Genomic DNA, 444,760 nt, shown 5'->3' with positions numbered 1-444,760 from the left:
TTGTTCCTAGGAGCTCTTGATACTGATATTGAAAAGCTTAAACGAACGGGAGTGACAGCAGTCGTTTCAACGATTATGGGGGTTTTCGTTCCACTTGCATTGGGTTATTATGCCTTGAGGGTTATGGGGTATGGATACAGGGAGGCTTTTGCTGGGGGTGTCTTACTAACGGCAACAAGTATCGGATTGACCGTTAGAATAATGATGGATCTTGGTGCTCTTAGGAGTGAGGTTGGGGCTGCTTCTTTAAGTGCTAGCGTTATAGATGACTTCCTTGGAATAGCCCTAATAATTTTCGCAGTAGGTTCTGGATCTCTTCTGGAGCTTAGTGCCAAGATAATCGTGTTCTTTATAATTACGGGCGTTCTTGGCTGGTATTTGGTGGATCATTATATTAAGTTCGCTGAAAAGCTACATGTGGAAAAGGGAGTTCTTGGCTTAGTTATAGGTTTAATGTTCATATTTGCAGCTTTAGCTGAGGATTGGTTTGCTGCTGCAATAGAAGGTTCATTTATGGCTGGTCTTATACTATCAAAGCTCCCCGAAGGAAAAAGGATAATGGAAGAGGTAAGGAGTATTGGATATGGCTTTCTGATTCCACTCTTCTTCGTTCATACAGGGGCGATGTTAAACCTAACGGTATTCAAGAACATCGAGGCATTTAAGCTAGCCTTTGTTTTAACCACGATAGCTGTGGTTGGAAAGGTCATTGGAAGGGGCTTTGGAGCATGGTTGACGGCTTGGGGAAGAGGGAGAGGATTTTTATTCACTAAACAGAACTTCAGAATGTCTCTTCAAATGGGTATAGGTTCAATCCCAAGGACTGAGGTAGCTTTAGTAGATCTCATGGTGGCAATTCATGGAGGGGCTATATCATCGGGTAACGTTCCGAAGTTTATAGCGGCTACCCTCATCTTTATCACGGTCTCAGTATTGATAACACCACCTCTCCTCAAGTGGGCATTTAAGGAAGAAGTTGAGGCCCAGAAGATGGCCAAGCTTGAGAGTAGGAAAGAAAGAATTGAAAGAAAAAAGAAAGCCCGATGATTGGAAGTGGAGTGAGCTGATGCATGATGACCGACTTCCCTCTGAGGGCTTTTTATCCCTTAGTCATCAGAGTTTTAATATGTTCATCGATGTATATAAAAATTTGAGATTTAAAGGGAGTTTTCATAAAGATATACTCCTGTGTCCCACTTTCAAATCGAAAGAAAGATCATCTCCTTGAATTTCCTTAACGAAAGGATTTCCACCCTCATTTACCGAAAGCTTTATATAGGCTATTGCTCAAATTTGTATCGCCAATCAACTAAATTGGAGGTGTGGATATGGTTGAGCAGGATCCCTTTGAAATTGCAGTTAAGCAGCTTGAGAGAGCTGCCCAACACATGAAGATAAGTGAAGAAGCTCTCGAGTTCTTGAAGAGGCCTCAGAGGATTGTTGAGGTCACAATCCCCGTTGAAATGGATGATGGCTCTGTAAAAGTTTTCACAGGATTTAGAGTCCAATACAACTGGGCTAGGGGTCCAACTAAAGGTGGAATTAGGTGGCATCCCGAAGAGACTCTAAGTACTGTTAAGGCCCTTGCAGCTTGGATGACCTGGAAGACTGCTGTAATGGATCTCCCATACGGTGGAGGTAAGGGTGGAATTATAGTTGATCCAAAGAAGCTCTCCGATAGAGAGAAGGAGAGACTTGCAAGGGGCTACATTAGGGCCGTTTACGATATAATAAGCCCATACGAGGACATACCTGCTCCCGATGTTTACACCAACCCACAGATAATGGCTTGGATGATGGATGAATACGAGACGATTGCCAGGAGGAAGACACCAGCCTTTGGTATAATAACCGGGAAGCCCCTCAGCATCGGTGGATCCCTTGGAAGGAATGAGGCTACCGCAAGAGGAGCAAGCTACACAATTAGGGAAGCAGCTAAGGTTCTTGGATGGGACGGACTCAAGGGTAAGACAATCGCAATTCAGGGTTATGGTAACGCAGGTTACTACCTAGCAAAGATAATGAGCGAAGATTACGGAATGAAAGTCGTAGCCGTAAGCGACAGCAAGGGTGGAATTTACAACCCAGATGGCCTTAACGCTGATGAGGTTCTCAAGTGGAAGAGGGAGCATGGAAGCGTTAAGGACTTCCCAGGAGCTACGAACATAAGCAATGAAGAACTACTTGAGCTTGACGTTGATGTCCTAGCTCCGGCGGCTATAGAAGAAGTCATAACCAAGAAGAACGCAGACAACATTAAGGCTAAGATTGTTGCAGAGGTAGCCAACGGTCCGGTTACCCCAGAGGCCGATGAGATACTATTCGAGAAAGGAATCCTTCAGATTCCGGACTTCCTATGTAACGCTGGTGGAGTTACGGTCAGCTACTTCGAGTGGGTGCAGAACATAACCGGTTACTACTGGACACTTGAAGAGGTTAGAGAGAGACTTGACAAGAAGATGACGAAAGCATTCTATGACGTCTACAACACCGCAAAGGAGAAGAACATACACATGAGAGATGCAGCTTATGTAGTTGCAGTCCAGAGGGTCTACCAGGCAATGCTCGATCGCGGATGGGTTAAGCACTGAGCTTTTTCCTTTTCTTCTTGTTGTTTTAGGTTTAAATTATGTACCTATTCTAACGGAATGATTTATATAGTATGGTGTCAATCTTATACTTAGGTGGTTTGAAGAATGATTGATGAGAGGGATAAGATAATACTTGAAATATTATCAAAGGATGCGAGAACCCCATTTACTGAAATTGCAAAGAAACTTGGTATAAGCGAGACAGCTGTGAGGAAGAGGGTTAAGGCCTTAGAGGAGAAGGGAATTATCGAGGGATACACAATAAGGATAAATCCTAAAAAGTTGGGTTACTCCTTGGTTACAATAACAGGCGTTGATACTAGGCCAGAAAAACTATTTGAGGTAGCTGAGAAACTCAAAGAGTTTGAATTCGTGAGGGAGCTTTATCTCTCTAGTGGAGATCATATGATAATGGCCGTAATCTGGGCCAGAGATGGAGAGGACCTTGCAGACATTATATCAAATAAAATAGGTAAAATAGATGGTGTAACTAAAGTCTGTCCAGCAATAATCCTTGAAAAATTAAAATAGGCTCGGTTGCGAGGGTATTCATCATCTTTCACTTCAGCTAGCGAAATTTTCCTCATCACCCCCTTTCATCGTTAATTATATTTAAACCCCTAAAATCTTTAAAAAGTCGTAGTATACTTAACTTCTGGAGGGAGGTTAAATGGCGATTTACGAGATTAATGGAAAAAAACCGAGAATTCACCCTTCGGCGTTTGTAGATGAGAATGCTGTTGTAATAGGAGATGTAGTCTTGGAGGAAAAAACCAGTGTCTGGCCTTCAGCAGTCCTTAGAGGTGATATTGAGCAAATTTACGTGGGGAAGTATTCCAATGTTCAGGATAATGTTAGTATCCACACATCTCACGGTTACCCAACGGAGATAGGAGAGTACGTTACCATAGGCCATAATGCAATGGTTCATGGGGCAAAGGTCGGGAATTACGTTATAATTGGAATTAGTTCCGTGATCTTGGATGGGGCAAAAATTGGAGATCATGTGATCATTGGAGCTGGGGCCGTTGTTCCCCCGAACAAGGAGATCCCAGATTACAGTTTGGTTCTTGGCGTTCCAGGGAAGGTTGTTAGACAACTAACTGAAGAAGAAATTGAATGGACCAAGAAGAACGCTGAAATATATGTGGAGCTAGCTGAAAAGCACATTAAGGGGAGAAAGAGGATATGATATATCGTATTATCTCCCATATTCCAAAAATATTTTTTAAACCTGCCTACGATTTATACGAGAGGTATTTAATAGAAAAAGTGAAGTCTGGGGTTCTTCCCAAGCATGTTGCAATAATAATGGATGGAAATAGAAGATGGGCAAGAAAGCATGAGAAGCCTCCTTGGTATGGTCATCTCTTTGGTTCCAAGAAACTTGAGGAAATTTTAGAATGGTGCCACGAATTGGGAATTAGGATATTGACGGTATATGCCTTTTCTACTGAGAATTTCAAGAGATCCAAAGAAGAGGTTGACAGACTGATGAAGTTGTTTGAAGAAAAATTTAGGGAGTTAGTTACGGACAAAAGGGTTCACGAGTATGGGGTTAGGGTGAACGTTATAGGTAGAAAGGAACTCCTTCCAAAAAGTGTCAGAGATGCCGTGGAAGAAGCTGAAAGGGCTACAAGAAAATACAATAATTATATCCTAAACGTCGCTTTAGCTTATGGTGGAAGGAGTGAAATTGTTGATGCTGTTAAGGATATCGCTAGGGATGTAATAAGCGGGAAACTCAGAATAGAAGAAATAGATGAAGAACTTTTGAGAAGATACTTATACGTTCCAAATATGCCAGATCCCGATATTGTGATTAGAACTGGAGGGGAGGTTAGGATAAGCAACTTTCTCCTTTATCAGATAGCATATAGCGAGCTGTTCTTCGTTGATGTATACTTCCCAGAGTTTAGGAAGATTGACTTTTTGAGAATAATAAGGGAGTTCCAAAAAAGAGAGAGAAGATTTGGACGTTAATCATTTTTTTCCATACAGAACTCAGGGAAAAGCTCCTCAAGAAATTCTTTTACTCTTTCCCTGGAGAGCTTGAATTGTCTAATTTTTATTAATCCTTTTTCCTGGGCCTCTTTTAGTAACATTTCTGTGACCTCATTGGGATACATTTCCTCGTAGACTATCTCCTTAATTCCAGCGTTTATTAGGAGTTTTAAGCAGGTGTCACATGGAAAATGAGTAACGTAAAGGGTTGCTCCTTCAAGGCTTATCCCTTTTCTTGCGGCCATGGCTATAACGTTTTGTTCTGCATGGACGGCCCTATGACAGTGTCCATCCACCATTATACATCCAACGTCTATGCAATGATCCATGTTTCGAGGTGCTCCATTGTAGCCCGTTGCTAAGATATATCCATCTTTAACCGCAACGGCCCCCACTCTTAGTCTGGGGCACGTGGCCCTTAAGGAGACTAACTTAGCTATTAACATAAAATATTCATCTTTTGTTGGTCTGATCTTCTTTATTTTTTCAGCTTTTTCCTTATCTAATACTATTTCAACCTTCATGGATTAACCTCTGCTGGAGAGTTTATTTTTCTTTCGAAGCTAGTTTAAGAACTCTAATCTTCTATACATCTCAACTATTGCGATTATCCTTGCTATCCTTTCATCGTAACTTGGATGGGTGCTTGGTAATGGAAAAATTTGGGGTTCCCTTTTTTCCTCTCTCCTTATAGATGGTTGGATAGTTGGAAGTGGCATCTCTTTAGTTTTAAGGGCTTCTTCATAGAATTTAAGTTCTTCCAAAGCACTTTTAAGGGCATACGGAACTTCTGCAATTTGAAGCGCTACCCTATCGGCCAAAAACTCCCTTTTTCTTAGGAATTTTAAGAGCGAAAAGGCATATATCACGAATACCAGGAAAGATACTACCTTAGTTATAAAACCAGTTGCGAAGATTACAATTATTGCCGTTATTATCCCCATTATATATTTTCCATACCTTAATAGGGGAAATAATACCGTGTCTCCATTCTTTATATGTCCAATCTCATGGGCTGCTACCGCAAGTACTTCTTCTTCGTTAAGTATCTCAAGGAGTCCCGCCGAGAGTACTATTGAATTCTGAAAAGAGTATGCTGTTGGGATTGGATTATCCTCTATGTATATGTTCGGCGTAGATATCCTGGCCTTGTTTGCCATCCTAGCTACCCCATCGTAAAGCCAAGGCATATCCTCCCATGTAACCTTTGAGTATTTATTGCGGGGTAGTTTCACTTTTAATGAAACTTTACATAGAACGAACAGCCCAAAGATAAGGGCAAGGAATATAAATAACCCCTTTAAGCCCAGAGCTTTTACAATTAATATCATCTGAATTAGAAAAAGGATTATTAACATTTTCCTTCACTTTTTAATTTTCTTTGCGAGGTATGCATAGGTAGCCTCCCTAAAGTTAGCTATTAAGGAATCTATAATTTTCTCAACTATCTTTCTCTCGAACTCTTCCCTTGTAGTGGTTACGGTGTATATGTATTTAATTCCTCCTCTTCCTCTGTCCATTCTTCTCGTTAGAAGACCTTTCTCGCAAAGTCTATTCATTAATATACTAACCGTTGACCTTCTAATCTCAGGATGTTTCTGCTTTAGGTATTCATAAACTTCTCCAGCTGTTCCTTCTTTTATCTTCCACATATATTCCATTATTTCCGCTTCGAGTGCGGGTAATACAGATTTTATTCCCTTTTGATTAAGCTTAAATTCACTAGGTTCCATCTGGTTCCCCTCTATAGATGTTTTAGTGCATCTAAAAATTAAGGTTTTCGCTCAATTTCATCTTCAAGTTCTTTAAGTCTGATCGATATTTTCCTGTTTAGCTCAGTTATTTCTCTTTCGATCTTATCAATGTCAAGGTAGAGCTTAAAGAGGAGAATATAGGTAAGTCCTATTGTTAAAACGAACAAGGCATCAAGCCCTCTTCCAAGTCCAAAAATTCTCTTTATTTCAATTGAAATTCGTAGAGGGGCCAAGGCTATTATAAGGAGAACTATAAAAAATGCCTCCCAAGTTATTAAGTCAGAGAGCTCTAATTTACCCTTTTTATGTCTAAAGAATGCGTATATCATAAGGGTAAGGATTACTATAATGGCAATGTACTGAATCGTATACATATTTTCACCTCCTGAAAATATCAAGTAGCAGGTTAATAGCTATTTTTATTCCCTCCATAACGTTAGTTCCCTTTTTCATTGAATATTCAGTATATACAGCCTTTATTGGAACTTCTACTATTTTACATTTTCCTCTCGATGCTTCCACTATTATCTCGCTGGAGACTGCATAACCATCACATGTAATTTTTATCTTAGAAGCACACGCCCTTGAGAATGCCCTTAGTCCACTCTGGGAGTCTGTAACGTACCTCATTGCAAAAACTGCCGTAATAGTGTTTAATACTATGTTCCCGATTCTCTTTACCAGGGGCATCTGCCCTATATCTCCTTTAAATCTACTTCCTATGGCTAGATCGGCCCTCCCTTCTACCACTGGCTTAATTACCTTTAAAGCGTCTTCAAGCAAATGTTGCCCGTCGGCATCAAATGTGACTATTATTTCGGCTCCCCTCATTAAGGCATAGTAAATTCCGGTTCCAAGGGCTCCTCCAAGTCCTCTGTTTATTATATGGCTTATAACATGGACTCCCTTTGACTTGGCAATCTCTCTTGTTTTATCCTTGCTTCCATCATCAACAACGATAATATTATTGGGTTTGAATACCTTTAAAAGAGAATCGAGAACAGATCCTATTGTCTTTTCTTCATTGTAGGCTGGCATTACTATGTAGGTCTTTCGCAATTTATTAATTATCTCTCTTAATCCGTCCCAGGATTCTGAAGTGTATTCTACATCTAAAATCCTTATATAATATCTTCCAATTATGGGTAAGGCTTTTTCATTGACTTCAATACCTAAAGATTTCACGAAACTTAAAAGCTCGCTATCCTCCCTTGAGGATACTCTAGCACTCTCGAGCTTCACGGTGCTTCCCTCATGCCAAACCTTTATAAATTGTCCAATTTTTAAACCTTTGGACGAGAGAGGTGAGTAAAATGACACGTCATGATGCTCAACTTTACGAATTAAAGAAGAAAATAGAGGAGCTAAAAAAGATAAGGGGTCGAGGGACTGAGTTGATATCCCTCTATATCCCTGCTGGTTATGACCTCAGTAAGGTCATGCAACAGCTCAGGGAGGAGTACAGTACGGCCCAAAATATAAAGTCAAAAACGACAAGGAAAAACGTTCTTGGGGCTCTGGAAAGGGCAATGCAACATTTAAAGCTATATAAGCAAACTCCAGAAAATGGCTTAGCCCTTTTTGTGGGTAACGTTAGTGAAATAGAAGGAAATACTGACATCAGGCTATGGGCAATAATTCCCCCCGAACCCCTAAACGTAAGACTTTATCGATGTGATCAAACTTTCGTCACTGAACCTCTTGAAGAGATGCTTAGGGTTAAGGATGCTTATGGCTTGATAACGGTTGAGAAGAATGAAGCCACCATAGGGCTACTTAGGGGGAAAAGAATAGAACTACTTGATGAGCTAACTTCTAATGTCCCTGGAAAGACGAGGGCTGGTGGACAGTCAGCTAGACGTTATGAGAGAATTAGAGAGCAAGAAACGCATGAATTCATGAAGAGGATTGGTGAACATGCAAACAGGGCGTTTCTTCCTTTACTTGAAAAAGGAGAACTAAAGGGAATTATCATTGGTGGCCCTGGGCCGACGAAAGAGGAGTTTGTTGAAGGGGAGTACCTACACCACGAGCTCAAGAAGAAGATACTTGGAGTCGTGGATATAAGCTACCATGGAGAGTACGGGCTTAGGGAATTAGTTGAGAAGGCTAGCGACATATTGAGAGATCACGAGGTTATTAGAGAGAAAAAACTAGTTAATGAGTTTCTTAAGCATGTAGTAAAGGATACGGGGCTTGCAACTTACGGTGAGAGGGAAGTTAGGAGGGCATTAGAAATAGGTGCCGTTGACGTTCTATTAATAAGTGAGGGGTACAACAAGGTTAGGGTTAGGGTTAAGTGCAACCACTGCGGTTGGGAAGAGCTGAAGACCATGAGCGAGGAAGAATACGAAGTCTATAGGAAGAAAATTACTAAATGCCCCAAGTGTGGAAGTCAGAACTTAACAATCGAAAAGTGGGATGTTGCAGAGGAGTTAATAAAAATGGCAGAGGAAGCGGGATCGGATGTCGAAATAATATCCCTAGACACTGAAGAAGGTCAGCAGTTCTATAGGGCATTTGGTGGCCTCGGGGCCATACTTAGGTTTAAGATTTGAGGTTCGTAATCCTCGAGCTTCCCCTCTAGATAGTCTTCATACCCCTTTAAATCTAAAAGTCCATGTCCGCTTAGATTGAAGAGTATCACAGTTTCTTCTCCCTTTCTTTTGGCCTCTAACGCCTTATCAATTACTGCCCTAACTGCATGTGCACTTTCCGGTGCTGGAACTATCCCTTCCGCTTTTGCAAAGAGAACGGCCGCTTCAAATACCTCCGTCTGATGATATGCCATTGGCTTTACTATTCCGTGATTCATGAGTACGCTAAGGGTTGGTGCTAGTCCATGGTATCTTAATCCACCTGCATGTATGGGTGGAACATAGTAGGTGTGCCCTAGGGTATACATCTTTATCTTTGGTGTTAAGCCAGCAGAATCGCCATAATCGTAAGTGTAAACTCCTTTGGTCATAGTTGGAACGGCCCTGGGCTCCACGGCTATAAATTCGTACTCCGCTTTTCCATCTAGGACATCCTTTATAAATGGGTAGCTTAATCCAGCGAAGTTGCTTCCCCCACCTACGCATCCAATTATTACATCCGGCTCTTCGAACTCTTTAACCTGCTTTTTGGCCTCTAGTCCAATCACGGTTTGATGCATCAGGACATGATTTAAAACGCTCCCCAGGGAATATCTGGCCTTCTCATCACTTAGAACATCTTCTATAGCTTCGCTAATGGCTATTCCCAAGCTTCCTGGATGATTTGGATCTTCCCTGAGGAACCTTTTCCCTACCTCGGTGTTCTCGCTCGGACTTGGGAAGACTTCAGCTCCGTAGATTTCCATTAGAATCTTTCTGTACGGTTTCTGGTAGTAACTAGCCCTGGTCATGTAAACTCTAACTTTAAGACCAATTAATGCCCCGGCTAAACTTAGAGCAGTCCCCCACTGTCCTGCTCCCGTTTCAGTGACGAGTCTTTTGATCCCTTCCTTCTTGGCATAATAAGCTTGGGCTAGTGCGGTATTTATCTTGTGACTCCCAGTTACTGTAGCTCCTTCATATTTAAAGTAAATCCTTGCAGGAGTTTTCAAGATTTTCTCCAGATTTGTAGCTCTAAAAAGCGGTGTAGGCCTTCCTATTTTTGCATACAGTTCTCTTACCTCTTTGGGTATCTTGATGTACCTCTTCTCACTAAATTCTTGCTTTATTAGCTCTTTTGCAAATATCCTAGTTAGTTTTTCTGGGTTAATTGTTTCATTCGTCTCTGGATCGAGAGGGGGGCTTAGAGGTTCTGGAAGATCCGGTAGGATATTATACCATCTCTTTGGAATTTCTCCATCCTTCAGTATTGACTTAGCGTGGATTTCTGCTTTGGATCCAAAAACGATCACTCCTACCGTTCATGGGGCATCAAGTAAAAAGAAATAGGGGGGATTGATAAAATTTTGGACAGGCTAACCTATCTAGAAGTTATATATGAAACTCCTGCGGCCGCGAACACGAGGGCTTCAAATATCTTATAAGCCTCTTCCATTGATTTTGCAACGTATTGGATTTCTTTTCCACTAGTCCTTTCAACGAAGGGTAGCAATTCTGCAACTTCGGCGTATGCGCTGTTTAGGAACCTAACCCTGACCTTAATTGGATATTCCGTTTTCAATGGTCTAAGTTCCCCTCTTTTAAGCTTATTAACGGCCCTTTGGATTGCTCCCCTTAATTCCTCTTCAATTTTCTTTAATGATGGGCTTATCGACGAGTACCTCCCTGAAGCCCTCTTAAAGGGGACAAATTCTATCCAGGGAGTTAACTTGGTATCCTCTCTTAGGGCTTCATCTCCTCCTAGGACACCTACTGGGATATTCCACTCGCCGAGTAGCATAGCGTTCATTAAGAATTCGCTCACCTCGATGTCATTAATGATGACCTTGTCAATAGTTGATCCGCTATAGGTGTGATCGAACGTAGCCCTACTGGTTCCGGCCTTCGCATGGTAGCCAAGGAATATGGCGATGTCAGAATTCTTGGCAAAAGCTACCATGCTGAGTGGCCTTGGAAAGCCTCTAACGAGGGATACGAATTCTGGCATCTCCTCGGGAATAACGTTCACCATGGGGCCGTGAGAATCTGCTACTATAACCTCCTCAAATCCTAGCCTATTCAATTCTTCAGCAGCAGTTTTTACAAGTCTCGTAGCTATCTCCCTTGCCTCTTTATATAAACTCCCTTTAACGAAGAGATGCTCCCTGCTAACTATATAAGGAAGACCTTCTAGGTCAATAGAAATGAAGGCCTTCATTATATACCACCATTATAAATGTAATCCCTTTCATTTTTAAACTATAATATATAAATCTTGTCAGGTGATGGTAACATGCACGAGTGGGCCCTGGCAGATGCTATAGTTAGAACTGTTCTCGAGCATGCTCAAAAGGAAAATGCCTCTAAAGTTCTGGCAGTAAAGGTAGTTTTAGGCGAACTTCAAGATGTTGATGCTAAAATAGTTGAATTTGCCATGAATGAGCTCTTTAAAGGGACAATAGCCGAGGGAGCTGAGATAATCTTCGAGGAAGAAGAAGCCGTATTTAAATGTAGAAATTGTGGATACGAGTGGCGTCTTAGCGAGGTGAGGGAGAAGTTGGATGAAAGGATGAGAGAGGATATCCACTTTATTCCCGAGGTAGTTCATGCTTTTCTCTCTTGTCCAAGATGTGGGAGTCATGATTTTGAGGTTGTTAAAGGGAGGGGAGTTTACATAGCTGGAATAAAGATCGAAAAGGAGGGAGAACAATGATTGACCCCAGGGAAATAGCTATCTCTTCAAGATTGGAGAAAGTCAGGAACGTCATCCCAGTTGTTAGTGGGAAAGGTGGTGTTGGTAAATCCCTTATCTCAACAACGTTGGCCTTGCTCCTAAGGGAGAAGGGGTATAAGGTAGGGCTTTTGGATCTGGACTTCCATGGAGCTAGTGATCATGTTATCCTGGGGTTTGAGCCTAAAGAGTTCCCAGAGGAAGATAAGGGTGTTGTTCCCCCAGAAGTTAACGGTGTAAAGTTCATGACCATAGTTTATTATACCGAGAATAAGCCGACGCCGTTAAGGGGGAAAGAAGTTAGTGATGCCTTGATAGAGTTACTAACGATAACTAGGTGGGATGAGTTGGATTACCTCGTAATTGACATGCCTCCGGGGCTCGGTGATCCCTTCTTGGATGTTCTTAGGTTTCTCAAAAGGGGTAAGTTCATAGTCGTTGCAACTCCCTCTAAATTAGCCCTAAACGTTGTAGAAAAACTAATCCAATTACTCAAGGAAGAGAACAGGGAAATCCTCGGGATAATTGAGAATATGAAACTAGACGAAGAGGAAGACGTTAAAAATCTAGCTAAAAGGCATGGCATAAACTATTTACTCGGGGTACCTTTTTACAGGGATCTTGAAGAGAAGATAGGGAAGGTCGAGGAATTATTGAAAACTCCATTTGCTGATAAGCTGAGGGAGGTCATTAAGGTTTTAGTGTGAGGGCATCCTCTATTATCTTTGCATGGTCAAATGCAAGCTTTTCCTTTATCCTTTCAATTTCATTAATGGGAACAACTGTAACATCTTTAGCATCATCTCCTGCTTTAAGTTCACCGCTTCCAACCGCTAGGAATGCTACAGTTACTGTGTGTCCCCTTGGATCTCTGCGGGGATCGGAGTAAACTCCAACTATTCTGAGGAGCTTTACGTCTAAGCCAGTCTCCTCTTTGGCTTCCCTAATTGCTGCATCTTCGACCTTTTCCCCATACTCAACGAATCCCCCAGGAAGGGCTAAAAATCCCTTATATGGTTCGTTCTTCCTCCTTATAAGGACGATTCCATTGTTATAGATTATAACTATGTCGACCGTGAGTCCTATGCATCTATACATTTCGACTTTAATTCCCTCTTTTTTGCCCGTTTCTTTAATCTTCTTCTCGAAACCTGATATATCGTAATCATCGGGAGCTTTTATAAGCAGAGCATACCTTTTCATTTTAATCACCGCTCAGCCAAGTCCCTCTCAATCATCGATTCAGCCAATCGAGGCCTCATCATCGCCATTCATATAGATTTTCTTTTCCTAGCTCTTAAAAATTCAGCGGTTTCTTTAATTGCGAAGTTTAGAGCCTCTTGCAGCTTATACTTATTGATACCGTAAGTTAGCAATGCTAAAAAACAGTCTCCAGCGCCAGTTGGATCTTGAGTATTAACGACTTCGGGCATAAATGTTATTTCTTCATCCTTCGTTATAATTTTCCCTTCCTTAACTCCATTTGTTATCGCTAGAACATCGGGCATCCCAGGATTCCTAATCCTTGAGTATTCCTCCTTTGATGCGTGAACTACAAAAGCCTTCTCCAAGAATCCTCCTTCAATATCCTTGAGTTCGACTTTCCAGCTTAGATTTCTTACAAACCCTTGAATATCAAGTGAAGGTCTTCTAAAGAGCTCTACATGTTCAGACTTTATTTCATTCGCTACTGGGTTTATTATTACGTTTTTTTCTCCGATTGTCTCGAGCTCATCCTGCGTAAATACTTCCCCTTTAGATATAACTTTGATGACTCTCTCATCTCCTGAATAAGATAGGCTAAAGGTTGTAGTTAAATTTCCCCTAAAAGCAACGACTTCAGCAAATTCTTCAATTTCTCCAAGCCACTCCTTCGGGTAGTCTGGCCCAATTTTTGTGTATATTGTAACATCAGCAAACTTGGAGAGGGCTAGAGCAGAGTAATATACCCCCCCTCCTGGTCTCTTCGTTCCCTTAATTATATCAATAGTAAGGTTTCCAACGACTGCAAACTTCATACCTATCAGTTGGAAGGCAAGTTTAAAAGGGTAATTTCGAATCTCAACACATGCCGTACCTTGTCATTGAACACCTAGAGGATATAAGCGAGTGGTTATTACTTGAATACAAGCACGTTGCACAATGGTGGGGGGATAAGCTGATATTCACTAACGTAAAGCCAAAGGAGAGAAAGATTTTAGCTGAAATTGGAAGTGTAGTTACTGAAAGTATTACGAAGCTTCCCGTAGATAGATCTAAGGTTATAGTCCTTGACCTTCAGGCTAAGGAGGAGCTTAAACCTGAGGATATTAGTGAGGATACCATTATAGTGGTTGGGGGTATTCTTGGAGATGCAATTCCAAGAGGAAGAACAAGGAAGTTAATAACGTCTAAAATGGAAGGTGTTAAGGTCAGGCATATTGGAAGGCCTCAATTTTCAATAGATGGGGCCTCAATTATAGCTAAGCTTATCAGCGAGGGAAAGAGGCTTGAGGAGATTGAGTATGAGGAGAATCCAACGATTAAATTAGATGAATTTAGTGAAATTACCTTTCACTATGCTGTTCCTAAACTAAATGGCAAGTTGCTACTCACTCCTGGGCTCATTGAACTTCAGAAAAAAGAACTTGGATATCTAGAAGAAGATGAAGATGATGGGCTTATAGAATTCTTTGAGGGAAAGGGAGAGTTATAGTTTAAATTTATTCCTCATGCACACCAGTGCACCCTTAGGAACCTTAAGCTCCCTAGCTACTGCGGGGCACTTAGCTTTCAAAAGAAAGAATATCCTACTATCATTTATTTCGCTTAACGTCTCGAAGTTCCCCTGTCCTTTTGCTATGATGACATCCGCCTTATTAAATGCCTCCATAAACTCTCTACTTACTAACTTAAGGGGAACTCCAACTATTCTCGTTCCTGTAGATATAACTTTTCCTAGTTTCTCCAATCCAGCCCTTTTTAAGTCTTCAACAGTTGCATCGTTTATTATTGGCCCCTCTTTTCCAGCTATGTATACTTCAGCATTTGAAATTTCCCTTATCTTTTCTATTAGAATTGCATCAAAATAGTGCTCTCCAACGTTGTCCGTGATGTACAAAATATTCTCCGCCCTCTTTACTTCCTCAAACAGTTCTTTACTGTCGTCAATGTAAAGTTTATCTTTGAGCATTTTTTCGACTTCTTCCTCGAGATCTTCTGGCGAGAATCCTACTGAGAAGTCTATTACGTTTCCAATTATTGCAAGTTTAACTGCAAGTTCAAAATCAAGCTTTAGCTTTCTCTTTATTATATCAGCGACTTTTCTTGCCATCTCCTCAGATTTTAGCTTATACTCTATAAACGGGTCATCATTGCCCAGGAATTTATACAACTCCAGGAATATTAAGCTTCCCGCTATCGCGGGTATTGCATTCTCATTATATTCCTTAGCTAACAATTTAGCTGCTAGTATCATAGCCCTCCTTCTAATATCCATATCCTGGGTTGCCATTTCTACTATTCTCTGGCATTGATTAGCCATGCATGTTAAGCATTCATATTGAACTTTCATTTTGAATCCCCTAATGGAATAGATTAATAATGCCTTTTTCAAAGTTAGGTGGGGAATGAAAATGCTGGTGGGTAAAATCCCTTCGGAGTTATTGGCAAAAATTTTAGAGAAATTAAAACCAGGAGATAAGGTTATAGTTGGCCCTAAGGTTGGGATAGATGCAACTGCAATTGACTTTGGTGATTACGTTTTAGTAGCATCAACTGATCCAATAACTGGGACAGAGGAAAAGATAGGCTTTTACGCTGTTAATATAAACGCGAATGACGTGGCAACCTTTGGTGCTAGGCCGAAGTGGTTTTTAGTTACGATACTACTTCCTGAGGGTTCCGAGTTCAATGATGTCATTACCATAATGGATGAGGTACGTGAAGTTGCTGAGGGGATGGGAATATCGATAGTTGGTGGCCATACAGAAGTCACTCCTGGGTTAAAGAAGCCTATAGTTGTGGGGACTATGCTTGGTGAGGTTGAGAAGGAAAATCTCGTTGTTCCAAATCCAAGACCAGGTGATGCAATAATCCTTACGAAGGGGGCAGGAATTGAGGGTACCTCTATAATAGCCCATGAAAGAGAGGAAGAGCTCAAGGGAGTTTTCGGTTCAAATTTCGTTGAAAGGGCCAAAGCTTTCATTAATGAAATAAGTATAGTCAGGGAGGCCCTTCTCTCTAGGGAATTTGCAACAGCAATGCATGATCCAACTGAGGGAGGGATAGCAAATGGCCTTCATGAAATGGCGGATATAAATGGGCTTGGCTTTAGAATCTTTGCGAATAAAGTAATTATAAGGGAAGAAACCAGAAAGATATGCCACTTCTATGACCTTGATCCGCTAGCATTGATAAGTTCGGGTGCTTTACTGATCTCTACCCCTAGAGATCATGCAAAATTCCTAATTGAGAGGTTACTCTCACATGGAATTCAGGCGAGTATAATTGGGGAATTTTTGGCCGAGAAAAAGAGAGTAATAATAGAGAATGGGGCCGAAAGACCTCTTAAGCGTCCTGAGAGCGATGAGCTTTGGAAGGTTGTTTAGTCCCTATCTCTCTCCATGCATCTATAAGGGCTAATAATAGTCCTATAGCTATTGGGCCTAGGATTATACCAACTGCCCCAAAGGCTATCCAACCGCCGAATATTCCAACTAAAGCTACTACAGAGCTCACTTTCGCCCTCTCTTTTGCAAATTTCGGCTTGAGGAAATAGTCGGGGATCGGGGATATGGTAATTATTCCATATATCGCAAAAATTATGGCAAGGAGCATTGATCGTCTCAAGAGGATTATTGCTCCAGCAAGCCACATTATCCATCCTCCAACAACGGGAAGTAGCTCTAAAACAATACATAGAACTCCCGCCGCTATGGAACCTGCAACATTGCTTATCTTAAATAGGTAAAATCCCAGGGCTAAAAAGATTCCCTTTACTACGCTGAAAAATAGCCAGGTTTTAAGGATAGCATCTACAGTATCTTTTACTTTTTCTATCATTTTCTCTCCTAATTCCCTATTTGTTAATGGCAGCAACTCATAGATCTCCTTAGCTAAGAAATCTGCATTTAGGAGGGTAGCATAGAATACCGCTAGAAACACAATCAGTTGAAGTGCAAGTTTTGGCAGGGAAAGGGTGTATTGGAGTAGGATACTCCTTAACTTTTCCGGGAAACTTGTGGCCAAGGCATCGAAAAGCGAAGAAAGAAAACCAGGGACGTTGAGTGTAGAAAGCCAAGAGAAAAAGGCATCAAGGTAGTTATATAGGTTCTTAAGGGTATCTGTTATCCACAGAGTTACGCCAACAAAAAATATCAGGGAAAATATCGATAAAATACCTGATAGAATCAGAACGGAGTTTCTTTTTCCAACTTTTTTGCTTAGTTTAATGTGAAAGGGATAAGCTATGTAACTTGCCGCCATTCCAAATACTATCGGGGCAATCAGATCTTTGAGGGTTTCCCATACAAGGAAGATTATCAGAAGAATTATTGCTATCCATACAATTTTCTCTTTTTCCAATTCTACCACTTCCAGATGTATTTTAGAATTTTGTTAGCAATGCTGGGTTTATTAAATATGAATAATCTCCCCCTCGGGTCTAGGATGAAATAATTACCCACGGCTAGGTATCCTTCCTTAGTTTTGTATATTTTTGCCTCCTCAATTTTTATCTCAAGTGGGGGTTTAATTTTCTTAATTTCTTCTTGAAGCTTTTTAATGACCTGCTCACTCGTGAATTTTATTGGTTTCAGTTGAAATTCTTCATCTTGGATCTCTTCACCTTCTAAATAGATATTCCAGAATTCTTTGGCGCACTCAAAAGGATATACGTACTCTCTCCCGTATTCTGGAAGATAAAGTTCGTAAATCATAGCTAAAAGAACTTTTCTTGCATCATTTCCGTAAAATTTGACTTCAACATTGAACTTTTCATCTTTAAAACCGTTTTCAAAGACCTCTAACTTCTCCTCACATTGCATTTCTACTCCCCTCTCCTTATGTATCCATATACTAGATTGGGGGGCATGTACAGCAAGGCCGTTGTTCCTATTTCAAATTTCCCTCTATTTACATCGTATACTATAACGTTTGCTTTTTTAGCTCCAATCAATTTTAGAAGTTCCTTCAATGCCAAGTCAAGATCTCCCAGCTTATCTACCAGAGTTCCATTGACATCCTTAGCGAACCATGTTCTTCCAGTTGCAAATTTCTTAACATCTTCTACTGTCATGTTTCTCCCTTCACTTACGACCTGAAGGAAATCGTTAAAGTATGTCTGAATTTGAGTTTGAACTATCTTTCTCTCTTCTGGTGTGAGCTTTCTCCAATCGGCCCCCATGTCTTTATATGGTCCAGTCTTGAATACTTCCACTTCAATTCCGTTCATTTCATAATACTTTTCCGCATTAAAATGAACGTATATAACTCCTATGCTCCCCACGTCTGCTAGAGGGTTAGCAACAATCTCTTTGGCCGCACATGCTATGTAATATCCTCCTGAGTAGGCGTATCCACTAACGTACGCTATTACCGGCTTTATATAATCTAACTTTTTTAGTTCGATGTATATCTCTCTTACCGGACCAACAAACCCTCCTGGGCTCTCTATCCATACTAGAACTCCTTTTATTGTATCATTTTCCCTTATCCTTCTAATGACCTCTATAACATTTAAAGCGGATTCGTCGTCAATTGGTCCGAAGATTGGTAATATTGCAACAGTCACATTTGTATAAGTTACGTTTCTAGATGCTATAAATCCCTTTAAGAATTCGACCTCTCTTTTGAGCTTCTCATTTTGGAGTTTAAGAATTGTTACATTATCTTCAGGAGAAGTTAACACAGTGGTCTCATTGAAGCTTGGCTTACCCTCCTTATACTTTTCTACCTCACCTATCTGGATATAAAGGAGGGCATTACTTACTATTGAAAGGCTTAAAACTAAGGCTAAGATTAGCGAGATGTATTTCCAAACACCTTCTTGCATTGTTACACCTCCATTATCCCTCTTTTATGGGTGTTTATATACCTTCCAAATCTTTATGCAAAAATTTTTAAAGTTTCCACTTAAACTGCATGTGGAAAAATTTTTGCAAAAATTAGGGGGTGATGATCATGCCTAAGAAGGAGAGAAAGGTTGAGGGTGAAGAGGTTATAAGGGTTCCCCTTCCAGAAGGAAATCAGCTGTTCGGAGTAGTTGAGCAGGCATTAGGGGCTGGATGGATGGATGTTAGATGCGAGGATGGAAAGATCAGGAGATGTAGGATCCCAGGAAAGCTTAGAAGGAGAGTATGGATTAGGGTTGGTGACTTAGTAATAGTTCAACCTTGGCCAGTCCAGAGCGATAAGAGAGGAGATATAGTCTATAGGTACACTCAAACTCAGGTTGACTGGTTGCTAAGAAAAGGGAAGATCACCCAAGAGTTCCTGACAGGGGGCTCCTTGCTGGTAGAGTGATGAATTATGGAAAGACTTGATAGAGAGATAGCAGAAGTTCTCGGATTAACAGAAAGAAGAGAAAAAGATAGTGAGCTCTTTAAAGTCTTTAGCGAAGTATTTGATAAGACAACGGTTGAGACAATAACTTACTTTTACAGGCGAGGAAAGATAGAAAGACTTTATGGTGTCTTAAGCACAGGGAAAGAAGCCAATGTCTTTGCTGGTTATGATTCAAACGGAAATAAAATAGCGGTAAAGATCTATAGAACATACACAACAGAGTTTAGGAGGATATGGGAATATTTAGCCGCAGACCCGCGAATAGGGAGCTTACCTCGGGATATAAGAAAATTAGTTTTTGTATGGACGAGAAGGGAATATAAGAATTTGCAAAGAGCTCTCAAATATGCAGTTAGGGCTCCTGAACCAATAGCTTTCCGAAATAATATTTTGATTATGGAGTTCATAGGAGACGATCTTCCTGCACCTAGACTCAAGGATGTTGAAAAGGAGCTTGAGAAGGGAGATTTTGAGGAGCTATATGACTTTGCAATGAGATCAATAGAGAAACTTTGGAAACGTGGGGATATGGTTCATGGAGACTTAAGCGAGTATAATATTCTAATCTGGCATGAACCTGTTATAATAGATTGGTCTCAAGCAACTGTTAAGAGAAATAGAATGAGTTTAACGTTGCTTTATAGAGATATAAGGAATATAACTAACTACTTTGCTAGAAAAGGAGTTGACGTTGAGGATCCTGAGGTAAAATTTAGGGAACTCGCGGGTGATGAGTTATGGGAGAGGAATTTGAGAAACTTATGAAAAAGTTCGAAAACGTGAATAAAGATGGTGAGATCGTTGAGGATGAGGATGAGTGGGAAGAGTTCTTTAAGCAGGAGGAATATGTTAAGATACCTAAAGATAGAATAGCCGTGTTAATTGGAAAGAAAGGGCAAACTAAAAAGGAAATTGAGAAAAGGACTAAAACTAAGATAACTATCGATAGTGAGACTGGAGAAGTTTGGATTACCTCAACAAAAGAAACTGAAGATCCTCTAGCAGTTTGGAAGGCTAGGGATATCGTCCTTGCAATAGGTAGGGGATTTTCTCCCGAGAGAGCTTTTAGGTTGCTCAATGAGGGAGAGTACCTCGAGATAATTAACCTAACGGATATAATAATAGGGAACGAGAAGAACGCTCTCCCCAGGGTTAGGGGAAGGATAATCGGTAGAAAGGGAAGGACTAGGCAGATAATAGAGGAGATGAGTGGTGCTAGTGTTAGCGTTTATGGGAAGACAGTTGCGATAATAGGGAACCCAATTCAGATTGAAATAGCAAAGACGGCAATAGAAAAGCTTGCTAGAGGATCTCCTCATGGCTCCGTTTATAGGTACCTAGAGAGGAGGAAAAAGGACTTGGAATTGGAAGGAGCTATGTATTATGAAAACTTGTGAGGTGTTAACATGGCCGAGGCTAAGGATTTATTTAAGGAATTCAAAGTTCAGAGTGTCAGTGAGTTCTTTAGAAGAAACGCTGCAATGTTAGGATATACGGGCAAGATAAGGTCACTAACGACTATAATTCATGAAGCGGTGACGAATTCCTTAGATGCATGTGAAGAAGCGGGAATCCTTCCAACGATTAGGGTTGAAATAGAGGAACTTGGAAAAGAGCACTATAAGGTGATAGTCGAAGATAACGGCCCAGGAATACCTGAAGAGTACATACCCCATGTATTTGGAAAGATGCTTGCCGGAACGAAGGCCCACAGAAACATCCAGAGTAGGGGCCAGCAGGGAATAGGTATCAGTGGGGCCGTAATGTTCGCTCAGATAACGACAGGGAAACCTACTAGGGTAATAACATCGACTGGAGGAGAAATTGTCGAGGCTTGGGTAAAGATAGATGTGCAAAAAAACGAAGGAAAGATCGTGAAAAAGGTGAAGCATCCAAATCCTAAGGGGTGGAGAGGAACTAGGATTGAAATGGAGGTTAAAGACGTAAAGTACGTTCGCTCTAGGCAGGGTGTTTATTGGTACCTTAAGCTAACGGCCATAGCGAATCCTCACGCCTACATAGAACTTGTGGAACCTGATGGAAAGCTCGTAGTATTCCCACGTTCTAGCGAGGAAATTCCGAAACCTCCCGTTGAAATGAAGCCTCACCCTAAGGGTGTGATGGTTGATGACGTGTATACAATGGCCCATAGAAGTAAGAGATCAAGCGTTAAACGATTCTTAGTTTCCGAGTTTTCCAGGATCAGTGAAAAGAAAATCGAGGAGCTCATAAAGTACGTAGCTGCCATAAGATTACTGAAGTCGGAGCAAAATGAGGAGATTAAAGAAAAGCTTCGGGAGAAGCTAATTAATGGGGATGTTGATTCAGTGCTTAGGTCTTTTGGAAGAAAGTGGAAGAAGGAAGTTGAAAAAGTTGCTAAAATAATGGAGAAACCTCCAGAAAAACTTACCTGGCAGGAGGCTGAAGAAATAGTCGAGGCATTTAAATTGATGAAATTCCTGGCTCCTCCTACACATGGCCTTAGGCCAATAGGGGAAGAGAATATAAAGAGGGGACTAACGGGAATTTTAAAACCTGAGTTTGTAACCGCTGTGACGAGGTCACCGAAGGTTTACGCTGGTGGCATCCCATTCCAAGTTGAAGTCGGGTTAGCCTATGGTGGGCAAATTTCAGGATCCGAGATCTTGAGGTATGCAAACAGGGTTCCCTTACTTTTTGACGCCGGTTCGTGTGTCATAACCTCAGCAGTTAGGAGCATTGATTGGAAAAGGTATAAGATAGATTCCTTTGATTCTGCCCCTCTAGTTGTTTTGGTGAACGTCATTAGCGTTCACGTTCCCTATACGAGTACTGGAAAGCAGAGTATAGCAGATATAGAGGAAATATATAATGAAATAAGATTGGCCTTAATGGATGCAGCCAGGAAACTGGCCCTATATCTTGGAGGGAAGTATAGGAGAATGTACCAGATTAAAAGAAGAAAAACGCTTGAGAAGTACTTACCCGAGATAGCTAGATCCCTTCACATTCTCACGGGAGAGCCAGAAGAAAAGATTAGAGAATACTTCCTAAAGCTGATAGAGAGCAAAATTGAGGTTGAGGAGGTGGAAAGCGTTGAAGTTGAAGAGGCAGAAGCCTAAAGAAAAGTTTTCTTATGATCCTCAAAAGGTCCTTAAAAAGCTTGAAGATCTCGCCTGGAAAATACTCGAAGAGGCTAAATCAGGAAAGAATCCTTACTTTGATGTTCCAACTAGAGGATTAAATAACGTCTATTTTGATGAAGAATCAAGGTTAATTAGACTTGGAGATAGACTCTCAAGGAGATACTTCCTCAACGTTGCGCATGCTAGAAAATTCATGCAGACCCTGATACTCATGGCATATATAAAGAGGCTAGTGAGCGAAGGAAAACATGCAAGCTTAAGAGAAGCTTACTATGCCAACAAGCACACCGTTCCAGGAACGAGGGAAAATACGTTTGAAGATCAGAGCGAGAGCGATCCAATAATAGAAGATCTAGAAAGGATGCTTGGAGTTCTAAGGGAAGAAATGCATATTACCGCTGATAGAAGGGGATACATTTATGGTGATATAGTGATTAAGGATGGAGAAGATGAGTTCAATGCATCAAAGCTTGGAACAGGAGGATGGGCCGTTCCTGGGACAGTGGAACATATTCAATTCCCGGAGATAAATGTTGATTACGTTCTTGTAGTTGAGACCGCTGCAATGGCCGATCGTTTAATAGAAGAGAAGTACCCTAAGAGGGAAAACTGTCTGATCGTTGCAACTCAGGGACAGGCTTCGAGAGGTGTGAGGAGACTTATCCATAGACTTCACTATGAGGAAGGTTTACCCATAATAGTATTCACGGATGGAGATCCTTATGGATGGTACATATATTCAACGATAAAGAGGGGTTCAATTAATTTGGCATACCTAAGCGAAAAGCTGGCGACCCCAGATGCTAAGTTCGTTGGAATGACCATGGATGATATTAAGGAGTATAATCTTGAGAATGTAACTGAGAAGCTTAAGGGAATTCCCCCGGATAAGAAGGGAGGCCCCACCGGGGACTATAAGAGGTTAATAGAGGAACTTAACTATCCATGGTTCCAGGATAAGGAGTGGCAGAGGCAACTCAAGTTAGCCCTAAAATGGGGAGTCAGAATAGAACAACAAGCCCTCGCTAATAAATCCCTCGAATTTGTTGCTAAGGAGTATTTACCCGAGAAGATTAGGGAGGGTAAGCTACTCCCGTGATGAACCATGCCTACTACTGAGGAGCTCATAGCTAGGATAAACAAAATCCTTGATGATATATCAATAGACATCCCTGGGTTATTTGAGGATCTTGACATTCCAAAAATATTTTTAACGCTAAAGGATCAATTAGAATCTTTAAAAGAGCTAGAAGAAGAGTTAGAAAGAAGAGTTGGCGAGTTAGGGCCGACTCCTATAATTAAAGAGAAGAGAAGTAAGGATCCTCACCTATCTTGGATATATAGGAAGAGACACTACAGGATCTTAACTCTTGAGAGACTCCGATCTGCAATAACAGCTCACAGGATAGCCCTGGCAATATTAAATGCTAACTATACTTTAAAAAAAGGTAAATCGGAGATATCTCCGGAATCTTTAAAGAAAAGTGACCTTGGAAAGGTTAAGGTCATAGAAAAAGAACTTCAACTTGGTAGGGTTGAGATCTTACCTTATCTTGCATATTCTGGTGATGTTCTTAAACTCCTGGGTCAGAGGGGAATAGAAGTTAGGGAAAGCTTTAAGGATATAAAGAGCAGGCTTAGAGAAGAGGGTGTAGTTAGAAAGGAGAGATTTAGGATCGAGGTTGAGTACTGGGAAGAGGGAAAGCTTAAGAAAGAAAAGTTAGATCTCCCAATAGATGCTGATATAGAGGAAGAGCTCAGAAAAAGATTTGGAAAAAGATTTAGGTGGAGAGTTCTGAGTTACATAAAGACATTAGGAGTTTTGATAAATAATCATTATACCGTTGATAATCTAGCCCTCGCCTATGCAACATATGATCCAAAAAGGGGGAGTGAGTTACTAGCTTTGGACTTGTTTAGATATTACTTCCTTACATCTGAGAAGGAGAGAGAAACAACTTTACTTTATCCTGGTTTGAGGTCATGTATAGACTGTCATTACTCCCTTTTTGACATCCCCTTTAAGAATAGGAAAGATTTCAAGATCGGCTTTGGTAGTATGCTACTAATAAGGAAATGTGAAATCGAAAGGCTATTATCTAAAAAGAGGACAGAAATTGCAAGGTTACCTAACTACATTTTAGGTGGAGTAATACTTTATGGAATCTCACCTTTCAGTGAAGATGAGGTCTCTAAGATCTTGGGAATAGATCTAGAGGAATTAAAAGAGGGAATTAGAAAGTTCATTGTGTCTGGACTTTATAAGGTCGTATTCTCAGAATCTGCCTTAAAGAAGTTTGAGAAATTCATGCCAAGGAGTGAGAAAGCTAAGAAGTTCCTTGAGCTTCTTCAAGGGTGAGGGTGATGAGGGTTGAAATAAAGGGGAGGAATGTGAGGGAGCTTTTGAAGAGGATAGATGAAGTACTAAATGAGGATGTGACTGAGGTGTACATTAACTTGAGGCCAACGAAGGAGATAATCGTCAGGATCCTTGAGAACTCTCCAAACGTTAAGGTTATTGGTTGTCCTCCGAGCTTATACCCCAAGGTATCTAAAAAGGTTATGAGGGCCCTTGAGCAGATGGGGATTAAGATCATCCCGGTAGAAAAAGGTAGGGGTAGGCCCAAAAAGTATTCTACCAGAACTTTAGAGGTAATAAATGAGATGCTTAGAAGTGGAAAGACCCCAAGGGAGATAAGTAAAACGCTCGGGATACCCATAAGAACCCTCTATTATCTAATAGCAAATATGAAGAGGGAGGTAGAAAAAGTTGAATAGTAACAATATAATAAAATTTTCAATCTTCATAGTCTTTCTCGGGTTGTTAACGGCCCTTTATTATCGAAGGGTAGATCATATTTATAGGACATCTGCGGCCCTTCTCGGCCTTTCCCTTCCTCTTTGGGTTCCTAAAGTTTATAATCCTTCAGAAGGTATCGTGAGAAAAGTTCTTAGTCCTATATATGACGATAGGGTTATGATTGTCTTCTCTATATTCATAGCAGTTCATGTTTCTCTCGTTAACGTTCCATTTACAACGGTGGATCTGTTCCATAAAGAATGGAGAGATGCAGATGTAATAAGCCATTTTTTGGGAGGTATGACTATTTGGATGATAATTGCTAGCGTTCTTCGAGAGTTTAAGCTCAATTGGAGAAAACTTATTTTCTATTCTATATTATTGTTCTATACCTTAGCGATAGGGTGGGAGATCCTAGAAAAATTAAGCGAAAGTCAGATCTCTTTTATAGCTGAAACTTTGCAGAACAAAATTAGGGATGTAATCTCGGATTCGTTGGGGATGCTCCTTGGAATAATTATAGAAAAAGAAAGGATCACCTCTTACCAGCAATCCTAACGTTCTCAAACTTTATGTATGGTGCGACAACTGTGAACATCGCGGGCATGGCTCTCTGCTCTTTGCTAACTTCACTAGCCTGCTTAAGGAGCTCATAGATATTACTTGCTACTAGGAATACCGTTGAACCAGCAATTTCTCCATCCTCGATAAGATAAGCTGGATTTGCAGATATTGCAAAGTTTCCATTGTCAGGATTACTCGAATGGGCCCCTTGAACTCCTTCAACTAGGTAGCCGTGTTTAATATCCTGTATCATTTCCTCCAATGATCTTTTCCCATTTTCTATGACCGCCGAGTTAAGCCCTATCGTAACTCCTCCACCTCTCCAATCTCTCTGCCCATGTCCAGTGCTTTCAGTCCCATAGACTTTGGCCCAGTAATTATCCCATATAAATCCCTTGAATACTCCATTTTCAATTAGCATAGTCTTCCTAGTTGGAACCCCTTCTCCATCTGCTATAGCTTTAACAACGCTTAACTCGTGGAATGTATCATCGTAAATCGTTATAACATCGCTTGCAATTTTTTCTCCTACCTTATCGGCTAAAGGTGTCGTCTTCTTAATTAGCCTTTCACCGCTGAATGCTGGGAAGAGGGCATAGTGAAATAGCCCCGAGATTGCCCAGGGACTAAATATTACTGGGGCTTCTTCATTTTTGGCTTCCTTTACCTTATATGCCCATTTGACCCTTTCAATTCCTCTATTTACAATACTTTCGACATCTAAATTGAGATTATCTTTGATGTCGAATTCGAAGATCCCTGGGGTTACGACCCCTTCCTTTTTACCAACGAATTCAAAGAATACATGTGCATGTCCATATTCTTGTGTTACATTAACTCCGTGAGAATTAGCTATGCTAAACTCACTCCAGGAGGCACCAGCACTTCCTCCTGCAACGGTAACGTTTGGATCGGACTCTCTAGCAAGCTGAATCCCCTTAATTACCATACTTGCTAGGGTTTCAGTTGAGGCTTCCTTAAGTTCTTCATTTACTTTTGGTTTTTCACGGTATTTTCCTGGTTCTGGAAGGGATTTCCACTTATCATCTGGATTATTAAGCCTTGCCATCTTAGCAGCTTCCTCTATGGCTTTCTTCACGTCCTCTTTAGAGTCGTTATCAACTATCGAGATTCCTATTCTGTTATCCTTGATCCCTCTAACTATGGTAATCGTGCTCATTCTCGTTGTTCCCATAGATATTTCGTTTAGCTCAACCTCAAGGCCGATTTCTCTAGCCCTATAAGTTACTATCTCAAGCTCATCGAAGAATCTCTCCCCATATTTTATTAGTTCTTCCATTTTTCTCACCTCATCCTATAATAATTCCACCCTCAAATCTCATATGAGGGCCACCTGAACTAACGAATGCTGTTTGTCCCTTTCCACAGAAGCCTACCTCAATCCCAAAGTCTTTTCCAACAGCAGTTATTTTCTTTAGAGCTTCAATCGCGACTCCCGTAATTGAGGTATCCCTTATTGGCTCAGCTATCTCGCCATTTCTAATCACGTATCCTTCCTGGATTCCAACTTGGAACGCAGAGTTAAGCTGGGCTTGTCCTCCTCTGAAGTCAACAAGGTAGTAACCGAACTTTATATCCTCTATCATCTCTTCGAAGCTCCAGTCTCCAGGCTCGAAGACAGTATTCCTCATCCTTATTATCGGAGGATAACGATAGTCTTGGGCCCTCGCATGCCCATTAGGTTCCATGTTAAACTTAGTTGCATATTCCCTGTTGAGCATTATCTCCTTTAAGATTCCGTTCTCGATGATGTGAATATCCCTCACCGGAACGCCCTCATCATCATACTTATCGTTTCCAAAGCCTCCCTCCACGTGACGCTCGCTCATTGTAACGTACTCTGGAGCGATCTGCTTCCCTAAGAGATCTTTGAACGGGGAGTTCATAGTTAGGTCGGCCTCGGCTAGGTGGCCGAGGGCTTCATGCGCTATTATTCCAACTATTATTGGCCCAGCGACAACCGGGAACTCACCCCTCTTAGGTGTTATGCCCTTTAGCTGTGAGTGAAGCTTTCTTAGTATTCTATCCCTTACTTTCTCATTTGGCTCCTTCTCCGTCATAAGCTCCCAGCCGTAATCTACAGCTCCTATGGTATCCCTGGCCATAGCTAACTTTCCATCCTCCTTTCCCGTAACGTAAACTCCCTGCCAGAGGTAATTGTAATCCCATTCTATTTTTGTTCCTTCGTTGGTCAAGAGAATCTTTTGACCTCCGCCATCCTCATATCTTATGTTAACGCTCTTCACAGCTTTGTCCTCTTTTAGAAGGTTTTCAAGTTCTTTTAGATGGTTAATCTTCTCCTCTATATCAACTTCTCTGGGTTTGATCTTCATCTTGCTCTTAACAAAATCTTCTACAGGTTTTATTTCAGCTAGCTTAATTTTTTCCTTCTTAGTTTCTGATGCAACTTTTGCTAGCTTATACGCCTCTTTTATGGCCTCTTCTACTTTATCTAATTCACTCGTGGATGAAAAGCCCCAGGCTCCATTGACCAGAACTCTAATGGCAACTCCCCTGTTTAGTTTTTCAGTAAAGTTAACGAATACCCCATCCTTTAGGTTAAGTGCAGTTCTCTTTATGTCTTCGTACCTTAGCTCTATGTATTCTGCCTTAATATTCTCTTCGGCCCAACGGAGTGCTTTTTCGAGAGCTTCCATAGGAACCACCGTCGCTTATATTTGTTCAATCTTGTATATAAAAGTCTTTTGAGCATTTAGATAAGCATCGAATTGATGAAAAAGATTTTTGCTTAGCTACCTTTAAAAGGCTTCTAAGGTAAACTTTGCTAAAGAGTTGGTGGGTATGATATTTGAGGTAATAAATCTTGGAATGAGAGGCATAATTTGGGGATTCTCCTTTTATAAGTGGCTTAGGAGAAAGGAAGATTTCATGTTACTATTAAGTATTACCTTCTGGTTTGATCTTTTAGGTGGCTTATCGCAAAAGCAACTTCTTATTCATTTTGGAGTAGAGCCAAATCCTACTGCATTAACTCCCTTGATGAGTACTTTTGCATTAACTGAAGGTATTCTCCTACTTGTGGCATCTATGGATGTAACTGGAAGGGCTAGAGATCTAAAGATTATAATACTTTTCATAATTGCCTCACATTTTGGTTTGACCTACATCTTAATATGCACTTTAATAAATGCCCCAACTAGAATTTTAATAACTTACCCGGTTCTTTTTTTGGGATTCTCCCTTATTTTAGCTGGGTATGTTTTACTAAGGCATGAAATATCCATAAAAAATGTTTCGGCACTTTTTCCACTTGGGATGATTCTCCTTGGCTTAATAGACATTACATATCCAGTAACCGTGAACATGTCAATAGCACCTTACTTATACTTTGCTGGTGGGGTATTTAGAGGCATGATACTGGTAGGAATATTCAAATATGCCCTGTTTGAAGTTAGTTCCCCAAGAGTTATAGGGGAGGGAATTAATATCCTTCCTGGAGGCTACTATTTAGAAGATAGGGAGGTATTTCACGATATCCTCAAAAGGATGGAATCCCTAGGAAATGGAGTTCTCATTACTAGGCATCTACCTAAAGATTCCTTTTCCTTCCCTATATTCTGGTTGACCAAGGTTGTTTCCGGCCCTATTAAGGATAATATTATTGCAATTTCTCCTACTGACTTGGGGATATTGCTCGACCTCGTTAGAAGACATCTAGAAAGGGGGCATACCGTAGTTGTGATAGACGGCTTTGAGTATATAGTAATTGAGAATGGATTTGAAACTGCAATGAAGTTCTTGCTCTCTTTAAAAGATACTGCTATCAAGTATAGAGCCCGTTTAATACTTGTAACGAGTTCCCAGGCCTACTCTCAAAATCAGTGGAAAATAATTGCAAGAGAGTTTGAGAACTTAAAAAACATACTAGCTCAATAAATCGATATCCTCTTTACCCCCTCCAACTTTGAAAGTTCATTTATTAAGTCTCCTGGGATTGGCTTCTCGGTAATTATCGTAAGTGTAGCCTCTGGATAAAGTTCAGGATCTTCAGCTATCGCTTGCACTATGTTTATTCCCCTATCAGCTATCTTCTGAGCTACCCTAGCAAGTATCCCTATCGCTCTAGGTTCGGGCTCTATCTCTATTACCCCATAACCAACATGTCTCCCAACGTACTTCATGTGTACGGTGGGTTCTAAGTTCATGTAAATATCTCTTAACTCTGGCGTTTTAAGGATCATTGCAACGGTCTCCTTAACAACCCTCCTATCAACGTTGAGGGCTTTAGCTATTTTTGTGTAGGGAACTTCGATTTCTCCCGCCTTAATCTTCATATCTTCAGATACCCTGAGCCCATACCTAAGCAATGTTTTTGCGATAAGCTTCCTTACTGGGTACTCGTCAAAATAGTGCTCGATCCTTCCCCACATGGCCCATCACCGCCATTAAAGTTCAACGTTCCACTATTAGGTTCATTGATATTAAAATGTTTCCATGATCTCAACCATACCTAATAGGCTAAAATTATTTGTGCTCTCGCGGAAGGTATATAAGAGTCTTGACTTACTTAAGGTGGAGGTGAGAAGATGGCATTCGTTCCACCACAAGCAGGGTACGATAGGGCTATTACCGTGTTTAGTCCAGATGGGAGATTGTTCCAGGTTAACTATGCAAGGGAAGCGGTAAAAAGAGGAGCTACCGCTGTTGGTGTTAAGTGCAATGAAGGTGTTGTTTTAGCCGTTGAAAAGAGGATCACAAGTAGATTGATAGAACCCGAAAGCTATGAGAAAATCTTTCAAATTGACGATCATATAGCGGCTGCTTCGAGTGGTATAATTGCGGATGCTAGGGTTCTTGTAAATAGGGCGAGACTTGAGGCCCAGATTCACAGACTCACGTATGGTGAGCCTGCTCCGTTAGCTGTGATAGTGAAGAAGATATGTGACTTGAAACAAATGCATACCCAATATGGTGGGGTTAGGCCTTTTGGTGCTGCTCTACTTATGGCTGGAGTTAATGAAAAGCCTGAACTTTATGAAACAGATCCTAGTGGCGCTTATTTTGCGTGGAAGGCCGTGGCAATAGGAAGTGGAAGAAATACAGCAATGGCCATATTTGAGGAAAAGTACAAGGATGATATGAGTCTAGAGGAAGCGATAAAGTTGGCCATTTTTGCTCTAGCTAAGACGATGGAGAAACCGAGTGCGGAGAATATCGAAGTTGCGATAATAACCGTGAAGGACAAGAAGTTTAGGAAGCTATCAAGGGAGGAGATAGAGAAATATCTAAATGAGGTAATGAAAGAAGTTGAGGAGGAAGAGGTTAAGGAAAAGGAGGAGGATTATTCAGAGCTCGATAGCCACTACTGAATTTTTCCTTTTTGTGGGGGTGAAACCATGCCCATTAGTGTTGACAAGGCCGTAATTGCTAGATTAAAAATTCAAGGAGAGACTTTTGAAATATTAGTTGATCCATATCTTGCAAGAGACTTCAAGGAGGGTAAAAACGTTCCAATAGAGGAGATACTTGCAACACCATATGTGTTTAAGGATGCTCATAAGGGGGATAAGGCCAGCGAGAAGGAAATGGAGAAGATATTTGGTACGAGTGATCCCTATGAAGTTGCTAAGATAATATTAAAGAAGGGAGAAGTTCAACTTACGGCTCAACAGAGAAGGGAAATGCTTGAAGAGAAGAAGAGGCAGATAGCGACGATAATTCATAAGCATGCTGTCGATCCAAGAACGGGATATCCTCACCCTGTGGATAGGATACTAAGGGCTATGGAAGAGGTTGGAGTTAGAGTTGACATCTTCAAGGATGCTGAAGCTCAGGTTCAAGACGTTATAAAGGCACTAAGGAGGGTGCTCCCTCTAAGAATTGAAATGAAAGTGATAGCAGTTAAGATTCCTGGGGAGTACGTTGGGAGATCCTATGGAGAAGTGAGGAAATTTGGGAGAATTAAGAAAGAAGAGTGGGGAAGCGATGGCTCGTGGATGTTCCTGATAGAGATTCCGGGAGGAGTTGAGGAAGAGTTTTATGAAAAATTAAATGCCCTAACTAAGGGTAATGCCCAAACTAAACTAATAGAGAGGAAGGGCTTATGAAGAGGATTTTTGTTCAAAATAGGGAGTTAGTAGTCCCAGGAACGCTTTTAGCCCAGGGTCCCTACAAGAACGGAAGGGGAACATTCAGGGAGGGTTCCAGGATATATTCGACGGTTATAGGTCTTGTTGATATAAAGGGAAACACAATTAGAGTTATACCCCTTGAAGGGCCGTACATACCTGAAGTCGGAGATAACGTGATAGGAAAAATTGTTGATGTTAAGTTCTCCAGTTGGGTTGTTGATATCGGGGCCCCTTATTTGGCAAACCTAAAGATCCAGGACTTCACGGATGAAAAGATAGATCTCCTTAGAACTGATCTCAGGAAGTTCTTTGACATAGGGGATATCATCTATGGGAAGGTTAAGGCTATAACCGAGGTAAACAATATAGACCTTACAACTAAGGGAATGCCATTCAATGGTGGGCCATTAAAAGGCGGTCAGATAGTTAAGATAACCCCCTCGAGGGTTCCAAGGGTAATTGGAAGAGGGGGTTCTATGATAAACATGATTAAGAAGCTTACCATGACCAGGATAATCGTTGGTCAAAATGGATGGATATGGGTCAATGGAAAAAATGAAGCCCTTGAAAAACTTGCAATAGAAGCAATACTTAAGATAGATAGGGAAAGCCATACTAAGGGATTAACGGACAGAATCAAATCCCTCCTCTTATCTAGACTTCAAGAGTTAAAGGAGAAGGGGGTTATTGAAGAGATTCCTGAATTAGAGGAGGAACCACAAGAGGAAACTGAGGTGAATAATAATGATGGAGAAACCAGAAGGACTTAAATTGATTGATGAAAATGGTAGAAGGATAGATGGGAGAAAGAAGTATGAGCTTAGGCCAATCAAGATGAAGGTTGGAGTTTTGAAGAATGCAAATGGTTCCGCATATATAGAGTGGGGGAGGAACAAGATTATCGCCGCTGTATATGGTCCGAGGGAATTGCACTCAAAACACTTACAAAGACCTGATAGGGCTATTCTTAGAGTCAGATATAATATGGCCCCTTTTAGCGTGGAGGAGAGGAAGAAACCTGGCCCTGATAGGAGAAGCATTGAGATAAGTAAGGTGATTAAGGGGGCTTTAGAGCCAGCCTTGATCTTGGAGATGTTTCCCAGGACGAGTATAGATGTTTTTATTGAAGTCCTCCAAGCAGATGCAGGAACTAGGGTTGCAGGAATAACGGCCGCTTCTCTAGCTTTGGCTGATGCGGGTATTCCTATGAGAGATTTAGTTGCAGCGTGTGCGGCCGGTAAAATAGAAGGGGAGATCGTTCTAGATCTTAATAAGGAGGAGGATAACTATGGAGAAGCAGATGTACCAGTCGCTATAATGCCCCTTAAAAATGACATAACCCTTCTTCAGATGGATGGCTACTTAACCAAGGAAGAGTTTATTGAAGCTGTAAGGTTGGCAATAAAGGGTGCAAAGGCCGTTTATCAAAAGCAGAGGGAAGCCCTCAAGGAAAAGTACCTTAAGATAGCCCAGGAGGTTGAGGAAAGTGAGTGATAATGAGATCGTTGCTGGGATAATGAGGGATCATATAATCAACTTATTGAAAGAGGGGAAAAGAATAGATGATAGAGGGTTTGAAGATTATAGACCAATTGAAATCGAGGTAGGAATAATAGAAAAAGCAGAGGGTTCAGCTCTCGTTAAGCTTGGTAGTACTCAGGTTTTAGTTGGAATAAAGACTACACTTGGAGAACCATTCCCAGATACCCCTAATATGGGTGTAATGACGACAAATGTTGAACTCGTACCATTGGCTTCTCCAACCTTTGAGCCTGGTCCACCGGATGAGAGAGCTATAGAGTTGGCAAGAGTTACTGATAGAGGAATCCGAGAGAGTAGGGCCTTGAACTTAGAAAAGATGGTAATAGTTCCAGGGAAAATCGTTAGGGTAGTGTTTATAGATGTCCATGTGCTTGATCATGATGGGAATTTAATGGATGCAATAGGTATAGCCTCCATAGCTGCCCTATTAAACGCGAAAGTTCCCAAAGTGGAGTACAATGAAGAGACTGGTGAGGTCGAAATTTTAGAAGAAAAGGAACCATTACCAGTTGAAAGGATACCAATTCCCGTGACCTTCGCTAAGATAGGTAACATTTTGGTAGTTGATCCTAGCTTGGAGGAAGAATTGGTGATGGATGGTAGGCTTACGGTAACTACCGATGAAACAGGCCATATATCAGCAGTACAGAAGGGTGAAGGTGGGGCTTTTAAGCTAGAGGAAGTTATGTACGCGGTAGAAACAGCCTTTAAAAAAGCTGAAGAAATAAGGAAAATTGTGTTAGAAGCGATAAAAAAGTCTGGGGAGTAATATTTACCTAATTTTCCTATGTATTTTTCTCCGAAAGATTTATATACTAACTTCCTTTTCCATCTCTCGGTGCCCCGGTAGCCTAGCCTGGTGGGGCGGGGGACTTGTAATCCCCAGGTCGCGGGTTCAAATCCCGCCCGGGGCTCCAGCGGGGCCGTAGGGTAGCTTGGCCCATCCTGCGGGCTTTGGGAGCCCGTGACCCGGGTTCAAATCCCGGCGGCCCCACCAATTTTGTGTAGTAAACCTCTTAAACTATGTACTAATTTTAGCTATGTGGGGCTAGAAAATGTACATGGATCATTTTCCAACATTTGGCGGATACATCTTTAGCATGGCTACGTATTACTCGTTAATCCCCCTAACCCTTCTGATAGCTTTGAGAGCTAAATGGGATTACATTATGAGGCATTATTGGAGATCAGTTGCTAGGGGATTTATAATAGCAATTCTAATAGCACTTCCAGTAACTTCTATACTTCAATTCAAACTTACCGGAGATTACCTCTATGTATATTCTTTAACAAAGACTGGAGTTTGCATAACATCTTCCTGTCTAATAAGCAGAATGAAGGAAAATGAATACTACAAATTTAATGTTACAGGATTGCAGAAGTATGGGATTCCAAACCTTGGGATTATGCAAGCCTATAGATTAGTCGATAAGAAATTCAACAAGTTGAAATGGAGATATGATGTCGTTAATGCCGTTGTTATCATTAGAAGTCTCTTTCCCCTTCCAATAACTGAAGTTTGGAGCTATGAGGTAGATCCCAAAGAGAGTCATAAAATAATCGGGCTAAGAAAGTTCTACGTTTATTATCCATACAATCCAGGAACTTTACTCAGTAGGGCATATGACTTTGAGTTTACGATGTTCTTGTGGGGAAGCGGAGGAGGGGTAGCATGATGTGAGTACCGAAAACCTTATATATCATCTGTATTCGAAGAATCTTCGGCGGTGCCCCGGTGGCTCAGCCTGGTAGAGCGGCCGCTTGGTAAGCGGCAGGTCCCGGGTTCAAAGCCCGGCCGGGGCTCCATTCTAATAAATCTTTCGCAAGTAATATAAGCACAGAGTAAAGCTTATATATCAGAATCAAAAGGCGGAGTGTAGATGATGTTCATCTTAAAAAACTTTTGGGGGGCAATTCTCCGTGTCGGGGAAAAATGAGTTTAATATATTTAAACATGTATTGGTACCAGAACACAGGATACTAAGTGAGGAAGAGAAAAAAGCCCTATTGGAAAAGTATAAAATTACCCCCGCTCAACTTCCGCAAATTAGAGCTAGCGATCCAGCTGTTAAGGCTTTAGGAGCGAAGCCTGGGGATATTATTGAGATTAAAAGAAGAAGTCCAACTGCAGGGGTTTATTACTATTATAGAGTAGTTGTTGAGGATTAAAATTTTGGGGTGAGAATATGAGAGGTCCAACTGTTGTAGAGGTTACTCCCGACGACCTTTGGATTGTTATGGAGAGCTACTGGGAAGAAAAGGGACTTGTAAGGCAGCATCTTGATTCTTACAATGCTTTCATCGAGAGGGGTCTCCAGGAAGTTGTCGACGAATTTGGAGGAATAAAACCAGATATTCCCGATTTTGAAGTTAAGTTTGGAAAAATTAGAGTAGGAGAGCCCGAGTTTCAAGAGCCTCATGGTCAGAGAAAACCACTTTATCCAATGGATGCAAGGATTAGGAACTTAACTTACTCGGCCCCACTATACCTGGAAATGATCCCCGTGATAAGGGGGATTGAACAGGATCCCGTTGAGGTTAGAATAGGTGAACTTCCAATAATGCTTAAGTCTAAGGCTTGTAGGCTCTATGGCCTTAGTGATGAGGAACTAATAAAGCTTGGGGAAGATCCTAAGGATCCTGGTGGTTACTTCATAATAAATGGTTCCGAAAGAGTGATAGTTTCTATAGAGGATATAGCCCCCAATAGAACGCTAGTTGAGAAAGATGAGAGGCAAGAAAAGTATATAGCAAAAGTTTTCTCGTATAGGCATGGTTACAGGGCCCTCGTAACCGTTGAAAGAAAGAAAGATGGAATCCTTTATGTAGGGATTCCAAACGTTCCTAGACCTGTGAAGTTTGTCTATGTTATGAGAGCTCTAGGACTTGAAAGGGATAAGGATATAGTCGATGCAGTTGGAAACGATCCCGAGGTTCAACAGATATTATTCGATAACCTAGAGGATGCTAGTGATATAACAACACAACAGGAAGCGCTAGAATATATTGGAAAGCTTGTTGCTCCTGGTCAAGCTAGAGAATACAGGCTAAAGAGGGCTGAGTACGTTATAGATAATAACCTCCTTCCTCACATGGGAGTTACTCCCGAGGACAGGATAAGAAAGGCTTACTATCTTGGAATGATGGCACTGAAAGTAATAGAGCTATCCCTCGGAAAGAGAGATGAGGATGATAAGGATCACTATGCGAACAAGAGGTTAAGGCTGGCAGGAGATCTTCTAAAAGATCTCTTTAGAGTTGCATTCAGTCAGTTAATTAAGGATATACAGTATCAGATGACTAAGACATATCAAAGAAGGGGAGAGAAATATGTGTTTAGTAACATCCACAGATTCATAAGGAACTCGATTAGACCTGATGTTCTCACCGAGAGGATTGAGCACGCCTTAGCAACTGGAGCTTGGCCAGGAGGAAGGACGGGTGTAAGCCAGCTTTTAGACAGAACAAACTACGTTTCAACATTGTCTCACCTTAGGAGGGTTACATCTCCCCTTGACAGAGAACAACCCCACTTCGAGGCTAGAGATCTACACGGGACTCATTGGGGTAGAATATGTCCTACTGAGACACCTGAAGGTCCAAATTGTGGATTGGTTAAGAATTTAGCCTTGATGGCCCAGATAACAACAGCAGTCCCAGAAGAGGAAGTTAGGGAGTACCTGATGTCCCTGGGAATAGTTCCAATAGAAGTGAGAAGACCGAGTCCTGAGCTTTGGAGAGTCTATTTGAATGGAGTTCTAATTGGTACCGTTGAGGATGGTAAAGCCCTTGTTGAAAGGATAAAGAAAGACAGAAGAAGTGGAAAGATAAGTGACATAATAAACGTAGCCTACTATGAGGATGTTAAAGAGGTTTACGTTAACAGCGATGATGGTAGAGTTAGGAGGCCTCTGATTATTGTTGAAAATGGTGTTCCTAAGCTAACTAAGGAGCACGTGCAAGCCATTAAGGAAGGAAGGCTTAAGTGGAGTGATCTAGTCAGAATGGGCGTCATCGAGTACCTAGATGCTGAAGAAGAGGAAAATGCCTACGTTGCCATGTGGCCATGGGAAGTTACCAAGGAGCACACCCACTTGGAGCTAATGCCGGCCGCTATTCTAGGATTACCTGCGTCTTTGATTCCATACCCAGAGCACAATGCTGCTCCGAGGAATACCTATGGTGCAGGTATGGCCAAGCAGAGCCTTGGTTTAGGGTGGGCTAACTTTAGAATAAGGGTAGATACCAGAGGTCACCTACTTCACTATCCGCAAATTCCACTTGTTAACTCGAGGATAATGAAAGCTGTCGGTTATGAAGACAGGCCTGCTGGTCAGAACTTCGTAGTCGCAGTTTTAGCTTACCACGGTTATAACATGGAAGATGCAATTATAATAAATAAAGCCTCCATAGAGAGAGGACTGGCAAGGTCTACATTCTTCAGAACATACGAGGCCGAGGAAAAGAAGTATCTTGGTGGTCAGACAGATAGATTTGAAATTCCCGCTCCTACCGTAAGGGGATATAGGGGAGAGAAGTACTATAGACACCTGGATGAGGATGGCCTAATATTCCCCGAGTCAAAGGTTGAGGGTAAGGATGTCCTGATAGGAAGGACATCCCCGCCGAGGTTCCTTGAAGAGAGAGGGTTAGGGGCCGTGAGCCTACAAGAAAGGAGAGAAACGAGCGTTGCTGTAAGACCTAGTGAAAAGGGAATCGTTGACAAGGTAATAATTACCGAGACGGGGGATGGAACTAAGCTCGTCAAGGTCACCGTTAGAGACCTTAGAATACCGGAGATCGGTGATAAATTCGCTTCAAGACACGGTCAGAAAGGTGTCATAGGATTAATCGTTCCCCAGGAAGATATGCCCTGGACTGAGAGTGGAATAGTTCCTGACCTAATAGTCAATCCTCACGGTATTCCATCGAGAATGACAGTTGGTCAGTTGCTTGAAGCCATAGGGGGCAAGGTTGCAGCCCTGAAGGGAAGGAGAGTTGATGGTACTGCATTCATTGGAGAGCCCGAAGAAAAGCTAAGGAAGGAGCTCGAGGAGCTTGGCTTTAAGCACACTGGAAGGGAGATAATGTACGATGGTATAACAGGTAAGAGGTTTGAGGCCGACATATTCATTGGAATAATCTACTACCAGAGATTGCACCACATGGTTGCCGATAAGATACACGCCCGTTCAAGAGGTCCAGTTCAGGTTCTCACTAAGCAACCAACAGAGGGTAGGGCTAGAGAAGGAGGTCTGAGGTTTGGTGAAATGGAGAGAGATGTCCTCGTTGGTCATGGAGCTGCGATGCTACTCATTGAGAGATTGCTTGAAGAAAGCGATAAAACTGAGGTATGGGTCTGTGAAAACTGTGGTCACATAGCTATAGAGGATAAGAGGAGACATAAGGTCTATTGCCCAGTTTGTGGAGAGGAGGAAAGGATTAGCAAAGTTGAAATGAGTTATGCATTTAAGCTTCTCCTGGATGAGCTTAAGGCTATGGTGATTAGACCTAAGTTAAACCTCACGGAGAGGGTGTGAGCCATGCACTCAGTTAAGAAGGTTATAGGTAGTATTGAATTTGGAATACTTTCCCCTCAAGAAATTAGGAAAATGAGTGCCGTTGAGGTTACCGTTCCAGACACCTACGATGATGACGGTTATCCAATTGAAGGCGGAGTAATGGATAAGAGAATGGGTGTCATTGACCCAGGATTAAGGTGTGAAACCTGTGGAGCTAAAGCTGGGGAATGTCCTGGTCATTTTGGTCATATCGAGCTTGCAAGGCCCGTAATTCATGTAGGGTTTGCTAAGACGATTCATAGGATCCTCGAGAGTACCTGTCGTGAGTGCGGGAGGATAAAGCTCACAGACGAGGAAATAGAAGAGTACATGAAGAAACTTGAGCTAGCTAAGAATAGGAGAAGTGAGGTCAACAAGATACTTAAGGAGATTCATAAGAAGGCTAGGGAGAGAATGGTATGCCCCCATTGTGGTGCTCCACAGTATCCAATAAAGTTTGAGAAGCCAACCATATATTGGGAGCTCAGGAAGGATGAGCAGGGGAATGAATACAAGCATAGAATGATGCCCACTGAGATTAGGGATAGGCTTGAAAAGATTCCGGATAAGGATCTTCCTCTCCTTGGCCTTCATCCAGAGAAGTCAAGACCTGAATGGATGGTTCTTACAGTTCTTCCAGTTCCTCCTGTTACAGTAAGACCTTCCATAACGCTAGAAACTGGAATCAGGGCCGAGGATGACCTTACGCACAAGCTTGTTGACATAATAAGGATAAACAATAGATTAAGGCAAAATATAGAAGCCGGGGCTCCCCAACTTATCATTGAGGACCTCTGGGATCTTCTCCAGTATCACGTTACAACGTACATAAACAATGAAACCTCTGGAGTTCCTCCAGCTAAGCATAAGAGTGGTAGGCCTCTCAAGACCCTAGCTCAGAGGCTTAAAGGAAAGGAAGGAAGATTTAGAGGTAACCTTAGTGGTAAGAGAGTTAACTTTTCAGCTAGAACTGTGATAAGCCCTGATCCAATGATAAGTATCAATGAAGTTGGTGTTCCAATACAAATAGCAATGGAACTCACGGTTCCTGAGAAGGTTACGGAATTCAACATTGAAAAGCTGAGAAAGATGGTTCTGAATGGTCCCGATAAGTATCCTGGGGCCAACTATGTAATCGATCCAGAGGGAAGAAGGATAAGGATAATGGAGAGCAACAAAGAAAATCTAGCCAAGATGATAGACATTGGCTGGACTGTTGAGAGACATTTGGTTGATGGAGATATAGTGTTATTCAACAGACAACCCTCACTCCACAGAATGTCCATCATGGCCCACAGAGTTAGGGTAATGCCCTACAAAACATTCAGACTTAACCTAGCGGTGTGTCCACCTTATAATGCTGATTTCGATGGAGATGAGATGAACCTTCACGTTCCGCAGACCGAGGAAGCTCAGGCCGAAGCTAAGATCCTAATGGAGGTTCAGAACCATATAATCTCCCCAAGGTACGGTGGGCCGATCATCGGTGGTATTCAGGATCACATCTCGGGAGGTTACCTGCTAACTAGGGAGGGAGCTTACTTTACCAGGGAAGAAGTTGAGCAAATGCTAATGTTCGCAGGGGTTGACATAAAAGAATTGCCTGAGCCTGACAAGTATGAGAATGGAAAGCCCTTATGGAGCGGTAAGACGATATTCTCGCTACTTCTTCCTGATGACCTTACCGTTTGGTATAGGAATAAGCTCTGTGATGAAGAGGAGAAATGTGAGGCATTAGAAAAGCTAATTGAAGAAAAGCTCATACCAGATCCGGAAGAAGTTAGAAAGCTAGCCTATGATGGCTTCGTCTACATCCAAAACGGTAAGCTACTAAGTGGTGCGATTGATAAGAAAGCTTATGGAAGGGAAGATGGTATAATACTCGATTTGATCGTTAGAGAGTATGGAGTTGAGAGGGCTAGACAGTTCCTGGATCAGGTTACTAAGCTTACAATATGGGTTATTACTCACAAGGGCTTCACAACTGGAATAGATGACGAAGATCTTCCTGAGGAGGCTAGAGATAGAATTAGAGAAATTATAAGGGAAGCTGAAGAAAGAGTTCAAAGATTAATAGAAGCTTACAAGAGAGGAGAACTTGAGCCCCTCCCAGGAAAGTCCCTAGAAGAAACATTAGAGAGTAAGATCATGGCCGTCTTAGCTGAAGCTAGAGATAACGCAGGTTCCGTAGCTGAGAAGTATCTCGGTATGAATAATCATGCAGTAATAATGGCGAAGACTGGAGCTAGAGGTAAGATACTTAACATAACTCAGATGGCAGCTTTGCTTGGTCAACAGTCGATTAGAGGGAGAAGACTTTACAGAGGTTTCAAGGGGAGGGTTCTCAGTCACTTTAAGCCGGGAGATTTAGGGGCTAGAGCAAAAGGTTTCGTCGTAAATTCCTATAAGAGCGGCCTAAGTCCCCAGGAATACTTCTTCCATGCAATGGGTGGTAGAGAGGGTCTCGTAGATACTGCTGTTAGAACTGCTCAGAGTGGTTATATGCAGAGGAGACTCATCAATGCTCTCCAGGATCTTAAGGTTGACTATGATGGGACGGTAAGGGATCCAACAGGAGTAATAGTTCAGTTCCGCTATGGAGAGGATGGAGTTGATCCAATGAAGAGTTGGGGTGGAAAGACCGTTGATGTTGATAGGGTTATTGTGAGAACCTTAATCAAGATGAGATCCAACGGAAAGAAGTGAGGTGATGGTTTATGGTTTCTTCCTCTACCATTAAATCTTTGATTGAAAAGAAGGGTAAAGATCTTCCTGAGAGCGTTAAGCAGGAGCTATATGAAAAGCTTATCAAGTACAATGAAAAGTACAAGCTCACCAAGGTTGAGGTGGAAACTATAATAGATGAGGTTATTAAGGAATATGAAAAGGCCCTTATCGAGCCTGGAGAAGCCGTTGGTACCGTAGCGGCTCAGTCTATAGGTGAGCCTTCAACCCAAATGACACTTAATACCTTCCACTATGCAGGTGTTGCTGAGATAAACGTTACCCTGGGTCTCCCTAGGATCATTGAGATAGTCGATGCGAGGAAGAACCCTTCAACACCTATGATGACGGTTTACCTTGATGAAGAGCACCGCTACGATAGGGAAAAGGCCGAGGAAGTGGCGAGGAGAATAGAGGGTACAACTTTGGAGAATCTGGCAAGGACGACTACTTTAGACTTAATTAACATGGAATTTATAGTTGAAGTAGATCCTGAAAGGCTTGAAAAAAGCGGATTGACGATGGAAAAGATTCTTAAAAAGCTTCAAAGCTCATTTAAGAGCGCTGAGTTCGAAGCCGATGGGTACACCTTGATAGTCAGACCTAAGAAAATTGAGAAGATTTCGGATCTTAGAAGGCTCTCCGAAAAGGTTAAAAAGCACCGCCTTAAGGGTCTCTCGGGCGTTGGGAAGACAATCATAAGGAAAGAAGGGGATGAGTACGTCATTTATACTGAGGGATCAAACTTTAAGCAAGTATTAAAGGTTCCTGGGGTCGATCCTACTAGAACGAGAACCAATAATATTCATGAGATTGCGGAAGTCCTCGGAATTGAAGCTGCAAGAAATGCAATAATTGAAGAGATTATAAACACGATGCACGAACAGGGTCTCGAGGTTGATATAAGACACATAATGTTGGTTGCTGATATAATGACCCTTGATGGAGTGGTAAGGCCCATAGGAAGGCATGGTGTGGTGGGTGAAAAGGCTAGCGTACTTGCAAGGGCGGCCTTCGAGATCACGGTTCAACACCTATTTGAGGCCGCCGAGAGGGGAGAAGTTGACAACCTTAGTGGTGTCATTGAAAACGTGCTCATCGGTCAGCCCGTTCCAGTAGGAACGGGCATGGTTAAACTGACTATGAAGTTACCATTAAAACCACAGAAAGAGAAAGAGGAGGTGTAGTGAATGGATCTAGCGTTTGAGCTTAAGAAGGCTCTTGAAACAGGTAAAGTTATCCTGGGATCTAATGAAACTATAAGGCTTGCCAAGACAGGTGGTGCTAAGCTGATTATCGTAGCTAGGAATGCACCGAAGGAGATAAAGGATGACATTTACTATTATGCAAAGCTCAGTGATATTCCAGTTTATGAGTTCGAAGGAACCAGCGTAGAACTCGGAACCTTACTTGGTAAGCCGTTTGTCGTTGCTTCCCTTGCAATAGTCGACCCAGGTGAGAGCAGAATACTAGCATTAGTTAAGAGGTGAGGTAAAATATGCCGTTAAAACTGAACACGGATCAGATAAAGTATATAGCACTTTTCGAGAGCTTCACGGGAGCGACTGTTCTTGACTGCCTAATAGACCAAGAGAGAAACAGGCTTATCTATGTAATTAAAAAGGGAGAAATGGGTCTCGCATTAGGAAAGAGAGGGATAAACGTTAGAAGAGTGGAGAGCTTACTTGGGAAGGAAATAGATCTCATAGAACATTCAGAAAATCCAGAAGAGTTCATCAAGAATATCTACAGAACGATGGGCGTAAAGGTTAAAAGAGTCCACATAACTGAAAAGAAAGACGGTAAAAAAGTTGCACTCTTGGATGTCAACCCAAGAGATAAGCCAAGGGCGATTGGTAGGGGCGGGCATAACATTAATATTGTTAGGCAACTAATGGAGAGGCACCATGGGATTGAAGATGTGATAATAGTATAAGGTGATGCTCATGCCAGGTAAGAAAGCTCCAAATGGAGAATTTGCAGGAAGGAAGTTAAAGCTTAAGAGGAAAAAGTTCAGGTGGAGTGATATTCGTTACAAGAGGAGAGTTCTCAGGCTTAAGGAGAAGAGCGATCCTTTAGAGGGTGCTCCTCAGGCAAGGGGAATAGTGCTCGAGAAGATAGCAGTTGAAGCAAAGCAACCCAACTCAGGGATGAGAAAAGCCGTTAGGGTTCAACTGATTAAGAATGGTAAGGTAGTCACGGCATTCTGTCCTGGAGATGGTGCAATAAACTTCATAGACGAGCACGATGAAGTTATCATCGAGGGAATAGGTGGTCCAAAGGGCGGTTCGATGGGTGACATACCAGGAATAAGGTACAAAGTCGTCAAGGTCAACCGTGTCAGCCTTAAAGAACTTGTCAAGGGTAGAAAAGAGAAGCCAAGGAGGTGAAGGAGGTGGCCAAGCCACTCCAGGAGAGGTTCTTTATTCCTCACGAGATCAAGGTAATGGGAAGATGGAGCACTGAAGATGTTGAGGTTAAGGATCCCTCCCTAAAACCATACATAAACCTTGAGCCAAGGCTTTTGCCTCACACCCATGGAAGGCATGCGAAGAAGCACTTTGGAAAAGCTAACGTTCACATAGTTGAGAGACTAATAAATAAGGTTATGAGGAGTGGTGGGAGTCACTACAAGGTTGCTGGACACTTCATGAGAAGGGAGCACAGGTCATTAAATAGTAAGAAAGTTAGGGCATATGAAGTAGTTAAGGAGGCTTTTAAGATAATCGAGAAGAGGACTGGAAAGAACCCGATTCAAGTTTTAGTGTGGGCAATTGAGAATGCAGCTCCAAGAGAGGATACAACAAGCGTAATGTTCGGTGGTATAAGGTATCACGTTGCAGTTGATATCTCACCACTGAGGAGGCTTGACGTTGCATTGAGAAACATTGCCCTTGGAGCTTCAGCTAAGTGCTATAGGACGAAGATGAGCTTCGCTGAGGCTTTAGCTGAGGAAATAATCCTAGCAGCAAACAAGGATCCAAAGAGCTACGCTTATAGCAAGAAACTTGAAATTGAAAGGATTGCAGAATCCTCACGTTGAATTAGATTTTCATAACCTTCTTATATACCCCTCTTTTTCAATTCTATACGGGGATGCAAATGGTAACGATACTCTATCCTACGGATTTTTCTGAAGTATCTAAAAAAGCCCTCTTGGAATGTATCCCAAAAATTGTATCCACTTTTGGAGAGGATAGTAAGTTAATCCTCCTTCATGTCGTTGATATAACTATGGTTAACATAGAGGCCCCAGCCTTAATGGAAGTTGATAAGAGGGATCTCGATAGGTTACTAATTTTATCCGAGAGATGGGGATTAATGTAGAGACAGTAGTTAGGATTGGTATCCCATCGCTAGAGATATCCGAAGTAGCAAAAGAGGAAAATGTCAACTTAATAGTTATCCCATCCAAAGGGCAGAACATCTTAAGGCAAATGCTCTTGGGTAGTACAGCTTCAAATCTGGCCAGGATAACTCGTAAACCCGTGTTGATCTTGAGGTACGAAGTTGAAGATGGGAAGATTAAATCCCTTCAGGAATGCTCAAACATATTTGAGAGACCTCTTGTTGCACTGGATCTTTCAGAGTGTTCTGAAAAGATCATAAAAAATATTAGGAACTTACCAGAGGTTAAAGAGGCTATCCTATTTCACGTTGTTGATTACGGAAAAGTTGAGGAGCTGGAAGCTAATATAAACAATGCTAAAAAGGCGTTATCTGAGTACGGTAAGCTTCTCCCCTGGAAAATTAAAGTTGAGATACAGGCCGGGATAGCCTCCAGGGGAATAATAGGGGCCGCAATTAATAATGTCGCTACCCTTGTAGTTATAGGGAAGAAGGGTAAGAGCATTCTAAAGGAATTACTCTTGGGTAGCACAGCTGAAAGGGTGATCAGGGATTGTAGGCTTCCAACTCTCTTAATTCCATGCGATTAGGTGATTAAAATGTTTAAGTACAAGCAAGTTATCGTAGCTAGAGCTGACCTAAAGCTGAGCAAGGGGAAGCTGGCCGCTCAGGTGGCTCATGGAGCAGTTACCGCGGCTTTTGAAGCCTATAAAAAGAAAAGGGAATGGTTTGAAGCCTGGTTTAGGGAGGGCCAGAAAAAGGTAGTCGTTAAAGTTGAAAGCGAGGAAGAGTTATTTAAACTAAAGGCCGAGGCTGAGAAGCTTGGGCTTCCCAATGCTCTTATAAGGGATGCGGGATTGACTGAGATACCCCCAGGAACCGTGACGGTATTAGCAGTTGGCCCCGCCCCTGAAGAGATCGTTGATAAAGTTACAGGGAACTTAAAGTTGCTCTAGGAGATTTAAAATGCTAGAGGATCCTTTAAGGAACCTTCGGTATTTAACATCATCTCCTGGGATAGGTGGGAAAATAAAAGTGTATCCTGAAGATTTTATCGTAAAGGAGGTAATTCCAAAGTCAATCTTTAGGGGAGGAAGGTGCAGGATATATCTCCTTAAGAAGAAGAACTGGGAAACGATGGCCGCAATAAAGGAGATTGCGAAGAGGATTGGAATTCACTACTCTGAAATAGGTTTCGCCGGAACCAAGGATAGGCATGCTGTCACCTATCAATACATAAGCATATGCAGGGAAGTTGACCTAGAAAACGTTGCAATTAAAGATGTAACCTTAAGGTTCGTAGGGTATGGAAGGCCGTTGAAGCTTGGTCTCCTTTTAGGCAATTTTTTTAAGATAAGGGTTAGAGATACTACTCCGGAGCTCTTGCCAAACATTTTAAAGGAGGCCAAGGAAAAAGGAGGGTTTCCCAATTATTTTGGTATTCAAAGGTTTGGAGAAAAGAGGAGCGTTAATCACATAGTTGGCAAGTTACTCCTCCTGGGAAAATATGAAGAAGCAGCTGAGGTCTTCCTGGGTTACCCTGGAAATGGGATGGAAGGTGATGAAGCCAGGAAAAAATTCCTGGAAACTAAGAACGTTGATCTAGCCTTAGAAGAGTTTCCAAAGTTTTTGAGATATGAGAGGGCAATGCTCTATAAATACAGGGAAACTGGGAGCTGGAAGAGATCCTTCTTAGCCCTCCCGAGGCCAATACTCAGGATATTTATCCACGCATTTCAGTCTTACCTCTTTAACCTCTACATCTCAAGGAGAATCGAAGAAGGATTTCCGCTAAACGAGGCACTTCCTGGGGATATAGTTGTTCAAGTTAAGAAGGGGATTCCGCTAAGGGATAGGACGTATAGAGTTACAGAATCAAATTTAGACTTTGTCAATGAAAAAATAATGCAGGGAGAAGCAATGGTTTCTGGTCCAATATTTGGATATTCCTATAGGAGATCTCATGGGATCCCAGGAAGATTAGAGGATGAAATATTGGAGGAAGCTGGAGTAAGCTTAGAGAACTTTAAGAGGTTGCCAAAGCCAATGAGGGAGCCTGGAGGGAGGAGGGAATTGTTGATAAAACCTAGGGGATTCAGATACAAAACTGAGGGAAGGGATGTTTTGTTTAAGTTTTTCCTCCCGAAGGGGGTTTACGCTACAAGCGTTTTGAGGGAGATAATAAAACCTACTTGAGCTCTATTCCCTTCACCTTATCGCTCACGTATCCCTCCAGGATCTCAACCCTTATCTCCCTTTTCTCTCCTGTTAAATCTGACATTAAGGAAATAGCCCTTTGATAGTCCCATAGTCTCCTCTTCGCAGCATCTGTAACCTTATAGGCCATGACTATTATCTCTTTTTCCATCTTCTTACTTACCATTTCGATGACCTTAAGGGCATCTTCCTCCGTAAATACTCCCTTCTTTTTCACTAGCATGGCATTCACCTTTTCGGCTTAATGATCTTAGCTATATAAAAGGCCTCGGTGTCGTTATCTTGGGGATGAATTCTGATCGTTTTCTTAAGTTCCTCCGAATATCTTCTCCCTTCCCATTCTAGAACTGGTTCTGTACTTTTTATCGGTAGGTTTATCTTTTTAAGCTTTGCATCTGTTTTTTGAAGGAGATAATCGACGACTTCCTCATTTTCTAGAGGATCCACGGTGCACGTTGAATATACTAGTACTCCCCCTGGTTTTAAAGCCCTGTAAGCTGCAAGTATGAGCTTTTTCTGTAGCCTTGAGTGATAGTAAACTTTGCCGAGGCTCCAAGTCTTTGCAAATTTAAAGTTTTTTCTGATCATCCCCACTGAAGAGCATGGGGCATCGAGGAGAATCCTGTCAAAAGTGTCCTCATATTTAGCGTAATGCGCACCATCCCTTACCGTAACCTTTGCTATCAAAACTCCTGCCCTAGTTAAGTTCGCTATTAGGATGTTTGCCCTATCTCTCTTTGCATCGTTTGCAATTATGCACCCATCATTTTCCATATATTGAGCGATTTGAGTAGTTTTACTTCCTGGGGCCGCGGCCATGTCAAGGATCAGCTCTCCTGGCTTTGGGTCGAGAACAACTGGAGGTATCATAGAGCTAGCTTCCTGGGGGATTATTAAGCCGAGGGAATATTCGATTAGTTCCCCGTAATTAACGCTATAAGAGTTTATGTAGAATCCCTCTCCCTTCGTCCATGGAATCCTCTCGAGTTCAAACTTTTCCTCTAGGAGTTTTTTTATTTCATTTAATTTTCCTTTGAGGGTGTTTATCCTTATGCTTGGCCTCAGCGGTTTATATAGATAGGCCCAGAAATCTTCACTATCATCTAGCTTCGAGTACCTCTCTACTAACTTCCTATTTATCTTAGCTAGCTCCTCCTTATAATCCATCGAACCACCTCATATGTCTGGAACAAGCTGGGCCATCCACTTTCCATTGGGTAACCTCTCTATTTTCATATCATGGTATGTTATGGCCTTAACTTCTTCCTTTGGTTCATGTTTCTTAAGATCTAACTTTTCCCCATAGGCTTTTGCTCTAAGCCTGTACTTTCCATTGACCCTCTCTATCTTTACCTCAAAATCCCTGAAAACTAACCCTTCGATGTCGTGAATTACTAGTAGCTCTTCAAGGAAGCTATATAATAGTGCTTCCAAATCTTCAGCTTCAACTTCAATCTCCCTAACTTCCTTCTTTTCAACTTTATTGACGTTGACCATGACGTCGAACAAAGCTATTGCCACGGCCTCAAAGGCTTCTTCCAGGGAATCACCGTAACCCCTTATTCCTATATCCGCCGTGTGCTCGTAATGCTCCCACTTTTTCATAATCTCACCCCTCTAACTTTAAGCGAGATCTTTTAAAAACAACTATCCTAAAAGAGAGCATGTTTGTGGATGGGGATCTGCACATACATTCTCACTACTCTAAAGCGGTTTCCAAGCTTATGGTATTTCCAATAATAGCCGAGAACGCTAAGCTTAAGGGGCTTGGACTCGTCGGAAGTGGTGATATATTGAATCCAAAATGGGAAGAAGAGCTGCTAAAATATGGTGAAAAAGTTGATGAGGGAACCTTCGAAATAAAGGGCGTAAGATTTTTGCTTACGGCCGAGGTTGAGGATGATAGAAGGGTTCATCATCTCCTAATATTCCCAAGCATTGAACAAGTTCATGAGCTTAGAGAGATCTTAACTAAATATTCTCAGGATCTTGAAGTTGAAGGTAGGCCTCACATTTCTCTCTCGGCCCAGGAGATAGCGGAGATTGCAAATGATTTGGGGATTTTAATAGGACCCGCTCACGCTTTCACACCTTGGACTTCTCTCTACAAGGAATATGACTCGCTTAAGGAAGCTTACGGAGATGCAAAAGTCGACTTTCTTGAGCTTGGGTTATCTGCTGATTCAGAAATGGCCGACATGATAAGGGCTCATCACAAGCTTCCTTACCTTAGCAATTCCGATGCTCACTCTCCACACCCTCACAGACTTGGAAGGGAGTTCAATAGATTTAAAGTCGAGGATATAACTTTTGATGAGATTAGGAAAGCTATATCTGGAAGGGGAGGAAGGAAGATCGTTCTGAACGCTGGTTTAGATCCTAGATTGGGTAAGTATCACTTAACTGCATGCTCTAGATGTTACACTAAATATTCCCTAAGGGATGCAATAGCGTTAAGGTGGAAGTGCCCGAAATGTGGAGGGACAATAAAGAAAGGTGTTAGGGATAGGATCCTGGAGCTAGCCGATACTAATGAAAGACCTAAGGATAGACCTCCTTACCTTAGGCTTGCCCCATTAGCAGAGATAATAGGAATGTCCATCAATAAGGGAATAGAGAGTAAATCCGTAAGGAGAATTTGGAAGAGATTCGTTAGAGAGTTTGGTAGTGAAATAGCGGTTCTAGTTGACGTTCCAATAGAGGAATTAGCTAAAGTTCATGAAGAGGTTGCCAAGGCAATTTGGGCATATAGGAATGGAAAGCTCATTATTATTCCTGGGGGTGGGGGAAAGTACGGGGAAATAAAGTTGCCCGATGAGCTGAAAAATGCTAAAATTGAAAATCTTGAGTCTTTAAGCATAAACCTTAGGGAGGAAAGCATAAAGCCTAAGCAAACATCAATCCTTAATTTCTTAAAATAATTAAATTAGGAAAGCTTTTAAATATGAAGTTTACTCTACATAAAGGAAACTTTACATGCGGGAGTTTGGAGACATGTTCATTTACGAGGAGGATTAAGATGAAAGTGCTAGGTATCATTCTATACCTTAGTGGGTTGGTTATGAGTATCGTAAAGCCCCCCATAGAAAGGCTAGCATGCATGGTAGTTCCAAGTGGAGAGGTTTGTACTGGGGTAAATCCAATAATTTTGTCGATAGAGCTCGGCCTTATATTACTTGGATCGATGTTGCTTGCCCAGTGTAGTAAGGAGAAACTCGGGTGGATGGCGGTCTCTACTGGAGTGGGAATAGCTATTATAGGGGGATACTCGGGTTTATCATCTTTAGTTCTCCTGGGGGCCGTATTGGGAAGCATGGGTCTTGTAGTTTATAAATTAAGGAGGTGAAACCTTGGTTGCGGTTAACGTTGTTAACCTTGAGAAAGATTATGGAAAGGTGAAAGCACTCAGGGGAATTACCTTTTCCATAGAGGAAGGTGAGATATTTGGATTGATTGGCCCAAACGGTGCGGGTAAGAGCACTACCCTTAAGATACTGGCCACCCTCTTGAGGCCAACGGGTGGAAAAGCAGAGGTTTTTGGATTTGATGTAGTTAAGGAAGCAGATGAAGTTAGGAAGCTTATAAGTTACCTCCCAGAAGAGGCAGGAGCTTATAAAAGGCTTACAGGCTTGGAATACCTAAAGTTTATGGCTAAACTCTACGCTAAAGATTCAAGAAAAGCTGAAAAGATGTTGAAGCTTGGGATCGAGCTCAGTGGATTAGGAGATAGGTTAAGGGATAAGATCTCTACCTACTCAAAGGGAATGGTAAGGAGGTTGCTCCTTGCCAGAGCTCTAATGGTTAAGCCCAAACTTGCAATTCTTGATGAACCTACGAGCGGTCTTGACATAATGAACGCCTTTGAAATAAGGAGGATAATTAGAGAGTTCTCGAAGGAGGGGGTTACCTTCCTCATCTCAAGTCACAATATGCTTGAAGTCGAGTACCTCTGCGATAGGGTTGCTCTAATTCACAAGGGTAAGATAGTTGAAGTTGGCTCTCCTCACGAACTTAAGGAGAAACATAAGGCGGAAAATCTTGAAGAAGTCTTTATGGAGGCTGTTAAGAATGTCTGACTTCATGGTTATCCTCATGAAGGAACTTAGAGACATGCTCAGGGATAGAGGGGTAATAGTGGGAATAATAATAGTACCCCTAATCCTTTATCCCGCCCTGGGTCAGATGATACAGATTGGAATGGAGGAGGCCAAGAAAGAGACAAGCGTTGTAATAGCGAACTTCGATGAGGGAGCATATGCTAAGCTTATAATAAAGGGGCTTAAGTTAACTCCCAACGTTACGGTGATTACGATAGAGGCAGAGAGCATTGAAGAAGCTCTTAAGATAGCTCAGGAAAAGAAGTATAATGTTCTCGTAGTTATACCAAGGAACTTCTCAAAAAGCATAGAGGAGAACGAAAAGGCCGTTATCGATGTTTATGGAATCTTCACCGGGCTAAGCTTAGGAATGAAAGAGAGCATAAGTGAGTCAAGGATAAATGCCGTTGTCAACATAATAGGCGAAGAGTTGGCCAAGTTAAAAATCAAAAACAACTTTGAGAATCCTGAGGCAGTCCTTCATCCAATAGAAGTTAAGGGATATTCGGTAGTTAAGGGTAGAATTGTGAACTTACCTCCCTCAATTGTTTCAGGAATTTTAGCATCGCAGGCATTTTCAATTCCAATAGTGGTATTCATAATGTTCACCTTCGTTTCTCAGATGGCTGCAAGTAGTGTGGCAAGCGAAAAGGAGAACAAAACCCTAGAGACCCTCCTAACTTTGCCTGTTTCCAGGACGTCAATAGTTGCCGGGAAGATGATAGGGGCTGGGATAATGGGGTTGATAGCTGCAATATCTTATATGATAGGAATGAGAAAGTACTTTTCGAGCTTTACCGAGATGAACATAAATCTCAGCGAGATAGGAATAAAGATCGAGCCAAGGTCCTATGCTCTCTTCGCGATAATAATGTTCCTTACAATAGTGTTTGCAATAGCTTTGGCCATGCTCCTTGGAGTTTTTGCTGAGGATACGAAAAGTGCCAATACCTTAGTTAGCATGGTAATGATGCCGTTGCTCTTCCCGACCTTTGCATTCATGGTAGTTGACCTTCAGTCGATACCTCCTCTAGTTAGGTACACTCTCTATGCGATTCCATTTAGCCATCCAGTTATAGCCTCTAGGGCCATGCTTTTCGGGGAGTATGAGGTTATGCTCAGGAGCATAATATACTTGACCCTGATATCTCTGCTCACCCTTTACGTAACAGCAAGGCTCTTTTCAAGCGAAAAATTACTAACCGCAAGGCTAAAATTAAAAAGAAGGAGTTAGAGGCTTATTATTCCAAGGATTTCTCCTGTTTTCAAATTTATTATTCTAACTTCTCTCTCTGTTGTATTTAGCAGTGCAACGCTCTTAATGCCCGTTAAATACCCACAGACCTCCCCAGGATTAACTACTATGGTTCTTCCAACTTCTTGTATCCCATATTTATGGGTGTGCCCCCTTATCACGATGTCATAAAGCTGGCTTTTAGCGAAGGCTTCAACAACCCTCTCATCAGTTCCATGGAGCATTACAACCTTAAGGCCATCAAGGTTTAACGTTAGTATATCATCTTTTATTCCAAGTTTCTCTCTTAGACCTTCTCTTTCTCCATCATTGTTTCCAAAAACACCTTTAAGGGGTGCCTTAAGGTTTGACAGCTCCTTGGCCACAAATGGGGCCACGAAGTCACCGGCATGAAGAACGAGGTTTACGCCTTCTCTATTAAAGAACTCAACGGCCAATCTTATGGCCGAGAGATTGTCATGGGTATCGCTCATTATACCGACCTTCATAATCACACCCTCCTAATAACTCTAATCTTTCCAGGTTCTCCAACATTTCCATCTACATCAAAAATCCTTCCCAGGAAGCTTTCGACAACCCAGATATTTGTTTTTAAATGATTTGTAATTTCGCTAACCCATATAACACCTCCCGAAAATGCTAGGAAAGGAATTAGTTGATCACCGAGGAACTTGTCTACGCAATGTCCTGGCTTTAGCTGATCTAATAGTTCTTGAGCGGCCTCCTTTCCAACAATCTCTGCGGGTTTTCCTTTCTTCCCTAGTGCATCCCCTCCCAGCCTTAGGCAATCTGTCTCGGCCCATACTACTATTCCGCTTCCCGGACCAATTGACCTTGAAATCTCCGTCCTTATCTCTATCGGTACTTTTAATTGCAATAGTTCGTCTTTTGCTGCCCTCGCTTGCCTTTCAGCTACATGAGAAGGTAAATTTGTAGCATGACTTATCCCCTCGATCTTTATTATCCTGGAATATTCCTTTGCCACTAACTCCCTCTTTTCATTCCATGGTTCCACGTATCCCTCAACTATCCCACCACCCTTTGGATAGTGTCCCCTCCTAATTACCCTAATTTCTCCATGTATTCCGATCTTTTCCAACGCGAAAAGCGTTACATTGCTAAGGTAGTCAACCGGTGGACTCCAAGATACATCTGTACCTCCCGTTATTCTAAATTTCACCTTTTCCCTAGCGAATACCATTGCAGGAAGTAGGGCTTGGAGAACTAGGGTTATACTACCTGCAGTCCCAATGTCAATGCTTATCTCTTTTGCTTCAAGTTTCTTTGGGATGAACACGAGCTCCCTTGAACCAACGTGAGCACCTTTAACTTCAGCATTTGCAAGATGCTTAAGGGCTAATATAGCATGCAAATGTTGTGGTCTTAGGCCAGGATTCGGCCTATTGGCCCTGATGTTCACTATTCTCACAGGCTCGCCCGTTATCGTCGAAAGTGCAACTGAAGTCCTAAGAATTTGACCCCCTCCTTCCCCATAGCTTCCATCGATGGTTATCATATAATACCCCCGGTGACTATCGTGGCCATTTCCTTTAAAAGCTCTATTTCGCTTTTTCTTCCCCTCTTTCTCAACTTCTTCCATAGATTTGAAAGTATCTCCACCCCTAGGAACGTTTTATACTCCTCCGGAAACATTGCAACGAGATCTTGGGGAACTTTAGTTCCAAGCACCATTGAAAGCATCTGAGCAAAAGTTTCATCGTCGAAGGGAGGAAGGTTTATCCTTATGGGGAACTTCAATCCGGAGTACCTTTCAGGGTACTTAGTGTCTACAACTAATGTAAAGTTAAGTGGTATCCTTATTTGTCTCCCCTTAAGTGAAACCTTAACTTCTCCTCTTCTTTTCAGCTTCAATAGCATAACTACTAGGTCCCTAGGAGGCTCGGTAAGAACTAAGAATCCTTTCATTGCTTTAACGAATAGTGGGGGTTCATATACGTTCTCTTCAACTTCTTGAAATGAGAAGCTATCGAGCTCGTCAATATGAGCATCCCAATGAACAACAGGTGGTGTTATTATCACCCTATCTAAATATGATCCCTGGACGGTGTGTAGCTCCTCGTCGAAGACCTTTATTATTATGTTATCCCTTTCAATTAATCTGGGGATCGATACCACTCCTTTTACAGCTCTTTTAATTACCTCTGGAACGTTCAACTCGGCCCTATTGAGAATGAATGTGTCTTCCATGAGGGATAGCAGGAGTAGCTTTTTCATGTACTTCTCCGGTAACTTTAAATTCGAAAAGTCTATAGATATTTCTTCCTTTATTATCGTTGATACTTTATCTTTATCTTCTCCCTGGAGCCTCTCAATTAGAGACTTAGAAATTGCAGTTATCTGATAAATTTTCTCAGCTCCTCTCGTATGTAAGACGCCGTTTGAGACAAGTCTTAGTCCGAGTCTAGCGAGCATTGCAGAGAGATCTTCCTCGGTCCTTGTGCTGATAATATCTTTTCCTTTTATATCTTCTAATCCCCTTTGAATAACAACGAAGTCTGAGGGATGAAGGTTATTCTCCCTGAGGAATTGATCTAGGATCGTTATCGCGAGATCCTCGTTCAGTGCATAGACCTTGATAAACTCTATTGTTCCATCCTGTTTCATTCCTGCAAAAACTACAGAATCGTATCTTTCCATGGGCTTACTTATCCCCTCCATATTTCGTCTCCCATTCTTTGAAATAACTCTTTCTCCTTAAAATAACTTTGCAAAATCCTTATATATTCTAAACGTAACACTCAGATGGAAATCTAAATGGAGGTGAGGAATATGGTGGACTACGAGCTTTTAAAAAAGGTAGTTGAAGCCCCTGGAGTTTCTGGGTATGAATTCTTGGGGATTAGGGATGTTGTTATAGAGGAGATCAAGGACTATGTAGATGAAGTTAAGGTTGACAAGCTGGGAAACGTTATAGCTCACAAGAAGGGAGAAGGGCCAAAAGTTATGATAGCGGCCCACATGGATCAGATAGGGTTGATGGTTACTCACATAGAGAAGAACGGATTCTTAAGAGTTGCTCCGATTGGAGGAGTCGATCCAAAAACTCTGATAGCTCAAAGGTTTAAGGTCTGGATTGATAAAGGTAAGTTCATTTATGGAGTTGGCGCATCGGTACCGCCTCACATTCAGAAGCCAGAGGACAGGAAGAAGGCCCCTGATTGGGATCAGATATTTATAGACATAGGTGCTGAAAGCAAGGAAGAAGCTGAGGATATGGGAGTTAAGATCGGGACGGTAATTACGTGGGATGGAAGATTGGAAAGGTTAGGTAAGCATAGGTTCGTAAGTATAGCTTTTGATGATAGAATTGCAGTATATACGATACTGGAAGTTGCCAAGCAGCTTAAGGATGCTAAGGCTGATGTATACTTCGTTGCCACTGTTCAGGAGGAGGTAGGACTTAGAGGTGCTAGAACGTCAGCATTTGGAATCGAACCCGATTATGGCTTTGCGATTGATGTTACTATAGCAGCAGACATTCCAGGAACGCCAGAGCACAAGCAAGTAACCCACTTGGGAAAGGGAACTGCGATAAAGATAATGGATCGCTCGGTTATATGCCATCCAACGATAGTAAGATGGTTGGAGGAATTGGCGAAGAAGCATGAGATACCATACCAGCTTGAGATCCTCTTAGGTGGAGGAACGGATGCCGGAGCGATCCACTTAACAAAAGCAGGTGTTCCAACTGGAGCATTAAGCGTTCCAGCTAGGTATATTCACTCTAACACTGAAGTCGTTGATGAAAGAGACGTTGACGCAACGGTTGAGCTAATGACTAAAGCCCTTGAAAACATCCATGAGCTTAAGATCTAAACGTTTATTTACCTCTTATTTTTACCATATTTCTGGTGAATTCATAATGAGGGTTATTAAGGAATGGAATGTAAAAATTAAGCTAGTAAGGACCAAAAGAGGCGCAATTCTTCATATGATAGAACTTAAACCGGGGCACTTTTTCCTGGAACAAAACCCACTTAAACCTTCTAAATATGGAGAAGCTTACAGGAAAATAAAGCAAAATTTCCCAGAATTTTACTTCTTCTGGGAAATAAAGGATAATAAATATACTGGAAAAGTCTTTGCCGGGGCATTCCTTGAGAAGGAGGAAATAGATGAATTCCTAACGCTTTTAGCAAAGACGGAGGACTTCAAAAAGCTAGAGCATGTGTTGGAAGAGATTGAGGAGATTGAAGAGGGGGAGGAATAATATTTTTAAATCCTACCTCTATCACTTTTTGTGAGCGGGGGTGCCCGAGCCTGGCCAAAGGGGCCGGACTTAAGATCCGGTGCCGTAGGGCTGCGCGGGTTCGAATCCCGCCCCCCGCACCAATTCTTGCATAGGTGAGAAAGATGATGCCAATGAATCCTAAGCAACTTAAAAAACTTATGAAACAGCTTGATATGAGGCAATTAGAAGGTGTTAAAGAAGTAATCATAAAGATGGAAGATCGGGAGATAATAATAAAGGAACCTATCGTCACTGTTATTAAGGCAATGGGAGAAAAGATGTACCAAATAGCTGGAGGGAGCGAAGAGGAAAAAGCTATTATAAATATTTCGGAGGAGGATATAAAGCTTGTTATGGAACAGGCTGGAGTTGATTATGAAACTGCAAAAAAAGCATTAGAGGAAACTGGTGGGGATTTAGCAGAGGCCATTTTAAGGTTGACCGATAGCGGTGTCGAGTAGTTTCATTGAAACCGACTTTTTAATTTCGGGCTCAAGTTCCTCTATGTATTCGCTATACTTCTTCATGAATTCCAAGGCTTCTTTGGGTAGTTTATCTTTCTTAATTAACCTTTTCAGGACTTCTCTTAGAAATCCTAAGTTCTTCAGCCGGGATAGAAATGCATCTGCAAGTTCCAATCCAGCCTTCACTGAGTTTTCATCCTTCTCCTCTAATAGGTTTAATGCTGTTTCAATTAGATCATCCATTAAGGAAGGATAGTTAGTTGCAAGTCCTGCTAAGACTTTTGCTGAAGTTGATCTTATCCAGGGGTTATAATGGGTTAAGAGCTGTTTTAGTTGCGGGATTATCTTTGTAGCATCATCTATTTTCAGATAATCCACAGCGTTTGAAATTACCCAAAGTGCATCTAGCTTTGTCAGCAAATCCCCAGAAATGAATAACTTAACTACCAGCTGTAGAACCTTATAATCCGATTTCGCAAGTTCCAAAACGGCCAAGTGTTGTTCTCTTTCAAACATCTCTTTAATTATTTCTATTGTGTAATCTTTTTTCTCAACATCGATTGGTTGTTCAGCTTTTTTGAACTCCCCCTTTAATATTTCATCTATTTTATCCTTGGTGGAACTAGCTTCTCCCATTTCATCAAGTTTCTTGGAAGCTTTTTCAAGGCTCTCCCTTGAGAGATACTCTTTCCTGTCTATTGCAACTTCAACTATTCCAAGTGCAGCTTTCCTAACAACGGGATTTTCATCGTTTAACACGTCAAGGGCCAAGTTAAATGCCTCTTCCATGATCTCTGGATCTTTAGTTCTTACAACGATCTCTTTTAGCACTCTTAGGGCGGAGACCTTTTTCTTCTCGGATTTTCCTTTTAGGATGTTCTTGATCCAGGAGAATATCATCCTTGCTACTCTTATTATTTTAGCACCTAGAGTTGCAACTCCCTCTGCGGCGTACTCATTTATCGGTTCTGGCTTGTTCTCCACGATACCGATCAATATCTCGGAAAGTCTAGTACTTATATCCTCTGGTAACTCCATGAAGGTCACTATGGCATTTATAGTCTCAACGGCCTGCAAAACTACGGTTTCATCCTTGTCATCTAATAGCCTTATAAGATCTGGAATTACCTCCTTTACCTCATCGATCCCTAGCTCTTTTTTCATTGCAAGCTTCTTTATAATGTACAGGGTCCCCTTTTTTATCAAAGGATCTTTCTCTTGCAATGCCTTTTTGAGTATCGATATTCTATTCTCCCTGTCTTCTTCAACTATCTGGAGGGCTTTTCTCACCCTCCACCCTTTTAAATTCTCCATATATTCTTCATAAACGCTCATTTACCTGCCCTCTCCAGGATTGTTGCTAATAAATCCATTAAGGACAATATTATCCTTCTTTCCTCTTTGCTTGACATTTTATAAATCTGATCTAATTCTTTAATTGTGGCCTCTATCAGTTCCCTCTCAATTTTAGTAAAGTACTCTGCTGTCGATGCATAGAATCGAAGAATAACTAACCTAATTTTGTTCTCCTTAAGCCTTCTCAATGTTATGAGTAGGGTTGCTTTGAAGATTTCAACGTCATTAGTATACGCGAGGAGCTCTCTTATTATTTCGAGTCCAATCTTTACTTCCTCTTCTTCCTCACTCTTTAATAAGGAATCTAGAAATGTTAGGATATCTCTTCTAACTTCAGGGAAAAGTAGATAAAGCTCCGCTAAAGTTTTTATTGCACTATTATGTATCCAAGGGTTTTTATCCTTCACTAACGTCTTTAACTTAGAGAAAATATTCCCCAACTTTTCGGAGGGTATAAACCTGAGTATCCTATAAATCACCCAAAGAGCATCCGCTCTTTTTAAGTAATCTTCTGAAGATAGCATGTCGATTATAGCATTTTGAACGTCTTCATTTTCTTTTGCAATCTCCGCTACTATTTCATGCTTTTCTAGTGCGAACAGCTTTTCAATGTCTTGAATCGAAATTTCATGGTTCTTAGTGGGTAAAACTTCTGGAACTTCACTTTGGATATCGCTAAGAGTTTCAGAACTTATCTCGTCTTTCTTTTTTGTGAGAATGATCTCTAAGGATGAAAGGGCTTTTTTCCTTACTTCACTATCCTGTTCCCTCTTTAGGACATCCCTGATCTCTTTTGCGATCCCCTCAATAACATTCTTATCTTTACTCCTACTGGCAATTTCGGTAAGGGCCGTTAAGGCGGCCTCTTTGACCTCCCTATCTTTGCTCTCTCTTACTAAGGAGACAAGAAAGTTTATAACCTTCTTTATGAGCGTTGTAATTTTTGCTCCAATGATTCCAAGTTCTTCAGCAGCATATTCTCTTAATATTCCTTTTTTAGTAGTTATAACGTTTGTTAATGTTGCTATTATCTTATTATAACTGTCATCTGAGAGGTTAACATCTTCTAAAATAGTTCTGAGGCATTTCATTCCTCGGAGGGCTATTTTTTCATTGGAACTCCTTGTAAGTGTTATTATATCATCTAATAGCTCGTCAACTTCATCCTCCTTAAGTGCTTTCCTTTTTATTAACTTTTCAATTATGAAAAGGGTGTTTTCCACGACTATATTATCCTTATCGTGAAGAAGGGGCCGTAAGATATCTACCTTTTCTGGAGAAAGTTGGAGGGCTTCACTAACTTCACGAACTTTCCATCTTTTTAAGTCTTCACGGAGTTGGGTTAAATTTATTATTGAGAAACTTGATCCCATGTGAGCACCTCATAATCTAATTTTCACTTAATAAAATATAAGGATTTAGGAAAATTCTACTTTATTGGAAGTTCTGTAGTTTCCTTATGGGTCTTGAGAACTATCATTGTATGGGTTCCTTCGACTCCAGGAATACTGCCAATTAAATCAAGAAAATTATTTAGTTCTTCACTATTCTTTGTCCTTATCTTGACAACCATGTCATAATCTCCTGTAGTTTCATAAACTTCAACTATCTCAGGGTACTTTGCTAAATTTGATGCTACCTCTGAGTACTTCCCAGCTTTGACTTTTACCAAGATAAAAGCGAGCATTGAGTATCCTAAGGCCTCGGGATCTATTATCGCAGTAAACTTTTTAATTACTCCACTCTCTCTTAGCTTTCTAATCCTCTCGTGGATTGTAGACTCTGCGAGTCCAGTAATCTTCGATATCTCTCTCAGGGGAGCTTTCCCATCGTTTTGAAGAATTTTTATTATTTTTTTGTCGATTTCGTCAAGAGGAACCCGCACCTTTCCTCCCCTCAGAAAATTTTTCAAAGAATAAAATATAAATTTGATGGGATCTCATGTAAACTCGGTACTCCTACGGAAAGAGTTATAAACTAACTTCCAATTATGTGTGTGAAACAAGGTTGGGGGGAGGAAAATGGCCGAGAGACCGCTTGACGTTATCCACAGGTCATTAGATAAAGATGTGCTCGTGATTCTTAAGAAAGGATTCGAGTTTAGGGGTAGGCTCATTGGGTATGACATTCACCTGAATGTAGTTCTCGCTGACGCTGAAATGGTTCAGGATGGGGAAGTCGTGAAGAAATACGGTAAGATAGTTATCAGAGGAGACAATGTACTTGCAATATCTCCAACGGAAGAGTGAGGTGAGCTACGATGAGTAGCGGAACACCCTCTCTTGGAAAAAGAAATAAAACTCCAACCCACATAAGGTGCAGAAGGTGCGGTAGAAAAGCCTTTAATGTTAAGAAAGGCTACTGTGCAGCATGTGGCTTTGGAAGGAGCAGGAGACTTAGGAAATATAGATGGAGCAAAAAGTGGAAGAAAAAGAAGAATGTACATTAGCTCTCTTTCTTTATTTACTTATGCTTAGCCTTCCATTTACTCCACTTGTAAAGTGCTGATAGAGCTTTTACTGCTCTCTCTGGTTCAGGATAAGCTGGAATTCCATTCTCATTTAGGACATCAATAGCTTGCTTGGCCTCAATTCCTCCCACTATTGCAACTACAAGTGGCTTCTTTCTTCCACTCTCATTGTACTCCCTTATGATCACATCTGCTAATTCTCTTGGGTCAAGAACAGCCGTTTGGCAGTATAAGACAATGATTGAATGCATATCTGGATGAGCAAGTGCATCTCTTATTGCCCCTTCATAACTCTTTGCGTCGGCCATTCCTGTTAAATCTACGGGATTCTTGTAGCTTCCGAACGGAGGCATGTGGTTTGCAAAGATCTTTAGTTGCTCTAGGTCATCGTAAAGATGCAAACCTTCCTCCTCAGCAGCATCAGTTGCCATGACTCCAATTCCGCCACCATTTGTTATTATTACAACGTTTTCTCCCTGAGGTTCGGGTAAATTGCTTAGGGCTCTCGCCCAATCAAAGGCCTCTCCAATTGTTAAAGCCCTAAGAACTCCAGTTTGCTTGAAAGCGGCTGAATAAATTGTATCACTTCCCGCAAGTGAACCTGTATGAGATGCTGCAGCTTTAGCTCCCCTTTCGCTTCTTCCAGCCTTTATAACTATTATTGGCTTCTTCTTACTAACCTCTTTTGCAACTTCCATGAATCTCCTTCCATCCTTAACACCTTCCATGTAAATTAGGATTGCCTTAGTGTTCTCATCATCCTTGAAGAACTCAAGGAGATCCGCATCATCGATATCCGCTTTATTTCCAACGCTAACCACGGCTGAAAGTCCTATCTTTTCCAGTATTGTCCATCCCATTAGGGCTATTCCAAGGGCTCCACTTTGGCTTATCAATGCTAACGGCCCTGGGAGGACATCAGTTGGACCAAAGGTTGCATTTAATTTTGCTGGTGTGTATACCACTCCAAATATGTTGGGCCCTAGTATTCTCATTCCATATTTTCTTGCAGTTTCCACTAATTGTTGCTCTACCTTCTTTCCTTCTTCCCCAAGTTCTCCGAATCCTGATGAGATTATTGGAGCAACCTTTACTCCTTTCTTTCCACACTCCTCAACGACCTCTGGTACAGATTTTGCTGGAACAACTATAACTGCCATATCGACTTCGTCTGGAACCTCTAAAATGCTCTTATAGACTTTGAATTTCCTACCACTTATCTCCATTTCTCCACCCTTGATGTTCACAGGGTATATCTTTCCTTCGTAGCCATACTCAATCAAATTCTTCATAATTGCATATCCTATCTTTCCTGGCTTTGAAGAAGCTCCTATAACAGCAATACTTTTTGGATTAAAAAGAGCTTCTAAGCTCATTTTTATCCCTCCCAGGATCTTTCCATTTTTGATTTTTCGACAAATGTTATAACTTTTCCCGTCTCATTATGTCGATAATAACTTCGACATTCGTTAAACCTTGAGGGCTAGCCCGATGATATCCCTAATACTTGAGAATCCCTCCTCCTTGAGGTACTCAATTATCCCATTCGAAATTTCCTTAAACACTTTAAATCCTCTAAGGTATACGGCAGTTCCTATCTGAAGGGCAGATGCTCCTGCTAGTAAAAATTCTACAGCATCCCGCCAGCTAGTTATTCCTCCAATTCCAATTACTGGAATATCTAAAACCTTCGCTAAATCGTAAACAGCCCTAAGCGCTATTGGTTTTATCCCCGGCCCTGAATATCCTCCAACTTTATTGCTAAGTATCGGTCTCTTAGCGTAGATATCAATGGCTATTGCTTTCACAGTATTAATTGCTGAAACCCCATCGGCTCCTCCTCTTTCCGCTGCTAATCCGAGCTTTGTTATGTCATTAACATTTGGAGTTAGTTTGGCTATAACTGGCTTATCTGTTACATCCTTGACAGCTTTTACAACTTCATACACATTTTTAGGGTCTTGCCCAATTTCCATACCATAGCCTTTCGCATGGGGACAGCTCAAATTTAATTCAAAGGCATCTGCAACTGGTTCTAACTTCTCTGCAAGAAATGCAAACTCTTCCGGTGTGCCTCCAAATATTGAAACTATCACTGGAAAGTCAAACCTTTCATCAATAAATTCATTTAAAAATGCCTCCCATCCAGGGTTTGGGAGACCCATAGCATTTATTAACCCGTAGGGTAGTTCAACGATAGTTGGATTATCGTAACCCTTTCTAGGTTCCTTACCTATGGATTTTGTAACGACTCCTCCTGCTCCTTCATTGTGGGCTCTCCTGAGTAGTTCCGGTGTCATGTCAACTACTCCAGAGGCTAATATTAGGGGATTTTCAAATCTAATGCCAAAGAGTTTTACCTCTAGCATCCTTTTCACCATTCAAAGTTTCAAATAAGGTTTTTATATTAAACTGTAATTCTAAAATTAGGTGATCTGACTTGTCAATTCTATTAAAGGGAGGCCTTATCTTATATGATACCAGCTATCATCCAACTAGGGCTGATATCCTGATAGAGGGAGATAAAATAGTGGAGGTCAAGAGGAACATAAATAAAGCTGCTGACGAGGTTATAGATGCTTCCCACTCTTTAATCATCCCGGCATTTATAAATGCCCATACACATTCCCCAATGGTAATTTTCAGAGGTTTAGCGGAGGATGTTCCTTTAATGGATTGGCTTCAGAACTATATCTGGCCAGCTGAGAGGAAACTAAAGAGGAAAGAGGTTTATTGGGGAGCAAAACTCGCACTTCTTGAGATGGTGCATTCCGGAATATCAACATTTGTCGACATGTACTTTTACATGGAGGAAGTCGCGAGGGCAACATTAGAAGTTGGATTAAGGGGATTTTTAGGGTATGGAATGGTAGATCTAGAGGATGAAGAGAAGAGAAGAAAGGAAATTAAAGAAACAGAAAAATTACATGAGTTCATAACTAAACTTAATTCTAAGTTAGTTAAATTTATCCTAGCGCCCCACGCCCCTTATACCTGTTCTTTAGACTGCCTTAAATGGGTTGCCGAAAAGTCAAGAGAGTGGGACTCCTTAGTTACGATACACCTTGCAGAGACGAGAGATGAAATAAAAATAATGGAAGAAAAATACGGGAGATCTCCAGTAGAAGTATTAAAAGAGGCAAATTTATTAAACGATAAACTTATAGCGGCCCATGGTATTTGGCTAAGTAAGAAAGACCTTGAGATGCTAGCATCTTCAAATGTAACAATAGCTCATTGCCCTGCAAGTAATATGAAGCTTGGTAGTGGAATCTTTCCAATGAGGGATGCCATTGACGAAGATATAAATGTAGCATTAGGTACGGATGGAGCTGCGAGTAATAACACCCTTGACATAATTAGAGAGATGAGACTTGCTTCCCTTCTTCAGAAAGTAAATACGCTAAATCCAGCGATCGTTAAGTCCGAGGAAATATTTAGAATGGCCACGATCAATGGTGCAAAGGCTCTGAAGCTTAAAGCTGGGATAATAAAGGAAGGGTATATTGCAGATATTGCAGTAATAAATTTAAAAAGATCTCATCTCCTCCCGTTACACAATCCCCTTGCTACCCTAATTTTTAGTGCCAAAGCAGGGGATATCGATACTCTAATCGTCAGCGGAAGAGTGATAATGCTCGATGGGGAAGTACTTACTATTGATGAGGAAAAGGTAATTGATAAATTCTTGGGGGTAGGTATCTAATGCAGTTAGTGGAGCAGTTAATCCTGATGGTCCCCCTCCTCGTTGTGTACGTTCTCCTGTTTTACCATTATCATAAAAGTAGATCCAACTATGCTATCTATTATGCTCTGGCCTTCTTGTCATTGGGAGTAGGACTTGCAATAGAATCTACTTACCTGGCGAGTATATCCTTCCTGTCATTTTTCTATTGGTTAGCTACCATTAGGCTTCTCGAACATTTAGAATTTGAGGAAAAACAAGAGCTTCTCTACGCATCCCCAGTTCCATTGGCTGCATACATTTTCTTTCCAAGGTTGCTGGCCGTTATAATAATCTTTGTTGCACTTTCCCTGACTGGGTTTATGATGTTGATGAAGAAAGAGAAAAACATCAAGATTCTGGGGGCTCTTACATTGATTTTGGCATTAGTTAGCGCCTTAGGAGAATATAAGTCCTTTTTTAGGTACTTAAGTGCTGTCATTGGAATATCAATTGGATACGTTATTGTAGCTGGTATCTCTGAAGTCGATCTTGTTAAGATAAAGCTCAGCGAAGAATTTGAAATAAAACCAGGGATAATGTTTTTAGAGAGTGTTCCTAGGGATTTGCTTAAAGTCGCCCTTGTATTTTCACGAAGGCCTCCAGAAAAAAATGATGGCAAGTGGTTCTGGATTACAAAGCTTGAGGGAAAGAACAATATAGGGCCAACTGATCTTCACAAGATTCTTGACCTCGCAGTGAAGCACATTAAAAAAGGAGGCATCGTTATAATTGATTGCCTTGAATACCTAATACTTGAGAATGGGTTTGAAAGGGTTTTAAAATTTCTTGCACAGTTAAGGGATTATGCAATAATGTACAACTCAACAGTTATAATACTTGGGAGCCTTGATAAATTATCTGAAAGGGAGAGGGCAATGTTGAGAAGTTCGCTAGGTGATAACAATGTTTAAGATTGTAAGGGGGGATATTACGAAGTTTAGGGCCGAGGCTATAGTTAATGCAGCAAATAAATACTTAGAGCATGGAGGGGGAGTCGCTTACGCTATAGCTAAGGCCGCTTCTGGAGATGTTTCAGAATACACTAGAATTAGTAAGGAAGAAATGAGAAGGCAATTGGGAAAGGATTGGATAGAGCATGGAGAAGTCGTGGTAACGCCTCCTATGAAGCTTAAAGAGAATGGGGTAAAATATGTCATCCACACGGTTGGTCCATACTGCGGCGGTGTATGGTCTAAGGATAAGGAAGAAAAATTGAAGCTTGCAATTCTGGGGGCATTAAAAAAAGCAGATGAGCTTGGAGTCAAAAGTATAGCATTTCCGGCAATAAGCGCGGGAATCTATGGTTGTCCACTTAAAGAGGTTGTAAGGACATTTAAGGAAGTTGTTAAAGAGTTTTTGAAGGTAGCTAACCACGTCAAAGAGGTTTACTTAGTTTTATATTCGGAGAGAGATTACAAGCTAGCCCTTGAAACAATAGGTTTGGGTGATAATGATGAAAGTAGATAATTCAACGAAAGAGAGGATATTAGAAAAACTTCCTGAAAATTTATCGAGGCTTGCCGATTTAGCATATAACTACTGGTGGAGCTGGGATCATAAAGCCATGAAACTTTGGCAAAAAATCGATGAGGAACACTGGAGAGAGTACAAGAACCCAGTTAAGTTATTGCTTGAAGCCCCCGAGTCAAGGCTAAGGGAACTATCAAGGGATGATAACTTTTTGGACTTATACGAGCTCGTTATTGAAAGATTCGACGATTACATGAAGGAAACTGCTACATGGTTTTCAACTAACTATCCTCGGTGGGATAAACCGATAATCTATCTTTGTATGGAATATGGGATAGGGAAGAGCCTTCCAATATATTCAGGAGGCCTCGGAATACTAGCTGGAGATCATCTAAAAACCGCTAGCGATCTTGGGCTTCCAATGGTTGCAATAGGATTATTATACAAGCATGGCTACTTTAAGCAAGAAATAGATATTAATGGTAGGCAAATTGAGAGGTTCCCCGAGTACAATGTAAAGGAAATGCCCATAAGGCAAGTTCTCGATAACGATGGATCTCCTCTTTTAATCGACGTTCCAATAGAGGATAGAATGATCAAGGCTAGGGTGTTTCTCGTTGAAGTAGGAAGGGTAAAGCTGTATCTTCTAGATACTGACGTTCCAGAGAACTCCGAGGCAGACAGAAAGATATGCGATTACCTGTATAATGCTGAACCTGATAAGAGAATAAAGCAAGAAATCTTGATAGGAATCGGTGGGATGAGATTATTAAAGGCTTTAGAAATAGATCCTGGGGTTGTACATCTAAATGAGGGGCATGCAGCGTTTGCCAACTTTGAAAGGATCAGATGGTTCATTGAAAAGGGCCTCAGTTTTGAAGAGGCCTTAGAAATAGTTAGGGGAACTAGCGTATTTACTACGCATACCCCAGTCCCCGCGGGTCATGATGTATTTCCGGTTGAATTCGTAAGGGAGAAGCTGAGGGCATTCTTCGATGGTCTGCCCGAGGATAAGCTCCTGGGACTTGGGAAAGTTAACGATAGCGATCCTAATTTTAACATGACTGTGTTGGCAATAAGAACATCAGAATTCGTAAACGCGGTAAGTAAGCTTCATGCTAAAGTTACTAGGGAAATGTGGGCGAACCTTTGGCCAGGAGTACCACCTGATGAAATCCCGATAGAGCCCATAACAAATGGGATCCATACCCCAACATGGGTTAATGAAAACTTGGCAAAGCTCTATGAAATATACATTGGAAAGATATGGAGGGAACACGTTAACTTAGAGGGCATCTGGTATGCGATTGAAAGGATTCCAGATCATGAGCTTTGGGAAGCTCATTTAAAGGCTAAGCGGGAATTAATAGAACTAATAAGAAGGAAGATAATGAAAAGAAATGAGAGGTTAGGGATAGACGAGCCTATACCAGATGTAGATGAGAACGCCTTAATAATCGGATTCGCAAGAAGGTTTGCCACATATAAGAGGGCAATTTTACTGTTTACAGATCTTGAAAGGCTAAAGAGGATAGTTAACAACAGGGATAGACCCGTATACATAATTTTTGGAGGGAAGGCCCATCCAATGGATGAGGCAGGAAAAGAGTACTTAAGAAGGGTCTATGAAGTGTCGCAAATGCCAGAGTTCAAGGGAAAGATAATTCTAATTGAAAACTATGATCTCGGTTCCGCAAGGATCCTTATCTCCGGGGTTGATGTATGGCTTAATACTCCAAAGAGGCCCCTTGAGGCCAGCGGAACTAGCGGAATGAAAGCTGGATTGAATGGAGTGCTTAATTTAAGCACCTTTGATGGGTGGTGGGTCGAGGGATACAACGGAAGGAACGGATGGGTTATAGGAGATGCTACCTTAGAACCTGAGACTGAAGAGGATGACTACCTAGATGCTATGAGCCTCTATGACCTCTTAGAGAACGTTGTAATTCCAATGTACTATGAGAATAGAGAAGGATGGATAAGGATCATGAAAGAGAGCATAAAGAGCATAGCACCAAGGTTCAGTACTTATAGAATGCTTAAGGAATACATGACGAAGTTCTATTCAAGGGCCATGGAGACGGGAATATACTTAAGCAGGGATAACTTTAGGTGGGCAAAGGAGCTTGCAAGCTGGAAAGAGAAGATAATGTTGGGATGGAATGATGTTGAAATAGAAGACGTAAAGGTTAATGAAAACCGTATAGAGGCAATAATAAGGTTAGGTACCATAAGGCCGGAAGACGTAAGGGTTGAGCTATACTATGGAGTCAGGGGAGATGGAAAGATCATGGAACCCTATACCGTCGAGCTGAGGAAGACTAAGGAGTTAGGAACCGGAAAATATCTGTACACGTATTCAGGGAAGGCCTTAAAGAACTTCAATCACGAATGCTGGCACTATTCTATAAGGGTTTATGCGTATCATCCAATGATTCCAGGAAAATTCTTACTTGGAGGCTACATAAAATGGAGGGACCTTAAGTAAAAAAAGAAAAGGAAAAGATTACTTTTCTTCTTCCTTCTTCTTCATGTAAGCTTCCGCTGCATCCGATAAACTCTTGAATAACTTTAACATCTCCATCGGGAGCATTAGTACAATTACATTGCTCTTATCGCCGGCGACATCGCTTATCGTTTGAAGGGTTCTTAGTTGTAAGGCCATTGGATGTTCACTTATTATCTCTGCAGCTTCCCTAAGCTTTTCAGCGGCCTGTCTCTCGGCCTCAGCTAGCGTTATCCTTGCTCTCCTCTCCCTTTCAGCTTCTGCCTGTCTTGCCATGGCTTTTTGCATTCCAGCCGGTAACTCTACATCCTTAATCTCTACAGCGGTAACTTTTATTCCCCAGGGATCGGTTGCTTCATCGATGATCCTCTGAAGTTGCATATTCAGTTTATCCCTCTCGCTTAATAGTTCATCCAAGTGGGCTTGACCTATTACGCTCCTTAGGGTTGTTTGCGATATCTGCGAGGTAGCCATTATGTAGTTCTTAACCTGAGTCACGGCTTTAACGGGATCAACGACTCTAAAGTAAACTACCGCATTTACCCTAACGGGAACGTTATCTTTTGTTATCGTTTCCTGTACTGGGACGTCTAAAACTTGAGTTCTCAAATCTACGATAACGGCCTTTTCGAAGATTGGTATTATGAAGAAGAGCCCGGGACCCCTAGCACCGACAACCCTTCCAAGCCTAAATATAACGGCCCTTTCATATTCCTTAACTATCTTAATTGCGCTTGCTAGGAATATCAAAATAAACAGCAAGATAATTGATGTCACAAAAAAGTTTGTTGCAAACATCATTTTTCTCCACCTTCCTTTCTTTCCCTAACAACTATAAGTGTCAAACCATCCATATCAACTACCCTAACCTTTTCCCCCTTTTCAATCTTTCCATTAAATTTGCTTCTTGCCTTCCATAGCTCCCCCCTAACCTTTATCATTCCTTCGGGATTTAATTCTTCAACAACCGTCCCAATTAACCCTATCATCTCCTCTTTTCCAGTCCTTGCCTTTTTCTTGTGGGCCCTAATTACCGCGGCCATTCCAAAGGCAAAGAATGCTGCTAAGATGGCCCCTACGGTTATTATTAATATCCTCAATTGAGAAAACACCTCCTTTCTTACTAAATATTCCTCTCCTCCACCAAATAGTAATATCCCACCTATGATGAAAGTTATCAAGCCGGCCACCGTAAACAGCCCAAACGTTGGGGTTAGGGCTTCCGCGATGAAGAATAGCATAGCTACTATTATTAGCAATATTCCCGCTGAATTATAGCCAAAGTACCCGAATCCTATTATCGCTAAAATTATCATTATGGCCCCAACTGTTTCGGGAACATGCCATCCGGGGGTTAGGAATCCTATTATCAGGGCCCAGATTCCAAGGGTTAGGAGTAAATAAGCAACGTTCGGATCCGTGATGTAACTTATTAGTTTATCCTTAAAGGAGGGAGCTAAATACCTAACTTCAACGTTGGTGAAGTTTAGCGTTACATACCTTCCATTCACAGGTATCTTAGTTTTCATTCCATTACTTTTCTTAAGGAGCTCATTAATATCCCTGGCAACTACCTCAATTACTCCATATTTGAGAGCTTCTTCTGGAGTTAGGCTTAGGTCTTTCGTTATGAATTCTTCAGCTATCGTAGCATTCCTTCCACTTTCCTGGGCTAAGCTTTTTATGTAAGCTATGAAGTAGTTGGTAATCTTTGGCGGAGCTTCTATTATTGAGCCATTTTGGGAGTAACCCAGGATCGGTCTGCATGCTCCTATACTAGTCCCTGGGGCCATCGCTATTAAATGAGAACCCAAGGCTATATAAGTCCCTGCAGAGGCAGCTGATGCCCCGGGAGGATAGACGTATATTATAACTGGAATTTTAGATTGCTGTATCCTCTGGACTATGTTCATCATTGCATCGGCCCTTCCTCCGGGGGTGTCGAGTTCTATTATTATTGCTTCGGCGTTATCTTGTTCAGCTATCGTTATGTATCTATCAAATTGATCGTAGGTATAGGAGGTTATCTGCCCCTTGATTTGAGCAACATAAACGATATTTTTTGCTAGAATTGGGGATGCTAAAAATATGAGGACTATCATAGATAGAAGGATCCTTCTCATAGTTATCTCGCCTCTTGAATTATTGTTCGTAACTAATACTTAAAATTTTTCTAATTTAAATTGGAATAGTAAGAGAAGGGAAGGGATTAGATCATGACTTAAATTTTCTCATGGCCATTTCAGCGGCTACCGTGATTGGGTCTATCGTTGGGCTTATGGGTGGTGCATAACTCGTTTCTAGATAGGCAACATCTTCAACGGTAGCTCCTTTCTGGGCGAGTGCCGATAAAGTCATTATCCTCCCCCAAACTCTCTCTCCTCCAACTATTTGGGCCCCTATTAGTCTCTTATCTTCCTTTCTAAATATTAACTTAACCGTAATTGGTTTTCCTCCAGGATAATACTCTGGCTTAGTTGAACCTTTAAACTTTCCAATTACGACTTCAATTCCCTCCTTTTTAGCCCTCTCTTCTGTTATTCCAAATGTTCCTATTTCCAGGTCGAATAATTCAGTTATAGCTGTGTTGAAGACTGGCCTAAATTTCACCTTCTTTCCAGCTATGTTCTCAGCGGCAACTTTGGCCATTCTGACAGCAGAAGTTCCCAATTGGCTTAGGGTTCTCTTTCCAGTTACGGCATCGAATACCTCTGCACAGTCTCCTATAGCATATATATCAGGATCACTGGTCTGAAGATACTCGTTAACAACTATCCCCCTACTCACTTCCAGCCCAGCATCTTTCGCTAGGTCAACATTAGCCCTAACTCCCGTTGCCACTAGGACTAGATCTGCTTCTACACTCTCTTCTCCAATTTTAACTTCCTTGACAGGATTTCCTATTATCTCGCTGACTCCAACTCCAAACTTGAACTTAACTCCATGTTTCTCCATCTCCTCTTGAACGATCTTGGCCATGTCTTTGTCGAGCATAGTCGGTAATAGATGCTCCAGTAATTCAACAACTAGAACATCCATTCCAATCTTTGCAAAGGCTTCTGCTCCTTCTAGACCTATTAAACCTGCGCCAATAACGACAACCTTTTTAGGTTTCCTCTTGCTTATGTATTCCTTTATCCTCCTTACGTCATCGAGGCTCTTTAGCGTGAACACTCCCTCGTTTTCGACACCCTTTATCGGGGGAATAAAAGCCCTTGATCCAGTAGCAAGAACCAGCTTATCGTAGGGAACCTCCCCCTTATCGGTAATTATAACCTTTCTCTCCCTATCTATCTTTTTAGCTTCGACTCCAAGCATCATCTTTATTCTCTGCTTCTCATAGAACTCATTCGGAAACACTATAACGTCTTCAGGCTTCTCTATGGTTCCGCTAATAACGTGTGGAAGGGCACAGGGGGAGTACTGCATTGTAGGTTCCTTTCCTATAACTATTATCTCGGCCTTCCTATCGAGCTTCCTCATGAAGAGAGCAAAATTGCTTCCAGCAGTTCCAGATCCTATAACTACTATCTTCATGCATCTCCACCCAAGAGAGAAAGGGTTAAGAGATATTAAAATGTTGGGGAGAAAATGAGGGCATTCGTTCAAATTTTTCCTTCATATTTCAGTGAGTTTTTTGTCTAGAGTTCAGGAGCATCTCTCCGATTATCTTTATCGCGCAAAGATCTCCAAATGTTGACATTTTGTTGGCCTTTCCTTCCTTATTTCGATAAACCTCTCCTTATCGAATGCTAGCTCATACTGCTTTATCCATTATCATCCCTCATAGCGAGCTTCTCAGCTTTTCGGGAGTCAATCCTCTTTAGTCAAAAAGATTTTAGCATTAGAGGGAATCCCTCACGATTACTGTCCCGTAACCGACGAAGAGAACCTTATCGGGATCTAAAGCTTTAACGACCTCAGGCCTGTGAGTAATTATAATAGCTGTTATTCCCGCTTCCCTAGCTATCTCGCTAACTTTCCTGGCTACCCTCATTGCTGTTAGAGTATCTAAGTGGGCAGCAAATTCATCTATAAGTAGAACGTTTGGCCTTTCAGCGAGAAGTGAAGCTATCTTTGCCCTCTCCTTCTGTCCTGTTGAAAGCTCCGAAAACTTGGCCCTATATAATACGGCGTCACTTAACCCCGATCTGTTCAGAATTTCGACTGCTGCATTTAGATCCCTTACCTTCCTGTAAACATGTTCTAGGATTGTTTCTGAGCCAAATTCCGGCTCCATCTCACCAGGTATTAAAGCAGAAACCTTCGCATTTTTGGGAACTTCAATTTTCCCGGAGGTAGGTCTATACTTTTCCTCCCAGTAACCTCTAATAGCACCCAGAATTAGCCTTAATAGAGTTGTTTTTCCAGCCCCGCTAGCTCCAACGACGGCAACTATTTCTCCTGGATTAATTTGAAAGTTGAGATTCCTGAGGACGGGTCTCTGAATTACCCTGTGTCTTACTCCAAAGGCTTTTAGTAGATCTTGAATTTCCTCGGGGAGACCTTTTATATCGAGTTCACTTTCAAATACCTTTGTAACGTTCTTAAACACTATTGGACCTTCGAGCTTCTCAACCTTCCCATAGCTAGGTTTCCATAGAGGTTCTTTTGGAGCGTATGGGTCTTCCCTGAAGTACCTGTCTAGGTACTCCTTTGCTTCCTGGGTTAGGGGATACATTAGCACGGGTCTTCCACTAGCCGTTTCCCATACAAATTTAAATCCAACCTTTTCGAAGAAGGGATTGTAGCGGGCCATCTGAGCTATAGTTTCAACGAAGTGTTTTCTCTTTCTCATCTCTGGAATTCTTCTCTCTGCTATCCACTCGAGGGCTGCCTTTACGCTTAACTGCCCTATACCGTCTGAGCGATAATCAGGGTGAACGACGACTCTAGCTATCCTGGCCCCAGCGGTGTTGCTCTCTCTTAATGCTCTCTCCTTAGCTTCCTCCCAGAGAAGGGATCTTGCTATTTTCTTTGGATACTTTTTCCTGAGCTCCATGAAGAGTTCATGCATTATCTTTTCAGGCCAAAAACTGGGCTTAAGCCAATCCTCCGGGAATACTTTCTCCCTTATATTCCTCTCAACTTCCCCGTTAGGTAACTTCCTGTGCATAAGGGGAATTGGAGGATCAACCCTAACGTATGCTAGTATTCTTGGCTCATACTCCTCCCTTTTTACGAGTTCCAATATTAAGAAACGGGATGCTGGCGTTGAACCCTTTATCTCAAGTATGTGAACGTGCTTATCTGTCTTGCACTTGGGGCATATAGGCTTGGTGTTGGCCTCGATTATTGTACCACATTTTTCACACCTCCATAAGGCTACCTTCTCCTTTTGAGAGGCATAATGGTACTGCTCTAACTCAGCTATGAACTCAAAATCGCTTTCGTATGTTGCCTCCCTTGCCCTTATCTCATACTCGTAGAGCACTTCACCTGTAAGGGGGGAGTACCTTTTTGCCCTGTAAATCTTCTCCCACAGTGGCCAGACCTTTATCTTCTCCCCATTATAGAATTTATAAAGCTCATAGTCGTTGAATTCTAGGATCTTGACTCCATCCTTTTCCTTCGGTTCGTTTATTACCCTAATCTCAACCTCATCTCCCTCGATGAACCACTGTGCTACACCGCTCATATAAAGCCTGTATACTTCTCCTTCGCTTGTCTCCACCTCTAGAACTCCAAACCATCGGTGCTTGAACTTTGGGATTTTACTTTCCTTAACCTTCCCCTTAATAATCATGGACTCACCAAAGAATTCTCATTGGTATCTTACTTAATTCTTGCTCAATCAAACTTCAATAACGTACTTAATGCTCTCCGATTCAAACCCCTTAAAGGAACCTAACTTTAATTTGACTAAGGCTTTTTCAATATTTGTAACTTTCATGCTTGCTAAATGGGTTACTTTTGTTCCCTTGAGGAATTCAGGAAGTAATTGCCCCGTAGGTCCCGTAATAACGATAAGCTTTGCTTTCTTTGCCCTATCCAATATCATGTCAAGGGTTCCATTAACTATGCAGGAAGCGCTTGCTATTATACCGTCAACCTCCGGTAGGATATGGTACTCCAGGGTATCGCTGTAGGTGTCCCTATCCCATAGCTTCATATTCCTCTCGAAGACATAAACCTCATACTTTTCCTTGAGGGTTCTAACTACTGGGGGCATGTTCCCTATTATCGCTATCCTCTTAATCTCATCTTGTTGGATTAGTTCCGTAACGTCGATCCACTTGGCTTCCCTCAAGTCTATGTAGTACTGAGATACCGCGTTTATTGCGGCAACTCCTAAGGTTCTCTCTATAATATTTAAACTATCCGCCTTATCTATGAACTCTAGTAGGGAAGGCTCCTCTATAGAATTTGTATACCTTTGTACTTCCTCCGGTAGCGTCATCGCAACTCCTAGAGCTCTTCCTTCAATTCCTTCAACGAGAACCCAAGTGTAAGGCAATCCAAAGCTGAAATCTACAAGCTTTAAGTCTTCGGCAAGTTCCATGGCTTTCTTCTTTATCCTCGATAATAACATTCCATTCACCTTAACATGTTACGTGGATTATCGCAAGTATCCTCTTTTTGCCCCATAACTCCTCGAGAAGCTTAAGGGCTTCCTTGGTAGGTTTTTCTATGACCTCTTTATCTTCAACTAGCTTTTTACTCTCTGGAAGGAGCGAGAGCATACCATAAATTCCAGTTCCAACTAATAGTACATCAAAATCCTCAACTAGGTATTTCTCTAATTCCTCAGGATCGAGCTTATGGCTTGTTCCATGTTTCTTCTTGCTTATCTCCTTCATTCTTCTCTCAATCCTTCCTGAAGGGTAAATTACGATGTCGTGGTCAAACTCTTTTCCATCAATTTTAACAAGACCAAACCTTACTTCTTCGATTTTCATACGGCTCAGCCTCCACCGGTCCCGGGCATCATTACCCCAAAGGCCAATCTACATCATTGCCGCTCCGCTATAGCGTCTTCTTCAAACTTCTTTATCTCCTCCTGGGTTCCCACCCATAGGACTATTGTAGGTTCAACCGTTATCATCCCATCCTTTATCATCGGCTTAATAACGTTGACTACCTTTTCTATATTATGTCCCCTATCAACGACTTCCACTATTATGGGAAGATCTGTAGAGAGTCTAATAACGTCACTAGAATGAACCCTACTTTTCTTTCCAAATCCATATATTCCCCTATAAACGGTGGCTCCTGCAATTCCCATCTCTCTAAGCTTTTCTACTATGACTTTGTATAGGGGTCTGCCCTCCCATTTGTCATTCTCTCCTATATATATTCTAAGCCTCAATGTGTTCCAATGTTCAACTTCAACCATTGAGCTCACCTCCTAGCTAATATGAAGCCCAGGAATACTAAGAATATTGTAACTAAAATGTTTGTCGTGATATTAGCAAAGGCTAACCAAATTTCGCCTTCCCTAAGAAGAGAAAACGTTTCATAGGAAAATGTTGAAAATGTACTTAATCCGCCACAGAAACCGGTTCCAAGAAAAATCCTCCATTCTGGCGAAATATCAAAACCGGAGAATAAAAGGCCGTAAATATATCCAAGAAGAAAACTAGCTAGGGAGTTGACAATTAAGGTACCTATGGGAAAGTCTTTGTATACTGGAAGGACTCCAGAGATGTAATATCTGGTTAAAGCCCCGAGTCCCCCTCCAATGATTAAAAGTGCAATTATCTTCGCGTTCATGGTTCCCCCATTAGGTCTCAAGTTTAAAAATTTAAGGCATTACTGTCTTTTTTAAAGTACCCTGGAAATATTCTAAATAGCTAAAGCTTAAATTTTAGGGAATTTTTCTGACTTTGAGGTCATACTCGGCCTTCTTCAACATCCTCTATGGCCTTCTCGAGGACATCTAAACCCTCATCTAGGGTTTCCCTCTCTATTGTTAGGGGTGGCTCTATCCTAAGGACGTTGCCACTAAAGTGAGTGACTATTAATCCAAGATCAAAAGCTCTCTCAATTACCTTACTAGTCTCTTCTATAGCTCTCTCCTTGGTTTCTCTATCCTTAACGAGCTCAACTCCAATCATTAAACCTATTCCCCTGACATCCCCTATTAATTCATGTTTATCCATCATTTCCCTTAGCCTCTTCATTGCGTAATTTCCTAATTTTTCGGCCCTCCTTAGTAGATTCTTTTCCTCAATTTCCTCTATAACAGCTAAAGCCGCTCTTGAGGTAGTGGGATTTCCAGAGAGAGTGAATGCATGACTAAGTGGAGGTAGAGAATCCATAATCTCTGCTTTTCCTATTGTAGCGCTTATAGGTAAACCTCCACCTAAGGCTTTTCCTACGGTGATTATATCAGGTTTTACTCCAAAGTGCTCTATCGCAAACCACTTTCCAGTCCTTCCCATTCCACTCTGTATCTCGTCGACAACTAACAATATTCCATGTTCTCTCAAGATTTTGGTAACTTTTTTGAAGTAATTCTTTGGTGGGACTACTATTCCAGAATCTCCCTGTATTGGTTCGGCGAATAGTGCTGCAACTCCTTCAGCATATACTTCTCCTTCAAACTTCTCCTTTATGTATTCGACGCATTCCATTTTGCAACTTCCTGGTTCCTTCCCAAAAGGACACCTGTAACAGTAGGGGTAGGGAAGGTAGTGGACTCCGCTTAGCTCTCCCACTATTGCCCTTACCCGAAAATCAAGACCAGTTAAGCTCATTGCTCCATAAGTTGAGCCGTAAAAACTCTTCATGTAGCTAAGTATCGTTTGTCTCTTGGTATAAGCTCTTGCAAACTTTATTGCAGCATCGTTGGCATCTCCCCCAGTTAGGCCAAATGATACTTTGGGGTTATCTATTGGAGCTATCTCGGCTAGCTTTTCAGCGAGGAGTAGCGGTTCAATGGGGTAGGCATATATGTAGCTTGCATGCATTAACTTATCCACCTGCTCTTTCACGGCCTTTACAACCCTTGGATTGTTATGCCCAACATTTTGAACTGCGGCATCGCTAAGGAAGTCGATGTATTCCTTTCCGTTGATATCCCACACCTTAGCATTCTCGGCCTTTACGGGAACGAGTGGAAAGTAGTGCATTTTGTTTGCTTGAGCTATAACCTTGGAATACCTCTTAATTATGTCATTGGCCTTCATGTTATTTAATATCAGCATGCGCTTTCAATAATCTTTCCAGTATAATTTTGCTAAATGTCAAAATAGCTTATATAGCTTTTGACCGATTTCCTTTTATCCTTAAAGGAAGAGAAAGTGGAGGGTGTCATAATGTCGGAGCTGAAGTTAAAGCCGTTACCCAAGGTTGAGTTGCCTCCCGACTTTGTTGATGTTATTAGGATAAAGCTCCAAGGAAAAACGGTAAGGACTGGAGATGTCATTGGAATTAGCATACTTGGAAAAGAAGTGAAGTTTAAGGTAGTTCAGGCTTATCCTTCCCCTTTGAGGGTAGAAGATAGGACGAAAATAACGCTTGTTACCCATCCTGTTGATGTACTAGAGGCTAAAATTAAGGGAATTAAGGATGTGATCCTGGATGAAAACCTGATAGTGGTAATAACTGAGGAAAATGAAGTTCTAATATTTAACCAAAATCTTGAGGAATTATACAGAGGAAAGTTCGAAAATTTAAATAAGGTTTTAGTGAGAAATGACTTAGTGGTGATAATTGATGAACAAAAACTTACCCTTATCAGAACGTGAAAGGGCCCTTAAGATAATAAAGATTCTCAAATCAACTTATCCCAGGAAGAATCACGTTTCAGGGGATCCATACAAAACCCTGATAAGGTGTATAATCTCCCAAAGGAATAGGGATGAGGTTACCGATAGGGTCTCTGAAGAACTCTTCAAGAGATATCCAACCATCGAGAGCATAGCCAGTGCAAGCGTTGAGGAGATGCAGAACTTCCTAAAGAGCTTGAAAGTTGGCCTATGGAGGAGTAAGGGGAAGTGGATAGTTGAGACCTCCAGGATAATTCTGAAGAAGTACAACGGAAGAGTTCCAGACAAGTTTGAAGAACTAATTAAGCTTCCTGGAATAGGAAGGAAGTGCGCAAACATAGTTCTAGCCTATGGATTTGGAATTCCAGCAATTCCAGTTGATACCCACGTTTATAGAATTTCGAGGAGGCTTGGTTTAGCTCCCTGGGATGCCTCCCCTGAGGAAGTTGAGGAGAGACTCAAGAGTCTTATCCCCAGGGAAGAGTGGATATACGTTAACCATGCCATGGTTGATCATGGGAAAAGCGTGTGCAAGCCGATAAAGCCTAGATGTTGGGAATGCCCCTTAAGGGGACTCTGTCCAAAAATTGGCGTTCAGGATACCTCTAGCCAATAACTCATATCTAGCATCTTTCTCCTAAGCCATTTCCCGTAATAATAACCGAAGATCAATCCCGTAACTAGGCCTCCGAAGTGCGCAACCGCGTTAACACCTGGGAATATGCTGTTTATCAGGAAAAGTAATAGGGCATTTATCAGTGCCTTTTGAATGTTCCTCCTAAGTACTCCCTCTATTCCTAAGAGGGCCCCTACAACCCCAAAGAGCCCTCCACTCGCTCCTCCAGATGCAACATAGGGAGGAAGGGTTATTAAAGATAGCAAGTTTCCTACTAAGGCGGAAGCAAAGAACACCGTTAGGAATCTCCTAGTTCCAACGATCCCCTCCAGATCAATTCCCAAATAGAAGAGCCAGAATATATTGAGCCCGAAGTGAATGAAGCCCATGTGAAGGAATATAGCCGTTATAAGTCTCCACCACTGACCAAGGGTGACTAGACCATTAATTTGGGCTAACTCTTGAATTGCTCTATCGAAGCCAACCACAAGTTCGTAAATAAAGACGAGGGTTGTTAGAATTATAAGTGAAAATGTCCCTGGGAAGTACTTATGTAGCCTCAAATCTTTCACCTTTCCTAAATTTTCAGGCGATTTAAAATACTTTTCTTCACCATAAGTCTTTTAAATCTTCTCAATTAACCAAGCTCGACAGATGAACGATGACTAAAGGGAGGGATGGATGATGGCGAAGCCAAGCTACGTTAAGTTTGAAGTTCCAAAGGAACTCGCTGAGAAGGCTCTTCAAGCAGTTGAGATAGCTAGGGATACAGGAAAGATAAGGAAGGGAACAAACGAAACTACAAAGGCCGTAGAGAGGGGTCAAGCTAAGCTTGTAATAATTGCAGAGGATGTCGACCCTGAGGAAATTGTAGCCCACTTACCACCACTCTGTGAGGAGAAGGAGATACCTTACATCTACGTTCCAAGCAAGAAGGAGCTTGGAGCTGCGGCCGGTATTGAAGTCGCTGCTGCTAGTGTGGCTATAATCGAGCCTGGCAAGGCGAGAGATTTAGTTGAAGAGATCGCCATGAAGGTTAGGGAGCTCATGAAGTGAGCTCCCTTTCCTTTCCATTATATCACGATCATTTGGAGGTGTAAGATATGGCCGAGGATGAGGGATATCCAGCTGAAGTTATCGAGATAATTGGGAGAACTGGTACAACTGGTGATGTAACTCAAGTAAAGGTTAGAATACTCGAGGGGAGAGATAAGGGAAGGGTCATTAGGAGAAACGTTAGGGGTCCTGTTAGGGTTGGAGATATATTGATCCTAAGGGAGACTGAAAGAGAGGCTAGAGAGATCAAGAGCAGGAGGTGAATTAGTTGGCAAGGTGGAACATTTGTTCCTACTGTGGAAAGCCATTTGAGCCCGGAACTGGAAAGATGTACGTAAGGAACGATGGTAGAGTTTTATTTTTCTGCTCGAGGAAATGTGAGAGATATTACTTTATGGGAAGGAATCCCAGGAAGCTTAAGTGGACTAAAGCTTACCAAGAGGCTAGGTTACAGAGAGGCAAGAGGTAGCCATCTAATTTTATACTCCTTTTGGATGTAATCCCTCGTTAGTTTTAGCTTTTTATAAACATGTAATGGTTCAGTTTTTGTATATTGATTGTAAAGTATGTTTTATGTTTTCAAGGTCTTAGTAATCATTACTAAAATAATTAATAAAGTTTTTAAAATTTTCTAATTCATGATAAAATCAAAAATGTTATATACTAATTCAACTAAATATAGTATTGACAATTTGTTGGGGGGGGCTAATGAATAAAAAGCACTTGTTAATTGCTCTTAGCATTTTGATTTTAGCAGTAGCAAACATTGCCTTGGCCAATGAATCTCAACAAAATAAAGAAAAAATAGACACCGTAAATATTCCAAGAGATCCTGTGGTAACAGACACTGATAAGATTGGCGGAGATTTTAATCCATGGGTCGATTCAGCTTATGCATATATCAGTGGAAAAGCAAGTCAATTATATCCTCCTCTCCTCTACGATATCGAGAAATGGGCGATAGCTTATCCTAATTGTTACCTCGTTTACACGACTGGAACCCCGGGAACTACTGCTTATCTAAGAGCCTGGATTCAAGCTGAAACGACGTGTGGTGAACTGTATGCCGAGATATATTGGATTGAAGGTAGGAGTCATTGAATTCCTCTTTATTTTCATTATTCTCACATCAGCATTTGGTAACGTGGGAGCATCAAAGCCCTACTGGATCAGGCAAGGTGTTTACTTTAAATATACCGCCAAAGGAGAACACTCAGTAGTTCTTGAGCTTCCCAATGGAACTATATATACTGGAGAATATGGAGTGTTTACTTGGAGGATAATAGAGGTTTCTAGAGAGTATATAACGGTAAATGCATCATTAGAAGCCTATAACCTTACAATGAGCTATCAAAGGATTCTATCTCCCAAAGAGGGTCTTAAGAAGGCCATGGAGTTAATCAAGAAATATTCAAGATTAAATCTCACAAAAAGTGGCTCCTGTAGTATTGGAACTTCTAAAAATGAGATGATTAGGATATGCGAGGATGAAAAAGCTGTAGTAGTAAGTATCAGAAGTAAAGACTATATGTACGGGATATACGTCAAGAAGGAAAAGGAGGCAGTAGAAAACTTTTTACTATTAAGGAAAATCCCAAAAATGACTAAATCTATCACTTTCAACGTCTCCCTTAAAGACAACTCCGTGCTCTACAAGGGGAAGAGAATTGGGATGAATACCCTATTTTTGCTTGACTTGAACGTAAAAGGGAAAGTAGTCATGGAAGAATGGCATATAAAAGATGTCAGGGAACTAAATGCAACGGTTCATGCGAGATTTAGAGAATTTAAACCTCCTATAATCCTGGTAACAACGAACTTTTACAAGAATGCTTCTAACTTTGCCCTCTATGATCCAGCTACTGGAATCCTAATAGAGGGATACATGATAGTGTCCCCAGTATGGAAATTATTTGGATTTGAAAAGGTAGCATTTTCAGACAAAGAACACTTTAAAAAGACTAAGGAACCGGTAACAAAAAGCAAGGATATCTATGGCTTTGGCATGGTTCTCGAAGATACAAATGCCTTCTATTTCAAGAAGGATAAACTTGAAAATGTTGGAATACCAATCGATTCGCTTCTCATACTTATCTTATCCTTAAGCGTTTTTCTGGTGGTGGCTTATGAAAGGATTAAAGCTCGTCGTATGGGAAAGTGAAGATCCAATAAAGGGTTACATGCTTATTTTGACTTCGGCAATTCTGGCGTTCATAATGAAGATGAGCCTTATAAGGATGACCTTCTTCATGTTGATGAGTGCACCAAGGCAAATGCTAAATTATCCCCTCTTCACGATGTTCTCTTATAACGCTTACGTAGTGATAATCCTTGGAGCTTCTTTTCTCATTGCCCTAACTTTAAGGGGAGAAAGGGATGAAGGAAGTGCATACTTTATATATTCCCTTCCAATTTCAATGAGGGGTATAATCCTCGCTAAAATTATGAGTGTTTACCTTTCTTCCCTTCTCGTCATTTCAGTTACGCATGTTTTAATATTTCTCCTACACTTCTCCTCATCTTATAGCATTAAAGTCGTCCTTAAGTTCCTCCCAATAATCTTAGCATTTTACGCATCTTTGCTATTATACATTGTAAGCATATCAACGCTGTCTTCTCTTCTAATTCCCAATGCCCCAACTGTGGGTATCCTTTCATTTTTCCTGATTTTCTTGCTTTCAAACCTAAAATTCTTAAACCCCACGATAACTGTGCAAGAAGTCTTAGTGGGTAACTATGTAAAAGCTCTACTACCGTACTTGATGATCTCGATAGTTGTTTTACCAACTTCAATCTGGCTCTTTGTCAGGAGGGATGTAAGGTGAAGGTCTTTAGATTAATTTTAATGGTAGTTACATTGGTCATTGCAGAGTCTTTCTTTCTTCAGTTAACGGTTAATAGTGATGATGTGAAGTATCCTCTCATACCCCTTGGGAGCATGAAGGTTGCTGGGTTCTATTCTCCAACTTCGGCCTTAGTTGATATCTCGTTCGTTGGTTACGGTAATGGGAGCTATGCCATAGTCGACCTGGAAAACTTTGAAGTTCTTCAAGAAGGCAAGCTTAAGAATGAGGTCATTAGGGTAGAGCTTCCTCACCCTGGTCATTATGGGATAATAGTTAACGGCTCTTACTCTGGAAGCGCGACTATAAGAGTCATTGACGTTGGATTCCCAAGGAGCAACTGGAGGATTCATTTTCTGACGTTATCCTTTGTCATCCTCTTACTTTCACTTAGTCTTTGGAGGGAGGGAGAATGATTGGCCAATTTGATGATGTGCATAAGAAAATAGGAAAGGTAGAGGTATTAAGAAATGTTTCACTGAAAATAAGGGAAGGAGTAACCCTCATAGTAGGCCCCAACGGTAGTGGAAAATCGAGTCTGATAAAACTGCTTGTAGGTTTCTGGAGACCAAGTAGGGGGAGGGTAATTCTTCTTGGGGAAGATCCCTGGGATAATCCAAAAGTTAAGCGTGTTATAGGGGTTAGTATAGATCCTCCATCCTTGCCGAAGTATAGGAGAGGGATGGACTTAATTAAAATACTTTCAGACATTAAAGGGGTTAAAGTTAAGGATGAACTTATAAAAAGGCTATTTCCGGACGTATCGGCGTTAAAAAGACCGATAGTAGAATACTCAGCTGGAATGAGGAAACGCTTAAGCATACTTCTGGCCTTATTGGGAGAAAATGAGGTCCTAATTCTGGACGAGCCTTTCTCAGGTCTCGATATGTTTGGAATTTCTGAGGTCTCTAAGGTTATCAGGGAGAGAGCTGAAGTTGGAGTTAATATGATAATAGTATCTCATATGTGGAAACCGATATACGATTTAGTAGAGAACATTATTGTTCTCGTTGGGGGTGAAGTGACTTTCGCAGGGAAAAAAGAAGATGGAATTGAGTTCCTCAGAGAGCTTGGGATTTAGTAAAATTCTTAAGGAGAGGGTTAAAGTTAAACCCATGAATAAATATGCTATTCTCGCGGTGCTTCTATGGTCAACAGTTGCTTCGGCATTTAAGTTGACCCTCTCAAGACTTGACACAATAAGTATGCTGTTCTACTCATCCCTTACATCGACGGTTATATTTCTATTGGCAAACTTAAAAGACATTAAAACCTTCTCGATTAAAGCGAATCTGAACTCGGTTTTCTTTGGTTTCATAAATCCCTTCCTTTACTATTTAGTCCTTTTTAGCGCTTATTCCATTTTACCAGCTCAAGAAGCTCAAGCTCTAAATTATACATGGCCCATAATCCTCGTTATTTTCTCATCAGCTTTCCTTGGACAGAGGTTAAGCGAGAGAGATTTTCTCGGAGTTATTATCGGGTTTTTAGGAGCTTTGGTTGTTGGGACTAGGGGAAACCTATCTTCTCTGCATTTCGCAAATCCCATGGGGGATCTATTAGCTTTGTGTAGTGCAATAATATGGGCTATATATTGGATACTTAACCTTAGGGATCCCAGGAAAGCTGAAGTTAAAATGATGTGGAACTTCATCTTTGGCTTTCTTTATATCTCCATCCTTGGAGTTATTGAGGGAATAAAATTTGATCCCTATGGAGTTCTTGGAGCTATATATGTAGGAACTTTTGAGATGGGGTTAACTTTTCTTTTATGGCTGAAGGCCCTAGAAAGCGAAGAAGCTGGGAAAGTTGCATCTCTCATATATCTTACTCCTGTGTTATCTCTGCTCTTCATTTCTATAGTAGTGGGAGAGAAGATACTAGGTTCAACAATTGTGGGCTTAGCCTTAATTCTTCTGGGAATAGCACTTTCGAGAAGATGATTCTGGTGGGCCCGCGGGGATTTGAACCCCGGACCACGCGGTTATGAGCCGCGCGCTCTGACCAGGCTGAGCTACGGGCCCATTCCTCTTTGGCGCCGCCGCCCGGATTCGAACCGGGGACCGCCGGATTAACAGTCCGGCGCTCCACCAGCTAAGCTACGGCGGCGCGCCCAAAAGATAAGCACTGTATCAAGTTTATAAATATTACGGTTGATTTTTCCCAAACTTTTATATTTTTCCGTTTCGTAACTAAAATTTGAGAAAGTTAGATGGAGGTGGTAGGGATGACTGAGATAAGGTACTACAAGATAGGAGAAGATAAGTTCAGGATAAGCGAAGATGAGGTAGCTAGGAGAGAATTAAGGGTTGCAAAAGTTAGTGATGACGTAATTCAGATTCAAGAAGAAGTCCATGGAATAATAGCTCTCGTCGGAGCGACAAGTAGTGTTAATATAAAGAAAGAGGAATTCAAAGAACTTGTTAGGTTAGCTAGGGAAGAGTTTGGGTGGGATGTGTAATTATTTTGACCTCTTCTACCTCATTATTACTCCTTAAAATAAAGGCTTTCATGTCACCTTTTAAACTAACTATTAACCATGGAATTCTCCAGTTTTCCATTCCTTTTATATCCTTCTTACTCGGATAGGGGGGACAGTTTAAGTGAGAGTGAAATATTGTAACGACCTCAAGGCCTTTCCTTTCGGCCCTTTCTAGAGCATTTATCATTTCCTCTGGATCCATCTCAAATTCGACACTCGAGTTTAACCTGTTTCTAATGAATTCCACCTCTTTTCCTATGAACCTCTCTCCATTTTTTGTTCCGAATATAAAACCGCAAATTTCTATCTTACTTTCCCTGGATCTTGTGATTATTTCCTCAATAATGTTTTTAGGAAGTACTAAAATCATATTTGTCTGTTGAGGGTAAGGTTTTAAAAAGGCGATGATGAGTGATGGGCGAACTGAAAACATGATGAAGGTAGGTGATCTCTGAGCTATCATCGGGATGAGGAGTTCAGCCTAAGCTGAGACATGATGAGGGAGTGACGGACTGACCGTTGGCTAAAGAATCAAGGAAAACTCATTTTTGGAAGTTCCACTTGTCATTTCCGTATCTTTCTTCTATTAGCTTTTCTACTAATTCAAGCTCATACTCCGTCAGTTCGCCTTCATCTAGCGGAAATGCCCTGAAGAATGAATTCCTTAAAACTTCATACATTTCATTCCTGCCCACTTTAATACCTTCCCTCTCAAGCGTAGTTACCCTTTCGAATATGCTTTTAACTCCTTTATCTTTGAGCTTTTCCTTAGAAACCTTAAGTACACTTCCAAGGATTTCAAGCCTCGTGGCATACATAAGCGTTCCATGCTGAAGAATTATCCCTCTTCTCCTTGTCTGTGCTGATCCGCTAATCTTCTTCCCCCTAACAACTATATCATTGAGCCCGGAAAATTCTGCTTCAATCCCAAGGTCTTTAAGAGCATCTACAAGTGGACCGGCTAAGAATCTATAACTATCCTGAATGTTCTTCAGCATTGGATGGTAATCTTCACTTATCACAACTGAATAGGTTATTTCTCCATATTCATCATGGAATACGCTTCCTCCTCCTGTAATCCTCCTAACAACTGGAATTCCCAGTTCTTTAGCTTTCTCTAAGTTCACATCGTATCTGACGCTTTGAAATCTTCCAATGGTTACTGAACTTGGCTTAAATACATATAGTCTCACCGTATCTGGGACTCTACCTTCGCTCCTAGCTATAAGTATCGCTTCATCTATAGCCATCTGAACCTCTGGTCTGGCCACTATTAAAGGAATAAATCTCATGTTCAACCCCCTAAGAGTTTAAGAGGAGGTATATTTTAAAATTGATTTAGGAGAATTCGTCAAGGCGATGAGGAGATCGGTCTTGTCTGAAGAATGATGAAAGTGGTCACCGCTGAGCCTTAAGAATTAGTTAAATTTTTAAACTCCTCCCTTAACTTCAAACAGGGAAAATGAGGCTTCCTTCAGTTTGGCGGGTTTCCCGCCGAAGGAAGCCGAGATCCGAAAGTTTTAAAAGATCTCCTCAAAAGTAGGGTTAGGCAAAAATTTGGAGGTGATTCAAGATGCCAAAGGAGAAGCCCCACGTTAACATCGTGTTTATCGGGCACGTAGACCACGGAAAGAGCACGACAATCGGAAGGCTCCTTTATGATACTGGGAACATTCCAGAGACAATCATCAAGAAGTTCGAGGAGATGGGCGAAAAGGGTAAGTCCTTCAAGTTCGCTTGGGTCATGGATAGGCTTAAGGAAGAGAGAGAAAGAGGTATTACGATCGATGTTGCTCACACCAAGTTTGAAACTCCACACAGGTACATTACCATCATCGATGCTCCTGGTCACAGGGACTTCGTTAAGAACATGATCACCGGTGCTTCACAGGCAGATGCTGCAGTTCTAGTCGTTGCAGCTACTGATGGGGTCATGCCACAGACTAAGGAGCATGCCTTCCTTGCAAGAACGCTCGGTATCAAGCACATAATTGTTACAATAAACAAGATGGATATGGTTAACTATGACCAGAAGGTCTTCGAGAAAGTAAAAGCTCAGGTTGAGAAGCTTCTCAAGACCCTTGGTTACAAGGACTTCCCAGTTATTCCAACGAGTGCTTGGAACGGTGACAACGTCGTCAAGAAGAGCGACAAGATGCCTTGGTACAATGGTCCAACTCTAATTGAAGCTCTTGACCAGATTCCGGAACCCGAGAAGCCCATCGACAAGCCGCTCAGAATACCCATCCAGGATGTGTACTCAATTAAGGGTGTCGGTACCGTCCCAGTTGGAAGAGTTGAGACTGGTAAGCTCAAGGTTGGAGACGTTGTAATCTTTGAGCCAGCATCAACGATCTTCCACAAGCCAATACAGGGTGAAGTTAAGAGCATTGAGATGCACCACGAGCCCCTCCAGGAGGCTCTTCCTGGCGACAACATAGGATTCAACGTTAGAGGTGTAAGCAAGAACGATATCAAGAGAGGTGACGTTGCTGGACACACCGACAAGCCACCAACAGTAGTCAGAACCAAGGATACATTCAAGGCCCAGATCATAGTCCTTAACCACCCAACCGCAATTACAGTTGGTTACAGCCCAGTCTTGCACGCACACACCGCTCAGATTCCAGTTAGATTCGAGCAGATCTTAGCCAAGGTCGACCCAAGAACTGGTAACATCGTCGAGGAGAACCCGCAGTTCATTAAGACCGGTGATTCAGCTATCGTTGTCCTCAGACCAATGAAGCCAGTAGTCCTTGAGCCCGTCAAGGAGATTCCACAGCTCGGTAGATTTGCCATTAGAGATATGGGTATGACAATAGCTGCTGGTATGGTAATATCTATTCAGAAGGGTGAGTGATTTCTTCCCTTTTCTTTAATTCTTGGGGTGATTTAAATGCAAAAAGCAAGAATTAAACTTGCAAGTACAAATGTTAGGTCTCTTGAGGAGGTTGCAAATCAAATTAGGCAGATTGCTGAGAGAACGGGCGTTAGAATGAGTGGTCCAATACCCCTCCCCACCAAGAGAATTAGGATAGTCACGAGGAAGAGTCCGGATGGAGAAGGCTCTGCAACATTTGACAGATGGGAACTTAGGATTCATAAGAGGTTAATTGATATTGAGGCCGATGAGAGAGCTATGAGGCAAATCATGAGGATTCGTGTTCCAGAAGATGTTACAATTGAAATTGAATTAATATCATGACCTAAACCCTTATATTGCTTGTTCTCAATTTATATATTGGATGCCGGGGTAGCCTAGCCTGGGAAGGCGCGGGCCTGGAGAGCCCGTGGGCGTTTGCCCACCGGGGTTCAAATCCCCGCCCCGGCGCCAATCCCTTTAAATTAAATAAAATAAAAAGGAAACTTAGGTAATAGGCACCTTTATCCCTAACTTTTCTACGAGTTCCTTGTATCTGTTTCTTACAGTTACCTCGGTAACCCTAGCAACTTCTGCGACCTCTCTCTGAGTTCTCTTTTCTCCTTCAAGAAGAGATGCTATGTATAGGGCTGCAGCTACTAATCCTGCCGGACTTTTTCCACTAGTTAGTCCTCTCCGATAGGCCTCTTCCAAAATTTCTATGGCCCTCCTTCTGACTTTCTCACTGAGTCCAAGTTCATCCGCAAATTTATTTACATAATCCGTTGGTTTGACAAATAGTTTTTTGGGAGTTAGATTTAGATTCCTAGCAATGAAACGATAACTCCTTCCAATTTCCTTCTTTTCAACTCTAGCTATATCTGAAATTTCATCTAATGTTCTAGGAACCTTTAATAATCTACATGCGGCGTAAACACAAGCTGCAATCACGCTTTCAATTGATCTTCCTCTAATTAATCCCTTTCTCACGGCCTCCCTATACAATCTAGCAGCTTCTTCCTCAACGTGCTTTGGCAATTTTAATTGAGCAGTTATTCTGTCCAACTCACTCAATGCAAACGCTAAATTTCTCTCAGCTGCATCACTAACCCTAAGCCTCGATTGCCACTTCCTGAGCCTATACATTTTCTCCCTCATCAATCCGGTTAGGCTCCTGTCTATTCCTATGTCGGTTGAAAGTCCCTTATCGTGTAATAGTATGCTCTCAGGAGCCCCAGTCCTGGATCTCTTTTCCCTCTGAGAAGCGTCAAAAGCACGCCATTCTGGTCCCATGTCTATTATATTTTCCTCAATAACGTAACCACAGCGTGCGCAGACTATTTCACCCCTTTCAGGGTCATAAATAAATTCCGTTGATCCACAAACGGGACAAACTTTTTGCTTAGTCACCTACACACCCCCGCCGGCGGTCTAAGAACCCCCTCAATATAACTACGAATACCGAAAGGTATATAAACCTTTTGTGTTACTATCTAGAGTTAGAATTAATGAGGTTTTTGATGACTTCCTGGGAGAAAAGTTAATAGATTAGCCTCTAACTCTTGGTGTGATGAGAAAGCTAAAAACTCTTCCTCCAACCCTTAGAGATAAGAATAGATACATTGCATTTGAAATAATTAGTGATGGTGATTTTACAAAAGATGAAGTTAAAGAGCTCATATGGAAAAGCTCTTTAGAGGTACTTGGTGAAACAGGTACTGCTATCGTTAAACCTTGGCTTATAAAATTTGATCCTAACACGAAGACTGGTATAGTTAGATGTGATCGAGAGTACGTTGAGTACCTTAGATTTGCGTTGATGCTAGTTTCCGAGTTCAATGGTAAAAGACTAATTATAAGGACGCTTGGAGTCTCTGGGACAATAAAAAGACTAAAAAGAAAATTCTTAGCAAAGTATGGGTGGAAATGAGGTGATAACATGGAAATACTAGAAGAAAAACCTAAGGAGGGGAAGGTAAAAATTAAGGTTGAAACACTGGATGATCTTTGGCATCTTTATCATATTATAACTCCTGGTGACGTAGTATACGCAAAAACTTTGAGAAAGCAATCTCAAAGAAGTGACTCTTTGAGGCCCGAAAAGGTTGAAGTGATCCCGGTTTTTTTAGGTGTTAAGGTAGAGAAGATAAATTTCCATAAATTTGCAAATCAACTTAGGGTTACAGGCCCTATAATTTATGCAAGCAGGGAAGATGTTCCTCTAGGTAAGTATCACACCATAGCTGTTGAACCTGGGACAATTATAACGCTTCAAAAAGAAAGATGGAAACCCTATTATATTGAGAGACTAAAAGAAGCAGTTGAAGCCTCGAAGAGGGCCAAAGTAATGATAGTTACAATCGAAGATGGAGAGGCCGAAATGGCTATCGTTAGAGAATATGGGTTGGACTTTATAGCTACAATAAGACATAACCTTGGGGGAAAAAGGTACAATATTAAAAGGGAGGATGAAGAGAGGAAGTTTTTCCATGATGTCGCAAAGACAATGAAAGATGTTATGAGCAGAGAAAACATTCAAAGAGCAATAGTAGCAGGCCCTGGGTTCTATAAAGAGGATTTCTACAAGTTTTTAAAAGAGAATTATCCAGATCTTGCCTCTAAAATAGTTTTAGATGATACTAGCATGGGAGGAAGGGTAGGGATCTATGAGGTTATTAAAAGGGGAACCGTAGATAAAGTCTACTCTGAGAGTAGGATAGCTAATGAGATAAAACTTGTTGAAAAGGTTATTGAAAGAATAGCTAAGGATGAGCCCGTTGCCTATGGAATGAAGGAGGTTGAGGAAGCGGTGAATTATGGGGCCGTAGAAATATTGCTCGTTTTGGACGAACTATTAAAGGGGGATAATAGAGAAAAGGTCGAGGAACTTATGGAGTTAGCTAGAAGCCTAAGGTCAAAGGTAGTTGTAGTTAGCTCTGAACATGAAGGAGGAGAGAAGCTTAAGGCACTCGGTGGGATAGCTGGAATTTTGAGATTTAAAATAAAGTAGGGGGGTTTTGAATGCTTATGGAGATAAGGGAGAGCGTTAAGGAGAGGATCGAGGAGATAATTAAAGAAATTGCCCCTCAATGGGAGGGGGAAATTGAACTTAAAGAAACCCCAGACCCAAAGCTTGGTGATTTTGGCACCCCAATTGCCTTTAAGCTCGCTAAATTACTAAAAAGACCTCCAATTGAGATTGCGGAGAAAATAGTTGAAAAGCTAAAACTCAACCTTCCAGAAGGAATAAAGGATGTTAAGGCCGTGAATGGGTATATAAACGTATTTATTGATTACCCCCACTTCGCAAGGATCCTAATTAACGATATCTTAGCAAAGGGGGATAGGTTTGGGAGTAGTGAAATTGGCAAGGGAAAAAAGGTGATAGTTGAGCATACCTCAGTAAATCCCACTAAGCCCCTTCACATGGGGCATGCAAGGAATGCAATCTTAGGAGATGTAATGGCTAGAATTCTAAGGTTCCTTGGATACGAGGTGGAAGTCCAAAATTATATAGACGACCTAGGGATTCAATTTGCCCAGGTATATTGGGGATACTTGAGGCTGAAGGAAGAGTTTGAGAGGATAATGAATGAACTCAGAGAAAGAGGACTTAAGGATAATCCGATTGATCATGCCCTTGGACTGCTGTACGTGGAGGTTAACCGTAGATTAGAGGATAATCCAGAGCTTGAAAACGAGATAAGGGATATTATGAAAAAACTAGAAAGTGGAGAATTATATGGAAGGAAGCTAGCTGAAGAGGTCGTTAGAGCTCAGATGGTTACCACGTATAAGCTGGGAGTCAAATATGATCTCCTAGTGTGGGAGAGTGATATAGTTAGAAGGAAGCTATTTGAGATAGCACTTGAACTACTAAGCAAAAACGAGAACTTCTATATCCCATCAGATGGCAAATATCGGGGAGCTTTTGTCATGGATTTAAGGAAGCTCTTTCCAGATATGAAGAATCCTATTCTTGTATTGAGGAGAAGCGATGGTACCGCTACGTATACTGGGAAAGATATTGCATACCATCTATGGAAGTTTGGAAAAATAGATGTCGATTTACTTTACAAGGAATGGGATTCGACTACCTGGACAACGGCCCCGGATGGTAAAAGCATGCCAAACAAATTTGGAAACGCAAATATCGTTATAAACGTTATAGGGGCTGAGCAAAAGCATCCACAGCTTGCAATTAAATATGCTCTCCAGTTGCTGGGCTTTGAAGATGCGGCTGCTAATCTATATCACTTAGCTTATGAGCACGTTGAGAGGCCTGAAGGGAAATTCTCCGGAAGGAAGGGGACTTGGGTTGGATTCACCGTCGATGAAGTTATTCAAGAAGCCGTAAAAAGGGCGAGGGAATTAATTGAAGAAAAGAACCCAGCCCTATCTGATGAGGAAAAAGCGGAAGTAGCGGAAAAGGTTGGCATTGGTGCTATAAGGTACAATTTAATAAAATACAGTCCGGATAAGAAGATCATATTTAGGTGGGAGGATGTTCTCAACTTTGAAGGGGAAAGCGCTCCTTACATCCAGTATGCCCATGCCAGATGCTCTTCAATTTTGAGGAAGGCCGAGGAAGAGGGTATAAAAGTTGACCCAGAAACTTTGTTTAAGAATGCTGACTTTACAAAGTTAAGTGAGAGGGAGAGGGAATTGGTAATAATGCTCTCAAAGTTTCCAAGAATCGTTGAGCAGGCTGGTAAGGATGTTAAACCCCACTTAATTGCATGGTTTGCTAATGAATTGGCATCCCTATTCAATAAGTTCTACATGGATCATCCCGTATTGAAGGCCGAAGAAGGGGTAAGGGAGGCGAGGCTTCTATTGGTAATGGCCGTAGAGCAGGTTCTAAAGAATGCTCTGTACCTCATGGGAATTGAGGCTCCTGAAAGGATGTAGTTCAGCCCTTTTCCCTCATCACCTTAACTAATTTATATTTCCTTCCTCCGCACTCAACATCATCAACTATTTCAAGTATCTTCACTAGATCTCCTTCAAAGAGCCCCTCTGGCCTCACTAACTCAGCCTTGTCATCGTCGTTGCATTCGACGAAGCTAAGCTTAATCTTACTCCCAACTATCGCATATCTTGGTTCCATGAGAACCTCTATTGCGGGTTCAACTACTTCAACTACTCGGACTTTACCTTCGTGTAGTGGACATGGATGCTCTATATTTCTAACTCTCACAATTTTATACCTTCTCCCAGGTTCCAGATTTCCTATGCATACTCTAGCGAGTCTACATGTTTTGCAGGGTTCTCCAGGGCCATAATATATGAATTCAAGCCCGGGCTTTGCAAGTTTTTCTCCAACTAACGTAATCACCATAATAACACCTCCTTCAAATTACACCCGTTATTTTAGCAGCCTTTTCAGCGGCCTCTCTAGTTATGCCTTCCTTACCCAGGATTGTATATCTCTCTGGCCTAATTGTATGGGCTATCGTTAGAGCTTCTATTATAATCTCGGGATCTATACCTAGTTCGTAAGCTGTCGTTGGAGCCCCAACTATCTTCAATGTATCCCTTATTTTCTTCCAGTTGATCCCATGAAGATATGCCATAATTATGGTTCCAATGCCTGTTTGCTCTCCATGGAGGGCCGGTTTATCTAACAGCATATCTAGGGCATGGCTGAATAAATGCTCAGCACCGCTTGCGGGTCTTGAGGAGCCAGCTATGCTCATGGCAACTCCACTTGATATTAGAGCCTTGACAACCTTTCTAATTCCCTCATCCTGTCCAAGTCTAATTATCTCGGCATCCCGGATAACCATCTTTGCACTCATCAAGCTTAGTGAAGCGGCATATTCACTGAAGTATTCCCCTTTAAGCTTATGTGCAAGTTTCCAATCCCTTACTGCGGTTATATTACTTACGATATCTCCAACTCCAGCGGCTAGGTATCTTTTTGGGGCCGTTTTTATTACATCTATATCTGCAATGACGGCTATTGGAGGTTTAGCCTTTATTGATGTTTTAACGTTTAAGCCTTTAATGGATGCATTAGCGCTTGCTATACCATCGTGTGATGCGGTGGTTGGAAAACTTATGAATGGAATTCCCATCTTAAAACTTGCCAGCTTTGTAACATCTATTATACTTCCCCCTCCAACTGCAATTGCCCATTTAATGCCTTTATCTCTTATTTTACTGATTACCCTCTCAACCTCATTTATGTGAGCTTCTTTAACGGTAATGGAATAAACTTCAAATTCCTCTTTTACTATCTTCTCAACATTTGAACCTGCTATCTTTTTCGTTATTGGACCATAAACTACTAATCCAGGAGAACCGAGTTTGAGTCTCTTAATTACATTATTAATTTCCTGGATTAGATTTTTTCCAAGAATGACTTCTCGTGGAAATTCCATTAGGTGCATCTTACCTCGCCTCATCTTACGTTAAACACCTTAAAATCTCTTATGCTTAGAATAGTATGGTGCCGGGGCGGGGCTTCGAACCCCGGATCTCCCGGTTTCTCAGGCTCCCCCTCACGGGGAGCAGCCCTATGAGCCGGGCGCTTTGACCAGGCTAAGCTACCCCGGCACTGCCTGGAATTAGTCATTCACGGAAGACTTTTAAGTCTTTCGCTTAAGGGAGTTTTAAGGAGGTATCAAGAATGAAGGTTGGGGTTAGCATCTACCCCCATTTTATTAAGGAGGGAAAAACATTACCTTCGATACTTGCAAATGTAAAGATTAAGGATTATGACTTTGTTCAGATATTTCCCCACGCTCTAGGCTTAATTAGGAATGGTACGGTAATAGAATCAGCCCTTAAGGAAGTTGAGATTGTGCTTAAGGGGGTTGGGATAGATTATATAATTAGAATGCCCGTCTCTCTGAATCTGAGGGATAGTATATACTACTCAAGACATTTTAAGGTTGCAAAGGCCATACTTGACGTCGCAATAAAACTTGGGGCAAAGATAATAGTCATGCAAAGTGGAAAGACTGGAAGGCTTGATTTAGAGATAGATGCAATAAGGAGCTTAGCGGATACAGCGAATAAATTTGATATAAAAATAGCTCTTGAGAATACGTTCAGCGTGAAAGATACGCTATATGTAATAGACAACGTTAATAGGGATAATGTTGGGTTTGCACTAGATGTTGCTCATGCCTTCTTAAGCGCCCAGGGTGATGAAAACAAGCTTCTAGAGGATGTGAAGCTTGGAATAGAGAAGACAATATTGTTGTTGGTGCATGATAACTTTGGGAAGATGTTTCCTCAAGTTGAACCTGAAGATGCTTTAGCTTATGGGGTAGGAGATCTGCACTTATTGCCAGGGGAGGGAAAGATCCCATTTGGGAAGATATTGAAGTTATTTGATGATGTTCCGATATTACTGAAAGTTAAGGATCCCAAGGTATTTGCGAATTTACCTCCCAAAAGCGAGTTAATAGAAAGATTAAGGAGGTGAACTCATGCCAGCACGCGAGATGAGGATGGAGATGTTTCTGAGGGCTTTACTCAGGAGAGATTTCGATAAAGCAAAGTCACATTTAGAAAAGCTATCTAAACTCGTGAAAGATGATGAGTGGGGGAGGGGATACTTAAAAGCAATAAATGGGTTTATGAGTGCCATAAAAGATAATGACAACGATTCGCTGATATTTAGACTCCTGAACGATCCCGATCCCAAGGAGATCGAAGAATTGCTAAATAGGTTTGAGGAGGTTAAGGAGCAGGAGTTTAGGGATGACTATGAGAGGGGTTACTATACAGCTTGGGTTGAACTTCTTCAGGCATACCTATCCCAAGCTAGACTTCCAGTGAAAAGGTGATCTCTGTGCCTTCAAAGGAGGAATTAATGAAAAAGCTTGAAGAGAAGATAAGGAAATGCAAGAAGTGCCCTCTTTGGGAAGTTAGGACTAATCCAGTTCCTGGGGATGGAAGTTATGATACTAAAATAATGTTCGTAGGAGAAGCCCCAGGGTATTGGGAAGATCAAATGGGTTTACCATTCGTTGGAAAAGCTGGAAAGGTTCTGGATGAACTGTTAAAGCTCATTGGCCTAAAGAGATCTGAAGTCTATATAACGAACATCGTAAAGTGCAGACCTCCCAACAATAGGGATCCAACTGAGGAAGAAATTAAAGCCTGTGCTCCTTATTTAGATGCCCAGATAGATATAATAAAGCCCAAGGTAATAGTAACCCTGGGAAGATTCTCCACAGCATACATAATGAAGAAGTATGGATTCAACGTTGAGCCGATAAGTAAGATCCATGGAAGGGTTTTTGAAGCAAGAACTCTGTTTGGGAAGATCTACATCGTTCCAATGTATCATCCTGCAGTGGCCCTTTATAGGCCACAATTGAGGAGAGAACTTGAGGAGGACTTTAAGAAACTCAAATCCCTCTTAAGTTCATGATTTAGGCAATTGCCGAAACATTTATATTCTCTTTTGGTGGTAAATATAAACATGTTTGAAAAAGAAAAGGAGATTTTAGCTAAAAGGATAGCTGGTGAAATAGTCCTCTCTCCAGACCCTGGGAAGACAATGAGAAAATGGAGGGAAATATTTGGAATTAGTCAGACTGAATTAGCTGACTATCTTGGTGTTTCCTCCTCGGTAATTAGTGATTATGAAGGGGGAAGAAGAAAGAGTCCAGGAGCTTCCACAATAAGGAAATTTGTTGAAGCTTTAATAGAAATCGATGAGAAAAGGGGTGGGAACGTAATCAAAGCATTCAGTAGGACGTTTAGTAGTGAGATTCCAACAAGTGCCATACTTGACATAAGGGAATTTGATATCCCAGTTACTGTTAAAGATATAGTAGATGCTGTTAAGGGAGAAATAGTTGCAAATCCGGATCTAATCGATAGAAAAATATACGGATATACAGTCGTCGACAGTATTCAGGCGATACTGGAAATGTCTGCCGAGGAATTCTTAAAACTCTACGGTTGGACAACCGAAAGGGCCCTTGTTTTTACTAAGGTCACTACCGGTAGGAGTCCAATGATAGCTGTAAGGGTACAGGGTTTAAAGCCGGCCATGGTGGTATTACATGGCGTTAAAAGGCTTGATGAATTAGCGGTAAAAATTGCAGAAAAGGAGAGGGTACCTTTGGTTGTTTCAAAGGCCGAAAATGAAACTGAATTGATAACCGGGCTTAGAAGGTTAGTTACCAGTATCTAGATTTTTTCTTTCCTCCAAATCCCCTCTTTAGCCAACTCTTCCAATCTTCTTCTAATATGAAGTAAAACCTCACTTAGAATTTTATTATTATCATAGTTATTGACTATTTCTTCCAGCTCTTCTCTAGAGTAATCCCTCATCTCTTTGGCGAGCTCGATCATCCTAGGGTACGCCCTTATTATGTTATCCACTATCGTTACATTAGCCATCCTTGCGGATCTTGAGAGGGGATTAAGGTCAACGGTTATAACGAATTTTCCCATTCTGACAAGAGCTTCAGTTCTATCTCCATCTTCAAGTGGAACGAGAACAACATCTGCTTTCCATATCCCATCTTCTTCAACTTTTCCCCTCTCACTCTCCAGCCCAGGAATTCTCTTGGTAGGATTAAGTCCTAGAACTTCCTTAGCGCCAGTTTTTTTTAACACTTCTGCTATTTTTTTTACCCTTTCTTCGGTTCTATAAAATAGATTAACCTCCAGTTTTGCTCTAGTAACTTTCGCAAGCTCCACGGTTTCACGAGGCACTAGTGCTGCAACGTTCCCATTTACGGAGATTACAGGGTGGTTAGCTAGTAATAACTTGGCAACGGCAACTTTCATAGCTTCCTCTGCGGGAGGAATAGTCCTTTCTCCTATCAAATAATCAAAGGCTTCCCCTCTACCATGGGCTATTAATCCTGCTTTGGCCGTTATTCCTTCTTCCATTCCTCTAATTATCTTCTCCCTGTATAGTAAACTCCAATACCTAGGGTGACTCTTTGGAATTTTCACCATCTTCGATCCCCTAAAGAAATGGAAAGGATAGATGTAAAAAGGTAATGTCAGCCTGATGTGCATTCATCATTTATTCAGTTGGGATGGAGGTTCATCATCCCGGATTACCTCGAGGGTATATTTAACATCTGTTCCACTTAACTTCAAGTGAGCGGATGCTGAGCAATATTTTTCTTGGCTTAGTTCTATCGCCCTTCTTGCCTTTTTCTCGTTTACGTTTCCATATATCTTGTAATGGATCGTGACCTCCTTATAGATTCTTGGGTGCTCCTCCCTTCTTACTCCTTCAATCTCGACTTCTAAGCCTTTAATTGGTTCCCTCATCTTCTTTAATATCATAACTACGTCATAGCTTGTACACCCTGCAACACTTAAAAGTAAGAGCTTCATTGGGCTTATACCGCCCTCTCCGAGTATTACTGAACATTTATCCCCTTCTATTCTTCCGATAAATTGCTCTCCTTCAACCCACCTTACCTTCCCTTTTACAACCGTCACGATTTCACCCGTCACGAGGGTCTTATTAATCCTTATATACCTTCTTAATTAGGTAATACTGAAATGTACATACGGCCATTTGATCCCTGGAAGTCAAAACTCTGCACGTGTCCCTTCAAGTATACATTAAATCCATATACTGGTTGTGACCACGCCTGCGTCTATTGCTATATAACAAGTTATATTCCTAATGCATTTAAGGTTAGACCAAAGAAAAACCTGTTAATTCAAGTTGAAAGGGAATTGAGGAAATTTGATAAGAGGTATATAATTGCGATGTCGTATTCTTCCGATCCGTATCCAACGATAGAAAAGGAACTCGGAATTACCAGAAAAGTTTTGGAGCTTTTTAGGAGATACGATGTAAGGTGCCTTATCTTAACGAAATCTGACATATTCGAGAGGGATATTGACATCCTTAAAGAGTTAAGGTGTGCCGTTGGGGTTACGGTAACTACCATTGATGAGCGTAAGGCAAAGCTCTTAGAGCCAAATGCACCTCTGCCAAAGGATAGAATAAGGGCTTTAAAAAAAGCCAAGAAAGAAGGTATTCCCGTTTACGCAAGGGTAGATCCTATAATACCTTTCTATACTTGGGAGGATTTTAGGAAGACCGTCGATGCTTTAAGTTTCGTAAGTCATATAACCGTTTCAACGCTAAAGTTAAGACCTGATATCAAAGCTAGGATGAGGGCAAAGTTTCCTGAGTTAATGAAAAAGCTAGAACCTTTGTATACGGAAAGATATGAGGGGTACGCATACCTTAGGAAGGATATGAGATTTAGAATTCTTAATGAGGCAAGGAAAATTATCGAAGGGAAGGGTATTACTTTTGGCTCATGTAGGGAAGGTTATTACTCATATCCAACTTGTGATGGCTCTCATTTAGTTCCTTAGGCTATTTCGAACTGCTCGTAAGGTGTTTTTCCTCTCCTATGTTTTATCAATATTTCATACATGGCCTCTTTTAGCGTTGGTGACATATCATCGTCAAGCAGTATATCTACCCCTGAGTATCCAATGCTCTTTGCTTTCTCTACTAGCAAGTTTACATACGGCATTAGCTCTGATATTAGGATTCTCCCGATCGATGAGTAGGCATCTTCCGAAATCTCATTGTCACTCTCTATTCCGAGGTAGACGATGTAACCGGATGTTTGAAGTGCAAGTATAAACTCGTCCTCAGAGACCTCGAAAAATGAGAAGTTATATGAGTTAGAGTTTATCTTCGCTATTAGAACACCCCTTATTGAGAGGGTGACAACTTCATCATCTACTTCAAACACTAGATCTCTAGCCAGTTCTCGAGCTAGGGAGTAGAGGGGTAGCATATCTTTCATTCAACCACCTCCGCTATATCCCCCTCTCCGGGAGGTAGAACTGACATTATGTCTTCTTCTGGAACCTTATACCCCCACTTCTCAAATATCTTCTTGATTTTCTTGACTAACTCGCTCTTCTTTGTATCCCCCGGCCTTATGACTATGTACCTTTTAGCATGGGTTTTTAGTGCATCAACCGGCCCACACATTACGAGATCCTCTCCCTCGTAATTTATTATTCCAACCGCTAGCTTCAAAGGTATCCCGTACATCCAGTTCCTTTTTCCATAAACCATAAATGCACCTTTTGGAAGAAATTCACCGCTTGGGGCTTGCTTTTTTACTTGATTCGGATAGACCCAGTACGCATCGGCCGAGTACAAACCTTCACTCCAGGCCCTACTCATTGAAACTGCAAATTGACATGCCTCAAATATAGTCTTTTCACCGGCTTTTTGCCCATCCTTTATGACAACATGGGGAGCCCCCCAGATATCTGCATGACAATAGAGGTCATTTTCTTCGAGGTATTTCCTAACAACGATTTCGTTCGTGGTTGCATCTTTTCCACCTATAACCAGGAAGCCCTCACTGCTTATGAACCACCTAAACTTCTCAAACCACTTTTTCTTCCTTTTCTCAATTTTCTTTACCTGAATTTTTTTCTCCTCTTCTTCAATTTCCCTTTCTATACTCTCTAATTTTCTCTTAAGATCTTCGTAAGCTTTTCTAGCTCCTTCAAGCTTATGCTTGGCCTTCTTAGCTTTCTCATAATAAATCTCGGCATTCTCATTTAGATCCTTATCAAGGTAAAGCTTAACTCTCTTTCCCTCTATTTCAACCGTTATCGAGTTACTTTCAGGTTCTATTCCCTTCACCATTAGAGCTATTTTGTTTCCCTTTTTCTTTCCTTCTTCTATCCTTTTCTTAAATTCATCCCATCCTAGATTCTTCACGGCCTTCGAAAATTCTCTTAGTAGCCCATCTATTAATGTGTAGTTAGCATAGATCAGGTTTCCTATTTCCTGATTTTTCTTAAGTTCCTTTTCAAATCCTTTTATCATCTCTTCCTGTCTCTTTAGTGTTGCAAGTAACTGTTTTCTTTTTTCTTCGAGCTTTTTTGTTTTTTCAGCTTTCGCCTTTTCAATAGTTAACTTTCCAAAGTACTCATCGAGTGCTTGACTAAAGGTTTCAAAGTAGACCTTTTCATAGCCTTCATACCACTTCAAATCTATTGGGACTACATCTACCATTTTACCGTCCTTATATACTATATTGGGCTTTTTTGGTGCTGTGAAGACTTCTTTCATCTTATCATAGATTGTTCTGAGCTCCTCCTTTGTGAGCTCCCTGGTATTCTTCCTCTTATCGATTCCGGCCCTGAGAAGTATCTCTTCAGCGTATAGTCCTCCCATGTTGAGTCTTCTTGCAAGGGCTCTGACTATTTCTGTATCCTCTCCCATAATTAGCTCAACGAACCTATCCCAGGAAACTTCTAGGGGATTTTCCCTTGCGGGCGGATATTTGTACTCATGTTTTGGTTTTATGACCCTATCCTTGAACTCTTCATATCTTATAGCACCGAGGATAATGTTATCTTCGGTGACGAAAACTACGTTCCCCTTCTTAAACAGTTCAGCTATTATCTTGAATTTTCCTATTTTTATCTTAACTATCCTGTCGAAGTCATGCTGCTCTATATCTTCCACAAAGTTTCCACTAATGTGTTTTCTTAAGAGCATGGCAAAAGAAGAGGGTTGAGAGGAGGATTCCTTGATGTAACTTGTCAGGTGTATCCTCTTTCCGGCCTCTATTATTAGGTCTTTCCTCCCTTCTCCCGTTTTGTGTAACTTTATCCTAACTTCGTCACCTTCGTGGTAGACTTTATCAACTCTAGCACCGATGATTTCTGATTTTAGTTCTTCTACTATGTACCTTATATCCACGCTACTCATTTCTTCCTTCATACTCCCCCTCCCACTATTTCCTGGAGCCTCTTCTTGACTATTTGACTAACTAGCTTTCCATCTGCTTTTCCTCTTACCTTGGCCATTACCCTTCCCATAATCAATCCCATAGCTCCCATTCCCTTGTTCTTAACAACTTCAATGTTTTGCTCTATAACTTCATCTATTATCTTCCTTACTTCATCTTCACTGAGAAGCGTTAGTCCTTTTTCTTCTGCTATTTGCCTCGCAGTCTTGTTTGGATTCCTTGCGATCTCTTTAAATATCTCTTCAAAAGCTTCCTTGGCTATTTTACCCTCTAAGTAAAGGGAAAACGCTTCCTTTATATGCTCATCACTGATATTCTCTATTGGTACCTCCTTTCTAAGCCCCTTGAGCACGACGACTAGTATCGAGGCTGCTAGTGAGGGCTTAACTCCCATTTGTACAAGCTCTTCAAATAGTTCATCCCTTTCATCGTCAACCAACGTTTGAGCGAGACTTCTATCAAGTTTATACTCCCTTACGTACTTTTCAACCTTTACCTGGGGAAGCTCAGGTAAGTTCTCCTTTATCTTCCTCTTCAGCTCATCGGGAATTCTAATTGGTGGTATATCGGTTTCTGGGTACATTCTGGCTTTTCCTGGGAGTGGCCTCATGTACTCTGTATTTCCATCTGGAAGAGCTCTCCTCGTTTCTTCAGGAACTCCAATTATGGCTTCCTTTGCCCTCTTAATTACCTCCCTCAATGCATTTTTGGCCCTTTCTTCCTCGGCCGCAACTAAAACGAATGCATCCTCTTCCCCTAGTCCTAATCTTTTAATGACTTCGTTAACTTCTTCTTGGGTAATTCCATAGTTGGGCAACTCATCGATATGGAATATTCCTGGGACGTACTTCCTTGCCCTATCAGCAAACTCAGTCCCTAACCTCCTTCCTGGCTGGATCTCTCTCCCAATTAATCCTCTAAACTTTGGAAGTTTTATTGCCAGGACTTTTCCTCCCTTCTTAATGGCCCTTGCTATGATCTTAGATTTAGTGTTTGTGAACACATCCGTCACGTCGTAGAACTCCTCTTTTATATCCTCTGGTCTAACGCCTCTCCTCTGGAGTTCATCCCTTATCTTGAGGAGATTAAGCTGTCTCTCGACTTCCCTCTCGATTATCAACGGTATCATGTCTAACTCCTGGACGCCTTTTATCTCTATCCTTGCACCACCTTTTATTGAAACGTTCAAATCTTGTCTTATCGTCCCAAGCCCACGTTTGACTTTTCTTGTTGCCCTCAGTGCATCTCCTATGAACTTAGCAACAACTTTAGCTTGTTCAGGATGATGTATATCTGGGGTTGTGCTTATCTCCACTAAAGGAACTCCAAGCCTGTCTAAGCGGTAAATAACTTCCTTTTCCTTTCTCTCTATAATCCTTGCCGCATCTTCTTCAAGGCAGATCGTAGGTATACCAACGGTTCCCCAGGGAGTTTCAACTTTACCATCTGTAGCAATTATGGCCGTCCTTTGAAAGCCTGAAACGTTAGAACCATCTATGACTATCTTCCTCATGTAGTACACTTCATCTACTGGCTTCGCATTAAGCAGGTAAGCTATCTGAAGGGCAACCTCTAAGGCTTCTTTATCCGGCCCTCTTGGGGGTTCTTCATCCATGTAGACTAGATCAGTTAGCTGATAATTTCCTTCATATATGAAAACTCTTCCCTTCTTGAATTCTTCCAAGGCTGCTGGATCTACCTCACCGAGCTCGCTCATCGTAGGTCTTAACCTTCTTTGAAAGGTAAAATCAACTTCGTCGCTAAATTTAGTGGGAACAGGGGAGAATAACTTTTTGGTGTCAAGTTGTCTGTGAATTTCAAGCCCAACTTTAAGTCCGAGCTCCTCATAGTTGAATTTATCACTCATTTGCATCACCTCAGGTAAGTGTCAAACCTAGTATAGGGAGTAATTTCTCCAGCATAGTTAGTTAACATCATCCTCCTAACTTCCTCAAGATCCTGCGTGTGCCCGAGGACCCACATGAGCTTTACGTATGCCGTCTCTGGTAGCATATCCTCGCAGGGAATAACTCCAGCCTTTAGCAATCTTCTTCCCGTTGCGTAAACATTTAAGTTCACCCTACCGTAGATGCATTGGCTCGTCATACATACGGCGATTCCTTCTTCAGTAGCCCTTTGAATTGATGGGATGATGTCATTTGGTGTATGGCCCAATCCAGTTCCCTCGATAACTATCCCCCTGTATCCTTTATCTATGAAGAACTCTATTATCTCGGATGAAATCCCAGGATATACCTTGACAAGTGCTACCTTTTCTTCAAGCTTATCATCCACCCATACCTCACTGTCTGATCTTCTTCTGTAATCATCCCTGAGGAACTCTATCTTACCATTTGGCCAAACCTTTGCTATCGGGACATCGTTTATACTTCTAAAAGCATCTCTTCTGCTCGTATGCATCTTTCTAACTTTAGTTCCCCTGTGAGCTAGACAGTAGGTATCCCCGGTTTCCCCATGCATAACCACCATCACTTCCGCAACGTCGCTTGTGGACATCCTCACTGAGCATATCAAATTCATTGCAGCATCACTACTGGGTCTATCGGAACTTCTCTGAGCTCCAACTAAGATGACGGGCTTTCCTAAATCCCTTAGCATGAAGCTTAAAGCCGCTGCGGTATATCCCATTGTATCAGTCCCGTGGGCAACTACGACTCCTGAATCCCCAGAATTTAAGGATTTAGCGACTTCATGGGCTATTTTAATCCAATGTTTTGGCTTCATATCCTCGCTGAAGATGTTAAAGAGTAGCTTAGGCTTAATATTTGCTATTTCAAAGATTTCTGGAACAGCTTTTGCAAGCTCCTCAGCGGTAAAGGCTGGATAAACCGCTCCCGTTTCGTAATCAATTCTACTGGCTATCGTTCCCCCCGTTCCTATTATCGTTACGTCGGGAAGGTGAGGTTTTCCCTCTATAAATGCTTCAAAGTGTATTTCAGGTTTAACTTTCGCTCTCTCAATTACCTCTACCCTCCTGATCTTGCTGAGGGCTATTCCAATGTTGTATCCATTTTCGAGTTTTAAAACGAGGGTATCTCCTGGGGATAACTCGTATGGAGGCATTACATAACCTTCATAAATTACCTCTTCTCCGTCTTCTTCCTTTATCACCCTTATGAAGTCGCCAATGTTGATGTTCTTTTCTTTCAAGAATTCCTCCACTCTCATGAATACCCCCAGAAAAATGTTAAGAGAGGGGATATAAACCTTAACTACCAAGGAACTTTTTCACATCTAAGAGGTCATTTAGATTTACCCCTTCAATTCCCCATATCTTTGCAACAAATTCAAGTTCCTGGGTGTAATCTCCTGGAATAAGGGAGAGGTGATTTGCTCCCATGACGTTTATGAATTCCTGCTTATCCAATGGATTTCTTATCGCTGTGTGGGGCCACTGCTTACCCCACTTAAGCTTGTTCTCTATCTCTTCACTAATTTCCACACCTTCTGCAAAGAAATAGAGAAGGTAGTACTTTCCATCCCTCCTTATCAACCTAGCAACCGTAAACTCTCCTGGTGGCGTTCTGTAAGTGAAAGCTCCTCCGCTTTTACCTTGGCATTGACCTTGAATAGTTACCGATCTTAGATTTTCGTATGGATCTTCGCTCAATTTGGCATAGTAGAGTGATGAGGCACCACAATTAGCTATTATTACTATGTCATCATCGATATACTTTATGTCACCGAAAAGTGGTGGTTTACCGCTTAGATAATAGAGGAGAGCTGATGTTATTGTTCCCTTTATATCCCCTTCACAGGTTGTGGGAATTACCGGCTTTTTACCGAATGCATCTTGGTCGAAGGGGAATAGAGCTGGAATTGTGCATGCAGTTACACCATATACCTCGCTTAGCTCAGGTTGGCACTTTATAGAAACTCCAATGATATTCTCTTTTCTGCTTTCTAAGATCTTTTTAGCTCCCAAGTATAATCTTATCTGTTTTCTTAGAACCTCAGGTGTTAGCATCTTTCCGTCAAATTTTACATTCGTATTTTTGATCAACCATTCGTAAAACTCATTAACCTGTTCCTCGTTTACGCTTTCCCCTTCCTTTATTATTGTATATTGGTCGAGCATTATGAAATCTCCAACGAAACTCTTCAATCCTGGTAAGTCATCCATCAAATGCTCCATTCCAAGAGTGTAAGTTCCCCCAAAGAGTAGCAAACTCCCTTCGGAAAGCACTTTTACGGCTTCACTAGCTCTTATCCACGATTTTACTAATTCTATATCGTCTATTACCCTACAGTGTCTCTTTGCATATTCATTTACAGATGTCTCCCAGAGTGAAGCGCCGACAGAAGTCACACATGTTGCCCCCGCCCAGTTAGGATCGCCATCCGTGTAAAGAAGTATTGGAACCTCTGCTTCCCTTATGAAGTATGTAACTAAGTTGCTTTCAGTCCAGTGCCAGAGACCTAGGATCACTCCGCTCAATCCCTCTGATTTCGCTATTCTTCCTGCTTTAATCGCCTCATCTACACTGTTAATCCCGAATACATCCTTAGAATATTTTCCCAACCTGGCGTTTATGTCCAGGACTTCAAACTCTTTACTTAATTCTTTAACTAATTTTTCATGCTTTTCCTTAATGGCTTCCTCTCTTTCGCTAGATAATGCAGTTTCCCTAGGATCCGTAAAAGAAGCAACTCCAATCATAGGTACCCCCTTGACTTATAAACTTGAAAGCTTTTAATGAATTTGGTGTTTGGGATGATAGCTTCAATTGGAGAGCTCCTAATTGACTTGATATCTGTTGAAGAGGGTGACTTGAAGGATGTTAGGCTCTTTGAAAAACATCCTGGAGGGGCCCCAGCCAACGTTGCCGTTGGTGTTTCTAGACTTGGGGTTAAGTCTTCCCTTATAAGTAAAGTTGGTAATGATCCTTTCGGCGAGTACTTAATTGAAGAATTATCTAAAGAAAACGTGGATACAAGGGGAATAGTAAAAGATGAGAAAAAACATACTGGAATAGTGTTCGTCCAGCTAAAGGGTGCGTCTCCTAGCTTTTTATTGTATGATGATGTCGCCTATTTCAACATGACCCTGAATGATATCAACTGGGATATTGTGGAGGAAGCTAAGATCGTAAATTTTGGATCTGTAATTCTAGCTAGGAATCCAAGCAGGGAGACAGTAATGAAGGTCATTAAGAAGATAAAAGGGTCTTCTCTCATAGCTTTTGATGTAAATTTAAGGCTGGATTTATGGAGAGGACAAGAAGAGGAAATGATAAAAGTGCTTGAGGAATCAATAAAGCTAGCAGACATTGTAAAGGCCAGTGAAGAGGAAGTCTTATACCTAGAGAACCAAGGGGTTGAGGTCAAGGGAAGTATGCTGACGGCCATAACCCTGGGTCCTAAGGGATGTAGGTTAATAAAGAATGAAACAGTCGTTGATGTTCCTTCCTATAATGTTAATCCCCTCGACACGACTGGAGCGGGAGATGCATTCATGGCCGCTTTACTTGTCGGAATTCTAAAGTTGAAAGGGCTTGATCTATTAAAACTCGGTAAATTTGCAAACCTTGTTGCTGCTTTGTCAACTCAAAAACGGGGGGCGTGGAGCACTCCAAGAAAAGATGAACTATTAAAATATAAAGAGGCGAGGGAAGTTCTAGCTCCTTGACTTTATTATATTCTTCCAACTCATGCTATTTTCTATAACTTCCTCAACTGTGATCTCCTTTTCTTCACTTATTCTAGGATTAAACTTCTCGAGGAGCTTCATTATCTCCTCTAGCTTTATCCCCTTTTCATCAAATACTATTTTAGCTATTTTTTGGTAGGGGTTTATGAACGTCCTGTATACTGAGTCATTTTTTGCAAGCTCATATTGGAGGGCCATTGCATCTTCGTGAGTTATTCCATCTAGTCTTATTGTTACTTCCTTCATCTCCTTCACCTCTCAAAGTAATTAACTATGTCGATGTATGTCTTCTTGTAAACTTCGCTCTTCTTCATTTTCTCGACGAATTCTTTCGTTCTTATGTACTTATCCTTCTTGTAATCCCAATCTGGATGTAATTTCTTCCACTCTTCCCAGGAGTAACTGAATTGTCTCTGTACCTTATCCCTGTATATTTCCGGAATTACATTAAAGGTACAGAAGGGTACTATCCTTCCGTCGGGCATTGCGTAATGAATGACGCACCTTTCAACCCTTTCAACATCGTAGTTGTACTCATCCATAAAGTGCATCATTCCAATGAAGAGGGTATTCATGTGGAACTTACCGAGAGCATCGTAGGTTCCGTGAACGAATGCATTCTTTATTAATCCTAGGACATCCAATCCTTTGGGAGCATTTTTCTCATCATAGAATTGCTTGAATTTTACGAATATCGTCTCTCCTATGGCTTTAAGCTTTGCCAAGCTTTTGAATCTTGCCTTTTCAATTTCTTCAGCTTTTTCAACTAAGAACTCAACGAAGCCATCAACATCTATGAACCTTGGAATTGGGATGACTTTCTTTTCTTCTCTATCCAGGAAGACGTAAGTTGCTGCACCACAGGCAAAGTGACTCGTCATATAATACTTCCTCCCCGTGAATGCCTCAAAGAATCTAGCTATGTGACCGGCTATTGGAATTGGATACCAATCTTCTTTGGCTATTACTCCGTTAGTTTGCTCTTCTATCTTCTTTATTGCTCCAGCTATTGTAATTCTAAACCTTTGTCTCTCCTTCCTTGGAACCCTTCCTACTAAAGAGATCGGTTGGAAGTTTACTCCCCTTACTATGTCAAGATGATTTAGTCCGAAGTTAATTATGGCACCTGCTTCATGATCATTGATGTTTCTTATGAGGGTTGGGACGAGAACTATTCCTGGGCCTCCAGCTTTTCTAACATTCTCAAAGATTAAAGGAATCTCCCAGTGGTTCTTCCAGTTTGTTTGAGGAGTCATTCCATCGTAACTTAAGTATAGAGTGTTAACTCCAGCTTCTCTAAGTTTTTTCACTAATTCTGGATCAAAGGCTAGTTTTATTCCATCTGTATTCAGCTGTATATGGTCATATCCTTCCTCCTTTGCTATCTTAATAATCTCTATGAGATCATCCCTAAGCGTTGGCTCTCCCCCAGTGAATTGAACTGCATTCGCTCCTATTGGATGTTCTTTCTTTGCATTCCTTAGCATCATTCTTATTTGCTCTAGTGTTGGCTCGTATATCGGTTCACCTTCACGGGCATAGAAGAAGCAGTACCAGCAACTGAGGTTGCACCTATTCGTTAAAACTATGTTAATCAAACTCGTATGAGAGCGATGCCTTGGGCACAGTCCACAGTCAAAGGGACAGTTAATTCCTGTATTGGAAACGTTTGCCGAGAATAGCTTCTTCTCCTCAAATCTCCATTTAGAGAATCTGTAGTATAGCTCAACATCCTCATAATAGAGATCTGTTATCATGCCTTCTGGGCACTTCTTAGTTATCCATACCTTACCATCCTTCTCCCAAACTACCGCTGGCACTACCCTTCTACTTTCAGGACAGAGTGAATACGTTCTATGGGGGAGGGGTGAGCCATATCCCTTACTTGCACTCTTTAAGAGTTTATTAAATTCCTCCTCAGTCATCTCAGGAAATTCGATGATCTCGCGAACATGTTTAGTTGAAGCTTCAAACTCCTTTTCCCCACTTGGAACTTCACCGAGAGTTTCGGCCATGTCACCACCAACAAATCTTCCTAATCTTGCTTATAAAAAGGTTTTCCTATATGTGAAGAGTTTTCTACATATATATGAATATTTTTATTCATATCTATAGGTTTCAAACTTTTGTGACAAAGGTAAACATTTATAAGAATAAGTCCTTAACCATGGGTGAAATTTATTAAAAGGAAAAATCCATGCGGGGAGGGGTAAAAATGACCGAAGCAAGCCGTGTCAGCAGATATCTTTACACGTTCATTGTCGTGCTCATAATTTGGCTCTTTCTAACGGCAAGTTTAGATCCACAGGAGCTGATTGTTGGAATAATATTCTCTGCAATCGTTGCAGGGTTTACCTATGACATATTTACCACGAGAGGGCTCTCAAATCTTCATCCGAGGAGAATTGCGTATGCAATAATCTACATCCCTTACTTTTTGTGGGCAATGATAAAGGCTAATCTAGATGTAGCGTACAGAGTTCTGCATCCAAAGAGGCCGATTAACCCAGGGATAGTTGAATGTAAGACAGAACTCAAAAATGAGGTTGGAAAGCTTGCTTTAGCAAATTCAATAACCTTAACCCCTGGAACTATAACATTGGATATAGATGGAGATAGATATTTCATTCATTGGATCGATGTTAAGGATTCAAGCATTGAAGGGGCCTCCGAGCACATAACTAAGCCCTTTGAAAAATTTTTGAAGGTGATCTTTGAATGATGAGCGTTAATGTTTATTTAGTCTTAATAGCGATAGCAACGCTACTTAGCATGTACAGGGTCTTCAGGGGACCCACTACCGTAGATAGACTAGTTGCCGTGGATATAATGACGACTATCACAGTGGGATTAATGGTTCTTTTAGCCCTATACTACAAGAGGATGATCTTCCTTGACGTTGCATTGGTATATGCAGTACTATCCTTCGCCGGGGTTATAGCATTTGCAAGGTACTTGGAGGGAGGCCTATGAACGTTTTAAGTGGGATTGGGGAATTCCTGGTACTGTTTGGAACAGTATTTTACTTTCTATCAACATTGGGTCTGATAAGAATGCCCGATGTTTACAATAGAATGCAGACTGCGACCAAGAGCGTTACTCTAGGCTCACTATCAACGATAATTGGCGTTGGACTGTGGGCCCTGGGAGAGGGATTAAGTCTAGCATGGTTAACTAAAACGATAGTTATTGCTGTCTTTCTACTGTTAACTAATCCAATAAGTGCTCACACCTTGATAAGGGGTGCCTACAAATCTGGAATACCTCTTTGGGAGGGTAGCGTTGTTGATAAGTATAAAGAGCATTTAAAGGAGAAGGAGGGAGCAGAATGAATTGTATAGCATGTGTTGAAGATATAATTGTTCTCCTAATGATTATATCCGCAATACTTTCCGTTGAATGGAGGGATTTGCTAGCTGCTACCGTGGGAATGGCCGCGGTCAGCCTATTTGCATCGATACTGTTTTTCCTGCTTCAGGCCCCCGACGTTGCAATGACGGAAGCGGCCATAGGAGCGGCCCTGAGCGGTGCTGTCTTCATCTTCGCCATTAAAAGGACGTACAGGTATGAAAGCGAGGAGGAAGAGAAACCTGGTTGGTGGGTGAGGTGGTGAGCATGCTAAAGAGGTTGCTCTCAATAATCCTAATTCTCATAATTGGATATTGGATCGCTCAAGGGTTAGCAAACGTGCCCTTTGGAGAGGATAGAATGCTTGTAGGAAAATACTACCTTCAGCATGTAAAGGAGCAGACCGGGGCCGTTAATGCGGTTACGGCCGTTGTTGTAAACTACAGAGGTTTCGATACCCTAGGTGAAGTTACTGTTCTTTTCATAGCATCCACGGGTGTAGCAGCATTATTATGGAGGAAGAGAAGGGAAAGGACTGCAAAAACTGAAGGTTCTTTAGTTTTAACAACGGGTTCAAAACTGTTGTTCCCCTTCATAATGCTGTTTGGAATGTACATTTTCATTCATGGTCACTTAACCCCAGGAGGAGGCTTCCCAGGCGGGGCCACAATAGCTACAGGGTTCTTGCTAATGTACCTAGCGTTCATAGTTTACGAGATCCCCCATAGGGGGTTTGAAGTTACAGAAGGATTAGCTGGAATGAGTTACGTTCTAGTGGGCCTCATAGGCTTAGCAATTGGAGGATATTTCCTGTTTGACTGGATATGGCAAACATGGCACTTTGGAACTAGTAACTTGGGTAGACTATTCAGTGGTGGATTCATTCCCGTGATATACACATTAATTGGGATCAAGGTAGGTACAGAGCTCAGCGGAATCATCGACAACATGCTTAAGGAGGAGGTGAAAGAATGATATCTGCCTACTATTTCGGTGCAATAAGCTTGGTCCTAATTGGGCTTTACGCTGTTCTAGTTAAGAAGAACCTACTTAAAATCCTCATTGGATTAAGTATAATGGAAACTGGGGTAAATTTACTCTTGATAAGTATAGGGTATGTCTCTGGAAGGAGTGCTCCAATTTTAAGTGAAGGAATAACCCCCTCCCAAGCTGTAGATCCCATTCCCCAAGCTCTGGTTCTTACGGCCATAGTTATAGGTGTGGCAACTACCGCAATGGCCCTTAGCGTTGCTATTATTCTGTATGAAAAGTATAGGACATTAAACATAGAAGAGATAAGGAGGTTGAGAGGATGAGCCAGGTGGCATCACTTTTAATAGCTCTTCCTCTCATTAGTGCATTCTTCGTTCCAGTATTGAAGCAGATTAAGAAATCACTGATATTTCCATACTTGACTTTAATAACCTTGCTTCAAACCGGAATAGCTGGGTGGGTATTTTATGAGGTTTACACGACGGGTAAGCCCATCCTAATATACGCTGGTGGATGGAGGCCTCCTGTGGGTATAAACTTGTACATAGGTCCCTTCGCTGCGTTGTTCATACTAATAATAGCAATTGTGAGCTTCCTGACTTCATTATTCAGCATGAGGATGGTTAAGGTTGAACCAATAGACAAGTATGCGATGCTTTTCCTCCTCCTCATGCTTGGAGCAACTGGAATGATAGCCACCGGAGATATCTTCAATCTCTTCGTATTCATGGAGATAACTGCAATAACAGCGTATGCTTTAACGGCTTATAACAAGACGGGAGAGGCAGCTGAAGCATCCATGAAATACATGATCCTGGGAGGAATCGGTTCAAGCTTTTTCCTAATTGGGGTTGCCCTAATTTACGGAGTGACGGGAACATTAAACATGGCCCAACTAGCTGAATTTGCTTCAGCAGGTAAAATAATGCCAGTAGTTGCTCAGGTGGGATTAAGCTTAATAATCTTCGGCCTGGCCGTTGAAGCTGAGTTGTTCCCACTCAATGCATGGGCCCCTGACGCTTATCAGGCGGCCCCTCATCCAATAACAGTCATGTTTTCGGCCTTCGTCGTTAAAGCCGGCCTTTATGCCATGGCGAGGATCCTTTACCTATTGCAGAAGGTAAATGGTTGGGACTCCGTATTAAAGCTATTGTTAATAATGGCCACGCTAACCGTTATATTTGCTGAGCTTTCGGCTTTAAGGCAAAAAGACGTGAAAAGAATGATAGCTTACTCAAGCATAGGTCAAGTTGGCCTGATAGCACTGGCATTTTCCCTGGGAACTCAAGCAGGAGTTGATGCCGGTGTCTTCCATATGTTGAATCATGCAATAGTCAAGACCATGATGTTCCTTGGCGTTGGTTACGTTGGCGTGATGGTTGGTGGAACGAGAATAGAAGACTTTAGAGGTCTAGGGAAGAGGATGCCTCTAACGGCCTTATCCTTAAGCGTTGGAGCTATATCGACTGTAGGTGTTCCATTATTCAACGTATTCTGGAGTAAGTTCAGGATAATAGTGGCGACAATTCAAGCAGGGTTTGTCTGGCCAGCAGTTTTAGTCCTATTTGCAAGTGTTGTAGAGGCCGTTTATTACTTTAGACTCCTTCACGTCATGTGGTTTGCAGGAGAAGGAGAAAGAATAAAAGAAGGCTGGATAGTTGTGTTCCTACTACTCCTAGCTCTGATAATCGTAGGAATAGGAATTTATCCAACTCCGGTATGGGAGATCGTGAAGAGGGCTGGAAGCGATATCTTTGCTGTTAAGGTTTACATTAATAATGTTCCTTTACTGGGGGTGGTACAATGAATGAGCTCCTCCTAATAACTTTTTCACCCCTCGTGGCTGGAGTATTGGCATGGTTAGTCAGAATTAGGGGAGTTAGAGAAAGCCTAGGTATATTAGGAGCAATAGTCCCATTAGCATTCCTAATAAAACTTTATCCAAGCCTTGATCATCCTATAAGGGCGACTATAAGCTTAGGAGGCTTTGAGCTGGGCTTTTCAATGTCCCACTTAAACTGGGTATTCTCAATGATAGCAGCGGTAGTAGGTTTGTCTGCTGTCTTTGGGATGGCATCAACGGCTAAAGATAGTTACGAGTGGCTATTTTCACTTATGAGCCTAACTGGAGCTTTAGGGATATTCATGGCCCAGGATCTCGTTACTTTCTTCATATTCTGGGAGGTAATGACGTTTTCAAGCTTCATGATGGTGCTTAAATTTAATAGGGCCGCATCATTAAAGTACTTGATACTTAGCATCATAGGAGCTTATTCAATGCTTGTTGCTATTGGAATAATCTACGCAAAGACAGGAACGTTTACCTTTGCTGATATATCAGCGTTTTTCAGAAAGGAAGCAATGCTCGCCATGCTTGGTGGAAAGTCTACTTTCAGTAGGTTTGACATGGCATTGATATACCTACTGTTCTTAATGGCCTTTGGAGTCAAAGCTGGGATGTTCCCACTTCACGTCTGGGCCCCGGATGCTTATAGCGAGACTGACCAAAGTTATACCGCAATTTTCAGTGGAGTCTTGAGCAAAACAGGGGTTTATGGATTCATACTCCTCTACGTCCTGATGTACGGAAAGCTATTAATTGACCTAGGTCAGTTCAAGGGAACACCTCTCTTCGGCTATATCATAGCGTTTTTAGGTGGTTTAACGATAATTATTGGCGGTGTTTTAGCCGCATTACAGGAGGATATCAGGAAATTGTTTGCATACTCAAGTATAAGTCAGGTCGGCTATATCTTAGTCGGCTTAGGAATCGGAACTTCCCTTGGAATAGAAGCAGCGATCTACCATGCAATAAGCCATGCCCTCTTCAAGGGATTGTTCTTTTTAGTTGTGGCTACCATAATATATAGAACTGGAAAAACTGAGTTCAAAGACTTTGGAGGCTTAGCCGAGAAAATGCCCTTTACATTCGCAATGGCATTCATAGCCATACTGAGCCTTGCTGGGATTCCGCCTTTGGTCGGGTTTGCAAGTAAATGGTTAATATTTGAAGCTGTCATTAGTCAGAAACTTCCAATTCTCGGAGGAATGTTATTCTTTGGAAGCGCGATAGGTTTTGTTTACTTGATAAGGTTCACTTACGCGGTATGGTTTGGTCAGAGGCCAAGCGATATAGAAGATACCAAAGATGCTCCTCTTCCATTAGCAATTGGAATGGGAATCTTAGGAACGCTGAACGTAGTCTTTGGAGTTGCTCCTGGGCTGGTGGCTAAGGAATTAAATGCCATTTTCGGTAACCCGGTAATCGGAGGAAATATCTGGGAGCTTGATCTTGGCTTTGGAAGGTACAATGCCTTGTTAGTTGCAATATGGTTAGTGATCGGCGTATTAATAGCTGCAATTCTATACTTCCTAGGAGCTAGCACCAGAAAGGTTCCAGTTACAGATACGTACCAATCTGGAAATCCAGTTACTATGGAGTATAACCTAACTATTAGGAGGAACTTCTTCCTACCCTTAAAAGAGACAATGGCCTTTTGGCTTAGGATAAGCTTCGATAAGTTGTACAAGGATACCTGGAAGGCGATTGAAGACTTTGCTGAAACCGCTAGAAACTACATATACAATGGAAATGTTCAGGCTTATGCTTGGTACCTGGCAATAATATTACTAATACTAGCTGCGATGGGGGTGTGAAGGATGCTTAGGGTTGTGATTGACGCCTTATTAATATTAATCTATGCAACCTTTGTTGGCTTCATGTTCATGGGAATTATAAGAAAAACTGTAGCTAGGATACACAGGAGAATTGGGCCCCCAATTTATCAGCCCATAATTGATACCATCAAGCTCTTTGCAAAGAAGGAGAACATAACCCATGGTGTGATCTACGACTTTGGAGTAGTCTTTGCCCTAGGTGCTACCATCTTAGCTTTAATGTTCATTCCTTTAGGAAACGTTAGCGTGTTGAGGGCTTATGGAGACCTCATATTGATAACATTCCTATTGGAAATCCCAATGTTGGGAATAATGTTCGCAGCGATGAGCTCTGGGAATCCATATGCTGGAATAGGTGCCCAGAGAGCTCTATTGACATTGCTAGCCGTTCAAGTCCCATTAGGATTTGCAATAGTTACACTGGGCGAATACTATGGGACTTTCAGCACCTATGAAATAGTAATGGCCCAGCAACTCCATGGGTGGAGCATCTTCCATCTTCCACTGCTCTTGGCCGCTATAGCTTATGATATAGTCCTCCAGGCCATGTTTGGGAAGGAGCCATTTGACATTATGATAGCCCCGGGAGAAATATCTTTGGGACCGATGGTAGAATTTGGAGGTAAGCACCTTGGTATCCTACAGGTTCAGCACGCTATAGGACTATTCGCAGAGACATTATTCTTCTCGAACATCTTCCTGGGAGGGGCCGCGGTAACGGCTTTCTCAAGTTCAATCCTCAATACGTTAGCTACCATAACCATTCTACTAATAAAGCAGTTAGTGGTACTGTTCATAGCGATATTCATAAGCACGATATTCCCGAGATTCACAATTGATCAAGCGGCCGAATTTTACTGGAAGTGGCCAACGATAATAGCTGCACTAGGTGCGATCTTAGCAAGCTTGTGAGGTGGTGGGGATGGTTGACTGGAGATTGTTTGAACCATTATTTAACTGGGCGAGAAAGAAGAGCCTGTGGATTGTGGCATTCTGTACCGGATGCGGTGGAATAGAGATGCCTCCCTTAATGACGGCTAGATACGATATAGAAAGATTCGGTATGCTATCTGATCCAAGTCCTAGGCAGTACGATCTCTTCCTGATAACTGGCTATGTAACCCCAAAGACATTGAAGAGGATAATAATAACCTATGAACTTTCCCCGGATCCTAAATACGTTTTAGCTCATGGTTCATGTCCCATTAACGGGGGGGTATACTGGGACTCTTACAACACCGTAAAACATCTTGACAAGTATATACCAGTGGATGTTTTCATAGCTGGATGCATGCCAAGGCCTGAAGCTGTAATGGATGGAATTTACAAGCTTATGGATATGATAGAGAGCGGTGAAGCTGATGGGTGGAGGAGGTACAAGGAAAATTACGAATGGTACAAAAAGAATCAGGATGAACTCTTAGGGGAAGGTTGGAGGGAGAAGGAAGCCAGAAAGTGGATACCCTGGCTTGTAGATAAGACCAGGGAGGTTAAAAAATGAGTTGGCAAGTTGGTGAAGAACTCGTAAAAAAGATCTTAGAAAAAGCTCCATATGCTGAAGGAAAAGTTAGAAGGGAGAGGAGATTAGAGTTTAAAGTACCAGCTGAGAGGTTAAGGGATTTTCTAATGCTAATGAAGGAGAGCAATTTTCCATTGATGCTACAAATATCAGCGGTTGACTGGCCCAAGGATGGTGAGATAGAGCTTGTTTACCACTTAATTAATCCAGAGCTCGGTACCCATGCAATGGTAAAAACTAGAATTCCAAGAGAATTAGATAAAGCTAAGATTTCTACTGTAAGCGATATCTATCCGGCAGCTGAAACTTATGAAAGGGATGTTCATGACTTCTTTGGCGTTTACTTTGAAGGTAATGAGAGGATGGAGATGCCTTGGATCCTTGATGACCCTGAGAGAGGATTATATCCTCATAGAAAGGATTTCAAAATGCTTGAGTACGTGAAAAAGAAGTATAAGATCCTCGATAGATTTGATGAAAATAAGAGCAGATACGTGATCTGAGGTGATAATCATGGTAACCCAGGAAGAGTTAATTAGGGAAGCGAGACAAAATGGAATGGAGCTTTATCCCATAAATAGAGATACCTATGAGCTGTTCTTTGGCCCCCAGCACATGGCTACTGAAAACTTCAGTATAATCCTAAAGATGGATGGTAATAGAGTTGTAAAAGCAATAGCTAATCCAGGATTCCTTCACAGAGGTTTTGAAAAGCTAGCAGAGTTTAGACCTTGGTACACGAACATTGCATTGCTCTTGAGAATATGCGTTCCCGAATCAGATGTTCCCGAGGCTATATACTCAATGGCCGTCGATGAAATAATTGGGTGGGAAGTTCCCGAGAGGGCCCAATGGATAAGGACTCTTGTTCTAGAGCTGGCTAGGGTTTCAGCATATCTCTTCTGGATAATGGGATTAAGCTTCAAGCTTGGTGTTTACACAGCAGGTCAATGGGCGGCCGCCTATAGAGAGAGGATAATGAGGATATTCGAGGAATTGACAGGGGCCAGGGTTTATCATATTTTCACTATACCAGGAGGAGTTAGGAGAGATATTCCTGGAGATAAGTGGCTCAGACAGGTTAGGGATACGGTGGAGTACATAAGATCAAAGCTACCTGACTTTGACAACATCCTCTTTGAGAATTATATAACATACAGGAGAATGGAAGGGATCGGTGTCATGGATAAGAAATTCGCTCTAGCCGAAGGTGTTACGGGTCCAAACCTAAGGGCTACTGGAGTTGCATACGATGTCAGAAAGGATGATCCCTACCTATTTTATTCAGAGGTTGAATTCGAAGTTCCAACCTTAAAGGAAGGAGATGCGTTAGCTAGAGCTTTAGTTAGGAGGTATGAACTGGAGCAAGATCTATACATTATCGAGCAACTCTTAGAGATGGGCCCACCGAGCGGCCCATATAAAGTCGAGGATCCGAGGCTTAAGAACCTTCCAAGGTTCAAAGTCCCAGCAGGTGATGCCTTCGCTCACGTTGAATCGACTAAGGGTGACTTTGGAGCTTATGTGGTTAGCGATGGGGGGAACAAACCATACAGGGTTCACGTGAGAGGGCCAAGCATTGCACATGGAATTAGGGTTCTTGAGAAATTGTTGGTTGGAGCGAGAATAGCCGATGTTCCTATAATATTGATGAGCCTTGATAATTGTCCACCGGATATTGATAGGTGATGCTCATGCCGGCAAAGGTAGTTGGGGAGGATAAGGTTAAGAAGCAACCTTCGTTCGTAAAGCCATGGCTTGGTTTAAAATATCTATTTAAGAAGCCAGTAACGATAAAGATACCAGATGAAAAAATAGAGCCTGCCCCTAAGTACAGGGGCTTCCACACTTTAGATTGGAAAAAGTGTATAGGATGTAACTTCTGCGGTCAGATATGCCCCGCTAGGGCTATAGAGATGACTTGGATAGAGGTTAACGGTAAGTTGGAGAAGAGGCCTCATCCAAAGATCGACTATGGAAGATGTACCTTCTGTCAATTCTGTGTTGACGTCTGTCCCACAGGGGCCCTTGGGTTTATAGAGAGCTACATCTTAACAACCACTGGTAAAGAAGAGGAATTACAGCTTTTTGATTGGGTTCCCTTACCGCCAGACAAGTTTAAAGAGTTACAGGATGAGTATGGGGACTGGAGGTTTCCAATAGAGAGAATAGAATTCAATAAGGAAACTAAGGAAGTTACATACTACCTTAGAAATGGTGAAACGTTTAAATTCAAGATAGTTGGGTATGGACTAAAACCTCCAAAACCGCCCTCAAAGCCTCAGCAGGAGAAAAAAGAGGGTTAAAGTCTTTTTTCTATTTCATCCCATATTCTCTCAGCTAACTCCCTCTTATTCATTTTTGGAAGTTCTTTCTCAAAGTTTCTTCCAATGATGATAACCTTACTCTCGTCACTTCCAAAGGCTTCCAACGTATTTCCAATGACTATATCACTTTTAGCTCTCTCTATTTGCTTCTTGGCCTCCTGAATAAGTTTTTCCATTGTGGTTTCAGCCTTAAAACCTACTAGGAACACATCGGGCTGTAGCTCTTTAATCCTATCTATTATCTTAGGATTAGGAACGAGTTCTATAGTTATCGACTTATTACTCTTTATCTTATCCTCTGCCTTTATTTTGGGCTTAAAGTCACTTACTGCAGCTGCCATTATAACTACATCATACTTCTTTTCGGTTAACTCCTTCTCTATTGCCGCGAGCATTTCCTCAACGGTTTCAACTTGAATTTGATTTTCAACAAAGCTATTCACGCTTCCTTTAGTTTTTATTAAAGTAACTTCAGCTCCTCTAAACTCGGCTTCTTCAGCTAATGCTACCCCCATCTTTCCACTGCTTGCATTCGTTATGAACCTTATTGGATCTATGTATTCCCTAGTAGCTCCGGCCGTTACGAGAACTCTTTTTCCCTTTAGAGTTTTAGGATGAAGTTTCCTTATAACCCTGTAAACTATCTCATCTATGCTTGCAACCTTGGCTTTTCCTTCTTCAATTCTAGGCCCTATAAACTCAACTCCCAGCTTCTTCAATTTCTCTATGTTCTCCCTTACTATGGGATGCTTGTACATACTCTCGTGCATTGCAGGAGCTATCATTATTGGAATGTGTGGAAAAGCCGTAGTAACAACCGTTGTTACTGGGGTATCATCTATTCCGCAAGCTATCTTTGATATCGTGTTTGCGGTTGCCGGGCAAACTAGTATAAGATCGGCCTTGTTTTCATGCTCCCCCGCAAGTTCGACGTGTTCTATAAACCCAGTAATTTCCGTTATAACGGGATTACCAGTTGCAAACTCCATTGCATAAGGATGAATTATCTTAGTCGCACTAGGCGTCATGACAGCGTGAACCTCAGCTCCATGCCGTATCAGTTCTCTTGCCAACTTTACGCATTCTACAGCTGCTATACTTCCTGGAATTGCAAGGACTATCTTTTTACCAACAAGTTTTCTACTCTTTTTGGCATAGATCCGCTTAACATGGTTAAGCATTGCATATCACCAAAACCTCTTAAATGGGCTAAAATATATAAGTTTAGAGTTCATCTCTCTCTTGTCGGTGGTTAGAATGAGGAAGAAAGTTTTAATGCCTTTATTTTTAATTCTCATGCTCTTAGCAATTCCTGCATATGCTCAATGCCCTTATGAAGGGAGAACCGTCACCCTTAAAGCTCCAGCGGTTTCAGTAACATCTACCGGAGAACTAGTTGGTGTTCCAACGGATTTCATAATAACGGTAGCTCCAGGAAGTGGTCACGTTTACGTTGAAACATGGCCTTTAACTCAGGTAGACATGCAAGCCTCCGCTAGGCTTGCTGCAGAAGTTGCAGGTAGGGTTCTTGGTGTTGACATGAGTAAATATGACGTGTTCATCCAGGTAAAAGCAGATTCCCCAATAATCGGTGGGCCGTCAGCCGGCGGAACCATGACCGTCGGGATAATAGCTGCGATAATGGGCTGGGATATAAGGAAAGATGTGATGATGACGGGAATGATCAATCCCGATGGTAGTATTGGACCAGTGGGAGGGATACTGGAAAAAGCTTCTGCTGCTCATCAGGCGGGTGCAAAGATATTTCTAATCCCTGAGGGGCAAAGAATTCAAGTTGTCACGGAATCTAAATCAAGGCAAATAGGTCCAATAACTCAAATAACGACAACGCAAAGAAAGGTCGATGTAGTGAAGTATGCCCAGGAGAGGTGGGGGTTAAAGGTCATCGAGGTAAAGGATATTTACGATGCCGTTTACTATTTCACGGGACATAAGCTTGAAAGACCAAAGCCAAGGACTAACGTAATAATAAACACCTCCTTCCTGGAATCAGAAGCTAAGAAGGATTACAAGGAGACCGAGGATTATTACAACGAGATAAAAAGAAAGCTTGCGGAAAGTGACGTAGGCTATTCAACGTATAGTTACCTAAAAGCAGCTCTCGATGATGCCTCGAGAACCCTCAAGATGGCCGAGGATTCATTGAATCAAGAGAAATATTACACCGCTATGAGTCTGGACTTTCAGGCTAGAATAATAATAAGGCACGTTGACTGGTACATTGACGTGTACGAAGGAAAGGATATTGATGACATATTCTCGGAAGTCAAGGATGAAATCAAGTCTGTGGAAAATTACGTCTCCAATTTAACGATAAAAGGTGTGACGATGTTACAAACTGTAGCCGCTAGTGAAACTAGAATCGAGGAAGCAAAGGAATATCTCAAAGAGGCCGAGGCTTCGTATTATAATCAAGATTATTGGAATGCAGTTGGGAATGCGGCATATGCCTACGAGAGGGCAAAAACAGCTGAACTTTGGGCAAAACTTGGAGAGAAGTTTGCTGGAAAGACTGTAATTTCTAGGGATGCCATAAAGAAAGCTGCTAGAGATCAATTAGATAATGCCAAGCTCATAGTTATGTATATAACATCGATGTTCGGCGAGCAGAATTTGAAAGATTTAGTTGATCTGTTAAATAAGGGAGAGGAATACTATGAGGATGGTAAGTATTCTGCAGCTCTATTTTCTGCAATGGAAGCCAGAATTAGAGGGGAGGTAATCTTGGATACAATAGGAATAGAGAACGTGTCAGTTTTAAAAGATAAACTTTCGATGATGAAGGAAGATGCGAAGAATGCCATAGGATTAGCCCAGGAGGGTGGAACTTTACCTCTGCTTTCAATAGCTTACTATGAATTCGCTGAGAGCTATGAAGCTAAGGGGGATCTTCAGGATATAATTACTGCTATGGTTTTCTATCAGTACGCTAAGGAAACTGCTTTAGTTTTCCAGGAATGGAAAGTAAAAGTCGGGAATACTAGTGAGGTAATATCCTCCCCAATAGTCACTACCACCACAACGACATCTTCAACCACGACCTCTACCACTACTACGACTACAACTCAGCTCCCTTCAACGTCTATTTGCGGCCCAGGAATATTGCTCCTTTTACCTTTATTGGCTTTAATTAGAAGGCGTTGACTTTTTCTTTTTCATAATTTCCGGTAAATAGTTCAATTTATCGAGTAGATCTATTTCCCACTGGGCTAAACTTGGACAAATGGTACATCCAAGTCTATAAAACCCCTGATAATATAGGGGATGAAGTTCTATTCCATTCATGAGGATGTAAAGTTGAACCATCGCACCACTCCAGAATTTTATGGGCATAATCTCTAAAACCTTTCCAAACGTAGTTTTTCTTTCGACTACTGGAGGCTTTAGCCTTCTTTTCGCACTTTCGGAGTCTCTATCCCCCACTATTAAAACCGGATCTCTTAGGTCTTTTATTGAGTTGTACAATGCATCGACTTTCATTTTGGTGCACCATCTATTTGAATGGGTTGGTAATCCATACTTGTGAACGGGCATTGGAACCTCTACTTTTATAACATCGATCCCTAGCTTATGAGCAACTTTCTCTATGTATTCATCCGTCAATGGCATCTCGTACTCCATCTTTACGTAGACAGCTGTTACTTCATCGAATACCTTGCTAGCTAGTATTAGGGTCGCTGTAGAATCTTTTCCCCCGCTCCATGGAACTACCGCTGTTTTATCCTTAAACTGTTCAAGGAATGCAATGCTAGCTCTCTCAAATGCCCTGATGTATTCGGTATTTCTCTTTATCGTTTCTTCGAGTGAAACATCACTCAAGAGGGGAATTCTCCATTTAACCTCGGTTGGCCTTCCGATGATTTTACTAATCTCAGCTATTTTATGAGGACCTGAATAGTACTCCTCTATATTCATTGTCTTTCTTAGGACTAGTGCAACCTCTCCTGGATCCACATCAAGTAGTTCTTTCATGTTCTTTCTAAATCCCTCTCCGATAGCAAAGTATATATCATAATCAGGGTTTATCTCTAGTCCAAGTTCGTTTTCCGGAGTTAGGATGTAAGCTTTATCCTTCCAACTTATCCCAAGTCTAAATTTAGCCTTTATATCCTCGATGTTATTGTAGAGTTCATCAACCCTCATGTTCCTAACCTTTTTCGTTCTGAGTATCTTAACGAACGAAGGGTGAGGAAGCTCGCTGCTTATATCCTGGGCTAGCTCCTTTTCTTTTTCCCCAAAAAGTAAAATTGGCACATAAGGGTGTTCTAATGCTTTGCTTAGGTTATCCCTAACTTCGCTGAACCTTCTTCCCCCTCCTAGGCTTGAAACCTTAAGATATCCCCCATAGTTTCTTTCGTTTATATACTGGATTGCCTTAGCGTCTTTCCTTGCTCTAACTATTATATTAAACATCAAGGATTAAAAAGAGGGAGGAGTTTATAACGTTGAAGGTTCAATGATGAAAACTCCCTGATCTGAAAAATAAATGATGAAGACCGGTTCACTGAGATTTCTGCTTAGCTTTCTTAATTTCCTCCTGCTTCTTCTTTATCTCTTCCACATCTTGTGGGGTTACATAAATGAACTTCTCATCGTATTTATCGTAGCTTGCAAGTAGGAACTCATCGCTCATCTGCAATGCACCCGTTGGACAAACATCAACACATTGCTTGCAGAATACGCATCTTCCAGTCCATAGGGCAACTTTTCTTATCTCTGGGATGTATACGAAGACCCCAGCTGGGCACACGGTTACGCACATTCTGCAACCAACGCATTTATCAACGTTATATACTATTCTTCCTCTGAAGTTATCTGGAACTGGAATTGGTTCGGTTTTAGGAAATGGGTTCGTTGCCGGTGATTTGAATAGGTTCTTAATCACGGTCGGCAATAAGGGTAGCCTTATCATATCCTCACCCCCAGGACCAATAAGAGGGCCCCTACAACACTTGCGGCAAATACCCTAGTCCATAACAGGTTTACTGCTTGTGTTATCCTTAGTCTTCCAGTTACCGTTCTAAACACCGTTTTTGCAATAAATAGCACTATGAATACCTTGAGTGTATGGATCATCAAGTTGGTGATGTAACCTTCAATTCCTGGGATCCTTACCTGCCATGGAAAGAGAACTGCGACAACAAGCGATGTCGCTATGAACTCCTTAATGGACTCTGCGAGCTTTATTATTCCTAGGTACCTACCGCTATACTCCACAAGAGTACCTTCTGCAATCTCCTCCTCAGCTTCCGGTATATTGAAGAATCCTACTTCAATTTCGCTGGCTAACCATGCCATGAATACGTAGATTAATATTATCCCAGCTACCCACACCATTGGTCCAAGCTCCCAGATGTTGTGCTCATATAGGCTACCTAAGCTGAAAGGCCTTTTAACCCCAAGCTTTGAGATCCCCCACATTACCGAGAATACTCCGAGCATCATTGCAGGTTCTCTGGAAATTAACATTGCAACTTCTCTAGCAGCTCCTATTTTTCCATATGGACTCCCTGAACTTATAACACCTAGGATTAAGAAGAAATCAGCTAGCGTTAGAAGGTATATAAAGACTATTATATCTCCCTTAGTTGCGAAGAGTGGTGGGAATCCAAGTGGGGTATAAGCTAGAAGTGCTATTACAGTGGCAAGCATTAGAATTGGGGCCGCCCTGAACATGAAGTTTGCGGTATTTGGAATTATTGTTTCCTTGCTCATTAATTTTAGGAAGTCGTAAAATGGCTGCAATATTGGGGGTCCAATTCTCCTCTGCATCCTAGCAACAAGTTTCCTATCTATACCACTGAATAATAGAGATGTTATTGAGACGTAAATATAAAGGAGAATTAGGCCGATAAGTTCGTAGATAATGCTCATATCCTCACCCCCTAATGCATCCTACTCCCGCGGGAGTGGGATCCCCTTTTACTTCTGGATTTATTTCCCGAGTTTTCTGAATTGAAAGTTTTAGCAGATCTTTTTCGGTTAGGATAATCTTCTTGCCTTCTTTCACTACGGCTACCCTATCGGTACAGCTTAGGCATGGATCTATAGAGGCTATTGCAACGACGACATCGGCTAGTTGATTTCCTTCCAATCCCTTCGCTATTGTGAACAAGTTGGGAAAAGTTGGTTCCCTCATCTTCCATCTGACGGGACCATCCCTACCCTTCTTCCCTTTTACATAATGTATGAGTTCTCCCCTTGGAGCTTCGTACCTACCTATTCCTTCTCCATCTCCAAGTAGCTTGAGCTTTGCAACTAGAATGTTATCTTTAGGAAATGCCTTTATCTTCCCTTCTGGCATCTGATCTAACGCATGCTCAATCAGCTCAAGGCTTTGATATATTTCACCGATTCTGACTGCTGTTCTATCATAGACATCCCCCCTAGCCTTCTCTCCTGTGACGTCTTCTGGCATTACTGGTTTGATCCCTAAATCTGGATACACTCCAAGTTTTTCGCTCCATCTTGCATCATCCTTTATCCCGGATCCCCTACCTGTTGGCCCAACCGCACCCATTTCTATAGCTAGTTTCCTTGGGACTACCGCACAGTTCCTAAGTCTTGCTTCTATAGTTGAATCATGTAAGAATACATCTTCTATCTGGGGCATTATTTCTCTATAGTACTTTATCATATCGAGGAGCAATCTCTTGTGCTTTTCCTCTATATCCCTCCTAACCCCTCCAATAGTCATCATACTGTAGTTTACCCTGTTGCCGGTTATGGCCTCTAGAGCATCCATTACCTTCTCCCTTGCAAGCCATGTTAAGTGGAGCACGGTGTCGTACCCTATGTCGTGACCTACGACCCCGAGGTTAAGGAGATGGGAGTGTATTCTCTCAAGTTCCCCAATTATCGCTCTTATGTATTCGGCCCTTTCGGGAACTTCTATTCCAGCCATCTCTTCAACTGCTCTAACATATGTATGATTGTGGGAGAAGCTACATATTCCGCATATCCTTTCCGCGAGATACATAAGCTGAACGTAGTTCCTCCTAAAAGCTATCCATTGAATTCCCCTAAGGTTATACCCCAGCTTAATATCTACGTTTACTATCCTCTCTCCATCTAGCGTGAGGATGAACTTTTCAGGCTCTTCTAACCCAGGATGGATTGGGCCGAAAGGTATCTTAACCCAATATTCTACCTTCTTACTCATTTACCTCCCCTCCTCAGGAGATAGGGATGACCTGCATTCTTTACCATGTCCTCCGGAATTCCCTTATCATCGTGCCTAAGTGGGTATATTCCCTCTGGAAAGTCATCTGGGAGAAATAGCCTTCTTTTATCTGGAGCATTTTCAAAGTCTATCCCGACCATTTCCATAGCTTCCCTCTCAAATTGCAGGGATATTGGAAATATATCGCTTATATCAGGTAATACTGGGTCATCCTTTGGAGCGCTAGTTTTGACTATCATGGAAACTCCTGGAGCTTCATCGTACAATAATAGGAAGTGTATGCTGAAGTCGAGGGTTTCTCCAGCATCTTCCTCAATCCCAATTGAATAGTGAGCGTCGGGGTCTAATTCCTTAAGGAATTTCATAAAATCTCTAAGTTTTTCCCTGGGAACTTTAGCCCAAATTCTTCTTCTTCCCCACTTATTTTCTTTGACTTGGATTTCAACATCTGGGAACCTTTTGCTGATTTCATTGACTATGATCTCCTCCTTATCTTTCATAAATCTCCCTCCTCAGGCGGAATTTCTCCTTTGAGCATTTTAGCTAACTTTTCCAATGCGAGAACAACTCCATAGAGAATTGCCTCTGGTCTAGGCGGGCACCCTGGGACAAAGACATCTACGGGGATTACGTTATCTAGCGGAGCATTTGTAAATGGGCTCTCGTAGAATACGCTACCTCCGGTTGCACAAGAACCAACGGCTATTACTATCTTTGGATCTGGAGTCTGCTCATAAACTAGCTTAACTCTCTCGAGGCTCTGATTCGTAACGGGTCCTGTAACTAATAGAATATCCGCATGCCTAGGTGAACCTACTAATTTAACCCCAAATCTCTCAGCATCGTACCTGGGCGTTAAGGCTGCTATTATCTCTATATCGCATCCATTGCATGAACCTGAATTTACATGGAATACCCAAGGTGACTTTCCAATAAACTTGCATAGCTGGGCTATTCTTTTCTCAAGTCTCTTTCTCTCTTCATTTTGCTGAGCTTGAATAGGGACCTTAATTGTCATCTCTTCACCCCCTCACGAGAAGTACCACGAGTATAAATGCAGTCGTTATGAGTAGGTAACTAACATAATCAGTGAGTAATCCTGTGTGATCTTCTCTTAACACGCTGAAGAACTTTCTTACACCGTTTATCAGACCCCACATAGTGTTCCTTCCCGTGTAATGACCTACAAGATGCTCAAACCCAGGAATAACTTTATCTGGATCCTCACCACTAATGAATATCTTAGTTCCATCTCCGACTTCTCTAGTTCCCATTCCAGATCTTTTAGCCCACTCATTTAGCAAATAAGCTAGTATAAGGCCGATTGTAAATACTAAGATAAAATAAAGGGCATCCCAATAGCCAAACAATTTAACCACCTCCCATAAGGGTCATGACGTAACTTGTAATATCCCAGAGATTTCTTGCAGCTGGTATCATGATTTTGTCGCTTATCTGCCATGGAAATATTCCCATAAGAATTATCGCTATAACTAAGATGAACATTGGAATGAGCATTAGTGCTCCTGGGTCTTTGGCCCTCATCACCTTCTCATTTGGTCTGCCAAAGAAAGTGAATAGAACTCTTACATACGCAGCAGTACAGAAAGCGGTTCCAATTATCGCTATTGAACCTATTATTGGGTTGAAGAGTGCAGAACTCTCGTATATCAGCCACTTGCTTGCGAATCCATTTAAAGGTGGCATTCCAACTATTGCCGCTGCTCCTATTAAGAAAGCGAAGGTTGTCTTGGGCATGGTCTTTGCAAGCCCACTTAGCTCATTTAAGTTCCTAGTTCCAAGCTCATGCAATACGGCACCGGCCACTAGGAAGAGAAGGGCCTTCATCATGGCATGGTTAACTATGTGATATATTGCACCTGCTAGAGCTAATTCACCGATCTTTGAACCGTAGGCAACCATCCCAATTCCAAGCCCTAGGAGGATGTATCCTATCTGCCCTACTGAGGAATAGGCAAGTAGTCTTTTCATATCCTCTTGCACTACGGCCATTGCGTTCCCAACGATGAGAGTTATGCATGCGAATATTATGACCAACCATCCGACGGTTGCTAGATTTATAGCTGGTAGGAATATGCTGAAAACCACCCTAGCTATCGCGTATATCCCTCCGACTTTTATGACCAACCCTGAAAGCATTGCTGAGATTGAACTTGGCGCAGCTGGGTGAGCATCTGCAAGCCACATGTGAACTGGAGAGGCACCACTCTTGAAGAGCAAGCCTCCCAAGAACAGCGATAACGCTATCTTAGCTACTATCGTTGGGTTCTCGCTCATTTTCACTGCTAAGTACCCCATCGTCAAGGTTCCATATTGGCCGTAAAGCAGTGCTATTCCCAAAAGGACGAGGCTACTAGCTAATGATCCTACAAACATGTACTTTATACCGGCTTCTATGGCTTCCCATGTATCATTCCTAAAGGCGACGAGGGCATAGCTGGCTATGCTCATAATCTCAAGGAAAACATAGAAGTTGAAGATGTCTCCGGTTATTGCTATGCCAAGCATTCCTAGTTCCAGGATTAAGATCAAGGTGTAATACTTCTCAAGTCCCGTGTCATGTTTCATGTATTCAATTGAGTATAGCACCGCTAGGAAGCTTACTAGCGTTATTATCAGAACCATTATGGCACCGAATTTATCGACTTCCCATACTATCCTTATTGGGAAGTTAGCCTTTCCAAATGGTGTCTCGGAACCTAAGGCGTAAACTATTGTTCCCCTATTCCACACTTCTCTAAAGACCTGGATTCCAACCATCAGCGTTGTAAAGCTTATTATCGTTGCCCAAATTTCCTTTGCTTTACCTTTTAGAAGGCTGACTATGGGCATTGAAAACGCTCCAAATAGTGGGATAATTATGATGAACGGTAACCATGTCATCCCCTCAACCTCCTAAGCTTTGTTAAGTCGAGGGTTCCGTAGTGTCTGTACGCATTAACGGTTAGAGCGACGGCAAGTGAAAGGACGCAAACTCCGATGACGATGCTAGTTAAAACTAGAGCTTGCGGAATTGGAGCAACCATTGCGCCTCCTTCATAGCCCGTGTAAATTGGAGCTGTTGATGGTAGTCCGTTCTCTAGCCTATACCCCTCGCTTATGAGAAGAAGATGAATACCAGAGTCAATTAAGTCTAAAGCTAGTATTAGCTTGATGAGATTGCGCTTGTAGAGGAGGGCATATATTCCAAGGGTAACCATTATTATCGCAGTTAAATATTGGAATGCTATCATTCTTTCCACCTCCTAAAGAGGGCTAGAGCAAATACTGCAGAGACTAGACCCGTGAACACCTTTAGGCCAACTCCGAGGTTCATTATTGGAAGGAATCCGGCTGAAAGTAAGGTTCCTGGCCTTCCATTGAATAGTGGTCCTTTGTGCCATAGTATGTTGTAGAAGAATGCTACGCTAAGCCCAAGCATCGCTGCCCCTAAGAATACTAAGCCACCGATCCCCTCCAGAGCTGAGTAAAGGTCTTTGTTTATCCTCTTCTTTGCCTCGTCAACTCCAAAGGCTATCAGGAATAATAGTGCAGTACCAACTATCGTTGCTCCACCCTGGAAGCCTCCTCCAGGTGTTAGGTGACCATGGAGGATTATGTAAGACCCAAATACGCCTATGAGGGGAATTAATGCTCTTGCATTCGTCTTCACAATAACCCCCATGTCACTCATTCCTCTCCCTCCTCCAGGGCCTTAGAAGAGCTACAGCTCCGGCTATTGCCGTGAATAAAACCGTTGCTTCTCCAATGGTATCGTAACCTCTGTAGTCAAACACTATGTCCGTAACTATGTTCATTCCACCCACGTCTTCGAGTCCGTGTTTTATGTAGTAATCATCGGTATAGCGATATCTTTTCCAATCTTCACCGCCTAGACCAAATTTTATTCCGTACCCTGGACTAAGAGCAACCATAAGAGCAGCAAATATTATCATCAATGAGAGAAATGCCAAAGCTCTTTTCATGGCGCCTCCCTCTCATACCTCTCGGTCTTTGCAATCGCATAAACTACTATAGCCGTAACAACGCCAGCCCCAACAGCAGCTTCGGCTATGGCAACATCTGGAGCGTGAAGCATGTAAAATTCTAAGCTTAGAAGTAGGCTCATGGCCGCTGAGGCTATTGCGGCTCCAAGCAAGTCTCTAAGCGTTATCATAAGTGCTGAAGTGAGTATGATCCCTAGGAGGATTATGAATTGGATTATTATGTCATTCATCTTTCTCCCTCCTTCTCTCTAAGTACGCGTCAACAACTGCTCTCTTCGGAAGGTAACCGCTTAAGTGGGAAGCCCTAGCTATAGCATGAGCTCCTACAGGGTTCGTCAATAGTAGTGCTAGAAGGGCGATCAAGCTGTGAAGGGCCATTTGAAGGTACTTAGGATTTCTAGTTTCATTTAATCTTGCTAAAGCGAAAATCACAACTGCAAAGGTTGCAAAGATCGTTCCAAATGTTGTACACTTGGTAGCTCCATGGAGTCTCGTGTAGACATCTGGAAATCTATGAAGGGCTATGCTACCGAGCATGTTGAAAGTGACGCTTATCGCTAAGCACGTTAGGATTAGGTATTCTATCATGTCAATCCCCCCTGGAGATACTTAGCTATGATCAGTGTCCCTATGTAACTGAGAAGTGCATAAACTATCGCTATGTCAATGTAAATTGCCCTCTCGTAGTACGCCCCAAGCAAGAGCATAATGGCAACGACTAGTGTGTTGAGGGTATCCAGGGCAACTACCCTATCAGAGGTTGTAGGTCCCAGGATTAGTCTGAGCAATACTATCAATCCGGCTATTCCAATGAGGAATACAGCATAGAGAAACATCGACATCAAATTCATTTTCCTAACCTCCTGGCCCACTTTTCAAAGGGTCCAGAAACGGGTTCTGAGCTTTCTGGCCATTCTAATCCTTTAGGAATGTTTATCCAGTGAACATAGAGCACTTTTTCCTCTGGAGAAGCTTCTATAGTTAGTGTTCCTGGAGTTAGGGTTATTGAGTTACTCAAAATAGTATACTGAGCATCATTCTCCAGGTTAACGGGAACTTTTACTATACCTGGCCTTATCTTCCCCGTTATTACTCTATATGCTACATCTAAGTTGGCCTTTATCATTCCCCAGAACAGCACTGGAGCATAAGCTATGAAAAGTATCCATTTTACTGGATTTAGGAATCTGCTAGCTCTCTCACCTATTATATTCCTGGTAGCATATCCAACTATCGCTGAAAAGATTAAGCCTGCTATCAACTCTTGGGAGTTCCAGAGTAGTCCCTTACTTCCGGCGGTGAGGATGAGCCACATGAAATAAGACCATATGAATGCCGTGATAAATGACATCTCCAAACCTCCTCAACCATTGGTTTAAAACGCTATTTTACTTCCTTATTTTTTCTTCTTCAGAGAGAAGATAGCGTAGAAATCTTAAAAGGGTTTTTTAAAGCTTAGAATTGAAAATAAAAGTGTTCAACCTTTGGTTTAATATCTTTGGTTTTGGTGATACACAATTGTGCCCCAAAATGCTTTTAAATATTCACTAAAAGAGCTACGTGGAGGTGAAGGAAATGTTCAGCCTAGGTGGGGGTTTAGGTAGGAGTAAGGTTGATGAGAGCAAGGTCTGGGATGTTATAATCATAGGAGCAGGGCCCGCGGGATACACAGCAGCAATCTACGCTGCGAGATTCGGATTAGACACTATAATTATTACAAAGGATCTAGGAGGAAACATGGCAATTACGGATCTAATAGAAAACTATCCTGGATTCCCCGAGGGTATAAGTGGTTCCGAACTATCGAAGAAGATGTATGATCAAGTTAAGAAGTATGGTGTCGAAGTAATAATTGATGAAGTCATCCGCATAGATCCAGCTGAGTGTGCTTACTATGAAGGGCCCTGTAATTTTGTAGTCAAAACTGCTAATGGAAAAGAATACAAAGCAAAAACTATAATAATTGCCGTTGGTGCAGAACCAAGAAAACTCAATGTTCCAGGGGAGAAGGAATTTACTGGAAGAGGTGTTAGCTACTGTGCTACTTGTGATGGACCATTATTCGTAGGAAAGGAAGTCATAGTTGTTGGTGGTGGAAATACAGCGTTACAGGAAGCTTTATACCTTCACAGCATAGGTGTCAAGGTAACCCTAGTTCACAGAAGGGATAAATTTAGAGCTGACAAGATACTTCAGGATAGGTTTAAGCAGGCGGGAATCCCTGCTATCCTGAATACAGTCGTTACCGAAATTAAGGGGACTAACAAAGTTGAGAGTGTTGTTCTTAAGAACGTTAAGACGGGAGAAACGGTTGAGAAGAAGGTCGATGGTGTCTTCATATTCATAGGTTACGAGCCTAAGACGGACTTCGTTAAGCATTTGGGGATAACAGATGAATATGGTTACATTCCAGTTGATATGTACATGAGAACTAAGGTTCCAGGAATATTCGCTGCAGGAGACATAACTAACGTGTTCAAGCAGATTGCCGTCGCAGTGGGTCAGGGAGCAATTGCAGCAAACTCTGCTAAGGAGTTTATAGAAAGCTGGAATGGAAAGACTATTGAGTGATCTTTCTCCTTCTTTGAAAATTTTTCGAACAGGAATGTTCATCTTCGAACTTAAAGTTAAATAGTAGTACCCCGACACATTCTTTGGTGAATTAAAATGGAGTTGAAGCCAAACGTTAAAGAGATACCCGGACCAAAAGCTAGGAAAGTTATTGAGGAGCACCACAAGTACATGGCAACCACGACAAACGATCCAAACGAGTACTTCCTAGTTATCGAGAGGGCAGAGGGAGTTTATTGGATCGATGTCGATGGAAACGTACTCTTGGATTTCTCCTCAGGAATCGGTGTCATGAACGTAGGACTTAGGAATCCAAAAGTTATTGAGGCCATAAAGAAGCAACTTGATCTGGTACTTCACGCTGCTGGGACTGACTACTATAACCCATATCAAGTAGAACTTGCAAAGAAGCTCGTTGAGATAGCCCCAGGAGACATCGAAAGAAAGGTCTTCCTAAGCAATAGTGGGACCGAGGCCAATGAGGCAGCGTTAAAGATAGCAAAGTGGTCCACAAACAGGAAGATGTTCATAGCCTTCATTGGAGCATTCCATGGAAGAACCCATGGAACTATGAGCCTTACCGCGAGTAAACCTGTCCAGAGAAGCAGAATGTTCCCAACGATGCCTGGTGTAGTTCATGTTCCATATCCAAATCCATACAGAAATCCATGGGGAATTGATGGTTATGAAAACCCAGATGAGTTGATAAATAGGGTAATCGACTACATTGAAGAGTACCTCTTTGAGCACTACGTTCCAGCCGAAGAAGTTGCCGGAATATTCTTTGAACCCATCCAAGGTGAGGGAGGTTACGTAGTTCCACCAAAGAACTTCTTCAAAGAGCTCAAGAAATTGGCAGATAAGCATGGAATACTCTTAATAGACGATGAAGTTCAGATGGGAATGGGAAGAACTGGAAGGATGTGGGCCATAGAGCACTTCGATATCGTTCCCGATATAGTTACCGTTGCAAAGGCCCTTGGTGGTGGAATACCCATCGGAGCGACTATATTCAGAGCTGACCTTGACTTTGGAGTCAGCGGTGTTCACAGCAACACATTCGGAGGAAACACTGTCGCTGCAGCTGCAGCCCTTGCGGTGATAGAAGAGCTTCAGAATGGTTTAATAGAGAATGCCCAGAAGCTGGAACCTCTCTTCAGGGAGAGGCTTGAGGAGATGAAAGAGAAGTATGAGATAATCGGTGATGTAAGAGGCCTTGGACTTGCATGGGGAGTTGAGTTCGTTAAAGATAGGAAGACCAAGGAATATGCAACCAAGGAAAGAGGAGAAATAGTTGTCGAAGCCCTTAAGAGAGGTTTAGCATTGCTTGGCTGTGGAAAGAGTGCAATAAGGCTTATCCCACCATTGATAATCAGTGAAGAAGAGGCAAAGATGGGATTGGATATCTTTGAGGAAGCAATAAAGGTCGTCAGCGAAAGGCACGGATACAAGATTCATTAGTCTCTCCTAAATTTTTCTTTGAGCTCTATATACTTTTTCTTATCAAGGGGAAAATTATTGGCGTTTTCAAGTAGGGCGTTAATAAATTCGGCCTGTTCTTTGCTCCAGATCTCATTTGGGGTCTTTTTTAGCCATTCAACATAAAACTTGATATACCTTATCCTCTCGCTCATTTCCCTATTCAATTGGATTCACCCCTAATTTCCTACAGAACATTTCAAGTTTCTCCTTATTTATTGCATCTTTGAAAAGCTCATAGAGAAAATATGCATCCTCATAATCTCTATCACTTCCAAGATAAAGCTTATATGCTATCTGGAGTTCTATTGGCGAAATGTAAACGTTTAATTGTCCAGCTTTAACGAGTATCCTTTCCTTTAGGGCTATTAAATGAAGTTCATTTTTTGGAAATTTTATTTCAAGATTAGGGAATATTCTCCCACTTTTTGATATCCTCAGGGGTAAACCCTCTTGAAGCATCTCATAAAGCTCTTGGGGATCATCTCCGTTTAAGAATTCAAAGTTAGAGGAAATAAAGTCATCATAGATCTCCTTGAATCTTTCAAATGATATTCTGCTAATAATAGTATCAATATCCTCGGTTCCTCTTGCCCTTCCAAACAGAATTGCAACATATCCACTCACGATGACATATTCAACGTATCTTTCGAGGATTGAAATAGCGTCAATAACGAACTCGTCTAATTTGTTCAAAGTTTTGTTCTCAAGAATTATCACTCCATCATGAAGAAATTTAATATCCATGAATTCTCCCCCTTTATAGGTACCCAAACTTTTCCAATATGTGGTATATTGCTTCAGCTCCTCCCTCACCGTATTCTTTCTTAGTTACATAGTCGGCATTTTCCTTGAGTATCTTAGGGGCTTGAGCTACAGCAACTTTGTATCCGACGACTTTGAAGGCATCCAAATCATTTTCTCCATCTCCCACGTGTGCAACTTCCTTGGGTTTTATACCGAGGAATTCGGATGCCTTTTCTATTCCACTTCCCTTATTTATCCAGGGTTTCTTTACGTGTATTGCAAATCCTGAATCTACCGCTACTAAATTTAGGTTAAGCTCATTTATTATCTCCCTTACGGTTTCAACGTTTATAGTTTCCCTCATGATTACCAATCCCGCTCTCCTATCCGGCATCGTATAACTAGTCCTTGCATTTGGGAATCTTTTTCTTATTTCATTCCAAAGGATCCACTCTTCATCCATACTTGCGAGGAATATTCTCTTCTTCTTGTAGGAGATAGCGCCTCCGTCTTCAGCTACTACCGGTCCAGAGGTCCCGATTAGAATACTTGCAGCTTCAGCGAACTGGACTGTGTTCCCCGTTACTAACATTATTGGAATTCCAAGACTTTCTGCTCTTCTAATGGCTTCTAGAGCTTTTTCATGTATCATCCTATTTGGATAGGTTATCGTTCCATCTATATCAATTGAGATCGCCTTAATCTTCATCCTTCCACCCCTTCAATCTAATAACTTAAAGTTTTTAAAAGAGTTGGAGGAGGGCTATAATGGAACCGTGGTCAATGAGCCGAAACCGGTAACGGAAGTAGGCTAGATCACGGTTCCTTGGGCGATGGCGCCCGCCCGGGGCTTCGAGCCCGAACCGCCTCCCGTTGGGAGGCTGATGGCGCCTATTCTGTAGGAACTTAGGGAGGTGGTATTATGGGCTCGAAGCTCTCTAGGTATATAAATTTAGAAAAAGTATTGGAGTACATCGAGAAAAGACGACATGAGGACGGTGGTTACTGCTTTGTATCTCAGCTTGCTGATACAAACATAAATGACACTTATTATGCGGTTAAAATATACTCACTCCTGGGAATGGAGGTTCCAGAGAAAGAGAAGACTATAGAGTTCCTCTACAACTCGGCCCAAATGCAGACCGCCGCTGTAGGAGTTGCCATGGCAATTGAGGCACTCTCAATTTTAGGCGCTAAAGATCTGGCAAGGGATAAGATGAACTTACTATTTGAAAAATACAATCCCTTAGAAAATAAATTTGCAGTAGGGCTTGGAGGAAGTGAAGAATTTGGAACGGCAACTCCATTGGAGGCAACATACTGGGTAATGAAAGCTATGAATGCAGTAAACTATAAACCGAGTGAGGAAATGAAGAACAAGATTATAGAGTTCGTTCACAAATTTAGAATTGGAGATGGCTACGGAGTAACCCATCCAACGACTACAATGACGTATCAGGCCCTCTACACTTTGAGCTCCCTTGGAAGAAAAGAGGATACGAGGCACTTTGAACTTTGTGAGGTCTGCGGAGATTGGGGTGGTTTTACTGAGGTTCCCAATTCTTTGCCTCCCTATATAGAGCCAACGTTTTACGCTCTAAGGGGTCTAGAACTACTGGGAAGGAAAGCAAGGTGCATCAAAGCTCATATAAGATTTATAAGATCCCTACAGAACCAAAACGGTGGATTCAGAAGGAGCTATGAGCTGGGGATATCAACTTTTCAGAATACATATAGAGCATTAGCAAGCCTTGAAGTACTTTTAAGGTGGGTATGATGGAGATCTGGGTAGATGAAGAAGAATTTAAAGCTATAAAAAGGAACAGGGAAAAAGGATTAACCCTACTTAATGACGAGGAGAAATTTAAGCTTTACCTTCTCTCCTTGAAATTTAAATTTTTAAGAGAAAAGCTAAACAAATTAGAAAAGAGACTTGCCGATATCACGGAGAGCTATGCGAAACTAAAGAATTTTGAGAGGAGAGCGGTTAAAGATAAGGAGTTTCTAATGGAGATTAGACAGGAGCTTTCACTCGAGAACTCAAATTTAAGGAGGACTTTGAAAGATGAAGGTAACGTTCAAAAAGAACAGGTTTACAAAGGTAACAATTGAACTTCCTGATTATGCATTAAAACTTTGTCATGAGCTTGGCTTTTCTGTAGAGGAAATCCTCAGGGAAATTTTCATAAAGGGAAATACTGAATTTGAGGGACACTCAGAGGATGAGATTAAAGAGCTTGAGAAGAAGATTAATGAAGTGGAGAAAAGATTGTATGAGCTTGAGGGTTCATGGTCTTCTTTAAGGTTTAAGCTTTTTCAAATTTCATCTGATAATAGAAACCTTGCAATCCAAATCTCGGGATTAATAGCTGAAAATAGAAGGTTGAGAAGGATGTTAAATCTACCTGAGAGAAATTTTGAGTATGTTGAAGAGATAATCAAGTACTACCTAAACATCGATTCTCGAAAAGAACAAAAAGTAAGGTTCCTAGATTAAGATGCAATGGTGCTAGCAGTTAAAGTCCAAATAAAAGAGGGTGAGAAAGTTAGGAGAAAGTTGATCGAGCTTGGAGCTCTAAACAGAGAGTATAAAATAAAGAGGGAAGAGGGATTTCTTTTAATTCCAGTGAAATTTCCAGTTGAAGGGTTTGAAGTAGTTGAAGTTGAGCTCGAGAGAGTCGAAACCAGGCCAAACAGTTACAAAGATGTGGTTAATATTCCTAGGGAGCTCAGGAAATTTTTACCGAGTTCATTTGATATAATAGGGAATATAGCGATCATAGAGATTCCTAGTGAGTTGCAAAACTATTCCAACGAAATTGGAGGGGCGATAATTAGGGTTCACAAAAGCGTGAAGGCCGTGTACATGAAGGGTGGAAGCGTTGAGGGAGAATATAGAGTTAGAAATCTAATCCATATAGCCGGTGAAAAAATAACTGAAACTATCCATAGAGAAAATGGGGTAAGACTAAAACTTGACATCACAAAAGTTTATTTCTCTCCAAGGTTGGCAACTGAAAGAATGAGAGTTTTCAAGATGGCCAGAGAGGGAGAGATTGTGTTTGATATGTTCGCTGGTGTTGGCCCATTTTCAATTCTCCTAGCAAAGAAAGCGAGGATGGTCTTTGCCTGTGATATAAATCCCTGGGCCATAAAATATTTGGAAGAAAACATAAAGTTGAACAAGGTAAAAAACATTATCCCGATTTTGAGTGACGTAACTAAAGTATGCGTTAAGGCCGACAGGATCATAATGAACCTGCCAAAATATGCCTCAAGGTTTCTTGAGCATGCCATGAGGTGCGTAAACAATGGAGGGATTATCCATTACTATGGATTTGGCCCAGAGAAAGACCCTTATGGGTGGCATGTAAAGAGGATAAATGAAGTCGCTGGGAGGCTTGGTGTTAAAGTTGAAATCCTTGGAAAAAGGATAATAAGGAATTATGCACCAAGGCAGTATAATATTGCTATAGACTTTAGGGTTTCTTTTTAACGAACCAACTCTCAAGCGTTGATTGTCTTCCAGCTTTTATCGCCTTTTTTAGTCTTTCTATCCCATTTTTTACCCTTTCTTCGCTAAAATTATGCTCATCACAGAGGAATTTTAATATTCCTTCCTCATCAGGCTCCTTCCAACTAAGCGAGTATTCATTAGTGACAGGAGGGTTAAGGAAGAATTCCTTAATAGCGTAAAGATCCACATCGCTCTGTCTTTGGAACTTTGCTAGGGGATCCCTTGAATATCTTACAATCTCAAGGGCCTTCTTAGGTCCTATCCCCTTTACGCCCCCAGGATTATAGTCAGTCCCAACCAGAATTGCAAGTTCTATAAGCTTTTCTCTTGTTATCTTAAGCTCTTTTAGTACCTCATCTAGAACTACTAACTCTGGCTTTATTTCAACGTAAACATCTTTCCCAGGCATCTTTCTTTTTCCCGTAATTGTCAGATTCCTAATCAACCTTGGAGCACCAAAGAGTAGTGAATCATAATCTTGACTCGCTGACGCGTAGACATCCCCTTTACTTGCCATGTATGCCGCTTGGGCTTCTCCTTCACTTGGAGCCTGAATTATTGGTATTCCCATTAGTTGCAAAAGCTTCTTTGCATCTTCGATTAGCATTTCATTAACCTTAGTTGCCCTTTGAGCGTATTTCCTAGCTTCCTCCAGGTTTCCCTTGGCTAGAGCTTCTTTCCATTTTAGTTCTGCCTCTTCTCTAGCTTCCCTCCTTTTTTCGAGCTCCTTCCTTTTGAATTCCGGAGGCTTTCCATCAAAGACGTAGGCCGGCTTAATACCGGCTTCCATTAGATTTATCGTTCTATAAAAGAGCCCACTTAAATGAGAGGTTATCCTACCCTTAGAGTCCATAAGTGGTGTTCCATCCCTCTGTCTTATCGTTGATAAAAACTGATAGATGGCGTTTAGGGCATCTATCGCTATCTTCTTTCCATACAGATTTTCAAGATCTATCTCCTTCCTCGGAACGAGGTCACCGATAGGAACACCCATATTATCACCCTCAGCCTACCGGTGTGCTCATCACCTTTCAGGTGAGGGGAAGGTTCATCATCAGACTTGATATCTCTGAAAGTTTATAACAATTTATTCCTGTTGTCCACTTTCCCTTAAGTTCACATAAATCCAGCCAAGGGCTACTATGACAAGTCCGAGTCCAATAAGCGTGAAGGGATTTAGAGAGTTATAATCCTTGACTATCATTAACTTTCTAACTATAGCAATCACCCCAAGTTCGACAACCCTTCGCATACTTACATGGTGATACTTTAAGTATAAGGATATTAGCTCATAGATCTCAAGAAGGATCAAAAGGAACAGAAATTCCTCGAGGGTATTCTCCAAATCTAAGTGCATTAAATATTGAAAAGTTTTGAATATGGCTATGCCCATTATTCCTATGACTATTATTTCAAGCAGCCAGCCCACTAGGTCAAAGATTGTATCTAAAATTCTTGTTAATTCTTTACCTCGCATCAAAAATTGAAAAAAGAAGAGGATATTTAAGCCTTAGCGTAGAGCCAACAGGCAACGTAGTGATCCTTTTCAACTTCAACCAATGGCGGCTCCTTCTTATCGCAGAGACCGGCCTTTGCGTATGGACACCTTGGATGGAACCTACAACCCTTTGGTGGATTTACGGGGCTTGGGGGTTCTCCTGTAACTTTCATTCTCTTCTTTTTCATCTCCCTTGCTATATCTGGATCTGGAATTGGAATTGCTGAGAACAGCATTTGGGTGTATGGGTGGAGTGGATTCTCAAATACCTTATCTGCAGGTCCAACCTCAACGAGCTTTCCTAGGTACATGACCCCTATTCTGTCGCTCATGTATTTGACGACTCCCAAATCGTGACTGATAAACAGGTACGTGAATCCGTGCTTTTCTTGGAGTTCCTTTAATGTATTAAGTATGTTTGCCTGAACTGAAACGTCGAGAGCAGATGTGGGCTCGTCTAGCACTATAAATTCTGGTTTTAAGGCTAACAACCTTGCTAATGCTATTCTCTGCCTTTGCCCACCAGAGAACTCATGGGGATATCTGTATAGGTGCATCTCGTTAAGTCCAACGCTCTCTAATAATTTTATCACGAACTCTTCTGGATCGTCAACTTGAATACCGTGAAATCTAACTGGTTCCATTATTATTTGAAAGACGGTTTGTCTAGGATCCAATGAGGAATACGGATCCTGGAACATTATCTGGGCTTTTCTCCTGAACCATTTTAGCTCATTACCCTTAAGCTTTGTTACATCTTTACCCATGAAGATTATTCTTCCGTCAGTAGGTTCTATAAGTCTAAGGATAGTCCTCCCCGTTGTCGTTTTACCGCACCCACTCTCACCGACTAATCCGAAGGTTTCTCCTTTATAGATCTCAAAGCTAACTCCATCAACGGCCTTTACCCACCCAACGGTTCTTAACAATCCTCTTACTGGAAAGTATTTTTTCAAATTCTCAACCTTAAGGACGGGTTCCGGCATGAACATCACCTCAGTAAAGGTGGCATGCTACAAAGTGACCTGGTTCAATTTCCTTTAGCTCAGGCACCTTCTGCTTGCAAATATCCATGGCTTTTGGACACCTTGGATGGAATCTACAGCCGCTCGGTGGGTTAATCAAGTTTGGAACAGTTCCTGGAATTGCTTCTAGCTTCTCTATCTTAGTTAGTGGGTTAGGAACTGCCCTAAGAAGTCCTTGGGTGTATGGGTGAAGTGGATTCTTGAATATCTGGTCAACGGTACCGATTTCTACGATCTTTCCGGCGTACATAACCGCTACTCTATCAGCCGTCTCCGCAACTACTCCCAAGTTGTGGGTGATTAAAATTACAGTTGCTTTGTACTTCTCCTTTAGCTGGTTTATAAGATCGAGTATCTGGGCTTGAACTGTAACGTCTAGAGCCGTTGTTGGCTCATCGGCTATTAGTATTCTCGGATTGTTTGAGAGTCCAATTCCAATAACAACCCTCTGTTTCATTCCACCTGAGAGCTCGTGTGGGTAGTTGTTAACCCTCCTCTGTGGATCCGGGATGAGAACAGACTTGAGGATATCAACGGCTTTTTTAATTCCCTCCTTTATGTTCTTTATCTTTCCATGGACTTCCATGGCCTCTGCTATCTGGTATCCGACTGTGTAGAGTGGATCGAGAGACGAGTGTGGATCCTGGAATATGTAGGCTATTTCATTTCCCCTTATTTTCCTTATCTCCTCCTCACTCAGCTTTAGCAGATCAACTACGCTACCATCTTCCCTATAATATAGCACCTGGCCACCAACTATTCTTCCTGGGCTCTCAATGAGTTGGGTTATGGCCCTTGATGTTACGCTCTTCCCACATCCGGTTTCTCCCACTAACGCGAACGTTTCTCCCTTATATACATCAAATGATACTTTTTCAATGGCCTTAACTATTCCAGCATAAGTGTAAAAGTGAACGGTAAGATCCCTAACCTGTAAAATAGGCTCAGGCACTTTCCTCACCCTCCTTCTTTCCCTTCTTAACCTTGAACTCTATGCTTCTCCTAGTCCTTGGATCCAGGATGTCTCTCAATCCATCACCAAGAAGGTTCCAGCCTAACGCAGTTAGCAACACTATCAGTCCAGGATAGAAGACGAGCCACCAGCATCTTGGGAAGTACTGAGCTCCGTCGTAAACTATTCTACCCCAATCTGCTATGGGTGGGACGGCACCTAAGCCCAGGAAACTTAGGCCTGCTTCCATTAGTACGACTCCACCGAAGTCTAAGGTTATGTAAACTAGTATTGGTCCAATTATGTTGGGTAAGATATGCTTAAATAGTATTGTCCTTGTGGGTAATCCCACCGCTCTTGCAGCTTCAACATAAAGTTTTTCCCTTTCTGTTAGGGTTGATCCCCTCGTTATTCTAGCGTACCCGGGCCACCATACTATGATCATTGCCACTATTACAGCTAGAAGTCTACCCAGGTTACCGGCTTCTCTCTGGTCGAGGGCAAATATTGCTAACACTATCTTCTCAATAATTTCATGGCTCGAAATGAAGGCCTGTAATCTGTCTGGTAAGACCGCAGAGAAAGCTATTGCAAGGATTAATGCCGGAAAAGCTAGGAACATATCCGTAGTACGCATAATAAGTTCGTCTATTTTTCCACCGTAATATCCAGCTATTAATCCAAGGATTATTCCCAATGGAACTCCAAGTGAAATAACTATTATTGAGATTACAAAGCTTGTCCTAGCTCCCTGAAGGATTAGACTTAGAAGGTCCCTTCCGTAGTGATCTGACCCTAAGGGATACGTTATTACGGTGTTATTGTAAAAGTCTAGGACTGCTTTACTCCCTGGTGGCACTAGATATACCTGATCATAATGTGATGTGTAAAGCGTTGGGAAGAAGTTGTATTTCCAAGGGGCTAGATAAGGTCCGAATATTCCGAGGAATATGAAGATTATAACCAAGAATAAACCAATTAACGCGGGAGGAGATCTATTTAAAGCGTAGAGCATTAATCTCCATTCTTCTAATCTTGATCTGTTCTTTTCCATCCAATCCTTTTTAAATAGGCTGATGAATTTTCCAAGGCCGTAAACTAGCTTATCCGCGGTTTTATCGAGTATTGTCTTTTTATACTCCTCTTGCATGATTAATCACCTCAGTACCTCACCCTAGGATCGATTATAGCGTATAGCACATCTACAATCAGGTTTATCGTCACGTAGATTATTGCGTAGATGAAGGTAATTGCAATGACTACGGGGAAATCTAAGTTCTGTATTGATTGAACTGCATAGCTTCCCATTCCAGGAAGTCCAAAGACGGTCTCAGTAATTGGTGTACCTCCTAAAAGACCTCCAAATTGTAAACCAAGAACCGTGACTATTGGAACCAGGGCATTCTTTAGTGCATGCCTGTAGACCCTCATTTTTGGAACTCCCTTGGCCTTCAGGAATAGAACGTAGTCGGAGCTTAACGCTTCCAGGAAGCTGTTCCTTACGAACCTTGCTGTAACGCCCATACCCAGGAATCCAAGTGTGAATCCTGGTAACCAGAATCTAGCTAAGTGTTGCTTGAATAGGTCGAAGTTTCCTCTTAGTAGGGCATCTATCATCGGGACGTAAGTTATCGGCTTTGGCATTGGAGGAACTCCCGCGATTGTGGTTACCTTGTACTTGACGAAGAATATGTATATCATTAGGTAACCTAGCCAGAAGGCTGGCGTTGAAACTCCAAGCAGGGCGAATATCCTAACCACGGTGTCAACCCATGTATTCCTTTTCAGTGCTGAGATTATTCCGAGGGGTATTCCAATTATAAGTATGAATATGAATGCTATTATTGCAAGTTGCAACGTCACTGGAAACCTTTTTCCTACGTCGTACATTATTGGATTCGAGGTTCTAGGATCGATTATCGTATTTGCAATTAATCCTTTAATGAGAAATACATATTGATCGTACCAAGGTCTATCTAGATGATACATTTTCTTTATGAGCTCTATAGCCTGTTGAGTAGCTTTTTCTCCCCCGGCCCAAGCCTTTGCGGGATCCGCTGGGATTTTATAAGCAATTAGGAATACTATTAAGGTAACTCCAATAATTGTAGGGATGAAAGTTAGTAACCTCCTTATAAGGAACTTCTTTAAATTAGCCATATTTGCCCCTCCTTGTACATTCTTGTTCTATAACATCGTTTGAGAATTATATTATCGCATAAATAAAAATTTTGGTGTTTAAATAAGGGCAATAAAGAAAAGAGAGAAGAAAGATTATCAGCTGGATACTTCAATATTCAACTCTTTGAACTTCGTTGCACCGTAGAGGAATGGACCAACCCAGTTGTCTGAATCGAGGTAGTCTGGGACCCAACCGACGACGTAGACATCGTAGTCTCCATGTTCGGTCTTTGAGAGATATACTGGCCACTCATAGCTCTCCACGGTAACCTGGAATCCTAGCTGGCTCCATATGTTCTGGATTAGTGTCATTATCTTCTCACGGTTGGTGTTACCAGCGTTGTAGATTAGCTTAATCGAGTACTTGCTTGGATCTATTCCTGCCTCCTGTAGCATTTGTTTGGCTTTTGCTATGTTGTAATCATACTTGATTATTCCGTACTCCGTGTATCCAGGCCATGGCTTTGGTATTGGTCCCCAGTTCCTCTCGAGTAATCCATTATACACGACCTTAGCGATCTGTTCATATGGAATCGCGTAAGCTAGGGCTTGTCTAACTTTAACGTTGTCGAAGGGCTCCTTCTGGGTGTTGAAGACTATGAAGGTTAGTACCGGTAGTAATATGTCGGTCTTAACTACAACCTTGTAGTTATTGAGGGTCTTACCCTTTACATCCTCGATCTTGTCCGTTGGTATTGCAGCTACGTCAGCCGTTCCGGTAAGGAATAGCTGAACTCTTGAGACTGCATCACTGTTGATTATGTAGATAACCCTCTTGTGTCCTGGGTTGCTAGTTGCGTTCCAATAGTATGGGTTGTATTCTAGGACTATGTAGCTGTTCTCCTGGTAGTCCTTAATGTAGAATGGCCCGGTACCAACAGGGTACTTGTGCATTAATTGGTGTGTTGCATCTGTTGAACCCTTCTGTACGTAAGCTTTCCAGGCATCGGGCTTCTTACCATAGTCGCTAGCCTTCAATGCTTCCTCGTACTTGTCACCAAGTAGATACTCCATAGGAACGACGCTCAGGAATGGATCTGCTACTACATTTAGAATTGCTGCGTATGGGTGTGGTAGGACTAGTTTGAATACTCCTGCTGTCTTTCCTTTGTATCCGAAGAAGTTCAATAACTCTTGTAGGGACTTAACCTCAGCAGTCTTACCATGGTATTCTGCTATTAGTGGGTGGCTCTTCAAGTATTCGTTGAACTCATCCTCGGTAAGGGCTTGGGAAGCTGAGACGTTCATGAACGTTGTGACCATCCAGCTAACTGAGTGACCTAACCTAGCGACACGCCAGAAGCTGAAGAGTACATCGGTAGCATCAATTGGGTATGTCTTACCGTGCCATGGATCGTAAGCCTTTACTCCTCCTCTAATGACGAAGTACCACTCGGTACCTTCCTTGTTGTGAGCCCAGGCTACTGCAAGGTCTGGAGTTACCTCTTTAGTTTCTTCTTTCCAGTAGGTAACTAACGTATCACCGATCTCGTGCCATATCTCCCATCCGAAGGTTTCGTACGTCCATGCCGGGTCAAAGCTCTCTGGCCATCCGAAGGTTGCTATAACGTACGTCTCAGGATCGTTCTTGTAATCTCCAATTCCCGTATCCACTACGGGAGCATTCTTGTCTTCCCAGAGTAAGTCATATCTCTCTGCGAGGGTTGGGTGATAGTATCTTCCCTTAACCCAGTCCCAGTAAACACGTAGCTGTCTGTTCTGGCCCAGGATAACTTCAGGAATGTAGTAGTTTCCGAGGATGTAAAGGGCCTTGAATATTTCAGTTCTAATCTCAGGATTCGTCTCCCTTCTAGCCGCAATGACTAGAGCATCAACATTAGTATCCCTAAAGAATGCTGGGTCTATTGCACCAAATCCCTGTCCCTCTTCCATTAACTTCTTAACAGATGGAGTATTAGCTTCATCTACTTCGTAGGTTATCTTAATAACCTTCTTACCACTTGGTATTTGAACCTTTGGCTGTGCTCCCTTTGGACCGACCACAACTATTGCAGTTCCGGTATCAACTACCGTAACCTTATCAAGTTCGAGTATTGCCTTAGTTACACCTTGGGGAGCCTGGGTTTGAGTGGGGGACTGTGTCTGGGTTGGAGAACCGGTTTGAGTTGGAGACTGTGTCTGAGTTGGTGATTGAGTTTGGGTTGGTGATTGAGTCTGTGTACCCCCTCCAATACAACCACTTGCCATGGTTCCTAAAACTAGTACTCCAACTAATAGAAGGCTTAGCAAGGCCCTATTCATCTTACATCACCAGGGAAGGTTATCCAAAGAGATATAACCAGGCACCTCGCTAATAAGCTTTTCGATCTTGGTTCACTTTGTGGAAAATAGAAGATCCAAATTATAACAATTAGTAATAAAATTATGAAGTTCATTTACACTAGGTTAAACATCTCAAAAAATAAGGGAATTAGAGAGATGTTTTTGAATGTTTTATGATCAAAATGATACACCACTGATTTTTAAGCATCTTCAAGGTGAAACAATAAGCTCATGGCTCGATTATTGTTCCATTGTGATTTCCCTTGATAACATCAAATAACTTTAATGCATCTTCCTTACCAATAACGTACGTTTTTATTCCGCTTCTCATTATTATTTTAGCGGCTAGAGGATCTATAACGGTACTCACTCCAGCTTTTCCGGCTTCTCTGCTCACGATATCAACAAGATCTTTAGCTTTCATTTTGGGTATCTTCTTTGCATTTGGATTCTTTTTTGGATCTTCAGTGTAAACACCATCAACGTTAGTTATTACGACTAGGAGATCTGCACTCAAAAACTCTGCTAGCAGTGCGGAGACTGCATCGGTTGTATGCCCTGGGTGAGTGCCACCCATAACTGGAATCTTCTTTAGCTGAATAGCTTTCCAAGCTTCCCAGAAGTCAGAAACGACTTGAGGATATGCCCTTTCCTTAAGGGCTGCAATTAAAAGCATTGCATTTGCTCTTGTTATTTGGATTCCCAAGTAATCCTTGAACGTTTCGTTGGTGTTAAATTTGGAGGCGACTTCTATGTACTCCCTAGCTACCTTCCCTCCTCCAACAACTATTGCGATCTCATGATCTTCACTTATTTTTGTCAGCTCATATCCTAGCTTCGTAATGAAATCCACGTCTGGTTTTTCTGGAACCAGTACCGAACCCCCTATGTCAAAAACTATCCTCATCACTCACCACCCTCTACTCAAGATTTTCAATAAGCCTTCTACCTCTCTCAGTCAGCTTGTAATATATCCTCTTCCCCTTTCTATATGCCTCCTTTATGAGGCCTAACTCTTGTAATTCCTTTATATGCTGATGAACGGCTTGATACTTTAGGGGTTTTCCTAGTGCTTGCCAAATTTCATAGGCGTACATCTCTCTTTCCTCGAGGATTTTAAGAATCTCAAGCTTAGTTCCACCAATGGAGAATTTCTCTCTTCCCCCTTCACCAATTTTGAGTCCTGAACCGGTAACAACCAAAACTACTTTATCTCCTTTTTCAATTATTCCCTTTTCAACTAGGCTTAATAGGGCGGGCATTACAACGGCCGAGGAAAGCTCCGCAAATATCCCTTCATTGGCTAGCAACTTTTCCCCGGTAATTATGTCGTTTTCATTTACAACAACTGCTGTTCCTCCACTTTCCTTTATAGCCCTTATAACTCTAGACTTCATTACCGGGTTCTTCACATATAATCCGAGAGCTTTAGTTTCTTTACATTCTTTTTTTAATCCCAAAATTTCAGCGGCTATAGGATTGCATCTCTCCGTTTGAACGGCAATTAATCTTGGCATCTTCTCTAGCACTCCAATTTTGATGAGTTCCTTGAACCCCTTGTATATCGAGTATATGTAACTCCCGCTTCCCGTCGGGACTATTACATGCGTTGGATTAATTTCCTCCCAAAGTTCGAATGCTATCGTCTTCTGACCCTCAAGTCCGATTATATTATCCTCGGGTGTGACATTGTATAAGCCGTTAAGTTTTGAAAGCTCTCTTGCATATTCTATTGCTTCATCAACGCTGTCACCATAGCGTATTATCCTCGCTCCAAAGGCTATCATTTGAATTAGCTTTCCTTTATCAACTTTCCTGGGAACAACTACGAAGCACTCCTTTTCAGCTCTTGCCGAGTAAGCAGCGACTGAAGCAGCTGCATTTCCATCACTCGCAACTATAAATCCATTTGATGCGTAAGGTAAACCATAGGAGATTGCAACTGTGGCTAACCTATCCCTAAAGGAGCCGGTTGGATTTCTGGTTTCATCTTTTATATAAACATCAACGTTGATTTTCTCGCTTATCCTAGCCTTTATTAGTGGTGTTCCTCCCTCTTGTAGGGTTATGATCTTCTTAACTTCTGGCAGAAGCTCTTTATATCTCCATACCCCAGGATTTCTTCTTTTCCATTTTCTCACGTCTACAGAGGAATAATCATAAGTTATCTCGAGCTCTTCCCCACAGATACAAAAAGGTGGGATTGAAGATATGTATTCCCTACCACATCTTGGGCACTTCATGCTGTCACCTCAACCTTATGGTGTCTAAATTATTTGGGGCCCTCGTTGATATTCCGAATTTTCTGTGTATGCTAGTTGCTAAATCGAGGCACTTTTGTGGTTCTCCGTGAACGGTTATTATCCTTTCAGGTCTCGGTCTTACCTTAGCTACGTAATTCATTAACTCTCTCCTATCCGCATGACCTGAGAAACCGTCGATTGTGTGAACTTCCATATTAACCTTTATTACTTCAGTTCTCCCTTCCTCACCAACCATTGGAATTTCCCTAATTCCGCTCTGAACTTGCCTTCCAAGGGTTCCTTCCGCCTGGTAGCTAACGAAGATTATGCTGTTCTTTGGATCTGGAGCGAGCTGTTTGAAGTACTCAACGCTGGGTCCACCAACTAACATACCAGAAGATGCTATTATTATCGCTGGTTCATTGCTATCAATTATATCTTGCCTTTCCCTTGAGTTCGCAACGGGGTGAAATATTTCACTTAAGAACGGGTTATATCCTTCTTTGAAGATCTGCTCTCTTAGTCTTCTACTGAGGTACTCTGGATACGCTGTGTGAATTGCCGTAGCTTCCCAGATCATACCATCTAGGTATATTGGAACCTCTATTCCCCCTATCCTTGCATATTCTTCAAGAACCATCATTACCTCCTGGGCCCTTCCAACGGCCATTGCTGGAATGAGGACTTTTCCTCCCCTCTTTATCGTATTATGGATTACCTCAATTAACCTTTTCTCGGCTTCTTCTCTCGGCATCTGTATGTCATTTGCTCCACCATAGGTTGATTCCATAACGAGAGTTTCCAGCCTTGGGAACTTTGCATTCGCTGGCTCTAGAAGCCTAGTTGGAATGAACTTGAAGTCCCCAGTTATGGCTATATTGTGAAGGCCGTTCCCTATGTGTAGATGTACTATCGCGGAACCCAGGATATGCCCAGCATTGTGCAAGGTTAACCTAATATCTGGGGAGATATCCCTCACTTCACCATAGTCTAAGGTTATCGTATGCTTTATAACTTCCTTTATATCTCTAGGTCTGTAAAGTGGATCTTGCCCATTACTCTGCTGTATCTCTATGAAATCCTTTTGTAGGAGAACCATTAGATCCCTAGTTGGTGGGGTTGTATATATTGGGCCATCGAATAGGTTATACCTGAACAGATACGGTAGCATTCCACAGTGATCAAGGTGAGCATGAGTGATTATTATCGCATCAAGCAAACCTTCCCTCAGGACGTATTGAAACTCTGGGGCGTCGAAATGGGGAAACGCTTTATATGGATCATTCAACATAGCAACATTTACCCCAAAATCCACGAGAACGAAGCTCTCATCTGTTTGCACAAGAAGGGCACTTCTACCAACCTCCCTAAATCCGCCAAGTCCAGTGATTCTAATCCATCTGCTCTTGTATTCGGGCTTCCTATATATGTTCCTCCCAACTTGTCTTAGGAATTTTCTCCTGTCTTTACTTTCCGTTTGAAGTATTTGCCTTATGGAGTAGATGGTCTGACTTTGGAGAGGAGGCGTTCTGACAACCTTAGGGGCCCATTTGACTTTCTGAGTGATAAGCCTAAGTGTTTCTCCATTTTTCCCTATAACTAAGCCTGGTTTTTTGGCCTCTATTAGGACTTCCCCAACTGAGGGATCAAAGGCTATGTTGGTAATCTCTGCTTCCTTTGGAACTATCTCAAATATCAACTTTTCAGCTTCTTCAGGAGGTAGGAGAACCTCCGGATCTGGCCTTACGCTTATTCTTTTCTTCAAAACCTTTGCCAGGTCTTTTATTAGCTCCCCATCTTTCATTATAGCTTCTGGATTCTTTACATATATAACCAACTCGGGACCCTCAAACTCTATTTCCGTTATTTTTGCTTCCTTTGGAACCATTTGATTAACTACGGCCCTAATATCCCTTAGTATCTGATCGACCTGTGTCTCTCTCTTTATCAAGAAAGTCACCTCCCTCTCACTGCTTGAGAGTTGCTTCAAGCTCTGAATCTGAAAGCTCTTTGTAACCCTCCTTTGTTATGGTAACGACCAGAATACCATCCCCTGAGAATACATCCCTCTTAATTGCCGTGTTTATTGCCTTAACGGCCAGTTTTATACCTTCTTCAAGGGTTAAATTATCTTTATATTCAGAGTCAAGAATCGAATATGCAAACTCCATACCACTTCCGGCAGTTGCGTACTTATCCTCAGTTATCCCTCCCACCATATCAACGGAATATAATTTCGGCTTTTCATCGTACCCTCCAACTAAAAACCATGCGAGGTATGGGAAGTATTTAGCTCCATTCATAATATTAGCCAGCAGTGTGGCCAATGCTTTTACACTCATCCTTTTCCCTGATTGAGAATAGTAAAGCTTTGCTTCTGCCCTAAGGAGTCTAACTAAGTTCAGTATGTCGCCTACGTCACCGGCCCCAGCTATGGCTAGATGCTCATCTATCTTGTGTATCTTAGTCACGTTCCTTGCGTATATTATGTTCCCTAGGCTAGCCCTCCTATCTGCAGCTAGCACTACTCCATCTTTACAAACTATGCCTACTGTAGTTGTACCTTTGAATTTCTCGGTCAATTGCAACACCCCGATGGTTTAGTTTTCCCAGAACAGAAGAAAAATTCTCAAGGGGAAGTGGAGGAAATGGAGTATATAAAGTTTTCGATTTTAAGGTACTCCAATTCTGTCGAGATGGATATTCACGTATGAGATCACGTGCGATGTAAGGTAAGCTTTGGGCCCTATGCTTATTTTTTTGGCTATTCCCTCTAATGTTTTTAGATCCTCCTCACTTAACCCTATATGATCACCGAGAATGAATGCTACGTTATTCCTCGGGAATTTAACTTTCATTATATCGGCTCCACCTTCCTCTAAAACGTATAAATTCATTCTTATGTTCTTCCTTATTACATCCTCAAAAGTCATGTTGCTCACGTAAACTCCAGGTAGTACCTCCAGCTCCTTTGTTGAGCTTCCTTTTAGATTTTTTCCAGCATTGAGAGCTTTAATGATAACCTTAGCTATTGAGAGCTCATCGGGATTCAATATTTTTGGCCTAAGCTTTGGCCCTTCAAATCTTATCGTCTTTGGAGGGCTTGGAGGTCCTAGTAGTGTTACATAAACTCTGACGTTCTTCCTAAATGAGTGGGAAAGATGGAACGCTGAGTTTAATGCCCTACATATGAGATCTATCCTCCCACTGGTTCCTGGAAGATCTTTTAGGCTAAAGTCATAATCGGTATGGGCTTCATTGGCCTTAACTATGAATACCCTCATGCTTCATCACTACACGAGAACCTCTACTTGGGCCCTCCCCACTCTATCCCGGACTTCAACTCCATTATCCCTGAATATTATTCTAAGTTCAAGCGGCCTATCTGGCCTGGATCTCCTCCTTATAATTATCCCAACTTCATTCCTGATCCTGTCTAGATTCATCCTTGAGAAGTGAAAGTACAGTAGTTGGAGGAAATTCTTGTAATCATGCATCTCTTCCAGGAATTCCTTGTGTTCTAGTGGTAACTTTGGATATACATGTCTCATAAAGAAGGTGTAAAATGCGTTAAAAGTTCCAAGCGAAGCTACAAAGAATAACCTATAGAATTCGGCATTTTTCGATCTAAAGAGTGAATCGAGCGTGAACACTGCTCTCCCCAGTACTCTAGGTAAATGAGAAAGTTGAAAGTTAAAGCTGGTAAATTCGAGCGTTGACCCAATTATTCTGAGCCTCAAGAATCTTTCCCCTTCAAATTTCAGGAATATCTCATTTTTAAGGGAATATATAGCTATGGGTCTAACGTTCATCTGTGGAATAATCTCAGAAAGGAGTGTACGAACCATTCTTAATTCCTGGGGCTTTCCGACAAGTAAAATCCTTATTCCCTGAATTTCGCCTCTCTCGACAACGTCCTCATCTATCGTAAATTCGAATATCCTCTTCCATGGGGGCATGTTAGCTCCAGTTATAATTGTAAGATCCAGCGGAGATATTAAAACCTCTTTATAAATTCCCCCGAGCCTCTTCTTTAACCTTAAGATGGGATGAAATCCCCTCGGATATAAAGGAGATACTGGGATCGCGGAAAGCTCTCTAAATGCTAGAATAGCCTCTTTTGCCTTGTTTATCTCCCTCTCTGGGAGCCTAAGTTTTAGATCCTCGAGCAATCTTTCGAGCTTGTTCATGTTAAATACTAAAAAGGAGAGACTTAAGAGGATTGCGCCTCTTCACTCTCTTCTTGCTCCTCCTTTTTCTCCTCTTCAACGGGTTCTTCCTGCTTGGGCCTCAACAACTCTTCAACACTAGGTTTAAATTCAACCTTCTCATATCCCAGGAATTTAATATCACTCTCCAAAAGAATTTCTCCCAGGATCAGCGTCTTGGGATCAACATCTTGCTCACCAAAGTTTACCTTAACATCCTTTTCTCCAACTTCGATTATTACCTTATCCCTATCGATCATTGGTAACCTCAGCTCTATTAGGGCTTTTATCTTCTCTATTGGATCTTCGATCTTCTCAACAATCTCCACCTCATAAATAAGGGTTTTTCCGGCTAGGGGGTGGTTAAAATCAACTCTAACCCTACCTCCGCTTACTGTAATTACCCTACCTTTCATCTTCCTTCCATTGTCAGTCGTGACTTCTACTTCTAATCCTGGGAATGGAACTATCCCCTGCTTTCTAAATTGTCCCATCGTGAATACCTTAATCAGCTTGGGATCCCTTAGTCCAAATCCTTCCTCTGGTGGAACCTCTAAGGTGTACTTCTTTCCTACTTCAAGTCCTACCAGCCTCTTGTCTAATCCAGAAATGACGTGACCAGCTCCGACGATTATTGGAACTGGACCGTAGATCCCCTTTGGATTATATATTCCCGCTTCTTTGGCCACTTCTTCGTAAGTGGTGTCAAATATTTGTCCAGTCTCTTTAACCCTACCGGTATAGTGGAGCCTGATAACATCTCCCCTCTCCACCTTCATGGTTCGCTCCCCATCGGCGTTTGGGGAGTTAACTTTTAAGCTTTCTTGAGAAGTTAAGGCTATGAAGGCCAAGGATATAGTTCTCAAAAAAAGCGAGAAAATTGAAGGGGTTGAAGTTAAAGGCCCCTGGTTGGATGATGCTCAAAGCTTGGAAGAAGTTGTTTCCTATTATTACAGAATAGGCTTCCAAGCTACTCACCTGGGAAGGGCCATAGAGATATGGAGAAAGGTTGAAGAGAAAAGGGAGAGGGGGGAAGAGATCAGAGTATTCCTGGGCTATACATCGAACATAATATCTTCAGGTCTTAGGGAGATCATAGCCTGGCTAGTTAAGGAGAAGAAGGTTGACGTGATAGTAACTACCGCTGGAGGAGTGGAAGAGGATTTCATAAAGTCATTAAAGCCCTTCATCCTTGGAGACTGGGAGGTCGACGATGCTGAGCTTAGAAAGAAGGGAGTGAATAGGATAGGGAACATCTTCGTACCAAACGATAGGTATATAGAGTTTGAGAAGTACATGATACCCTTCTTTGAGAGGGTACTTAAAATTGAAGAAAAGCTGAGTAGGCCTTTGACGGCTAGCGAGTTCATATATGAAATGGGTAGGTACATGGATGAGAAGCTTGGAAAGGAGAAGGAAAAGAGCGTGATATACTGGGCCTATAAGAACAACATCCCAATATTCTGCCCTGCAATTACCGACGGTTCAATAGGTGACATGCTGTACTTCTTCAAGGAGGAGAGGAGGGATTCGAGGTTAATAATAGATATAGCTAACGATATAGTTAAGCTGAATAACTTGGCGATAACGGCAAAGGAGACGGCTTCAATAATCCTCGGTGGTTCCCTTCCAAAGCATGCAATAATAAATGCAAACCTCTTTAGAGGTGGGACAGATTACGCTATTTACATATCAACCGCGGTCCCCTGGGATGGTTCTCTGAGTGGTGCTCCGCCAAGGGAAGGCGTAAGCTGGGGGAAGATAAAGGCAAAAGCTGATTACGTTGAAGTTTGGGGAGATGCAACTTTAATATTCCCAATACTAGTCTGGATGGTCATGAAAGCTCGAGGCCAAGGATATGCTCAATGAGAACAGCTTCCGCCCTTAATGCACCGTCACTTTTACCTTTTATTATTACCAATCCTGGCCTCGGAATTATTATCTCGCTCTTCTCGGCCCCTTCGGCAGGTCCCAGGATGAGTACGCAAAGGTGTTTTCTGTTCCCGAGCTTTCCTAAACCTAGCTGGACTTTTGCTAAAAAACTAAGATATTTAACGGTTTTCCTTTTCATAGTTTCCTTATATGCATATTCCCTAGCTGAAGATTCACTCATCCCCTCTTTTATGGCCTTCCAATAGTAGTACCTCTTGAAGAGGTATGAAGTCATGACTGTAATCTCGGTGACCGCTAATGTTCTATCCTCGCAGTTACCGTAGAACTCTTGAGGCCTGGAGGAGCACTTTCTGACCTCGGGAGAACCCACTATAATGGTGAACTTATCGTACTTGGACTTGAATGTTATGTTAAGGTCAACCTCAGGTATACCAGTTACATAGCTCCTTAGGTTTATTAAGTAAGCCTTAGAACCTTCTGGAGGCTTCCACCCTCTTATGGTTAAGTTTACGTATTCTACTCCCGAAAGAACGAGAAAGCTCGCATTTGGGTATTGAATCACGATGTATTGCTTTACAAACGTGTTCTTTTTTGGATTTACAACTTTAGAAAAATTTTCATATCCATAAGCAAGGTACCCAAAACTCGCTATGAGAATAACTAGGATTATTATAGCATAAATACTACTCTTTTTCAAAGTTTAAACCTCCAAGAAGGGAATAGAAAAGAAAAATTAGGAAATCAGAGCTTTGAGATGTACTCGAGTAATGCCTCTGCCGCTGCTCTTGTTCCTTCCCTGTCGGTACCTGCAACTAGAAGTACTCCGTAACCTCCGATCTTGCTGCACTTCTCCTTGTAGATTATCTGGCCGCTGTCAGCTCCTGTACCGAACTTCTCCTTCCACTCGTCATATGTGGTTGGAACTCCAAGATCCTCTGCGAGGGCCGCGGTTACCTTGTTGACGACAGGTCCACCGACGAGGATTAGGTTGCTGTCGACGTTCTCAAGTCCTTGCTCCATGATCTCGGTGTCAAGCACCGTTATGGGCTCGGTGAGCTTCTTGGGTATGTAAGTCTCCTTGGGCTCAAACTCAACGTCAACGTCTTTGATTGAGTAAGCGGTGTCTTCAATCTCGTCTCCAATTCCGAGGGTTAGCTCCTTGTATTGGCGCTCTAGTGGGTCAATTGCGACGTAAGCTTTAAGGACTGCATAGGTGACCTTGCCCTTCTCCTTCTCTTTTATGGTTCCAGTGTAATCTACCTTATAGGTATCGAATAGCTTAATTTCCTTACCCTCTAGTGAATCTTCATTCTCAATTGCGAACCACTTAATGTAGTCTCCATCTGTATGGAACTTTGCGACCCACCCATCGCTTATTTCGTCCCCGCTCTTGAATGTCTTGAGGTTTGTATAAACTTGTAACCTTACGGTGTTAGTTCCTGCAATACCCACGAATGTGTCTAATAGCTGTATTGCTATTCCTCCTCCAAAGTACAGGTGTAGCTTTCCATCTTTTTCAAGAGTTACTGTCTCTTCATCTCCAGATGGTGATGTTATCTTGAGTAATGCCTTGTCCCTCTCTACATCAATGTCAAGAACTTTTACTTTATATCCATCGAAGGTTACTTCCTGTCCCTGGTCATAGAATTTTGCTCCATGATCGGTACCATAGATGAGCTGTCTTCTTGATCTACGATTTGTCCGCTCTTAATTGCCTTCCCAACGAAGACTATTGGGAACTCCTTGTCAAGGACTTTAAGAGTTTCTCCTGCAGTTGCACCTTCAGACACTGTTTCTTTAATACTATAGCCTGAACCCGGTTGGACGTTTGAAATTTCCCACTTAGTTACAGTGGTTTCCTCTCCAGTAACGGGGTCTTTTTCAGTTTCGGTCTTTGTCCAGTTATAAACTTCAAGTGTAGTGTTCAGCACAACGCTGTCAATAACTACTGTTAAGTCTTTAAAGTCGTTTATGTCTTTCCAGTCAACTTCCTTCTCAGCTATCTCTTTAAGTGTGATGTTCTTAAGTGTTAGGATTCCAGTCAGTTCGTAATCGTCATAGCTAGCAACGTTATCTAATTCTAATTCATAAGGCCCACTATATGTCCCGTCTGCCCACGCTGAGTGCGAGAGATCTTCATTGAATACTGGATTACCATCTTCGTCATAACCTCCGTTCCACCATGCTGGAATCTTATCGAGCTCGTCAGTTCCCTCCTTAAATACTTGATCAGAATCTGGGTAGAAGTTGTTGAATACGGGTATGTCTTCCGGATCGTCAGTTATGTCCTTCTTAACGACAACACTAACGTCTGAAACTTCAACGTCTTTTTCAGTGTAGAGTAAGCTTCCTATCGCAGCGGCGATGTCAGCTGCGCTAACAACATCCATTGCAGCACCTTCGCTACCTACAACGATCTTAACGTTTGGCTCTCCATCCTTGACGAAGAAGTCCTTCGGAACTGAAGGAACCTCTGGCTGAGCTGAAGCTAGGCCAAGTGTTGCACCGGCTACTGCGGCACCAACAGCGAGTGCCGCGATCTTCTTAACCTTCATATCAAACACCTCCACTAGATTGTGGCCTTGGCCCTAAGTGGGCTCACATAGGTTATGCCCATGTATGGTATAAATACTTTTCGGTTCAAACCCTTTCTTATGATTAAATAAGCTCGGTAATTGCCGTAATAAACAATAACAACTTCCCTCTACGTCTATAGCAATTTCGCTGTTTGACGATAATATCTATTAACGCTTAATTAAAAGGGGTCTATGGATTAGTTCGTTAATCATTGCAGCTAGTTCCGATAAAGCATTTTGTAATTCGTTTGGCTTAATATCGATTATATCTGGTTCAATTATAATTATTCCAATTGGAGCGTACTTTGCTGTCAATGTAAACAATGTCTCTACGCTAGATAGAAGTTCAGAGGCTATTAACATCTTTATTCTCTTTAAATCCCCTTCATCTTTCTCCTCAATAATCTGAGATGCAAACTTGTTGATATAGCAACCTTCAAGTGTTAGGGCCTTTTTCATGTTTACCTCTATCTCCTCCCTATCCTTACCGTATGCCTCTATAACGAACTGATACCTAATTAGTCCTTCATTTATTATCATCCTCTCGATTTCATCCTCGGAATATCCAACTCTTGGCTCTGGGAACGCACTTAGATCAGGATAAGCCGCTAAACCTCCGAATTTCTCCATTAGTCCTCCCATGAACTTTGAGATTAGCGCAAGGATCTTAACGAGTTCCTCCGCGCTTATTTCCCTCTCTTTTACATCTTCAACCTCTACGATGCTGGGCCCATATCTCATAATGAGCGTTACTATCTCTCCTAGCTCTCCTCTCAACTTCACTTCGAGTACAGCAGAATATTTAGCATTAGGGTCTTCTGTTTCGATAGGATCCTCCCTATTAATCTCGACTATTGAAATATTCTCCTCTTTTAGCTTTTTCTCTATCTCTAAAATTGAGGTTTCGACGGCTTTCCTATCGTTTCCTGCAGCTTCTATGTAAAAATTAACGGTTAAGCTTACCATATTACCACCACATTCCTCTATATTTCTTCTTCTGGTATTTTCCGACGATGGGGATTTTTTCTCCGCAATACTTGCACTTCCCATCCACTATATCATATCTAATTATGTCGAATCCCCACCTTTCTATCAGCAACTTCCCACAGGATGGGCAATAGGTGTTCTCCCCAGGATGCCCTGGGACGTTACCTAGGTATACGAACTTCAAACCTTCCTCTTTAGCTATCTTATAAGCTTTTTCCAATGTCTCAATTGGAGTTGGTGGTAAGTTCAGAAGCTTGTAGTGTGGGAAGAACCTTGAAAAATGAACTGGTGTATCGTCGCCGAGGTTCTCAACAACCCATCTTGCGAATTCTCTGATCTCCTCTTCCTTATCGTTTAGAGTCGGTATGATTAGATATGTTAGCTCAACATGAATTTTGAATTCTTTCTTTGCTATCTCAGCTATTCTCCTGCTGGGCTCTCCACTTGGAACGCTGGCTATCTTCATGTAAAACTTATCGTCGAACGCTTTTATGTCTATGTTCATAGCATCTATGTATGGGGCCAGCTCCCTAAAGGGTTCCTCATTTATGTATCCATTTGTTACCAGGATGTTATTTAATCCTTCCTTTCTAGCTAACTTTGCCGTATCTAGGACGAACTCGTACCATATCGTGGGCTCGTTGTAAGTATAAGCTATGCTCTCGCATTCATAGTGCTTTGCGAGGCTAACGATTGCTTCTGGAGTAGCATCCTGGAGATAGGGAAAGCTCTCGTCGGCCTGGCTTATCTCCCAGTTTTGGCAGTGCTTACAGTGCATGTTGCATCCTACGGTACCTATGGAGAGTGCACATGAACCTGGCCAGAAGTGAAATAATGGTTTTTTCTCTATTGGATCGAGGGCTATTGAGGAAACTTTACCATAATTAAGCGTGTACAGCTTCCCTCCCTTATTTATCCTTATCTTACATGATCCCCTCTTCCCTTCATCTATTATACACCTTAGTGGGCAGAGTTCACACCTGACTCTCCCATCTCCGAGGGGCTTCCAATACATTGCTTCCCTCATGCTTTATCCCACTCACTTTAAATACAATGGATAGGTAAATAATTTTGGGTGGATGCATGAAGATCTATATCCTGGGGGCCGGAGCTATAGGATCTTTAGTAGGTGGGCTTCTTGCAAATGTTGGGGAGGATGTTACCTTAATTGGTAGAGGAAGGCATATTGAAGCAATAAATAAGAGGGGACTCATGATTGAGGGTTTAACTAACTTAAAGATCAATACCAAAGCAACAACTTCGATTCCTGGAGCTAAGCCTGACTTGATAATTCTCACTACAAAATCATATTCAACCGACGATGCTCTTAATTCTGCTAAGGATATAGTTAGGGATACCTGGGTTTTAAGCCTTCAAAATGGGATAGGAAATGAGGAGAAAATAATGGAGCTTGGAGGTAGGCCCATTGGTGGGATAACTACGAATGGTGCGGTGCTCAAGGAACCCGGGGTTGTTGAGTGGAGGGGGAGGGGGATAACCCTCATTGGATTATACCCCAAGGGAAGGAATGAGTTCGTCGAGGAGGTTAAAGAGACATTTAATAGGGCCGGGCTCGAAACTGAGGTTACTGAGAATATAATAGGTTGGAAGTGGGCTAAGACTATTGTTAATTCAGCAATAAATCCAATAGGGGCCATCCTTGAAGTTAAAAACGGTGCAATAAAAGATAATGACTACCTGCTTTCAATAGCCGTTGAGGTAGTTAAGGAAGGATGCAAAATTGCTCTCCAGAATGGTATTAAATTTGACATATCCCCCATGGAACTCCTGATCCAAACCTTGGAGCAAACTCGAGAGAATTACAACTCAATGCTCCAAGATATATGGAGGGGAAAGAGGACTGAAATCGACTTCATAAATGGAAAGATAATAGAATATGCAAAGCTCGTCAATTTAGAGGCCCCATTGAACTTCCTTTTATGGGCCCTTGTAAAGGCGAAAGAATCTTTGGGAGGAGGTAGTAAATGATCGGGGGAAAAGAGAAGGAGGTTTTTGCCAAGATTAGGGAGCATTTGAATGCCGTTGAAAGTACTTTAATGGCATTTAGAAAGCTGTTTGAGGTATACATTAGGGGGGATGTTGAGAGGGCTGAAGAGTTACTAAAAGATGTTGAGAGGGAAGAAAGCAGGGCCGATGAACTTAGGAGGAACATAGAACTCATGCTGTACGGTGGGGCTTTTCTACCTGCTAGTAGGGGGGATTACGTTAGGCTAAGCGAGTTGATAGATAACGTTGCTGACGCTGCTGAGAGTGCAGCTCATTCTTTAATGTTCGCGAAACCTATTGTACCCAAGGGTCTTGAGGATGAAATAATTAGACTAGTTGACGAATCGTTAAAAACTTTCGAGTACCTTAAGGGGGCGACGCTAGCCCTAGAGGATAGCGTTGATGACGCTTTAATGTTAGCTAAGAAGACCGAAACTCAGGAGGAAGATGCCGACAAAATAGAGTACGATCTTTTGAGGAAGATCTTTTCAAGGGAAGACATTTCGACATACGCAAAGCTTATTTGGAATCAAGTAATAACGAAAATTGGGGACGTTGCTGACAGGGCCGAGGATGCCTCCGACCAGATAATGCTCATAGCTATTAAGAGGAGGTGAAGAGAATGAAGGTTCTTGTTGCTGCTCCCTTGCATGAAAAAGCTATCCAAGTGTTAAAGGATGCAGGGTTGGAAGTTATTTACGAGGAATATCCAGATGAAGATAGGCTCGTTGAGCTAGTTAAGGATGTTGAGGCGATAATAGTTAGGAGTAAGCCCAAAGTCACCAGGAGGGTTATAGAGAGTGCCCCAAAGCTTAAGGTTATAGCCAGGGCGGGTGTTGGTTTAGATAACATAGATGTCGAGGCCGCTAAAGAGAAGGGAATAGAGGTAGTCAATGCTCCTGCTGCTAGCTCAAGAAGCGTTGCAGAGCTAGCTGTAGGATTAATGTTTTCCGTTGCCAGGAAGATAGCCTTTGCAGACAGAAAGATGAGAGAAGGAGTATGGGCGAAAAAAGAGGCAATGGGAATAGAGCTTGAAGGTAAAACCATAGGGATCATCGGATTTGGAAGGATAGGTTACCAAGTTGCCAAGATCGCTAACGCCCTTGGCATGAATATCCTCCTTTACGATCCTTATCCAAATGAAGAAAGGGCCAAAGAGGTCAATGGAAAGTTCGTTGACCTAGAGACCCTACTTAAGGAGAGCGACGTAGTGACGATCCACGTTCCCCTCGTGGAGTCTACATATCACTTAATAAATGAGGAGAGGCTCAAGCTGATGAAGAAGACGGCTATACTAATTAATACCTCTAGAGGTCCCGTAGTTGATACTAACGCTTTAGTTAAGGCCCTTAAGGAGGGCTGGATAGCTGGGGCCGGATTGGATGTATTCGAGGAGGAACCCTTACCTAAGGATCACCCATTGACGAAATTCGACAACGTTGTTCTAACTCCACACATAGGAGCTTCAACTGTTGAAGCCCAGGAAAGGGCCGGTGTTGAGGTTGCGGAAAAAGTTGTGAAGATATTAAAGGGTTGATTTCTTCTTTTCTTTCTTGTTCAAAGGAGGTGGATCAATATAATTGGGAACTTCTGGAGGCTCCTGGGAGATATATGGAGTGAGTATTATTGGGTGAAAAATGTTATCTCTCTCTTCAACTTCGTTCAGTAGTTCAACCTCGTCAAATGTTCCCCGTTCAAAGTACCTCTCAAGGGCGTTAGCTAATCTGTGGAAGTAGTGAGCATGCTCCAAAATTCTCATCTTTCCGTACTCTTTCGCCTGTCCAGTTGTCATAAGGAATTGCCAGTCGCTAGCTTCTAAAAGTAATAGCTCCCTTGCAAGTTGGGCTAACACCCTATCCCCGAATTTATCCTTTCCATAATATTTAGTAGCTAAGGATACCATCCTATCCTCCGCTTTGTGTATTATTGGCCATGTCCACTCAACTTCCGGATTCCACCATGTGTGATGTGTTCCGAACATTCCCCATGAACCTTCCGGAAGCTCTACCCCATATCTTGTCCCTTTAAACTCGTCTAGGAAGTTACTTATCGTCACTGTTTTAATTCCACTTCTTTCTGCAAGCTCTAAGACCCTTGATAGCCATTTTGCACCTTCAAACCACCAATGCCCGAATAGCTCCGTGTCGTAAGGGGCCACAACTATTCCCTTTTCCCCTTCCGTACTCTCAAAGCTTTCCAATATAGATAAAACCAATCCTATAAAGTGTTTTGCATGTTCATTAACTCTTTCCATGGCTTTTTCAGGTTCATAAGGTTCTTTAGCTCCGAGGTCTTTGGTTCCGGTAACCCTCCAATATTGTCCTCCGCTTTTTTCAGCCCTCTTATGGAACTCCCTATACCAAGGATCACCTGGGTATCCCACCTTTGCACTCCATACTTGGATTCCTGTTTCCCTGTTCCTAGCAAACACCGCGATGCCATTTTTCAAGAAGTAAGGTCTGAGAGTGGATCTTTTAGTCTTTGCCGGTAGTATGTTTCCATACCTTAAGCTTACAGGACCTTTGTCAATCAAATGACTTTCCACGAAGAAATATTCTATTCCAAATTTCTTCAGGAAGTGCTCTATTCCTTTCCTCCACTTCACCTCTCCAGTGCTAGGGCTCTTCCATAGTCCATCTGGCCTGTAGGCACACTCAGGTAGCCAGATGCCCCTAGGCTTCCTTCCGAAGTACTTTTCATATACTTTTATCCCATTGAGAAGTTGAGCTTCGATGGCTTCATCTCTACCGAGAAGGGGTAAATATCCGTGAGTTGCTGCCGATGTTATTACCTCCACGTACCCTTCATCTTGAAGTTCTCTAAATTTTCCCAAAATATTCCCGTCTATTGATTTCCAATAAGAATATACGTCTTTAAAGTATCCTATCATAAAGTTTATAGCTTCTCTAAGTTTCTCATCCTTAAATCTCTCTAAGTCCTCTTCCATACTTTTAAGCTTCCTTTCCATGTACTTCTCGAATTCCCTCTTTATATATTCATCAGCGAGTTGCTCCATGAGTACTGGGGTAAAACTGATGACTAGTTCAAATCTTACACCCCTTTCTTTCAGCTTCTCAAGTTCCATGAGAAGAGGGATGTAACTTTCTGCCATAGCTTCAAATAACCATTCCTCTCCAAAAGGCCATTTTCCATGTTTTCTTACGTAAGGAATGTGAGTATGTAGAACAAACGTTAGGTATCCTTTCATATCAATTCCTCAGAATTTAAAAGAAAAAGAGGAGATTTAAGAGTTTTGGTTCTAGAATCCCCCACTAACGGCTAGCTCAATGATCTTCTTGATCTCTACGACGAATTCAATTGGAATATCTTTGAGCATTGGCTCTACGAATCCCTTCACTATAAGTTGAGTAGCTTTCTCCTCACTTAATCCCCTCGACATGAGGTAGAACAGTTCCTCCTCCTTTATCTTTCCTATTGCAGCTTCATGACTTAACTCGGCCTCATCAACTAGGCTAACTAACCCAGGATATGTCTCCATTCTTGCCTTATCACTAAGTAGTAGCGCATCGCAACTTATATGCCCCTTCGTCTTTTTCGCCTCAGCTACGATCTTCCCCCTGGTTATAACCGTTGATTCATCCATTATAACGGATTTACTGGCGTTTATTCCTCTTCCCCCTTCTCCTTGGAGATGCATCTCTCCTCCTAAGTCGATGTACCAGTCCTTTTGACCTAGAATAACCCCATTTAACTCGACGTAACCATTTTCGCCAACCCAGTACTTTGGATTCGCTATATTGCTCTTACCAGCTCCAAGGCTCACGGTTGTATTTATGAATTCAGCATTCCTTCCCACTTTAGCCCTCGTCATTGGTCTTGTATGAACGTATTCGGGCCAGTTTTGAAGAACCGTTAGACGAACCTTCGCGTTCTCGTGAAGGTAAGCCTCGGTCATATCTAAGTGGAGTGAGTGTCTAACTAAAATCGGTGCTGTACAACCCTCTATTAAGTGGACTTCACTGTTTTTCTCTGCGATTATCGTTATGTGGGGAGCTTGAGCTAGAGAACTTTCCTGGATCAAGAAGAATAGGTGGAGTGGAAATGGCACCTTAAGGTTCTCCTTGACGTATAAGAAGATCCCTCCGTTCCAAATAGCTATGTGGTAGGCCGTTAACTTACTCTCCCCAGCTTTAAATAATTTGAGGAAATGCTCCTTCATAATATCTGGATATCTCCTTACGGCCTCTTCAGTAGGTAGAACTATTAAACCTTTCTTGGCCCACTCTTGGAGGAATTGATTGTAAATAACTCCCGTATCCGTCTGAACTGCTAGCCCAGCAATGTATTTCTGTTCAACTTCGTTTATTCCTAACCTATCTAAGAGATCCTTCATTTCGGGGGGTAGATCATCTAAACTCTCTACCTTTTCAGGTATCCCCTCTATCTCCGGCTTTGCTATGAAATTCAATAAAGTTTCTTCATCTATAACTGGATCGTTAAGTGGAGCTTTCATAAACTCTTCAAGGGCTTTGTATCTTATTTTCGTCATCCATTCAGGTTCCTTATTTCTCTTGGCTAACTCTTCTATTTGATTTTCTATAATTGACTTTGCATCTGAAAGAGTGAGCGTTTCACTCATCGTTATCCCCTCCAAAAATCGCCTTAAACCCTTTCTCTTCAATCATGCTAATTAGCTCGCTTCCTCCCCTCATCACTATTTTTCCATCCCTCATTATGTTGACCTTGAGTTTCTCCTTATCTATATGACCAAAGATCCTACCATAGTGAGTTATCAGTATTATAGAAACTCCTTTCTTGTGTAGCTCTTCAATTTTTCTGCTTATTACACTTAGGGAGTCAACATCAACTCCGCTGTCTGGTTCATCAAGGATCAGGAGTTTTGGCTCCAGAAGTAGAGCTTGAAGAAGCTCGAGCCTCTTCCTTTCACCCCCAGAGAAACCAACATTTATATACCTCCTAAGATCGTCCTCTCTGAACCATAGCTCCTTTGCCTTCTCGATTATTATGTTATATGCCTCTGAGGCATCGAGATTTTTAATTTCACTTAGGGTTTGGGTTAGAAAATCAATGATCCTTACGCCCTGTATTTCCGGAGGGACTTGAAATGCAAGTAAAATTCCCATTTTGGCCCTTTCGTCTGGGGTTAGGTTTGTAATTTCCTTATCTTCAAAAAATATTCCACCTTTCGTGACTTTGTAATTAGGATGTCCGGCCAACGTTAAAGCTAGTGTTGATTTCCCTGAACCATTTGGGCCCATTATAACGTGGAACTCCCCCTCGTTCACCGTTAGGTTTACCCCTTTTAGGATCTCTCTTCCCCCAGCTTCCACGTGGAGATCCACAATTTTGAGCATTATGTCACCTCCGTGTGTAGTATCTTACTGGACACTTTTTAAACATTTTGGGACAATTTTGTGTAATACATTTTACGCAAGGTTTAAATTAGGCATACCTAAAAAGATTAGGGGTTCAGGAATGAGGCTTATCGTAGCAACCGTAAGGGGAGGATTGGATGATTATGTAAACCAGTCTTTTGGGAGAACTCCGACGTTCACAATAGTTGACGTTGATGAAAATGGGAACATTGTCAATGTTCAAGTTGTTGAGAATCCCGGGTATTCACAACCTAGAGGGGCAGGAGTAACAACGGCTCAGTTCTGCATAGATCAGGGAGCTGATGTCGTTATTTCAGGCCAATTTGGCCCTAATTCCTCAGGGGTTCTACAAGCGGCCGGAATAAGGTTAGTTTCAGCTCCTCCCACTATGACCGTTAGGGAAGCGGTGGAAGCCTATCTTAGAGGGGAATTAACTCAAGCCATAATGGGACAGGGAGGAATGGGACGAGGGAGGGGTAGAGGAAGGGGAAGATGGATGAGAGGTGGATGGTAATGAAAATTACCATAGTGTTTGAAAATCATGCCGGATATAGGAAGGGATTAATTGGATATCATGGGTTTTCAGCTTTGGTCGAAGCTAACGGCTATAGGGTTCTTGTTGACACTGGAACCGATGGAAAAGTACTCCTGAACAATATGAGTGAACTTGGAATATCTCCCGATGATATAGATGCCCTATTTATAACTCATGGCCACTATGACCATACGGGTGGCCTAAGGGAACTTCTTAGCGCTAGGACTGAGGCCCTTGATATCTATGCCCACCCTGGAATATTCAAAAGGAGATTAGCTCTCAAGCCAAAAAAGAGGGAAATAGGAATCCCCTTCACTAGGGAGGAACTGGAAGAATTAGGGGGTAAGTTCATACTAAGTGATAAATCCAAGGAAATATTACCTGGATTCATAAGTTCGGGAGAGATTGAGAGGATTACATGGGATAGGGCCGTTGGTTATTTTCCGGATGGAAGCAAAGATCCAGTAAGAGATGATATGGCCCTAATAGTTGAAGAAGGAAGTAAGAGTGTCGTGATAACGGGATGCGGTCATAGTGGGATAATAAATATAGCAATTCATTCAAAGAAATTAACTAATAACAGGATAGCTGCCCTAATTGGGGGATTTCATCTGAAGGGAATAGAAAGAAGTCTTTTAGATGAGGCCGTAAAGAAGCTTAGGGAACTAGAAATTGAGAAGCTATACCCAGGACATTGTACTGGAATTGAAGAATTCGCATACTTGTGGAGCAAATTTGGGAATGTTGAAGGAATTCATGTCGGAAAAGAAATTAAAATTTAGGGAATTAAAGCTACTCTCCCTCTCCCTTAATTCTCATGATTTTTATTCTTCCGAGTGTTTCCCAATATTCAACGTTTATACCTTCTTTTAGCTGATCCCTGATCTCGTCAGCAACTCCAGTGTCAATTGGGACCTCAAAGGTTTCATAGGTCTCCATGTCCATTATCTGTACTGTATCCGGCGTGATTGCTATAACTTGGGCAGTCTTTTTATCTATAATGGGGACATCTACCTCAGCGCTTGTCGGCTTAACTATACTCCTAACCTTTCCATCGAATATCCCCACCGCTTCAATTCTAGCTTTTGCTGAACCGTGCTTCCCTGGGGAAGAAACTGTTATGTTAACTATTCTGCAGGGCTCATCGTCGATAATTATGTACCTTCCAGGCTTGAGTTTGCTCACCTGAACCTTTGTCTTGTCACCCATTCTGATCCCTCCCTCTTTTATTTCGAGTTAGGATGCGGTAGATTACTTATTAGCTTTTTGTTGTTGGCTTGATTAATAGCTTATTGAAAGCTAGGGGTATTAATAGCATTAACCCAACTATCACCCCAAGTTCGTAGTAATAGTTTTTGAATTGCAATATTGCAACTATATCTGCTATTCCAAATATTAACAGTATACTACCTAGTACATAGCTAATTAAGCTTGACCTTAACTTCATAACTGGATAGAACTCTATGAAACCTATCAAGGGCATTATGGAGATTACCGTGCTTAATAATATAACCCTGAGCGGGTTCAGATAAGCAAATCCAGCGAATAGTGAGGATAATAGTGCTACTATTGTTATCCCGGTTCTCCTATTAACTTGGAATATATCCATTATAAGCTGTCCTCCAATTTCCAATAAGACTAGTACAGTCGTAAATCCAGCGAGAAATATTGATCCCATTAGGGATACTATGATCCCAAGCGATCCTTTCATTTTAAGGTCTCTGAGCATGTTTGGTATATTGTATAGGCTTTCTATGGCTACCTTTGGGTTAAATCCTTCAGACCTTCTGTATTCCTCCCATAACGGATTGAAGTATTCTCTATAAACCTCTAAAGCCTCCTTTGCTTTACCTTTCATAAAGGCATCTCGAAACGCTTGATGTGCTATTCCCACCGAGTACGCAAGGGTCGCTACTGCAACAAAGGATATTATAACCTGAATTAGGATTGTTACAATTATAACCTTCCTTACATCCACCTTAAGGGTTGCTAAAGGTCCTCCAATAATATAATAGAATCCCATACCAAGTCCAAATATAAGTACAGAAATTATGAATGCATATTCAACTTCTAGTAGGCTTATGTTAATATTAAAACTCTTTACAGCTGTGAATACATTTGAAATGAACGAGCGGGAGAGTTGAGTATTTACGATGCTCTCTGCCTGGTTTCTGAGGAAAAGCATTCCAGTTATTATCAAAACTACTGTCAATACAGAGGATACAACTATTATATCAAGGGATCTTGACCTCGTGAGCACCAATAGAAGCATTCCCAGAAAGATTACTAAGATTCCAACTCCTGGGATTGGAGTATTTACCATGCTCTCAATGCTCATTCCGGTATAGTGAGCTGTTATACTTGTTACAATAAAGAGGAAGCTAAGTAAGATTATTGATATTGAAGGTGTTTTCACAAACTTTGTCATGAACTCGTGAATTCTGTATGGCCTATTCTTTATTTCGTATATCTCTAGTGCTACTATACCGCTTATTATTCCTGAGAACGTCAAGATTAAAAGGAGGCCTGTTAGTCCTCCCATTATCAATATCTTTGGAACCAGCGTAAACGTCCAAATCCCAATCATGTAAGCTATAAATATCGAAGCGAAGTATAGAGTTCTTTGGGCCAATTCAATCCACCTCCTTTCCTTGGTCTTAAATTTATTTTAAAATTTCAGGGCTAACTCTTAAACTTTTTAATAACTTCCCATTCGTAAGATACTATCACCTCGTTGACTATAGTCCAGGCCATTAAAGGTTCCCTGTATAGGCTTATCTTTACTCCATCAACCTTACTCTTAAAATCGCCATGGGGGAATCCTCCAACTATAACTGTAGGTTTCTTGAACTTATCAAGGAGCTTGCCGAAGTTCTTGGGTATCATGAGCTCTCCTTCTTCATGCATTATAAATACTACATCAGGATTTATTTCCTCTATTAACTCGTTGAGAGTTTTCTTCTCCATTCTAAGGAGTTCTAAATCTTCTGGGACAGCTCCCTTTTCGAATAGGTTCTCCATTAAACCGATGAATCTATTATAGTTCCTGGGAAGCCTTGTTTCCGGTTTTATATATATCACATAGTCATTCCTTGTATGTACGTACACTCTAAGTCTGTCTTCTTTGTTTAATATACTGTCAAGTGCATTTAACAGGCATATGTGAACTATATCTGGCCTTCCCCTTCTTTCTCCATCCTCTAATTGCCTTAGTGCAGCATGATGATATGTTGAGTCAAGTATTATCTTTTCTGGTCTCTTCTTTCTTCTCTTTGCATAGTTCACTATCGCGGGGTGATCGAGGATCTCTGGAGGAACGGTTTCCAATTCTGCATCGGCTATTATTAAGTGAAGTCTCTTTTTTTCTTCCATGGCTCATCCCTCTATGGAAATCCTTTTATTTAATTAAATTTATTTAAACTTGTGTTGTTTCATAGAAAGATAAAAGTTCCTGATTGTGTTTTTAAGGCCGAGAAGAGAGTACTTCATGTTAGCGATACGCCGGTGAGCTTTTATAGAACCTTTGACGAGATCTTAAACTTAATTAAGCCGGATATTATAATCCATACTGGAGATTTAGCAGATGATATAAAGCTTGAAAGGAAACCCTGGCTTAAAAAAGAATATGAGAATGCGCTTATAAAATTTAAGAATATAATAAGAGGAAGGATTGTGTACCTTGTCCCAGGAAATGAAGATGACAAAGAGATAATAAGGGAGATCTTAGGGAGGGATGTAATTCTCGTAAATCCCGGAACTATCATTGAAATCTATGGAAGAACGTTTGCCCTCGGGCATAAGCCGGAGGATGTGAAAGGTAAGGAAGCTGAATTCAAGCTGTATGGACATGATCCCAAAAGCTTATTCCCCTTTAATGGAATACATGCAATCCATATAATCCTGTTTCCAGAGTGGAAAGTGGTTAAAATTAGATATCCTTCATGGGTAAACTATGACAGAGGCTATAGAATTTTTAGGGGGCTGTAAAAGTGAGAATACTCAGATTTGGACCCGTGATATGTATGCTCGAGGGAGGGTATGACGTAATTTCCGATCTAGGGCTAGGAAAAATAGTAAGTTTAGACGAAGCCTTTAAGGAATCTGGAGAACTTGAAACGATATTCATTACTTCCAACGGAAGTGCAGTACTATTCAAGAACTTACCCTGGATTGTTCTTTCAAAAATGCTTAATATGGGAATCAAGATTCGAGTTTGCGGATCCATCCTTCTGTTTAGAACTCCTAATCCAGAAGAGACAATAAAAATCCTAAAGGAAAAGATTCGTGGAATGGAAAAAGATCCTTTGGAAGCTATATTGAATTCAACCCCCAGAGAAACAATAATTCTGCTAACTGAAAAGCCTCTTACTAGGCCTCTTCAATTAGAAGACGTATCTATAGCGTTCGTCATAAATGCTGATATAAATTCAATATACAGGAGGTTACTACTTGAAGGGCCGGCGATTTTACTTAGCGTGCTTCCAGAATGGAACGAGCTAGTTATAAAACTTTACGATCAAACTGACCACTATTTGGAGAATGTGGAAAGGATAGCAATAGTTGTGGAGGATCTCGACTTGGGATACATAATCGGTAGCGGATGGGGGTGGGATTACCCGAGGCCGATGCTTAAGGTTCCCGTATACAGGATGAAGTTGATCTCCTGGGAAGATCCTAAGAGAATAAAATTCTTGCTTAAGGGGCTTGAATACCTCGGATATAAGCGACTCTGCGATATAGATGTTGAATTACAGGGAAAAAAGTTAAATTGGTTTGAGATCGGTGAATTTAGCTCGAAATTTGAGCTAGCTTCCAAGTCTAGGGAAGAGCTTGAGATGATGTTGAGCGATGAAGCACTTCACGAGCTAAGGGAAATTGAAAACAAGTTGGCAAAAACTATTTAAAAAGCCTACTTGAGAGGAGTGTTGAGAGGTGGATGTAGGTGAATCCCGAGAACAAGATGATGCTCATTGCTTATGGGATATTTACGATTGCAGGTATCATAAGTGGTTTACTTTCAGTTTATGCTCCCCTAGGTTGGATAATAGGATGGGCAATATATGTTATCTCCCCTAAACTCCTAATAGCCCTTGTGCCCGAGTTGCCAGAGGAACTTAAAAATGAGAAGGTAATCTTAAAGAAGACATTTTGGAGCTTCTTCTTTTTCTGGCTATACTTTACGGGCATGACGTATACGGTAATAATAAATTACCAGGCCGTTCCCTATTATAATGGGACCCTGTATTACAATGTATCGAAGGGATGATGTATGAACGTTGAAGAGATGAAAAAGATTGCAGCTAAAGAGGCTTTGAAATTCATTGAAGATGACATGGTTATAGGGTTAGGGACAGGATCAACAACGGCATACTTCATTAAACTGTTGGGAGAGAAATTAAAGAGGGGAGAAATATCGGATATAGTAGGGGTTCCTACATCTTACCAGGCAAAGCTACTTGCGATAGAGCATGATATTCCAATAGCTTCTTTAGATCAAGTTGATGCCATAGATGTTGCCGTTGATGGTGCTGATGAGGTGGATCCTAATTTAAACTTAATTAAAGGTAGGGGAGCAGCGTTAACAATGGAAAAGATCATTGAATATAGGGCTGGTACATTTATTGTCCTGGTTGATGAAAGGAAGCTCGTCGATTACCTCTGTCAAAAGATGCCGGTTCCAATTGAGGTAATTCCGCAGGCGTGGAAGGCAATAATAGAAGAGCTTTCTATCTTTAATGCAAAAGCTGAACTAAGAATGGGGGTCAATAAAGACGGACCCGTAATCACGGATAATGGGAACTTCATAATAGATGCGAAGTTCCCTAGGATAGATGATCCCCTGGACATGGAGATAGAACTGAACACAATTCCGGGGGTAATTGAAAACGGGATATTTGCAGACATAGCGGATATAGTTATAGTTGGAACGAGAGAGGGCGTCAAGAAACTTGAAAGGTAAGTAATTTAAAACGATGAAACTATCTCCCTCTATGCTCGATAAACTCCTACGTCTTGGTTATTCAAAGTTATTTGCTGATAGGTATTTTCAGCTTTGGGGTGAGAGGGCTATAAGAATAGCTGAGGCCATGGAAAAACCGTTACCTCGGTGTTTTAGGGTCAATACTTTAAAGATTTCAGTTCAAGATCTTGTTAAAAGGCTTAACAAGAAGGGTTTCCAATTTAAGAGGGTTCCCTGGGCTAAGGAAGGTTTCTGTCTTACAAGGGAACCCTTCTCAATAACGTCGACTCCAGAGTTCCTTACTGGACTAATTTACATCCAAGAGGCCAGTTCAATGTACCCTCCAGTAGCCCTCGATCCCAAACCAGGTGAGATTGTAGCTGATATGGCCGCTGCTCCTGGAGGGAAAACTAGTTACCTTGCGCAATTAATGAGAAATGATGGGGTAATATATGCTTTTGATGTGGACGAAAATAGGCTAAGGGAAACTAGACTTAACCTTTCAAGATTGGGGGTTCTTAATGTTATTCTATTTCACTCATCCTCTCTGCATATTGGTGAGCTGAACGTAGAATTTGATAAGATCCTACTTGATGCCCCATGTACTGGGTCTGGTACGATACACAAAAATCCTGAAAGGAAGTGGAACAGGACAATGGATGACATTAAGTTCTGTCAAGGCCTTCAGATGAGATTATTAGAGAAGGGGCTCGAAGTCTTGAAGCCGGGGGGAATACTAGTTTATTCAACTTGCTCGTTGGAACCAGAAGAGAACGAATTCGTTATTCAATGGGCTCTAGATAATTTTGACGTTGAGCTTCTTCCCTTAAAATACGGGGAGCCTGCTTTAACAAACCCCTTTGGGATAGAACTTAGTGAAGAAATAAAAAATGCAAGAAGGCTTTATCCAGATGTGCACGAAACAAGTGGATTTTTCATTGCAAAAATTAGAAAGCTTTAGAGGAACGCGTACCTATGTTTTGCCAACCCATACAATCCATAGCTCAGCAATCCAAAGTCTATTAGCGAGAGGATTATCACTAGGTACGAGTACACTACTACGAATTCTTGACTTTTTCCCAAAGCTTCTGCGGCCTTCCTAATGGCTTCTGGATTAGTTACGACTGAATAGAACATCCTAATAAGCATAGCACTCTGAATTATCGGAATAGGGGAAACTGCATAAGCTAGCATGAGCCCAGTGTATCCCCTTCTTTGCAAGCTTAACATTGATAATATCGCTGGGATTGCTAATATTAGAGCAGTTATTGCAAGCTCAGGTCTCGTTGAAAGCCCCGAAAGTACGAAATATAGGGCCATTCCAAAGATGAATAACCTATAAAACTTCTTTAATTCTAGGAGCATACTTCTTTTGAAGTCATAAAATGCTGCCTTAGAGTAAAGATTCATCTTTTCAACGCTTTTCATATACTCCTTCTCTCCAATCCTTTCTATGCCCCTATCTGTGGAATTGTTCTTTATCTCGACAGATCTCTTCCTGAAAAATTCTGCCATCTGAACGTTATCCACCTCGACCTCAGAGCTAAGTTTCAAAAAATTTTGAGACGCCTCTGTTAACAGCTTAATTGCTTTTCTCTTTTTATTTTCTTCAAGAACCCCAACTTTTTCTAATTTCTCTGAAGCTTTTTTTAGATTTTCAGAAACCTCCCTAAGAATCTCTGGACTTTTCACAAGATACACCTCCAAAATTAAGGTAAAAATAAAAGCTTAAAAAGAATTAAAGTCAGGTCTTGGGCTGGGCTTTCATAAGCTTGTTGATGCTCCATCCCATCATGATAAAGATTATTAGCCATGCAATGCTCATGTAGACTGCCCACATTCTTACCACCTCAGACCTTTATTATTACCTCGTTCTTCTCTAGTTCTTCGCCATACTTCTTCTTGATAGCGTAGTAGGCTTCAATTGCACCAATGGTTAGCATTGTGAGTATTGCTATCTTAGCTGGCCACCCGAGAGTTTTACTTACTAGGTCAGTGAACGTACCAAACAGTGGTAGTGCTATGAATATTGGTGCTATTATCACCGTTATCCACTTGTAGAACTCTGGAACGTTAATTAGTGCTCCCTCGTGTAGCTCTCTCCAGAAGTTGTCTGGCTTGAATAGCCATACGCTGACAATTATGTCGAACAATGCAAGTAGTGCAAGCTGGAAGCTTATCCAGGCATCTACCTGGTCAAGATAACCATTTATGTAAACTACTGGAATTCCCAGGAGGAAGTAGATTATGAAGACTACCCATGTTCCAACGCTCCTCTTTATTCCTAGATCTTCTTCAAGTAGTGCGGTTAAATAGTTATACATTGCTATTGCTGAGGTAAATCCTGCAAACCAGAGCAGGAGGAACCATAGAGCTCCAAAGAACCTTCCTGCTGTTCCCATCTGCACGAATATGTTTGGAAGGCTCGTGTATGAGAATCCGAGTCCAAAGTTCTCCGAAATCCAGGCTAATGCAGCATCACTTCCTTTTGCAAGGACATCTGGAGGAACGATCTTTGGAGCGTAGGCAACTGCCAATGGAACTGCAATTGAACCACCAAGAACTACTTCGGCAAACTCGTTTAGTGAAACAGTTGCTAATCCTGATAGTGCAACATCATCCTTTGGCCCTAGGTACGAAGCATAGTTCTGTATGATACCCATTCCTAGAGAGAGCGTGAAGAATATCTGACCACTCGCTGCAAGCATTACTTTCCATAGGTGATCCTTTAGATAGCCCCAGTTTGGTGACCAGATGAACTCGAATCCCTTAATTGTTGACCACTGGGGTTGTCCTAGTGGAGAACCTAAAGCAAACACGTAGATTACTAGGATTATTGCAAACACATACAAGAGGGGCATCATTACCTTAACCCATCTCTCAATTCCCTTACTTACGCCTTGTCCAACTGCTATTCCCAGGAGAACTACCGTTATTCCCCAGAATAGGAACACGAGACCATGGTTACTCAGATATTGGCTGAAGAACTGGGCTGTATTCTTACCGTAGTATGCTCCAGTTATGCTGAACCACGAGTAAGCCGCGGACCAGCCGATTAAGTGAAGGTAGTAGCTGTTAAGCAAGGTTGTCGTTGCAAACGCTAAAGCTCCACCGATTAAACCAAACCACAACGCACTTCTAGGCTTTAAACTTTCCCTAGCCATTAAGTAGAACGTTGGACCTAGGGTACCATGTCCGTACTTTCCACCGTACCTACCTTGAACCCACTCAACCCACATCACTGGAATTCCAAGGAGGAACAGTGCAAGGAAATAAGGAACCATGAATGCTCCTCCACCGTTTCCAGCAACCTGAGTTGGGAATCTAACGAAGTTTCCTAGACCGATGGCATTTCCTGCCATTGCTAAAATAAGTCCAATCTTTGTTGCCCACCTTTCCCTTTGCTCCATATCCATGTCACCTCCTCAATCGAGGACAAAGTGGGACATAGGCTATAAGTTTGTCAAGCTTTATAAAGGTTATCTGGGAACTATCGAAAGATTAGGATTGAATTGGAGTGATATCTTTTACTTGTTTGTAAAATATTCGTATCGAGGACAGATTGGGTTTTAAACTCGATTATCATATTCTCAAGTGGTGATTGAAGATGGCGCTAAGTGACAGATTAGAATTAGTTAGTGCTTCTGAAATTAGAAAGCTCTTTGATATTGCTGCAGGAATGAAGGATGTTATCTCCCTGGGAATAGGGGAACCTGATTTTGATACGCCTCAACATATTAAGGAGTATGCCAAGGAAGCCCTGGATAAGGGATTGACTCATTATGGTCCAAATATAGGGCTTTTAGAGCTTAGGGAAGCCATAGCTGAAAAGTTAAAGAAGCAGAATGGCATAGAGGCTGATCCAAAGACAGAGATAATGGTCTTATTAGGTGCGAACCAAGCTTTCTTAATGGGCCTCTCGGCTTTTCTTAAGGATGGTGAAGAGGTATTAATACCAACTCCAGCCTTTGTCAGCTACGCACCTGCCGTTATATTGGCTGGAGGAAAGCCCGTTGAAGTCCCAACGTACGAAGAGGATGAATTCAGGCTAAACGTTGATGAGCTTAAAAAGTATGTTACCGACAAGACTAGAGCTTTAATAATAAACTCACCGTGTAATCCAACGGGAGCAGTGTTAACTAAGAAAGATCTAGAAGAGATAGCGGATTTTGTCGTTGAACATGATCTAATTGTAATAAGCGATGAAGTTTATGAGCACTTCATTTACGATGATGCTAGGCACTACAGTATAGCCTCCCTGGATGGAATGTTTGAAAGGACAATAACCGTTAACGGATTCTCAAAGACGTTTGCAATGACGGGCTGGAGGTTGGGATTTGTTGCAGCGCCTTCTTGGATAATAGAGAGGATGGTGAAGTTTCAGATGTATAACGCTACTTGTCCAGTGACTTTCATACAATACGCTGCTGCTAAAGCGTTAAAGGATGAGAGAAGCTGGAAAGCTGTTGAAGAGATGAGAAAGGAGTACGACAGAAGAAGAAAGCTCGTGTGGAAGAGGCTTAACGAGATGGGACTCCCAACGGTAAAGCCGAAGGGTGCATTTTACATATTCCCGAGGATAAGGGATACTGGGCTAACGAGCAAGAAATTCAGCGAGCTCATGCTTAAAGAAGCTAGGGTTGCAGTAGTTCCAGGTAGTGCCTTTGGAAAAGCCGGTGAGGGATACGTAAGGATCAGCTATGCAACAGCTTATGAGAAGCTTGAAGAGGCCATGGATAGAATGGAAAGGGTGTTAAAGGAGAGGAAGCTAGTTTAAATCCTTGGTCATGAATCTAGCGTAAGCTATTGAGAACGGAAACAGTAGCTCAACAATGAGGATTGCAAGGTTGTTGATTCCATAGCTTAGGCTTTCTCCGAGTGGTAAATAATCCCTAGTTTCCTCATCGCCCGCAAAGGTGTAGATCATAAGTTGGGCAAAGTGCATAGTCGGATTTAGCAAGTTTATCCTTTTTTCCCATTTTTGCTTTTCTTCATACCATTCCATGTATATCTCTTCACAATGCTCCGTGGTCGTTTCTCGTGCAATTACCGTTTCGGTACCGACCGTGATCGTCCTCTGAACTACAGTCGCTCTACACTCAGGCATTGGACCAACCATATGGCCGGCGAGGTAAGAAGCTATCATTGGGTAGACCATAATGAAGAATAGGGAGATTCCTATTCCAACTATCATAGCGGTTTCTGGGCTCCTTATGATTGAAGAGATCATAACCCCTAAGCTTAAGAAGACCAGCGTATAAAGGAGCACAACTAAAGATAGGACTAATAGTCTTACCATGGAAAAACCCTTCATAGGAATTCCAAAGATCAGGGCAAGGGCTATCGTGAATATGAATCCCACGAAGATTACGATGCCTAAGGCCAAGGCATTTCCAAGGAATTTTCCGTTGATTACTTGATCCCTGTACACTGGATGCCCAAGCAAGACTTTTATAGTCCCCTTTGAGAGTTCCCTGTTTATAGCGTCTGCTCCTAGGAGAACGCCCAATAAAGAACCAAAAAATGCCCATAGCATTGCATTGTTTATGAATATTGAGGAGATAGGAGTTCTATATACCGTCCCACTCGCCCCAAAGATTGACATACTTGAAATGTATCCAACATCTTGACTTGAGAACTCCCTTGAGAAATAAACAGTTAGGAATAGAAAAACTAAATAAGTGGAGAGCAGGATTATGAACCTCTTAGTTTTTACTGCTGTATACAGCTCTTTGCTTGCTATGTTAAGTTCAGCACCCATTTTACCTCCTCCCGATTCTTCTCATCATGAAGAGCACTAGGGCAAATGATATTATTAATATAAGAACCCCGATGTAAGTTGAGGTTGATCTCTGTCTAACAACTACCCTTAATGTATCCTGCCATTCGGCCTGATCCGCCTTAACGGTAATTTGAACTCTGTAGTCTCCTGCTGGGGTTCCTTCTGGCACTTTAACCGTGATCGTTACCCTCTCCCTACCTTTTGGAGATAGGGATGGTATCTGAGATGGGTCAACCTTTACATCCCATCCCTGGGGACCTTTCACTGTTATCTTTAAGTTAGTTAAAGGTGCGTTTCCAAAGTTAAATATATCCATCATTGCGGTTTTCTCCTCTCCAGCGGTTATTGTTAACCTGTAATTAAGGAGGTTAACATTCATGTTATATGAGCCTATGAGCTTAATTTTTACGGGGATTTCCTTTTTAATTCCGGAAGAACTGATGACCGTTATAGTGGCATTATAAGTTCCTGGCATGGCATTTAGAGATGGATAAACTTTAAGGTAGACTGTTTTAGTTTCCCCGGATTTCACCTTAACCTTTGTAACTTCTATATTTCCTTCAGCACTTTCGGTAAAGAATGCATTCCAATTTTCTGGAATGCCCCTGATCTCTAACTTATATTCATCGTCGCTCTTTCCTAGGTTTTCTATTACTATAGTGAAAGGCCTACTCAGCCCTTCCATCACGATTGGATAAATATCTGATTGGGCTTCAACGTTAAAGTAGTATGGTTCCCTAACGAGCAGGAGCTTTAACTCTTTCTTCTCCCCATCTCCTAACTCGACTTCTTCTTTCTTTGTTTCATATCCCTCCTTTTCTATCGTGATTACGTACTTGCCGGGATTCATTTCAACTTCTAAAGTTCCTGTGGAATCTGTTGCGTAGCTCTCATTTCCAACCTTGACCAATGCCTTTGGTACCGGGCTCCCGGTATCATCCACTAAAATCAACTTGAGGGTTGCTTTCTGCCCTTTGTAGGTCTTGTAAATGTTAACTCCTAATGTTATCGTTTCATTCTTAATAACTTCTCCGTTGGATTTTCTAACTGTAAAGCTTATCTTACTTTCGTAATATCCCAAACTAGCATTTCTGGGGATCTCTAGTATTAGGTTAACAACTTTTGTCTCTCCTCTCCTGAGGTAGATTTCCTGGGCTCTTACTCCATCGACTAAGATGCAAGCTTTCCAATCCCTAGGTTCCCTAACGTCCATTGATATTACCGAATCCTCTCCCGCGGATAATAATACCGAGAACGTGACCTTACTTCCAGCTTCTGCTTCTTGAACTAGTATAGGAGCTGTGATCTTTAATGCTTCCATCTTTGGTTGAACGACGTTAACATAAAAGGAGTATATATCTCCATTTATCGAAAACTTTACTACATGACTTCCAGCGGAGGAGGGTAGTACCTTAAGTTGAAGGGTTATACTCTCCTTTTCCCTGAGTTTTAACTTCTTAATTTCGATCCCCTGATAGTAGAACTTAACATCCCAATCCTTTGGAGCGTTAACGACTGAAAACGTGACGTTAACTGTTTCCGTCCCATTGTTGAAAATCGTAAGTGGTAGCATAATACTGCGGTTTACTTCGGTTGTTACCTCGCTGTAAGGATAGAAAACTACAAGTTCTCTCTCTTCCTTTTTCTTGACTTCAACTGAAGGAAGTTTATAAAGGAATATCGTTCCATTGGAGTATCTTATCCCGTATCTCCCGTACAATATAAGCTTATCCTTTGGTACTTCAATTGTGGTAATTCCCCTCTTTAAGGTTACACTAGAATTCGTCACAGTTATAACCTCGAACCCTTCAAAATATCTTCCTACCTTTGCGACGTGCTTTTCTCCCTCGGAGCTCCAGCTTGCCACTATAAATAGTCCCTTCCTGGCGTTATAACTTCCAATTGTTATGCTTAAGTTTTCAATGGTGATGCTTGCTCCAAACTCAGCTCTCTCTATAACCAATTTTGATGTTCCATTTGAAACTATAACGTAAGGAAAGTTATCTATTCCAAATTCTACCGTTATTGTGTAGTTCCCAATTATAAGCCTCTCCTGGGGTAGTATTCTTCCCTTAAATATCACTATGTTAACCTCTTTAGCAGTGCTTAACTTAATTGATGGGGTCAACAATAGCAAAACAAGAAGTAAAGCAAGGTACCTATTCATTTCCTTCCCTCCTATATATTGTCTTTAAGAATACATCCTCTAGGCTAGGCTCCTCAATTTCAAGGCTTATAATGGTGATCCCCTTCTTGGCTAACTCTTCACTTATGCTTTCCCTTATATCAGACTTTGCGAAGATTATTGCCTTATTCTCGGTTGTCTTTTCGATCCTTATTATATCTGGAATTTCAAGCTCAGGTAATGGTTGCTTAGTTTCTATCTTTATCTCGTATCCCTCTAATTCCATGTACTGCTTCTTTATCTCCTCCAGTGTTCCTACCGTTCTAAGCTTTCCCTTAACTATTATTCCAACCTTATCTGCTAGTTCTTCGACTTCACTAAGTATGTGGGATGAAAAGAAGACAGTCTTTCCCTGCTTTCTCTGCTCCCTAATTATATCTTTTACTAGTCTTGCTCCTTCGGGATCCAGGCCACTGGTTGGTTCATCCAGGATTAAAAGTTCAGGATCGTTTATGAGGGCTTGAGCGAGGAGGAGTCTCTGCCTCATACCCTTAGAGAACGTCTTTGCCTTCCTGTACCTCACATCCCATAGTCCCACTAACTTTAGGAGCTCCTCGATCCTCTTTTCTTTTTCCTGTTTTGACATTCTGTAGAAGCTTGCGAAAAAGTCAAGGTTTCTCCATGCCGTTAACTCTTCGTATATCGTGGCATTTTCTGGTAGGAATCCAAGTCTCTCCTTAGCCTTAAGAGGTTCCTTAAATATATCATAGCCAAGTATTCTTACGTCTCCACTATCTGGGATTATAATGCCGAGCATGCTTAAGATCGTCGTTGTCTTTCCAGCTCCGTTAGGTCCCAGGAAGCCGAACACTATCCCCTCATCTACAACAAAGGATAGATTATCAATGGCCTTAAATTTTCCATAACTTTTAGTTAGCTTCTCAACTTCAATTGCGTACATAATATCACCTCAAATCCATATTCGCGAACTTATAATAGCTCAATCCCAAAGAAACGAACAGTGTCACAAGAACGGCAACTATATTATTTAGGCACATCTTAAAGCCCTCGATTATCGGCCTCTCCTCGACAACTTTGAATTCCGTTTCGTTCTCCATGAGGAGGGGTAATTGCTCCATTATTTCCTCCTGGGGCTTTTGTCCATAAACCATATTCATAATTTCCTGATAATGATAAACTGGGGTCAACGAGTCTATCATAAGGATCGTTGAAGAATACTTTTCTAGCCATTCCGTTGAGTCAGAAGCAAAGTTTGGAGGCCCCGCGATTACGAAAGCTACAATAGGGGCGATTATCATTGGAATAACTATAACGAAAACTAAAAACAGAACTATCCCTGCAATTATCCCATTTCTCTGGCTTTTTATTAACGTCGAGAAGAGCATTCCCAGGGAATAGATAGCTAGTCCATAGAGGATTGAAAGTATGTAAATTGTCAACAATCTCGTTGCATCGTATCCCGTGATTGGTACCCCAACTATTAATGCTAAGCCTATGGCGATTAGGTAAAATATCCCCACGGATATTGCCAGTATTAAGAACCCTCCGACGAACTTTCCTAAGAGGATGGTATCCCTGTATATTGGCTTTGAGTATAGAATCTTTATTGTACCCTTTTCGATCTCAGAGTTTATCGAGGTAACCCCAAGCAGGAGCGCTATCAATGTTAAGGAATACACAAATGGTTGCTCGACTGCCGAGAAAAATAAATGCTGAAATGGGGTCACAAAGGCCTTCGAAAGTGAAAGCAATGCGAAGTTATACATTACTCTTGTATACAATGCCGTTAATGCACCAAACAGGACTAAAATTCCATAGAATCTTTTAGTTTTAATCCCACTTTCTAGCTCCTTAATCGCTATGTTAAGTATAGTCATTTTACTACACCTTAGTAGAGACTACCCTAAGTAGTTAAAAATTTTTCTGTATCATGCTAAATTATAATTGAAAAAGAGAGAAGAAGAGAAAATGATCAGCCCATTTGGAGGGCGGCCGTTCTTAGCTCTCCTCTTTCAAATCTGTAGGGATCGTACCATTCTACTGGTAGCTTGGTTTTCCCTTTAGTTATCAGCTCTGCAACCATTTCACCAACAGCAGGTGCCATCATAAAGCCATGACCTGAAAAACCAGCTGCAATGTAATAGTCATTCAACTCTTCAATTCTTCCGATAGCTGGATTGCTGTCAGGCGTCTTTGCGTAATACCCAGCCCAGGTTCTAAGGATCAGTAAATTCTTTAATGCTGGAATTATCTTCGTGAAGTAATAGCTAACCTCCCTCAAAAATTCATAGGTTGGAGTAAGGTCATAGGTTGGCCCAATCTCGTAACCTATTCCTCCGATTATACCACCGTGGAATGTTTGGGTCAAGTAGGCATGTCCATACTTGAATGATATAACCATTGGATTTATCGTTCCTCTTTTTATTGGTTGGGTTATGACGGCTTGATGCTTGTACGGTTCTATTGGTATCTTAGTCTTTATACCGGCCATTGCATTTATCAGATTAGCCCATGCATTTGTTGCGTTTACGACGATTCCCGTTTTTATAATTCCTTTATTAGTCTTTACACCTTTAATTTCATTATTCTCAATTAAAAATCCCTTAACTTCCGTATATTCGAGAAGTTTAGCTCCATACTCTTTGGCTTTTACTGCAAATGCTGTAGTTGCCTCGAAGGGATCGGCCTTTCCGTCAGTTGGATTCCAGGAAGCTGCTATAACCTCACTTATATCTAATAGTGGAACTATCTCCTTTGCTTCTTCAGGAGTTATTAGCTTTGTGGGTACGCCGAATTTGTTCTGGATCTCTATATTCCTCTTAAAGGTCTTAACCTCTTCATCATCGTAAAGTAGGAATAGGTAACCTGTTTGTTTGAAGGAGAACCCGTACTCTTCAGAATACTTCTTCCAAAGCTCTACCGATCTCTTCATAACCCTGACGTTAGCTTCATCATTGAATTGTTGCCTTATTCCAGTACCGCACCTGAAAGTTGAGCCTGAACCTATGAATCTCTTTTCTATAACCGTAACTTCCTCTCCTCTCTTAGCAAGTTCATGGGCTATTGTGACTCCAACAATTCCCCCTCCAATCACGACTATTTCACTCTTCTCTGGAAGCATGAAATCACCTCCTAGCTAGAATTCCCATTTTGACGTTCTTTATAGGACTCCTAGCTACTGGCAAGTCTATCTCGCTCAGCTTCTTTCCAGTTCTTTGGGAAACTACCACGGCCCCATTGAACAGGCAGTACCTTCCCTGACAGAAACCCATGGCCAGGTGAGTTAACCTCTTAATTATCTGCAGATCTGTTATCCCTTTCCTTATGACTTCATCAACTTTCTTTAATGAGACGTCACATCCACATATTTGAACATCTTCGAGGTTAAACTTATCCAAGGGGATCCTAGGAATGGATAAACTTTCTGGTTCGTACTCCCTGAGCTTCTCCTCATATATGCATGGCTGAGCATCGTATCCGAATTCTTTAAGAATGTAAGCTCCGACGAGTTTACCTTCCAGATAATTGGCGTAATGAGGTTTTATCGAGACAGCACTTCCAGCAACGTAAATTCCATCTTTAATTCTGTGATATTCATCGAGGACTGGAGAATAGTATCCTCTTCTAAATCTTAGTTTTCCACCCGCTTGAGTGATTGGATTTATGTCGGGCCTCCTTCCATCTGCAAATATTAAGGCATCAACTTTGTATTCATGGTTGTTCATGTCTATAACTCTCTCCACTTTTTCATTTCCTTCAACGCGCTTCACGTTCGGGATATGTACATAGTCTATACCCCATCTTTCAAGCTCTTGAATTACCTCGTCGGCCTTACTTCCGGTGACTGCTACTTTCCGTCCTGGGGCTACCTCCCACACGTTCATAACTTCAAGGGCAAAATCCCTTCTAAAGACTCCAGGCATGTCGTTATTTTCGAAGAGCATTGTGCTGTCTATGGCCCCCGTTGCTAGAACTACCCTCTTCGCCAAAATCTCAATTAATTTATCTCCTCTAACTACGGGAACGAGGAAGTATTCTCCCTTATCGAAGACTCCTAGGGCCGAGGTTTCGAGGTAAATTTTTGTGTTTTCGTTAAGTTTTCCGACAAGTTCTTCTACCACTTTCCTACTATCTTTGTTGAATCCTTCCTGTTTGATTCCCTTTAGCCACATGTCTCCCCCTAACCATCCCCTCTCCTCTATTAGGGCTACGGTTAAATACTGCTGAAGCTCGAGGGCTGCTCCAATCCCGGCGGGGCCCCCACCTATGATTGCTACATCTACAACTACCCTCTCAATCTCCCCTGGCTCTACAACTGGCTCTTCATGGAAGTCATAATATCCCTGCCTCTCTATCTTCATTCCATCCTTGACCTTAATTCTCCTGGCCTCAAGGCCCTTAACTCCGTTAACTGTCATTGGCACCGGACCAAAGGTAAACGCTCCCCTCTTTCTCCCTTCATTTGAAGTTGTTAGCCAGTAAATCTCGTTGGCTAGAAGAGCTACTGGAAGCTTCTCTCCTTCATACGCTTCGAGCTCTTTCCCTTCGAAGTATATCGTTACCTTCTTACCTCTTTTCTCAGTTAGATCTAGAGGTCTCATGAGCATCCCTCCAAAAATTGAAACAAATTCAACATTACCTATGTAAAGTCATAATTTATAAAACATTAGGTTAGCAAAAAAAGGTTAAAGAAGGCCGGAAGCAATTGCAAAATCAAAGACGTTTTCAGCTTGGCTCTTTGCCCTTGCAACCTTTATTTTCTCACTCTTTTCTATCGGAACTTTTTTAAAGAGCTCCTTATGCAGTTTAACAACATCTTCAGGAGGCTTCGTTAGTAGGCTTACTATTATTATCACCAGCAAGGTTATGAAGAAGTTTATGAAGAATACTGGAACTCCGTTGAACCATTTTCCTAAAGTTCCAAAGAATCCTGGAGCGTTTGGATTGAATGCCCATCCATAGATCTTTGCCTCCAGGAGAACTTCGCTGATCAGCCCATATCCCATTCCTATTATCCCTGCCTCCTTGGTAACACGCTTCCACCATAGACTTAGTGTCAATATGGGCCCAAACCCTACGGCCAATCCTCCCCAGGCTGTTGCCACCATTTGATAAATAACCTTTGGACCGCTTATTGCGAACCACATTGCAATTAATGAAACTATTGCAACGACAACTCTTGAAATATTAACCATCTGTTTCTTTCCAAGCTCTTGTCCTAGAACCTTGTGGTATATATCTCTTGCAATTGCTGAAGATGCTACTAAAAGTTGAGAATCTGCCGTACTCATGACGGCCGAAATTATTCCCGCTATTACAAACCCCGCTATCCAGCTAGGTAAGAAGTGAACGGCCATTGCTGGGACTATCTTCTCTGGGTCATCAATTTTTATACTTCCATTTATAGCTAGTGCAAATCCTAGGAATCCTGCGAAGAATGCTCCCCATAGAACTATAGTTGTCCATATTCCGCTGATGAATATTCCAGGTCTCCTTAATTTCCTGGGATCCTCAACGCTCATATATCTCGTTACTATATGAGGCTGTCCAAGGTAACCAACGATCCATGAAGCGTAACCTATGGCAAAAACTATAGCTGCTAGACCCGTCGCTCCTCCAAAGGGGTGGAGTTTAGCTGGATTAACTGAGCCAATTATTTGAGTTGCTTTATCTAGACCTCCAATCTCCGCAAGGGCTAAAATTGGCATTATAATTAAGGTTAAGAGCATGAACATAGCCTGAACTACATCAGTCCATACGACTGCAAAGAAACCTCCAGTAATAACATATGCCGTTAGGATTATCACTGTTATCAGTATTCCGGTTGTCACGCTAACTCCAAAGGCCTCTGAGAAAGTCTTTCCTCCAGCAGCAAACTGAGCAGCTACGTAGGCCGTCATGAAGATCAGAATTATAGCAGCGCTTAGAATCCTTATTAACTTTGTATTATCCTTTAATCTTGCCTCTAAATAGTCTGGAAGTGTTATGGATCTAAACTTTCCGGCATATATCCTTAGTCTAGGTCCTATGAGGAGATAATCTGCTAGAGTTCCGAAGAGACATCCTATGGCGGCCCAAAAAGCTCCTAATCCTGTTTTAAATGCCGTTCCAGGATAACCTAACATGAGCCATCCTGAGAAGTCGCTGGCCTTATCTGAAAGGGTTGCTGCTAGAACGTGAACTTTCCTTCCGCCTATGAAGTATTGCTCCTCTGTTTTAGTGTATCTATTGGCCCACCAACCAATGTAGGCTAATAGAACTAGGTAAATCAAAAAGCCAAGAAGAATCCCTAGATTCATGCTCTACCCTCCTTGGTAAGCTCTTCATCATATGCTAAAATATCCTCATCTACATAGTACTCCTTCCCCGTAATTTTGTCCCAAAACCCATAAACTATCATTACTACAAAAGCAAGAATCGTTGGAACTAGCAGCGTGGCCCAAGCTGCTCCACTAAAACCCATCTAAGTCACCTCCAATAAATTTCAAAATGTAAATATTCGACTTATAGTATATAAAGATTTAGGGGGTATTTATATGAAAAAAATATCATAAATTAGGGGGTGAAAACTATATGATTGTCAAAGTTATGAAACCAGTATTTAAACTAAGTGAGGAAAGCTCTGCAAAGTTTATACTTTATCCATATTGGATATTCCAGCTTAGGTTGTTTTATAAACGCCTAGGAATGAGAGATAGGGTTATTGATTATTTTGCATACGTAGATGCTTATAGGCTGGGAGTTGAAAGGGGAGATAGGCTCATCGAAATAGAGGAATGGGACGTTCCTAAGAATACCATTATGGAGTTCTTAGTTGATGAGGAGGAAGCCAGAAAAAAAGCTATTGAAAGCGCTATAATTTGGGGTAACTCTAGGATAATATCCTGGTGGTTACCTCGAGTTGAAATAGTAAGAAAAGAAAAGGTATATAAGGTGTTTTGGATCGGGAATGAGTTCATAGTTGATAGTCTAACTGGTGAAAAATATGCAATCAAAGAGCTGAGAAAAATCTATAAAGGTTCGAATATCAAATCATAATGTATAACTAATTAAACCGAAGGTGGGGAGAATGAGTGTTATAGGATTCGCAAAGGTTAAGGGAGGGCCTGAAGAGGCCTTAGCCTTTATTCTTGAAAAGCTCCGAGAAAATGGCTTCAAAGTAAACTTTTATAGGCACTACTGGGTCGGAGATATGCCTTTCGGCTTAGTTGTGGCCGAAACTAATAAAGGAAAAGTAGCCATAAGGTGGTACTTAGGAGAATCTTTCTCATTTAAGCTCGAAGAAGTTAGCGAGGAAGCTTTTGAGGAGTTCGTTGATGAGACTCTTGACTATTTAGGAGGAGATTAAAAATGGAAAAGCTTGAGAGAGTTATCAAGGAATTTAACAGACTTCATGGGAGTGAGGCCCAGGCAAAGATATTACGCTTTTCAGATGATGAAGTGATAATAGAATTTACGGGTAGCTTCTGCAAAACCTGTGGCCTTTACGATTACTTCGAGGATATATCCTGGGATGCCTTGGATTTCGGATTAAAAATAAAACCAGTTGAGATCTTGGAAAGCGAGGAAGATTTTGAAAAGGGGAGGTACGTTGTAAAATATAAAGTTGAAAGGTGAAATACATGTTCTCCGCGTGCATGAGGGATTGTTATGATACCTGTTCAATAATGAGCGAGATTAAAAATGGGAAGTTAATAGTGAGGGGAAACCCCGATCATCCAATAACTCAAGGTTTCCTGTGTCCCAAGGGGGCTCTGTTACCTAGGTGGTTTCACTCCAATGAAAGGCTAAAATCTCCTCTCGTCAGGGAAGGTAAGAGGGGAGATGAGGATTTTAAGGAAGTTTCTTGGGGAGAAGCCCTCACCTTAATTAAAGAAAAGCTTCAGGAGACTATAAAAGAGTACGGGAGCGAAAGCATTCTAGTTTATAAGTACGCTGGAGACAGAGGAATTGTCAACTATTACTTCCCGATGCGTCTCTTCCACTATCTTAATGCTAGCACTATAGATAGTGGTATATGCGACAGAGCTGGACAGGAGGCTCTAAAAGATATCTATGGGACTGCAGTTGGGATGGATCCTGAAAAGATTAAGGAGCATAAACTCCTCGTCTACTGGGGGATAAATGCCTTCTGGACGAATCTTCATGGCTTCATGCTGGCAAAGAAGGGTAATGTAGAAATTTGGACGGTAGATGTTGTGAGAACTGAAACCGCTAAGAGGAGCGATAAATTCTTCCAAATAAGGCCTGACACAGATGTACTATTTGCATTAGGAGTTGCAAAGGTTATAATTGAAGAGGAGCTTTATGACAAGGACTTTGTAACTAAGAATGTCTATGGGTTTGAAGAATTCAAGAATTATGTAACTAGACTATCACTTAATTATGTAAGCCAAGAGACAGGTATTAAACCAGAGAGGATTAAAGAATTTGCAAGGGAATTTACTGAGAAGAGGGGGATAATTCACATAGGTTATGGCTTTCAAAGATCCCTAGCTGGTGGAGAAGCTGTAAGGGCAGTGGCGATCTTACCAGTGTTGGTTGGTCATAAGTTCGGCTTTATATATGACATGAAGACGATAGATAAAAGCTATGCCGAGGGGAAATTCCTGAGAACAAAACCTGAGAATAAGATCCCACAAATGGAGCTTACCAAGGTAATAGAGAGCGATGATATCAAATTCCTCTACATTTATAATTCAAACCCCTTAGCTAGCTATCCTAATCAGAACAGGCTTAGAAGAGCCTTAAAGAAGAGTGACGTTTTTGTTGTTACCCATGACATATTCCTTACGGATACCGCTCTATTTTCAGACGTAGTTCTTCCAGCTAACACCTTTTTCGAAAGACTAGATATAGTTGACTCTTACTATCACAGATACGTTCTATTGAATGAACCCGTCGCTAAGGGCCCAGGAAAGAGTAACAGTGAGGTGACTAGGCTTATAGCCAAGTCCCTGGGTATTAGGGTCCCCTATCTATATGAAAGCGATGAAGACGTGATTAGGAAGGTTTTAGAGGCCAATGGAATAAGTTTTGAAGAGCTTAAGAGAAGAGGTTTTATAAAGGTGCCAGAAGGACCAAGGAATTGGAAAACCCCTAGCGGAAAGATAGAGTTCTACTCTCAAAGAGCTGTTTCCAGGGGCCTAGGACCATTTCCAGAGTACAAGAAGTTCAAGGGCAAGTACCCGTTGAGGTTGCTAACTCCTACCCACAGGATGACGATAACGAGCCAATATCATACCACCCATGGGATTATAGATCCAAACTTATACATGAATCCAGAAGATGCAAAGGTTAGAGGCATTAAGGATGGGGATAAAGTCGGTGTTTTCAATGAAAATGGTAGAGTTATAACTAAAGTTAAGATAACTGAAGATGTTCCAAAAGGAGTTGTTATCCTATACAAAGCTTTTTGGCCCAAGTTACTTGGTTGGAATGCAAACTTCTTAACGACAGATGAGAAAGTAGAAAAATATGGCAAGGGATCAGCGTTCCATTCAACTTGGGTGGAAGTTAATCCATATGGATGAATAAAATAATTTATTTAAAACTTTGCCCCCAACTTTGAGCATGCTGTACGAGGAAGTTGTAAGTAGCAGACTTTTGAATTTAATCCTTGGGATAGTCCTCTTACCGATCTTAGTCCTCATGATAGCTTTAAGAAATCAACCTGAAGCATTGAAAATACTTGGAATTGAAGCCTTGGTAGTTTCCATTATTCTAATGGATGCTTCTGCAATTAAAATCACCATCGACGAGGAAAGCATAAGGATCAGGGGGAGGTTAGGTATTCTCCTAAGGAAGACAGTTAGGATAGAGGAAATAGAGGGATACTCAATAGGGAAGCATTGGATGTCCTGCCAGTCAAGAGGGGCGATACTTCACTTCACCGTACCTGCAAAGGGATGTATCTTACTTAAGAGAAGGAAGGGAATAACAGTTTCGTTTTCAACGAATAATCCTGAGGAAGTTGGAAACATCCTTTCGATGCTAGGGGTGCCGAAAATAATCCTATAACAAAGTTTTTAATATTAAAAATGAAGTTTTAGGCGGTGGGGAAGATGCTGAGGGAAGTTACGATAACGAGGGCGATAGTTGAGAGTTACTACAGGGATCTTCTGAACAATCTAGAACTAGATGTAGCAATAGTGGGTGCGGGGCCCTCTGGGATGGTTGCAGCCTATTACCTAGCTAAAGGAGGGGCAAAAGTTGCAATATTCGAGAAAAAGTTATCAATTGGTGGAGGAATCTGGGGTGGAGGAATGGGCTTCAATAAGGTTGTCGTTCAAGACGAGGCCAGAGAAATTTTAGATGAGTTTGGAATAAGGTATGAGGAGTTTGAAAAAGGTTATTACGTTGCCGATGCCATTGAGGTTGCGACTACAATAGCTAGCAAGGTTGTGAAATCAGGGGTTAAGATATTTAATATGATAGAGGTTGAAGACCTAGTCATTAAAGACAATAGGGTTTCTGGAATAGTGATAAACTGGACTCCTGTGTTAATGGCGGGGCTTCACGTTGACCCGTTGACGATTGAGGCTAAGTACGTAATAGATTCAACTGGTCACGGAGCTCAAGTAGCACAGTTCCTTGTAAAAAGGGGATTACTTAAGGAAATCCCTGGAGAAGGAGCAATGTGGGCCGAGCAAGGTGAAAAACTAACGGTAAAGAATACAAGGGAAGTATTTCCCGGCCTGTATGTAACTGGAATGGCCGCGAATGCAATTGCCGGGGCCCCAAGGATGGGGCCCATCTTTGGTGGAATGTTCCTTAGTGGCAGGAAAGCTGCTCAGGAAATACTAAAAAAGTTAAAGTCTTAACCCTTTTTTCTCATTATTAAAACATGCCTAAGCACTTCAAAAAGGGAGTAAAGAGGGAACATCACTTCTTGAAGGGTCTTGAGAAACCATTAGAGGAGATAGCGAAGATTCCTGAGGTTAAGAAGGTCATCCCAGGAAGGATCTATCCATCTGATTCTAGGGGATTTGAAATAAAAGTTTCCAGGGAGACTTTGACTGGATTAAAGCTCATAGCAAAAAGTGAGGGTTCAGTTCAGGATGTATTTCTGGTTGTTGATAAAAAGGATCGAGAGAGGGTGAAAAAGGAAATAGAGAGGCTGGTCAGGGAATGGAAGTAATAAATCAAGGAAAAACTTTATATAAAGACTTAACTTGATATAAATCGTAAGGAGGTGGCTTGATATGGACAAGTTGAAAATAATTATGGAAAAGGGAACTGAGAGGCTGAAGAGGGGTTTCGCAAAGATGGTAAAAGGCGGAGTTATAATGGATGTAACCAACGCGGAACAAGCTAGAATAGCTGAAGAGGCTGGTGCAGTTGCAGTAATGGCCCTTCACAAGGTTCCTGCAGACATAAGGAAGGCCGGTGGCGTTGCGAGAATGGCCCCTGTTGAGAAGATCCAAGAGATAATGGATGCCGTGACGATTCCGGTAATGGCCAAGTGTAGAATCGGACATGAGGCCGAGGCAAGGATCCTAGAAGCCCTAGGAGTTGACATGATAGATGAAAGCGAGGTTCTTACCCCAGCAGATCCGTTCTTCCACATTTACAAGAAGAAGTTCACTGCTCCCTTTGTCTGTGGTGCAAGGAACCTTGGAGAGGCCGTGAGGAGGATATGGGAAGGAGCCGCAATGATAAGAACTAAGGGCGAAGCAGGAACCGGAAACATAATTGAAGCGGTAAGGCACGTCAGGTTAGTTAACGAGAACATAAGACTAATTCAGAGGATGACAGATGAAGAAATCTACGGAGTTGCGGAGAAGTTCGCTGAACCTTACCTAAGACTAGCATTCAGCGTTAAGGAGATAAGCGGTTTACCAAAGAGGGTTCTTGAGAACGAGCCGATTTACGAGGGCTTCACGTACAGAGAGATAGTCGAGGATATATACAAAATACTCCTAGAGATAAAGAAGCTTGGAAGGTTACCAGTTGTCAACTTCGCCGCTGGTGGAGTCGCTACGCCAGCGGATGCAGCTCTAATGATGGCCATGGGAATGGATGGAGTATTTGTAGGTTCTGGAATCTTCAAGAGTTCCAATCCTCCAAAGATGGCGAGGGCAATAGTTGAAGCCGTTAACCACTGGGATGAACCAGATGTACTTGCTGAAATAAGCAGGGAAATAGGAGAACCTATGAGGGGTCAAGCTATAGAGGAATTACAGGTTAGAATGGAGGAGAGAGGTATCTGATTTCTTTCCTCTTTTTGGAGGTTTTTCCATGAAGGTTGGAGTTGTAGGATTGCAAGGAGATGTTAGCGAGCACATTGAAGCTACTAAAATGGCCATCGAGAAGCTCGAGCTTCCTGGGGAAGTGATCTGGCTCAAGAGGCCTGAGCAGCTTAAGGGTGTTGATGCGGTAATAATCCCTGGAGGGGAGAGCACAACAATATCAAGGCTCATGCAAAGGACGGGGCTTTTTGAGCCCATTAAAAAGATGGTTGAGGATGGTTTACCGGTGATGGGGACTTGTGCAGGATTAATAATGCTTGCAAAGGAAGTCCTAGGGGCAACTCCTGAGCAGAAGTTCTTAGAGGTTCTGGATGTTAAGGTAAATAGGAACGCCTACGGAAGGCAAGTTGACAGCTTTGAAGCTCCTGTGAAGTTAGCATTTGACGATGAACCTTTCATTGGGGTATTCATTAGGGCCCCCAGGATAGTTGAGTTATTGTCGGAGAAAGTTAAACCCCTAGCTTGGCTGGAGGATAGGGTAGTGGGGGTTGAGCAGGAAAACATAATCGGCCTGGAGTTTCATCCAGAACTTACCAATGACACTAGAATCCATGAGTACTTCTTAAGGAAGGTAATCTAGGTTCCCCATTTTTGGTCATATTTATGTAAATTACTTGCGAATAATATTTTTATTTTTAACATTTATATGCTCAATGGGATCGGAATGGGAGTTAGGGTTGTATGCCCATACTGTGGCTTTGGTTGCAACCTATTAATTGACCCGAAAAGTAGGAGGGTAAAGCCTTATCCTGGAGAACCCAACAGGGGAAAGCTTTGCCCTAAGGGATTGTATGCTTTGGAGCATGTATTCTCAAAGGATAGACTAAAGCATCCTTTAAAAAAAGAAGGGGAAAGCTTTAGAAGAATTTCATGGGAAAAAGCGATCTCCGAAATATCAACTAAACTGAAGGAGATCATCGAGGATTATGGCCCAGGATCAATAGCATTTATTGCCTCATCGAAGGTTACTAATGAGGAAAATTACCTAATACAGAAAATTGCGAGACTTCTTGGGACGAATAATGTTGACAACTGTGCTAGACTCTGTCACGAATCAAGCGTCCATGCCCTTAAACTTACCTTAGGAGATGGCGTTCAGACGAACCCATACTCAGATCTAGAGAGATTTGGTGCTATAATGATCTGGGGTTACAATCCAGCAGAGACCCATCCAGTTGTCATGCAATACATACTCGGCGCGAAAAGAAGGGGAGGCAAGATAATAGTCATTGACATTAGGGAAACGCTCACAATGAGATTTGCTGATTACAGGCTCGTTATAAAACCGGGAACAGATATAACGCTCGCAAATGCTATTATGAACGTTATAATAGAGGGCAACCTCTACAATAAAGAGTTTGTAGAGAGCAGAACTACTGGATTCTCAGAGATAAGGATGGGGGTGAAAAAGTACACACCTGAGTACGCTGAAAAGGTTACCGGCGTTCCAGCTGAGCTCATAAGGGAAGTTGCTGAAGTTTTTGCTAAAGCTGGAAGCGGCGCGATAATGTGGGGAATGGGAATAACTCAGCAAATTTCCGGCGTTGAAAATGTCTTGGCTTTGGTAGATATTGCCCTTCTTTTAGGATATTTCGGTGAGAAGGGAGGATTGTACCCAATGAGAGGGCAGAACAATGTTCAAGGCGCTGCGTACATGGGAACATTGAGTGAATTTCTTCCCGGTTACATTCCCTTAAGCGATTCTAAATTTAGGAGAAAAGTTGCTAAGATGTGGGGAGTGGAGGATCTTCCCACCGAAAGGGGATTTTATTTAACTGAGTACTGGGATGCTATACTTAAAGGTGACTTAAAGGCCCTCTACATCGTTGGTGAGAATCCAGCGGTGAGCGATGCTAACGCGCTGAAGGTTAGAAAAGCTTTAACTAAGCTTGACCTTCTCGTTGTTCAGGATCTGTTCCTAACGAAAACAGCGCGCTTCGCACACTACATCCTTCCCGCAGCGGCCTTCTGTGAGAAGGAAGGTTCCTATATGAACAGCGAGAGAAGGATCCAGTGGAGTTTTAAGGTCTGCGATCCTCCTGGAGAAAGTAAGCCTGACTGGGAAATCCTTGTAATGCTTGCAAGGGCCTTAGGCCTTAAGGGTTTTGACTATTCAAAAGTTGAGGATATAACGAGGGAGTACTTTAAACTCTTTCCAGCGCTTAGGAATAGAAGCATCGAGGAACTTAAAGCAAGGGGAATTATAATTCCTGCTCCAAGGCTATACGTTGATTCGTTTAATACACACGATGGAAAGGCCCGGTTCGTAGCTGTTGAACAGATCATGCCCTGGGAGGAACCAAACGGAGAGTATCCACTTATACTTACAACCGTCAGGCTGATAAATCACTACAACACGGGAGAGATGACGAGGAGAAGTCCTTCCTTAGCTAAGATGTCTGGAGAGTCAGTTGTCTTTATAAGCAGGGAGGATGCTCGGGAGTATGGAATTGAGGATGGTGACTACGTTATCGTGGAGACGAGAAGGGGAAGCTTAAGGCTAAAAGCAAAGATAGCGAAAATCCAAAAGGGCGTCATAGCAATACCCTTTCACTTTGATGCCAATCTGCTGACAAACGATGCGCTTAACAAGGCCGGAACTCCAGAGTTTAAGTTTTCAGCTGCAAGGATTAGAAAAATTGAAAAGGAAAATTATGGGACAAAGTGTGATGAGGGTAAGGGTTAGCATTTTCACAATTCTAGCTTTCTCCTCGTTTCTGCTTCTCTTTACCCTATTCTACATTCCATTTCTGAGGATCCTTTCCCTTGGACTAAGCTTTCAGGGTCTTCTTGCTGTGCTTAGGGATTCATACTATAGAAGGGTTATCTCCTTCACGTTTGGGCAAGCTGTTTTATCTACAGTCTTAACTTTGATCGTTAGCTTTCCTGGAGCTTACGTGCTATCTCATTATGACTTCCCAGGGAAGAGGACCTTGAAGGCTATCATAACGGTTCCATTCGTTATGCCAAGTGTGATGGTGGCCCTGGGGTTTATAATTCTCTTTGGGAAGCAGGGACCTTTTTCATGGCTTAATATCCTTTACTCTTGGAAGGCCATAGTGCTCGCCCACATCTTTTATAATTACCCAGTAGTGGTTAGGATAGTCTCTTCAGCTTGGGAGAGGATTAATCCGCACTATGAAGAAGCGGCGTTAAGCCTTGGAGCTAAAGGGTTTACCCTATTCAGAAAGGTTACACTACCCCTTCTATTCCCCTCAATACTATTGTCATCTCTAATGACGTTTATATTCTGCTTTATGAGCTTCTCAATTCCCCTGATACTTGGAGGGTACAAGTACGCTACCATCGAGGTAGCCATATTCTCATCGGCAATGATGCTCCTCGACTTCAAGACGAGCTCTTCCCTAGCCCTACTTCAGTTAGTCTTTAACTTCCTCCTCATGTATTTATATATCAAAATTGCGAGCGCGTACTCAAGGGAAGAAGAGCAGAAAGTCAATGTGAGGAGGAAGAAGTTAACCTTAAGTCCCGGTGGGATCCTTATCCTGTCGTACTTCATCCTTATATTCCTCTTAATTTTAGGTCCCCTCTTTGCTGTATTCCTCGACTCTTTCATGTTCAACGGTAAATTCAGCTTTGAGTGGTATAGAAGAGCTTTCTCCCAGGAGTACAATCCCATGTTTGGAACGAGCAGCCTCTTTGCCTTACTGAACACACTTAGATTTGGATTTCTAGCGGTGGGTATATCCTTGTTACTCTCACTCCCGTTAGCTTATCTATCTATTAGGAAGAAACTTAGAGGAAAAAGCATCATAGATGTCTTAGTTACTCTTCCCTTAGCGTCTTCCCCGGTTATACTTGGGCTTGGGTACTTAATAACCTTCAGAAGCTCTCCAATTTATGGACACTGGATCCTTATAGCTCTCGCGCATGCAACAGTCGCCTATCCTTTCGTATTCAGAACTGTTTCCTTGGCAATTCAGAAGGTTAAGAAGAATCTAAGCGAAGCGGCCCTAACCTTGGGGGCCAATGAAGCTTACTCTTTTATGAGGATTGAATTACCTCTAATCAAGGGAGGTGTCCTCGTTGCTTCGGTCTTCGCCTTTGCCATAAGCGTAGCCGAGCTGGCTACCACGTACATGCTTGCTAAACCCGAGTATACAACCCTGACACTAGCTATATATAAGTTCATAAGCTCGAGACAGTTCGGACCAGCGTCAGCGCTCTCCGTCATATTAATGGCTATATCAATGCTCAGCTTCCTCCTAATTGAAAGGATCGGTGAAGAGGTATGGTGAGCATTGAACTTAGGGATATAATCAAGAGGTTTGGGGAGTTCGAGTTAAAGGTTAGCTTAAGCGTTAAAGATGGTGAACTACTCACCCTTTTAGGCCCGAGCGGATGTGGTAAGACAACAACCCTAAGGATAATAGCTGGGCTTGAGAAGCCGGATAAAGGTAGGGTGTACTTTGATGGTAGGGATATTACGGATCTTCCCCCTTACGAGAGGAACATCGGATTAGTCTTCCAGGATTATGCCCTCTTCCCCCATATGACAGTATTCAAAAACGTAGCCTTTGGCTTGGAAGTTAGACGGGTACCCAGGATGGAAATAGAAAAGAGGGTTAGGGAAGTTCTAGACTTAGTTGGGCTGAGAGGATTTGAAAATAGACTACCTGAGGAACTGAGTGGAGGGCAACAGCAGAGGGTTGCCCTGGCGAGGGCCCTTGTAATAGAGCCCGATGTACTGCTCCTCGATGAGCCCCTTAGTAATCTCGATGCGAAGGTCAGGGAAAAGCTTAGGGGGGAAATTAAGAGGATAGTGAAGGAGCTCGGCATAACGACAATTTACGTTACCCACGATCAGGAAGAGGCCATGGTGCTAAGCGATAGGATAGCGGTTATGAACTTTGGAAGGATAGAGCAGGTTGGTGAACCTTACGATCTTTACTATAACCCGAAAAACGAGTTCGTCGCGAATTTCCTGGGGATAAGTAATATAGTGGAACTTGAAGCTAAGGAAGGAAGAGCATGCTTGGGTGATCTTTGCTTTGAAGTTGGTAGGGAGGGGAAGGGGAAGATATTCTTTAGGCCTGAGAACGTAGCGGTTGGAGAAGGGATTGAGGCCGAGGTTATAGGTTATGAGCTCCTTCCAGGGAGGGTAAGGCTGAGGTTATCAATCGAGGGGAGGGAGATAATAGCTGAGGAACTTTTGAGTAGGATTGGAAAGAAAATTCCAAAAAAGGTTAGAATTAGAGTTAGAGAATTCAAGATACTTCCTTAGGATTCTTTCCCTCGACTACCACAGCAGTCCACTCCCTTATCCACTTCTCGTAGTTTTCCTGAATGAGTTTTGGATCTAAATAGACGGCTTTACTGAAATCAACCTTTGGGTTATACTTGTAAACCTCTGGAAGCTTAACGTTCTTATTAGCTGGGAACATCCACTGCGTCGTTGGTAGTTTTTCCTGGGCTTTTTGACTTATTAGGAACTCTACGAATCTCTCGGCCAATTTCCTGTTTTTACTTCCCTTAATTATTCCAACCCCCTCGATCTGGAGGTAGTTCCCCTCTCTAAATATGATTGCTCTCACGTTCGTTTTGTTATCGTAGTAGACGGTTGCGGCCGGGGAGGTTACATAACTCAAGACCACTGGAAACTCTCCCTTGCTGAAGGCTTCCCATGCAGCGCTCCATCCCTTGACGATCTGAACGTTATCCTTGAGCTTCGCCCAGTATTCGAGCCATTTATCCTTGTAAACGGCTATCGTCCAAAACATGAATGCTAACCCAGGAGAGCTAGTTCTCGGATCCTCTATAATTATTTTCCCTTTCCATTTCTCATTTAATAAGTCGTCTAAGCTTTTGGGAGGTTCTTTAACCATATCCGTTCTGTAGTTGAAGGCTAGGAATCCATAGTCGAAGGGAATTAAATGGTAAGTTGGATCAAACTTCTCCACGAGCCAAGGATACAACTCATCTATGTTCCTGGGCTTGTAAGTATCAAGCACTCCGGCACTTAAGGCCTTTGCAAGGAACGTGTTGTCTATTCCAACTACTACGTCTGCCTGCGGATTATCCTTTTCGAGTATTAGCCTGTTTACAAGTTCCCCCGTGCTTCCAACTAGGACTAAATTAACTTTAACGTTGTACTCTTTCTCAAACTCAGGGATAACCTCCTTGAGCCAGTACTCTAGGCTGTCATAGGCGTAAACAGTCAGCGTTTTCTCCTCTTCTCCTTTTCCTCCTATGCATCCAGCGACGAGCAGTATCATCACTATTCCAGCTATCACCTTCCATCTCATGTTCATCCCCGTTCCAACATTTCAATGAGAACTTAAAAACCAAGCTATTCGATGCTAAAACTAAGTATTTTGCATAGAATATGGTAAAATAAATCTTAAAAATTGCCAATTTTTAACATGAACATGGTGATATCAGAGTGGTTAGGATAGCAACCTATGCCTCTCATTCGGCCCTCCAAATACTCAAAGGGGCCAAAGACGAGGGATTTGGGACTATAGCTTTTGGAAAGCCTAGGGTTAAGTTGCTATATACTAAGTATTTTCCAGTTGCGGACTACTTTCTTGAGGGGGATTACCCGGAGGATAAGCTTCTGGAGCTCGATGCTGTAGTTATCCCCACTGGTTCCTTTATAGCTCACCTCGGCGTTGAGCTAGTTGAAAAAATGAGGGTTCCCTACTTTGGAAATAAAGAGGTACTTAAATGGGAGAGCGACAGGAGCTTAGAGAGGAAATGGCTGGAAAAGGCTAAGCTTACCCTTCCCAGGATTTACGAAGATCCCGATGATATAGATCGTCCCGTCATAGTGAAACCCCACGGGGCCAAGGGAGGAAGGGGATATTTCATAGCTAAAAGCTCGAAAGACTTCTGGGAGAAAGCTGAGAAATTCCTCGGGATAAGAAGTAAGGAAGATCTAAAGAACGTTCAAATACAGGAGTACGTGGTAGGAGTCCCCATTTATCCACACTACTTCTACTCCAAAATAACTGGAGAGCTCGAGTTGATGAGCATAGATAGAAGGTATGAGAGCAACGTTGATGCAATAGGAAGGATCCCCTCGAGGGAACAACTGGATCTAGACTTGGATGTTACTTATACCGTGGTAGGGAATATTCCGCTAGTCTTGAGGGAGAGCCTTCTGATGGATGTTATTGAAGCAGGTGAAAGGGTTGTTAAAGCTTCTGAAGAGTTAATGGGAGGTCTTTGGGGTCCCTTTTGCTTGGAAGGCGTTTTCACGCCCGACATGGAGTTCGTGGTCTTTGAGATCTCTGCAAGGATTGTAGCTGGGACGAATTTATTTATAAACGGCTCCCCCTATACTTGGCTTAAGTATGATGAACCAATGAGCACTGGGAGGAGGATAGCGAGGGAGATTAAAATTGCCATTGAGGAGGGTAAACTTGAAGAGGTGGTGACGTGAATGGATTGGGGAAGGTTCGTTGAGGAGAAGGTTAGGGAGATTAGGGAGACTGTAGGGGACTCTAAAGCTATAATCGCACTCTCAGGTGGTGTGGATAGCTCAACGGCGGCAGTTTTAGCCCATAAAGCTATAGGAGACAGATTGCATGCGGTATTCGTGAATACTGGATTCTTAAGGAAAGGTGAGCCAGAGTTCGTGGTTAAGACGTTCAGGGATGAGTTCGGAATGAACCTCCACTACGTCGACGCCCAGGATAGGTTCTTCTCGGCCCTCAAGGGTGTAACGGATCCCGAGGAAAAGAGGAAGATCATAGGGAGGGTCTTCATAGAGGTATTTGAGGAAGTTGCAAAGAAGATAGGAGCGGAATATTTAATCCAGGGAACAATAGCTCCCGACTGGATAGAGAGTCAGGGAAAGATCAAGAGCCACCACAACGTAGGAGGTTTACCGGAGAAGTTAAACCTTAAGCTCATCGAGCCATTGAGGGATCTATACAAGGATGAAGTTAGAGAGCTGGCAAAGTTCCTGGGATTGCCCGAGAAGATATACAACAGGATGCCCTTCCCAGGGCCTGGACTTGCTGTTAGGGTAATAGGGGAGGTAACCCCTGAAAAGATAAGGATCGTTAGGGAGGCAAACGCCATAGTCGAGGAAGAAGTTGAGAGGGCCGGATTAAGGCCCTGGCAAGCATTTGCCGTCCTCCTAGGGGTTAAGACGGTTGGAGTTCAGGGAGATATAAGGGCCTATAAGGAGACGATAGCCGTTAGGATCGTCGAGAGTATCGATGGAATGACGGCCAATGCAATGAACGTCCCCTGGGAGGTTCTGCAGAGGATAGCCTTCAGGATAACGAGCGAGATCCCTGAGGTTGGAAGGGTTCTCTACGATATAACAAATAAGCCTCCAGCGACAATAGAGTTTGAGTGAGGGATTGGTGATGATAGTGATAATGGACAATGGTGGTCAATACGTTCACAGGATATGGAGGACCCTCCGTTATCTTGGCGTTGAGACAAAGATAATTCCAAATACAACTCCCCTTGAAGAAATAAAGGCAATGAATCCTAAGGGAATAATCTTTTCCGGAGGGCCTAGCTTGGAGAACACGGGAAACTGTGAGAAGGTCCTTGAGCACTACGATGAATTTAACGTTCCAATCCTTGGAATATGCTTAGGTCATCAGTTGATAGCCAAGTTCTTCGGCGGGAAAGTAGGGAGGGGAGAAAAAGCTGAGTACAGTCTGGTTGAGATCGAGATAATTGATGAGGATGAAATATTCAAAGGACTCCCGAAGAGGTTAAAGGTCTGGGAGAGTCACATGGATGAAGTGAAAGAGCTTCCCCCCAAGTTTAAGATCCTTGCAAGGAGCGAAACGTGTCCCATAGAGGCTATGAAGCACGAAGAATTACCTATTTACGGTGTTCAGTTCCATCCGGAAGTTGCCCACACTGAAAAAGGAGAGGAAATTCTAAGGAACTTCGCTAAGCTCTGTGGAGAACTTTGATTATCTCTTTTTCTTGTACCTTAACATTTTTAAGCTAGCCTAAAATTTTATTGGGAGTCTAATAAGGAGGTGGTTAAATGAACTATGTAGAGCTGGCTCTAATATCTTTTATATTAAGCGTTATTTTTTCAATTGGAGGAGTGGGAAGTGCCATAGCTATAGTTCCTGTTATGGCTTGGCTTGGAGTACCGTTAATGACAGCAAAGCCAACGGGATTATTTATAAATACGCTTTCAATGCTTTCCGCTACGGTGAAGAACTTAAAGCACGGAAAGCTTGAGCTCAAGTTGGGCCTCCCAATACTTCTTGTAGCAACCATGGTAGCTCCTCTTGGAGCTTATACTGGAAAGTTTATACCTAGGAGGTACATCTTTCTAATTTTCATGGCATTCTTAGTGTATTCTGGAACTATGTTACTATTCTTTAAGCCCAGGAAGAGGGCGGAAAATGGTAATCATTTAGTGGAAGGCTCGGTAATTGGAGGAATAGCTGGCTTCTTGGGAGGGCTCCTCGGCGTAGGGGGAGGAGGGATAATAAGCCCGGCCCTAATAATGCTTGGCTACGAGCCCAAGAAGGTCGCTGCTACAACAGCTTTAGTAGTATTCTTCTCATCTCTCAGTGGCTTCCTTACGTATTGGGGAATGGGGACTTTGGATCTAAGGTTGCTAGCTTGGGTCTCGATTTCGGCCCTTGCTGGAGGATGGATTGGAACCCATTTGATGCACTTTAAGATGAGCTCTGAGCAAGTTAAAAAAGCTATAGGGATGATCCTGTACTTAATGGTTGTTAAGATGTTGTTCAGCTAGTCGATCCTCTCATCACCGCTCAGCAACGGGTTTACTCATCATCTCTTCATCTCTAATTTTTGGTTCCTATAATAAAGCTTTTAAACCAATCTGCATAACTAATGTTGGTGGTACTTTGGGATACTCCATATATTATAAAATTGAAATATCCAACTGGAAGAAGATGATAACCTTAATTAATAGAATATGCGACGGGTTAGGATTTGAACTCATAGTTTCTCACGATAGGGTAATAATAGATCCTGAGCTTGGGAACATTGAGAGCTTAATAATTCCAAAGAAGGGATATGGAAGCGTCAAAACCTTTGGCATCGAGCCGATAACAACGATATACCTATTAATCCTTTATTCGCTCTCCTCCTTTGGTTCCGTAGAAGTTTGGGAGGACTGAGACACCTCAAGGATCCTAACTGGGATGGAGCTCCTAAACGTTCTATTCTCAACGAGTAGCTTTACTATGTCCCCTTCTTTAGCTTCGCTAACCTTTGGAACCCAGTAATAGCCGGGCTTAACGTTAGCTGCTATATCATCGTGAACGAAAACTCTAACTAAGTCCTCTTTCACCTCTTCAATGATCCCGTATGTGTAGTCTCTACCGAACTTATGCTTGAAGTAATATCTAAATACAACAACTATCACAAAAATTGAAGATATATAGGTTAGGTAATATATTAGTTCTGTTGCCACTTTTCTAATGAGCACATAACCCAGAAAGGCTACAAATGTTATCGTTGAAATTCCATAGTAGAAAAACCTGTATGCTCTCGGCCCTATAATTAGGTTCCAATTTCTGATGATCGTGTACCTAATGTACAAGAACTCTATGACAAAAGTTAGAAGTAGCGTTAAAGGATCTTTTAATAACATCGTTATCAGAAGTAAAGAGATAAGGTAAATTATGAATATAAGCTGGAGTCGCAAACTTACGAGCTCATGATATGTGATGTTTCTTTTCACTAATTTTCTTAGGAATCTAAAGGATTCAGGATTTTCTGTGGGTTTTGGTAATAAAAACTCTTTAATCTTGATGAAAACCTTTTCCATAGCTAAACCTATTGAGTATAGTAGGTTTTCTAGGCTCATTTGACCATCACCTGCAGTTATAACCAACTAATAAATCACAAGTTCCCTGGGTTCCTAGGATCTCTTTGGCGGTCTGAGGATCGAGGAAGAAAGGAATGTTAGAGAGATCTCCTTCAGATGTTACTCCATATGAGATTCCCCAAACCCTATAACCCTCAACCTTATTTCCACCTCCAAAATAATAGGTTAGGAAGTAGTAATCAGCACTCGATACTCTCTCCTCATTTGGATTTTTCCCGATCTCGATCATTAGGGTTGCTAATTTCCTATCATATATTTCATATGGTATCATAAAGCTCACTAGGCCTATTGGGAAGTGTTTACCGTTATATGAGATCCCCAATTCATCTTGAGTTTCATTTGCCATCCTCTCATAAACTAGGTGATTTTTGTTACTTCCTTCAAGTCTCTCGAAGAATGACCATCCATCTTTTATCGCAAAGTACCTCTGGTCTAGGAGACAATCTATAAGTGGCTGTATATCGTATGCTGCTCCTGGGGACTTCTTTGTTGGAATAAACGGTTTTTCCTCTACATCCCCTGCATTTAGGGCTATTCCACTAAATCCCATTGAATCATCAAGTAGATCTCCATTAGCTTCCGGATACTTGCGGATGAAGACGTAATCAAAGTATGCTCCTCTGACTTTACTTCCACTATCAATGACTAAATAGAGATACCTTGGAGGGAAGAAGAAGATCAGATAATTATTGGTATTATCTCTCCCAGTAATTAAATTTCCTGAGGCATCCATTAAATCTTTAAAAGTTACTTCACTCCGAAATATCCCGGCTGGAATTATAATAGCTTCATAAGTATGATAAGTTGTGATATCTTCTCTTCCATAATCATAAAAATTCTGAAGAAGCCATAAATAATAGTTTCTAACCGAAACAGCCCACCAAATAGCTAGACCTTGCCCTGGGTAATAATCGTCAGTAAATAGCAAAATCAAACCAGTTACATCTTCAACTCCAATACCTGCATCGAAATCTGCATTCATTTTGCCTTTCATTCTGAATCTTACTGCAAATCCTCCATTATAGTTTATGAAGCTCTTAGTTCTTATTGCAAGTGTTTCATTTCCCCCTGGGATGTAAAGCTCTCCGTTAATAATTGATGGTGTCTCTTCCACGACATACCACTTGTCATCCCACGTGCCATCTTCGAAATCATCAAAGAATAAAAAGACCTGGTCCCCATTTCCTTTTGTTGGATTTCCTTCTCCAAAGTACAATGAGTATGTCTTTGACTGCCCAGCTCCGATTGAGTCTCTGATCCAGATAAGAGCTTTCTTGTTTACAGGGTCCCAATATTCTATCCAGAATGGAATCTTATTGCATGAAGAATCGTAAATTTCTATACTTGCTCCATTCTTAAATATATCTGAATAGTTAGTTGAATTTGTATTCTCAAAAATTGCATTAACAACATCAGATGGAAGTTTTGCAACTGATATTAAGAGTGGGATCTGATAATCCGTTAGATCCTCTCCCAGATTATTTGTCACCGTTATATTAACCCGGTATCCTAAGCTCGAACACCATCCATAGCTTTGCCCTGAGATATTTGAGAACACAATAACTCCCATATCCCCAATATTTTTGATTACCTCTGATGTTGAAACATTGACTCCATTTATAGTCAAGTTAGTTATATAATTCCCCTCATCGTCATAAATATGCGTGGAATTATAGAGCAAAGTTTCTCCATATCTTCCTAAAAGGACTGGTTTGTTGCTCTCCCCGCTTCCATTGGCCAATATAATAGGCCTTTGCCCAAATTCTGGAATCGAATGTTTGCATACCCTGATTGAGCGGTGGTATCTACCTCCAGTCATCGCAGAGTGGAATGGATCTTCCATGTCTACTATGCTAACTACTGAATAAGCGTACTTTCCATTTGAGGGTATAGGACCTGAGTATACAATTCTTCCGCTTTTATCTCTTATCGTTATGTTCGGAATAAACCCCTTTATAATAATTCTAAACGCGTCCAAGGGAGCTACTTTTAATTTAATGCTCTTTAAAATTGTTTGGTCGTCTGGGTAAAGGATGAACCCCTGATCAATGAGCAGGGAACTTATATTGGATAGCCAGTTTCTTAGGGTTTGACCCTGCATTATCCTGGTTGGATCATATCCAGATATTGAGGGGGATGAACCTGTTCTTACTAGATCGGCTATGGTGTTATTCACCATGTAATTAGGGTTTATGAAGTTACCAGTCAAGGAGACATAATCAACTATCGTCACTACCGCCCTCTTCCCAGATATTTCAAGGGCTCTTTGGAACTCTAAATCTAAGAAAGTTACAAGATCATGAGTTCTACCTAATTGAAATCTCTCACTTTGGCTCTTAACGATGAAAGAAGAAACATCTTCATAAGTTGCAACTAATAGAAGGAGGGGGATTAGGAGAACTAACACTGCCGAATTAAGAATAAAACCTCTCCTCATTATTTCTCCCTCCAAACCCTTAGGGTAATCCTAATTGGCGTGAACAATCCTGGAATGTTTCCCATTGATGCAAAGTCGATCATGACATTTGATGGTAGTTCCACAAATAGCGGACTATCCTTAGTTCCATTTCCTCCGAGATTGTTAAATAACCTCACTATTGCATCATCAACAGCATAAATATTTCTTCCCACAAGCAGATCGTCAGCTGTTAGATTACAATAAGGCTCTTCTCCGGCAAGCACGTAATGTTGATTTGAATCCCCTATCCAATAATAAGTTATGTTATATCCCTTACATCCGGTTCTAATGAACTTTGGAAATATGTTCCCATATCCAGCATAGGCCTGAATAAAGTATTTAATTACTCCCCTAGTTTCTCCATCTCTTACGTATGAACTACCATTGGTCATTTTAATTTCGAATACATTTGTCTGACCGGGAACCATCATCCAAGGATAAATCCTTGTGTAGGCAACCCTTATTGCATATCTACCCAAAGGTCCAGAATAGAATAATTTTCCATTTTCATAGAGATTTTGAATGGTTGTGTAATCAACAAATGTGTATCCAACCCAGAAATCCGCATACCATGGATCCGCGATTGAAGGTAATTGATATTCAACTCTAAGTCCGGTATTCCCAAACTCCCCATTACTTGGATAACTTACTCTCTTATCTCCATATGGGAAATACATTGAAATGGGAATACTATACCTAGTTATTAGTATCCTTGGCTTGTACTTTATGACAACTTCAGAATCGGGATATCCGTAAATTACTCTAGTTCCTGTATTGGGTGTATCTCTTCCCTCATATCTCCATTCTCCCCTCTCAGGGTCATAATATGCATCGAAGCCGAGAACAAAGTCGAAGACCATCTTGCTGAGGTTTTCTTTAAATTCATCATAACAATCTCTTCCCCCACATATCTTCATATTTACTGCATCTCTAATCTCATCATCCGTAAATTCCACGATACCGTTCTGTGGAGTTTTAGTCAGCAATAAAGTAAGATTTCCTCCAAATCCATAGTATAGGGTAACGTAGCTGACTCCATCAACTTTAAATTTCATGTAAATTGATGTTATGTTCCCTGGAACAAAGAGTTCCAGGAGATACATTATCCCTGTTTCTTTGGAGGTAACATTGTAGATTTTTACTATCCCTGGATCCTCTACTTCTGAGCTTTGAGTTTTGTATTTAACGTACATTGTAGTTCCACTTGCTGATCCTATCTCGTCTTGTGGGCTTCTAAAAAGTGAGCTAAAAGATGAGAATATTAACTTTATTATATTCTCCCCAGGTTTTAGATATGGAGTTAAGTCGTCTATATTTATTTGACCATAATCCCCGCCAACCCTAACGTCATTAATATATAGCTCCAAGTATTCGCCCTGTCTTGTTACAAATTTTCCATCAGCTTCCATTATTCTGGCGTCTATAGGTAGATATATTTTTCTAATTATCGTTAGCTTGTTTAAGTTGTTATAATAAGAATACCCGCCAGCTAAAACTCTCATCCATCCATATAACTCCTTTCTTATAGTAGTTACCCTTGTGAGATAAGCTCTTGCCATATACCCCCTAGGCGTCTGGTTATAAGCGTAGCCGCTCATGACTAGGGTTGCTGGTGAAACTTCCAGGGCTTTAGAATAATTAGCCCCAACCTTCCTTAGGTACGGGCTCGTATAATTATTTATCATGAGCTCGTAGTAGTATCCTGGAAGGGTTTCGTTTAAGATGTACCCCAGGATAATTTCAGCTTTGTGCCGCAGGTTTTTTTCAGGATATATATTCTGGGTCGCCCAGTAGGTGGCCACTATATCTAATGGGCTCATGCTCGGGTCAACTAAATCACTGTCCAGGATCCCGTTATCTTCCCACTCCTCTATTTTCTCGGGAGGAACTATTTCGTTTAAAGGAACGGTTCTTAATACCATTAGCATTTCTTTGGCTATATCCCTAGACTGCGATCTCATTGACGTTAAATAAACCTGGGATACTCTATTTTCTATACTAACAACTGACGCTAGTACCGTTACAACTAATATTAATGATAGTAAAGCGTCCAAGGTAAATATGAATCCCCTTCTCATGAATCATCCCACACCACTAACTTCACCAACGCTAGATCTTTCATTGGTTTTATTACCCATTTTATAGATGGTATTATGGTAATATTTACATTTTGCCTGTTCCATGTGGTAGAATAAAGCCACATCCCTATTATACCGTTCTCATAGCTGTCAAATATCTTATCAAGTGGTATCGAGATCGAAGATGTGTTTCCCCTGTATAGGATAGTTTTGTTATCCTCAATTATAATAGCCCTAAGTATATCGTTGCTTTCCTCCCTATAGACTAGAACTCCCCTAACCTTTGGACCAGAAACCGTGACGAATGTAACGTTCCCTGGGGTGTTGGGAGCTGAAACCATTAAGAACGCTTCCGAAGGTAAAGGTTGGGAGAGAACTCCATAAATTAGTGGATCTTCACCTGAGGGCCCCTTGGATAAGTTGTACTCAAATCTCTCCACCGTTACTATCCTATAAATTGGTTCTATCCATTCTGATCTGTTCATTGAACTTAGTATTGTGTCCTTATCAGTAACTAGGCTTCCATTTATTACAGCAAACCAATAAGTTGGCGTTCCCAGGGTTAAAAGAGTTGTATAGAACGTTTTATTTGCCACAATTTCAGGGGTTGTATTTGAATAAGATGATACCGTGACTACGACATTTCCCTGTCCCGTGAATTTAAACACGTTCCAGCTTCCCTGAAACGTTAGCTTAAAATTACTAACCTCGGGACCTGTAACCAAGATCTCAACGACAGCTCCTGCTGGAATCTGTTTTTGAAATACCGTTCCCCCACCGCTAGCTCTCTTAACGGTTAAAGTTACGTCTTCTGCTAGAATAAACTTTAGTCTATCTCCATCTTCTAGATTAAGATTTGCTCCAGTTGTTAAATCTAAAACTTCCTCGTTGATGTATTTCACTCCCTCTCTTACTAGCTCTAAGTATGTAACTTCAAATGCCCTGTTTCCCTTGCTTGAGATTGTGAACTCTACACCTGGAGGTTTTCCACTTGGGTTTGAAAAAGTCATATTATCTATGTAAACCTTCGGAAACTGACCATAAACACTAACGTTAACCAGTGAAAGGTAGAACTCAATTAGAAAGTCCTTCTTAAGGCTTAGGTTGTACAGTGAACTTAAAATTCTAGGGTTGTTTATATTTTTAACAAGGGTTTTCAACTTTTCATAATCAACGATTCCAGGGGAGCTAACAAGCCCAACTACATTTGTTGAGTTAACATTTTCATTCCAATTTTCAGGCTCTCCGGGAGATTCTAAAAGTACATCGGCCATGTTCTCGGCTATATTGCTTCTACTAAACCAGTTTACTGCGGAAACTACCTCTCCCCTTAGGTTAGATGAAACGTTGATTAGTGAGGCTAGAAGGAAGGCCATGACAACGAGTGAAAGCAACGCATCTATAGATAGTAATTGTCCTCTCCTCATGATTCAAGTACCTCCACCTTCACCTTGATTCCCCTGTATGATAATACACCATTAGAGTACGAGAAGCCCTCTCTCTCCCTAAGCGAGTTTATGATGAACTCCTTGAGGGCCTCACTAACGTTGGCATTTGATTCTACATAAATCGTCACGTTTATCTCGCTCTTATTCTCCTCAAACGATATTCTCTTCAAGAAGCACCTTACAGAACTATTAATGATCCCGTTAAGGGGAGCATACTTAGATTCATTTATGATAACTCCTAAGTTCAAGTAGTCGCATCCCTCCCGGGTAACATCCTTAACGTGAACCACGACACTGGCCTTAGCATCGTTGTCTAGATATCCTGGAATCACCACCATGGCCCCAGCTAATATGATTATCAGAATGAATAGCTCTTCTATGGATGTCTGTCCCCTTTTACTCAACCTTTACTCCTCCTTCAAACTTTATCCAGAAGTTTCTCTTTTCTGTTGTTAGGATCACACTACTATTCTCGGCTATCGGAACCTGTAGCCTCTCTATTACCGTATACCTCTTTCCCCCCGTTATAAGCGTCACGTTCACAATTCCTGAGGTTTCGAGGGAAACTATGATTTCATCCCCGGGATTCAGCTCGAAGGGCCAAGTTTTTTTAACCGCAAACCCTTCCCCACAACTGTAAACTTTCGTCACGGTATCCCTAACATCTATGGCAAACACCTTCACTTTGCTAGACAGGTCAAAGGATTTAGCCTCCTCCATTTGGGTTAAGCCCAGGCTAATTAGGTTTAACGCTGTTATGGTTACAAGCGTTAGGGCTATGAGGAAGTCTATGGATACTTGACTCCTCATGTTACTCACCTATTACTATCTTAAGCTCTCCGGAGTTATAGCTCCAGGATGTACTTAAGTCTGGATTCCACTCAACAACTATCTTTAGCTTCTTAGGTATTTCCGAGGGCTTTATAATTAGGCAGGCAATTTCCCTTTTATTTCCATCAAAGTTGACGAGAAGCTTATTTCCGAAGACCGTGTAGTTAGCTAAAAGATCCCTTGCGTATAGTGAATAGCTCCAGAACGCATTCTTGTTGGGGCCATAGGTATAAATGCTAGCGTTATTCTCATCAACTATCGCAACGTACGTCCCATTAGAGTAGAATACTAAAATTACAGGATTTGAAATCTTGAAGGCTTTCTCTATATTCCCCTCGTTTCTTAAGTAGGTCAGGGTTATGTAGGTTGTGGCCTTTCCCCCTGGGCCTTGGGAATAGACTTGGCTAATCGTATTGGAGATCGCATTAGCAAGGGATTTCTCTTCGATATTAATCTGCGTTGCTAAAAGGTCAACGGAAGGACCCCGAGTGAACGTTACGTTATTTAGAGAATAGATTAACATTATCATGAGTACCGTGATTAGGAAGAGGAACTCTATCGATATCTGACCCTTCCTCATCTTTTCCACTAGGGGAATCTTGGGTATGAATATATTTAAGCTTTTATGAGGGCTTTTCCACCCTTTTTAAATTCTACTCCGTTGTAGTCTCTGCTGTAAATTTTAATTGGATACTTGCTCTTGTCCAACTCGAATTTCTTAATTATCTCTTTCAATTCGTATATGAAGAATTGGACGAGCTCATAATAAGCTAGATCGGCTTTCGCGTGAAAGTAGTCATAAGCAAAAAGTGCTAACGGGAGCAATCCTAGTCCAAGAATTATAATGGGATATCCAGTATAAACCATTAGTAAGGCTGTTACCGCAAGAATCCCAACGATTCCTGCTATGAAGTATTTCAGCAATCTCAAGGACTTCTTAGCCTCCTTCACTTTTTCCTCCCAAATATCCAGTAAAATTGGGTTGTAGAAGTCGAATGCAGTGTGCCTCTTCCCCTTCCTTATCCTTTCCCTTATTAAAAGATCCCAATCATCCTGATGGTAAACTACTTCTCCCCTTAGCTTGGCCCTCTCGGCATCCATCGATGAGATTATCCTTATCATATCCTCAGCACTCTCATGAGCTATGTGCGAGTACAAATCCTTCTCGTTTAACTCCAATGCAACCTCTACTGAATCTTTAACCTTCATCTACCTCACCGGGATATATATCCTCAAAATCTGGTAAACCTTTAAGTAATTCTCTCTTTTTCATTTCTCCCTCTTCCTTTGCTTTCATAAATTCTCTCGCATATCTCTTTGCAGTTATCACGATATTCTCTATGCTTTTACTCTCGTAAATTCCGCTAAGCAACGTGACAACTTCGACTTCCCTTTCCCTGGGATCGGGGTAGAATCCCCTGAATATCTGCTTTCCCCTAATCCTTTGGGATAGCTCACTTAGTGCATCGAATATCTCCTTAGCCTTTAAAACCTCGGGAGGCCCGTGAATTGCAACTAGACCATAGAGGGCAGATTCTAGGTTAACGTCAAGGTAAAGTCCTTCGTTTTCAAAGGATCTTATGATTAACCTCGAAAGGCTCTTGATTTTTGTGGCATCCGCTTTCGCATAGCCAACCGTTGCAAAGCTTCCCATGGCCCTTAGTACAAATTTCAAATCGCTCGCATCCAAGGTCTGCTCCCCGGGAACGTCTATTAAGGCTAAAAGCGATGCTATTCTTTCGACTATTGCATAATTTATCTTTTCATAGGCTTGGCTTATATCCTCATCGCTCTCCTTTAGCTTGTTGTTGTCTATTGCTATTATCGAGTCAACTATTCTAGACAGCTTATCTATGGTTATCGCAGCGTTGATCGTGGGCCTTATCCCTTCCTCTTTTAATGGTAAAGCTCCTATGGCAACGACTAGGGAGTCAGGGTATTCCTCCTTTAATGCCTCTGCAAGAACTGGGGTTCCTCCGGCTCCCGTTCCCCCTCCAAAGCCGAAAGTTAAGAAGAATATATCTACATCTTCGTATCCCACGAGCGAAGATATTTTCTTCATGACCATCGGAAGGTCCCTTTTCATAGCTTCCCTTCCCAGGAGAGGATTTGCATTTACTCCCTTTCCACCGACAATGCTCTCCCCTACTAGAATTCTCCTCTCCGGTGGTATGTGCTTTAGGTACTCGAGATCGCTTTTTGAAGTGTTTATAGCTAAGGCTTCAAAGTCAACCAGGGAAAATATATCGGCTATCTTCGTCCCACACTGACCTATCCCTATTATTATCGCCCGCACCTTTGAATCACCTCATAGGAACTTAACCATTAGCTCATCGCTCTCCACCCTTCCATTCCTATTTCTATCCTTCCATTCAGCAATTACGGCTTTTCCATGGAAGTATTTTAGGAGTTTTGGCTGTAAAATTAACTCTGCTATCTTATCCGTGTTCCTTCCACGATAGAGAATAAGTAGCAGGGCCCCTTTCCTGTTCCTTCCAGGAATTATGACTAAGTTTCCATCTCCTGTCAATGGGACTCCACATACCGTAAACTTTCCTAACTTGAGGCTAATTCCAACGTCTCCATTGTACTTTGAGACGTCTATTCTTCCCACAGGGCCTATTATTACGTAGTTCCCCGTATCTGGAATGCTTAATAGCTCGGTTATCCTTATCTTTGTCGTTGAATTTAATGTTGCCTCTAAGTTCTTAGAAACTATAATCGCAAGCTTGGCGTTATCTGATCTGATCTCTACTTTACCATTCTTGAACTCTGAGAGGATAGTGTAGATATTCACTTTGGGAACCTCGGGAGATATGGCGTAATATTCAATCAGCATGGCATCTACGATTGGACTGCTGTAATAATCATTCGGTATTGAAATACTCCACTCAGGTTTTTCTCCCAGTTTCATGAGGGTTACGTAAACGTATAACTTTTGCCATTCAATATCGGGCTCATTCTTCTTCAAAAATTCTATTGTATCTTTTAGCTTCTCTTTCCCTAAGATCGGTAGCAGTGCATTAAAAACCTCGAAGGTGTGCAAATAGGTAGGGGCAAAGTACCACTCAACGAGTGGAGTTTTAAATATGAACCCCCATCCACCGTCTACCTCTTTTTCCATCACCCATTCAAGCCCTTCCCTGATCCTTTCGTTACTTTGAGGAACTCCTAAGCCTATTAGTGCTCTTATCGCTAAGGCAACTATGTTTGGTTGCTTCCCTATGCTGTTCTCCCACTTCGAGGACATTATTAAGGATATCGCATTTTCCCTCTCCTCCTTCGAGAGGTTGTTATATTCTATTAGGGATAAAAGCGCGTAAAGATATTCCTTTCTTAGATATTTGTCACTTCTAATTTCCCTCTCTGCTTCCTTCATTTTATTCCTCATAAAATTCAGCCCTTTTCTCGCAGCATCGCTTCTCGGATTACAAATTCTGAGGGAGTTTAGTACGTGATAGGTAACTATAACATCAGAATAAGAATCCTTATAAAGGCCCCAACCCCCGTCCTCATTCTGTAGCTCGGGAAGAATGGAGCATAGCTTAAGTAGTTTATCCTCGCCTGCTTTTATTATCTTCTCCGAGACTATTGAAAAGGCCATTGTGGAGTATATTGGATAGTACATATTTGTCCATTCACTCCTATAATCTTCAAGTTCCGAAAGCATCAAGGCTGTTTCGAATGTTAGCCCCTCAAGTTCAAGCAATGAATACGTCGCTGCGGCAAGCTCTCCCTCATCTCTATGGAATTCCTTGAGCTTTTCTATTACAGAACTTGGTACCTCTCCCGTGATGTTCTTCGTGACTATCGCCCACAAGTAAAGTGAGAAGGGATCATTGGGGAGCTTAGATTTTATAGTCCTATATGCATCCCTAACATAGTCCCTATCCTTTCCAAGCATCACAAGCGCAGCAGAAGCGAGTAATGTGCTCCTATAATCAGTTGGCATTCCCTTTAAGTACCCCCATCCATTTCCATTGAATGTCCTCTCGAGGTAAATTACACCCTTTACTATAGAGTTCTCTATCTTCACCCTTCTACTGGCGTTTCCCCCTATAACTCCTCTCGCCTTACTTAATGCAATTAGGGCAAAACTGGTATCCGGAACTGAGCTGATACTTCCAAAAAAGTATCCCCATCCTCCATCTTCATTCTGCCAGTTTATAAGTTCATTAGTGAACTTCCAGACATCATCTTCATTTAGATTCTCGGTTCTATTAAGGGCCAGGGAAAGTGCCATAACTATTAAGCTTAAGTCCTCAGTTTTTGAAATATCCCTGAAGCTCTTGACGATGTTTGTCGAGTAATCTAACATGCTTACAGCAGAGACGGGGGCCGTGATAAGGGCTATAGTGATAATGATGGCAATCGATCCCCTCATAACTTCCCCTCCTTTAAGAAAATCAGAAGGCTTAGTAGATAAAACTTTTGCACTAAAAATAATTAAATCAAGAAAGAAGTTCAATCTCTCCCTCTTTTTCTTCAGATTTTTGTTCGGTTATTTGCTCTTCTTCTTTTTTAGGCAATCCTCCTGGTCTGGATTTCTTCTTTTTAGCCTTTAGTGCTTCTAAATCATTCCTATACTTTACGGCCATGTACCCCGTTCCAATGAGTGCAACGCCCAGGATGATTGTTATAACTCCAAGTACCTTAGTTGCACTTATCCCGGTATTTTGCTCTTGTTTCACGTACTTAGATGAAACGTTCACTATCTTCTCAGCTAGGGGAGTGGGATTGGAGAGCGTTGATAGAACGGTATCTATATACCCAGGTAACTCATTGGGCTCTGGCCACTTCTCGACGACCTCTTTCTTCACTATAACCTTCGGCGGTATACTGTTTATCAATATAAGGTTTGGATAGCTAATTCTATGCCAGTTTCCAAGTGGATCCTGGTAGACTAACGTAACACCAATCCTGTGAATTCCCTTCTTTAGCACTAAATACTGCCCTTCAACAACCTTCTCCTTACCTGCAGGTAGATACCCTATGGGAATAACCTCTTTTCCATCTAAGAAGTCTCCCATATTCACTATTATGCTCGCATTTTTAATGAACTCGTACTCTCCGCTCTCACCCTCGGTTGAAACTTTGAACCTCAGTCTTATCGTTGAGTTAACTTTGGCATCCACGTAGTTGCTCCATGTTTTATTATCAGTTAGAACCTTGGCCTCTAGCTTTATCTCCGGAGTACCATAGACTATTATTTTCTCTATAACGTTAGATTTAACCGTGACCTTCTCTCCCGCCTCATTGTAGTATTCCACGAGAACTGGGCCAAGTTTATATTCTCCCACCTTAGTTGGCTTCAACGTGTAAACCAAGACTGGCATCTCGGAATACGCTTCTAGGGTGTTTAGAGTCCATGTACCTATCCCACTCCTGAGCTGGAAGTTATTTGGAACTGGAGCTATGACTTTAACTTGAAAGGCATTCCCTCTGCCCAGGTTCTTAACTTTTATGAAGACAACGAGTTCATCTCCATTTAACAGTATCTGCTTTTCATTTACCGCTAATTCTGCAGTAACATTTGCTTGTCTTATTATGGGTAAAGCTAACGCCCCTAATGGCCCGAAAACCCTAATATATGTTCTATTATAAGTTAGATCTACGCTGTTTGGTGGAATCTCAATTCTAAATGGGGCCTTTACCAATTGATAGATGTTACCTTCCCTTATAGAGAACTTTTCCATAACTTCTCCCTTTGAATTCAGAAGCTCAAATCTGGAATAGTATCCAACGGATAATAACTTTAATCCATACTTCGTGTTGTTGTATTCAATCGTCAGGGTCTCTCCCACGTAAAGTAATCCCCCATATACTTCTTGGCTGACCTCTGTAACCTTTGTCTCCTCTTCAGAGGGTTTCTCTTCAGGTTTAACTATCTGTGCTCCTTGAAAGGTCATTTTTGCCCCGTAAACGTTCACGACAATTTTCTTGTTCTCCTCGGCACTAACGAGTTCTATTAAGATGTAAGATGATTGTACGAATTCGTCACTAACCTTGTAAGGTATTGAAACGGGGGAGTCTTTTTCTATTACCTTCCTTACGCTACTACCATCTGGGTAAGTTATTTCAAGGGTAGCCTTGGAATCTGAAGGAACCTCTATGACTTTTATCTTATATCTTGGAAAAGGACTAGGAATCGTGTATGAAGAACCTTTGTATATAACGACCTTATCGTCGAGTAGTTTTAGTGGGGTTCCTATCTTTACGTATACTACTCCCTTATCTTTCCATATTCCAACGACCTTGACCCTGAATATGACATTATTCTCTTGTGGATAATATCCAACTTCCCCCTCTTTTAATATAAACTTCGCTGTGGGGTTACCGTTCTCATAAATATTTATCCTTACCATTGTCCAGTTCTGATCCACGTCTACGAGCTTCACCACATACTTTTGGGCGAATTTTACTCCCCATCCTAACTTTAGGCCTACGGTTGAAAGTTCAGAGTACTTTTCCTCTCCGGAAACTACAGGGATGAACATCTCCATAATAAAGCCTGTCAAAAGAAGAATCGTTAGCAAGATGCTAGCTTTTCTCATCGCTATCTCGACCCCCATTATTTATTTTATTGCCTCTTACACTTTAGATTTTAATTAAGTATAAAGGTCTTTTGGTGGATCATTCCCAAAACTTTCTTGTCCTTATATAACGTTTTTCGAGCTCCATTAACTCCTTTATCAACATCTCTTCTGAATATGACCTCGAAAGTATCCTGGTTGCAGTCTTAACCCCTACTCCGTAAGTTGCTAAGGCTAGTAGAGCGTTTTTTCCATAGCTATTCAGCAAGTCCGCGGCTTTTAGGCCTTTAAGGTAAGCTTTCTCCTCTTTCTCGAATAACTTTTCTCCACTCTTAAGTTTTTTAAGGGAAAGTTTAAAGGCTTCAGCATCCTTTGGATGAAGGGGAGCTAACATCCTCGATCCGCACTTCGGACATTTTATATCTCCTATCCTATCTATAATCCTTCTAACCTTTGTTTCCCAGGAAAATCCACAATTTGTACATACGAGAGTTATTGAGCTTTCTAATAGTTTTTCTTTAAATAGAAGTTCAATCTCCTTCTCGTCGAGTGGAGAAGTCATTAAAAATTCTCCTCTCAGCCTCATGTATTCAAGTTCCAGTGACGTTGGTTCCTCCAGGATCCTTCCCTTTACCCTAATCTCTCCATCTTTAATTTTCTTAAGGACAGTATTCACGCGCTCTACATCTACTTTATCGTGAAATATCTCGTTGAAAGTTTCTACTTCGATGATCGTATCTTCAAACAGTCTCTCTACCTTTTTAATTCTTGCATCTTTTCGAAGGGCTCCCATTCTCTTAGCGACGTTAAGCATTTTCCACCTATATATTGGGCTATCCTTAAGGGCCCTGGAAATTATCTCCCTAACGTTACCTTTAATTCTAAGGATATCCTTGATTTCATCTGGATTCATCTTGAAGGGGGTTGTTATTATTATTCCATTGGACTGGGTTCTAGCTGAAAATATCTTTCCATACTTAAGCGAAAGAAAAGCAAGAATGTATCTGGCTAGTCCTTCATTAGTTTTGTTCCCAAAGTCTGAGTGGACTATAACTAAGTTTGGAAAAACGCTAATCAAGATATCCCTGTCGCTCGGTATAAGATCATTCTCTTTTAATCTTTCCCTTGCAATGTCTAGCTCCTTCTCTTCGAACTCCACTCCCTTAATGAGTCTAATAGCTCTCTCTTTATCCTGAACAAGCTCCCTTCTTAACCTTCCAACCTCAATGGCAACCTCATATGGAACGGGTATCAGCTCACCTTCCCAACTTGGTATGGCCCCTTCTATGTTTTCACTCTCTCTCACCTTAATTACATCATCTTTTATCTCAAGAACCAGCCAACTTTTACCGTGCATAATAAATTCAATACCTTCTTCCAAGTTGATTACGAAGTTCTCGTCCAACCTTCCTATAAGCTTTCCAGAGACAACGTCTATTACCTTGTAACTTACCTCATCGGGAATTGTTGATAAATTTTCAAAATAGTACTTGAATGATTTTCTTCCCAGTCTAAGCCTATCTTCATGTCTCTTTATTATTCCAGCTTCCTCTAAGATCTCGAGGACTCTAAGGTAGTCTTCCCACCTAAGCTTCCTATAGGGGTAAGTATCCTTGGCGAGCCTGTAGGGTTCATTTATCTTTAAGTCTCTATACTCGATCAGCAATCCAACGATAAAATGAGCGAGAACGTCTAGAGCATTTTCATAGGGTTTTACTCCCTCGAGCTTCCCTTCAAGTGCCCTTTTTGCTATGACAAGACCCTGCAGATAGTCCTCTACACCCGTCGTAATTATGTAAGCTTCACTAACTTCCCAGAGCCTATGCCTGCTCCTTCCGGCCCTTTGAATTAGTCTGTTTACTTGCCTTGGACTCATGTATTGGATTACCACATCCACATCTCCGATGTCAATTCCCAGTTCCATTGAGGATGTGCATATTAAAGCTTTTATCTTACCCTCCTTGAGCTTTCTCTCGGCCTCAATTCTGGCCTCTTTTGAGAGACTTCCATGGTGCACCTCCACAGGCTTTCCCCAGGTTTTCAGTCTGTGCCCTAAAATTTCTGCAAACTGCCTCGTGTTTACAAAAATCAACGCCTTTTTATATTTCTCAACGATCTCCCATAAAGTTCTAAGCCTGGTAGCAACGTCACCTGGAACCTTGAGCTTTTCTGCTAGTTCCTGGTCCTCAGGCTTTGGTTGGGGGTAAAGTACCTTAAACTTGTACCTTTTCTTTAAATGTGGCTTTATTATCCTTTTAGCCTCAAACCACTCTCTTATTTCCTCCTCGTTTCCGACCGTAGCGGATAACCCTATTCTTATAAAATCGGCTATCAAGGAAAGTCGCTTTAAGTTCAGTATTAGCTGAATACCTCTTTTATTGTCAACGAGTTCAGTTATCTCATCTACTATGACGAACTTAACGTTCTCCAAATACTTCCTCAGCGACTTTGTGGTGAGGATCGCTGGCAAGCTTTCGGGAGTAGTTATTAATATGTGGGGAGGGTTCTTTACCTGCTTTGCTCTCATTGACTGGGGAGTATCTCCATGTCTAACTTCAACTTTAATTCCAGTCTTCTCTCCCCACCATTTTAACCTCTCTAATAGATCTCTGTTTAATGCCTTCAACGGGGCTATATATAAGCATGAAATTGGCCGAAGGTTATCCTTAAGAATTGAATTTATGACTGGTATAATAGCGGCTTCAGTTTTTCCACTTCCAGTTGGGGCTATAATTAGGACGCTCTCCCCTTCTCCATATATTGCCTTAAAGGCTTGAATTTGAAGCTTGTTTAACTTTCCAAACTTCTCCTTAATGGCCTTCTTTAGCACTATATGCATCAGATCAAGCTCGAGGGTTAACTTAAAAATGTATCATTCGATTAAGGAATAGTATGTATAGAAAGGGAGCAAACGCTGAAAGGGAATTGATAAAAAAATTGGAAAGACTTGGATTTGCCGTAATTAGATCTGCAGGTAGCAAGAAAGTTGATGTAGTAGCTGGAAATGGTAAAATTTACCTTTGTATCGAAGTTAAGACGACGAAGAAGGGGAAGCTTTACATAAAGGGGGATGATCTGAAGAAGCTAGTTGAATTCGCGAATAAATTTGGTGGTACCCCAGTTCTAGCTGTAAAGTTCCTGGGAGTTGGGTGGAGGTTCTTCAGACCTAGCGGTGAAGGAAACCTTGTTATCTCTCCAAATGATGGAGAAACCCTCGAAGTTGTAGTAGGCCTTCAAAGGAAACTTGAGGTGGGGGAACAAAAATGAGGAGATATCTATTTTTAGCCCTCCTCCTTGCGTTGCTCCTAACGCCACCTGTTAGCTCACAGCCTGTCTTGGTTTTAAAGGTATCCCCAAAGAGCGTTGAGGGATTTCCTGGTCAGACCTTGGTTGTAAACGTCACAATAAAAAATGTAGGAAACGAAACCGCTAGAAACGTTACCATTTATTCCATCGATACCATTAAAGGGATCCTCTTCACTCAAGAATTCTTAAATTTCTTAGAGCCAAATTCATCTCATGAATTTCCGATGAAAATTTTCCTTGTAAAGCCTGAAGCTGGGCTTTATAATGTTCACATAGTTGCTAAATTTGGAAATCAGATCGCTGAAGATACCGTAAAAGTCAAGGTAAAATCGGTTGTGAACTTTACCCTATCAATTGAGGGGAAAGGTAAGTATCTATACGGTGAAAATGCAACCTTCATCCTCTCCATTGATTCTACATCAAACCTACTCCTCTATGGTGAAGCTTATGTAAAGCTATTCAAGAACGGTAAACTAATGCTTGAAACTTCCTACAAGCCAATGATAGACAGTTGGGGAGTTTGGAGAAGGGAGATTAACTTAGGAAAGCTACCTTTGGGGAATTATACCCTTCGCTTTGAAGCGGAGTTTTATGGGAGAAAGGAAAACGTAACCTACAGCTTCACCGTATATAGAAGGAACCTAACAATGGATGCATACTTCAGGGGAGGAAAGATATTCGTTAATGTAAGAGAAGAAGACTTTCCGGTGGAGGGGATTAAGGTATGGATCAATGGAAGGGAGTTCACGACAAATAGTCTCGGTTTCGTCACCCTCGATGTCACGGAGCCAGGAACGTATATCATTAAAGCGGATTTGGATGGGATTATCTCTGAAAAGATAGTTGAGGTGGAGAGGCCGATCATTTTGGCTTCCCAAATTAATAATACATTAAGGGTTAAGGTTCTAGACTCTAAAGGAAACCCAATTAAGGGAATTACAGTTGTTGTCCAGGGATCTAGAGATACTTTATACTCCGTTACCGACGAGAATGGGATTGCGGAATTTAACGTAGAAAAAATTGGGGTAGGTGCTGCTGAAATTAAAATCGAGAGCGAGAATTACCTACCGGCTAGTACCCAGGTTAACGTAATCGCTAGTAAACCTAAAAAGGAGTTAATTACTAAAACGATTACAGAAACCCTAACAACGACGACAACCTCAACCTATGTACCCTTAGCTCCAGGAAAAGAGAGATCAGCTTCTGATATCAACTTTGTTCTCTTAGTAATTGGATTTCTAGCGGTTTTTGGAGCCTCCTCATATTTGGCATTCTTTAGGCCAATAATAGTAGAGGAAAGCATCGATAAATACTATTTCGTCAAGATAAAAGCTCCGCGTCTTAGAGGCGTTAAGGAATTTAAGTACGAGAAGCTCGCAAATGTTAAGGATGCGTGGGCTAGTAGAGGGAACGTTGAAATTGAAGATAATAAGATAATATGGAGAATTGATGAACTTGGGCCAGGGGAGGAAGCAATCCTACAGTTTACTCTCTCTTGATAAGCTCATTTATCTCTTCTGCTATTTTTGATTTTCCCCCTAGCCTTATATACATCTCATAGGCCTCTTCGGCCTTCTTTAAGAGACCATCTATTCTTAATCCTCTTTTTCTTGCTACAAGTATCCTCGTTGCAATTATCGCAAATTCTAGGAGGTAATTATCGGCCCTGCTAATTGGCCTTGGTAACTTTTTTACCATTCCAATATAAATAGGTGTAAGCGTGCAATTCTTAGCTAAGCTTTTCCCAACTTCATCTTCTATAACTTCTTTATGGCAATTAACTCTCCCCTCAACCCAGGGATATCCCTTGATCTTTTTTAGTGGAACTTTCAAAGCCGGCTCGAATTCTAGATTTGGAAATATGTTGAATGCAAGAGATACTAATAACTCAATATCATCGACAATTTGAACTATCGCAAAGTTACTAATGCTGAGATCCTCAAAGCTTCTTCCTTCAAAAATTTTAAATTTTAGGAAATCTCCAACTCTAACTATTCCAATGGGGGTTAGATTAGACTTAGTTATCAGTATGCATTCATAAACTTTGCCTTCTTCTGGAAATAGTTCCTTAAGATTCATTTTTCCCTGGCAATCACGGAAAGTTTTGAGGAATCGACTATTATAACTTCCCCAATACTTTTCACGGCCGTTATGGGGATAATAAGGAGTCCATCCTTTGTTACTTTGAACTTCTTTAGGTCGAGGTCTTCATCAGGATCCGCAAGAATTGCTATTATCCTTCCCTTCTCCTCCTCGCTCCCATCTTCCTCAAAGAGTATATCATAAACCCAACCTAACCTTACCCCAGTATCGGTTATAAGCTCAACATCCCTAAGCTTTGATGCCTTTATTCTGACCATTGTGCATCCCAAGAATTTTAGAAAAATTGAATATAAAAACCTTTAGTACTTCTTCAGCTCTGGTATTATCTCTTCAAGCTCCTTTTTGAGTTCCGTGGCAATCTTGTCGAGGAAGCTTCTACCCTTGGGAGTAACAACCCTTCCTTTCCCTGGAACCTTTTCGATGAATCCTGCAGCTTCCAACTGTTGTAAGGCCTTCCTTATTATGCTCCCTCCTGCCTTGTAGAATCTCTCTGGGGCATGCCCCCTGTTCTTCCTTCCGCCATAATAGGTTCTAAGCCTTTCAATCCCGACGGGACCATCTATGTATACTCTCCTAAGTATCGAAGCTACCCTATAGTACCACCAATCCTCCTGCTCAGGAAGTCTCTCCTTGTGTCTTCCAGTCTTTACGAAGGGTGCCCACTCTGGAGGCTTAATTTCAGGGATCTCCTTAAGTCTCTGGGCAACTCTCTCCACCAATAGGTCACCGGGAACATCATAAACCGTGGCCATCCTTCAACCCCTCCCTCTTTTGAACTTCTTTCTAAATTCAAGGATATCAAGCTTAATCTTTCTTATTGGTTCTTCTTTAACCTTCTTCTTTGCTTGCTCCTTCATTTGGAGCTTTTTTAAATATTTCTCCCATCCCTCTCTCGGCTTAAACAATATAAATCTTTTGCCTCTAACCTCTAAGAGCTCACTATCGGTGAGCTCCGCAACCCTCTCCGCTATTTCCTTCCTACTCATCTTAGTAGCTATAAAGGCTCCCTTTCTTATCTCAACTTTTAATACCCCAGTTCTAGCAAGTTGGGTTTCTATTTCCTTTATCACGCTCTCCGTTATCCCTTTCTTTCCTATCCAAGCCTTAGGTTCTATATCATAGTATCTCGCCCTAAGGGCTCGTCTAATTTTCCCAGGTAAGCGTTTGGTGACCATGAGTACTCACCTCATCTTGGGGAAATAATAGGGGCTTTTAAACATGTCGATTACCTCTTTATTAACTATCCTTCCGTCTTTTGTTGACCTCGAAGTTTCTCTGGTTATCTAAAATATCGTGGTTTATCAATTAGAGGAGCTTAGAAGTTTTAATGCTGGAGGGTAAGCTTGTTTGCGGATTTTATCTTTCCTCCTGGATTTTCTTGGCCTAGGATAATTTTTATAAATCAAGGGATGTGTTAGATGAAAATGGGCTTGAGCCGGGATAGCCTAGCCTGGTGGGGCGGGGGACTCGTAATCCCCAGGTCCCGGGTTCAAATCCCGGTCCCGGCTCCAACAAAAAATTTAAATACCTACCTTAGTTCTAAACTATCGAGTGTGCCGCGGTAGCCTAGCCTGGTAGGGCGCCGGCCTGCTAAGCCGGTGGGCGTGGTCCCGCCGGGGTTCAAATCCCCGCCGCGGCGCCACACTTTTTGTAATGCCGGGATAGCCTAGAGGCCAGGCGGGGGACTGCAGATCCCCTTTACCCGGGTTCAAATCCCGGTCCCGGCTCCAAACTCATTTTTCAGAAAGTTAAGTTAAAAAGAAAAATATCATGAAGAAAGCCTTTCCCTCATGAATTTCTCAAACCTGTCCATAGCTTCTTCGAGGATTTCAATCGGAGGTAAGAATACAATTCTGAAGTGTCCCTTCCCATATTCGCCGAATCCTGAGCCATGAACGAATAGGACATGGGCGTTATGTAGAACGTCGAGCACAAATTCCTTATCACTCTTCCATGGGCCTTCTTCAATTCTTGGAAAGATATAGAATGCCCCCTGGGGTTTTGTTGTGCTTATTCCTGGAATTTCATTGAGTCTCTTATATATGAAGTCTCTTCTCTCCTTTAGTTTTTTCATATACTCTTTAAGATAGTCCATGGAGCCTGTTAATCCCGCTATCGCTGCAAATTGTCCTGGTGTGTTAGGACATATTCTTATCCTTGCTAGTTTATCAATTGCTTCCCTGACTTCGCTTAATTTCCCTTCGGGATCAACAAAGTACATATACCCAAGCCTCCATCCCGTGGCAAAGTATACCTTTGATAATCCATTCATGACTATAACTGGAACATCCTTGGTCAAGGAGCCAGGAGAAATGTGTTTTCCTTCATAAGTCATCAAATCGTAGATTTCGTCGCTTAAAACTACTAAATCGTGTTCTCCTGCAACGTTTATAATCTCTTCTATAGTTTTCTTATCGTATAGGGCCCCCGTTGGATTGTTAGGATTTATAACGGCTATCGCTTTCGTTCTTTCACTTATCTTTTTCCTTAGGTCGTCTATATCTGGTTGCCATCCTTCCTCCTCAATTGTTCTATACTCTACTGGCTTTCCGCCATAAAATTTCACTAAGCCCGTATATGGAGGATAGCTCGGTCCTGGGATTAGAATCTCATCTCCTGGATCCAGAAGGGCCCCGAATATCAATTGTAGTGCCTCTGTTACAGCGGCCGTAACTCTAACGTCATCGGGAGTTATATCAACCCCATTCTTCTCCTTTTCCCTTTTCACTATTGCTTCTCTAAGCTCAATTAATCCCTCGCTGTCTCCATAATAGTTATGACCTTCCTGAATTGCCCTACAGTATGCCTCTTTCATGTGCTCTGGTGGCTGGAAGTCGAATTTAACGGGGTCGCCAATGTTTAGTCTGATCACTTTTATGCCCTTTTTTTCGAGCTCTCTAGCGGGTAGTACAACATCCCTAATTGCGTATTCTATAGAAAGAGCTCTTTTAGAAGCCCTTATCATTAGGGTCACCTGGTATATGTTATGAGTACACTAATAAATAGTTTTGCCTACTTTAATCCTTGAAATGCAAGAATATAAAGAGCTCATAAAGGAATGTGCAAAGGAGCTTGAAGGTTTAATGCCCGAGATAAGTCAAAAGCTTGTTAATATAGCTAAGATTAATTCTCCAGATAGGGCTTTTTTAGAGTATCTGAAGGTTGTTGAACAAGTAAGCTTGATGAAAACCGAGAGAAAACAAAAAAATAAGGCCCTTATTATTCTTTGGAGGTACGGTGAAGCCCTTGAAAAAGAGCTGTATTCGGATGTGAAGTTTTTTGCGAAACCACTTCATAAAAGGATTTTTAGGTTCGTTGATTGGAAGATAATTGGGATGCTCTTCTTGGTGTTTATAATCCTTCCCGCGATAACATCAAATTTGTGGAGCTTTAGAAGTGAACACTACGTTTTGTATTTGAATGAAAACGTTGACTTTCCTAGAGAGCTATGTAACTATAGAACCTCATGGCTTTATGACTTTAGGACGTCGATGGTATGCGTTCTTAAATATGGCTACGGCTCTATTAACGTGACATTAAGGGGGAATTCGTGGGAAAAGGGAGTGGAAGCTCAAAGGTTTATTTCTGATATGGAATATGATTTCGATAGAGTTAAAAGCCCTATAACTTATATTCAGACTCCTAAAGAAACTTTAAGATATAAGAAGGGAGTTTGTAGTGACTTTGCTCTCCTGGTCGCGAATATATTATTAGATAATAATGTTTCCCCAGTTTATATAGTTCACACGGTAGTTAGGAAAGAGCCTAGTGGAGGCCATGCTGCGGCCGGAATTTACGTTAATGGAACACTATGGATCTTAGATTGGGGCTCGAAGCCCACCAAGTTTCAAGAGTATCTGGAGAATATTGATAGGATATGGGAAATTAGGGAAGTTAGGATTTACAGAATAACTAGGGATAGAATAACCTTAGAAAGGATTTATAAGGCTAGGCTTGAGGATGACAGATGGAGATTCCTCTACTCGGTTATCATCATGCTTGGGATCTTCATCCTTAAGAGGAGAGAGTGGTGGATTATGTAATCAGGGGGTGTGAGAAGTGAGGAATCCATTTGAGAGAATGCCAACGGTACTTACCGCTGACGAATTAATTGATAAAGCCTTTAGAAGAGCTGAAAAAGCTGCTTCTTCATTTAAACCTAGGGGAAATAAGGTAAAAAAAGCCAGGTTGAGAGAGGAGTTAAGAGTTAGGACTGTAAGTAACGTTGTGAGGGATAATCTTAGAAAAGTCCTGGAAAGAACCCCTGGGCTTTCAACTCTTCCAAAGTTCTATCAAGAGCTAGTTGACGTTCTTGTTGACAGGGATACATTTCATAAGGCCATGGCCGGGATAGATTGGGCAATCAGAATTATTAGAGAGCTTGAGGAGAGGTACGTTGAAAGGATAAGGTACTCAAACGATCCGAACGAAATTGCAGAGCTTAGGAGGCAATTCTATGGTAGGGTAGCAAGTGTTCTAAGGGATATAGATGATAGGCTTAGATATCTAAACAAGGCCAGGGAAGTCCTAAAGGATCTTCCCGTGGTTGACTTGGAAATACCTACAGTTGTAATAGCGGGACATCCAAATGTTGGAAAGTCGACCCTTTTAAAAGCCCTAACAACTGCCAAGCCTGAGATAGCAAGCTATCCCTTTACCACTAGAGGAATAAATGTAGGTCAGTTTGAAGACGGTTACTTCAGATATCAAATTATAGACACTCCTGGATTACTCGATAGGCCCATTAGCGAGAGAAATGAAATAGAAAAGCAAGCGATCCTAGCCTTAAGGTACTTAGGAAACCTTATAATCTATATATTTGACCCCAGTGAACATTGCGGCTTTCCACTGGAAGAGCAGATCCATCTTTTTGAGGAGGTGCATGGAGAGTTCAAAGACCTACCTTTCCTTGTCGTCATAAACAAGATTGATGTAGCCGATGAAGAAAATATTAAGAGATTAGAAAAATTTGTTAAAGAAAAGGGGCTAAATCCAATAAAAATTTCCGCCTTAAAAGGAACCGGGATTGATTTAGTTAAAGAAGAGATCATAAAAACTCTTAGACCTCTCGCAGAGAAAGTTGCAAGGGAAAAGATTGAAAGGGAGTTAAGGAGATACAGGAGCTATCTCTGACTCCTTAATTTCTTCCGGCAAGGAGAAGAAGGCCACTACCTCCAGGATCGCTGCAATTATGATCACGAGGAAGCCTATCGCGACTATTATCAATAGCGCTCCTATGAAGTAAATGAGTCCCGCAGTCTTAAACATGTCAACTCCCGTATATTGGGTTATCAATTCAAAGCTCTTCTTTTGGAAGTAAGTTCCAACTATGTATGCAATCCATAAGATTACGAGCCCAGCTAATATTGGGATTAGCAGGCTGATCATATGAGCCGGTGACATCATGGCTTTTCCTGTCATTCTGAATATCGCTGACCCCACGGTTGCAAAGACTACCGCAATAAAGAGCACTAGACCAACGAGCATTGATATGAACCCCTTTAGATAGAGACTGAATATCCTGTCATCTCTAGTTTCTTCGCTTATCATCTTCACCGCAATGAATACAAGGACGAGCCCAACTATCGATAATATTACACCGGTACTCCCCACTAGTGGCCCTATTAATTGCAGTATTGCTCCAATTCCACCGTACACCTTTGCGTTGCTTAGACTCATTTTTATCCCTCTTTTCAGTTTACGCTCTGATGTTTAAAAGAATTTCCATAGATGTATACTTTAGTCTACTAATATAATTCCGTAGAGAACAGGTTCATTAAAGTTTATTTCAACCAATGAAGAGAGCTCTATCCCTATTGCATTAATACTAGGTCTAACCATCTCTGGCATCTTACACTTCCCTTCCGTTTCAAAAGTGCAAGTATCGCAAAGATTACAGCTCCCAGGAAAGAGGGCTAGAGAATAATAATTTCCCTTTTTAAAGAGCTCCTTTTCTTTATTAAGTAACCACCTAAGAACTTTTCTTTTCTCTTCTTCAAAATTTTCAACGTCTATCTTAAACTTTATCAAGAGGATTTTTCTGTAATGTTTTAGTAACTCCCTAGCTTCTTTCCAAGATGGAACATATGGAGGGCAGTTTGGTCTCTTTCCATACATTATGCACGTTCTACACTTCCAGACTGGCCTGGGAGAAATGACAACATCTTTAGCTTGAACCTCTCTAATCTCAAGCACTTCCATTGTTAACTCCCCAGCCTTTTTACTGTAAAGATTTTAAAGGTTGCTGCTAAATTGGAAGGTGGTGGTTGTTATGATTGAGGTTGGGGAGTACAAGGTCAAGGAAGGACTATACTATACAAAGGACCATGAATGGGCTCAGGTTCTAGAAGATGGAACCGTGCTCGTTGGCATAACTGATTATGCTCAGAAGGAGCTTGGAGATTTAGCCTATGTTGAATTACCTGAGGTAGGAAAGGAAGTTAGCAAGGGAGACGTGTTATGTGAAGTTGAAAGCGTTAAGGCCGTGAGCGAAGTTTACGCTCCTGTAAGTGGGGAGGTCATTGAAGTTAACGAAGAGCTAAGTGATAGCCCCGAAAAGATTAACGAGGATCCGTATGGGGCTTGGATAGCCAAAATAAAACCAAAGAACCTAGAGGAAGAACTTAAAGAGTTAATGGATGCAGAAAAATACGCGGAGTACTTGAAAACTCTCTAAAGTATCTTTCCTTCTTCTTTCATTCTTACCAGCTTTGTTATGTATCCAGCGATCCTGTTCCTTATCTTCTTGCTCGTTACATTTGTTAGCTCTTGAACTTTTTTCTTGTTATGCTCAAAATCCCTGGTGAACTCATTAGGATACTTGTTAAATAGCTCTCTCGCAACTCTCTTAATAAATCCTTGTCTTATCTTCCCCATCCTCATCCCTCCTAAATTTATCTAATCCAACTCTCGCTTGACCGTAGCAGTTTTAAAGTTTTGCCTATAATTGCATCTTCGTGATGGACTTACATACCCACACGGTATATTCAGATGGCATCGGGTTAATAAGAGACAATGTAGCATGGGCCGAAAAACGAGGCTTGAAGATAGTTGGGATAAGTGACCACATACATTTCTTCACTCCCTCAAGGTTCTCAGCGTACATCAATGAAATTAATGTCATCAAGGAAGAGAGTGAAATAGTGGTGCTAGCAGGAATAGAGGCTAACATCTTGGAAAATGGTCCCGACATTACTGATGAGTTTAGGAAGAAACTAGATTACGCAATTGCTAGTGTTCATGAATGGTTTGGGAGGAATGGGACCCATGAGTACATTAATTACGTCAAGAAGGCTATAATGGATGACAACGTTGACATAATAGGGCATTTCGGAAATTCTTTTCCATGGATTGGATACCCAACGAGGGAGGAAATAGATGAAATCTTAGACTTGGCGGAAGCTTATGGAAAAGCCTTTGAGATAAGTGCAAGATACAAGGTTCCAGACTTAGAATTCATAAGGGAATGTGTGAAGAGGGGAATAAAGCTATCCCTGGCAACGGATGCCCATAGGCCCGAAGATGTTGGAAAGGTATCTTGGAGTCTTAAAATGCTGGAGAAGGCCGGAGGAACAAAGGAGGATTTGATATTTTCTGAGTACCTATAGGGAATCAAGCACCTCTCTAGCTATATCCCCTATTCTTACCCATCTTCTTCCTTTAAAGGGTAGTATTACCTTATCTTCAACTTCCAGTAGTGATGTGACGGTATCTTTAAATTGAGAGAGCTTTAGCTCTTTGATTAATAGCAATGCAAATGCAACGATACTTTTATCTCCCTTCTTCATTAGTTTTTCCACCCCTTTTGAGAAGCTTTCCCTAAACTCATTTCCATAGTTCTTGGCTAATTCCAGTAAGAGTGCCATAGCTCCATCTTTAACGTAGGCTACCTTTGATGTTGCTAGGAGATCAAAGATCTTTTCAATTAATTCCTGGGTAATTCTTACTGCATTTGGGTTTTCCTTAATGACCATCGATATGACCATGAGGGAATCTCCCACTATCCCAGGATTTTTGTCATCGAGCAGCTCTACTAGATGGTTGGCGATCTTTTCATTTTCAAGGGCTTTTTTGACGACTTCTTCCATTTTTCCATCTTCAAGTAACTTTTTTATTTTATTACTCCTCCTAAATGAGAACAGGGGCACTTGAGTCACCTATTCCTGGAATAAAATTTTAAAAGATTTAAAGTTTCCTCAAGTTAATCTAACATTCCGAGCACTTTATCAACTTCATTCGCTATGTCAATGTCGAATAAATGCAACGTTGGCAACGTCCAGTACAGCCTATAGTTGTGCATTTTGTCAACTTCTCCAAAGTACTGAAATACGAATCTTCCAAATCCAGTTAGATCTCTATGAATGTCCTTGACCTCCCTAAGTACCCTCCTCACTTTTGGTGGATATTCCTCATAGGGAAGTGGGATTCCCTGGGTGAAGACATTATCCTTATAAAAATCGGTTGTAAGCCCTACAGCTCTTACATGCTTTAAAAGTTGATTTAGCTTTTCCTTTTCCCAAATTCTCTTTAGGATTATTCTTGGATCCTCCTTAGTTAACGGGAACTTAACATCTTCCTCCTCTAGCCATACTTCCAAGTAAGGATTTCCCCTCTCTATTATAATCCTAGCCAGTAGTCTTGCATTTTCTGGTATCTCTTTTTGGGTTCTAGATACATGGTATTCCTTTCCTTTGAATATGTAAGTCTCTCCTTCGTGTCTTTCGCCTGTCTTAGATATAAAGTAAGCCCTTTCCCCTTCTATCGTTCCTAAGTGGAGATCATAGCCCCAGGCTTTTAAGTCCTTCATCCTGAATCTTCTCTCGGCAGGAACAACACCTGGGTTCTCTATTATATAATACCCCTCAAGCATTTTAATCACCTATTGTTATTAAACTTCTAGGTTTTTAAATTTTAGGAAAAGTCTTTTTAGGACTCGCTCGACTCTTTGACCATGAACGTTGTTATCGTGAGGTATGGGGAGATAGGGACAAAATCCAGACAAACGAGATCTTGGTTCGAAAAAATTCTAATGAATAATATTAGGGAGGCCCTCGTTACGGAGGAAGTTCCCTATAAGGAGATTTTTTCAAGACATGGAAGGATAATAGTTAAAACTAATTCACCAAAGGAAGCGGCTAATGTCCTTGTAAGGGTCTTTGGGATAGTCTCCATTTCTCCAGCTATGGAAGTTGAAGCATCCCTCGAAAAGATAAATAGGACGGCTTTGCTTATGTTTAGGAAAAAGGCTAAAGAGGTAGGAAAAGAAAGGCCAAAATTTAGAGTTACTGCAAGAAGAATAACAAAAGAGTTTCCTTTAGATAGTCTAGAAATTCAGGCTAAGGTTGGAGAGTATATTCTAAATAATGAAAATTGTGAAGTGGATCTTAAAAATTACGATATTGAAATCGGAATAGAGATCATGCAAGGAAAGGCCTACATCTACACCGAGAAAATTAAGGGTTGGGGTGGCCTTCCAATAGGAACCGAGGGGAGAATGATCGGGATACTTCATGATGAACTCTCAGCTTTAGCAATATTTCTAATGATGAAAAGGGGAGTTGAGGTAATACCTGTCTACATTGGGAAGGATGACAAAAACCTGGAAAAAGTGAGATCCCTTTGGAATCTCTTGAAGAGATATTCTTATGGATCTAAAGGCTTTCTTGTTGTAGCTGAAAGTTTTGACAGGGTTTTGAAGTTAATAAGAGACTTTGGAGTTAAAGGTGTTATCAAAGGGCTAAGGCCAAACGATCTTAATAGTGAAGTTTCTGAGATAACTGAGGATTTTAAAATGTTTCCAGTCCCGGTTTATTATCCCCTGATAGCACTTCCCGAGGAGTATATAAAAAGTGTTAAAGAAAGGCTAGGCCTCTAACTTTTCCTCATCATTTGCCATTATCCCTTTACTCTCCTCCCTACCGTTGTTAAGTTCCCTTATTTCAAAAAGCTTTAATGGGACTTTTTTAATGCCCTTCCAACTACAGCTTTCGCTATTCTTTCGGCATGCTCTAAACTTTGAGCATTAAATACCTTCAAAGTGAGATATATCCCCACGAGCCCCACATTACCTACCACAAAGGCACTTTCAAAGTGCGCTCCACAAACTGGACACTTGGAATATCCAAGTTCAACCCTCACAAAATCAAGCTTTTCCTTTTCAAGAGCATTGACAACTTTATTCACAGCGGCTTCAATGGCTTCTTCCACGCTCTCAACGTCTTTAACTATAATAGGGGCCTCTAAAACCACTATGTAATCCCCCATCTCGCATCACCCGAAAGCATATAGTCTGTTGTTCTCACCTTTAAACACTCCTAATCTCACTCCCGCATCTATAAAGCCATGTGCATAGTTTATTGCTGCAAAGGCCGTTACGTAATCTCCTTTTTTGTAGTAATACTTCGCGTCCTCAAAGTAGCTTCTTGCCATCGTTAAAAAGTCTTTCGCGACTATGTAGAGGTGGCTTCTCTCATCTACTGCAATCTCAAGGTTTTCTAGTGCCTCTTCCGTTATACTGATATATTTCTCAATTTTTTCCTTTGAGATTATGTTTGTCACAGGCTTTGACATCGTCAAAATTCACAAAAATAATTGGGTATTAATAATTTTTGTTGGGGATATTATGATAAAGATAATAACGAGAGAGGAGGCATTTAAAAGGGCTGAGAAGATTAAAAGGGAAAATGAAATACTATATGGAGTTCCCTTTGAGATAGTACATAGGTACGTTGATATATCTGACTTAATACCAACCCAGAGAGAATTAGAAAGGAGAAAGCTGGAAATAGTCATAGAAAAGACGATCCATGGCTACGATGCTCCGGTTATTGTTTTAGAGTACAACGGAAAGTACTATTTACTGGATGGTCATCACAGGGCCTATGCCAGGAAAGCCCTCAAGTTGGGTTTTGTTGAAGCCATTATATTAAGACCATTAAAACCTATAAAGATTAACATAGAGGAGTCAGTAGAAAAACAGGGAATTAGGAAGTTAGATGATCTAAGGATTAGGGGTAATTGTATCCTATAAGTCCCTGCGGAGTCTCTTACCGAAAAGCTTATAAGCAATTCTCATTTCATCAGACATCGGGTTATGGGCCGGTAGCTTAGCCTGGTTAGAGCGGCGGACTCTTAATCCGCAGGTCGGGGGTTCAAATCCCCCCCGGCCCGCCAGCCTCCTTCTAAGGGGGTTGAAATGAAAATAAAACTACTCCCAGGTAAAGCAATAGTAATAGGGAAAGTTCTAGTTTTAGCGGATATTCACATAGGGTTTGAGGAAAGTGCTATTCAGGGGGGAATGTACATTCCAAAACTTCTTAGGGATGTTATAAGAGATGTTAAATCTATTGCAATGCACGAAAATGCCAAAACCCTTATTATAAATGGGGATCTTAAGCATTCCTTCACACCTCTGAAGAGAGAATTCTTTGAGGTTGGAACATTCTTAAGGGAAGTAAAGGAGGTAGTTGATGAGGTGATTTTAGTTAAAGGAAATCATGACACAGGGATTGAATGGATCAAAGATAGGTTTAATGTTGACATCATGGAAAGCATAGAAATTGGAAACTGGACTATAGTGCACGGACATAAGGAAATAGAGGGAAATAAATTCATAATCGGGCATGAACATCCTGCGATAAGGTTAAGGGACGAAGTCGGAGCAATTGTTAAGGTTCCAGTTTTTCTAAGGGGAGAAGATATAATAGTCCTCCCAGCGTTTAGCCCTTGGGCCTATGGGAATGACCTAACTCTGAACGGGCCGATTTCCCCGATCCTACGGGGGAAAGATATCTCTAATTTGGAGGTTTTAGTAACAACTGGAGATGAGTTATTGAACTTTGGGAGATTTAGTCAACTTATTGAAGCCATGAAAAGGTTATAGGGTAAACGCTTTAATATCTCAAGATAAGTTATCTCCAGGGTGCATTAAATGGGCGTCTATATCTTCACTCCTGAAGATCTACTAAGGTATGGAACCGTGACGAAGGAGCAGCTTGATATCTTAAGGAAAGCCATAATGGAGAAAAAGGATATAGTTATAGTTGGAGGTACAAGAACTGGAAAAACTAAGCTAATCGAGGCGTTAACATTCTTAATTCCCGAAAACTGGAGAATAGCCGTTATTACAGCTTATAATGAGTTTAAACCTTTTAAAGAGAACATAAGAGTCATAAATACAGAGTTCGATGAGAGATCTCTGGGACAACGAACTGAAGATGTAATAAGCGAGATATCGAGGATAGATCCTGACTATGTTATTATAGATACGCTACACACGGTGGATGTTGCCAAGATACTTAGGAGATTAATAGACAGGTATGGTTTCATAGTGACGTCACTTTCCTTATCTAGAAATGTCCTTGAGGAAATAAAGCACTGGCTTAGAATAGATGAAGATGTTTTGAGCAAATTTGAACTGATAATTGAACTTTATAGGGATATCAAAACAGGTCTAAGGAAGGTTAATGCAATATATGAGATAAAAGAAGGAAAACTTGAGAAAATCAGTTGATCCCCTTTTGCTTCTTTAATTCATTTATAACTTCTCTCAAGTTATCAAGCATCTCCTGGATGTCTTCAAACTTCATATATCCCATGTGCCCAATTCTAAAGGTCTTTTCTTTCACGCTACCGTATCCCTTTGCTAGCTCAAAGCCTCTCTTTCTCATGGCTTCATAAACCTCATCACCCTTTATCCCAGGAGGAGTGAGTACTGCGGTAATAGTTGGGCTTTCATGCCCCGGCTCCGCAAGTATATCGAGTCCTATCTCCCTGACTCCTTCTCTAACCATTTTAGCCCTCTTCTCGTACATTTCTAGCCACTTTTCCTTTCCTCCCATCTTCTCAATTATCCTCAGCGCAACGTTTATTCCAAATACCTGTGGCATCGGAGGTGTTGAAGGTGTTGATTCCTTCTCCTTTAGGTACTTTACATAGAGAGGAATGTCGAAGTACCATCCTCTCTCTGGCATTTTTTCAGCGATCTCAAGGAATCTCTCACTGAAAGCACCAATTGCCAATCCTGGTGGTACTCCAAAGGCCTTTTGAGAACTTGAGAATACAACGTCTAACCCCCACTTGTCGAACTTTATATCGGCCCCTCCCATTGCTGAAACTGCATCGACGAATACAAGCTTATCGTGCTCTTTTGCAACCTTTGCAAGCTCTGGTAATGGGTTCAGGACTCCAGTCGAAGTTTCATTGTAAGTTATCGTCACGGCCTCAACATCAGGATTCTTTCTCAATGCATCATCTAGGTCCTCGGGTTTAACAGCCTTTCCTGGTTCATACTCCAGTACAACAGCTTTCCTACCGTTGGATTCGACAACCTCTTTGTATCTCTTTCCAAATGCTCCTATTATGGTTACAAGAACCTTTCCTCCTTTACTAACTCCATTCCTTATGCTGGCTTCCATTATTCCGGTTCCTGAGCTTGGTACAAGCAGTACTTCCCCTTTCTCAACTTCAAGGAACTCCCTCAACCTCTCAACGGTGTCCATGTGAACTTTCCTGTATTCCTTAGATCTGTGGCTGAACATCTGAACTTTCATTATTTCTAAAACTTCTGGGAAACATGCAACTGGCCCCGCTGTAAAAAGCTTGTATTTTGGCTTTACCATCTCATAAACTTCTTTAAATGCCTCTTCGAACTCCATAATCTCCACCCACAATTATATACCTATGGAAGTATAAAAACAATAGGGTGGTGACAATCGAAGGGGTGATAAATAAGAGCATTGAGGTATTAAATAAGGAACTAGGGAAGTATAGAATTAAAGTTAAAAAATTCCTAGCTAAGGGTACCACAAGTTTCGTGTTTTTAGGCGAATTTGGGGGAAGTGACGTTATAATAAAGTACCAAAGGCCCGATTCTCCGAGAAGAAATTTGGAAAAAGAAGCAAAGATCTTGGAGATCCTCAAAGGTTCTGGTATAACAGGTGAATTGATACTATACGGAAAGATAGATGATAGGGAAGTGCTTGTTCGAGAGTATCTCAATGGCCTTCATTTAATGGAGGTGGAAAATATCGAGAGGCATCATTTATTTAGGATAGCTGAGAAGACGTACAAGCTTGACACCTTGGGAATTGACCATGGACAAATTCAGGGTGGAAAGCACATTCTCGTGGGGAAAGATGATATTTGGCTAATCGATTTTGAAAAGGCTAGCATGAACAGGAAGCCAAGGAACCTAACTTCAGCAATGTCTATGTTATTTCTCGGAAATAACATTGTCTCTAGAAGAATTTCTGAAAAATTTAACATTACTGAAAGTTTTAGGGAGGAGATGAGAAAGGCCCTTAAGTATTATAAGAGGAATGGAGATCCCAGGGAAGTGTTTGAGCTGATAGCTACCCTTTAATTGCAAAAATTATTGGCATGATTAAACCCAGTACTAAAAGTCCAATCCTTGGGTCTATCATGTAGTTGAGTATGACAACTATGAATGCAATTAACGCTATCATTAATATTGTATCCCTCTCAAAGATCTGTGATTTTGCTAATATATTTTCCTTTCTTCCCAAATAACCTAGAATTATTGGAATTCCAAGTGATGGAATTATCAAGAAGTCGTAGTTTTTAAAAATTAGGGTAAGGGTTATTCCTATTCCAAATACAATTACCGTTAAATATTCATCATAACCCATATTTTAAGCTCCAGTCAAGATGGTTAAAAGTATATGGGCAAAGTTTAAAAAATCCCCTCATAGAGTTTAGCCGGGGGAGAGAGAATGGCGAGGTTTCCAGAGGCTGAGGCTAGGATATTCAAAAAGTACATCTGCTTAAGGTGTGGTGCTACTAATCCCTGGGGAGCTGAGAAGTGCAGAAAGTGTGGCTACAAAAGGCTAAGGCCAAAGGCCAGAGAACCAAGAGGAGGAGGTCGCTGATTAGTTCGTTTTTGCTCTTTAGCTTTTAATTTAAAAATATTAAAATGGAATCAGAATATTAGCGGAGCCCTGTATTCCCCCCATATTTCTCTTAGCACATCCGTAACTTCTTGGAGTGTTGCTAAATGTCTGTGAGCTTCAATTATATAAGGCATTAAGTTTTCATCCTCCTTCTCCGCAGCATTCCTAAGCTTATCCAGGGCTTCCTGAACCTTCTTGTTATCCCTTTCACTCCTTAACTTCTTCAACCTCTCTATCTGCTTCTCCCTGATGCTAGGATCAACTTTTAGGATCTCAACCTCTATTGGCTCGTCGGTCACGAATGCATTCACTCCAACGATTATCCTCTTACCCTCTTCAATCTCCTTTTGATACTTATACGCTGCTTCTGCAATCTCCTTCTGTACGTAACCCCTCTCTATAGCCCTCATCATTCCTCCCATCTTCTGGATCTTCTCAATGTACTTGAGGGCTTCCTCGTAAATGTGATCTGTCAACCACTCGATATAATAGGCTCCACCGAGGGGATCTACGGTATCGACGACCCCACTTTCGTAAGCTATGATCTGTTGGGTTCTAAGGGCTATCCTCACGCTCTTCTCAGTAGGTAGGGATAATGCTTCATCGTAACTATTAGTGTGCAAGCTCTGCGTCCCACCTAGAACCGCGGCTAAGGCTTGAATTGCAACCCTAACGATGTTGTTCTCTGGTTGTTGAGCTGTTAGCGTTGAACCAGCTGTCTGAGTGTGGAACCTGAGCATCATTGACCTTGGATTCTTAGCGTTAAACCACTCCTTCATTATGTAAGCCCATAATCTTCTAGCAGCCCTGAACTTTGCTATCTCCTCCAAGAAGTTGTTATGCGCTGCAAAGAAGAAGCTCAACCTTGGAGCGAACTTGTCAACGTCCATTCCTCTCTCGATAACTGCTTTTACGTACTCTATACCATCTGCAAGCGTGAAAGCAACTTCCTGAACAGCGTTTGCTCCGGCTTCCCTAATGTGGTAACCGCTAATGCTTATTGGATTCCACTTTGGAACGTTTTCAGCACAGTACATGATTATATCAGTTGTGAGCCTCATACTCGGCTGTGGTGGGAATATATAAGTTCCCCTCGCAATGTATTCCTTTAAAATGTCATTTTGGACGGTACCCCTAAGCTTTTCCTGGGAAACTCCCTGCTCTTCGGCAACTAGGATGTACATTGCCAATAGGTTCGCCGCGGTGGAGTTAATCGTCATGGAAGTTGAAACCTTGTCAAGGGGTATTCCATCGAAGAGTATTCTCATATCCCAGAGTGAGTCTATTGCAACACCAACCTTTCCCACTTCACCCTCGGCTAGTGGATGATCTGAATCGTAACCGAGTTGAGTTGGTAAGTCAAAGGCTACGCTTAGCCCAGTCTGCCCCTGGCTTAGTAAGTACTTGTACCTCTTGTTTGACTCCTCTGCTGTAGCGTAGCCTGCGTACTGTCTCATAGTCCATATTCTGCCCCTGTACATCGTTGCGTAAACTCCCCTCGTGAAGGGATATTCTCCTGGGAATCCTAGCTTTTCCATGTAATTCCAGTCTTCGCCTAAGTCAGCTGGCGTGTATATCCTCTTAATCTCAAACCCGTCATCAGTCATGAATTTCTCCTTTCTCTCAGGGGCTTTTTCTAAGAACTTCTTTACCGTTGTCTCTTCCCAACGCTTTTCCTCCTCTTTAATCTTCTTTAAAACCTCCTTATCGAACGTCATCACATTTTCACCTGTTTATGTGTTGAATATTTGCCCTATAAAAACTTTACAAATTTAAAGAATTTGGACATTTTGTTCAAGAGAATTAGGGTGGCCGGCGGCGTCCCCGGCTTCCCGCCCCCTCTCGGAGGGCAGTACAACCGGGATCGCTGGGGGGCTTAACTTCCGGGTTCGAAATGAGACCGGGTGTAACCCCCCCGCTATGGCCGCCGTACCACTAACCACTCCCCACAAACACTTTAAAAACTTTTCGCTATTCCAACAATCCAATATCTCATATCATTGGGAGAAAGTTCCCTTTTCAAATTCCCATAAATTTTGACCTTTTCAAAGTATTTTTCTGCTAAAAGTCTTACTTCTCTGGGAGTGTAGATGTTAAGCTCATCATCAACAAGAAATGCCTTTACCTCCCCATTTGGTCTGAGTATTTGGACAAGTCTTTTGAATCGGAGCTTTTGAACTGCTGGCTCTACTTCTCGCCAGTCCATAATTACTAGCTTTTCTTCACCTTTTTGTTCGTTCCAAACTACTGGGCCATCTCTTCCTCCATAGAACCAACACGGAAAGTCCGTAATAAATACTCCCCCAGGCTTGAGAGCTTCAGCAACTTTACTGAAGAGTTTTCTGAGATCCTCTTCATCAAAGTACATAATGGTGGAAAAGAACATAGTGACTGCATCAAATTCATTCTTAAATGCAATCTCAAGGACATCACCTTGAAGGAATTCAATTTTTAGGTTCCTTTCTTTGGCCTTTCTCCTGGCAACTCTAAGCATCTCCTCATGCAAGTCTAAACCTACAACTTCGTAACCTCTTTCTGCAAGTTCAAGCGTTGGAATTCCCGTCCCACAGGCAAGATCAAGAACTCGCCTAACTTCTCTTTTCGCATCTTCCTTAAATATCTCCTCAACGAAGTCTATCTCAGCTTTAACCCTCTCAATTCTTCTTCTGTAGATCGTATCGTAATACTCAGCTAAGAGAGTGTAGAGTTCGTACATTGCTTTACCTCCTTAGAATTTCATCGGCAACTTTCTTCCTTGGCTTTCTAAAGTATAGAACAGTTGAAACTCCGATAACCCCGTGCTCACTGGGAGTTATAGCCTTGTATTCTTTAAAGAAAACACTTCCAAGGGAAAGTTGAGATGCTATGTCCCAGAGTCTGTGGGCTTGCTCTGTAATTTTCTCGAAGCCTGGTAATTTGTAGTATGTTCTCTTAAATACTCCTCTAATCGGGTCGTAACCATCGTGTATTGAAATTAGAGTGTATGTGTCTGTTTTAGTTTCTACTAGTATATCCTTGTATCCAGTTCTATAAAATATACTGTAGACCCTGTCAGATTCCTCCAAAAGAAACACTCCGTCCTCACTTAAAATTGAGGCAACGCCAGCAAATAGTTTCACTGCATCAAAGGCATCAAAATGGGGCATTGTTAAGCCCCAGAGAATAGCAACGTCGTGTTCATCAACAAGTTCTGCAACATTTCTAGCATCTCCAACTACCAATTTTGGCTTTAACTCTAGACCAGCTATTTTAACCCAATCTTTACTCTTCTTAAGATCGCTCTCTCGAGCATCGAGGAGTGTAAGTGTTTTAGCTTTTGTTACCTTGGCCATTGCAACACCAGCAATTCCTGTTCCAGCACATATATCGAGAATTTTTGCTTCTGTAGGAACTAATCCACTATCTCTGAACTTTTTAAAAACCTCTATAATTTGTTGAAATCTTTTTATTGCTCTTTCATCGCTCGGATCCATTCGCCAATAAAGATACTTATAGAGTTCTTCAAGATTCATGCTTTCACCTCTTGTCGAATCTGTAATATCTTTTTCCATGTTTATAAAAATAATGTCAAAGATAAATATATTTTTAGATTAGTTTTGTCATTGTGTTTGATTTTTATTGGATAATGTTTTTAAGTACTATTTGAAATTGTTAAATTTGGTGACTTAGAATGAGGAGAAGTATTATATTTTTTGTTATAAGTTTATTATTGGGAAGTCTAATTAATGCTAGTATTGTTCAAGCTGATACTCAAGATCCTTACAAGGAGTTTTGGGAAATACTTTGGAGGGAGGCAAAACTCATTGAGGAGGCAGAATCTGGAAATATTACAGCGATAAACGAGTTAATAGAGAATTCCAAGGCTGGAGCCGAGAATGCCATAATAATCTCAACCCAAACCTGGCAAACCCTTCAAGAATTAGAATCAGCGGGAGTCAAGTTGTACTACACTGAGGATGAGCTTAAGGAAATGATTGAGGAGATAAAGGCTAAAGGCCTCCCACAAGAGACAGTTCAAGCCTTAAAAAACGAAGGCTGGAGTGATTAAGAAATCGAGAAATTCAAGCAGTACTTGATTGAGCATACTGATGAAATTCAGGGAGACTTTAACATGAGCAAGTTCCTAACAGACTTCTCAAACGCATTCATAAGAGTAGCATTTAAATACAACAGTTACGAAGCGAGGGCATTAGAGTTAAAGTACTGGTCAAATGTCACTTTTCTATTCCCTAGTAGTTATATCTGGTTTAACAATAGTATTCTTCCTACTATCGAAAAAGAGTGGGTAACATTCTACCGTGCATATCGCTCTCAGGATATAGATGGCGAACTTTCTGCTATTAAACAGTTAAAAGAGAAAGAAATCAAAATCATAGAGTCAAACACGTTACTAGCTGACAGGGATGCAGAAGGAAACAGGGGATATGTTATGATCGAAAACATATCATTCGATACACTTACCTGCGTATATCGTTGGGATGCTTTGAGGGCTTATAACCTAACATTACAAGTTGAGTCAATATTGAAAGCCCAAAAGCTAGGAAACTCTAACCCAGACCTAAATTACCTCCTGAATCACAAGGTGGTAGAACTGGCAAGAGCATTAATGGCTGGATATTACTGTAGCAAGAAATACATAGAACGAGAACCAATAGGCCCACGTCCAAAACCGCCAATATTCGCTCTTCCAAAATCATCAGGAGGCATGAACTTACCATTAAAGGATCAAATAACCCAGGAGGCTTTAACAGTTGGAGAGAGTGAGGGGATTCTTGTAATTAAGGCAGTCCGCGTAAATCCAGTTGAAGTCACGAGTGAGTACGCCACTTATCAAGTTGAGGTAGAGGTAGAGGCTCAAAATAATGCAGTTTACGACATTAACGTTGAGTTTGATGGGACTTCGCTCGAGGATACTGAAAAGGTTGACATGCTGGATAAAGATGAAGTCAAGGTGATTAAGAGTACCGTTAGTGAGAAGGTTTACGGGAGTGACAGCGTTACCGTTACTGGAACAGTAAAAATCACTTACAAGTCTTATAGGGGAGACGCTCCAATGGCCATTCAAGCAACTTCAAGCATGACTACAAAGACTACTGAGAGAACTTATGAAAAGACAATAAGCTTGAAAGATCCAGTTGATCCTAGCAAGGTTAGCATTTCACTTTCCATTGATGGGGATCCTGTGGAGGGTAATGCCTTAACCTTCAAGGCTCGCGTGAGGAATGATAATGATGTGGGGATTAGTGGGTCTTGTACGCTCAGCCTTGAAGTCCCAACTTCAGGCGCGAGTAGGAGTGTCTACCAGAAGTCTGAAAGCTTTAACGCTGGGAGTAAGGGTACCGCCTTAATCAACTTTGGCTCGATTACATACTCTCGCCCTGGAACTTACAGTTACGTGCTAACTTGTAAGTTTGGACAGCATTCTAAGAGTGTAGATGGCGAGTTCACTGTAAGGAAAAAGTCCAGTGGCTCGCTAGGCATTACTACTGTAACGATAACTCCAAACTTGCCTAGGGTTGGGGAGATTGTTACATTCAAGGTTGGGGTTAGGAATTCCTACTCTAGTGGGAGGAGCGTTAGCGTAAAGTTGTTCATTGATGGTGTTGAAGTTGACTCCACTAGTGCTTACATTCCCTCGGACTCTACTAAAACCCTAACCCTCCAGTGGAGTGCTGAGAGTGGAGAGCACTCTTATGAGATTAAGCTCTACAATCAGGGAGTAAAAGTTGAAGAAAAGAAAGGAGAATTGAACGTTTCTTGGGTAGAGTATGGGCTTTCTGCTTGGCTTGAGGTTGTTCCAAATCCTGTTGAGGCGGGTAATAATGTGAGCGTTATCATTACTGTGAAGAATTCGGAGAATTACAAGCAGACGTGGCCGATTGAGCTGGTTGATGATACTGGGAACGTTTGGTGGCCTCATGAGGATTATTACGGTGTTAATTATTCAATCTCGAATGGATATTTGACAATCTACGCCAACAAGACTGCAAGAATAACTGCAACCATAGGACCCTTAACTCAAAACACGATCTTAATACTAAGAATAGGTGGGCGCCAAATGGCAAGTGAGGATGTTAAAGTCTTGGGAAGGGTTAATTGGCTAGAGTTGTCGAGAGTGTCTTGTAATGATTTGGTTTTGAAGGTTGGTGGAACTCTTGACTACAAGGGTACGGCAACGTGTGTAGTTGAGCTTAGAAATCCAACTCGGAGTGGGGTTGCCATCGAGTTAGACGAATCGAGAGTCCTCTCAATAGACTTCCCAATGGATCATTCTAATGGGGTGATAACTCGGGATACTACTACAACGATCAAAGCTGGGGAGACTGGGAATGTTTATATTACCTTTGAAGCTTGGACTTCGGACTTCATGGCATTTGCACGTTACTGGCTCCATGGTTATTATCACCTGCCAGTAACAATCGAATTTGAATTGAAAATGTCAAGGGGTAATAATTTCGAATACTCAAAATACGAGAAGTACAAAATCTCAACTCAAATCCAAGTAAAAACAAGCGACACAATCTACCTTACAATTCCAGCAGACATCGGATCATTCATCATTGGTGGTAAGGCGTTAAAAGGAATACTAACCGCTGCAAAAGTGGGGAAGTATGGGGAAGCAATTTTAAAGGCAACTGAGTCATTCTTTTTGCCCGCTTTAAGGAGTATTTTAGGAAGAGTGGGGGGAGGATAGAATGAGTGGATTAATGGAGCTCTCACTTTTTCTTTATTCCACTCTATTTGTGGGGGTTATAATTGGAGTGAGTAGGAGGTCTTTCCACTGGACTCTTGTTCTGCTAGTGTTCTCAGCGACTTTCACAGCCGGTTTCAGCGTGTTCTACAACATGTGGCACTCAGTATTCGGAGCAATCTTCTGGTGGATTCTTCCTTCCCTCCTTGTTACAGCCCTATTTGCCCAAGAATATGAAAAGCCAGTAACGGAACCTAAACATGATGAAGGAATTGAGGATATTCTCTTCGCTTTATTGCTATCGTTTTTCCTCGTTTTCCTCTTTAAGTCATATAGCTTCGGATGGTTCCTCTCGCTGATGATGGGTTACGTGCCATGCTCCCTTCTCTTATGGCTAGTCTTCCTCTGGGGGAAGAGAAAGGCCTTCTACCTACTTAAGATTCCGTGGGTAGTTCTCTCTTTCGGTAGTTTAATTGAAGAATTTGGACTTCAGAAAGAATTGTTGCCGTTCCTTGTAGTGTATATTTTGATTTTTATCCTCTGGCTTAAGTTTGATCTTGCAAGATTGTGGAGGCCGCCGAGAATAACGTAAAGGCCAGTTAGTTGGGGTGAATTCAATGAAGGGTATAATTCCAGCAATCCTTGGAGGGAATTCTACTCCCCATTGGCCTATCACTCAGGATTCACACGAACCTAAGCTTTACCCTTGCATTGACAGTCAGGAGGTCAAGGTAGAGGGCAGTACGAGTTGTTGTTCTCTACTTGTACGGTTAGTTTTGAACTAAAAAGTCTAGATACTATTATCCTGAATCTTAAGGAGGTTGGGTTTGGGGGTAGATTGGTTGGGAGTAAATAGATCGAGTGGAGTGGGTGGTTGAAAGATGGGTTGGGATTTGTTTCTATTATTTTTTGGAGTGTGCTTGGGTTACTGGCTTTTATAGCTTCGCCAAAGCGAAGTTTTCCCTCTCTAAGTGCAATAGTATTAGTGTTCTATCTTGCTGTAAAAACTGAATCTACTGAGGCGTTGTGGCCAATAGGAGTCTCGTTCCTCTTATGGCTCCTTACAGCACTAATAAGCATTAGGAAACATTATTTTGGGATTACTAGGTAGGCGAATTATACTCCTTTCCTTACATGATACTTTCAGGCCTCTTACTACTCTTAAAGCCTGAAATAGGATTCCTAGCCCTCTTGGGATGCCTTCTCCTGGCAGGACTCTTCAAGAGGACATGTAACACTACTAATAAACTATGTACGCTAGCCTTATACATACCCTCACTACTCCTCGTAATACTGTATAAAACACCACTAGCGTTAGTATATGCAATCCCAACCCTATGGCTCCACATGGAAATTAAAGAGCTTGAAGAAATTAAATACAGGAGGAAAGAGTACAATGCAGGTTAGAGGAGTACTTCGAATTGCCATGACTTTGGCTGGTCTTGTTTCCCTTATTTTATTGTTCATTACGGGGGATAATTATTCTTTGAATGCATACCCTATACTTCATCTTAATTTTTATTATTCTGTCGTATTCACTCTTATGAGTGCGTGGTTTAATAAAGAGATTGAAAAAGAGAAGTTCAAGTTCGAGGCAAAACTATTCTTCCCAATATGGCTCGCAATGGCCGCAGTAATTACGGCATTTGAATTCCTTGGGAGTATTATCGCACTTTTGTGGTTTTTGTGGATGGTTTTACCCTTGTTCTATATGGATAGGGTGTTGAGGTTTATTAGTGATTTAGCTTATGATTTTAAGCTGAAGGAAGATATTAAGAGACCCGTGCTCTTAATGATTATCCTCCCCCTCACCCTCGTCCTCTACTATCGCACAATTTACGGGCTTCAAGCTCTAGCACTGCTGGGACTCTACATCCTAGACTTCACCCTAGAATTCAAACACCAAGGTGAGGAAAATGAATTATAGCGGGCCTTATAATATTCTAACTGTCTATCTTCCTATTATTCTCATTTTTAACCTAGTCTTCAAACACGAACTCCTACCCAGGGGTGATCGTGGTGGGGTGGGGTTTTAGTGTTTCTCCTTCTGTACTTCTTTTGTTGTTTTTCGCGTGGTTGCCTTTGGCGGTTTTAATGGCGCTGCCTGTTCAAGAGGTGGGCGCGCCCATTATCTTGGGGTCAATCCCCTTAATCCTCCTCTGGTATGGGTGGAGGAGGCATTTATCAAGCTTGGCATTCTTAACGTCATTCTACCCACTCTCGTTACTCTTGTATTTAGTAAGGGATAGTATTCCCCCTTCAGTTATTGGCTTTATAATTTCCTCAATGTTCCTAATACCCGCTTACTTTGACAACTTTGAGAAGAACCTTTGGAGGCTATACACTTTATTATTCACCCTAACCTTTTCACTTACCAACTTTGACTTAAAAGTTGGAGTATTCATCCTAGCTCTAGGAGTAGTGTTAATCATTAAAGTTGAGAGTCCAAAAAACACTGGCTCCTGGGCTTATTTGGAATATACACCCTCTCATCAATAAACCTACTCACATCACCCCCGATTTTAGTGGCCTATCTCTTCCTCGGAAGCCTATACTACATCATAGCACACCACTATACAACAAAAGAAGAGGTAAATAACAAACTAAGGTGACTAAAATGTTGAATTTATTTTTATATCGCTAAAGTGTCAAAGTATAGGGGATTTTTACAAAGGAAAAAAGACCTCGAAAAGAGCCTTCGGGAGCTGAGATTGGAATGGGAGGGATTTCTGATAAACACCAACATCCTCATATACTACCTCGCCGATGCCATTCCGGAGGATGAGATACCCAGGATAGAGAAAATCCTAAAGGAGGACTTCAACATCTCCATAATCACCAAGATAGAGTTCCTTGGAAGGAAGGGCCACACTTCGGAGGGTTTTGAGAAGTCAAGAGAGTTCATAAGCTTTGCTCGTGTAATTCCTCTCACGGATGACATTGCCGAACTCGCAATCGAGCTTAGGAGAAGGAAAAGCATAAAGCTCCCGATGCTGTAATAGCGGCCACGGCCCTGAGATACGGCTATACTCTCGTGACGAGAAGCGTTAGAGATTTTAAAGGTATCGAGGGGCTTAGAATCTACAACCCGTTTGAAAAGGTTGATGGAAAGAATTAGTCCTCTTTTGCTTTCTTCATGCCGATTTCAACGCCCTTGGCGATTGCTTCCTGGAGAAGAAGATGCTTATAACGATCGTTCAGCTTTTTCCAGAGGTACAGCTTATGTACAAATCTCGCCCAGGCACCGAGGTAGAACAAAAGAATAATGACAGTTCCAGTAGTATCATCTGGTGGATTCTCAAGAGCCTTAAAACTGCCCAGGAGAAAATAGGGCAATGTCACGAACGATGTCAGGAGGATTCCCTTCAGCAAATAATCTTTCTCGGATTGGATCTCTTCTGTTGTTTTGTAGTACTCAATGTCAAATTCAGGTCTGAATAGACCCAATAAAACATCCTAGAATCCCACAAGGACCTCAATGAAGACGTACAGGGCAAAGATACCTCCGAGAGGTCTGGAACCTGCCATTCTCCTTCCCTTCTATCTCCAGGTATTTATAGATTCCCCTTCTACCGGAGGGCATAATACTGGGAGAGAAGGGTTAAATATCGAGTGTGCCATAAATTAGGTCGGGAGTTACATTATGGATGTTCCAGAAGAAGTCGAAAAACATATCAAAATCACAGAGGAAGAACTTTCTTCGGCGTATCTCCTGCTGGAAAACGGAAAGCTCAGAGATTCCATAAGCAGGGCATACTACTCAATGTTCCATGCTGCCAAAGCTCTGCTTCTCTTGAAAGGTATTGACCCAAGGAAGCACTCTGGAGTTATTAGAATGTTTGGCCTTCACTTCGTTAATAGTGGCTTTATAGAAAGAGTTTATGCAAAGTACCTTACGCATTCTCGCTCAGATCAAAGGCTGACTATGATGTCTATTACGAACCAAGTTATGAGGAAGCTGAAAACGTTGTTGAAAGTGCTGAGCGCTTCCTGGAGAGAATTAAAAGTGTTCTGGAGGAGGTTAAAAATGGACAAAAAGGCCCAGGCCCTTAACGAGTTTTTAAAGCTTTAAAAGGAACGCTTTGGAAGCTCGATAGAGGGGCTCTTTTTGTTCGGTTCCTATGCCAGGGATGACTACGATAAGGAGAGCGACATTGATGTTCTGATAGTTGGGGAGGTTGATTTTGAGGGAGTAATTGAGCTGGTAACAGAGGTCCTTCTTAGGTACGTAGAGCTAATAAGCCCCGTGCTCATCAAGCCAGAGGAATTCAAAAAGAGGAACGACAGCTTCATAAGAATTATAAAACCGAAGGAATACACCTTGAAATCTAATTGAAATCTAACCAGACCCCTCAATATTCAGGCACGGCCCCTTCTTCATCCTCCTGAGCTGGCGGAAGTAGGCATCCTTCTTAAGCCACTCCTCTATAAGCTCGTTGAGCTTCATGGTCAGAGAGTTTGGAGCTGTTGTCGCGTAGATAACTCCCTTAAAGCCGAGGGGCTTCACCTTTCTCAGCGATTCCTTGACTTCCTCGTTACTTAAATCGTACATCAGGAAGAACTTCCTCTCGTGCCAGTTTCCGCTCCCCTCGAAAGAGCTTGCCTTGTCAATTATTTCACTTAGAATCAGTCCCTGCAGTAGCTCGGTATCTCATAAACTGGAACCCATCAAAGGCATCCCTTATCAAAAGGCCTCTTAGTGGTCTAATAAAGGAGGGTTTGACAATTACTCCCATAAGGGTATCCACTCTTAGTGATCCGTTTCGAGGGAAAGGAAATATCACGCTCAAATTTTTAAACTCGCGCTTAGAGAGAAAGTTCCAGTGGTTATTAATATGAAACTAACCTCAGCAGAAAAAGCATCTAAAGATAGTAAGAAGCTTAGCTGAAGTGGGGTTAGTAGTATTTGATAGATGAAGCTCCACTACTTCATCCTCCGTTAGAATATATTTCTATTGCTCGTGAATTTTCTCTCAAAGCGAAGAGAGATAGTTGGCTTTTCTACTTGTAAAGAAGAACTCTTCGAATTTACTATGGTATTTGTATCTTGAGGTGGAGAAGGGGAAAGCGAAAAAGAGATGATCTTTGGGAGAGGTATAAGAGAGAGGCTCTATGTGGAGAAAGCTTGGCTCCCTATCCCAGCTGGTTTAGAGAGGGATTTATCGCCTACAATAAAACTTGATAACGTTTTAAAAAGCCCCATATCGGGGAGAGAATTGGATCCAAGTATTACATATAAAAATGAAAGGAAAAGGAGAAAAATAACTCAGGCTATTACTCCTTTTTCAAGCTCTCCCTCAGTCTTTGCAACTATGGCAGTTCCTGTCAGGTCTCCAGTGACGTTGACCATCGTTCTTCCCATGTCTAAGATTGCGTCTATTCCAAGGATCATAGCATAAGCCGCGGCAACGTTTGGATCGGTTAATGGAAGTCCAACGCTTTCAAGAACCATTGCAAGCATAATTGCACCTGCTCCTGGGACTCCAGCAGTTCCTATTGAAGCTAGAACAGCAGTAAGGACTATTGTTAGCTGTTGTCCTACCGTTAAATGACTACCTAGGGCATTCGCTATGAAGAAGGTACATACACCCTGGTATAGTGCAGTTCCATCCATGTTTATCGTTGCTCCTAATGGTAGGGTAAAGGAATAAATACCCTCGGATATTCCCATCTCTTTTGCAACGCGCATTGTAACTGGTAATGTACCACTTGAGCTCCTTGTAACGAACGCTGTTAGCATTGCATCCTTTGCTTTTTTGATGAAGCTTATCGGATCGATGCCATATATCTTTAGGAGTACGAAGTACACAAGGAGTATCTGTAGCGTCAGCCCTACGTAGACTGCAGCGGTAACCTTTGCTAACTCTCCAACGACCTTAACCCCCTGCTCTGCCATTACGTAAGCTATAAGGGCAAATACACCTATCGGAGCGTACTGCATGACTCCATTGACTATCTTGTACATCGCTTCAGCTAATCCATTTATTGCATCAAGCAGGGTTTCAGCGCTCTTCCTCACCTTCTCGTTCTCGCTGTTCATTAGGTAGGTTATTGCTATTCCAAGGATTATTGCAAAGAATATCGTGGGTAGTACTTGTCCATTGGCTAGTGCACCAAAGGGATTAGTTGGAACTATATCGAGTAAGATTTTGACTAGTGGAGGTGCTTGCTTTGGCTGGAATTGCTGACCGCCAACTGCGAGGTGTATTCCAGCTCCTGGGTTGAACAGCCTAGCCATTATTATTCCAAGGGTAACTGCGAAGGCGGATGTTAGAAGGTAATATACGACTATCTTTACACCCACCCTTCCGAGTCTTGCTGGGCTTATGCTTGCTGCACCGACCACAAGCGATGCAAAGACTATTGGCATTACTAGCATTTTCAATAGTCTAACAAAGAGGTCACCAAAGGGTTTTACATATGTCTTTACGGCATCTGCGTAACCGTAGTGACCTAATATTAAACCAACAATTGCACCCAAGATAAGGCCAATCAAGATCTTCTGAAGAACAGGGTACTCAATGTATTTTCTATACAACCCCATCTATTGAACACCTCCATTTGAAGTTTGTCAAATGATAAATAGGTAAATTAGGAGTTAAATTATTTTCGCCTTATTTTTGCATATTGCCAAAGATTTAATTTTTGCCATTTTATGAGCTGACTCTTTCCCCTTGTGAATGGTGAGGGTTAACTTGATAAGCCCTTGCCGTCTTCTCATTTAAACTCTGAGAAGACCTTCCCTCCAGCTATCCCTACTTTCCGTTCAAGATCATTATTTTCGCCTTCCTGCTCTCAGGCTATATTATAGCTGAAGTTTTCAAAAGGAGATTTATAAGGTTATAAGGTACAAGATTAGTTGGGATGATGAAGTTCGCTAGAACTGAGAGGTGATGACGCCCAGGGTATCTGACTTTTCCAATTACGAAAAATTTATAAGATTCGGTATAGGGAAATATCCTCGGGACGGAGCGGGGGTTGCCGAGCCTGGTCAAAGGCGCGGGATTGAGGGTCCCGTCCCGTAGGGGTTCCGGGGTTCAAATCCCCGCCCCCGCACCATGCTACTCCTTAATAATCCTGATTCTCTTCGCGGCTCCTGGGCTCAATCCTAAAAGCTTGGAGTCTATTATTACGGCATCTTTACCAAGCTCTGAGAGGATTTCCACCCTTAAATTTGAGACTTCAGTGAAGGGTCCCTCCTCTCCGGTTTCTACTTTAACGATGCTTGAGAAGAAGTTGTAGGCTTCTTTGCCAAAAAGTATAACATCTGGCCGATAACCGTCCATTTTCAGCTCGTTAATTTTCTCTTCAATGTCGCTCAATATTCTTATAAGATCCCCTCTCGTGCTCATAGGGATAAAATAATAGAGAAGGGATAAAAACTTTACTGAAGCTTAACCACATGGACAGAGCACGAGATGCACGGATCGTACGCCCTGACAACCATTTCTGCTAGTAACTTCAACTTTTCTGGATCGTCTTTGTAGTGCTCTTCGGCCATCATTCTCACGTGCCTTTCCATCATTGCTAAGTTGAATGCGGTTGGCGTTATTATGTCTGCATAGCTTACCCTTCCATTTTCAACTTTCAGGGCGTAAACTAGTATCCCCCTGGGAGCTTCGGTAGTTGAGACTCCAAAGCCATCCCTCACCTTAACTTCATCTCTCGGCTTGATTGGCCACTTAGCTAAGACCTCATCAATTAGATCAATGGCCCTTTCCATAAAGTATACTATCTCAAGGGCTTGAGCTAAGTTATTTGCAAATGGATTTGTGGGCCTTAGCAAGTCTTTGTTATTTTCGTAGAGCTCCTTTGCCTTTCCATAAAGGAGTTTATGGTTGTTCACGAGCCTTGAGATTGCACCTACCATGAAGGGTCTTCCCTTGTAATGACTGTGCTTTGCAAAGCTGTGCTCAACGACGAATTCCTTTATATAATTCTTGTACTCCTCACTTGGGAACTCTTCCCCATCGGAAGCTTTTATACGATCTCCATATATTCCGTAAGCATCTTTCCTGGGTTTAACGGCTAAGTGCGTTATCTCTCCCTCAACTTCTTTGTATTGCTCAAGCTTGGAGAATAATTCAAAGGTGTATTCGGCCAAAGGTAATGCGCTTTTGAGCTCATCCTTAATCTTTTCCAGGGTCTCTTTGGAGGGCAGTTTTCCGAAGCCTCCAAGAATGGCATTTTCTTGATGGATCGCCCTAGCCCCGAGGACATCCATTATCCAGCTTCCAAGGTTTTTGAGTTTAATTGCAGTTTCAAGCTCTTTCTTGTATTCGTCTACCATCTTGAGTGGACTTGAATACCCAAGGTAGTCTGGAAGCACGAGGAGGTAAAGGTGGAGGGCGTGACTCTCTATAATATCCCCAATGTAAAGGATCTCCCTTAAAGCCTGAATCTCCTCCCTAGGGGTAAAACCTATAGCTTTTTCAGCGGCTTCCAGGGCCGTTAACTTATGTGCAGCAGAACAGAATGAGCATATCCTGGGGTAAATTGCAAGGGCTTCCTCGAGCTTCTTGCCAAGCGTTATTGCCTCGAAGAACCTTGGTCCCTCTATTATGTTTAGCTTTACTTCCTTGACTCCATCCTCTCCAACGAGTATCTCAACTCCTGCCTTTCCCTCGATCCTCGCTATGTGATCGACAGTGATAGGAATGTAAATTTCCTTCATTCTTTCACCCCCTGGAATATCTTCTCTACCATCTTCTCGATTCTATCATCATGTCCGTTGAAAATCTTCATTCTTTCGATTATCTCCTCTTTTGTTAGCCCCTTCTCCTTGAATACCCTAGCTAGAGAATCGAACCAGGCAACATCGTACCCTATAGCTCCCCTGCAACCAATGCAAGCAATTCCAAATCCTGGGCATCTTGCATTGCATCCTGCTCTCGTTACTGGGCCTAGGCAAGGCTCACCTTTCTCAAGAAGAACGCATGGATATCCGTTAAGCCTGCACTCAAGGCAGACTGGATAATCTATATCCTCTGGCCATGAACCGATTAGAAACGTTCCTAATGCATATAAGAAGTCCCTTTTCTCGGGTGGACAACCGTAGATGTTATAATCAACCTTTATATACTTAGAAACTGGTTCGGCTTTCTTTGGCTTGAACTTGACCTTTGCATCTCCATAAACTGTCCTCCAGAGCTCCTCAAGCGACTTGTCCGTCCAGCTTTGAACCCCTCCTTGAACGGCACAGGCTCCAACTGCAACAACGATCTTTGAATTCTCCCTTATTTTCTTGACGAGTTCAACTTCTTCCTCAGTTGAAACGCTACCCTCTATAAAGGCTATGTCAACGGGTTCATCATCTATGCTATCCCGATCAACCATGTACCAGCAGACTAGCTCGATATGCGGGAGTAGTAATAAAAGCTCATCCATCATAGCTAGTTGTAACTGACACCCATAGCAGGAAGTTAGGGCGTAAAATCCAATTCTAATTTTCTTCTTTCCCATTTCCCCCACCTCAATCCAGAAGCCCAGGCGTTGATACTATGTCAAAGTACGTGAACACGGGTCCATCTTTGCAGATGTACTTCAAACTCGTGCTCGTTCCAACAACGCAGTGACCGCACTTTCCTATTCCACACTTCATCTTTCTTTCAAGGGTCACGTAGATGTTCTCTGGCCTGTAACCGTAATTTATCAGGGCTTCAAATACTGATTTATACATCCTGGGAGGCCCACAGATTGCGACTGCAGTATTCTTGGGATTGGTGTTGGCTTCAACTATGAATTGCTGAGGCCTTCCATGCAACCCAGGCCAGTTTGGATCCCTTGTAACGCTCTGAATTATCTTAACGTTCTCGGCTTCAGCTAGATCTTTTATTGCCTCAAGCTCTTTGTAGAAGAGGAGATCCTTTCCATAACGGGCCGTGTTTATGAAGGTTATGTTCCCGTACTTCCATCTGTTATCCATGGCGTAGAGGAACACACTTCTTAGCGGAGCTGCTCCAAGGCCCGCTGCTATTAAGAGTAAATCCATTCCCTCCCATTCGTCAACGGGGAAGCCATTGCCATAGGGTCCTCTTACAAGGACGATGTCGCCTGGTTTAAGTCTGTGGACTACCGTAGTTACCCTTCCAGCTCTCCTAATGCAGAGCTCGAAGAATCCTCTTCTCATCGGAGATGAGCATATACTTATTGGAACTTCACCAACCCCAGGGATCGTTAGCTGAACGAATTGGCCTGGTTTAAATGTCCAAGTTTCGGCAAGCTTAGGATCCTCAAATCTAAATAGGAAGAGCTTCTCCTTCTCAGTTAGATCGTAGACCTTGAGGACCTTAACCCTGTGGAGAGCATAAGGGTTATCGTTTGGCATCATAACATCCTTAGGTAGGTTCACTCCTCATCACCCCCTACTCCAGGAGAATATGCAAATCCCTTCTTGGGGATCTCTTCACTAACATTTGGAGGGCATCTTTGTTCCTCAAATCCGAGTATTACCCTCAGGTTTCTTACAAAACTTATTCCAGCTGGGCAGAATGCTGTACATCTTCCGCAACCGACACAGTAGCTTAATCCAAGCTTTTCATTGTAAGCGTTCTTACAGAGATAACGATTCCTGAAGCGATCCTTCTTTGTTGGTCTAAAGTTATGACCACCTGCTACGAGTCCATGACTCCTAAACTGGCAAGAATCCCATCTCCTTTCTCTATATCCAGTAATTCCGTCAAGGTTGACTATATCCTGGACTTCATAACATCTGCATGTCGGACAAGTTAGAGTGCATATTCCACATGCTAGGCATTTATTGGCTTCTTCTTCCCACATTGGGTGCTCCATTTCAAGCTCTAGGAGATATCTAAGGTTGTCCCAATCCTCGTGGTATTTAAAGGCCTCCTGCCTTTTCTTTTCAAACTCTCTAAAAGCACAAATATCCTCGTCTGTAACCTCCTCAAAGAGCTTTATGTTCTTGTCGACTATCCTATGTCCCGTTGGAGAACCAACCCTAACGAGCCACCCATCTGGTAGCTCGTGAAGGAAAAGGTCAAAGCCATCGTCTGCAAAATCCGTCTTCCTAAGGTTGCAGAAGCAGTATTCATCGGGCATGCAGCTTATCCCTATGATTATTCCTTTCTCCCTGCGGATCTTGTAGTATTTATCCGGTAATTCGTCAAGATAAATCGTGTCCAGTATCTTTAGACCGTAGATGTCGCAGGCATGGACACCGAAGAGAACGAAGGGTTCAACGTCTTCGATTACTTCCTTGTATTCAGGTTTTGATAAGTCGAATTCGAACATCTTTTCCCTTGGCTTAAAAAAGAACTTCTTGGGCGGCATTATCGTCCTTGTGTAGTGAAACTCAACTTTCCTAACGTCATCGATTTCCCTAAAGTCATAAAACTTCTCAGATATCTTTACGGGAGCGTAAAGCTTACCCCACTCCTTCAACCTCTCCAGGAATTCGTAAGTATTTTCCTTTGGTAATTTTACGTACCTCAACAATATCACCTCCATTAATGAACAGGATTAACCATGATGCTCATCCCTGATCCTCGATAACGAGTTAAAGTCCAGGATAAAAAAGCGTTTTTAAACCCGAAAATTGAAAACCAAAGGTTGAGAACTCTTTTTTTCAAAGACCAAGCTTTGATGATTATATATGATAAATATATTTAAGCCCCGCACCTTGACCTTTTATTTGGTGAAAAGTATGGATGTACTGGAGCTCCTTTCCGAATTGGTCTCCTTTAACACCGTCAATGACCCTAATAAAGGGATTAAGCCTTCTAAAGAGTGCCCAAGGTTTATTAAAGACCAGCTGGACTCCTGGGATATAGAGTCTGAGATCATAGAGAGAAGCGGCTACTATGCAGTTTATGGGGAAATAGGAGATGGTACTCCTAGGCTTCTCTTTATGGCCCACTTCGATGTTGTTCCAGTGAATCTTGAGGAATGGGAAACCGATCCTTTCGAGCTAACGATTAAGGAAAACAAAGCGTACGGAAGGGGTAGTGCTGACGACAAGGGTAACGTGGCTGCGGTCATGCTTGCGTTAAAGGAGCTTTCCAAAGAAGAAAAGCTAAATGGTAGGGTAATTTTTGCATTTACTGGAGATGAGGAAATAGGAGGAGCAATGGCAATGCACATAGCTGAAAAGCTTTCAAAGGAGGGTAAAGTACCCAAGTACATGATTAATGCTGATGGAATAGGAATGAAACCCATTATACGCAGAAGAAAGGGATTCGGGGTGGAGATTAAAGTTTATCCAAGAAAAGTGAAGGTAAAGGGGAGGGTAAGGGAAATAGAGTTCGAACCTAAAACTCCAGTTGTCGAGACAAGACATGCAGCTTACTTCCTCCCGGGAGTTGATACTCATCCGATGGTAGCACTTTCTCACTTCCTGAGGAATTCAAATGCAGTAGCAATATCCCTGGATGGGGCTTTCATTAAGGGTAACGTTATTCCAGGAAAAGTTAAGCTGAAATACGTCGAACCTGGGGAAGGAGAGGAAGTTGAAGGAGATCTAAGTTTGACTGCTTTGTTAAAAGCCATCGTTCCAATTGTTAGGGCCCCGATTAAAGCAGAGAAGTATAGTGACTACGGAGTTTCGATAACTCCAAATGTTTACTCCTTTGATGGAAGTCACGTGCTAAAGGTTGACGTTAGGGCTATGAGTTACTCAAAGGATGATATTGAAAAAACGCTGAGGGAAGTTCTTAACTTTAATCTCCCTGAAGCAGAGTTAATCATCAAGGAGAACGAGAAGGCTGGTTATCTATTTACGAGCCCCGATGACGAGCTTGTTAGAGTTACTCTTAGGATCTTAAAAGAGCTAGGGGAAGACGTTGAACCTATAGAAGGTCCGGGAGCCTCGGATTCAAGATACTTTACTCCCCTTGGAGTCAAAGCTATAGACATAGGACCCAGGGGAGGGAACATTCATGGGCCTAATGAGTACGTTGAAGTAGATTCTCTCAGGAAGATGCCCGAAATTTATAGGAGAATCGCGCTATCTCTATTGTTGTGAGCAGTAATACAACAAAGAAAAGCCCAGGAAAGCATTCTATAGGGATTAAACCTTAAGTTCTCCTCTGCATTTTTGATAATAATTTCAAAGGTAAACGCCCTATCTTCACATATATTGGTCATACTGTTAAATAAAAATCCTTTTAAGAGGGCTTTACAAACATCAACCCAGACCGGGGGGAGCATCATGGGGATGATCGAGAAGGTTGAAGAGCTTCATGAGAGAAAGAAAAAGATCCTCCAAATGGGAGGCGAGGAAGCTATAAAGAAGCAACATGAAAAGGGTAAACTCACGGCCAGAGAAAGGCTTGAACTTCTTCTTGATCCGGGAAGCTTTGTTGAAATTGGAATGTTCGTTAAGCACAGGGCTACTGAATTTGGTATGGATAAGAGGGAGCTCCCAGCAGATGGTGTGATAACTGGATACGGAACCATAAATGGAAGACTGGTCTTCGTTTATGCCCAGGACTTTACAGTGATGGGGGGTTCACTAGGAGAAATGCATGCCATGAAGATAAAGAGAATAATGGAGCTCGCCCTAGAGGCGGGAGCCCCAGTAATAGGATTAAACGATTCTGGAGGTGCAAGGATTCAAGAGGGTGTTGACTCTCTAAAGGGTTATGGGGAGATATTTAAGATGAATACGATTCTTAGTGGAGTGGTACCCCAAATAACAGCAATAATGGGTCCTTGTGCGGGAGGAGCAGTCTATAGCCCTGCAATTGGAGACTTCATACTTATGGTTGACAATCCTTCGACCTTCATGTTCATCACAGGGCCCCAGGTTGTCAAGGCCGTTACGGGTGTGGAGGTAACACCAGTTCAGCTCGGTGGTGCAATGGTTCATGCACAAAGGAGTGGGCAAGCTCACCTAATAGGAAAGAGTGACGAGGAGGTTATAATGCTAATAAAGAAGCTCTTAAGCTACCTACCCTCAAATAACATGGAGAAACCTCCAAGGGTGAAACCTAAGGATGAGCCATTCAGGAGAACTCCCGAGCTTTACGATATAGTACCCGATGACCCCAACAAGGGTTATGACGTTAGACAGGTGATATACACAATCGTCGATAGAGATGAGAATGGAAATCCTGACTTTCTAGAGTTACAACCTTACTTTGCTCCAAATGCTGTAATTGGATTTGGAAGAATAAACGGCCAACCCGTTGGAATAGTTGCCAACAACCCAATTCACCTAGCCGGAGTCCTGGACATAGATAGCTCTGATAAGATAGCTAGATTTGTGAGGTTCTGTGATGCGTTTAACATTCCAATAGTGACATTTGTCGACGTTCCAGGTTATTTACCTGGAGTTGACCAGGAGAGCAGGGGAATAATAAGGCATGGAGCTAAGGTTCTTTATGCTTATGCAGAAGCGACCGTCCCAATGGTAACCATTATATTAAGGAAAGCCTATGGAGGAGCTTACTTGGCCATGGGGAGCAAGCACTTAGGGGCAGACTTCGTCTTTGCATGGCCTACGGCTGAAATAGCGGTAATGGGACCAGAAGGGGCAGCAAATATAATATTTAGAAAGGAGATTGCGAAGGCTGAGAACCCGGAGGAGTTCAGGAGGCAGAAGATACAGGAGTACAGGGAGAAGTTTGCAAATCCATATGTAGCTGCAGCTAGAGGGTACATTGACGATGTCATTGACCCAGCTGAAACGAGGGCAAAGATCGTCATGGCCCTTGAGGCTTTAGAGAATAAGAGGGTTAAACTACCACCAAAGAAGCACGGAAACATTCCACTGTGAGGTGAGAACATGGGAGCTCTCCTCGAGGGCCTTTACATTACAATTTTAGGCGTAACCATAGTGTTTATTGTACTTTCAATCCTCGCTGCAGTTATGTATGGGATTGGGGAGTTTGAGAGGAGAACAGTAGGTAAAGAAAAGAAGCCAGAAGAGGTAAAGGAAGTTGAAAAAACCGAAGACTACGAAAAGGTAGCCGTAATAACAGCAGCAATTTTAACGTACTTGAGCAAGAGAACTCCCAAAGAAGTTCCAATTAAAGTTAAACCCTCCCATAATTGGTGGCTTTCAAGCTTGACGAGGGAGATTGAAGAAATTGAGAATTTCAATTATAGGTGATGAGGATGAAAGTGAAAGTTGTAGTTAACGGGAAGGAATATGAGGTTGAGGTTGAGGAGGTAATGCCCGGAAAGTTTAGGGTCACTCTTGAAGGAGAAACATATGAGGTTGAAACCAGTGCGGGCTTTGTAACCTCGCCTAAGCAGGTTCAAGTCCCCACTCCAGCTCCAACTCCAGCTCCTGCGCCCACCCCCACTCCTGCACCTGCGCCATCCTCTAAAACTGTGGTTTCAGAGAACGTTGTTTCTGCTCCTATGCCTGGTAAGGTTTTGAGGGTTCTTGTTCGGGTTGGGGATAGGGTTAGGGTTGGTCAGGGTTTGCTTGTTCTTGAAGCCATGAAGATGGAGAATGAGATTCCATCACCAAGGGATGGTGTTGTCAAGAGAATACTAGTCAAGGAAGGAGAAGCAGTCGACACAGGACAACCACTAATAGAATTGGGGTGAGATCAAATGGGATTTGAACAGGCTTTGATTGATTTCTTTGAGCATATGGGCTTGTTGAACCTTACTATTGGGAATATCGTCATGATATTGGTTGGCTTAACTCTAGTCTACCTTGCCATAAGGTATAAGATGGAACCCCTACTCTTACTTCCAATTGGAATTAGCGCCGTTCTAGTTAATCTACCCCTTTCTCACATTGCTGATTGGCCCTTGGCTCCACAGCTCCCTCCAGATGTCCAGGGTAATATTTTCGCAACCTTAAGCTACTTGAACAAACAGTATGGTCCTCCAGGATTATTTGACTTGATATACTACCTCTTGATAAAGACAGAAGTAGTACCACTATTGATTTTCTTTGGTTTAGGGGCGATGACGGACTTTGGACCTATGATAGCTGACCCGAAGACCGCTCTCCTGGGCGCAGCGGCCCAAATTGGAGTTTTCGTCGCAATGCTAGTTGCCTTAGCATTAGGCTTCAACTTAAAAGAGGCCGCTTCAATAGGTATAATCGGAGGGGCCGACGGTCCAACCACGATTTACCTAACGACGAAACTAGCTCCCCACATACTTTCCGCAACGGCCGTAGCAGCTTATAGTTACATGAGCCTAGTTCCCCTAATCCAGCCTCCGGTTATTAAGGCCTTAACGACGCCAGAGGAGAGAAAAATTAGGATGGAACAATTGAGGCCAGTTTCAAAGAGGGAGAAGATATTATTCCCAATCGTCAGCATGATCGTCATTGGATTGCTTGTTCCATCGGCAGCACCCTTGATTGGAATGTTAATGATTGGTAACCTCTTTAGGGAAAGCGGTGTCGTTCAAAGGCTCAGTAAGGCCGCGCAGGAGGAGCTAATGAACATAGTCACGATATTCCTTGGTTTAGGTGTTGGCTCAACAATGAGGGCTGAGAGCTTTCTGACAGCTAAAACATTAATGATCTTAACCTTAGGTGTTGTTGCCTTTGCCTCAGCAACCGCTGGAGGAGTACTCTTTGGTAAGCTCATGATGAAAATTTCTGGAGGTAAAATTAATCCCATGATTGGAGCTGCTGGCGTTTCAGCAGTTCCAATGAGCGCTAGGGTTGTTCAGAGGCTTGCTAGTGAAGAAGATCCTGGAAACTTTATATTAATGCATGCAATGGGCCCAAACGTTGCTGGAGTCATAGGAACAGCAGTCGTCGCTGGGGTCTTCCTCTCGGCCCTTGGATGATCTTTCTTGCTTCTTTTGCATAACCCTTTTTAACTTCCTGATCTTTTATTTTTATATTGGGGATTGAGTATGGATTTCGCACTCTTTATGGAGAAATACGGATACAAAATCCTTCTAGCTGTAATATTCATTGGAATATTCGGGCTCATAGGTTATGTAATGTTTGGACTCTTAAAGATGATAAGTGGACTCGGAGTGTTAGGACTTGGAGCCGGATTGGCTTTGCTGATAGCTATGAGAATGCTTATAGCGGGAAGATATTATGAAGCTTACGGTGAAGCCATGGGGAAATACTTCTATGATAATAGAAGGAAGAATTAGGGAGTCACCTGGGTTCCTGTCTTTCCTTCAAGGGCTTCAACAGCTTTCTCAAGGTGAGCTATTATTGCTCTTTTTCCTCCATTTTTAATGAACCTTATTGCTGCAAGAACTTTAGGACCCATGCTTCCAGCCTTAAAGTGCCCCTCTTGGTAGTACTTCTCCAGTTCTTCCACCTTAACGTTTCTAAGCCAAGTTTCCTTCTCCGTTCCATAGTATAGGGCGGCCCCGTTGACATCCGTTAGTATCATAAGTATATCTGCATTAACCTCCTCGGCCAATTTTTCGCCAGCTAGATCTTTGTCTATCACGGCTTCAACGCCTTTTATTTCTCCATTCTCTTCAATTACGGGGACTCCTCCTCCCCCACTTGCTATAACTATAATCCCACTTTCGACGAGTCTTCTTATCGTTTCAGCCTCGACGTGTCCCTTGGGATCTGGGCTTGGGACAACCCTTCTCCATCCCCTTCCTGCATCTTCCTTGACAACCCATCCTTTCTCCTTTGCAAGTTTCTTTGCAGTTTTTTCATCATAGAATGGGCCTACAGGCTTCGTTGGATTTTGAAATGCTGGATCTTTTTTGTCAACTATCGTTTGAGTTATTATAGTGACAACTTCCTTTTCTATCCCTCTTTTCCTGAGTTCATTCCTCAACGCTTGTTGAATCATGTAACCTATCCATCCTTGGCTCATCGCCCCGGCAACATCCATGGGTTGGGCTGGTATTCCATGAAGGGATTGTCCCGCATCCATATGAAGGAGAATCGTCCCAACCTGAGGTCCGTTACCGTGAGTTATAACGACTTCGTAACCCCTCGCAATTATCTCAGCTATCTGTTTAGCCGTTTTCCTTACGTTCTCCATCATCTCATCATAAGTCCCTTTTTGCCCTCTCTGCTGGAGTGCGTTTCCTCCCAGGGCGATAACAACTCTCTCGGGCACGAGATTTCACCAAGAACTTTGTGGAAAAGCTTTAATAAAAGCCTTTGTTAGTTTTTACCCTTAATTTTCTGAAAAAACTCCGAGCTTTCTTGGACATTATTTTTAAAATTATAAAGGTTCAGATATAGGTATATAAAGGTTCTGTAGGTTGGGGATATTTGATAGTCCATATTATGTCGAAAATTTTATGGATGTAGGTAATAATCAAGGGTTCCTTTCCTGGGCTTTTGCACTATTTTAACTTCCCTCCCGAGGTGCTTTAATATCGCCTCAACTATCTTTGCTCCTATCCCTTCAACCTCCAATAACTCAGCTGGCCTCGCGTTTTTAATGCTCTCAAGATCTCTAAATCCGGCATTATAAAGTGCTCTAGCTCTCTTCCTTCCAATCATTGGAAGTTCCATTAGAGGTATTAACTCTTCCCTTATCCCATGTTTAACCCTAACTCTCAGAGTTTCAAGGTAATTTATAACATCCTGGGAATATTCCAGAGTTTTTGCTATCTCCTTAAGTGAGTAGACTAACCACTCAGCCGTCTCTACAATCCTGTAAATATCTCCCGGCTCAACGTTGAACTTTTCAACGATCTCCCCTTCTGGAACCTCGTTTATCCAAGCGTTTAGAACTAAAGCAGTTTTAAAGGCCCTTAAAAATTTCCTTTCGTCCTCCCAGTCGAGCTCGAAATATAGCCTATCCTTAAAGCTATAATATTCATCTTCAAGCATTGGGAGCTCCTTCTTCCCATAGGGTAAGGGTATTAGATCTGGTGTTAGAGAGATAACGTGGAGTATCCCCAGGGGATTAGGATCTTTCTCTATCTTGGGTAAGGTATCCTTGAAGATCTTAGCGGTCATCGGATCTATATAGAGTTTGGCCGTTCTAATTCCCAATGGAAGGGCCTTTATTTCATCATCTAGCGTTATTTCTATGAACTCGTTCTCGAGTAGGAAATACACTATATCTCTTATCCTATCCTCAAGCGTGTAGGGGTCTTTCCCCTGATAGGCATAGAAAGTTCTCTCCAGGAAGTCGTATATCTCCCTAAAACTTGAAAAATTGAAGGTCGCTATTAGAGCCAAGATCTGCCCCCTAAGAATACTCTCATTTGAAAGTTGGGAGAAAAGTTTTTCGGGTTTTCCTTTTATATACCGCTCCATAACCGTTGAGGGCTCTTCAGTTGTTGAAACTATTATCGCTTCACCAACTTCATCATACTTCGGTCTTCCAGCCCTACCCATCATCTGTTGAATCTCTAGAATAGGGATCCTCTCCATTCCGAACTCCGAGTATCTCCAGGTATCCCTAACTATGACACGAAATGCAGGGGTGTTTATGCCGGCCGAAAGAGTTGGAGTTGCAACTACTACCTTTATCAATCCTTTCTTAAAGTTCTCCTCGACTAGAACCCTTTCTTCTCTTCCCAGACCAGCATGATGGAAGGCCACTCCTCCCTGAAGAGCTTTCGCTAATTTTTCATTTGTTGGATTTTCTTCAAGGGATTCAGCGAGTTCTTTTAGTTCCCTAAGTTCTTTTTTAGTTAGAAAATTTCTTATCTTTTTCGATAGCTCCAGTGCTGTCTTTTCGGCTTTTCTTCTCATATTCACAAATACTAGGGATCCTTTGCTTCTTTTTATCGCATCGTAAACTAACTCCTCCCAGGAGTTAAATTTCTCTGTCTTTCCATCTTCCCAAAAAACGAATCCTTGGTAAAAAACTCCTCTTCTAAGCTTTACTGGTCTCCAATCACTTTTTATGAGCTTTGCATTTAGCCATTCCGCAAGCTCTTCTGGATTCCCTATCGTTGCTGAGAGGCCTATTATTTGAGCCCTATTTAACATCTGGGTTATTATAAATTCTAGGGTTGCTCCTCTATCTCTAGAACCTATTAGGTGGATCTCATCAACCACTAAAACTTTCACATTCCTTATCCAACTTGAACCATGCCTTAAAAGAGAATCAAACTTTTCGGCCGTTGCTATTATTATGTCGTATCCTCCTAGCCACTCATCTTTAGAATCGTAATCTCCGGTTGCCATGGCGACTTTTAGTCCGAGCTCTTCCCAATCTTTAAATTCCTTAAACTTCTCCTCTGCTAGGGCTTTTAGAGGAACTAGATAGACGGCCTTTCCACCTTCCTTCAAAAGCCTATTTACAATGGCTATCTCAGCTATTAAGGTCTTTCCGCTGGCCGTTGGTATTGCAATTAAGGCGTTTTCTCCTTTAAGGATACCGGAGGTTAGTGCCTCAGCTTGAGGGGGATAAAGCTCACTAATTCCCCTTTTCTTTAGGACTTCCTTTATCCTTTCATCAATCCTTAACTCTTCGACCTTCATTATGTACGCAGTCCTTATCTAGGTTTATAGTGTTTATGACTTGAGAATATAAGCAACTAGGATTAGGATTATAATCAAGATTATAACAACAAAAAGAGTTTCAAGTTTTGAATATTTTCTAAGCTCGTGAGCTTCCTTCTGATAAGTTCTAACCTTGTCTTCTGCGAGCCTCTCAGATCTTGAAATCGTATACTGATCGATTGGCATAGACTAGATTTTTAATGTTGGATCTTTTAAGGATTTTTAAGTTATTACTTAATTATTTAATTATTGAATTAAAGTTGAATATATTACAAGATCGAATTCTTCATCTCTCTACATCAATTATAGCAGAAGTTTTGTAAAGAATTTCTAATCGAAGCACTTAAATTGGTTAATTCTTATACAATATCTTGAAGGCTCAAAAATTTACCAGGAGGGCAGGATGAACAATGCACAGGCTCCAAATCCTTCAAGTGCAGAAATGCCACGAGGAATTCGAGAAAGCCATGGCCCTAGGTCAGTATGATAAGGCTAGGTTAATAGCACTTAGATGCTCCGAATTGTTAAGGAATCTAGCCTCTGAAAATTTAGATCTCTCTCATATACTCCTCGAAGAGGCAAAGAAGTGGGAAGATAAAGCCAGAAATATCAGAAAAAAGAAAGAAGCCAGGAATGAATATTTTGATAGATTAAAGGTTCTAATAAAGAAGAGCACTGTAACTTGGAATGACATTGGAGGGTTAAAAGAAGCTAAAAAGTTAATTGCACAAGCCGTTGGATTAAGCATTGCAAAATCTCCTATAGATCCACCCCAGGGAATACTTCTATTTGGCCCTCCAGGAACTGGAAAGAGCTTACTTGCAAGTGCTACTGCAAACAGTTTGAATGCAACATTCTTTAGCGTGAAGGCAAGTGACCTTCTCAGCAAGTACTTTGGGGAATCTTCAAAGTTGGTTTCAGCCCTCTTCTCCTTGGCCAGACAACTAAGTCCAAGTGTTATATTTATAGATGAAGTTGATTCCCTAACCATGAAAAGGTCAAGCCTGGATGATGCCGCTAGAAGAATGATTGGGACGTTATTAGCTGAAATTGATGGATTCAAAGATAAAAGGAGAAAGGTGATTGTACTTACAGCTACAAATACCCCCTGGGATCTTGACGAGGCCATGCTTTCTAGGTTGCCAATTAGAATTTACGTCCCCCTTCCGGATATACCCTCTGCTGTTGAGATCTTTAGAATCCATCTAAGGGGAATTCCCCATGAGGTATCGCTGAACAAGCTAGCTAAAGAAGCCGTTAAAAAGTTGTACTCTGGAAGGGAAATCGCAAATGTTGTAAAGCTAGCAACTATGAAGATGCTCGAGGAAATGAATCCCGAGCTCGTAGATCCCCTAAGAGTGGCTACGCTAAAGGGAAAGGATCTGACGACTAGACCTCTAACGATGGATGACTTTAGGTACGCAATGGCCAAGATAAAGAGTCCCATAACGAAGAGTGATGTTAAAAAATATGAGAAGTGGGCCAAGGAATTTGGAATTTAGTTAAGGCTTTATTCTCTAACCTTTAATTCTTCATGGGGATTTGAAATGTTTGAAAAGGGTTATGTCGATGAGAACTACATCAGAGTTCCCAAGGATAGACTTTTCTCTTTCATAGTCAGGGTACTAACTAAACTAGGAGTTCCAGAGGAGGATGCTAAGATAGTTGCAGATAACTTGGTGATGGCAGATCTGAGAGGGGTGGAGAGTCATGGAGTTCAGAGATTAAAGAGGTACGTGGATGGGATAATTAGCGGTGGGGTAAACCTTCATCCTAAAATAAGGGTTATCCGAGAAGGCCCTTCCTATGCCCTTATAGATGGGGATGAAGGCCTTGGCCAAGTAGTTGGATATAGGTCTATGAAACTCGCAATTAAGAAGGCTAAGGATACTGGGATTGGGATCGTCATTGCTAGGAACAGTAACCACTATGGGATAGCTGGATACTACGCCTTGATGGCCGCTGAAGAGGGGATGATCGGAATTAGCATGACGAACTCTAGGCCACTAGTTGCTCCAACAGGAGGAATTGAAAGGATCCTTGGCACGAATCCAATAGCTTTAGCAGCGCCCACGAAGGATAAGCCCTTTTTACTTGACATGGCAACCAGCGTAGTTCCGATAGGTAAACTCGAAGTCTACAGAAGAAAAGGAAAGGATATCCCTGAGGGATGGGCCATAAATAGAGAAGGGAATATAACTACTAAGGTCGAAGAGGTGTTCAATGGAGGGGCCCTTCTACCCCTTGGAGGGTTTGGAGAGCTACTTGGAGGACATAAAGGTTATGGGTTAAGTTTAATGGTCGATATACTTTCCGGAATACTCTCTGGTGGAACATGGAGTAAGTACGTTAAGAATACCAGTGAGAAGGGAAGTAATGTTTGTCACTTCTTCATGGTCATAGACATAGAGCATTTCATACCTCTAGAAGAATTTAAGGAGAAGATAAGTCAGATGATTGAGGAAATAAAGAGTTCGAGAAAGCATCCTGAATTTGAGAGGATATGGATCCATGGGGAGAAGGGATTTTTAACCATGGAGACTAGGCTTAAGCTCGGTATTCCGATCTATAGGAAGGTTCTCGAAGAGCTTAACGAGATAGCAAAAAGAGTTGGAGTTGAAGGTTTATGATAAGGGAAAAGGCCTTAGAATTTCATAAGAATAACTTCCCAGGAAATGGAAAGATAGAAGTTATTCCAAAGGTTTCCCTTGAGAGTAGGGAAGAGCTCACGCTCGCTTATACTCCTGGAGTCGCTGAACCCTGTAAGGAGATAGCTAGAGATCCCGGGAAGGTTTATGAGTACACCAGCAAAGGTAACCTGGTTGCTGTGGTTAGCGATGGAAGTAGAATACTTGGTCTCGGAAACATAGGGCCACTTGCGGGCCTTCCAGTCATGGAAGGAAAAGCCCTGCTTTTCAAGAGGTTTGGAGGAGTTGATGCATTCCCGATAATGATTAAAGAACAAGAGCCAAATAAGTTCATAGATATTGTGAAAGCAATAGCCCCAACCTTTGGTGGAATAAACCTCGAAGATATAGCATCGCCTAAGTGCTTTTACATACTTGAAAGATTAAGGGAGGAACTTGATATTCCCGTATTTCACGACGACCAACAGGGAACTGCAGCTGTAGTTCTTGCGGGGCTTTTAAACGCTCTCAAAGTTGTTGGGAAAAAGATAAGTGAGATAACACTAGCATTGTTTGGTGCTGGTGCTGCTGGATTCGCTACACTGAGAATACTAACGGAAGCCGGAGTTAAGCCAGAGAACGTTAGGGTTGTTGAACTCGTTAATGGGAAACCCAGGATTCTAACGAGCGATCTTGATTTAGAAAAGTTGTTCCCATACAGGGGATGGCTGCTCAAGAAGACGAACGGTGAGAACATAGAGGGAGGTCCCCAGGAAGCCCTCAAAGATGCAGACGTGCTCATATCCTTTACAAGACCAGGCCCTGGTGTAATAAAGCCTCAATGGATAGAGAAAATGAATGAAGATGCAATAGTTTTTCCTCTAGCAAATCCAGTTCCTGAAATTTTACCTGAGGAAGCAAAGAAAGCTGGAGCTAGAATAGTGGCCACGGGAAGGAGCGATTACCCGAATCAAATAAACAACCTCCTAGGATTTCCAGGGATTTTTAGGGGAGCTTTAGATGTAAGGGCTAGAACGATAACGGATAGTATGATAATAGCTGCAGCTAAGGCCATAGCTAGCATCGTTGAGGAGCCAAGCGAAGAAAACATAATACCATCCCCTCTAAATCCTATAGTCTACGCGAGAGAAGCCAGAGCGGTTGCGGAGGAAGCTATGAAGGAGGGGGTTGCCAGAACAAAGGTTAAAGGGGAGTGGGTGGAAGAACATACAATAAGGCTAATAGAGTTTTACGAGAATGTCATCGCTCCTATAAATAAGAAAAGGAGGGAGTACTCCAAAGCAATCACTCGAGCTTAGTTACCTTTTCAAGCTCTGGAATCACGAAGTCTAGCTCGAGTTGCTTAAGTGTCTCCTTCTTTGGAATTCCTCTTTCATCCCATCCCCTAATTCTATAGTACTCCGAAAGTAATGCATCATACTTATCCCTATCCAAGTGCTGTCCCTTGTATGGGCCACTCTTCAATCCCTCGTTGAACCACCTCTTTGGTGGATAATCCATTTCTCTGCTCCAGTTACCGTTGAATTCTCTAACCCAGTAAGCCCTTATTAATGCGTAAACCCTGTCAGCTGCTTTGTATAGGTCATCCCATGTATAGGTAACTCCAGTTATAGCCTTAAGCAACTTCGGATAGTACTCCAGGCTTAATCCAATTTCAACCCATGGTAATCTACATGCGGTGAGCATCTCGAAGAGTCCTCCCCTGAGCCTCTGGAGTTCAACCACCTTCTGGGCCTTTATTGGATCGTAGCTTATCTTGTATTCAACCTTCTCGGCCTGCTCTCCTTCTATCGGTGCAGTTCCAATCTCCCAAGCTATAACCCAAGCTTCCTTATGGTGAGCTCCTATTGAGCTCGTTCCATAGGCTAAGGCCATTCCTGGGTAGATGTAACAATTGTAACCGCTGACCTCTAGCCCTTTCACGTGCATTGCAAAGCTGTCATCTCCAAGCTTTTCGGCCATCCTCTTAACTCCTTCCGCAGCAAAGTTTCCAAGTTCTGTTCTTCTATAAGCTATGTTCAAGGCTAGTTCTTTGGCCTTCTTGAAGTCTCCAAACTCTGGGGCTTCATCATCCTTTATTAATCCCCTCTCTTTAGCTTCCATAACGAAGCCCAGAACTCCTCCAAGGCTTATGGTATCCATACCCATATCGTCAGCTATCCTGTTGAGAACGGCAACTTCGTTAAGCTTCCCGATTCCGAGGTTAGATCCTAACAATGCGACGTTCTCATAGTCCAATTCACTTTCCTGCCCCTCGGCATCAAGGACTACGTTCCCACAGGGCATATTACAGTATGGACATCCCCTCTGATTGATCTTCATACCTTCCATGGTGTATCCATCGATAGGCCTTGCAAGCTCGAAGATTCCATCGCTGAAGTTCCTGGTTGGTAGTGCGGAGTTTTCATTCGCCCACTCAATAGTTGCCATAGTACCTTGCCTCTTCCAGAATGGATATCCTGGAGCGTTTAGTATATCGGTATAGGCCTCTTGACTAAGCTTCTTCAGCTCATCTTTATCCGCAACGGGAATATCTTTAGTTCCCCTTACAACGATAGCCTTGAGCTTCTTGCTTCCCATTACCGCACCCATTCCAGGTCTTCCCGCTGCTCTCCCTTCTTGGGATATAACAACTGCGAACTTAACTAAGTTCTCTCCAGCAGGTCCTATGCTTAGAACTCCAACGTTCTTACCGTGGATCTTCTTTAGCTCCTTCTCTGTTTCGAAGGTTCCTTTCCCCCAAAGCCCCTCAGCACTTAGAATGCTCACGTTATCATCCTCAATGTAGAGATAGACTGGCTTCTTAGCTTTTCCCTCGATGACTAAAGCATCGTACCCGGCCCTTCTTAGGTGGACTGAGGCCATGGTTCCTAAGTTACCGTCGCCATAACCTCCAGTTAGCGGACTCTTAGCGGCCACTACGAGCTTACCACCACTTGGTGTTGGAAGGCCGTTGAAGGGTCCCGCAGCAATAACGAGCTTGTTCTCTGGGCTTAGAGGGTCAACGCCCTTAACTTCGTTCCAAAGAATCCATGCAGCTAGGCCTCTTCCACCAATAAACTTCTTCGCGATCTCTTCGGGATATTCTTGGACTTTAACTTCCCCTGTAGTTAAGTTAACCCTCAGAATCCTGCCCCACCATCCTTTCATGAAGTTCACCATCTTGACATTTTTAAACTAAATTTCATAAATATTTTGGAATGAAATCCGTTTAACAGTAATTATGAAAGTTAATCTAAATGTTTACATGTTCATTTAAAAAGAGCGGAGATCTAATGAAGAGGGGAGGGAAGATGGGAAGACTTCCCCAGCTTTTCGTTGAGGTTGAGAGAGAAGAATGCCTTGAAGGGGATAAGGTCAAGTACGAGTGTATAATCATTCAGGATAACATTGAAGTTAAGCTGAAAGAAGGAGAAAGAGTTCCAGATTTCATAAACATTGAAAGGGCCAAATTCCTAGCTAAAGAAATTTACGACCGCTTCCACTTCTACGTTGATCAATACGAGCACAAGATGAGGGTTGACGCGATAATAGTGTATCCCGATAGAAGAACGAAGATGTACTTAAGGAAAGGAGATGAGTTAATGCTGTTACCCGTTGAAGGTTACGTTGTTACTCTGATAGCCGACGTTGGGAACAGGGTTAGGAAAGGGGATCCATTTGCAGCTATAACGACCAGAAAGGGGGAGGTTCACTACTTAAAGCCACCAAAACCTGGTACTGTAGTTTACATAGACGAGTTCACGAATAGGCCCCACTACGTTTACTACATACTTCCGGAGGAATAAGGATGAAGCGAAGGTACTCAATTTTGATCATCTTACTGGTGGCCATCTTTTACAGGATGATAACATTTAGATTTAAGTACCTACTAGGCTACGATCCCTACTTTCACCTAGCCTATATAGAGGAAGTTAATAAGGTTGGGAAGTGGATAAACTTCTTGACGTTTGCAGGTGGTCCCTGGGGATATCAAGTTAAGCTGTTCCACCCCTTGGGGCTCTGGATGACACCGCTTTATCTGTACAAGCTCCTGAAGGTTTTTGGAGTTTCCCTTACAACAACCTTTAAGATAACTCCAGTAATATTTGGAGTATTGACGGTTATATTCCTCTACTTGTCTCTACTAAAGCTTTATGATGAAAAGAGAGCATTCTTTGGGGGCTTTTTCCTTGCAATTAGTTATGGGCATGTATTTCGTTCCATGGCCAATTATTATAGGGGAGACAACTATATGCTTTTCTGGTATTCCGTGGCCTTATTAGGAATTTCGTTGGCCCTGGGAATTAAAAAGGGAAAATGGAAATACAAGAGGCTAATCTTTTATACCCTTCCAGTCCTCGCCAGCGGATTCTCGGCCATATTCTGGCAGGCTTATTACCCGATCTTTGCATTCCTCCTCTCAAATGCACTATTATTGGCCGTTGGGGCTTTTATACTCAAAAAAGATAAGTACTTGTTGGATTCCATTATTTTAATTCTATCAACAGCGTTTGGGGTTTTACTGGCCAATTACCTGGGAGGAATATTTGGGTATGGAATGCTTGGATATGCTAAGTGGCTTGGAAAGAGCGTTGCTAAGAAATTAGGACTCGAATTTGGGTACCTAAAAGATGTCTATTTGATACTTCATTTGAAATATCTAGTCCCGATAAGTTTATCCTTTGTCCTAGTTCTAATACTACTTGGATTTCTGACTAAGGATATAAGGATTAGGAGCTTATTCCTGGGAATTGCTTCATTTATTGGGATAATTATCCTATTCAAGAGGTTTGAAGCCCTAAAGGAACTGTCAACTGGTTTTGGAATATTTAAGGAAGCTCCAATACTTGAGACTCAACCCACTAGCTTTAAAGATCTATGGGCCGCTTTCTCGCTTAGCTTTTTCCTAACTCCTCTATTCTTTATTAGGTTCAAAAAGCCAAGAGTTGAAGACTTTTTGACCTTGGGTTTAATAATTCCAAGCGTTTACATGTTAAAGACGTGGACGAGATTTCTCTTTATAGGCTCTATGGCCATAGCTATTATGAGCGGAATTGGAATTGTAGAGCTATATGAGGCTATAAAGCCGAGATTAAATGGAAAGAAAGCCTTAGCTACCGGAATAATTACCCTGGTAATTTTACCCGGTGTTATTGCTGGACTCTCATTTAAAGAAGTTTGCTCCTTGCATCCGGAAATGAATGAAGCTTGGGAAAGGGCCCTAAAATGGTTGAAGAATAATTCAAATGAGAATGATGTAATTTTAGCATGGTGGGATTGGGGACATTTCATAACGTACTACGCTAGAAGGAGCCCCATAGCCCAGGGAGGCCCAAGCGTTGGAGTGGCTTTATATCTCCTTGGAAAGCTTAACGAAAATTGGGCCATTAACTTAGGTGTTGATTACGTCATAGTATCCTATTATGATTTCCTTAAATTTGGTGCCATACTCAGCACGGCGAATCTCAGTAAGAGGTATAACATAAGGGGTTATGGGTTGGTGGTTCTTCCATTAAGGGCATCTACTGGAGCTTTAATATTTGAGAATAGGGGATATAGGGCAATAGTTAGGCACGACAAAAGCTGGAATGCAGTAATAATCTATAATGGTCAGATGATCTATCCTAGGAAGTTGTACGTAGAGCATAAAGAAGGGGTGCAGGAAATAAAGCCCCCGGAGAGCAACTCGAACACATATCTTTACGTCAACTTGAACTACGGATATGCAATATTTATGAACGGGAATGCATTTAATACAACCTTAGTTAGGCTATTCATTACCCCCGAAAAGCCCTATAAGCTTGTTTACTCAGACGGTGGGTTAATAAAGATCTTTAAGCTAGAGCATCCAAACGTTAAGGTAGAGAGAAGGGAAAGCAACGTAATTCTAAATTTTGAAAATGGAACAAGTTTAGGGTTGTACTTCTTCCTAGATAACGGAACGATGGTGCTTAGCAAGTGGTACAATGTTAAAGGTAAAAACGAATTCATAGTTCCAAAGGTTAATGCAAGTGTTGCTAGGTATGTGCTTAAGCGGGGTAAGAAAGTAGTTGATAGGGGAGTATTCAGGTTGAGTTATAATTAGAGGGAAACAAGGATAGCGCCGAGAACTATGAGTAATGCCCCTATAACGGTTTTTATATTCATCTCACTTCCAAGTACCAGCCAAGAGAGGAAGATCGCTAAAGCAACGCTAGTCTTATCTATGGCTACAACGGCAGGAACTCTTCCATTCTTTATGGCCATGAAATAGAAGAGCCAGGATAGGGCCCCTGACACTCCGGAGAGCGTTATGAAAAGAATTGAGTACCTATTTATTCCGCTCATTTTAGGTTTTACAAAGAAAGTTACAGTCACGAGGAATATGGCCATTATTATAGCCCTAATCGTGGTTGCCATTGTTGGATCAACGTCTTTGAGTCCAATCTTTCCAAAGATAGGAACTAAGGAAGCAAAGAAAGCTGCGAGAACTGCATAGATGAGATAGGCTTGCATGATTGTCACCTTATAGCGTAAGTGTTAAAGCTTTATAAGTCTATACTTTCTCTAAGTTCTTTTTGTTCTGTTTCGTTATAAGCCCATATTTTGGAGTTATCTTAACACTTTCACGTTTCTCATAGAACTTTTATTACATCTTTATACAATGATTCTTTCCATTTAATCTCGAAGAATCAAAAATTATTAAATCTATAGATTTTGCTCTAGGAAGTTCATTGATACGAAAACTTTTTAAATCCAATCTTCAGGAAAAGTATTGGACGTGCCCCGGTGGTGTAGCCCGGTCAATCATGCGGGACTCTCGATCCCGCGACCCGGGTTCAAATCCCGGCCGGGGCACCATGTGGGCCCGTGGCTCAGCCTGGTTAGAGCGCCCGCCTGATAAGCGGGAGGTCCGGGGTTCGAAGCCCCGCGGGCCCACCAGAATTTTTGCTTGAACTTGAATTTCGTGCCCTTAAATTCAAAAGGGTTCTGGAGCTTTAGCTTGTGGTTGCTTGTACTCCCTAGGTACGAAAGAATAATCCTTTAAAGAAAATAGATAAAGATCACTTTCTCTCGTATAATCCAACTAATTCACCATACTGAATCACATGCCCTTCCATAGCTTTTTCAAGCTCTTTTCTACTGGCTCCTGGTTTTAAGTTTAATGTCGTGTCAAGAGCGTAGACCTTGAAGTGATAGTGGTGAACTCCATGTCCTCTGGGGGGACATGGTCCATTGTACCCTATCCTTCCAAAATCGTTCCTTCCTTGAATTATGTGAATTGGTTTATCTACTTCTCCCTGCTTAGGAATTCCCTCTGGGATTTCGGTAACAGGAGGAATATTCCAGGCTATCCAATGAGTGAAGGTTCCCATTGGTGCATCTGGATCGTCAACTATGATTACTAGGCTCTTCACGTTATCGCTTAATCCCTCTATCTTTAAGGGAGGGTTTATGTCCACTCCTTCACATGTATACTTAGCAGGAATAAACTCATTGTTTCCGAAGACTGAGCTTACCTTAAGGGACATCTTCTCTTCACCTCCTCCTATACACCCCATCCCAAGGATTACGAGGGTAGCTAGGACTATAGGTATCAAGGATTTCATAATAGGAGGTACACCTACAAGGATAAAAGACTTTCTAGTTATAAGGGCCACCAAGGACTTAGAATATCCTTAACTTCCTCAACTACCTTTAGGGTTTCATAGCTGGGCTGCCCTTCATCTCTTTTGATTTTATCTTCCTCGTAGCCCATAATAAAAGCTGGAAAACCTCTCTTTAATCCAGAGCTGTAACCTCCCTCTAATATCAATACCAAAGGATACTTCCTTAATGTAACTCCAGCGTAAGAATAAAAGATCTCGGTAAGCTTTAATGTTGTCAATCCATCTCCCTTAAAACCATCAAAACCTGCGGATACTATAATAACCTTAGGTTTAACTCTCTCAACTATCGGAAGCACAATTTCATTCCATGCATAGATATAATCTCCATCATCGGAGTAATGGGGCATTGGGATGTTTATTTTACTTCCCCGAGCATTATACCCTCCAATTTCGTTAACATCTCCGCTTCCGGGATAGATATCCCTCTCATGTAGATCTACATGAACTACCTCAGGATCGTTCCAAAATATTTCCTGGGTTCCGTTACCATGGTGGGCATCAAAGTCTATGATCAATGCTTCCCCAGTTTCCTCTTTACATGTTAAAGCGGCCATAGCGGAGTTATTAAATATACAAAATCCCAGGGTTGGTGCTCCTAGAGCTCTTCCTCTCCTCCCTGCATGGTGTCCAGGAGGCCTAACGAGGGCCATATTAAGTCCTCCATACTCCAGTGCAGAGAGGGTTGCTAACCTGGAAGCCCCTAAGGCTAGCATAGCGACCTCCCATGTTCTTTGATTAACGTATGTATCAGCATCTAAGTATCCTCCTCCATTAAGGGAGAGCCCCCTTATCCTTTTCACGTATTCCGGATCATGTATCTTATATATCTGGGCTTCATCTATGGGTAAGGGCTCGACAATTTGATTTTCAAGTCCTAACTCCCTAATAGCTGTAAGAATAATCCATAGCCTTCCTGGATTCTCAGGATGATAATTTTTAGGTTTATGTAGGAGAAACTTCCTGGAATAATAGATCTCTCCAATCATATGAACCTAGAATATTATGCAAGATCTGATATATAAAAATTAGGGTTAAAGAGAAATACCAGCTTTTTCCAAGGCGGCCTTAACTTCCTCGTCACTAGCGCCTCTCGGGATGTCAATCTTCTCGGGAAGAGGTTCGAGGTGCTTTATGTTCATCCTCCTTCTTTTAACCTTGTTAAGCCCTGCCCCAGTTACTAAAACGAAGTTCTTGTCTATGATGTCAACTATAACGCACTTCTGCCCAGCCCTTCTTCCAGCTATAATAACGGCGATCCTTCCAACATCTATTGCAGGCATTCATCCCACCTCCTTCTCTTTTTTCGACCCCGCGTCGCCGACGGGGTCGAGGTGGTCTATAGCGGCTTTAACTATAGCGAATACACCTTCAGGAGACCATTTCGACGTGTTTATTATTAAATCATATATGGACAAATCGTTGATGTCGATACCATAAAGGTTTAAATATCTTTTCCTGTTTTGCATTTCCCTCTCAGCTATTTTCATAAAAGCTTCCTCGACGCTTATACCTTCCCTCTTGGCAACCCTTTCAGCCCTAACCCTTATTGGAGCATCAAGCCAGATTTTGAGGTCAGCATTCTTAACCATCCATCCGGCTAATCTTCCTTCTATAACCACGTTCCCTTCTTTCGCTGCTTCTATTTGTCTCCTGTCTACTTCTCTGTCTATCTCTGGATGAAGTTCAGCGTACTTCTGAAACTCCTCAAGGCTCATTCCCTTTTCTTTGGCCATCTGTCTGAATATCAGCCCAGCGTAGACATGCTTAAGGCCATAATGTTCAGCTATTTTCTTTGAAAGTGTTGTAGTTCCGGAGCCTGCTAATCCGCTAACGGTTATCACTAGCTTGTCCTTTGGCATGATTCACCCCTTCATTATCTGAGACCTTATCTGTTCCTTCATTACCCTGCGCATGCATCTTGGGCATAGGTACGGCATAGGCCTCTCGGGCCTCTTCTTTGTCTTGGGTAGCTTCCTCATCTCAACGGGTCTTCCCCTTGGAATCCCATTCAAGGGCCTACCGCAGATCGCACAGTGGGCTATCTTTGGCTTCTTTCTCTCAAAGTGTACTACGACCCTTCCCCCAGGGGTTCTTACGTACTTCCTTCTCCATGATCTTGACCTGTACATTGGCTTCATGCTCTCCACCTCGGATTACGCTAAAACCAAGTCTTTTTAAATTTAACCAACATTTTAACCTTAGTCATGGAAAATAAGTGGGAGGGAAAAATATGGAACCGAGACCAATGATACTTGAAGATAACCCCGAGATCCCAGCCGGTGCTGAAGAGGAGATTGAAGGAGGCGAGGAAACTGTAGAACAATTCTTCGCGCATAGCAAGGGAAATACCGTGTACATTTCGTTTGCAACAACTGATATGAGGATAACAATAGGGATAAGCCATGAAAAGGCCTCTCTTGAAGAGTTAGTAAAGGCCGTTAAAGAGCTACTTGCGGAATTTAGGAAGAGGGGTAAATAGTTTAAAATGATAATCTGAATTATGATAATGGTGATTATTACATGTTTCCATTTATTGACAGGAAAGCAGAGCTTAATGCACTCAAGAAGAGACTCGAAAAGAAGGGTTTCGAGCTTATAGTGGTTTATGGAAGAAGGAGAGTCGGTAAAACGCGTCTCGTTCTTGAAGCTGTGAAAAACTATCCTCATGTTTATTATTTAGCTGTTGAGGGAGACAACTTGAGACACTTCTGAAGAATTGCAGAAGAGAGATTCCCTGAAGTTAAGTACTCCAGAGAGGACTGGGAGGGGACGTTGCATGCGTTAAGGGAAAGAATAATCATAATTGATGAGTTCCCAAACCTAATTAAGGAAGATCCAAGGATACTTTCAATTTTTCAAAGGAGCGTTGATATTGACTTGTCAAACTCAAACACTAAGCTAATCCTCCTAGGATCTTCAGTTAGCATGATCACAGAAAAAGTGCTAAGCTATAAAAGCCCTCTATACGGAAGAAGAACGGGCTCTTTAAAGCTTAGGCCTATGAACTTCTTTACATTAAGGGAGTTCTTCCCGAGCTGTAGCTGGGAAGAGCTTGTAGAAATTTACGGAATGACAGATGGTATTCCCTTCTACATAATCCAAGTAAAACCACCATTTTGGGAGTTGCTTGAAGAGGAACTTAAAAATCCAATCAGCTTTTTTAAGGATGAAGTAGATTTCCTTCTCCGTTATGAATTCAGCGAAGTAACAACTTATAAGAGAATTTTAGAAGCAATAGCACTTGGAAAGACGACACTAAAGGAGATAAAGGATTTCACAGGGCTAAGGAACTCGGATATAACACCTTATCTCAGGAATTTAATTGAAGCTGATCTTATAGTTAGAGAAGTCCCCATTACTGAAAAAAAGACGTCCAAGAAAGGAAGGTACTACGTTTTAGACAATTTTCTAGCATTTTGGTTTCGCTTTATTTATCCAAACTTATCTCGCATCGAAGAAGGAATTTTTAACGTGGATGAAATAAAAGGAGAGTATCCGAGATACTTGGGATGGGTATTTGAAAAAATTGCAAGGCAATTCTTGATCGAACTAAACAAGATCAATAAGCTACCATTTAAGTTTGAAAAGATCGGAAGATGGTGGTACAAGGAAGAAGAAATTGATATAGTAGCCCTCAATGAAAGGGAGAAAAAAGGTCTATTGGTGGAAGTAAAGTGGAAGACGCTAAAGGAGAGAGAAGCAAGGGAAATCTTAGAGGTTTTAAATAAAAAATCCAAACTTCTTGGTTTGGAAGGATGGGAAAAGTACTATGGATTAATAGCCAGGGAAATTAAAAGAAAAGAACCTTTAATAGAGGATGGATATCTTGTTTGGGATCTAGAAGATTTTGAAGAGATAGTAAAGCAAAAATCAAGAGAGGGACTTTAAAACGAAAGCTAAAAGATCTGTAAGCTCCCTAGCCCTAGTTTCTGGTGAAGCTCCCATGTGCCCGCTCTTAGTTTCCACCCTTAGGTAAACTGGAGCACCAACCTCCTTAAGCTTCATGAAGAATTTTAGTGCATGTGCTGGATGAACCCTGTCATCGTGCAAACCTGTATAGATGAGCGTCAGGGGATATTTCTTGTTGGGGTCGACATTGTGATAGGGAGAATACTTCAGTAGGAACTCCCTATCCTTAGGATCGTCTGGATTCCCATATTCTGGAATCCAAACGCTTCCTATGTAAAGTTTATGGAACCTCAACATATCTATCACTGGATAACCGATCAATGCAGCATCCATAATATCTGGCCTCTGGGTTAAAGTTGCAGAAACTAAAAGCCCACCATTACTCCTCCCCCAGGCCGCAACCTTGTAACCCTCTTTCTTAAGCTTCTCAAGAACTGCTATGAAGTCATCAAATACATTCTGTTTGTTTTCCCTCATTCCGGCCCTATGCCATTCCTCGCCATATTCGCTTCCTCCTCTTAAGTTGGCCATAACGAATGTTCCTCCCCTTTTGAGGAATGGTATAACCTGGGGGAAGAACCTGGGGGTTAAGGCTATGTTAAAGCCTCCGTATCCAAAGACCCACGCCTTCTTCTCATCCTTCTCCCCTTTAATGATGAAGTAATGAATCCTCGTTCCATCTTTGCTTACGACAAAGTCCTCCTCAACCTTAAATTTCCCTTCAACCTTTCTTTCCTCTATAATTCTTAGCTTATCTTTGAACTCATAGAGTCTGTAAGGGATCGTGAAGCTGATGTACCTGAGGAGAACTTCTTTGTTGTTTTTATCTAATGGATGCAGTGCCCCTGGAATGTCAAAAGTGACTTCTTCAATTTTCTCCCCCTTTAATGTATAAACCTCCAACCTGTGGCTTGCGTGAACGAGCCTTCCCGCTACTATTTTATCATCAACTATTACGGCCCACTCTAATGGAAACTCCCCCTCTGGAATCACTTCCTCAATCTCGCCATCCTTTACTGCTATTACCTTCCCCATTCCTCTTCCTTCCCTGGTAAGGATATAGAGTTTTCCGTTAACTATATCTACGGGTTCCACAGGAACAGTAGCAGAGTAAACCTTCCTCCACTCCTGGGGCTTGTCAATGGGGCCAACGTATATTTCTCCCTGATTCCATCCATAGTTCAAGGTTAGCATTGCAAACTTATCATCTGAGCTCTTTCTGAGAGTCATGAAGTATCCGGATGTTAGCCCCTCTCCAAACACCATCTTCTCTCCTTCTTTATCCTTCCAGAATACCCTTTCAGCCGGAGGATCAACTCCATCAGGAGTTTTCTCCTTCCTATAGAACCTTGCAAAGTAATAGCCATCCTTTAAGAATAATATGTTCCAAATGGAGGGCTTTATCTCCTCTATAACTTCTCCACTCTTGAGGTCGATTATCCTCGTTATTCCCTCGTCAGCACCTCCAATTGAAAAGCTGTAAGCCAGCTTTTCACCTTCGTCGTCTGCTGTGAATCCCTGGAGTAAGACTTCATCTCCAACTTCCCTCTCTATTTCCTTTGAATCGACTATAACATCACCATCAAGCCACCTTATAATGCTCCTATCTTTCTCGTTATATGAAACTATAATTCCCCTCTTCGTTATCTTGGCCATGGTTACTGTGGGGATTGAAAAGTATTCCCAAACTTCGGGAAATAATTTGTCGCTAAGCTCTCCAATGAATTCTCTGAACTTCTTATTTTCCCTTTCAATTATCTCTCTAACCCTATTATCTTGGAGGTTCTCCATCCAGATGTAGGGATCCTCAACCATAAGATCACCATCTAAACGTTGAGTTAACTCTTATATGAAGTTTTCCTTATGTCGACTATTATTATTAGGGCCGAGACTAAATAAGCTAGCGGAACTGAGAGTAGGGCCCTCGAGTACCCTAATTTATCTATCAGAAATCCCACTACATAGGGGCCTGTAGTGGCTCCAAAAAAGCCAACCATATTTACAAAGCCCATTACAACTCCAAGATTACTTTTTTCAGCTTTTTCAGCTGTATAAGCCGTTATTATTCCCCCAACTGAATATAAGACTAAGCCCAAAGGTATTAGGAGTAAAGGAGTTGGAAAAACTATTATCAAGAAAGTCAAGAGAAAGTTAAGTAGGTAAGCGAGGAAGACGCTGACCTTTCCAGCATAATCATAGAGAAAACCCGCTGTCACTGATCCGAAGACTCCCACCAAGGAAAGTATGGAGAACATGAGGGAGGCCTCCTTTATATCTACCCCTTTAGAAACTAAGTAGGAAACCAAGAAGGTTAACATGGCAAAGAAAGCCCCAAGTCCCAGGAAGTTCGCTAAGCTTAATAGAAGGACTCCCTTGGGAATGCTGAACTTAGCCCTCTCAACTTCTACGGGTTCTCCCTTAACGGTTAGCACGAGGAGAACGCCAACTATAGAGCTCATTATCGAGAGAACTAGGAAGGAAAGCCTCCAGTTAAGCATTAGAGCAACTGGGACAACTATTAAAGGTGTTATTCCTGAGCCTATAGCAGGCCCAATCATAAAGAAGCCCAAAGCAGAACCTTTCTTCTCTCTAAAAAGCTCGCTTATTAGGGAAGTTGCAGGAGCATAATAGAGGCCAGCAAAGAAGCCATATAAAGCTCTGATGGCCACTAAATCCCAGTAATTTCTTGCAAGAACTATTAAAGCAGAAGATATTGAATATCCAAGTATACTGAGAGTCAGCAACTTTTTTCTCCCGATTTTATCTCCAATGTACCCAGCAGGTACTTGAATTAAAGAGTAAGGTAATAGCAGAGCCGTCATTAGAAGGCCAACCTCAGTATTGTTAATGCTTAACTCCTTCATGAGTATTGGAGCAAGGGAGGGAACGGCCATCCTGTGAGAGTAGTTGAATATCCATCCTAAGCTTATCAATATAAGTATTATTAGCTTCTGCACTCTTGATCACCTTCTAACGAGCTTAATTACAGCTTCAATATGGGGAGTGTGGGGAAACATGTCTATTAATAGAGCGTCATCCACCTTGTAAGCCTCTGAGAGGTAGTTCCTATAATCAAGGATGAACCTTAGCGGATTGCAAGAAACATATATAAGAGTGTTGGGGCCTTTCTTCACGATCCTCCTGGAGAACTCTTTTAATCCTTTCCTGGGTGGGTCGACTATTAGGGTTTCGTAACCTTCTAGCTCAGCATCTTCAGCTTTTCCTTGAATGAAAGTTGCATTTATCGAATTTATTTCAGCACTCCTTTTTGCCATCTCTACTGAGGTTCCATTTACCTCAACCCCTGTAACTTCGAATCCTCTCTTCGCAAGGTAAAGTGAGAGGGTGCCTATTCCCGAGTAAAGATCGAGAACTTTTGAACCTTCACAAAACTTCTCCACGCTCTTCAGTAGAAGGGGTAGAGCATAGCTATTCGTTTGGAAGAAAACGGAAGGGTGGATAAGGTAAGTTATTCCCTCAACTTTCTCCCTTATCACCTCGTTACCCAAAACTAAGGTTGGGAAGCCTCGTGGATCATCCTTCTTATCAGCTTTTAAGCTCCAATATATTGAATCCGCGAAGTTAAAAGCCTCCATAAGAGCTTCCCTATAGTTAAGGGGAACGTGGGCTATTATATTTACCATAACCTCGCCAGTAAACTTTCCCTCTCTAACCTGGAGGTAGTGAACGTCTCCTTCCCTCCAGTTCCATGGTTTTAGGTTAGATTCTCTCAAGAAATCTTTCAAAGCTTTTAGATACTTTGGAGTTCTCTCGGAAAAAATTGGACATTCCCTAATGTTAACTACTGTTTTTGGCATTCCGAACTCTTTGAATCCTATCCCGTTCACGGTTATTATGAAATTGCTGATGTTCCTAAAATACCATATCCTGGGAGAGCCTTTTATTTCGGCCTCAATTCCAGTTATCCTCTTGAAAATTTCCTCCTTTAACTTGAGTTGCTCTCTATACCTTAATCCCTGCCACAAACACCCACCACACTTACCGAAATGGCTACATTTACCAGGGATCCTCAGGGGAGAAGGAGTCATTAGCTTAAAGTCTCTTGCTATAATCTTTCCGAATCTTTCCCTCGTTTCAGTTACTTCAACTTCATCCCCAGGGTATGCAAACGGTACTAGGATATTTCCTAGGACTCCAAGGCCATTTTCGTTGATCTTGGTTATCTTCCCCCTCATTTCCACTCTAAGTGAGCTCTCTTGATTATAAATTTTCCCGAGAGACCATCCCAGAATTTCTCTGCATCATCTATGACGATCTTAGCTTTGAAAAACGGCATGTCAAGGACAAAGGTTTCGAATTCTCCTCCTTCCCCAGCGATGTGAATTCCATACTTTTCGCTGAGCTTTTTCAACTCCTCTAGGTTTTTATAGTTAAGCTCCCTCCCGAGCCAGCTTTCATTTAAACCGTAAGCGGAAACAGCAACGAATACTACCTTGAACCCAAGCTTTATTATCTCTAACATATATTGGTACGGATCCTTTTCCCAGGCCGGAGTGTAAACCTTTAGGCCGAGCTCTCTGGCTACATTTTCTATCCTTTCTTTCTGATATCTACTTGCTAATGCTCCAGCAACAATTCCGTCTACCTTTAACCCCTCTAAAACATTTTTTAAATCCTCAACTTCTTTCTCTTTCTCTCCTTTCGTGAATCCCTTAATTATTGGAATTCCAAGGGCCCTAGCTTGAAGGGAAGTAAGCTCTACATTTGGCGTATGGTACATGTAGCTCTCTTCATTTTCACTTACCATAGAAACTAAATATCTCACCCTGAGCCCACTTTTCAAGGCCCAATAAAGTGCATAATTGGAATCTTTTCCTCCAGAATAGAGTACCGCAACATCAGCTAAGCCCACCACTCATCATCCCATCAGGGTCCTGGCTGTTTCATCATTAAAAATAAAAATCACTTAGAAAGGAGCTTTGCATACTTCTTCTTTAACCTCTTCCCCTTCGGCTTTCCCCTTCCAAAGAGCCATCCATGAGCCTTGTTAACGTGCCTTATGTAATCCTTCCTCCTCTTGAAGACCATCCCACACCTCGGGCACCTTAAGAACTCCTCGCCATCCCTATCCCTTACTATGATCGCCTTGAGCCTCACCATTTTACCTCCCCATCCTTGAGTTGTCAGGGTATTTATAAAAGTTTCTAGAAGATTATACCCATCTCAAGGGCGATCTTCCTAAGCCTCTCTATCCTCTTCTCGGTTGGTGGATGGGTGGAGAATAACTCCGCAAAGTCTATTCCCCTAAATGGGTTAATTATGAACATGTGGGCCGTTGCTGGGTTACCCCTCCTAAGGGGTCTGTACCTCACGGCCTCCTCTATTTTCATGAGGGCACTAGCAAGGGCGTGAGGCTTCCCGCTTATCCTAGCCCCAGTTTCATCGGCTAGGTACTCCCTTGATCTGCTTATAGCTAGCTGGATTAAGGTTGCAGCAAGTGGAGCTAAGATTATAGCGAGAATTAATCCTATTACGCTTCCCGAATCTCTCTCGTCATCATAGGCTCCAAACCAAAGTGACCACCTAGCAAAATCAACGAGTATCATAATGGCCCCAGCCAAGACTGCTGCTATAGTCTGAATTAGTGTGTCTCTATTCTTTATATGACTTATCTCATGGGCTATAACTCCCTCAAGCTCATCTTTATTTAGTAGCTGTAGTAAACCCTCAGTTACGGCAACTACGGCATTTCTTGGGCTCCTCCCAGTTGCAAATGCATTTGGGACCATAGTTGGGACTATGGCAACCCTTGGCTTTGGAATTCCGGCTTGTCTAGCAAGCTTTTCTACGATATAATGGAGCTCGGGGGCTTCCTCCTCGCTAACTATCCTCGCGTTATACCAATTAAGAACAATAGAGTCGCTGAACCAATAGCTTATGAGGTTCATGAAAAGGGCCAGCGTGAAAGCTATTATCATCCCGCCAGTTCCGCCTAGAAGATAACCTATCCCCACTAATACTACAGTTAGAAGGGTCATTAAAATTCCAGTTCTTATCCAAAGACCTAAACCCATCTTACTCACCTCCAAGCCTTAGATAGGGTATTATCTCGTCATACACCTCACTCCAATCCACTATACCTACCCTCTTTTTAATGCCTGAATTGATTAGGCTTACTATCTCCTCAACAACATCTTCCGGAGATTTATTAGTAGTATCAACCTCTATAACATTTTCGTGTTCCTCGATGGCTTCTATAAGTACAGCATCTACGAGTTCAGCTTCAACATTTTCCCCTATCTTCTCTCTGTCATAACCCCTCTCTCTGAGCCTTTCTCCTATTAGTTTTGGATGGGCTCTGAGGACTACGACAAGGTCAACCGGCATTAAATGGCTTAGATGTCCATCTAAAACTGCATTCTTCCCCTTAAGTTCCCTCTCGATAAAGTAAGCTAGCTCATCGATCTCAACCTCAACTTCATCGTTTACCCTCCTCCCGCAACCCTTCTCAAGGGCGAAGTCTTTAAGGCTCACGTACTCATAGTTAAGCTTCTTGGCTAGAAGCTTGGCCACGGTAGTCTTTCCAACGCCAGGAGTGCCGGTTATAGCTATGAGCATGTCCCCACCATCGGTAAAAGTTAATACCTAGGTTTTAAAGGTATGGATCTAATATCGTTGATTAACGAACATTGATACAACGTTCAACGAGAAGTTTATAAATCCTTAGGGGAATAAATGTATAAGGTGACAATACATGGAGCTCGACCTCTTACTTAAAAGGTTGGACATAGTTAGAAGAAGGAGGGAGGCCCTACTTTTGGAAGAAGCTAGGTTGGCCAGGATGATAAGGCAAAAAAGGATAAAAAATGTTTCTCTGCTTAGGGTTATTAGAAGGGAAAAGGAGCTAGTTACAAGGGAAGAGGCTAAGATAGTTAGGTTTATAAAGCAGGCTGGAGCTTGAGTTATCTTTATTATTCTTTTTTTTAATATACTTATTCGATGATAATCCTTGGAATTCATGACGGTCACGACGCTGGGGCCGTGCTTCTTAATGATGAGGAGATATACGCTGTTAATGAGGAGAGGCTAAATAGGGTAAAGAAGTATAGAGGATTCCCAGAATTGAGCATTAGAAAAGTTCTTGAAATGTCGGGGACTGAGCCTGATGATGTAGATGTAATTGCAATTGCTGGTCTCTTCAGGAGGCAAAAGAGATTATTAGAGCTTGAACATAAATTAAAATCAATATTTGGTCCGAAATTTAAGGAAAAAGCTATTTTTGTTGAACATCACCTTGCCCATGCATCCTCGGCATACTATAGCTCAGGCCTTAGGGATGCTGTAGTTTTAACGATAGATGCAGCTGGAGATGGGCTGAGCTCCACTGTAAGTATAGCCAAAGATGGTCAGATGTTTAGAATAGCCCAGTCAACGTACATAGATTCCTTGGGTGATTTCTATGCTTCAGTAACGGAGTTGCTTGGTTTTAAGCCTATGAGGCATGAGGGGAAGGTTATGAGTTTAGCTGCTTACGGGAATCCAAGATACGAACTTTCAGCGATCATAGAGCTAAACGGTCTAACGTTCGAGAATAAGCTTAAGGTAATAGGTACTGAGGCTACGAAAAAGCTAGCAGAGTTTTTTGAATTTCCCTTAGAAAAGGCCAAAGAAGTATCCTCAAATCTTAAGAGGGGTATCATGGATAATGAACTCGAGAAGAAGGCAATAGAGATAGCAGCAAGTGCTCAAGCGCACTTAGAAAGGCTTATAGAAGAAATGGGGCTCGAGCTAAAGAAGTATGAACTCCCAATAGCGTACGCTGGAGGGGTTGCTCAGAACGTAAAAGCCAATGCAATTCTAAGGAGGATCTTCGGGGATATCTGGATCTTTCCAGCTATGGATGATGCCGGATTAGCGTTTGGCGCTGCAATTTATGTCAAAGCTCAAATGGAGTTGCTCTTTGGTAAGTGGAAACCCTTTAAGCTTAAACACGTCTTCCTGGGACCTTCTTATTCTCCCGAAGAAATAGAGGAAATCCTCAAGAGGGAAGGGCTTGAGTACGAAGAGGTTGACGTTCCTTCTTTCGTTGCGGATTCCTTGGTGGAGGGAAAGCTCGTTGGCCTATTCCAGGGAAGGTTGGAGTATGGACCAAGGGCCCTTGGGAACAGATCAATACTTGCCGATCCCAGGAATGAGAAAGTTAGGGAAAAACTAAATTTAGCATTGAGGAGAGATGTCTTCCAGCCCTTCGCCCCTTCAATATTAGAAGAAAGGTTTCCCGACTATATTGAGGACTTAACTGGTGAACCGAACAGATTTATGACGATGAGTTACTTAGCAAGTGAGGAATTCATGGAAGTTGCACCGGCAGTAGTTCACATTGACGGAACTACTAGGCCACAGAGCGTTCCAAAGGATCTTGGAACATATTATAAGATTATAAGGAGGTTCGAAAAAAGAACTGGAGTGGGAGCAGTCCTCAATACCTCCTTTAATATGCATGGAGAACCAATAGTTTGCTCACCTTTAGATGCCATAAGAACTGCTAAATCAGCAAAACTCGACGTTCTACTTTTGGAGAGGTTTGGTGTTTACATAGTATAATTGACAATTTGTGGGATGATAAGTTTTTTAAGTTCTGACGACTAATGGTAGTTGATAAGTTTCAATTAGGTGATAATCATGAGGTTTCTAATTAAGGTTAAGCCTGAGGAGAGGAAGTTTAGAGTTCCGTACAATCATCAGTACTTCTTGCAGGGATTAATATACAATAGGATAAAGCTCACTAATCCTAGACTTAGCACGTTCCTCCATGAGACGAAGGGACCAAAGCTATTTACATACTCTTTATTTATGACCGAAAGAAGGGAACATCCTAAAGGCTTGCCCTACTTCCTGGGCTATAGGAGGGGCTTCTTCTATTTTTCCACATGCATCCCTGAGATAGCGGAGGCTTTTATAACAGGCCTCTTTAGGGAACCGGAAATAACCCTCTGGGGAGAGAAGTTCTATCTGGAGGAGGTTAAGACCTTGAAAGAGCCGAAGAAGTTTAGTGGTTCAACGTTCATTACGTTATCTCCAATAGCAGTTACTATGGAAAAGGGAGGTAAGAGGTATGATGTTTCCCCTTTGGAGGAGGAATTCTATGCACTGATAAGGGAGAATCTCAAGGATAAGTATGTGATGATCAAAGGGGAAAAACCACCGGATGACTTTGAAATGGAGATTATAGCGGCCAAGCCGAAGAGGTTTGAAGTTAAGCCTGGAATTTATCAGATGGCTTGGCACCTCGTGTTTAGGGCTTATGGTGATGATGAACTGATAAGAGTGGGTTACGTGGTAGGTTTTGGAGAGAAGAATTCGTTGGGGTTTGGGATGGTAAAGGTAGATGAGCAGAGAAAAAGACGGAAAAACATTGGGAGCTTTCAAGAAAGTATGAGTTTTAATGAGAACAGGGAACTAGAAACCGGGACATAGTTACTTAATAAAATTTAAAAAATTACTCTCTTTATTTTCGTATTTTTAGGTTATTATGATTCAAGAAAAAGTTAAAAGATATAAATGCTTTAATTATATCTTGAATTAGTGATAATTTATGTATGAAGTAGAGTTTGAAATAGAGCTTATAACCCTTGCAAGAGATAACCAGAGGGAACAAGAGATTGAGGCTTTCTTTAGTGTGCTTTCTTAGAGCGTAGGAGGCTTGTTGAACATGTTTAGCTGGACTGGGCATCCCTTTGTTGATGGGGGTTTAGTTGCCCTCCTCTTATACTCTGGAAAAACTAGACCTGAAGAACTAACCCAGGAGGACATTGAAAAAGCCATAAAATTTGCATCTGAACTATACTCTAGAAAAGAGTGGAGTTCCAGTTATCTTCATGCCCTTCTTTTTCCAAATAGTGGATTATTAATGGCCAACCCAAGTATGACCAAGAAAAGGACTCCTGAGAATATTGCAAAAAACTTAGAAAGCTTGCTCCAAGAGAAAGAGGATCCTAGTACACCACTTTGTGAAATTTGTGGTAGAAGGCACTCACGTAGCAAGCCCGTTTATCGCTCTGAATTCCCTCTCATTGGGAGCGGAGGGGTTCCAAACTATTTCCCCTCGGGAAAAGATGGTGCAAACATCTGTTCCCACTGTTTGTTCCTCGTGCAATTCATGCCCCTAATCCTCTACCGTCTCCCCAGATTACTTCTAATTCATACATATCCACCAGAACTAATGCTAGAGCTCCACAGGGAAGCATTAAATGATGTCCTTCTTACCAGACTAGTCTCCTCCGGAAGGGGCTACAAAAGGCCTGAAAACTTCCTGTTTACCCTTCTTACTGAAGTTAGCCTAAAAACTGAAGATGAAAAACTATGGGAGAATGCCTCAATAACCCTTTATTACTTCACTAATCCAAACAGGGGAAGGCCAGAGATGACTATTATTCACGTTCCTTCCACAGTAACAAGGTTTGTAGCTCATGCAGCTAGGCATGATCGGGCCGGATGGGAGAGGATTGTAGCTATGGGATGGAGGAAAGGTCGTGAAAATGAGAAAGTTCACTCGAATGAGGTCTATCAAAAGCTTTTGAGCGGAGAAAGCATCCTTCCGTACTTTATAAATATGACCGAAAGAAAGCCGAATGCTAGCTGGAATCTCCTCTTCTTTTATTGTACGGAGGTGTTAGGGTTGAACAAAGAAGCCCTTGAGTTTATTAAAGAGGTTGGGGATAGGATAGTTGAAACTTTAAAAGAGCTCCCGGACAATAAGCTTTCCGCAAGAGTTAGGGAACTTGAAAGATCCGAAAAGCTTTATCAGTTTGAAGCGTTTTTTGTAAACCTAGAGAAACTCCGCCAGAGATTGGGTCTTAAGGGTTCATTGATGACTTTTGACGAGTTTGCTAGGCTATTGACAACGTATGGGGAGGATTTGGAGATTTCCTGGAGAACTGTTAGAAATCTTTTGCTTTTTAGGATTTATGAAAAGCTCCACGATAGACTCGCCAAGGTTGAAGCTTCCGAAGAAACTGAATTCTATGGAGCCGGGGAGGAGGTGGAAGAATGAAGTTTGCTGCAGGTTTCGTATTGATTGATGCCCCACACTCCGCCCTAAATATGTTGGGTATTGACGAAAGTCTACCCGACAGAAACGTTACGAGGGTAAAGACTCTCAGAAGGGGAGGAAATAGGTACGTATATATTTCTCCACAGGCCTGGAGGTATTGGTGGAGAATAACATTAAAGGAGTATTTCAACTGGGAACTCTCCCCACTGTTTAGGGAAGAAAAACAGGTATTTACAGCAGCAAACCCTATTAAATATCCGGATGACGATGTGTTTGGCTACATGCGGGCTTACAAGAAGAACAAAGTTAACGTTACGGTCACAAGGATATCTCCGCTGAAAAATACTCCATTGGTTTCGGTACTTCCAGACAGAAGTTCCCTAACAATAGATGAGGGGTACGCATCGAGGCATGAAGGGGATCCCGTCCCCTATAGTCAAGAATTTTATTCCACAGTTCTAAAGGGAGCGTTCTCACTTGACTTGGATTTAGTTGGAAGGTTCACAACTAAGAACAAAGCCGGGTACAAAAACTTGCTGACAAGAGATGACATCCCGAAGAAGGGAAAGGGTGAAGATATAGTCAAAGAAATTAAGGAGTTAGAAGAGCTAGCTAGAAATGTTGGAGTTGAGATTAAAGATGGCGAATGGATAATGCCAAAAGAGATAAGGAAAAAGAGGTCCATTGAAACTATAAAGGCCCTTCGCTATTTAACGGGAGGAGCAAAGCAAACTCAGTATCACACTGATGTCACACCAAAATTATTCCTGGGGATAATCGTGAATGGAGGTATAAACCCGTTCATTAGTGACATAGTAAGAGAAGAAAAGGGGGAAATTATTCTAGATGCTGAAGCGCTAGCGACAAGGCTGGAGGACTTTTCCGATATAATAGATTCAAAACTGTTCCTGGGGTACGACATGGGGTTTGTAAGATCTCTGGGCTTAGAGATAGAGGCAATAAAATCCACTGCTGGCATCGAAGTTGTGGAAGGGAAAGTCGGAGAGATCATTGAAAAGTTTGCAGAAGAGGCTGGGAAATATTACATCTAAAGGTGAGGAAATGATCAGGGTGAAATTAAAATCTTGGACGGCTTCATTTCGTTATCCTACATTTCAAGCTGGGTATCAGCCTACCCTTCCAGTTCCCCCTCCTTTCACTATCCAAGGAATACTCTCCTGTGCAAGGGGGGAGCCCGTTTATTTATCGGAACTCCAGTATATTGGCTACGTTTTCAGAAGTGAAGGGAAAGGGATTGACTTAGAAAGGATCCATTCCCTCTCAAAGGAAGAAACAGATGTCATAGCGAGAGAAATTCTTTACGATGCAGAGCTCTATCTTTACCTTCCAGATGATTGGAAAGAATATTTCAGAAAACCTAAGTATCAACTCCTCCTGGGAAGGTCAAGCGATCTTGCCACCCTAGAAGAGATAAAGAAGGTGGAGCTTGAAGAGAGGGAAGCCCCAGTAGGGGGAACCGTAGTCCCAATAGAGCTAGGTATACCTGGAATAGTTCATACATTAGTCGTTGAATACGATTACTCAACGATTCCCAGGAAGGCAAGGCTCATTAAACCTTTCGTGATTACCCTCTTCCCAAGAAATGAAGGTGAGAGAAAGAGGCAAATGGTTAGAGCTCTCTACGATCCTGAACTCAATATAGGAGTTTACCTGCACAGGTGGAAGAAATGAAGGTATGCTTTGCAAAATTCAATCCGCATGACTTCCTGGAATGCCACGTTATGGATGCTATTAACGTTCTCAAAAGCATGAAAAGGGCTTTTCCTTGGCTGGAGGAGATCTTCCCCGAAGTTTGGGAATTAGAGTTTTACACCATCATCCTCCATGACCTTGGAAAATGTGCCCTTGGTTTCCAGAAAAATCCAAAAACGTGGGGATACAGACATGAAATTCTCTCCACGCCCTTCATTCAATTTTTAGACCTTAAAGATGAGCATAAAATGTTAGTGGGATTGTCAATTCTCACCCACCATAAGCCAATAAGCGAGGTGAAAAACTATATCCCTATTGGAGAATACAGGGGAGAATATGAAGCGAGAGTCGAAGAGCTCCTCGAAAATAAGGAATACATTGAAATGTATTTTTTGAAGATCCCTCTTTGGGAAATCTACGTATTTGGGAAAAAGAAAAAGTTACTAGAGCTACCAAAGAACTGGGAGGAGGATGTAAGGGACTTTCACTTTGAAGATCTATTGAAGTGGTATGAGGAAAATGTAAACAGGTTGAGGGATGAAATGATAATTTTAAAGGGTCTATTAAATGCCTGTGATCACCTAGCTTCCGCAGGAGAGAGCTCAATAAGATTTCTACCAGACATAGAGCAGTTTGTGGAGATGAAAATTCCGAGGGAGAAGTGGAGACCACTTCAATTAAGCTCCTCGATGACAGAGGGAGATGTAATTCTCTATGCCCCCACAGGTTATGGAAAGACTGAAGCAGCCCTTTTATGGGCGAATAAAAACGCTCACAGAACTAAGAAAGGAATATCGAGTAGAATATTTTACATTCTTCCATACAAAGCTAGTATAAATGCCATGCACAGAAGATTACTGGAAATGTTTAAAGACCCAGGATTGGTTGGCCTACTTCACAGTTCATCGGGAATTTACCTGTACTCTTCTTCTTTGGAGTACAAGAGGTTGCTCTCCCTTTACGGGAAGATCTATTCCCCAATAAAGATTACTACCCCCTTCCAGATAATGAAGGCATTCTTTGGTGTTGGATTCTTTGAAATCACATTAGTAGAGCTGATTAACTCACTTTTGATCTTTGACGAGATCCATGCCTATGAGTCAAATATCTTGGGAATTATATTGGCCATGTTAGAGCTACTGAAGGAGAAAAGGGCAAAAGCCCTTGTAATGACGGCAACCTTTCCAAAGTTCCTGGAAGAGCTAATAAAGTCGATTTTAAATCCAAAAGAACTTAAAACTCCTCCAGAGGAAGCGGATAAATTCACAAGGCATAGAGTGAACGTGATAGATGGGGATATAAGAACCTTAGATTCGGAAGAATTCCCTGGGCCAAGGCCTATATTGATTGCATGTAACACCGTGAATACCTCCATCGAAGTGTATTCAAAACTCAAAGAAAGCGGAGCGAACGTCATGCTAATTCACGGTAGGTTTACCTACGGAGACAGGGAAGATAAAGAGAAGATGCTGATGAATTCATTAAGCGATTTCGACTTCGTCGTGGCAACTCAGGTAATTGAGGTTTCCCTGGATATAGACTTTGGGAGCATTATTACGGAACCAGCTCCCCTTGATGCTCTAATTCAGAGGTTTGGCAGGGTAAATAGGAGAGGGTTTGGCAAGCCTAGAGATGTTTACGTTCTGACAAAGGGAAGTGAAGATGACAAAAATGTATACAGACCGTATGATGTTGTTGAAGAGACTGTAAAGATACTTAGGGAAATTAATGGAAAAGAGCTTAGGGAATCATTAATACCCTATTTAATAACGGAAGCCTACAGAAGGGAAGAGAATAAAATAGTGGATAAAGTTCTCGAGCATAAAGAGTATGCCATGAGATTATTTAAAGAAATAAGACCAATGGACAACTACATTGAGGGAGAAATGGAATTTTATAAATTATTTGGAGGAATTGAGGCCATTCCAGGAACATACCAACATGTCGTGGAAGACCTTTTGAACAAAGGTCAGTACATGGAGGTTCACAAATACCTGGTTCCTATCCCTTACTGGCTATTCTTCGCAGAACAAGAAAACTTCCACAGATTATCCGATAAGGGACCCGGGAAGTATTTGCTGGTGGCGGAACTCGAATATTCACCTGAGCTAGGCCTCTTAAGGAAACCGCTTGAGGGGGATATTATTTAAGTGGTGAAGACCTATGGAGGAATACGCCTTAGAAGAGTTGTTCGTTAGAGGAATTGAAGTTAGCTACCTCTACATTTGCCCTACAAAGCTATGGTTCTTTACCCACGGAATAGCGATGGAATAGGAAAGTGAGTGGGTAGATCTAGGGAAGTTCCTCCATGAGCAGAGGTATGAGAACGAGGAAAAGGAAGTTCTGATAGGCCCAATAAAAATAGACTTCATCAGAAGAGGAGACGTCATAGAGGTTCATGAGGTAAAGCTAGGAAAGACCATGGAGAAGGCCCACGAGATGCAGACCCTCTACTATCTTTATTACCTTAAGAAGCATGGGATAAAGGCCAAAGCGATACTGCACTACCCAAAGCTAAACGAAAAAAGAGAGATCGAACTTGAGGGTAGGGAAAAAGAGGTTGAGGATGCTATAATTCAAGTTGAAGTTATAAAATCATCCCCAAAGCCACCTAAGCCGAGGAAGAGTAAAATTTGCAAGAAGTGCGCGTATAGGGAGCTCTGCTGGGGGTAATAAGATGAGGAAAAAGCCCTTGACAATTTTCTCTGATGGGACCCTTACAAGGAGGGAGAACACCCTATATTTTGAGAGCGCAAAGGGAAGAAAACCCCTTGCAATTGAGGGAATATACGACATCTACATATACGGACACGTGAACATAACATCACAAGCCTTACACTACATAGCCCAAAAGGGAATATTAATTCACTTCTTTAATCACTATGGTTACTATGACGGAACCTTTTATCCTAGAGAGACACTCCTCTCTGGAGATTTGATAATAAGGCAAGCAGAGCACTATTTAAACAAAGAGAAGAGACTCTTCCTTGCGAAATCCTTCGTAACCGGAGGAACAAAGAACATGGAAAGGAATTTGAAGAATTGGGGTATAAAAGCAAAGCTTTCCGATTATCTAGATGAGTTAAATGATGCAAGGAAGATAACGGAAATCATGAACGTTGAAGCTAGGATAAGGCAAGAATACTACGCCAAGTGGGATGAGAACCTTCCTGAGGAATTTAAAATAGTTAAGAGAACTAGGAGACCTCCAAAAAATGAGATGAATGCGCTAATTAGTTTTCTGAACTCAAGGCTTTACGCCACGATAATTACGGAGATATACAACACCCAACTAGCTCCTACCATAAGCTACCTCCACGAGCCTAGCGAGAGGAGGTTCTCCCTTTCCCTTGATCTGAGTGAGATTTTCAAGCCAATTATTGCGGATAGAGTTGCAAATAGACTTGTGAAGAAAGGAAGCCTAAAGAAGGAACATTTTAGGGAAGATTTAAATGGGGTTCTTTTGACTGAGGAGGGAATGAAGATTGTAACGAAAGCTTACAATGAAGAACTTCAAAAGTCGGTTAAACATCCAAAAATTGGAAGTAATGTTACAAGGCAAAGACTAATAAGGCTTGAAGCGTACAAGCTTATAAAGCATTTAGTCGGAGTTGAAGAGTATAAGCCATTGGTTGCATGGTTTTAAATTATCTCCTCTATTGGATTCTTCTCAATCCCTAGTATCTCCCTGGGTGGCATTGATCTAAGCTTATATATGATCACGGAATCCTCATCCTCATCTATTATCTTTTTAAGTCCAGCTTTAATTCTCTCATACTCAGCTAACGTTACTTCACCCTCGAAAACGCTATTCTGAACCCAATTTAAATGCATTCTCAGGAACTTCTTAACCTTATTTACCCTTTCAACGTTTATATCATATACAACCACTATATACATAACAATGCACCGAAAATTATTCGATATAAGATGTTATAATCCTTTTCATCGCATAAAGGAATTAGATAGTTTTAATGAATGTACTCTTCTCTCTCGCTTGGCATGGTATGTTTACTAACTACTTGTTATTATTTTGCAAAAAGTTACAAAATAAATAGTATTTTATCACGAAAAAATTTCAAAAATAAGAAGTTAAGTTTATGAGATCGGAAAACTCTAAAAAATCTGTAATTATCTGACCATTTTTAGAATATTGGTTTTTAAACACTAAATATGAAGAGCTGAGTGTTATGGTCTTGTAGTGTTCCAATTAATAGAATTAAATACTCCTCGTAGAAAGGAAAATATGAGTAAGGAAATTTCCCTCAATCCTCTTCTTAATCACTACAAATATAAAGTTATAGTAAAGGGAATGCCCAAAAGTCTTATAAAATTTGAGTAATATAGTAACTCTAGTAGAGAAATAAAGCAAAATTGGCTCCTGTTCCAATAAGACTAAAATAGAATTGAAAGGTTTCTGCTGGAGAAATAATTCGTTCAGAGGTTGTGGGTTCCAATAAGACTAAAATAGAATTGAAAGGCTTGTCCATTTGTAGAGGCACGTGGAATTGAGAAGTGTTCCAATAAGACTAAAATAGAATTGAAAGACAGGATACGGGACACATAAAGGTCGTGGACTGGATAGTTCCAATAAGACTAAAATAGAATTGAAAGTACTCGGTGTGAAGTCCGTAAATCTTATGACATCCAAGTTCCAATAAGACTAAAATAGAATTGAAAGAGCGTCATTCACAAACTGGTTCAGCGTATATAATATGTTCCAATAAGACTAAAATAGAATTGAAAGACGAACAGGTTCTCCTGGTACGTGAAGCCTGCGGATGGTTCCAATAAGACTAAAATAGAATTGAAAGCTTTATGAGCTCGCTCAGTAGAAACTTCAGTTCATCCGTTCCAATAAGACTAAAATAGAATTGAAAGGACATTTTTGCTGAGGTTGAACTTGTCTTTTAACCCCAGGTTCCAATAAGACTAAAATAGAATTGAAAGGGGATAGGTTCTTTAGTTGTTCCTTGATTTGTTCTAGTTCCAATAAGACTAAAATAGAATTGAAAGACAAGAGTGGCAGGTTGGGGCTAATGAACTAAGAATCGTTCCAATAAGACTAAAATAGAATTGAAAGAGGGCTGGACTATCAAGGAGATGGAGTGCTTGGTGGCGAGTTCCAATAAGACTAAAATAGAATTGAAAGAAGCATAGTCATAATCGCGCTCCAATTGGGCTACTGTTCCAATAAGACTAAAATAGAATTGAAAGTTAAAAGTGGAACATCATCGCCAGACCATGACCACGTTCCAATAAGACTAAAATAGAATTGAAAGCTGACTGGGCAGCTGCACCTGGAAAGGCAGGGGCTGCGTTCCAATAAGACTAAAATAGAATTGAAAGAAATTGTGATTGATATTGCTGGCGATATAGGAAGTTTGTTCCAATAAGACTAAAATAGAATTGAAAGTCACTCACGACGTAACTGCAGGAACCTCATACGATTGTTCCAATAAGACTAAAATAGAATTGAAAGATATTGGGACATACTCACTGCCCACTTCTATATACTCGTTCCAATAAGACTAAAATAGAATTAGCTGAAGATAAAATATAAAGAGCTCTAGATCTTCTTATTTCCTAGGAATATCTTGGCCTTTCCGTTTTTAGCAAGCCATTTTATGAGTTCCCTTGCAAACTCTAACTTCTTTCTCTTTTCCTCCCAGGCTTCCACATGCTTAGTAAGCCAGGGTTTACTCCACTTGCCAACTTTTCCAGAAAAATCAAAGCCCAGGAGAATTATCTCTTTGGCTCCTAGCTCCTCTGCGAGGAAAGCGGCCCTATCACCATCTGTAAAGCCTCCAAAGTTATATATTATATCCAAGGGTTTTGTCTGACAAGTTCCTAAGACTAAGGGGAAGTTAGTAACTATAGGTAATTTGTCAATATTATCCCCATGAGCATGGACAACCATCACGGCCTTCTTTGAAGCCTCTAGCAAATCTCTTATCCTACCGTCCAGATCTGTAACAACAATATCTGGAATTATCCCATTTTTCAAAAGAGCTGAGGTCGCTCCATCTGCCGCTATCTTTGTTCCATCTGAAAAGTCTCTTCCCCTTATCTCATCTTCCAAATTTGGACCAGCCCCAAATATATAGACTCTTTCCATAATTATTGAATTAATTTCTTCTTTAATTATGTAATTATCGTTTTCAATTAATATGGATCTCAAAACTTCCGCGGCCTTTTCATCATCTTCCATCGAGTAACCCATCACCCTGACGATCCTTTCATAGAATGGTTTCCACTCTTCCCACTTCATACAATAACTGTTAAAACATGAGACAAAGAAAAATGTTTGGGCCGATGAGGAACGAGCCCGGCCCTGAAGGATGATGAAAGCTACCACTACTGAGGTCATCCAAAGAAGGCACCCATGCTTTCGGCCTCTTCTTCACTTAACCCTTTAACTATAAATTCTGGCATTTTGTTCTTCAGATTATCGTATTCCTCCTTACTTATCTCCTTAGCTTCTCCCTCTTTTACGTGGAAGTAAACTCCCACATCGTCCCTGTAAGCTAATACGAATTCTTTACTCTCAATATTGGTGAGATCCACGAGTATCAGATTTCCACCCGTGAAAGGTTTCTTGCACTTAAATGGAACGTTTGCTGAATTTAGCATTGCATCACCAAGGGCTAAGTTAGCCTTCATGCCGTTTATTTCAGTATAGAACTGTTTACCTTCGAAGTCTCCTTCAACTATTATGAGCTTCTTGATCCCCTCTAAATCAATTATGGGAGCTCCCTTCTTTTTTAGGATGGAAAATAAATCCTCGATTGTCTCAGCGTTCCTCAAACTTGAGACTAATCCTTCAACTTTCATCTGCTCTCACCTAAGACCACTCAGAGACTTCCTTTTAAATCTTTGTCATATCCCACAGGAGGTAAGCCCTCGCAATTTTTTCCCTAAATCTCTTCTCCATATCTTTCCTGAACTTCTCAAGGGCCTTATCATGGATGGGGAACTCTATTCCTTTATACTTAACCTCAACTAGGAGTAATCCCTCGGCCGGGGCTGGTGGTACCTTTCTGCTCTTCTCAAACTTTCCTCGTAGCATCTTCCTTACTTCCTCTGAGCTTAGCTTTCCAAGGCCACAGAGCTCTAGGGTTTTCACTATTCTTCTCACCATCTCCCAAAGGAAGCTCTTTGCTTCAACCTCTATTGCAAGAACTGGACCCAAATCCAGAACTTCAATTCTATCTATGCTCCTTACGGTTTCTCTCCCATCTACCCTTGAAAATGCTGAGAAGTCATGAACTCCAAGGAAGAGCTTAGAACATTCTTTGACCTTCTCGACGTCAAGATCGAAGGAGGGGAGGTAGTACCTATAAACCTTTGACCTCGCCCAGAACCTGGGGTGAAAATCTGATGGGACTTTAACCGCTGAGAGTACCCATACATCTTTAAGCTTCGCATTTAGTATCATCGGATTTGTTATCCTTTCATCTTCGGTTGTTATAGCTACGACGTTGCCGAGGGCACTAACACCTTTATCAGTTCTTGATGCGCTCTTTAATTCATTAAACATTATTCCAGAATTATTTAATGCTTTAATTATCTCGCCTTCCACAGTCCTCACATTTGGTTGCCTCTGGAATCCATGAAACTTAGTTCCATCATATGCTATTTTAAGGGCTACCTTCATATTTAAAAATCAAGTGTTAATCCTTAATAAATCTCGGGAGGTTGCGAGATGAGGGGTAGCGTGAGCAAGATCGTGAGATTTGAAGATGAGGAGGAGTTTATAGAAGAGATGCAGACAGCTTTCGACATTTTCAGCGAGCTCTCTCAGAGGTATGGAGGAGGAAACGTAATTGAGGGTGTAATACTGTGGGATACCGTTGGAATCAGAGATAACGACGATATCAAAGTCTTTAGGATTGGAGAGTTCCAGTGGGTTAAGGGTACCCTTAATTTAGAGCCAGAAAAGTTGTTTACCTTGGAGAAATACTTTGATGAACTTGAAAGCAAGTGGGATGAACTCAGCGTTGATGACGTGAAATACTTCGTTGATCTAATGAATGAAGCATTGGGGGAGGAAAGGGTATATTATGAAGCATATGATCTTGGCCTAAAAAGGGGAGAAGCTTACCTCATAATAAACCTCTTGGCCCTTGAGTACCTTGACCATGTGATTGACGTTGAAGACCGAGAAGCCTTTGACTGGGCCTTAAACATGCTGATGAAATACCTTTGAGGTGATTACATGGACATTAGGGAAATGCTCATTGAGCAATATGGATACGCTCCGGAAGGCTTGATTCTGGAAGTTAAGGGAAAGAAGATCTATGCATATAAGCCCTGCGATTTTCCCGAGAACGGTCATAATGGAATTTACATAGGGGCTATAGAAAAGGATGGGATAAGACTAACGATAGAAGGATCTTTCATAATAGGACCTAATGCTAAGAGGAACGTAATAGAGGTTGATGATGAGAGGGCTAAATCATGGATGAGAGGGGAGGACATCGAGGTTAATGAGGAGGGAAACAGATGGGTAATACTGAAGTGGAGGGATTTCTGGCTTGGAGGTGGCAAGTTAGTAAATGGTGTCGTTAAAAACTACATTCCAAAGGAGAGGAGGTTAAACTTTTAGTTTTTAACCTTTTATTTTAAAAACTCCTAAAAGCCCTTTTCTATTTTTCAAAGATCGTCATGAAGAGGGAGATTAAATATCTACTAATTATCATAGGGATTGCCTTTGGTCTGAGCTCCCTATCCTTGGGTTTACTCGGCCTCTCAAAGTTTATTCCTCAGTTCTTTTCATTAGCTATTCTAGATTCAATAAACCCATGCACGTTTGTAGTCTATACGATCTTCTTAATCGCTCTCTCTGTTAAGGGTTTACCCAAGAAGAGCTTATACATTGTTGGCTTAGCCTTTATAGTTGCAGTTTATATCTCCTATTATTCCCTGGGCGTCGGCCTTGTCATTATTACCGGGAAGATCCCGGTAAGTTGGGCCGGCTATCTAGCAGTGATCCTTGGAATTTATAATATAGTGACTGGAATTCTTGAAAAGTCTAGAACCGTGGGTAAAGGTAAATTGAGGAAACTTGCATTTTCAGTCGAGGGAACTATGGTAGGTGGGTTAATTCTTGGGTTCATGGTCTCTCTAACACTCTTACCATGTTCCATGGGTCCTTACGTTGTTTACGCAACTATCGTCTCCAAGATGAAATTATTAGCCTACCTAATGCTTGCCCTCTACAATCTTATATTTGTCCTTCCCCTATTTGTAATACTATTTGGAATGGGAAGCTTAACGGATAGCAAAAGCTTTTCAAGAACGATAGTTAAGCATTCCAGGGAGCTTTCAGTAGTTTCGGGAATTCTCCTAATCGGAATAGGTGCCTGGATTCTCATGTAAACCTAAAGTTGAAAACTAAAACTTTTAAAAATTGTTAAAAGCTGTAACACTTTTTCTGAAATTGGTGTGAAAAATGGAGAATTTAAATTTAGCTATAAAGGAAAAGAAGTTTGATGTAATACTTGAATATGCAAAGGTATTCCATGGTCATATATGCCCATACTTAGCCCTTGGAATTAGGTCTTCCCTTATAGCGATGGAAGAACTAAGCGTAAACAGGCTCGGCCTTGAGGAAAGTGTTGATGAAAGCATTTTAGCTATAGTGGAGACGAACAGTTGTTTTGCCGATGGGGTTCAAGTTACCACGGGATGCACGTTTGGTAATAACTCTCTAATCTTCCTTGATACGGGAAAAACTGCATTAACCTTAGTTAAGAGGGGTAACTGGGAAGGAGTAAGGGTGTACGTTGATGCTGAGAAGCTCAAAGATTATTACCCCCCAGGAGCTATAGAGCTCTTTGAAAAAGTTATCAAAAGAAGAGAAGGGACACCCGAGGAAAAGAGGAAACTTAGTAAGCTCTGGGAGGAGACTGGAAGAAAGTTCCTTTATCTTCCTAAGGAGATTTTCGAGGTAAAGAAGGTTAAGGTTTCCCCAATAGAGCAAGCTCCCATTTTCGAAAGCGTTAGATGTAGTAGATGTGGAGAGCTCGTAATGGCCCCTAAGGCTGTTTATATAAACGGGAAACCGTTCTGTAAGGTTTGTGCTGGAAAGGAGATACTTGGCGTAATAGGTAGGGGAATAGTCGAGCTGGAGGAGGTTAAGTTATGAAAAGGCTACTTTCAATAATTTTGATAGCTTTCATCTTGGGTTGTATAAATACTGGACAAACTTCTACAACTGGAGTAACCGTAAAGGATATGCTCGGAAGGACTGTTGATGTTCCTAAGGAAGTTCACAGGATAGTCGCAGTAGGGCCGGGATGCCTTAGGATCATCGTTTATTTAAACGCTACTAACATGGTAGTTGGTGTTGAAGATTTCGAAAAGAGATACTCGTTTGGAAGGCCTTACATAATCGCCCACCCCGAGCTGAAAAACTTACCCTCAATAGGCCCCGGAGGTCCCGGGAAGCTTCCAAATTTGGAAGCGATAATGAAGCTCAAGCCGGATATAATATTTGCCACATACATAGATGAAAAAACGGCAAATGACATACAGAAAAAGACGGGTATTCCAGTTGTAGTCTTGAGTTACGGTGAGCTCTCTAACTTTACCGATGAAGAATTCTTTAGCTCCTTAAGATTAGCTGGTAAGATACTGGGAAGGGAGAAGAGGGCTGAGGACATTATTTCCTTCATAAAATCCGCTGAAGAAGATCTAAGGAAGAGAACTGAAAAAGTTAAACCGAAAAAAGTTTACGTTGGAGGGATAGGCTACAAAGGAGCTCATGGAATTGAAAGCACGAAAGCTGATTATCCTCCCTTCGAGGTTTTGCGTGCCTACAATGTTGCTAGCGCTCTAGGAAAGGGGCACAAGTTCATCGATAAGGAGATCCTCCTTAAGTGGCAACCCGAGTACATATTCATTGATGAAGGGGGACTTAGGCTTATCCTAGATGACTATAAGAAGAATCCTGAATTCTATAGATCCTTGAGAGCAGTTAAAGAGGGGAAACTTTACGGTTTGCTACCTTACAACTTCTATTCAACGAACATAGGAACAGCGATAGCGGATGCCTACTTCATAGGAAAGGTTCTATACCCGGAGGAGTTTAAGGATGTTGATCCAGAGAAGAAGGCCGATGAGATATACTCTTTCCTCGTAGGAAAACCAGTATACAAGGTTCTCGCTGAGCAGTTCGGTGGATTTGGGAAAATAGACCTAGAAAACGGTAAAGTTGCTTATTCACTACCCCAGAATCCGTGATGAGCTATGTACGAGGAATACGTGAGGAAAAGGATTTTAGCAATCCTTTTTCTTTTACTCCTAATTATAACCTTAGCTATATTTTCCTTAACTAAGGGAGCTTACCCTCTCTCAGCTAAAGAAGTTATTCTTGCCCTCTTCACCAGGGGAAATCCTTCAGCAAGGGAAGCGGTATGGAACATAAGGCTACCTAGGATAATAGCTTCAATAATCGTTGGTGCATCCCTAGCCCTTGGAGGTGCAGTTCTTCAGGGAATCTTGAGAAATCCATTGGCAACTCCCTTCACCATGGGAGTCTCTCACGGGGCGATGTTTGGAGCATCCTTGGCGATACTCTTAGGGGCCGGCTATGCCGAGAGCTCGGGAAAGATCAGCGTAGATAATCCCTACATTATAGTGGCCTTTGCCTTCGCTGGGGCCATGACTTCCACGGTAGTGATAATTCTCCTGGCAAAGCTTAAAGGGTTAAGCCCTCAAGCGATGATACTTGCAGGAGTTGCCATGAGCTCCCTCTTTGTAGCTTTAACAACACTAATTCAGTACTTTGCGAATGAAATACAATTAGCAGCAATGGTTTACTGGAGCTTTGGTGACCTGGGTAGACCTTATTGGTTTGAAAATGCTATAATGATTCTTTCTTTGATCCCAATACTTGCTTTTTTCCTTCTGAAGGGATGGGATTTAAATGCTTCCTCGCTTGGTGATGAGGTAGCCCTTTCCGTAGGGGTTGATATTGAAAAGTTCAGGCTAATATCTGCAGTACTCTCAACCTACGTAACATCCGTTACTGTCGCTTTCGTTGGGGTGATAGGGTTCGTAGGATTAATAGCCCCTCACATAGTGAGGCTCATCTTTGGAGGAGATTACAGGTTCCTAATCCCCTTATCAACCCTTTTAGGGGGTTTAATACTTCTAGTAGCGGATACGTTTGCTAGGTTAATTTTCTCACCGATGATACTTCCAGTTGGAGTTGTTACCTCATTTTTGGGAGCTCCAATGTTCCTGTACTTGTTAATTAGAATGGAGGGAAGGGAATGAAGGGGATAGAGGTTGAAAACTTGAAGTTCTCACATAATGGGAGGGAGATACTGCACGATATAAACTTTGAAATTGACAAGGGGAGCTTTCTAATTATCCTGGGTCCAAATGGCGCTGGAAAGACAACATTACTCAGATGCATAGCTGGGATACTCAAATATAAAGGAAGCATTAAAGTTCTGGGAAACGACATAAAGGAGTTAAGTAGGATCGAGCTTGCAAAGCTATTAGCCTATGTTCCCCAAAGGATAGAGCCAGGGTTCCTAAGGGTCTTTGATTTCGTTCTCCTGGGGAGGAAACCATATATGGGTTTAAACCCAGGGAGGAAGGATTTAAAAGCTGTGGAGGATGCACTTAGGTTACTCGGCATTCAGAGGCTTGAAGATAGAATTATGAAAACTTTAAGCGGTGGGGAACTACAGAAAGTTGCTATAGCTAGAGCCATAGCCCAGGAAACTCCTGTTATCCTCCTTGACGAACCAACTAACAATCTCGATCCTAAGAGTCAGATTGAAGTTATGGAGATAATAAAGGATCTCGTAAAGAGGGGTAAGACCGTGGTTACCGTTATGCATGACTTGACCCTAGCCCTCAGGTTTGGGGAAGAGTTTCTCTTCCTTAAAGATGGTAGGAGCACTGGATTATTAACAAGGGAAGAGCTTGAGGAAAAGATTTTGAGCGAGACGTATGGAGTCAAGATTAGGGTTGCAAGGGTAGAGGGGGAGGTAATTCCTCTAGTCGGATTATAGCTCTATTCCGTAGACTTTCTCAGGATTTTCAACGTGTATCCTATAGACGTCATCCTCAGTTAATATTCCTTTCTGGAGGAGCTCCTTAGTTCTTCTGGGAACGGTTTTTGGTCCTAAAACGGCCCCAGGCCTTCTCTTATCATCTATGTAATCCGTTTCCATGAGAAACCTTGTTCCCTGCTTTATGGCTTCCTCTATGTTCTTCCTGCTCGCTATTATACTAGGAAAAATTCCAACTTCTTCTGCAACCTTAACGAGAGGTGGAGAAAAGTGCTTAACAACTCTATAGGGTTTTATCCCCACTTCTCTCACGTACCTTCCAAGTTCCCTGAACTTCTCCTCATCAAAACTTTCGGTGTGTAACTGAACTGCACAATCTGCTTCCTTAGCTAGGGCCATTGCATACTTCATGATCTCTATACTTGCTTCCCATATTTCCTCAGGAACTGGGTAGTGAGGCCTTCCCACTTCTCCTATTCCAATAGCCTTACCATCCAGGCATAATCTTTGGGCATGCTCCAGGGCCTTCATTACCTCCCTCTTGGCATATTCGATCCCTCTAGCTCTCGCTAGATAATCGAACTCGGCCGGATGGACGCCTACGACGGCATAAGCCTTTACAGGTGTTTCCTTATTTATTATCTCCACAAGCTCAACGTGGAAATCCATGGCCCTCATGAAGTCTTCTCCCTTCATTCCCCCGAATCCATAGTCATGGGCGCTTTTGTAAACGACTACGAGGTGAGTACCTCCAGCCCTATGGAACTGCTTCACTGCTTCCAGGAATAATCCGTTAATGGGATCGACGTGGAAGTGGTTATCCAGGATTATCATACGAGGTACACCTCCAAGATGTCATCCTTTTCAGCGTTTATATTTTTCTCTAGCATCATTCCAACTCTATCTCCAGGGATTGCAAACTCTATCTTCTTATGCTCCCTCTCCATACTCACTATTCCCGCTACTTTCTTCCCTTTCTTAACCTTGTATCCAACTTTAACTATCCCCTCGAGAACCTCGCATATTATGACATCCCTAAATCCAACTTTAAGTATACTTTCAACCTTAACCTTACCGACGGGTTTTCCGGTTACATCCTTCTCATCCTCACCCTTTCTTTTAAAGAACTTAAACATCTTACCACCCCCAAAGTATCAGGGAACCAATTATAATCATGCTATCCACTACGATGTAACTTATCGGATCTTTAATCGCGAAAAGCAAGATTCCCCCTATTACTATTGGGATCAAGTTTAAGATGAGTATCACTATCCCATCGCTTAATCCCAAATTGGGCATCTCTACATCATTAATCTTTTTGCTCACATACTTCATACTTATCCCTGAGGCTAAGAGAGGGGAAAGCACAAGAGGGAATATATAGAGGGCCTTAGTTCCGTTGAATATAAGGGATAATGCCAGGAGAGTTAGGTTAAGGAATATGGGTATGGTTGACATTACAAGACCTTTGGTAAGTAGAAATCTCTTCTTGCTTATTGGTAGACTTTTCAGGGTCTCAAATCCCTCAAGCTCCATCTTAAATACCGCGTCAAGGGTTATCGAGGCCAAGATCCCTATGGTTATCATGAGCATTCCCGTAGATCTTAGGGGGAAGCCTTCCTTTCCCACCATGTAGATCCACCACAAGCCCATGTAAACGGGGGCCAAGAAACCTCCGAGAAGCTGAGTTCTTCTAAATATAATTTTATAGTCCTTGAAGACTAAGCTGACTAGGGAATTCATTGATCTTATGGAGTATTCAACCTTTACATTACCTTCTACCTTCTCCACTTCTAGGCTTTCCCATAATCTTCTTATCCCGTAAATGTAGAGCATTCCAAAAGGAATAGCGTAGATAATCAAGAACATGAAGGATTTGAGGGGGTTGTAAATTGTTGATGCCACCATTGGAAAAACTACCTCGTATTCCTTAAATATTGGGGTCAACATCTCGACGTTCTCTTTAACGAACTTGACAATTCCCTGAATTAGGAGATATATGCTTATCATGAGGAGTATCCCAAATGCCTTTGCGAGGTTCTTCAGTATACTTCCCCTCCCAACGTAGCTCCCCCCAAATTTAACTTGGAATACTAATGCTAATGAATGGCCCATTAGTACAGCTAAAATTAGCCAGCCAATACCTAAAAGATCCTCACCAATTCCACCTAAAAAGAAAGTAGAGGGGAGGAGGAGAAAGAATCCTGGAAGGGTATCAATTAATATTAAAACTGAAAGTATCAATCCAAGCCTTGGAATTGGAAGTGACTTTAAGGGTTCAAGAACTTTTCCGGACTTTAGATAGGCCACCATGAGACTTGTTGTGTATATGGAATATATGAATGGGACTATGAGGTTTGGAGCGAATAGAATTCCCCTGACATCCCTGGGAGCTAAGTAAATTGATAATCCTATCATGAAGCCCAAAAGCATGAAGGCAAGGCTCTGAAGTCCAACTGCAAGTTTAATATTTCCTTGCCACTTTAAGCTATTCATAAGCTTCTTTTCATTCCTCGAAATGCTCACGTTTTCCTTTATCATCCTGTAGTGAAGCTCTCTGTAAGTAACTCTAATTATCTCCCAGAGCATTAAAGGGCCTCCTTTAGTGCTGAAACTATCTGAGAAACCTCTTCCTTCGCTTGAGTTAGCTTTAGGAATATATCTTCAAGCTTCTCTTCCCTTGCGATCTCCCTTAATTCATCTATAGTTCCTTCGGCTACTATCCTCCCTTCGTATATTATACCTATCCTATCGCACATAACCTCAGCTAGGGCTAAGATGTGAGTTGAAAATACTATACTCTTACCTTCCTCCTTAAACTCAAAAAGTAACTCCCTGAATATTCTAGCACTTTTAGGGTCAAGGCCATTCATGGCTTCATCTAGTATCAAAACTTGAGGATCGTGTAACAAAGCCGAGATTAGGGAAATTTTTTGCTTCGTCCCAAAGCTCAAGGTTCCTATTAACTGGTTCATGTACTTACCTATCCCAAACGCATCTACGAGCCTTTTAACTCTCTCCTCGAGAATATCTTGAGGAATCCTCCTCACTCCTCCTATGAAACTGAAAAACTCTGCTGGGGTTAAGCTCTCATAAAGTGCGGGGGTTTCCGGAACATAACCCACGATCTCCTTAACCTTCATTGGATCTCTTGAGACGTCCACTCCAGCCACCATTACTTTACCTTCAAAATCGGTAATTATCCCGGAAAGTATCCTCATAGTAGTTGACTTTCCACTTCCATTCGGCCCTAGAAGTCCGTATATCTCCCCATCATTAACCGTGAAATTGATCCCCTTTAGTACCTCTTTTGATCCGAATTTCTTTCTGAGGTTTTCAACTATTATCATAACTTTTCCCCGTTAAGTGTTTACCTTATAACTCTTATTAGTTTTTCTAGCTTCTCCTTTAATTCTGGAGGGGCCTCTTCTACCCTAGCACCTCCCAGGAGAGGCCAGAGTATGGAATCTATATGAAGTGGAGGGACGTTGGATTCTTTAGCGATCTTCATCCAGAAATCCCTAGGTCTCTCGTTTGTAAGCTTCCTGGTTAACTTAATTATCCTAACATCCTCCGGGATTGGTATCTCCATTGGATATGGGTTGAACTTAGAAAGGACTATTCTAGCAGCATAACCAAACATTTTAACGCTAAAAACAACGGTTTTAGATTCCCTGTCAACCTTCAGCACTTTCGCTATCGCCTTCCATAGGAGGGTCATATCTTCGTAATACCTTTCTATACTTTCCTCCGTGAGCGTGGAAAGGAAAGGCTCTATCTTCTTTATCCTCAGAAGTTTTTGCTGTATTAACCTTCTATTAAACTTTGAATTGGGTAGAAACTCCTTATACGCTGAGTATATTGTTTTAACTTCCTTCCCCTTAAAGTACTTTGCAAATTCCCACCACCACATCTCTCCTTTCCCAGTAAGTTGGTAGCTGACTAAGGCATTCGCTATAACAAGTCTCACGAAATTTACCCTGTCCATCCCTTCACTTAAATATGAGAGGGCCTTAAACTGTTCATCAATATTCTCCTCTATGAACCTTGCACCTTCGATCCCAATTTCTCTGATTAATTCCGCTATCATTTCACACCACTTATGAGCCTTTCAAGGAAGAGGTTCTCGCCCAGGACTTCAGCTCCTTTATTCCTGGGAATTCCAAGCTCTATCTCGGCCTTTATCCCATAATCGTCAAGAAGATCTGCAACCTTCACTCTAACTGAATTATATTCCTCCTTTCTTATTAATCCATAAACCGTCGGGCCCCAGCTACTTTGGCCTGCTCCGTACGTCGTCTCCTTTAAGATCTCCACGACGGTTTTAATGTCCTCCCTAAATGTTCCTCCTTGAAATGTTGCGAAGTGCTTTCCAACGAGCTCTTGGATATCCGTTAGAAATCTTCCGAATTTCTCAATGTTCTTCTCAATTAAGGATGGGACTAACCCCAGCATTAGCCTATACGTTATCTCCTTAGCAATATTGACGTTGCCAAAGTTGCTCCCAAACATTATTCCTTCCTCTTCCTCCTCGCTTAGTCCCCTCTTTACCTTGGGAATCACGAGTATAAAGGCCCAATTCTCTGGGAAATCATGCCTCATTATTAGAGGGGGATAGGTATCTTTAACTCCCCCATCGACGACAAAGCCACCGAACTTGAAGATGTAAAGACCCGCTCCGCTCTCTCTGGCTCTTTTCAGGGAAAAGGCTACCTCCTCTATGGGAATGTCTTTTTTTGCGATCCTCAGGATCGCCGAAGCTATTGCTAGAGTTAATTGCGTGGTGGAGCCGAGTCCTATGTGCCTGGGGATGCTCTTTCTCACTTCTATGTAATAATCCAGTCCCGTTTCGTACTCTAGATTTAGCTCTTTTACTATCTTCTCTATAACCTCCCTATCTTCTTTATCGGCCTCTATCGTTAAAGAACCGGCCGGTGTTACCTTGATGTCGTAACCTCCTTCAAGTGCAACTCCAATGCTACCGAACTTTCTTCCCAAGCTACCCGTTGGATCTATTATTCCTAGATGAAGTCTCCTAGGTGTTCTAACGATCACTACAATCACCTAAGGTCTATTAATTAAGTATGATGCTTAAGAAAATTAGGAAAAAAGTTCAAAACCAGGGGCCCCAGGGAGGCCTCCTGTACGGCCTAATAAGCCTCCAGATAATGTAAACAACTACAAGGGCTATGACGTAGGGAGCTGCAACTAGGAACAGCTTAAATAATAGGTATAGGATTATTAGAATGAAGATAATGTCCACTATGAATCCTACTCCAGGGCCGTAATAATAACCTCTTCCTGGGCCTCTTCCAAATCCTCTTGGCATGGGATTTCCACTCTCTTAAAATTTAAAAAGATTATGGAAAATCACCACCAGCCGTAGAGCCATCTCAGGGTTCTTCTACTTGGCATTCCAGTCCATGGACAGTAACCGAGCCTGGCACCCCAGCCTCTTCCTCCTCTTCCCCATCCACGGCCCCATCCTCTTCCCCAGCCTCCTCTCCAGCCCCATCTTGGGGCCCAGTAGTACCTCGGTGGATAAGCGGGAGCGGGAGTATAGACTGCTGGAGTGGGAGCTTGCACTTGAATTGGAGCGGTAGTTTGTGGTGCTGAACCGCTAATTGCACTTTTCACGGCATCTTCAACTTTAGTTCCTGGGGGTACGGTGTACACTCTAATTCCCGCTGCCTGGATAGCTCCCATGGCATTGGGACCTACCTGGGGAGCAACTATAGTATCAACTCCCTCATTTATTAGCATTTGCACGGCCATTGGCCCAGCTCCACCTGCTGCTGTTGATGCCGAATTTTGAATTACCCTAACGTTTTTAATTTCACCATTCTCAACATCAACTATCGCGAATGCAGGTGCTCTTGCGAATACGGGAGCAACTGTATCTTCTAAACCTCCACCGTTAGTTGGAACTGCGATCCTCATTTATCACCACCTCTCAAAATTTTGTGCATATGCACAGATATATAAAGTTTTCGACTGGCCTAATTCTAATAAACCTTATATAACTTGTTAGGGCCACCTAATTCCGGGTGAGGAGTTATGAGGTGCCTCAAGGTAGCCTTTGGAATGGAGGATGATGAACATCTCATAGACGCTCACTACGGAGATTCAGAGTTTTTCGCGATCTATGAGATCTGTGAAGACGGTAGCGTAAAGCTCCTTGAGAAAAGGAACAACAAGGCTAAGGATCTTGAAGAAGAGGATGAGGGACATGGAGATCCTAGGAAGTTCAGGGCCGTGGTAGGTCAGCTTCTTGATGTTGACGTTCTGGCAGCCTTTAGAATGGGACCAAACTTCCTAAGGATTCGAGATAAGACGAATAAGGTAGCTTTCTTTACACGGACAAGAGATTTAAATGTGGCAATTCAGAGGATAATAGAAAACTTCGATGACCTATGGAATCAAGTTCAAGAGAAGAAGAAAAAGATCCCGATGAAGGTGAGCGAGTTTTGAACTTCCTTGGTATAGTACCCAAGGTTGCTAAGGTTTCTTTTCTTTACATTGCATTTTCAGCATTGTTAGAAAGGCTCTTCACTTTTGACTTCTCTTTTCCTAGGATCGGAGGAATACTAGTCTTTGTAGGTATTGTGCTATGGGCTATCTGCTACTTCCAAGTCTCCAAGGCCTATAAAGCGGGAAAATTACTTAAAAGTGGATGTTACTCAGTTGTTAGACACCCAATATATACGATTTGGGGGGTCCTGATCCTTCCGGGCTTTTCTCTTGTGATTGGAGGGTTCATGCTTGGATTACCTGTAGTCTACTGGATTTCAATTCTATACTACATTGAAGAAGAAGAGAGATTCCTTCATGTAAGGTTTGGAAAAGAATGGGAAGAATATGCTTCACGCGTTCCTAGATTTATACCCAACCTTTTTGAAGTTATAAAGAAACTCGATCCTGGGGAGAGAAAATGATAAGCGAGGAAAGCGTGAAACTTGCAGAGGAACTTATTAGGAAGGGATATAGTGAGAAGAAAATAAGGTCACTCCTTAAGCTTCCTGAAAATGATTTTAAGCTAGCCTTGGAAGTTGCTAGAGCTAGAATCAAGGCAAAAGATAAATTCTCAAGGAATGATCTCTGGTTCAATCTTGAAGGGCTGAGATACGCTACTCATGAAGCCGTTGCCGACTACAGAGGTAAAAGGCTCAAAGAGCAGGGAATAAAGAGCATAGCAGATGTATCTTGTGGGGTTGGAATACAGCTTATATTCTTTGCTAAGCATGGAATAAGAAGCGTGGGAGTTGATATTGATCCAATTAAGATAGAGTTTGCAAGGAGAAATGCCGAAAAATATGGGGTCAAAGTCGAGTTTATGGTTGGAGATTCCTTGAGCCCTGAAGTCGTGGAGAAAATAGATGCTGATGTGATATTCTCGGATCCTGCTCGTCCTCCGGAGGTTCCAGAGAGAAACCTTGAGGATCTACTTCCAAGTCCCCTTAAGGTTTATGAGGCTTATAAAAAGAGAGTTGATGCTTTCATCTTCGATTTACCTCCTCAGATAAGAAGAGAGAAAGTTCCATGGGAGGGAGAGTTTGAGTATATAGATCTTTTCGGTCACCTAAATAGACTTACATTCTACACAGAACCACTAGCAAAGGCCGAGAGGAGTGCGGTAATTCTCCCTCAAGGGGTAAGGCTTGAAAGCGATCCCGACCTAGAGAACATAGTTGAAGAAACTAAGGAACCAAGAAGGTATCTTTACGAAATTCCTCAAGCTATTGACTATGCGAACTTGATCAATGAGCTTTTCCATAAGGTAAAAGGAGATCTAAAGCTATTGTTGAGAGAAAAGAGGAGAATATTAGCGACTAGTAATGATGAAGTTGAGAGTGACTATTTCAAGAGGAGTTACATTGTCGTTAAGACCATGCCATTTCATCCGGTCAGGATAAACGATTTTCTGAGGAAAGAAGGGTATGGAAGGGCAACCCTTAGAATTAACATTGATGAAAAGGAATATTGGAGAGTCAGGAAGAAGATAGAAGCGGGACTTAAGGGGGAAAAGAGGGCTTTTGTCTTTAAGGTTGGAAATTTAGCGATTATTGCTGAGGAACTTCATCGGGCTCTATAACAATGTAAGGCCCTTTACTCAGCTTTCTTATCTCCTCCTTTGTTAGCTTTCTGCTCTTAACTTTTTCTCCAATTAACGCGCTATTCCCAAAGGGATCCATTATCCTTACAGTTAGAGGCTTTTTGCCTTCTTTAACTTCTTCTATATATTTTAACAGTTCGTCTATCCTTCTAACTGCTTCTCTATCATTTTCCTGTTCTTTGAAGTCTCTTGCCATCAGCAGAACTTCCTTTGCCCTTTCCAGGACTCCTTCTATATTACTAACAAAGCCTTCTGCCGCTGGTCCGGGTTCTATCTTTATCCCTAGCTCTTCGAGCTCTATGGTCCCACTCTTGCTTCTAACTACCCTTATAAATAAGTCTTTTTCTTCTTCAACTTTAACCTCATAAAGCCTCGGTTCCCTTTCCTCTAATATTATAACATCGGAATTCCTATAACCACATCTCTCACAAACAACGGTAGATTCCATAACCTCACCAAAATAGGGTATCCTGTGAATGAATTGTATAGCCTTTAGTGTTCCTTTTCCCCCGCATATTGGGCAATCCCCTAACCTTATTTCCTGAATTTTTTCGGGCTTTAGCTCTTCTCCCACGCATACCCCTCCACACCTCTTTCTTATACAAGCTTTATAAATCATTAGACAAAGTTTTAAACCATGCAGATATTATCAAATGGTATTTTATTCGCGATTTCCAGGGAAAATGGTGATATGACTGAAGAGTACGATGGGCTCTATGCCTTTGATACTAGATTCATTAGGAATTCTAGCTTTCACGTCGATGGGATAAGGTTCATTGGAGGTAACCAGGAAGGTTTTGAAAAGGGCTTTTCAATTTTTCTAGGTAATGATATCGCAATTATAAGGGAAAGGAAGGTATATGGAGAAACCTATCGAGAAGCATTTCATATTTACAACAGGAGAAATAGAATCACCAAAGTTAAAGTAATCTATAGGTTTGAAGTTTCAATGGAGGATATATTTGAAGTTAGGAGATTTAGTGGGGTGCGAATTGAGAGAAGAATTGAAAATTATAGGTATAAGGGAATAGATCACATTAATAGGAGGCTTAGTATAGAAACTAACATGGATAATCTTGGAAATAAATTAGTTAAGACCGTGATATTGGAACCCTTTGAAAGTAGATCCCTTTACATTGAATTTAAACCCGAGATCTCAATAGCATTACCTTTTAGGCCTTCTAAATCCCTAAAGAATCTCGTAAAAACAAACTTGACTTGGCTTAATAACATCTTTAAAAGAGCTCTCAAAGAGCTTTCAGCCCTAACTGTGGAAATCGATTACGGAAAAATAGCCTTTGCAGGCTTACCTTACTATGCTTCTCCCTTTGGCCGAGATGCAATAATAACTGCACTCTTTCTCCTTCCTTGGTATCCCGAGTATGCTAGGGGAACTTTAAATTTCTTTTCAAAACTTCAGGGAAAGGAATTTGATGAAGGAAATGAAGAGGAACCTGGAAAAATCCCCCATGAGGTTAGATATGGAGAGCTTTCACTTTCTAGAAAACTTCCATTTTACCCTTACTATGGAACCGTTGATGCAACCCCTCTCTACGTAATCCTAGCGGGTGAGTATCTTAAATGGACTGAAGATAGAGGCTTTATTGAGAGAATAAAACCTGCCTTAACTATGGCCGTTGATTGGATCTTAAGAAAACTGGAGGAAGGAGAAGGATACGTGAGGTACACTCCTGGATTGCTAAAAAACAAGGGATGGAAAGATTCAGCTAATGCAATCATGACCGAAGATGGGACTCCCCTAGAACCGCCTATCGCCTTAGTCGAGGTTCAAGGGTATGCCTATAAGGCCCTTTTGGATGCAGCGATCCTAAACCTAACGGATCATGACCCTAAAGATCTAATGAAGGAGGGTAGGAAGCTCAAGAAGAGATTTAATAAGGACTTTTGGACTGGTGGATTTTATGCCTTAGCATTAGATGGAAAGAATAACCCTTCACGGGTTATAGCATCCAATGTAGGGCATCTCCTATTTACGGGTATAGCGAAGCACGAGAAAAAGATAATTGAAAGACTGAAAGAGGAGGATTTGCTAACTAGATGGGGTATAAGAACGTTAAGCTCCCAGGAGAGATCTTATGATCCGTTCAGTTATCACAATGGAAGCATATGGCCCCATGACAATGCAATAATAGCTCTCGGATTTTCGGAGGCTTTCGAACTTGCAAAAAGAATATTCCTTGCCTGTAAGTATTTGAAGGGATTACCAGAATTTTATGCCGGGCTTGATAGTGAGTATCCTATAGTTCCTTTTAGAGCGAATTACCCACAAGCATGGAGCTCCGCAAGCCTATTTGCACTTCTAAAAGCAATTCTAAACATGACTCCCGAAGAGATCAAGCCTGAGCTACCTCCCTGGTTAAAGCTTTCGACAAAGATTATAATTAAAGGAAAAAGAAGAATCATTAAAGTGAAAGGAGATAAAGTGGAGATTAGGTAGGCTCAGGGGGTGTTCACTTCATCACTCTTCAGCTGGCTTGCTATTCATCATCGCCACAATTATATTATGCCAAAAATTAACATTTTAGGTGTTTCCGATGAGGGAGTACATACTCGTGAAGGTTAAGGAAGATGGTAAGCTTGAAGTTCCACTTGAGTATGCTTATGAGGTAGGTTTGATAAAGGATGCATATTTCCTCCTGGAGATAGATACAGATTTAAAAGAGATTCACGTCGAAAGGATAGCTCTTCCTGGGAAGAGACTTGTTGAGGTTGAGCTTATAGTGGTTGATAAACCAGGAGTCTTGGCAAAGATCAGCGGTACCCTGGGAAGGCATGGAATAAACATACTCTTTAATGAAAGTGAAGAATTGGAATCATTAGGTATGGCCGCCATAGTTGCAATAGTTGACATTAGCAACTCCGACGTTTCAGTGAAAGAGCTTGAGGGTGTTTTGGCAAAAATTGAAGAAGTTAAAGAAGTTAAGATTCGTGAAATAATGTAGTTCTTACAAGGTAAATCGTTATTATAACCCTTAAAGTGCTCCAAATTGCAAGGAGTATAAAGAGGGCCTTTATCCATCCCAGTAAGGTGAAGATCATAATCGTGAAAATTCTTTCATCTCTTTTTCCGGGAATTTTCCTTAAAGCTGGAATAACCTTGTATGCATCAGCACAATATGCTCCCCTAAATCTCTCCGTGGAGTAGCTAACCATCGCAGAGGAGAATATTGCCAAAGTAGCTACGCTCCACCATAATGGATCAGCTAACGATACGTAGGCCAATGTAAGTAGGAAAGATAAGTCGACGTACCTATCAAGTATGGAGTCGAAATAACCCCCAAATTTACTTGTTTGCATCCTGGCCCTTGCTATTTCTCCATCAACACCGTCAAGTATCGACGAGATCTGATATAAGATCCCAGCAAGAGGGATGTTAACAAAGTTCACCAACGCTGAGATGATTCCGAATGTAAAAGTTATCAGCGTCATCTGATTTGGGGTTACATGATCAACGAGATGTGAAGAAATCCATGTAGAGACCTTTCTATTTAGATACCTGCTTATGAATCCATCTCCAACTCCCTTAACGGAGTGAGCAACGATCAGCTTTTTAGCTTTCTTTAATTCCTCTGGTGTATCAACATCCATCCAAAATAGACCATCTACAAAAGTCACCTTGAGCTTTGCTTCCTTGACGACATCCCTTAATTCGACAACTTCCTTCTCTTGAACCAATCTCGTAGTTATTTCAAATATTGAGTCATCAAGAATGAAGAATCCCGTGTCAACAGCGTTCCACTCTTTAAGCTTTTTCCCTATTTCAACAACTCTCATCCCCTCTATTTTAACTTTGGTTGCTTCTTCAACGTCAACGTACTTAGGATTTCGATCGGCTATTAGCCCCTCACCGTTAATGGCCAGTTCATAAAATTTCTCCTCGTAAACGTGATCGCTCATCACGAGAACGAATCTTCCACTAACGTAATCCTTGGCAACGTGAAGAGAAAAACCATTTCCCCTTTCGGGGTTTTGATTTACTATGATTTTAGCGTTTATTTTATTCTCCTTAACAAATCTTTCGTAAAATTCCCTGTATTTTTCATTTGTGACTATAATGAATTCAGTAATACCAAGCTTTATGAGGTTTCTTATCGTCCTATAAATCAGCTCACGTCCGGCAACTTTTATTAACCCTTTGGGCTTTTCGCCCATTCTCGTTCCATATCCGGCAGCTAGAATGACAGCTTTCACTTCACCACCTCCTTGAATTTTTCGTAACTAATCTGAAGAGCTCTCAGGACAGGCAACTCCTCTCCAGCGAAGAAAGAGAGCATTGCTCCACCGCCTGTGGAGATATGAGTTATTCCAGTTATACCGTATTTCTGTATGCTAGCTATCGAATGCCCTCCTCCCAAAACGCTAAACGCTGGGCTATCGGCTATGGCCTTGAACACCTCTACTGTCCCTATCGCGAATTCTTCCCTCTCAAAGACTCCCATTGGTCCGTTAGCAACTATAATCCTTGCTTTCATTAATATTTCCCTGTACTTCTCCGCGGTTCTCTTACCGATATCCATAATTTGATATTGATGAAGTAATCCCCTATTTTCACTTAGCAGATCTATTTCGACTCTTTCCCCTTTGTAATCTACTGCGAAGTCTACGGGAGTTCTTATATAGGGATAAAATTCATCTAATATCTCCTCTGCATGCTTTACATAATCTAGCAAGCCTTTTTTCTTCATGAACTCTACGTTTTTCCTTCCCAAGTCAAATCCCTTAGCAAGCGTAAATACATTGGCCACCAAGCCTCCGGTTAGCACTAGATCAGCTCTCTCTCTTCTTAGAACGTTTTCAACTACTTTAAGCGAATCCTCAACCTTGGCGCCTCCAAGTACATAAATTTTAGGGCTGTCTTTGCTGTAATAAGCCCTCATTAAAGCCTCTATCTCCTTTTCCATCAAGAACCCCATTATCATTGGCTTTATCCTTGCGAAACCTACTAAAGAAGGTTGACTTCTGTGTGCAGTTGCAAAGGCATCGTTAACGACATAATCAATAACTTTCGATAGTTTTTTAACGAGGAAAGTCTTTTCACACTCCTCAATGGGTTTGTTCTTAACTTCTTCGGCGGAAAATCTAAGATTCTCTAAAATTGCAACTTCACCTGATTTAAGCTCTTTTATCTTTTCCCTGGCATACCTACCAAATATGTCTTCGATATATTCAACGTGTTGATCCAATAACTCTGAAAGAACCCTCGCATGCTCCTCTGTGGTAGTGTAATCTTCACTGTAGGGTTTCCCTTGATGCGTTCCAATGACAACTTTTGCTCCACTCTCGATGAGGTATCTTATAGTTGGTAAAACGGCTTTAAACCTGGCATCGCTTATTATCTTTCCATCCTTCATGGGTGAGTTTAAGTCTACCCTTAAGAATACCGTTTTATTGTGAAAGTTAAAATCCTCCAACCTGAACATTTCACCACCAAATTTCAATAAAAAACGAAGGTTAAGAATATTATGCCAATATAGGGGAAGATAAGAATAGAAAGGAATGCAATCATTCAAGCTTCTTATAGCAGAACCACCAGTCGTAGCACTCGATTTCTCCTTTAGCCTTGGCCTCTTCTCTCTGCTTCTTTTCTTCGATGGTTGATGCTGGAGGAACTATCACTTTGTCTCCAATTAGCTCGTTGTTGGGCCACTTGTGTGGTAGAGCCACTCCCTTCTCTGTGCTTATCTTAAGGGCCTTAACGAGCCTTAGGATCTCATCCCAATCTCTTCCAACTTCCGCTGGATAGTAAACGATAGCCCTTATTATTCCTTTATCATCGACAACAAACACAGCTCTAGCTGTTATCGTTGCTCCACTTGGAATCATGCCGAGCTTCTCAGCTAGTTCTCCTCTGTCGTCAGCTATTACCGGGAAGTCGATCTCGACGCTAAGGTTGTCCTTAATCCACTCTATCCACTTTATGTGGCTGAAGACCTGATCAACACTCAATCCTATAGGTTCAACCCCAAGCTTCCTAAACTCTTCTACCCTCTTCTGCATGCCATAAAACTCCGTTGTACAAACTGGTGTAAAGTCTGCTGGATGGCTAAAGAGTATGAACCACTTTCCTTGCTTTGTAAAGTAGTCTGGCAACTTAATAACTCCATGGGTAGTCTTTACCTCAACTTCTGGAAACTTTTCTCCAATCACTACCATTTCGATCTCCTCCCATATTTTGTTTCCATTATAAACTAATATGGTTCGAACTTATAAACTTTTCGATCATGATCAGGAATAGTTGAAGGTGAGGATAAGCTAGGTAAGATTCAAAAGAAGGAAAAATTCATCCCTTAAGGGCCCCACTAGTATATCCCCTAATGAGGTACTTCCCAAGGGCTATCATTATCAAAAGCGTTGGTAATGCAACGATTAACGCACCTGCCATTTGAATGTTCCAGTTGGCAACAAAGCTTCCTTTTAGATTCGCCAGCTTTACAGTTGCTGGCATTGCTTCCTCTCCCCTTGTAAGTACAACGCCAAAGAGGTAGTCATTCCATATATTGGTGAACTGGTAGATTCCAGTAACGACGAATGGAGCTTTTGAAAGGGGTAGTATCACTTTTGTATAAATTTTCCATGGATCTGCGCCATCTATCTTAGCAGCTTCAACTAGTTCATCTGGAATTTCATAGTAATAGTTCGTAAATAGCAACGTTGTTATTGGGATACCGTAAGCAGTGTGAGTTAAGATAAGCCCCAGAATACGATTATAGAGCCCGAGGCTAGATATGATTTTAACTAGGGGTATCAGAATTGACTGGTATGGGAGAAAGATACCAAAGCTTATTAAGGCTAGTAATTGCCTCGATACCCTCCCTCTTACGAGTTTTGCTATTGTAAATCCAGCTATTGAACCTAGAATTGTTGAAAAAATCGTTGCAAATGTTGTGAAGATCAGACTATTCAATATTGGTCTCTTTAGTTCCCTAAACGCTTCCCTATAAGGATCAAACGTTGGAGGAAAAACAAATTGAACGGGAGTTGTTAAAGCAACTTGCTCCCCAGTCTTAGTTGAAGTTGTAATAGCACTCCATATCGGTAGGAGATACCATGCCGCTAGAAATATTAAAACTATATAAAGCAGAAATCTAGTTGGCGAAATTCTCCTCATCTCTCCTCCCCCTTATAGCTCCAATAGAGATATGGGAGTACCACAACGAGGGCCATCAAGAGTAATATTGTTGCTATTGCTGCACCATATGCAAAGTTTGTCTTTGCAAACGTCTCTTTATACATCTCAATGGCTAATATAAAAGTCGAAGTTCCAGGACCTCCCCTGGTAAGTACCCAGATGAAGTCGAATGCTTTTAATGAGAACACCATTAGAACGACAAATGCACTGAGTGTGGGCTTGGTTAGCTGGGGAATCACTATGTATCTATAGAGTTGCCAAGTACTCGCCCCATCTATTAGAGCTCCCTCGTACTGCTCGATTGGAATTGACCTTATGCCTGCCAAATAGATGATCATCGTATAACCCGAGAACTGCCAGATTAGGGCTATTATTATGCAATACATTGCTATCTTAGGATCGGTTATCCATCCGCTTTTAAGGAAGTCTAAACCTAACTTATCAAAGAGCACATTAAGAACGCCACTAGATGGATCATACATCCATGCCCAAAGGGTAGCAGTAACTACAAAGGAGAGTGCAAAAGGAAGCACGTAGATAGTTCTAAATCCACTTTCAAATCTTACCTTCATATCTAATAGTATAGCTAGGAATAATCCCAATAAAAGGGAACCCGGTACGAAAAGTAAAATCAGTAAAAGGTTATTTCTCAGGGATGTCCAGAATATTGGATCATGAATTAATTGCTTATATTGAGCAAGACCCACGAAGTGATAAGAAGGAATTAAGCCTCTCCAATCGGTAAAGGAGATGTATATATTCCATACAACGGCGAAATACACAAAGATTCCTATTAAAATTAAAGCTGGAATTAAAAATAAAATAATATAGGGGAGGTCTGGAGACCTCCTCATCCTCTAACCTCCACTTTAACTAAGGTGCCATTCTTTTATCTTATTTGGAAGTAGATCCTTCTTCATAGCATTTATTATTTCAGTTGCAGCTTTATTAACATCTTTGCTTGTTGCAAGCTCGGAAATTATATCATTTAGATCAGCCAAAAAGGCTTCTGGAACGGCACTTCCATGAGCAATGCTTGGAATTAATTTAGTCTCTGAAGAGCTCAGCTCTTTTATGAATGATTTTTGAATAGGATCATAAGGATCAGCGGGCGCATCTTTTCTTGGAGGTATTGAACCTTTAATTGGATTAAATGTGTTCTGAGCTTCAACAGTCCCTATAAAGCTTAGCCATTTCTTAGCTGCATTTGGGTGAGCCGCTTTTGCTGGAAGGACAAATGTATCTATAACTAGATCGTAAACTCCAGCGGGTATTGGAATAGCTCCATAGTCTACATTTGGCTTCCATCCTTTTGCCTTGAAGTATCCATTTGCCCAATCTCCCATAAGAGTCATCGCTGCTTCTCCTTTATAGACTAGCGCACAGGCCTCATCCCAAGTTTTTGCAGCGTGATCAGGGTTTGAATATTCCACATATTTAACAAAGTACTCCAGAACCTTCTTTAGGGTTGGATCATTGGCACTAATCTCTCCATTTATGAACTTTTCATAGTAATCTACACCACCAACAGCAACAAGCATTACTTCAAATACCTGAGTTGCTGGCCATTTATTTCTGTCACCTAATGCAAAGGGTGTAACGCCATTTTCCTTTAGTTTCTCGGCAACAGCGAAGAGGTCATCAATTGTTTTTATGCTCGAAGGATCAATACCATACTTCTTGAAGATCTGCTTGTTATACCAGATAACATTTGCTCTATGAACATTTATCGGTACAGCATAGTAGTGGTTGTTAAATATGACCATTTGCTGAATTACTTTAGGATAGTTCTTTTTCATATCCTCTGTCCAAATATCATCAATTGGCGTTAGCTGATTTGCCTTAATGTAACGGGCCATTTCGTAACCAGCATGAACCTGGAAGGTGTCTGGAGGCTTTCCAGCAAGCATTAAGGACTGAAGAACCATCTTAAGGTTGACGCCTCCTCCCCCACTTACAGGATTAGCCTTTATCTTAATGTTCGGGTACTTCTTCTCGAATTTCTTGGCAAGGGCATCAAACGCTTCTTTTTCTCCTCCTGCTGTCCACCAGTGATAGATCTCTAGTTCTTGTACTTGTTGGGTTTTAGTAGGAGACGATGTTGGTGTTTGGGAACCTCCTATACATCCAGAAGCTACAACTGATATGACCAGAGCTCCAACTAAAAGTAAAGAAAGGAGGTACTTTCTCGACATTGTTAGTCGCCTCCCTACATTTATGTTAGACTGATTTTTAATACTTAAAGTTTTTGTTAGAATCTCTTCTAGGATTTACATTAAATTTGTCAAAGTTTTGGGAGTTATGAGGAGACATTTATCATATGATGTCACCATAGTGTCATTTAAAAATGTCTGTATCTAGAATTAGCTGGGCGATGACATGATTCATCCCTCCTGAACCGATGATGAAGCGGTCCCCCAGGAGCCCGCTTAATTTATAATTCCCCATACCCATAACATTAAGTGATGATCCCGATCATTATCAAGCCAAACATTCTAATGTTGAGGGGATTAAATTTGGACTCAAATATTTACTTTTTGAAGAGTAAGAAAAGCCTACTAATTGTAGACACGGGAACAGGGGTGTATTGGAACAAATATCTTGGAATCGCCGAAAGGGAAGGATGGCTTAGGGATATCAAAGATGTAATAATCTTTAATACCCACGAGCACTTCGATCACGTCGGAGGGAACTTAATATTTAAGGAGAAACTGAGGAATGTTAAGTTTGCAGCCCAGAGGCTAACGGCCAAAGCTTTGGAAGATGGAGATGACTACGTGATCCTATCCTTTTATTATGGAAGAAGATATGAGCCTCATGATGTCGAGCTAAAGCTGGAGGATGGGGAAAAGATAAGGATTGGAAACATTGAGCTGACACTACTCCACACCCCAGGACACACTAGGGGAAGTTCTTGTCTGTACTACAAGGAGGAGAAGATAATGTTCACGGGAGACACAGTTTTTGCGGGTACCTATGGTAGAACCGACCTTCCAACTGGTGACGAGAGTAAGATGATCGAGTCCTTGGAGTTTCTTAAGGATTTTGATGTTAGGATAGGCCTTCCAGGGCATGGAAAAATTATTAATAACTGGAAGGAAAATATAGAAGCGATACTGAGGGTTCTAAAATGAGGAAAGGAACAGTAAAAGAGGTTTTAGCCAAAATAAAGTACGATCCTAGGGAAAATGAGAATGATTATTATCTGATAATCGAGCATAGGGGGGATTATGGAAACGTCAAAAAGATCCCCGTGAATTTAATTGAGCTCGGTCATGGATACTTTTTCGTTGGAGAGACTCAAATACCGTATCACAGGATATTGAAGGTAGTGAGAAAAGATGGTAGAGTTATTTGGGAGAGCAGGAAGATTAGGAAGTAGCTTACTTTTAATATTACTCCTCTCCCTAGGATGTATATCCCAATCTAAAGAGCTACATGGTAAGGTTATCAAGGTCGTTGATGGGGATACGCTGTACGTTAAGCTTGATGATGGTGAAGTAGTAAAGGTTAGACTAGTAGGGGTAGACGCCCCTGAGCTAGAGGAGGGGCTAATGAGGCCTGGAGAATATCCTGGGATTCATAACATGACGTGCCTGATTAAGTATGGGGAACTAGCTAAGGAGTTTCTAAAAAACATAACCCTAGGTAAATCCGTAACTCTTGAATTCGATTCAATTCAAGGAAGGAAAGATAAATACGGACGTTTATTGGTGTACATGTATCTAAATGGAACCGATATTAATGCTGAGCTTATAAAAATGGGATTTGCAAGGGTTTTCTATGAAAAAAGATTTGAAAAGATTAAGGAATACTCAAAGCTTGAAGATGACGCCAGGAAAAGGAGGTTAAACTTATGGAGTTGCAATTGATGATTGGGTACGGATTACTCTTAGTTTTCTTTTTGATGAAGCTTATCATAGGAATTACCAAAACCCTAATAAGAGTTCCAGTGGAGTTCGTGGGAGGGGAAAACCTAGATAAAAGAACTTGGCCATCCTTAACTTTCAACCTAATAACTATCTTCGTTGGACTTCTGGTTTTCTATTTAATGCTTAGAAAGTCGATGGTTCTAGCATTGCTCCTTCCTTTTTCATTTAGAAGTGGAGCAAACTTTGGAAGATTTCTCGTTTATTCAATTCATGATGCTAAAATACTAAAGGAGGAGAAGGGTATTTTTGGGGTCGTATCTTTAACCTTGCTTCTCCTGGAACTTTCATTCCTCCTAGCTTTAATTGTAATATCCCAATCTTTATACGTAGCCTTAAATGGGGTCTCACTTTCACTCCTACTTTGGTTCTCTGGCCTGACATTTGGATGTGGATTTGGACTTATCGTTGCAAATACCTCAAGGGGACTTCTAATGAGGGACTCGATAGCCCTTTTGACTTTTTTAGGGGCAAAGAAAATTAAGAAGATAAATCTTTTATCACGCTTTTAACTAAATTTTCAGCTTTTTTCATTAGCCTCTCTGCCATCTCTTCCGTGTGGGCCTCAAGCGTGATCCTCATGATCGGCTCCGTTCCACTGGGTCTAAACAAAATCCACCAGTCGTCATTCTCTATCCTTATACCATCAATTGTTATTATCCTCTCATAGGAGAACTCCCTTGGAATTAAATCGGCTATCTTATTCATGACCTTGTTCTTTAGTTCGTTTGAGCAGGGGATCTTCTTTCTTAGGGTTACGTACTTTGGAACATCCTTTGCTAACTCTCCAATTGGGCCTAATCTATCGATCATCTCCAAAACCAAAGCGCTTGCGAATATCCCATCTGGGGTTAGATTCCATTGAGGCATTATCCAAGTTCCAGAAGGTTCCCCACCGAAAACCCCTCCATGCTTAACTAGCTCTTCAGCGACGGCAACGTCTCCAACTCTAGTTCTAACGACTTCTCCTCCTAGTTCTCGGATGTAATCGTCTAAAGCAAATCCAGCGTCTACCGTTGTCACGATCTTCCCCTTTCCATACTTTTTTAGCATGTAACCTGCAATTAGCGAGAGCATGACCTCATATTCTACGAATTCTCCGTTCTCATCGACGACCCCAACCCTGTCTGCATCTCCGTCGTGTGCAATCCCGATATCTGCGTTAAGGACTTTAACGGTTTTTTCAAGCATGCTTAGGCTCTCCTTATTTGGTTCAAGCTCTCTAACGAAAAATCCACTAGGATCGGAGTTAAGCGTTATCACCCTGTTTCCAAGTTCCCTGTGAAGGTATGGACTTACTATCGAACCTGCACCATTCCCAGCATCTATAACAACGGTATAGGATCCCTTAAGATTTATTTCTCTTAAAATAGCCTCAATATATTCTTTCCTGGGATTTGCTGTCTTCAATGTTCCTACCTCGTTCCAGGGTACTCTTCTAAAGTTTCCGGATTCTATAATCTTCTCGAGTTCGTGCTCCTTGTCCGGAGTATATGCCATTCCATCTCTATCCCAAACTTTGATCCCATTGTATTGTGGAGGATTGTGAGATGCTGTTATCGTAACGCCAGCCTCTGCGTTGTACAATCTTATAGCAAATCCCGTAAGTGGGGTAGGTGCGAGGCCTATATCTATAACATCGATTCCCGTGGCTAGTAGTCCACTTATAACGGCATTCTTAAGCATCACGCTACTCGTCCTAGTGTCGCACCCTATAACGACCTTTCCCTCCTGGAGGTATGTTCCCAAAGCTAGACCAACCTTTAGAGCTAACTCAGGGGTTAACTTTTCATTAACTACCTCCCTAATTCCACTGGTTCCAAAGTATCTCCCCATTCTCACCCCTCCCTGAGAGACTTTACCAGCTTTGCGAGCTTTGTAGCTCTTTCAATGGAGACCTCATTAATCGTTCTTCCTCCCTCCTTTACCCAAGTACCAACTATGAACCCATCTGAGTATCTCCAAAATAGCTTTATATTCCTCGGATTAACACCAGAACCTACTAAAACTGGAACAGGAGAAATCCTCTTAGCAGTTATTAATTCTTGAATATCAACTTCACTTCCCGTCCTCGAACCCGTCACTATTACTGCATCGGCCCCTCCTCTTTCGATGGTATCTAGAAGAGCATTTTCAAAGTTAGAGAAGTGAGTGGCATGCTTAACGTGCACATCTGCAAGTACGTCTATCCTACTTGGTAACCTCGTTCTTAACTCGGCAAGTTCCCTAGCGCAACCCTCGACAATACCTTGATCCGTGAAGGCCACTCCCGTTAAAACATTAACCCTTATGAAATCTGCTTTGATTGAATAAGCTATTGAATAAGCGGCAATGCAGTCATTTCTTAAGACATTTATTCCTAAGGGTAAGGCGATCTCCCTTTTAACCTCATTAGCAACGACAGAGAATGCACTTACAGTTTCCTTACCCACAGTTTTTGAATACGGAAAGTCCCCATAGTTTTCCAAAATTATCGCATCGAACCCTGCTTCTTGATATTTTGCGGCATCGCTTATCGCCCTATCGATTACCTCGTCTAGCTCTCCTTTGTATCCTGGAGAGCCAGGGAGGGGAGGTAAATGAACAACTCCTATTAGGGGCTTATTATTAAATTGCATGTTGAAAGATTAAAAGTTGCAAATTAAATTAGTTTTGGTGATTGAATGATAGATGCGCATGCACATCTTGAGTTCTATAAGCGAGATTACGAGAGTATAATAGGTGAAGCTAAAGAAAAGCTTGATGGAATAATAGATTCAATAACTGAGTATAGAAAGGCTCATGTCTGGAAAAGCTGGGAATTGTTGAAAGGTTATTTTGGCTTTCTTTATCCAACACTAGGTTACCATCCAAATGAAGCTAAAAGGGGAAATTGGGAAAAAGTTAAGAGAGTTGAGGAGTTTATCTTGGAGCACAAGGATGAGATCTACGGGATCGGGGAGATAGGACTAGACTATTATCACGCAAAGACAAGTAAGGAGAGGGAGAATCAGAGAATTATATTTGAACACTTTTTGAACATAGCCCAGGAACTTAGACTTCCCGTGGTTATTCATGCAAGGATGGCGGAAAGGGAAGCCTTTAATATTATCCAAAAGTTTGACGTTAATGCGTATTTCCACTCCTATACAGGCCCAGTTGAGCTTGCAAAGGAGATATCGGAAAATGGTCACTTTATTGGAATAGTTACAGGTATAGTCTTCATTCCGGAAGTTAGAAAAGTTGCTGAGAAAATGGATATCGAGGGATTACTGGCCGAGACCGATTCTCCATATATGAGCCCATATAAGGGAATTAAGAATAAGCCATGGTTTGTTAAGATTGTCCTTGAGGAGCTTTCCAAGATTAAGGAAATCCCAATTGAAGAAGTTGAGGAGATAATTGACGGTAACATTAAGAAATTTTTCTCTATTTAAGTTAATTTGTCAGCTTCGTAGGTTCCTACTTTGAACGATTTCAGATAAATTCTCGAACAAAAGAGATTTAAAGGCATCATTAAAAAATTAGGTTGCCCTAATAATAATGGGAGGTCATCCAATATGCATGTCCCGCTAACCTCATTGAAAGAGGGCGAAGAGGGGGTTGTAATCAACATTCTTGGAGGTCCAAACGCTAGATCTAAGCTAATAGCCATGGGAATAGCTCCTGGGGTTGTTGTTCGTGTAATAAAAGGTACAGGCCCTGGGCCAATGATAATTGGAGTCGGATCATCTAGAATAGCCATTGGTTGGGGAATAGCAAGCAAAATAATCGTTAGGAGGATCTAAAATGCTAAAGGTTGTAGCCTTAGTGGGGAATCCCAATGTCGGTAAGACAACGATATTTAATGCCCTTACGGGAATGAGACAGCATGTAGGCAACTGGCCGGGAGTTACCGTAGAGAAAAAAGAGGGAATCATGAAATATAAAGGAGAAGAGTACTTGATAGTGGATCTACCCGGAATATATTCCATGACGGCTCATAGCATTGATGAGCTAATAGCTAGAAACTTTATCCTTGAGGGAAATGCAAGCGTAATCGTGGATATAATAGATTCTTCGTGCCTCATGAGAAATTTGTTTTTAACCTTAGAACTCTTTGAGATGGGTGTTAAGAACGTAATAATTGTTCTCAATAAAATTGATATGATAAAGAAGAAGGGAGTCAAAATAGATATTAAAGAAATGGAAAGAATATTCGGAGTTCCAGTAGTCCCTACCAATGCCAAAACGGGTGAAGGTCTAGATGAACTTAAGAGAAAGATAAGCCTAATGGTTGAGGGAAAGATAACAACAAATCCACTAATTCCAAAGTATGATGAAGATATAGAGAGGGAAATAAGGCATGTTTCCGAAGTTATAAAGGATACTCCCTTGGCCGAGAAGTACTCGATTAGATGGTTGGCTATAAAATTGCTTCAGAGAGATGAGGAAGTTATAAAGCTGATAATTAAGCACGTTGGTCAAGCTAAAATCGATGAAGTTCTTAAACATGTTAGTGAACTTGAGGAGAAGTATAAGAGATCCCTGGATATAGTCATAGCAAGCCAAAAATATGAATTCCTCCATGAGATCTTAAGAAAGTTCGTTCAGCATCCAAAGGAAGTTCGGGAAACGCTTAGCGATCAGCTTGATAAGCTTTTGACTCATCCTGTTTATGGAACGATTTCAATGCTTATCGTTTTCTACATCCTCTTTCAGTTCGTATTCGCTGTCGGAGGGCCTTTACAAGAGCTTTTAGATGACGCTTTTTCATCCTTTGGTGAATGGCTCGGAGAAAGGATAGCAAATGAAACCATTAGAGGTTTGGTCGTCGATGGAATAATAGGTGGAGTTGGCACAGTTCTAAGCTTCTTCCCCCTCGTGTTCCTCCTCTTCGTAGGGATGTCAATATTAGAAGATAGTGGATATCTTGCCAGAGTAGCCGCCGTAATGGAGAGATACTTAAGGGTGTTTAAGCTCCCAGGAAAGGCGATAATCCCAATGGTCTTAGCATTTGGTTGCAACGTCCCGGCGGTAATGGCTACAAGGATACTTGAGGAGGAGAAGGATAGAATTTTAACTATGCTAATTAATCCATTAATTCCCTGTGTAGCCAGGATGACGGTGATAACTTTCCTTGCTGGAACATTCTTCCCAAATAAGGCCGCTTTAGTCGCTGTTAGTATATATGTAATAGCTATTGCAATAGCCCTAATCTCTGCTTTCATACTCGGAAAATTCGTTGTTAAAAGTGAGGAGAGTCCATTTATAATAGAGCTCCCTGAGTATTCAATACCCTCGTGGAGAACTATTGCAATTCATTCCTGGGAAAGGAGCAAGGAATTCTTAAGGAAAGCTGCAACCGTGATTCTACTAGGATCTATATTGATTTGGTACCTGTCTAGCTATCCGGAACCTGTTGGAAGTGGAGTTAGCTACGCTGAGAAGCTTGGAAGGATCTTAGAACCATTAGCAAAGCTCATGGGTCTTGACTGGAAAGCAGCGGTTAGCTTAATATTCGGAATAATAGCCAAGGAAAACGTGATAGCTACTTACAGCGTTATATATGGAGTTAGCGAGGAATCTCTCGGGAGTGCAATGATCCATGCAATGACTCCTTTGCAAGCTTACATCTTAGCTTTGGTGACTACCCTTTACTTCCCATGCCTGGCGACAATAGGTGCGATAAGAGCGGAAGGAGGAATGAAATGGGCAACCATTGCGATTATTTACAACTTGCTCCTAGCTACCACAGTTGGTATAATTGCATATCACCTAGGACTCCTGGTGTGAAGGATGGGTATCATTGAAAAAGCCCTCGAAATAATTGAGAAAGGTCCGATCTCAATAGAGGAGTTAGCGGAAAAACTAAACGTAAGTAAGGAAGAAGCTGAGGGGATAATTGAGATTTTAAAGAGCTTGGGTTACGTAGAGGAACACACATCAACGACAACCTCGTGCGAAACCTGTCCCCTTCGAAACATATGCGGAGGGAAGTGCGTTAGATCTGGGGTTAAGGTTTTCGTTCCGACATTTCGAGTTCGATAGCTCCAACTTTCATTCTCTTCACCCTAAGCTCTAGGCAATTGTCAAGGTTTTTCTTTTCCATTTCTATTTTTACATTTTCCTCTTCATTAAGCGATGAAAAGGGGCCAACTCTCCTAACTTTAGATTTAAATGTTATTATGACCTCATTTCCCTGTATCTCTTCATTTATTTCCTTAATTTCGTCGAACATCGCAACCATCTTTGTAATAAACTTAGCAGAGTCTTTTAGCGGAGCGGCTATGTAGAACGTGACACTATCTGGAATGTATGGTGATTCCTTATAAAAAGCAACCATTGTGTAAACATTTTCTCCATCCTTTATTATCCTGGCTTCACCAACGTTCTTCTTACCCTTGACTATTGATATTTCAGCACTTCCTATATAATTCGACAACTTAAATAAGGTTTTAACTAAATTTTCCTGAGATGTAGTTACCCTAACAAGATCCCACTCCCTTCTATATTTTGCGGGTAACCTCACACGTTGTGGCATTTCAAAAACAAGCTTATAGCTCATCAATTTACTCACCCGTAGTCCGGGTGTTCTATTTTTGTGTATGTACTACAAAAAGTTAATAAAGTTTTTGCCAACTTAAGTATATGAAAAAAGCTCAGTGTTTGAATCTAGATCTTAAATAAGAGTTTAAATCTATCCTCTGAAGCAACCATTCTCTAACAAACCCAGTGATGACAAGAGGAACCCTCCGCAACTCCCTGATATTCCTAGCTCCTACCAGGAACATTACATTCTTTATCTCCTCTGCATACCCCCTTATTATCCTCACAACTCCCTCAACATCCCCCCTAGCTGCAGGCCTTAATACGGGAAGGGCTATTCCTACCAAAGAAGCTCCCATTGCTAATGCTTTAGCCATCATAACCCCATCCCTCATTCCTCCACTTGCTATAATAGGTAAGTTAGTGGCCCATCTAACTTCAGCTAAGCTTATTGCCGTTTTAATTCCCCAATCCCAGAATTTCAATGCAATTTTTCTCTTCTCGCTATCCTTTGCCCTATAGTATTCTACAGCACTCCAACTGGTTCCTCCAAGTCCGCTTATATCTATTGCATCTATCCCCACAGATTCTAACTCTATCGCCACCTCCTTGGAAACTCCGGCACCGGTTTCTTTTGCTATCACAGGGTAATTTATACTCGATTTTATCTCAGCTAAAGCCTCTAGAACTCCTGCATAAGTTGTGTCTCCTTCAGGTTGAACACTTTCCTGGAGAGGATTCATGTGGATCGCTATTGCATCAGCTTCTATCTTTTCTATAGCGTAAAGAACCTCTTTGACGGAATATCTTTTCTTAGCATTCTTACCAAATTGTGGTGCTCCTAAATTACCAATTAAGAAAATGTCGGGAGCTACGTCCCTAACGTAGTAACTTTCCCAAGTTTCCGGTTTTTCTATCATGGCTCTTTGACTTCCAACCCCGAATGGGATATTAAGCTCTTCGGCCGCCATTGCAAGTGTTCTATTTATCTTTCCAGCTATCTCTTCCCTCCTTGTTCCCCCAGTCATGCCTGTTATCATAATTGGATAATCAAATTTTCTACCGAGAAATTCCACGGTTAGGTCTATCTCGTCCTTATCTATTTCAGGTAAACTTTTATGAACAAAATAAACATCTTCAAATCCATTAGACACGTGAGCTTCTACGTTTCTCTTGAGGCAATGCTCTATGTGCTCAAACTTCCTTAAAATTGTCAATTCTTCTTTCATAATTTCACCTCGCCGATTTTGGAGAAAGGATGTATCTATATAAGTTCACCGTCGGGAATATCGTAGGAAGCTCCTTAAAAGAATTACGTTTTCATACTTGGAACTACCTGCTAATAAGAAATGAAGGTAACTTTTGAAGAATGAAGGCTTTTTAGAGAATTATGTGGTGGACCGGGCGGGATTTGAACCCGCGGCCTCCGCCTTGCGAGGGGCATCCTCATTATCAGATTTGTACAGATCATACCGGCAGGATTTTCATAGCTGGCTCCTTGAAAGAGTTACGGAAAGAACAGCGAAAGACTATATTAGTTGCATGGACAAGTTATGTGGTCGCTTTAAGTTAGCATCCCTCAAGGAAATAAAAAGAGCAATTGAATCAGTCAACAGAAAAGACAAGTACGTTAAGGCCCTAAGAAGTTTCATTACATTTCTCACATATGAGGAAATCATAGATGAGAGCACTGCTGAAATCCTCAAGAAACCACTCAAATCAAAGAAGTTCCAACCAAGACAGGTATTCATAACAGATGAAGAACTGAGAAATGCATATTTTGAATTAATTAAGAAGTGGGACTTTAGGGCAGAGCTCCTTCTCAAAGTCCTAATATTCTCTGGAGTTAGGCTCACACAAGCAGTAGCCTTCCTTACGTCACTTGACCATTCAAACTTCTATGTTGTGAATGAGAAAGTTGTAAGATATCCGGCAATGGCATTTTCAAAGGGCCATAAGAGGGCTTTTTGGATTTATTTACCAAAAGATTTTGCTGAGTCTTTACAGAGAATTGACATTAGTTACCATGAGGCCAGGAGAAGAACCAACTTTGGGAGGGTATCTGCAAACACTATAAGGAAATGGCATTATACTTTCCTTCTCAAAAACAAAGTGCCAGGAGAGGTCGCTGATTTCATTCAGGGTAGGGCTCAGAAAAATGTTGGAGAGAGGCACTATGCAAATCTGACACTTTTGGCGGATGAGTGGTACTCCAGGATAGTGGATAAGTTGAAGGAGGTTTTGGAGGGTTTGTGATGGAGTTTGTTCTTAGGGTTGTTTTGGTGTTTTTTGTTCTAGTATTTGTGTTTGTAATTGGGTCTTTATTTTATTTTGAGTTTTCCTGGTGGTTGGAAAGGAGGAGGTGATAAGGGTGGCCCGTAGGAAGAGGGATGTTTACCTTGATCCTAGTTATTGGAGGCAGATTCAAGGTAGGTTCAATTGGGGGTTTACGGTTGATGGGGAGACTATGGCAATATTGGCTGAAGTTGCGAGGGAAGATGGGGGTAACCTCTCTGTTGCGTTAAGGAAGATTATTAGAGAATATAAGAAGCTTAAGAAGTTAGAAGAAAAATTGCTTGCGAAGATAATTCCTGAGTGAGAGATTCTAAGAGTTTTTCTCGAATTTTCTTATATATTACCACCCTATTTTCTTATTTTGGGCCACCCTTCGTGAGGTGATATTATGGATCCTATCGAGCGTTTAGAGAAGAAATTGAGGAAGTTGAGAAAGCGTAAGGCAAAGTTGAATCAGGAATATTATCGGATACTTGAAGAAAAGGCCAGAATTGACAGGGAAATCCAGCAGACTATTGCAGAACTTTCTAAACTAAAACAACAACGGGTGAGTGTTCTATGAGGTCAAAAAGCCTTATTCAGTTAATTATATTTCTCTTAATAGTTGGGCTTTGGTTCAAAATAGCGTGGCCTCTCCAGGATAAAGTTTCCCTACTAGCGGGAGCTATTGGAGGCTTGATTCTTCATTGGGCACTTACAAATAAGGGAAACAAGAATGTTGTTTACATTAAGCCTTTCACGGCAGGTTGGCGAGTCTTGCTCTATGATATGCTGTTGTTGAGCTTTCTGATTGCTCTTCTGAGAAATTACGATTATACCCTTCTTGATGCTTTGAAAAACAACACTCAGAATCTTGTGCTTTTACTAACCATTGTAGGTGGAATTTTCATTGACTACGGGATGGAGGGGTAAGGGATGAAGAAAGCAGGGGTTTTACTGGCTTTGTTAATGCTTTTTAGTCTTATTAGCTTTACAGGAAAACAAGTGTCGGCAATAGATGGGGAGGTTATCAGGGTTGTCTTTGAGCTATCAGAGAGTTACGATATTCAAAAAGCATTGTCTGTATTAAATCAAACAAATTCTACTTATCAGTATGATGAGACTACGTGGGTTATCCTTGATGGGCAAAATGTCATTATAGCTTCAACTGACATGTGGGATCTATTTAAAGAGCCTTCCAATTCGGCTGTGGATAGTTCTGAGTGGAAGGCTGATAGTATTGCTTCGCAGATTTTACAAAAGTTCATTGACGGCGGGGTAGTGTCGGCTGATGCCTATTATAGGAGAGTTGTCGTTCAGACTTCGTTTATTACTAATGCAAAGTATGTCTACATTGTGCATTATTTCATTAAGAACGCTCAGAAGAGGGAGTTCATTATTAAGCTTGCATATCCTCGCGTCTTCTGGCGAATGTACGCCTTTACAGCATGGGATCATGGTCAGACTGTTGTAAATATTTACGACTATCTTACTGAGGACAATACTGTTAGTAGGGAGTATTATTACAAAGGTACTGGTAAACCCCATCACACGCGGGAGGGGGAGGTTCTAGTTAATACTTGGCAAAGTTATATTCAAAATAAGAGTGTTGCTGTGTACACTGAAACAGCAGAACATTATGTTGATGATAGTTGGATGCATTTCAGGCTTGTATTCTTTAGCAATGAGGATTACTCAACAGGTATCGAGGGGATTAATGGGCACACGGGTGTTGCAAGTACCGAGATTATAAAAATTGAATATGAGCCCATAAAATATAATGTTAAGTTCTCAATCAAAGACGCTTTAACTGGCCAAGGCCTTTCAGAAGTTAAGGTAAAAGAAGGAGATGCGGTTATTGGCACAATTGATGATGGTGGAATTCTAAAGCTACCAAAGGGAGTTCATAATCTAACTTTTGAGAAAAGCGGGTATTGGAGCGTTCAAAAGACGGTGGACGTTCAGGGCGATACTAGCGTAACTGTTGAAATGTATCCTTCCAGTGCTGCATTTATTTTCAAAGACTTCCCCTCAAATATTAGTATTCCAGAGAACACGATTTATACACTCTCTTTCACTATCTCACCAATTGACACGAGTGGAACTTATAACACTTATCTTACCATTTCGGGACTGAGTGATATCCTGGAAGTTAGAAAGAATGGCCAGTTGATATCCCCTGAAAGTGGAAAGTATTACCTTGGTGATATAGGTGGGGATACTCAAATCTCAATAAAGTTTAAGGCTGGAAGTGTTGGCACTCATTCGTTCACGGTAACTCTCACTTCTAATGATGCTATTGCAAGCAAGACTTACACAACAAGCAAGCAGGTTGTTTACAAGGTTGAACCACTTCCATTCTCAATTCAATTCCCAAGTGAGTGGCAGGTTGGAGCTAATGAGCTGAGGATTTCAGAATCAAGCGGGCAGAGTTATTTGATTACAGTAATATTAAGGGATAAGAATGGCACGGAGGTTTGGAGTGATAGTCACGCCTTTGGTCCCTATGAAGCCTACACCTTCCAGGTCAATGTTCCAAGTGAAGGGTTCTACACTTTAGAGCTCCAGTGGAATGGACAAGTTGCAGTCTTTGACATTCAAGTCAATCCAGCCATAACCTTGCTCATCCAAACAATTACAGCAAGAGAAGGGGATATTGCTACGGTTCAAGTCAAGATAAGAAATCCAAGTTCAGAGACAAAGTATTACACAATTGTTTTAGAAGGGCCGATTATTGAGGGCAACGTTAGCAAGAGCGTGAGTGTTGCTCCTCTTTCAGAGAAAACCGTTGATTTAGCCTTCCAAGTGCCCAATGATCTTACCTATGATGCCTATGATTTGACCTTGAAGGTTCTCGAAGGTGATTCTGTACAGTTCCAGGATACTGTCCACTTAATTATTGACAATAGTGGGAGTGGATTCTCGTTCCCTATTGGGGAAGGTTCAGATACTTGGCTTTGGGTTGGAGTTGGAGTGTTTGTATTACTCTTATTCATTGCAGCATTGAGGAGGAGATGAGCCGTGTGGCTCTTTTCTATTTTTAAGAAAAAGCAAGATAGCAAGGGAATTAAAGAAAAAGAACAAAAAAGGCTAGATAACAAAAAGAAAGCCCTTGCAAGCTCTGTAATAATGCTTATGCTTCTTGTCTCTATATATGCTGAGCCAGCTGCTGCATTTTCATTTAGTTCAATAACTGATAGTGTAAAGGGATTCTTTAGTACTTTAAAGAATAATGTGCTTGGTGGATCGGCTGGAGCTCTTGCAGGGATTTGGGCTGCATCAAAAGCGGGAGCTGCAATAGGATCAGTATTTGGCCCTGTTGGAACTCTTGTTGGATTTGTGGGTGGTGCAGTTATTGGATATATAATTGGAGCCCATATCGAGCAGAAATTGAAAGATAAAGTGTGCAACTCAAAGCTTGGGAAGCTACTTTGTTCAACTTCAAATAAGGAGGATAATAAAAAGACAATTTCGTTCCAGGAAATTAAAAACGTATCATTGCAAGAGTTCATTGACGACACTCCAATTAAGAATTCACTGGTGAAGAATATCACGGACGAAACTGATCAAGCGGCTTATCAGGATTTACAAATATTACTTTCAAAGCTTAAAAGCACTCTCATACCGTATGATCTTCAGCCATCTGGAGATAGTGGTCAACTTGTTAATGAGACTCTAAAAGGGCCATCATCAATATATGGTTTTAGCGCATTCCCGGTAGTATTTGAGTTCTCACCATTTGGAAATGATGAAGTAAAGGATCCAATTTGCCTTACTAACGTGAAAATCTACGTTAAGGATACAAATGGCAACCTCTACTGGACTAGAACTTGGAGTTTTGAAGAGGGTGAGAAGTGCGGAGAAGAAGGAACAAAGTGGAGTTTTGAAACTATCTTAAAGGGACCAGATCCATATGTAAATTACATTGATAGGGTCTTAAGCGGTCAAGCAAATCAAACCATTATTGAGGAACTCTTCAATGCAGTCCCGAAGCAATTTGAAATTGTTGCTGAAGTTTCAGGATATAGGGAGATTTACTACTATAATAATGGACAATGGATTTTTGACCATAAGGAACCGTTTAGTGCTAAATATACTACCCTAAGTGGATATAGGCACATTGGTGGTGGAGTTTACGTAATTGGGGGATTTGCTGGAAGTTTACCAGCTGATTATAAGGATGCTCCAGAAGCAGCAAAGTTTACAGCATTTCAAACAAAAGTTAGTGGTGCAAGCTCTAACTTGATTGCAAGGCTTTGGAGTGCTCCGTTACATATGTTGAATGCAACGGTGGCATATAGGTTCTATGTCCAAGCTAATCCAGGATACTTTGATCCATTCAGTCCAAGTATTATTGACGAGGCGAGAATAGTTGTTTACAGGATTACTGATAAGGGAACTTGGGAACTTGCTTACGCTATTCCACTTTCAGGAGTTACTAACCTAGGTGATTTGACAACTGGTAAAAGGCTTGATGCGAGTGTAAATTATAATGCTGCTCCTGGAACTGTGTCTTATAGGGCATTTGTTGCAGTTAAGGCCCATCTTACGAGAGATGATGGGCAACAAATACCATTATGGATCCTTGCGGAGCCAGCAATAGCTCCAGTTGATCCAACAATAACAAGAACCATTGATCCTTACATTACCCAAATTGGCGATTTAACAAGCGATAATGTAATAGATGAAGCGGATGCTAATGTACTCAAGTCCATTGCTGATAGTTTGATATCCTCTCTTAACAATAAAATTGAGAGTGCCAATTATTGGATTAAAAAAGGAAATGAAGTTGGAAAAGAGCTCGTTGCTAAGTATGCAAGTGAAGCGATTAATCACTATCAAGAAGCTATAAAATACGCTGAAAAACTCAAAGTTGCTGATGACTCAAATGATGTGCTAAGATTTGCTGAGATTGTTAAGGAAGAAGAAACAATTGGTGATTACTACTTAAGAGCAGCTCAACTGGAATACTATGGACAAAATGATCAAGCACAACGGCTTGTATCCAATGCAGGCGCTATTGAGCAAAATGTGGCCCAATACAAAGGTGGGTTAAGTTCACTTCTTGCAGGATTGAACTTGCCAAGTGATTGGAGTGACTTGAGTCAACTTCTACCATTCCTAACTAAAATAGCAATTTCTCTTGTAGTAATCTGGATTTCAAGACAGTTACTCGGTGGAATGGGAGCACTAATTGTTGCCATTTTGGTAGGCATCTGGTGGTTTGGCCCCATGATTGGGATAAGCTTGTGAGGGGGAGAGATAGATGGAAGTGAAGAAATTAGATTTTGGAAAGTGGTTAATAAAAACAATTTTAGCAGGCGCTTTACTTGGTTTACTTTTTGACTATGCCTCCAAGAATAGCGTAACAATAGAACAGACGATAAAAGCCTTAGCAAGCATTCCACTTGCATTTGTAGTCTTAATTGAAATCTTTGATAAGATTGCAGACAAAAATGACTACTATAACGCTTTAATGAAACAGTTTGGAAAGCAAGGAAGAGCATCTGGAATACTCATCAGTATAATCTTTGCAGGGCTTGGACTGTTTGTTGTCCTTTGGGCATTAACTGGAACAATAACGATGAATCTCGGCAGCTATGGTCCAGCAAACATCTTTGCCGCAGGGTTAATTTCGCTCTACATTTTCGCTCCAGAGACAGGAGATGACGAGTTATTGTTGTGGGTTTGGCTTGGAGCAACAATTGCAACAAGAGGGGCCTACCTAAGCATAATCCCCCAAATGATTGGATTTTAAGGTGATCAGCAATGCTCGGCAGGATTGCAGTAACTCTCGTTGCTTACCTTCTATGTATTTTCTATTTCCAGGATAGTATGGTTAAAGTAGGAGAATTGTTTGGTCTTAGCGGATTTTGGGCTTTATTCATTCCAAGTGCTTTGATAGGGCTTTCAGTTTACAGAATTGCCAACTTGGATGATTGGGGGATTTGGGATGCTGCAGCGTTCCTCACAATTGGTGGAATTGCCATGCTTGCACTAACAGGAAATCCAGAGGCAACACTATTTGAGTTAGTCAAAGGAGTAGTGAGCTTTTCAGTTGCAGCAATATTAGGAGCTTTAGCATTGAAAGGAGGGAGAGCTAATGGACGTTGAAGCAATAATAACTGGATTCCAGGAATTTGCTCAAAGTCACCCTTATTTAGCACTTGCTTTCATATTATTCCTAATTGGAGCACTTGTTAGAGGGAAGATATCTTTGGTTTTTTACGGTTTAGGGGCTTTAGCCTTACTCCAGGAATTTGGTTTGTTTGGAGCGTTTATTGAGTTTCTAAAACAAGTTCCTGGATTAGTTAAAGGTTTGTTAAGCGTATTTGGAGGTGTTAGTGGATGAGAAAGAAGGAAAGGCAGATAATAACCCTTGTCCTTATAGTCCTATTCGGAGCTATAGCATGGTGGGCGTATGGCCACCATAATGGCGGCTTTGTCGACATAACAAATGTCCTAAGTGGAAATACAACTGAAAACACAACATATCAGCTCGCAATTAGTAATCTACAGGCAGTAGTTGACCAACAGACTGGTCATGTTGTTGTTAGTTTCCAACTTGCAAATAGGGAGCACTTCAACATCAGCTCTGTTGAGGTTCTCTATGCACTCAACGTTGCAGATCCGAACAACGCAACTTACATTGCCCTGAACGCTACTGAGCAGAACGGTACTTATAAGGCTGAAATTCCTTCGAAGTTTGGGGATATGGTCTATTACAAGGTCAAGGTTTCCTACAACGCTGGAAAGACTCTTGAGAGTGACGTGAAGAGCATTACCGTCAAGGATACGACCGCTCCGACTCTAAATTCAGTCAGCATCAACTATAACAGTACGACTGGAACATTCATTATTGATTTCAATGCGACTGATAACGACCAGATAGCAATCTATCACATCTACTATGCTGATCTTGGCACTAACAATACCATAGGTAATACTACAACCTTTACTGAGGTTAACGCAACAAACCTACCAATCACTATCAGCAACATTACCAATGGCAACTACTACGCGTTCTACTTTGTAGTTGAGGATCTAAGCGGCAATACCGTAGCCCTATACAATGAGACTAGTCCATACATTATACAGGCTAACGAGACTGCTACCTGGCCAATTATAGTAACTGCACCAACTTCAAGTTGAGGTGGGCGAAAATGCACGCCCACCGCTCCACTCCTTCTTTCTCCAAAGTAATTTTTAGGCTCTTCACAATAACTACTCTAATTTTTTTGACTTATTTTGGATATTCGACATTTGCCGAGCATGATCCCATTAAAGAGCGCCTGTACGAGCTTGGCTATCCTGACCAGGGCTTTATCTTTACAAACAGCACTATCAAGTGGGCTGACGGGCACTTGACAATTGTCCAAGGAACTTACATCGAAGACTACCCCGTGACAGCTGAGCAGGCATATGAGATTGCTCGCCAGTATCTAGCCAGTTATAACAAGAAGCTGGAGAAGTACAATTACAAGCTCTATCCAGATAAGGAAACATTGACAGAGAAAGAAAAAGATGGCCAGAGATATTGGGTTTTCGAGCTGAAATTAAAAACTGGCAATTCTGACTTCTTCGCCGGCTTCATTTGGGTGAACCGAAAAACTGGAACCGTTTCAGTCAAGGGGCTTTTGGGGTGATGATAAATGAAGAAAATTCTAAGCTTATTATTGCTTGTCGGCTTAGTGGCTGCTTCATTAGGGTGCATTAGTTGGGGTAACGGTGGAGTCATAATCACCTTTGGCAACGAGACTTACACAATACCACTCAACACCACTACAAACACCACTTCAAGGTTTGTTTGGGAGAAGGAGGTTGAGGCAGGAAAAACACTAGTGATTTACATAGATAATGAGACAATCAAGATAAAAGTTGACTATGAAGTGAGAGAAAACAAGTTTGCATTTTTCGTAACACTGCCAGATAATACCACAGAATTGTACTATGAGCCAGTGAACACTACTCTCCTTGGAAAACTCAACTTTTACGGAGAGGGAAGCTTTGTAGGGACAACGTACTACCTTGCGAAAATCAGACTTGAGGCTAATGAAAGTTTTGAGGTGAAAGTCACATGAAGCGTTATGGATTACCTATTCTGGTTGTTATATTATTATTAGGAATTCCCCAAGCATTGGCAGTCTACAGTTATACCGCAAAGCTCTATCCAGGAGATGTTGTGTATATCAACAATCTACCTATTATGATAGATAGGGACAAGGACACAAACATTACTGCTGCTATCCTCCATATTGGAGATAGATTAATAATCATAAAGGAGGGCGAAAAAAAGGAGATAAATAGCATCGAGATAAGTGTAAGCTCGTTTAACAATTATGCAATACTAAGCATCTCAAGTGAGAAACCATTCGAAGTCAAGTTCTCAAATGAAGAAACTTCACAAAAGCTTGAAACATTGAAAGAAGAAAATGAAAAGCTCAAAGAGCAGATTCAAAACTTGACAAAAGAGAATGAGCAGTTGAAGAATGAAAACGCACAACTCAAGAGAAGAATTTCAGACCTTGAAAAGCACCTCAAGGAAGCAAAAGCTCAAGACATTTCTGAGCTACAAGTGCAGATCAACAACTTAACAAGAGAAAACAGAGAGCTGAAAGAGAAAATAGCGAATCAAACAAACACTATTAACCAGTTAAAAGCTAAAGCAAAATTCCTGGAGCAACAAAACAATGAGTACAGGACTTTAATAACAAAGCTTCTTGAGGAGCAGGCAAAGAAAAGCGAACAGAGCTACATAGAGAAAGCGAAAAGAGAGAAATTAATCGGTTCAGTGATTCTCAAGACACTTTTAGTTGCTACAGGAATTACAGGACTAATTGGATTTCTGTTGTACAGAGATAAGAGAAGTTGGGAATATGGAGGGCTTTGATGCCCACTCCGAGGAGGAGTGGGCAATGAGGGGGTGTTAGCTGCACAGTATGAAAAATCCTCTATTGGAAGGATAAGGCTCTCTGAAGCCCTCTTGAAAATGTGCAGTCGAGGACTAGTTTTTTATTAAGAATAAATGAGGTAGGGGGTTGGGATTAGTGGAGAGTAGTACAAACCCGTGGTGGGTTCCAGAAGATTTCCTAGCCAAGTTGCAAAAGAGAGTTAATCCCGAAAAATTGGCGAAATACGGCCTAAATGATATACGACAAGCATACTTTGGGATATACCTAGGGATAAGGCTTGATGATGGTAGTAGAGCTCCCCAATTCCTCCCATATAAGCCAGGTTTTGCAAACCACATATTTTTCCTTGGCAGGAGTGGTTATGGAAAAACAAGCATTATGAGAGCTCTTGCAGAAGGGATTTATGACTACTTTTATCTAAATGGAAGAAAAGCTCTTATCATAATCATTGAAGCCAAATACGATAAAACAAAAGTCAAAAAGCTCATGACATTCAGAGAGTACATCATCCAGAACTTTGGTTACGACTATCTCCTGGAGAACTATCCATGGCTTGAAAACTATCTCCAGGAATATTCTCAAAAACGGCCACTTCTTGGCAAGATTGGAGACTTTGCATTTGGTTGGCCAAATGTGGAAGGGATAATGACAAAAGTTGACTCTCACCACAACCAGTTCCAGCGACACAGACTTCAACCAATGATTTATCCCTCAACCAGGATAGTCTTCAGACCAACTAGAGACCTAAGCCTTATTTCAAGAGACAATGGAATGAACGTTCAAGTTGTTGAGGGAAAAATTAGCTATGAACGTCTAGAGGTTGAAGACCTAACAAAGTTCACATATGTAAACACTCAAACAAACTACATGAGAATTCTCGACATTTATTGGGGGCAAAAGAAAATTAGAGATCCTGATCGTTTCTTAAAAGAAGTCATAAGAAACGAATACCCGCCTCGATCAGGTGAGACTATTGAGGATATTCTAAGATCCAGGGATAGGACCATAGCCAACCTTAGAACCCTCATGAACAAGCTAAAGAGTGATAGACTATTTACAAAGGATCCAAAAGAGGAATTCGTAAAAAAGCTCACACCAGACAGAATAAATGTTATTGATTTCTCAGCAAATTCTCGCCTAAGTGATGAAGAAGAAGCAGAAATTTTCAACATCCTCGTTAATTATGTTGTTAATGAATTCGCTCTTAAGAAAGATATTCCAGTCTTCATTATAGTAGATGAGGTACAAAACATAGCAAAACACCGATTAGGCATGGCTGCAATTAACAAGATATATAGGGAAGGACGTTCTCTCGAAATTTCATTGATATCAGGCACTCAATACTTATCGGGATTAAGCAAGGATCTTGTTAGGGGAGCAACACACATTGGAATTGTAGGAAGGCTTGCATCTGAAAGAGATGCAGAACTTCTTGAGGAAATTCTAGATGAACGCTTTGACACAGGAGAAAAACCTAGATCCCTTCAAGAACTCTTCAGAATCAGAAAAGCAAGGCGTGGGAAAGGAAAATTTTCGATAGATTGTGAGTATACCTTCACAATTGAGTATCGCGTTCCCAAAACGCTGTAAGGTGATAAGGAATGGGATTATTTGATAGGTTTAAAAAGAAAAAGAAAAGTGTAGAAGTTAGGATTGGAAATTTAGATGAGGTTGAAGTAGTCCCAATTGAAGAAGACAAAATAGGAAGCATTTATGACGAAGTCCAAAAAGCTGTTATTAAACGACTTGAAGAGCAGAGAAGACTAAATGAACTATTATCTCAAGTATATTACCTAGATCAAAAAGTCATCGTATGGTTCGATGGCAGAGAACCAAGAATAAAGGGGTATCCAATAGCCATGCGCAAAGACCTTGACGAATATGTAATCCTATACCAGGTTCGTCCTCCTGACTGGCTTGACAACATTTGGTACTCACTTGGAAGACTCCTTGGGAAGAAACCACCACAGAAACTTATCAGAGTCCACGAAAGCCAAGTTTGGTTTGGTAGAGAAATAATCCTTATCCATGCTAGTGCCTTTGAGGTCAACCACATTGGAGAAGAGATCGCTCTACCACTTGAGAAAGACGTTCTTAAAGTCGAACTTTGGAAAGAAATGAAAGCATCAAGAGATGCATGGAGAGCTGCATACATGAACCTCGCCAGGCAGGTGGCAAAAGCCACGGACTTGGCTTTGAAGATCAATCCAAACGCAAAACTTTACAACAAGACTAAACTCGACCTCTACGACAAAAGTGGAAAAAGAAAAATCGCAAGCATAGACGATGCAAGCGGTTTAATGTGGGGTAATCTAACCAAAAGATCAGACTTTGAACAAGAGTTCGAGGAGTGACCAGCAATGGAGACTATCGACGAACCAGTAAGCATAAAAATGCCAGATGGAAGAACAAAAAACACTCCAAAGAGTAACGAGTTAACTGACCTTAAAACAATAATCAACACAGAAATCTACAACAACATAAAATTCTATATTAGAACACTTTACGAAAATGCTGCCACCGAGACTGACGTGATACTCCTAAAAGCACTTTGGAGAGAAATAAAAAGGATGATGAAAATAAATGGAATTGAGATAGAAAAGAAAGAAAAATAAAGACACTATAAAAATTCAATCTCAATATACCTTTCGATTTCTCTTTCCTCTTTCTCTCCAGGGGGATCATACTCCTCAATTATTACATCATCACTATATATTACTCGGCCATCCCCTTCAAACAATTTCTGAGTAGTATACTTCCTTATTCTAAAATTCTTTAGAAACAGCATACTATTTTTACCCAATTTAAAACATGCTCCCTCAGGATCCATTTTTCTAAAATCCAATACCGGAGTTCCATCTATACCAAATAAAGCCACATTTTGATATGGGTGCAGTATAATGGACTTAGAAATTAAGTATATTGCTAAAGAACCATCCTTCCTATTGACAGCGCTTATTGCTATCTTCTTAAAATATCTCAATGGATCCTCAGTTCCAATCTTTCTCTTAAATAGGACATTTTTTACTACAGCCTTTATACCATCATATAAGGCAGCCCCAGCAACTCCCGTAACGATGGATAAGAAAATTTTATCAAGGATCTCTGGAGGAATTGCAAGAAACCTTACTGCTATATCCCTAGGCATTACATCCCTATATACCAGCTCATACACGCTTTCTCTAATCAACTCTATATACGAAACATTCTCTTCACTTGGCGCTCGATCTTCCATCGTAATTCCCTCCAAATTCTCCAAGTTATTACAAACTTTATTTCTTATCCCCTAACTCATCGAAGACGTGATCACAGAAATAAAAAACTATGCATCGTCAACGACTTACCCTAAGGATCCTTTTTCATATTTTAGTTACCACCATAATGCATTTAAGCCACTTGACTTTACTTAACATCACGGAGGGAGAGGTTTATGAGCACCCCCGTTAAGTATGTAATCTCTATGTTTCCCATGTGGGATTCATTTTTGCGGTTGTCCTCGATATTTGGCAGAGAGAAAACTAAAACACTAGATGAATATTTTAATGAAGTTATAAAACATGTGAAAGAAAAGGAGGATGTCCTATTTAAGAAATTGTTGGAGTTAGCTCCCGACGTTCCTTCTGAGGAAGCCTATACCCGTGCTATGGAGGAACTATCTAAAATACTTGAGATTGAATTTCAGGAAGACCTCTCTAAAATGATCAATATCGCTGATAATGAAATTTACCCTGTAGAGGAACTTCAAGAAAAAATTCTTAACATATTGATCCCCCATTTCGTTGAGGTAAAACAAAAAATTGATAACGATGCAAAAGCTCTTTGGGAAAAAGCCTTAAGGGGAGAGATAAAAATTAAAGACATTGAAAAATTTGAAATAATGGATAAATCACTTTTCTTAGGATCTAACATATTGGGAATTATATTAGAAACAAGAGATTTTGAAGTTATGAATAAGCTACTTCCATACTTTGTACTCTTACCAGCCAGAATTATGAAAGTCATATTTAATAACAAAGACCTTTCAGAACTCCAGGAGGACTTCAAATTAATCGCAAGAAAAATAAAAGAAGTACACCCCCAACCTACAACTGTTGATGATTATTTCCTCGAAGAGCTACTAGAAAAATAAGGAGGCCAAAAAACATGCCTAAACAAGGTGAAATCTGGACAGCACCCTTCCCATATTTTGATGACCGCGGAAAGTTAACATTCAAAATAAGACCAACCCTCATAGTATCCAACGATGAATTCAACGACAACGCACTAGATGTTATAATCTGTCAAATCTCCAGATTTGAATATGAAAGAATCCTAAAGCTCCCTTCTAAAATGCGGAGCAAAATTAAAATAATAACAAACAACGACCTTGATCCAAACACCAGCGGTAAACTACGAAATATAAGTATAATTAAACCTTACAAGCTTTTCTCCATCTCAAAAGATAAACTTAACAACTACAAGTTCATTGGAAAATTAAAGCCAAAAGCTATGAGTGAAATAAGCCTAGTCCTAAAAGAAGTATTCCAAACAGAAAATATATCCTCACAAGACACCCCTTAATACCTCTTCTACCTGAAATAACATCACCTCTTAGAAAACCTAACACCCTCAGGATAGATCCTCGGAACTCGGGCGGATCCCTTACCCAAATCCTTATAAGAAGGAATCTCCCCACTACCCCCTGATTTTCCCATACTCCACTCCCCCTTACATCAAATCCTCCAATCTTAGCACATATTAATATAAATAACTTACGGACGTAACTCTTACCCTCAACAATAGTGCCCAAATTTTACCCCACTCAAACAGTTTTACTTAGCTTAACTGAACCTTAATTCTGCTAGCTTTTTGAGAATCCAGAAACATGAGTAAACTAACCATAGAGAAATCCAAAACAAGGCAAAAACAAAATATCCAAAGAAAACATCTTCTGACAAGCTAGTTCCTCCAATTACGGAAAGAACTAGCACTATTAGCAAAAATACGAATGTAAAGTGATATATTGTATAAATCTGGCTAAAAGATTTAAATTTTTGAAGTTCTCGATACACTTGGATGTCAGGAAGTGTATGAAGAATAGTCATGCCTACCAGTACAAAACCTGCTAAAGCTCCTGAAATAGATGCCATTGTCCAATAAAACTGAGAGGAAGGAGATAGCTTTTCCAATGGCCCATATATTGTCAAGAAGATGAGTAATAAAAATGAAATGATCCCACTCCATATACCCTTAAGAATTAGTTTTGGAACCATATATTCACCTCGTAATATCGTTCATTCATTCTCTTTTAAAAATTTTTCAATTTCATCTTTTAGCTCATTGTAGGCTTCTATAATCTTATTATACATATCTTCAGAATCTACCCGAGATAACTCCTCTCTAGCACGAACAACTTTCTTGACAGAAATTAACTTATTCTCGAAGATATGTCTCTCTTTTAGTTCATGAGTTTTTGGATCTTCATATTTGACTACTAGATCTTCCACAATCCCCAATTCCTCGTCTATCTCTTTTATCCTCCCAATAATTGAAATAACGACATCTTTTGACAACCTCTTCTTTTTGATTCGCCCATCAACTAAAGCCCTTATTTCAATAACATCAGGTTTTAACAAATAAGGGAAATTCGCTAATAAATCTTCTGAATCTCTTCCCATATTTCTTTTATGCTCCATATAGTATATATATTTAGCAGCTGCCATCTTTAAATACAAAGAGACAATGCGAGGAGATTTTAAGAGTTCCTTAATGAACTCCTTATCATAGACCTCCATAAGCTCAACAATTCCTAAGTCGCCAAATAGATATTTGCTAAGAAAATACTTTAATTGATATGATTTTGGCCCATCCCTATACCTCTCCATTCCTATTATTCCATTAGGAAACACAACAAAATGCGTGGGGAAATATAATTTCTCTTTCCGACTTTTATCCAGCGCTATTCCATTTTCATGACCTTCAGCATCAATTTTTGTTGGTAAGTCCTTTTCTTTCCCATATCCTAATCTCGCAGTAATAATCCCCCTCTCAGATCCTCCTACCCAAGGAATTAAATTAAATTCTTTGGGATCATCTCTTATCATAATTAAACTTCGTTCAGAAGAGTATCCAATCTCTATTACCTGTTTTAAAGGGATATTAGCATCAAGAAAGCTATAGGGATCCCTCCGAAACTCCTCAAACATACCCCTAAAATTCCCATCCATTATCTCATTCTTCATATACTTCCTTTGGATTTCAGCACTTGGAATAATTTTGTAAAAGTATATTTTACGATCTAACTGATCAGGCATCTAACCCCCTAAATAAACTGCAAGTTACAGATTTAAATAATTTACGTACGTAATTATTACTCTACTTGATAGTGTTTCAATTTTACTCCTTTTACACAGTCTTATCCCTACACCAAGCCAACCAAAGCAACCATTATATACCACAGGGCAATAACAAAAATTGGTTATATAAACAACCCGCCACCAGGAGGAACAAACATGCAAAACCAACAAAAAACAGTAGAACCACTAGCAAAATTCCACGCTAGTGTAAATATCAAGGGTCAGCTGGTAGTTCCAGTGAAAGACAGAGAAGTCTTTGGATTAAAACGTGGAGATATTCTTGAAATCATTGTAAGGTCATTTGATGTTATTAATGGAAAGATACACATTAAGAAGAGAGCATATATCCTCGTAAGACTCAGCTCAAAAGGATTAATAACAATTCCAGAAGAAGTCCGAAGAGAATTAGGTATCTCACCAGGAGATACAGTTGAAGTTTTATTAGTTGGATTTCACAAGTTTGATGAGTTGGTTACTGAAAAAGGCAAGCAGATAGCAAAACTAATCCAGGCAAACACACATATGCGTTTGATCACAAGCGAAGAAGAAAAGACCATCATCGAGAAAAGTCGAACGTATTATGTATAATGTTTTTATTTTAGGTTTTTATAAATATAAAAATAAATAATTCATAAAAAAGGAAGGAGAGAGAAATAATGTATAGTTTACAGCCATGAGCTAACTTCTTTCACATGAACTTAATTTTGTATTACAAAAACCTGGCTTCTCTACTACCCATTAGGGTAAACTTGCTGATTTTTGTAATACAAAATTTCCAAGTTTGAAAACTGTTCAGCTTCTTCATGTGTTTTCGGTGTATTGCTAGACAATTGTTCACTTCATGTACCAAAACTGTTATATATAGGTAGTAAGAAAATTTCTTACGTAAGAACTATTCATACTGGTGATAGCGATGGTGGGAAGACCTCGCAAATATAAAGGTCCTGTAAAGAGGCTTGAAGCATGGATCCCATACGACCTTTACCAGGAAATGAACAACTTCAAAGAAAAACAAGGCATTTCTTGGCCTGATTTAATTCTGGAAATGTGGGAAACGTTTAAAGAAAAATTGAGGACTTGAGGTGTTTCTATGAGAATTCCTGTAAGAGGACCAGGGAGACCGAAAAAATGGAAAGGTCCTACGGATATAATAACTTTAAGATTACCTTTAGAAGTTATTGAAATACTAGATAGAATTGCTGCTGAGACAAATAGTTCCCGAACAGAAGTAATTGTTTCTCTTGTTAAATCTGCCTCAAATGTTGATGTTTCGAAACTTATCTTAAAACTCAATTCTCTTGAGAAATATGTTGCTCAGTTGGAGAAGGAAAGGCAGGCTCTTCTTGAGGAGCGTGAGAGGCTTCTTAGGCAGATTGAGAAGCTTCAACTCAAGCTTGAGCAGAAGGGTAGGAGTGTTGTTTCTTCGAGAATGTCAAGGATTATTGATGCTTTGGCGAGGGTTGAGAAGGAGGGTAGGACTTTTGCTGATACTATGGTTGAGATTGGGGTTGAGCATCCTCAGGAGCAACTTGCAGTACTCAAGGATTTGTTTATAGTGCATAATGAGGGGGGAGAGATTGCGGAGGTTTTGAGACCTGTTCAGGGGATTAAGAAGTTGAAGGGTTGGGTTCTTGTAAAGGGTAAGGAGTCTGGATTGTTGAATTATGTTTGGGCTCGTGAGAGTGTTTTGGAAGTTGCGAAGCAGGTTAGAAAGACGAAGGTTGTGAATGTTCGGAAGGAGGTTGAGGAGAGGCTTTCTTCCTGGCTTAGGACTTATAATTTGTTTTTGAAGGATAGTAGGGAGGAGGCTGAGAAGTTCCTGGATAAGGTTCTTTCAAAGGGCTTGCCAGAGCTTGTTGAGAAGTATGGGCTTGATGTTGTGAGGGAGGTTGTTCTGTCAAAGGAGGAGTTTGTGAGGGTCTTCGGCCCTTTCTTGCCTCCATCAAGCGTATCTCTCAAAAAAGCAGAGGTGGTAGGGGATGAATGAGGTTGAGGTCTCGGTTCGTTTTGTAAGGGATTTTGGGGAATGGAAGGCTGGAGATACTACAGTTCTAAAAGTGGATGACTTCAGAAGGCTATATGCCGCAGGGGTTGTGGAGCCAGTTGGATTCCAAAGATTCATCGAGGAAGTTGCAAAGTTGACGTATTTGGAAATGAAGAATACTGAGCCTCAGGAGTTACCAGATAATTTCTATGACAAGGTGAAACTTATTGAGGAGGTTTTGACTGCTCGTTTGTTGTCTGGAGATGTTACGGCTCTTGACAAGCTCAAGAGGTTCAAGAATCACGTGAAGAAGTTGAAGATGACGCGTTTGGAGAAGATTTTCTATCGTGCTCTTCTTCGCCCTAACTCGCTTGAAATTGAAAATAAGCTCACCAGGGAGGAGAGGGAGCTTTACAAAAAGTGGAGTTTGGAGATTCAGGCTTTTCTTGGGGGTGTTGGGAATGAATGAGTCTGAATTTTGGAGGTTTGTTGCTCAGGAGAGGGCGAAATTGAGGGAAGAGGAGGGAGTTAGGAGTGTTTTGGAGTTTTTGGAGAAAGAATTGGAGGAAGCTAGGGCTTGGAAGGAGCACTACTTTAGGAACCAGGAGCTTGATGAGTACTGGTATTGGGATGGATACGTTGGTGGGCTCTTGACGGCGATTGGATTACTGAAAAAATTCCTGGAGGGGAGGGGTTGAGGGTGGCAAGGAGAAGGCCTAGGCCTGGTGATATTACAACTATTAGGGATTTGTTTAAGTTCAAGAGTACTTGGGTTGTAATCCTAAACGGCAAGCAGTATGGACGTAGCATGTTTAAGAATGGCGAAATTCCTGGAGAAGTGCTAGAGAAAACTGTGAAAGTTGAAGACATATGGATAATCTACGGAAACTGGCTATACTTCTGCAAGGAGGTGGTGTAATGGCTTCCAGGACTGCTTTTGTTTATGATTCTTCTTTTCCTCTTAGGAGTCTTGAGATGTTCTTTATTAGGCATTCGAAGGATGTGTTTAACAGGTTGGAGTTTAGTAGGGCATTAGAGAAGGCAAGGTTGCTTTCATCAGATAAGCATTTCCTAAGTGTTACTGATATTGATGCTCTTGTTGTGGTGGATGGTGTCATCAGGGCAGCGTTTGAGATTAAGAACATGAGGGAGGATGTGGTGAATTATGGTGGTTATGTTAAGGTGAATGGGAGGCAGTACGAGACTTACATGGAGTTCGTCAAGAAGACGGGTATTGATGTGTTTTACCTTATCAAGGTGGAGGGTGTTAGGAGGTACTTCTACTCCTGGAGTGTTAAGCGTGTTCCAGTGCGTTTTGAATGGCTTGGTAAGAATGAGACGAGGGATTACTACGCATTAATCAGAAAAGAGTATGTAGCAACGCTTGATGAAGAGGACTTACCTATGTACCTCAGAGACATAATATTCGGAAAGGAGGTGGTTTGATGGTGGTTTACTACTATTGTTTTACTCGACTTCCAGATGAGCCGTTCTGGACTTACACGGGAGATTGGACAACAGACATAAACGAGGCTATTAAATGGCTAAAAGCCGCAAATGAGAACTTGCTTGTTAAGATTGTTGTCGATACAAGGTTCCACAAGTTCCCACCAGGGTGAAGGAGCGTGATGGTGATGAGTAAGAAAAAGGTGTTAGATTTGGTGAAAATAGACGGAAAATGGATGACAGATAGCGATGCAATGTTCTTATATGGGATATATGGTCTTGAAGATGCAGAGGACTATGTTCGTATAACGATTGAAGAGAAAGATATCAAGACTCAGAAAGAAGCAATAGCTCTTCTTAAAGAAATTGTTGAGAACTACAAGGAGTTATAAGGAGCGTGGGAGCGATGAATAATAACACTTTCCTGTTATTATCATTTTTCCCTCAACATCTTTCTCATGTAAGCAAGATTCCTGGTGGGGGCTTATGATAGTAATATTGGGTTGTTATTATGGGTTAGGGCAGGAGGGATTTCCAAGTGTGGATAATAGCAATGTTGTGTTAGTTAATAGCGGTGGGTTGTTGTTTGCGGCGGTAAGTGGACTTTCTCCCAAACTCGGAAGAAAGTTATATTATCATCCAAGATCATCAGAACTTTTTCGAAAAAATAACTTCCGAGGAGATGCTCAATGAAAGCAGTGGCATACATCAGAGTCAGTACCAAAGAGCAAGATGAAAACAACCAAAGACAGGCCATCCTGGAGTTCGCAAAGAAAAAGAACATTGAAATCCTAGGATGGTTCATAGACAAAGGAGTAAGCGGAACAAGAAAATTCAGGGAAAGAGAAGGAGCCCAAACCCTTATGAACTACATCAAGACAAACAAGGTAGATGCCATAATAGTCTTCGCCATAGACAGGCTTGGGAGAAACATGGAGGACACCGTAAACACGATAAAAGAACTAGAAATGCAAGGCGTGAGAGTAATCTCTGTGAAGGAAGACTTCTTACAGACAATGAATCCCGAAATTAGGAAGCTCATCCTATCAATTCTCTCATGGTTTGCAGAATTTGAGAGGAACAGGATTAGGGAGAGACAGCTAGCAGCTTGGGAGGCTGGAAAGCAGAAGGGAAGACCACCAAAGCTGACCGATGCGACGCTAAAGAAATACCTAAAGAAGTATCCTGACCTAACAATACGGAGCTTGTGGAAGATTATGAAGGCTGATGGGATTGATATAAGTTACGACTGGCTTAGGAAGAGGATTAAGAGGATTAGGGTGGTGGAAGAATGAGTTGGGAGGAAGAGGGTTATGAGTTGTTAGGAAGGGGATCCTTAGATAAGTACATTAGAGATACGTATGTAATGGCTACTGGAGAAATGGAAGTTGAAGATATTCTTGACATAATCAAGAGGGAGTTATTCTGGTACCAGATTCCAGTAGAGTTCCATACCCTGGAGCCCCTTGAGGTTGGAGATGGTGAATACAGCATTGAACTCTCAAGCAGGGTTCTAGTTCGGGAAGGGTACTGCAAGCACATCTATGAGGTTCTCTTTACTGACGCTGACTTGATATATTACAAGGTAACCAAGAGAACTCATGATGTTGAGGAGGATTCTCACGAGTTCCTGGAAAGAGTTAGATTCATCCTAGATACACTTCACTTCTTGATAATTATGAGGATAGAGCATTCCAACGAGGGTACTGAGATACGGGCAGTTAGAGTTTACACTCCCGAGAAGGACAAATTCCAGAAACAATTCCACAAGCTACTCCAGGATATAGGCAAAGCCAGGGACAAGATAACAAAATACATCTAACCCTAGGGTTGATGCCCCATGCATATATACAATAATAATGTATATGAGTTCGGTGAAAAGTTGTGGGACAAAAGCCCAAAAAGACCCACAAAAATAGCAGGGCTCTCAGTCGAGATTTGGCTCGAAAGAGGCGAAAGAAAAGAGTTCACATTTACGTTGATGAAGAAGTGGTCGGAGCGCTGAGGGAAATGGGTTATAGTTTGTCTTCTTTGGTGGATCGTTTGTTACAGGAATATTTTGAGAGAATAGGAGTTATGGAAGCTTCGAGAATTGTGGTGGTGGACCGGGCGGGATTTGAACCCGCGGCCTCCGCCTTGCGAGGGCGGCGCTCTCCCAGGCTGAGCTACCGGCCCACCTTCACACTCTAATGGGAGTACGTGTTTTTATAAAGCTTGCCCTGCAAAAGTGAAGTATAGGAGTTCTGATTTTTATAAATCTTGAGAATACGTTATAAAAACTTTGTAAGTATTATTAAAGACATCATGAACTTATAAAAAGCTGACCTAATATATAGGAGGGGTACTTAATGGAGGGGAATACTATTCTTAAAATCGTACTAATTTGCACTATTTTAGCAGGCCTATTCGGGCAAGTCGTGCCAGTATATGCAGAAAATACAACATATCAAACACCGACTGGAATTTACTACGAAGTGAGAGGAGATACGATATACATGATTAATGTCACCAGTGGAGAGGAAACTCCCATTCATCTCTTTGGTGTAAACTGGTTTGGCTTTGAAACACCTAATCATGTAGTGCACGGACTTTGGAAGAGAAACTGGGAAGACATGCTTCTTCAGATCAAAAGCTTAGGCTTCAATGCAATAAGACTTCCTTTCTGTACTGAGTCTGTAAAACCAGGAACACAACCAATTGGAATAGATTACAGTAAAAATCCAGATCTTCGTGGACTAGATAGCCTACAGATTATGGAAAAGATCATAAAGAAGGCCGGAGATCTTGGTATCTTTGTCTTACTCGACTATCATAGGATAGGATGCACTCACATAGAACCCCTCTGGTACACGGAAGACTTCTCAGAGGAAGACTTTATTAACACATGGATAGAGGTTGCCAAAAGGTTCGGTAAGTACTGGAACGTAATAGGGGCTGATCTAAAGAATGAGCCTCATAGTGTTACCTCACCCCCAGCTGCTTATACAGATGGTACCGGGGCTACATGGGGTATGGGAAACCCTGCAACCGATTGGAACTTGGCGGCTGAGAGGATAGGAAAAGCGATTCTGAAGGTTGCCCCTCATTGGTTGATATTCGTGGAGGGGACACAATTTACTAATCCGAAGACTGACAGTAGTTACAAATGGGGCTACAACGCTTGGTGGGGAGGAAATCTAATGGCCGTAAAGGATTATCCAGTTAACTTACCTAGGAATAAGCTAGTATACAGCCCTCACGTATATGGGCCAGATGTCTATAATCAACCGTACTTTGGTCCCGCTAAGGGTTTTCCGGATAATCTTCCAGATATCTGGTATCACCACTTTGGATACGTAAAATTAGAACTAGGATATTCAGTTGTAATAGGAGAGTTTGGAGGAAAATATGGGCATGGAGGCGATCCAAGGGATGTTATATGGCAAAATAAGCTAGTTGATTGGATGATAGAGAATAAATTTTGTGATTTCTTTTACTGGAGCTGGAATCCAGATAGTGGAGATACCGGAGGGATTCTACAGGATGATTGGACAACAATATGGGAAGATAAGTATAATAACCTGAAGAGATTGATGGATAGTTGTTCCAAAAGTTCTTCAAGTACTCAATCCGTTATTCGGAGTACCACCCCTACAAAGTCAAATACAAGTAAGAAGATTTGTGGACCAGCAATTCTTATCATCCTAGCAGTATTCTCTCTTCTCTTAAGAAGGGCTCCCAGGTAGCCCTCTCTTGCCTACTTCTTCTACTTTTAATAACAATTCAAATTTCACAAATATAGTAGTAAATTTTATAAACTACTAAAGTGCTTTCATTCTGGGGAAAGAAATGGGTGCCATAAAATCCTTTGGAGAATCCATTGACCTCCTAATTAGGCATAAAAAATTAATTATACTCACGATATTTCCAGCTCTAATCTCGGGTATCGCGACCCCTTTTATGGAAAATTTCTCTAACATCCAAAGCGTTGAGGGAATTATCTTTGAGAGGCATGGATACGCTCTTCCTGAGGTAAATTGGAAGTTGTTCACTATAATAACCCTTGTGGAATTATTAATACTTTCAGCTGTGGAGTATGGAATTACTGACTTTATTATCAAAGTGAAGAGGAGAGAGATTGAAAGTGAATCATTAAAAGATATAGCCCTCTATGGGCTAAGGAATGTTGGCTGGGCGTTCTTACTTATGATAATTGAATTCCTATACATGGGGGCTATAATCCTCGTTGGTAGCCTTCCTTTTATAATAATACTTATCCTGGCTAGCTTCCTTACTCCACTTGTCCCCCTTGCGATGATATTACTAATCCTCTGGATCCTAATGATAGCTCCTTTCTCTCTGGCCGTTTCTACTTTGATCCTTCCAAGGTTCGTTGACACCCGATCTCTTAGAGAAGCAATAAGCGTTATTAAATATGGAAGGAGATATAAGGCTTCTATGTTTGGATTTGGTCTCCTCCTAATCCTTGCAGGATTCGTCTTTTTAATAACCATAGGAATCATTGAAATGAGTATATACTTATTCTCTACGAGTTTACTAGGCAGAGTTCTAGCTTCTCTCTTAACGGTACCTTTCATGGCTTTATTATCTCTATTTACAACTATCGCTGGGGCCGTATTCTATGAAAACATTAGGGTTGATTATGAAAGGAGAAGAGAGATTCTAAATTGGCTTATTAGCTCTGGTTAGCTTTTCTCAACACCTGGAAGCGTAATATAATAGCAGGGGGGAGCAGGCATTCGATATTCTTCTTTACCTACTTTGTAAACTATGAGGGGCTTAATAATGTATAAATTGTTCAGCTTAGTTGTGTTTGTTAGAGTTACCGTGAAGTTAACTACTCCTCTTGGAGGTATTTCACGCGGTTCAAAGTCAACAATCCTAAGCCCTGGAACTCTAAAACTCACGTTCACTATTTCTACAGCCTCCTCAAAAGGGTTTGAAATAGTATACATAAGTCTTGGAACCAACGAATTAGAGCCAACAAAGGCCTCCACATACGCTGGAATAGTCAATGTTTTCTCTTCCGAGGCCTCCAAGATGTTAAATTCAATAATTCCCATAGGTATCTTCTTTGTGATGTTGTTCCTCCAAATTACTACATACGTTTTGTTCATGATACAATGACCAGGCTCTTTAAGCCTTAATGTTACTATGATGTCAAATACTGTCGCTCCCGGATAGCTGTATTTGCTAACCCCTACATCTTTAAAATCAAGGCAGGGAGGGAGATTTCTAACCCCAACTGTCCCTCTAAAATCTTGATCCTCTGGAGTTATCAGGTATGCGTGGAGGGCAATAACTTCATCAACGTACCCAGCTACATAGCCCTGGTAGGTAGAGACGATGTATTCCTTAGTAATAACTTTCTGAGGTTCGGGACTCTTAAGAGGTTTATATGCTATAAAAATAGAAAAGACAAGTACAACTCCCACTATGATTGTCAAATCTTTCTTCATATAGTTTCCCCAATAAATTTACATCATAGATGAATAAAAGCATTTTCATTAATTGTAATAATTTAATGGCATAAGCTTAAATAGCTATCCTTTATCTTTCACTTTCGATGTATGAGTTGACCGAGGACTTCAAGCTCAGGAAGATCACAAAGTACGAGCTCGATGGGATAGATGAGAGGGAGGATTTACTAGTTATTCCCCCATCTTCCAAAGCAGGCCCCTGTGGAAATGCTTGCTTGTTCTGTTATCTCCTTCAAAATCCTCCCGAGATGATATATAAAGTTCCCAGGCATGACACCCTTAATGATCCCGACTTGGAAAACAGGATTAGATATGCAAGGAAGCATTATGATCTCTGGATTAGGGTTACAGACACTTCAGGGAATATAAAGTTTGATGAAAACAGGATTAAAAGTCTTTACGATGCTGGGCTTGATGAAATCCAAATCTCAGTTCACACCACTAAAAAAGATGTAAGGGCTAGATTGATGAGAAATAGACAAGCTGGGAAATTAATAGATCTGCTTCCCCTCGTAGCTAAGCATTTTAGAACTATAGCTGATATAATATTAACCCCAGGATTTAACGTGGAAGATATAGGGGAGATAATTGAAGACCTCGACTCTATGGGGGTTCACGAGGTTAGGCTTTTCCCGGTTGGTGTGACCAGATACAATAAATTTGGAGTTAGGCCTTTAACTAGGGAAGAACTTTCTTATGTTAAGGGGATAGCCTTAGAAAAAGATAAAGAGCTAGCTATAAAGGTTGTGATACCACCGATATTTCTAGCCCTCCTAGGAGAGTTTACCACGGGGCTTGAACCCTTTGACATAGAGCCAGACTTCCCAACGTACATTTTCACGGGAGAGCTTGCATACCAAGAGATGAAAAGATTATTTCCGAGAGTTAATGTTATTATGGTGAAGAATGAATTCTTTGGAGGAAACATAGGAAGTGCTGGCCTTCTAACTGGAAGAGACATCCTAAGGGAGGTTGAAAAGCTTCCAGAAGTTGATTTAGGATTGATAATTTTGCCCGAGCTAATGTTTTACGGAGATATGACCCTCGATGGATGGAGAAGGCAAGAACTATTTTCCAAGATACTCATAGAGAAAGGTTATATAGTGGAGACAGCCTTAGAACCTACGGAGATTCCAAGAGTTATAGAAAAAGTTACCCTATGATGAGAGAGCTGTTAAATGAGCGGTGATTAAAGGATGGCTGGCTGAGGGTGAGATAATGAGAAAAACTCCTTATTATTCGTATGTTGTAGGGGAACTCCCAAAAGGTTGTCAATATTGCGTTAGGGGAGAGAAACTTGTGCTATTCGTTACTGGAGTCTGCCCTAGGAATTGCTTCTACTGTCCTTTAAGCTCCTGGAGGAGAAAAGATGTGGCATATGCTAATGAAAGACCTATAACGAAGATTGAGGATATAATAGAGGAAGCAAAGATACAGGAAGCCAAAGGAGCGGGTGTTACTGGTGGGGATCCATTAGCGAGGCTAACAAGAACCGTGGATTACATAAGAGCCCTCAAAGAAGAATTCGGAAGTAAATTCCATATTCATCTATACACGACGGGTATTCTTGCAGATAAAAAGGCGTTATCTATGCTCTACGATGCTGGGCTTGATGAGATAAGGTTCCATCCAGACTTGTTTGAGCCTTCTTCAAAATTTTTAAATAGGGAAATTGAGAACTTAAAGAATGCTTTTGACTTTAACTGGGATGTTGGAGGAGAGGTTCCAGCAGTTCCTGGGTTTGAAGATAGGATAAAGTGGTTTGCTGGAATACTTGATAAGTGGGGAGGAAAATTCTTAAACATAAATGAGCTGGAATACAGTGAAACAAACCTTAGGAATCTCTTAAATAGAGGATATAAGCCTGTAAGTAATGAAAGCTCTGCAATAAAAGGCTCTCTTGAGCTTGGTTTGAGGATCCTCGAGTGGGGGGAAAGAAACACCTCCCTCAATTACCATCTTTGCACTGCTAAGCTTAAGGATGCTGTTCAGTTAAGAAATAGGCTGAGAAGGATGGCAAAGAACGTTGCTAAGCCTTATATGGAAATTACGGAGGATGGAACACTTAGATTTGGAATAGCTGAATATGAAGATCTTGAAGAGTTGTATAAATTCCTCATTGAGGAGGCGGAAGTTCCAAGGGAATGGCTGTATATAAATTGGGAAAAGAAGAGAATTGAGATGCCGATTGAAGTTGCCGAGGAATTGGCCGAGGTTGTTGAGGGTGACGTCAAGTTCTACATAGTTGAGGAGTATCCAACCTGGGATAGGATAGAGGTAGAGAGGATCCCCCTAAATTAATTATTTAAATCTTCTTAGGTAAATCTAACTTGGTGAGAAAATGGTTTCGAAGAGAGAGGAGGAATATCTGGAGGTCATGTATCTGCTCCAAAAAAATAAAGGTGTCATTAGGGTTAAAGACATCGCCAAAATACTAAAAGTAAAGCCTCCAAGTGTCGTTGATGCATTAAAAAAACTCAGCAAAAAGGGATTAGTGGAATACGAGAAGCATGATAGAATAACTCTTACCGAAGAAGGTCGAAAGATAGCCGAGGAAACTTACTCAAAGCACATTCTTTTAACGGAGTTTTTTACTAACGTTCTTGGCATTCCACCTGAAATAGCTGAAGAGGATGCATGTCAATTTGAGCACTACGTCAGCGAAGTTACCGTTAAGAGGATTAGGGAGTTTATAACATATATTCAGGAAAACTGTCCTTATGTTTTGAAACAATTCTTAAAGAAAGTTCAAGAAGAAGATAAAAATCAAAAGACTCCAGCAAGGTAAGCAAAGTATCCTACGAAGATGAGGGCTAAGATGTACATTAGTGGGTGTACCTCCTTCCACCTTCCCGTAAAGACCTTTATCAGTGTATAGCTTATGAATCCCACTCCTATTCCATCTGCAATTGAATAAGTAAATGGAATCGTAATTAAGACTAAGAATGCTGGAATTGCTTCTGTGGGATCGCTGAAGTCAACTTCTCTTATGGCACTTATCATGTAGTAACCAACGATAACTAAGGCGGGAGCAGTTGCAAATGAGGGAATAGCCTTTGCTATTGGAGCTATAAAGAGGCCAACTGCTAGTAGAAGTAATCCAGTCGTTAATGCTGTAAGACCCGTTCTACCTCCTTCCTCTATACCGGCCGCACTCTCAATGTAGGTTGTTACGGTTGAAGTTCCTAGGAGGGCCCCCAATGTCGTTCCTATTGCATCCGTTAGAAGGACTTTCTCAGCGTCCGGGATTTTTCCTTCCTTAGTTAGGAATCCTGCCTTTGCACTCAATCCGGTTACCGTTCCAAGAGTATCAAAGAAGTCAACCATGAAGAAAGCAAATATCACTCCTAGGGCTCCAGCATTTAATAAGCCGTGAAGATCAAGTTTGAGGAAGGTATAACTTAAGGTTGGTAATGAAACCACTCCCTCAGGCCTGGGAGCTACGTTGAATATCCAACCGATGATGCTTGTAGTTAGTATTGAAATCAATAATGCTCCCTTTATCCTAAGCCCTATCAGTATTCCAGCGAGTAAAAGTCCGAAGACGAAAAGTAAGCCCTGAGCTGTCGCTAAGAACTTTGCATTAAGACCTGTAAATTGAAGAATTCCCTCCTTACTGGTGACACCAGTAAGCAAACCAACGTCATTCAAACCGATGAACGTCAAGAAAAGACCTATACCTGCTCCCACGGCATACTTTTGGCTAAGTGGGATCGCATGAATTATGGCGCTTCTGACCTTGGTTACGCTTAGGATTATGAATATTATACCTTCAACAAACACAGCGGCTAGTGCAACCTTCCACCCGTATTTGGGGGCGACTGTATAAGCAAAGTAAGCATTAAGACCCATCCCTGGGGCCAGGGCGAAGGGTTTCTTGGCATAAAGCCCCATTAAAATCGTTGTAAGTCCAGCAGAGAGCGCAGTTGCAGCGACAAGTGAATCAAAAGCTTCCTTTCCCATGGCGCTACTGAGGATTATTGGATTTACAAGGAGAATATATGCCATGGTCATGAACGTTGTTAAACCAGCTAAAACCTCAGTTTTTACATCTGTGCCATACTTATCTAGCTCGAAATACCTCTCAGCCCAACCCATCCTTTCCCCTCCAATTGCCTTTGTTTTGTCAAAGATTGATTAATTTTTAAAATTTATTTTACAAAAATTTGTCAACTAAACACATAATTATAACAAGGTTATGGAATTTAACAAAAAAGTTATAAAAGAACGCTGAAGAGTGGGGTAACGGTGAGGGTAATGATAACAGATAAGTTGAGAAGGGATTCTGAACAAATCTGGAAAAAGATCTTTGAGCATCCTTTTGTTGTCCAGCTCTATTCCGGGACGCTACCCCTTGAAAAGTTTAAGTTCTATGTACTACAAGACTTTAATTATCTAGTTGGTTTAACAAGGGCTCTAGCCGTGATTTCTTCGAAAGCCGAGTATCCATTAATGGCCGAGCTAATAGAGCTCGCAAGAGATGAGGTAACGGTTGAAGTAGAGAACTATGTGAAGCTATTGAAGGAGTTAGATCTCACGTTAGAGGATGCAATAAAGACTGAACCTACTCTCGTTAATTCTGCATACATGGATTTTATGCTGGCCACCGCGTATAAAGGGAATATTATAGAGGGATTAACAGCCCTGCTTCCATGTTTTTGGAGCTATGCGGAGATAGCAGAATATCACAAAGATAAGCTTAGAGATAACCCCATCAAAATATACAGGGAATGGGGCAAAGTTTACCTGAGCAATGAGTACCTAAACTTGGTTGGAAGGCTTAGGAAGATAATAGATTCCTCAGGGCATTCAGGCTATGACAGACTAAGAAGAATTTTCATAACCGGGAGTAAATTTGAGCTTGCATTTTGGGAAATGGCATGGAGGGGTGGTGATGTTTTCTGATGAACTTTTACGAAATTCAAGCGAAATCTGGAGAAAGTTCCTCCCCCATAGGTTCCTCATTGAGGTGGCCGAGAATTCCATTTCTAGGGAAAAGTTTGCAAGATGGCTCGTCAATGATTATTACTTTGTCAAGAACGCCCTCAGATTCATGGCCATCCTCATGGCGAAAGCCCCTGATGACCTTTTAAGCTTCTTTTCAGAATCGATATATTATATATCAACCGAGCTAGACATGTTCAAAAGAAATGCCGAAAAGCTTGGAATAAGACTAAACGGGAACATTGACTGGAGAGCAAAGGCTTACGTTAACTACTTATTAAATGTCGCTTATTCTGGGAGTTTTCTTGAGGGATTTACAGCATATTACTGTGAGGAGAAAGCATATTATGAAGCATGGAAATGGGTTCGGGATAGGGTAAGAAGTGATAACCCCTACATCGACTTCATAAATCATTGGAGTTCCCAGGAGTTTGAAAAATACGTAAACAAAATTGAAGCAATTCTTAATCCCCTAGCAGAGAAGCATGGAGAATTCGAAAAGGAGAAAGCCAAAATTGTATTCAGGGAGGTATCCAACTTTGAGTTACTCTTTTGGGACATAGCCTATGGGGGTGAGTAAATGCAGGATATAAAGCCGGTAAAAGAAAGGATATTTGACTTTTGGAGTAACTTCTCAATATGGTTCGGAGCCGACTTTGGAATAGCTGTGATTTGGGCCGGTGCTCTTCTTACCCCCTATTTATCCCTAAAGCAGGCCTTAGCTATTATTATCCTCGGTCATCTCCTAGGTAATGCCGTTATGAGCTTAATAGCAATAGAAGGTCAGGAAACGGGACTCCCTACGATGGTTCTCTCTAGGGGTCCCCTAGGGGGTAAAGGTTCAATCTTACCTTCTCTCCTTAATTACCTTCAGCTAATAGGCTGGACTGCAATAATGCTGATAGTAGGAGCTAGGGCCTTAGACGTAATATTCCCTGGGACATATTTTGCTTGGGTCATAGTACTTGGAGTACTTGTTACAGTTTGGACATTGGTAGGTCCTGAAAGGTGGGGATGGTTAGAGAAGCTTTCCGTAATCCTTCTGGCGATTCTCAGTGGATGGTTATTATACGTAATCTTTAGCAAATATTCGTTCTCTGAGCTATGGAACAAGCCTGGAACTGGAGGCTTACCATTGCTAATAGCTTTAGACTTGGTAATAGCGATGCCACTTAGCTGGGCACCTACAATAGCTGATTATTCTAGATTTGCGAAGAGTAAAAGCGATGCTGCTTGGGGAACTTATCTAGGTCATCTAGCGGGATCGGCCTTCTGTTATTTCTTAGGGGCGTTAAGTAACGTTGCAATGGGAAAAGAAGACCCGATAAGCCTAATAGCGGCATACGGGCTGGGAATTCCAGCAATGCTAATAGTGCTAGTTTCTACCTTAAACACTACATTCATGGATATATACTCCGCTTCAATTACTTGGAAGAACGTTAATCCTAAGGCTAGCCTGAAAACCCAAATCTTAATTGTCGGGACTTTAGGAACGCTTTTAGCCTTGGTGTTCCCTGTAGATAAATATGAGGCTTTTCTCTTACTAATTGGCGGGGCTTTCGTACCCTTAGCAGCAATAATGATTGCCGACTACTTTATGGTTAGGAAGAAATATGACGCTAATGAACTTCTAGCGAATCAAAGAATCAGGATCCCAGGAATAGTGGCCTGGATAGTAGGATTCGCACTTTATATTTCCATGACAATGGAAAGCTTAATCGGAGTTCCAGTTCCAGTACTTAGCCCACTTGGAGATAGAATAGGAGCAAGCATTCCGGTGTTCCTTATAACTTTAGTGCTATACTATATCTTATCTTTAGGGGGCAGTAAGAATGAAGTTCATCATTGAAGCCCTCAAGAGAGTTAGAGAGAGAAGGCCCCTTGTCCATAACATAACGAATTTCGTCGTGATGAACACTACGGCAAATGCCTTGCTAGCATTAGGGGCCTCACCAGTTATGGCCCATGCCGAAGAGGAGCTGGAGGAGATGATAAGACTAGCGGATGCTGTTGTCATAAATATTGGAACCCTTGACTCTGGATGGAGAAGATCAATGGTAAAAGCAACCGAAATTGCAAACGAATTAGGAAAACCGATTGTACTTGATCCCGTGGGAGCTGGAGCAACCAAATTTAGAACTAGAGTTTCCCTAGAGATTTTGAGTAGAGGGGTTGACGTACTAAAGGGCAACTTCGGTGAAATATCGGCCCTCTTGGGAGAAGAGGGAAAGACTAGGGGTGTTGATTCCTTAGAATACGGAGAAGAGGAGGCCAAGAAGTTAACAATGAATGCGGCCAGAGAATTTAACACCACCGTTGCAGTTACGGGGGCCGTGGATTATGTAAGTGATGGGAGAAGAACCTTTGCAGTATATAATGGCCATGAACTCCTTGGAAGAGTCACCGGAACCGGTTGCATGGTAGCAGCCCTTACTGGAGCATTCGTAGCCGTAACTGAACCTCTAAAAGCAACTACATCTGCTTTAGTTACCTTTGGGATTGCAGCGGAAAAGGCCTATGAAGAGGCAAAATATCCTGGGAGCTTTCACGTTAAACTTTACGACTGGCTTTATAGGATAAACGAGAACGTTATAAGAACCTACGCTAAGGTGAGGGAAGTTGAACTTTAAGGAGAAATTGAAGTTGTACATAATTACGGATAGAAGACTTAAGCCTGAGATTGCGAGTGTAAAGCAGGCCCTGGAGGGAGGAGCAACATCAATTCAACTAAGGATAAAGAACGCTCCAACAAGAGAGATGTATGAGATTGGAAAGGAGATAAGGAAGTTGACAAATGAATATGGGGCCCTCTTCTTCGTTGATGACAGGATAGACGTTGCACTAGCAGTCAATGCTGATGGCGTTCAATTGGGACCTGATGATATGCCGATAGAGATTGCGAGGGAAATAGCCCCTAATCTAATAATAGGAGCTTCAGTCTATTCACTAGAGGAGGCATTAGAAGCCGAAATGAAAGGGGCTGATTATCTAGGGGCCGGCTCCGTGTTTCCTACGCAAACTAAAAAGGATGTCAAGGTTATAGGAATAGAGGGACTTAGGGAGATAGTTAATGCAGTTAAAATTCCCGTTGTTGCCATTGGAGGAATAAATTTGGAAAATGTTAGGGAAGTTCTCTTAACTGGAGTCGACGGAATAGCCGTTGTTTCGGCCGTTATGGGTACTGAGGATGTTAAAAGGGCAACTGAAGGTTTAAGAAGAATCATTGAGGAGGTGTTGGGATGAGACTTGTTAGAACAGCTCTGACTATAGCTGGAAGTGATAGTGGAGGTGGGGCAGGAATTGAAGCCGATCTAAAGACGTTTACGGCCTTTGGAGTTCACGGATTAGTCGCGATAACCTCCGTAACGGCCCAGAACACACAGACCGTAACTGCTATTCATGACATTCCTCCCGAGGTTGTTTCAGAACAGATAAGGGTTGTTGCGGAGGATATAGGTGTTGATGCTGCAAAGACGGGAATGTTAAGCAATGCTGAGATCATAAAGGCCGTAGCAAAGACAGTGAAAAACTATGATTTTCCTTTAGTCGTCGATCCAGTAATGATCGCTAAAAGTGGTGCTCCTCTCCTTAGGGAAGATGCCGTGGATGCATTAATTAAGTATATTCTTCCACTTGCAACCCTTGTAACTCCTAATAGGTTTGAGGCCGAGAAGCTTACCGGTATGGAGATTAGGAATGTAAATGACGCCAAGCTAGCGGCAAAGAAGATTGCAGAAGAAACAGGAGCTAAAGCTGTTATAGTTAAGGGCGGGCACTTGGAAGGAAAGGAAGCCATAGATGTCCTCTATCATAATGGAGCTTACAAGCTTTATAGGGCCCCCAAAGTTGATGGGTGTACTCATGGAACGGGATGTAGCTTTTCGGCCGCGATTACCGCTAACTTAGCTAAAGGTTTAAGCTTAGAAGATGCCGTAAGCGTTGCGAAGGAGTTCATCACTCTAGGAATATCAACTGGTCATAAAATTGGACATGGCCACTGCCCAGTCAATCAATCAGCTTGGATAGAGATTCCAGCGGAGAAATGGAGGATCTATGAAGAGCTTACAAGAGCTGTTAGGGAGTTTGAGAGGATAAACCCTATAAAGCTAATTCCAGAGGTTGGAACAAACTTCGTTTATGCCCTCCCGTTTCCGTATGCAAGAACCAAGGAAGACGTTGCAGGTGTTAAGGGAAGGATAGTCAGGGTAGGGAATGAAGTCAGGGCCGTGGGTTCGGTGGAATTTGGGGCAAGCGATCATTTAGCAAGGGCCATTTTGACTTTCATGAGGTTCTACCCGAAGTATAGAAGTGCTATAAATGTTAGATATTCCGAGGAAATTGTAGAGCTCGCAAAAGAGCAGGGATTCACTGTGTCATTTTACGATAGAAGGGAGGAGCCGATTGAAGTTAAGGAGAAGGAGGGAGCAACTATACCATGGGGAATCGAAGTTGCGGTAAAGAGGATTAACAAAAGGCCCGATGTAATATATCATCTGGGCGATATTGGGAAGGAGCCCATGATATTAATCTTTGGCAGGAATCCCAGGGAAGTGCTCGATAAGCTTAGGTTGCTAATCTAACTTTTATTTCCAAATATTTCATTTACTGCCAATAGGAATTCGCTTGCCTTTACGACATCTCTCACATCAATCCTTTCTTGCTTTGTGTGTGAGATATCAAGGTTTCCTGGTCCAAACACTATTGTCTTGGTACCATTATAAGTAAAGTTTATAGCATCTGTCCAGCTTCTCATGGCTCCAAATTCATCCAATCCTACCATATCCATGGCACTCTTAGCTATCTGAACGATCTCCTCATCTTCGCTAAGCTCGTAACCATCCCATATTTCAGTATACTCATACTTTACGGTATACTCGTCCAGGATTGGATCTATCAAATCCAGGATATCCTCAACCTCCTGATCTGGCAGTAACCTCGCCTCAAGTCTACCCTTACAGAGGGCTGGGATCAAGTAGTAGGGATTCTCGCATATTAATTCCTGTATTCCTATATGAGGATCAAAGTATTTCCCTTTTGCCTTGAAAGGTTCCAGGTCTTTAAGCTTCTGCAACATTTCAAATGTCTGTTCTATAGCATTTATTCCACTTTCAGGACAAGCCCCATGGGCTTCCTTTCCATCCACTTCAAAGTAGGCTTCAATGTTTCCGGCGTGTGCTATATGGACTTCCAAGTCGGTCGGCTCAAGTACTACCGCCATCTTAGGCCTATACCTCTCCATGAAGAGAGCGCTTCCCCTCCCTCCTTTTTCCTCGTCGCTCACGAACACTATACCAACGTTCAGATCTTTCCCTTCTTTTCTCAGTTGCTCAAGCATAAGTAGTATTGAAGCTATCCCTCCCTTTATATCGCTAGCTCCAGTCCCATAAACTATGTTTCCCCTAACGAAGGGTTCAGCCCTTGGGTCTATCGTATCCATGTGAACCTCAAAAAATAGCTCGGCCCCAGGATTTACAACGAGGTCTATAATTTCTCCATCGCTTTCGATATGAACGTCATAGTTGAGTTTATGGAGAAACTCCATAATGTAAAGGGCTACTCTGTCTTCCCTCCCTGAGGGAGAGGGAATTTTCAAAAGTTGGACTAATATTTCTTTTGCTCTTTCGGTTTTCATCTTCCTCACCTAATGTTTCATGGAGGAATGAAGTTATAAAGCCTCTGGCTCCTCGCCCCACATCCTCATCAAATCGGAGAGTGCCCACCTTCGTCATCGGCCGGACTTTCTCCACTTCCAGGATTAGGAACCCAAAAGGAACTCCTTAAAGTACATTTAAAATTATTTGGCATAAACAATGATGGTTAATTATTTCGACGATTGTCAATCCTAATTTTAACAAATGGCTATGGAAAACCTTTTATACACTATAGTAGTAGATAATAATGGAGGTGAGAAAGATGGTTGTTATTAGGAGAAATCCCGAGAATGTTTTAAAGGAATTGAAAAGACACTATGATCTGGTTATGAAGATACCTTCCAGTGAATACCTTAGAAATCCAGATTTCATAGTGGTTGATCCTAGAAGTGGAAAGAAAGTAAAGATAAGCTTCGTTACGCTAGACGATGGGGAATTTGCAGGAGTAGTCTATGATGACACCAGTTAATATTTTGACATTTTGACCAATATTTTTCCAAAAATTTTATATGAAAGTTTAAAATTTTAGCTTACTTTGGTGGTCTTGACATGAGGAGGGATCGAGAAACCAAACGTTGAGATTCTTGAAAGTATATTAAAAGAGGGTTTATACTGGGCGTACCTAGGAAGGCCAAATGAGGTAATGCCCTTTTTGAGGGGAAAATTCTTACAGATGAGTAAAGAAGATCCAGAAGTTGTCGAGGATATATTAAGGGAGTTAGAGGCGTTTTATCAAGAAGTTAGCAAACTGGATAGCATTGGAAAAAGAGAGATCAGAAAACTAAGAATATACAGAGATCTTCTAGTAAATGCTCTTTGGGGAGTAGTGAGATAGTATTCTCTCTATTCCCCTTTTATGTCCGAGTCCTACCACAGCTATTATTTTAATTTTTTTCTTCCTTTCTAGGAGGATATCAACTATCCTCATCAAATTCCTTGCCATAAACTCATTCCTTTCTTCAACTAGAATCTTGTATACTGTGGGGTACTTTCTCTTAAATTCAAGCTCTAAACTAATGTAATCTTCAAGGTTAAGCTCAACTTTTGGATATACAATGCTCAAGAATATCTCAATAATTCCCCTGATCTTCTCCTCTATTGGAACTGAAAATAATCTCTTAAGGGTAACTTGAATTGGCATATCTATCATATATATTGGAATCCCCAGAGACCTTGCAACCTCAAAGGCTTCGATCATTTCACTCCCAGGAAGAACTCCGACCTGCTTTCCAAGTGCCATCTCCACTCCCTGGAGGAGATATGCTAAAATTCCTATTTTTCCTAGTTTTATTGCCTGAGAAAACGTTAAGGAACTTCCATTCAACAGGGATAGCAGCCTTCCATAGTCTAGCTCCACCGCCACCGCATCTGGATTTTCCCTCAATATTATGTTTCTAACCTCTTTAACACTCTGAGGAGACACATGCACTGTGCCGATGATCCTAACGTATCTTAAATAGGACATCCCCAGCACCTTCTATGGCTATCCTATCAAAATCTCTCGGAATAATGGCTTGGGGGCAAATGCTTAAGGCTTTTTCTTTATATTCCTTAAAGGAATATCTTGGACTCCTATGGAATAGAACTAGCTTCCTCGCCTTTGACTTTTTCCAAATTTCACAAGCTTCTTCTATGGTGGTATGATAGCTATCTTTTCTGTCTTCCTCATTAACATACGTGGCCTCATGAATCAGAAGAGTTCCCCTTCTAGAGAATTCAATAACCTCATCGCAGGGTTCGGTATCTCCAGAGTATACTACCTTTGCACCCCTCTTCTTTGGCCCTGTAACTTCTAATAACCTAACTATCTTGCCATTTATTTCTATGATCTTTTGTCTTTCTAGTTCCTTCATCCAGGGGCCCGGCTCCAATCCCAATTCTTTTATTTTTTTCAGGTTAAAGTTTCCTCTCTTATCTTTTTCTTTAAATACGTATCCAAGGGCCGGAACTCCATGAGAGACTTCAAATGCCCATACCTCGTATTCTTTGAATTTTAATCTCGACTTCCCTGAGATTTCATGTACGAGAATATCAAAAGATGGAGCGAAGTATCCACTATTTAGGAGGTTCTGAAGAAAGGTGGATGAACCTTCTGGACCGTATATATGTAACGGATCCTTTCTTTTCCATAGACTCATAGTTTGAATTAACGCTGGAAGCCCTAAATAATGATCTCCATGAAAATGAGTTATGAATACTCTTTTAATTTTCATTGGGCTTATCCTCGCAATTTCCATTTGCCTTAACGTTCCTTCACCTACATCAAACAATATTATCTCCCCTCCAATTTTAATCGCTATTGAAGGAACATTTCTTTCTGGAGTTGGTTTTATACCGCCAGTTCCTAAAAAAATGACCTCTATCATTTTAGTACTCCCTCAACAATTTACCCAAAGGTAATTGATCTCTTACATCAATTTGCCTCAGGGCCATCCATAGCGTTGCTTGATTGCTCGTAATTACTGGAACCCCAAGATCCCTTTCTAACTTCTCTATTATTTCGAACGTCCTCAAGTTCGTGCAACTAATGAATATTGCATCAGCATCCCCAGCGAACATTGCTTTGGCTAGCCTATACACAACGTACGGCTCCAATTTTCCAATTTCGAGGTTATCCGTCAAGTTCAACCCTTTTATGTCGAGAACTTCAAATCCATTACCCTCAAGAAATTCTTTTTCCTTTTGATTAATCTCATCAGAGTATGGGGTTACAATGAGAAGAGATTGGGCATCTAAAACATCTAAAGCTTCCAGTACTGCTGTACTCGTTGTAAACGTTTCTATGTTTACCTCTTCCTCAATTTTCATTTCCAATTCTTTCTCAAAATCTTGTCCCCCTATAAAAGATCCACTCGAGCAACCAAACGCTATTACCTCAACTCCAGCATCTGCAAGTAAGCTAGCAGCTTCAATTGCGTAACTATTCATCTTAAATAATTCTTCATCTGTAATACTCTTTAATGGCATTCTTGATGTATGAAGCGAGACTCCCTCAGGTAAAAAGGAATGAAGCTCCATTTCCATTGTAGTATTTGAAGAGGGAACTATAAGGCCTATCCTACCCCTCCAGCCGAACATGCTGTCACCTAGAAATCCCTATTACATAGGGATTTTAAACTATTTTATTCAAAAAATTTTATAATGTTCCCAAAGATCAAGGAGGTTAGGTGGACATAATGAACGAAAAGGTCAAAAAAATTATTGAGTTCATGGATAAAAACTCGATAGACGCTGTACTTATAGCTAAGAACCCAAATGTGTATTACATTTCGGGAGCTTCCCCGTTGGCTGGCGGGTATATATTAATAACTGGAGAATCGGCAACTCTCTATGTTCCCGAGCTTGAGTATGAAATGGCCAAAGAAGAAAGCAATATTCCCGTTGAGAAGTTCAAAAAGATGGATGAATTCTACAAAGCTCTGGAGGGTATAAAGAGTTTAGGAATAGAAAGTTCGCTTCCTTATGGATTTATTGAGGAGCTAAAGAAGAAAGCAAACATAAAGGAGTTCAAAAAGGTTGATGATGTCATTAGAGATATGAGGATAATAAAATCAGAAAAAGAAATCAAAATAATTGAAAAGGCCTGTGAAATAGCTGATAAAGCTGTTATGGCAGCTATAGAGGAAATCACTGAAGGGAAAAAAGAGAGAGAAGTTGCTGCAAAGGTTGAATACCTAATGAAAATGAACGGTGCTGAAAAACCAGCTTTTGACACTATAATAGCAAGTGGTTACAGATCAGCACTCCCTCATGGCGTTGCAAGTGATAAGAGGATTGAGAGAGGAGATCTAGTTGTAATAGATCTTGGAGCTTTATACCAGCACTACAACTCGGATATCACAAGAACAATAGTAGTTGGCTCCCCCAACGAAAAACAGAAGGAAATTTATGAGATAGTACTTGAAGCCCAGAAGAAAGCAGTTGAATCTGCAAAACCAGGAATTACCGCTAAGGAGCTTGATTCTATTGCAAGGAACATAATAGCGGAGTACGGATATGGAGAGTACTTTAATCACAGCCTAGGGCATGGAGTAGGTCTTGAAGTGCATGAATGGCCAAGGGTCAGCCAATACGATGAAACAGTTCTTAGGGAGGGGATGGTAATAACTATCGAACCTGGAATATACATACCGAAGATTGGTGGAGTTAGAATTGAAGATACCATATTAATAACTAAAAATGGATCAAAAAGGTTAACAAAAACTGAAAGAGAACTCATCTAGCGAGCTCTAGTAGGGCCATTGCGGCCCTCATATCCACTTTTATTAACTCTGTGTATACCCTATCTAATTCTCCGTTAACGTATATTCCATCTTCCCTGACCTCAACATTTATTGAAGAATATCCAAGAACCTCGAGATTCCCTTTAAGAATTGTTTCGAGAATGCTCAATGCGAGCAAGGCTTCTCTATTTTCTTTTGCTAATCTCTCCTCCTCGCTAATGTGTCTAGAATGTCCCGTTGGGATACCAAGAAGCCTAAAGAGTCCCCATCTTCTCATTTTACTAACTCTCTCCTTCATCTTTGAACTGGCCTTTTCTTTGGCATATTTAAGCACACTGTAGAGAAATTCCTCCACCTCATTCTTTTTAATAAGTGCAAACTCGTGATTTTCGGTCACCTCTGGCATCCTATTAAATTTTCTAATCAATGTGGCGACCCTTTCGGGCTTCTCAACTCTTAAAGCTGTATATGCATCGATTCCATATAATCCTGACTTAGTTCTAAAAATGATGTAAGGTAATTCGATCTCCTTCATCGTTCCAACTATACCTCCTTCACTTTATAATTATAACCACCAACAACTTGAACGTTTAAGGATAAATTATTGACTAAATATTTTAAGGACTAAAAAGAATTAGGGTTTGGTGATCCAAATGGTAAAGAGAGTCCACATCTTTGACTGGCACAAAGAACATGCAAGAAAGATTGAGGAATTTGCCGGATGGGAAATGCCAATATGGTATTCAAGCATAAAGGAGGAGCACCTTGCAGTTAGAAACGCTGTTGGAATATTTGACGTTTCGCACATGGGGGAAATAGTATTTAGAGGTAAAGATGCCTTAAAGTTTCTACAATATGTAACAACAAACGATATAAGCAAGCCTCCCGCTATTAGTGGTACATATACATTGGTTCTCAATGAAAGAGGAGCAATAAAGGATGAAACATTGGTATTTAACATGGGTAACAATGAATACCTAATGATATGTGACTCAGATGCCTTCGAAAAGCTCTATGCCTGGTTTACTTACCTAAAGAGAACTATAGAACAATTTACAAAACTCGATCTTGAAATAGAGCTAAAGACCTACGATATAGCTATGTTTGCAGTTCAGGGACCTAAAGCTAGAGATCTAGCTAAAGACCTGTTTGGAATTGACATAAATGAGATGTGGTGGTTCCAGGCTAGATGGGTTGAGCTTGACGGAATAAAGATGCTACTCTCAAGGAGCGGATATACTGGAGAGAACGGATTTGAAGTTTACATAGAGGATGCTAACCCCTACCATCCAGATGAAAGTAAGAGGGGAGAACCAGAAAAAGCCTTGCATGTTTGGGAGAGAATACTTGAGGAAGGTAAGAAGTACGGAATAAAACCATGCGGCCTTGGAGCAAGGGATACGCTAAGATTAGAGGCCGGTTACACCCTCTACGGTAACGAGACTAAAGAGTTGCAACTCTTGAGTACCGATATAGATGAAGTGACACCCCTCCAGGCCAACTTAGAATTCGCGATATACTGGGATAAGGATTTCATAGGGAAAGATGCCCTTCTAAAGCAGAAGGAAAGGGGAGTGGGAAGAAAGCTAGTTCACTTTAAGATGATAGACAAGGGTATACCAAGGGAAGGGTACAAGGTGTATGCAAATGGAGAAATGATAGGAGAAGTTACAAGTGGAACATTATCACCACTCCTAAACGTCGGTATAGGGATAGCATTCGTCAAAGAGGAGTATGCAAAACCAGGAATTGAAATTGAAGTAGAAATAAGAGGACAAAGAAAGAAAGCAGTTACAGTTACACCACCCTTCTATGATCCTAAAAAGTATGGACTATTCAGAGAAACATAGATTACATTTTTAAGCTCTTTTTAAAATTTATTTTTGGGAAATTTGAATGCTAACGTTTGAAGAACTACTCGACGAGATAAAATTTGGGGAAACTACAATATTATTTTATCCCGGACTATCCTATATAAGGGAGTTTATCATCTTAAAGATCTTAAATCATGCTAAAATAAGGAATATCCCCGTTATAATTGACGATAACCTCGATGCACTGTCGATAGTCTCGAGAAACCTTAAGATTTTGGGATTCGCTGAGGACTTTCAAGATGCATACGTAGTAAAAACAGGGGGAAGACAGAATATAGGAAAAATTATTACAAGGGTTAGACTGCATCCAGACCCTAGAGTTTATATTCAAGAGTACTCAGAGAATATTCAGAGATCTCTTAAGGAACATAGAATCGAGAGGTTCATAAATATAGTACTGGGGATTGAAGATCTTTTCAGATACTTAAATTCTCCCCATGAAGTTTACCTTCTAGTTCTTGCTATTCAACGCTTTTTAGGCGATAAAAGGAGGAAGGCGTTTTATATTGTCAATGAAAACTCATTGAAGGTGTTACCTCCTCAGGTATATCTGGAATTAATGAGGGTGGCTACGACAATCATAAGGGCGGTTCCAAACTTTATAACAGCAAATTTAACGATAATAAAAAGTCTAAACCCAGGATTAATAGGAAAAGAAATAAGTTTAGAGCTGGAGGTAGAAAGATGATAATTTTACAGGAATTTCTAAAAAGTAAAAAGTTCGGAGAGACGATATTGGTTGAAAACGATTCTCCACTTGGAATTGAGGCTTTGACATCTTATATCCTTGAATATGCTAAGCAGGAGAAACTTCCAGTTCTCATAGAAGATATTTTAGACACGTTTCCCATATATATTAAGCACCTTAAGCTCATGAACAGGGAGTTAGACCTTTCTTCTGTTAATGTTATGAAGATCGGGGGAGTTGAAGACATAGGAAATGTAGTCTCCAGACTCAAGCTTGAAAGTGATCCTTCCATTTATATATCCCGATATACTGCAGAGTTTTCAAGGGTTGCCTCAAAGGAAAACTTCATTGATATGATCTTTGGGGTTGATAGACTGTTCACACTTGATGATACGGGGGTCTTAACCTATGAAATTCTTGCTTCAATGAAACAATATAGCACCAGGAAAGATAGACTTGCCTTCTACTTCGTTGAAAAGAAGATTATAGAAAACATACCTACTAATCCCCTTTTAGCATTAGAAGACATAGGAACTTCAGTTCTAATGTTAAATCAGGAAAGGGACATTTTAATAATAAAATTTGTCAAAGATGCATGGTCCATAAAATCAAAAGTAAAGGAGATAAAGATATCAATTGAAGATCTTACTTAGCTATCCAGTAGCTCCTTTCAGGGCATCTTTACAGGGACAATTTCTCTCCTTGGGGATTAAGGGAATAGCCTTGGTTATTAAGGCCGTTATTTCTCTTGTCTTTTTATTCATTAGCTCAACGACCTCAGCATGTGTTAATTTTTTCCCACTAATACCAGCAGCATAATTCGTAACTATAGCAACAGTTGCATAACACATTTCCAGCTCCCTCGCCAAAGCGGCCTCTGGGCACTGAGTCATTCCAACGACATCCCCACCTAAAATACGATAAGCCCTAATTTCTGCCGCTGTTTCAAATCTTGGACCTTCTGTACAGACATATGTTCCTTTTGGGTGATATGGAAGGGATAGATCCTTTGCGGCCGTAATTAGGGCCCTCCTTATCTCAGGACAGTAAGGCTCAGTAAAATCAACATGAGCAACAAACTTTCTATCGTGAGGACTCTCCTCTCCATCGTAAAATGTTCTTGGCCTAGAAACGGTGAAGTCTATTAGTTGATCTAAGATCACAAAATCTCCTGGTCTCATGTTTGGATTTAAAGACCCTACAGCCGAAGTTGCTACAATCCTTTCAACTCCAAGCTCATGAAGAGCCCATATATTTGCTCTATAGTTTACCTTGTGAGGAGGTACTGAATGTCCTTTTCCATGTCTTGCAAGAAACGCAACCTCTTCCCCAGCAACATGGCCAATTGTTAAGTTGACTTTCCCGTAAGGAGTTTCAACGGTTAATTCTCTCTTATTCTCGGCTGGGAAGTCATAAACACCGGAACCTCCTATAACTGCAACCCTAACCATTTATGCCACCGATAATGAATTAAACCTTATCACATTAAAAAGGTGCGGGAGGGCCGGTAGTTTAGCCAGGATAGAACGCCGCCCTCCGGAGGCGGAGGTCCCGGGTTCAAATCCCGGCCGGCCCGCCATCACTTCCATATAAACTTCATGAACTCAGCCTCCTTTCTAAGAAGTAAAAGGATCAAATAAATTCAACTAGTGCATTTAATTTAGCATCAAACTTCTAAGAGTTAGAGCAGAGAAATATTGCCTTGTTGAGATCTCGTATTATTGGAGCATAGTATTTAGAGTATAAGTCTTGAAATCCTGGATAGAATAGGATTATATCGGAATCCTCAATATTAACACCCCTAAGTAAGTATACGTTCTCATTACTTGCTAAGTATGGGAATATTCTATCCTGGACAACTAACTTTCCCTTAAAGTCCTTATACTTCTGTATCTCCTGCAGAAGGCATTTGTATTTCTCCTTGTTTTCAATGTAATCTTTGACAAGTTGGTGATAGCGAGCACCTGCCACATCTGGAGAATTACTTAAATTAATAAGTGGCGAGAACAGCACCATAGACGAAAGACTTATCCCCAAAATAATTTTCGAAGAAATGTTGACTTCTTTCAAGGCGTAAATTGAAATGAGGGCTAACATTGGAACTAGCATGTAAGGGTAGTGATATCCTATCTTCACCATTCCATACATTGGTGAAAGTATTAGCTCTAACCAAAGGGGTAGAGTTGCAAGTAGTAATTTCGGTTTTAGTAGTGGCAAGAAGGCAAAAGCCATCAAGTTAATTGTAATCATCCACAATGCAAGGTTGGGAAAGTGCACTTGGAGAGAATAAAAGTGATAACTGTAACTGTGTTTGCCAAAGAAAGGTATTATAACAAAGACAGAAAGTGTAATCCACAACATTCCGAGGAGCATTAAGTTAATGTTCTTGATGTTCCTTTTTATTATTCCTAAAAAGTTAACGTTAGCGATATTCTGAAGAGTGAAAGCTATTCCAAGGGAAATTAATATGAGTCCAGCATCTTCTTTTACCAGGAGAACGAGAATTGAAATTAGAAATCCCTTTTTGTACTCTCCTTTAACCCAATAATACATAAGCAGGAAAATAGGTGGGATAGCAAAAGCTACTGGATGGAAATCGTATCTATTAATCCCGTGGATTGCAGGGTTCATTAAGTAAAGTAAAGAAATTAAAAGAGACTTTCTTTCGTCATTCAAAATCTCGTAAGCAAGGGCATACAAGGGGAAGATGGCAATTGCCATTGCAAGGGTCTCTAGCAAGAGCAGGGTTTCTGGATATGGGAAGAGCTTGTATATTGGGATTAGGAAAAATAAGATTGGTTGGAAATGAACACCAAAATGACTCGATGAAGGAAGCTCCCATCCAAGCCCTTGGGCTTCAGGAGTATTATAGAATAACTTTCCTTCAGCAGCTGTCCAGAGACTCTGCATGTAAATTCCAGTATCATAAGCTTGTATCCTAAATGTCAAACATTTTAGAACAGAATAACTCCCAAACACTACCATATAAACTATAAACAGCAAGGTCAATGCCTTAGGGATTCTTATCTCTCTCATATTTCAAACCCCTAGCTCTTTTTCAGCATCTGCTTTACGCTCTTACTAGATTACTTAATGTTTTTCTCCAAAATATAAAATTCTCCCCATTGAAATACAATCCTAAAATTATCACCAAAATCATCAATTGTAACGTTAAAACTCCTCTTAGTATAGGGATCCAGAATTATGTACTTTATATTATACTTTTTGATGATTTCTTCCCTCTTTTCTGGATTTGTGAAAAATTCCTCAATGTCTTTTCTTCTCTGCTCCATATCTAGGAAAGGGTTTCCATGACCATAACTTACTGCAACAACGGGCCTCCCTGTGAAACCTGCAATCCATTCTAAAGTATAGGGATATCCAATAAGATAAGCATCCCTTTCGGTATTTTCTCGTATCCATTCTGAAACCTTTACAAGCCCTTTGGTATAATTACCAGCAAGATCTTCGAAGTTTTTATACGTGTACTTAGAACTAAAATTATGATAGTTACAGGCTATAAAACTCCAGGACCCATATATAATTAAAAGGAAGCTAAAAGTTAAGCTTAAGATTTGCTTTCTAGGTATTTTTAAGGCTTTAATGAGAAAATCAATTCCAAACCCACAAAGGATAAGATAGGTATAAGACAAGGGTATTCCAAAACGAGAAGGGAACACTGCAGGCCCTCCAAGGTCATATACAATAGTGGGGGTAACGTTTATCCCTATCATTGAAATTATTACCACTATTAAAAAGTTCCAAAATTCAAGATTTCTCTTTCTTAGAGACAAAAACGCTATCGTAACGATCGGTAGAGTCCAACTCGGAGAAGCAATCCTATGAAGAGCGGAGCTCCATGAAAGTGCAGAAAGCCATTTTCCTTCTACAATCATTGTGCTTCCTGGGTGAATGTGAAGTAGAACATTGACTATGAAGGGGGAAAATACTGCAAGGGATAAGAAAGGAGGGATCATTAATTTTGGGTTTCTCTTGAGCTCTATTAGAGCATATGCAATAGTTCCCGCTAAAACGGGTAAAGCTGCCCCATAGTGACTCCACATCATGAGCCCAAGAAGTAGGCCAGAGTATAGGAGATGTCTATTTTCCCTATCTCTGAAATACCTATAGTATTCGAGATAGAATAGGGGGAGAAAAATTGGAATGAGTTCCTTAGGATTTGGAAAAAGTTGCGATTTTAATGCCAAAAAGGCTAGTGAACCAAATAAGAGCCCTCCATAATCTTTATCGAGTTCCTCTCCAAGTTTATACCATGCAAAAACCATTATTAACGCAAAAATAAGTGGCGTCCAAATCATTAAGCTCCAGATGGAAATATGCGTTAACCTCGCCAAAAAAGCTATCAAAGCATGATATAAGAAGGGATACCAGTTAGGGGGAACGTTATAGTGCTGATCTAAAAATGGATTTCTTCCGAGGTAAATTCCCCGGATCATGGCCATGTGGATTATCGTGTCACCTCCATTTCCACCAACGGGCATTTTCCTACCATAGATAACTGAAAAATTTACGATAAAAGCGATAAACAAAAGCCAAAGTAATTGTGCTTTCTTCCTCTTCATGGTGCATCCCATTTTCAAATCCTTCTTTGAACGAGCTCTTCACTTTCAATATGCTTACATTTCCAATTTTGTAAACAATACCTAAGCACTCCATATCCTTAGCCGTCGTTGGAGGGTCTAGGATTATATATCTTACTTTATATTTCCTCACGATTCCTTTCTTCTCATTACAATTTCCTAGGAATAAAATTTCAAGGTCTTTTCTCCTTCTAGTATTGTTTAAAAAGGTATTTCCATGCCCATACATCGTTGCGACCACGGGCCTTCCAGTGAGGGCATTTATCATCATGCTCATTTCCTCTCCAGCGGCTATGGTATCATCTCTCTCAATATTCTTTTTTACCCATTCTGCAACTTCAACAAAGTGCTCCTGGGGGAAGTACTCCTTAAGATCCAGGGTAGATACCTTAAGGAAGGGATCCTCAGCTATCGAAGCCGAAAAGTTGACAACAGCTAAAATTGGAATAAGGAAGAACAGAATAAACTTTCCTAACTTACTTTTTGCGAAGTTTAACATCCCGTACGCTGAGAGTAAGACGTATACGTATGGTAGCAAATAGGTAAACCTAGACGACCAGAGTTTAATGCCAAACGGTTTTAGAGTCTCTGGAGATAATCTCGCTATAATTATAACAAAAACAAAAGCTATTAATAGCAGCACTTCTCTTTCCCTTCGCTTATAACCTTTTATACCTGCTAAGGCTACTAGGGGGGCTAAGTAAACTGGAGGGAGAACACTTAACAATTTCCTCTTAACGGTATCATTGACCCAGAAAGCGTATATATCCTCTACCTGGGGAAACAAAAATTCCGAATGCAGGAGGATGTTAACAACGAAGGGAGAAAAGATAATTAGTGAGATTATCAGTGAGAGAATATACCTCCTATCCTTTAGTCCTAACGTCAAAAAGAATAAGAGCAAGGGAAAAGCGACAGCATAGTGCGTCCACAAAGCCAAACCTACAAGAATTCCAGACATTATGTATCTCCTTCTACTCAAATAAAAGAGGGAAATAATGCCAAAAATTGGGGCTAGCTCCTTTGGATTTGGATACCTATGGTACGGTAGCATTAACAGGGAAAGGGCCATTGAAACTATTTCAGCTTCCTCACCCCAAAGCTTTCCAGCTACTAGTGACATGACTAGTATCATTAAAAGTGAGAGTATTAGCTGTAGCACGAGCATACTCTTCTCAATGCTAATGCTAAATCCCTTTGCAACTCCGGCAACAATCATGTGATAAAGGAAGGGATACCAGTTCGGAGGAACGTTATAAGTTTGATCAAGAAAGGGATTTCTTCCAAGTAAAATTCCCCTTGCTATCGCAGCATGAACGAGGGTATCACCGCCAATTATATATCCTGGAGGGCTTTTTCTAGTTATAATATAAGGAATGAATGTCAACGTCCAAATAGATATGAAGAAAAAGTAATATGTTTTCCTCATTTAACCACCAAAGGATCTCTGTCGAGGATTATGTACTCGGCCTTAAACCCAGGTTCTAGCTTTCCTATATCACTGGCCAATGAAACCCTAGCGGAACCATAAGTATAGGAGTGAAGAGCATCCTTAATGTCTAATGCTTGATCCTTCGTTAGCTCGTACAACTTAACTTTTCCTTTTCCTCTATTTACCGCTGCATCCACCGTTAGCCAGGGATCCGCAGGTTCTATTGGGGAGTCTGTACTAAAGCCGAGCTCCGCAACTTTCATTAAATCTTTAAACCTGTAGACCCACTTCACTCTCTCTTCCCCAACCCTCTCCACGATCCACCAGTCACTTATTATGAAATGGGGCTGAACTGAAAGCCGTACCTTGAGATTCTTTACCCTCTCTAGCTGATCATCCCTAACTAGGGAGGCATGCTCTATTCTCCCAGGGAATCCAGTAGTTTCAAAGACATCTAAGGCCACATCCAGGGCTTTATCCCCTATCGCATGGATAGCTACGTCCAAGCCTAGAGATCTGGCCTTCTCTGTTATTCTTATGAGCTCTTCCCTTTCCATAACGAGTTGCCCACTTGTTGAGGGATCATCGCTATAAGGTTTGCTGAGTAACGCTGTTCTAGCCCCGAGACTCCCATCGGTGAATAGCTTAACGCCAGCTATAGTTAACCTGTTTCCTTGGAATCTTCCTAGTCCTATGGATTCCAATTTATCGAGAACTTCGGGAGTTACATAGGCAAAAACGTTTATGCTAAGCTTACCTTCCCTCTCCAGGTAGAATAAAGCTCTTAGGGCCTTTTCGTTAACGCTCATAAAGCTTACGGATTTGACACCTAAATCCAACAGATGCTCCTGGGCCCTTTTTATGTAATAAACATAATCTTCAACCGTTAATACTCTCTCGTTGATAACTTTCCTAGCCTCCTCGAGAGACTTCTCCTTTATTATTCCAGTATCCTCATCGAAATCCTTAGAGGGAGTTAAGTTGAGTAGCTCAAGCATCTTATCATTAGCCACTGCAACGTGGAAGCACTTCCTATAAATGAAAACTGGTTTATCTATTGCATTTAACTCTTTCCTCGTGGGCCACTCTCCAAGCTCATCCTGATCCCAGCCGAAGCCAAATATTATCCTTCCTTTTCCCCTTTTTAGCCTCTGAATTAGTTCTTCAATGGATTTCGCTCCTCTTAGATCAACCATTTCTAAGCTCATTCCAAGCTCATCCAGGTGAAGATGTGAATCAAAAAATGCCGGCATTACGTACTTTCCCTTTAAATCAACGATCTCTCCTCCAGAAAGTTCCACGATCTTCTTCGCGACTTCAGAATCTCCGGCATAGATTACCTTTCCATGGGAGATCACGAGTCCAGAAACCTTCTTTAAAGGGTTAAATGACGTATATATCGTTCCGTTGATAAGGGCCTTCATGCTATCTATCACCAACTTAGATACGTGAAGATTTTTAATAAATTTCATTCCCATTCTTTATGGGAGGGATAAAAGTGAAGAGGCTCTTAATGGGTAACGAAGCTATAGCCTATGGGGCCTTAGAAGCTGGAGTTTCTTTTGCTACTGGTTATCCTGGAACACCCTCTACAGAAGTTATTGAAACTATCGCAAGGTTAAAACCAGAAGTCTTTGCTGAATGGGCACCTAATGAAAAGGTAGCGCTTGAAGAAGCTGCGGGGGCATCGTATGCTGGCATAAGGAGCTTGGTTACCATGAAGTGCGTTGGGCTAAACGTGGCCGCTGACCCTCTGATGAGCCTAGCTTACTCTGGTGTTGAGGGAGGTTTGGTAGTTTTAGTTGCAGATGACCCTGGGCCTCATACAAGTCAAACTGAGCAGGATGACAGATATTATGGGAAGATATCACTACTTCCAGTTTTGGAACCTTATGATCCTCAAGAAGCCCATGATTTGATAAAGTACGCCTATGAACTTAGCGAAAAGTACAAAGTTCCCATTATATTTAGAACCACTACCAGGGTTAACCACACAACGGCCGACGTTGAGGTTGGAGAATTTAAGGATCTAAACAGGATCCCAAAGTTCAAGAAGGATATAGAAAGATACGTGAGAGCTAGTATGGAGGGAAATAGGAAGAGGCATAAGTGGCTAAACGAAACGTTGAAAAAGATAGAGGAGGAGTTCAACAATTTAGACTACAATTGGATAGAAGGTGACGGTAAGATAGGGATAATCGTCGAGGGAGCTCCCTACAACTACGTTAAGGAGGTTCTACCATCAATTGAAGGAGATTTCAAGATACTCAAGCTCTCGACTCCTCATCCACTTCCCAGGAAGATAGTTATTAATTTCCTTAAATCCGTGGAGAAAGCCCTTGTTATCGAAGAAGGGGCCCCATTCTTGGAGGAGGAAATAAAGGTTGTAGCATATGAAGAGGGGCTAAGAGTCCCTATCTATGGGAAGAGAACTGGATATCTACCCCTTGAAGGCGAGCTAACCCCAAGGCTAGTTAAGAATGCTATACTCAAGCTCCTAGGTAAAGAAGGGGAAGAAGTTTCTCTACCAAAAGAAGTTGAGGAAGCTGAACGCTTAGCTCCCAAGAGGCCTCCAGTAATGTGTCCAGGTTGTCCGCACAGAGGGAGCTATAGGGCTCTACTGGATGCACTAAGAGAACTGGGCTACGGAAAGTTTGATATTCCAATTCACGGCGACATTGGTTGTTACGCCCTCTCGCTTTTACCACCATTGGAAGCCATCTGGACGGAGTTCGTGATGGGTGCAAGTATAAGCTTAGCCAATGGACAGAGCGTCGTCATGGGTAAGAAGATAGTTGCAACAATTGGGGATTCAACATTCTTCCATAATGGAATACAACCCTTAATCGATGCTGTTTACAAGGATCTTGACGTCCTAGTTATAATCCTCGATAATAGGACAACCGCAATGACGGGACACCAGCCTCACCCAGGAACTGGAGGTAGCGAGACGGGAAGAAAGTTCAGGGAGATCGATATAGAAGCCCTCGTAAAGGGAATAGGTGTAAAGTACGTGAAGACCGTTGATCCCTATGACCTTAAAGCAACGAAGGAAGCGATAAAAGAAGCTATGAAAGTTAAAGGTCCCGCAGTTATAATAGCCAGGCGCGAGTGTGTAATTCCAGTAATAAGGCGTGGCGAAACCAGGGAACCTCCAATAGTAATTGAAGACAAATGTACAGGGTGTAAAGCATGTATACTGCTCTCAGGATGTCCAGCCTTAATTTACGACCCAGAAACCAGGAAAGTTAGGATAGATGAGCTAATATGTACCGGCTGTGGAATCTGCAACCAACTCTGTCCTTTCGATGCTATAAAGTTTAGAGAAGAGCTTCAGTGATTCCCTTAACTTTTTAACTTATTCTTTCCAGGAGGACTACATGAGGGGTGTTGTGAAGGAGCTTAACGATGATGGCTTTGGAGTCCTTGGAAATGTGTTAGTTCCCTTCTCAGCTCCTGGGGATGAAGTTGAGATATTAAAGATAGAAAAGGTTAAAAAAGCTAAGATCGCGTCAAAATGGAAACTAATTAAGTCTTCCCCCCTGAGAGTTGGAGCGAGATGCAAGGTTTTCGGAAGGTGCGGAGGTTGCTCGCTTCAGCATCTTTCTTACGATTATCAGCTAGAGTTCAAAGGAGAGAGGATAAGGAGATTATTGGGAGTTGATGTCGAGGTAATTCCCTCCCCAAGGATCTTTGGCCATAGGAATAGGATAGATCTAGCCGTTACCGTGGAAGGTATAGGATTTAGAGAAAGGGGAAAGTGGTGGAAGATTGTTGATATTCAAGAGTGCCCAGTATTTGGAAAAACCTCGAGGAAAGCTATAGAGAGGCTAAGGGAATTTATAGAGGAGGAGAGGATAAGCGTTTGGAATGTAAAGAAAGATGAGGGCTTTTTAAGATACATGGTTCTAAGGGAAGGAAAATTTACAGGAGAAGTAATGGTTAACCTCGTTACGAAAGAGGGTAAGCTTCCCGATCCAAGCAAGTACTTTGACTTTGCAACTTCAATTTACTGGAGTGTAAACAGGACTAAAAGTGATGTATCATATGGAGAAGTTGAAAGCGTCTGGGGGAGAGAGTTCATTACTGAGAAGCTGGATGATGTTATATACCTAATACATCCAAATTCCTTTTTCCAAACGAATAGCTATCAAGCTGTAAACTTAGTAAAGAAGGTTAGTGAATTAGTAGAGGGAGAGAGAGTTCTTGATATGTACTCAGGTGTAGGAACCTTTGGTATATACTTAGCAAAGAGGGGATTTAAAGTTGTAGGGTTCGATTCGAATGAATTCGCTATAGAGATGGCCAGGAAAAATGCTAAGATAAACAAAGTGGATGCAGTCTTTGACGTTGCAACCGATAGGGAAGTTGAGGTTAACGGCTTTGACACGGTTATAGTCGATCCTCCAAGGGTAGGTTTGCATCCTAAGTTAATTAAGAAACTTAATAGGGAAAAGCCCGAAGTTATTGTCTACGTTTCTTGCAATCCAAAAACTTTTGCAAGAGATATTGAAAAGCTTGAATATAAAATCGATGAGATCGTAGCGTTGGATATGTTTCCTCATACACCACATCTTGAATTAGTTGCAAAGCTAATTGTCTAAGACGTGTTTTTCAAGCACGTAACAGTAGAACTTCCCCTCAAGGACTACCTCTTCTTCCCTGTAGACTTTCACCTCAACGATTTTCTTCTTCCCCAAGTCCTCAATTATTTTAGCTTTTGCTACAAGTTTATCTCCCACCTTTACAGGCTTGGTAAACCTTACTTCAGCTTTACCCAGCACAACGGTAGGTTCATTGACGGCAAGCATTGCAGCATAATCCGCTAAACCGAAAGTAAAGCCTCCATGGACTAGCCCCTTCTCATCAACTTTCATTTCATCTATCGTTTCAAGTTCAACTTCAGCGTATCCTTCCTTAATTAAAATGGGCTTCCCAACAAGGATTCTGGAGGTTAGCTTGTGCGTTCTCTGCTCCACGGGTATCACCGTGAATGGAAAAGATTTTTTGCTATATAAAGGGTTCTTTCCTATGGGGATGATACTTGAGTAAGTATAAGCCTCTGCTTGAGGCCGTGAAAGTTAAAGGTGATAATATATTCTCCAGCAGGAGTGAGATAATTGGCATTCTTGCATTTAAATTAGGGGCTATGAGCGTGAGCGAAGCTAAGGAGCTAATAAAAGAGGGGATAGAGGAAGGAATAATCGAAGAAAGTGAAGAGGGCCTTATTGTTAAGGTCAATTTAATTGAAGAGGAAGAAAAGAAAAGGGATATTTTCGGTGAGATCGTGGAATATCTAGCAAAGGAATTGAACTTAACTGAGTTAGAGGTAATGGAAGAGATAAAGAGACTTGAGGAGAGATACGGCAATCTTGACAAGAAATTGTTGGCCTATCTTTATGGTTTGGAAAAGGGATTAGACATGAGTAAATTCAAGGAAGAACTTGAAAATGGAGGGAATTATTATGCCGAAGATTAAGCCCTTCGAGGAACATACCGAAAGGTACGATAGTTGGTTCGAGAGACACAAATACGCTTATCTAAGCGAACTCAATGCCATTAAGAAAGTTTTACCTGAGGAAGAATGCATAGAAGTTGGAGTCGGAACCGGAAGATTTGCCCAACCACTGGGGATAAAAATTGGGGTTGAACCTTCAAGAAAAATGGCCGAAATAGCTGAGAAAAGGGGAATAAAAGTTATTGAGGGTATAGCAGAAGACCTACCCTTCCCAGATAGCTCTCTCTCCTGTATATTAATGGTGACAACTATATGCTTCGTTGATGATGTCGAGAAAAGCATTAAGGAAGCTTATAGAGTCCTCAAACCAGGAGGATACATAGTAATTGGCTTTATAGATAAAAATAGTAAAATAGGGAAGGAGTATGAAAGGAACAAAGATAAGAGTGTATTTTATAGGGAAGCGAAGTTCTTTTCAACCGAGGAGGTAATTAGCATACTTGAAAGATCGGGCTTTAAAGTGGAAAAAATAGTTCAAACGCTCTTCCATAAATTAGATGAAATAAAAGACATTGAGCCCGTTAAGGAGGGGTACGGGGAGGGTAGCTTCGTCGCGATAAGGGCTAAGAAAGTTGACATTACAGAGAGAATTATTAAGGAGGTTAAGGAGTTAGCGAGGGACCTGGGAGAAGAAGAGACGCTTAATGCTATAGACAGATTTTTGCTACTAAATAAAGGATTGGAGAAGATTAGGGGAGAACACTTTGTAAGGGTTGGAATTTATGGATTCCTGGAAGGTTTGCTGACAACCTTTAAATCTAAGTACAATGATGAAAGAATAGACAGGCTTCTCTCAGCTGTCAGGGAACTTAGAGAAAGGGAGGAATATTTCCTAAGGAAGAGTAATCCTCCAATTTCTGAATAGAAATCTCTATAAACCCTCCTTATGATATGCCTTTGATGAGAGCAATAGGTGTGATAAGAAAGTCCCGGGGAGAGAGATGGAGTAGAGAGGAGTTCGAAGAACTGTTGAGGAGTGCTGGTTATGAAATTCTTGCAATAGTTGAACAGGTACGAGAGGAGCATCCGAGATATAATATCGGCCCTGGAAAACTTGAAGAAGTGAAAAAACTTGTTAAAGAGCTTAAGCCTGATAAAGTTATTTTTGCAAACAGGTTAACCCCCTCTCAAGCTTACAACCTTTGGAAAGAGCTGAGGGTAGATATTATAGACAAATGGCAACTTGTTCTCGAGATATTTGAGAAGAGGGCCCATTCAAAAGAGGCAAAGCTTCAAGTTGAGCTTGCAAACCTTCAATATGAGCTTCCACTTGTGAAGGAAGCTATTAGAAGGATAAAAATGGGTGACAGGGCAGGATTTAAAGGAATGGGTGAATACCAAGTTCACCAATATCTCAAGCATATAAAGTACAGAATGGGCAGAATAAAGGGAGAATTAGAGAAGATAAGGGCCGAAAGAGAGATAAGAAGGAAGAAAAGAGAAGAGGAGGGGTTCGTTCTAATAGCTCTAGCGGGTTATACTAACGCTGGAAAGTCCACGTTATTAAATGCCCTAACCGGAGAAGATATCGAGGCCAAAAATCAGATGTTCACGACACTTGATACTACCACGAGAAGATTCAAAGTTAAAGGAAAAATGCTCTTGGTCACGGATACCGTAGGTTTCATCGACGGCCTTCCACCATTTATAGTTGAGGCATTTCACTCTACTTTAGAGGAAATAGTCAAAGCTGATATTATAATTCTAGTTTTGGATGCCAGCGAACCATGGAAGGAAATAAGAAGAAAACTTTTTGCATCTCTCAATGTTCTAAGAGAGCTTAAAGCATTGGACAGGCCAATGATTGTAGCTCTTAATAAAGTCGATTTGATAAGTGATGAGGATGCTAAGGAAAAGGAGCTCCTAGTTAGGGAAACTATAGATGGAAGAGCTAATACCGTCGGAGTTGCTAGGATATCGGCTAAGCTTAATCAACTGGAAGAGCTTTACAATCTAATAGAAGTTGCACTTTCAAGGTTACCAAAGTTTCAAACGTTTGAAATAAGGGTTAAAGATCCTTCAAAGCTTGGGAAAGTTCTTTCAATGGTTCACTCTATGGGGGATCTTCTAGAGGTTGAGTACAGTGAAGAGACAAAAATAAAGGCCTATATTCAAACTGGCCTAATAAGGGAGCTCACAAAGTTGGGTGTTAGCCTTAAGAGGATCAGCTGAGAAGATTAAAGAATACAAATAGCTTTGCTACTGCATAACTCAACGTTATTCCAATTACCGGAGCTAGGATCCATCCAGAAATTATTCTTTCAATGATTTCCTGTTTGATCTTTCCTCCTCCAGCAATACTAGCACCTATAATACCTCCAATTATAGCTTGCCCAGAACTTACCGGAAGTCCAAAATAGTTCGCTAAGCTCACTGAAATTGCTGAACCAAACTGGGCGGAAAATGCTGAAATAGGTCCTAGAGCCGTTATCTTCTTCCCTACGGTATACATTACTGGGTAGCTAAAGGTTAAACTACCAATCGCCAAGCTTAGGGCCCCAAAGATGCCGGCCCCTTTATAGGTTAAGATCCCCGCTCCAATAAGTGGACTAACTGCATTTGCAACTTCATTTGCACCGAAGTTAAATGCCATATAAGAACCTCCAGCTATCGCCATTCCCTTATATAATATTTCAAGCTCTTTGACGCTTTTTATTCTCTTGAAAGCTTTATAATAAAAGTAGTAGAGCATGAAAGCAAAAATCCCTGAGAGTATTGGAGATAGGATCCATGCTATAATTACCTTTTCAAAAATCTTCCACTGTATGGAGACTCCAAGGGCCAGTCCAACTCCGACGACTCCCCCAACTATCGTCTGAGTTACAGATATCGGTAAACCTCTTAAGGTGGCGATAGTAGCACATAATCCAGCTGATAGGAGGATTACTATAGCCATCTCAGGTGTCATTGAATATATGACCTTCCTGCCCACGGTTTCCATAACTTTTTCTCCCCTAAGATAAGCCCCCAGAAGAGTGAAAACTGCGATCGTTAAAACGGCCTGTCTAAAGCTCAGTATTCCGGATCCTACAACAACTCCCATGGCGTTTGCGGATCCATTCGCCCCTATATTCCAGGCAATATAGAAGGCTATTGATAGGAGAACAAGGGATATATCCATTTAATCACCTCAAGAATGAAAGAAGGAAGCTATGAAGTGTAATCATTCATCGTCTTTGCTCTGACTATAATCTCCTTATTATACGTTATCTCGACTAAACCATCACTTTCAAGTTTTTTAAGAGTTTGAAGAAGCCTAGGCATTGGAGTTTCAAGCTCGGAGCTAAGCCTCTTCAAACTCACAGCTTTCTTTTTGGTTGCCAGCACTTTATAGATAAACTCCTTCGAATGCATGCAGAACACCAAACAATAATATTAATGGAACCTTAATTAATGTTTTTGACCACTAGTGTCCATTGAGCTTAAACCATGTTGTCATGTTACCTATAAGCTCCAGCCCCTTACTTTCATTTTTAGGAACCAGGAACTGTCCCTGGGAGATTATTAATATAACTCCATTGTTCTTCATTGCTTCCTTTACAAGTTGTGGGATTACCTTAGGGTCTATTTCTCCTTCCACTACAGCGTATAGGTTATCTTTATAGAATATTCCTATAAGGGGAACCCCAGTAATTCCTAGTGTCTTAACGAACTTCATGTACGTATTGTAAGCTTTTTTATCCTCCCTTATTTCGTAAAATGTTAAGCTACTATTCCCAAAGTACTCCGGTAATAATTTCTTCATTCTTTGACAGTGAGGGCACGTGTTTAAGCCAAAAATGTAGAAGTGGAATTCAGATTTCTTTAGTCCCTCTAACCACTTTTCTTGACTAGTTTGTGTCTGGGTTTGGGAAGATATACATCCCAGGAAAGAAGCTGCCAGGACAAGGATTAAGAGTAGGGCCAAATCCCTCTTCATTTCTCAACCCTTGCCTGATTTATTTTAACGTTTTAATACTTTTCCATTCAAGAAAATCTAGTAAATTTCTTGCCTTTACCAATCTCTTGAGTTCAAAATAAGCTTGATTTCCATCGCATTCTGGTGAATACTCCACACCTGCTTCCTCCATTAAAAATTTCATTATACCAAAAGCGCTAGCAGCTTTTCTTCCCTCAACTTCGACCACTACAAAGGGTCTTTCTCGCTTCCCTATTAGAATGTCAAAATTTAATCCCCCACAAATTGAGGTTTCTATAAAACTTATCTTTTCTCCAGTTTTCGTCCTCCTCGAGAAAACCGTGGGAAACTTACTTTTCAATTTCTCAATGACAGTTATAACTTTAGTATATTGCTCCTCATCTAATTCTTCCCTTATTCTCAACCTTTCAATCATACCCCCCTCACGCTGAAGTCTTCAAAAAAGGAAGTTTAAAAGAATTTCGAGGGCTTTTTGAACTTCTTAGCTTTGATCCTTAGAAATCCCAGCAGCCTTGAAGAGTTCGCTGACTAAGACAAGGGGGTAGAACTTGAAGCCTTCCTTTTCGATATTTTCCTTTGCACCCTCCTCTCTATCGACCACGACAAAAATCCCGACGACATCTGCTCCATGCTCTCTTAGGATTTTGGCAGCTCTTATCACGCTTCCCCCAGTAGTCGTAACATCCTCAACTAATAGCACTTTATCTCCTTTTTGAACATTTCCCTCTATTACTTTCCCGGTTCCATGTTCCTTTTTCTTTTTTCTAACTATTAAGAGAGGCTTGTTAGTTTCAAGCGAAAGGGCCGTTGCTATTGGAACTGCTCCCAACTCGGGGCCAGCGATTTTATCATAGTTTAGGTTAAGTTCCTCAGCTTTTTCTTTGATTAGTTTTGCTATTATTCTTAGGGCTTTAGGGTTTGTTATCAGACTTTTTATATCGATATAGTAGTTACTCTCTTTTCCAGATGTCAAAACAAAATGGCCAAATTTTATGCATCCCTCATTTATTATTAGATTGATCAGCTCATCTTTCATTTTCATTTCACCCTGAGAATTAGAGTTTCAAAAAGTTTTATAAGCTTCTCTTTAAACCAAGGCTTGAGAGTTCGGGGGTAAAGACCCCCAGGGTAAGTAAGTTATGTAAAGGATATTTGGGGAGGATAATAATTAGGGGGGAGTTGGGAATGGTTCAGAAGCCTCACAGTTTTAGAAGAAAAACAAGGAAAAAGCTCCGTAAGCATCCAAGAAGAAGGGGACTACCCCCACTAACGAGATTCCTTCAAGAATTTGAGGTGGGACAGAAAGTTCACATAGTCATAGAGCCAAGCTACCATAAAGGGATGCCAGATCCAAGATTTCATGGTAGAACAGGAACGGTAGTTGGCAAAAGGGGTGATGCCTATATAGTTGAGGTACCTGACGGAAACAAAGTAAAGACGCTTTTCATTCACCCAGTACACCTTAGGCCCCAGAAGTGAAGGGCCATGATAGGGAGGAAAAAGCTTGGCGAGAGGTACATAACGATATCCGAAGCAAAAGAGATATTACTTAAGAAATATGAAGAAGGAATAAAAGCTGGGATAGAAGAGCCATTGTTCTATGAAGCAAGGCTAGCTCTAGAGCATGCTGAAAAGTTCGCTAAGTTGCCAGCTGAAAAAGCTAGAAAAGCTATTGAAGAGCTAATGTCAGAATTTGAATGGATGAACGAGAGGATAGCCGCAAAATTAGTTGATATAATGCCAGAGGATAACCTCGATTTAAGGGTTATATTTGCAAAGGAGGAGCATCAGCCAACACCAGAGGAAATGAAGAAGATACTTGAAATCCTTGATAAGTATAGAGAAGAGTGATATATTACCTCCAGTTCTTTTTTCGGGCTTTTCTTATTCTTTCCGTTAATGAAAACGGTTTTATAGAACCTCTTCTAAAATTTTATCGGTGGTAATAGATGGAAGTTTTCGAAATAAAAATTGAAGTTCCTTATGACAAAAAAGGTGTTATTATAAAGAAGTTGGCGAGACTCATAAAGGGAAACGTTAAGAAGGCGAGGCTTCTTCCTCCTGATCAGTTTGGCCTTAATAAGATAATACTAAGGGTTGAAGGGGATGAGGAGGAGATAAAGAAAATTATGGCATTAAGCCATTAGAATATTTTCAAGAACCTTTACTGCTTCAATTATCCGTTTCTCAGGTTTCTCATCTGTTTTTGGTAACTCAAGGTTTATAACAACTCTCTCCTCTCTTCCATCTTCGTCAACATCATATATCTCAAGCTCCTCTATGTCTACGCTTTCAAAGAAAGCCTCAAGCTCGGGGGCTAGAAGCTTCTTATTACCTCCATAAACCTCAACCCTCACGATATCATCTCTAGAAGATACGACTATTGCTACTTCATACTCCCCTATCCTTTTCGTAAATCTAATGGCATCTCCATATCCGATGGATTCCTCGCTAAATCCCATCTCGGTTAGAGTTTTCCTTATCCTCTCAACCTTATTCCTCATCTTTCTCAAAAGTCTCTCTCTAAGCTTCATACTCTCATCAAGGGCCCTCTTAATGGCCTCTCCAACTTCGCTTATATCTCCCTCCCACACGCCAATAAGCTTTATCCCAGAGCTAGTTGCCCTAATTTCAAGCTTAATATCCTTAGTGTTGAATTCAGAAATATCATCTATTTTAAGCTCGCCAAGACGTAGTATCTCAAATTCAAGTTTTACTAATCTACCAAAAGTAGCCCCCTTAAATTTCACTGGTATCACCTAATAAAGGGTATGCTGATGATTTAAAAACGTTGCTAGTTATAATAAGTAAAGGTGGGAGAATTGAGGATTGGAAAGGTTGAGAAGTACATTCATGAAAAATTAGAGAAGAAAAAACTTCATTTTGTGCTGATAGATCCTGATGATACATCTCCCGAGGTAGCAGGTAAACTGGCCAGAGTATGTGAAGAACTTGGAGTAGACGCCATAATGGTTGGGGGTTCAACTGGAGCTGAAGGTGAAGTTTTAGACAACGTTGTTAGATCGATAAAAGATAATTCTTCACTTCCAGTAATACTCTTTCCTGGCTCTCACGGGGGAATAAGCAGATATGCTGATGCCATTTTCTTTATGAGCTTACTTAACTCCAGAAATCCCTTCTTCATTACTGGGGCCCAAGCATTAGGCGCATTTACTGTTAAAAAATTTGGAATAGAACCGATTCCAATGGCTTATATAGTAGTTGAACCAGGAGAAACCGTTGGATGGGTTGGGGATGCTAGGCCAATCCCGAGGCATAAACCTAAGCTTGCAGCTGCTTACGCCCTTGCCGGCCAATACCTTGGAATGAGACTAGTATACTTAGAAGCTGGGAGTGGAGCCCCTGAACCAGTACCAGAAGAGATGGTAAGAGTAGTAAAAAGCGTCATAGATGTACCCCTCATAGTTGGAGGGGGTATAAAGTCTGGAGAGCAAGCTAAAAAGTTGATAAAATCGGGGGCCGATATAATAGTTACTGGAACTGCTATTGAAAAAGCAAAGAGTTTAGAAGAAGCTAGAAAAAGACTTGAAGCCATTCGAAATGGTGTGTTCGTTTAGAGAGATGCCCAAATTTCATAGTTCTCATCTATATACCTTTTCAGTAGTTTACCAACTGGTGAATTCTTCCCTACCTTTACAACTCCCTTCTTGCTCGGAGTTGCAGTAAAGACGTAATCTTTTCCAGCATAGAACCTAAGTGGTTTCTTCGCAAAGTCTGGAGAAACCCTCAGTACTATGCTCTTCTTTTTCTCTTCCACTTCCACGGGTATCTTCTCCTCGACCTTTCCTACCTCCTTCTCTCCGAGACTTTTAACATCGATATTAATTCCAAGCCTCTTTTCAAGTTCCTGAATTCTCTTCCCCTTCCTACCTATTATAAGGGGAATATCATACTCATCTGCATAAATCACGGCCTTGTGTGGGTTCACGACTTCAACTTCCGTGTAAACATCGGGTAGGAACTTTTGAATTTCCTGCTTTAGTTTTCTCTCAGCTAGCTTAAGAGCAGGTGCTTTTTCTTCTTTCTTTATAGGAACTACGCTAACTTCCTCACCAAATGTGTAGATCTCGTATTCAAGCTGCCCAGTCTCGAAGTCCCTTACCTCTATTACCGGCCTTGCCAGGTCTTCCTCTTTCATCCCAGTTGGCACCTTAACCTTGTATTCCAGCGTTAGCACTTTAGCAACTTTACCTCCCTTTATGAATATAACCGTGTCAACTATCTGAGGTATCATTCCAAGCTCAACCCTTCCTATGAATCTCTGAACTGCATCTATTGGCTTAGTGGCGTGAACGACACCTACCATTCCAACTCCCGCTAGCCTCAAATCTGCATATATTAGGAAATCACTAGTTTTTCTCATCTCATCGAATATAGTATAATCTGGCCTAACTAACAGTAGAACATCTCCAGTTTTCTCCATGCTTCCATCTAGGGCCGTATATTGAGTTATCTCCTCTCTAACCTGAAGGTCCCTAGGCTTTTCCATTGTCTTGACTATCTTTCCCATACTTGCATACCACTCAGCTAAAGCTTGGACGAAAGTTGTCTTTCCGGCCCCAGGGGGTCCCGCTACCAGTATTCCTTCGGCCTTTTCCTTAAGCCTCTCAAGTAGCTTCTCGCTTAGATTATAGTCATCTATGCTAAGTTTCTTTATTGGCCTTACCGCTGTTATTTCGATCCTATCTGAAAATGGCGGCTTTGCTATAACGACTCTATAGTTTCTAAGTTGAACGACAGTAGCTCCGGGTTCGTCAAGCTCTATGAAACTCTCCGGGTCTCTCTTGGCCCTTTCGACTATATCATCAGCTATATCTTCCAACTCTTCCTCACTTAGAGGCTCTTCCCTAATAGGTACTAGCTTCCATTCTCCAGGCTTCCCCTTCTTAGCAAGAGGTTTAACTCCTGCTTTAAGGTGAACGCTCATCGTTTCCTCATCAAAGAAATCCTCAAGCCTCGTCTTCGGCTCCCTCTTACCTTCTAGGTATATTACCTCTATCCCCTTTGCTATTGCAATATCCCTCTGAACTTGATCTCCAGTAATTAGGGTAGCATTGAGTTCCCTTGCAACTTCCCTCACCATATGATCTATCTCTCCGGCCTTTGCCCTTTTTATCTGCCAGAGTTCTGGTCTCTCTCCATAAAACTCCAGTAGGATTTTTCCTTTATCTGCTAGTTCCCTAAGCTTCTTTAGCTCTTCTAAACCTGTATGCCCTATCGCTTTTCCCTCATTGGCTTGATGCTCTATCTCAGCAACAACGGCTTCTGGAACAACGATCTTGACCTTCTCTCTAACTCTCCTAAGGTATTGGGTGAGCCTACCATCCACTATCACGCTCGTATCAGGAACGATAACTCTCACCTCTCTCACCTCCTACCAACACTCGTGGATATACTTTTTAACCTTAGCCAAATCATTTTAAATACATTTAGTTATTAAAAGCTGGAGGTGGGACTATGAGGCTGATAGATATTATAAAAAGTGCAAAGGAAGCTGAGGAAAGGGCCCTCAAGGAATACAAAGAAGTTATTAAAGAACTGAAGTCTCCAGAAGACGCAGAGCTCAAGAGGATACTCCTGAGATTGGCCGTTGATAAAATATTTCATAAGGAGTTAATGGAGGCCATAGAGAGAGCATACAAAGAGACCCTGAAGTTGCTCCGGGAGAATTTGGAACCTTACTATCCTGAGCTCAGACCAATTAGGGAATCAATAGCTCAGCTAGATCAAGGGTTAATATTAATTCCTGGGATACCGTCCCTTCTAGTTTCCTCAACGATTCTAGGCTATAAAATACCAGCCGAAGATGTTCTCGAAGAAATATTAAGTACAAAACCTGAAACATTCATACCTCCAAAAGACAGGGAAAAAGTTAGAGAGGTCATAGAAAGAATTATCAACTATCAAGGAAAAATGGAAGAAGATTATGAAAGGCTAGAGAGCCTTGCAAAGCACCCAATAATTAAGGAGCTTGCCAGGTCTCTTCTGTATAACGAAGCCCAACATAGAGGGATATTGAAGAGTATTTCAAAAAGACTTGAAAGTTAAATTATCCCTCTCTAATTTTTGACGTTATGACAACATTGTTCAGTAAAAATTTTAAACATCCATAACTACAATGATTGAGGATAATATGAAGTTAAAAACTGGAATACCGGCCCTGGATCGGATCCTAGGAGGGGGCTTTGAGAAAGGGTGCAATATAGCGTTAGTTGGTGGGATGGATAATGATCATATCCTGTTAACCCATCAGTTAACTAATGCTTTTTTATCCTCTGGAAAAAAGGTTCTCCTCGTGGAGCTTCGTCAGGATCCTGCATCTCTAATTAAGTGGCTTTCTCAGTACAATATAAACTATGAGGAGTACTTGGAAGATGGGGATCTTAAGATTCTTGATGGATTTTCAAACCTGTACTCTCCTGCAAGTATTAGCGGACCTGATGTCTTACCGAATCCCCTAGATCTTGGGATTACAACGGCAATAATAAGGGATAACGTATCGAAAGAGAAATATGACATATTGGTTTTTGATGATATAACATCGCTATACGCCCTCCAAACCGATTACAAGGCATATGTTAGAGTTATTGTTAGGTTGACAAATTCCATTAGAAAGCTCGGAGCTTCTTCACTTGTTGCAATAAACTCTGACGTTTTGTCAATTCAAGACCTTTCAATGATCCTGATGCCATTTGAATATCTGATCGAGATCAGGGAGGGAATGATAAGATTCAAGAGATCATTTTCCTTCATTAATGTACCTGGAGTTCCCTATGTTAAGACTAACAAGGGAATAATTCCAATAGAGGATGTTCTTAAAGATGCAGTTAGCATTAGGGATTCCTTAGTCCTTACAAGTGATGGAGTGCTAAAGTTAGGGGAAGGAAGAGTGCAACTAATAGGGGAAACCTCCGAAAGATCCTTGATAGAGTTCGTATACAGGTTTCTAGGCCCAGAGAAAGGGCGTGAATTTTTATATGGATGGGGAAGGCATGAAGTTGAACATCTCGAGATCCCAAAGATAGAGAGCGTTGAAGAGATAAAGGAAATCCTGGAGGAGGCGTTTGAAGTTACAAGGTCCACGGGAGGTGGAATCCTTAGGATAGTAGAAGCTACAAAGGATATAATAATCGTTGAGGGTAAAAACTTATTCCCGCATATTAGGAATTTCCCATACCCTGCTCACGTTCATTATGCTGGATATATGGCAAAGCTCTTAGAAAAAGCTACTGGAGAGAGATGGGAAGGGGAGGAAATAAAGTGCGAAAGTCAAACTAATGATAAATGCATTTTCATCCTTAGGAGAGTGTAATATTGAAAGATTTTCCAATCTCGCCTACGGAAGTATTTATGCCAAGCTTTCCAGAGATCCTCCATTTTATATCTAACGTTTTATTCTTCACAATAACCCTAATTAGCTCTGGATCAGTAGAAGAGTAGTAAACAGGAAAATCGAGCTTAATAAATACCTTGCCATTAGGCCTGACCGTAACGTTCTTCTTTTTTACATCCCCAATATAATATGAGCCGGCGTACAAGCTTACCGACATTACATCTATCTTCACTTCTCTCTTAGCTGGATTTACAAGCTCAATAGTTACAGTTATAACAGCATGATCGAGCTCAACTCTTGAAACGGTAACATTAACTAGGTTAACTCTCACATCTCCCAAATCACCAATTACAAAGTGAATGAGAGTGAAGTATCCAGCACCTACCCCTATGAGGCTTAATATTATAAAAAGGGGAACTAAAAATGCCTTCTTCATATCACTCCCCCTTAAGTTTTAGACCAGTATGTTCCTGCTTTATCCTCTCAACCAGGGAAACTATCGCATCGGTTACTTCTTTCAGTTTATTTGCGAGTCCCTCAAGCTCGCCGATAACTTCTTCCAAAGTTTTTTCCATTTGTTCAACTTCTTCCATAGCTAATGCTAGCTTCTCCTCTTCTTCTTTCTTATAAACTTCTATCTTTAAAGTTTCCGGTTTCCATAAAATTTTTCCATCTTCAATATCAAAATCAAAGGCTATCCTAACGACATCCTCCTTTTTCACTCCCATCTCCTGAAGTTTCTCAAAAATAGTCTTATTTATTTCCGCTGATGCTCTAACAACTTCTTCGGGAGGAACTTTACCTCGAGTTACTGCGAAGAGAACGCGCCTAACTTTGTTTGCATAACCTGAGGCCCTTACGAATCCACTCATTAGCTTGGGCACGGGAATCACCCTTATTATTTTTATGCGTTGAAATATAAATCCTTGATGGTGTTCTGCAATGAATATCCTAATCTTTGGCCCTCCAGGCAGTGGGAAGTCAACCCAAGCAAGGAGGATTACTGAAAGATATGGTTTGACGTATATTTCCTCCGGGGATATTATAAGAGCAGAAATAAGCTCAAGAACGCCACTTGGATTAGAAATGGAGAAGTATTTATCAAGAGGTGACTTAATACCTGACACGATAGTTAACACGTTGATAATTTCGAAGCTAAGAAGGGTTAGGGAGAATTTCATTATGGATGGTTATCCAAGAACGCCAGAACAGGTAATAGCCCTTGAGAATTACCTCTATGACCATGGTATTAAAATTGATGTAGCCATAGATATCTTCATAACTAAGGAAGAAAGCGTGAGGAGAATTTCTGGAAGAAGGATATGCTCCAAGTGTGGAGCAGTATATCACATTGAATTTAACCCTCCAAAGATCCCAGGAAAGTGTGATATCTGTGGAGGAGATCTAATTCAAAGGCCTGACGATAGGCCTGAGATAGTGGAGAAGAGGTACGACATATATATGAGGAATATGGAACCGATAATAAAATTCTACCAGAAGCAGGGAATTTACGTTAAGATAGATGGTCATGGATCGATTAATGAAGTTTGGGAAAGGATAAGGCCTCTACTGGATTACATTTATAATACTAGGAGTAGGCGATGATTTGACTCCGGAAAAGCTGAATGATGATGAAGTCCAGCCCGAATGAGCCGGGGTGATAAAATGCTCAAATTTGAAATAAAAGCAAGGGATGGGGCCGGAAGGATAGGAAAACTTGAAGTAAATGGGAAAAAAATTGAAACCCCAGCGATAATGCCCGTGGTCAACCCCAAGCAAATGGTAGTGGAGCCAAAGGAACTAGAAAAGATGGGGTTTGAGATAATAATCACAAATTCTTATATAATTTACAAGGATGAAGAGCTCAGGAGAAAAGCTCTTGAGTTGGGAATACATAGAATGCTAGATTATAACGGAATAATAGAGGTGGATTCTGGGTCATTTCAGCTCATGAAATATGGGAGCATTGAGGTAAGCAATCGAGAGATAATAGAATTCCAACATAGAATAGGAGTCGATATAGGGACATTTTTAGATATACCAACTCCTCCAGATGCTCCAAGGGAACAGGCAGTTAAAGAGTTAGAGATTACGCTGTCAAGGGCCAGGGAAGCGGAAGAAATAAAGGAGATTCCCATGAATGCCACCATCCAGGGATCGACGTATACAGATCTAAGAAGATACGCTGCGAGAAGATTAAGCAGCATGAACTTCGAGATACATCCAATAGGAGGCGTTGTTCCACTTTTGGAATCTTACAGATTTAGGGATGTTGTTGACATAGTCATCTCCTCAAAAATGGCACTAAGACCAGACAGGCCCGTGCACTTATTTGGAGCGGGGCACCCTATAGTTTTCGCACTTGCAGTTGCAATGGGTGTTGATCTTTTTGATTCAGCTAGCTATGCACTGTATGCCAAAGATGACAGATACATGACTCCAGAGGGAACAAAGAGACTTGATGAACTAGATTACTTTCCATGTTCCTGTCCAGTCTGCTCTAAATACACCCCCCAAGAGTTAAGGGAAATGCCTAAGGAGGAGAGGACAAGGTTACTGGCCCTTCACAATCTCTGGGTAATCAAGGAAGAGATTAAGCGAGTAAAGCAGGCCATAAAAGAAGGAGAACTGTGGAGATTGGTTGATGAAAGAGCTAGATCCCATCCAAAGCTATACTCTGCATATAAGAGGCTTCTGGAGCATTATACATTTCTCGAAGAATTCGAGCCGATAACTAAAAAATCTGCTTTATTCAAGATTAGCAACGAAAGCTTAAGGTGGCCCGTAGTGAGGAGGGCTAAAGAGAGGGCCAAAAGCATCAATGAAAGGTTTGGGGAACTAGTTGAGCATCCGATATTTGGGAGGGTGTCAAGGTATCTTAGCCTAACATATCCATTTGCCCAAAGTGAAGCTGAAGATGATTTCAAAATTGAAAAACCTACAAAGGAAGATGCTATAAAATATGTAATGGCGATAGCTGAATATCAGTTCGGAGAGGGTGCCTCGAGAGCTTTTGATGATGCTAAAGTCGAACTTTCAAAGACGGGGATGCCCAGACAAGTTAAAGTTAACGGTAAGAGGTTAGCGACAGTTAGAGCAGATGATGGATTGCTAACCTTAGGAATAGAAGGTGCAAAAAGGCTTCACAGGGTTCTACCTTATCCCAGGATGAGAGTCGTGGTAAATAAGGAAGCTGAGCCCTTTGCAAGGAAAGGTAAGGATGTATTTGCGAAATTCGTCATTTTTGCAGATCCGGGAATTAGACCTTACGATGAGGTCTTGGTTGTAAATGAAAACGATGAGCTGCTAGCAACTGGACAGGCATTACTTTCGGGAAGGGAGATGATAGTCTTTCAGTATGGAAGAGCTGTCAAGGTAAGGAAAGGTGTTGAGTGAGCGAAATCGTTTTATTCTTTTTTTCTATCCATAGTCTAGGTGATGACATGGACTTTAATATTGGTGGTATAAGCGGAGACGTTGGGATCGGTGCGGTAATTGGATTTATAACTGGGTATGCTCTCAAAAAGTTCCTTAAGATAGTGGCGGCCCTTATAGGTGTCTACATTCTGAGCTTGTTCTGGCTTCAGCAAAAGGGAGTCATAAAAATAAACACAGAAGCATTGTTTAATCTAGCTAAAAGCGCTACGCAACAAACTATAGGACTCGCAGATAAGGTAATTGGAATTTTACCTGGAAGCGCTGCCTTTATAGCTGGTTTTTACCTAGGATTTAGGAAGGGTTAGATTAGGGACTTCCCAATCATTTCAACCCTTTTTTCAACCCCAAAGAATTTCAATATAGTTGGAGCAATATCATATAGTGTTGCCTCTTCCTTCTTAGCCTCCAGATTCCACAATACCAAAGGAACTTTAACAACCCTTTCATTCAGAGAACCGTGCATCCCTCTAACCCAGTAGCTTTTCCCTTTAATCCCTTTGCACTCTCTATGATGGCAGAACCAAAAACCCTCTTTGGCTGAAACTATCAAATCCCCACTAACGGGGGCATTTAGATAGGGAAGATCTTCCCTTAAGAAAACCGCTTTAACTCCCGGGGCTCTCCTGAGAACTTCATAAGCATCTTCCCTTTCCCTGGGGTCTTTCAAGTATACGTGTACACCCCCTCCGGAGGAGACTCTAAGTGTCTCTATTCCCTTATTCCTTAAGTACTCTCTAAGGTTCACCCAAGTGTGGACTTCTTCCTGTCCATGATCCGCAAATATTATAAAGGCATACTCATCTTTAAGCCTCTCCCAAAGAGCTCTTATTGCTGAATCAACTGTTTCTACAGCTTTTAGGGCCTCTCTGCTTTCAGGTCCATGATCATGTTGCATCCCATCTATGGATGCGAAATGCACTAGCAATAGATCCGGCTTACACTCTTCATATAGGTATAGTGCCGAATTTAAAACCCAGACATCCTTCTTCCAATCCCTTCCGTGCCTCCTGTAAAGCTCATCACTGGAGAAAAATGGTGGGAATATTCTAACGTCAACATTACTAAAAGGAGGCATTGTGTAGCCGGAAACGCTTGCTATCCTAACTCCCCTCTGACGAAGTATGTCTTGAATTAGCGGAGCTTTTATGACCTTGTGAGGATTGAATGCAACATCATATTCATAAAATTTAACCCTAACACCGCTTAATCTATCGTAATAGCCGTTCTCAACGACCCAATGATGGCGAGGCTCGACGCCCGTCATTACGGTTGTGTGGACTAGATCCGTTAAAGTTGGAAATATAGAGTCCACGGTAAATATATCCCCTTTCTCGGCAAGCTCACTTAGGAAGGGCATATACTTAAGATTGTAAATTCCATTACCGTCTAAACTAATCAAGGCAAGCTTCTTCATGCTTTCACCTCAGCCGGTAGGTGGTTCATCACCCCTCAGCCGGGAGTAGTTCATCATTAGTCGCTAATGATTTTAACCGATATTTCATAAATTTAATCGATGGGAGCTGAGGAGGCCCTACCTAAGTATTTCGCAATACTTAAGAGAGAGGAAGAGCCAAATTTCATGCTAGCCCGGAATGTTAAGGTAAGATTTAGGGGAGATGAGGATTTAGATGGACTATGGGTGATTCATGATGAAGGTCTCGACAAGCTCAAGGAAAACGATCTAACTGAAAATCCTGAAAGGAATCTCCTTGATTTAAAGGCTAAGATAGCAGATAAGATCCTTGAGAGATGCACACTCTGTGAGATAAAATGTAGGGTAAACAGAAAGAAGAGCCCAGGGTACTGCAGGGTTAAGGAGAGCCTAGTTGCTAGTGATTTTCTTCACTATGGTGAGGAACCGGAGCTGGTTCCATCCTATACGGTTTTCTTCTCTGGTTGCAACTTTCGTTGTGTTTTCTGCCAAAATTGGGATATAAGCCAGTTTAGAATTGGAGTTGAATATCTTCCAGAGTATATGGCAATTAAAATAGAGAAGGCCTTTCAGTTGGGAGCTAGGAATGTTAACTTCGTGGGAGGGGAACCTACACCGAACCTTCCTTTCATACTTGAAACCCTTAGATATGTCAGGGTTCCCATCCCAATTGTTTGGAACTCTAATATGTATATGAGCGAAGAAGCTATGAAGTTGCTTGATGGAGTGGTCGACATATACCTGGGAGACTTCAAATATGGGAATGACAGGTGCGCAATGAAGTACTCTAAGGTTCCAAGGTATTGGGAAGTAGTAACAAGGAATTTCCTTCTAGCTAAGGAGCATTTTAGAGCTGAATTCTTAATAAGGCATTTGGTAATGCCAAATCATTTAGATTGTTGCACGAAGCCCATATTAAGATGGATAGCAGAAAACCTTGGAAGGGAAATTAGAGTTAATGTAATGTTTCAGTACCGACCCGAGTACAAAGCTATTGAATATGATGAGATAGCGAGGACTTTAACGCTAGATGAAATGAGGGAAGCCGAAAAAATTACCAAAAAGCTCGGATTTAAAAATGCCCTTGTGGGTTGAAAATGATAGTCAATGAAAGCAAGAATTTGAGCTGGGAAGGGGAGGTAAGGATCGCTGATAGCTTCATTAAAAGGGCCCTAGGTTTGATGTTTAAAAAGCCTAGGTATGCCTTAGTCTTTATCCTTCCCCTCGAAACAAGGATTAATGCCTCAATCCATGGCTTTTTCATGCTGGAAAGCATAGATGTGATATTCCTGGATTCCAATTTTAGGGTTGTCGATGTTACAACACTTAAACCATGGAGGATTTACATCCCTAAAGCTCGTGCAAGGTACATAATTGAAGGGCCTAGGGGGCTTAAAGAGTCAATTAAACCCGAATTTGGAGATAAGATAAAATGGTTCACTTAATTAGCTTTTTGATTAATTAGGTTCTTAAATAAAAATGTGATTAAATAATTATGTATCTAAATTCAAACCCAAATTATTCGAATATTGAACAAAATAGTTTAAAAATCAAAAAGAGAGTTGAGGGGTGATGGGTAACGTAAGATGGGCTAAAAGGAAATACACAGATGATGAGATATACTCCATTCTAGACCCCTTGGTTAGGGAATGGTTCAAAAGAAAGTTCAACTCGTTCACACCCCCACAGAGGTATGCAATAGTTGAAATTCATAAGGGGGAGAACGTCCTTATATCTTCCCCCACAGGTTCCGGCAAAACCCTTTCAGCATTTTTGGCCATAATAAGCGAGCTTATATCACTCGGAAGAAAGGGTAAGCTTGAAGATAAAATATACTGCGTTTATATTTCTCCTTTAAGGGCCCTTAATAATGACATAAGAAGGAACCTTGAAGAGCCTCTCAGAGAGATTAAAGAACTAGCCCAGGAACTTGGGGAGGAGATCCCTGAAATTAGGATAGCTGTAAGAACCAGCGACACTTCAAGCTATGAGAAAAGTAAGATGGTGAAAAAACCACCCCATATATTAATAACAACCCCTGAAAGCCTGGCTATAGCTCTAAATGCACCCAAATTTAGGGAAAGATTAAGGGATGTAAGGTGGGTAATAGTTGACGAGGTTCATGCCCTAGCTGAAAATAAGAGAGGATCGCACTTAGCGTTAACTCTCGAGAGGTTAAGGGAGCTAGTCGGTAGGGACTTTGTAAGAATTGGACTTAGTGCCACAATTCATCCACTTGAAGAAGTGGCCAAGTTTGTGTTCGGTTTTAATGACGATGGAACACCAAGGTCAGGGCTTATAGTTGATGTCTCCTTCGCCAAGCAGACGGAGATAAAGGTTGAAAGCGTCGTTGAGGATTTAATATACACTGATGCTGAAACCTTAAGTAATGCTCTTTATAATCGCTTAGCAGAACTTATAAGGAAGCATAAGACTACCTTGATATTCACTAACACGAGAAGTGGAGCAGAGAGGGTGGCTTTCAATTTGAAGAAAAGGTTTCCAGAGTTTAAAGGATTAATAGAAACTCATCATTCATCCTTATCGAGGGAAGTTCGCTTGGATGTTGAGGAAAAACTAAAAAGAGGTGAATTAAGAGCCGTTGTATGTGTTTCTGGGGATTCAAAAGTTCTAACAGAAAAAGGCCCGGTTGAGATTCGACATTTAAACTCAGGGATGATAGTTGGAATCAATGGTTTTAAGAGTAGATTCGTTAAATTCCAGGAATTACATCAAGTTAAGTACCAGGAATATGGGGTTAAAATAAGAACACAGCTAGGATTTGAAGTTAAATGTACTAGAGAGCACAGATTCCTCACTATTGATAAAAATGGAGAGCTAAGATGGGTGGAGGCGTGGAGGCTTAAAGAAGGAGATTACGTGGGAATCATAAGGAAACTTCCAAGTCCCAATTCAAAAGTTTTAATTCTAGACTTTTTGCCAGAGAGCACTTATCTTTGGCTTAATAAGGAATTTTTAAAAAAACTAAAGGTCTCGATAAAAGAAAAATTTGGATCGATAAAGAATTATGCAAAAGAGAGGGGATTTAATTCCTCTTATCTCGTAAAACAACTAAACGGTCTTTCTCCATTTCGTTGGGGAAGGCTACGGGTTATTCTAAATGATGTTAGCATTGAGATATCCCGAGATGACATTGAAAGGATAACCTCTAGGAGGGGTAAGTACTCACTTCCACCTGAGCTTACACCCGGCATTGCAAGATTGCTTGGCTTCTGGATGGCAAGTGGTTCACTTAATAGAAATACCCTAATATTCTACAGCCAGGATAAGAAAATTCTCGAGAGATACGAAGACCTATGTAAAAGAGAGTTTAGAGTTAAAGGAAGGATAAAAGCACAAGATAAGGGTACCTATATACTTGAAATTCCATCTAGCCTTCTCTCATTTGTCTTTAAAAACCTCGCTAGGCCAAAGCTTGAAGTACCTCCAATCATCTACATACTACCAGAGAAGCATAAAGAAGAATTTTTGGCCGGCTATTTCGATGGAAATGGTTTTATCAAGATAGAGAACGGAAGAATTCATTCACTCGGATTTTTTGCGTTCAATAGAAAATTTGCAGAGGGTATAAGAGATATCCTCCTTCAGCTCGGTATACTCTCATCTATAAATGAGCAAACTTTTGAAGTCTCAATCATCGAAGGAGAAAAATTCCTCAAGATAGTCAATTCCTGGAGGTCAAATTATTATAAAGAGTGGGAAGATGTTATCCCAAATCTTGAAAAGCGCTTAAAAGAGATAGAAGAGAAACTCGGGTATCCAGGAACCTATAACCGGAGAGAAATTAGAAGGAGTGAGTTGAAAGCCATTATCAAGCTTTATGAAAAGGTGGCGAGGGAAAGAGGACTTAACGACGTTCTTAAGGAGCTCTCCTATTTGAAGGAGTTATCCGAGGGGGATATATTCTTTGACAGGATAACCTCCATTGAACCGGTTTATCTTGACGTAGCCTACGGTATTATAAACTCTGAAACTGGAAATTATGTTGTTAATGGGTTTGTCTCGAAAAATAGCTCAACAAGCTTGGAGTTGGGTATAGACATCGGTACAATAGACTTGGTAGTCCTCGTCGGTTCCCCAAAGAGTGTAAACAGGGCCCTTCAAAGAATAGGAAGGGCTGGGCACAGACTTCATGAAGTTAGTAGGGGAATAATTCTAGCCTTAGATAGAGATGATCTAGTTGAGGTAACAGTTTTAGCTCACAACGCCAGGAATAGGAAGCTGGATAGGATAAAAATACCTAAGAACCCTCTCGACGTTTTAGTTCAGCATATCCTGGGAATGGCCCTTGAAAAAGTATGGGAGATCGAGGAAGCTTATAGGGTCGTGAGAAGGGCCTATCCCTATCATGAACTTCCCTTTAGTGATTTCATGAACGTTCTTAAGTATCTGGCCGGCGAGTATTCAGGTTTAGAGGAGAAAAGGGTTTACGCTAAGATATGGCTTGAGAATGGAAAGTTTGGAAGAAGAGGAAAGATGACAAGGGCGATATATTATATGAATACTGGAACTATACCAGACGAGGCCAAGATAGACGTCTTTACCCTTGATAAAAAGTACATCGGAACCGTTGAGGAAGAATTTGCTGAAAGGTTAATGCCCGGAGATATCTTCGTTTTAGCTGGTAGGACTTATGAATTCGTTAAGAGCAGGGGAAACAAGATCTATGTAATTCCCAGGGAAGGAGCTAAGCCCACAATACCCTCATGGTTTTCCGAGATGTTACCCTTAAGTTTCGATTTAGCCATTGACATCCAGAGATTCAGGGGAGAAGTCAAGAAGCTTTTAACCAGTAAAAGGGCTGAATCCTTGCTTATGAAAAAGTACGGAATAGATAATGTAACTGCTAAAGCTATAATCTCATATTTTAGGGAGCAGGCAAAGTATTCTATAATACCAGATGATGAAACGGTTCTCGTTGAAATAGTTAGGGAAGGAAACGTTACTAAGTACTTCTTCCATACCCTAATAGGGAGAAGGGCCAACGATGCCCTGAGTAGGGCTTTTGCATACATGATAAGTAAAAAGAAGAAATGCAACGTGGGGATTGCAATAACGGATAATGGTTTCATGCTAAAGGTTCCAGTTGACAAAGAGCTAAAGGAAGGGGAGATACTTGAGCTATTTTACGTTGAGAATTTAAGAGAGATCCTTAAGAGGGCCCTCGACAACACCGAGCTACTTAAGAGAAGGTTTAGGCATGTAGCTAATAGAGGACTTTTAATTTTAAGGAGGTACATGGGAAGAGAAAAAAGCCTCAGCAGACAACAGATGAATGCACAGACACTTTTGAACTTCCTTAAGAAGAATCATCCCAACTTTCCATTGCTAAAGGAAGTTTATAGGGAGATTATGGAGGATAAAATGGATATAGAGAATGCTGAGCTTTTCCTTAAATGGATAAAGGAGGGAAAGATCAAAGTTACCGTTAGAGAGCATCCGTATCCAAGTCCCTTCGCCTTTAACTTGGAAGTAATAGGGGCTAGTGATGTTGTACTGATGGAGGATAGGAGGGAGTTAATAAAAGAGCTTCATAAGAAGATAATGGCAATAATAAAGGGTGTCCCCTCCCCGACCGCCCCCCGATCACCGATCACGGGGGTGTGAGAGGGGAGGGGCATATTAGAGTCTTCTGTAAGTACTTTAAAGTTATTTCTCTCCAAGCAATCTTTCATGCTCTCTCATCATGCACCTATTAGCTACAATTATTAACCCAGCTTCATCGGCCTTCTTAGATGCTTCTCGGTTATATGTGTTGTACTGAAACCAAACTACCTTTGCTCCCTTTTTTATCGCTTGTTCCACGTATTCCATTGTTAACTTGGGCTTTACAAAGAGATCAACAACCTCAATCTTATCGGGTATGTCAAGAACGCTTGGATAACACTTTCTCCCGAGAACTTCCTCATACTTGGGATTAACGGGATAGACATCGTACCCATGCTCGAGCAAGTACTTCATAACAATGTTTGCATCCCTTTCAGGCTTTGGTGAAGCCCCAACGAGAGCTATCTTCTTGTACCTTGTAAGGATTTCCCTGATGTCTTCGTCTGTTAACCCATCAATAGGCCTCGTCTCTTCCATAATCTCACCCTAGGAAGCTTTAACGTACCCTATTAAAAAGTATTGAAGGGCCTTACCTATATCCATTAAAATAATGAAGATCACCAAGAGCACTCCCGTAACCGTCCAGAATGATTTAGCCCTAACGAAGCCCAGCAATGAATATAAGATAATCATGACTATGAAAGCAAGGATTAGATGGAACCCTTCCTCGCTCCTCTTTCCCTGGATTAATCTCCACAGACCCTTAGCATTTCTGACCCAGTAAACCTCTCCGATATACTTACAGTCCTCGGAAAGTATTACCTTTCCTTCACATTTCACTAAGCAAGCTTCTCGCCTAAATTCTAGGAAGGGCTCTATTTTTAGGTCGACTTCGTACTCGCTGTCTCCGATAACAACATAACTTCCCTTGACAAGCTCTGAACAAGGTTCCTCAATTTCGAGGAGCTTTACTAAATACCTTCCCCGGAAGAGCATCTTCATCCCACTACGAATTTTAGAAGGGAAGTGAGGTCTCCTTCCCAAGTTGCCAATCCAACGTACTTATCGGCCCCGCCATAATAGAATAATAACCTATTACCGAGATCGACAAAGCCTTCAAGGAAGACGACATTATCTACGTGCCCCTCCAGCTCCCATGGATATTCTGGCTCCAGTATTGGTCTTCTACTCCTAATCTTGACTTTCCAGGGTTCATCTCTATCGAAGAGGGCCACACCTACCCTATACACTAGGTTTTCATTAGCGGAATTATAAAATAAAACTATTGAATCCTCAGTTAAAATCGGAGGCGGTCCGGGCTCCACTAATAAGCTATCAAATTTTCCCTTCCTGGGCTTCATTACTGGAGAGTTATAGTATTCCCAATGAATACCGTCGGATGAATAGGCTATCCAAATGTTAGAATCTCCAAAGTACATGATATACTCCCCGTTTATTTTCTGAGGTAAAATTGCCCCGCTTTTAGTCCAACCCCTTGGCCTTAGCCTATTGCCAGGAAAGTTTGGAAATAGAGGCTCCCCTTTCTCCCAGGATAAGAGATTTTTTGAAACTGCAATGCAGAGCCTCGCAATCCTACCATCGTACCCAGTATATGTCATCACGTATCTTTTCCCCAATTTCACTACCCTTGGATCCTCTATCCCTTTTTTCTCCCATTGATACTCCGGCTCCATAACGGGCTCCGGATGCTTGACAAAGTTGATTCCATCTTCACTTAGGGCCAGTCCAATCCTTCCAGTTACGTTATCCTCTCCCTCGGCCCTATACAGCATGATGAATTTTTCCCTCACGTAAATTACGCTAGGATTATAGACGTTCTTTGAATCGAAACCTTCCTTAGAGGGTTCCAATATAGGTTTGGGAAGCTTTTTCAACATAGAGGATCAACCAGAGAATATTTTTATCCTCACCTCCTTAAAAATGAGGGGGTTGAGATGATAAGGGTGAAAGTGATTGGAAGGGGAATAGAGAAAGAGATCAAATGGAGAGAAGGAATGAAGGTAAAGGATATTCTGAGGGAGGTCGGCTTTAATACTGAGAGTGCGATAGCAAAAGTAAATGGAAAAGTAGCGTTAGAAGAAAAGGAGGTCAGGGATGGAGATCTAGTGGAGGTAATTCCGGTAGTTTCTGGAGGCTAATTTATCTAACTTTTCGGCCATAAAAATATTTATAAATTCTACCCAATTAATAGAGCTGGACAAGGCACTCTTCTGAGTGTCTTGTCCAAAGTTGAATGGATGTGTTGGAGATGTATAGTGGAAAAGGTGGAAAGAGGAGATTTACTGGAGATAGAGGAAGAAAGATGGAAGCTCCAGTTAAGGTTGGAGAAAGGTATAAGGTAAAGATTGAAAGTATGGGGAAAGGAGGAGATGGAATAGCAAGGATAAAGGGGTTTGTAATATTCGTACCCCATACGAAAGTTGGAGATGAAGTCGAGATCGTGATAAACTCTGTGAAAAGGAGGTTTGCATTCGCGGAAGTTATTGAGTGAAATTTTTAATTCTTGCTTCTTTCTTTTCTTCATGCTTCATGAGATACCAAAAAGTGAAATCTTAAAGGAGTTAAAAAGGATAGGGGCTAAAAGAGTTCTAATACAATCTCCAGAAGGCCTTAGAAGGGAAGCTGAAGAACTTGCAGGGTTCTTAGAGGAAAACAACATCGAGGTTTTTTTACATGGAGAAATAAACTATGGAGCCTGCGATCCCGCTGATAGAGAGGCTAAGTTAGTTGGGTGTGACGCCCTCATTCATCTGGGTCACTCTTACATGAAGCTTCCCCTTGAAGTTCCCACGATCTTCGTTCCAGCTTTCGCAAGAGTTAGTGTCGTTGAGGCTTTAAAGGAAAATATAGGGGAAATAAAGAAGCTTGGTAGGAAGATAATTGTAACGACGACAGCCCAGCATATTCATCAGCTTAAGGAGGCTAAGGAATTTTTAGAGAGTGAAGGGTTTGAAGTTAGCATTGGAAGAGGGGATTCTAGAATTTCCTGGCCAGGTCAAGTTCTTGGTTGTAACTATTCTGTAGCTAAAGTTAGGGGAGAGGGGATACTCTTTATAGGATCGGGGATTTTTCATCCACTGGGATTAGCCGTGGCAACAAGAAAAAAGGTTCTAGCAATAGATCCATATACAAAAGCCTTTTCCTGGATAGATCCTGAGAGGTTCATAAGGAAGAGATGGGCCCAAATAGCAAAGGCCATGGATGCTAAGAAATTTGGTGTCATAGTAAGCATTAAAAAAGGTCAACTGAGACTAGCGGAAGCTAAGAGGATCGTTAAGCTCCTAAAGAAACACGGTAGGGAAGCAAGACTTATAGTGATGAACGATGTAAATTATCATAAATTGGAGGGATTTCCATTCGAAGCATACGTAGTCGTAGCTTGCCCCAGAGTACCTTTGGATGATTATGGAGCATGGAGAAAACCCGTGCTAACACCGAAGGAGGTTGAGATACTCCTGGGGTTAAGGGAGGAATACGAGTTCGATGAAATATTAGGGGGGCCGAGGGAGAGTGATGAACCCTTTGGAATCTCAATTCATAGCACCCGCTGACTTCCTTGTTATGTTGCTTGGACTCCTTATATATTATGAACTCCTAAAGGTATGCTTCGAGGTATTCACTTATAAAAAACCGAGTAAGCTTTATCTCCTCCTAGTTTCAGCTGTATCAATGACACTAACATTATTCGTTAACGTTTTACTGGCTATAATCTTCACGGCCTTTGCGGTAGCTGTTAAAGGAATAAACTTAAAAGACACATTTATAATAACCGCAACTACAGAATTTGGCTTCATACTCGGCTTCTTTACCTTATACTTTATATTTACCACCATAGGAACCATAATTGGAATTGAGGGGTTAAAGCTAAATCTGGATTGGGATGAGCTGTTGCACTATGCGATGTCCAAACTAACCCTAAAGCTTATAAGGGAACCACTTTAATGCCCAATAGCGAGGTGGGTTAAATGGCGATCTGGCAGGGAAGATCACTTAAGAAGCCTTCAGGTGGGAGGATTGTCCTCGCGAGGAAGAAGAGAAAGAGGGAACTCGGTAGGGAGCCTTCAAATACAAGGGTTGCTGAGCAGGATAAGAGGAAGATAATTAGAACCTATGGAGGAAATAGAAAAGTAAGGCTAACTGCTGCGGCCTATGCGAATGTCTTTGATAAGAGTGGAAAGGGTAGAAAGGTAAGGATAATTAGGGTTCTTGAAAACCCAGCAAACAGGCAGTTTGCCAGGAGAAATATCATAACCAAGGGGGCAATAATAGAGACTGAGATAGGTAAGGCAAAGGTTACCTCAAGGCCAGGACAAGATGGAGTTGTCAATGCGATCCTACTAGAAGAGTGAATACTTTTCTTTTACATCCTTTCAGAATTGCCCACTTTCTCATCCCGTTTGCTTTCAGATTGCATACTAATTCATTTAGAAATTGGGAAGGTTTTTACATTCCATTAGGTAGATAAGGGCGATGTGCCTAATTGCCGGTGGCTTTAAGCTTTACACGGATGAGATAATTAGGATAATCGAGCTTGGTAAGCATAGGGGCCCAGACTCCTTTGGCGTTTGGAGTGAGAGGGAGGTAATTAAGTCAAGTGATTTTTCTGCTCTTGAGGAGGTTAAGGGAGGAGATAAGGTTTTAATTCAGTGCAGACTCGCAATGACCGGATCTAAGGAGTATACCCAACCGTTCTATAACGAGATAGCTCTCGTTCACAATGGGGAAATATATAATCACGAAAAGCTTCGAGCTTATTTAGTTGAGAGAGGAATATCATTCGAGAGTGATGTTGATAGTGAGGTAATACTCAGGCTACTTGAGTATTTACTCTTTGATAGGAACTTATCCCCTTGGAACGCAATTAAAAAGTTAATGTGGATGCTTAGGGGGGATTATGCAGTTGCTTTTCATTACAATGGAAAGTTCTACCTCTTCAGGGATCCCCTAGGGATAAGACCCCTCTACTACTCATCACAGGGTCACTTCGGATCTGAGAAAAAAGTTCTCTGGGGTTTAGGGGAAGAAGCTACGCCCGTAATGCCGGGAGAGGCCGTTGAAATTTCTAAATTTGGAATAAATAGGGTAAGGTTGTACGATGTGACTGCGATAAAGAGCTTTGGGAGCGAGTACTTTGATGGCTTGAGGAACCTTTTAATTGACTCAGTTAAAATAAGAAGTAGCAAAAAAATAGGAATATTATTCTCTGGAGGTCTTGACAGTACGTTGATAGCATTTATAGCTTCGAGGTATTCTAACGTAACTTTATACGTTTCTGGTACCGAGGACAGTAAAGACGTTGAATGGGCTAGAAAAGTTTCCCAAGAACTAGGATTAAAGCTTAAGGAGTATATATTTTCCAAGGAGGAAGTTGAGAAAGAGCTAAAGAGGATTATGTTTGCAATCGAGGAGCCAAATCCAATGAACCTTTCAATAGCGATTCCCCTTTACTTCTCTACAAAACTTGCAAGAGAAGATGGAGTTAAGATTTTATTGAGTGGACAGGGGGCCGATGAGCTCTTCGGGGGTTATGCAAAGTATCTTGAGAATCCGAATCTCATGATTAGCGACGTAGCAAATCTAGGGGAAAGGAACTTAGCAAGGGACGATAAGGTTTCCATGATTAACGGAGTTGAGGTTAGGTATCCGTATCTTGATTTACCATTTGCAGTACTAGCTCTTAACACACCCCTGCAACATAAAATTAAAGATGGGAAGAGAAAAATAATATTAAGGGAGATAGCCAAAAGTCTGGGGCTTCCCGAGTGGATTGCTGAGAGGGAAAAGAAAGCAGCTCAATATGGAAGTAATGCTCAAAAGATTCTAGAGAAAATTGCAAAATCTCGTGGTATTAGGCTTAAAGAGCTTGCTTCTCTCCTATTCTCGGAAGTTTTTAGGGGAATACATAACCGATAAACTTTTATATATTTTATTTATTAACTAAGTACAAAAAAGTGTACTACAAAAATCTGTACCTGGTGATTGGATTGGAAGATCTAAAGAAGCAACTTGAGGAGCTCAAGAAGAGACTTGAGGTGCTTGAGGAGAATATAGATCCTGTAGACGAGGTAATGCTCTCGATAAAAATTAGATTAAAGAAGAAACTTGAAGTACTACCTGAATTGGACGAAGAAAAGGCTGCTAAGGTGTTGAAAGCTCTTGCGAATCCCGATAGGATAAAGATAATGAAGATGCTCTCTGAGAGGCCCATGGGATTTAAGGAGATAAAAGATTCATTGAAAGTTGAAAGCCCCACGGTTTCCCATCATCTCAAGCTTCTCCTAAAAACTAGAATGATTAGGAAAAGAGAAAAATACGAGATAACTGAAGATGGCCTTTTGTTTTTGAGGATTCTTAGGATAATATCGGCCCTAGAGGAAGGTGAAGATAATGTTTAGCGTTGAGGAGGGAATAAGGTTTAAGATTAGGGATGCACTAAAGGCAATAACTGCTTTGTTAATAATATTGTGGCTATTTAAGGGATGGCTTAGGCTCGAGGCATATAACGAAGAAATGGTTTGGGCGATAATAACCCTAATTATAATAACAGAAATCCTGGGAGTTGGAAGATGGATTGGAATAACCATAAGCGGAATAATACTTTCACTTGCTAAGGCGGCATTCTTAATAGCGATCTTTCTGTTCTTTGGGAAGTGGTTAGATCTACCTAAGGATTTCCCAATAGATGCGAAGACGGCCTTTGCATACTCAGTAGTCCTTGGAATAGCCGGTATATTGGTGGCCAAATTTGATTTTCCATTAAGTAAAGGGGAAGTCTACCCAAGAGTCGAAAAGAAAGCCTATAAGTTTAACGGCTTTTCATATGGAAAGGTGAAGCTGTCTGGAGAAGGGAAAGCCTATCCAATTAAACTTGGGAGAAAGAGGATAGGATGGGCTATTGAAGGGGAAGTGATAGTTGAAGCAGATACGCCCTTGGGAGTAATCAAGAGGAAGCTCATAGCCCCAGTTGCTATATGGACGAGCATAAACATAGCTTCAGAAAAGGCTTCCCCCAACTTAACTTTCGTGGACACTGCAAACTCCCTTTTAAGTGCTCCAACTACCTACACTAAGGAAAAAAGCTCCATAGATCTTGGAATCCTCAAGGTATACGAAGGAGAGGACTTCACGTACGTTAAGTTACCCTTCCTCGAAGTCGTTGAAACTCCTCAAGGTGAAGAAGTTAAAATCGGCCCCTTCAAGATTAGGGAAGGAAGCACAGAGAAACCTAGGAAGGATATGATAACAATACAAGAGCTAAGGAATGGATTTAAGCTGACTATCCTTGGTGAGAGACTTACCATAACCACTGAAGATTTCAAAATAGAGACCATAGGAGATAGGATACTCTATAAAAGCGGCGAAGAGAAGCTAGCAATAGGGGATGGATACGTTTCTTTGGACTCTGGAACTATATCGATAAGCGTTGGTAGGGATTCTGGAAAGATAAGAATTGAAGATACAGTAATTTCGGCCAGTGAAGGAAAGGTTAAGATAAGAATAGGGAGTAAAAACTACATAATAGAAAGCGAAGAGGCCTTTAAACTTGTTCTTGAAAAAGCTAGAGAGATCGTGGAGGAACAGGCTGACGACATTATAGAGGGTTTAGGGATAGACAGGGCAAGGCTGAATAGAAGAATAAAGGAGCTAGTAGAAAAGCTTATGGAGTACATTTGAGGTGATTGAGGATGATATTCTATGGAATAAAGAGGGTTATAGTAAGTTCTGTTAACGGTTCTATAAGAGTTAAAGGATCCAATATCGATTACGTTAAGCTCGAATATGAGATTCAAGGCGATGCTGACGTTAGGATCGAACGGGAAGAGGATACCTTGATAATTAAGGAGAAACTTAAGAGAAGATGGATTCTCGGCATATTGGGAAGGGATGGCAAGGTTAATATTAGCCTAACGGTTCCTTCTGAAGTTGAAGTCGAAATAACGAGCGTTAACGGGCCAATAAGAGCTGAAAACTGTAGGATTACAGGGATTAAGAGTACGAACTCTAGTATAACCCTAAAAGATGCTAAAATAGGAAAGGTGCACACCGTGAACGGAACGGTAAGAGGGTCAGTAAAACTGACCGAAGAGCCAGAGGTAAAGACAGTAAACGGAAATATCGACCTTAAGATATACGAGATTGAAGGGGATGGAAAGATAAGTACCGTAAATGGGGGCGTTAATCTAACAATTATGGATGACGTTAAAATAAATGCAAAAACGGTGACCGGGAAGATCGAAGTTCCTCCTATGGAAGGAGTTCACGAGCTCAGGATAGCAACTGTAAATGGCTCCATAACGGTTGAAAAAGCCTAGGAGGATTACTAATGCCACTAGGCAGGGACTTCTGGCTATTTTCAGTTGGTAGATGGATATCAACAGCAGGCTGGACTATTCAGGACGTGGCCGTTCCTCTCTATGTTTTGGATAAGACCGGAAGCGGAACGATGATGAGCGCCTTTGTCATGGCCGAGCTAATTCCCAGGATAATCCTCAATCCACTTGCGGGAGTCATAGGGGACAGGTACAATAGAAAACACCTTATGGTTGGCTTTGACCTTGCCAGGGGAGTGCTCCTCTTCCTAATTATAGCTCTCAACATGCTCGAATTAAGGGAGTTGTTAATAGTTCAGGTGATAATGTCCGCAATGGGCTCCTTCTTTTCTGCGGGTACTTCGGCCATGTTTCCGGATCTAGTTCCTAAGGAGGAATTAATGCAAGCGAACTCGATTCTACAGATGGGAACCCAGGTAATAAATGTCATAAGTCCGGCCCTTGGTGGGCTTATCTACGGCCTCGGAGGAATAAGAGCAGCAATACTCGTGAACGCAATAAGCTTCTTTGGTTCCGGTCTATTTGAAATACTTATAAGGTATGAGTGGAGGAGGAAGGCTGGAAAGCTTACCATTACAAAAGTAGTCGAAGAATTCCTGGAAGCCCTTAACTTAATAAAGAACTCCCAGATGTTAACGGTAATTATATCATTTTCCGTAATCTTAAACGCCCTCTTAAACCCCCTCTTTGCAGTAGTGTTCCCTTACATGGTAAGGGTAGTTGTAAAGCTCTCAGCTTTCCAATTTGGTACAGTACAGACATCCTTAACACTTGGAATGCTCGTAGGAAACCTTATAATAGCTGGAATTTTAAGGGAGTCGGCAACTAAGCATATATTTAAGGCCTTAGCAATTCAAGAATTCTTCCTACTAATGATACCATTTACACCAAGGCTATACTATCCAGAGAATTACTTCGCAATACTCACCATAGTGTTCATAATAGGAGTGTTTAATGTTCTCGTTAACATACCCATACTAACTAAGTTACAGAGGGAGGTTCCTGAGGAGTACAGGGCCAGGATCTTCTCAACCCTTGAAACCCTCGTCATGAGTGCAACGCCAGTGGGAATGGCCCTCATAGGGCCAGCTGTTGATAAGCTGGGCTACCTGAGGGTGACTTTAAGTTTAACCTTAATTGGAATCCTAATAACATTGTACTATTGGGTTAGGTACTCTAAACTACTCGTCTCTCTAAACATTTAAAACTAGAGGGATGAGTTTTAGGTTGAGGTGAGTTATGTGAAGAGAATTAGACAGCCTATTATAGCGGTTCTCGGTCATGTCGACCATGGTAAGTGTTTATTGCCAGAGGAGAGGGTAATACTTCCAGATTATGGTCCAATAACGCTCGAAGAGCTATTTAACATGACAAAGGAGACCGTCTTTAAGGATGAGGAGAAGGAGGTAAGAAAACTCGGAATTAGGATGCCAGTTGCAGGGGTTGATGGTAGGGTAAGGCTCCTCGAAGGACCTTACGTTTGGAAAGTTAGGTATAAGGGTAAAATGCTTAGGGTTAAACTAAAAGATTGGCATTCCGTTGCAGTTACTCCGGAGCATCCATTTTTAACGACGAGGGGATGGGTTAGGGCCGATCAGCTTAAACCTGGAGATTACGTTGCGGTACCCAAGATCCTTCCTGGGAAGGATGATAAGGAAAAGTTTTTGCAATACGTGCACGAAAAACTTAAGGGGAAAGTCCACATAAAGCTACCGAGCTCAGATGAGGAATGGGAAACCTTTTTCTACTTTGCGGGAACTATATTTGGTAGAGAAAACAGTGTTAATCCTGAAGGACTGACTCATGAAGTAAAAGCTTTGCTTGAGTTATTTAAAGTACTATTTGAGTATCCCAGGGAAGTCCTAAGGGTACTTTTCATGGCCCCAGTCAGATACGTTGCTAACTTTCTAAGGGGATTCTTTGATATTAATGGTTATGTAAATGGCGAAGAATTGAGGGTTGAGGTAAGGGGAGCACCTCACGAGGTACTGGAGGAGCTCTCCCTCATCCTTCTCCGGTTAGGGATAGTCTCAAAGATCTATCCTACAAGTCTTGCAATATCTGGAAGAAGGAACCTTGAGCTCTTTAGGAGGTACATTGGCTTCTCAGAAAAGCAGAAAGCAAAAGAACTAGAGGGGATCATTAGAAGAAGCGAAAATAGTGAGAGTTACCCGATCTTTGAAGAGTTAAGACGTATAAGACTGCTCTTCGGGTTCACAAGAGCAGAACTTAGCTCAACGATCCCCCTCTATAGTAAATACGAGTCCAAGGAGGCGCCAAGCTATGAAATCCTGATGAAGATCCTTAATACCATTGAAAAGGGATCAAAAGACCTGAACAAAAAGATTACCATCCTTGAGGGTAGGGTCAGAGACCATGAGTATATAGAGGAATTTAAAAGGGAGGGGTTAATAAAGGATGGGAAGCTTACCGAACTTGGAAAGGAGCTCCTCGAAGTTTGGCGCAACAGAGAATTCGACTCTAGGGATGTGAACTACCTCAGGAATATTATTGAAAACTTCGTTTTTCTCCCAGTTGAGAAAATAGAAGAGTTCGAATATGATGGCTACGTTTATGATGTAACCACGGAGACTCACAACTTCATTGCAAACGGAATTTTAGTTCACAACACCACCCTGCTGGACAAAATCAGAAAGACGAACGTCGCGGCCAAGGAAGCCGGTGGGATAACGCAACACATTGGAGCTACGGAAGTTCCAATAGATGTAGTCAAGAAGATAGCTGGACCCCTTATTAAGCTCTGGAAGGCCGAGATAAGACTTCCAGGTTTACTTTTCATAGATACTCCCGGACACGAGGCTTTCACTAGCCTAAGGGCTAGAGGAGGAAGCTTAGCCGATTTAGCAGTTCTGGTTATAGATGTAAACGAAGGTTTCCAGCCACAAACTATAGAGAGCATTGAAATATTGAGGAGGTATAGAACGCCGTTCGTAGTTGCGGCCAACAAGATAGACAGGATAAGGGGTTGGGTGATTGAGGAGGATGAACCATTCCTAATGAACATAAAGAGGCAAGATCAGAGGGCTATTCAAGAGCTTGAGACGAAGCTCTGGGAACTTATAGGAAAATTCTACGAATTCGGCTTCCAAGCGAATCGCTTTGATAGAGTCCAGAACTTTACGAGGGAATTAGCAATAGTCCCAATCTCGGCAAAATACGGAATTGGAATAGCGGAACTCCTAGTTCTCATAGCGGGACTCTCTCAAAAGTACCTTGAGGAGAAGCTAAAGATTGAAGTGGAAGGTCCGGCCCGGGGAACCATACTTGAAGTTAGGGAAGAACCAGGTTTGGGGCATACCATAGACGTGATAATATACGATGGAACCCTGCACAAGGATGACACGATCGTCGTTGGAGGAAAAGATAAAGCGATAGTCACGAAGGTTAGGGCTTTACTTAAGCCTAAACCACTGGATGAAATAAGAGATCCAAGGTTCAGATTCGACTACGTGGATGAAGTTACGGCCGCAGCAGGTGTAAAGATAGCTGCTCCTGGGCTCGAGGAAGCCCTTGCAGGTTCTCCCGTTATAGCTGCCCCCACGCCCGAAGATGTTGAGAGGGCGAAGGAGGAGATAATGAGGCAAATAGAAAGCGTCGTCATAAGCACTGATAAAGTTGGGGTTATAGTGAAGGCCGATACCCTGGGAAGCCTGGAAGCATTAAGCAAAGAGCTCCAGGAGAAGGAAATACCTATAAGGAAAGCTGACGTAGGAAACATAAGTAAAACAGACGTTATGGAGGCTCTCAGCGTAAAAGAGGAGAACCCAAAGTATGGGGTAATCCTAGGTTTTAACGTGAAAGTTAACGAAGATGCAAAAGAAGTTGCAAAGGCCAAGGAAGTCCCGATATTCGTCGGGAATATAATATATAAGCTCATAGAGGATTATGAAGCTTGGATAAAAGAGGAAGAGGAGAAGAGGAAGAGAGAGTTACTTGCAAAGGTGACGTTCCCTGGTGTAATAAAATTGTATCCGGATGAGAGGTACGTTTTCAGAAGAAGTAATCCAGCAATAGTTGGAATTGAAGTTTTGGAGGGAAGAATAAAGCCAGGTGTTACGCTGATAAAGCAGAACGGCCAAAAGGTTGGAACTATAAGGTCAATAAAGAGCAGAGATGAATTTCTCCAGGAAGCTAGAAAGGGACAAGCAGTTGCAATAGCAATAGAGGGGGCTATAGTTGGAAGGCATATTCATCCAGGAGAAACTCTGTACGTTGACTTAAGCAGGGATGATGCAATAATACTATTGAAGCATCTTAGGGATGTCCTGGAGGATACAGATATTAAGGCCTTGAAGATGATAGCCCAAGTAAAGGCAAAGGAAGATCCGTTCTGGAGGGCCGTTTGAGATTGAGAGAGTTGTTAGTGCTTATGCCTCTCTGTTTGCCTTTCAATTCAATTCTTTTTTAGTCTTATTGGAACCTCCTTCTCCAGAGAAAGCCAAGATTCCTAGCTATGGTTTCAATTCTATTTTAGTCTTATTGGAACGCTGAACAAGAGACCGAGTGCGAGAGCCATCGCTCCAGTTTCAATTCTATTTTAGTCTTATTGGAACGCATATCATAGACTAGTACCCTCCAACCAGCCGTGAAGTTTCAATCCTATTTTAGTCTTATTGGAACTCTCAACGTTCACAGGTGGGAGGTTAAGCTTAAACTGGTTTCAATTCTATTTTAGTCTTATTGGAACTAAAAATAACAAACCAACGCTCAATAAAAGCCTGTTTCAATTCTATTTTAGTCTTATTGGAACACCATTCAAGCCTTTTCCAAACTTTGCACTCCAGAAGTTTCAATTCTATTTTAGTCTTATTGGAACAGGAGCCAATTTTGCTTTATTTCTCTACTGGAGTTACTATATCACTCAAATTTTATAAGACTTTTGGGTATCCTGCTACTTTTGACTGCTCATAATGTAGTAATAAATTGAGACGATATTGGGGGCTATACATCTTAAAACGGCCTAACATGGCGTTCTCTTTAAACTTTTAATTTTAAATGCAAAGTTATATTATTAAGAGATAATTAAGATTTAAGTGGTAATCATTGTAGAAATTAAAAATGACACAATGATAGCTAAGATATCTTGGATTTTTCCGCTATTTGGTTAATAGAATAATTTTCGAAAAATTTTCGTAATAATATAAAGATAGATATGTTCCAATTCGTTATTTAATAACTTTCAATTACTAAATATGCCATAACTTTTCTGAGGGAATATTTTTGGAATTCATCCGAAAACAGAAGCCAAAATAGCATATATTCTGATTTGCATATATATTGAAAATTTTTAGAAATCACACCTAAATTATTGTTTACATTTTAACTTTGTAAAATTTTACTTTGATAAGTTTTATTCCTGATAGATATAATTATTATCTAGAATTATGTCGAAAAAGATATAAATAGATTCGAGAACCTTTGAGGGGTGGCGAGATTGAAGCCTCTCCACGAGCCTCTTTACTTAACTGCCGTTTTCAGGCAAGTAGGTGAAGCATATTTGACACCTAGGAATACCGAGTTAAAGTACTCTAGGGAGGAAAACCCAACAGTCCTAAACCTAGAGAATAAACTAGCCAAACTTGAAGGGGCTGATAATGCTCTAGCCTTCAATAGTGGAATAGCAGCTATAGCTACTTTATACTTCTCATTTCTTGAAGCTGGAGATGAAGCTGTTCTCTCCATGGAGGGGTATGGAACTACAATAGAGCTCGCAAGGCTCATAGGTAGGAGGTTCGGAGTTAAGATACGGCTGGCGTATCCGAGAGCTGAGGATATAGTTGAGGAAATAAACGAGAGGACTAAGCTAGTGCTAATCGAAACCATGACAAATCCAACCCTTAAGGTTATTGATGTTAGAGAAGTTGCAAAGAGGTGCAGAGAAGTTGAGACTATCCTTGTAGTTGACAATACTTTCGTAACTCCCCTCCTTTACAAGCCCCTAAAGGATGGAGCAAATTTTGTCGTTCATAGTTTAACTAAGTACATAGCTGGGCACAATGACGTGTTAGGAGGCGCTATTCTCTGGAATGGAGAGTTTATTCACGATCTTTGGAACTGGAGAAGAAGGCTTGGAGGTATAATACAACCATTTGATGCCTGGATGATTGAAAGAGGAATGAGAACCCTTGAAGTTAGATTTGAGAGACAAAGCAAAAATGCTCAAGCTATAGCTGAATTTTTATCTGAGCATCCAAAAGTTAAAGAAGTTCATTACCCTGGACTCGAGGATGACCCCTACCATGAGATAGCTAAGAAGCTCTTTGAGAGGGATCTCTACGGAGGTGTAGTTTCTTTTGATGTTGGTAATGAGTCCAATGCAATAGTTTTCCTTAGGTCCATTAAAAAGATATTCCCATCACCTTCTCTGGGAGGTGTGGAGAGTATAGTCACATATCCTGTAAAGAGCGCTGCTAGATACATAAACGAAGAACAGAGAGAAGCTCTTGGGATAACTGAGGGATTAATAAGGCTTTCTGTTGGTCTAGAGCCTCTAGATGAGCTTCTAGAAGACTTGGATAAGGCCCTGGAGGTGGTTAAATGAGGATCTTAAGCTGTCCAAAGAAGTTGCTTAACGGCCCCTGTGGAGATGTATTTAATGGGACCTGTAGGGTAAGCAAAAAGCCCTGCCCATGGGTTTATGTTCTCGAGAAGCTAGACACTTTAGATGGAGCTCCTTTGTTAGTGGAGCATCCCATAGTAGCTAGATTTACCTTAGAAGATGATGTAGAGATTAAAAAGAGTAAATTTATAAAGGACTTGGAGAAAGGACGGGCAATCTCAGTGGAATTTCCTATTAGGGTTTTTGAAAGCGGATTTAAGGACTTTAAGGATAACGGATACTTATTTACCGTCCCCGACAACCCTTTAGGCTATCCACATGTATCATCGGTAGCTTTGGCTACTTGGTTGAAATCCAAGGGATTTGAGGTTATGCCCCATGTAACTGGAAAGGATAGGAATGCCTTAGCTATTACCTCAGAGCTTAGAACCGCAGTTGAATTTAACTTTGAAGGTGTCCTTTTAACAACGGGTGACTGGCCGGGATTAATGCTACATGCAAAGCCAGTATTCGATCTAGATTCTACTAATATGATAAAGCTAGCCAGGCTAGTATTCTCTGGAATTCTACCAACTGGAGAGAAAATTGAGGTAAAAGAGAGGCCCTTCGTAGCTGGAACCATGAATCCAAACTATCAAGAGAAACTTGAAGGAAAAAGATTAGCTAGAAAGATCATAGCCGGGGTAGACGTTGTATTTACCCAAGTTGTTGCGAATGTTAAAGTAGCCAGGAAAATTCCAGAGATAGTTAAGCATTCTTTGAAATATTCAAGCAGGGAAGTTCCAATTGTGGTTTCTCTGCTCTATCCGATAAAAAAAGAGCTTGAAAACGCCCTTAGGAGTATGGGCGTGGAGGTTGGTAGTAAGTTTGAAGAGGTCTTGGAGGAGGTTTCGAGTCTCGAGTTCGCTGGAATAAATCTCATAGTATTCGCTGATGATTGGATGGAAAAAGTTGAAGAAGCTTTAGAACTCGTGAAGGAGGTGGTTTGAGGTGATAGTCCCGGCCCTTATAGGTAGCCTTCCAAGGCCTATAGGATTAGCCAAAAAGATAGAGCTATACTCGATAGGAAGATTAAGTGAAGAGAAGCTTGAAGAAGCTTATAGAAGCTATACAAGGAAAGCGTTTGAAAACCTCAAAAAAGCTAGAATAAAGGTGATAACAGATGGTCTCTATCGTTGGGATGATATATTTAACCCCCTAATAAGATTTATAGACGGTGTAGAGGTTAATGGGCTCTTCAAATTTTATGAGAATAACTTCTTTTATCGCTCTCCAGTAGTTAGGGGGGAGTTATCGCTTAAGGAGAACCCACTTCCAGGATGGATAAGTATAGCCCAGGAAATAAAGGAAGATGTCTATCCAGAGGCAGAACTCAAAGCAGTACTCCCTGGGCCTGTAACTTTAGCTTATCACTCGATAAACGAATACTATAAGGATTTAAACGAACTTACAGAGGCCTATGCCACCGTCTTAAGGGAGCTTATTAAGGAACTTGATGTTAAGATTATGGAGCTACAAGAACCCTCTCTCGCAGCGGAGCTTTCTAAGGCAACCAGAGAATCAGAGGAACACGTGAGTAAAGAAGTTGCCAAGAAGGTAATTGAAGACCTTGCAAGGGTGAAGAAGCTCTGGGTAGTCACGTACTTTGGAACTCCTCAGGTGGTTCCCAAGGATGTGATCCTTAACATTGATCTCATAGAAGGTAACGTTCCCGATGAGGTTAAAGGGGAAGTAGGGTTGGGAATAGTTAACGCTAGAGAAACTAAGATGGAAAGAGCAGATAGACTGAAAGACAAGCTTAGAAAGTACATTAGGAAATTCGAAAAGGTTTACGTAACCCCAAACACCCTCTTAGATTTCTTACCTGAGAGGGTGGCCTGGAAGAAGCTCAAGCTTTTGGGAAGACTTGGGGGTGAGTAAGGATGGAGCTTCCCATATTACCTACAAGCGTTATTGGGAGCTATCCGAAGCCAAGGTGGTTACTCAGGATGTACAGGCTCAGGGACTTGGGAAAGATACCAGAAGAGGACTTTAAAGAAGCAGTTAAGGATGCAAGCGTTTCCGTGCTTAGAGAGCATGAGAGAGCAGGAGTAGATATTCCCTGGGATGGTGAAATGTGGAGAACTGAGATGACAGAGCACTTTACCGCTAAGATAGGTGGCTTCAAGTTTTACGGTCCAGTTAGGGTTTGGGGTAATGCCTACTTCAATAAGGCCGCGGCCGTTGACAAACTTGAGTACAAGGAACCCTTGGTTCTTGAGGAATTTCTCTGGGTAAAGAAGAACACTACGCGTGAGGTCGTTAAGATCCCAATAACTGGACCTTACACAATTGCTGAGTGGAGTTTTAACGAATATTACCCAGATAAGGAGAGTTTTATCATGGATCTAGCTAAGATAATAAATAAAGAACTCAAGATGCTTGAGAATCATGGAGCCCTTTACATCCAACTTGACGAACCAGCAATGCTAAACCATCCAGACGAAGTTCCATTAGCGGTTGAGGCAATAAATAAGGCCGTGAAGGGTATCAAGATAAAGGTTGGACTCCATGTTTGCTACTCCAACTATTACCTACTCGCCGATTACTTTGATGAGATTAGGGTAACCCAGTTTGCCCTTGAGTTCGCGAATAGACAGTTTAGGGATATGGACTTCCTAAAGAAACTTTCCAATAAGGAGCTTGGCTTTGGTGTTGTTGACGTACATAATCCCAGGATAGAGAGCGTTGAAGAAATTGTAAAAGCGATTAAGAAGGTATTTGAGTACGTGGAACCAGAATTGCTCTACATAAATCCTGATTGTGGCATGAAGTTGCTAGATAGGAATATAGCCTATAATAAGTTGGTTAACATGGTTAAGGCAACTGAACTTGTGAGAAAGGAGTTGGAAAGGGAAGGTAAGAAAACAACGGAATTCAGGACTTTAAAGGATATCTAACCTTACTTTTTTTTATATTATTCCCAGTTTATAAGCAAGCTCAGCATTAAGGATGGAACCCCCTGCAGCTCCTCTAACTAAATTATGGCCTAAAACAACATATTTTATACCTCCTGATATTTCTTGAAGTCTACCCACTGTAACTGTTAACCCTTTTCCTCTATCTCTATGCAATCTCGGCTGGGGAATCTCTGTATATACTATGGGCTTTTCATACGATGGAAGCTCAAGGCTTCTAAGGGGATCAAAGTTTTCAAATGCCTCCCTTATCTCTTCGATATCAAATTTTTCAAGCTCAACGAAGACCGCTTCAGTATGCCCGTGTAGAACTGGAACCCTCGTAGCTATTGCAGCTACCTCTATCTCGGCTGGTTCTACTTTATCTCCAGTAAATTTACCGAGTATTTTTCTGCTTTCGTTCTCTATTTTCCACTCTTCTCCATTTATAAAAGGTATAACGTTGTCGTGAATTGCATAGGCTGAAAGCCCAGAGAACCCAGCTCCGCTAATAGCTTGCATCGTAGCTACCCTAACCTTCTTTATGCCAAAGGCCCTGAGGGGTGCTAGTGAAACAGTAAGTATTGCTGTCGAGCAGTTAGGATTAGTTACTATGAACCCCCTCCACTTCCTCCGCTTTCTCTGGACTTCTACAAGCTTTAAATGATCACTATTCACTTCTGGGACTAAAATTGGAACATCTTCATCATAGCGGTGACTCCTTGCGTTTGTGAAAACTGGAATTTCCTGTGCAAGTTTCTCTTCTACCTCCTTTGATATCGATGCAGGGAGGGCATTAAATACGAGATCAACCCCAGGATCCTCAAGGAATTCCTTAAGACCTATTATCGTGTAATCCTTGAATTCTTCCGGGGAATCTTCAACGATTTCTCCATATCGTTTGCCGGCCGATCTTTCAGAAGCTACTAGCTTTTCAACTTTAAACCAAGGATGATTTTCAAGAAGCTTTACGAAAGTTCTTCCAACAACTCCCGTGGCCCCAAGAACGGCGACTTTCATGTTTTAGCCCCCCTTCCAGTTTTCGTTACCCAATACTCGGCTTTTATTCCTAATTCTTCAAACTTCTCAACTATGGTCTTTCCTATATCCTTCAAGTTTTCTCCTATAGCAAAAAGTGCTGGACCGGAGCCTGAAACTGTTATCCCATAAGCTCCAGTCTCGAGCGCTACTCTTCTAATCTCATCGAACCATGGCATCAGCTTCTTCCTATAGGGAAGGGCTAGATTATCATCAAGTAACCTTCCAATGGTTTCTAAGTCTCCTTCCTTCAAGGCTAAGATCAGGGATGAAGCCATGGCAATATTCTTTACGGCATCTTTAAGTGGAACCATTGAAGGTAAGATTTTTCTAGCCTTAGCTGTTGGTATCTCAACTTCTGGAAGTACTACTACACCCCTCAACTTCGCATCTACAAAGTGAACCCTAAGCGGGGACTTGGATTCTATCACCGTAAATCCTCCGTAATAGGAGGGAACAACGTTATCTGGGTGTGGTTCTCCTGAAGCTTTTTCCTCTCCCTTCATGGCCGCCTTTAAAATTAACTCATCATTGGAAACTCCAAGAAGTTTTGCCGCTCCTAGAGCCCCAGCTACTGCTGAAGCTCCAGAGCTTCCAAGTCCACTTTTCGGTCTAATTCCTTTTTTGAGCTTTATTCTTAACCCTCCCTCAATGTTAAGCATTTTAAATAAGGTTTTAGCCGAAAATAATGCAATATTATCTTCTCCATTTGGAACGGGATAACCGCTTGAGATTATCTCGAATTCGTTGAACTCCTCAACCACAACTTCATCGAATGGCTTGTCTATGGCCATCCCAAAAACGTCAAATCCAGGGCCAAAATTGGCTATTGTCGCGGGTGCTCTGACTTTAATTCTCAAGCTTTAACCCTCCCAAGAAGCTGTGCATTTTCTTGATAGATTATCTTCCTGTGTAGTTCCTTAATAATTTTTATGGAATCACGTTTAGGAACCCTATAAACTCTCCAAAATTCTCCCTCCTCTACCACTTCGTAAGGTATCTCAGAGTCCATGTTCATAACTAGCAATTTACCTTGGTCATAGCTTAAAAGGGGCATATGAGAGGAACTATTGCTCACCACAGTTCCCATTCTCCAGTCACTGGCTCTTCCAAATAGTATAAGAGCTTCATATTCTTTAGCTAACTTTGCAGCTTTCCATTGGATTGCCTCCATTCCATATTTGGAAGCTATTAAGATTTCATCATAGGACATGTACGGAATCAGGAGGGAATATGGAATCATCTTTGGATCTGCAGTGAATATGCCCTCAACGTCACTCATTATAGCAACGAGCTCTGAATTTAATAGAACACCTAATGCTACTGCTGAATAGTCACTTCCTCCCCTACCTAGTGTGACTCTGTATCCATTGAGGTTTGCAATAAATCCTGGGATAATTGGAATCTTTCCAGACTCTAGAGCTTCTTTGACTAATTTGACATTTCTCTTGCTCTTCTTGATGTCTATAAATCCATTTCCAAAGCTTCCGTGGGCTACAAATAGGTCCCAGGGAAAAATAACAGCACCATTTGCCTTCTCTGCAATCATTGCTGCTGATAGTAATTCTCCAATGCTTAATATATAATCCCGGAGGGCTTGAGGAGGAAGATCTGGTGGGTTAAATAATTGCTTAAGATAAGGGGATAGACTGGAAGTATCTATCCCCATCCTCTTCCCAAACTCTAGATAAGTTTTTGAGACCTCAACCGCGTATCTAGAATCAAAAGTATCTGTGTACTTTTCTAGCAAGTCAGTTATTCCTTTTAAAGCCGATACGACAACTACTACATCTTTTTCTTCCGAAAGAGCCTTTATTAGGGAAACTGCACTCTTAAACTCAGATCGAAGTGAACTTCCACCAAATTTGATGACTATCATCTTCCCCCTTAAATTCATAAGCTCACGATTTTTATATATTTTTTGACATATTTTTTAGGATTAAAAATTCCTATTAGGAATAAAACAATTTGAGATAATTTTTAATAACATAAAATTGAAATAAAGAATTTCTCAAAAATTGTATATTCTGAGATCAAATTGAAAATTTAAAAGTGGATAAGCTTTATTTATATTTTCGCACTAGTTAGGTTCGGGGATGTGCATGGTTAAGGTCTGGGTCGAGAAACTATTAGATGAGCCCGAGTTATATATATTGAGGCTAGACGATAGTGAAATTAAGCACTTTGAGGCCGCATGGAGCATACCCGAGGGTATAACTTACAATGCTTATTTAATGAAAGTTGGAGATGCAGTCGTGCTCTTTGACACATGGAAAGGGGAATACACTGAGAAGTTTTTAGAGAGTCTTTCAACCCTTGTGGATCCTAAGGAAATAACGCATATAATAGTTCACCATACTGAGCCGGATCATAGTGGGGCCCTTCCAAAGCTTCTGGAACTTAATGAGTACAGGGCAAAGCTCATAGGAACGACCTTTGCCAAGAATTTATTACAAGGCTTTTATGGAGACAAAGTAGTTGAAAACTTCCACACAATAAAGGATGGAGAAGAGGTAAAAATTGGGAATAGGACCTTTAGGTTCATAACTGTTCCTTGGCTTCATTGGCCTGATACAATGATAACTTACGATGTAGAGGATAAACTAATCTTCAGTTGCGATGCGGGAGGAGGTTATGGGATCCCTGAGGCCATAGATGATAGCGATGAAGACGTTGTGAAAAAGTACTTACCTTACGTAACGAAGTACATAGTAACCGTGATAGGACACTATCATAAGTACATAGTTCAGAATATTAAGAAACTCAAGGAACTCGGAATAATAGAGAATGCGAACATGATACTTCCCGGACATGGTTTAATTTGGAGAAAGAGTCCTACCAGAATATTTGAGCATTATGAAAGGGTTGGAGCTGGAATCCCGACTAAGGATAAGGTTTTAGTTATATATGACTCCATGTATGGGTTCGTTGAGAAAAGGATGAGTGTTGTTATAGAAGAGCTGAAGAGATACGGTAAAAAGCCAGTCGTCTATAGATTCACGGATAAGGAGAACCCAGCTATCAGCGACATCCTCGGCGAAGTTCCAGACAGTGAAGCTTTAGTTATAGGAGTATCAACGTATGAGGCGGATATACACCCAAGGATGAGGTGCGCCCTTTATGAGATCTTAGATAAGGCGAATTACGAAAAGCCTGTTTTAATAGTGGGAGCATTTGGATGGGGAGGAGTTGCAGGAAAGAAGGTAGAGACCTTAATTTCCAGGAGCAAATTCGAGCTAGTCGATGTCGTGGAAACAAAAGGAAGGATGACTAGTGAAGATGAAGAAAGATTGAGGGAAGCTGTGAGAAAGCTAATTCAATGGCAACTTTAGTGCTAAAACTTGGGGATAAGATATTACTTTTTATTCTAAAACATTTTTGGTTTGAATAGCAAACTTTATAAGGTCTAGATACTAACATAATAATGGTGAAATTCGCGGCAAAATGGTGTGCCAAATCTCTGGTGCACCATAAAGCGAAGGTGATTGGAATGTTGAAGGAAACCATTAGAAGTGGAGATTGGAAAGGTGAAAAGCACGTACCAGTTATAGAGTACGAGAGGGAAGGGGATCTAGTTAAGGTAGAGGTCAGCGTTGGAAAGGAGATACCACACCCAAACACTCCAGAGCATCACATAGCGTGGATAGAACTCTACTTCCATCCTGAGGGTGGGCAGTTCCCAATACTCGTAGGTAGGGTTGAGTTCACAAACCACAGCGATCCACTGACAGAGCCTAGGGCCGTGTTCTTCTTTAAGACAAGCAAGAAAGGGAAGCTCTATGCCTTGAGCTACTGTAACATCCACGGCCTATGGGAGAATGAGGTTCAGCTTGAGTGATTTTTTCTTTTTTATAAAGGGGGAGGGGTTTTGAGTTATAGGGAGAAGTACAATAGAATAGGATCCAAGTATGATATTCTAGAGTCTCCATTGGAGAGATACTTTGAGCCACTGAGAAAGAAAGCTGTTAGCTTGGTTAGAGGTAAAGTTCTGGAGATAGGTATCGGAACCGGGAAAACGCTAAAATACTATCCAAATGATGTTCAGCTTTACGCAATTGATGGAAGCGAGGAGATGCTTAAAGTAGCAAGGGAAAAAGCGAGACAACTTGGGATCAATGTAAAGTTCTTTAAAGCGGAAGCTGAGGATCTACCTTTTCCTAACGACTTTTTCGACTTCGTAATTTCATCTTTCGTCTTCTGCACAATTCCAAATCCGAAGAAGGCCATGAGGGAGATAATAAGAGTTTTAAAGCCAAGCGGAAAGGTCATATTCCTTGAACATACGCTCAGCGATAGCTTCCTAATAAACATGCTATTTCTAGCACCATTAGAGCTTATATTAAGACCTTTAATAGATGACAGCACTACCAGAGAAACCCACAAGCTTGTGAGAAAATTCTTCAGAGTGGAGAGGGAAGAGAGCTACTATAAGGGGATTGTGAGGTTCATAGTGGCCAGGCCATTGTGGTGATCGATGGCTTCTTTCATTAGGTGTGTATTTTTACTTTCATCTTTAGCTTAATCTATGACAAACAAAAGTTTAAAAGTTTCAAGCACATGTAAAGGAGAAGGGGAAAGCATGGAAAAGAGACTTTACAGGGCTAGGGATGAGAGGATGTTCCTGGGAGTTCTTGGTGGGATAGCTAAGTACTTCGACGTTGATCCAACGATAGTTAGGCTTCTGTTCATTCTGCTCTTCGTCTTGAATCCTGAGGTTGCAACAATACTCTACTTTGGAGCCGCTCTTGTAATGCCGGAGGAACCCGGTGAGGAATCTGGGAGTATAGGGGATAGGGTAGAGGAGATGGTCAGAGAAGTTGGGGAGGTTTTCAAGGGCCTAAAGTTTAAAGGTAAGGATGAGAAGGTAATAGGAATAGCCGTGATAGCCTTAGGATTCATCTTAATTCTTAGGGCTTACTATCCCTTCATTAATGTTCCCTGGAAGATTGTAGTAGGGGTATTAGCTGTGACCTTTGGAGCATATTTAATATTAAGGGGGTGATTTGTTGGGTAAAACCTTAGGCCTTCTCCTCCTACTCCTGGGACTTTTTATGATAATAAAATCTTTTCATCCCGAGATTCTCCACTACTTAATTCCATATTCCAGCTACATCAAGAGATCATTCTGGGGCGTTATTCTAGTCTTGATTGGGCTCTTTATGATATCCAGGAATAAGATTTGGAGGGCCATAGTTAAGATAGTCTTTGTGGTTTACCTAACCCTGTACATAGTCCTTGTATTAAATCTCTAGGATCGTTCCAGTCTTAACGTCAACGTACTTCTCCTTGTAGTTCCTTTTTATGAAGGCCTTTGCAACATCCCCCGAGCAATGGGCTGGAGCTATAAGCTCACTTAACCTAGCCAAATTCCTGAGCCTATGGATCGGAGGCGAATGAAAGCCCCCAATCACGAGATAAGCTTTTTCATAACCTGAAACTTTTAGAACTTCCTCTACCATTCTATCTACCCCAGGATGGCTACAACCTACAATAACTACCAACCCCGAGCTGGTTTCAAGTCCTATGGCCTGCTCGATCCCATCTATAACACCAGAAGTGTAAACCTCTTCCTCTATCTTTCCTCCAAAGTTAATTGCTATTGGCTGAAAGCCCCATCTCATGGCCAAAGCCAACCCCTGAGGAGGAGCGTAGAATTTTATTCCTGGGTTAAGCTCCGCGATGTACTCGAAGCCTCCATAATGGTCATAGTGCCAGTGGCTCAGCACCGCAAAGTCAAGGTTCCTCAGGTTCACGTTTAGTACCTTAGAATTGTGAGCTAAAACTAGAGGATTTGTATCAGCATCAAACAGGAACCTTTCCCTCCCTTCAATAAGAATGCTCCATCCCCAATCGTTAATTAATCCCCTAGACGGTGTATTATCGTTGAGTACTATTAACCTTGGCATGAATTAAAGTTAGGATACCCTAACTTAAGGTTTGCGGAGTTTGGCTATAAAGAAACTGTTACAGTCATGCTTATGAGTCCAGGTTCTAAACACCTTATCCCCTATTTCCAGAAATCCTTTATCTCCCCATTCAAAGGGATAATCAACAAGCTCTAAACCCTTTTCTATGGCAAAGAGGACATTTTGCTCGTTTTCATCTATTCTGATCGAGCAAGTTGAGTAAGTCATCTCTCCTCCGCCTGCAAGATTCCTGTATGCATTAATGAGCATGTTCCTCTGAACGCTTATCACCCTTTTTATCTTTTCTTCATTAAACCTCCACTTAACCTCTGGAAACTGCCTGTAGGTTCCAGAACTGGAGCAGGGTGCATCCAGGATTATCTTGTCGAACTTTTCCTTTTCTGTGTAACTCTGTCCATCCGCATGAACGAGCTTAACGTTCTTAACCCCAAGCTTTTTCATTCTCTCTCTCATCTTTATTAGCCTATCATAAGAGTAATCTACGGCAACTATTTCTCCCCTGTTCTCCATGAGAGCTGCTGCATGGAAGGTCTTACTTCCTGGGGCGGCCGCTAAGTCTAGAACTCTCTCTCCAGGTTCTGGATTTAGAACGTGGGCCACGTATGCAGAGGCTAAGTCTTGAATCACGAAGTAACCTTTCCTGTACCATTCAAGCTTGGTAACAGGCTTTTCATATTCCAAAACCTTTAGAACGTCATCAACCGGAGTTAGCGAGACCCTTACCCCATTCTCTTCCAAGTATCTTTTAACCCTATCAACATCTACCTTCAGCGTGTTAACCCTTATATAATACCTCTGAGGCCTTAGGTTGCTGAGCAACAGTCTAACCGTTTCATCATAACCTAAAAGTTTGACCACATACTCAACATACCATCTTGGGTGAGAAAACCTTACCGAGAGCCATTCTATTCTATCCCTCTCTTTCAGCCTCTTGAGGGCCCTTTCAACGTTGAACTTCTCCACTTCCCTTAGAACTGCGTTGGCGAATTTGGCCCTCGTCAGGTCGAACTTCTCCTTCACGACCCTAACCACGGAATCCGTGGCTATGGCTGGGTTAACTCCCTTAAACTTCATCTCAAAGGTTCCTATCCTAAGCAAGTTTGCTAGATAGGTATCTAGATCTTCAACCCTAGAACCCTTGAGAACTGAGTTTAGTATAAAGTCTATTTTGGCCCTCCACTTTTCTATTTCAAAAACGTAGGCATGAGCTATGCCTCTCGCTGTTTCCTTATCCTTTCCTTCTACTCTCCTAAATACTCTTTCAAGGGCATGCTTCGATGAAAGTTCCCTCTCCTCAATGAGGGTTAGAGCATCTGCTATTATCTCATGGAGAGTAACCCTGTAAAACAGCTCCATATCTTGGGGTTTGACATTGGTTTTATAATGCTTTCTAGCCTACCATTATATCCTGGGTTGAGGGATAGTAGTCAAGACCCAACTTCTGCCTGTACATCATTATCTTATCCCCTATCTCGACTATTTCGGGCCCTTTTCCTCTGTTCATAGCTTTTAGCAAATCATAAAATCCTAACACAGCTTGAAAAATTTCCCCAGGTTTTTCAAGAAGGCCGTCTTCAAACAGGCTCTTCTTAACGATCCTAATTATCTCCTCCTCAGGGTGAAGAAGGGGAGCTAATGAAAGGGACTGCATGGCCATCCAGCTAAGAATTGCAGCATCTATGAACTGCACACTAGCTCTTATCACCTTTGCCCTCGCATCGTTAAAAAGCAACTCTCTTTCAGTAAAGTTCAAGACTTCCATTCCCTCTAGATCCTCTAGACTCTCAAGTTCTAACCTAATCGTCTTTAACTTTGCATCCAGAACCGCGAGTAGTGTTCTAATGTCTTCTATCCTTATCAGCGTTGATGAAGCTAAGAGATTGGCAAGTATTATCACATCTCCTTTAAATTCAAACTTCCTAACCTCTTCAAAGTTCTCGTATAATATATAGCTCGTTCTTCCAAGAATCATTTCCCAGGATAGCAGCTTCAATTTTTCAAGATCCGGATTATCCATGGCCTCAAGGATGTCAGCACTTAGAAAATATATCCTTCCATCCTCGCTTATCTCGCTGTACGGGAGAATTACTAACTTATCTCCTTCGGCGTGATCCCAGTCGTCAATTGCCATAAATTTAACCTTATAATCCTTTAATTCAAATATGGAGATCAACTCTTTTACAAAATCATCAACGGTGTTGGAGGCCAACTTTAATACCTCGGTAGGTGAAGATCCGTTGATAAAATCTACCATGAATCTATGGAAATATGGCCTAGAATTCTTCAAAGGAACCCCCTCCATAAATTAAACTTAAGGTTTGAGGTTAATAAAGTTTCTAAGTTCTTTCATAAGCTTTTTAAACCTTTCTCCGCTTACCTTTCGTCATGAAAGTTAACATCTCAATTTTCGGATTTGGAACCGTTGGTAGAGCTCTAGCTGAAATTATAGCTGAAAAAAGTAGAATTTTTGGGGTTGAACTGAACGTCATCTCAATAACCGACAGAAGCGGGACTATATGGGGTGATTTTGACCTTTTGGAAGCTAAGGAAGTTAAGGAATCCACGGGAAAGCTGAGCAACATCGGGGATTATGAAGTTTACAACTTTTCCCCTCAGGAGCTAGTCGAGGAAGTTAAACCAAACATTCTAGTTGATGTCAGTAGCTGGGATGAAGCTCATGAAATGTACAAAGTTGCTCTTGGTGAGGGGATAAGCGTCGTGACAAGCAATAAGCCGCCCATAGCTAATTATTATGACGAACTAATGAATTTAGCCAAGGAAAATAATGCAGGAATATTCTTTGAATCAACGGTAATGGCCGGAACGCCGATAATAGGTGTATTAAGGGAAAATCTGCTTGGAGAGAATATTAAGAGAATTGACGCTGTTGTAAATGCTAGTACCACCTTCATTCTTACTAAGATGAGTGAAGGAAAAACGCTTGATGATGCCATAGAGGAAGCCAAGAGCCTAGGTATTCTAGAAGAGGATCCCTCAAAGGACATAGATGGAATAGACGCTTATTACAAGGCGAAGATCCTTCACTGGGTTTCCTATGGGGAACCTCCAGAAGAGGAAGAGAGGTTAGGAATTAGGGAGGTTAGAGATGCCAGGAATGTTAGACTCGTAGCTCAGGTATCTAAGGGAAAGATAAGCGTAAAGCCGAGGAAACTTTCAAGTGATAATCCGTTGCTCGTTGAAGGAGTGCAAAATGCAGCTGTTATAAGGACGAACAATTTAGGGGAAGTTATACTTAAGGGCCCAGGGGGAGGAGGAAGAGTTACCGCTAGCGGAGTTTTCACCGATATAATAAAGGCAACTCTAAAATTCCCAAACCTCCGCTAGTGTCTTTCCTTTATCCTGATAGTATATTTTGGATAAATCTCCCTTGTGAACCTTATGAATTTCGTCTTTCTTGGGCTTTTTACCACCGTTATCTCAACGTTTGGAGGTAAGTGCTCGTAATATTGCCCATCTATAGCAAGAATTATTTCTCTATCGGTCAGCATTCTTATATCTATCCTTGAACTCCCTGGAATAACCATTGGAACAGAGGTTTTGGGCAGGGGGAGGAGAGGGGCTATTAGAATTACATCCAACCTGGGGTCTATAAATGGCCCTCCAGCAGACATTGCATACCCCGTGGAACCTGTGGGAGTTGAGACAACCAATCCATCGGCCCTTACTTCATCGGCCAATCCTCCGTCTACATAATACTTCATGTGAATTATCTTTCCTGGGATTCCCGTGAGTATCGCAACTTCATTCAGTGCATCTGGAACCCTATTTTCCCCATCGATATAGGTTCTAACCTTAATTCTCTCGTCGATGTAATATTCTCCTTCTATTAACCTATTTAATGCAAAGAACGTATCTGATGGTTCAACTTCCGTGAGAAACCCTAGAGTCCCCATATTTATGCTTAGAATCGGTATATCCTTTTTAGTCATATGCTCTATCCTGAGGATCGTCCCATCCCCACCTATTGCTACTATAAAGTCTACATCAAATTCGTCTAGTGGGATTACATCTCCCTCTTTGAAATGCGGAAAATGCTCATAGGTCTCTTTATCTACAACTACCTCGTATCCGTGAACTTTAAGGAAATCATATACCCTGTATGCTAGCTTTAGGGCTTCCTCTTTATCCCTCCTCGCAACTATACCAAACTTCATAAGAATCGTGTATCTAAGAGATTTTAGGGTTAAAAAGGTTTATGGGAATAAGAGGGTGGTAATTTGACTGTAAATTTATGGGATGAATTAGAGAGCGGGTGTGCAGATTTTTACTACTTTATAACTTTTCAAGCTCTAAAACTTTCATACATCTTATAATCCTCGGGCTTACAGGAGAACACTCCTGGGGTAAAATTGAGGTTGATACCAATCGAAGATTTAAATTTATGGGGATTTGAAGAATAGAAAAGGGGTTGGAGGTTAGTATTCTCTTTCTACAATGAATTTAGCAAGCAACTCTAGATCCATTCTGGCCTTACTTTTCGGAAGGATTCTTAGGGCTTCGTTTGCCTTTTTAATCATATCCTTAGCAATTTCCGCTGCATAATCTATGCTCCCATACTTCTTAAGTAGATCGATAGCTTCCATAACATCGGACTTGATGTCTTCCTCAATAATTCCCCTCCCCTTAACATCACCAGCATACTTTCCGAAAATCTTTAGGAACCTCTGCTTATCCTTTTCATCTGCGTTCTCAAAGAAGTGGGCAACTATCAGGGTTTTCTTCCCCTTTCTGATGTCACTACCCACAGGCTTTCCGAGCTTTTTCTCATCGGCAATAAGGTCAAGAACATCATCCCAAATTTGGAATGCAATTCCAACGTTTCTCCCCCAACTTGAAAGGGCTTTTATATACTCCTCGTTGTCCGTTCCGATTATGCCTCCGACTTTTGCTGAAGCTTCAAATAATGCCCCCGTCTTTCCGCTTATCATTTCCATGTATTCTTCTATAGTTACCGTGCTCTTCTTTTCGAACTCTAGATCTCTAGCTTGGCCTTCACAGAGCTCATTTGACGCCTTTACAATAACTTCTAATACTCTAGCTTTCTTTTCTGGAGGAATTTCCGCCCTTGCCACAGCTTCAAAGGCTTTACTGAAGAGCAGATCTCCTGCTAAAATAGCCATGTTTACACCCCAAATTCTATGCACAGTTGGCTTTCCCCTTCTGGTTTCATCCATATCCATTATATCATCGTGAACCAGGGAGTAATTATGAATTAGCTCAATGGCCACCGCTGGATAGATGGCCCTTAGAGGATCCCCGCCAACAGCTTCAGTTGACGTTAGAACAACGAAGGGTCTAACCCTCTTTCCACCTGCTAAAGGATAGTGTCTTGCGGCCTCATAGAGGACTCTGGGATCCTTTTCCGGGATGAGCTCGAAGATCTTCTCATCGATGAGTTTAGCCTTCTCTTTTATTCTTGCAAATAGTTCTTCATATTTCTCCATACTTACACCTCCAACCAGGAAAAGAAAAAATTAAGCCCCTTATGAGCTTTACCCTTTTTAAATTATCTCGACAATGTGTCCATTCCTGGATATGAACACATCCTTCCCAATTCTATAACCTTCCTCCTCCGCGAGTTCAGCGTAGTGAGTTAGCATTCTAAATTCACCGTGTGCTGGAACTATATACTCAGGGTTGAGCATTCTGATTAGGTACCTGTGATCCTCCTTACTTGCGTGCCCACTTACATGTAAATCCTTTATCATCCTCACGCCCCTCATCTTAAGCTTTGTCTCCAGGGCATACCTCTGGGCTATGTTTAGGGGATTTGGTATGACTCCCGCTGAGAAGACAACGGTATCCCTGGGACCTATATCGTAAAGCTCTCCATTGGCCATTCTAGTTAGGATTGCTCCAGGCTCTCCTTGATGCCCGGTTACTATGAGAAGATAATTTTCCCTCGCTTGAGAAACCTCTTTTAGGACTTTACTTACTGCATTCGGGCTTCTTAAAACTCTAGACCCTTTCATCTTTATCAAGCCCAACTGCTTTGCTATCCCGGTGTACTTCGCTAGAGATCTTCCTATGAATATAGCTTGCCTTCCCATCTTATTTGCAATCTCTATCAGCTCTTGAAGCCTTGCTATATGACTTGCAAATGTCGTCGCTATAAGCCCATCGGCCTCCATTCCTTCATATAAGAAGAAGTCCTCAAGAAGCATCTTTGCAACGGCCTCACTTGGGGTTTTCGTTTCCTCGGCAACTCTCGTTGATTCTGCTATTAGAACCTTCACACCCTCTTTTCCAAGCTCCTTTAACCTCTTGTAGTCGGGTTTCTCACCGTAAGGATGATTGTTGTCAAATTTGTAGTCGCAAGCATAAACGACGGCTCCCTCTGGGGTATGAATCACGACTATTGAAGAGTGGGGAATTGAGTGGGTTACCTGGACAAATTCTATGGCTAGATTCTCGCTTACTTGCACTATCTCCCCATAATTTGTCTCGTAGAGTGGGTTCGTAACCTCAAAGTACTCCTCTCCCTTTATTTCGCTCTTCGCCAACCTAATCGTGTAAGGGGTTCCATATATTGGGACATCTGGATAGTGAGGGGCCAGCTTCCCCACGGCCCCTATGTGATCCAAGTGTCCGTGAGACAGGGCTATAGCGACAACCTTCTTATCCCTGATTGGTCTGTCATCGGGTATTGCTCCAAGCTTCCTTAGATCCTTTGAGCTCATCTTCTGGAACTCAACGTCTTCGTGAATCAAAACCCTGTCTAGCCTTATCCCCATGTCTATTATCACTACCTCTCCCTCGTATTCAACGGCAGTCATGTTCTTTCCGACTTCCTCGTAACCCCCGAGAGTGTAGATTTTTATCATGTTCTCTCCTCCCTCATCTCCCCGAGCCACTTGGGCACGGGGAAGAACTGAATTGTTGTTTGAGTTTTGATTTAAAAAGATGTGGGAGAAAAGTTTCAGTTTCTTGGGATATACTTAAAGGTGCCATTGTGATAAACTCCCACTCCGTCGAAAACTCCAAACTCCACGTACCCATTGGGGAGAACTTTGGCCTTTCCTGTAAGTAAGTCCATAAGGACGGAGGGATTACTTCTCACGAAGCTCTTTCTAAAGATAACCTTGGAACCTTGGAAAATTAACACTTCGGCATAGTGAGGGGTATTGTCTCCGTAGGGAATTTCTATACCAAAGGCCGTGTAATTTCGTGCTGAGATGAGAAACACGTCTGTTGCCCTATATAGATTGGAGAAAACGAACTTTTGGATTAATCCTCTTTCTCCGTAGACATACAAGCAGTTTTGAGTAACATTCCTTAGGAGTGGTGGGAGATCAGGGGAGTTTCCTCTAATTCCTTGGGGGATTTCAGCTATAAAGAACACTTCGCTATTGTTGGAGAAAAGTACTCGAGGGTAATGCAAAATAGCTCCCCACTTATACGGTGGTTGAGGTTTATGCTCCCACAAGAGACTCCCGTTGTAGCTGTACGCTTTAATCTTTGTTACCTCGACAACTTCAGTTACGTTCTCAACTCCTTCCTTGATAGCTACTTCTACGCCTTTGATTGTATCATTTGAGCCTTCTATTCTTCTGTAGGTCGTTGTAGTTGTTCTTGTGTAGATGTAAACTGGAATTGTCAAATTTTCATAGGTTTTTTCAATTACTACAAACCCCCAGGGGAAGAAATAAGCCTTTGAAGCGTTAAGGAAAAATTTAGAGTTATTTATGTATATTATATATCCCTGAGTAGCTTTTGCCACTTTAACATTTCCATACCCTCCAATAAGCCCCGTTTCATTCACATCTTCCGGAATTTTCGAAAGAAGATTAATATTTTCATTCTCGTTGGCATTCCTTATATGATCAACTAAAGCAACTGAGAATATTAGAATCAATATTAGTATAGTAATTTTTCTTAACATTTCTAACCACTTATTAGCTTTTGATAGTAATTATTCAAAAATTTTTCGGTGCAAGATATTTGGGATTATTTTTGGATTTTTGGCTTTGTCTAGGCTTAATTTTTAGAATAGAGGTTTTAGAGGGATTAGAGTTTGACTTAGTTACTTAAAATTAGTATTTTCCTTATGTTAAAGTTTTGTTATTAAATTGTTACGAAAATTTTTGAAATTTTTAAATAAAATATTGAGGAGGATATATTTTTGGAAAAGGTTTGAGAGTTTTTATTTAATTTTTGTAAAAAGTTAGTACTTTTCTTGGCTAAGTTGATAGAGCCTGTTCATGAGATAAGATATGAAAAACAATAAGTTTCTTTCCAAGGAGTTCCTGGTAGTTTTGTTAATTTAAAGTCCCAGGAGAAGTTGATTTATTTATAAAGTGGGTTCCTCGGTAAGTTTAACCCTCCACAAGCCTTATAAATTCGAGTGATGCAATTACTCTGTATAAGAGAATTAGAGCGAAAAAAGCCCCCCTGTTCCAATAAGATTATAAAAGAATTGAAATGTGTATATTGAAGGTGCTAAAAAGGGAAGATCCTAAGTTCCAATAAGACTATAAAAGACTTCACATGCTGAAACACAAACATTCCCATCGGCCGTTCCAATAAGCTAGTATAAAATTAAAAAGATATACATTGAAATTGAAGAAACTGTAACCCTCCCTACTCCTCATCCCACAACGAATAATATTCAACAGCTTAAGTTACCTTTAAAAGCTCCACCTGAATGCTCTTATACATGCGGTTCACTGAGAACTTCGAAAGGGCTAAAAAGGAGGCTCTAATGAGCCTCGAAATTGCCCTAAGAAAGGGAGAGGTTGACGAGGACATAATCCCTCTCTTAAAGAAAATTAATTCTATAGAAAACTACTTCACTACTTCCTCATGTTCTGGAAGAATCTCCGTAATGGAGATGCCCCACTTTGGAGATAAGGTAAACGCCAAATGGCTTGGGAAGTGGCATAGAGAAGTTTCTCTCTATGAAGTTTTAGAGGCCATTAAAAAGCATAGGAGTGGACAGCTGTGGTTTCTTGTGAGAAGTCCCATCCTCCACGTAGGGGCTAAAACCCTGGAAGATGCAGTAAAGCTTGTAAACTTGGCCGTTTCCTGCGGATTTAAGTATTCTAACATAAAGAGCATAAGTAACAAAAAGCTAATCGTTGAGATTAGATCCACGGAGAGAATGGATGTTCTCCTGGGAGAAAATGGGGAAATATTCGTTGGAGAAGAGTATCTGAATAAGATAGTTGAGATAGCGAATGACCAGATGAGGAGGTTTAAGGAGAAGTTAAAAAGACTTGAGTCCAAAATTAATGCCCTGAACCGATAGGTATATAACTTACGCCCCCGTAAGTTACTTACGGTGGCATAAGTGCTTTTTGACCTAAGACCTAAAGAGAGAAGAGAGGACATCTTTGACAGAGAAAAAGAATTCAAAAAACTTGAGAAAAGCATCGAAGATTATCCCATGACTCTTCTCCTGGGGATTAGAAGAGTGGGTAAAAGCTCTCTTTTAAAAGCTTATCTATCTGAAAACCCAGGAATTTTGATAGACTGCAGAGAGCTCTATGGGGAAAGGGGGCATATCACAAGAATTGACCTAATAAGAAAGCTTCAAGAGAGGGGTAATATTGTCCAAAAATTACTCTCAAGATTTAAGGTATCACTTGATCTTAAGTTCCTGAAAATTGAGCCTAAAGAAGTTTCCCTTATGGATATATTTGAGAGTCTCAATGAAATTGGAAAGAAGATGGGAAAGTTTGTTTTAGCCTTCGATGAGGCTCAGTACTTAAGATTTTATGGCTCTAGGGGAGGAAAAGATTTGCTAGCTCTTTTTGCTTATGCATATGACAATCTAGAGAACCTCAAAATAGTGCTCACAGGATCTGAAGTCGGACTTCTTCACGATTTCCTGGGGATAAACGATTATGAAAGCCCTCTGTATGGGAGAGTTGCAGGAGAAGTCTACGTGGAGCCATTTGATTTACACTTATCCAAGGAATTTTTAAAGGCAGGGTTTAGGGAAGTTAACCTAAACGTTGAGGATGAGATCATAGAAAAAGCAATTGAAATGCTGGACGGAATACCGGGGTGGCTCGTTCTCTTTGGAGTGGAGTACATGAGAGAGAAAGACTATGAAAAAGCCATGAAGAGAACTTTTGAGGTTGCGAAGGGGCTAATACTTGGAGAACTCAGAGAGCTTGAAAAGAGAAGTCGTCGCTATCTTGAAATTTTAAGGGGAATAGCGTTAGGCTACAATAGATGGAGCCTTATCCGTGACTATCTAGCAGTTAAGGGTATTCCAACTCCTGAGCCAAGGCTTTATGAACTTCTCAATAACCTTAAGAAGATGGGATGGATCAATGAGGTTGAGGGTAAATACATATTGAGCGATCCTCTTGTAAAGGTAACCTTGACTGAATGGAAAACCTTATAAAGTAGGATGAGTGAAGCTTAGGCGATATCGATGAGGGGGGATTTATTTATCTCCAGCTCAAATGTTGCTTAAACTTGTAGTGGACTATTCTAGGTTATTCTTTACTATAACTCCCAGGAGGGTTCTGAGATGATAAAGGAGCCAGAGTTTAGAGACTACACTCCGGGGAAGCTTGAGGAAAAAATAGAGGAATTCTGGAAGGAGAACAATATCTATCAGAAGATTAAGGAGTTAAGAAAGAACGGGCCCAAGTACTACTTCTTGGATGGACCACCATACGTAAGCGGTGCAATTCACTTGGGAACTGCTTGGAACAAGATAATCAAGGACATGATAATAAGGTTCAGAACAATGCAGGGTTACAATGTCTGGAGGCAGCCTGGTTTTGACATGCATGGACTTCCTATAGAGGTTAAGGTTGAACAAGCCCTAGGATTAAAGACAAAGAAGGAGATCGAGGAGAAGATAGGGGTTGAGAACTTCATAAAGAAGTGTAAGGAATTCGCTTTAAACAACCTCAAGATAATGACAGAGCAGTTCAAAATGCTGGGTATCTGGATGGACTGGGATGATCCTTACATGACCATAAAGAATGAGTACATTGAATCGGCATGGTTCACGTTGAAGAAGGCCTGGGAAAAGGGATTATTGGAGAAGGATAAGCGCGTCCTTCACTGGTGTCCTAGATGTGAGACGGCCTTAGCTGAGCACGAGGTAAGGGGAGAGTACAAGCTGAGGAAGGATCCAAGCATCTACGTAAAGTTCCCAATCGAGGGGAAGGAAAATGAGTACTTACTAATCTGGACTACAACCCCATGGACTCTCCCAGCTAACTTGGCCGTTTCCGCTCATCCAGAGTATGATTACGTAAAGGTGAAGGTTGAGTTCAATGGTAAGGAGGAGTACTGGATATTGGCTAAAGCCTTAGTGGATAAGGTTCTTGGAGAAATAGGTGTCAAAGGTGAAGTGATTGAGGAATTCAAGGGTAGAGAGCTTGAAGGCCTTAGATACATCCATGTTCTAATGGATGAGTATCCAAGGCAGAAAGAATTCAGAGAGAAGTACGAGTGGGCCCATAGGATAATACTAGCGGATTTCGTAACGTTGGAAGAGGGTACTGGGCTTGTTCACACAGCTCCTGGGCACGGTGAAGAGGACTTTGAGGTTGGGAAGAAGTATGGTTTGCCGATTTACAGTCCCGTTGATGACCAAGGAAGATACGTAGAGGGGAAGTGGAAGGGAATCTACGTTAAGGAAGCAGATCCTCAGATAATAGAGCACCTCAAGGAAAAAGGTTACCTCGTTAAAGCTGGAGAAATAGAGCACAAATATCCGCACTGCTGGCGCTGTAAGACACCATTAATCTTCAGGGCTACGGATCAGTGGTTCCTCAAGGTTAGCAAGGTTAAAGATAGGATAATCAAGGAGAACGACGAAAAAGTGACGTGGTATCCGGACTGGGTTAAGATAAGGTTCGACAACGGAGTTAGGGACAGCGGAGACTGGGTGATAAGCAGGCAACGTTACTGGGGGATTCCACTTCCAATATGGCAGAGTGAGGATGGGGAAATATACGTGGTTGGCTCCTGGAGGGAGTTGGTTGAGCTTGCTGTTGCGATAGAGGTTAACGGTGAAAGGATCGACTTACCGGAAAGCTATGAGGAGAAGCTCAAGGTTATAGAGGAGAAGCTCGGCCCAGAGGACTTGCATAGGCCTTACGTTGACGCTTTCATAATAAAGGTTAACGGCAAGGAGATGAGAAGGGTAAAGGATGTGGTTGATGTATGGTTCGACAGCGGAATAGCGAGCTGGGCTTCCCTGGGATACCCCAGGAATAAGGAGCTCTTTGAAAAGCTCTGGCCCGCTGACTTCATAGTTGAAGGAGAAGATCAGGTTACGAAGTGGTTCTATTCGCAGCAAGCCGCTTCGGTCATAGCCTTTGACACAGTTCCCTATAGAAGGGTGGCGATGCACGGTTACGTTCTTGATGAGAAAGGAGACAAGATGAGCAAGAGCCTTGGAAACATAATAAGGCCAGAGGAAGTTGTTGAAAAGGCCGGAAGGGATACATTTAGGTTCTACATGCTCTGGGCAACCAACCCCTGGGAGAATCTTAAGTTCAGCTGGAAAGGAGTTGAGCAGGTAAGGAGGATGCTCAACATACTTTGGAATGTCTATGTGCTTTCAGCAACTTACATGAGCCTAGATAACTTTGACCCAAGGAATGTTAAGGTAGAAGAGCTGGCATTCAGAGA

At 41.4% G+C, this 444,760-nt stretch carries 491 protein-coding genes, 17 tRNA genes, 1 rRNA gene, 5 other RNA genes, 4 pseudogenes, 2 CRISPR repeat arrays and 1 riboswitch (2 of these 521 only partly in view); of the genes and pseudogenes, 288 read left to right on the top strand and 230 right to left on the bottom strand.

The window, feature by feature from the left end; genetic code table 11:
• The 5 genes from PH_RS07535 to uppS all read left to right on the top strand — a co-directional run.
• A protein-coding gene (locus tag PH_RS07535) for a cation:proton antiporter (RefSeq protein ID WP_010885668.1) crosses the window boundary here: on the top strand, positions 1-1,047 show its 3' portion. The gene continues 231 nt to the left of window position 1, outside the view; 1,047 of the gene's 1,278 nt are visible here — the last part of the coding sequence; the start codon falls outside the window, past its left edge; it ends in the stop codon at positions 1,045-1,047.
• Between the two features lie 281 nt (positions 1,048-1,328).
• On the top strand, positions 1,329-2,591 hold the full coding sequence (gene gdhA, locus PH_RS07530; RefSeq protein ID WP_048053436.1) for a glutamate dehydrogenase: 1,263 nt from the start codon (positions 1,329-1,331) through the stop codon (positions 2,589-2,591).
• Between the two features lie 105 nt (positions 2,592-2,696).
• Positions 2,697-3,122: an HTH-type transcriptional regulator LrpA gene (lrpA, locus tag PH_RS07525; RefSeq protein WP_010885666.1), complete on the top strand. Its 426-nt coding sequence runs from the start codon at positions 2,697-2,699 to the stop codon at positions 3,120-3,122.
• A 139-nt stretch (positions 3,123-3,261) separates the two neighbouring features.
• Positions 3,262-3,783, top strand: a complete 522-nt coding sequence (locus tag PH_RS07520; protein ID WP_010885665.1) for a gamma carbonic anhydrase family protein — start codon at positions 3,262-3,264, stop codon at positions 3,781-3,783.
• Complete coding sequence (gene uppS, locus PH_RS07515) at positions 3,780-4,574, top strand: polyprenyl diphosphate synthase (RefSeq protein ID WP_010885664.1); 795 nt, start codon at positions 3,780-3,782, stop codon at positions 4,572-4,574. Before PH_RS07520 ends, uppS begins: the two co-directional genes overlap by 4 nt.
• On the opposite strand, the gene PH_RS07510 is transcribed toward uppS, so the two are convergent.
• From PH_RS07510 to PH_RS07490, 5 genes are read right to left on the bottom strand one after another with little or no spacing between them, the layout of a single operon-like run.
• The gene (locus tag PH_RS07510) at positions 4,571-5,119 is read right to left on the bottom strand and encodes a deoxycytidylate deaminase (RefSeq protein WP_010885663.1); all 549 of its coding nucleotides are present in this window, start codon (positions 5,117-5,119) and stop codon (positions 4,571-4,573) included. The two genes, uppS and PH_RS07510, sit on opposite strands and share 4 nt — an antisense overlap.
• A 39-nt stretch (positions 5,120-5,158) precedes the next feature.
• Positions 5,159-5,953 carry a M48 family metallopeptidase gene (locus PH_RS07505; RefSeq protein WP_010885662.1) on the bottom strand — a complete coding sequence of 265 codons (795 nt, stop codon included), beginning with the start codon at positions 5,951-5,953 and terminating at the stop codon, positions 5,159-5,161.
• A gap of 6 nt (positions 5,954-5,959) precedes the next feature.
• Positions 5,960-6,328 carry a BlaI/MecI/CopY family transcriptional regulator gene (locus tag PH_RS07500; RefSeq protein ID WP_010885661.1) on the bottom strand — a complete coding sequence of 123 codons (369 nt, stop codon included), beginning with the start codon at positions 6,326-6,328 and terminating at the stop codon, positions 5,960-5,962.
• Between the two features lie 38 nt (positions 6,329-6,366).
• Positions 6,367-6,723, bottom strand: a complete 357-nt coding sequence (locus PH_RS07495; RefSeq protein WP_048053435.1) for a DUF2304 domain-containing protein — start codon at positions 6,721-6,723, stop codon at positions 6,367-6,369.
• Between the two features lie 4 nt (positions 6,724-6,727).
• The gene (locus tag PH_RS07490; RefSeq protein ID WP_048053434.1) at positions 6,728-7,591 is read right to left on the bottom strand and encodes a glycosyltransferase family 2 protein; all 864 of its coding nucleotides are present in this window, start codon (positions 7,589-7,591) and stop codon (positions 6,728-6,730) included.
• 71 nt (positions 7,592-7,662) lie between these two features.
• Between PH_RS07490 and prf1 the strand changes: the two genes are divergently transcribed.
• On the top strand, positions 7,663-8,907 hold the full coding sequence (gene prf1 / locus PH_RS07485; protein ID WP_048053433.1) for a peptide chain release factor aRF-1: 1,245 nt from the start codon (positions 7,663-7,665) through the stop codon (positions 8,905-8,907).
• On the opposite strand, the gene PH_RS07480 is transcribed toward prf1, so the two are convergent.
• A complete protein-coding gene (locus PH_RS07480) occupies positions 8,859-10,238 on the bottom strand; it encodes a TrpB-like pyridoxal phosphate-dependent enzyme (RefSeq protein ID WP_010885657.1) in 1,380 nt (459 codons plus the stop codon). The genes prf1 and PH_RS07480 overlap by 49 nt on opposite strands.
• 68 nt (positions 10,239-10,306) lie before the next feature.
• A complete protein-coding gene (locus tag PH_RS07475) occupies positions 10,307-11,143 on the bottom strand; it encodes a M55 family metallopeptidase (protein WP_010885656.1) in 837 nt (278 codons plus the stop codon).
• Between the two features lie 75 nt (positions 11,144-11,218).
• Between PH_RS07475 and hypA the strand changes: the two genes are divergently transcribed.
• Together hypA and PH_RS07465 are read left to right on the top strand one after the other, a co-directional pair.
• Positions 11,219-11,638, top strand: coding sequence for a hydrogenase nickel incorporation protein HypA (gene hypA, locus PH_RS07470; protein ID WP_048053432.1), 420 nt, complete (start codon positions 11,219-11,221; stop codon positions 11,636-11,638).
• Positions 11,635-12,363: an Mrp/NBP35 family ATP-binding protein gene (locus tag PH_RS07465; RefSeq protein WP_010885654.1), complete on the top strand. Its 729-nt coding sequence runs from the start codon at positions 11,635-11,637 to the stop codon at positions 12,361-12,363. Before hypA ends, PH_RS07465 begins: the two co-directional genes overlap by 4 nt.
• Here the strand turns inward: PH_RS07465 and PH_RS07460 are convergent.
• Both PH_RS07460 and PH_RS07455 read right to left on the bottom strand, forming a co-directional pair.
• On the bottom strand, positions 12,347-12,859 hold the full coding sequence (locus PH_RS07460; protein WP_048053431.1) for an NUDIX domain-containing protein: 513 nt from the start codon (positions 12,857-12,859) through the stop codon (positions 12,347-12,349). The two genes, PH_RS07465 and PH_RS07460, sit on opposite strands and share 17 nt — an antisense overlap.
• A 68-nt stretch (positions 12,860-12,927) precedes the next feature.
• Positions 12,928-13,674 carry a PfkB family carbohydrate kinase gene (locus PH_RS07455; protein WP_010885652.1) on the bottom strand — a complete coding sequence of 249 codons (747 nt, stop codon included), beginning with the start codon at positions 13,672-13,674 and terminating at the stop codon, positions 12,928-12,930.
• Between the two features lie 50 nt (positions 13,675-13,724).
• Between PH_RS07455 and PH_RS07450 the strand changes: the two genes are divergently transcribed.
• Entirely contained in the window at positions 13,725-14,351 is a 627-nt protein-coding gene (locus tag PH_RS07450) for a hypothetical protein (protein WP_010885651.1), read from the top strand.
• Here the strand turns inward: PH_RS07450 and PH_RS07445 are convergent.
• Positions 14,346-15,209, bottom strand: a complete 864-nt coding sequence (locus PH_RS07445) for a damage-control phosphatase (RefSeq protein WP_010885650.1) — start codon at positions 15,207-15,209, stop codon at positions 14,346-14,348. The two genes, PH_RS07450 and PH_RS07445, sit on opposite strands and share 6 nt — an antisense overlap.
• Positions 15,210-15,270: 61 nt before the next feature.
• On the opposite strand from PH_RS07445, the gene PH_RS07440 reads away from it, so the two are divergent.
• Positions 15,271-16,245: an AIR synthase family protein gene (locus tag PH_RS07440; RefSeq protein ID WP_048053605.1), complete on the top strand. Its 975-nt coding sequence runs from the start codon at positions 15,271-15,273 to the stop codon at positions 16,243-16,245.
• Here PH_RS07440 and PH_RS07435 read toward each other — a convergent pair.
• Genes PH_RS07435 through sppA form a run of 3 tightly spaced genes read right to left on the bottom strand, consistent with a single transcriptional unit; the run spans position 16,205 to position 18,689 of the window.
• Entirely contained in the window at positions 16,205-17,230 is a 1,026-nt protein-coding gene (locus PH_RS07435) for an AI-2E family transporter (RefSeq protein ID WP_010885648.1), read from the bottom strand. The two genes, PH_RS07440 and PH_RS07435, sit on opposite strands and share 41 nt — an antisense overlap.
• A complete protein-coding gene (locus tag PH_RS07430) occupies positions 17,224-17,682 on the bottom strand; it encodes a PH1570 family protein (protein WP_010885647.1) in 459 nt (152 codons plus the stop codon). The genes PH_RS07435 and PH_RS07430 overlap by 7 nt, the downstream gene beginning before the upstream one ends.
• Before the next feature lie 2 nt (positions 17,683-17,684).
• The gene (gene sppA, locus PH_RS07425) at positions 17,685-18,689 is read right to left on the bottom strand and encodes a signal peptide peptidase SppA (protein ID WP_010885646.1); all 1,005 of its coding nucleotides are present in this window, start codon (positions 18,687-18,689) and stop codon (positions 17,685-17,687) included.
• 128 nt (positions 18,690-18,817) lie between these two features.
• On the opposite strand from sppA, the gene eif1A reads away from it, so the two are divergent.
• The 8 genes from eif1A to PH_RS07385 are packed head-to-tail and all read left to right on the top strand — an operon-like array spanning position 18,818 to position 25,684.
• Entirely contained in the window at positions 18,818-19,159 is a 342-nt protein-coding gene (gene eif1A / locus PH_RS07420; protein ID WP_048053429.1) for a translation initiation factor eIF-1A, read from the top strand.
• A gap of 6 nt (positions 19,160-19,165) precedes the next feature.
• Positions 19,166-19,966: a serine protein kinase RIO gene (locus tag PH_RS07415; RefSeq protein ID WP_010885644.1), complete on the top strand. Its 801-nt coding sequence runs from the start codon at positions 19,166-19,168 to the stop codon at positions 19,964-19,966.
• Entirely contained in the window at positions 19,939-20,598 is a 660-nt protein-coding gene (locus PH_RS07410) for a KH domain-containing protein (protein ID WP_010885643.1), read from the top strand. The genes PH_RS07415 and PH_RS07410 overlap by 28 nt, the downstream gene beginning before the upstream one ends.
• Before the next feature lie 9 nt (positions 20,599-20,607).
• Positions 20,608-22,302, top strand: coding sequence for a DNA topoisomerase VI subunit B (gene top6B / locus PH_RS07405; RefSeq protein ID WP_010885642.1), 1,695 nt, complete (start codon positions 20,608-20,610; stop codon positions 22,300-22,302).
• The gene (locus tag PH_RS07400) at positions 22,277-23,425 is read left to right on the top strand and encodes a DNA topoisomerase IV subunit A (protein ID WP_048053428.1); all 1,149 of its coding nucleotides are present in this window, start codon (positions 22,277-22,279) and stop codon (positions 23,423-23,425) included. The genes top6B and PH_RS07400 overlap by 26 nt, the downstream gene beginning before the upstream one ends.
• Positions 23,426-23,431: 6 nt before the next feature.
• Positions 23,432-24,685 (top strand): DUF530 family protein, encoded by a 1,254-nt coding sequence (locus tag PH_RS07395; RefSeq protein WP_010885640.1) that lies wholly within the window; start codon positions 23,432-23,434, stop codon positions 24,683-24,685.
• A 5-nt stretch (positions 24,686-24,690) separates the two neighbouring features.
• The gene (locus PH_RS07390) at positions 24,691-25,104 is read left to right on the top strand and encodes a DUF1699 family protein (RefSeq protein WP_048053427.1); all 414 of its coding nucleotides are present in this window, start codon (positions 24,691-24,693) and stop codon (positions 25,102-25,104) included.
• Positions 25,097-25,684: a hypothetical protein gene (locus tag PH_RS07385; RefSeq protein ID WP_048053426.1), complete on the top strand. Its 588-nt coding sequence runs from the start codon at positions 25,097-25,099 to the stop codon at positions 25,682-25,684. Before PH_RS07390 ends, PH_RS07385 begins: the two co-directional genes overlap by 8 nt.
• Here the strand turns inward: PH_RS07385 and PH_RS07380 are convergent.
• Together PH_RS07380 and PH_RS07375 are read right to left on the bottom strand one after the other, a co-directional pair.
• Positions 25,662-26,990: a TldD/PmbA family protein gene (locus PH_RS07380; protein WP_048053425.1), complete on the bottom strand. Its 1,329-nt coding sequence runs from the start codon at positions 26,988-26,990 to the stop codon at positions 25,662-25,664. The two genes, PH_RS07385 and PH_RS07380, sit on opposite strands and share 23 nt — an antisense overlap.
• A 10-nt stretch (positions 26,991-27,000) precedes the next feature.
• Complete coding sequence (locus tag PH_RS07375) at positions 27,001-28,368, bottom strand: TldD/PmbA family protein (RefSeq protein ID WP_048053424.1); 1,368 nt, start codon at positions 28,366-28,368, stop codon at positions 27,001-27,003.
• 145 nt (positions 28,369-28,513) lie between these two features.
• On the opposite strand from PH_RS07375, the gene PH_RS07370 reads away from it, so the two are divergent.
• Positions 28,514-29,608, top strand: coding sequence for a DUF835 domain-containing protein (locus PH_RS07370; protein ID WP_231833734.1), 1,095 nt, complete (start codon positions 28,514-28,516; stop codon positions 29,606-29,608).
• On the opposite strand, the gene PH_RS07365 is transcribed toward PH_RS07370, so the two are convergent.
• On the bottom strand, positions 29,602-30,102 hold the full coding sequence (locus PH_RS07365) for an ACT domain-containing protein (RefSeq protein WP_010885633.1): 501 nt from the start codon (positions 30,100-30,102) through the stop codon (positions 29,602-29,604). The two genes, PH_RS07370 and PH_RS07365, sit on opposite strands and share 7 nt — an antisense overlap.
• 156 nt (positions 30,103-30,258) lie before the next feature.
• On the opposite strand from PH_RS07365, the gene psmA reads away from it, so the two are divergent.
• The 21 genes from psmA to truD all read left to right on the top strand — a co-directional run bounded on the left by psmA (position 30,259) and on the right by truD (position 47,174).
• Positions 30,259-31,041, top strand: a complete 783-nt coding sequence (gene psmA / locus PH_RS07360; protein WP_010885632.1) for an archaeal proteasome endopeptidase complex subunit alpha — start codon at positions 30,259-30,261, stop codon at positions 31,039-31,041.
• A 27-nt stretch (positions 31,042-31,068) separates the two neighbouring features.
• Positions 31,069-31,779, top strand: coding sequence for a ribosome assembly factor SBDS (locus PH_RS07355; RefSeq protein ID WP_010885631.1), 711 nt, complete (start codon positions 31,069-31,071; stop codon positions 31,777-31,779).
• Positions 31,776-32,573: an exosome complex RNA-binding protein Rrp4 gene (gene rrp4, locus PH_RS07350; RefSeq protein ID WP_010885630.1), complete on the top strand. Its 798-nt coding sequence runs from the start codon at positions 31,776-31,778 to the stop codon at positions 32,571-32,573. The genes PH_RS07355 and rrp4 overlap by 4 nt, the downstream gene beginning before the upstream one ends.
• The gene (rrp41, locus tag PH_RS07345; protein WP_010885629.1) at positions 32,548-33,297 is read left to right on the top strand and encodes an exosome complex exonuclease Rrp41; all 750 of its coding nucleotides are present in this window, start codon (positions 32,548-32,550) and stop codon (positions 33,295-33,297) included. Before rrp4 ends, rrp41 begins: the two co-directional genes overlap by 26 nt.
• On the top strand, positions 33,290-34,114 hold the full coding sequence (gene rrp42 / locus PH_RS07340) for an exosome complex protein Rrp42 (protein ID WP_010885628.1): 825 nt from the start codon (positions 33,290-33,292) through the stop codon (positions 34,112-34,114). The genes rrp41 and rrp42 overlap by 8 nt, the downstream gene beginning before the upstream one ends.
• 71 nt (positions 34,115-34,185) lie before the next feature.
• Positions 34,186-34,262, top strand: a tRNA-Thr gene (locus tag PH_RS07335).
• 2 nt (positions 34,263-34,264) lie between these two features.
• Positions 34,265-34,342, top strand: a tRNA-Pro gene (locus tag PH_RS07330).
• A gap of 58 nt (positions 34,343-34,400) precedes the next feature.
• The gene (locus PH_RS07325) at positions 34,401-35,021 is read left to right on the top strand and encodes a hypothetical protein (RefSeq protein WP_010885627.1); all 621 of its coding nucleotides are present in this window, start codon (positions 34,401-34,403) and stop codon (positions 35,019-35,021) included.
• A 53-nt stretch (positions 35,022-35,074) separates the two neighbouring features.
• Positions 35,075-35,151, top strand: a tRNA-Thr gene (locus PH_RS07320).
• A gap of 114 nt (positions 35,152-35,265) precedes the next feature.
• Entirely contained in the window at positions 35,266-35,514 is a 249-nt protein-coding gene (locus tag PH_RS07315; protein ID WP_010885626.1) for a DNA-directed RNA polymerase subunit H, read from the top strand.
• A 17-nt stretch (positions 35,515-35,531) separates the two neighbouring features.
• The gene (locus tag PH_RS07310) at positions 35,532-38,885 is read left to right on the top strand and encodes a DNA-directed RNA polymerase subunit B (RefSeq protein ID WP_010885625.1); all 3,354 of its coding nucleotides are present in this window, start codon (positions 35,532-35,534) and stop codon (positions 38,883-38,885) included.
• 3 nt (positions 38,886-38,888) lie between these two features.
• Positions 38,889-41,612 carry a DNA-directed RNA polymerase subunit A' gene (locus PH_RS07305; RefSeq protein WP_010885624.1) on the top strand — a complete coding sequence of 908 codons (2,724 nt, stop codon included), beginning with the start codon at positions 38,889-38,891 and terminating at the stop codon, positions 41,610-41,612.
• Between the two features lie 11 nt (positions 41,613-41,623).
• Entirely contained in the window at positions 41,624-42,817 is a 1,194-nt protein-coding gene (gene rpoA2, locus PH_RS07300) for a DNA-directed RNA polymerase subunit A'' (protein ID WP_010885623.1), read from the top strand.
• 3 nt (positions 42,818-42,820) lie between these two features.
• On the top strand, positions 42,821-43,120 hold the full coding sequence (locus PH_RS07295; RefSeq protein WP_010885622.1) for a 50S ribosomal protein L30e: 300 nt from the start codon (positions 42,821-42,823) through the stop codon (positions 43,118-43,120).
• Positions 43,121-43,128: 8 nt separating this feature from the next.
• Positions 43,129-43,566, top strand: a complete 438-nt coding sequence (locus PH_RS07290) for a NusA-like transcription termination signal-binding factor (RefSeq protein ID WP_010885621.1) — start codon at positions 43,129-43,131, stop codon at positions 43,564-43,566.
• Positions 43,567-43,576: 10 nt separating this feature from the next.
• On the top strand, positions 43,577-44,020 hold the full coding sequence (locus PH_RS07285; protein ID WP_048053423.1) for a 30S ribosomal protein S12: 444 nt from the start codon (positions 43,577-43,579) through the stop codon (positions 44,018-44,020).
• A 5-nt stretch (positions 44,021-44,025) separates the two neighbouring features.
• Positions 44,026-44,673 carry a 30S ribosomal protein S7 gene (gene rpsG, locus PH_RS07280; protein WP_048053422.1) on the top strand — a complete coding sequence of 216 codons (648 nt, stop codon included), beginning with the start codon at positions 44,026-44,028 and terminating at the stop codon, positions 44,671-44,673.
• Between the two features lie 53 nt (positions 44,674-44,726).
• A complete protein-coding gene (locus PH_RS10090; RefSeq protein ID WP_010885618.1) occupies positions 44,727-44,957 on the top strand; it encodes a hypothetical protein in 231 nt (76 codons plus the stop codon).
• Complete coding sequence (locus PH_RS07275) at positions 44,942-45,568, top strand: universal stress protein (protein ID WP_010885617.1); 627 nt, start codon at positions 44,942-44,944, stop codon at positions 45,566-45,568. The genes PH_RS10090 and PH_RS07275 overlap by 16 nt, the downstream gene beginning before the upstream one ends.
• Positions 45,569-45,577: 9 nt before the next feature.
• The gene (gene pth2, locus PH_RS07270) at positions 45,578-45,934 is read left to right on the top strand and encodes a peptidyl-tRNA hydrolase Pth2 (protein WP_048053421.1); all 357 of its coding nucleotides are present in this window, start codon (positions 45,578-45,580) and stop codon (positions 45,932-45,934) included.
• A 10-nt stretch (positions 45,935-45,944) separates the two neighbouring features.
• Positions 45,945-47,174, top strand: a complete 1,230-nt coding sequence (gene truD, locus PH_RS07265) for a tRNA pseudouridine(13) synthase TruD (protein ID WP_010885615.1) — start codon at positions 45,945-45,947, stop codon at positions 47,172-47,174.
• Here the strand turns inward: truD and PH_RS07260 are convergent.
• From PH_RS07260 to PH_RS07250, 3 genes are read right to left on the bottom strand one after another with little or no spacing between them, the layout of a single operon-like run.
• Positions 47,167-47,418: a hypothetical protein gene (locus tag PH_RS07260; RefSeq protein ID WP_048053420.1), complete on the bottom strand. Its 252-nt coding sequence runs from the start codon at positions 47,416-47,418 to the stop codon at positions 47,167-47,169. The genes truD and PH_RS07260 overlap by 8 nt on opposite strands.
• Positions 47,419-47,423: 5 nt before the next feature.
• On the bottom strand, positions 47,424-48,362 hold the full coding sequence (locus PH_RS07255; RefSeq protein ID WP_010885613.1) for a tRNA (cytosine(49)-C(5))-methyltransferase: 939 nt from the start codon (positions 48,360-48,362) through the stop codon (positions 47,424-47,426).
• A 9-nt stretch (positions 48,363-48,371) separates the two neighbouring features.
• Complete coding sequence (locus PH_RS07250; protein WP_010885612.1) at positions 48,372-48,800, bottom strand: archease; 429 nt, start codon at positions 48,798-48,800, stop codon at positions 48,372-48,374.
• A 59-nt stretch (positions 48,801-48,859) separates the two neighbouring features.
• Here PH_RS07250 and PH_RS07245 point away from each other — a divergent pair, with 59 nt between their 5' ends.
• From PH_RS07245 to PH_RS07230, 4 genes are all read left to right on the top strand, one after another.
• Positions 48,860-50,116, top strand: coding sequence for a TIGR00375 family protein (locus tag PH_RS07245; protein WP_010885611.1), 1,257 nt, complete (start codon positions 48,860-48,862; stop codon positions 50,114-50,116).
• Between the two features lie 98 nt (positions 50,117-50,214).
• Entirely contained in the window at positions 50,215-50,541 is a 327-nt protein-coding gene (locus tag PH_RS07240; protein ID WP_048053419.1) for a hypothetical protein, read from the top strand.
• A 4-nt stretch (positions 50,542-50,545) separates the two neighbouring features.
• Positions 50,546-51,271 carry an ABC transporter ATP-binding protein gene (locus tag PH_RS07235; RefSeq protein WP_048053418.1) on the top strand — a complete coding sequence of 242 codons (726 nt, stop codon included), beginning with the start codon at positions 50,546-50,548 and terminating at the stop codon, positions 51,269-51,271.
• A complete protein-coding gene (locus PH_RS07230; RefSeq protein ID WP_010885607.1) occupies positions 51,264-52,526 on the top strand; it encodes an ABC transporter permease in 1,263 nt (420 codons plus the stop codon). The genes PH_RS07235 and PH_RS07230 overlap by 8 nt, the downstream gene beginning before the upstream one ends.
• On the opposite strand, the gene PH_RS07225 is transcribed toward PH_RS07230, so the two are convergent.
• Genes PH_RS07225 through PH_RS07215 form a run of 3 tightly spaced genes read right to left on the bottom strand, consistent with a single transcriptional unit; the run spans position 52,523 to position 55,226 of the window.
• Positions 52,523-53,035: a metallophosphoesterase gene (locus PH_RS07225; RefSeq protein WP_048053417.1), complete on the bottom strand. Its 513-nt coding sequence runs from the start codon at positions 53,033-53,035 to the stop codon at positions 52,523-52,525. The two genes, PH_RS07230 and PH_RS07225, sit on opposite strands and share 4 nt — an antisense overlap.
• Before the next feature lie 2 nt (positions 53,036-53,037).
• A complete protein-coding gene (gene rtcA / locus PH_RS07220) occupies positions 53,038-54,063 on the bottom strand; it encodes an RNA 3'-terminal phosphate cyclase (RefSeq protein ID WP_048053416.1) in 1,026 nt (341 codons plus the stop codon).
• The gene (locus PH_RS07215) at positions 54,060-55,226 is read right to left on the bottom strand and encodes a hypothetical protein (RefSeq protein ID WP_010885604.1); all 1,167 of its coding nucleotides are present in this window, start codon (positions 55,224-55,226) and stop codon (positions 54,060-54,062) included. Before PH_RS07215 ends, rtcA begins: the two co-directional genes overlap by 4 nt.
• A 111-nt stretch (positions 55,227-55,337) precedes the next feature.
• Here PH_RS07215 and PH_RS07210 point away from each other — a divergent pair, with 111 nt between their 5' ends.
• The 4 genes from PH_RS07210 to PH_RS07195 all read left to right on the top strand — a co-directional run bounded on the left by PH_RS07210 (position 55,338) and on the right by PH_RS07195 (position 57,260).
• Positions 55,338-56,384 carry a M42 family metallopeptidase gene (locus tag PH_RS07210; protein ID WP_048053415.1) on the top strand — a complete coding sequence of 349 codons (1,047 nt, stop codon included), beginning with the start codon at positions 55,338-55,340 and terminating at the stop codon, positions 56,382-56,384.
• Positions 56,385-56,430: 46 nt separating this feature from the next.
• Complete coding sequence (locus PH_RS07205; protein WP_048053414.1) at positions 56,431-56,778, top strand: DUF7132 family protein; 348 nt, start codon at positions 56,431-56,433, stop codon at positions 56,776-56,778.
• Positions 56,779-56,812: 34 nt separating this feature from the next.
• A tRNA-Leu gene (locus PH_RS07200) sits at positions 56,813-56,900 on the top strand.
• Positions 56,901-56,921: 21 nt separating this feature from the next.
• On the top strand, positions 56,922-57,260 hold the full coding sequence (locus PH_RS07195; protein WP_048053413.1) for a nascent polypeptide-associated complex protein: 339 nt from the start codon (positions 56,922-56,924) through the stop codon (positions 57,258-57,260).
• Here PH_RS07195 and PH_RS07190 read toward each other — a convergent pair.
• Genes PH_RS07190 through fl11 form a run of 3 tightly spaced genes read right to left on the bottom strand, consistent with a single transcriptional unit; the run spans position 57,231 to position 60,504 of the window.
• On the bottom strand, positions 57,231-58,598 hold the full coding sequence (locus PH_RS07190) for a hypothetical protein (protein WP_010885599.1): 1,368 nt from the start codon (positions 58,596-58,598) through the stop codon (positions 57,231-57,233). The genes PH_RS07195 and PH_RS07190 overlap by 30 nt on opposite strands.
• Entirely contained in the window at positions 58,595-59,992 is a 1,398-nt protein-coding gene (locus PH_RS07185) for a hypothetical protein (protein ID WP_010885597.1), read from the bottom strand. The genes PH_RS07190 and PH_RS07185 overlap by 4 nt, the downstream gene beginning before the upstream one ends.
• A 56-nt stretch (positions 59,993-60,048) precedes the next feature.
• A complete protein-coding gene (gene fl11, locus PH_RS07180) occupies positions 60,049-60,504 on the bottom strand; it encodes an HTH-type transcriptional regulator FL11 (RefSeq protein WP_010885596.1) in 456 nt (151 codons plus the stop codon).
• A 136-nt stretch (positions 60,505-60,640) separates the two neighbouring features.
• On the opposite strand from fl11, the gene PH_RS07175 reads away from it, so the two are divergent.
• Positions 60,641-60,868: an LSm family protein gene (locus tag PH_RS07175; protein WP_010885595.1), complete on the top strand. Its 228-nt coding sequence runs from the start codon at positions 60,641-60,643 to the stop codon at positions 60,866-60,868.
• Between the two features lie 11 nt (positions 60,869-60,879).
• On the top strand, positions 60,880-61,068 hold the full coding sequence (locus tag PH_RS07170) for a 50S ribosomal protein L37e (RefSeq protein WP_010867766.1): 189 nt from the start codon (positions 60,880-60,882) through the stop codon (positions 61,066-61,068).
• A gap of 14 nt (positions 61,069-61,082) precedes the next feature.
• Here PH_RS07170 and acs read toward each other — a convergent pair whose 3' ends face one another.
• Together acs and PH_RS07160 are read right to left on the bottom strand one after the other, a co-directional pair.
• Positions 61,083-62,465, bottom strand: a complete 1,383-nt coding sequence (gene acs, locus PH_RS07165; protein WP_010885594.1) for an acetate--CoA ligase alpha subunit — start codon at positions 62,463-62,465, stop codon at positions 61,083-61,085.
• A 93-nt stretch (positions 62,466-62,558) separates the two neighbouring features.
• Entirely contained in the window at positions 62,559-63,458 is a 900-nt protein-coding gene (locus PH_RS07160; RefSeq protein ID WP_048053412.1) for a dihydroorotate dehydrogenase, read from the bottom strand.
• A 77-nt stretch (positions 63,459-63,535) separates the two neighbouring features.
• On the opposite strand from PH_RS07160, the gene PH_RS07155 reads away from it, so the two are divergent.
• From PH_RS07155 to malP, 4 genes are read left to right on the top strand one after another with little or no spacing between them, the layout of a single operon-like run.
• Positions 63,536-64,795, top strand: a complete 1,260-nt coding sequence (locus PH_RS07155) for an amidohydrolase family protein (RefSeq protein ID WP_048053603.1) — start codon at positions 63,536-63,538, stop codon at positions 64,793-64,795.
• On the top strand, positions 64,795-65,727 hold the full coding sequence (locus PH_RS09500; RefSeq protein ID WP_010885591.1) for a DUF835 domain-containing protein: 933 nt from the start codon (positions 64,795-64,797) through the stop codon (positions 65,725-65,727). The genes PH_RS07155 and PH_RS09500 overlap by 1 nt, the downstream gene beginning before the upstream one ends.
• Positions 65,720-66,283, top strand: a complete 564-nt coding sequence (locus tag PH_RS07145) for a [protein ADP-ribosylglutamate] hydrolase (RefSeq protein ID WP_048053411.1) — start codon at positions 65,720-65,722, stop codon at positions 66,281-66,283. The genes PH_RS09500 and PH_RS07145 overlap by 8 nt, the downstream gene beginning before the upstream one ends.
• Complete coding sequence (gene malP, locus PH_RS07140; protein WP_048053410.1) at positions 66,267-68,774, top strand: maltodextrin phosphorylase; 2,508 nt, start codon at positions 66,267-66,269, stop codon at positions 68,772-68,774. The genes PH_RS07145 and malP overlap by 17 nt, the downstream gene beginning before the upstream one ends.
• Positions 68,775-68,792: 18 nt before the next feature.
• Here the strand turns inward: malP and PH_RS07135 are convergent, their stop codons facing one another.
• From PH_RS07135 to PH_RS07095, 10 genes and pseudogenes are all read right to left on the bottom strand, one after another.
• Entirely contained in the window at positions 68,793-69,593 is an 801-nt protein-coding gene (locus tag PH_RS07135) for a slipin family protein (protein WP_010885588.1), read from the bottom strand.
• The gene (locus tag PH_RS07130; RefSeq protein ID WP_010885587.1) at positions 69,590-70,915 is read right to left on the bottom strand and encodes an NfeD family protein; all 1,326 of its coding nucleotides are present in this window, start codon (positions 70,913-70,915) and stop codon (positions 69,590-69,592) included. Before PH_RS07130 ends, PH_RS07135 begins: the two co-directional genes overlap by 4 nt.
• Before the next feature lie 91 nt (positions 70,916-71,006).
• Positions 71,007-72,329, bottom strand: coding sequence for an NAD(P)/FAD-dependent oxidoreductase (locus PH_RS07125; RefSeq protein WP_010885586.1), 1,323 nt, complete (start codon positions 72,327-72,329; stop codon positions 71,007-71,009).
• A gap of 88 nt (positions 72,330-72,417) precedes the next feature.
• A pseudogene (locus PH_RS10025) lies at positions 72,418-72,566 on the bottom strand (phosphomethylpyrimidine synthase); the annotation flags it as partial.
• 70 nt (positions 72,567-72,636) lie between these two features.
• Entirely contained in the window at positions 72,637-74,538 is a 1,902-nt protein-coding gene (locus PH_RS07120) for a GNAT family N-acetyltransferase (protein ID WP_010885585.1), read from the bottom strand.
• Positions 74,539-74,586: 48 nt separating this feature from the next.
• Positions 74,587-75,324: a Rossmann-like domain-containing protein gene (locus tag PH_RS07115; protein WP_048053409.1), complete on the bottom strand. Its 738-nt coding sequence runs from the start codon at positions 75,322-75,324 to the stop codon at positions 74,587-74,589.
• Positions 75,325-75,334: 10 nt separating this feature from the next.
• Entirely contained in the window at positions 75,335-75,691 is a 357-nt protein-coding gene (locus PH_RS07110; protein WP_010885583.1) for an Mth938-like domain-containing protein, read from the bottom strand.
• Positions 75,692-75,744: 53 nt separating this feature from the next.
• Complete coding sequence (locus PH_RS07105) at positions 75,745-76,128, bottom strand: DUF190 domain-containing protein (RefSeq protein WP_048053408.1); 384 nt, start codon at positions 76,126-76,128, stop codon at positions 75,745-75,747.
• Between the two features lie 5 nt (positions 76,129-76,133).
• On the bottom strand, positions 76,134-76,505 hold the full coding sequence (gene crcB, locus PH_RS07100) for a fluoride efflux transporter CrcB (RefSeq protein WP_010885581.1): 372 nt from the start codon (positions 76,503-76,505) through the stop codon (positions 76,134-76,136).
• 119 nt (positions 76,506-76,624) lie between these two features.
• Entirely contained in the window at positions 76,625-77,923 is a 1,299-nt protein-coding gene (locus tag PH_RS07095) for a leucine/methionine racemase (protein WP_048053407.1), read from the bottom strand.
• Positions 77,924-78,052: 129 nt separating this feature from the next.
• Between PH_RS07095 and PH_RS07090 the strand changes: the two genes are divergently transcribed.
• Both PH_RS07090 and nth read left to right on the top strand, forming a co-directional pair.
• The gene (locus tag PH_RS07090; RefSeq protein WP_048053406.1) at positions 78,053-78,484 is read left to right on the top strand and encodes an ATPase; all 432 of its coding nucleotides are present in this window, start codon (positions 78,053-78,055) and stop codon (positions 78,482-78,484) included.
• Entirely contained in the window at positions 78,453-79,121 is a 669-nt protein-coding gene (gene nth / locus PH_RS07085; RefSeq protein WP_010885578.1) for an endonuclease III domain-containing protein, read from the top strand. The genes PH_RS07090 and nth overlap by 32 nt, the downstream gene beginning before the upstream one ends.
• On the opposite strand, the gene PH_RS07080 is transcribed toward nth, so the two are convergent.
• Complete coding sequence (locus PH_RS07080) at positions 79,100-79,693, bottom strand: rhomboid family intramembrane serine protease (protein ID WP_010885577.1); 594 nt, start codon at positions 79,691-79,693, stop codon at positions 79,100-79,102. The genes nth and PH_RS07080 overlap by 22 nt on opposite strands.
• 112 nt (positions 79,694-79,805) lie before the next feature.
• Between PH_RS07080 and rpl7ae the strand changes: the two genes are divergently transcribed.
• The 9 genes from rpl7ae (at position 79,806) to PH_RS07035 (ending at position 84,963) form a co-directional block, all read left to right on the top strand.
• Positions 79,806-80,177, top strand: a complete 372-nt coding sequence (rpl7ae, locus tag PH_RS07075) for a 50S ribosomal protein L7Ae (protein ID WP_048053601.1) — start codon at positions 79,806-79,808, stop codon at positions 80,175-80,177.
• Positions 80,178-80,224: 47 nt separating this feature from the next.
• Positions 80,225-80,440 (top strand): 30S ribosomal protein S28e, encoded by a 216-nt coding sequence (locus PH_RS07070; protein WP_010867791.1) that lies wholly within the window; start codon positions 80,225-80,227, stop codon positions 80,438-80,440.
• A 5-nt stretch (positions 80,441-80,445) separates the two neighbouring features.
• The gene (locus PH_RS07065) at positions 80,446-80,646 is read left to right on the top strand and encodes a 50S ribosomal protein L24e (protein WP_010885575.1); all 201 of its coding nucleotides are present in this window, start codon (positions 80,446-80,448) and stop codon (positions 80,644-80,646) included.
• A gap of 239 nt (positions 80,647-80,885) precedes the next feature.
• Positions 80,886-81,278 (top strand): hypothetical protein, encoded by a 393-nt coding sequence (locus PH_RS07060; RefSeq protein WP_010885574.1) that lies wholly within the window; start codon positions 80,886-80,888, stop codon positions 81,276-81,278.
• Positions 81,241-82,338 carry a hypothetical protein gene (locus PH_RS07055; RefSeq protein ID WP_143522666.1) on the top strand — a complete coding sequence of 366 codons (1,098 nt, stop codon included), beginning with the start codon at positions 81,241-81,243 and terminating at the stop codon, positions 82,336-82,338. The genes PH_RS07060 and PH_RS07055 overlap by 38 nt, the downstream gene beginning before the upstream one ends.
• Positions 82,304-83,002, top strand: coding sequence for an ABC transporter permease (locus PH_RS07050; RefSeq protein WP_010885572.1), 699 nt, complete (start codon positions 82,304-82,306; stop codon positions 83,000-83,002). Before PH_RS07055 ends, PH_RS07050 begins: the two co-directional genes overlap by 35 nt.
• Entirely contained in the window at positions 82,999-83,436 is a 438-nt protein-coding gene (locus PH_RS07045) for a hypothetical protein (protein WP_010885571.1), read from the top strand. Before PH_RS07050 ends, PH_RS07045 begins: the two co-directional genes overlap by 4 nt.
• Positions 83,433-84,101, top strand: a complete 669-nt coding sequence (locus PH_RS07040; RefSeq protein WP_010885569.1) for an ATP-binding cassette domain-containing protein — start codon at positions 83,433-83,435, stop codon at positions 84,099-84,101. Before PH_RS07045 ends, PH_RS07040 begins: the two co-directional genes overlap by 4 nt.
• Before the next feature lie 34 nt (positions 84,102-84,135).
• A complete protein-coding gene (locus PH_RS07035; protein ID WP_048053600.1) occupies positions 84,136-84,963 on the top strand; it encodes a DMT family transporter in 828 nt (275 codons plus the stop codon).
• Positions 84,964-84,966: 3 nt separating this feature from the next.
• Here PH_RS07035 and PH_RS07030 read toward each other — a convergent pair.
• A tRNA-Ile gene (locus PH_RS07030) sits at positions 84,967-85,044 on the bottom strand.
• A gap of 9 nt (positions 85,045-85,053) precedes the next feature.
• A tRNA-Asn gene (locus tag PH_RS07025) sits at positions 85,054-85,129 on the bottom strand.
• Between the two features lie 118 nt (positions 85,130-85,247).
• Between PH_RS07025 and PH_RS07020 the strand changes: the two genes are divergently transcribed.
• Positions 85,248-85,481, top strand: a complete 234-nt coding sequence (locus PH_RS07020) for a hypothetical protein (protein WP_048053404.1) — start codon at positions 85,248-85,250, stop codon at positions 85,479-85,481.
• Here the strand turns inward: PH_RS07020 and PH_RS07015 are convergent.
• On the bottom strand, positions 85,453-85,872 hold the full coding sequence (locus tag PH_RS07015; protein ID WP_048053403.1) for a M67 family metallopeptidase: 420 nt from the start codon (positions 85,870-85,872) through the stop codon (positions 85,453-85,455). The genes PH_RS07020 and PH_RS07015 overlap by 29 nt on opposite strands.
• Before the next feature lie 93 nt (positions 85,873-85,965).
• On the opposite strand from PH_RS07015, the gene PH_RS09610 reads away from it, so the two are divergent.
• Positions 85,966-86,021: C/D box small nucleolar RNA (locus PH_RS09610), an RNA gene on the top strand.
• A gap of 23 nt (positions 86,022-86,044) precedes the next feature.
• Here the strand turns inward: PH_RS09610 and PH_RS07010 are convergent.
• Positions 86,045-86,794: a lipoate--protein ligase family protein gene (locus tag PH_RS07010; RefSeq protein ID WP_010885565.1), complete on the bottom strand. Its 750-nt coding sequence runs from the start codon at positions 86,792-86,794 to the stop codon at positions 86,045-86,047.
• A 281-nt stretch (positions 86,795-87,075) separates the two neighbouring features.
• Here PH_RS07010 and tuf point away from each other — a divergent pair, with 281 nt between their 5' ends.
• The 3 genes from tuf (at position 87,076) to PH_RS06995 (ending at position 88,836) form a co-directional block, all read left to right on the top strand.
• Entirely contained in the window at positions 87,076-88,362 is a 1,287-nt protein-coding gene (gene tuf, locus PH_RS07005) for a translation elongation factor EF-1 subunit alpha (protein ID WP_010885563.1), read from the top strand.
• A 36-nt stretch (positions 88,363-88,398) separates the two neighbouring features.
• Positions 88,399-88,707, top strand: a complete 309-nt coding sequence (gene rpsJ, locus PH_RS07000) for a 30S ribosomal protein S10 (protein ID WP_010885562.1) — start codon at positions 88,399-88,401, stop codon at positions 88,705-88,707.
• 42 nt (positions 88,708-88,749) lie between these two features.
• Positions 88,750-88,836, top strand: a tRNA-Ser gene (locus PH_RS06995).
• A 33-nt stretch (positions 88,837-88,869) separates the two neighbouring features.
• Here PH_RS06995 and PH_RS06990 read toward each other — a convergent pair.
• Entirely contained in the window at positions 88,870-89,772 is a 903-nt protein-coding gene (locus PH_RS06990; RefSeq protein ID WP_010885561.1) for a transcription initiation factor IIB, read from the bottom strand.
• Between the two features lie 157 nt (positions 89,773-89,929).
• On the opposite strand from PH_RS06990, the gene PH_RS06985 reads away from it, so the two are divergent.
• The 3 genes from PH_RS06985 to PH_RS06975 are packed head-to-tail and all read left to right on the top strand — an operon-like array spanning position 89,930 to position 93,273.
• Positions 89,930-90,292, top strand: a complete 363-nt coding sequence (locus PH_RS06985; protein WP_010885560.1) for a ribonuclease P protein component 2 — start codon at positions 89,930-89,932, stop codon at positions 90,290-90,292.
• Between the two features lie 9 nt (positions 90,293-90,301).
• The gene (locus PH_RS06980) at positions 90,302-91,372 is read left to right on the top strand and encodes an mRNA surveillance protein pelota (protein ID WP_010885559.1); all 1,071 of its coding nucleotides are present in this window, start codon (positions 90,302-90,304) and stop codon (positions 91,370-91,372) included.
• Between the two features lie 11 nt (positions 91,373-91,383).
• Positions 91,384-93,273, top strand: coding sequence for an arginine--tRNA ligase (locus PH_RS06975; protein WP_010885558.1), 1,890 nt, complete (start codon positions 91,384-91,386; stop codon positions 93,271-93,273).
• A gap of 1 nt (position 93,274) precedes the next feature.
• Here PH_RS06975 and PH_RS06970 read toward each other — a convergent pair whose 3' ends face one another.
• The 3 genes from PH_RS06970 to PH_RS06960 form a co-directional block, all read right to left on the bottom strand.
• Positions 93,275-93,703 carry a UPF0179 family protein gene (locus PH_RS06970; RefSeq protein WP_010885557.1) on the bottom strand — a complete coding sequence of 143 codons (429 nt, stop codon included), beginning with the start codon at positions 93,701-93,703 and terminating at the stop codon, positions 93,275-93,277.
• Positions 93,704-93,716: 13 nt separating this feature from the next.
• A complete protein-coding gene (locus tag PH_RS06965; RefSeq protein WP_173026598.1) occupies positions 93,717-94,757 on the bottom strand; it encodes an NAD(P)-dependent glycerol-1-phosphate dehydrogenase in 1,041 nt (346 codons plus the stop codon).
• 57 nt (positions 94,758-94,814) lie between these two features.
• Positions 94,815-94,923 (bottom strand) — tRNA-Met (locus PH_RS06960).
• Positions 94,924-94,996: 73 nt separating this feature from the next.
• Between PH_RS06960 and PH_RS06955 the strand changes: the two genes are divergently transcribed.
• The 4 genes from PH_RS06955 to PH_RS06940 are packed head-to-tail and all read left to right on the top strand — an operon-like array spanning position 94,997 to position 97,525.
• The gene (locus PH_RS06955; RefSeq protein ID WP_010885555.1) at positions 94,997-95,800 is read left to right on the top strand and encodes a sugar phosphate isomerase/epimerase family protein; all 804 of its coding nucleotides are present in this window, start codon (positions 94,997-94,999) and stop codon (positions 95,798-95,800) included.
• 4 nt (positions 95,801-95,804) lie between these two features.
• The gene (locus PH_RS06950; protein WP_010885554.1) at positions 95,805-96,164 is read left to right on the top strand and encodes a hypothetical protein; all 360 of its coding nucleotides are present in this window, start codon (positions 95,805-95,807) and stop codon (positions 96,162-96,164) included.
• Between the two features lie 26 nt (positions 96,165-96,190).
• A complete protein-coding gene (udg, locus tag PH_RS06945; RefSeq protein WP_048053599.1) occupies positions 96,191-96,754 on the top strand; it encodes a type-4 uracil-DNA glycosylase in 564 nt (187 codons plus the stop codon).
• Between the two features lie 51 nt (positions 96,755-96,805).
• Positions 96,806-97,525, top strand: a complete 720-nt coding sequence (locus tag PH_RS06940; RefSeq protein WP_048053401.1) for a helix-turn-helix domain-containing protein — start codon at positions 96,806-96,808, stop codon at positions 97,523-97,525.
• Here the strand turns inward: PH_RS06940 and PH_RS06935 are convergent.
• Both PH_RS06935 and PH_RS06930 read right to left on the bottom strand, forming a co-directional pair.
• Complete coding sequence (locus PH_RS06935) at positions 97,522-98,301, bottom strand: 4-phosphopantoate--beta-alanine ligase (protein WP_048053400.1); 780 nt, start codon at positions 98,299-98,301, stop codon at positions 97,522-97,524. The two genes, PH_RS06940 and PH_RS06935, sit on opposite strands and share 4 nt — an antisense overlap.
• A 66-nt stretch (positions 98,302-98,367) precedes the next feature.
• A complete protein-coding gene (locus PH_RS06930; protein ID WP_048053598.1) occupies positions 98,368-98,802 on the bottom strand; it encodes an OsmC family protein in 435 nt (144 codons plus the stop codon).
• Positions 98,803-98,862: 60 nt separating this feature from the next.
• Between PH_RS06930 and PH_RS06925 the strand changes: the two genes are divergently transcribed.
• Entirely contained in the window at positions 98,863-99,696 is an 834-nt protein-coding gene (locus tag PH_RS06925; RefSeq protein ID WP_010885549.1) for an SPL family radical SAM protein, read from the top strand.
• Here the strand turns inward: PH_RS06925 and PH_RS06920 are convergent.
• The 5 genes from PH_RS06920 to PH_RS06900 are packed head-to-tail and all read right to left on the bottom strand — an operon-like array spanning position 99,693 to position 106,797.
• Positions 99,693-100,139: a hypothetical protein gene (locus PH_RS06920; protein ID WP_010885548.1), complete on the bottom strand. Its 447-nt coding sequence runs from the start codon at positions 100,137-100,139 to the stop codon at positions 99,693-99,695. The genes PH_RS06925 and PH_RS06920 overlap by 4 nt on opposite strands.
• Positions 100,136-102,088, bottom strand: coding sequence for a ribosome rescue protein RqcH (gene rqcH / locus PH_RS06915; RefSeq protein WP_010885547.1), 1,953 nt, complete (start codon positions 102,086-102,088; stop codon positions 100,136-100,138). Before rqcH ends, PH_RS06920 begins: the two co-directional genes overlap by 4 nt.
• Complete coding sequence (gene gatE / locus PH_RS06910) at positions 102,085-103,983, bottom strand: Glu-tRNA(Gln) amidotransferase subunit GatE (protein ID WP_048053399.1); 1,899 nt, start codon at positions 103,981-103,983, stop codon at positions 102,085-102,087. The genes rqcH and gatE overlap by 4 nt, the downstream gene beginning before the upstream one ends.
• A 5-nt stretch (positions 103,984-103,988) precedes the next feature.
• Positions 103,989-105,305: a Glu-tRNA(Gln) amidotransferase subunit GatD gene (gene gatD, locus PH_RS06905; RefSeq protein ID WP_010885545.1), complete on the bottom strand. Its 1,317-nt coding sequence runs from the start codon at positions 105,303-105,305 to the stop codon at positions 103,989-103,991.
• Between the two features lie 40 nt (positions 105,306-105,345).
• Positions 105,346-106,797 carry an L-fucose/L-arabinose isomerase family protein gene (locus PH_RS06900; protein ID WP_010885544.1) on the bottom strand — a complete coding sequence of 484 codons (1,452 nt, stop codon included), beginning with the start codon at positions 106,795-106,797 and terminating at the stop codon, positions 105,346-105,348.
• A gap of 54 nt (positions 106,798-106,851) precedes the next feature.
• Between PH_RS06900 and PH_RS06895 the strand changes: the two genes are divergently transcribed.
• Positions 106,852-107,766, top strand: a complete 915-nt coding sequence (locus tag PH_RS06895) for a carbohydrate kinase family protein (protein WP_048053398.1) — start codon at positions 106,852-106,854, stop codon at positions 107,764-107,766.
• Here PH_RS06895 and PH_RS06890 read toward each other — a convergent pair.
• On the bottom strand, positions 107,755-108,033 hold the full coding sequence (locus tag PH_RS06890; protein WP_048053397.1) for a DUF3213 domain-containing protein: 279 nt from the start codon (positions 108,031-108,033) through the stop codon (positions 107,755-107,757). The two genes, PH_RS06895 and PH_RS06890, sit on opposite strands and share 12 nt — an antisense overlap.
• Before the next feature lie 5 nt (positions 108,034-108,038).
• Positions 108,039-109,802 (bottom strand): tetraether lipid synthase Tes, encoded by a 1,764-nt coding sequence (tes, locus tag PH_RS06885; protein ID WP_010885540.1) that lies wholly within the window; start codon positions 109,800-109,802, stop codon positions 108,039-108,041.
• Positions 109,803-110,002: 200 nt separating this feature from the next.
• Between tes and PH_RS06880 the strand changes: the two genes are divergently transcribed.
• Genes PH_RS06880 through nuoI form a run of 13 tightly spaced genes read left to right on the top strand, consistent with a single transcriptional unit; the run spans position 110,003 to position 119,631 of the window.
• Positions 110,003-110,509 carry a Na+/H+ antiporter subunit E gene (locus tag PH_RS06880; RefSeq protein ID WP_048053396.1) on the top strand — a complete coding sequence of 169 codons (507 nt, stop codon included), beginning with the start codon at positions 110,003-110,005 and terminating at the stop codon, positions 110,507-110,509.
• Positions 110,506-110,760, top strand: coding sequence for a monovalent cation/H+ antiporter complex subunit F (locus PH_RS06875; RefSeq protein ID WP_010885537.1), 255 nt, complete (start codon positions 110,506-110,508; stop codon positions 110,758-110,760). The genes PH_RS06880 and PH_RS06875 overlap by 4 nt, the downstream gene beginning before the upstream one ends.
• Positions 110,757-111,119, top strand: coding sequence for a monovalent cation/H(+) antiporter subunit G (gene mnhG, locus PH_RS06870; protein WP_010885536.1), 363 nt, complete (start codon positions 110,757-110,759; stop codon positions 111,117-111,119). The genes PH_RS06875 and mnhG (PH_RS06870) overlap by 4 nt, the downstream gene beginning before the upstream one ends.
• A complete protein-coding gene (locus PH_RS06865) occupies positions 111,116-111,400 on the top strand; it encodes a DUF4040 domain-containing protein (RefSeq protein WP_010885535.1) in 285 nt (94 codons plus the stop codon). Before mnhG (PH_RS06870) ends, PH_RS06865 begins: the two co-directional genes overlap by 4 nt.
• Before the next feature lie 2 nt (positions 111,401-111,402).
• Positions 111,403-112,110 carry a Na(+)/H(+) antiporter subunit B gene (locus tag PH_RS06860; RefSeq protein WP_048053395.1) on the top strand — a complete coding sequence of 236 codons (708 nt, stop codon included), beginning with the start codon at positions 111,403-111,405 and terminating at the stop codon, positions 112,108-112,110.
• Positions 112,107-112,451 (top strand): NADH-quinone oxidoreductase subunit K, encoded by a 345-nt coding sequence (locus PH_RS06855; protein ID WP_010885533.1) that lies wholly within the window; start codon positions 112,107-112,109, stop codon positions 112,449-112,451. The genes PH_RS06860 and PH_RS06855 overlap by 4 nt, the downstream gene beginning before the upstream one ends.
• Entirely contained in the window at positions 112,448-113,935 is a 1,488-nt protein-coding gene (locus tag PH_RS06850) for a proton-conducting transporter membrane subunit (RefSeq protein ID WP_010885532.1), read from the top strand. Before PH_RS06855 ends, PH_RS06850 begins: the two co-directional genes overlap by 4 nt.
• The gene (locus PH_RS06845) at positions 113,932-115,785 is read left to right on the top strand and encodes a proton-conducting transporter membrane subunit (protein ID WP_010885531.1); all 1,854 of its coding nucleotides are present in this window, start codon (positions 113,932-113,934) and stop codon (positions 115,783-115,785) included. The genes PH_RS06850 and PH_RS06845 overlap by 4 nt, the downstream gene beginning before the upstream one ends.
• Positions 115,786-115,788: 3 nt before the next feature.
• Complete coding sequence (locus PH_RS06840) at positions 115,789-116,718, top strand: respiratory chain complex I subunit 1 family protein (RefSeq protein ID WP_010885530.1); 930 nt, start codon at positions 115,789-115,791, stop codon at positions 116,716-116,718.
• Between the two features lie 10 nt (positions 116,719-116,728).
• Entirely contained in the window at positions 116,729-117,307 is a 579-nt protein-coding gene (locus PH_RS06835) for a NuoB/complex I 20 kDa subunit family protein (protein ID WP_048053394.1), read from the top strand.
• Positions 117,304-117,828, top strand: coding sequence for an NADH-quinone oxidoreductase subunit C (locus PH_RS06830; protein ID WP_010885528.1), 525 nt, complete (start codon positions 117,304-117,306; stop codon positions 117,826-117,828). The genes PH_RS06835 and PH_RS06830 overlap by 4 nt, the downstream gene beginning before the upstream one ends.
• A gap of 10 nt (positions 117,829-117,838) precedes the next feature.
• Positions 117,839-119,014, top strand: coding sequence for an NADH-quinone oxidoreductase subunit D (locus PH_RS06825; protein WP_048053393.1), 1,176 nt, complete (start codon positions 117,839-117,841; stop codon positions 119,012-119,014).
• A 5-nt stretch (positions 119,015-119,019) separates the two neighbouring features.
• Complete coding sequence (nuoI, locus tag PH_RS06820) at positions 119,020-119,631, top strand: NADH-quinone oxidoreductase subunit NuoI (RefSeq protein ID WP_048053392.1); 612 nt, start codon at positions 119,020-119,022, stop codon at positions 119,629-119,631.
• Here the strand turns inward: nuoI and coaBC are convergent.
• Positions 119,628-120,833: a bifunctional phosphopantothenoylcysteine decarboxylase/phosphopantothenate--cysteine ligase CoaBC gene (gene coaBC, locus PH_RS06815; RefSeq protein WP_010885525.1), complete on the bottom strand. Its 1,206-nt coding sequence runs from the start codon at positions 120,831-120,833 to the stop codon at positions 119,628-119,630. The genes nuoI and coaBC overlap by 4 nt on opposite strands.
• Before the next feature lie 76 nt (positions 120,834-120,909).
• Here coaBC and PH_RS06810 point away from each other — a divergent pair, with 76 nt between their 5' ends.
• Positions 120,910-122,817, top strand: a complete 1,908-nt coding sequence (locus PH_RS06810) for a S16 family serine protease (RefSeq protein ID WP_048053391.1) — start codon at positions 120,910-120,912, stop codon at positions 122,815-122,817.
• On the opposite strand, the gene PH_RS06805 is transcribed toward PH_RS06810, so the two are convergent.
• Positions 122,800-124,086, bottom strand: a complete 1,287-nt coding sequence (locus tag PH_RS06805; protein WP_010885522.1) for a phosphoadenosine phosphosulfate reductase family protein — start codon at positions 124,084-124,086, stop codon at positions 122,800-122,802. The two genes, PH_RS06810 and PH_RS06805, sit on opposite strands and share 18 nt — an antisense overlap.
• Positions 124,087-124,125: 39 nt before the next feature.
• On the opposite strand from PH_RS06805, the gene PH_RS09605 reads away from it, so the two are divergent.
• Positions 124,126-124,184: C/D box small nucleolar RNA (locus PH_RS09605), an RNA gene on the top strand.
• On the opposite strand, the gene PH_RS06800 is transcribed toward PH_RS09605, so the two are convergent.
• From PH_RS06800 to PH_RS06735, 14 genes are read right to left on the bottom strand one after another with little or no spacing between them, the layout of a single operon-like run.
• A complete protein-coding gene (locus tag PH_RS06800) occupies positions 124,175-124,585 on the bottom strand; it encodes a 4Fe-4S dicluster domain-containing protein (RefSeq protein ID WP_010885521.1) in 411 nt (136 codons plus the stop codon). The genes PH_RS09605 and PH_RS06800 overlap by 10 nt on opposite strands.
• The gene (locus PH_RS06795) at positions 124,582-125,547 is read right to left on the bottom strand and encodes a respiratory chain complex I subunit 1 family protein (RefSeq protein ID WP_010885520.1); all 966 of its coding nucleotides are present in this window, start codon (positions 125,545-125,547) and stop codon (positions 124,582-124,584) included. The genes PH_RS06800 and PH_RS06795 overlap by 4 nt, the downstream gene beginning before the upstream one ends.
• Positions 125,548-125,551: 4 nt before the next feature.
• Entirely contained in the window at positions 125,552-126,835 is a 1,284-nt protein-coding gene (locus tag PH_RS06790; protein ID WP_010885519.1) for a nickel-dependent hydrogenase large subunit, read from the bottom strand.
• A complete protein-coding gene (locus tag PH_RS06785) occupies positions 126,832-127,356 on the bottom strand; it encodes an NADH-quinone oxidoreductase subunit C (RefSeq protein ID WP_010885518.1) in 525 nt (174 codons plus the stop codon). Before PH_RS06785 ends, PH_RS06790 begins: the two co-directional genes overlap by 4 nt.
• Positions 127,353-127,874 (bottom strand): NADH-quinone oxidoreductase subunit B family protein, encoded by a 522-nt coding sequence (locus tag PH_RS06780; protein WP_010885517.1) that lies wholly within the window; start codon positions 127,872-127,874, stop codon positions 127,353-127,355. Before PH_RS06780 ends, PH_RS06785 begins: the two co-directional genes overlap by 4 nt.
• Positions 127,875-127,878: 4 nt before the next feature.
• Complete coding sequence (locus PH_RS06775; protein WP_048053390.1) at positions 127,879-128,226, bottom strand: hypothetical protein; 348 nt, start codon at positions 128,224-128,226, stop codon at positions 127,879-127,881.
• Between the two features lies 1 nt (position 128,227).
• Complete coding sequence (locus PH_RS06770; protein ID WP_010885515.1) at positions 128,228-129,760, bottom strand: proton-conducting transporter membrane subunit; 1,533 nt, start codon at positions 129,758-129,760, stop codon at positions 128,228-128,230.
• On the bottom strand, positions 129,757-130,110 hold the full coding sequence (locus PH_RS06765; RefSeq protein ID WP_048053389.1) for an NADH-quinone oxidoreductase subunit K: 354 nt from the start codon (positions 130,108-130,110) through the stop codon (positions 129,757-129,759). Before PH_RS06765 ends, PH_RS06770 begins: the two co-directional genes overlap by 4 nt.
• Positions 130,107-130,550: a Na(+)/H(+) antiporter subunit B gene (locus PH_RS06760; protein WP_010885513.1), complete on the bottom strand. Its 444-nt coding sequence runs from the start codon at positions 130,548-130,550 to the stop codon at positions 130,107-130,109. Before PH_RS06760 ends, PH_RS06765 begins: the two co-directional genes overlap by 4 nt.
• Complete coding sequence (mbhE, locus tag PH_RS06755) at positions 130,543-130,842, bottom strand: hydrogen gas-evolving membrane-bound hydrogenase subunit E (protein ID WP_010885512.1); 300 nt, start codon at positions 130,840-130,842, stop codon at positions 130,543-130,545. The genes PH_RS06760 and mbhE overlap by 8 nt, the downstream gene beginning before the upstream one ends.
• Positions 130,839-131,093: a DUF4040 domain-containing protein gene (locus PH_RS06750; RefSeq protein ID WP_010885511.1), complete on the bottom strand. Its 255-nt coding sequence runs from the start codon at positions 131,091-131,093 to the stop codon at positions 130,839-130,841. The genes mbhE and PH_RS06750 overlap by 4 nt, the downstream gene beginning before the upstream one ends.
• Positions 131,086-131,451, bottom strand: a complete 366-nt coding sequence (gene mnhG / locus PH_RS06745; protein WP_010885510.1) for a monovalent cation/H(+) antiporter subunit G — start codon at positions 131,449-131,451, stop codon at positions 131,086-131,088. The genes PH_RS06750 and mnhG (PH_RS06745) overlap by 8 nt, the downstream gene beginning before the upstream one ends.
• Positions 131,448-131,705, bottom strand: coding sequence for a cation:proton antiporter (locus PH_RS06740; protein WP_048053596.1), 258 nt, complete (start codon positions 131,703-131,705; stop codon positions 131,448-131,450). Before PH_RS06740 ends, mnhG (PH_RS06745) begins: the two co-directional genes overlap by 4 nt.
• Before the next feature lie 5 nt (positions 131,706-131,710).
• Positions 131,711-132,214 carry a monovalent cation/H+ antiporter subunit E gene (locus PH_RS06735; RefSeq protein ID WP_010885508.1) on the bottom strand — a complete coding sequence of 168 codons (504 nt, stop codon included), beginning with the start codon at positions 132,212-132,214 and terminating at the stop codon, positions 131,711-131,713.
• Between the two features lie 224 nt (positions 132,215-132,438).
• Here PH_RS06735 and trxB point away from each other — a divergent pair, with 224 nt between their 5' ends.
• Together trxB and PH_RS06725 are read left to right on the top strand one after the other, a co-directional pair.
• On the top strand, positions 132,439-133,434 hold the full coding sequence (gene trxB, locus PH_RS06730; protein WP_048053388.1) for a thioredoxin-disulfide reductase: 996 nt from the start codon (positions 132,439-132,441) through the stop codon (positions 133,432-133,434).
• 96 nt (positions 133,435-133,530) lie between these two features.
• A complete protein-coding gene (locus tag PH_RS06725; RefSeq protein WP_010885506.1) occupies positions 133,531-134,895 on the top strand; it encodes an acetyl ornithine aminotransferase family protein in 1,365 nt (454 codons plus the stop codon).
• Here the strand turns inward: PH_RS06725 and PH_RS06720 are convergent.
• Genes PH_RS06720 through PH_RS06710 form a run of 3 tightly spaced genes read right to left on the bottom strand, consistent with a single transcriptional unit; the run spans position 134,892 to position 136,369 of the window.
• Positions 134,892-135,080, bottom strand: coding sequence for a hypothetical protein (locus tag PH_RS06720; RefSeq protein ID WP_010885505.1), 189 nt, complete (start codon positions 135,078-135,080; stop codon positions 134,892-134,894). The genes PH_RS06725 and PH_RS06720 overlap by 4 nt on opposite strands.
• Positions 135,073-135,660 carry a hypothetical protein gene (locus tag PH_RS06715; protein ID WP_048053387.1) on the bottom strand — a complete coding sequence of 196 codons (588 nt, stop codon included), beginning with the start codon at positions 135,658-135,660 and terminating at the stop codon, positions 135,073-135,075. The genes PH_RS06720 and PH_RS06715 overlap by 8 nt, the downstream gene beginning before the upstream one ends.
• A 13-nt stretch (positions 135,661-135,673) precedes the next feature.
• On the bottom strand, positions 135,674-136,369 hold the full coding sequence (locus PH_RS06710) for a phosphoglycolate phosphatase (RefSeq protein ID WP_010885503.1): 696 nt from the start codon (positions 136,367-136,369) through the stop codon (positions 135,674-135,676).
• A gap of 111 nt (positions 136,370-136,480) precedes the next feature.
• Positions 136,481-136,561: riboswitch (Fluoride riboswitch) on the top strand.
• Between the two features lie 21 nt (positions 136,562-136,582).
• Between PH_RS06710 and PH_RS06705 the strand changes: the two genes are divergently transcribed.
• From PH_RS06705 to PH_RS06690, 4 genes are read left to right on the top strand one after another with little or no spacing between them, the layout of a single operon-like run.
• Complete coding sequence (locus PH_RS06705) at positions 136,583-137,437, top strand: prenyltransferase/squalene oxidase repeat-containing protein (RefSeq protein WP_010885502.1); 855 nt, start codon at positions 136,583-136,585, stop codon at positions 137,435-137,437.
• Entirely contained in the window at positions 137,437-137,772 is a 336-nt protein-coding gene (locus PH_RS06700; protein WP_143522665.1) for a hypothetical protein, read from the top strand. Before PH_RS06705 ends, PH_RS06700 begins: the two co-directional genes overlap by 1 nt.
• A complete protein-coding gene (locus PH_RS06695; protein ID WP_010885500.1) occupies positions 137,726-138,157 on the top strand; it encodes a hypothetical protein in 432 nt (143 codons plus the stop codon). Before PH_RS06700 ends, PH_RS06695 begins: the two co-directional genes overlap by 47 nt.
• A gap of 6 nt (positions 138,158-138,163) precedes the next feature.
• Entirely contained in the window at positions 138,164-139,156 is a 993-nt protein-coding gene (locus tag PH_RS06690) for a tRNA (guanine(37)-N1)-methyltransferase Trm5b (protein ID WP_010885499.1), read from the top strand.
• Here PH_RS06690 and fen read toward each other — a convergent pair.
• The 15 genes from fen to PH_RS06620 form a co-directional block, all read right to left on the bottom strand.
• On the bottom strand, positions 139,140-140,171 hold the full coding sequence (fen, locus tag PH_RS06685; protein WP_010885498.1) for a flap endonuclease-1: 1,032 nt from the start codon (positions 140,169-140,171) through the stop codon (positions 139,140-139,142). The two genes, PH_RS06690 and fen, sit on opposite strands and share 17 nt — an antisense overlap.
• 7 nt (positions 140,172-140,178) lie before the next feature.
• An RNA gene (locus PH_RS09600) (C/D box small nucleolar RNA) lies at positions 140,179-140,236 on the bottom strand.
• A gap of 28 nt (positions 140,237-140,264) precedes the next feature.
• Positions 140,265-140,654 (bottom strand): phosphate-starvation-inducible PsiE family protein, encoded by a 390-nt coding sequence (locus PH_RS06680; RefSeq protein ID WP_010885497.1) that lies wholly within the window; start codon positions 140,652-140,654, stop codon positions 140,265-140,267.
• A gap of 26 nt (positions 140,655-140,680) precedes the next feature.
• Positions 140,681-141,661: an ABC transporter ATP-binding protein gene (locus PH_RS06675; RefSeq protein WP_048053386.1), complete on the bottom strand. Its 981-nt coding sequence runs from the start codon at positions 141,659-141,661 to the stop codon at positions 140,681-140,683.
• Between the two features lie 10 nt (positions 141,662-141,671).
• Positions 141,672-142,652, bottom strand: a complete 981-nt coding sequence (locus PH_RS06670; protein WP_048053385.1) for an ABC transporter ATP-binding protein — start codon at positions 142,650-142,652, stop codon at positions 141,672-141,674.
• Positions 142,645-143,802, bottom strand: a complete 1,158-nt coding sequence (locus tag PH_RS06665; RefSeq protein ID WP_010885494.1) for an ABC transporter permease — start codon at positions 143,800-143,802, stop codon at positions 142,645-142,647. Before PH_RS06665 ends, PH_RS06670 begins: the two co-directional genes overlap by 8 nt.
• Before the next feature lie 11 nt (positions 143,803-143,813).
• Positions 143,814-144,812 carry an ABC transporter permease gene (locus PH_RS06660; RefSeq protein ID WP_010885493.1) on the bottom strand — a complete coding sequence of 333 codons (999 nt, stop codon included), beginning with the start codon at positions 144,810-144,812 and terminating at the stop codon, positions 143,814-143,816.
• A gap of 117 nt (positions 144,813-144,929) precedes the next feature.
• Positions 144,930-147,095, bottom strand: a complete 2,166-nt coding sequence (locus PH_RS06655; protein WP_010885492.1) for an ABC transporter substrate-binding protein — start codon at positions 147,093-147,095, stop codon at positions 144,930-144,932.
• A 250-nt stretch (positions 147,096-147,345) separates the two neighbouring features.
• On the bottom strand, positions 147,346-148,023 hold the full coding sequence (gene pyrH / locus PH_RS06650) for a UMP kinase (protein ID WP_048053384.1): 678 nt from the start codon (positions 148,021-148,023) through the stop codon (positions 147,346-147,348).
• Positions 148,024-148,036: 13 nt separating this feature from the next.
• Positions 148,037-149,359 carry a threonine synthase gene (gene thrC / locus PH_RS06645; RefSeq protein ID WP_010885490.1) on the bottom strand — a complete coding sequence of 441 codons (1,323 nt, stop codon included), beginning with the start codon at positions 149,357-149,359 and terminating at the stop codon, positions 148,037-148,039.
• A 4-nt stretch (positions 149,360-149,363) separates the two neighbouring features.
• A complete protein-coding gene (locus tag PH_RS06640) occupies positions 149,364-151,310 on the bottom strand; it encodes a beta-CASP ribonuclease aCPSF1 (protein WP_048053595.1) in 1,947 nt (648 codons plus the stop codon).
• 16 nt (positions 151,311-151,326) lie between these two features.
• Positions 151,327-151,950, bottom strand: a complete 624-nt coding sequence (gene psmB, locus PH_RS06635) for an archaeal proteasome endopeptidase complex subunit beta (RefSeq protein ID WP_010885488.1) — start codon at positions 151,948-151,950, stop codon at positions 151,327-151,329.
• Positions 151,951-152,031: 81 nt separating this feature from the next.
• Positions 152,032-152,643 (bottom strand): tRNA (pseudouridine(54)-N(1))-methyltransferase TrmY, encoded by a 612-nt coding sequence (gene trmY, locus PH_RS06630; protein ID WP_010885487.1) that lies wholly within the window; start codon positions 152,641-152,643, stop codon positions 152,032-152,034.
• Positions 152,644-152,652: 9 nt separating this feature from the next.
• Positions 152,653-153,549, bottom strand: a complete 897-nt coding sequence (locus PH_RS06625) for a hypothetical protein (RefSeq protein WP_010885486.1) — start codon at positions 153,547-153,549, stop codon at positions 152,653-152,655.
• Between the two features lie 23 nt (positions 153,550-153,572).
• On the bottom strand, positions 153,573-154,346 hold the full coding sequence (locus PH_RS06620; RefSeq protein ID WP_010885485.1) for an FKBP-type peptidyl-prolyl cis-trans isomerase: 774 nt from the start codon (positions 154,344-154,346) through the stop codon (positions 153,573-153,575).
• A 61-nt stretch (positions 154,347-154,407) separates the two neighbouring features.
• Here PH_RS06620 and PH_RS06615 point away from each other — a divergent pair, with 61 nt between their 5' ends.
• Positions 154,408-155,436 (top strand): deoxyhypusine synthase, encoded by a 1,029-nt coding sequence (locus PH_RS06615; RefSeq protein WP_010885484.1) that lies wholly within the window; start codon positions 154,408-154,410, stop codon positions 155,434-155,436.
• Here PH_RS06615 and PH_RS06610 read toward each other — a convergent pair.
• From PH_RS06610 to amrS, 5 genes are all read right to left on the bottom strand, one after another.
• The gene (locus PH_RS06610; RefSeq protein WP_010885483.1) at positions 155,402-156,157 is read right to left on the bottom strand and encodes a hypothetical protein; all 756 of its coding nucleotides are present in this window, start codon (positions 156,155-156,157) and stop codon (positions 155,402-155,404) included. The genes PH_RS06615 and PH_RS06610 overlap by 35 nt on opposite strands.
• A 44-nt stretch (positions 156,158-156,201) precedes the next feature.
• Positions 156,202-157,134 (bottom strand): S-layer protein, encoded by a 933-nt coding sequence (locus PH_RS10065; RefSeq protein WP_269446216.1) that lies wholly within the window; start codon positions 157,132-157,134, stop codon positions 156,202-156,204.
• Complete coding sequence (locus tag PH_RS10060; protein WP_010885481.1) at positions 157,083-158,030, bottom strand: S-layer protein; 948 nt, start codon at positions 158,028-158,030, stop codon at positions 157,083-157,085. Before PH_RS10060 ends, PH_RS10065 begins: the two co-directional genes overlap by 52 nt.
• Positions 158,031-158,204: 174 nt before the next feature.
• Positions 158,205-159,002 carry a hypothetical protein gene (locus PH_RS06600; RefSeq protein ID WP_048053383.1) on the bottom strand — a complete coding sequence of 266 codons (798 nt, stop codon included), beginning with the start codon at positions 159,000-159,002 and terminating at the stop codon, positions 158,205-158,207.
• Between the two features lies 1 nt (position 159,003).
• Complete coding sequence (gene amrS, locus PH_RS06595; RefSeq protein ID WP_010885479.1) at positions 159,004-160,050, bottom strand: AmmeMemoRadiSam system radical SAM enzyme; 1,047 nt, start codon at positions 160,048-160,050, stop codon at positions 159,004-159,006.
• Between the two features lie 56 nt (positions 160,051-160,106).
• Between amrS and PH_RS06590 the strand changes: the two genes are divergently transcribed.
• The 3 genes from PH_RS06590 to PH_RS06580 are packed head-to-tail and all read left to right on the top strand — an operon-like array spanning position 160,107 to position 162,567.
• Positions 160,107-161,012: a 2-dehydropantoate 2-reductase gene (locus tag PH_RS06590; protein WP_010885478.1), complete on the top strand. Its 906-nt coding sequence runs from the start codon at positions 160,107-160,109 to the stop codon at positions 161,010-161,012.
• Complete coding sequence (locus PH_RS06585; RefSeq protein ID WP_010885477.1) at positions 161,009-161,647, top strand: TIGR00153 family protein; 639 nt, start codon at positions 161,009-161,011, stop codon at positions 161,645-161,647. The genes PH_RS06590 and PH_RS06585 overlap by 4 nt, the downstream gene beginning before the upstream one ends.
• Before the next feature lie 5 nt (positions 161,648-161,652).
• Positions 161,653-162,567 (top strand): D-2-hydroxyacid dehydrogenase, encoded by a 915-nt coding sequence (locus tag PH_RS06580; protein WP_048053382.1) that lies wholly within the window; start codon positions 161,653-161,655, stop codon positions 162,565-162,567.
• Here PH_RS06580 and PH_RS06575 read toward each other — a convergent pair.
• The 3 genes from PH_RS06575 to sufC are packed head-to-tail and all read right to left on the bottom strand — an operon-like array spanning position 162,556 to position 166,366.
• On the bottom strand, positions 162,556-164,238 hold the full coding sequence (locus PH_RS06575; RefSeq protein WP_010885475.1) for a 1,4-alpha-glucan branching protein: 1,683 nt from the start codon (positions 164,236-164,238) through the stop codon (positions 162,556-162,558). The genes PH_RS06580 and PH_RS06575 overlap by 12 nt on opposite strands.
• A gap of 51 nt (positions 164,239-164,289) precedes the next feature.
• A complete protein-coding gene (sufB, locus tag PH_RS06570; protein WP_010885474.1) occupies positions 164,290-165,630 on the bottom strand; it encodes a Fe-S cluster assembly protein SufB in 1,341 nt (446 codons plus the stop codon).
• Positions 165,623-166,366 carry a Fe-S cluster assembly ATPase SufC gene (gene sufC / locus PH_RS06565; protein ID WP_010885473.1) on the bottom strand — a complete coding sequence of 248 codons (744 nt, stop codon included), beginning with the start codon at positions 166,364-166,366 and terminating at the stop codon, positions 165,623-165,625. Before sufC ends, sufB begins: the two co-directional genes overlap by 8 nt.
• A 121-nt stretch (positions 166,367-166,487) precedes the next feature.
• Here sufC and PH_RS06560 point away from each other — a divergent pair, with 121 nt between their 5' ends.
• Both PH_RS06560 and PH_RS06555 read left to right on the top strand, forming a co-directional pair.
• Complete coding sequence (locus tag PH_RS06560) at positions 166,488-166,901, top strand: NifB/NifX family molybdenum-iron cluster-binding protein (RefSeq protein WP_048053381.1); 414 nt, start codon at positions 166,488-166,490, stop codon at positions 166,899-166,901.
• Positions 166,901-167,704 (top strand): MBL fold metallo-hydrolase, encoded by an 804-nt coding sequence (locus tag PH_RS06555; protein ID WP_143522664.1) that lies wholly within the window; start codon positions 166,901-166,903, stop codon positions 167,702-167,704. The genes PH_RS06560 and PH_RS06555 overlap by 1 nt, the downstream gene beginning before the upstream one ends.
• A gap of 10 nt (positions 167,705-167,714) precedes the next feature.
• Here PH_RS06555 and PH_RS06550 read toward each other — a convergent pair whose 3' ends face one another.
• From PH_RS06550 to PH_RS06540, 3 genes are read right to left on the bottom strand one after another with little or no spacing between them, the layout of a single operon-like run.
• On the bottom strand, positions 167,715-168,131 hold the full coding sequence (locus tag PH_RS06550; protein ID WP_010885470.1) for a translation initiation factor IF-5A: 417 nt from the start codon (positions 168,129-168,131) through the stop codon (positions 167,715-167,717).
• Between the two features lie 49 nt (positions 168,132-168,180).
• On the bottom strand, positions 168,181-169,554 hold the full coding sequence (locus PH_RS06545) for a sodium-dependent transporter (protein ID WP_010885469.1): 1,374 nt from the start codon (positions 169,552-169,554) through the stop codon (positions 168,181-168,183).
• Between the two features lie 50 nt (positions 169,555-169,604).
• Complete coding sequence (locus PH_RS06540) at positions 169,605-170,294, bottom strand: 16S rRNA methyltransferase (protein WP_010885468.1); 690 nt, start codon at positions 170,292-170,294, stop codon at positions 169,605-169,607.
• A gap of 51 nt (positions 170,295-170,345) precedes the next feature.
• Between PH_RS06540 and PH_RS06535 the strand changes: the two genes are divergently transcribed.
• Genes PH_RS06535 through PH_RS06515 form a run of 5 tightly spaced genes read left to right on the top strand, consistent with a single transcriptional unit; the run spans position 170,346 to position 173,842 of the window.
• A complete protein-coding gene (locus PH_RS06535; RefSeq protein ID WP_010885467.1) occupies positions 170,346-170,909 on the top strand; it encodes a metallophosphoesterase family protein in 564 nt (187 codons plus the stop codon).
• A 2-nt stretch (positions 170,910-170,911) separates the two neighbouring features.
• The gene (locus PH_RS06530) at positions 170,912-171,826 is read left to right on the top strand and encodes a hypothetical protein (RefSeq protein WP_010885466.1); all 915 of its coding nucleotides are present in this window, start codon (positions 170,912-170,914) and stop codon (positions 171,824-171,826) included.
• A gap of 38 nt (positions 171,827-171,864) precedes the next feature.
• Complete coding sequence (locus PH_RS06525) at positions 171,865-172,188, top strand: hypothetical protein (protein ID WP_010885465.1); 324 nt, start codon at positions 171,865-171,867, stop codon at positions 172,186-172,188.
• Positions 172,189-172,191: 3 nt separating this feature from the next.
• Positions 172,192-172,881, top strand: a complete 690-nt coding sequence (gene rpiA, locus PH_RS06520) for a ribose 5-phosphate isomerase A (protein ID WP_010885464.1) — start codon at positions 172,192-172,194, stop codon at positions 172,879-172,881.
• Between the two features lie 31 nt (positions 172,882-172,912).
• Positions 172,913-173,842 carry an RsmB/NOP family class I SAM-dependent RNA methyltransferase gene (locus tag PH_RS06515; RefSeq protein ID WP_048053380.1) on the top strand — a complete coding sequence of 310 codons (930 nt, stop codon included), beginning with the start codon at positions 172,913-172,915 and terminating at the stop codon, positions 173,840-173,842.
• Here the strand turns inward: PH_RS06515 and PH_RS06510 are convergent.
• Complete coding sequence (locus tag PH_RS06510) at positions 173,839-174,573, bottom strand: hypothetical protein (RefSeq protein ID WP_048053379.1); 735 nt, start codon at positions 174,571-174,573, stop codon at positions 173,839-173,841. The two genes, PH_RS06515 and PH_RS06510, sit on opposite strands and share 4 nt — an antisense overlap.
• A 158-nt stretch (positions 174,574-174,731) precedes the next feature.
• Complete coding sequence (locus PH_RS06505; RefSeq protein ID WP_048053592.1) at positions 174,732-176,291, bottom strand: Na+-dependent transporter; 1,560 nt, start codon at positions 176,289-176,291, stop codon at positions 174,732-174,734.
• A gap of 197 nt (positions 176,292-176,488) precedes the next feature.
• Between PH_RS06505 and PH_RS06500 the strand changes: the two genes are divergently transcribed.
• On the top strand, positions 176,489-177,658 hold the full coding sequence (locus tag PH_RS06500) for a pyridoxal phosphate-dependent aminotransferase (protein ID WP_010885459.1): 1,170 nt from the start codon (positions 176,489-176,491) through the stop codon (positions 177,656-177,658).
• On the opposite strand, the gene PH_RS06495 is transcribed toward PH_RS06500, so the two are convergent.
• The 8 genes from PH_RS06495 to PH_RS09890 all read right to left on the bottom strand — a co-directional run bounded on the left by PH_RS06495 (position 177,650) and on the right by PH_RS09890 (position 187,272).
• Complete coding sequence (locus tag PH_RS06495) at positions 177,650-178,642, bottom strand: ABC transporter permease subunit (RefSeq protein ID WP_010885458.1); 993 nt, start codon at positions 178,640-178,642, stop codon at positions 177,650-177,652. The two genes, PH_RS06500 and PH_RS06495, sit on opposite strands and share 9 nt — an antisense overlap.
• Before the next feature lies 1 nt (position 178,643).
• Positions 178,644-180,830, bottom strand: coding sequence for a COG1470 family protein (locus PH_RS06490; RefSeq protein ID WP_010885457.1), 2,187 nt, complete (start codon positions 180,828-180,830; stop codon positions 178,644-178,646).
• Entirely contained in the window at positions 180,823-181,749 is a 927-nt protein-coding gene (locus tag PH_RS06485; protein ID WP_010885456.1) for an ABC transporter ATP-binding protein, read from the bottom strand. Before PH_RS06485 ends, PH_RS06490 begins: the two co-directional genes overlap by 8 nt.
• 4 nt (positions 181,750-181,753) lie before the next feature.
• Positions 181,754-182,686 carry an ABC transporter permease gene (locus PH_RS06480; protein WP_010885455.1) on the bottom strand — a complete coding sequence of 311 codons (933 nt, stop codon included), beginning with the start codon at positions 182,684-182,686 and terminating at the stop codon, positions 181,754-181,756.
• A 95-nt stretch (positions 182,687-182,781) separates the two neighbouring features.
• Positions 182,782-183,930, bottom strand: coding sequence for an NAD(P)/FAD-dependent oxidoreductase (locus tag PH_RS06475; protein WP_010885454.1), 1,149 nt, complete (start codon positions 183,928-183,930; stop codon positions 182,782-182,784).
• A 4-nt stretch (positions 183,931-183,934) separates the two neighbouring features.
• On the bottom strand, positions 183,935-185,410 hold the full coding sequence (locus PH_RS06470) for an FAD-dependent oxidoreductase (protein ID WP_048053378.1): 1,476 nt from the start codon (positions 185,408-185,410) through the stop codon (positions 183,935-183,937).
• Positions 185,411-185,494: 84 nt separating this feature from the next.
• A complete protein-coding gene (locus PH_RS06465) occupies positions 185,495-187,108 on the bottom strand; it encodes a sodium/proline symporter (protein WP_010885452.1) in 1,614 nt (537 codons plus the stop codon).
• Positions 187,105-187,272, bottom strand: a complete 168-nt coding sequence (locus PH_RS09890) for a hypothetical protein (RefSeq protein WP_010885451.1) — start codon at positions 187,270-187,272, stop codon at positions 187,105-187,107. Before PH_RS09890 ends, PH_RS06465 begins: the two co-directional genes overlap by 4 nt.
• A gap of 110 nt (positions 187,273-187,382) precedes the next feature.
• Between PH_RS09890 and PH_RS06460 the strand changes: the two genes are divergently transcribed.
• From PH_RS06460 to PH_RS06405, 12 genes are all read left to right on the top strand, one after another.
• Positions 187,383-187,847: a hypothetical protein gene (locus PH_RS06460; protein ID WP_010885450.1), complete on the top strand. Its 465-nt coding sequence runs from the start codon at positions 187,383-187,385 to the stop codon at positions 187,845-187,847.
• 31 nt (positions 187,848-187,878) lie between these two features.
• Positions 187,879-188,157: a hypothetical protein gene (locus PH_RS06455; protein ID WP_048053377.1), complete on the top strand. Its 279-nt coding sequence runs from the start codon at positions 187,879-187,881 to the stop codon at positions 188,155-188,157.
• Positions 188,158-188,159: 2 nt separating this feature from the next.
• Entirely contained in the window at positions 188,160-188,426 is a 267-nt protein-coding gene (locus PH_RS06450) for a hypothetical protein (RefSeq protein WP_010885448.1), read from the top strand.
• 5 nt (positions 188,427-188,431) lie between these two features.
• A complete protein-coding gene (locus tag PH_RS06445; protein ID WP_048053376.1) occupies positions 188,432-190,342 on the top strand; it encodes a molybdopterin-dependent oxidoreductase in 1,911 nt (636 codons plus the stop codon).
• Positions 190,343-190,382: 40 nt separating this feature from the next.
• Complete coding sequence (locus PH_RS06440; RefSeq protein WP_048053591.1) at positions 190,383-190,829, top strand: hypothetical protein; 447 nt, start codon at positions 190,383-190,385, stop codon at positions 190,827-190,829.
• Between the two features lie 44 nt (positions 190,830-190,873).
• Positions 190,874-191,632, top strand: coding sequence for a sulfide-dependent adenosine diphosphate thiazole synthase (locus PH_RS06435; protein WP_048053375.1), 759 nt, complete (start codon positions 190,874-190,876; stop codon positions 191,630-191,632).
• 23 nt (positions 191,633-191,655) lie between these two features.
• Positions 191,656-191,949 (top strand): DUF2103 domain-containing protein, encoded by a 294-nt coding sequence (locus PH_RS06430; RefSeq protein ID WP_010885444.1) that lies wholly within the window; start codon positions 191,656-191,658, stop codon positions 191,947-191,949.
• A 64-nt stretch (positions 191,950-192,013) separates the two neighbouring features.
• Positions 192,014-193,021 carry a pyridoxal 5'-phosphate synthase lyase subunit PdxS gene (pdxS, locus tag PH_RS06425; protein ID WP_010885443.1) on the top strand — a complete coding sequence of 336 codons (1,008 nt, stop codon included), beginning with the start codon at positions 192,014-192,016 and terminating at the stop codon, positions 193,019-193,021.
• A gap of 28 nt (positions 193,022-193,049) precedes the next feature.
• Complete coding sequence (gene pdxT / locus PH_RS06420; RefSeq protein WP_010885442.1) at positions 193,050-193,640, top strand: pyridoxal 5'-phosphate synthase glutaminase subunit PdxT; 591 nt, start codon at positions 193,050-193,052, stop codon at positions 193,638-193,640.
• Between the two features lie 66 nt (positions 193,641-193,706).
• Positions 193,707-195,746: a formate dehydrogenase subunit alpha gene (fdhF, locus tag PH_RS06415; protein ID WP_010885441.1), complete on the top strand. Its 2,040-nt coding sequence runs from the start codon at positions 193,707-193,709 to the stop codon at positions 195,744-195,746.
• On the top strand, positions 195,730-197,319 hold the full coding sequence (locus tag PH_RS06410; RefSeq protein ID WP_048053374.1) for an ABC transporter permease: 1,590 nt from the start codon (positions 195,730-195,732) through the stop codon (positions 197,317-197,319). The genes fdhF and PH_RS06410 overlap by 17 nt, the downstream gene beginning before the upstream one ends.
• The gene (locus PH_RS06405; RefSeq protein ID WP_010885439.1) at positions 197,313-198,305 is read left to right on the top strand and encodes an ABC transporter ATP-binding protein; all 993 of its coding nucleotides are present in this window, start codon (positions 197,313-197,315) and stop codon (positions 198,303-198,305) included. Before PH_RS06410 ends, PH_RS06405 begins: the two co-directional genes overlap by 7 nt.
• Here the strand turns inward: PH_RS06405 and PH_RS06400 are convergent.
• Positions 198,289-199,332, bottom strand: a complete 1,044-nt coding sequence (locus tag PH_RS06400; RefSeq protein ID WP_010885438.1) for a thiamine ABC transporter substrate-binding protein — start codon at positions 199,330-199,332, stop codon at positions 198,289-198,291. The genes PH_RS06405 and PH_RS06400 overlap by 17 nt on opposite strands.
• 131 nt (positions 199,333-199,463) lie before the next feature.
• Between PH_RS06400 and PH_RS06395 the strand changes: the two genes are divergently transcribed.
• From PH_RS06395 to PH_RS06380, 4 genes are all read left to right on the top strand, one after another.
• The gene (locus PH_RS06395) at positions 199,464-200,465 is read left to right on the top strand and encodes a formate--phosphoribosylaminoimidazolecarboxamide ligase (RefSeq protein WP_010885437.1); all 1,002 of its coding nucleotides are present in this window, start codon (positions 199,464-199,466) and stop codon (positions 200,463-200,465) included.
• Entirely contained in the window at positions 200,466-201,392 is a 927-nt protein-coding gene (gene guaA / locus PH_RS06390) for a glutamine-hydrolyzing GMP synthase (protein WP_010885436.1), read from the top strand.
• Between the two features lie 10 nt (positions 201,393-201,402).
• On the top strand, positions 201,403-201,969 hold the full coding sequence (locus tag PH_RS06385; protein ID WP_048053373.1) for a GMP synthase subunit A: 567 nt from the start codon (positions 201,403-201,405) through the stop codon (positions 201,967-201,969).
• Between the two features lie 77 nt (positions 201,970-202,046).
• Entirely contained in the window at positions 202,047-202,775 is a 729-nt protein-coding gene (locus tag PH_RS06380; protein ID WP_010885434.1) for a sulfite exporter TauE/SafE family protein, read from the top strand.
• On the opposite strand, the gene PH_RS09595 is transcribed toward PH_RS06380, so the two are convergent.
• Positions 202,765-202,821: C/D box small nucleolar RNA (locus PH_RS09595), an RNA gene on the bottom strand. The two genes, PH_RS06380 and PH_RS09595, sit on opposite strands and share 11 nt — an antisense overlap.
• Positions 202,822-202,890: 69 nt before the next feature.
• On the opposite strand from PH_RS09595, the gene PH_RS06375 reads away from it, so the two are divergent.
• On the top strand, positions 202,891-203,166 hold the full coding sequence (locus tag PH_RS06375) for a hypothetical protein (protein WP_048053372.1): 276 nt from the start codon (positions 202,891-202,893) through the stop codon (positions 203,164-203,166).
• Here the strand turns inward: PH_RS06375 and PH_RS06370 are convergent.
• The 12 genes from PH_RS06370 to PH_RS06315 form a co-directional block, all read right to left on the bottom strand.
• Complete coding sequence (locus tag PH_RS06370; protein WP_010885432.1) at positions 203,121-203,858, bottom strand: DUF2101 family protein; 738 nt, start codon at positions 203,856-203,858, stop codon at positions 203,121-203,123. The genes PH_RS06375 and PH_RS06370 overlap by 46 nt on opposite strands.
• Before the next feature lie 7 nt (positions 203,859-203,865).
• Positions 203,866-206,331 (bottom strand): DUF2341 domain-containing protein, encoded by a 2,466-nt coding sequence (locus tag PH_RS06365; RefSeq protein ID WP_231833696.1) that lies wholly within the window; start codon positions 206,329-206,331, stop codon positions 203,866-203,868.
• Positions 206,316-208,415: a hypothetical protein gene (locus PH_RS06360; protein WP_010885430.1), complete on the bottom strand. Its 2,100-nt coding sequence runs from the start codon at positions 208,413-208,415 to the stop codon at positions 206,316-206,318. The genes PH_RS06365 and PH_RS06360 overlap by 16 nt, the downstream gene beginning before the upstream one ends.
• Positions 208,412-209,842: a hypothetical protein gene (locus tag PH_RS06355; protein WP_010885429.1), complete on the bottom strand. Its 1,431-nt coding sequence runs from the start codon at positions 209,840-209,842 to the stop codon at positions 208,412-208,414. The genes PH_RS06360 and PH_RS06355 overlap by 4 nt, the downstream gene beginning before the upstream one ends.
• Positions 209,839-210,267: a hypothetical protein gene (locus PH_RS06350; protein ID WP_010885428.1), complete on the bottom strand. Its 429-nt coding sequence runs from the start codon at positions 210,265-210,267 to the stop codon at positions 209,839-209,841. The genes PH_RS06355 and PH_RS06350 overlap by 4 nt, the downstream gene beginning before the upstream one ends.
• On the bottom strand, positions 210,260-210,673 hold the full coding sequence (locus PH_RS06345) for a hypothetical protein (protein ID WP_048053371.1): 414 nt from the start codon (positions 210,671-210,673) through the stop codon (positions 210,260-210,262). Before PH_RS06345 ends, PH_RS06350 begins: the two co-directional genes overlap by 8 nt.
• Before the next feature lies 1 nt (position 210,674).
• A complete protein-coding gene (locus PH_RS06340; protein WP_048053370.1) occupies positions 210,675-211,274 on the bottom strand; it encodes a class III signal peptide-containing protein in 600 nt (199 codons plus the stop codon).
• A 35-nt stretch (positions 211,275-211,309) separates the two neighbouring features.
• Positions 211,310-211,903, bottom strand: coding sequence for a hypothetical protein (locus PH_RS06335; protein WP_010885425.1), 594 nt, complete (start codon positions 211,901-211,903; stop codon positions 211,310-211,312).
• The gene (locus PH_RS06330) at positions 211,893-212,990 is read right to left on the bottom strand and encodes a tubulin/FtsZ family protein (protein WP_010885424.1); all 1,098 of its coding nucleotides are present in this window, start codon (positions 212,988-212,990) and stop codon (positions 211,893-211,895) included. Before PH_RS06330 ends, PH_RS06335 begins: the two co-directional genes overlap by 11 nt.
• A gap of 12 nt (positions 212,991-213,002) precedes the next feature.
• The gene (locus PH_RS06325) at positions 213,003-215,078 is read right to left on the bottom strand and encodes a prenyltransferase/squalene oxidase repeat-containing protein (protein ID WP_010885423.1); all 2,076 of its coding nucleotides are present in this window, start codon (positions 215,076-215,078) and stop codon (positions 213,003-213,005) included.
• Between the two features lie 67 nt (positions 215,079-215,145).
• Positions 215,146-217,266 (bottom strand): hypothetical protein, encoded by a 2,121-nt coding sequence (locus tag PH_RS06320; RefSeq protein WP_010885422.1) that lies wholly within the window; start codon positions 217,264-217,266, stop codon positions 215,146-215,148.
• Between the two features lie 61 nt (positions 217,267-217,327).
• Positions 217,328-220,066, bottom strand: a complete 2,739-nt coding sequence (locus tag PH_RS06315) for a DEAD/DEAH box helicase (RefSeq protein WP_010885421.1) — start codon at positions 220,064-220,066, stop codon at positions 217,328-217,330.
• A gap of 53 nt (positions 220,067-220,119) precedes the next feature.
• Between PH_RS06315 and hjc the strand changes: the two genes are divergently transcribed.
• The gene (hjc, locus tag PH_RS06310; RefSeq protein WP_010885420.1) at positions 220,120-220,494 is read left to right on the top strand and encodes a Holliday junction resolvase Hjc; all 375 of its coding nucleotides are present in this window, start codon (positions 220,120-220,122) and stop codon (positions 220,492-220,494) included.
• Entirely contained in the window at positions 220,491-222,032 is a 1,542-nt protein-coding gene (locus PH_RS06305) for a hypothetical protein (protein WP_010885419.1), read from the top strand. Before hjc ends, PH_RS06305 begins: the two co-directional genes overlap by 4 nt.
• On the opposite strand, the gene PH_RS06300 is transcribed toward PH_RS06305, so the two are convergent.
• From PH_RS06300 to PH_RS06285, 4 genes are read right to left on the bottom strand one after another with little or no spacing between them, the layout of a single operon-like run.
• Positions 222,019-222,612 (bottom strand): DUF447 domain-containing protein, encoded by a 594-nt coding sequence (locus PH_RS06300; RefSeq protein WP_010885418.1) that lies wholly within the window; start codon positions 222,610-222,612, stop codon positions 222,019-222,021. The genes PH_RS06305 and PH_RS06300 overlap by 14 nt on opposite strands.
• On the bottom strand, positions 222,609-222,893 hold the full coding sequence (locus tag PH_RS06295; RefSeq protein WP_048053368.1) for a PRC-barrel domain-containing protein: 285 nt from the start codon (positions 222,891-222,893) through the stop codon (positions 222,609-222,611). Before PH_RS06295 ends, PH_RS06300 begins: the two co-directional genes overlap by 4 nt.
• Before the next feature lie 42 nt (positions 222,894-222,935).
• On the bottom strand, positions 222,936-223,388 hold the full coding sequence (locus tag PH_RS06290; RefSeq protein WP_010885416.1) for a 30S ribosomal protein S19e: 453 nt from the start codon (positions 223,386-223,388) through the stop codon (positions 222,936-222,938).
• Between the two features lie 3 nt (positions 223,389-223,391).
• Entirely contained in the window at positions 223,392-223,811 is a 420-nt protein-coding gene (locus PH_RS06285; RefSeq protein ID WP_010885415.1) for a YhbY family RNA-binding protein, read from the bottom strand.
• 259 nt (positions 223,812-224,070) lie between these two features.
• Here PH_RS06285 and PH_RS06280 point away from each other — a divergent pair.
• The 3 genes from PH_RS06280 (at position 224,071) to PH_RS06270 (ending at position 224,366) form a co-directional block, all read left to right on the top strand.
• Positions 224,071-224,147: transfer RNA gene (locus PH_RS06280), tRNA-Thr, on the top strand.
• A gap of 44 nt (positions 224,148-224,191) precedes the next feature.
• A tRNA-Ser gene (locus PH_RS06275) sits at positions 224,192-224,278 on the top strand.
• 13 nt (positions 224,279-224,291) lie between these two features.
• Positions 224,292-224,366, top strand: a tRNA-Cys gene (locus PH_RS06270).
• Positions 224,367-224,404: 38 nt separating this feature from the next.
• Here PH_RS06270 and PH_RS06265 read toward each other — a convergent pair.
• Positions 224,405-225,601, bottom strand: a complete 1,197-nt coding sequence (locus PH_RS06265) for a pyridoxal phosphate-dependent aminotransferase (protein ID WP_048053367.1) — start codon at positions 225,599-225,601, stop codon at positions 224,405-224,407.
• Positions 225,602-225,665: 64 nt separating this feature from the next.
• On the opposite strand from PH_RS06265, the gene PH_RS06260 reads away from it, so the two are divergent.
• Both PH_RS06260 and PH_RS06255 read left to right on the top strand, forming a co-directional pair.
• Positions 225,666-226,679 carry a transglutaminase-like domain-containing protein gene (locus tag PH_RS06260; protein ID WP_010885413.1) on the top strand — a complete coding sequence of 338 codons (1,014 nt, stop codon included), beginning with the start codon at positions 225,666-225,668 and terminating at the stop codon, positions 226,677-226,679.
• Positions 226,680-226,695: 16 nt separating this feature from the next.
• Positions 226,696-227,769 (top strand): NOG1 family protein, encoded by a 1,074-nt coding sequence (locus tag PH_RS06255; protein WP_010885412.1) that lies wholly within the window; start codon positions 226,696-226,698, stop codon positions 227,767-227,769.
• Here the strand turns inward: PH_RS06255 and PH_RS06250 are convergent.
• Together PH_RS06250 and PH_RS06245 are read right to left on the bottom strand one after the other, a co-directional pair.
• Positions 227,743-228,315, bottom strand: coding sequence for a DUF996 domain-containing protein (locus PH_RS06250; RefSeq protein WP_010885411.1), 573 nt, complete (start codon positions 228,313-228,315; stop codon positions 227,743-227,745). The genes PH_RS06255 and PH_RS06250 overlap by 27 nt on opposite strands.
• A gap of 60 nt (positions 228,316-228,375) precedes the next feature.
• The gene (locus tag PH_RS06245; RefSeq protein WP_010885410.1) at positions 228,376-228,837 is read right to left on the bottom strand and encodes a DUF2284 domain-containing protein; all 462 of its coding nucleotides are present in this window, start codon (positions 228,835-228,837) and stop codon (positions 228,376-228,378) included.
• A 70-nt stretch (positions 228,838-228,907) separates the two neighbouring features.
• Here PH_RS06245 and gcvH point away from each other — a divergent pair, with 70 nt between their 5' ends.
• Positions 228,908-229,312, top strand: a complete 405-nt coding sequence (gcvH, locus tag PH_RS06240) for a glycine cleavage system protein GcvH (RefSeq protein ID WP_048053366.1) — start codon at positions 228,908-228,910, stop codon at positions 229,310-229,312.
• Here the strand turns inward: gcvH and PH_RS06235 are convergent.
• A complete protein-coding gene (locus PH_RS06235) occupies positions 229,309-229,512 on the bottom strand; it encodes a 30S ribosomal protein S17e (RefSeq protein ID WP_010885408.1) in 204 nt (67 codons plus the stop codon). The genes gcvH and PH_RS06235 overlap by 4 nt on opposite strands.
• Positions 229,513-229,595: 83 nt before the next feature.
• Here PH_RS06235 and PH_RS06230 point away from each other — a divergent pair, with 83 nt between their 5' ends.
• Positions 229,596-230,243 carry a PHP domain-containing protein gene (locus PH_RS06230; RefSeq protein ID WP_048053365.1) on the top strand — a complete coding sequence of 216 codons (648 nt, stop codon included), beginning with the start codon at positions 229,596-229,598 and terminating at the stop codon, positions 230,241-230,243.
• Here the strand turns inward: PH_RS06230 and PH_RS06225 are convergent.
• Entirely contained in the window at positions 230,238-230,783 is a 546-nt protein-coding gene (locus PH_RS06225) for a hypothetical protein (RefSeq protein ID WP_048053364.1), read from the bottom strand. The two genes, PH_RS06230 and PH_RS06225, sit on opposite strands and share 6 nt — an antisense overlap.
• Before the next feature lie 53 nt (positions 230,784-230,836).
• Entirely contained in the window at positions 230,837-231,505 is a 669-nt protein-coding gene (locus tag PH_RS06220) for a TIGR00703 family protein (protein WP_048053363.1), read from the bottom strand.
• A gap of 81 nt (positions 231,506-231,586) precedes the next feature.
• Between PH_RS06220 and PH_RS06215 the strand changes: the two genes are divergently transcribed.
• Positions 231,587-232,510 carry a tRNA 4-thiouridine(8) synthase ThiI gene (locus tag PH_RS06215; protein ID WP_010885404.1) on the top strand — a complete coding sequence of 308 codons (924 nt, stop codon included), beginning with the start codon at positions 231,587-231,589 and terminating at the stop codon, positions 232,508-232,510.
• On the opposite strand, the pseudogene PH_RS06210 reads toward PH_RS06215, so the two are convergent.
• Together PH_RS06210 and PH_RS06205 are read right to left on the bottom strand one after the other, a co-directional pair.
• A pseudogene (locus PH_RS06210) lies at positions 232,499-232,899 on the bottom strand (DUF555 domain-containing protein). The gene PH_RS06215 and the pseudogene PH_RS06210 sit on opposite strands and share 12 nt — an antisense overlap.
• A gap of 6 nt (positions 232,900-232,905) precedes the next feature.
• Entirely contained in the window at positions 232,906-233,205 is a 300-nt protein-coding gene (locus PH_RS06205; protein ID WP_048053362.1) for a DUF357 domain-containing protein, read from the bottom strand.
• 52 nt (positions 233,206-233,257) lie between these two features.
• Between PH_RS06205 and PH_RS06200 the strand changes: the two genes are divergently transcribed.
• The 4 genes from PH_RS06200 (at position 233,258) to PH_RS06185 (ending at position 235,147) form a co-directional block, all read left to right on the top strand.
• Positions 233,258-233,665, top strand: a complete 408-nt coding sequence (locus tag PH_RS06200; protein WP_048053361.1) for a ParB/RepB/Spo0J family partition protein — start codon at positions 233,258-233,260, stop codon at positions 233,663-233,665.
• A gap of 65 nt (positions 233,666-233,730) precedes the next feature.
• Positions 233,731-233,808: transfer RNA gene (locus PH_RS06195), tRNA-Lys, on the top strand.
• Positions 233,809-233,830: 22 nt separating this feature from the next.
• Positions 233,831-234,517, top strand: a complete 687-nt coding sequence (locus PH_RS06190; RefSeq protein ID WP_010885400.1) for a metallophosphoesterase — start codon at positions 233,831-233,833, stop codon at positions 234,515-234,517.
• A 48-nt stretch (positions 234,518-234,565) separates the two neighbouring features.
• On the top strand, positions 234,566-235,147 hold the full coding sequence (locus PH_RS06185) for an ATPase, T2SS/T4P/T4SS family (RefSeq protein WP_010885399.1): 582 nt from the start codon (positions 234,566-234,568) through the stop codon (positions 235,145-235,147).
• Here PH_RS06185 and PH_RS06180 read toward each other — a convergent pair.
• Positions 235,140-236,291, bottom strand: a complete 1,152-nt coding sequence (locus PH_RS06180) for an alanine--glyoxylate aminotransferase family protein (protein ID WP_048053360.1) — start codon at positions 236,289-236,291, stop codon at positions 235,140-235,142. The genes PH_RS06185 and PH_RS06180 overlap by 8 nt on opposite strands.
• Before the next feature lie 47 nt (positions 236,292-236,338).
• Here PH_RS06180 and PH_RS06175 point away from each other — a divergent pair, with 47 nt between their 5' ends.
• On the top strand, positions 236,339-236,998 hold the full coding sequence (locus PH_RS06175) for a serine/threonine protein kinase (RefSeq protein WP_010885397.1): 660 nt from the start codon (positions 236,339-236,341) through the stop codon (positions 236,996-236,998).
• On the opposite strand, the gene PH_RS06170 is transcribed toward PH_RS06175, so the two are convergent.
• The gene (locus PH_RS06170) at positions 236,988-237,284 is read right to left on the bottom strand and encodes a hypothetical protein (protein ID WP_010885396.1); all 297 of its coding nucleotides are present in this window, start codon (positions 237,282-237,284) and stop codon (positions 236,988-236,990) included. The genes PH_RS06175 and PH_RS06170 overlap by 11 nt on opposite strands.
• 84 nt (positions 237,285-237,368) lie before the next feature.
• On the opposite strand from PH_RS06170, the gene PH_RS06165 reads away from it, so the two are divergent.
• Positions 237,369-237,524: a 50S ribosomal protein L40e gene (locus PH_RS06165; protein ID WP_010867964.1), complete on the top strand. Its 156-nt coding sequence runs from the start codon at positions 237,369-237,371 to the stop codon at positions 237,522-237,524.
• A 50-nt stretch (positions 237,525-237,574) separates the two neighbouring features.
• Here the strand turns inward: PH_RS06165 and PH_RS06160 are convergent, their stop codons facing one another.
• The 4 genes from PH_RS06160 to PH_RS06145 all read right to left on the bottom strand — a co-directional run bounded on the left by PH_RS06160 (position 237,575) and on the right by PH_RS06145 (position 241,057).
• Complete coding sequence (locus PH_RS06160; protein WP_048053359.1) at positions 237,575-239,263, bottom strand: acyl-CoA mutase large subunit family protein; 1,689 nt, start codon at positions 239,261-239,263, stop codon at positions 237,575-237,577.
• A 92-nt stretch (positions 239,264-239,355) separates the two neighbouring features.
• Positions 239,356-239,477, bottom strand: a 5S ribosomal RNA gene (rrf, locus tag PH_RS06155).
• A 25-nt stretch (positions 239,478-239,502) separates the two neighbouring features.
• Positions 239,503-240,261, bottom strand: a complete 759-nt coding sequence (locus PH_RS06150) for a class I SAM-dependent methyltransferase (protein ID WP_010885394.1) — start codon at positions 240,259-240,261, stop codon at positions 239,503-239,505.
• Positions 240,262-240,265: 4 nt separating this feature from the next.
• The gene (locus PH_RS06145; protein ID WP_048053358.1) at positions 240,266-241,057 is read right to left on the bottom strand and encodes a class I SAM-dependent methyltransferase; all 792 of its coding nucleotides are present in this window, start codon (positions 241,055-241,057) and stop codon (positions 240,266-240,268) included.
• Between the two features lie 158 nt (positions 241,058-241,215).
• Here PH_RS06145 and PH_RS10020 point away from each other — a divergent pair, with 158 nt between their 5' ends.
• The 7 genes from PH_RS10020 (at position 241,216) to PH_RS06110 (ending at position 247,235) form a co-directional block, all read left to right on the top strand.
• Entirely contained in the window at positions 241,216-241,593 is a 378-nt protein-coding gene (locus tag PH_RS10020; protein ID WP_010885392.1) for a hypothetical protein, read from the top strand.
• 63 nt (positions 241,594-241,656) lie between these two features.
• A complete protein-coding gene (locus PH_RS06140; protein ID WP_010885391.1) occupies positions 241,657-244,239 on the top strand; it encodes a hypothetical protein in 2,583 nt (860 codons plus the stop codon).
• Position 244,240: 1 nt separating this feature from the next.
• Positions 244,241-244,828: a hypothetical protein gene (locus PH_RS06135; RefSeq protein WP_010885390.1), complete on the top strand. Its 588-nt coding sequence runs from the start codon at positions 244,241-244,243 to the stop codon at positions 244,826-244,828.
• A gap of 542 nt (positions 244,829-245,370) precedes the next feature.
• Positions 245,371-245,643: a hypothetical protein gene (locus PH_RS06125; protein WP_010885389.1), complete on the top strand. Its 273-nt coding sequence runs from the start codon at positions 245,371-245,373 to the stop codon at positions 245,641-245,643.
• Positions 245,633-246,163, top strand: coding sequence for a hypothetical protein (locus PH_RS06120; protein WP_048053356.1), 531 nt, complete (start codon positions 245,633-245,635; stop codon positions 246,161-246,163). The genes PH_RS06125 and PH_RS06120 overlap by 11 nt, the downstream gene beginning before the upstream one ends.
• Before the next feature lie 92 nt (positions 246,164-246,255).
• Complete coding sequence (locus PH_RS06115; RefSeq protein ID WP_143522662.1) at positions 246,256-246,735, top strand: hypothetical protein; 480 nt, start codon at positions 246,256-246,258, stop codon at positions 246,733-246,735.
• Between the two features lie 146 nt (positions 246,736-246,881).
• Positions 246,882-247,235 (top strand): type II toxin-antitoxin system VapC family toxin, encoded by a 354-nt coding sequence (locus PH_RS06110; protein WP_010885386.1) that lies wholly within the window; start codon positions 246,882-246,884, stop codon positions 247,233-247,235.
• A 115-nt stretch (positions 247,236-247,350) separates the two neighbouring features.
• Here PH_RS06110 and PH_RS06105 read toward each other — a convergent pair whose 3' ends face one another.
• Positions 247,351-247,683, bottom strand: coding sequence for a hypothetical protein (locus tag PH_RS06105; RefSeq protein WP_010885385.1), 333 nt, complete (start codon positions 247,681-247,683; stop codon positions 247,351-247,353).
• Positions 247,684-247,879: 196 nt separating this feature from the next.
• Here PH_RS06105 and PH_RS06100 point away from each other — a divergent pair, with 196 nt between their 5' ends.
• Positions 247,880-248,308, top strand: a complete 429-nt coding sequence (locus PH_RS06100) for a HEPN domain-containing protein (protein ID WP_010885384.1) — start codon at positions 247,880-247,882, stop codon at positions 248,306-248,308.
• Positions 248,309-248,344: 36 nt separating this feature from the next.
• Entirely contained in the window at positions 248,345-248,572 is a 228-nt protein-coding gene (locus tag PH_RS06095) for a nucleotidyltransferase domain-containing protein (protein ID WP_010885383.1), read from the top strand.
• Positions 248,573-248,575: 3 nt separating this feature from the next.
• Here the strand turns inward: PH_RS06095 and PH_RS10015 are convergent, their stop codons facing one another.
• Both PH_RS10015 and PH_RS06085 read right to left on the bottom strand, forming a co-directional pair.
• Positions 248,576-248,788, bottom strand: coding sequence for a DUF3783 domain-containing protein (locus tag PH_RS10015; RefSeq protein ID WP_010885382.1), 213 nt, complete (start codon positions 248,786-248,788; stop codon positions 248,576-248,578).
• Positions 248,789-249,502: 714 nt separating this feature from the next.
• Positions 249,503-250,780: a dicarboxylate/amino acid:cation symporter gene (locus PH_RS06085; RefSeq protein ID WP_010885380.1), complete on the bottom strand. Its 1,278-nt coding sequence runs from the start codon at positions 250,778-250,780 to the stop codon at positions 249,503-249,505.
• A gap of 316 nt (positions 250,781-251,096) precedes the next feature.
• Between PH_RS06085 and PH_RS09585 the strand changes: the two genes are divergently transcribed.
• Together PH_RS09585 and PH_RS06080 are read left to right on the top strand one after the other, a co-directional pair.
• Positions 251,097-251,152: C/D box small nucleolar RNA (locus PH_RS09585), an RNA gene on the top strand.
• A gap of 55 nt (positions 251,153-251,207) precedes the next feature.
• Positions 251,208-251,295 (top strand) — tRNA-Leu (locus PH_RS06080).
• Positions 251,296-251,297: 2 nt separating this feature from the next.
• Here the strand turns inward: PH_RS06080 and PH_RS06075 are convergent.
• The 5 genes from PH_RS06075 to hydB are packed head-to-tail and all read right to left on the bottom strand — an operon-like array spanning position 251,298 to position 255,687.
• Positions 251,298-251,588: a family 4A encapsulin nanocompartment shell protein gene (locus PH_RS06075; protein WP_010885379.1), complete on the bottom strand. Its 291-nt coding sequence runs from the start codon at positions 251,586-251,588 to the stop codon at positions 251,298-251,300.
• Positions 251,589-251,620: 32 nt separating this feature from the next.
• On the bottom strand, positions 251,621-252,910 hold the full coding sequence (gene hydA, locus PH_RS06070) for an NADPH-dependent hydrogenase/sulfhydrogenase 1 subunit alpha (RefSeq protein WP_010885378.1): 1,290 nt from the start codon (positions 252,908-252,910) through the stop codon (positions 251,621-251,623).
• Entirely contained in the window at positions 252,907-253,698 is a 792-nt protein-coding gene (gene hydD, locus PH_RS06065; protein ID WP_048053354.1) for an NADPH-dependent hydrogenase/sulfhydrogenase 1 subunit delta, read from the bottom strand. Before hydD ends, hydA begins: the two co-directional genes overlap by 4 nt.
• 10 nt (positions 253,699-253,708) lie before the next feature.
• Positions 253,709-254,587, bottom strand: a complete 879-nt coding sequence (gene hydG, locus PH_RS06060; RefSeq protein ID WP_010885376.1) for an NADPH-dependent hydrogenase/sulfhydrogenase 1 subunit gamma — start codon at positions 254,585-254,587, stop codon at positions 253,709-253,711.
• Positions 254,584-255,687, bottom strand: coding sequence for an NADPH-dependent hydrogenase/sulfhydrogenase 1 subunit beta (hydB, locus tag PH_RS06055; protein WP_048053353.1), 1,104 nt, complete (start codon positions 255,685-255,687; stop codon positions 254,584-254,586). Before hydB ends, hydG begins: the two co-directional genes overlap by 4 nt.
• A 211-nt stretch (positions 255,688-255,898) precedes the next feature.
• On the opposite strand from hydB, the gene PH_RS06050 reads away from it, so the two are divergent.
• The 6 genes from PH_RS06050 to PH_RS06025 all read left to right on the top strand — a co-directional run bounded on the left by PH_RS06050 (position 255,899) and on the right by PH_RS06025 (position 261,282).
• A complete protein-coding gene (locus PH_RS06050; protein ID WP_048053352.1) occupies positions 255,899-257,215 on the top strand; it encodes a M20/M25/M40 family metallo-hydrolase in 1,317 nt (438 codons plus the stop codon).
• Between the two features lie 186 nt (positions 257,216-257,401).
• Positions 257,402-258,970, top strand: a complete 1,569-nt coding sequence (gene mmdA / locus PH_RS06045) for a methylmalonyl-CoA decarboxylase subunit alpha (protein ID WP_010885373.1) — start codon at positions 257,402-257,404, stop codon at positions 258,968-258,970.
• 9 nt (positions 258,971-258,979) lie between these two features.
• On the top strand, positions 258,980-259,306 hold the full coding sequence (locus PH_RS06040; protein ID WP_010885372.1) for an OadG family protein: 327 nt from the start codon (positions 258,980-258,982) through the stop codon (positions 259,304-259,306).
• Positions 259,307-259,311: 5 nt separating this feature from the next.
• Entirely contained in the window at positions 259,312-259,752 is a 441-nt protein-coding gene (locus PH_RS06035) for a biotin/lipoyl-containing protein (RefSeq protein ID WP_048053351.1), read from the top strand.
• Positions 259,753-259,758: 6 nt separating this feature from the next.
• Positions 259,759-260,961, top strand: a complete 1,203-nt coding sequence (locus PH_RS06030; RefSeq protein ID WP_010885370.1) for a sodium ion-translocating decarboxylase subunit beta — start codon at positions 259,759-259,761, stop codon at positions 260,959-260,961.
• 69 nt (positions 260,962-261,030) lie between these two features.
• Entirely contained in the window at positions 261,031-261,282 is a 252-nt protein-coding gene (locus tag PH_RS06025; RefSeq protein WP_048053350.1) for a hypothetical protein, read from the top strand.
• On the opposite strand, the gene arcC is transcribed toward PH_RS06025, so the two are convergent.
• The 3 genes from arcC to PH_RS09835 all read right to left on the bottom strand — a co-directional run bounded on the left by arcC (position 261,279) and on the right by PH_RS09835 (position 264,763).
• Positions 261,279-262,223 (bottom strand): carbamate kinase, encoded by a 945-nt coding sequence (arcC, locus tag PH_RS06020; RefSeq protein ID WP_010885368.1) that lies wholly within the window; start codon positions 262,221-262,223, stop codon positions 261,279-261,281. The two genes, PH_RS06025 and arcC, sit on opposite strands and share 4 nt — an antisense overlap.
• 185 nt (positions 262,224-262,408) lie before the next feature.
• Positions 262,409-264,556, bottom strand: a complete 2,148-nt coding sequence (locus PH_RS06015) for an ATP-dependent DNA helicase (protein WP_010885366.1) — start codon at positions 264,554-264,556, stop codon at positions 262,409-262,411.
• Positions 264,557-264,589: 33 nt separating this feature from the next.
• The gene (locus PH_RS09835; protein ID WP_158298164.1) at positions 264,590-264,763 is read right to left on the bottom strand and encodes a hypothetical protein; all 174 of its coding nucleotides are present in this window, start codon (positions 264,761-264,763) and stop codon (positions 264,590-264,592) included.
• Positions 264,764-264,987: 224 nt separating this feature from the next.
• On the opposite strand from PH_RS09835, the gene PH_RS06010 reads away from it, so the two are divergent.
• The 3 genes from PH_RS06010 to PH_RS06000 are packed head-to-tail and all read left to right on the top strand — an operon-like array spanning position 264,988 to position 268,523.
• Positions 264,988-266,079: an ATP-binding protein gene (locus PH_RS06010; protein WP_010885365.1), complete on the top strand. Its 1,092-nt coding sequence runs from the start codon at positions 264,988-264,990 to the stop codon at positions 266,077-266,079.
• Between the two features lie 45 nt (positions 266,080-266,124).
• On the top strand, positions 266,125-267,207 hold the full coding sequence (locus PH_RS06005) for an Ldh family oxidoreductase (RefSeq protein ID WP_010885364.1): 1,083 nt from the start codon (positions 266,125-266,127) through the stop codon (positions 267,205-267,207).
• Positions 267,204-268,523, top strand: coding sequence for an NAD(P)-dependent malic enzyme (locus tag PH_RS06000; RefSeq protein WP_010885363.1), 1,320 nt, complete (start codon positions 267,204-267,206; stop codon positions 268,521-268,523). The genes PH_RS06005 and PH_RS06000 overlap by 4 nt, the downstream gene beginning before the upstream one ends.
• On the opposite strand, the gene for is transcribed toward PH_RS06000, so the two are convergent.
• Positions 268,510-270,375, bottom strand: coding sequence for a tungsten-containing formaldehyde ferredoxin oxidoreductase (gene for / locus PH_RS05995; protein WP_048053349.1), 1,866 nt, complete (start codon positions 270,373-270,375; stop codon positions 268,510-268,512). The genes PH_RS06000 and for overlap by 14 nt on opposite strands.
• A 143-nt stretch (positions 270,376-270,518) precedes the next feature.
• Here for and PH_RS05990 point away from each other — a divergent pair, with 143 nt between their 5' ends.
• Both PH_RS05990 and PH_RS05985 read left to right on the top strand, forming a co-directional pair.
• Positions 270,519-271,013, top strand: a complete 495-nt coding sequence (locus PH_RS05990; protein ID WP_048053590.1) for a DUF2118 family protein — start codon at positions 270,519-270,521, stop codon at positions 271,011-271,013.
• A 2-nt stretch (positions 271,014-271,015) separates the two neighbouring features.
• A complete protein-coding gene (locus PH_RS05985) occupies positions 271,016-273,292 on the top strand; it encodes an STT3 domain-containing protein (protein ID WP_010885360.1) in 2,277 nt (758 codons plus the stop codon).
• Here PH_RS05985 and PH_RS05980 read toward each other — a convergent pair.
• Entirely contained in the window at positions 273,289-273,702 is a 414-nt protein-coding gene (locus PH_RS05980) for an EamA family transporter (RefSeq protein ID WP_048053348.1), read from the bottom strand. The two genes, PH_RS05985 and PH_RS05980, sit on opposite strands and share 4 nt — an antisense overlap.
• Before the next feature lie 267 nt (positions 273,703-273,969).
• On the opposite strand from PH_RS05980, the gene PH_RS05975 reads away from it, so the two are divergent.
• Positions 273,970-274,047 (top strand) — tRNA-Glu (locus PH_RS05975).
• 3 nt (positions 274,048-274,050) lie between these two features.
• Positions 274,051-274,128 (top strand) — tRNA-Ile (locus tag PH_RS05970).
• Positions 274,129-274,250: 122 nt separating this feature from the next.
• Here the strand turns inward: PH_RS05970 and PH_RS05965 are convergent.
• Genes PH_RS05965 through PH_RS05945 form a run of 5 tightly spaced genes read right to left on the bottom strand, consistent with a single transcriptional unit; the run spans position 274,251 to position 276,994 of the window.
• Complete coding sequence (locus PH_RS05965; RefSeq protein WP_048053347.1) at positions 274,251-274,796, bottom strand: YbhB/YbcL family Raf kinase inhibitor-like protein; 546 nt, start codon at positions 274,794-274,796, stop codon at positions 274,251-274,253.
• A 38-nt stretch (positions 274,797-274,834) separates the two neighbouring features.
• A complete protein-coding gene (locus PH_RS05960) occupies positions 274,835-275,842 on the bottom strand; it encodes a histone deacetylase family protein (protein ID WP_010885357.1) in 1,008 nt (335 codons plus the stop codon).
• Positions 275,843-275,887: 45 nt separating this feature from the next.
• Positions 275,888-276,136, bottom strand: coding sequence for a 50S ribosomal protein L14e (locus PH_RS05955; RefSeq protein WP_010868268.1), 249 nt, complete (start codon positions 276,134-276,136; stop codon positions 275,888-275,890).
• Positions 276,137-276,715, bottom strand: coding sequence for a (d)CMP kinase (gene cmk / locus PH_RS05950; protein WP_010885356.1), 579 nt, complete (start codon positions 276,713-276,715; stop codon positions 276,137-276,139).
• Between the two features lie 3 nt (positions 276,716-276,718).
• A complete protein-coding gene (locus tag PH_RS05945) occupies positions 276,719-276,994 on the bottom strand; it encodes a 50S ribosomal protein L34e (protein WP_048053346.1) in 276 nt (91 codons plus the stop codon).
• A 92-nt stretch (positions 276,995-277,086) separates the two neighbouring features.
• Here PH_RS05945 and PH_RS05940 point away from each other — a divergent pair, with 92 nt between their 5' ends.
• Together PH_RS05940 and PH_RS05935 are read left to right on the top strand one after the other, a co-directional pair.
• On the top strand, positions 277,087-277,335 hold the full coding sequence (locus PH_RS05940) for a hypothetical protein (RefSeq protein WP_048053345.1): 249 nt from the start codon (positions 277,087-277,089) through the stop codon (positions 277,333-277,335).
• Between the two features lie 41 nt (positions 277,336-277,376).
• A pseudogene (locus PH_RS05935) lies at positions 277,377-278,744 on the top strand (ATP-binding protein).
• On the opposite strand, the gene PH_RS05930 reads toward PH_RS05935, so the two are convergent.
• Genes PH_RS05930 through PH_RS05900 form a run of 7 tightly spaced genes read right to left on the bottom strand, consistent with a single transcriptional unit; the run spans position 278,727 to position 285,344 of the window.
• Positions 278,727-280,580: a prolyl oligopeptidase family serine peptidase gene (locus PH_RS05930; protein ID WP_010885350.1), complete on the bottom strand. Its 1,854-nt coding sequence runs from the start codon at positions 280,578-280,580 to the stop codon at positions 278,727-278,729. The pseudogene PH_RS05935 and the gene PH_RS05930 sit on opposite strands and share 18 nt — an antisense overlap.
• A 23-nt stretch (positions 280,581-280,603) precedes the next feature.
• Entirely contained in the window at positions 280,604-281,722 is a 1,119-nt protein-coding gene (locus tag PH_RS05925; protein WP_010885349.1) for an MFS transporter, read from the bottom strand.
• A gap of 6 nt (positions 281,723-281,728) precedes the next feature.
• Entirely contained in the window at positions 281,729-282,961 is a 1,233-nt protein-coding gene (gene rlmD, locus PH_RS05920) for a 23S rRNA (uracil(1939)-C(5))-methyltransferase RlmD (RefSeq protein WP_048053344.1), read from the bottom strand.
• Complete coding sequence (locus PH_RS05915; protein ID WP_010885347.1) at positions 282,958-283,641, bottom strand: diphthine--ammonia ligase; 684 nt, start codon at positions 283,639-283,641, stop codon at positions 282,958-282,960. Before PH_RS05915 ends, rlmD (PH_RS05920) begins: the two co-directional genes overlap by 4 nt.
• Before the next feature lie 47 nt (positions 283,642-283,688).
• A complete protein-coding gene (locus PH_RS05910; protein ID WP_010885346.1) occupies positions 283,689-283,886 on the bottom strand; it encodes a C2H2-type zinc finger protein in 198 nt (65 codons plus the stop codon).
• Between the two features lie 44 nt (positions 283,887-283,930).
• On the bottom strand, positions 283,931-284,800 hold the full coding sequence (locus PH_RS05905) for a zinc metalloprotease HtpX (RefSeq protein WP_048053343.1): 870 nt from the start codon (positions 284,798-284,800) through the stop codon (positions 283,931-283,933).
• A gap of 1 nt (position 284,801) precedes the next feature.
• Complete coding sequence (locus PH_RS05900) at positions 284,802-285,344, bottom strand: adenylate kinase family protein (RefSeq protein WP_010885344.1); 543 nt, start codon at positions 285,342-285,344, stop codon at positions 284,802-284,804.
• 136 nt (positions 285,345-285,480) lie between these two features.
• On the opposite strand from PH_RS05900, the gene PH_RS05895 reads away from it, so the two are divergent.
• The 9 genes and pseudogenes from PH_RS05895 to cas1b all read left to right on the top strand — a co-directional run bounded on the left by PH_RS05895 (position 285,481) and on the right by cas1b (position 295,138).
• Entirely contained in the window at positions 285,481-285,687 is a 207-nt protein-coding gene (locus PH_RS05895) for a hypothetical protein (protein ID WP_010885343.1), read from the top strand.
• A 38-nt stretch (positions 285,688-285,725) separates the two neighbouring features.
• Positions 285,726-287,330: a carbamoyltransferase family protein gene (locus tag PH_RS05890; protein WP_010885341.1), complete on the top strand. Its 1,605-nt coding sequence runs from the start codon at positions 285,726-285,728 to the stop codon at positions 287,328-287,330.
• A gap of 78 nt (positions 287,331-287,408) precedes the next feature.
• Positions 287,409-288,203, top strand: coding sequence for a CRISPR-associated endoribonuclease Cas6 (gene cas6 / locus PH_RS05885; RefSeq protein ID WP_048053342.1), 795 nt, complete (start codon positions 287,409-287,411; stop codon positions 288,201-288,203).
• 235 nt (positions 288,204-288,438) lie between these two features.
• On the top strand, positions 288,439-289,779 hold the full coding sequence (cas8a1, locus tag PH_RS05880) for a type I-B CRISPR-associated protein Cas8b1/Cst1 (protein ID WP_010885339.1): 1,341 nt from the start codon (positions 288,439-288,441) through the stop codon (positions 289,777-289,779).
• A complete protein-coding gene (gene cas7i / locus PH_RS05875) occupies positions 289,776-290,831 on the top strand; it encodes a type I-B CRISPR-associated protein Cas7/Cst2/DevR (protein ID WP_010885338.1) in 1,056 nt (351 codons plus the stop codon). The genes cas8a1 and cas7i overlap by 4 nt, the downstream gene beginning before the upstream one ends.
• 10 nt (positions 290,832-290,841) lie before the next feature.
• Positions 290,842-291,471, top strand: coding sequence for a type I-B CRISPR-associated protein Cas5b (cas5b, locus tag PH_RS05870; protein WP_048053341.1), 630 nt, complete (start codon positions 290,842-290,844; stop codon positions 291,469-291,471).
• Positions 291,468-293,642 (top strand): CRISPR-associated helicase/endonuclease Cas3, encoded by a 2,175-nt coding sequence (locus PH_RS05865; RefSeq protein WP_048053340.1) that lies wholly within the window; start codon positions 291,468-291,470, stop codon positions 293,640-293,642. Before cas5b ends, PH_RS05865 begins: the two co-directional genes overlap by 4 nt.
• Before the next feature lie 13 nt (positions 293,643-293,655).
• Positions 293,656-294,165, top strand: a pseudogene (cas4, locus tag PH_RS05860) (CRISPR-associated protein Cas4).
• Between the two features lie 4 nt (positions 294,166-294,169).
• Complete coding sequence (cas1b, locus tag PH_RS05855) at positions 294,170-295,138, top strand: type I-B CRISPR-associated endonuclease Cas1b (protein WP_010885333.1); 969 nt, start codon at positions 294,170-294,172, stop codon at positions 295,136-295,138.
• Here the strand turns inward: cas1b and cas2 are convergent.
• From cas2 to truA, 4 genes are all read right to left on the bottom strand, one after another.
• Entirely contained in the window at positions 295,135-295,392 is a 258-nt protein-coding gene (gene cas2 / locus PH_RS05850; RefSeq protein WP_010885332.1) for a CRISPR-associated endonuclease Cas2, read from the bottom strand. The two genes, cas1b and cas2, sit on opposite strands and share 4 nt — an antisense overlap.
• Positions 295,393-295,875: 483 nt before the next feature.
• Positions 295,876-297,041: direct repeats of the CRISPR family, unit length 30 nt; unit sequence GTTCCAATAAGACTAAAATAGAATTGAAAG.
• A 20-nt stretch (positions 297,042-297,061) separates the two neighbouring features.
• Positions 297,062-297,763, bottom strand: coding sequence for a 6-hydroxymethylpterin diphosphokinase MptE-like protein (locus tag PH_RS05845; RefSeq protein ID WP_048053339.1), 702 nt, complete (start codon positions 297,761-297,763; stop codon positions 297,062-297,064).
• 95 nt (positions 297,764-297,858) lie between these two features.
• Positions 297,859-298,326, bottom strand: a complete 468-nt coding sequence (locus PH_RS05840) for a hypothetical protein (RefSeq protein WP_010885330.1) — start codon at positions 298,324-298,326, stop codon at positions 297,859-297,861.
• A 34-nt stretch (positions 298,327-298,360) separates the two neighbouring features.
• Entirely contained in the window at positions 298,361-299,149 is a 789-nt protein-coding gene (truA, locus tag PH_RS05835; RefSeq protein WP_010885329.1) for a tRNA pseudouridine(38-40) synthase TruA, read from the bottom strand.
• 48 nt (positions 299,150-299,197) lie between these two features.
• On the opposite strand from truA, the gene PH_RS05830 reads away from it, so the two are divergent.
• From PH_RS05830 to PH_RS05800, 7 genes are all read left to right on the top strand, one after another.
• Positions 299,198-299,701 (top strand): hypothetical protein, encoded by a 504-nt coding sequence (locus PH_RS05830; RefSeq protein WP_010885328.1) that lies wholly within the window; start codon positions 299,198-299,200, stop codon positions 299,699-299,701.
• 9 nt (positions 299,702-299,710) lie between these two features.
• Positions 299,711-300,100 carry a methyltransferase RsmF C-terminal domain-like protein gene (locus tag PH_RS05825; protein WP_010885327.1) on the top strand — a complete coding sequence of 130 codons (390 nt, stop codon included), beginning with the start codon at positions 299,711-299,713 and terminating at the stop codon, positions 300,098-300,100.
• 59 nt (positions 300,101-300,159) lie between these two features.
• The gene (locus PH_RS05820) at positions 300,160-300,873 is read left to right on the top strand and encodes a cytochrome c biogenesis CcdA family protein (protein WP_010885326.1); all 714 of its coding nucleotides are present in this window, start codon (positions 300,160-300,162) and stop codon (positions 300,871-300,873) included.
• Positions 300,874-300,946: 73 nt separating this feature from the next.
• Complete coding sequence (locus tag PH_RS05815) at positions 300,947-301,642, top strand: FmdE family protein (protein WP_010885325.1); 696 nt, start codon at positions 300,947-300,949, stop codon at positions 301,640-301,642.
• Positions 301,639-302,739 carry an iron ABC transporter substrate-binding protein gene (locus tag PH_RS05810; protein WP_010885324.1) on the top strand — a complete coding sequence of 367 codons (1,101 nt, stop codon included), beginning with the start codon at positions 301,639-301,641 and terminating at the stop codon, positions 302,737-302,739. The genes PH_RS05815 and PH_RS05810 overlap by 4 nt, the downstream gene beginning before the upstream one ends.
• 6 nt (positions 302,740-302,745) lie before the next feature.
• A complete protein-coding gene (locus PH_RS05805) occupies positions 302,746-303,777 on the top strand; it encodes a FecCD family ABC transporter permease (RefSeq protein ID WP_010885323.1) in 1,032 nt (343 codons plus the stop codon).
• Positions 303,774-304,526 (top strand): ABC transporter ATP-binding protein, encoded by a 753-nt coding sequence (locus tag PH_RS05800; protein ID WP_010885322.1) that lies wholly within the window; start codon positions 303,774-303,776, stop codon positions 304,524-304,526. The genes PH_RS05805 and PH_RS05800 overlap by 4 nt, the downstream gene beginning before the upstream one ends.
• On the opposite strand, the gene PH_RS05795 is transcribed toward PH_RS05800, so the two are convergent.
• Genes PH_RS05795 through PH_RS05760 form a run of 8 tightly spaced genes read right to left on the bottom strand, consistent with a single transcriptional unit; the run spans position 304,521 to position 310,466 of the window.
• On the bottom strand, positions 304,521-305,360 hold the full coding sequence (locus PH_RS05795; RefSeq protein ID WP_010885321.1) for a TatD family hydrolase: 840 nt from the start codon (positions 305,358-305,360) through the stop codon (positions 304,521-304,523). The genes PH_RS05800 and PH_RS05795 overlap by 6 nt on opposite strands.
• Positions 305,357-305,662 carry a tRNA-binding protein Pbp11 gene (gene pbp11 / locus PH_RS05790; protein WP_010885320.1) on the bottom strand — a complete coding sequence of 102 codons (306 nt, stop codon included), beginning with the start codon at positions 305,660-305,662 and terminating at the stop codon, positions 305,357-305,359. Before pbp11 ends, PH_RS05795 begins: the two co-directional genes overlap by 4 nt.
• Before the next feature lies 1 nt (position 305,663).
• Positions 305,664-307,115, bottom strand: coding sequence for a hypothetical protein (locus tag PH_RS05785; protein ID WP_010885318.1), 1,452 nt, complete (start codon positions 307,113-307,115; stop codon positions 305,664-305,666).
• The gene (locus PH_RS05780; protein WP_010885317.1) at positions 307,115-307,876 is read right to left on the bottom strand and encodes an ABC transporter ATP-binding protein; all 762 of its coding nucleotides are present in this window, start codon (positions 307,874-307,876) and stop codon (positions 307,115-307,117) included. Before PH_RS05780 ends, PH_RS05785 begins: the two co-directional genes overlap by 1 nt.
• Before the next feature lie 20 nt (positions 307,877-307,896).
• Positions 307,897-308,616 carry an N-glycosylase/DNA lyase gene (locus PH_RS05775; RefSeq protein ID WP_010885316.1) on the bottom strand — a complete coding sequence of 240 codons (720 nt, stop codon included), beginning with the start codon at positions 308,614-308,616 and terminating at the stop codon, positions 307,897-307,899.
• Positions 308,613-309,581, bottom strand: a complete 969-nt coding sequence (locus tag PH_RS05770; protein ID WP_048053338.1) for a beta-ribofuranosylaminobenzene 5'-phosphate synthase family protein — start codon at positions 309,579-309,581, stop codon at positions 308,613-308,615. Before PH_RS05770 ends, PH_RS05775 begins: the two co-directional genes overlap by 4 nt.
• A 58-nt stretch (positions 309,582-309,639) precedes the next feature.
• A complete protein-coding gene (locus PH_RS05765; protein WP_010885314.1) occupies positions 309,640-309,855 on the bottom strand; it encodes a hypothetical protein in 216 nt (71 codons plus the stop codon).
• 41 nt (positions 309,856-309,896) lie between these two features.
• A complete protein-coding gene (locus tag PH_RS05760; protein WP_010885313.1) occupies positions 309,897-310,466 on the bottom strand; it encodes a NifB/NifX family molybdenum-iron cluster-binding protein in 570 nt (189 codons plus the stop codon).
• 117 nt (positions 310,467-310,583) lie between these two features.
• Between PH_RS05760 and PH_RS05755 the strand changes: the two genes are divergently transcribed.
• From PH_RS05755 to PH_RS05745, 3 genes are read left to right on the top strand one after another with little or no spacing between them, the layout of a single operon-like run.
• Positions 310,584-310,997 (top strand): NifB/NifX family molybdenum-iron cluster-binding protein, encoded by a 414-nt coding sequence (locus PH_RS05755; protein WP_010885312.1) that lies wholly within the window; start codon positions 310,584-310,586, stop codon positions 310,995-310,997.
• Positions 310,994-311,461 (top strand): methyltransferase family protein, encoded by a 468-nt coding sequence (locus tag PH_RS05750; protein ID WP_048053337.1) that lies wholly within the window; start codon positions 310,994-310,996, stop codon positions 311,459-311,461. The genes PH_RS05755 and PH_RS05750 overlap by 4 nt, the downstream gene beginning before the upstream one ends.
• Entirely contained in the window at positions 311,458-312,618 is a 1,161-nt protein-coding gene (locus PH_RS05745; RefSeq protein ID WP_010885310.1) for a class I SAM-dependent methyltransferase, read from the top strand. Before PH_RS05750 ends, PH_RS05745 begins: the two co-directional genes overlap by 4 nt.
• On the opposite strand, the gene PH_RS05740 is transcribed toward PH_RS05745, so the two are convergent.
• Positions 312,587-313,258, bottom strand: a complete 672-nt coding sequence (locus PH_RS05740) for a ZPR1 zinc finger domain-containing protein (RefSeq protein ID WP_010885309.1) — start codon at positions 313,256-313,258, stop codon at positions 312,587-312,589. The two genes, PH_RS05745 and PH_RS05740, sit on opposite strands and share 32 nt — an antisense overlap.
• Positions 313,259-313,276: 18 nt before the next feature.
• On the opposite strand from PH_RS05740, the gene PH_RS05735 reads away from it, so the two are divergent.
• Together PH_RS05735 and PH_RS05730 are read left to right on the top strand one after the other, a co-directional pair.
• Complete coding sequence (locus tag PH_RS05735; RefSeq protein ID WP_010885308.1) at positions 313,277-315,097, top strand: amylo-alpha-1,6-glucosidase; 1,821 nt, start codon at positions 313,277-313,279, stop codon at positions 315,095-315,097.
• Positions 315,098-315,194: 97 nt separating this feature from the next.
• Positions 315,195-315,602 (top strand): ACT domain-containing protein, encoded by a 408-nt coding sequence (locus PH_RS05730; RefSeq protein ID WP_048053336.1) that lies wholly within the window; start codon positions 315,195-315,197, stop codon positions 315,600-315,602.
• Here the strand turns inward: PH_RS05730 and PH_RS05725 are convergent.
• The 6 genes from PH_RS05725 to PH_RS05700 all read right to left on the bottom strand — a co-directional run bounded on the left by PH_RS05725 (position 315,580) and on the right by PH_RS05700 (position 321,984).
• On the bottom strand, positions 315,580-316,851 hold the full coding sequence (locus tag PH_RS05725; protein ID WP_010885306.1) for a bifunctional L-myo-inositol-1-phosphate cytidylyltransferase/CDP-L-myo-inositol myo-inositolphosphotransferase: 1,272 nt from the start codon (positions 316,849-316,851) through the stop codon (positions 315,580-315,582). The genes PH_RS05730 and PH_RS05725 overlap by 23 nt on opposite strands.
• The gene (locus tag PH_RS05720; protein ID WP_010885305.1) at positions 316,848-318,080 is read right to left on the bottom strand and encodes a phosphoglycerate kinase; all 1,233 of its coding nucleotides are present in this window, start codon (positions 318,078-318,080) and stop codon (positions 316,848-316,850) included. Before PH_RS05720 ends, PH_RS05725 begins: the two co-directional genes overlap by 4 nt.
• Positions 318,081-318,162: 82 nt before the next feature.
• A complete protein-coding gene (locus tag PH_RS05715) occupies positions 318,163-318,813 on the bottom strand; it encodes a peroxiredoxin (RefSeq protein ID WP_010885304.1) in 651 nt (216 codons plus the stop codon).
• Between the two features lie 127 nt (positions 318,814-318,940).
• Positions 318,941-319,768 (bottom strand): carbohydrate ABC transporter permease, encoded by an 828-nt coding sequence (locus tag PH_RS05710; protein ID WP_010885303.1) that lies wholly within the window; start codon positions 319,766-319,768, stop codon positions 318,941-318,943.
• Complete coding sequence (locus PH_RS05705; protein WP_010885302.1) at positions 319,765-320,643, bottom strand: carbohydrate ABC transporter permease; 879 nt, start codon at positions 320,641-320,643, stop codon at positions 319,765-319,767. The genes PH_RS05710 and PH_RS05705 overlap by 4 nt, the downstream gene beginning before the upstream one ends.
• A gap of 15 nt (positions 320,644-320,658) precedes the next feature.
• Positions 320,659-321,984 carry an ABC transporter substrate-binding protein gene (locus PH_RS05700; protein ID WP_010885301.1) on the bottom strand — a complete coding sequence of 442 codons (1,326 nt, stop codon included), beginning with the start codon at positions 321,982-321,984 and terminating at the stop codon, positions 320,659-320,661.
• A gap of 270 nt (positions 321,985-322,254) precedes the next feature.
• Here PH_RS05700 and PH_RS05695 point away from each other — a divergent pair, with 270 nt between their 5' ends.
• From PH_RS05695 to PH_RS05680, 4 genes are read left to right on the top strand one after another with little or no spacing between them, the layout of a single operon-like run.
• The gene (locus PH_RS05695) at positions 322,255-322,923 is read left to right on the top strand and encodes an MBL fold metallo-hydrolase (protein ID WP_048053335.1); all 669 of its coding nucleotides are present in this window, start codon (positions 322,255-322,257) and stop codon (positions 322,921-322,923) included.
• Entirely contained in the window at positions 322,920-323,171 is a 252-nt protein-coding gene (locus tag PH_RS05690) for a DUF504 domain-containing protein (protein ID WP_010885299.1), read from the top strand. The genes PH_RS05695 and PH_RS05690 overlap by 4 nt, the downstream gene beginning before the upstream one ends.
• Positions 323,131-323,661, top strand: a complete 531-nt coding sequence (locus PH_RS05685; RefSeq protein WP_010885298.1) for a thermonuclease family protein — start codon at positions 323,131-323,133, stop codon at positions 323,659-323,661. The genes PH_RS05690 and PH_RS05685 overlap by 41 nt, the downstream gene beginning before the upstream one ends.
• Positions 323,646-324,230 carry a hypothetical protein gene (locus PH_RS05680; RefSeq protein ID WP_010885297.1) on the top strand — a complete coding sequence of 195 codons (585 nt, stop codon included), beginning with the start codon at positions 323,646-323,648 and terminating at the stop codon, positions 324,228-324,230. The genes PH_RS05685 and PH_RS05680 overlap by 16 nt, the downstream gene beginning before the upstream one ends.
• Here the strand turns inward: PH_RS05680 and glmM are convergent.
• Both glmM and PH_RS05670 read right to left on the bottom strand, forming a co-directional pair.
• A complete protein-coding gene (gene glmM / locus PH_RS05675) occupies positions 324,199-325,554 on the bottom strand; it encodes a phosphoglucosamine mutase (protein ID WP_048053334.1) in 1,356 nt (451 codons plus the stop codon). The two genes, PH_RS05680 and glmM, sit on opposite strands and share 32 nt — an antisense overlap.
• Positions 325,555-325,556: 2 nt before the next feature.
• The gene (locus tag PH_RS05670; RefSeq protein WP_010885295.1) at positions 325,557-326,336 is read right to left on the bottom strand and encodes a BtpA/SgcQ family protein; all 780 of its coding nucleotides are present in this window, start codon (positions 326,334-326,336) and stop codon (positions 325,557-325,559) included.
• A 45-nt stretch (positions 326,337-326,381) separates the two neighbouring features.
• Between PH_RS05670 and PH_RS05665 the strand changes: the two genes are divergently transcribed.
• The 4 genes from PH_RS05665 (at position 326,382) to PH_RS05650 (ending at position 329,727) form a co-directional block, all read left to right on the top strand.
• Entirely contained in the window at positions 326,382-327,134 is a 753-nt protein-coding gene (locus tag PH_RS05665) for a YchF/TatD family DNA exonuclease (protein ID WP_010885294.1), read from the top strand.
• A 123-nt stretch (positions 327,135-327,257) separates the two neighbouring features.
• Complete coding sequence (locus PH_RS05660; protein WP_010885292.1) at positions 327,258-327,485, top strand: FeoA family protein; 228 nt, start codon at positions 327,258-327,260, stop codon at positions 327,483-327,485.
• A 1-nt stretch (position 327,486) separates the two neighbouring features.
• Entirely contained in the window at positions 327,487-329,472 is a 1,986-nt protein-coding gene (gene feoB / locus PH_RS05655; RefSeq protein WP_010885291.1) for a ferrous iron transport protein B, read from the top strand.
• A gap of 3 nt (positions 329,473-329,475) precedes the next feature.
• Positions 329,476-329,727 (top strand): FeoC-like transcriptional regulator, encoded by a 252-nt coding sequence (locus tag PH_RS05650; protein WP_010885290.1) that lies wholly within the window; start codon positions 329,476-329,478, stop codon positions 329,725-329,727.
• Here the strand turns inward: PH_RS05650 and PH_RS05645 are convergent.
• The gene (locus PH_RS05645) at positions 329,693-330,244 is read right to left on the bottom strand and encodes a hypothetical protein (protein ID WP_143522661.1); all 552 of its coding nucleotides are present in this window, start codon (positions 330,242-330,244) and stop codon (positions 329,693-329,695) included. The genes PH_RS05650 and PH_RS05645 overlap by 35 nt on opposite strands.
• Positions 330,245-330,338: 94 nt before the next feature.
• Entirely contained in the window at positions 330,339-331,454 is a 1,116-nt protein-coding gene (fni, locus tag PH_RS05640; protein ID WP_010885288.1) for a type 2 isopentenyl-diphosphate Delta-isomerase, read from the bottom strand.
• Positions 331,455-331,587: 133 nt separating this feature from the next.
• On the opposite strand from fni, the gene PH_RS05635 reads away from it, so the two are divergent.
• From PH_RS05635 to PH_RS05565, 16 genes are all read left to right on the top strand, one after another.
• Positions 331,588-332,481 carry an integrase gene (locus tag PH_RS05635; protein ID WP_143522660.1) on the top strand — a complete coding sequence of 298 codons (894 nt, stop codon included), beginning with the start codon at positions 331,588-331,590 and terminating at the stop codon, positions 332,479-332,481.
• A gap of 115 nt (positions 332,482-332,596) precedes the next feature.
• Positions 332,597-332,824, top strand: a complete 228-nt coding sequence (locus PH_RS05630; protein ID WP_048053333.1) for a hypothetical protein — start codon at positions 332,597-332,599, stop codon at positions 332,822-332,824.
• Between the two features lie 84 nt (positions 332,825-332,908).
• On the top strand, positions 332,909-333,082 hold the full coding sequence (locus tag PH_RS09830) for a hypothetical protein (RefSeq protein WP_158298163.1): 174 nt from the start codon (positions 332,909-332,911) through the stop codon (positions 333,080-333,082).
• Positions 333,079-333,432: a hypothetical protein gene (locus PH_RS05625; protein WP_010885284.1), complete on the top strand. Its 354-nt coding sequence runs from the start codon at positions 333,079-333,081 to the stop codon at positions 333,430-333,432. Before PH_RS09830 ends, PH_RS05625 begins: the two co-directional genes overlap by 4 nt.
• A gap of 3 nt (positions 333,433-333,435) precedes the next feature.
• Positions 333,436-335,517, top strand: a complete 2,082-nt coding sequence (locus PH_RS09490) for a COG1470 family protein (RefSeq protein WP_010885283.1) — start codon at positions 333,436-333,438, stop codon at positions 335,515-335,517.
• 3 nt (positions 335,518-335,520) lie between these two features.
• On the top strand, positions 335,521-337,752 hold the full coding sequence (locus PH_RS05615; protein ID WP_010885282.1) for a hypothetical protein: 2,232 nt from the start codon (positions 335,521-335,523) through the stop codon (positions 337,750-337,752).
• 13 nt (positions 337,753-337,765) lie between these two features.
• Positions 337,766-338,257 carry a hypothetical protein gene (locus PH_RS05610; RefSeq protein ID WP_010885281.1) on the top strand — a complete coding sequence of 164 codons (492 nt, stop codon included), beginning with the start codon at positions 337,766-337,768 and terminating at the stop codon, positions 338,255-338,257.
• Between the two features lie 11 nt (positions 338,258-338,268).
• Positions 338,269-338,613 (top strand): hypothetical protein, encoded by a 345-nt coding sequence (locus PH_RS05605; protein ID WP_010885280.1) that lies wholly within the window; start codon positions 338,269-338,271, stop codon positions 338,611-338,613.
• The gene (locus PH_RS05600) at positions 338,603-338,851 is read left to right on the top strand and encodes a hypothetical protein (RefSeq protein ID WP_010885279.1); all 249 of its coding nucleotides are present in this window, start codon (positions 338,603-338,605) and stop codon (positions 338,849-338,851) included. The genes PH_RS05605 and PH_RS05600 overlap by 11 nt, the downstream gene beginning before the upstream one ends.
• Positions 338,848-339,651, top strand: a complete 804-nt coding sequence (locus PH_RS05595) for a hypothetical protein (RefSeq protein WP_010885278.1) — start codon at positions 338,848-338,850, stop codon at positions 339,649-339,651. Before PH_RS05600 ends, PH_RS05595 begins: the two co-directional genes overlap by 4 nt.
• An 11-nt stretch (positions 339,652-339,662) precedes the next feature.
• Complete coding sequence (locus PH_RS05590) at positions 339,663-340,145, top strand: hypothetical protein (RefSeq protein WP_010885277.1); 483 nt, start codon at positions 339,663-339,665, stop codon at positions 340,143-340,145.
• 6 nt (positions 340,146-340,151) lie between these two features.
• Entirely contained in the window at positions 340,152-340,580 is a 429-nt protein-coding gene (locus tag PH_RS05585) for a hypothetical protein (RefSeq protein ID WP_010885276.1), read from the top strand.
• Positions 340,577-341,389 carry a hypothetical protein gene (locus PH_RS05580; protein WP_010885275.1) on the top strand — a complete coding sequence of 271 codons (813 nt, stop codon included), beginning with the start codon at positions 340,577-340,579 and terminating at the stop codon, positions 341,387-341,389. The genes PH_RS05585 and PH_RS05580 overlap by 4 nt, the downstream gene beginning before the upstream one ends.
• Before the next feature lie 148 nt (positions 341,390-341,537).
• On the top strand, positions 341,538-343,001 hold the full coding sequence (locus PH_RS05575) for an ATP-binding protein (protein ID WP_143522659.1): 1,464 nt from the start codon (positions 341,538-341,540) through the stop codon (positions 342,999-343,001).
• Between the two features lie 11 nt (positions 343,002-343,012).
• Complete coding sequence (locus tag PH_RS05570) at positions 343,013-343,765, top strand: hypothetical protein (RefSeq protein WP_010885272.1); 753 nt, start codon at positions 343,013-343,015, stop codon at positions 343,763-343,765.
• Positions 343,766-343,771: 6 nt separating this feature from the next.
• Complete coding sequence (locus tag PH_RS05565) at positions 343,772-344,026, top strand: hypothetical protein (RefSeq protein WP_010885271.1); 255 nt, start codon at positions 343,772-343,774, stop codon at positions 344,024-344,026.
• Positions 344,027-344,031: 5 nt separating this feature from the next.
• Here the strand turns inward: PH_RS05565 and PH_RS05560 are convergent, their stop codons facing one another.
• Positions 344,032-344,670, bottom strand: coding sequence for a hypothetical protein (locus PH_RS05560; protein ID WP_143522658.1), 639 nt, complete (start codon positions 344,668-344,670; stop codon positions 344,032-344,034).
• 300 nt (positions 344,671-344,970) lie between these two features.
• Between PH_RS05560 and PH_RS05555 the strand changes: the two genes are divergently transcribed.
• Both PH_RS05555 and PH_RS05550 read left to right on the top strand, forming a co-directional pair.
• The gene (locus PH_RS05555; RefSeq protein ID WP_143522657.1) at positions 344,971-345,540 is read left to right on the top strand and encodes a hypothetical protein; all 570 of its coding nucleotides are present in this window, start codon (positions 344,971-344,973) and stop codon (positions 345,538-345,540) included.
• Between the two features lie 14 nt (positions 345,541-345,554).
• The gene (locus PH_RS05550) at positions 345,555-345,971 is read left to right on the top strand and encodes a type II toxin-antitoxin system PemK/MazF family toxin (protein ID WP_010885267.1); all 417 of its coding nucleotides are present in this window, start codon (positions 345,555-345,557) and stop codon (positions 345,969-345,971) included.
• A gap of 260 nt (positions 345,972-346,231) precedes the next feature.
• Here the strand turns inward: PH_RS05550 and PH_RS05545 are convergent, their stop codons facing one another.
• Together PH_RS05545 and PH_RS05540 are read right to left on the bottom strand one after the other, a co-directional pair.
• The gene (locus PH_RS05545) at positions 346,232-346,663 is read right to left on the bottom strand and encodes a hypothetical protein (RefSeq protein ID WP_010885266.1); all 432 of its coding nucleotides are present in this window, start codon (positions 346,661-346,663) and stop codon (positions 346,232-346,234) included.
• Positions 346,664-346,684: 21 nt separating this feature from the next.
• A complete protein-coding gene (locus PH_RS05540; RefSeq protein ID WP_010885265.1) occupies positions 346,685-347,704 on the bottom strand; it encodes a hypothetical protein in 1,020 nt (339 codons plus the stop codon).
• Between the two features lie 198 nt (positions 347,705-347,902).
• On the opposite strand from PH_RS05540, the gene PH_RS05535 reads away from it, so the two are divergent.
• The 11 genes from PH_RS05535 to PH_RS05490 all read left to right on the top strand — a co-directional run bounded on the left by PH_RS05535 (position 347,903) and on the right by PH_RS05490 (position 352,998).
• Positions 347,903-348,334 carry an AbrB/MazE/SpoVT family DNA-binding domain-containing protein gene (locus PH_RS05535; protein WP_010885264.1) on the top strand — a complete coding sequence of 144 codons (432 nt, stop codon included), beginning with the start codon at positions 347,903-347,905 and terminating at the stop codon, positions 348,332-348,334.
• Between the two features lie 325 nt (positions 348,335-348,659).
• Positions 348,660-348,827 (top strand): hypothetical protein, encoded by a 168-nt coding sequence (locus PH_RS09825; RefSeq protein ID WP_158298162.1) that lies wholly within the window; start codon positions 348,660-348,662, stop codon positions 348,825-348,827.
• A gap of 9 nt (positions 348,828-348,836) precedes the next feature.
• Positions 348,837-349,733: a ribbon-helix-helix protein, CopG family gene (locus tag PH_RS05530; RefSeq protein WP_010885263.1), complete on the top strand. Its 897-nt coding sequence runs from the start codon at positions 348,837-348,839 to the stop codon at positions 349,731-349,733.
• Positions 349,726-350,199: a hypothetical protein gene (locus PH_RS09485; RefSeq protein ID WP_010885262.1), complete on the top strand. Its 474-nt coding sequence runs from the start codon at positions 349,726-349,728 to the stop codon at positions 350,197-350,199. The genes PH_RS05530 and PH_RS09485 overlap by 8 nt, the downstream gene beginning before the upstream one ends.
• On the top strand, positions 350,192-350,428 hold the full coding sequence (locus PH_RS05520) for a hypothetical protein (RefSeq protein ID WP_048053332.1): 237 nt from the start codon (positions 350,192-350,194) through the stop codon (positions 350,426-350,428). The genes PH_RS09485 and PH_RS05520 overlap by 8 nt, the downstream gene beginning before the upstream one ends.
• A gap of 2 nt (positions 350,429-350,430) precedes the next feature.
• On the top strand, positions 350,431-350,649 hold the full coding sequence (locus PH_RS05515; RefSeq protein ID WP_048053585.1) for a hypothetical protein: 219 nt from the start codon (positions 350,431-350,433) through the stop codon (positions 350,647-350,649).
• Positions 350,649-351,176 (top strand): hypothetical protein, encoded by a 528-nt coding sequence (locus PH_RS05510; RefSeq protein WP_048053331.1) that lies wholly within the window; start codon positions 350,649-350,651, stop codon positions 351,174-351,176. The genes PH_RS05515 and PH_RS05510 overlap by 1 nt, the downstream gene beginning before the upstream one ends.
• Positions 351,176-351,349: a hypothetical protein gene (locus tag PH_RS09820; protein ID WP_158298161.1), complete on the top strand. Its 174-nt coding sequence runs from the start codon at positions 351,176-351,178 to the stop codon at positions 351,347-351,349. Before PH_RS05510 ends, PH_RS09820 begins: the two co-directional genes overlap by 1 nt.
• Positions 351,350-351,355: 6 nt before the next feature.
• On the top strand, positions 351,356-351,568 hold the full coding sequence (locus PH_RS05505; protein ID WP_010885259.1) for a hypothetical protein: 213 nt from the start codon (positions 351,356-351,358) through the stop codon (positions 351,566-351,568).
• A gap of 297 nt (positions 351,569-351,865) precedes the next feature.
• Positions 351,866-352,471, top strand: coding sequence for a recombinase family protein (locus tag PH_RS05495; protein ID WP_010885258.1), 606 nt, complete (start codon positions 351,866-351,868; stop codon positions 352,469-352,471).
• Complete coding sequence (locus PH_RS05490; protein WP_010885257.1) at positions 352,468-352,998, top strand: hypothetical protein; 531 nt, start codon at positions 352,468-352,470, stop codon at positions 352,996-352,998. Before PH_RS05495 ends, PH_RS05490 begins: the two co-directional genes overlap by 4 nt.
• A gap of 276 nt (positions 352,999-353,274) precedes the next feature.
• Here the strand turns inward: PH_RS05490 and PH_RS05485 are convergent.
• Positions 353,275-353,351, bottom strand: a tRNA-Ala gene (locus PH_RS05485).
• 173 nt (positions 353,352-353,524) lie between these two features.
• Between PH_RS05485 and PH_RS05480 the strand changes: the two genes are divergently transcribed.
• Positions 353,525-354,901 (top strand): cellulase family glycosylhydrolase, encoded by a 1,377-nt coding sequence (locus PH_RS05480; protein ID WP_010885255.1) that lies wholly within the window; start codon positions 353,525-353,527, stop codon positions 354,899-354,901.
• Between the two features lie 103 nt (positions 354,902-355,004).
• Positions 355,005-355,865: a hypothetical protein gene (locus tag PH_RS05475; protein WP_010885253.1), complete on the top strand. Its 861-nt coding sequence runs from the start codon at positions 355,005-355,007 to the stop codon at positions 355,863-355,865.
• Here PH_RS05475 and PH_RS05470 read toward each other — a convergent pair.
• Positions 355,862-356,635 (bottom strand): hypothetical protein, encoded by a 774-nt coding sequence (locus tag PH_RS05470; RefSeq protein WP_010885251.1) that lies wholly within the window; start codon positions 356,633-356,635, stop codon positions 355,862-355,864. The genes PH_RS05475 and PH_RS05470 overlap by 4 nt on opposite strands.
• Before the next feature lie 107 nt (positions 356,636-356,742).
• Between PH_RS05470 and PH_RS05465 the strand changes: the two genes are divergently transcribed.
• The 3 genes from PH_RS05465 to PH_RS05455 are packed head-to-tail and all read left to right on the top strand — an operon-like array spanning position 356,743 to position 359,444.
• Positions 356,743-357,819, top strand: a complete 1,077-nt coding sequence (locus tag PH_RS05465) for a radical SAM protein (RefSeq protein ID WP_010885250.1) — start codon at positions 356,743-356,745, stop codon at positions 357,817-357,819.
• Positions 357,820-357,874: 55 nt separating this feature from the next.
• On the top strand, positions 357,875-358,957 hold the full coding sequence (locus PH_RS05460; protein ID WP_048053328.1) for a radical SAM protein: 1,083 nt from the start codon (positions 357,875-357,877) through the stop codon (positions 358,955-358,957).
• Positions 358,958-358,997: 40 nt separating this feature from the next.
• Entirely contained in the window at positions 358,998-359,444 is a 447-nt protein-coding gene (locus PH_RS05455) for a metal-dependent transcriptional regulator (protein ID WP_010885248.1), read from the top strand.
• On the opposite strand, the gene PH_RS05450 is transcribed toward PH_RS05455, so the two are convergent.
• Entirely contained in the window at positions 359,423-360,754 is a 1,332-nt protein-coding gene (locus tag PH_RS05450; RefSeq protein WP_010885247.1) for an NCS2 family permease, read from the bottom strand. The genes PH_RS05455 and PH_RS05450 overlap by 22 nt on opposite strands.
• Before the next feature lie 159 nt (positions 360,755-360,913).
• Here PH_RS05450 and tenA point away from each other — a divergent pair, with 159 nt between their 5' ends.
• From tenA to PH_RS05420, 6 genes are read left to right on the top strand one after another with little or no spacing between them, the layout of a single operon-like run.
• Positions 360,914-361,561, top strand: coding sequence for a thiaminase II (gene tenA / locus PH_RS05445; protein WP_048053327.1), 648 nt, complete (start codon positions 360,914-360,916; stop codon positions 361,559-361,561).
• Positions 361,551-362,180: a TenA family protein gene (locus PH_RS05440; protein ID WP_048053326.1), complete on the top strand. Its 630-nt coding sequence runs from the start codon at positions 361,551-361,553 to the stop codon at positions 362,178-362,180. The genes tenA and PH_RS05440 overlap by 11 nt, the downstream gene beginning before the upstream one ends.
• The gene (gene cytX, locus PH_RS05435; protein WP_010885244.1) at positions 362,181-363,449 is read left to right on the top strand and encodes a putative hydroxymethylpyrimidine transporter CytX; all 1,269 of its coding nucleotides are present in this window, start codon (positions 362,181-362,183) and stop codon (positions 363,447-363,449) included.
• Complete coding sequence (thiM, locus tag PH_RS05430) at positions 363,433-364,230, top strand: hydroxyethylthiazole kinase (protein ID WP_010885242.1); 798 nt, start codon at positions 363,433-363,435, stop codon at positions 364,228-364,230. The genes cytX and thiM overlap by 17 nt, the downstream gene beginning before the upstream one ends.
• Positions 364,220-364,843 (top strand): thiamine phosphate synthase, encoded by a 624-nt coding sequence (thiE, locus tag PH_RS05425; RefSeq protein WP_010885241.1) that lies wholly within the window; start codon positions 364,220-364,222, stop codon positions 364,841-364,843. The genes thiM and thiE overlap by 11 nt, the downstream gene beginning before the upstream one ends.
• Complete coding sequence (locus PH_RS05420; protein WP_010885240.1) at positions 364,840-366,180, top strand: bifunctional hydroxymethylpyrimidine kinase/phosphomethylpyrimidine kinase; 1,341 nt, start codon at positions 364,840-364,842, stop codon at positions 366,178-366,180. The genes thiE and PH_RS05420 overlap by 4 nt, the downstream gene beginning before the upstream one ends.
• On the opposite strand, the gene PH_RS05415 is transcribed toward PH_RS05420, so the two are convergent.
• Positions 366,177-367,232: a M20/M25/M40 family metallo-hydrolase gene (locus PH_RS05415; RefSeq protein ID WP_048053325.1), complete on the bottom strand. Its 1,056-nt coding sequence runs from the start codon at positions 367,230-367,232 to the stop codon at positions 366,177-366,179. The genes PH_RS05420 and PH_RS05415 overlap by 4 nt on opposite strands.
• 266 nt (positions 367,233-367,498) lie before the next feature.
• Here PH_RS05415 and PH_RS05410 point away from each other — a divergent pair, with 266 nt between their 5' ends.
• Positions 367,499-367,720 carry a hypothetical protein gene (locus tag PH_RS05410; RefSeq protein WP_010885238.1) on the top strand — a complete coding sequence of 74 codons (222 nt, stop codon included), beginning with the start codon at positions 367,499-367,501 and terminating at the stop codon, positions 367,718-367,720.
• Between the two features lie 204 nt (positions 367,721-367,924).
• Positions 367,925-368,086 carry a hypothetical protein gene (locus PH_RS10010; RefSeq protein ID WP_231833695.1) on the top strand — a complete coding sequence of 54 codons (162 nt, stop codon included), beginning with the start codon at positions 367,925-367,927 and terminating at the stop codon, positions 368,084-368,086.
• Here the strand turns inward: PH_RS10010 and PH_RS05400 are convergent.
• The 3 genes from PH_RS05400 to PH_RS05390 are packed head-to-tail and all read right to left on the bottom strand — an operon-like array spanning position 368,054 to position 370,329.
• On the bottom strand, positions 368,054-368,716 hold the full coding sequence (locus PH_RS05400; protein WP_048053322.1) for a TraB domain-containing protein: 663 nt from the start codon (positions 368,714-368,716) through the stop codon (positions 368,054-368,056). The two genes, PH_RS10010 and PH_RS05400, sit on opposite strands and share 33 nt — an antisense overlap.
• Complete coding sequence (locus PH_RS05395) at positions 368,694-369,617, bottom strand: ribonuclease Z (RefSeq protein WP_010885235.1); 924 nt, start codon at positions 369,615-369,617, stop codon at positions 368,694-368,696. The genes PH_RS05400 and PH_RS05395 overlap by 23 nt, the downstream gene beginning before the upstream one ends.
• 1 nt (position 369,618) lies before the next feature.
• Positions 369,619-370,329, bottom strand: a complete 711-nt coding sequence (locus PH_RS05390; RefSeq protein WP_010885234.1) for a maleate cis-trans isomerase family protein — start codon at positions 370,327-370,329, stop codon at positions 369,619-369,621.
• A gap of 98 nt (positions 370,330-370,427) precedes the next feature.
• Between PH_RS05390 and pepQ the strand changes: the two genes are divergently transcribed.
• Complete coding sequence (pepQ, locus tag PH_RS05385; RefSeq protein ID WP_048053321.1) at positions 370,428-371,474, top strand: Xaa-Pro dipeptidase PepQ; 1,047 nt, start codon at positions 370,428-370,430, stop codon at positions 371,472-371,474.
• Here pepQ and PH_RS05380 read toward each other — a convergent pair.
• Entirely contained in the window at positions 371,467-372,009 is a 543-nt protein-coding gene (locus tag PH_RS05380) for a hypothetical protein (protein WP_010885232.1), read from the bottom strand. The genes pepQ and PH_RS05380 overlap by 8 nt on opposite strands.
• A gap of 118 nt (positions 372,010-372,127) precedes the next feature.
• Here PH_RS05380 and gcvT point away from each other — a divergent pair, with 118 nt between their 5' ends.
• From gcvT to PH_RS05365, 3 genes are read left to right on the top strand one after another with little or no spacing between them, the layout of a single operon-like run.
• A complete protein-coding gene (gene gcvT, locus PH_RS05375) occupies positions 372,128-373,324 on the top strand; it encodes a glycine cleavage system aminomethyltransferase GcvT (protein WP_048053320.1) in 1,197 nt (398 codons plus the stop codon).
• Between the two features lie 46 nt (positions 373,325-373,370).
• The gene (locus PH_RS05370; protein ID WP_010885229.1) at positions 373,371-374,036 is read left to right on the top strand and encodes a DUF257 family protein; all 666 of its coding nucleotides are present in this window, start codon (positions 373,371-373,373) and stop codon (positions 374,034-374,036) included.
• Positions 374,033-374,689 (top strand): DUF257 family protein, encoded by a 657-nt coding sequence (locus PH_RS05365; protein ID WP_010885228.1) that lies wholly within the window; start codon positions 374,033-374,035, stop codon positions 374,687-374,689. Before PH_RS05370 ends, PH_RS05365 begins: the two co-directional genes overlap by 4 nt.
• Here PH_RS05365 and mtnP read toward each other — a convergent pair whose 3' ends face one another.
• Positions 374,690-375,487 carry an S-methyl-5'-thioadenosine phosphorylase gene (gene mtnP / locus PH_RS05360; protein WP_010885227.1) on the bottom strand — a complete coding sequence of 266 codons (798 nt, stop codon included), beginning with the start codon at positions 375,485-375,487 and terminating at the stop codon, positions 374,690-374,692.
• Positions 375,488-375,537: 50 nt separating this feature from the next.
• Between mtnP and PH_RS05355 the strand changes: the two genes are divergently transcribed.
• Positions 375,538-375,615, top strand: a tRNA-Arg gene (locus PH_RS05355).
• Between the two features lie 95 nt (positions 375,616-375,710).
• Here PH_RS05355 and PH_RS05350 read toward each other — a convergent pair.
• From PH_RS05350 to PH_RS05335, 4 genes are read right to left on the bottom strand one after another with little or no spacing between them, the layout of a single operon-like run.
• On the bottom strand, positions 375,711-377,072 hold the full coding sequence (locus PH_RS05350; RefSeq protein WP_010885226.1) for a DUF2079 domain-containing protein: 1,362 nt from the start codon (positions 377,070-377,072) through the stop codon (positions 375,711-375,713).
• 50 nt (positions 377,073-377,122) lie between these two features.
• Complete coding sequence (locus PH_RS05345) at positions 377,123-378,493, bottom strand: glycosyltransferase family 39 protein (RefSeq protein ID WP_231833733.1); 1,371 nt, start codon at positions 378,491-378,493, stop codon at positions 377,123-377,125.
• 49 nt (positions 378,494-378,542) lie between these two features.
• Complete coding sequence (locus tag PH_RS05340) at positions 378,543-380,066, bottom strand: transporter (protein WP_010885224.1); 1,524 nt, start codon at positions 380,064-380,066, stop codon at positions 378,543-378,545.
• Positions 380,063-381,505, bottom strand: coding sequence for an amidohydrolase (locus tag PH_RS05335; RefSeq protein ID WP_231833694.1), 1,443 nt, complete (start codon positions 381,503-381,505; stop codon positions 380,063-380,065). Before PH_RS05335 ends, PH_RS05340 begins: the two co-directional genes overlap by 4 nt.
• Positions 381,506-381,552: 47 nt before the next feature.
• On the opposite strand from PH_RS05335, the gene iorA reads away from it, so the two are divergent.
• Both iorA and rlmD (PH_RS05325) read left to right on the top strand, forming a co-directional pair.
• Entirely contained in the window at positions 381,553-383,409 is a 1,857-nt protein-coding gene (iorA, locus tag PH_RS05330) for an indolepyruvate ferredoxin oxidoreductase subunit alpha (RefSeq protein WP_010885222.1), read from the top strand.
• A gap of 40 nt (positions 383,410-383,449) precedes the next feature.
• Complete coding sequence (gene rlmD, locus PH_RS05325; protein WP_010885221.1) at positions 383,450-384,673, top strand: 23S rRNA (uracil(1939)-C(5))-methyltransferase RlmD; 1,224 nt, start codon at positions 383,450-383,452, stop codon at positions 384,671-384,673.
• Here rlmD (PH_RS05325) and PH_RS05320 read toward each other — a convergent pair.
• The gene (locus PH_RS05320) at positions 384,662-385,048 is read right to left on the bottom strand and encodes a PaaI family thioesterase (protein WP_048053318.1); all 387 of its coding nucleotides are present in this window, start codon (positions 385,046-385,048) and stop codon (positions 384,662-384,664) included. The genes rlmD (PH_RS05325) and PH_RS05320 overlap by 12 nt on opposite strands.
• Positions 385,049-385,113: 65 nt before the next feature.
• Here PH_RS05320 and PH_RS05315 point away from each other — a divergent pair, with 65 nt between their 5' ends.
• Genes PH_RS05315 through hflX form a run of 3 tightly spaced genes read left to right on the top strand, consistent with a single transcriptional unit; the run spans position 385,114 to position 387,759 of the window.
• On the top strand, positions 385,114-385,548 hold the full coding sequence (locus PH_RS05315; protein ID WP_010885219.1) for a DUF2240 family protein: 435 nt from the start codon (positions 385,114-385,116) through the stop codon (positions 385,546-385,548).
• Positions 385,535-386,452: a DUF3216 domain-containing protein gene (locus PH_RS05310; protein ID WP_048053317.1), complete on the top strand. Its 918-nt coding sequence runs from the start codon at positions 385,535-385,537 to the stop codon at positions 386,450-386,452. The genes PH_RS05315 and PH_RS05310 overlap by 14 nt, the downstream gene beginning before the upstream one ends.
• 35 nt (positions 386,453-386,487) lie before the next feature.
• Positions 386,488-387,759, top strand: coding sequence for a GTPase HflX (gene hflX, locus PH_RS05305; RefSeq protein WP_048053316.1), 1,272 nt, complete (start codon positions 386,488-386,490; stop codon positions 387,757-387,759).
• On the opposite strand, the gene PH_RS05300 is transcribed toward hflX, so the two are convergent.
• The 5 genes from PH_RS05300 to pyrE all read right to left on the bottom strand — a co-directional run bounded on the left by PH_RS05300 (position 387,752) and on the right by pyrE (position 390,542).
• Positions 387,752-388,708, bottom strand: a complete 957-nt coding sequence (locus PH_RS05300; protein WP_010885216.1) for an inorganic phosphate transporter — start codon at positions 388,706-388,708, stop codon at positions 387,752-387,754. The genes hflX and PH_RS05300 overlap by 8 nt on opposite strands.
• A gap of 29 nt (positions 388,709-388,737) precedes the next feature.
• Complete coding sequence (locus tag PH_RS05295; RefSeq protein WP_048053315.1) at positions 388,738-388,941, bottom strand: hypothetical protein; 204 nt, start codon at positions 388,939-388,941, stop codon at positions 388,738-388,740.
• Positions 388,942-388,993: 52 nt separating this feature from the next.
• Positions 388,994-389,506, bottom strand: coding sequence for a thioredoxin fold domain-containing protein (locus tag PH_RS05290; protein WP_010885214.1), 513 nt, complete (start codon positions 389,504-389,506; stop codon positions 388,994-388,996).
• A 19-nt stretch (positions 389,507-389,525) separates the two neighbouring features.
• Positions 389,526-389,921: a hypothetical protein gene (locus PH_RS05285; RefSeq protein WP_010885213.1), complete on the bottom strand. Its 396-nt coding sequence runs from the start codon at positions 389,919-389,921 to the stop codon at positions 389,526-389,528.
• 66 nt (positions 389,922-389,987) lie between these two features.
• Complete coding sequence (pyrE, locus tag PH_RS05280) at positions 389,988-390,542, bottom strand: orotate phosphoribosyltransferase (RefSeq protein ID WP_048053314.1); 555 nt, start codon at positions 390,540-390,542, stop codon at positions 389,988-389,990.
• A gap of 149 nt (positions 390,543-390,691) precedes the next feature.
• On the opposite strand from pyrE, the gene PH_RS05275 reads away from it, so the two are divergent.
• The 3 genes from PH_RS05275 to PH_RS05265 all read left to right on the top strand — a co-directional run bounded on the left by PH_RS05275 (position 390,692) and on the right by PH_RS05265 (position 391,653).
• Positions 390,692-390,985 (top strand): 50S ribosomal protein L21e, encoded by a 294-nt coding sequence (locus PH_RS05275; RefSeq protein WP_048053313.1) that lies wholly within the window; start codon positions 390,692-390,694, stop codon positions 390,983-390,985.
• Positions 390,986-390,991: 6 nt separating this feature from the next.
• Positions 390,992-391,357, top strand: coding sequence for an RNA polymerase Rpb4 family protein (locus PH_RS05270; RefSeq protein WP_010885210.1), 366 nt, complete (start codon positions 390,992-390,994; stop codon positions 391,355-391,357).
• A gap of 98 nt (positions 391,358-391,455) precedes the next feature.
• The gene (locus PH_RS05265; RefSeq protein WP_010885209.1) at positions 391,456-391,653 is read left to right on the top strand and encodes a hypothetical protein; all 198 of its coding nucleotides are present in this window, start codon (positions 391,456-391,458) and stop codon (positions 391,651-391,653) included.
• On the opposite strand, the gene PH_RS05260 is transcribed toward PH_RS05265, so the two are convergent.
• Positions 391,642-392,256 (bottom strand): hypothetical protein, encoded by a 615-nt coding sequence (locus PH_RS05260; protein ID WP_048053312.1) that lies wholly within the window; start codon positions 392,254-392,256, stop codon positions 391,642-391,644. The two genes, PH_RS05265 and PH_RS05260, sit on opposite strands and share 12 nt — an antisense overlap.
• Positions 392,257-392,319: 63 nt before the next feature.
• On the opposite strand from PH_RS05260, the gene PH_RS05255 reads away from it, so the two are divergent.
• Positions 392,320-393,084 (top strand): geranylgeranylglyceryl/heptaprenylglyceryl phosphate synthase, encoded by a 765-nt coding sequence (locus PH_RS05255; RefSeq protein ID WP_010885207.1) that lies wholly within the window; start codon positions 392,320-392,322, stop codon positions 393,082-393,084.
• Here PH_RS05255 and PH_RS05250 read toward each other — a convergent pair.
• Positions 393,081-394,889 carry a PINc/VapC family ATPase gene (locus PH_RS05250; RefSeq protein WP_048053311.1) on the bottom strand — a complete coding sequence of 603 codons (1,809 nt, stop codon included), beginning with the start codon at positions 394,887-394,889 and terminating at the stop codon, positions 393,081-393,083. The genes PH_RS05255 and PH_RS05250 overlap by 4 nt on opposite strands.
• A 95-nt stretch (positions 394,890-394,984) precedes the next feature.
• Here PH_RS05250 and PH_RS05245 point away from each other — a divergent pair, with 95 nt between their 5' ends.
• Both PH_RS05245 and PH_RS05240 read left to right on the top strand, forming a co-directional pair.
• Positions 394,985-395,575 (top strand): hypothetical protein, encoded by a 591-nt coding sequence (locus PH_RS05245; protein WP_010885205.1) that lies wholly within the window; start codon positions 394,985-394,987, stop codon positions 395,573-395,575.
• A 70-nt stretch (positions 395,576-395,645) separates the two neighbouring features.
• The gene (locus PH_RS05240) at positions 395,646-396,839 is read left to right on the top strand and encodes an ATPase domain-containing protein (protein ID WP_010885204.1); all 1,194 of its coding nucleotides are present in this window, start codon (positions 395,646-395,648) and stop codon (positions 396,837-396,839) included.
• On the opposite strand, the gene PH_RS05235 is transcribed toward PH_RS05240, so the two are convergent.
• On the bottom strand, positions 396,826-397,296 hold the full coding sequence (locus PH_RS05235; RefSeq protein WP_010885203.1) for a hypothetical protein: 471 nt from the start codon (positions 397,294-397,296) through the stop codon (positions 396,826-396,828). The genes PH_RS05240 and PH_RS05235 overlap by 14 nt on opposite strands.
• A gap of 1 nt (position 397,297) precedes the next feature.
• On the bottom strand, positions 397,298-397,744 hold the full coding sequence (locus PH_RS05230; RefSeq protein WP_048053309.1) for a DUF2258 domain-containing protein: 447 nt from the start codon (positions 397,742-397,744) through the stop codon (positions 397,298-397,300).
• A gap of 58 nt (positions 397,745-397,802) precedes the next feature.
• Between PH_RS05230 and PH_RS05225 the strand changes: the two genes are divergently transcribed.
• From PH_RS05225 to PH_RS05215, 3 genes are read left to right on the top strand one after another with little or no spacing between them, the layout of a single operon-like run.
• Complete coding sequence (locus PH_RS05225; RefSeq protein ID WP_010885201.1) at positions 397,803-398,465, top strand: adenylate kinase; 663 nt, start codon at positions 397,803-397,805, stop codon at positions 398,463-398,465.
• A gap of 42 nt (positions 398,466-398,507) precedes the next feature.
• On the top strand, positions 398,508-400,256 hold the full coding sequence (gene tgtA / locus PH_RS05220) for a tRNA guanosine(15) transglycosylase TgtA (RefSeq protein ID WP_010885200.1): 1,749 nt from the start codon (positions 398,508-398,510) through the stop codon (positions 400,254-400,256).
• A 47-nt stretch (positions 400,257-400,303) separates the two neighbouring features.
• Positions 400,304-400,603, top strand: coding sequence for an FUN14 domain-containing protein (locus tag PH_RS05215; RefSeq protein ID WP_048053308.1), 300 nt, complete (start codon positions 400,304-400,306; stop codon positions 400,601-400,603).
• Here the strand turns inward: PH_RS05215 and PH_RS05210 are convergent.
• A complete protein-coding gene (locus PH_RS05210; RefSeq protein ID WP_010885198.1) occupies positions 400,600-401,712 on the bottom strand; it encodes a nucleotide pyrophosphatase/phosphodiesterase family protein in 1,113 nt (370 codons plus the stop codon). The genes PH_RS05215 and PH_RS05210 overlap by 4 nt on opposite strands.
• 99 nt (positions 401,713-401,811) lie before the next feature.
• Here PH_RS05210 and PH_RS05205 point away from each other — a divergent pair, with 99 nt between their 5' ends.
• From PH_RS05205 to PH_RS05195, 3 genes are all read left to right on the top strand, one after another.
• A complete protein-coding gene (locus PH_RS05205) occupies positions 401,812-402,825 on the top strand; it encodes a radical SAM protein (protein ID WP_010885197.1) in 1,014 nt (337 codons plus the stop codon).
• 2 nt (positions 402,826-402,827) lie between these two features.
• The gene (locus tag PH_RS05200; RefSeq protein WP_010885196.1) at positions 402,828-403,175 is read left to right on the top strand and encodes a DUF192 domain-containing protein; all 348 of its coding nucleotides are present in this window, start codon (positions 402,828-402,830) and stop codon (positions 403,173-403,175) included.
• 127 nt (positions 403,176-403,302) lie between these two features.
• Entirely contained in the window at positions 403,303-407,358 is a 4,056-nt protein-coding gene (locus tag PH_RS05195; protein WP_048053307.1) for a DEAD/DEAH box helicase, read from the top strand.
• A 42-nt stretch (positions 407,359-407,400) separates the two neighbouring features.
• Here PH_RS05195 and PH_RS05190 read toward each other — a convergent pair whose 3' ends face one another.
• Genes PH_RS05190 through PH_RS05180 form a run of 3 tightly spaced genes read right to left on the bottom strand, consistent with a single transcriptional unit; the run spans position 407,401 to position 409,196 of the window.
• On the bottom strand, positions 407,401-407,835 hold the full coding sequence (locus tag PH_RS05190) for a CoA-binding protein (protein ID WP_010885194.1): 435 nt from the start codon (positions 407,833-407,835) through the stop codon (positions 407,401-407,403).
• A 9-nt stretch (positions 407,836-407,844) separates the two neighbouring features.
• Entirely contained in the window at positions 407,845-408,300 is a 456-nt protein-coding gene (locus PH_RS05185; protein WP_010885193.1) for a hypothetical protein, read from the bottom strand.
• The gene (locus PH_RS05180; RefSeq protein WP_010885192.1) at positions 408,297-409,196 is read right to left on the bottom strand and encodes a glycoside hydrolase family 130 protein; all 900 of its coding nucleotides are present in this window, start codon (positions 409,194-409,196) and stop codon (positions 408,297-408,299) included. The genes PH_RS05185 and PH_RS05180 overlap by 4 nt, the downstream gene beginning before the upstream one ends.
• 57 nt (positions 409,197-409,253) lie before the next feature.
• Between PH_RS05180 and PH_RS05175 the strand changes: the two genes are divergently transcribed.
• The 15 genes from PH_RS05175 to PH_RS05105 all read left to right on the top strand — a co-directional run bounded on the left by PH_RS05175 (position 409,254) and on the right by PH_RS05105 (position 425,168).
• Positions 409,254-409,457 (top strand): MoaD/ThiS family protein, encoded by a 204-nt coding sequence (locus tag PH_RS05175; protein WP_010885191.1) that lies wholly within the window; start codon positions 409,254-409,256, stop codon positions 409,455-409,457.
• Positions 409,458-409,552: 95 nt separating this feature from the next.
• Positions 409,553-409,810 (top strand): TRAM domain-containing protein, encoded by a 258-nt coding sequence (locus tag PH_RS05170; RefSeq protein ID WP_010885190.1) that lies wholly within the window; start codon positions 409,553-409,555, stop codon positions 409,808-409,810.
• 31 nt (positions 409,811-409,841) lie between these two features.
• Positions 409,842-410,870, top strand: a complete 1,029-nt coding sequence (gene dph2, locus PH_RS05165) for a diphthamide biosynthesis enzyme Dph2 (RefSeq protein ID WP_010885188.1) — start codon at positions 409,842-409,844, stop codon at positions 410,868-410,870.
• Positions 410,833-411,261 carry a hypothetical protein gene (locus PH_RS05160; protein WP_048053304.1) on the top strand — a complete coding sequence of 143 codons (429 nt, stop codon included), beginning with the start codon at positions 410,833-410,835 and terminating at the stop codon, positions 411,259-411,261. The genes dph2 and PH_RS05160 overlap by 38 nt, the downstream gene beginning before the upstream one ends.
• Positions 411,262-411,284: 23 nt before the next feature.
• Positions 411,285-411,668: a 30S ribosomal protein S8e gene (locus PH_RS05155; protein WP_010885186.1), complete on the top strand. Its 384-nt coding sequence runs from the start codon at positions 411,285-411,287 to the stop codon at positions 411,666-411,668.
• Between the two features lie 121 nt (positions 411,669-411,789).
• Positions 411,790-413,232, top strand: a complete 1,443-nt coding sequence (asnB, locus tag PH_RS05150; protein WP_010885185.1) for an asparagine synthase (glutamine-hydrolyzing) — start codon at positions 411,790-411,792, stop codon at positions 413,230-413,232.
• Positions 413,233-413,303: 71 nt separating this feature from the next.
• Positions 413,304-413,714, top strand: coding sequence for an ArsR/SmtB family transcription factor (locus PH_RS05145; protein ID WP_048053303.1), 411 nt, complete (start codon positions 413,304-413,306; stop codon positions 413,712-413,714).
• A complete protein-coding gene (locus tag PH_RS05140; protein ID WP_048053302.1) occupies positions 413,707-414,993 on the top strand; it encodes a hypothetical protein in 1,287 nt (428 codons plus the stop codon). The genes PH_RS05145 and PH_RS05140 overlap by 8 nt, the downstream gene beginning before the upstream one ends.
• A gap of 11 nt (positions 414,994-415,004) precedes the next feature.
• Positions 415,005-415,631 (top strand): DUF4097 family beta strand repeat-containing protein, encoded by a 627-nt coding sequence (locus tag PH_RS05135; protein WP_010885182.1) that lies wholly within the window; start codon positions 415,005-415,007, stop codon positions 415,629-415,631.
• An 11-nt stretch (positions 415,632-415,642) separates the two neighbouring features.
• A complete protein-coding gene (locus PH_RS05130; protein ID WP_010885181.1) occupies positions 415,643-416,854 on the top strand; it encodes an MFS transporter in 1,212 nt (403 codons plus the stop codon).
• 36 nt (positions 416,855-416,890) lie between these two features.
• The gene (gene infB / locus PH_RS09715) at positions 416,891-420,016 is read left to right on the top strand and encodes an intein-containing translation initiation factor aIF-2 (protein WP_048053301.1); all 3,126 of its coding nucleotides are present in this window, start codon (positions 416,891-416,893) and stop codon (positions 420,014-420,016) included.
• A gap of 44 nt (positions 420,017-420,060) precedes the next feature.
• Positions 420,061-420,486: a CRISPR direct-repeat array (repeat unit 30 nt; unit sequence GTTTCAATTCTATTTTAGTCTTATTGGAAC).
• 609 nt (positions 420,487-421,095) lie between these two features.
• Positions 421,096-422,211 (top strand): cystathionine gamma-synthase family protein, encoded by a 1,116-nt coding sequence (locus tag PH_RS05120; RefSeq protein WP_010885178.1) that lies wholly within the window; start codon positions 421,096-421,098, stop codon positions 422,209-422,211.
• Positions 422,208-423,218, top strand: a complete 1,011-nt coding sequence (locus tag PH_RS05115; RefSeq protein WP_010885177.1) for a methylenetetrahydrofolate reductase C-terminal domain-containing protein — start codon at positions 422,208-422,210, stop codon at positions 423,216-423,218. The genes PH_RS05120 and PH_RS05115 overlap by 4 nt, the downstream gene beginning before the upstream one ends.
• 1 nt (position 423,219) lies before the next feature.
• Positions 423,220-424,149 carry a 5-methyltetrahydropteroyltriglutamate--homocysteine methyltransferase gene (locus tag PH_RS05110; protein WP_010885176.1) on the top strand — a complete coding sequence of 310 codons (930 nt, stop codon included), beginning with the start codon at positions 423,220-423,222 and terminating at the stop codon, positions 424,147-424,149.
• A 2-nt stretch (positions 424,150-424,151) separates the two neighbouring features.
• Positions 424,152-425,168, top strand: a complete 1,017-nt coding sequence (locus PH_RS05105) for a methionine synthase (RefSeq protein WP_010885175.1) — start codon at positions 424,152-424,154, stop codon at positions 425,166-425,168.
• Positions 425,169-425,180: 12 nt separating this feature from the next.
• Here PH_RS05105 and asd read toward each other — a convergent pair whose 3' ends face one another.
• Genes asd through PH_RS05090 form a run of 3 tightly spaced genes read right to left on the bottom strand, consistent with a single transcriptional unit; the run spans position 425,181 to position 428,082 of the window.
• Positions 425,181-426,185, bottom strand: a complete 1,005-nt coding sequence (asd, locus tag PH_RS05100) for an aspartate-semialdehyde dehydrogenase (protein ID WP_010885174.1) — start codon at positions 426,183-426,185, stop codon at positions 425,181-425,183.
• Entirely contained in the window at positions 426,182-427,057 is an 876-nt protein-coding gene (locus PH_RS05095; protein WP_048053582.1) for a homoserine kinase, read from the bottom strand. The genes asd and PH_RS05095 overlap by 4 nt, the downstream gene beginning before the upstream one ends.
• 2 nt (positions 427,058-427,059) lie before the next feature.
• The gene (locus PH_RS05090) at positions 427,060-428,082 is read right to left on the bottom strand and encodes an aspartate kinase (protein WP_048053581.1); all 1,023 of its coding nucleotides are present in this window, start codon (positions 428,080-428,082) and stop codon (positions 427,060-427,062) included.
• A gap of 223 nt (positions 428,083-428,305) precedes the next feature.
• Here PH_RS05090 and PH_RS05085 point away from each other — a divergent pair, with 223 nt between their 5' ends.
• The 5 genes from PH_RS05085 (at position 428,306) to PH_RS05065 (ending at position 431,455) form a co-directional block, all read left to right on the top strand.
• Positions 428,306-429,535, top strand: a complete 1,230-nt coding sequence (locus PH_RS05085) for an FprA family A-type flavoprotein (protein WP_048053299.1) — start codon at positions 428,306-428,308, stop codon at positions 429,533-429,535.
• 158 nt (positions 429,536-429,693) lie between these two features.
• Entirely contained in the window at positions 429,694-430,041 is a 348-nt protein-coding gene (locus PH_RS05080) for a class II SORL domain-containing protein (RefSeq protein ID WP_048053298.1), read from the top strand.
• A 30-nt stretch (positions 430,042-430,071) separates the two neighbouring features.
• Positions 430,072-430,674: a class I SAM-dependent methyltransferase gene (locus PH_RS05075; protein ID WP_048053297.1), complete on the top strand. Its 603-nt coding sequence runs from the start codon at positions 430,072-430,074 to the stop codon at positions 430,672-430,674.
• A gap of 108 nt (positions 430,675-430,782) precedes the next feature.
• A complete protein-coding gene (locus tag PH_RS05070; protein ID WP_048053296.1) occupies positions 430,783-431,205 on the top strand; it encodes a PspC domain-containing protein in 423 nt (140 codons plus the stop codon).
• Positions 431,206-431,209: 4 nt separating this feature from the next.
• On the top strand, positions 431,210-431,455 hold the full coding sequence (locus PH_RS05065; RefSeq protein ID WP_143522655.1) for a hypothetical protein: 246 nt from the start codon (positions 431,210-431,212) through the stop codon (positions 431,453-431,455).
• Here PH_RS05065 and PH_RS05060 read toward each other — a convergent pair.
• From PH_RS05060 to PH_RS05050, 3 genes are read right to left on the bottom strand one after another with little or no spacing between them, the layout of a single operon-like run.
• The gene (locus PH_RS05060) at positions 431,444-432,109 is read right to left on the bottom strand and encodes an MBL fold metallo-hydrolase (RefSeq protein WP_010885165.1); all 666 of its coding nucleotides are present in this window, start codon (positions 432,107-432,109) and stop codon (positions 431,444-431,446) included. The genes PH_RS05065 and PH_RS05060 overlap by 12 nt on opposite strands.
• Positions 432,110-432,133: 24 nt before the next feature.
• On the bottom strand, positions 432,134-433,486 hold the full coding sequence (locus tag PH_RS05055) for an RsmB/NOP family class I SAM-dependent RNA methyltransferase (protein WP_010885164.1): 1,353 nt from the start codon (positions 433,484-433,486) through the stop codon (positions 432,134-432,136).
• A 34-nt stretch (positions 433,487-433,520) separates the two neighbouring features.
• On the bottom strand, positions 433,521-434,417 hold the full coding sequence (locus tag PH_RS05050) for a hypothetical protein (protein WP_010885162.1): 897 nt from the start codon (positions 434,415-434,417) through the stop codon (positions 433,521-433,523).
• 98 nt (positions 434,418-434,515) lie between these two features.
• Between PH_RS05050 and PH_RS05045 the strand changes: the two genes are divergently transcribed.
• Complete coding sequence (locus PH_RS05045) at positions 434,516-435,475, top strand: homoserine dehydrogenase (protein ID WP_010885161.1); 960 nt, start codon at positions 434,516-434,518, stop codon at positions 435,473-435,475.
• On the opposite strand, the gene PH_RS05040 is transcribed toward PH_RS05045, so the two are convergent.
• From PH_RS05040 to PH_RS05025, 4 genes are all read right to left on the bottom strand, one after another.
• A complete protein-coding gene (locus PH_RS05040) occupies positions 435,472-436,305 on the bottom strand; it encodes an NAD(+) kinase (protein ID WP_010885160.1) in 834 nt (277 codons plus the stop codon). The two genes, PH_RS05045 and PH_RS05040, sit on opposite strands and share 4 nt — an antisense overlap.
• 261 nt (positions 436,306-436,566) lie before the next feature.
• On the bottom strand, positions 436,567-437,595 hold the full coding sequence (locus PH_RS05035; RefSeq protein ID WP_010885159.1) for a polyprenyl synthetase family protein: 1,029 nt from the start codon (positions 437,593-437,595) through the stop codon (positions 436,567-436,569).
• A 57-nt stretch (positions 437,596-437,652) separates the two neighbouring features.
• Complete coding sequence (locus PH_RS05030; RefSeq protein ID WP_048053295.1) at positions 437,653-438,975, bottom strand: RNase J family beta-CASP ribonuclease; 1,323 nt, start codon at positions 438,973-438,975, stop codon at positions 437,653-437,655.
• Positions 438,976-439,070: 95 nt separating this feature from the next.
• Entirely contained in the window at positions 439,071-440,033 is a 963-nt protein-coding gene (locus tag PH_RS05025) for a hypothetical protein (protein WP_010885157.1), read from the bottom strand.
• A gap of 762 nt (positions 440,034-440,795) precedes the next feature.
• Between PH_RS05025 and PH_RS05020 the strand changes: the two genes are divergently transcribed.
• The 3 genes from PH_RS05020 to ileS all read left to right on the top strand — a co-directional run.
• Positions 440,796-441,398 carry a tRNA(Phe) 7-((3-amino-3-carboxypropyl)-4-demethylwyosine(37)-N(4))-methyltransferase Taw3 gene (locus PH_RS05020; RefSeq protein ID WP_010885156.1) on the top strand — a complete coding sequence of 201 codons (603 nt, stop codon included), beginning with the start codon at positions 440,796-440,798 and terminating at the stop codon, positions 441,396-441,398.
• Positions 441,399-441,440: 42 nt separating this feature from the next.
• Complete coding sequence (locus PH_RS05015; RefSeq protein WP_010885155.1) at positions 441,441-442,505, top strand: AAA family ATPase; 1,065 nt, start codon at positions 441,441-441,443, stop codon at positions 442,503-442,505.
• A 129-nt stretch (positions 442,506-442,634) separates the two neighbouring features.
• Positions 442,635-444,760, top strand: the 5' portion of a protein-coding gene (gene ileS, locus PH_RS05010) for an isoleucine--tRNA ligase (protein ID WP_010885154.1). 1,075 nt of this gene lie beyond the right edge of the window; the window shows 2,126 of its 3,201 coding nt (coding positions 1-2,126); the start codon lies at positions 442,635-442,637; its stop codon lies off the right edge, out of view.

Source organism: Pyrococcus horikoshii OT3, from assembly GCF_000011105.1.
Lineage (GTDB): Archaea > Methanobacteriota_B > Thermococci > Thermococcales > Thermococcaceae > Pyrococcus > Pyrococcus horikoshii.
Note: the sequence above shows the minus strand (reverse complement) of the source record. Positions and strands in the feature narration are given on the sequence as shown.

What these genes read in the sequence shown, in the direction of transcription:
- gdhA (WP_048053436.1), top strand. Translation starts at nt 1,329, where the DNA reads ATGGTTGAGCAGGATCCCTTTGAAATTGCAGTTAAGCAGCTTGAGAGA.
- lrpA (WP_010885666.1), top strand. Translation starts at nt 2,697, where the DNA reads ATGATTGATGAGAGGGATAAGATAATACTTGAAATATTATCAAAGGAT.
- PH_RS07520 (WP_010885665.1), top strand. Translation starts at nt 3,262, where the DNA reads ATGGCGATTTACGAGATTAATGGAAAAAAACCGAGAATTCACCCTTCG.
- uppS (WP_010885664.1), top strand. Translation starts at nt 3,780, where the DNA reads ATGATATATCGTATTATCTCCCATATTCCAAAAATATTTTTTAAACCT.
- PH_RS07510 (WP_010885663.1), bottom strand. Translation starts at nt 5,119, where the DNA reads ATGAAGGTTGAAATAGTATTAGATAAGGAAAAAGCTGAAAAAATAAAG.
- PH_RS07505 (WP_010885662.1), bottom strand. Translation starts at nt 5,953, where the DNA reads ATGTTAATAATCCTTTTTCTAATTCAGATGATATTAATTGTAAAAGCT.
- PH_RS07500 (WP_010885661.1), bottom strand. Translation starts at nt 6,328, where the DNA reads ATGGAACCTAGTGAATTTAAGCTTAATCAAAAGGGAATAAAATCTGTA.
- PH_RS07495 (WP_048053435.1), bottom strand. Translation starts at nt 6,723, where the DNA reads ATGTATACGATTCAGTACATTGCCATTATAGTAATCCTTACCCTTATG.
- prf1 (WP_048053433.1), top strand. Translation starts at nt 7,663, where the DNA reads ATGACACGTCATGATGCTCAACTTTACGAATTAAAGAAGAAAATAGAG.
- PH_RS07475 (WP_010885656.1), bottom strand. Translation starts at nt 11,143, where the DNA reads ATGAAGGCCTTCATTTCTATTGACCTAGAAGGTCTTCCTTATATAGTT.
- hypA (WP_048053432.1), top strand. Translation starts at nt 11,219, where the DNA reads ATGCACGAGTGGGCCCTGGCAGATGCTATAGTTAGAACTGTTCTCGAG.
- PH_RS07465 (WP_010885654.1), top strand. Translation starts at nt 11,635, where the DNA reads ATGATTGACCCCAGGGAAATAGCTATCTCTTCAAGATTGGAGAAAGTC.
- PH_RS07460 (WP_048053431.1), bottom strand. Translation starts at nt 12,859, where the DNA reads ATGAAAAGGTATGCTCTGCTTATAAAAGCTCCCGATGATTACGATATA.
- PH_RS07455 (WP_010885652.1), bottom strand. Translation starts at nt 13,674, where the DNA reads ATGAAGTTTGCAGTCGTTGGAAACCTTACTATTGATATAATTAAGGGA.
- PH_RS07450 (WP_010885651.1), top strand. Translation starts at nt 13,725, where the DNA reads ATGCCGTACCTTGTCATTGAACACCTAGAGGATATAAGCGAGTGGTTA.
- PH_RS07445 (WP_010885650.1), bottom strand. Translation starts at nt 15,209, where the DNA reads ATGAAAGTTCAATATGAATGCTTAACATGCATGGCTAATCAATGCCAG.
- PH_RS07440 (WP_048053605.1), top strand. Translation starts at nt 15,271, where the DNA reads ATGCTGGTGGGTAAAATCCCTTCGGAGTTATTGGCAAAAATTTTAGAG.
- PH_RS07430 (WP_010885647.1), bottom strand. Translation starts at nt 17,682, where the DNA reads ATGCAATGTGAGGAGAAGTTAGAGGTCTTTGAAAACGGTTTTAAAGAT.
- sppA (WP_010885646.1), bottom strand. Translation starts at nt 18,689, where the DNA reads ATGCAAGAAGGTGTTTGGAAATACATCTCGCTAATCTTAGCCTTAGTT.
- eif1A (WP_048053429.1), top strand. Translation starts at nt 18,818, where the DNA reads ATGCCTAAGAAGGAGAGAAAGGTTGAGGGTGAAGAGGTTATAAGGGTT.
- PH_RS07415 (WP_010885644.1), top strand. Translation starts at nt 19,166, where the DNA reads ATGGAAAGACTTGATAGAGAGATAGCAGAAGTTCTCGGATTAACAGAA.
- PH_RS07410 (WP_010885643.1), top strand. Translation starts at nt 19,939, where the DNA reads ATGGGAGAGGAATTTGAGAAACTTATGAAAAAGTTCGAAAACGTGAAT.
- top6B (WP_010885642.1), top strand. Translation starts at nt 20,608, where the DNA reads ATGGCCGAGGCTAAGGATTTATTTAAGGAATTCAAAGTTCAGAGTGTC.
- PH_RS07395 (WP_010885640.1), top strand. Translation starts at nt 23,432, where the DNA reads ATGCCTACTACTGAGGAGCTCATAGCTAGGATAAACAAAATCCTTGAT.
- PH_RS07390 (WP_048053427.1), top strand. Translation starts at nt 24,691, where the DNA reads ATGAGGGTTGAAATAAAGGGGAGGAATGTGAGGGAGCTTTTGAAGAGG.
- PH_RS07380 (WP_048053425.1), bottom strand. Translation starts at nt 26,990, where the DNA reads ATGGAAGAACTAATAAAATATGGGGAGAGATTCTTCGATGAGCTTGAG.
- PH_RS07375 (WP_048053424.1), bottom strand. Translation starts at nt 28,368, where the DNA reads ATGGAAGCTCTCGAAAAAGCACTCCGTTGGGCCGAAGAGAATATTAAG.
- PH_RS07370 (WP_231833734.1), top strand. Translation starts at nt 28,514, where the DNA reads ATGATATTTGAGGTAATAAATCTTGGAATGAGAGGCATAATTTGGGGA.
- PH_RS07365 (WP_010885633.1), bottom strand. Translation starts at nt 30,102, where the DNA reads ATGTGGGGAAGGATCGAGCACTATTTTGACGAGTACCCAGTAAGGAAG.
- psmA (WP_010885632.1), top strand. Translation starts at nt 30,259, where the DNA reads ATGGCATTCGTTCCACCACAAGCAGGGTACGATAGGGCTATTACCGTG.
- PH_RS07355 (WP_010885631.1), top strand. Translation starts at nt 31,069, where the DNA reads ATGCCCATTAGTGTTGACAAGGCCGTAATTGCTAGATTAAAAATTCAA.
- rrp4 (WP_010885630.1), top strand. Translation starts at nt 31,776, where the DNA reads ATGAAGAGGATTTTTGTTCAAAATAGGGAGTTAGTAGTCCCAGGAACG.
- rrp41 (WP_010885629.1), top strand. Translation starts at nt 32,548, where the DNA reads ATGATGGAGAAACCAGAAGGACTTAAATTGATTGATGAAAATGGTAGA.
- PH_RS07325 (WP_010885627.1), top strand. Translation starts at nt 34,401, where the DNA reads ATGTACATGGATCATTTTCCAACATTTGGCGGATACATCTTTAGCATG.
- PH_RS07310 (WP_010885625.1), top strand. Translation starts at nt 35,532, where the DNA reads ATGAGAGGTCCAACTGTTGTAGAGGTTACTCCCGACGACCTTTGGATT.
- PH_RS07305 (WP_010885624.1), top strand. Translation starts at nt 38,889, where the DNA reads ATGCACTCAGTTAAGAAGGTTATAGGTAGTATTGAATTTGGAATACTT.
- rpoA2 (WP_010885623.1), top strand. Translation starts at nt 41,624, where the DNA reads ATGGTTTCTTCCTCTACCATTAAATCTTTGATTGAAAAGAAGGGTAAA.
- PH_RS07295 (WP_010885622.1), top strand. Translation starts at nt 42,821, where the DNA reads ATGGATCTAGCGTTTGAGCTTAAGAAGGCTCTTGAAACAGGTAAAGTT.
- PH_RS07290 (WP_010885621.1), top strand. Translation starts at nt 43,129, where the DNA reads ATGCCGTTAAAACTGAACACGGATCAGATAAAGTATATAGCACTTTTC.
- PH_RS07285 (WP_048053423.1), top strand. Translation starts at nt 43,577, where the DNA reads ATGCCAGGTAAGAAAGCTCCAAATGGAGAATTTGCAGGAAGGAAGTTA.
- PH_RS10090 (WP_010885618.1), top strand. Translation starts at nt 44,727, where the DNA reads ATGCAAATGGTAACGATACTCTATCCTACGGATTTTTCTGAAGTATCT.
- PH_RS07275 (WP_010885617.1), top strand. Translation starts at nt 44,942, where the DNA reads ATGGGGATTAATGTAGAGACAGTAGTTAGGATTGGTATCCCATCGCTA.
- pth2 (WP_048053421.1), top strand. Translation starts at nt 45,578, where the DNA reads ATGTTTAAGTACAAGCAAGTTATCGTAGCTAGAGCTGACCTAAAGCTG.
- truD (WP_010885615.1), top strand. Translation starts at nt 45,945, where the DNA reads ATGCTAGAGGATCCTTTAAGGAACCTTCGGTATTTAACATCATCTCCT.
- PH_RS07260 (WP_048053420.1), bottom strand. Translation starts at nt 47,418, where the DNA reads ATGCTAGTGAAAAAGAAGGGAGTATTTACGGAGGAAGATGCCCTTAAG.
- PH_RS07255 (WP_010885613.1), bottom strand. Translation starts at nt 48,362, where the DNA reads ATGGATTATAAGGAGGAGCTAGCTAAGATAAATAGGAAGTTAGTAGAG.
- PH_RS07250 (WP_010885612.1), bottom strand. Translation starts at nt 48,800, where the DNA reads ATGAAAAAGTGGGAGCATTACGAGCACACGGCGGATATAGGAATAAGG.
- PH_RS07245 (WP_010885611.1), top strand. Translation starts at nt 48,860, where the DNA reads ATGTTTGTGGATGGGGATCTGCACATACATTCTCACTACTCTAAAGCG.
- PH_RS07240 (WP_048053419.1), top strand. Translation starts at nt 50,215, where the DNA reads ATGAAAGTGCTAGGTATCATTCTATACCTTAGTGGGTTGGTTATGAGT.
- PH_RS07230 (WP_010885607.1), top strand. Translation starts at nt 51,264, where the DNA reads ATGTCTGACTTCATGGTTATCCTCATGAAGGAACTTAGAGACATGCTC.
- PH_RS07225 (WP_048053417.1), bottom strand. Translation starts at nt 53,035, where the DNA reads ATGAAGGTCGGTATAATGAGCGATACCCATGACAATCTCTCGGCCATA.
- rtcA (WP_048053416.1), bottom strand. Translation starts at nt 54,063, where the DNA reads ATGATAACCATCGATGGAAGCTATGGGGAAGGAGGGGGTCAAATTCTT.
- PH_RS07215 (WP_010885604.1), bottom strand. Translation starts at nt 55,226, where the DNA reads ATGGAGGGGATAAGTAAGCCCATGGAAAGATACGATTCTGTAGTTTTT.
- PH_RS07210 (WP_048053415.1), top strand. Translation starts at nt 55,338, where the DNA reads ATGGTGGACTACGAGCTTTTAAAAAAGGTAGTTGAAGCCCCTGGAGTT.
- PH_RS07205 (WP_048053414.1), top strand. Translation starts at nt 56,431, where the DNA reads ATGAGGGTTATTAAGGAATGGAATGTAAAAATTAAGCTAGTAAGGACC.
- PH_RS07195 (WP_048053413.1), top strand. Translation starts at nt 56,922, where the DNA reads ATGATGCCAATGAATCCTAAGCAACTTAAAAAACTTATGAAACAGCTT.
- PH_RS07190 (WP_010885599.1), bottom strand. Translation starts at nt 58,598, where the DNA reads ATGAGCGTTTATGAAGAATATATGGAGAATTTAAAAGGGTGGAGGGTG.
- PH_RS07185 (WP_010885597.1), bottom strand. Translation starts at nt 59,992, where the DNA reads ATGGGATCAAGTTTCTCAATAATAAATTTAACCCAACTCCGTGAAGAC.
- PH_RS07175 (WP_010885595.1), top strand. Translation starts at nt 60,641, where the DNA reads ATGGCCGAGAGACCGCTTGACGTTATCCACAGGTCATTAGATAAAGAT.
- PH_RS07170 (WP_010867766.1), top strand. Translation starts at nt 60,880, where the DNA reads ATGAGTAGCGGAACACCCTCTCTTGGAAAAAGAAATAAAACTCCAACC.
- acs (WP_010885594.1), bottom strand. Translation starts at nt 62,465, where the DNA reads ATGAGCTTAGAAGCTCTTTTTAATCCAAAAAGTATTGCTGTTATAGGA.
- PH_RS07160 (WP_048053412.1), bottom strand. Translation starts at nt 63,458, where the DNA reads ATGCTAGAGGTAAAACTCTTTGGCATTAGATTTGAAAATCCCCTAATA.
- PH_RS09500 (WP_010885591.1), top strand. Translation starts at nt 64,795, where the DNA reads ATGCAGTTAGTGGAGCAGTTAATCCTGATGGTCCCCCTCCTCGTTGTG.
- PH_RS07145 (WP_048053411.1), top strand. Translation starts at nt 65,720, where the DNA reads ATGTTTAAGATTGTAAGGGGGGATATTACGAAGTTTAGGGCCGAGGCT.
- malP (WP_048053410.1), top strand. Translation starts at nt 66,267, where the DNA reads ATGATGAAAGTAGATAATTCAACGAAAGAGAGGATATTAGAAAAACTT.
- PH_RS07135 (WP_010885588.1), bottom strand. Translation starts at nt 69,593, where the DNA reads ATGATGTTTGCAACAAACTTTTTTGTGACATCAATTATCTTGCTGTTT.
- PH_RS07130 (WP_010885587.1), bottom strand. Translation starts at nt 70,915, where the DNA reads ATGAGAAGGATCCTTCTATCTATGATAGTCCTCATATTTTTAGCATCC.
- PH_RS07125 (WP_010885586.1), bottom strand. Translation starts at nt 72,329, where the DNA reads ATGAAGATAGTAGTTATAGGATCTGGAACTGCTGGAAGCAATTTTGCT.
- PH_RS07120 (WP_010885585.1), bottom strand. Translation starts at nt 74,538, where the DNA reads ATGATTATTAAGGGGAAGGTTAAGGAAAGTAAAATCCCAAAGTTCAAG.
- PH_RS07115 (WP_048053409.1), bottom strand. Translation starts at nt 75,324, where the DNA reads ATGTTATTATCGAGGATAAAGAAGAAAGCCATGGAACTTGCCGAAGAC.
- PH_RS07110 (WP_010885583.1), bottom strand. Translation starts at nt 75,691, where the DNA reads ATGAAAATCGAAGAAGTAAGGTTTGGTCTTGTTAAAATTGATGGAAAA.
- PH_RS07105 (WP_048053408.1), bottom strand. Translation starts at nt 76,128, where the DNA reads ATGGTTGAAGTTGAACATTGGAACACATTGAGGCTTAGAATATATATA.
- crcB (WP_010885581.1), bottom strand. Translation starts at nt 76,505, where the DNA reads ATGAACGCGAAGATAATTGCACTTTTAATCATTGGAGGGGGACTCGGG.
- PH_RS07095 (WP_048053407.1), bottom strand. Translation starts at nt 77,923, where the DNA reads ATGAAGGCCAATGACATAATTAAGAGGTATTCCAAGGTTATAGCTCAA.
- PH_RS07090 (WP_048053406.1), top strand. Translation starts at nt 78,053, where the DNA reads ATGTCGGAGCTGAAGTTAAAGCCGTTACCCAAGGTTGAGTTGCCTCCC.
- nth (WP_010885578.1), top strand. Translation starts at nt 78,453, where the DNA reads ATGAACAAAAACTTACCCTTATCAGAACGTGAAAGGGCCCTTAAGATA.
- rpl7ae (WP_048053601.1), top strand. Translation starts at nt 79,806, where the DNA reads ATGGCGAAGCCAAGCTACGTTAAGTTTGAAGTTCCAAAGGAACTCGCT.
- PH_RS07070 (WP_010867791.1), top strand. Translation starts at nt 80,225, where the DNA reads ATGGCCGAGGATGAGGGATATCCAGCTGAAGTTATCGAGATAATTGGG.
- PH_RS07060 (WP_010885574.1), top strand. Translation starts at nt 80,886, where the DNA reads ATGAATAAAAAGCACTTGTTAATTGCTCTTAGCATTTTGATTTTAGCA.
- PH_RS07055 (WP_143522666.1), top strand. Translation starts at nt 81,241, where the DNA reads ATGCCGAGATATATTGGATTGAAGGTAGGAGTCATTGAATTCCTCTTT.
- PH_RS07050 (WP_010885572.1), top strand. Translation starts at nt 82,304, where the DNA reads ATGAAAGGATTAAAGCTCGTCGTATGGGAAAGTGAAGATCCAATAAAG.
- PH_RS07040 (WP_010885569.1), top strand. Translation starts at nt 83,433, where the DNA reads ATGATTGGCCAATTTGATGATGTGCATAAGAAAATAGGAAAGGTAGAG.
- PH_RS07035 (WP_048053600.1), top strand. Translation starts at nt 84,136, where the DNA reads ATGAATAAATATGCTATTCTCGCGGTGCTTCTATGGTCAACAGTTGCT.
- PH_RS07020 (WP_048053404.1), top strand. Translation starts at nt 85,248, where the DNA reads ATGACTGAGATAAGGTACTACAAGATAGGAGAAGATAAGTTCAGGATA.
- PH_RS07015 (WP_048053403.1), bottom strand. Translation starts at nt 85,872, where the DNA reads ATGATTTTAGTACTTCCTAAAAACATTATTGAGGAAATAATCACAAGA.
- PH_RS07010 (WP_010885565.1), bottom strand. Translation starts at nt 86,794, where the DNA reads ATGAGATTTATTCCTTTAATAGTGGCCAGACCAGAGGTTCAGATGGCT.
- tuf (WP_010885563.1), top strand. Translation starts at nt 87,076, where the DNA reads ATGCCAAAGGAGAAGCCCCACGTTAACATCGTGTTTATCGGGCACGTA.
- rpsJ (WP_010885562.1), top strand. Translation starts at nt 88,399, where the DNA reads ATGCAAAAAGCAAGAATTAAACTTGCAAGTACAAATGTTAGGTCTCTT.
- PH_RS06980 (WP_010885559.1), top strand. Translation starts at nt 90,302, where the DNA reads ATGGAAATACTAGAAGAAAAACCTAAGGAGGGGAAGGTAAAAATTAAG.
- PH_RS06975 (WP_010885558.1), top strand. Translation starts at nt 91,384, where the DNA reads ATGCTTATGGAGATAAGGGAGAGCGTTAAGGAGAGGATCGAGGAGATA.
- PH_RS06970 (WP_010885557.1), bottom strand. Translation starts at nt 93,703, where the DNA reads ATGGTGATTACGTTAGTTGGAGAAAAACTTGCAAAGCCCGGGCTTGAA.
- PH_RS06965 (WP_173026598.1), bottom strand. Translation starts at nt 94,757, where the DNA reads ATGCACCTAATGGAATTTCCACGAGAAGTCATTCTTGGAAAAAATCTA.
- PH_RS06955 (WP_010885555.1), top strand. Translation starts at nt 94,997, where the DNA reads ATGAAGGTTGGGGTTAGCATCTACCCCCATTTTATTAAGGAGGGAAAA.
- PH_RS06950 (WP_010885554.1), top strand. Translation starts at nt 95,805, where the DNA reads ATGCCAGCACGCGAGATGAGGATGGAGATGTTTCTGAGGGCTTTACTC.
- udg (WP_048053599.1), top strand. Translation starts at nt 96,191, where the DNA reads ATGAAAAAGCTTGAAGAGAAGATAAGGAAATGCAAGAAGTGCCCTCTT.
- PH_RS06940 (WP_048053401.1), top strand. Translation starts at nt 96,806, where the DNA reads ATGTTTGAAAAAGAAAAGGAGATTTTAGCTAAAAGGATAGCTGGTGAA.
- PH_RS06935 (WP_048053400.1), bottom strand. Translation starts at nt 98,301, where the DNA reads ATGGTGAAAATTCCAAAGAGTCACCCTAGGTATTGGAGTTTACTATAC.
- PH_RS06925 (WP_010885549.1), top strand. Translation starts at nt 98,863, where the DNA reads ATGTACATACGGCCATTTGATCCCTGGAAGTCAAAACTCTGCACGTGT.
- PH_RS06920 (WP_010885548.1), bottom strand. Translation starts at nt 100,139, where the DNA reads ATGAAAGATATGCTACCCCTCTACTCCCTAGCTCGAGAACTGGCTAGA.
- rqcH (WP_010885547.1), bottom strand. Translation starts at nt 102,088, where the DNA reads ATGAAGGAAGAAATGAGTAGCGTGGATATAAGGTACATAGTAGAAGAA.
- gatE (WP_048053399.1), bottom strand. Translation starts at nt 103,983, where the DNA reads ATGAGTGATAAATTCAACTATGAGGAGCTCGGACTTAAAGTTGGGCTT.
- gatD (WP_010885545.1), bottom strand. Translation starts at nt 105,305, where the DNA reads ATGAGAGTGGAGGAATTCTTGAAAGAAAAGAACATCAACATTGGCGAC.
- PH_RS06900 (WP_010885544.1), bottom strand. Translation starts at nt 106,797, where the DNA reads ATGATTGGAGTTGCTTCTTTTACGGATCCTAGGGAAACTGCATTATCT.
- PH_RS06895 (WP_048053398.1), top strand. Translation starts at nt 106,852, where the DNA reads ATGATAGCTTCAATTGGAGAGCTCCTAATTGACTTGATATCTGTTGAA.
- PH_RS06890 (WP_048053397.1), bottom strand. Translation starts at nt 108,033, where the DNA reads ATGAAGGAAGTAACAATAAGACTAGATGGAATAACTCACGAAGATGCA.
- tes (WP_010885540.1), bottom strand. Translation starts at nt 109,802, where the DNA reads ATGGCCGAAACTCTCGGTGAAGTTCCAAGTGGGGAAAAGGAGTTTGAA.
- PH_RS06880 (WP_048053396.1), top strand. Translation starts at nt 110,003, where the DNA reads ATGACCGAAGCAAGCCGTGTCAGCAGATATCTTTACACGTTCATTGTC.
- PH_RS06875 (WP_010885537.1), top strand. Translation starts at nt 110,506, where the DNA reads ATGATGAGCGTTAATGTTTATTTAGTCTTAATAGCGATAGCAACGCTA.
- mnhG (WP_010885536.1), top strand. Translation starts at nt 110,757, where the DNA reads ATGAACGTTTTAAGTGGGATTGGGGAATTCCTGGTACTGTTTGGAACA.
- PH_RS06865 (WP_010885535.1), top strand. Translation starts at nt 111,116, where the DNA reads ATGAATTGTATAGCATGTGTTGAAGATATAATTGTTCTCCTAATGATT.
- PH_RS06860 (WP_048053395.1), top strand. Translation starts at nt 111,403, where the DNA reads ATGCTAAAGAGGTTGCTCTCAATAATCCTAATTCTCATAATTGGATAT.
- PH_RS06855 (WP_010885533.1), top strand. Translation starts at nt 112,107, where the DNA reads ATGATATCTGCCTACTATTTCGGTGCAATAAGCTTGGTCCTAATTGGG.
- PH_RS06850 (WP_010885532.1), top strand. Translation starts at nt 112,448, where the DNA reads ATGAGCCAGGTGGCATCACTTTTAATAGCTCTTCCTCTCATTAGTGCA.
- PH_RS06845 (WP_010885531.1), top strand. Translation starts at nt 113,932, where the DNA reads ATGAATGAGCTCCTCCTAATAACTTTTTCACCCCTCGTGGCTGGAGTA.
- PH_RS06840 (WP_010885530.1), top strand. Translation starts at nt 115,789, where the DNA reads ATGCTTAGGGTTGTGATTGACGCCTTATTAATATTAATCTATGCAACC.
- PH_RS06835 (WP_048053394.1), top strand. Translation starts at nt 116,729, where the DNA reads ATGGTTGACTGGAGATTGTTTGAACCATTATTTAACTGGGCGAGAAAG.
- PH_RS06830 (WP_010885528.1), top strand. Translation starts at nt 117,304, where the DNA reads ATGAGTTGGCAAGTTGGTGAAGAACTCGTAAAAAAGATCTTAGAAAAA.
- PH_RS06825 (WP_048053393.1), top strand. Translation starts at nt 117,839, where the DNA reads ATGGTAACCCAGGAAGAGTTAATTAGGGAAGCGAGACAAAATGGAATG.
- nuoI (WP_048053392.1), top strand. Translation starts at nt 119,020, where the DNA reads ATGCCGGCAAAGGTAGTTGGGGAGGATAAGGTTAAGAAGCAACCTTCG.
- coaBC (WP_010885525.1), bottom strand. Translation starts at nt 120,833, where the DNA reads ATGCTTAACCATGTTAAGCGGATCTATGCCAAAAAGAGTAGAAAACTT.
- PH_RS06810 (WP_048053391.1), top strand. Translation starts at nt 120,910, where the DNA reads ATGAGGAAGAAAGTTTTAATGCCTTTATTTTTAATTCTCATGCTCTTA.
- PH_RS06805 (WP_010885522.1), bottom strand. Translation starts at nt 124,086, where the DNA reads ATGTTTAATATAATAGTTAGAGCAAGGAAAGACGCTAAGGCAATCCAG.
- PH_RS06800 (WP_010885521.1), bottom strand. Translation starts at nt 124,585, where the DNA reads ATGATAAGGCTACCCTTATTGCCGACCGTGATTAAGAACCTATTCAAA.
- PH_RS06795 (WP_010885520.1), bottom strand. Translation starts at nt 125,547, where the DNA reads ATGAGCATTATCTACGAACTTATCGGCCTAATTCTCCTTTATATTTAC.
- PH_RS06790 (WP_010885519.1), bottom strand. Translation starts at nt 126,835, where the DNA reads ATGAGTAAGAAGGTAGAATATTGGGTTAAGATACCTTTCGGCCCAATC.
- PH_RS06785 (WP_010885518.1), bottom strand. Translation starts at nt 127,356, where the DNA reads ATGAAAGATAAGGAGGAGATCATAGTCAATGAAATCAGCAAAAGGTTC.
- PH_RS06780 (WP_010885517.1), bottom strand. Translation starts at nt 127,874, where the DNA reads ATGACAATTAAGGTCCCTATTCAAGCTCAGCAAAATGAAGAGAGAAAG.
- PH_RS06770 (WP_010885515.1), bottom strand. Translation starts at nt 129,760, where the DNA reads ATGACATGGTTACCGTTCATCATAATTATCCCACTATTTGGAGCGTTT.
- PH_RS06765 (WP_048053389.1), bottom strand. Translation starts at nt 130,110, where the DNA reads ATGATAGCATTCCAATATTTAACTGCGATAATAATGGTTACCCTTGGA.
- PH_RS06760 (WP_010885513.1), bottom strand. Translation starts at nt 130,550, where the DNA reads ATGAGTGACATGGGGGTTATTGTGAAGACGAATGCAAGAGCATTAATT.
- mbhE (WP_010885512.1), bottom strand. Translation starts at nt 130,842, where the DNA reads ATGAAAAGAGCTTTGGCATTTCTCTCATTGATGATAATATTTGCTGCT.
- PH_RS06750 (WP_010885511.1), bottom strand. Translation starts at nt 131,093, where the DNA reads ATGAATGACATAATAATCCAATTCATAATCCTCCTAGGGATCATACTC.
- mnhG (WP_010885510.1), bottom strand. Translation starts at nt 131,451, where the DNA reads ATGATAGAATACCTAATCCTAACGTGCTTAGCGATAAGCGTCACTTTC.
- PH_RS06740 (WP_048053596.1), bottom strand. Translation starts at nt 131,705, where the DNA reads ATGTCGATGTTTCTCTATGCTGTATTCCTCATTGGAATAGCCGGATTG.
- PH_RS06735 (WP_010885508.1), bottom strand. Translation starts at nt 132,214, where the DNA reads ATGTCATTTATCACGGCATTCATATGGTCTTATTTCATGTGGCTCATC.
- trxB (WP_048053388.1), top strand. Translation starts at nt 132,439, where the DNA reads ATGTTCAGCCTAGGTGGGGGTTTAGGTAGGAGTAAGGTTGATGAGAGC.
- PH_RS06725 (WP_010885506.1), top strand. Translation starts at nt 133,531, where the DNA reads ATGGAGTTGAAGCCAAACGTTAAAGAGATACCCGGACCAAAAGCTAGG.
- PH_RS06715 (WP_048053387.1), bottom strand. Translation starts at nt 135,660, where the DNA reads ATGGATATTAAATTTCTTCATGATGGAGTGATAATTCTTGAGAACAAA.
- PH_RS06710 (WP_010885503.1), bottom strand. Translation starts at nt 136,369, where the DNA reads ATGAAGATTAAGGCGATCTCAATTGATATAGATGGAACGATAACCTAT.
- PH_RS06705 (WP_010885502.1), top strand. Translation starts at nt 136,583, where the DNA reads ATGGGCTCGAAGCTCTCTAGGTATATAAATTTAGAAAAAGTATTGGAG.
- PH_RS06700 (WP_143522665.1), top strand. Translation starts at nt 137,437, where the DNA reads ATGGAGATCTGGGTAGATGAAGAAGAATTTAAAGCTATAAAAAGGAAC.
- PH_RS06695 (WP_010885500.1), top strand. Translation starts at nt 137,726, where the DNA reads ATGAAGGTAACGTTCAAAAAGAACAGGTTTACAAAGGTAACAATTGAA.
- PH_RS06690 (WP_010885499.1), top strand. Translation starts at nt 138,164, where the DNA reads ATGGTGCTAGCAGTTAAAGTCCAAATAAAAGAGGGTGAGAAAGTTAGG.
- fen (WP_010885498.1), bottom strand. Translation starts at nt 140,171, where the DNA reads ATGGGTGTTCCTATCGGTGACCTCGTTCCGAGGAAGGAGATAGATCTT.
- PH_RS06680 (WP_010885497.1), bottom strand. Translation starts at nt 140,654, where the DNA reads ATGCGAGGTAAAGAATTAACAAGAATTTTAGATACAATCTTTGACCTA.
- PH_RS06675 (WP_048053386.1), bottom strand. Translation starts at nt 141,661, where the DNA reads ATGCCGGAACCCGTCCTTAAGGTTGAGAATTTGAAAAAATACTTTCCA.
- PH_RS06665 (WP_010885494.1), bottom strand. Translation starts at nt 143,802, where the DNA reads ATGCAAGAGGAGTATAAAAAGACAATACTCGATAAAACCGCGGATAAG.
- PH_RS06660 (WP_010885493.1), bottom strand. Translation starts at nt 144,812, where the DNA reads ATGGCTAATTTAAAGAAGTTCCTTATAAGGAGGTTACTAACTTTCATC.
- PH_RS06655 (WP_010885492.1), bottom strand. Translation starts at nt 147,095, where the DNA reads ATGAATAGGGCCTTGCTAAGCCTTCTATTAGTTGGAGTACTAGTTTTA.
- pyrH (WP_048053384.1), bottom strand. Translation starts at nt 148,023, where the DNA reads ATGAGGATAGTTTTTGACATAGGGGGTTCGGTACTGGTTCCAGAAAAA.
- thrC (WP_010885490.1), bottom strand. Translation starts at nt 149,359, where the DNA reads ATGAAGTGCCCAAGATGTGGTAGGGAATACATATCTTCAATCCCACCT.
- trmY (WP_010885487.1), bottom strand. Translation starts at nt 152,643, where the DNA reads ATGAGGGTATTCATAGTTAAGGCCAATGAAGCCCATACCGATTATGAC.
- PH_RS06625 (WP_010885486.1), bottom strand. Translation starts at nt 153,549, where the DNA reads ATGAACAAGCTCGAAAGATTGCTCGAGGATCTAAAACTTAGGCTCCCA.
- PH_RS06620 (WP_010885485.1), bottom strand. Translation starts at nt 154,346, where the DNA reads ATGAAGGTGGAGAGGGGAGATGTTATCAGGCTCCACTATACCGGTAGG.
- PH_RS06615 (WP_010885484.1), top strand. Translation starts at nt 154,408, where the DNA reads ATGAAGGCCAAGGATATAGTTCTCAAAAAAAGCGAGAAAATTGAAGGG.
- PH_RS06600 (WP_048053383.1), bottom strand. Translation starts at nt 159,002, where the DNA reads ATGGTAAGCTTAACCGTTAATTTTTACATAGAAGCTGCAGGAAACGAT.
- amrS (WP_010885479.1), bottom strand. Translation starts at nt 160,050, where the DNA reads ATGAGGGAAGCAATGTATTGGAAGCCCCTCGGAGATGGGAGAGTCAGG.
- PH_RS06590 (WP_010885478.1), top strand. Translation starts at nt 160,107, where the DNA reads ATGAAGATCTATATCCTGGGGGCCGGAGCTATAGGATCTTTAGTAGGT.
- PH_RS06585 (WP_010885477.1), top strand. Translation starts at nt 161,009, where the DNA reads ATGATCGGGGGAAAAGAGAAGGAGGTTTTTGCCAAGATTAGGGAGCAT.
- PH_RS06580 (WP_048053382.1), top strand. Translation starts at nt 161,653, where the DNA reads ATGAAGGTTCTTGTTGCTGCTCCCTTGCATGAAAAAGCTATCCAAGTG.
- PH_RS06575 (WP_010885475.1), bottom strand. Translation starts at nt 164,238, where the DNA reads ATGAAAGGATACCTAACGTTTGTTCTACATACTCACATTCCTTACGTA.
- sufB (WP_010885474.1), bottom strand. Translation starts at nt 165,630, where the DNA reads ATGAGTGAAACGCTCACTCTTTCAGATGCAAAGTCAATTATAGAAAAT.
- sufC (WP_010885473.1), bottom strand. Translation starts at nt 166,366, where the DNA reads ATGCTCAAAATTGTGGATCTCCACGTGGAAGCTGGGGGAAGAGAGATC.
- PH_RS06560 (WP_048053381.1), top strand. Translation starts at nt 166,488, where the DNA reads ATGAGGCTTATCGTAGCAACCGTAAGGGGAGGATTGGATGATTATGTA.
- PH_RS06555 (WP_143522664.1), top strand. Translation starts at nt 166,901, where the DNA reads ATGAAAATTACCATAGTGTTTGAAAATCATGCCGGATATAGGAAGGGA.
- PH_RS06550 (WP_010885470.1), bottom strand. Translation starts at nt 168,131, where the DNA reads ATGGGTGACAAGACAAAGGTTCAGGTGAGCAAACTCAAGCCTGGAAGG.
- PH_RS06540 (WP_010885468.1), bottom strand. Translation starts at nt 170,294, where the DNA reads ATGGAAGAAAAAAAGAGACTTCACTTAATAATAGCCGATGCAGAATTG.
- rpiA (WP_010885464.1), top strand. Translation starts at nt 172,192, where the DNA reads ATGAACGTTGAAGAGATGAAAAAGATTGCAGCTAAAGAGGCTTTGAAA.
- PH_RS06515 (WP_048053380.1), top strand. Translation starts at nt 172,913, where the DNA reads ATGCTCGATAAACTCCTACGTCTTGGTTATTCAAAGTTATTTGCTGAT.
- PH_RS06505 (WP_048053592.1), bottom strand. Translation starts at nt 176,291, where the DNA reads ATGGAGCAAAGGGAAAGGTGGGCAACAAAGATTGGACTTATTTTAGCA.
- PH_RS06500 (WP_010885459.1), top strand. Translation starts at nt 176,489, where the DNA reads ATGGCGCTAAGTGACAGATTAGAATTAGTTAGTGCTTCTGAAATTAGA.
- PH_RS06495 (WP_010885458.1), bottom strand. Translation starts at nt 178,642, where the DNA reads ATGGGTGCTGAACTTAACATAGCAAGCAAAGAGCTGTATACAGCAGTA.
- PH_RS06490 (WP_010885457.1), bottom strand. Translation starts at nt 180,830, where the DNA reads ATGAATAGGTACCTTGCTTTACTTCTTGTTTTGCTATTGTTGACCCCA.
- PH_RS06485 (WP_010885456.1), bottom strand. Translation starts at nt 181,749, where the DNA reads ATGTACGCAATTGAAGTTGAGAAGCTAACTAAAAGTTATGGAAAATTT.
- PH_RS06480 (WP_010885455.1), bottom strand. Translation starts at nt 182,686, where the DNA reads ATGACTATACTTAACATAGCGATTAAGGAGCTAGAAAGTGGGATTAAA.
- PH_RS06475 (WP_010885454.1), bottom strand. Translation starts at nt 183,930, where the DNA reads ATGCTTCCAGAGAAGAGTGAAATAGTCGTGATTGGAGGGGGAATTGTT.
- PH_RS06470 (WP_048053378.1), bottom strand. Translation starts at nt 185,410, where the DNA reads ATGAGACCTCTAGATCTAACTGAGAAAAGAGGTAAGAAGGTAACGATA.
- PH_RS06465 (WP_010885452.1), bottom strand. Translation starts at nt 187,108, where the DNA reads ATGAATCTAGGGATTCTTCTTGGCTTTTTGATTTACCTAGTTCTATTA.
- PH_RS09890 (WP_010885451.1), bottom strand. Translation starts at nt 187,272, where the DNA reads ATGGGTTTTAGTGGAGCAGCTTGGGCCACGCTGCTAGTTCCAACGATT.
- PH_RS06460 (WP_010885450.1), top strand. Translation starts at nt 187,383, where the DNA reads ATGATTGTCAAAGTTATGAAACCAGTATTTAAACTAAGTGAGGAAAGC.
- PH_RS06455 (WP_048053377.1), top strand. Translation starts at nt 187,879, where the DNA reads ATGAGTGTTATAGGATTCGCAAAGGTTAAGGGAGGGCCTGAAGAGGCC.
- PH_RS06450 (WP_010885448.1), top strand. Translation starts at nt 188,160, where the DNA reads ATGGAAAAGCTTGAGAGAGTTATCAAGGAATTTAACAGACTTCATGGG.
- PH_RS06445 (WP_048053376.1), top strand. Translation starts at nt 188,432, where the DNA reads ATGTTCTCCGCGTGCATGAGGGATTGTTATGATACCTGTTCAATAATG.
- PH_RS06440 (WP_048053591.1), top strand. Translation starts at nt 190,383, where the DNA reads ATGCTGTACGAGGAAGTTGTAAGTAGCAGACTTTTGAATTTAATCCTT.
- PH_RS06435 (WP_048053375.1), top strand. Translation starts at nt 190,874, where the DNA reads ATGCTGAGGGAAGTTACGATAACGAGGGCGATAGTTGAGAGTTACTAC.
- PH_RS06430 (WP_010885444.1), top strand. Translation starts at nt 191,656, where the DNA reads ATGCCTAAGCACTTCAAAAAGGGAGTAAAGAGGGAACATCACTTCTTG.
- pdxS (WP_010885443.1), top strand. Translation starts at nt 192,014, where the DNA reads ATGGACAAGTTGAAAATAATTATGGAAAAGGGAACTGAGAGGCTGAAG.
- pdxT (WP_010885442.1), top strand. Translation starts at nt 193,050, where the DNA reads ATGAAGGTTGGAGTTGTAGGATTGCAAGGAGATGTTAGCGAGCACATT.
- fdhF (WP_010885441.1), top strand. Translation starts at nt 193,707, where the DNA reads ATGCTCAATGGGATCGGAATGGGAGTTAGGGTTGTATGCCCATACTGT.
- PH_RS06410 (WP_048053374.1), top strand. Translation starts at nt 195,730, where the DNA reads ATGAGGGTAAGGGTTAGCATTTTCACAATTCTAGCTTTCTCCTCGTTT.
- PH_RS06405 (WP_010885439.1), top strand. Translation starts at nt 197,313, where the DNA reads ATGGTGAGCATTGAACTTAGGGATATAATCAAGAGGTTTGGGGAGTTC.
- PH_RS06400 (WP_010885438.1), bottom strand. Translation starts at nt 199,332, where the DNA reads ATGAACATGAGATGGAAGGTGATAGCTGGAATAGTGATGATACTGCTC.
- guaA (WP_010885436.1), top strand. Translation starts at nt 200,466, where the DNA reads ATGGATTGGGGAAGGTTCGTTGAGGAGAAGGTTAGGGAGATTAGGGAG.
- PH_RS06385 (WP_048053373.1), top strand. Translation starts at nt 201,403, where the DNA reads ATGATAGTGATAATGGACAATGGTGGTCAATACGTTCACAGGATATGG.
- PH_RS06380 (WP_010885434.1), top strand. Translation starts at nt 202,047, where the DNA reads ATGAACTATGTAGAGCTGGCTCTAATATCTTTTATATTAAGCGTTATT.
- PH_RS06370 (WP_010885432.1), bottom strand. Translation starts at nt 203,858, where the DNA reads ATGAGCCTAGAAAACCTACTATACTCAATAGGTTTAGCTATGGAAAAG.
- PH_RS06360 (WP_010885430.1), bottom strand. Translation starts at nt 208,415, where the DNA reads ATGAGAAGGGGATTCATATTTACCTTGGACGCTTTACTATCATTAATA.
- PH_RS06355 (WP_010885429.1), bottom strand. Translation starts at nt 209,842, where the DNA reads ATGAGGAGAGGACAATTACTATCTATAGATGCGTTGCTTTCACTCGTT.
- PH_RS06345 (WP_048053371.1), bottom strand. Translation starts at nt 210,673, where the DNA reads ATGAGGAGTCAAGTATCCATAGACTTCCTCATAGCCCTAACGCTTGTA.
- PH_RS06340 (WP_048053370.1), bottom strand. Translation starts at nt 211,274, where the DNA reads ATGAGGAAGGGTCAGATATCGATAGAGTTCCTCTTCCTAATCACGGTA.
- PH_RS06335 (WP_010885425.1), bottom strand. Translation starts at nt 211,903, where the DNA reads ATGAAGGTTAAAGATTCAGTAGAGGTTGCATTGGAGTTAAACGAGAAG.
- PH_RS06325 (WP_010885423.1), bottom strand. Translation starts at nt 215,078, where the DNA reads ATGAGGGGATCGATTGCCATCATTATCACTATAGCCCTTATCACGGCC.
- PH_RS06320 (WP_010885422.1), bottom strand. Translation starts at nt 217,266, where the DNA reads ATGGGGGTCGAGATAGCGATGAGAAAAGCTAGCATCTTGCTAACGATT.
- PH_RS06315 (WP_010885421.1), bottom strand. Translation starts at nt 220,066, where the DNA reads ATGCATATAGTGCTAAAGAAGGCCATTAAGGAGAAGTTTGGAAAGTTA.
- hjc (WP_010885420.1), top strand. Translation starts at nt 220,120, where the DNA reads ATGTATAGAAAGGGAGCAAACGCTGAAAGGGAATTGATAAAAAAATTG.
- PH_RS06305 (WP_010885419.1), top strand. Translation starts at nt 220,491, where the DNA reads ATGAGGAGATATCTATTTTTAGCCCTCCTCCTTGCGTTGCTCCTAACG.
- PH_RS06300 (WP_010885418.1), bottom strand. Translation starts at nt 222,612, where the DNA reads ATGAATCTTAAGGAACTATTTCCAGAAGAAGGCAAAGTTTATGAATGC.
- PH_RS06295 (WP_048053368.1), bottom strand. Translation starts at nt 222,893, where the DNA reads ATGGTCAGAATAAAGGCATCAAAGCTTAGGGATGTTGAGCTTATAACC.
- PH_RS06290 (WP_010885416.1), bottom strand. Translation starts at nt 223,388, where the DNA reads ATGGCCACGGTTTATGATGTTCCCGGTGACCTATTGGTGGAGAGAGTT.
- PH_RS06285 (WP_010885415.1), bottom strand. Translation starts at nt 223,811, where the DNA reads ATGGTCACCAAACGCTTACCTGGGAAAATTAGACGAGCCCTTAGGGCG.
- PH_RS06265 (WP_048053367.1), bottom strand. Translation starts at nt 225,601, where the DNA reads ATGATAAGGGCTTCTAAAAGAGCTCTTTCTATAGAATACGCAATTAGG.
- PH_RS06260 (WP_010885413.1), top strand. Translation starts at nt 225,666, where the DNA reads ATGCAAGAATATAAAGAGCTCATAAAGGAATGTGCAAAGGAGCTTGAA.
- PH_RS06250 (WP_010885411.1), bottom strand. Translation starts at nt 228,315, where the DNA reads ATGAGTCTAAGCAACGCAAAGGTGTACGGTGGAATTGGAGCAATACTG.
- PH_RS06245 (WP_010885410.1), bottom strand. Translation starts at nt 228,837, where the DNA reads ATGGAAGTGCTTGAGATTAGAGAGGTTCAAGCTAAAGATGTTGTCATT.
- gcvH (WP_048053366.1), top strand. Translation starts at nt 228,908, where the DNA reads ATGATTGAGGTTGGGGAGTACAAGGTCAAGGAAGGACTATACTATACA.
- PH_RS06235 (WP_010885408.1), bottom strand. Translation starts at nt 229,512, where the DNA reads ATGGGGAAGATAAGACAAGGATTTATTAAGAGAGTTGCGAGAGAGCTA.
- PH_RS06230 (WP_048053365.1), top strand. Translation starts at nt 229,596, where the DNA reads ATGGACTTACATACCCACACGGTATATTCAGATGGCATCGGGTTAATA.
- PH_RS06220 (WP_048053363.1), bottom strand. Translation starts at nt 231,505, where the DNA reads ATGCTTGAGGGGTATTATATAATAGAGAACCCAGGTGTTGTTCCTGCC.
- PH_RS06215 (WP_010885404.1), top strand. Translation starts at nt 231,587, where the DNA reads ATGAACGTTGTTATCGTGAGGTATGGGGAGATAGGGACAAAATCCAGA.
- PH_RS06205 (WP_048053362.1), bottom strand. Translation starts at nt 233,205, where the DNA reads ATGTCAAAGCCTGTGACAAACATAATCTCAAAGGAAAAAATTGAGAAA.
- PH_RS06200 (WP_048053361.1), top strand. Translation starts at nt 233,258, where the DNA reads ATGATAAAGATAATAACGAGAGAGGAGGCATTTAAAAGGGCTGAGAAG.
- PH_RS06190 (WP_010885400.1), top strand. Translation starts at nt 233,831, where the DNA reads ATGAAAATAAAACTACTCCCAGGTAAAGCAATAGTAATAGGGAAAGTT.
- PH_RS06185 (WP_010885399.1), top strand. Translation starts at nt 234,566, where the DNA reads ATGGGCGTCTATATCTTCACTCCTGAAGATCTACTAAGGTATGGAACC.
- PH_RS06180 (WP_048053360.1), bottom strand. Translation starts at nt 236,291, where the DNA reads ATGGAGTTCGAAGAGGCATTTAAAGAAGTTTATGAGATGGTAAAGCCA.
- PH_RS06170 (WP_010885396.1), bottom strand. Translation starts at nt 237,284, where the DNA reads ATGGGTTATGATGAATATTTAACGGTAATTGTATTTGGAATAGGAATA.
- PH_RS06165 (WP_010867964.1), top strand. Translation starts at nt 237,369, where the DNA reads ATGGCGAGGTTTCCAGAGGCTGAGGCTAGGATATTCAAAAAGTACATC.
- PH_RS06160 (WP_048053359.1), bottom strand. Translation starts at nt 239,263, where the DNA reads ATGACGTTCGATAAGGAGGTTTTAAAGAAGATTAAAGAGGAGGAAAAG.
- PH_RS06150 (WP_010885394.1), bottom strand. Translation starts at nt 240,261, where the DNA reads ATGTACGAACTCTACACTCTCTTAGCTGAGTATTACGATACGATCTAC.
- PH_RS06145 (WP_048053358.1), bottom strand. Translation starts at nt 241,057, where the DNA reads ATGAATCTTGAAGAACTCTATAAGTATCTTTATTGGCGAATGGATCCG.
- PH_RS10020 (WP_010885392.1), top strand. Translation starts at nt 241,216, where the DNA reads ATGAGGAGAAGTATTATATTTTTTGTTATAAGTTTATTATTGGGAAGT.
- PH_RS06140 (WP_010885391.1), top strand. Translation starts at nt 241,657, where the DNA reads ATGAGCAAGTTCCTAACAGACTTCTCAAACGCATTCATAAGAGTAGCA.
- PH_RS06135 (WP_010885390.1), top strand. Translation starts at nt 244,241, where the DNA reads ATGAGTGGATTAATGGAGCTCTCACTTTTTCTTTATTCCACTCTATTT.
- PH_RS06125 (WP_010885389.1), top strand. Translation starts at nt 245,371, where the DNA reads ATGATACTTTCAGGCCTCTTACTACTCTTAAAGCCTGAAATAGGATTC.
- PH_RS06120 (WP_048053356.1), top strand. Translation starts at nt 245,633, where the DNA reads ATGCAGGTTAGAGGAGTACTTCGAATTGCCATGACTTTGGCTGGTCTT.
- PH_RS06100 (WP_010885384.1), top strand. Translation starts at nt 247,880, where the DNA reads ATGGATGTTCCAGAAGAAGTCGAAAAACATATCAAAATCACAGAGGAA.
- PH_RS10015 (WP_010885382.1), bottom strand. Translation starts at nt 248,788, where the DNA reads ATGTACGATTTAAGTAACGAGGAAGTCAAGGAATCGCTGAGAAAGGTG.
- PH_RS06085 (WP_010885380.1), bottom strand. Translation starts at nt 250,780, where the DNA reads ATGGGGTTGTATAGAAAATACATTGAGTACCCTGTTCTTCAGAAGATC.
- PH_RS06075 (WP_010885379.1), bottom strand. Translation starts at nt 251,588, where the DNA reads ATGAGCACGAGAGGGGATCTTATAAGAATATTGAGCGACATTGAAGAG.
- hydA (WP_010885378.1), bottom strand. Translation starts at nt 252,910, where the DNA reads ATGAAGGAAATTTACATTCCTATCACTGTCGATCACATAGCGAGGATC.
- hydD (WP_048053354.1), bottom strand. Translation starts at nt 253,698, where the DNA reads ATGGGAAAGAAGAAAATTAGAATTGGATTTTACGCCCTAACTTCCTGC.
- PH_RS06050 (WP_048053352.1), top strand. Translation starts at nt 255,899, where the DNA reads ATGGATGTACTGGAGCTCCTTTCCGAATTGGTCTCCTTTAACACCGTC.
- mmdA (WP_010885373.1), top strand. Translation starts at nt 257,402, where the DNA reads ATGGGGATGATCGAGAAGGTTGAAGAGCTTCATGAGAGAAAGAAAAAG.
- PH_RS06040 (WP_010885372.1), top strand. Translation starts at nt 258,980, where the DNA reads ATGGGAGCTCTCCTCGAGGGCCTTTACATTACAATTTTAGGCGTAACC.
- PH_RS06035 (WP_048053351.1), top strand. Translation starts at nt 259,312, where the DNA reads ATGAAAGTGAAAGTTGTAGTTAACGGGAAGGAATATGAGGTTGAGGTT.
- PH_RS06030 (WP_010885370.1), top strand. Translation starts at nt 259,759, where the DNA reads ATGGGATTTGAACAGGCTTTGATTGATTTCTTTGAGCATATGGGCTTG.
- PH_RS06025 (WP_048053350.1), top strand. Translation starts at nt 261,031, where the DNA reads ATGGATTTCGCACTCTTTATGGAGAAATACGGATACAAAATCCTTCTA.
- PH_RS06015 (WP_010885366.1), bottom strand. Translation starts at nt 264,556, where the DNA reads ATGAAGGTCGAAGAGTTAAGGATTGATGAAAGGATAAAGGAAGTCCTA.
- PH_RS09835 (WP_158298164.1), bottom strand. Translation starts at nt 264,763, where the DNA reads ATGCCAATCGATCAGTATACGATTTCAAGATCTGAGAGGCTCGCAGAA.
- PH_RS06010 (WP_010885365.1), top strand. Translation starts at nt 264,988, where the DNA reads ATGCACAGGCTCCAAATCCTTCAAGTGCAGAAATGCCACGAGGAATTC.
- PH_RS06005 (WP_010885364.1), top strand. Translation starts at nt 266,125, where the DNA reads ATGTTTGAAAAGGGTTATGTCGATGAGAACTACATCAGAGTTCCCAAG.
- PH_RS06000 (WP_010885363.1), top strand. Translation starts at nt 267,204, where the DNA reads ATGATAAGGGAAAAGGCCTTAGAATTTCATAAGAATAACTTCCCAGGA.
- for (WP_048053349.1), bottom strand. Translation starts at nt 270,375, where the DNA reads ATGAAAGGATGGTGGGGCAGGATTCTGAGGGTTAACTTAACTACAGGG.
- PH_RS05990 (WP_048053590.1), top strand. Translation starts at nt 270,519, where the DNA reads ATGGGAAGACTTCCCCAGCTTTTCGTTGAGGTTGAGAGAGAAGAATGC.
- PH_RS05985 (WP_010885360.1), top strand. Translation starts at nt 271,016, where the DNA reads ATGAAGCGAAGGTACTCAATTTTGATCATCTTACTGGTGGCCATCTTT.
- PH_RS05980 (WP_048053348.1), bottom strand. Translation starts at nt 273,702, where the DNA reads ATGCAAGCCTATCTCATCTATGCAGTTCTCGCAGCTTTCTTTGCTTCC.
- PH_RS05965 (WP_048053347.1), bottom strand. Translation starts at nt 274,796, where the DNA reads ATGAAATCCTTGATACCTATAGTCCTAGCTACCCTCGTAATCCTTGGG.
- PH_RS05960 (WP_010885357.1), bottom strand. Translation starts at nt 275,842, where the DNA reads ATGATTGGAGAGATCTATTATTCCAGGAAGTTTCTCCTACATAAACCT.
- PH_RS05955 (WP_010868268.1), bottom strand. Translation starts at nt 276,136, where the DNA reads ATGCCTGCAATAGATGTTGGAAGGATCGCCGTTATTATAGCTGGAAGA.
- cmk (WP_010885356.1), bottom strand. Translation starts at nt 276,715, where the DNA reads ATGCCAAAGGACAAGCTAGTGATAACCGTTAGCGGATTAGCAGGCTCC.
- PH_RS05945 (WP_048053346.1), bottom strand. Translation starts at nt 276,994, where the DNA reads ATGAAGCCAATGTACAGGTCAAGATCATGGAGAAGGAAGTACGTAAGA.
- PH_RS05940 (WP_048053345.1), top strand. Translation starts at nt 277,087, where the DNA reads ATGGAACCGAGACCAATGATACTTGAAGATAACCCCGAGATCCCAGCC.
- PH_RS05930 (WP_010885350.1), bottom strand. Translation starts at nt 280,580, where the DNA reads ATGGTTGAGGATCCCTACATCTGGATGGAGAACCTCCAAGATAATAGG.
- rlmD (WP_048053344.1), bottom strand. Translation starts at nt 282,961, where the DNA reads ATGAGGGGGAAGATAACCAAGATCAACGAAAATGGCCTTGGAGTCCTA.
- PH_RS05910 (WP_010885346.1), bottom strand. Translation starts at nt 283,886, where the DNA reads ATGGTGAGGCTCAAGGCGATCATAGTAAGGGATAGGGATGGCGAGGAG.
- PH_RS05905 (WP_048053343.1), bottom strand. Translation starts at nt 284,800, where the DNA reads ATGGGTTTAGGTCTTTGGATAAGAACTGGAATTTTAATGACCCTTCTA.
- PH_RS05900 (WP_010885344.1), bottom strand. Translation starts at nt 285,344, where the DNA reads ATGCTCATAGCTATAACCGGCACTCCTGGCGTTGGAAAGACTACCGTG.
- PH_RS05895 (WP_010885343.1), top strand. Translation starts at nt 285,481, where the DNA reads ATGGAGCTCGACCTCTTACTTAAAAGGTTGGACATAGTTAGAAGAAGG.
- PH_RS05890 (WP_010885341.1), top strand. Translation starts at nt 285,726, where the DNA reads ATGATAATCCTTGGAATTCATGACGGTCACGACGCTGGGGCCGTGCTT.
- cas6 (WP_048053342.1), top strand. Translation starts at nt 287,409, where the DNA reads ATGAGGTTTCTAATTAAGGTTAAGCCTGAGGAGAGGAAGTTTAGAGTT.
- cas8a1 (WP_010885339.1), top strand. Translation starts at nt 288,439, where the DNA reads ATGTTTAGCTGGACTGGGCATCCCTTTGTTGATGGGGGTTTAGTTGCC.
- cas7i (WP_010885338.1), top strand. Translation starts at nt 289,776, where the DNA reads ATGAAGTTTGCTGCAGGTTTCGTATTGATTGATGCCCCACACTCCGCC.
- cas5b (WP_048053341.1), top strand. Translation starts at nt 290,842, where the DNA reads ATGATCAGGGTGAAATTAAAATCTTGGACGGCTTCATTTCGTTATCCT.
- PH_RS05865 (WP_048053340.1), top strand. Translation starts at nt 291,468, where the DNA reads ATGAAGGTATGCTTTGCAAAATTCAATCCGCATGACTTCCTGGAATGC.
- cas1b (WP_010885333.1), top strand. Translation starts at nt 294,170, where the DNA reads ATGAGGAAAAAGCCCTTGACAATTTTCTCTGATGGGACCCTTACAAGG.
- cas2 (WP_010885332.1), bottom strand. Translation starts at nt 295,392, where the DNA reads ATGTATATAGTGGTTGTATATGATATAAACGTTGAAAGGGTAAATAAG.
- PH_RS05845 (WP_048053339.1), bottom strand. Translation starts at nt 297,763, where the DNA reads ATGAAGTGGGAAGAGTGGAAACCATTCTATGAAAGGATCGTCAGGGTG.
- PH_RS05840 (WP_010885330.1), bottom strand. Translation starts at nt 298,326, where the DNA reads ATGAAAGTTGAAGGATTAGTCTCAAGTTTGAGGAACGCTGAGACAATC.
- truA (WP_010885329.1), bottom strand. Translation starts at nt 299,149, where the DNA reads ATGAAGGTAGCCCTTAAAATAGCATATGATGGAACTAAGTTTCATGGA.
- PH_RS05830 (WP_010885328.1), top strand. Translation starts at nt 299,198, where the DNA reads ATGAGGGGTAGCGTGAGCAAGATCGTGAGATTTGAAGATGAGGAGGAG.
- PH_RS05825 (WP_010885327.1), top strand. Translation starts at nt 299,711, where the DNA reads ATGGACATTAGGGAAATGCTCATTGAGCAATATGGATACGCTCCGGAA.
- PH_RS05820 (WP_010885326.1), top strand. Translation starts at nt 300,160, where the DNA reads ATGAAGAGGGAGATTAAATATCTACTAATTATCATAGGGATTGCCTTT.
- PH_RS05815 (WP_010885325.1), top strand. Translation starts at nt 300,947, where the DNA reads ATGGAGAATTTAAATTTAGCTATAAAGGAAAAGAAGTTTGATGTAATA.
- PH_RS05810 (WP_010885324.1), top strand. Translation starts at nt 301,639, where the DNA reads ATGAAAAGGCTACTTTCAATAATTTTGATAGCTTTCATCTTGGGTTGT.
- PH_RS05805 (WP_010885323.1), top strand. Translation starts at nt 302,746, where the DNA reads ATGTACGAGGAATACGTGAGGAAAAGGATTTTAGCAATCCTTTTTCTT.
- PH_RS05800 (WP_010885322.1), top strand. Translation starts at nt 303,774, where the DNA reads ATGAAGGGGATAGAGGTTGAAAACTTGAAGTTCTCACATAATGGGAGG.
- PH_RS05795 (WP_010885321.1), bottom strand. Translation starts at nt 305,360, where the DNA reads ATGATAATCCTGGATAACCACTTCCACGTCGATCCCATTAACGGATTA.
- pbp11 (WP_010885320.1), bottom strand. Translation starts at nt 305,662, where the DNA reads ATGTTTAAGTTCTTTAAAAGAAAGGGTGAGGATGAGAAGGATGTAACC.
- PH_RS05785 (WP_010885318.1), bottom strand. Translation starts at nt 307,115, where the DNA reads ATGCTCTGGGAGATAATTAGAGTTACTTACAGAGAGCTTCACTACAGG.
- PH_RS05780 (WP_010885317.1), bottom strand. Translation starts at nt 307,876, where the DNA reads ATGATAATAGTTGAAAACCTCAGAAAGAAATTCGGATCAAAAGAGGTA.
- PH_RS05775 (WP_010885316.1), bottom strand. Translation starts at nt 308,616, where the DNA reads ATGATAGCGGAATTAATCAGAGAAATTGGGATCGAAGGTGCAAGGTTC.
- PH_RS05765 (WP_010885314.1), bottom strand. Translation starts at nt 309,855, where the DNA reads ATGCCAAGAGGATTTGGAAGAGGCCCAGGAAGAGGTTATTATTACGGC.
- PH_RS05760 (WP_010885313.1), bottom strand. Translation starts at nt 310,466, where the DNA reads ATGAGGATCGCAGTTCCAACTAACGGTGGAGGTTTAGAAGATACAGTT.
- PH_RS05755 (WP_010885312.1), top strand. Translation starts at nt 310,584, where the DNA reads ATGAGGTGCCTCAAGGTAGCCTTTGGAATGGAGGATGATGAACATCTC.
- PH_RS05745 (WP_010885310.1), top strand. Translation starts at nt 311,458, where the DNA reads ATGATAAGCGAGGAAAGCGTGAAACTTGCAGAGGAACTTATTAGGAAG.
- PH_RS05740 (WP_010885309.1), bottom strand. Translation starts at nt 313,258, where the DNA reads ATGATTTATAAAGCTTGTATAAGAAAGAGGTGTGGAGGGGTATGCGTG.
- PH_RS05735 (WP_010885308.1), top strand. Translation starts at nt 313,277, where the DNA reads ATGCAGATATTATCAAATGGTATTTTATTCGCGATTTCCAGGGAAAAT.
- PH_RS05730 (WP_048053336.1), top strand. Translation starts at nt 315,195, where the DNA reads ATGAGGGAGTACATACTCGTGAAGGTTAAGGAAGATGGTAAGCTTGAA.
- PH_RS05720 (WP_010885305.1), bottom strand. Translation starts at nt 318,080, where the DNA reads ATGTTCAGGTTGGAGGATTTTAACTTTCACAATAAAACGGTATTCTTA.
- PH_RS05715 (WP_010885304.1), bottom strand. Translation starts at nt 318,813, where the DNA reads ATGGTAGTGATTGGAGAAAAGTTTCCAGAAGTTGAGGTAAAGACTACC.
- PH_RS05710 (WP_010885303.1), bottom strand. Translation starts at nt 319,768, where the DNA reads ATGAGGAGAATTTCGCCAACTAGATTTCTGCTTTATATAGTTTTAATA.
- PH_RS05705 (WP_010885302.1), bottom strand. Translation starts at nt 320,643, where the DNA reads ATGAGGAGGTCTCCAGACCTCCCCTATATTATTTTATTTTTAATTCCA.
- PH_RS05700 (WP_010885301.1), bottom strand. Translation starts at nt 321,984, where the DNA reads ATGTCGAGAAAGTACCTCCTTTCTTTACTTTTAGTTGGAGCTCTGGTC.
- PH_RS05695 (WP_048053335.1), top strand. Translation starts at nt 322,255, where the DNA reads ATGATCCCGATCATTATCAAGCCAAACATTCTAATGTTGAGGGGATTA.
- PH_RS05690 (WP_010885299.1), top strand. Translation starts at nt 322,920, where the DNA reads ATGAGGAAAGGAACAGTAAAAGAGGTTTTAGCCAAAATAAAGTACGAT.
- PH_RS05685 (WP_010885298.1), top strand. Translation starts at nt 323,131, where the DNA reads ATGGTAGAGTTATTTGGGAGAGCAGGAAGATTAGGAAGTAGCTTACTT.
- PH_RS05680 (WP_010885297.1), top strand. Translation starts at nt 323,646, where the DNA reads ATGGAGTTGCAATTGATGATTGGGTACGGATTACTCTTAGTTTTCTTT.
- glmM (WP_048053334.1), bottom strand. Translation starts at nt 325,554, where the DNA reads ATGGGGAGATACTTTGGAACCAGTGGAATTAGGGAGGTAGTTAATGAA.
- PH_RS05670 (WP_010885295.1), bottom strand. Translation starts at nt 326,336, where the DNA reads ATGCAATTTAATAATAAGCCCCTAATAGGAGTTGTTCATTTACCTCCC.
- PH_RS05665 (WP_010885294.1), top strand. Translation starts at nt 326,382, where the DNA reads ATGATAGATGCGCATGCACATCTTGAGTTCTATAAGCGAGATTACGAG.
- PH_RS05660 (WP_010885292.1), top strand. Translation starts at nt 327,258, where the DNA reads ATGCATGTCCCGCTAACCTCATTGAAAGAGGGCGAAGAGGGGGTTGTA.
- feoB (WP_010885291.1), top strand. Translation starts at nt 327,487, where the DNA reads ATGCTAAAGGTTGTAGCCTTAGTGGGGAATCCCAATGTCGGTAAGACA.
- PH_RS05650 (WP_010885290.1), top strand. Translation starts at nt 329,476, where the DNA reads ATGGGTATCATTGAAAAAGCCCTCGAAATAATTGAGAAAGGTCCGATC.
- PH_RS05645 (WP_143522661.1), bottom strand. Translation starts at nt 330,244, where the DNA reads ATGAGCTATAAGCTTGTTTTTGAAATGCCACAACGTGTGAGGTTACCC.
- fni (WP_010885288.1), bottom strand. Translation starts at nt 331,454, where the DNA reads ATGAAAGAAGAATTGACAATTTTAAGGAAGTTTGAGCACATAGAGCAT.
- PH_RS09830 (WP_158298163.1), top strand. Translation starts at nt 332,909, where the DNA reads ATGGATCCTATCGAGCGTTTAGAGAAGAAATTGAGGAAGTTGAGAAAG.
- PH_RS05625 (WP_010885284.1), top strand. Translation starts at nt 333,079, where the DNA reads ATGAGGTCAAAAAGCCTTATTCAGTTAATTATATTTCTCTTAATAGTT.
- PH_RS09490 (WP_010885283.1), top strand. Translation starts at nt 333,436, where the DNA reads ATGAAGAAAGCAGGGGTTTTACTGGCTTTGTTAATGCTTTTTAGTCTT.
- PH_RS05610 (WP_010885281.1), top strand. Translation starts at nt 337,766, where the DNA reads ATGGAAGTGAAGAAATTAGATTTTGGAAAGTGGTTAATAAAAACAATT.
- PH_RS05605 (WP_010885280.1), top strand. Translation starts at nt 338,269, where the DNA reads ATGCTCGGCAGGATTGCAGTAACTCTCGTTGCTTACCTTCTATGTATT.
- PH_RS05600 (WP_010885279.1), top strand. Translation starts at nt 338,603, where the DNA reads ATGGACGTTGAAGCAATAATAACTGGATTCCAGGAATTTGCTCAAAGT.
- PH_RS05595 (WP_010885278.1), top strand. Translation starts at nt 338,848, where the DNA reads ATGAGAAAGAAGGAAAGGCAGATAATAACCCTTGTCCTTATAGTCCTA.
- PH_RS05590 (WP_010885277.1), top strand. Translation starts at nt 339,663, where the DNA reads ATGCACGCCCACCGCTCCACTCCTTCTTTCTCCAAAGTAATTTTTAGG.
- PH_RS05585 (WP_010885276.1), top strand. Translation starts at nt 340,152, where the DNA reads ATGAAGAAAATTCTAAGCTTATTATTGCTTGTCGGCTTAGTGGCTGCT.
- PH_RS05580 (WP_010885275.1), top strand. Translation starts at nt 340,577, where the DNA reads ATGAAGCGTTATGGATTACCTATTCTGGTTGTTATATTATTATTAGGA.
- PH_RS05570 (WP_010885272.1), top strand. Translation starts at nt 343,013, where the DNA reads ATGGGATTATTTGATAGGTTTAAAAAGAAAAAGAAAAGTGTAGAAGTT.
- PH_RS05565 (WP_010885271.1), top strand. Translation starts at nt 343,772, where the DNA reads ATGGAGACTATCGACGAACCAGTAAGCATAAAAATGCCAGATGGAAGA.
- PH_RS05550 (WP_010885267.1), top strand. Translation starts at nt 345,555, where the DNA reads ATGCCTAAACAAGGTGAAATCTGGACAGCACCCTTCCCATATTTTGAT.
- PH_RS05545 (WP_010885266.1), bottom strand. Translation starts at nt 346,663, where the DNA reads ATGGTTCCAAAACTAATTCTTAAGGGTATATGGAGTGGGATCATTTCA.
- PH_RS05540 (WP_010885265.1), bottom strand. Translation starts at nt 347,704, where the DNA reads ATGCCTGATCAGTTAGATCGTAAAATATACTTTTACAAAATTATTCCA.
- PH_RS05535 (WP_010885264.1), top strand. Translation starts at nt 347,903, where the DNA reads ATGCAAAACCAACAAAAAACAGTAGAACCACTAGCAAAATTCCACGCT.
- PH_RS09825 (WP_158298162.1), top strand. Translation starts at nt 348,660, where the DNA reads ATGGTGGGAAGACCTCGCAAATATAAAGGTCCTGTAAAGAGGCTTGAA.
- PH_RS05530 (WP_010885263.1), top strand. Translation starts at nt 348,837, where the DNA reads ATGAGAATTCCTGTAAGAGGACCAGGGAGACCGAAAAAATGGAAAGGT.
- PH_RS09485 (WP_010885262.1), top strand. Translation starts at nt 349,726, where the DNA reads ATGAATGAGGTTGAGGTCTCGGTTCGTTTTGTAAGGGATTTTGGGGAA.
- PH_RS05520 (WP_048053332.1), top strand. Translation starts at nt 350,192, where the DNA reads ATGAATGAGTCTGAATTTTGGAGGTTTGTTGCTCAGGAGAGGGCGAAA.
- PH_RS05510 (WP_048053331.1), top strand. Translation starts at nt 350,649, where the DNA reads ATGGCTTCCAGGACTGCTTTTGTTTATGATTCTTCTTTTCCTCTTAGG.
- PH_RS09820 (WP_158298161.1), top strand. Translation starts at nt 351,176, where the DNA reads ATGGTGGTTTACTACTATTGTTTTACTCGACTTCCAGATGAGCCGTTC.
- PH_RS05495 (WP_010885258.1), top strand. Translation starts at nt 351,866, where the DNA reads ATGAAAGCAGTGGCATACATCAGAGTCAGTACCAAAGAGCAAGATGAA.
- PH_RS05490 (WP_010885257.1), top strand. Translation starts at nt 352,468, where the DNA reads ATGAGTTGGGAGGAAGAGGGTTATGAGTTGTTAGGAAGGGGATCCTTA.
- PH_RS05480 (WP_010885255.1), top strand. Translation starts at nt 353,525, where the DNA reads ATGGAGGGGAATACTATTCTTAAAATCGTACTAATTTGCACTATTTTA.
- PH_RS05475 (WP_010885253.1), top strand. Translation starts at nt 355,005, where the DNA reads ATGGGTGCCATAAAATCCTTTGGAGAATCCATTGACCTCCTAATTAGG.
- PH_RS05470 (WP_010885251.1), bottom strand. Translation starts at nt 356,635, where the DNA reads ATGAAGAAAGATTTGACAATCATAGTGGGAGTTGTACTTGTCTTTTCT.
- PH_RS05465 (WP_010885250.1), top strand. Translation starts at nt 356,743, where the DNA reads ATGTATGAGTTGACCGAGGACTTCAAGCTCAGGAAGATCACAAAGTAC.
- PH_RS05460 (WP_048053328.1), top strand. Translation starts at nt 357,875, where the DNA reads ATGAGAAAAACTCCTTATTATTCGTATGTTGTAGGGGAACTCCCAAAA.
- PH_RS05455 (WP_010885248.1), top strand. Translation starts at nt 358,998, where the DNA reads ATGGTTTCGAAGAGAGAGGAGGAATATCTGGAGGTCATGTATCTGCTC.
- PH_RS05450 (WP_010885247.1), bottom strand. Translation starts at nt 360,754, where the DNA reads ATGGGTTGGGCTGAGAGGTATTTCGAGCTAGATAAGTATGGCACAGAT.
- tenA (WP_048053327.1), top strand. Translation starts at nt 360,914, where the DNA reads ATGATAACAGATAAGTTGAGAAGGGATTCTGAACAAATCTGGAAAAAG.
- PH_RS05440 (WP_048053326.1), top strand. Translation starts at nt 361,551, where the DNA reads ATGTTTTCTGATGAACTTTTACGAAATTCAAGCGAAATCTGGAGAAAG.
- cytX (WP_010885244.1), top strand. Translation starts at nt 362,181, where the DNA reads ATGCAGGATATAAAGCCGGTAAAAGAAAGGATATTTGACTTTTGGAGT.
- thiM (WP_010885242.1), top strand. Translation starts at nt 363,433, where the DNA reads ATGAAGTTCATCATTGAAGCCCTCAAGAGAGTTAGAGAGAGAAGGCCC.
- PH_RS05420 (WP_010885240.1), top strand. Translation starts at nt 364,840, where the DNA reads ATGAGACTTGTTAGAACAGCTCTGACTATAGCTGGAAGTGATAGTGGA.
- PH_RS05415 (WP_048053325.1), bottom strand. Translation starts at nt 367,232, where the DNA reads ATGAAAACCGAAAGAGCAAAAGAAATATTAGTCCAACTTTTGAAAATT.
- PH_RS05410 (WP_010885238.1), top strand. Translation starts at nt 367,499, where the DNA reads ATGGAGGTGAGAAAGATGGTTGTTATTAGGAGAAATCCCGAGAATGTT.
- PH_RS10010 (WP_231833695.1), top strand. Translation starts at nt 367,925, where the DNA reads ATGAGTAAAGAAGATCCAGAAGTTGTCGAGGATATATTAAGGGAGTTA.
- PH_RS05400 (WP_048053322.1), bottom strand. Translation starts at nt 368,716, where the DNA reads ATGTCCTATTTAAGATACGTTAGGATCATCGGCACAGTGCATGTGTCT.
- PH_RS05395 (WP_010885235.1), bottom strand. Translation starts at nt 369,617, where the DNA reads ATGATAGAGGTCATTTTTTTAGGAACTGGCGGTATAAAACCAACTCCA.
- PH_RS05390 (WP_010885234.1), bottom strand. Translation starts at nt 370,329, where the DNA reads ATGTTCGGCTGGAGGGGTAGGATAGGCCTTATAGTTCCCTCTTCAAAT.
- pepQ (WP_048053321.1), top strand. Translation starts at nt 370,428, where the DNA reads ATGAACGAAAAGGTCAAAAAAATTATTGAGTTCATGGATAAAAACTCG.
- PH_RS05380 (WP_010885232.1), bottom strand. Translation starts at nt 372,009, where the DNA reads ATGAAGGAGATCGAATTACCTTACATCATTTTTAGAACTAAGTCAGGA.
- gcvT (WP_048053320.1), top strand. Translation starts at nt 372,128, where the DNA reads ATGGTAAAGAGAGTCCACATCTTTGACTGGCACAAAGAACATGCAAGA.
- PH_RS05370 (WP_010885229.1), top strand. Translation starts at nt 373,371, where the DNA reads ATGCTAACGTTTGAAGAACTACTCGACGAGATAAAATTTGGGGAAACT.
- PH_RS05365 (WP_010885228.1), top strand. Translation starts at nt 374,033, where the DNA reads ATGATAATTTTACAGGAATTTCTAAAAAGTAAAAAGTTCGGAGAGACG.
- mtnP (WP_010885227.1), bottom strand. Translation starts at nt 375,487, where the DNA reads ATGGTTAGGGTTGCAGTTATAGGAGGTTCCGGTGTTTATGACTTCCCA.
- PH_RS05350 (WP_010885226.1), bottom strand. Translation starts at nt 377,072, where the DNA reads ATGAGAGAGATAAGAATCCCTAAGGCATTGACCTTGCTGTTTATAGTT.
- PH_RS05345 (WP_231833733.1), bottom strand. Translation starts at nt 378,493, where the DNA reads ATGATCCGGGGAATTTACCTCGGAAGAAATCCATTTTTAGATCAGCAC.
- PH_RS05340 (WP_010885224.1), bottom strand. Translation starts at nt 380,066, where the DNA reads ATGAGGAAAACATATTACTTTTTCTTCATATCTATTTGGACGTTGACA.
- iorA (WP_010885222.1), top strand. Translation starts at nt 381,553, where the DNA reads ATGGGAGGGATAAAAGTGAAGAGGCTCTTAATGGGTAACGAAGCTATA.
- rlmD (WP_010885221.1), top strand. Translation starts at nt 383,450, where the DNA reads ATGAGGGGTGTTGTGAAGGAGCTTAACGATGATGGCTTTGGAGTCCTT.
- PH_RS05310 (WP_048053317.1), top strand. Translation starts at nt 385,535, where the DNA reads ATGCCGAAGATTAAGCCCTTCGAGGAACATACCGAAAGGTACGATAGT.
- hflX (WP_048053316.1), top strand. Translation starts at nt 386,488, where the DNA reads ATGAGAGCAATAGGTGTGATAAGAAAGTCCCGGGGAGAGAGATGGAGT.
- PH_RS05300 (WP_010885216.1), bottom strand. Translation starts at nt 388,708, where the DNA reads ATGGATATATCCCTTGTTCTCCTATCAATAGCCTTCTATATTGCCTGG.
- PH_RS05295 (WP_048053315.1), bottom strand. Translation starts at nt 388,941, where the DNA reads ATGCATTCGAAGGAGTTTATCTATAAAGTGCTGGCAACCAAAAAGAAA.
- PH_RS05290 (WP_010885214.1), bottom strand. Translation starts at nt 389,506, where the DNA reads ATGAAGAGGGATTTGGCCCTACTCTTAATCCTTGTCCTGGCAGCTTCT.
- PH_RS05285 (WP_010885213.1), bottom strand. Translation starts at nt 389,921, where the DNA reads ATGATTGAAAGGTTGAGAATAAGGGAAGAATTAGATGAGGAGCAATAT.
- pyrE (WP_048053314.1), bottom strand. Translation starts at nt 390,542, where the DNA reads ATGAAAGATGAGCTGATCAATCTAATAATAAATGAGGGATGCATAAAA.
- PH_RS05275 (WP_048053313.1), top strand. Translation starts at nt 390,692, where the DNA reads ATGGTTCAGAAGCCTCACAGTTTTAGAAGAAAAACAAGGAAAAAGCTC.
- PH_RS05270 (WP_010885210.1), top strand. Translation starts at nt 390,992, where the DNA reads ATGATAGGGAGGAAAAAGCTTGGCGAGAGGTACATAACGATATCCGAA.
- PH_RS05265 (WP_010885209.1), top strand. Translation starts at nt 391,456, where the DNA reads ATGGAAGTTTTCGAAATAAAAATTGAAGTTCCTTATGACAAAAAAGGT.
- PH_RS05245 (WP_010885205.1), top strand. Translation starts at nt 394,985, where the DNA reads ATGAGGCTGATAGATATTATAAAAAGTGCAAAGGAAGCTGAGGAAAGG.
- PH_RS05240 (WP_010885204.1), top strand. Translation starts at nt 395,646, where the DNA reads ATGATTGAGGATAATATGAAGTTAAAAACTGGAATACCGGCCCTGGAT.
- PH_RS05235 (WP_010885203.1), bottom strand. Translation starts at nt 397,296, where the DNA reads ATGAAGAAGGCATTTTTAGTTCCCCTTTTTATAATATTAAGCCTCATA.
- PH_RS05225 (WP_010885201.1), top strand. Translation starts at nt 397,803, where the DNA reads ATGAATATCCTAATCTTTGGCCCTCCAGGCAGTGGGAAGTCAACCCAA.
- tgtA (WP_010885200.1), top strand. Translation starts at nt 398,508, where the DNA reads ATGAGCCGGGGTGATAAAATGCTCAAATTTGAAATAAAAGCAAGGGAT.
- PH_RS05215 (WP_048053308.1), top strand. Translation starts at nt 400,304, where the DNA reads ATGGACTTTAATATTGGTGGTATAAGCGGAGACGTTGGGATCGGTGCG.
- PH_RS05210 (WP_010885198.1), bottom strand. Translation starts at nt 401,712, where the DNA reads ATGAAGAAGCTTGCCTTGATTAGTTTAGACGGTAATGGAATTTACAAT.
- PH_RS05205 (WP_010885197.1), top strand. Translation starts at nt 401,812, where the DNA reads ATGGGAGCTGAGGAGGCCCTACCTAAGTATTTCGCAATACTTAAGAGA.
- PH_RS05200 (WP_010885196.1), top strand. Translation starts at nt 402,828, where the DNA reads ATGATAGTCAATGAAAGCAAGAATTTGAGCTGGGAAGGGGAGGTAAGG.
- PH_RS05195 (WP_048053307.1), top strand. Translation starts at nt 403,303, where the DNA reads ATGGGTAACGTAAGATGGGCTAAAAGGAAATACACAGATGATGAGATA.
- PH_RS05190 (WP_010885194.1), bottom strand. Translation starts at nt 407,835, where the DNA reads ATGGAAGAGACGAGGCCTATTGATGGGTTAACAGACGAAGACATCAGG.
- PH_RS05185 (WP_010885193.1), bottom strand. Translation starts at nt 408,300, where the DNA reads ATGAAGATGCTCTTCCGGGGAAGGTATTTAGTAAAGCTCCTCGAAATT.
- PH_RS05180 (WP_010885192.1), bottom strand. Translation starts at nt 409,196, where the DNA reads ATGTTGAAAAAGCTTCCCAAACCTATATTGGAACCCTCTAAGGAAGGT.
- PH_RS05175 (WP_010885191.1), top strand. Translation starts at nt 409,254, where the DNA reads ATGATAAGGGTGAAAGTGATTGGAAGGGGAATAGAGAAAGAGATCAAA.
- PH_RS05170 (WP_010885190.1), top strand. Translation starts at nt 409,553, where the DNA reads ATGGATGTGTTGGAGATGTATAGTGGAAAAGGTGGAAAGAGGAGATTT.
- dph2 (WP_010885188.1), top strand. Translation starts at nt 409,842, where the DNA reads ATGCTTCATGAGATACCAAAAAGTGAAATCTTAAAGGAGTTAAAAAGG.
- PH_RS05160 (WP_048053304.1), top strand. Translation starts at nt 410,833, where the DNA reads ATGAACCCTTTGGAATCTCAATTCATAGCACCCGCTGACTTCCTTGTT.
- PH_RS05155 (WP_010885186.1), top strand. Translation starts at nt 411,285, where the DNA reads ATGGCGATCTGGCAGGGAAGATCACTTAAGAAGCCTTCAGGTGGGAGG.
- asnB (WP_010885185.1), top strand. Translation starts at nt 411,790, where the DNA reads ATGTGCCTAATTGCCGGTGGCTTTAAGCTTTACACGGATGAGATAATT.
- PH_RS05140 (WP_048053302.1), top strand. Translation starts at nt 413,707, where the DNA reads ATGTTTAGCGTTGAGGAGGGAATAAGGTTTAAGATTAGGGATGCACTA.
- PH_RS05135 (WP_010885182.1), top strand. Translation starts at nt 415,005, where the DNA reads ATGATATTCTATGGAATAAAGAGGGTTATAGTAAGTTCTGTTAACGGT.
- PH_RS05130 (WP_010885181.1), top strand. Translation starts at nt 415,643, where the DNA reads ATGCCACTAGGCAGGGACTTCTGGCTATTTTCAGTTGGTAGATGGATA.
- PH_RS05115 (WP_010885177.1), top strand. Translation starts at nt 422,208, where the DNA reads ATGAGGATCTTAAGCTGTCCAAAGAAGTTGCTTAACGGCCCCTGTGGA.
- PH_RS05105 (WP_010885175.1), top strand. Translation starts at nt 424,152, where the DNA reads ATGGAGCTTCCCATATTACCTACAAGCGTTATTGGGAGCTATCCGAAG.
- asd (WP_010885174.1), bottom strand. Translation starts at nt 426,185, where the DNA reads ATGAAAGTCGCCGTTCTTGGGGCCACGGGAGTTGTTGGAAGAACTTTC.
- PH_RS05090 (WP_048053581.1), bottom strand. Translation starts at nt 428,082, where the DNA reads ATGATAGTCATCAAATTTGGTGGAAGTTCACTTCGATCTGAGTTTAAG.
- PH_RS05085 (WP_048053299.1), top strand. Translation starts at nt 428,306, where the DNA reads ATGGTTAAGGTCTGGGTCGAGAAACTATTAGATGAGCCCGAGTTATAT.
- PH_RS05080 (WP_048053298.1), top strand. Translation starts at nt 429,694, where the DNA reads ATGTTGAAGGAAACCATTAGAAGTGGAGATTGGAAAGGTGAAAAGCAC.
- PH_RS05070 (WP_048053296.1), top strand. Translation starts at nt 430,783, where the DNA reads ATGGAAAAGAGACTTTACAGGGCTAGGGATGAGAGGATGTTCCTGGGA.
- PH_RS05060 (WP_010885165.1), bottom strand. Translation starts at nt 432,109, where the DNA reads ATGCCAAGGTTAATAGTACTCAACGATAATACACCGTCTAGGGGATTA.
- PH_RS05055 (WP_010885164.1), bottom strand. Translation starts at nt 433,486, where the DNA reads ATGGAGCTGTTTTACAGGGTTACTCTCCATGAGATAATAGCAGATGCT.
- PH_RS05045 (WP_010885161.1), top strand. Translation starts at nt 434,516, where the DNA reads ATGAAAGTTAACATCTCAATTTTCGGATTTGGAACCGTTGGTAGAGCT.
- PH_RS05040 (WP_010885160.1), bottom strand. Translation starts at nt 436,305, where the DNA reads ATGAAGTTTGGTATAGTTGCGAGGAGGGATAAAGAGGAAGCCCTAAAG.
- PH_RS05035 (WP_010885159.1), bottom strand. Translation starts at nt 437,595, where the DNA reads ATGGAGAAATATGAAGAACTATTTGCAAGAATAAAAGAGAAGGCTAAA.
- PH_RS05030 (WP_048053295.1), bottom strand. Translation starts at nt 438,975, where the DNA reads ATGATAAAAATCTACACTCTCGGGGGTTACGAGGAAGTCGGAAAGAAC.
- PH_RS05025 (WP_010885157.1), bottom strand. Translation starts at nt 440,033, where the DNA reads ATGTTAAGAAAAATTACTATACTAATATTGATTCTAATATTCTCAGTT.
- PH_RS05020 (WP_010885156.1), top strand. Translation starts at nt 440,796, where the DNA reads ATGCTCTTATACATGCGGTTCACTGAGAACTTCGAAAGGGCTAAAAAG.